At 64.3% G+C, this 457190-nt stretch carries 428 protein-coding genes, 5 tRNA genes and 9 pseudogenes (2 of these 442 only partly in view); 177 read left to right on the forward strand and 265 right to left on the reverse strand.

Annotation, left to right across the window (positions count from 1 at the left end; all coding sequences use genetic code 11):
- On the reverse strand, positions 1-2531 hold the 5' portion of the coding sequence (locus tag RE429_RS12695; RefSeq protein ID WP_414471129.1) for a hypothetical protein. 148 nt of this gene lie to the left of the window's left edge; 2531 of the gene's 2679 nt are visible here — the first part of the coding sequence; it begins with the start codon at positions 2529-2531; its stop codon lies off the left edge, out of view.
- Positions 2532-2647: 116 nt separating this feature from the next.
- On the reverse strand, positions 2648-9436 hold the full coding sequence (locus RE429_RS12700; RefSeq protein ID WP_414471130.1) for a cadherin domain-containing protein: 6789 nt from the start codon (positions 9434-9436) through the stop codon (positions 2648-2650).
- A 931-nt stretch (positions 9437-10367) separates the two neighbouring features.
- On the opposite strand from RE429_RS12700, the gene lexA reads away from it, so the two are divergent.
- Positions 10368-11072, forward strand: a complete 705-nt coding sequence (gene lexA, locus RE429_RS12705; RefSeq protein ID WP_414471131.1) for a transcriptional repressor LexA — start codon at positions 10368-10370, stop codon at positions 11070-11072.
- Here the strand turns inward: lexA and RE429_RS12710 are convergent.
- Entirely contained in the window at positions 11050-13320 is a 2271-nt protein-coding gene (locus RE429_RS12710) for a ComEC/Rec2 family competence protein (protein ID WP_414471132.1), read from the reverse strand. The two genes, lexA and RE429_RS12710, sit on opposite strands and share 23 nt — an antisense overlap.
- Positions 13321-13476: 156 nt before the next feature.
- Here RE429_RS12710 and gltX point away from each other — a divergent pair, with 156 nt between their 5' ends.
- Together gltX and gltA are read left to right on the forward strand one after the other, a co-directional pair.
- Complete coding sequence (gene gltX, locus RE429_RS12715; protein WP_414471133.1) at positions 13477-14904, forward strand: glutamate--tRNA ligase; 1428 nt, start codon at positions 13477-13479, stop codon at positions 14902-14904.
- A gap of 174 nt (positions 14905-15078) precedes the next feature.
- Entirely contained in the window at positions 15079-16368 is a 1290-nt protein-coding gene (gltA, locus tag RE429_RS12720; RefSeq protein WP_414471134.1) for a citrate synthase, read from the forward strand.
- Positions 16369-16466: 98 nt separating this feature from the next.
- On the opposite strand, the gene lpxB is transcribed toward gltA, so the two are convergent.
- The 14 genes from lpxB to RE429_RS12790 all read right to left on the reverse strand — a co-directional run bounded on the left by lpxB (position 16467) and on the right by RE429_RS12790 (position 31248).
- Positions 16467-17696: a lipid-A-disaccharide synthase gene (gene lpxB / locus RE429_RS12725; protein ID WP_414471135.1), complete on the reverse strand. Its 1230-nt coding sequence runs from the start codon at positions 17694-17696 to the stop codon at positions 16467-16469.
- Positions 17689-18612: an LpxI family protein gene (locus tag RE429_RS12730; protein ID WP_414471136.1), complete on the reverse strand. Its 924-nt coding sequence runs from the start codon at positions 18610-18612 to the stop codon at positions 17689-17691. The genes lpxB and RE429_RS12730 overlap by 8 nt, the downstream gene beginning before the upstream one ends.
- Before the next feature lie 17 nt (positions 18613-18629).
- Positions 18630-19439, reverse strand: a complete 810-nt coding sequence (gene lpxA, locus RE429_RS12735) for an acyl-ACP--UDP-N-acetylglucosamine O-acyltransferase (RefSeq protein ID WP_414471137.1) — start codon at positions 19437-19439, stop codon at positions 18630-18632.
- A complete protein-coding gene (gene fabZ, locus RE429_RS12740; RefSeq protein WP_414471138.1) occupies positions 19439-19903 on the reverse strand; it encodes a 3-hydroxyacyl-ACP dehydratase FabZ in 465 nt (154 codons plus the stop codon). Before fabZ ends, lpxA begins: the two co-directional genes overlap by 1 nt.
- Before the next feature lie 38 nt (positions 19904-19941).
- Positions 19942-21006, reverse strand: coding sequence for a UDP-3-O-(3-hydroxymyristoyl)glucosamine N-acyltransferase (gene lpxD, locus RE429_RS12745; protein WP_414471139.1), 1065 nt, complete (start codon positions 21004-21006; stop codon positions 19942-19944).
- A 35-nt stretch (positions 21007-21041) separates the two neighbouring features.
- Positions 21042-23405 carry an outer membrane protein assembly factor BamA gene (gene bamA, locus RE429_RS12750; protein ID WP_414471140.1) on the reverse strand — a complete coding sequence of 788 codons (2364 nt, stop codon included), beginning with the start codon at positions 23403-23405 and terminating at the stop codon, positions 21042-21044.
- Between the two features lie 211 nt (positions 23406-23616).
- A complete protein-coding gene (rseP, locus tag RE429_RS12755) occupies positions 23617-24759 on the reverse strand; it encodes an RIP metalloprotease RseP (RefSeq protein ID WP_414471141.1) in 1143 nt (380 codons plus the stop codon).
- Positions 24760-24790: 31 nt separating this feature from the next.
- On the reverse strand, positions 24791-25957 hold the full coding sequence (gene dxr, locus RE429_RS12760; RefSeq protein ID WP_414471142.1) for a 1-deoxy-D-xylulose-5-phosphate reductoisomerase: 1167 nt from the start codon (positions 25955-25957) through the stop codon (positions 24791-24793).
- Between the two features lie 7 nt (positions 25958-25964).
- Complete coding sequence (locus tag RE429_RS12765; RefSeq protein WP_414471143.1) at positions 25965-26789, reverse strand: phosphatidate cytidylyltransferase; 825 nt, start codon at positions 26787-26789, stop codon at positions 25965-25967.
- Between the two features lie 26 nt (positions 26790-26815).
- Positions 26816-27583, reverse strand: coding sequence for an isoprenyl transferase (locus tag RE429_RS12770; protein ID WP_414471144.1), 768 nt, complete (start codon positions 27581-27583; stop codon positions 26816-26818).
- A gap of 27 nt (positions 27584-27610) precedes the next feature.
- Positions 27611-28171 (reverse strand): ribosome recycling factor, encoded by a 561-nt coding sequence (gene frr / locus RE429_RS12775; protein WP_414471145.1) that lies wholly within the window; start codon positions 28169-28171, stop codon positions 27611-27613.
- 230 nt (positions 28172-28401) lie between these two features.
- Positions 28402-29067, reverse strand: a complete 666-nt coding sequence (gene pyrH / locus RE429_RS12780; protein WP_414474188.1) for a UMP kinase — start codon at positions 29065-29067, stop codon at positions 28402-28404.
- 127 nt (positions 29068-29194) lie between these two features.
- Complete coding sequence (tsf, locus tag RE429_RS12785; protein ID WP_414471146.1) at positions 29195-30124, reverse strand: translation elongation factor Ts; 930 nt, start codon at positions 30122-30124, stop codon at positions 29195-29197.
- Between the two features lie 107 nt (positions 30125-30231).
- Positions 30232-31248, reverse strand: a complete 1017-nt coding sequence (locus tag RE429_RS12790) for a 30S ribosomal protein S2 (protein WP_414471147.1) — start codon at positions 31246-31248, stop codon at positions 30232-30234.
- A 556-nt stretch (positions 31249-31804) separates the two neighbouring features.
- Here RE429_RS12790 and RE429_RS12795 point away from each other — a divergent pair.
- Positions 31805-33118 carry an MFS transporter gene (locus RE429_RS12795; protein ID WP_414471148.1) on the forward strand — a complete coding sequence of 438 codons (1314 nt, stop codon included), beginning with the start codon at positions 31805-31807 and terminating at the stop codon, positions 33116-33118.
- A 128-nt stretch (positions 33119-33246) separates the two neighbouring features.
- Here the strand turns inward: RE429_RS12795 and dnaE are convergent, their stop codons facing one another.
- Both dnaE and RE429_RS12805 read right to left on the reverse strand, forming a co-directional pair.
- The gene (gene dnaE / locus RE429_RS12800) at positions 33247-36720 is read right to left on the reverse strand and encodes a DNA polymerase III subunit alpha (protein ID WP_414471149.1); all 3474 of its coding nucleotides are present in this window, start codon (positions 36718-36720) and stop codon (positions 33247-33249) included.
- A 494-nt stretch (positions 36721-37214) separates the two neighbouring features.
- Complete coding sequence (locus tag RE429_RS12805; protein ID WP_414471150.1) at positions 37215-37766, reverse strand: Crp/Fnr family transcriptional regulator; 552 nt, start codon at positions 37764-37766, stop codon at positions 37215-37217.
- 65 nt (positions 37767-37831) lie between these two features.
- Here RE429_RS12805 and RE429_RS12810 point away from each other — a divergent pair, with 65 nt between their 5' ends.
- Positions 37832-38386, forward strand: a complete 555-nt coding sequence (locus RE429_RS12810) for a hypothetical protein (RefSeq protein WP_414471151.1) — start codon at positions 37832-37834, stop codon at positions 38384-38386.
- Positions 38387-38418: 32 nt separating this feature from the next.
- Here RE429_RS12810 and RE429_RS12815 read toward each other — a convergent pair whose 3' ends face one another.
- The 27 genes from RE429_RS12815 to plsX all read right to left on the reverse strand — a co-directional run bounded on the left by RE429_RS12815 (position 38419) and on the right by plsX (position 64839).
- Positions 38419-39114, reverse strand: coding sequence for an ABC transporter ATP-binding protein (locus tag RE429_RS12815; protein ID WP_414471152.1), 696 nt, complete (start codon positions 39112-39114; stop codon positions 38419-38421).
- A gap of 2 nt (positions 39115-39116) precedes the next feature.
- The gene (locus tag RE429_RS12820) at positions 39117-40391 is read right to left on the reverse strand and encodes a lipoprotein-releasing ABC transporter permease subunit (protein ID WP_414471153.1); all 1275 of its coding nucleotides are present in this window, start codon (positions 40389-40391) and stop codon (positions 39117-39119) included.
- Positions 40392-40397: 6 nt separating this feature from the next.
- Entirely contained in the window at positions 40398-41726 is a 1329-nt protein-coding gene (proS, locus tag RE429_RS12825) for a proline--tRNA ligase (RefSeq protein ID WP_414471154.1), read from the reverse strand.
- A 733-nt stretch (positions 41727-42459) separates the two neighbouring features.
- A complete protein-coding gene (locus RE429_RS12830; protein WP_414471155.1) occupies positions 42460-42795 on the reverse strand; it encodes a DUF1467 family protein in 336 nt (111 codons plus the stop codon).
- A gap of 10 nt (positions 42796-42805) precedes the next feature.
- Complete coding sequence (gene mce / locus RE429_RS12835) at positions 42806-43210, reverse strand: methylmalonyl-CoA epimerase (RefSeq protein ID WP_414471156.1); 405 nt, start codon at positions 43208-43210, stop codon at positions 42806-42808.
- A 32-nt stretch (positions 43211-43242) separates the two neighbouring features.
- Positions 43243-44916 (reverse strand): ribonuclease J, encoded by a 1674-nt coding sequence (locus tag RE429_RS12840; RefSeq protein ID WP_414471157.1) that lies wholly within the window; start codon positions 44914-44916, stop codon positions 43243-43245.
- Between the two features lie 28 nt (positions 44917-44944).
- Positions 44945-45751 carry a biotin--[acetyl-CoA-carboxylase] ligase gene (locus tag RE429_RS12845; protein WP_414471158.1) on the reverse strand — a complete coding sequence of 269 codons (807 nt, stop codon included), beginning with the start codon at positions 45749-45751 and terminating at the stop codon, positions 44945-44947.
- A complete protein-coding gene (nuoN, locus tag RE429_RS12850; RefSeq protein ID WP_414474189.1) occupies positions 45751-47190 on the reverse strand; it encodes an NADH-quinone oxidoreductase subunit NuoN in 1440 nt (479 codons plus the stop codon). Before nuoN ends, RE429_RS12845 begins: the two co-directional genes overlap by 1 nt.
- Positions 47191-47197: 7 nt before the next feature.
- On the reverse strand, positions 47198-48709 hold the full coding sequence (locus RE429_RS12855) for an NADH-quinone oxidoreductase subunit M (RefSeq protein WP_414471159.1): 1512 nt from the start codon (positions 48707-48709) through the stop codon (positions 47198-47200).
- The gene (gene nuoL, locus RE429_RS12860; protein ID WP_414471160.1) at positions 48709-50742 is read right to left on the reverse strand and encodes an NADH-quinone oxidoreductase subunit L; all 2034 of its coding nucleotides are present in this window, start codon (positions 50740-50742) and stop codon (positions 48709-48711) included. Before nuoL ends, RE429_RS12855 begins: the two co-directional genes overlap by 1 nt.
- Positions 50743-50766: 24 nt before the next feature.
- Entirely contained in the window at positions 50767-51075 is a 309-nt protein-coding gene (gene nuoK / locus RE429_RS12865) for an NADH-quinone oxidoreductase subunit NuoK (RefSeq protein WP_047187180.1), read from the reverse strand.
- A gap of 11 nt (positions 51076-51086) precedes the next feature.
- Positions 51087-51701: an NADH-quinone oxidoreductase subunit J gene (locus RE429_RS12870; RefSeq protein WP_414471161.1), complete on the reverse strand. Its 615-nt coding sequence runs from the start codon at positions 51699-51701 to the stop codon at positions 51087-51089.
- A 240-nt stretch (positions 51702-51941) separates the two neighbouring features.
- On the reverse strand, positions 51942-52430 hold the full coding sequence (gene nuoI, locus RE429_RS12875) for an NADH-quinone oxidoreductase subunit NuoI (RefSeq protein ID WP_370437234.1): 489 nt from the start codon (positions 52428-52430) through the stop codon (positions 51942-51944).
- Positions 52431-52439: 9 nt separating this feature from the next.
- Positions 52440-53465, reverse strand: coding sequence for an NADH-quinone oxidoreductase subunit NuoH (gene nuoH / locus RE429_RS12880; RefSeq protein WP_414471162.1), 1026 nt, complete (start codon positions 53463-53465; stop codon positions 52440-52442).
- A gap of 18 nt (positions 53466-53483) precedes the next feature.
- Positions 53484-55562 carry an NADH-quinone oxidoreductase subunit NuoG gene (nuoG, locus tag RE429_RS12885; protein ID WP_414471163.1) on the reverse strand — a complete coding sequence of 693 codons (2079 nt, stop codon included), beginning with the start codon at positions 55560-55562 and terminating at the stop codon, positions 53484-53486.
- 8 nt (positions 55563-55570) lie between these two features.
- Positions 55571-56872, reverse strand: a complete 1302-nt coding sequence (gene nuoF / locus RE429_RS12890) for an NADH-quinone oxidoreductase subunit NuoF (protein WP_414471164.1) — start codon at positions 56870-56872, stop codon at positions 55571-55573.
- Between the two features lie 16 nt (positions 56873-56888).
- On the reverse strand, positions 56889-57941 hold the full coding sequence (gene nuoE, locus RE429_RS12895; protein ID WP_414471165.1) for an NADH-quinone oxidoreductase subunit NuoE: 1053 nt from the start codon (positions 57939-57941) through the stop codon (positions 56889-56891).
- A gap of 118 nt (positions 57942-58059) precedes the next feature.
- Positions 58060-59250, reverse strand: a complete 1191-nt coding sequence (locus RE429_RS12900) for an NADH-quinone oxidoreductase subunit D (protein WP_414471166.1) — start codon at positions 59248-59250, stop codon at positions 58060-58062.
- Between the two features lie 18 nt (positions 59251-59268).
- On the reverse strand, positions 59269-59871 hold the full coding sequence (locus RE429_RS12905) for an NADH-quinone oxidoreductase subunit C (protein ID WP_414471167.1): 603 nt from the start codon (positions 59869-59871) through the stop codon (positions 59269-59271).
- Between the two features lie 15 nt (positions 59872-59886).
- On the reverse strand, positions 59887-60471 hold the full coding sequence (locus RE429_RS12910; RefSeq protein WP_414471168.1) for a NuoB/complex I 20 kDa subunit family protein: 585 nt from the start codon (positions 60469-60471) through the stop codon (positions 59887-59889).
- Entirely contained in the window at positions 60462-60827 is a 366-nt protein-coding gene (locus RE429_RS12915; protein WP_370437226.1) for an NADH-quinone oxidoreductase subunit A, read from the reverse strand. The genes RE429_RS12910 and RE429_RS12915 overlap by 10 nt, the downstream gene beginning before the upstream one ends.
- A 176-nt stretch (positions 60828-61003) precedes the next feature.
- Positions 61004-61429, reverse strand: coding sequence for a low affinity iron permease family protein (locus RE429_RS12920; protein ID WP_414471169.1), 426 nt, complete (start codon positions 61427-61429; stop codon positions 61004-61006).
- A 190-nt stretch (positions 61430-61619) separates the two neighbouring features.
- A tRNA-Asp gene (locus RE429_RS12925) sits at positions 61620-61696 on the reverse strand.
- A 160-nt stretch (positions 61697-61856) separates the two neighbouring features.
- Positions 61857-62351 carry a MerR family transcriptional regulator gene (locus RE429_RS12930; RefSeq protein WP_414474190.1) on the reverse strand — a complete coding sequence of 165 codons (495 nt, stop codon included), beginning with the start codon at positions 62349-62351 and terminating at the stop codon, positions 61857-61859.
- 22 nt (positions 62352-62373) lie between these two features.
- Complete coding sequence (locus RE429_RS12935) at positions 62374-62685, reverse strand: integration host factor subunit alpha (protein WP_414471170.1); 312 nt, start codon at positions 62683-62685, stop codon at positions 62374-62376.
- A gap of 128 nt (positions 62686-62813) precedes the next feature.
- Positions 62814-63791 carry a beta-ketoacyl-ACP synthase III gene (locus RE429_RS12940; RefSeq protein ID WP_414471171.1) on the reverse strand — a complete coding sequence of 326 codons (978 nt, stop codon included), beginning with the start codon at positions 63789-63791 and terminating at the stop codon, positions 62814-62816.
- Positions 63792-63804: 13 nt separating this feature from the next.
- Positions 63805-64839: a phosphate acyltransferase PlsX gene (gene plsX, locus RE429_RS12945; RefSeq protein ID WP_414471172.1), complete on the reverse strand. Its 1035-nt coding sequence runs from the start codon at positions 64837-64839 to the stop codon at positions 63805-63807.
- 236 nt (positions 64840-65075) lie between these two features.
- On the opposite strand from plsX, the gene RE429_RS12950 reads away from it, so the two are divergent.
- On the forward strand, positions 65076-66155 hold the full coding sequence (locus tag RE429_RS12950; RefSeq protein WP_414470626.1) for an IS4 family transposase: 1080 nt from the start codon (positions 65076-65078) through the stop codon (positions 66153-66155).
- 106 nt (positions 66156-66261) lie between these two features.
- Here the strand turns inward: RE429_RS12950 and RE429_RS12955 are convergent, their stop codons facing one another.
- Together RE429_RS12955 and RE429_RS12960 are read right to left on the reverse strand one after the other, a co-directional pair.
- Positions 66262-66777: a YceD family protein gene (locus tag RE429_RS12955; RefSeq protein WP_414471173.1), complete on the reverse strand. Its 516-nt coding sequence runs from the start codon at positions 66775-66777 to the stop codon at positions 66262-66264.
- Positions 66774-67319, reverse strand: coding sequence for a ubiquinol-cytochrome C chaperone family protein (locus RE429_RS12960; protein ID WP_414471174.1), 546 nt, complete (start codon positions 67317-67319; stop codon positions 66774-66776). Before RE429_RS12960 ends, RE429_RS12955 begins: the two co-directional genes overlap by 4 nt.
- Before the next feature lie 103 nt (positions 67320-67422).
- Between RE429_RS12960 and RE429_RS12965 the strand changes: the two genes are divergently transcribed.
- Positions 67423-67878, forward strand: coding sequence for an outer membrane protein assembly factor BamE (locus RE429_RS12965; protein ID WP_414471175.1), 456 nt, complete (start codon positions 67423-67425; stop codon positions 67876-67878).
- A 117-nt stretch (positions 67879-67995) separates the two neighbouring features.
- On the opposite strand, the gene RE429_RS12970 is transcribed toward RE429_RS12965, so the two are convergent.
- The 12 genes from RE429_RS12970 to RE429_RS13025 form a co-directional block, all read right to left on the reverse strand.
- Positions 67996-70119: a sodium-translocating pyrophosphatase gene (locus RE429_RS12970; protein WP_414471176.1), complete on the reverse strand. Its 2124-nt coding sequence runs from the start codon at positions 70117-70119 to the stop codon at positions 67996-67998.
- A 159-nt stretch (positions 70120-70278) separates the two neighbouring features.
- The gene (locus RE429_RS12975) at positions 70279-71478 is read right to left on the reverse strand and encodes an MFS transporter (protein ID WP_414471177.1); all 1200 of its coding nucleotides are present in this window, start codon (positions 71476-71478) and stop codon (positions 70279-70281) included.
- Positions 71453-72460 carry a thiamine-phosphate kinase gene (thiL, locus tag RE429_RS12980; protein WP_414471178.1) on the reverse strand — a complete coding sequence of 336 codons (1008 nt, stop codon included), beginning with the start codon at positions 72458-72460 and terminating at the stop codon, positions 71453-71455. Before thiL ends, RE429_RS12975 begins: the two co-directional genes overlap by 26 nt.
- Positions 72461-72468: 8 nt before the next feature.
- Positions 72469-72951 carry a transcription antitermination factor NusB gene (gene nusB / locus RE429_RS12985; protein WP_370437216.1) on the reverse strand — a complete coding sequence of 161 codons (483 nt, stop codon included), beginning with the start codon at positions 72949-72951 and terminating at the stop codon, positions 72469-72471.
- 2 nt (positions 72952-72953) lie between these two features.
- Positions 72954-73442 carry a 6,7-dimethyl-8-ribityllumazine synthase gene (ribH, locus tag RE429_RS12990; RefSeq protein WP_414474191.1) on the reverse strand — a complete coding sequence of 163 codons (489 nt, stop codon included), beginning with the start codon at positions 73440-73442 and terminating at the stop codon, positions 72954-72956.
- Positions 73443-73538: 96 nt separating this feature from the next.
- A complete protein-coding gene (locus tag RE429_RS12995; protein WP_414471179.1) occupies positions 73539-74174 on the reverse strand; it encodes a riboflavin synthase in 636 nt (211 codons plus the stop codon).
- Entirely contained in the window at positions 74174-75310 is a 1137-nt protein-coding gene (gene ribD / locus RE429_RS13000; protein WP_414471180.1) for a bifunctional diaminohydroxyphosphoribosylaminopyrimidine deaminase/5-amino-6-(5-phosphoribosylamino)uracil reductase RibD, read from the reverse strand. Before ribD ends, RE429_RS12995 begins: the two co-directional genes overlap by 1 nt.
- On the reverse strand, positions 75307-75807 hold the full coding sequence (gene nrdR, locus RE429_RS13005) for a transcriptional regulator NrdR (RefSeq protein ID WP_414471181.1): 501 nt from the start codon (positions 75805-75807) through the stop codon (positions 75307-75309). Before nrdR ends, ribD begins: the two co-directional genes overlap by 4 nt.
- Positions 75808-75820: 13 nt before the next feature.
- The gene (gene glyA, locus RE429_RS13010) at positions 75821-77125 is read right to left on the reverse strand and encodes a serine hydroxymethyltransferase (protein WP_414471182.1); all 1305 of its coding nucleotides are present in this window, start codon (positions 77123-77125) and stop codon (positions 75821-75823) included.
- 176 nt (positions 77126-77301) lie between these two features.
- Entirely contained in the window at positions 77302-78558 is a 1257-nt protein-coding gene (locus RE429_RS13015) for a L,D-transpeptidase family protein (RefSeq protein ID WP_414471183.1), read from the reverse strand.
- 279 nt (positions 78559-78837) lie between these two features.
- Positions 78838-79296, reverse strand: coding sequence for a DUF6163 family protein (locus tag RE429_RS13020; RefSeq protein WP_414471184.1), 459 nt, complete (start codon positions 79294-79296; stop codon positions 78838-78840).
- Positions 79296-80348, reverse strand: coding sequence for an enoyl-CoA hydratase/isomerase family protein (locus RE429_RS13025; RefSeq protein WP_414471185.1), 1053 nt, complete (start codon positions 80346-80348; stop codon positions 79296-79298). Before RE429_RS13025 ends, RE429_RS13020 begins: the two co-directional genes overlap by 1 nt.
- 202 nt (positions 80349-80550) lie before the next feature.
- Between RE429_RS13025 and hemB the strand changes: the two genes are divergently transcribed.
- Complete coding sequence (hemB, locus tag RE429_RS13030) at positions 80551-81594, forward strand: porphobilinogen synthase (protein ID WP_414471186.1); 1044 nt, start codon at positions 80551-80553, stop codon at positions 81592-81594.
- A gap of 31 nt (positions 81595-81625) precedes the next feature.
- On the opposite strand, the gene RE429_RS13035 is transcribed toward hemB, so the two are convergent.
- A complete protein-coding gene (locus RE429_RS13035; protein ID WP_414471187.1) occupies positions 81626-82057 on the reverse strand; it encodes a hypothetical protein in 432 nt (143 codons plus the stop codon).
- A 371-nt stretch (positions 82058-82428) separates the two neighbouring features.
- On the opposite strand from RE429_RS13035, the gene RE429_RS13040 reads away from it, so the two are divergent.
- The 4 genes from RE429_RS13040 (at position 82429) to RE429_RS13055 (ending at position 86416) form a co-directional block, all read left to right on the forward strand.
- Positions 82429-83799 carry a branched-chain amino acid ABC transporter permease gene (locus RE429_RS13040; protein ID WP_414471188.1) on the forward strand — a complete coding sequence of 457 codons (1371 nt, stop codon included), beginning with the start codon at positions 82429-82431 and terminating at the stop codon, positions 83797-83799.
- Positions 83800-83809: 10 nt separating this feature from the next.
- Entirely contained in the window at positions 83810-85072 is a 1263-nt protein-coding gene (locus RE429_RS13045) for a threonine ammonia-lyase (protein WP_414474192.1), read from the forward strand.
- Positions 85073-85081: 9 nt separating this feature from the next.
- The gene (locus tag RE429_RS13050; RefSeq protein WP_414471189.1) at positions 85082-85567 is read left to right on the forward strand and encodes an RDD family protein; all 486 of its coding nucleotides are present in this window, start codon (positions 85082-85084) and stop codon (positions 85565-85567) included.
- A gap of 102 nt (positions 85568-85669) precedes the next feature.
- The gene (locus tag RE429_RS13055) at positions 85670-86416 is read left to right on the forward strand and encodes an arginyltransferase (RefSeq protein ID WP_414471190.1); all 747 of its coding nucleotides are present in this window, start codon (positions 85670-85672) and stop codon (positions 86414-86416) included.
- A 270-nt stretch (positions 86417-86686) separates the two neighbouring features.
- On the opposite strand, the gene RE429_RS13060 is transcribed toward RE429_RS13055, so the two are convergent.
- On the reverse strand, positions 86687-88090 hold the full coding sequence (locus RE429_RS13060) for an MFS transporter (protein ID WP_414471191.1): 1404 nt from the start codon (positions 88088-88090) through the stop codon (positions 86687-86689).
- A 101-nt stretch (positions 88091-88191) separates the two neighbouring features.
- Between RE429_RS13060 and RE429_RS13065 the strand changes: the two genes are divergently transcribed.
- On the forward strand, positions 88192-88851 hold the full coding sequence (locus RE429_RS13065) for a helix-turn-helix transcriptional regulator (RefSeq protein ID WP_414471192.1): 660 nt from the start codon (positions 88192-88194) through the stop codon (positions 88849-88851).
- 36 nt (positions 88852-88887) lie between these two features.
- Here RE429_RS13065 and parC read toward each other — a convergent pair whose 3' ends face one another.
- On the reverse strand, positions 88888-91134 hold the full coding sequence (gene parC / locus RE429_RS13070) for a DNA topoisomerase IV subunit A (RefSeq protein WP_414471193.1): 2247 nt from the start codon (positions 91132-91134) through the stop codon (positions 88888-88890).
- A 67-nt stretch (positions 91135-91201) separates the two neighbouring features.
- Positions 91202-91933, reverse strand: a complete 732-nt coding sequence (gene recO, locus RE429_RS13075; RefSeq protein ID WP_414471194.1) for a DNA repair protein RecO — start codon at positions 91931-91933, stop codon at positions 91202-91204.
- A 194-nt stretch (positions 91934-92127) separates the two neighbouring features.
- Here recO and RE429_RS13080 point away from each other — a divergent pair, with 194 nt between their 5' ends.
- Positions 92128-94008, forward strand: coding sequence for an OmpA family protein (locus RE429_RS13080; RefSeq protein WP_414471195.1), 1881 nt, complete (start codon positions 92128-92130; stop codon positions 94006-94008).
- Between the two features lie 63 nt (positions 94009-94071).
- Here RE429_RS13080 and era read toward each other — a convergent pair whose 3' ends face one another.
- The 5 genes from era to RE429_RS13105 all read right to left on the reverse strand — a co-directional run bounded on the left by era (position 94072) and on the right by RE429_RS13105 (position 97829).
- Positions 94072-94986: a GTPase Era gene (gene era / locus RE429_RS13085; RefSeq protein WP_414471196.1), complete on the reverse strand. Its 915-nt coding sequence runs from the start codon at positions 94984-94986 to the stop codon at positions 94072-94074.
- Positions 94973-95683 (reverse strand): ribonuclease III, encoded by a 711-nt coding sequence (gene rnc, locus RE429_RS13090; RefSeq protein ID WP_414471197.1) that lies wholly within the window; start codon positions 95681-95683, stop codon positions 94973-94975. The genes era and rnc overlap by 14 nt, the downstream gene beginning before the upstream one ends.
- Before the next feature lie 3 nt (positions 95684-95686).
- Positions 95687-96466, reverse strand: a complete 780-nt coding sequence (lepB, locus tag RE429_RS13095; protein WP_414471198.1) for a signal peptidase I — start codon at positions 96464-96466, stop codon at positions 95687-95689.
- Positions 96467-96642: 176 nt separating this feature from the next.
- Positions 96643-97074 carry a holo-ACP synthase gene (gene acpS / locus RE429_RS13100; RefSeq protein WP_414471199.1) on the reverse strand — a complete coding sequence of 144 codons (432 nt, stop codon included), beginning with the start codon at positions 97072-97074 and terminating at the stop codon, positions 96643-96645.
- Positions 97071-97829: a pyridoxine 5'-phosphate synthase gene (locus RE429_RS13105; protein WP_414471200.1), complete on the reverse strand. Its 759-nt coding sequence runs from the start codon at positions 97827-97829 to the stop codon at positions 97071-97073. Before RE429_RS13105 ends, acpS begins: the two co-directional genes overlap by 4 nt.
- A 426-nt stretch (positions 97830-98255) precedes the next feature.
- On the opposite strand from RE429_RS13105, the gene rpsF reads away from it, so the two are divergent.
- The 7 genes from rpsF to radA all read left to right on the forward strand — a co-directional run bounded on the left by rpsF (position 98256) and on the right by radA (position 105121).
- Positions 98256-98657 (forward strand): 30S ribosomal protein S6, encoded by a 402-nt coding sequence (gene rpsF, locus RE429_RS13110; RefSeq protein WP_414471201.1) that lies wholly within the window; start codon positions 98256-98258, stop codon positions 98655-98657.
- Between the two features lie 2 nt (positions 98658-98659).
- Positions 98660-98911 (forward strand): 30S ribosomal protein S18, encoded by a 252-nt coding sequence (rpsR, locus tag RE429_RS13115; RefSeq protein ID WP_160883627.1) that lies wholly within the window; start codon positions 98660-98662, stop codon positions 98909-98911.
- A 130-nt stretch (positions 98912-99041) separates the two neighbouring features.
- A complete protein-coding gene (locus tag RE429_RS13120; protein ID WP_414471202.1) occupies positions 99042-100004 on the forward strand; it encodes a DUF2232 domain-containing protein in 963 nt (320 codons plus the stop codon).
- 25 nt (positions 100005-100029) lie between these two features.
- A complete protein-coding gene (gene rplI, locus RE429_RS13125; protein WP_414471203.1) occupies positions 100030-100593 on the forward strand; it encodes a 50S ribosomal protein L9 in 564 nt (187 codons plus the stop codon).
- Positions 100594-101067: 474 nt separating this feature from the next.
- Entirely contained in the window at positions 101068-102561 is a 1494-nt protein-coding gene (locus tag RE429_RS13130) for a replicative DNA helicase (RefSeq protein ID WP_414471204.1), read from the forward strand.
- 44 nt (positions 102562-102605) lie between these two features.
- Complete coding sequence (gene alr, locus RE429_RS13135; RefSeq protein ID WP_414474193.1) at positions 102606-103721, forward strand: alanine racemase; 1116 nt, start codon at positions 102606-102608, stop codon at positions 103719-103721.
- The gene (radA, locus tag RE429_RS13140) at positions 103721-105121 is read left to right on the forward strand and encodes a DNA repair protein RadA (protein ID WP_414471205.1); all 1401 of its coding nucleotides are present in this window, start codon (positions 103721-103723) and stop codon (positions 105119-105121) included. Before alr ends, radA begins: the two co-directional genes overlap by 1 nt.
- Before the next feature lie 30 nt (positions 105122-105151).
- Here radA and RE429_RS13145 read toward each other — a convergent pair whose 3' ends face one another.
- A complete protein-coding gene (locus RE429_RS13145; RefSeq protein WP_414471206.1) occupies positions 105152-105538 on the reverse strand; it encodes a YybH family protein in 387 nt (128 codons plus the stop codon).
- Positions 105539-105910: 372 nt separating this feature from the next.
- Between RE429_RS13145 and RE429_RS13150 the strand changes: the two genes are divergently transcribed.
- The 4 genes from RE429_RS13150 (at position 105911) to RE429_RS13165 (ending at position 111149) form a co-directional block, all read left to right on the forward strand.
- Positions 105911-106522, forward strand: coding sequence for a CvpA family protein (locus RE429_RS13150; protein ID WP_414471207.1), 612 nt, complete (start codon positions 105911-105913; stop codon positions 106520-106522).
- A 112-nt stretch (positions 106523-106634) separates the two neighbouring features.
- Positions 106635-108122, forward strand: coding sequence for an amidophosphoribosyltransferase (purF, locus tag RE429_RS13155; RefSeq protein WP_414474194.1), 1488 nt, complete (start codon positions 106635-106637; stop codon positions 108120-108122).
- A 101-nt stretch (positions 108123-108223) separates the two neighbouring features.
- A complete protein-coding gene (locus tag RE429_RS13160; RefSeq protein ID WP_414471208.1) occupies positions 108224-108967 on the forward strand; it encodes an SDR family NAD(P)-dependent oxidoreductase in 744 nt (247 codons plus the stop codon).
- A gap of 439 nt (positions 108968-109406) precedes the next feature.
- Entirely contained in the window at positions 109407-111149 is a 1743-nt protein-coding gene (locus RE429_RS13165; protein ID WP_414471209.1) for an ABC transporter ATP-binding protein/permease, read from the forward strand.
- Between the two features lie 72 nt (positions 111150-111221).
- On the opposite strand, the gene der is transcribed toward RE429_RS13165, so the two are convergent.
- The 3 genes from der to RE429_RS13180 form a co-directional block, all read right to left on the reverse strand.
- Positions 111222-112568, reverse strand: coding sequence for a ribosome biogenesis GTPase Der (der, locus tag RE429_RS13170; protein WP_414471210.1), 1347 nt, complete (start codon positions 112566-112568; stop codon positions 111222-111224).
- An 18-nt stretch (positions 112569-112586) separates the two neighbouring features.
- Positions 112587-113264: a tetratricopeptide repeat protein gene (locus tag RE429_RS13175; protein ID WP_414471211.1), complete on the reverse strand. Its 678-nt coding sequence runs from the start codon at positions 113262-113264 to the stop codon at positions 112587-112589.
- Positions 113265-113377: 113 nt separating this feature from the next.
- A complete protein-coding gene (locus tag RE429_RS13180; RefSeq protein WP_370437174.1) occupies positions 113378-113971 on the reverse strand; it encodes an NnrU family protein in 594 nt (197 codons plus the stop codon).
- 309 nt (positions 113972-114280) lie between these two features.
- On the opposite strand from RE429_RS13180, the gene RE429_RS13185 reads away from it, so the two are divergent.
- Positions 114281-114895: a TRAP transporter small permease subunit gene (locus RE429_RS13185; RefSeq protein WP_414471212.1), complete on the forward strand. Its 615-nt coding sequence runs from the start codon at positions 114281-114283 to the stop codon at positions 114893-114895.
- Between the two features lie 36 nt (positions 114896-114931).
- On the forward strand, positions 114932-116824 hold the full coding sequence (locus tag RE429_RS13190) for a TRAP transporter large permease (protein WP_414471213.1): 1893 nt from the start codon (positions 114932-114934) through the stop codon (positions 116822-116824).
- A gap of 193 nt (positions 116825-117017) precedes the next feature.
- Here the strand turns inward: RE429_RS13190 and RE429_RS13195 are convergent, their stop codons facing one another.
- Together RE429_RS13195 and guaA are read right to left on the reverse strand one after the other, a co-directional pair.
- A complete protein-coding gene (locus RE429_RS13195; protein ID WP_414471214.1) occupies positions 117018-117377 on the reverse strand; it encodes an ArsC family reductase in 360 nt (119 codons plus the stop codon).
- A gap of 4 nt (positions 117378-117381) precedes the next feature.
- Positions 117382-118938: a glutamine-hydrolyzing GMP synthase gene (gene guaA, locus RE429_RS13200; protein WP_414471215.1), complete on the reverse strand. Its 1557-nt coding sequence runs from the start codon at positions 118936-118938 to the stop codon at positions 117382-117384.
- A 180-nt stretch (positions 118939-119118) separates the two neighbouring features.
- Here guaA and RE429_RS13205 point away from each other — a divergent pair, with 180 nt between their 5' ends.
- On the forward strand, positions 119119-119424 hold the full coding sequence (locus tag RE429_RS13205) for a hypothetical protein (RefSeq protein ID WP_414471216.1): 306 nt from the start codon (positions 119119-119121) through the stop codon (positions 119422-119424).
- Between the two features lie 58 nt (positions 119425-119482).
- Here the strand turns inward: RE429_RS13205 and RE429_RS13210 are convergent, their stop codons facing one another.
- Positions 119483-120781 (reverse strand): RsmB/NOP family class I SAM-dependent RNA methyltransferase, encoded by a 1299-nt coding sequence (locus RE429_RS13210; protein WP_414471217.1) that lies wholly within the window; start codon positions 120779-120781, stop codon positions 119483-119485.
- Positions 120782-120903: 122 nt separating this feature from the next.
- Between RE429_RS13210 and RE429_RS13215 the strand changes: the two genes are divergently transcribed.
- Positions 120904-121047 (forward strand): hypothetical protein, encoded by a 144-nt coding sequence (locus tag RE429_RS13215; protein ID WP_414471218.1) that lies wholly within the window; start codon positions 120904-120906, stop codon positions 121045-121047.
- A gap of 59 nt (positions 121048-121106) precedes the next feature.
- Here the strand turns inward: RE429_RS13215 and RE429_RS13220 are convergent, their stop codons facing one another.
- Entirely contained in the window at positions 121107-121538 is a 432-nt protein-coding gene (locus RE429_RS13220) for an MAPEG family protein (protein WP_414471219.1), read from the reverse strand.
- A 22-nt stretch (positions 121539-121560) separates the two neighbouring features.
- The gene (gene guaB / locus RE429_RS13225) at positions 121561-123054 is read right to left on the reverse strand and encodes an IMP dehydrogenase (RefSeq protein WP_414471220.1); all 1494 of its coding nucleotides are present in this window, start codon (positions 123052-123054) and stop codon (positions 121561-121563) included.
- Between the two features lie 177 nt (positions 123055-123231).
- Between guaB and RE429_RS13230 the strand changes: the two genes are divergently transcribed.
- Together RE429_RS13230 and RE429_RS13235 are read left to right on the forward strand one after the other, a co-directional pair.
- Positions 123232-124689, forward strand: coding sequence for a DHA2 family efflux MFS transporter permease subunit (locus RE429_RS13230; RefSeq protein WP_414474195.1), 1458 nt, complete (start codon positions 123232-123234; stop codon positions 124687-124689).
- Positions 124690-124743: 54 nt separating this feature from the next.
- Complete coding sequence (locus tag RE429_RS13235) at positions 124744-125601, forward strand: dienelactone hydrolase family protein (RefSeq protein ID WP_414471221.1); 858 nt, start codon at positions 124744-124746, stop codon at positions 125599-125601.
- 66 nt (positions 125602-125667) lie between these two features.
- On the opposite strand, the gene RE429_RS13240 is transcribed toward RE429_RS13235, so the two are convergent.
- From RE429_RS13240 to efp, 6 genes are all read right to left on the reverse strand, one after another.
- Positions 125668-126129, reverse strand: coding sequence for a hypothetical protein (locus RE429_RS13240; RefSeq protein WP_414471222.1), 462 nt, complete (start codon positions 126127-126129; stop codon positions 125668-125670).
- A gap of 142 nt (positions 126130-126271) precedes the next feature.
- On the reverse strand, positions 126272-127207 hold the full coding sequence (locus RE429_RS13245; protein ID WP_414471223.1) for a Gfo/Idh/MocA family protein: 936 nt from the start codon (positions 127205-127207) through the stop codon (positions 126272-126274).
- A gap of 47 nt (positions 127208-127254) precedes the next feature.
- A complete protein-coding gene (locus RE429_RS13250; protein WP_414471224.1) occupies positions 127255-127968 on the reverse strand; it encodes an RlmE family RNA methyltransferase in 714 nt (237 codons plus the stop codon).
- The gene (locus RE429_RS13255) at positions 127944-129068 is read right to left on the reverse strand and encodes a Ppx/GppA phosphatase family protein (protein ID WP_414471225.1); all 1125 of its coding nucleotides are present in this window, start codon (positions 129066-129068) and stop codon (positions 127944-127946) included. Before RE429_RS13255 ends, RE429_RS13250 begins: the two co-directional genes overlap by 25 nt.
- 110 nt (positions 129069-129178) lie before the next feature.
- Entirely contained in the window at positions 129179-130363 is a 1185-nt protein-coding gene (locus tag RE429_RS13260; protein ID WP_414471226.1) for an aminotransferase, read from the reverse strand.
- Between the two features lie 137 nt (positions 130364-130500).
- The gene (gene efp / locus RE429_RS13265; RefSeq protein WP_414471227.1) at positions 130501-131067 is read right to left on the reverse strand and encodes an elongation factor P; all 567 of its coding nucleotides are present in this window, start codon (positions 131065-131067) and stop codon (positions 130501-130503) included.
- A gap of 142 nt (positions 131068-131209) precedes the next feature.
- On the opposite strand from efp, the gene epmA reads away from it, so the two are divergent.
- Positions 131210-132274: an EF-P lysine aminoacylase EpmA gene (gene epmA, locus RE429_RS13270; protein WP_414471228.1), complete on the forward strand. Its 1065-nt coding sequence runs from the start codon at positions 131210-131212 to the stop codon at positions 132272-132274.
- Positions 132271-133314 (forward strand): lysine-2,3-aminomutase-like protein, encoded by a 1044-nt coding sequence (locus RE429_RS13275; RefSeq protein ID WP_414471229.1) that lies wholly within the window; start codon positions 132271-132273, stop codon positions 133312-133314. The genes epmA and RE429_RS13275 overlap by 4 nt, the downstream gene beginning before the upstream one ends.
- Positions 133315-133316: 2 nt before the next feature.
- Here the strand turns inward: RE429_RS13275 and arfB are convergent, their stop codons facing one another.
- Positions 133317-133739 (reverse strand): alternative ribosome rescue aminoacyl-tRNA hydrolase ArfB, encoded by a 423-nt coding sequence (gene arfB / locus RE429_RS13280; RefSeq protein ID WP_414471230.1) that lies wholly within the window; start codon positions 133737-133739, stop codon positions 133317-133319.
- 157 nt (positions 133740-133896) lie between these two features.
- On the opposite strand from arfB, the gene RE429_RS13285 reads away from it, so the two are divergent.
- Positions 133897-134823, forward strand: coding sequence for an AEC family transporter (locus RE429_RS13285; protein WP_414471231.1), 927 nt, complete (start codon positions 133897-133899; stop codon positions 134821-134823).
- 129 nt (positions 134824-134952) lie between these two features.
- Here the strand turns inward: RE429_RS13285 and RE429_RS13290 are convergent, their stop codons facing one another.
- Positions 134953-135165 (reverse strand): hypothetical protein, encoded by a 213-nt coding sequence (locus RE429_RS13290; RefSeq protein ID WP_414471232.1) that lies wholly within the window; start codon positions 135163-135165, stop codon positions 134953-134955.
- Between the two features lie 470 nt (positions 135166-135635).
- Between RE429_RS13290 and RE429_RS13295 the strand changes: the two genes are divergently transcribed.
- On the forward strand, positions 135636-135845 hold the full coding sequence (locus RE429_RS13295; RefSeq protein ID WP_414471233.1) for a hypothetical protein: 210 nt from the start codon (positions 135636-135638) through the stop codon (positions 135843-135845).
- A 58-nt stretch (positions 135846-135903) separates the two neighbouring features.
- Here RE429_RS13295 and dprA read toward each other — a convergent pair whose 3' ends face one another.
- From dprA to RE429_RS13320, 5 genes are all read right to left on the reverse strand, one after another.
- The gene (dprA, locus tag RE429_RS13300; protein ID WP_414471234.1) at positions 135904-137091 is read right to left on the reverse strand and encodes a DNA-processing protein DprA; all 1188 of its coding nucleotides are present in this window, start codon (positions 137089-137091) and stop codon (positions 135904-135906) included.
- Positions 137092-137095: 4 nt separating this feature from the next.
- Positions 137096-137698: a glycerol-3-phosphate 1-O-acyltransferase PlsY gene (gene plsY, locus RE429_RS13305; RefSeq protein WP_414471235.1), complete on the reverse strand. Its 603-nt coding sequence runs from the start codon at positions 137696-137698 to the stop codon at positions 137096-137098.
- Between the two features lie 10 nt (positions 137699-137708).
- Complete coding sequence (locus tag RE429_RS13310) at positions 137709-139001, reverse strand: dihydroorotase (protein ID WP_414471236.1); 1293 nt, start codon at positions 138999-139001, stop codon at positions 137709-137711.
- An 8-nt stretch (positions 139002-139009) separates the two neighbouring features.
- Complete coding sequence (locus tag RE429_RS13315) at positions 139010-139957, reverse strand: aspartate carbamoyltransferase catalytic subunit (protein ID WP_414471237.1); 948 nt, start codon at positions 139955-139957, stop codon at positions 139010-139012.
- Between the two features lie 259 nt (positions 139958-140216).
- Positions 140217-141806, reverse strand: coding sequence for a M10 family metallopeptidase C-terminal domain-containing protein (locus RE429_RS13320; protein ID WP_414471238.1), 1590 nt, complete (start codon positions 141804-141806; stop codon positions 140217-140219).
- 255 nt (positions 141807-142061) lie between these two features.
- Between RE429_RS13320 and RE429_RS13325 the strand changes: the two genes are divergently transcribed.
- The 3 genes from RE429_RS13325 to RE429_RS13335 all read left to right on the forward strand — a co-directional run bounded on the left by RE429_RS13325 (position 142062) and on the right by RE429_RS13335 (position 147094).
- Positions 142062-143699, forward strand: a complete 1638-nt coding sequence (locus tag RE429_RS13325; protein ID WP_414471239.1) for an isovaleryl-CoA dehydrogenase — start codon at positions 142062-142064, stop codon at positions 143697-143699.
- Between the two features lie 138 nt (positions 143700-143837).
- Positions 143838-146588 (forward strand): type I DNA topoisomerase, encoded by a 2751-nt coding sequence (topA, locus tag RE429_RS13330; protein WP_414471240.1) that lies wholly within the window; start codon positions 143838-143840, stop codon positions 146586-146588.
- A gap of 5 nt (positions 146589-146593) precedes the next feature.
- Complete coding sequence (locus tag RE429_RS13335; RefSeq protein WP_414471241.1) at positions 146594-147094, forward strand: MgtC/SapB family protein; 501 nt, start codon at positions 146594-146596, stop codon at positions 147092-147094.
- Here the strand turns inward: RE429_RS13335 and RE429_RS13340 are convergent.
- Complete coding sequence (locus tag RE429_RS13340) at positions 147091-147279, reverse strand: hypothetical protein (RefSeq protein ID WP_414471242.1); 189 nt, start codon at positions 147277-147279, stop codon at positions 147091-147093. The two genes, RE429_RS13335 and RE429_RS13340, sit on opposite strands and share 4 nt — an antisense overlap.
- Positions 147280-147529: 250 nt before the next feature.
- Between RE429_RS13340 and parE the strand changes: the two genes are divergently transcribed.
- From parE to rpmG, 5 genes are all read left to right on the forward strand, one after another.
- A complete protein-coding gene (gene parE / locus RE429_RS13345) occupies positions 147530-149635 on the forward strand; it encodes a DNA topoisomerase IV subunit B (protein ID WP_414471243.1) in 2106 nt (701 codons plus the stop codon).
- Between the two features lie 517 nt (positions 149636-150152).
- Complete coding sequence (gene rnr, locus RE429_RS13350) at positions 150153-152480, forward strand: ribonuclease R (RefSeq protein ID WP_414471244.1); 2328 nt, start codon at positions 150153-150155, stop codon at positions 152478-152480.
- Between the two features lie 15 nt (positions 152481-152495).
- Positions 152496-152981: a DUF983 domain-containing protein gene (locus RE429_RS13355; protein ID WP_414471245.1), complete on the forward strand. Its 486-nt coding sequence runs from the start codon at positions 152496-152498 to the stop codon at positions 152979-152981.
- Positions 152953-153678, forward strand: coding sequence for an NUDIX hydrolase (locus tag RE429_RS13360; RefSeq protein WP_414474196.1), 726 nt, complete (start codon positions 152953-152955; stop codon positions 153676-153678). Before RE429_RS13355 ends, RE429_RS13360 begins: the two co-directional genes overlap by 29 nt.
- A 293-nt stretch (positions 153679-153971) precedes the next feature.
- Complete coding sequence (gene rpmG / locus RE429_RS13365; protein ID WP_091138407.1) at positions 153972-154139, forward strand: 50S ribosomal protein L33; 168 nt, start codon at positions 153972-153974, stop codon at positions 154137-154139.
- A 261-nt stretch (positions 154140-154400) separates the two neighbouring features.
- On the opposite strand, the gene RE429_RS13370 is transcribed toward rpmG, so the two are convergent.
- The 5 genes from RE429_RS13370 to RE429_RS13390 all read right to left on the reverse strand — a co-directional run bounded on the left by RE429_RS13370 (position 154401) and on the right by RE429_RS13390 (position 158362).
- Entirely contained in the window at positions 154401-154937 is a 537-nt protein-coding gene (locus RE429_RS13370) for an HU family DNA-binding protein (RefSeq protein ID WP_414471246.1), read from the reverse strand.
- 320 nt (positions 154938-155257) lie between these two features.
- The gene (denD, locus tag RE429_RS13375) at positions 155258-156238 is read right to left on the reverse strand and encodes a D-erythronate dehydrogenase (protein ID WP_414471247.1); all 981 of its coding nucleotides are present in this window, start codon (positions 156236-156238) and stop codon (positions 155258-155260) included.
- A gap of 114 nt (positions 156239-156352) precedes the next feature.
- Positions 156353-156646: a hypothetical protein gene (locus RE429_RS13380; RefSeq protein WP_414471248.1), complete on the reverse strand. Its 294-nt coding sequence runs from the start codon at positions 156644-156646 to the stop codon at positions 156353-156355.
- A 245-nt stretch (positions 156647-156891) separates the two neighbouring features.
- Entirely contained in the window at positions 156892-157494 is a 603-nt protein-coding gene (locus RE429_RS13385; protein WP_414471249.1) for a hypothetical protein, read from the reverse strand.
- Between the two features lie 232 nt (positions 157495-157726).
- Positions 157727-158362 (reverse strand): SGNH/GDSL hydrolase family protein, encoded by a 636-nt coding sequence (locus RE429_RS13390; protein ID WP_414471250.1) that lies wholly within the window; start codon positions 158360-158362, stop codon positions 157727-157729.
- 188 nt (positions 158363-158550) lie between these two features.
- On the opposite strand from RE429_RS13390, the gene RE429_RS13395 reads away from it, so the two are divergent.
- The 3 genes from RE429_RS13395 to RE429_RS13405 all read left to right on the forward strand — a co-directional run bounded on the left by RE429_RS13395 (position 158551) and on the right by RE429_RS13405 (position 160434).
- Complete coding sequence (locus RE429_RS13395) at positions 158551-158796, forward strand: hypothetical protein (protein ID WP_414471251.1); 246 nt, start codon at positions 158551-158553, stop codon at positions 158794-158796.
- A 158-nt stretch (positions 158797-158954) separates the two neighbouring features.
- Positions 158955-159140, forward strand: a complete 186-nt coding sequence (locus RE429_RS13400) for a hypothetical protein (RefSeq protein WP_414471252.1) — start codon at positions 158955-158957, stop codon at positions 159138-159140.
- A 238-nt stretch (positions 159141-159378) separates the two neighbouring features.
- Complete coding sequence (locus RE429_RS13405; RefSeq protein WP_414474197.1) at positions 159379-160434, forward strand: FUSC family protein; 1056 nt, start codon at positions 159379-159381, stop codon at positions 160432-160434.
- Here RE429_RS13405 and RE429_RS13410 read toward each other — a convergent pair.
- A complete protein-coding gene (locus tag RE429_RS13410; protein WP_414471253.1) occupies positions 160431-162251 on the reverse strand; it encodes an adenine deaminase in 1821 nt (606 codons plus the stop codon). The genes RE429_RS13405 and RE429_RS13410 overlap by 4 nt on opposite strands.
- A gap of 587 nt (positions 162252-162838) precedes the next feature.
- The gene (locus RE429_RS13415; RefSeq protein ID WP_370437129.1) at positions 162839-163222 is read right to left on the reverse strand and encodes a response regulator; all 384 of its coding nucleotides are present in this window, start codon (positions 163220-163222) and stop codon (positions 162839-162841) included.
- A 122-nt stretch (positions 163223-163344) separates the two neighbouring features.
- Between RE429_RS13415 and RE429_RS13420 the strand changes: the two genes are divergently transcribed.
- Both RE429_RS13420 and RE429_RS13425 read left to right on the forward strand, forming a co-directional pair.
- A complete protein-coding gene (locus tag RE429_RS13420) occupies positions 163345-163614 on the forward strand; it encodes a DUF3572 domain-containing protein (RefSeq protein ID WP_414471254.1) in 270 nt (89 codons plus the stop codon).
- 68 nt (positions 163615-163682) lie between these two features.
- Complete coding sequence (locus tag RE429_RS13425) at positions 163683-164960, forward strand: DNA polymerase IV (RefSeq protein ID WP_414471255.1); 1278 nt, start codon at positions 163683-163685, stop codon at positions 164958-164960.
- Here RE429_RS13425 and RE429_RS13430 read toward each other — a convergent pair.
- Positions 164951-165787, reverse strand: coding sequence for a cell envelope integrity EipB family protein (locus RE429_RS13430; RefSeq protein WP_414471256.1), 837 nt, complete (start codon positions 165785-165787; stop codon positions 164951-164953). The genes RE429_RS13425 and RE429_RS13430 overlap by 10 nt on opposite strands.
- A gap of 239 nt (positions 165788-166026) precedes the next feature.
- On the opposite strand from RE429_RS13430, the gene RE429_RS13435 reads away from it, so the two are divergent.
- The 3 genes from RE429_RS13435 to RE429_RS13445 all read left to right on the forward strand — a co-directional run bounded on the left by RE429_RS13435 (position 166027) and on the right by RE429_RS13445 (position 168650).
- Positions 166027-166497, forward strand: coding sequence for a RidA family protein (locus tag RE429_RS13435; RefSeq protein ID WP_414471257.1), 471 nt, complete (start codon positions 166027-166029; stop codon positions 166495-166497).
- Positions 166494-167246: a glycerophosphodiester phosphodiesterase family protein gene (locus RE429_RS13440; RefSeq protein ID WP_414471258.1), complete on the forward strand. Its 753-nt coding sequence runs from the start codon at positions 166494-166496 to the stop codon at positions 167244-167246. The genes RE429_RS13435 and RE429_RS13440 overlap by 4 nt, the downstream gene beginning before the upstream one ends.
- Before the next feature lie 228 nt (positions 167247-167474).
- A complete protein-coding gene (locus tag RE429_RS13445; protein WP_414471259.1) occupies positions 167475-168650 on the forward strand; it encodes a GNAT family N-acetyltransferase in 1176 nt (391 codons plus the stop codon).
- A gap of 4 nt (positions 168651-168654) precedes the next feature.
- Here the strand turns inward: RE429_RS13445 and RE429_RS13450 are convergent, their stop codons facing one another.
- From RE429_RS13450 to RE429_RS13470, 5 genes are all read right to left on the reverse strand, one after another.
- On the reverse strand, positions 168655-169230 hold the full coding sequence (locus RE429_RS13450; protein ID WP_414471260.1) for an NADPH-dependent FMN reductase: 576 nt from the start codon (positions 169228-169230) through the stop codon (positions 168655-168657).
- Between the two features lie 160 nt (positions 169231-169390).
- The gene (locus RE429_RS13455) at positions 169391-169642 is read right to left on the reverse strand and encodes a hypothetical protein (RefSeq protein ID WP_414471261.1); all 252 of its coding nucleotides are present in this window, start codon (positions 169640-169642) and stop codon (positions 169391-169393) included.
- The gene (gene clpA, locus RE429_RS13460) at positions 169639-172101 is read right to left on the reverse strand and encodes an ATP-dependent Clp protease ATP-binding subunit ClpA (protein WP_414471262.1); all 2463 of its coding nucleotides are present in this window, start codon (positions 172099-172101) and stop codon (positions 169639-169641) included. Before clpA ends, RE429_RS13455 begins: the two co-directional genes overlap by 4 nt.
- 29 nt (positions 172102-172130) lie before the next feature.
- Positions 172131-172523, reverse strand: coding sequence for an ATP-dependent Clp protease adapter ClpS (gene clpS / locus RE429_RS13465; RefSeq protein WP_414474198.1), 393 nt, complete (start codon positions 172521-172523; stop codon positions 172131-172133).
- 274 nt (positions 172524-172797) lie between these two features.
- Positions 172798-173133: a phasin family protein gene (locus RE429_RS13470; RefSeq protein WP_414471263.1), complete on the reverse strand. Its 336-nt coding sequence runs from the start codon at positions 173131-173133 to the stop codon at positions 172798-172800.
- A gap of 253 nt (positions 173134-173386) precedes the next feature.
- On the opposite strand from RE429_RS13470, the gene RE429_RS13475 reads away from it, so the two are divergent.
- Positions 173387-174928: an SPOR domain-containing protein gene (locus RE429_RS13475; RefSeq protein ID WP_414471264.1), complete on the forward strand. Its 1542-nt coding sequence runs from the start codon at positions 173387-173389 to the stop codon at positions 174926-174928.
- 94 nt (positions 174929-175022) lie between these two features.
- On the opposite strand, the gene RE429_RS13480 is transcribed toward RE429_RS13475, so the two are convergent.
- From RE429_RS13480 to RE429_RS13500, 5 genes are all read right to left on the reverse strand, one after another.
- Positions 175023-175733 carry a DnaJ domain-containing protein gene (locus tag RE429_RS13480; RefSeq protein WP_414471265.1) on the reverse strand — a complete coding sequence of 237 codons (711 nt, stop codon included), beginning with the start codon at positions 175731-175733 and terminating at the stop codon, positions 175023-175025.
- Positions 175734-175864: 131 nt separating this feature from the next.
- Positions 175865-176221: a hypothetical protein gene (locus RE429_RS13485; protein WP_414471266.1), complete on the reverse strand. Its 357-nt coding sequence runs from the start codon at positions 176219-176221 to the stop codon at positions 175865-175867.
- 80 nt (positions 176222-176301) lie between these two features.
- The gene (locus tag RE429_RS13490; protein WP_414471267.1) at positions 176302-176550 is read right to left on the reverse strand and encodes a hypothetical protein; all 249 of its coding nucleotides are present in this window, start codon (positions 176548-176550) and stop codon (positions 176302-176304) included.
- A gap of 24 nt (positions 176551-176574) precedes the next feature.
- Positions 176575-177012: a DUF1489 family protein gene (locus RE429_RS13495; RefSeq protein ID WP_414471268.1), complete on the reverse strand. Its 438-nt coding sequence runs from the start codon at positions 177010-177012 to the stop codon at positions 176575-176577.
- Positions 177013-177067: 55 nt separating this feature from the next.
- Positions 177068-179047 carry an acetyl/propionyl/methylcrotonyl-CoA carboxylase subunit alpha gene (locus RE429_RS13500; RefSeq protein WP_414471269.1) on the reverse strand — a complete coding sequence of 660 codons (1980 nt, stop codon included), beginning with the start codon at positions 179045-179047 and terminating at the stop codon, positions 177068-177070.
- 434 nt (positions 179048-179481) lie between these two features.
- Here RE429_RS13500 and RE429_RS13505 point away from each other — a divergent pair, with 434 nt between their 5' ends.
- Positions 179482-180825 (forward strand): Nramp family divalent metal transporter, encoded by a 1344-nt coding sequence (locus RE429_RS13505; protein ID WP_414471270.1) that lies wholly within the window; start codon positions 179482-179484, stop codon positions 180823-180825.
- Between the two features lie 254 nt (positions 180826-181079).
- Here RE429_RS13505 and RE429_RS13510 read toward each other — a convergent pair whose 3' ends face one another.
- The 5 genes from RE429_RS13510 to RE429_RS13530 all read right to left on the reverse strand — a co-directional run bounded on the left by RE429_RS13510 (position 181080) and on the right by RE429_RS13530 (position 187032).
- Complete coding sequence (locus tag RE429_RS13510) at positions 181080-183788, reverse strand: valine--tRNA ligase (RefSeq protein WP_414471271.1); 2709 nt, start codon at positions 183786-183788, stop codon at positions 181080-181082.
- 98 nt (positions 183789-183886) lie between these two features.
- The gene (locus RE429_RS13515) at positions 183887-184408 is read right to left on the reverse strand and encodes a PopZ family protein (protein ID WP_414471272.1); all 522 of its coding nucleotides are present in this window, start codon (positions 184406-184408) and stop codon (positions 183887-183889) included.
- Positions 184409-184565: 157 nt separating this feature from the next.
- Positions 184566-185930 (reverse strand): TolC family outer membrane protein, encoded by a 1365-nt coding sequence (locus RE429_RS13520; protein WP_414474199.1) that lies wholly within the window; start codon positions 185928-185930, stop codon positions 184566-184568.
- Positions 185931-186270: 340 nt separating this feature from the next.
- Positions 186271-186933, reverse strand: a complete 663-nt coding sequence (locus tag RE429_RS13525; protein WP_414471273.1) for a protein-L-isoaspartate O-methyltransferase family protein — start codon at positions 186931-186933, stop codon at positions 186271-186273.
- A gap of 25 nt (positions 186934-186958) precedes the next feature.
- Positions 186959-187032: transfer RNA gene (locus tag RE429_RS13530), tRNA-Cys, on the reverse strand.
- Positions 187033-187232: 200 nt separating this feature from the next.
- Here RE429_RS13530 and RE429_RS13535 point away from each other — a divergent pair.
- The 3 genes from RE429_RS13535 (at position 187233) to sseA (ending at position 189601) form a co-directional block, all read left to right on the forward strand.
- A tRNA-Asn gene (locus RE429_RS13535) sits at positions 187233-187307 on the forward strand.
- Between the two features lie 676 nt (positions 187308-187983).
- On the forward strand, positions 187984-188706 hold the full coding sequence (locus RE429_RS13540) for an alanyl-tRNA editing protein (protein ID WP_414471274.1): 723 nt from the start codon (positions 187984-187986) through the stop codon (positions 188704-188706).
- Between the two features lie 40 nt (positions 188707-188746).
- Positions 188747-189601, forward strand: coding sequence for a 3-mercaptopyruvate sulfurtransferase (gene sseA / locus RE429_RS13545; RefSeq protein ID WP_414471275.1), 855 nt, complete (start codon positions 188747-188749; stop codon positions 189599-189601).
- A 104-nt stretch (positions 189602-189705) separates the two neighbouring features.
- Here the strand turns inward: sseA and RE429_RS13550 are convergent, their stop codons facing one another.
- The 4 genes from RE429_RS13550 to RE429_RS13565 form a co-directional block, all read right to left on the reverse strand.
- Positions 189706-190494, reverse strand: a complete 789-nt coding sequence (locus tag RE429_RS13550) for an amino acid ABC transporter ATP-binding protein (RefSeq protein ID WP_414471276.1) — start codon at positions 190492-190494, stop codon at positions 189706-189708.
- 6 nt (positions 190495-190500) lie between these two features.
- Positions 190501-191820 carry an amino acid ABC transporter permease gene (locus RE429_RS13555; protein ID WP_414471277.1) on the reverse strand — a complete coding sequence of 440 codons (1320 nt, stop codon included), beginning with the start codon at positions 191818-191820 and terminating at the stop codon, positions 190501-190503.
- 8 nt (positions 191821-191828) lie between these two features.
- Complete coding sequence (locus tag RE429_RS13560) at positions 191829-193031, reverse strand: amino acid ABC transporter permease (protein ID WP_414471278.1); 1203 nt, start codon at positions 193029-193031, stop codon at positions 191829-191831.
- Between the two features lie 142 nt (positions 193032-193173).
- Positions 193174-194193, reverse strand: a complete 1020-nt coding sequence (locus RE429_RS13565; RefSeq protein WP_414471279.1) for an amino acid ABC transporter substrate-binding protein — start codon at positions 194191-194193, stop codon at positions 193174-193176.
- A gap of 226 nt (positions 194194-194419) precedes the next feature.
- On the opposite strand from RE429_RS13565, the gene metC reads away from it, so the two are divergent.
- A complete protein-coding gene (metC, locus tag RE429_RS13570; RefSeq protein WP_414471280.1) occupies positions 194420-195604 on the forward strand; it encodes a cystathionine beta-lyase in 1185 nt (394 codons plus the stop codon).
- 109 nt (positions 195605-195713) lie between these two features.
- Here metC and RE429_RS13575 read toward each other — a convergent pair whose 3' ends face one another.
- The 3 genes from RE429_RS13575 to RE429_RS13585 are packed head-to-tail and all read right to left on the reverse strand — an operon-like array spanning position 195714 to position 198567.
- Positions 195714-196058: a lipid-A-disaccharide synthase N-terminal domain-containing protein gene (locus RE429_RS13575; protein ID WP_414471281.1), complete on the reverse strand. Its 345-nt coding sequence runs from the start codon at positions 196056-196058 to the stop codon at positions 195714-195716.
- Positions 196058-196789, reverse strand: a complete 732-nt coding sequence (locus RE429_RS13580) for a glycosyltransferase family 2 protein (protein ID WP_414471282.1) — start codon at positions 196787-196789, stop codon at positions 196058-196060. The genes RE429_RS13575 and RE429_RS13580 overlap by 1 nt, the downstream gene beginning before the upstream one ends.
- 59 nt (positions 196790-196848) lie before the next feature.
- Positions 196849-198567, reverse strand: coding sequence for an ArnT family glycosyltransferase (locus RE429_RS13585; protein ID WP_414471283.1), 1719 nt, complete (start codon positions 198565-198567; stop codon positions 196849-196851).
- A 180-nt stretch (positions 198568-198747) separates the two neighbouring features.
- On the opposite strand from RE429_RS13585, the gene RE429_RS13590 reads away from it, so the two are divergent.
- The 4 genes from RE429_RS13590 to RE429_RS13605 all read left to right on the forward strand — a co-directional run bounded on the left by RE429_RS13590 (position 198748) and on the right by RE429_RS13605 (position 201415).
- Positions 198748-199422: a tetratricopeptide repeat protein gene (locus RE429_RS13590; RefSeq protein WP_414471284.1), complete on the forward strand. Its 675-nt coding sequence runs from the start codon at positions 198748-198750 to the stop codon at positions 199420-199422.
- A gap of 72 nt (positions 199423-199494) precedes the next feature.
- The gene (locus RE429_RS13595; protein WP_414471285.1) at positions 199495-199998 is read left to right on the forward strand and encodes a DoxX family protein; all 504 of its coding nucleotides are present in this window, start codon (positions 199495-199497) and stop codon (positions 199996-199998) included.
- A complete protein-coding gene (locus RE429_RS13600) occupies positions 199995-200606 on the forward strand; it encodes a sigma-70 family RNA polymerase sigma factor (protein WP_414471286.1) in 612 nt (203 codons plus the stop codon). The genes RE429_RS13595 and RE429_RS13600 overlap by 4 nt, the downstream gene beginning before the upstream one ends.
- The gene (locus RE429_RS13605) at positions 200603-201415 is read left to right on the forward strand and encodes an anti-sigma factor family protein (protein WP_414471287.1); all 813 of its coding nucleotides are present in this window, start codon (positions 200603-200605) and stop codon (positions 201413-201415) included. Before RE429_RS13600 ends, RE429_RS13605 begins: the two co-directional genes overlap by 4 nt.
- Before the next feature lie 91 nt (positions 201416-201506).
- Here the strand turns inward: RE429_RS13605 and RE429_RS13610 are convergent, their stop codons facing one another.
- The 4 genes from RE429_RS13610 to RE429_RS13625 form a co-directional block, all read right to left on the reverse strand.
- Positions 201507-202886 (reverse strand): M10 family metallopeptidase, encoded by a 1380-nt coding sequence (locus tag RE429_RS13610; RefSeq protein WP_414471288.1) that lies wholly within the window; start codon positions 202884-202886, stop codon positions 201507-201509.
- Positions 202887-203158: 272 nt separating this feature from the next.
- The gene (locus RE429_RS13615; RefSeq protein ID WP_414471289.1) at positions 203159-203398 is read right to left on the reverse strand and encodes a hypothetical protein; all 240 of its coding nucleotides are present in this window, start codon (positions 203396-203398) and stop codon (positions 203159-203161) included.
- A gap of 59 nt (positions 203399-203457) precedes the next feature.
- Complete coding sequence (locus tag RE429_RS13620; protein ID WP_414471290.1) at positions 203458-203880, reverse strand: hypothetical protein; 423 nt, start codon at positions 203878-203880, stop codon at positions 203458-203460.
- Positions 203881-204050: 170 nt separating this feature from the next.
- Positions 204051-204770, reverse strand: coding sequence for a sigma-70 family RNA polymerase sigma factor (locus RE429_RS13625; RefSeq protein ID WP_414471291.1), 720 nt, complete (start codon positions 204768-204770; stop codon positions 204051-204053).
- A 221-nt stretch (positions 204771-204991) separates the two neighbouring features.
- Between RE429_RS13625 and RE429_RS13630 the strand changes: the two genes are divergently transcribed.
- A complete protein-coding gene (locus RE429_RS13630; protein WP_414471292.1) occupies positions 204992-205477 on the forward strand; it encodes a YidB family protein in 486 nt (161 codons plus the stop codon).
- A gap of 66 nt (positions 205478-205543) precedes the next feature.
- On the opposite strand, the gene RE429_RS13635 is transcribed toward RE429_RS13630, so the two are convergent.
- Positions 205544-205792: a hypothetical protein gene (locus RE429_RS13635; RefSeq protein ID WP_414471293.1), complete on the reverse strand. Its 249-nt coding sequence runs from the start codon at positions 205790-205792 to the stop codon at positions 205544-205546.
- 61 nt (positions 205793-205853) lie between these two features.
- The gene (locus tag RE429_RS13640) at positions 205854-206231 is read right to left on the reverse strand and encodes a response regulator (protein WP_414471294.1); all 378 of its coding nucleotides are present in this window, start codon (positions 206229-206231) and stop codon (positions 205854-205856) included.
- Positions 206232-206368: 137 nt separating this feature from the next.
- On the opposite strand from RE429_RS13640, the gene RE429_RS13645 reads away from it, so the two are divergent.
- Entirely contained in the window at positions 206369-206941 is a 573-nt protein-coding gene (locus tag RE429_RS13645; protein ID WP_414471295.1) for an NADPH-dependent FMN reductase, read from the forward strand.
- A 75-nt stretch (positions 206942-207016) separates the two neighbouring features.
- Here the strand turns inward: RE429_RS13645 and RE429_RS13650 are convergent, their stop codons facing one another.
- The 4 genes from RE429_RS13650 to RE429_RS13665 form a co-directional block, all read right to left on the reverse strand.
- Positions 207017-211315 carry a translocation/assembly module TamB domain-containing protein gene (locus RE429_RS13650; RefSeq protein WP_414471296.1) on the reverse strand — a complete coding sequence of 1433 codons (4299 nt, stop codon included), beginning with the start codon at positions 211313-211315 and terminating at the stop codon, positions 207017-207019.
- Positions 211315-213294: an autotransporter assembly complex protein TamA gene (locus tag RE429_RS13655; protein ID WP_414471297.1), complete on the reverse strand. Its 1980-nt coding sequence runs from the start codon at positions 213292-213294 to the stop codon at positions 211315-211317. Before RE429_RS13655 ends, RE429_RS13650 begins: the two co-directional genes overlap by 1 nt.
- 258 nt (positions 213295-213552) lie before the next feature.
- Positions 213553-214545, reverse strand: coding sequence for a hypothetical protein (locus RE429_RS13660; RefSeq protein ID WP_414471298.1), 993 nt, complete (start codon positions 214543-214545; stop codon positions 213553-213555).
- Between the two features lie 30 nt (positions 214546-214575).
- On the reverse strand, positions 214576-215547 hold the full coding sequence (locus RE429_RS13665; RefSeq protein WP_414471299.1) for an extracellular solute-binding protein: 972 nt from the start codon (positions 215545-215547) through the stop codon (positions 214576-214578).
- A 111-nt stretch (positions 215548-215658) separates the two neighbouring features.
- Here RE429_RS13665 and RE429_RS13670 point away from each other — a divergent pair, with 111 nt between their 5' ends.
- The 4 genes from RE429_RS13670 (at position 215659) to RE429_RS13685 (ending at position 220369) form a co-directional block, all read left to right on the forward strand.
- Entirely contained in the window at positions 215659-216732 is a 1074-nt protein-coding gene (locus RE429_RS13670) for an ABC transporter ATP-binding protein (protein WP_414471300.1), read from the forward strand.
- Complete coding sequence (locus RE429_RS13675) at positions 216729-218384, forward strand: ABC transporter permease (RefSeq protein WP_414471301.1); 1656 nt, start codon at positions 216729-216731, stop codon at positions 218382-218384. Before RE429_RS13670 ends, RE429_RS13675 begins: the two co-directional genes overlap by 4 nt.
- Positions 218385-218825: 441 nt before the next feature.
- Positions 218826-219416, forward strand: a complete 591-nt coding sequence (locus tag RE429_RS13680) for a phasin family protein (protein ID WP_414471302.1) — start codon at positions 218826-218828, stop codon at positions 219414-219416.
- A 359-nt stretch (positions 219417-219775) separates the two neighbouring features.
- Positions 219776-220369, forward strand: a complete 594-nt coding sequence (locus RE429_RS13685) for a hypothetical protein (protein WP_414471303.1) — start codon at positions 219776-219778, stop codon at positions 220367-220369.
- Positions 220370-220496: 127 nt separating this feature from the next.
- On the opposite strand, the gene RE429_RS13690 is transcribed toward RE429_RS13685, so the two are convergent.
- On the reverse strand, positions 220497-221168 hold the full coding sequence (locus RE429_RS13690) for a hypothetical protein (RefSeq protein ID WP_414471304.1): 672 nt from the start codon (positions 221166-221168) through the stop codon (positions 220497-220499).
- A gap of 441 nt (positions 221169-221609) precedes the next feature.
- Here RE429_RS13690 and RE429_RS13695 point away from each other — a divergent pair, with 441 nt between their 5' ends.
- Positions 221610-221795, forward strand: coding sequence for a hypothetical protein (locus tag RE429_RS13695; protein WP_414471305.1), 186 nt, complete (start codon positions 221610-221612; stop codon positions 221793-221795).
- A 101-nt stretch (positions 221796-221896) separates the two neighbouring features.
- Here the strand turns inward: RE429_RS13695 and RE429_RS13700 are convergent, their stop codons facing one another.
- On the reverse strand, positions 221897-222214 hold the full coding sequence (locus RE429_RS13700) for a phasin family protein (RefSeq protein ID WP_414471306.1): 318 nt from the start codon (positions 222212-222214) through the stop codon (positions 221897-221899).
- Positions 222215-222905: 691 nt separating this feature from the next.
- Entirely contained in the window at positions 222906-223262 is a 357-nt protein-coding gene (locus RE429_RS13705; RefSeq protein WP_414471307.1) for a hypothetical protein, read from the reverse strand.
- Between the two features lie 260 nt (positions 223263-223522).
- Here RE429_RS13705 and RE429_RS13710 point away from each other — a divergent pair, with 260 nt between their 5' ends.
- Positions 223523-224500: a formylglycine-generating enzyme family protein gene (locus tag RE429_RS13710; protein WP_414471308.1), complete on the forward strand. Its 978-nt coding sequence runs from the start codon at positions 223523-223525 to the stop codon at positions 224498-224500.
- 226 nt (positions 224501-224726) lie between these two features.
- Here RE429_RS13710 and RE429_RS13715 read toward each other — a convergent pair whose 3' ends face one another.
- The 11 genes from RE429_RS13715 to RE429_RS13765 all read right to left on the reverse strand — a co-directional run bounded on the left by RE429_RS13715 (position 224727) and on the right by RE429_RS13765 (position 235896).
- Complete coding sequence (locus RE429_RS13715) at positions 224727-225068, reverse strand: phasin family protein (protein ID WP_414471309.1); 342 nt, start codon at positions 225066-225068, stop codon at positions 224727-224729.
- A gap of 132 nt (positions 225069-225200) precedes the next feature.
- Entirely contained in the window at positions 225201-226433 is a 1233-nt protein-coding gene (locus RE429_RS13720) for an HlyD family secretion protein (RefSeq protein ID WP_414471310.1), read from the reverse strand.
- Positions 226426-226896 carry a hypothetical protein gene (locus RE429_RS13725; RefSeq protein WP_414474200.1) on the reverse strand — a complete coding sequence of 157 codons (471 nt, stop codon included), beginning with the start codon at positions 226894-226896 and terminating at the stop codon, positions 226426-226428. The genes RE429_RS13720 and RE429_RS13725 overlap by 8 nt, the downstream gene beginning before the upstream one ends.
- Positions 226897-226904: 8 nt before the next feature.
- Positions 226905-227606, reverse strand: coding sequence for a 3-oxoacid CoA-transferase subunit B (locus RE429_RS13730; protein WP_414471311.1), 702 nt, complete (start codon positions 227604-227606; stop codon positions 226905-226907).
- Between the two features lie 4 nt (positions 227607-227610).
- On the reverse strand, positions 227611-228258 hold the full coding sequence (locus tag RE429_RS13735) for a CoA transferase subunit A (RefSeq protein ID WP_414471312.1): 648 nt from the start codon (positions 228256-228258) through the stop codon (positions 227611-227613).
- Positions 228255-229385, reverse strand: a complete 1131-nt coding sequence (locus RE429_RS13740) for an AI-2E family transporter (RefSeq protein WP_414474201.1) — start codon at positions 229383-229385, stop codon at positions 228255-228257. Before RE429_RS13740 ends, RE429_RS13735 begins: the two co-directional genes overlap by 4 nt.
- Before the next feature lie 517 nt (positions 229386-229902).
- Entirely contained in the window at positions 229903-230709 is an 807-nt protein-coding gene (gene fabI / locus RE429_RS13745) for an enoyl-ACP reductase FabI (RefSeq protein WP_414471313.1), read from the reverse strand.
- The gene (locus RE429_RS13750; RefSeq protein ID WP_414471314.1) at positions 230706-233123 is read right to left on the reverse strand and encodes a DUF3141 domain-containing protein; all 2418 of its coding nucleotides are present in this window, start codon (positions 233121-233123) and stop codon (positions 230706-230708) included. The genes fabI and RE429_RS13750 overlap by 4 nt, the downstream gene beginning before the upstream one ends.
- Positions 233124-233176: 53 nt before the next feature.
- Positions 233177-233686 (reverse strand): hypothetical protein, encoded by a 510-nt coding sequence (locus tag RE429_RS13755; protein WP_414471315.1) that lies wholly within the window; start codon positions 233684-233686, stop codon positions 233177-233179.
- 17 nt (positions 233687-233703) lie between these two features.
- Positions 233704-234912, reverse strand: coding sequence for an acetate/propionate family kinase (locus RE429_RS13760; protein WP_414471316.1), 1209 nt, complete (start codon positions 234910-234912; stop codon positions 233704-233706).
- Between the two features lie 3 nt (positions 234913-234915).
- Positions 234916-235896, reverse strand: a complete 981-nt coding sequence (locus RE429_RS13765; RefSeq protein ID WP_414471317.1) for a phosphate acetyltransferase — start codon at positions 235894-235896, stop codon at positions 234916-234918.
- A 648-nt stretch (positions 235897-236544) separates the two neighbouring features.
- Between RE429_RS13765 and RE429_RS13770 the strand changes: the two genes are divergently transcribed.
- From RE429_RS13770 to RE429_RS13780, 3 genes are all read left to right on the forward strand, one after another.
- Positions 236545-237486: a S1C family serine protease gene (locus RE429_RS13770; protein WP_414471318.1), complete on the forward strand. Its 942-nt coding sequence runs from the start codon at positions 236545-236547 to the stop codon at positions 237484-237486.
- A 157-nt stretch (positions 237487-237643) separates the two neighbouring features.
- Entirely contained in the window at positions 237644-238036 is a 393-nt protein-coding gene (locus RE429_RS13775; protein WP_414474202.1) for a response regulator transcription factor, read from the forward strand.
- Between the two features lie 81 nt (positions 238037-238117).
- Positions 238118-239158, forward strand: coding sequence for a S1C family serine protease (locus tag RE429_RS13780; RefSeq protein WP_414471319.1), 1041 nt, complete (start codon positions 238118-238120; stop codon positions 239156-239158).
- Positions 239159-239193: 35 nt separating this feature from the next.
- Here the strand turns inward: RE429_RS13780 and RE429_RS13785 are convergent.
- Positions 239194-239352: pseudogene (locus tag RE429_RS13785) on the reverse strand (efflux transporter periplasmic adaptor subunit); the annotation flags it as partial.
- A 139-nt stretch (positions 239353-239491) separates the two neighbouring features.
- Entirely contained in the window at positions 239492-239827 is a 336-nt protein-coding gene (locus RE429_RS13790; RefSeq protein WP_414471320.1) for a GIY-YIG nuclease family protein, read from the reverse strand.
- A gap of 154 nt (positions 239828-239981) precedes the next feature.
- Between RE429_RS13790 and RE429_RS13795 the strand changes: the two genes are divergently transcribed.
- A complete protein-coding gene (locus RE429_RS13795) occupies positions 239982-240554 on the forward strand; it encodes a DUF2239 family protein (RefSeq protein WP_414471321.1) in 573 nt (190 codons plus the stop codon).
- Between the two features lie 182 nt (positions 240555-240736).
- Here the strand turns inward: RE429_RS13795 and RE429_RS13800 are convergent, their stop codons facing one another.
- On the reverse strand, positions 240737-241087 hold the full coding sequence (locus RE429_RS13800; RefSeq protein WP_414471322.1) for a hypothetical protein: 351 nt from the start codon (positions 241085-241087) through the stop codon (positions 240737-240739).
- 232 nt (positions 241088-241319) lie between these two features.
- On the opposite strand from RE429_RS13800, the gene RE429_RS13805 reads away from it, so the two are divergent.
- Both RE429_RS13805 and RE429_RS13810 read left to right on the forward strand, forming a co-directional pair.
- Entirely contained in the window at positions 241320-242201 is an 882-nt protein-coding gene (locus RE429_RS13805) for a cytochrome c oxidase assembly protein (protein ID WP_414471323.1), read from the forward strand.
- The gene (locus tag RE429_RS13810; protein WP_414471324.1) at positions 242198-242692 is read left to right on the forward strand and encodes a CopD family protein; all 495 of its coding nucleotides are present in this window, start codon (positions 242198-242200) and stop codon (positions 242690-242692) included. Before RE429_RS13805 ends, RE429_RS13810 begins: the two co-directional genes overlap by 4 nt.
- Here RE429_RS13810 and RE429_RS13815 read toward each other — a convergent pair.
- Entirely contained in the window at positions 242659-243144 is a 486-nt protein-coding gene (locus RE429_RS13815; RefSeq protein WP_414471325.1) for a DUF2231 domain-containing protein, read from the reverse strand. The genes RE429_RS13810 and RE429_RS13815 overlap by 34 nt on opposite strands.
- Between RE429_RS13815 and coxB the strand changes: the two genes are divergently transcribed.
- The 4 genes and pseudogenes from coxB to RE429_RS13835 form a co-directional block, all read left to right on the forward strand.
- A complete protein-coding gene (gene coxB / locus RE429_RS13820; protein WP_414471326.1) occupies positions 243109-243915 on the forward strand; it encodes a cytochrome c oxidase subunit II in 807 nt (268 codons plus the stop codon). The genes RE429_RS13815 and coxB overlap by 36 nt on opposite strands.
- A 2-nt stretch (positions 243916-243917) precedes the next feature.
- A pseudogene (gene ctaD / locus RE429_RS13825) lies at positions 243918-246425 on the forward strand (cytochrome c oxidase subunit I).
- Positions 246422-246799, forward strand: a complete 378-nt coding sequence (locus RE429_RS13830; RefSeq protein ID WP_414471327.1) for a hypothetical protein — start codon at positions 246422-246424, stop codon at positions 246797-246799. The pseudogene ctaD and the gene RE429_RS13830 overlap by 4 nt, the downstream one beginning before the upstream one ends.
- 3 nt (positions 246800-246802) lie before the next feature.
- Positions 246803-247107, forward strand: a pseudogene (locus RE429_RS13835) (ATP-binding cassette domain-containing protein); the annotation flags it as partial.
- 882 nt (positions 247108-247989) lie between these two features.
- On the opposite strand, the gene RE429_RS13840 reads toward RE429_RS13835, so the two are convergent.
- Entirely contained in the window at positions 247990-248253 is a 264-nt protein-coding gene (locus RE429_RS13840) for a hypothetical protein (RefSeq protein WP_414471328.1), read from the reverse strand.
- A 343-nt stretch (positions 248254-248596) separates the two neighbouring features.
- On the opposite strand from RE429_RS13840, the gene RE429_RS13845 reads away from it, so the two are divergent.
- Positions 248597-249127 carry a YqhA family protein gene (locus RE429_RS13845; protein ID WP_414471329.1) on the forward strand — a complete coding sequence of 177 codons (531 nt, stop codon included), beginning with the start codon at positions 248597-248599 and terminating at the stop codon, positions 249125-249127.
- 404 nt (positions 249128-249531) lie between these two features.
- On the opposite strand, the gene RE429_RS13850 is transcribed toward RE429_RS13845, so the two are convergent.
- From RE429_RS13850 to RE429_RS13865, 4 genes and pseudogenes are all read right to left on the reverse strand, one after another.
- Positions 249532-250662 carry a TIGR03118 family protein gene (locus tag RE429_RS13850; RefSeq protein ID WP_414471330.1) on the reverse strand — a complete coding sequence of 377 codons (1131 nt, stop codon included), beginning with the start codon at positions 250660-250662 and terminating at the stop codon, positions 249532-249534.
- Between the two features lie 536 nt (positions 250663-251198).
- A pseudogene (locus RE429_RS13855) lies at positions 251199-251955 on the reverse strand (IS5 family transposase).
- A gap of 80 nt (positions 251956-252035) precedes the next feature.
- Positions 252036-252338, reverse strand: a complete 303-nt coding sequence (locus tag RE429_RS13860; RefSeq protein ID WP_414471331.1) for a GCG_CRPN prefix-to-repeats domain-containing protein — start codon at positions 252336-252338, stop codon at positions 252036-252038.
- A gap of 449 nt (positions 252339-252787) precedes the next feature.
- The gene (locus tag RE429_RS13865) at positions 252788-253804 is read right to left on the reverse strand and encodes a purine-nucleoside phosphorylase (protein ID WP_414471332.1); all 1017 of its coding nucleotides are present in this window, start codon (positions 253802-253804) and stop codon (positions 252788-252790) included.
- 300 nt (positions 253805-254104) lie between these two features.
- Here RE429_RS13865 and RE429_RS13870 point away from each other — a divergent pair, with 300 nt between their 5' ends.
- Complete coding sequence (locus tag RE429_RS13870; RefSeq protein ID WP_414471333.1) at positions 254105-254521, forward strand: hypothetical protein; 417 nt, start codon at positions 254105-254107, stop codon at positions 254519-254521.
- Positions 254522-254549: 28 nt separating this feature from the next.
- On the opposite strand, the gene RE429_RS13875 is transcribed toward RE429_RS13870, so the two are convergent.
- The gene (locus RE429_RS13875; RefSeq protein ID WP_414471334.1) at positions 254550-257390 is read right to left on the reverse strand and encodes an SH3 domain-containing protein; all 2841 of its coding nucleotides are present in this window, start codon (positions 257388-257390) and stop codon (positions 254550-254552) included.
- A gap of 363 nt (positions 257391-257753) precedes the next feature.
- Between RE429_RS13875 and RE429_RS13880 the strand changes: the two genes are divergently transcribed.
- Positions 257754-258509: an extensin family protein gene (locus tag RE429_RS13880; RefSeq protein WP_414471335.1), complete on the forward strand. Its 756-nt coding sequence runs from the start codon at positions 257754-257756 to the stop codon at positions 258507-258509.
- A 198-nt stretch (positions 258510-258707) separates the two neighbouring features.
- On the opposite strand, the gene RE429_RS13885 is transcribed toward RE429_RS13880, so the two are convergent.
- Positions 258708-259661 (reverse strand): DMT family transporter, encoded by a 954-nt coding sequence (locus RE429_RS13885; RefSeq protein WP_414471336.1) that lies wholly within the window; start codon positions 259659-259661, stop codon positions 258708-258710.
- 358 nt (positions 259662-260019) lie between these two features.
- Between RE429_RS13885 and RE429_RS13890 the strand changes: the two genes are divergently transcribed.
- On the forward strand, positions 260020-260421 hold the full coding sequence (locus RE429_RS13890) for a DUF6894 family protein (protein ID WP_414471337.1): 402 nt from the start codon (positions 260020-260022) through the stop codon (positions 260419-260421).
- A 91-nt stretch (positions 260422-260512) separates the two neighbouring features.
- Here the strand turns inward: RE429_RS13890 and RE429_RS13895 are convergent, their stop codons facing one another.
- Positions 260513-262459 (reverse strand): M23 family metallopeptidase, encoded by a 1947-nt coding sequence (locus RE429_RS13895; RefSeq protein ID WP_414471338.1) that lies wholly within the window; start codon positions 262457-262459, stop codon positions 260513-260515.
- Positions 262460-262793: 334 nt separating this feature from the next.
- Between RE429_RS13895 and RE429_RS13900 the strand changes: the two genes are divergently transcribed.
- Positions 262794-264845 (forward strand): response regulator, encoded by a 2052-nt coding sequence (locus tag RE429_RS13900; protein ID WP_414471339.1) that lies wholly within the window; start codon positions 262794-262796, stop codon positions 264843-264845.
- A gap of 241 nt (positions 264846-265086) precedes the next feature.
- Here RE429_RS13900 and RE429_RS13905 read toward each other — a convergent pair whose 3' ends face one another.
- The 10 genes from RE429_RS13905 to RE429_RS13950 form a co-directional block, all read right to left on the reverse strand.
- Positions 265087-265854: an outer membrane protein gene (locus tag RE429_RS13905; protein ID WP_414471340.1), complete on the reverse strand. Its 768-nt coding sequence runs from the start codon at positions 265852-265854 to the stop codon at positions 265087-265089.
- Between the two features lie 19 nt (positions 265855-265873).
- Positions 265874-269671, reverse strand: coding sequence for an Ig-like domain-containing protein (locus RE429_RS13910; RefSeq protein ID WP_414471341.1), 3798 nt, complete (start codon positions 269669-269671; stop codon positions 265874-265876).
- Positions 269672-270107: 436 nt separating this feature from the next.
- On the reverse strand, positions 270108-271112 hold the full coding sequence (locus tag RE429_RS13915) for a D-cysteine desulfhydrase family protein (protein WP_414471342.1): 1005 nt from the start codon (positions 271110-271112) through the stop codon (positions 270108-270110).
- A 376-nt stretch (positions 271113-271488) separates the two neighbouring features.
- Complete coding sequence (locus RE429_RS13920) at positions 271489-272475, reverse strand: sensor histidine kinase (protein ID WP_414471343.1); 987 nt, start codon at positions 272473-272475, stop codon at positions 271489-271491.
- 132 nt (positions 272476-272607) lie between these two features.
- Positions 272608-274104, reverse strand: coding sequence for an ATPase domain-containing protein (locus RE429_RS13925; RefSeq protein ID WP_414471344.1), 1497 nt, complete (start codon positions 274102-274104; stop codon positions 272608-272610).
- The gene (locus RE429_RS13930) at positions 274094-274444 is read right to left on the reverse strand and encodes a HigA family addiction module antitoxin (RefSeq protein ID WP_414471345.1); all 351 of its coding nucleotides are present in this window, start codon (positions 274442-274444) and stop codon (positions 274094-274096) included. The genes RE429_RS13925 and RE429_RS13930 overlap by 11 nt, the downstream gene beginning before the upstream one ends.
- 617 nt (positions 274445-275061) lie before the next feature.
- Complete coding sequence (locus RE429_RS13935; protein WP_414471346.1) at positions 275062-276117, reverse strand: ABC transporter ATP-binding protein; 1056 nt, start codon at positions 276115-276117, stop codon at positions 275062-275064.
- A gap of 121 nt (positions 276118-276238) precedes the next feature.
- Complete coding sequence (locus RE429_RS13940; RefSeq protein WP_414471347.1) at positions 276239-277051, reverse strand: carbohydrate ABC transporter permease; 813 nt, start codon at positions 277049-277051, stop codon at positions 276239-276241.
- Positions 277052-277083: 32 nt separating this feature from the next.
- Positions 277084-277962, reverse strand: a complete 879-nt coding sequence (locus tag RE429_RS13945) for a carbohydrate ABC transporter permease (protein ID WP_414471348.1) — start codon at positions 277960-277962, stop codon at positions 277084-277086.
- Between the two features lie 103 nt (positions 277963-278065).
- Positions 278066-279322 (reverse strand): ABC transporter substrate-binding protein, encoded by a 1257-nt coding sequence (locus tag RE429_RS13950; protein ID WP_414471349.1) that lies wholly within the window; start codon positions 279320-279322, stop codon positions 278066-278068.
- Positions 279323-279661: 339 nt separating this feature from the next.
- Between RE429_RS13950 and RE429_RS13955 the strand changes: the two genes are divergently transcribed.
- Both RE429_RS13955 and RE429_RS13960 read left to right on the forward strand, forming a co-directional pair.
- Positions 279662-280051 (forward strand): hypothetical protein, encoded by a 390-nt coding sequence (locus RE429_RS13955; RefSeq protein WP_414474203.1) that lies wholly within the window; start codon positions 279662-279664, stop codon positions 280049-280051.
- A gap of 635 nt (positions 280052-280686) precedes the next feature.
- Positions 280687-281094 (forward strand): integrase arm-type DNA-binding domain-containing protein, encoded by a 408-nt coding sequence (locus tag RE429_RS13960; RefSeq protein ID WP_414471350.1) that lies wholly within the window; start codon positions 280687-280689, stop codon positions 281092-281094.
- Between the two features lie 254 nt (positions 281095-281348).
- On the opposite strand, the gene RE429_RS13965 is transcribed toward RE429_RS13960, so the two are convergent.
- The 4 genes from RE429_RS13965 to RE429_RS13980 all read right to left on the reverse strand — a co-directional run bounded on the left by RE429_RS13965 (position 281349) and on the right by RE429_RS13980 (position 286185).
- Positions 281349-282527, reverse strand: coding sequence for an acyl-CoA desaturase (locus RE429_RS13965; protein WP_414471351.1), 1179 nt, complete (start codon positions 282525-282527; stop codon positions 281349-281351).
- A 730-nt stretch (positions 282528-283257) separates the two neighbouring features.
- Complete coding sequence (locus RE429_RS13970; RefSeq protein ID WP_414471352.1) at positions 283258-284346, reverse strand: sensor histidine kinase; 1089 nt, start codon at positions 284344-284346, stop codon at positions 283258-283260.
- 2 nt (positions 284347-284348) lie between these two features.
- Positions 284349-285845 (reverse strand): ATPase domain-containing protein, encoded by a 1497-nt coding sequence (locus RE429_RS13975; RefSeq protein WP_414471353.1) that lies wholly within the window; start codon positions 285843-285845, stop codon positions 284349-284351.
- Positions 285787-286185, reverse strand: coding sequence for a HigA family addiction module antitoxin (locus RE429_RS13980; protein WP_414471354.1), 399 nt, complete (start codon positions 286183-286185; stop codon positions 285787-285789). The genes RE429_RS13975 and RE429_RS13980 overlap by 59 nt, the downstream gene beginning before the upstream one ends.
- Before the next feature lie 250 nt (positions 286186-286435).
- Between RE429_RS13980 and RE429_RS13985 the strand changes: the two genes are divergently transcribed.
- The 12 genes from RE429_RS13985 to RE429_RS14040 all read left to right on the forward strand — a co-directional run bounded on the left by RE429_RS13985 (position 286436) and on the right by RE429_RS14040 (position 293764).
- On the forward strand, positions 286436-286684 hold the full coding sequence (locus RE429_RS13985; protein ID WP_414471355.1) for a DUF6894 family protein: 249 nt from the start codon (positions 286436-286438) through the stop codon (positions 286682-286684).
- A gap of 245 nt (positions 286685-286929) precedes the next feature.
- Entirely contained in the window at positions 286930-288339 is a 1410-nt protein-coding gene (otsA, locus tag RE429_RS13990; RefSeq protein WP_414471356.1) for an alpha,alpha-trehalose-phosphate synthase (UDP-forming), read from the forward strand.
- Between the two features lie 435 nt (positions 288340-288774).
- A complete protein-coding gene (locus tag RE429_RS13995) occupies positions 288775-289023 on the forward strand; it encodes a ParB N-terminal domain-containing protein (protein ID WP_414471357.1) in 249 nt (82 codons plus the stop codon).
- Positions 289024-289415: 392 nt separating this feature from the next.
- Positions 289416-289625 carry a cold-shock protein gene (locus RE429_RS14000; protein ID WP_414471358.1) on the forward strand — a complete coding sequence of 70 codons (210 nt, stop codon included), beginning with the start codon at positions 289416-289418 and terminating at the stop codon, positions 289623-289625.
- A 112-nt stretch (positions 289626-289737) separates the two neighbouring features.
- The gene (locus RE429_RS14005) at positions 289738-289965 is read left to right on the forward strand and encodes a hypothetical protein (protein WP_414471359.1); all 228 of its coding nucleotides are present in this window, start codon (positions 289738-289740) and stop codon (positions 289963-289965) included.
- 344 nt (positions 289966-290309) lie between these two features.
- Positions 290310-290519, forward strand: coding sequence for a cold-shock protein (locus RE429_RS14010; RefSeq protein ID WP_414471360.1), 210 nt, complete (start codon positions 290310-290312; stop codon positions 290517-290519).
- A 107-nt stretch (positions 290520-290626) separates the two neighbouring features.
- Positions 290627-290827, forward strand: a complete 201-nt coding sequence (locus RE429_RS14015) for a hypothetical protein (RefSeq protein ID WP_414471361.1) — start codon at positions 290627-290629, stop codon at positions 290825-290827.
- Between the two features lie 37 nt (positions 290828-290864).
- On the forward strand, positions 290865-291224 hold the full coding sequence (locus RE429_RS14020; protein WP_414474204.1) for a DUF6481 family protein: 360 nt from the start codon (positions 290865-290867) through the stop codon (positions 291222-291224).
- A 67-nt stretch (positions 291225-291291) separates the two neighbouring features.
- Entirely contained in the window at positions 291292-291486 is a 195-nt protein-coding gene (locus tag RE429_RS14025; RefSeq protein ID WP_414471362.1) for a hypothetical protein, read from the forward strand.
- Positions 291487-291569: 83 nt separating this feature from the next.
- Positions 291570-291872 (forward strand): 30S ribosomal protein S21, encoded by a 303-nt coding sequence (gene rpsU, locus RE429_RS14030; RefSeq protein ID WP_414471363.1) that lies wholly within the window; start codon positions 291570-291572, stop codon positions 291870-291872.
- A gap of 644 nt (positions 291873-292516) precedes the next feature.
- Positions 292517-292822, forward strand: a complete 306-nt coding sequence (locus RE429_RS14035; RefSeq protein ID WP_414471364.1) for a hypothetical protein — start codon at positions 292517-292519, stop codon at positions 292820-292822.
- Between the two features lie 261 nt (positions 292823-293083).
- Entirely contained in the window at positions 293084-293764 is a 681-nt protein-coding gene (locus tag RE429_RS14040; protein ID WP_414474205.1) for a hypothetical protein, read from the forward strand.
- Between the two features lie 332 nt (positions 293765-294096).
- Here RE429_RS14040 and RE429_RS14045 read toward each other — a convergent pair whose 3' ends face one another.
- The 5 genes from RE429_RS14045 to RE429_RS14065 form a co-directional block, all read right to left on the reverse strand.
- Positions 294097-294462: a response regulator gene (locus RE429_RS14045; protein WP_414471365.1), complete on the reverse strand. Its 366-nt coding sequence runs from the start codon at positions 294460-294462 to the stop codon at positions 294097-294099.
- A gap of 22 nt (positions 294463-294484) precedes the next feature.
- Positions 294485-295939, reverse strand: coding sequence for an ATPase domain-containing protein (locus RE429_RS14050; RefSeq protein WP_414471366.1), 1455 nt, complete (start codon positions 295937-295939; stop codon positions 294485-294487).
- Between the two features lie 820 nt (positions 295940-296759).
- Positions 296760-297176, reverse strand: a complete 417-nt coding sequence (locus RE429_RS14055; protein WP_414471367.1) for a GFA family protein — start codon at positions 297174-297176, stop codon at positions 296760-296762.
- 41 nt (positions 297177-297217) lie between these two features.
- Positions 297218-297682, reverse strand: a complete 465-nt coding sequence (locus tag RE429_RS14060) for an SRPBCC family protein (RefSeq protein WP_414471368.1) — start codon at positions 297680-297682, stop codon at positions 297218-297220.
- A gap of 2 nt (positions 297683-297684) precedes the next feature.
- Complete coding sequence (locus RE429_RS14065) at positions 297685-297999, reverse strand: ArsR/SmtB family transcription factor (RefSeq protein WP_414471369.1); 315 nt, start codon at positions 297997-297999, stop codon at positions 297685-297687.
- 57 nt (positions 298000-298056) lie between these two features.
- Here RE429_RS14065 and RE429_RS14070 point away from each other — a divergent pair.
- Positions 298057-298235, forward strand: a pseudogene (locus RE429_RS14070) (transcriptional repressor); the annotation flags it as partial.
- A 72-nt stretch (positions 298236-298307) separates the two neighbouring features.
- Here RE429_RS14070 and RE429_RS14075 read toward each other — a convergent pair.
- Complete coding sequence (locus tag RE429_RS14075) at positions 298308-298865, reverse strand: TetR/AcrR family transcriptional regulator (protein ID WP_414471370.1); 558 nt, start codon at positions 298863-298865, stop codon at positions 298308-298310.
- A 48-nt stretch (positions 298866-298913) separates the two neighbouring features.
- Between RE429_RS14075 and RE429_RS14080 the strand changes: the two genes are divergently transcribed.
- Complete coding sequence (locus tag RE429_RS14080) at positions 298914-299438, forward strand: dihydrofolate reductase family protein (protein ID WP_414471371.1); 525 nt, start codon at positions 298914-298916, stop codon at positions 299436-299438.
- Between the two features lie 828 nt (positions 299439-300266).
- The gene (locus RE429_RS14085) at positions 300267-301478 is read left to right on the forward strand and encodes a tyrosine-type recombinase/integrase (RefSeq protein WP_414471372.1); all 1212 of its coding nucleotides are present in this window, start codon (positions 300267-300269) and stop codon (positions 301476-301478) included.
- 169 nt (positions 301479-301647) lie between these two features.
- Here RE429_RS14085 and RE429_RS14090 read toward each other — a convergent pair whose 3' ends face one another.
- The 4 genes from RE429_RS14090 to tnpA (RE429_RS14105) are packed head-to-tail and all read right to left on the reverse strand — an operon-like array spanning position 301648 to position 304433.
- Entirely contained in the window at positions 301648-301896 is a 249-nt protein-coding gene (locus RE429_RS14090; RefSeq protein WP_414470658.1) for a hypothetical protein, read from the reverse strand.
- Positions 301897-301914: 18 nt separating this feature from the next.
- Complete coding sequence (tnpC, locus tag RE429_RS14095) at positions 301915-303603, reverse strand: IS66 family transposase (RefSeq protein WP_414471373.1); 1689 nt, start codon at positions 303601-303603, stop codon at positions 301915-301917.
- A gap of 45 nt (positions 303604-303648) precedes the next feature.
- Positions 303649-303996, reverse strand: coding sequence for an IS66 family insertion sequence element accessory protein TnpB (gene tnpB / locus RE429_RS14100; RefSeq protein WP_414470660.1), 348 nt, complete (start codon positions 303994-303996; stop codon positions 303649-303651).
- The gene (tnpA, locus tag RE429_RS14105) at positions 303993-304433 is read right to left on the reverse strand and encodes an IS66-like element accessory protein TnpA (protein WP_414470661.1); all 441 of its coding nucleotides are present in this window, start codon (positions 304431-304433) and stop codon (positions 303993-303995) included. Before tnpA (RE429_RS14105) ends, tnpB (RE429_RS14100) begins: the two co-directional genes overlap by 4 nt.
- A gap of 372 nt (positions 304434-304805) precedes the next feature.
- On the opposite strand from tnpA (RE429_RS14105), the gene RE429_RS14110 reads away from it, so the two are divergent.
- The 4 genes from RE429_RS14110 to RE429_RS14125 all read left to right on the forward strand — a co-directional run bounded on the left by RE429_RS14110 (position 304806) and on the right by RE429_RS14125 (position 308458).
- Positions 304806-305111 carry a helix-turn-helix transcriptional regulator gene (locus RE429_RS14110; RefSeq protein WP_414471374.1) on the forward strand — a complete coding sequence of 102 codons (306 nt, stop codon included), beginning with the start codon at positions 304806-304808 and terminating at the stop codon, positions 305109-305111.
- 789 nt (positions 305112-305900) lie between these two features.
- Positions 305901-307190 (forward strand): IS21 family transposase, encoded by a 1290-nt coding sequence (istA, locus tag RE429_RS14115; protein WP_414471375.1) that lies wholly within the window; start codon positions 305901-305903, stop codon positions 307188-307190.
- On the forward strand, positions 307190-307990 hold the full coding sequence (gene istB, locus RE429_RS14120) for an IS21-like element helper ATPase IstB (protein WP_414471376.1): 801 nt from the start codon (positions 307190-307192) through the stop codon (positions 307988-307990). Before istA (RE429_RS14115) ends, istB (RE429_RS14120) begins: the two co-directional genes overlap by 1 nt.
- Positions 307991-308053: 63 nt before the next feature.
- Positions 308054-308458, forward strand: coding sequence for a hypothetical protein (locus RE429_RS14125; protein WP_414471377.1), 405 nt, complete (start codon positions 308054-308056; stop codon positions 308456-308458).
- 1029 nt (positions 308459-309487) lie between these two features.
- Here RE429_RS14125 and RE429_RS14130 read toward each other — a convergent pair.
- The gene (locus tag RE429_RS14130; RefSeq protein WP_414474206.1) at positions 309488-310018 is read right to left on the reverse strand and encodes an ankyrin repeat domain-containing protein; all 531 of its coding nucleotides are present in this window, start codon (positions 310016-310018) and stop codon (positions 309488-309490) included.
- A 389-nt stretch (positions 310019-310407) separates the two neighbouring features.
- Positions 310408-310815, reverse strand: a complete 408-nt coding sequence (locus RE429_RS14135) for a DUF1003 domain-containing protein (protein WP_414471378.1) — start codon at positions 310813-310815, stop codon at positions 310408-310410.
- A gap of 952 nt (positions 310816-311767) precedes the next feature.
- Here RE429_RS14135 and RE429_RS14140 point away from each other — a divergent pair.
- The 3 genes from RE429_RS14140 to RE429_RS14150 all read left to right on the forward strand — a co-directional run bounded on the left by RE429_RS14140 (position 311768) and on the right by RE429_RS14150 (position 314481).
- Positions 311768-312769, forward strand: a complete 1002-nt coding sequence (locus RE429_RS14140; protein ID WP_414471379.1) for an adenylate/guanylate cyclase domain-containing protein — start codon at positions 311768-311770, stop codon at positions 312767-312769.
- Between the two features lie 102 nt (positions 312770-312871).
- Complete coding sequence (locus RE429_RS14145; protein WP_414471380.1) at positions 312872-313189, forward strand: DUF1330 domain-containing protein; 318 nt, start codon at positions 312872-312874, stop codon at positions 313187-313189.
- 83 nt (positions 313190-313272) lie between these two features.
- The gene (locus RE429_RS14150) at positions 313273-314481 is read left to right on the forward strand and encodes a sensor histidine kinase (protein ID WP_414471381.1); all 1209 of its coding nucleotides are present in this window, start codon (positions 313273-313275) and stop codon (positions 314479-314481) included.
- Here the strand turns inward: RE429_RS14150 and RE429_RS14155 are convergent.
- Entirely contained in the window at positions 314478-316256 is a 1779-nt protein-coding gene (locus tag RE429_RS14155) for an SLC13 family permease (protein WP_414471382.1), read from the reverse strand. The genes RE429_RS14150 and RE429_RS14155 overlap by 4 nt on opposite strands.
- 416 nt (positions 316257-316672) lie before the next feature.
- Between RE429_RS14155 and RE429_RS14160 the strand changes: the two genes are divergently transcribed.
- Positions 316673-317773 carry a YihY/virulence factor BrkB family protein gene (locus RE429_RS14160; protein ID WP_414471383.1) on the forward strand — a complete coding sequence of 367 codons (1101 nt, stop codon included), beginning with the start codon at positions 316673-316675 and terminating at the stop codon, positions 317771-317773.
- A gap of 325 nt (positions 317774-318098) precedes the next feature.
- On the opposite strand, the gene RE429_RS14165 is transcribed toward RE429_RS14160, so the two are convergent.
- The 3 genes from RE429_RS14165 to RE429_RS14175 all read right to left on the reverse strand — a co-directional run bounded on the left by RE429_RS14165 (position 318099) and on the right by RE429_RS14175 (position 320077).
- Complete coding sequence (locus RE429_RS14165) at positions 318099-318257, reverse strand: hypothetical protein (protein WP_414471384.1); 159 nt, start codon at positions 318255-318257, stop codon at positions 318099-318101.
- Between the two features lie 58 nt (positions 318258-318315).
- Positions 318316-318510, reverse strand: a complete 195-nt coding sequence (locus RE429_RS14170) for a hypothetical protein (RefSeq protein WP_414471385.1) — start codon at positions 318508-318510, stop codon at positions 318316-318318.
- A 1027-nt stretch (positions 318511-319537) separates the two neighbouring features.
- Positions 319538-320077: a hypothetical protein gene (locus tag RE429_RS14175; protein ID WP_414471386.1), complete on the reverse strand. Its 540-nt coding sequence runs from the start codon at positions 320075-320077 to the stop codon at positions 319538-319540.
- A 248-nt stretch (positions 320078-320325) separates the two neighbouring features.
- Between RE429_RS14175 and RE429_RS14180 the strand changes: the two genes are divergently transcribed.
- From RE429_RS14180 to RE429_RS14200, 5 genes are all read left to right on the forward strand, one after another.
- Positions 320326-320670, forward strand: a complete 345-nt coding sequence (locus RE429_RS14180; protein ID WP_414471387.1) for a hypothetical protein — start codon at positions 320326-320328, stop codon at positions 320668-320670.
- A 9-nt stretch (positions 320671-320679) separates the two neighbouring features.
- Entirely contained in the window at positions 320680-320922 is a 243-nt protein-coding gene (locus RE429_RS14185) for a hypothetical protein (protein ID WP_414471388.1), read from the forward strand.
- A gap of 191 nt (positions 320923-321113) precedes the next feature.
- Positions 321114-321221 carry a DUF2934 domain-containing protein gene (locus RE429_RS14190; RefSeq protein WP_414471389.1) on the forward strand — a complete coding sequence of 36 codons (108 nt, stop codon included), beginning with the start codon at positions 321114-321116 and terminating at the stop codon, positions 321219-321221.
- Positions 321222-321579: 358 nt separating this feature from the next.
- Entirely contained in the window at positions 321580-322752 is a 1173-nt protein-coding gene (locus tag RE429_RS14195) for an AI-2E family transporter (RefSeq protein WP_414471390.1), read from the forward strand.
- Positions 322753-323096: 344 nt separating this feature from the next.
- Complete coding sequence (locus RE429_RS14200; RefSeq protein WP_414474207.1) at positions 323097-323249, forward strand: hypothetical protein; 153 nt, start codon at positions 323097-323099, stop codon at positions 323247-323249.
- 263 nt (positions 323250-323512) lie between these two features.
- Here RE429_RS14200 and RE429_RS14205 read toward each other — a convergent pair whose 3' ends face one another.
- The gene (locus RE429_RS14205; protein WP_414471391.1) at positions 323513-323683 is read right to left on the reverse strand and encodes a CsbD family protein; all 171 of its coding nucleotides are present in this window, start codon (positions 323681-323683) and stop codon (positions 323513-323515) included.
- Positions 323684-323863: 180 nt separating this feature from the next.
- On the opposite strand from RE429_RS14205, the gene RE429_RS14210 reads away from it, so the two are divergent.
- Together RE429_RS14210 and RE429_RS14215 are read left to right on the forward strand one after the other, a co-directional pair.
- Positions 323864-324265 (forward strand): PRC-barrel domain-containing protein, encoded by a 402-nt coding sequence (locus RE429_RS14210; RefSeq protein ID WP_414471392.1) that lies wholly within the window; start codon positions 323864-323866, stop codon positions 324263-324265.
- Positions 324266-324554: 289 nt separating this feature from the next.
- Entirely contained in the window at positions 324555-324800 is a 246-nt protein-coding gene (locus tag RE429_RS14215) for a hypothetical protein (protein ID WP_414471393.1), read from the forward strand.
- A 36-nt stretch (positions 324801-324836) separates the two neighbouring features.
- On the opposite strand, the gene RE429_RS14220 is transcribed toward RE429_RS14215, so the two are convergent.
- The 3 genes from RE429_RS14220 to RE429_RS14230 form a co-directional block, all read right to left on the reverse strand.
- Positions 324837-325082, reverse strand: a complete 246-nt coding sequence (locus tag RE429_RS14220; protein ID WP_414471394.1) for a DUF1003 domain-containing protein — start codon at positions 325080-325082, stop codon at positions 324837-324839.
- 235 nt (positions 325083-325317) lie between these two features.
- Positions 325318-325491, reverse strand: coding sequence for a hypothetical protein (locus RE429_RS14225; RefSeq protein WP_414471395.1), 174 nt, complete (start codon positions 325489-325491; stop codon positions 325318-325320).
- Entirely contained in the window at positions 325482-325700 is a 219-nt protein-coding gene (locus tag RE429_RS14230) for a hypothetical protein (protein WP_414471396.1), read from the reverse strand. Before RE429_RS14230 ends, RE429_RS14225 begins: the two co-directional genes overlap by 10 nt.
- 951 nt (positions 325701-326651) lie before the next feature.
- Here RE429_RS14230 and RE429_RS14235 point away from each other — a divergent pair.
- The 5 genes from RE429_RS14235 to RE429_RS14255 all read left to right on the forward strand — a co-directional run bounded on the left by RE429_RS14235 (position 326652) and on the right by RE429_RS14255 (position 328353).
- Positions 326652-326876, forward strand: coding sequence for a hypothetical protein (locus RE429_RS14235; RefSeq protein WP_414471397.1), 225 nt, complete (start codon positions 326652-326654; stop codon positions 326874-326876).
- The gene (locus tag RE429_RS14240; protein WP_414471398.1) at positions 326869-327306 is read left to right on the forward strand and encodes a hypothetical protein; all 438 of its coding nucleotides are present in this window, start codon (positions 326869-326871) and stop codon (positions 327304-327306) included. The genes RE429_RS14235 and RE429_RS14240 overlap by 8 nt, the downstream gene beginning before the upstream one ends.
- 140 nt (positions 327307-327446) lie before the next feature.
- The gene (locus RE429_RS14245) at positions 327447-327665 is read left to right on the forward strand and encodes a hypothetical protein (protein ID WP_414471399.1); all 219 of its coding nucleotides are present in this window, start codon (positions 327447-327449) and stop codon (positions 327663-327665) included.
- Positions 327666-327724: 59 nt separating this feature from the next.
- Positions 327725-327967: a hypothetical protein gene (locus tag RE429_RS14250; protein ID WP_414471400.1), complete on the forward strand. Its 243-nt coding sequence runs from the start codon at positions 327725-327727 to the stop codon at positions 327965-327967.
- A 158-nt stretch (positions 327968-328125) separates the two neighbouring features.
- Positions 328126-328353, forward strand: a complete 228-nt coding sequence (locus RE429_RS14255) for a hypothetical protein (protein WP_414471401.1) — start codon at positions 328126-328128, stop codon at positions 328351-328353.
- Between the two features lie 309 nt (positions 328354-328662).
- Here RE429_RS14255 and RE429_RS14260 read toward each other — a convergent pair whose 3' ends face one another.
- The 3 genes from RE429_RS14260 to RE429_RS14270 all read right to left on the reverse strand — a co-directional run bounded on the left by RE429_RS14260 (position 328663) and on the right by RE429_RS14270 (position 329625).
- Positions 328663-328908 (reverse strand): hypothetical protein, encoded by a 246-nt coding sequence (locus RE429_RS14260; RefSeq protein ID WP_414471402.1) that lies wholly within the window; start codon positions 328906-328908, stop codon positions 328663-328665.
- Entirely contained in the window at positions 328905-329318 is a 414-nt protein-coding gene (locus RE429_RS14265) for a Crp/Fnr family transcriptional regulator (RefSeq protein WP_414471403.1), read from the reverse strand. Before RE429_RS14265 ends, RE429_RS14260 begins: the two co-directional genes overlap by 4 nt.
- A 136-nt stretch (positions 329319-329454) precedes the next feature.
- Positions 329455-329625 carry a hypothetical protein gene (locus RE429_RS14270; protein WP_414471404.1) on the reverse strand — a complete coding sequence of 57 codons (171 nt, stop codon included), beginning with the start codon at positions 329623-329625 and terminating at the stop codon, positions 329455-329457.
- Between the two features lie 1284 nt (positions 329626-330909).
- Between RE429_RS14270 and RE429_RS14275 the strand changes: the two genes are divergently transcribed.
- Both RE429_RS14275 and RE429_RS14280 read left to right on the forward strand, forming a co-directional pair.
- Positions 330910-331059: a hypothetical protein gene (locus tag RE429_RS14275; RefSeq protein ID WP_414471405.1), complete on the forward strand. Its 150-nt coding sequence runs from the start codon at positions 330910-330912 to the stop codon at positions 331057-331059.
- A 168-nt stretch (positions 331060-331227) separates the two neighbouring features.
- Positions 331228-331380, forward strand: a pseudogene (locus RE429_RS14280) (IS110 family transposase); the annotation flags it as partial.
- A 504-nt stretch (positions 331381-331884) separates the two neighbouring features.
- On the opposite strand, the gene RE429_RS14285 reads toward RE429_RS14280, so the two are convergent.
- From RE429_RS14285 to queA, 9 genes and pseudogenes are all read right to left on the reverse strand, one after another.
- A complete protein-coding gene (locus tag RE429_RS14285) occupies positions 331885-333384 on the reverse strand; it encodes a diguanylate cyclase (RefSeq protein WP_414471406.1) in 1500 nt (499 codons plus the stop codon).
- A 760-nt stretch (positions 333385-334144) separates the two neighbouring features.
- Positions 334145-334885 (reverse strand): annotated as a pseudogene (locus RE429_RS14290) (IS701 family transposase); the annotation flags it as partial.
- Between the two features lie 38 nt (positions 334886-334923).
- A complete protein-coding gene (locus RE429_RS14295) occupies positions 334924-335559 on the reverse strand; it encodes a plasmid pRiA4b ORF-3 family protein (RefSeq protein WP_414471407.1) in 636 nt (211 codons plus the stop codon).
- A 58-nt stretch (positions 335560-335617) separates the two neighbouring features.
- Positions 335618-336403, reverse strand: a complete 786-nt coding sequence (gene istB / locus RE429_RS14300) for an IS21-like element helper ATPase IstB (RefSeq protein WP_414471408.1) — start codon at positions 336401-336403, stop codon at positions 335618-335620.
- The gene (istA, locus tag RE429_RS14305) at positions 336400-337929 is read right to left on the reverse strand and encodes an IS21 family transposase (RefSeq protein WP_414471409.1); all 1530 of its coding nucleotides are present in this window, start codon (positions 337927-337929) and stop codon (positions 336400-336402) included. Before istA (RE429_RS14305) ends, istB (RE429_RS14300) begins: the two co-directional genes overlap by 4 nt.
- A 78-nt stretch (positions 337930-338007) precedes the next feature.
- Positions 338008-338430, reverse strand: coding sequence for a hypothetical protein (locus tag RE429_RS14310; protein WP_414471410.1), 423 nt, complete (start codon positions 338428-338430; stop codon positions 338008-338010).
- 608 nt (positions 338431-339038) lie between these two features.
- Positions 339039-339114, reverse strand: a tRNA-Lys gene (locus RE429_RS14315).
- Positions 339115-339242: 128 nt separating this feature from the next.
- Entirely contained in the window at positions 339243-340424 is a 1182-nt protein-coding gene (tgt, locus tag RE429_RS14320; RefSeq protein WP_414471411.1) for a tRNA guanosine(34) transglycosylase Tgt, read from the reverse strand.
- 57 nt (positions 340425-340481) lie between these two features.
- The gene (gene queA / locus RE429_RS14325; protein WP_414471412.1) at positions 340482-341558 is read right to left on the reverse strand and encodes a tRNA preQ1(34) S-adenosylmethionine ribosyltransferase-isomerase QueA; all 1077 of its coding nucleotides are present in this window, start codon (positions 341556-341558) and stop codon (positions 340482-340484) included.
- Positions 341559-341604: 46 nt separating this feature from the next.
- Between queA and RE429_RS14330 the strand changes: the two genes are divergently transcribed.
- Positions 341605-342198, forward strand: coding sequence for a hypothetical protein (locus tag RE429_RS14330; protein ID WP_414471413.1), 594 nt, complete (start codon positions 341605-341607; stop codon positions 342196-342198).
- Positions 342199-342249: 51 nt separating this feature from the next.
- Here RE429_RS14330 and RE429_RS14335 read toward each other — a convergent pair whose 3' ends face one another.
- From RE429_RS14335 to coaD, 4 genes are read right to left on the reverse strand one after another with little or no spacing between them, the layout of a single operon-like run.
- On the reverse strand, positions 342250-342717 hold the full coding sequence (locus tag RE429_RS14335) for a peptidylprolyl isomerase (protein WP_414471414.1): 468 nt from the start codon (positions 342715-342717) through the stop codon (positions 342250-342252).
- A gap of 48 nt (positions 342718-342765) precedes the next feature.
- Complete coding sequence (locus tag RE429_RS14340; protein ID WP_414471415.1) at positions 342766-343287, reverse strand: hypothetical protein; 522 nt, start codon at positions 343285-343287, stop codon at positions 342766-342768.
- Positions 343288-343836, reverse strand: coding sequence for a peptidylprolyl isomerase (locus RE429_RS14345; RefSeq protein ID WP_414471416.1), 549 nt, complete (start codon positions 343834-343836; stop codon positions 343288-343290). It abuts the gene before it with no gap.
- A 32-nt stretch (positions 343837-343868) separates the two neighbouring features.
- Positions 343869-344369 (reverse strand): pantetheine-phosphate adenylyltransferase, encoded by a 501-nt coding sequence (gene coaD, locus RE429_RS14350; RefSeq protein ID WP_414471417.1) that lies wholly within the window; start codon positions 344367-344369, stop codon positions 343869-343871.
- Positions 344370-345021: 652 nt separating this feature from the next.
- Between coaD and RE429_RS14355 the strand changes: the two genes are divergently transcribed.
- Entirely contained in the window at positions 345022-345750 is a 729-nt protein-coding gene (locus RE429_RS14355) for a hypothetical protein (RefSeq protein WP_414471418.1), read from the forward strand.
- Between the two features lie 94 nt (positions 345751-345844).
- Here the strand turns inward: RE429_RS14355 and gyrA are convergent, their stop codons facing one another.
- Both gyrA and RE429_RS14365 read right to left on the reverse strand, forming a co-directional pair.
- Positions 345845-348541: a DNA gyrase subunit A gene (gyrA, locus tag RE429_RS14360; RefSeq protein ID WP_414474208.1), complete on the reverse strand. Its 2697-nt coding sequence runs from the start codon at positions 348539-348541 to the stop codon at positions 345845-345847.
- A 460-nt stretch (positions 348542-349001) separates the two neighbouring features.
- On the reverse strand, positions 349002-349856 hold the full coding sequence (locus tag RE429_RS14365; protein ID WP_414471419.1) for a hypothetical protein: 855 nt from the start codon (positions 349854-349856) through the stop codon (positions 349002-349004).
- Positions 349857-349925: 69 nt separating this feature from the next.
- On the opposite strand from RE429_RS14365, the gene RE429_RS14370 reads away from it, so the two are divergent.
- Positions 349926-350564 carry a MarC family protein gene (locus tag RE429_RS14370; protein ID WP_414471420.1) on the forward strand — a complete coding sequence of 213 codons (639 nt, stop codon included), beginning with the start codon at positions 349926-349928 and terminating at the stop codon, positions 350562-350564.
- A gap of 32 nt (positions 350565-350596) precedes the next feature.
- Positions 350597-350788 carry a hypothetical protein gene (locus RE429_RS14375; RefSeq protein ID WP_414471421.1) on the forward strand — a complete coding sequence of 64 codons (192 nt, stop codon included), beginning with the start codon at positions 350597-350599 and terminating at the stop codon, positions 350786-350788.
- Between the two features lie 19 nt (positions 350789-350807).
- On the opposite strand, the gene RE429_RS14380 is transcribed toward RE429_RS14375, so the two are convergent.
- The 5 genes from RE429_RS14380 to RE429_RS14400 all read right to left on the reverse strand — a co-directional run bounded on the left by RE429_RS14380 (position 350808) and on the right by RE429_RS14400 (position 358281).
- Positions 350808-351335, reverse strand: a complete 528-nt coding sequence (locus tag RE429_RS14380) for an RNA pyrophosphohydrolase (protein ID WP_414471422.1) — start codon at positions 351333-351335, stop codon at positions 350808-350810.
- Complete coding sequence (locus RE429_RS14385; protein WP_414471423.1) at positions 351229-351663, reverse strand: GNAT family N-acetyltransferase; 435 nt, start codon at positions 351661-351663, stop codon at positions 351229-351231. The genes RE429_RS14380 and RE429_RS14385 overlap by 107 nt, the downstream gene beginning before the upstream one ends.
- Positions 351664-351842: 179 nt before the next feature.
- The gene (locus RE429_RS14390) at positions 351843-352955 is read right to left on the reverse strand and encodes a M20 family metallopeptidase (RefSeq protein ID WP_414471424.1); all 1113 of its coding nucleotides are present in this window, start codon (positions 352953-352955) and stop codon (positions 351843-351845) included.
- A gap of 378 nt (positions 352956-353333) precedes the next feature.
- The gene (locus RE429_RS14395) at positions 353334-353849 is read right to left on the reverse strand and encodes a single-stranded DNA-binding protein (protein WP_414471425.1); all 516 of its coding nucleotides are present in this window, start codon (positions 353847-353849) and stop codon (positions 353334-353336) included.
- A 181-nt stretch (positions 353850-354030) separates the two neighbouring features.
- Positions 354031-358281: a hypothetical protein gene (locus RE429_RS14400; protein ID WP_414471426.1), complete on the reverse strand. Its 4251-nt coding sequence runs from the start codon at positions 358279-358281 to the stop codon at positions 354031-354033.
- A gap of 589 nt (positions 358282-358870) precedes the next feature.
- Between RE429_RS14400 and uvrA the strand changes: the two genes are divergently transcribed.
- Together uvrA and RE429_RS14410 are read left to right on the forward strand one after the other, a co-directional pair.
- Entirely contained in the window at positions 358871-361840 is a 2970-nt protein-coding gene (uvrA, locus tag RE429_RS14405) for an excinuclease ABC subunit UvrA (RefSeq protein ID WP_414471427.1), read from the forward strand.
- Positions 361841-361933: 93 nt separating this feature from the next.
- Complete coding sequence (locus tag RE429_RS14410; protein ID WP_414471428.1) at positions 361934-362458, forward strand: DUF1697 domain-containing protein; 525 nt, start codon at positions 361934-361936, stop codon at positions 362456-362458.
- 63 nt (positions 362459-362521) lie between these two features.
- Here RE429_RS14410 and RE429_RS14415 read toward each other — a convergent pair whose 3' ends face one another.
- A complete protein-coding gene (locus tag RE429_RS14415; protein WP_414471429.1) occupies positions 362522-363316 on the reverse strand; it encodes a hypothetical protein in 795 nt (264 codons plus the stop codon).
- 216 nt (positions 363317-363532) lie between these two features.
- Here RE429_RS14415 and RE429_RS14420 point away from each other — a divergent pair, with 216 nt between their 5' ends.
- A complete protein-coding gene (locus RE429_RS14420; protein ID WP_414471430.1) occupies positions 363533-364342 on the forward strand; it encodes a class I SAM-dependent methyltransferase in 810 nt (269 codons plus the stop codon).
- A 75-nt stretch (positions 364343-364417) separates the two neighbouring features.
- Here RE429_RS14420 and RE429_RS14425 read toward each other — a convergent pair whose 3' ends face one another.
- On the reverse strand, positions 364418-365563 hold the full coding sequence (locus tag RE429_RS14425) for a GGDEF domain-containing protein (protein ID WP_414471431.1): 1146 nt from the start codon (positions 365561-365563) through the stop codon (positions 364418-364420).
- A gap of 212 nt (positions 365564-365775) precedes the next feature.
- On the opposite strand from RE429_RS14425, the gene RE429_RS14430 reads away from it, so the two are divergent.
- From RE429_RS14430 to RE429_RS14440, 3 genes are all read left to right on the forward strand, one after another.
- Positions 365776-366327, forward strand: a complete 552-nt coding sequence (locus tag RE429_RS14430) for a DUF2231 domain-containing protein (RefSeq protein ID WP_414471432.1) — start codon at positions 365776-365778, stop codon at positions 366325-366327.
- Between the two features lie 54 nt (positions 366328-366381).
- Positions 366382-366666, forward strand: coding sequence for a porin (locus RE429_RS14435; RefSeq protein ID WP_414471433.1), 285 nt, complete (start codon positions 366382-366384; stop codon positions 366664-366666).
- Positions 366667-366802: 136 nt separating this feature from the next.
- Positions 366803-367213: a four-helix bundle copper-binding protein gene (locus RE429_RS14440; protein WP_414471434.1), complete on the forward strand. Its 411-nt coding sequence runs from the start codon at positions 366803-366805 to the stop codon at positions 367211-367213.
- Between the two features lie 93 nt (positions 367214-367306).
- On the opposite strand, the gene RE429_RS14445 is transcribed toward RE429_RS14440, so the two are convergent.
- Positions 367307-368086: a hypothetical protein gene (locus tag RE429_RS14445; RefSeq protein WP_414471435.1), complete on the reverse strand. Its 780-nt coding sequence runs from the start codon at positions 368084-368086 to the stop codon at positions 367307-367309.
- Positions 368087-368340: 254 nt separating this feature from the next.
- On the opposite strand from RE429_RS14445, the gene RE429_RS14450 reads away from it, so the two are divergent.
- The 3 genes from RE429_RS14450 to RE429_RS14460 all read left to right on the forward strand — a co-directional run bounded on the left by RE429_RS14450 (position 368341) and on the right by RE429_RS14460 (position 370738).
- Positions 368341-369225, forward strand: a complete 885-nt coding sequence (locus RE429_RS14450; RefSeq protein ID WP_414471436.1) for a calcium-binding protein — start codon at positions 368341-368343, stop codon at positions 369223-369225.
- A gap of 101 nt (positions 369226-369326) precedes the next feature.
- Positions 369327-370433 (forward strand): mechanosensitive ion channel family protein, encoded by a 1107-nt coding sequence (locus RE429_RS14455; RefSeq protein ID WP_414471437.1) that lies wholly within the window; start codon positions 369327-369329, stop codon positions 370431-370433.
- Between the two features lie 149 nt (positions 370434-370582).
- Positions 370583-370738, forward strand: a complete 156-nt coding sequence (locus RE429_RS14460; RefSeq protein ID WP_414471438.1) for a DUF1127 domain-containing protein — start codon at positions 370583-370585, stop codon at positions 370736-370738.
- Positions 370739-371016: 278 nt separating this feature from the next.
- Here the strand turns inward: RE429_RS14460 and RE429_RS14465 are convergent, their stop codons facing one another.
- Positions 371017-371775, reverse strand: a complete 759-nt coding sequence (locus RE429_RS14465; RefSeq protein WP_414471439.1) for an SDR family oxidoreductase — start codon at positions 371773-371775, stop codon at positions 371017-371019.
- A 193-nt stretch (positions 371776-371968) separates the two neighbouring features.
- Here RE429_RS14465 and trmFO point away from each other — a divergent pair, with 193 nt between their 5' ends.
- Positions 371969-373387, forward strand: coding sequence for a methylenetetrahydrofolate--tRNA-(uracil(54)-C(5))-methyltransferase (FADH(2)-oxidizing) TrmFO (gene trmFO, locus RE429_RS14470; protein ID WP_414471440.1), 1419 nt, complete (start codon positions 371969-371971; stop codon positions 373385-373387).
- A 255-nt stretch (positions 373388-373642) separates the two neighbouring features.
- Here the strand turns inward: trmFO and RE429_RS14475 are convergent, their stop codons facing one another.
- From RE429_RS14475 to yajC, 5 genes are all read right to left on the reverse strand, one after another.
- Entirely contained in the window at positions 373643-374485 is an 843-nt protein-coding gene (locus RE429_RS14475) for a phytoene/squalene synthase family protein (protein ID WP_414471441.1), read from the reverse strand.
- Position 374486: 1 nt separating this feature from the next.
- A complete protein-coding gene (locus RE429_RS14480) occupies positions 374487-374873 on the reverse strand; it encodes an Mth938-like domain-containing protein (RefSeq protein ID WP_414471442.1) in 387 nt (128 codons plus the stop codon).
- Positions 374874-374877: 4 nt separating this feature from the next.
- The gene (secF, locus tag RE429_RS14485; protein ID WP_414471443.1) at positions 374878-375816 is read right to left on the reverse strand and encodes a protein translocase subunit SecF; all 939 of its coding nucleotides are present in this window, start codon (positions 375814-375816) and stop codon (positions 374878-374880) included.
- A gap of 12 nt (positions 375817-375828) precedes the next feature.
- Entirely contained in the window at positions 375829-377436 is a 1608-nt protein-coding gene (gene secD, locus RE429_RS14490; protein WP_414474209.1) for a protein translocase subunit SecD, read from the reverse strand.
- Between the two features lie 91 nt (positions 377437-377527).
- Complete coding sequence (gene yajC / locus RE429_RS14495) at positions 377528-377863, reverse strand: preprotein translocase subunit YajC (protein WP_370436982.1); 336 nt, start codon at positions 377861-377863, stop codon at positions 377528-377530.
- Positions 377864-378065: 202 nt separating this feature from the next.
- Between yajC and RE429_RS14500 the strand changes: the two genes are divergently transcribed.
- Both RE429_RS14500 and RE429_RS14505 read left to right on the forward strand, forming a co-directional pair.
- Positions 378066-378941, forward strand: coding sequence for an ATP-binding protein (locus RE429_RS14500; RefSeq protein ID WP_414471444.1), 876 nt, complete (start codon positions 378066-378068; stop codon positions 378939-378941).
- Positions 378942-378954: 13 nt separating this feature from the next.
- Positions 378955-379329: a glyoxalase superfamily protein gene (locus tag RE429_RS14505; RefSeq protein ID WP_414471445.1), complete on the forward strand. Its 375-nt coding sequence runs from the start codon at positions 378955-378957 to the stop codon at positions 379327-379329.
- Positions 379330-379392: 63 nt separating this feature from the next.
- Here the strand turns inward: RE429_RS14505 and RE429_RS14510 are convergent, their stop codons facing one another.
- The 14 genes from RE429_RS14510 to RE429_RS14575 form a co-directional block, all read right to left on the reverse strand.
- A complete protein-coding gene (locus RE429_RS14510) occupies positions 379393-380421 on the reverse strand; it encodes a peptidoglycan DD-metalloendopeptidase family protein (protein ID WP_414471446.1) in 1029 nt (342 codons plus the stop codon).
- 172 nt (positions 380422-380593) lie between these two features.
- Positions 380594-381274, reverse strand: coding sequence for a protein-L-isoaspartate O-methyltransferase family protein (locus RE429_RS14515; protein WP_414471447.1), 681 nt, complete (start codon positions 381272-381274; stop codon positions 380594-380596).
- A gap of 11 nt (positions 381275-381285) precedes the next feature.
- Positions 381286-382047: a 5'/3'-nucleotidase SurE gene (surE, locus tag RE429_RS14520; protein ID WP_414471448.1), complete on the reverse strand. Its 762-nt coding sequence runs from the start codon at positions 382045-382047 to the stop codon at positions 381286-381288.
- A gap of 1 nt (position 382048) precedes the next feature.
- A complete protein-coding gene (serS, locus tag RE429_RS14525; RefSeq protein WP_414471449.1) occupies positions 382049-383410 on the reverse strand; it encodes a serine--tRNA ligase in 1362 nt (453 codons plus the stop codon).
- Positions 383411-383512: 102 nt separating this feature from the next.
- Complete coding sequence (tatC, locus tag RE429_RS14530; RefSeq protein ID WP_414471450.1) at positions 383513-384319, reverse strand: twin-arginine translocase subunit TatC; 807 nt, start codon at positions 384317-384319, stop codon at positions 383513-383515.
- Positions 384319-384903 carry a Sec-independent protein translocase protein TatB gene (tatB, locus tag RE429_RS14535; RefSeq protein WP_414471451.1) on the reverse strand — a complete coding sequence of 195 codons (585 nt, stop codon included), beginning with the start codon at positions 384901-384903 and terminating at the stop codon, positions 384319-384321. Before tatB ends, tatC begins: the two co-directional genes overlap by 1 nt.
- Before the next feature lie 60 nt (positions 384904-384963).
- The gene (locus tag RE429_RS14540; protein WP_414471452.1) at positions 384964-385203 is read right to left on the reverse strand and encodes a twin-arginine translocase TatA/TatE family subunit; all 240 of its coding nucleotides are present in this window, start codon (positions 385201-385203) and stop codon (positions 384964-384966) included.
- 56 nt (positions 385204-385259) lie between these two features.
- Entirely contained in the window at positions 385260-386384 is a 1125-nt protein-coding gene (locus RE429_RS14545; RefSeq protein ID WP_414471453.1) for an ABC transporter ATP-binding protein, read from the reverse strand.
- Positions 386381-387094 carry an SMC-Scp complex subunit ScpB gene (gene scpB, locus RE429_RS14550; protein ID WP_414474210.1) on the reverse strand — a complete coding sequence of 238 codons (714 nt, stop codon included), beginning with the start codon at positions 387092-387094 and terminating at the stop codon, positions 386381-386383. Before scpB ends, RE429_RS14545 begins: the two co-directional genes overlap by 4 nt.
- A 17-nt stretch (positions 387095-387111) precedes the next feature.
- Positions 387112-387921: a segregation and condensation protein A gene (locus tag RE429_RS14555; protein WP_414471454.1), complete on the reverse strand. Its 810-nt coding sequence runs from the start codon at positions 387919-387921 to the stop codon at positions 387112-387114.
- A 39-nt stretch (positions 387922-387960) separates the two neighbouring features.
- On the reverse strand, positions 387961-388980 hold the full coding sequence (nagZ, locus tag RE429_RS14560; protein ID WP_414471455.1) for a beta-N-acetylhexosaminidase: 1020 nt from the start codon (positions 388978-388980) through the stop codon (positions 387961-387963).
- A 76-nt stretch (positions 388981-389056) separates the two neighbouring features.
- Positions 389057-390529 (reverse strand): SPOR domain-containing protein, encoded by a 1473-nt coding sequence (locus RE429_RS14565; protein ID WP_414471456.1) that lies wholly within the window; start codon positions 390527-390529, stop codon positions 389057-389059.
- Between the two features lie 107 nt (positions 390530-390636).
- Positions 390637-392400, reverse strand: a complete 1764-nt coding sequence (argS, locus tag RE429_RS14570) for an arginine--tRNA ligase (RefSeq protein WP_414471457.1) — start codon at positions 392398-392400, stop codon at positions 390637-390639.
- Between the two features lie 86 nt (positions 392401-392486).
- Positions 392487-393695 carry a deoxyguanosinetriphosphate triphosphohydrolase gene (locus RE429_RS14575; RefSeq protein WP_414471458.1) on the reverse strand — a complete coding sequence of 403 codons (1209 nt, stop codon included), beginning with the start codon at positions 393693-393695 and terminating at the stop codon, positions 392487-392489.
- A 192-nt stretch (positions 393696-393887) separates the two neighbouring features.
- Here RE429_RS14575 and erpA point away from each other — a divergent pair, with 192 nt between their 5' ends.
- Entirely contained in the window at positions 393888-394214 is a 327-nt protein-coding gene (erpA, locus tag RE429_RS14580) for an iron-sulfur cluster insertion protein ErpA (RefSeq protein WP_414471459.1), read from the forward strand.
- 107 nt (positions 394215-394321) lie between these two features.
- On the forward strand, positions 394322-396175 hold the full coding sequence (locus RE429_RS14585) for a hypothetical protein (RefSeq protein WP_414471460.1): 1854 nt from the start codon (positions 394322-394324) through the stop codon (positions 396173-396175).
- 231 nt (positions 396176-396406) lie between these two features.
- On the opposite strand, the gene RE429_RS14590 is transcribed toward RE429_RS14585, so the two are convergent.
- Positions 396407-398710, reverse strand: coding sequence for an NADP-dependent malic enzyme (locus RE429_RS14590; protein ID WP_414471461.1), 2304 nt, complete (start codon positions 398708-398710; stop codon positions 396407-396409).
- A gap of 365 nt (positions 398711-399075) precedes the next feature.
- Positions 399076-400884: an aspartate--tRNA ligase gene (gene aspS / locus RE429_RS14595; protein WP_414474211.1), complete on the reverse strand. Its 1809-nt coding sequence runs from the start codon at positions 400882-400884 to the stop codon at positions 399076-399078.
- Positions 400885-401031: 147 nt separating this feature from the next.
- On the opposite strand from aspS, the gene RE429_RS14600 reads away from it, so the two are divergent.
- The 7 genes from RE429_RS14600 to RE429_RS14630 all read left to right on the forward strand — a co-directional run bounded on the left by RE429_RS14600 (position 401032) and on the right by RE429_RS14630 (position 405303).
- Positions 401032-401739 carry an alpha/beta fold hydrolase gene (locus RE429_RS14600; protein WP_414471462.1) on the forward strand — a complete coding sequence of 236 codons (708 nt, stop codon included), beginning with the start codon at positions 401032-401034 and terminating at the stop codon, positions 401737-401739.
- 79 nt (positions 401740-401818) lie between these two features.
- The gene (locus RE429_RS14605; RefSeq protein ID WP_414471463.1) at positions 401819-402205 is read left to right on the forward strand and encodes a hypothetical protein; all 387 of its coding nucleotides are present in this window, start codon (positions 401819-401821) and stop codon (positions 402203-402205) included.
- Between the two features lie 44 nt (positions 402206-402249).
- The gene (gene rnd, locus RE429_RS14610; protein ID WP_414471464.1) at positions 402250-403410 is read left to right on the forward strand and encodes a ribonuclease D; all 1161 of its coding nucleotides are present in this window, start codon (positions 402250-402252) and stop codon (positions 403408-403410) included.
- 187 nt (positions 403411-403597) lie between these two features.
- On the forward strand, positions 403598-403876 hold the full coding sequence (locus RE429_RS14615; RefSeq protein ID WP_414471465.1) for a BrnT family toxin: 279 nt from the start codon (positions 403598-403600) through the stop codon (positions 403874-403876).
- On the forward strand, positions 403866-404225 hold the full coding sequence (locus tag RE429_RS14620) for a helix-turn-helix domain-containing protein (protein WP_414471466.1): 360 nt from the start codon (positions 403866-403868) through the stop codon (positions 404223-404225). Before RE429_RS14615 ends, RE429_RS14620 begins: the two co-directional genes overlap by 11 nt.
- A complete protein-coding gene (locus RE429_RS14625) occupies positions 404222-404395 on the forward strand; it encodes a type II toxin-antitoxin system HicB family antitoxin (RefSeq protein ID WP_414471467.1) in 174 nt (57 codons plus the stop codon). The genes RE429_RS14620 and RE429_RS14625 overlap by 4 nt, the downstream gene beginning before the upstream one ends.
- Before the next feature lie 107 nt (positions 404396-404502).
- Positions 404503-405303, forward strand: coding sequence for a hypothetical protein (locus RE429_RS14630; RefSeq protein ID WP_414471468.1), 801 nt, complete (start codon positions 404503-404505; stop codon positions 405301-405303).
- A gap of 358 nt (positions 405304-405661) precedes the next feature.
- Here the strand turns inward: RE429_RS14630 and RE429_RS14635 are convergent, their stop codons facing one another.
- Positions 405662-406285 carry a 2OG-Fe(II) oxygenase gene (locus RE429_RS14635; RefSeq protein ID WP_414471469.1) on the reverse strand — a complete coding sequence of 208 codons (624 nt, stop codon included), beginning with the start codon at positions 406283-406285 and terminating at the stop codon, positions 405662-405664.
- Between the two features lie 875 nt (positions 406286-407160).
- On the opposite strand from RE429_RS14635, the gene RE429_RS14640 reads away from it, so the two are divergent.
- From RE429_RS14640 to RE429_RS14675, 8 genes are all read left to right on the forward strand, one after another.
- Positions 407161-408900, forward strand: a complete 1740-nt coding sequence (locus tag RE429_RS14640) for a B12-binding domain-containing radical SAM protein (RefSeq protein WP_414471470.1) — start codon at positions 407161-407163, stop codon at positions 408898-408900.
- Positions 408901-408980: 80 nt separating this feature from the next.
- Entirely contained in the window at positions 408981-409376 is a 396-nt protein-coding gene (tnpA, locus tag RE429_RS14645; protein ID WP_414471471.1) for an IS66-like element accessory protein TnpA, read from the forward strand.
- Positions 409373-409729, forward strand: coding sequence for an IS66 family insertion sequence element accessory protein TnpB (gene tnpB / locus RE429_RS14650; protein WP_414471472.1), 357 nt, complete (start codon positions 409373-409375; stop codon positions 409727-409729). Before tnpA (RE429_RS14645) ends, tnpB (RE429_RS14650) begins: the two co-directional genes overlap by 4 nt.
- A gap of 71 nt (positions 409730-409800) precedes the next feature.
- Entirely contained in the window at positions 409801-411321 is a 1521-nt protein-coding gene (gene tnpC / locus RE429_RS14655) for an IS66 family transposase (RefSeq protein WP_414474126.1), read from the forward strand.
- Positions 411322-411446: 125 nt separating this feature from the next.
- Positions 411447-412358, forward strand: coding sequence for a TauD/TfdA dioxygenase family protein (locus RE429_RS14660; protein ID WP_414474212.1), 912 nt, complete (start codon positions 411447-411449; stop codon positions 412356-412358).
- A gap of 140 nt (positions 412359-412498) precedes the next feature.
- Entirely contained in the window at positions 412499-412963 is a 465-nt protein-coding gene (locus RE429_RS14665) for an NUDIX hydrolase (protein ID WP_414471473.1), read from the forward strand.
- A gap of 109 nt (positions 412964-413072) precedes the next feature.
- Positions 413073-413540, forward strand: coding sequence for a hypothetical protein (locus tag RE429_RS14670; protein ID WP_414471474.1), 468 nt, complete (start codon positions 413073-413075; stop codon positions 413538-413540).
- A 435-nt stretch (positions 413541-413975) separates the two neighbouring features.
- Positions 413976-414683 carry an aldo/keto reductase gene (locus RE429_RS14675; RefSeq protein ID WP_414471475.1) on the forward strand — a complete coding sequence of 236 codons (708 nt, stop codon included), beginning with the start codon at positions 413976-413978 and terminating at the stop codon, positions 414681-414683.
- Between the two features lie 150 nt (positions 414684-414833).
- Here the strand turns inward: RE429_RS14675 and RE429_RS14680 are convergent.
- From RE429_RS14680 to RE429_RS14705, 6 genes are all read right to left on the reverse strand, one after another.
- A protein-coding gene (locus RE429_RS14680; protein WP_414471476.1) for an IS5 family transposase occupies positions 414834-415591 on the reverse strand; the annotation gives its coding sequence in 2 pieces (ribosomal slippage) (positions 414834-415255 and positions 415255-415591; 759 coding nt in all).
- 80 nt (positions 415592-415671) lie between these two features.
- The gene (gene ppx, locus RE429_RS14685; RefSeq protein WP_414471477.1) at positions 415672-417195 is read right to left on the reverse strand and encodes an exopolyphosphatase; all 1524 of its coding nucleotides are present in this window, start codon (positions 417193-417195) and stop codon (positions 415672-415674) included.
- Position 417196: 1 nt separating this feature from the next.
- Positions 417197-419404: an RNA degradosome polyphosphate kinase gene (locus RE429_RS14690; protein ID WP_414474213.1), complete on the reverse strand. Its 2208-nt coding sequence runs from the start codon at positions 419402-419404 to the stop codon at positions 417197-417199.
- A gap of 107 nt (positions 419405-419511) precedes the next feature.
- Positions 419512-420204, reverse strand: coding sequence for a hypothetical protein (locus RE429_RS14695; protein WP_414471478.1), 693 nt, complete (start codon positions 420202-420204; stop codon positions 419512-419514).
- A complete protein-coding gene (locus RE429_RS14700) occupies positions 420197-421309 on the reverse strand; it encodes an AI-2E family transporter (protein ID WP_414471479.1) in 1113 nt (370 codons plus the stop codon). Before RE429_RS14700 ends, RE429_RS14695 begins: the two co-directional genes overlap by 8 nt.
- A 30-nt stretch (positions 421310-421339) precedes the next feature.
- Positions 421340-421870, reverse strand: a complete 531-nt coding sequence (locus tag RE429_RS14705; protein WP_414471480.1) for a CDP-alcohol phosphatidyltransferase family protein — start codon at positions 421868-421870, stop codon at positions 421340-421342.
- A gap of 196 nt (positions 421871-422066) precedes the next feature.
- On the opposite strand from RE429_RS14705, the gene purM reads away from it, so the two are divergent.
- Both purM and purN read left to right on the forward strand, forming a co-directional pair.
- Positions 422067-423194, forward strand: coding sequence for a phosphoribosylformylglycinamidine cyclo-ligase (gene purM / locus RE429_RS14710; RefSeq protein WP_414471481.1), 1128 nt, complete (start codon positions 422067-422069; stop codon positions 423192-423194).
- Complete coding sequence (purN, locus tag RE429_RS14715; protein ID WP_414471482.1) at positions 423194-423838, forward strand: phosphoribosylglycinamide formyltransferase; 645 nt, start codon at positions 423194-423196, stop codon at positions 423836-423838. The genes purM and purN overlap by 1 nt, the downstream gene beginning before the upstream one ends.
- 243 nt (positions 423839-424081) lie before the next feature.
- On the opposite strand, the gene RE429_RS14720 is transcribed toward purN, so the two are convergent.
- Complete coding sequence (locus RE429_RS14720) at positions 424082-426235, reverse strand: molybdopterin oxidoreductase family protein (protein WP_414471483.1); 2154 nt, start codon at positions 426233-426235, stop codon at positions 424082-424084.
- A gap of 86 nt (positions 426236-426321) precedes the next feature.
- Complete coding sequence (gene ndk / locus RE429_RS14725; RefSeq protein ID WP_213565231.1) at positions 426322-426744, reverse strand: nucleoside-diphosphate kinase; 423 nt, start codon at positions 426742-426744, stop codon at positions 426322-426324.
- Positions 426745-426946: 202 nt separating this feature from the next.
- On the opposite strand from ndk, the gene RE429_RS14730 reads away from it, so the two are divergent.
- Positions 426947-427351: a DUF2147 domain-containing protein gene (locus RE429_RS14730; RefSeq protein ID WP_414471484.1), complete on the forward strand. Its 405-nt coding sequence runs from the start codon at positions 426947-426949 to the stop codon at positions 427349-427351.
- 163 nt (positions 427352-427514) lie between these two features.
- Here the strand turns inward: RE429_RS14730 and RE429_RS14735 are convergent, their stop codons facing one another.
- A complete protein-coding gene (locus tag RE429_RS14735; protein WP_414474214.1) occupies positions 427515-428222 on the reverse strand; it encodes a glutathione S-transferase N-terminal domain-containing protein in 708 nt (235 codons plus the stop codon).
- A 186-nt stretch (positions 428223-428408) separates the two neighbouring features.
- Between RE429_RS14735 and RE429_RS14740 the strand changes: the two genes are divergently transcribed.
- Both RE429_RS14740 and RE429_RS14745 read left to right on the forward strand, forming a co-directional pair.
- Positions 428409-428663, forward strand: coding sequence for a hypothetical protein (locus RE429_RS14740; RefSeq protein ID WP_414471485.1), 255 nt, complete (start codon positions 428409-428411; stop codon positions 428661-428663).
- 249 nt (positions 428664-428912) lie between these two features.
- The gene (locus tag RE429_RS14745; RefSeq protein ID WP_414471486.1) at positions 428913-429638 is read left to right on the forward strand and encodes a hypothetical protein; all 726 of its coding nucleotides are present in this window, start codon (positions 428913-428915) and stop codon (positions 429636-429638) included.
- Positions 429639-429758: 120 nt separating this feature from the next.
- Here RE429_RS14745 and RE429_RS14750 read toward each other — a convergent pair whose 3' ends face one another.
- On the reverse strand, positions 429759-430217 hold the full coding sequence (locus tag RE429_RS14750; protein ID WP_414471487.1) for an N-acetyltransferase family protein: 459 nt from the start codon (positions 430215-430217) through the stop codon (positions 429759-429761).
- A complete protein-coding gene (locus RE429_RS14755; protein WP_414471488.1) occupies positions 430214-430855 on the reverse strand; it encodes a glutathione S-transferase family protein in 642 nt (213 codons plus the stop codon). The genes RE429_RS14750 and RE429_RS14755 overlap by 4 nt, the downstream gene beginning before the upstream one ends.
- Before the next feature lie 102 nt (positions 430856-430957).
- Between RE429_RS14755 and RE429_RS14760 the strand changes: the two genes are divergently transcribed.
- The gene (locus RE429_RS14760; RefSeq protein WP_414471489.1) at positions 430958-431368 is read left to right on the forward strand and encodes a DUF4345 domain-containing protein; all 411 of its coding nucleotides are present in this window, start codon (positions 430958-430960) and stop codon (positions 431366-431368) included.
- Between the two features lie 239 nt (positions 431369-431607).
- Positions 431608-433014 carry an adenylate/guanylate cyclase domain-containing protein gene (locus tag RE429_RS14765; RefSeq protein ID WP_414471490.1) on the forward strand — a complete coding sequence of 469 codons (1407 nt, stop codon included), beginning with the start codon at positions 431608-431610 and terminating at the stop codon, positions 433012-433014.
- 16 nt (positions 433015-433030) lie between these two features.
- Here RE429_RS14765 and RE429_RS14770 read toward each other — a convergent pair whose 3' ends face one another.
- Positions 433031-433522 (reverse strand): GNAT family N-acetyltransferase, encoded by a 492-nt coding sequence (locus RE429_RS14770; RefSeq protein ID WP_414471491.1) that lies wholly within the window; start codon positions 433520-433522, stop codon positions 433031-433033.
- Between the two features lie 2 nt (positions 433523-433524).
- Positions 433525-435000 (reverse strand): Asp-tRNA(Asn)/Glu-tRNA(Gln) amidotransferase subunit GatB, encoded by a 1476-nt coding sequence (gene gatB, locus RE429_RS14775; protein ID WP_414471492.1) that lies wholly within the window; start codon positions 434998-435000, stop codon positions 433525-433527.
- A 223-nt stretch (positions 435001-435223) separates the two neighbouring features.
- Here gatB and RE429_RS14780 point away from each other — a divergent pair, with 223 nt between their 5' ends.
- Entirely contained in the window at positions 435224-435541 is a 318-nt protein-coding gene (locus tag RE429_RS14780; RefSeq protein WP_414471493.1) for a hypothetical protein, read from the forward strand.
- Between the two features lie 78 nt (positions 435542-435619).
- On the opposite strand, the pseudogene RE429_RS14785 reads toward RE429_RS14780, so the two are convergent.
- Positions 435620-435877: pseudogene (locus RE429_RS14785) on the reverse strand (EamA family transporter); the annotation flags it as partial.
- Between the two features lie 74 nt (positions 435878-435951).
- Here RE429_RS14785 and RE429_RS14790 point away from each other — a divergent pair.
- Positions 435952-436643, forward strand: a pseudogene (locus RE429_RS14790) (IS5 family transposase); the annotation flags it as partial.
- On the opposite strand, the gene RE429_RS14795 reads toward RE429_RS14790, so the two are convergent.
- Complete coding sequence (locus tag RE429_RS14795; RefSeq protein ID WP_414471494.1) at positions 436571-437392, reverse strand: DMT family transporter; 822 nt, start codon at positions 437390-437392, stop codon at positions 436571-436573. The pseudogene RE429_RS14790 and the gene RE429_RS14795 sit on opposite strands and share 73 nt — an antisense overlap.
- A gap of 136 nt (positions 437393-437528) precedes the next feature.
- On the opposite strand from RE429_RS14795, the gene RE429_RS14800 reads away from it, so the two are divergent.
- On the forward strand, positions 437529-438230 hold the full coding sequence (locus RE429_RS14800; protein WP_414471495.1) for an ArsR/SmtB family transcription factor: 702 nt from the start codon (positions 437529-437531) through the stop codon (positions 438228-438230).
- A gap of 16 nt (positions 438231-438246) precedes the next feature.
- On the opposite strand, the gene RE429_RS14805 is transcribed toward RE429_RS14800, so the two are convergent.
- The 4 genes from RE429_RS14805 to RE429_RS14820 all read right to left on the reverse strand — a co-directional run bounded on the left by RE429_RS14805 (position 438247) and on the right by RE429_RS14820 (position 441329).
- Positions 438247-438546, reverse strand: coding sequence for a hypothetical protein (locus RE429_RS14805; protein WP_414471496.1), 300 nt, complete (start codon positions 438544-438546; stop codon positions 438247-438249).
- A gap of 4 nt (positions 438547-438550) precedes the next feature.
- Positions 438551-440065 carry an Asp-tRNA(Asn)/Glu-tRNA(Gln) amidotransferase subunit GatA gene (gene gatA, locus RE429_RS14810; RefSeq protein WP_414471497.1) on the reverse strand — a complete coding sequence of 505 codons (1515 nt, stop codon included), beginning with the start codon at positions 440063-440065 and terminating at the stop codon, positions 438551-438553.
- A gap of 121 nt (positions 440066-440186) precedes the next feature.
- Positions 440187-440474 (reverse strand): Asp-tRNA(Asn)/Glu-tRNA(Gln) amidotransferase subunit GatC, encoded by a 288-nt coding sequence (gatC, locus tag RE429_RS14815; protein WP_414471498.1) that lies wholly within the window; start codon positions 440472-440474, stop codon positions 440187-440189.
- A 153-nt stretch (positions 440475-440627) separates the two neighbouring features.
- Positions 440628-441329, reverse strand: coding sequence for a metal-dependent hydrolase (locus RE429_RS14820; protein ID WP_414471499.1), 702 nt, complete (start codon positions 441327-441329; stop codon positions 440628-440630).
- Positions 441330-441460: 131 nt separating this feature from the next.
- Between RE429_RS14820 and RE429_RS14825 the strand changes: the two genes are divergently transcribed.
- From RE429_RS14825 to RE429_RS14850, 6 genes are all read left to right on the forward strand, one after another.
- Positions 441461-442726 carry an ABC transporter substrate-binding protein gene (locus tag RE429_RS14825; protein WP_414471500.1) on the forward strand — a complete coding sequence of 422 codons (1266 nt, stop codon included), beginning with the start codon at positions 441461-441463 and terminating at the stop codon, positions 442724-442726.
- Between the two features lie 2 nt (positions 442727-442728).
- Positions 442729-443700, forward strand: a complete 972-nt coding sequence (locus RE429_RS14830) for a carbohydrate ABC transporter permease (RefSeq protein ID WP_414471501.1) — start codon at positions 442729-442731, stop codon at positions 443698-443700.
- Positions 443697-444521 carry a carbohydrate ABC transporter permease gene (locus RE429_RS14835; protein WP_414471502.1) on the forward strand — a complete coding sequence of 275 codons (825 nt, stop codon included), beginning with the start codon at positions 443697-443699 and terminating at the stop codon, positions 444519-444521. The genes RE429_RS14830 and RE429_RS14835 overlap by 4 nt, the downstream gene beginning before the upstream one ends.
- 32 nt (positions 444522-444553) lie before the next feature.
- The gene (locus RE429_RS14840) at positions 444554-445687 is read left to right on the forward strand and encodes an ABC transporter ATP-binding protein (RefSeq protein WP_414471503.1); all 1134 of its coding nucleotides are present in this window, start codon (positions 444554-444556) and stop codon (positions 445685-445687) included.
- 88 nt (positions 445688-445775) lie between these two features.
- Complete coding sequence (ruvX, locus tag RE429_RS14845; protein ID WP_414471504.1) at positions 445776-446336, forward strand: Holliday junction resolvase RuvX; 561 nt, start codon at positions 445776-445778, stop codon at positions 446334-446336.
- A 178-nt stretch (positions 446337-446514) separates the two neighbouring features.
- Positions 446515-446588 (forward strand) — tRNA-Gln (locus tag RE429_RS14850).
- Between the two features lie 1260 nt (positions 446589-447848).
- Here RE429_RS14850 and RE429_RS14855 read toward each other — a convergent pair.
- Together RE429_RS14855 and RE429_RS14860 are read right to left on the reverse strand one after the other, a co-directional pair.
- Entirely contained in the window at positions 447849-448424 is a 576-nt protein-coding gene (locus RE429_RS14855) for a YdeI/OmpD-associated family protein (protein WP_414471505.1), read from the reverse strand.
- Positions 448425-448541: 117 nt separating this feature from the next.
- A complete protein-coding gene (locus RE429_RS14860) occupies positions 448542-448841 on the reverse strand; it encodes a transcriptional regulator (protein ID WP_414471506.1) in 300 nt (99 codons plus the stop codon).
- A gap of 943 nt (positions 448842-449784) precedes the next feature.
- Between RE429_RS14860 and RE429_RS14865 the strand changes: the two genes are divergently transcribed.
- Positions 449785-449994 (forward strand): DUF6894 family protein, encoded by a 210-nt coding sequence (locus tag RE429_RS14865; protein WP_414471507.1) that lies wholly within the window; start codon positions 449785-449787, stop codon positions 449992-449994.
- On the opposite strand, the gene RE429_RS14870 is transcribed toward RE429_RS14865, so the two are convergent.
- From RE429_RS14870 to RE429_RS14880, 3 genes are all read right to left on the reverse strand, one after another.
- A complete protein-coding gene (locus RE429_RS14870; RefSeq protein WP_414471508.1) occupies positions 449991-452798 on the reverse strand; it encodes an EAL domain-containing protein in 2808 nt (935 codons plus the stop codon). The genes RE429_RS14865 and RE429_RS14870 overlap by 4 nt on opposite strands.
- Before the next feature lie 218 nt (positions 452799-453016).
- Positions 453017-453685 carry a winged helix-turn-helix domain-containing protein gene (locus RE429_RS14875; protein ID WP_414471509.1) on the reverse strand — a complete coding sequence of 223 codons (669 nt, stop codon included), beginning with the start codon at positions 453683-453685 and terminating at the stop codon, positions 453017-453019.
- A 569-nt stretch (positions 453686-454254) separates the two neighbouring features.
- Positions 454255-454515, reverse strand: coding sequence for a hypothetical protein (locus RE429_RS14880; protein ID WP_414471510.1), 261 nt, complete (start codon positions 454513-454515; stop codon positions 454255-454257).
- Positions 454516-455110: 595 nt separating this feature from the next.
- On the opposite strand from RE429_RS14880, the gene RE429_RS14885 reads away from it, so the two are divergent.
- The 4 genes from RE429_RS14885 to RE429_RS14900 all read left to right on the forward strand — a co-directional run.
- Positions 455111-455392 (forward strand): hypothetical protein, encoded by a 282-nt coding sequence (locus RE429_RS14885; protein WP_414471511.1) that lies wholly within the window; start codon positions 455111-455113, stop codon positions 455390-455392.
- A 164-nt stretch (positions 455393-455556) separates the two neighbouring features.
- Entirely contained in the window at positions 455557-455679 is a 123-nt protein-coding gene (locus RE429_RS14890) for a hypothetical protein (protein WP_414471512.1), read from the forward strand.
- Between the two features lie 1039 nt (positions 455680-456718).
- Complete coding sequence (locus tag RE429_RS14895; protein WP_414471513.1) at positions 456719-456922, forward strand: hypothetical protein; 204 nt, start codon at positions 456719-456721, stop codon at positions 456920-456922.
- Positions 456923-457161: 239 nt separating this feature from the next.
- A protein-coding gene (locus RE429_RS14900; protein ID WP_414471514.1) for an AMP-dependent synthetase/ligase crosses the window boundary here: on the forward strand, positions 457162-457190 show its start. 1954 nt of this gene lie beyond the right edge of the window; only the first 29 of its 1983 coding nucleotides appear in the window; the start codon lies at positions 457162-457164; its stop codon lies off the right edge, out of view.

Below are 457190 nucleotides of genomic sequence, written 5' to 3' on the forward strand. Positions count from 1 at the left end.
GCATGGTCGCCCTTGACGAAGAAGTCCTTCTTCAGCTTGCCGGGCTTCGCCATGGTCCCGCTGCCGAGTTTGGTGAAGATCTTGTTCTCGAGCCAGAACGAGTCGTTGGGAGCCGAGAAGTCCACGATCTTGTCGACATTGCTCGTGCCCAGCTTGGTGTTGAAGATGAAGATGTCCTTGCCGGCTCCGCCCTTCAAGATGTCCTTTCCGGCGCCGCCGTTGAGCTTGTCGTTGCCGGCGCCGCCGTAGAGCGTATCCTTGCCCGCACCGCCGACGAAATAGTCGTTGGCGGCAGACCCGTTCGTCCGCTCGGCAGCCCAGTTCGCCACGTTGATGGTGACGTCCTGCAGGAACGAGAGGTTGTTCGTCGGATCGTTATCCCCGTCGGCGATCGTGATCTTGAGCTTGAGCGTGTGGCGCTGCGCCCGCTCGTAATCCAGATCGAAGCCGTTGGCGACCTCGATGGACTTGCCGTCGGCGCCGATCTTGAACCGGCCGTCGGTGCTCGCGAGCGTGCCGTTGGCGAGCACGATCTGATACGAGAAGGCGTTGTGCTGTTCATCCTCCGCCGTGAGGTCGCCGACCTTGGTGCCCACGGCCGCCAGTTCCCGGGGTGCCACGAAGTTGGCGAGGGCCACCTTGCCGGCCACGGAGTGGACCTCAACATGCTGGATCGGCTGCACGCGGCCCAAGGCCCCGTCATCGACCGTGATCTCGAAATCCGTCACCCGGACCGTACCGGGGGCGGTCGCCGCCGTTACCGGGGCCGAGTCGAACTTGATGACGTCCATCATCACTTCGAGGGCGGCAGCCAGACCGGTGAAGGTGTAGACCCAGTAATGGACCCCGTTGTTGTCCGTGACGTCCGCCCTCGTCCATTGGATCCCCTCAGGAACCACGAGGTCGCCGTGATCCTTGAGGAACTTCACCTTCAGCGTCAGGGCATCATGCTCGTCGTCGAAGAGGTTGAGCCCCTTGAGCGGACGGACATCCGGCCCCGTATCGACGATCCTGGTCACGCCGGTGCCGTCCGAAACGCTCACCTCCGGCGCGTGGTTGCCGAGAACATCGGTCTCCACGATGATCTGGTTGTTGGTGACCGCATTGTTGGTGGCCGGATCGCCGTCGTCCAGGGTGATCAGGAAGTCGGTGGGCACCATGGCGTCGGCCATCGCCCGGTTGAACGGGTTGAACTTCACGTTGTCGAGGATCGCCTCGAGGACATCCTTGGTGCCGGTGAAGGTGTAGACGATGCGCCCGGCCTCAAACCCGACCTGAGCGTTGCCCGTTCCTTCGAGAACGCCTTCGAACTTGCTGAACTCGATCTTGAGGGTGAGCGTGCCGTCTCCGGTGATCGCGACACCGCCGAAGGCCGATACGCTCGGCCCCGAATCCGTGCCGTGGAAAGTGGTGTTCCCGTTCACGGTGATACCGAGGGTCTGGCCGCTTGGCGGCGCGGCGACGTCCTTGATGGTGATCACCACGTCGCCGGTCGTGGTCGCGTTGGCGCTGCCCGTGCCGTCATTGGCCACCACCGCATAGGTCAGCGGCGTGTCCTGCGCCACGTCCGCCACCGCGCCGTTGGTCTTGATCACATTGCCGACGATCTTGAACTTGCCGTCGGCGCTGATCAGCCCGTTCGAGCCAGCCAGCGCGGTCTGGAAGGTGTAGCCGATGGTCTGGTTGTCGTCGTCCTTGAGCGCCAGCGTCGCCACCGTCTGATCGTCGGCCGTGCCCTCGTTGACGTTCACGGCCGTCGCCGGGCTCGGCGGTGGCTGATTGGCCGGCGGCGCGGCGACGTCCTTGATGGTGATCACCACGTCGCCGGTCGTGGTCGCGTTGGCGCTGCCCGTGCCGTCGTTGGCCACCACCGCATAGGTCAGCGGCGTGTCCTGCGCCACGTCCGCCACCGCGCCGTTGGTCTTGATCACATTGCCGACGATCTTGAACTTGCCGTCGGCGCTGATCAGCCCGTTCGAGCCAGCCAGCGCGGTCTGGAAGGTGTAGCCGATGGTCTGGTTGTCGTCGTCCTTGAGCGCCAGCGTCGCCACCGTCTGATCGTCGGCCGTGCCCTCGTTGACGTTCACGGCCGTGGCCGGGCTCGGCGGCGGCTGGTTGGCCGGCGCTTCGTTAGCGATATCGTTCAGCCGGACACCGACAGCCAATTGCTGATAGACGACCCCTGTGTCGTTCGTATCGGTCGAATCGCGGAATTGGAAAGTGATGCCCGGAAATTCGCCCGCGTAGTCAGGATCTTCGAAGTCGAAGTTATTGACGCCTTGAGGGGATAAGCCGACCAGATACCAGCGGCCATTCTCCTGAGTGACCGAAAAGCGTCCGACATAATCCTCAACGATCACGACGCGATAGGTTCCCGAGGGTGGCGGCGTCGTCGCATCGAAACCCTGGATTTCAGCAATTTTGGTTTGGTTTGGGATGTTTTCATCGATGAGAGCGGTCGTACCACTGTCGATGATCGAATTGTGGTACGGGCTGTTAGCGATAGCGGCAAGAACGAGATTGACGGCCATGAGGAGCCCCTTTCAGACCTGATGTTGAAATGCCCAGCCCTCGGCTCCGGCATATGTGATGGTATTATATTTCATTCAAGGGCGAGCCGTAAAGCCCACCCTCGACATGTCCCGCGTTAGATGAGATGGAAGTACTCGTTTGTGAGAGCCGGCTTGGTCGGGCTGATGATCGTGGCGATCAAGTTGGCCGCCACTCCGACCCCGAAGCCATCCCGGTCATACCAGATCTCCCCTGTCGCCTGATTGTAGACGATGCGGTGGTTCGCCTGCGCGGTTGCGAGCGTCCCCGCATGGAAGACGCTGGCCTTCAAGATGCCATTGTCCACGTCGGCCGCCGTGATCCCCGTAAACCGGGTCTGAGCCAATTCGATGCGGTCGCCGTTGACTGCCGGATTACCGGGATCCTTCAGATCGAACTGCACGATCTTGTCCGTGTTCAGATTCGTGATTGCCGCATCGAACCGGAATGCATCGTCACCAGCGCCCCCGTTCAGGCGATCGGATCCGCCGCCTCCGCTCAGGGTGTCGTTGCCGATGCTGCCGTTCAACGTATCGTCGCCGGCCCCTCCCCTGAGATAGTCGTCGATGCCGATCCCCGGGATATTGGTCGACAGGCCGTTCACCGTCTCCTTCTGAAGATTCAGTATCGTAAGAGTCTTCGTGAACCGTACGGTGGTGGTACCGTCGAAAACATCGACCACGACATCGAAAGTGGGGGCGAGTTCGCTGTCGATCTTCGTCTGGTTCTTCACGAGCAACTGCCCGTTGCCGCCCAACTCGACACGCCCTCCCGCATCGTCGACCAGGGTCCAGGTCAGCGCATCCGTGTCCGTTGCGGTGAACCGGCCGATGATGTTGCCGCGCCCCAAATTCTCGCGGACGGTGTTGTCCGAGAAGGCGATGTTCGACGGCGGCGCGTTTTCGTCCGCACCAAGGACACGGACGACATGTTCGACGACCGGGCTCGCCAAGTTCCCGTCATAGGCCCGAACCTTCAGCGTATGATTGCCTGCATCGGCAACCGTCGCATCGCGGTTCAGTTCGATCAGACCGGAGTTGGCGTTGATCTTGAACAGACCATCCGCACTGATCAAACCGCTTGACCCGTCCTGAGAATCGGTGAACCGGAACTTGTTGACCTGGAACTCGGGATGGAAGGTGTCCGGATCCTGCGCCGTCGCGGTCGTGACATCGTCTCCAGCCCTGCTGTTGACGCGGACGACATTCGCCGGGCCGAACGAAACGCCGGTCGCCGCCTCGTTCTCGTCCGTGACGTAGACCAGGATTTCCTGCGGGGCGGAGTCGTTCGTGCCGTCATGGGCGATCACCTTCAGGCGGTAGAACCGGTTGCCGGCATCGTCGCGCTCGAGGCCTGCACCCGGCGTCGTCGCAATCGTGGCCTCATAGTCGAGAGCCCCCGCGACCTTGATCTGCCGGGTGGTGTTGTCGATCGTGAAATGACCGGCCCCGTCGAAGCCGGTGACGAAGGTATAGGTCAGATTCGACGGGCTCTCGTCCGTGGCGCTCAGATTGCCCACGACCTGCGTGACGCCCAGGGTCTCGGCAACCGTAGCGTGATCCAGCTGAATGTCCGTCGGCACGTCGTTGTTGTGCGGACCACCGGCGAGGGAATCCACCTTGACCTCGCGCATGGTCCAGGAGCCTCCGGTGTCGGACAGCACCACCGTGAAGTTGGTCTGCTCCGACGCACCGTCCTGAGCGTCGGGACGGGGCCTCGTATGGAACCGGAGGGCCTGGACGATGGCCGTCACTTGCTGCGCCGTGCCCGTCACCTGCACGAAGCCGTCGACGTACTGGAAGGTGGCTCCGGGGAAGTTGTCCAGAACCGGCAGATTCTCGAAAGTGCCCTGACTTGGCAGGAAGAAGATCTCGACATCGATAAAGGTGTTGGGATCGTCGTCGTTCCCGCCATCCTCGGCATCGAAGAAGCTGAGATGCTGGAAAGGATCGACCACGGCATCGTCGTCCACCGTCCAGTTCAAGGGCCCGTCGGCCGTGATGACCGGAGCCGTGTTCTCAGGGTTCACATCCGTGATGTAGACCCTGATGGTCTCCGCCGCGGAGGTCTGCCCTCCCGCCGTCGCGGTCACCTGGACGTCGTACCAGCGAAGGCCGTTGGGAACTCCATCACTCCCCGGGGCCGTCTCATAGTCCAGCGGACCGGTGACCACGAGGTACCATTGTCCGCCGAACTCCCGGGCTTCGAATGGCATGGTCGAGCCGACCACATTGAAATGGGTGATGGCATCGTTATCCGGATCGGTGGCGACGAGAGCGCCGCCGATCGGCTGGTTCGCGCCGGTATCCTCGCGGATGCCTTGAAACTCCTGATGCGTCACGACGGGCGGATGGTTGACCGGGGGCACGTCGTTGACGGTGACCGTGTAGTGCAATTCATCGGTCAGAGCGCCGGGAGCGCCGTCCTTGTCCGTCACCGTCAGGGTGAGGGTGAAGGTTCTGGTTGCGGCGACCGCGAGCTTCGCCGGATCGTCCACGACGATCTTCAGGTGCTGGGGATCGGTGGCGTCCACCCGGAAGGCGCCGTCCATGCCTGCCGGATAGCCCGTGAGGGTGTAGCGGAAGTGCTCGTTCGCATCGGGATCCGTCAACGTGAAGGTCGTCAGCTCCACATTCCGTGCAGCGGTCTCGTCGATCGACACGGTCGGCCGGGTCGTCGCCAGATGCGGGGCCTCGTTCACGTCGTTGAGATAAACTTTGATGGTCTTCTGACCGGACACCAGGCCATTCGTATTCCCGACCTCCCTGGCCTGGACCACCACCTCGAAATATTTGCGCTCCTGCGGCGTGTTGGGGAACTCGGTGAGAAGACCGATATTGGTCGCCTCGTAGTTAGCGCCACCCCGGAACGAGATGACACCGGTCAGTTGATTGATCGAGAACAGGCCACCTGGATTGGTGACGATCTCATACTCCACATGGGAGCCGCCGATATTGTCATCGCTGGAGAACACGGTCGCGACCGTTCCGACCGCTCCACTGTTCTCGTTCAGCGGAGCGACGAAATCGTCGACGACGGACGGGGTTCCGGGAGGCGAGTTCACATTCGACGGATTGACCGTGACGTCGATGGCCTTCACCACGGAGAGGCCGTTGCCCGCGTGATCCGTGATCTTCACATAGACCCGGACGTCCTGAGGCCTGTCAACATCAGGCAGACCGCCGGGGCCGACCTTGATCTGTCCCGTCAGCGGATCGATGCGGAAAGCGTTGCCGGTATAGGCGGTATTGCCGGTCGCATCGGTGACCAGGGTGAAACGGAAGTCCCTGTTCGCAGCCGTGATGTCGGGATCGAGAACCCTGTCGACGGAAGCCACGATCGAATTGGGCGCGGCGTTCTCGTTCATGATGTTGACGTTGTAGATCGCTCCGGTCGGAGCCTCGTTCACGTCGTTGATGTAGACGTCGATATTCACCGGCGCCGATGCCCGACCGCCCGGATCCTTGGCGACGATCCTGACGGTGTAATAGGCGTTCCCGTTGTTATCCCGATGGATGAATGGGTCCGCGGCCTCGAAATCGAGGCCTGTATTCGAAACCTTCAACACGCCCGTTCCATCGCCGAACGTGGTGATCACGAACATGTCACGCAGTGCCTGAGGAACGTCGTCGGCGAAATCGTAGGTGACGCTCTCGTCCTCCGGATCGAAAGCGTCGGACAAAAGTGCGACGTTCTGGCCGGGTGTGTTTTCCGTGACAGCCCCGAACATATCGACAGTAGGCGCATTGGGCGCCTCGGGCAGGTCGATGGCGACGATCTGCAGCGCCTGGACATCGCCCGGCAAGCCATGATTGTCCACGGCCTGGACCCAGATCGTGTATACGCCGTCCCGGCCGTTCTCGTGGTCGAGCACGGCGCCCGGCGCCAGATAGACCCTCCCGTTAGGATCGATCTTGAAGATTCCGTTGGCGCTGGCCACGCCGCCGTCGCCGCCGTGGTCCGGATCGAAGCGATAGGTGACGGTGTTGAACGCATCCGGATCGCGCGCCAATAGAAGCGCGGAGAAGTTCGTGTTCTCGTCGACCGTGATCGAAGCCGCATTGTTCTGCGCCCATTTCGGGGCGAACGGCCTCTCGTTGACGTCCGAGACGTTGATGATCAGTTCCTGAACGGAGCTGTAAAGGCTGCCGTCCTTGACCCGGGCATAGATCTTGTATTGGCCATTGGTGGAGGCTTCGTAGTCGAGAATTTTACCAGGTGCGAGGGTGACTTCGCCGGTGGTCTGGTTGATCGCGAAGAGGCCGTTGGCGCTGGCAGCGCCGGTCGCACCGCCCTGATTTGGATCGAACTCATACGTGAAGGTCGTCGGCCCATCGGGGTCGGTGGCCCTGATCTGGGCCGAGAATGTCGTGTTTTCCCGAACTGCCGGCAGACTGGGCGAGCCATTGCTCCATGTCGGCGCGTTCGGCTTTTCGTTGACGTTGCTAATCAGAACTTCAAGTCTCTTTGGCGGAGAGACCAACCCAGCCCGATCATAAGCCTCGACCTGCAGGATATAATACCGGTTGCCATTGTGAGCGGCATCGGCAGGTTGGAGCCACTGATCTTCCTCTACCGTGGCTTCGAAATTGATGTTGGCATTCGGCGCTATCCTGATCTCGCCAGTGCCTGAATCAATTTTAAACTTGCCACTCGGATCCGTCAGTCCTCCTCCCACGAAGCGATATCTGACGGTGTCTCCTTCATCAACGTCGCTGGCTGTCACTTGGCGCACGAAAGTGTCGCTGGGGGAGTTCTCCTGCAGAACGCCTCCGGAACTCGTTACACCCAAGGCGCCCGGCGCCTCGTTCAGATTGGTGACATAAACGTTCACGATCTGTGGCGCAGACGGCTTGCCATGTTGGTCGGTCGCCGTGACCGTAACCTCGTACCAGTGCAATGCGCCATTCTTATGCAGAAGCGGATCGTTCGATTCATAGTCGAGCGTGACGTTGTCCCTCAGCCGGAGCTTGTTGCCTTCGACCGTAAAATAGTTGTTCGGATTCCCGGTGATGGCAAATGTCAGAGAGCCGTTGTCCGGCCCGTTCGGATCCGTCGCGCTCAACGTCCCGAAATAGTTCGTACCGTCGTTCTGCGTGTTTTCGGGGATCGAGGGGTCCTGACCCGGAACTCTGCTCGTCAGCACGATATTCTGGGGCGCATAGTTCGATTGCTCTGCCGTCACCTGAATAACGGGCATCTCGGGCGCCGGCAGGCCTCCGCTATCCACCATCGTGATGGTGAACGTCGTCGTCTCCGTTGCATGAACCCCGTCGAGCGGACGCTCCCGAGGATCGAAGCTCAGTTGCTGAATGCTCGCCGTCACCTCGGCAAGCGTCCCGGTCACAATGAACCTGCCGTTTGCCGCGTCATAGGCGCCTTTCGTTCCAGCCGCCGCGATGAGGACACCCTTGCTCGCGGCGTCGAGTGCGACCGTGACGGTGAAACTGTCGAATCCCGGAGAATTGATATCTGGATCGGTGAAGGTCACCGCCGAGAAGGGTCTTACGGAAACTGCCGTCTCGGTAGGAACAGTCTGGTTTTGAGCGACGATGTGCGGAGCTTCGTTCACGTTCAGCACGTCGAGGTCGAACGTGAACGAGGTGCTCACGGTGCCGCTGTTATCGCTCGCCGGCGCATTCGCCCAGACCTTCACGGGATGGCGAATGTGGGCCTCATAGTCGAACTTGCTCGGATCAGTGACATACAGGTACCAGCCGAAGCTATCACGTCCTACGTCAACTCCCTGGATGACCGAGGAGGCATCCAAGGCCCATGATACAGTCGTTCCCTCCGGATTGACGGCGGACAGGCGACCGATGATCTGACCCTGCGTCGGGTTTTCAGAAACCTGCGTATTGCTGATCAACAGAGTGTGCGGATTCTCTTTGACATTGCTCAACCGGAACGTGAACGTCGTCTGGACGGGCCCGTCTCCATCTTCGGCCCTGACGGTGACATTGAGCGGCTGGCCCGCCCGAGCTTCGTAGTCGAAGAAAGCGGGATTCTTTGTCCAGAGAGACCACTCCTGTGCTAACTCATCGTAACGAACCTCGAAGTTCTGCGTGCCCGTGACCAAGAAATTAATATCGCCCGAGAGTCTGCCCGAGGCGGTCAGGACGCCCAGCTTCACATTTTGCAGATTGTTGTAGGGGATCTCGTTGATGAACCCTCGGTCCTGCGTGTTGGTGCCGTTCAACCTGATGCTGGTGATCGACTGGGGTTCGAATACACCGTCGGAGCCGGATGCATCATTTGTGCTCGACACCGAGGAAACACTGGCCTGCTGCTTATCTGGGGCCGCCATGTGCGCTTGGAGGCGAACTCCATGGTCAAGCCCAAGTTCGGGATGGCTGACCCGCGCATTGTCCTCGTGATGTATTCCGGACGAAACCTTTCCCGAAGTGGGAGAGCCTCCAACCCCATCGATGGAATTTGCAGTAGCATGCACATCTGCAAAAGCCTCAAAGGCGCGTTCGACAGCCGGCGCCGATGAAGCCTCCACCTCCCCCACCATGACGACCGGGCTCAAGTCCGTTCCATGAGCATCTAAAGCGCGCGCCTTCAAAATCGGCGCATGGCCCTTCTCGCTCGTGGTCCACGTAGCCACGATGCGTCCGTCGGAATGTTGCGCAGCGCCCGCGAAGGGTGCGGAACGGGCCTTCTCCTCGGCAATGACGAATGGCTTGTGGCCCGGCCGCGCAGTGCCGTCGGCGTCGACGATCTGTCCGACGATCTGGCTGACGGCCTGCCCGGACGTGCTCGTACCGGATTGCACCTGGATCGCGAAGTAGGAACCGTCGCTCAACGCCAACAGGTCTGAAACGGATGCGGATGCCGCCTTGATGAGCGGCTCGAGTTCGCGACCGGCAATCGGCTTCGTCATGGCTTTCCCCTTCATACGCGCCAGAGACAAGTATTAACATAACGTAACATATCAGACGAAAACTGACTTGCAACGGTGTTTCAAATGCGGCGGTGCAAGCTAACGTTGCCGGTTTGCGCAACCGGTGAACAACCGCCACTATAGGTTGCAATCAACCCGTCGACATACGCGAATGACGCTGCTCTCGCTCCCTGCGCGCAGGTCACGTTTTCTGCTGTTCCGATCGATTGTGCGGGCTCGGGAACAGGCGAAAACGCAAGGGATGCTTCACATCCGCGGTGTCCGTCACGGCTCCCCCGGCATCACACGCGCCGTGGCTCGATGATCAACCCGCGCTGGCAGCGCTGCAGAATCTGCAAGCTGCTTTTGCATTCATGCAATCTTCTGTTCGATCACGCATTTTCGGCGACCGGCCATCGTGAGAAGCGGGCGTCCCGTCCGTTTCGGCGAATATCCGTTCCAGGATGAAGAACCGCTTGCAGAAATGGGCGATCCGGAGCGTCGGAAGTGGAAAGTGGCCCTGCACTTTTGGGGTTTCCTCCAACGCTCCCTTCTTGGAAAGAGCACATCGTTTGAGCACACCCGACAGGACCGTCCGCAACCCGCGCCACGGCCCCCACCGTCATGGCCGTCCCCGGACTTGATCCGGGGATCGGTCGCGACCCTCGTCGTCATGCCCGGCTCAAGGCCGGGCATGACGACGAGGACAAGCGGGATAAGACGCCCTGACGTGCGCCCGCCACGTGCGTAATCGACGACTCGTGGCTCGGCCGGAAGGACACGCGCCGACGGGCTCGCCGCGTCGAACCCTGTCTTCCGCCCCGGAGAAATGGCCTTTCGGACATGGACTTGCGGAACACAGCGGGAACAGCTACCTTGTTCTCGCTTTGTTTTCCAGAATCGCTCCACTCGGGAGCAGTAAGGGTCTGTCATGCTCACGCGCAAGCAGCACGAATTGCTCCGCTTCATCCATGAGCGGCTGCGTGAAACCGGGGTTCCGCCGTCCTTCGACGAGATGAAGGACGCCCTCGACCTCAAGTCGAAATCCGGCATCCACCGGCTCATCACGGCGCTGGAGGAGCGCGGGTTCATCCGCCGCCTGCCGAACCGCGCCCGCGCCCTCGAAGTGATCCGCCTGCCCGAATCCGTCGGCGCCGCCGCCGGCCAGCGCCGCTTCACCCCGAGCGTGGTCGAGGGCGGCCTCGCGGAGAAGAAGCCCGCGCCCCCGCCCGTGGCCGAGGAGCGGTTCCGCGACAGCGCGTCGATCCCCGTCATGGGCCGGATCGCGGCCGGTACGCCGATCTCCGCGATCCAGAACCGCAGCCACTCCATCACCCTCTCGGGCGACTTCCTCTCCCAGGGCGACCATTTCGCCCTGGAGGTGCGCGGCGACTCGATGGTGGAAGCCGGCATTCTCGACGGGGACCTCGTGGTGATCCGCCGGCAGGACACGGCCAATACGGGCGACATCATCGTGGCCCTCATCGACGACGAGGAGGCGACCCTCAAGCGCTTCCGCCGCCGCGGCTCCTCCATCGCGCTGGAAGCCGCCAATCAGGCCTACGAGACCCGCGTGCTCGGTCCCGACCGGGTGAAGATCCAGGGCAAGCTCGTCAGTCTGGTGCGGCGCTACTGAGATCCTCATCCAATTCATCCTGCTCGGGAGCCGGTCGCGCCGGTCGCGGCGTCTCCCGATCAGCGGAGGAGCGGGCATCCGCCGCGGCCGCCCACGGCCGGACCTCCCTGCCCTTCTTCACCGAATGAATGCCCGCAGCGTCGCTTTCGAGCCTGATCGCCGTCGCCCCGCGCTCGGCGAGAACCCGGCGATCGATCACGACGGCTGCCCTGCATTGGTCCGGCGCATCGAGGCGCGTGACGACGATGGCGGCGCGGCGGCAATCCTCCTCGAACGCGGCCGCCTCCTGCACGAAGGCGACGCTGCGATGCGCCGAGGTCTCCACGACACAGCCCAGCCTGTCGCAACGCGCTGCCGCCTTGAGCGAGGCGTCCTCGGCGCTCCGTCGGTCGCCATCGGCGCGCAGCCATTGCCCGGCGACGAAACCGGACGGCTTGCCGACCAGCGTGAGCCGTCCGCCCGGATCGCGGATCGCAGCCCCTGACCCGTCGCGGTCTACATAGATGTCGTAGCGCGGCGGCGTCGCGGCGAAAGCCAGTCCCGCACCGACGGGAACGAGCGCAAGCCATCTCAGGTTCGAGGCAGGGATCGTCAGCACGAGGAGGCCCGCGCTCAACAGCGTCAATCCGCCGATGCCGAGCGCGGGCACGACGAGCGTCGATCCGCTGAAGGCGCCGACCCAGGCCGAGACGTCGATCACCTGCGCGACGGCGAACCCCATCACGGTCCAGACCGGTCCATCGAGACCGAAGGGATAGGCCAGGACGCCGAGAACGGCGGCCGGCATGACCACGAGGGACACGAGCGGCAGGGCGAGCGCATTGCCGATCAGGCCGTAGGGATTGAGGCTCTGGAAGTGATAGGCCGAGAACGGCGCCGTCGCGAAGGTCGCCACGAGGGTCGTGGTGACGAGAGAGAGGGCCGAGCGCCCGGCCCAGGACAATCCCCGGTCGATGAGCGTCGCGGGCCTGCTCTCCGCTCTTTCCCGTTGCAGCAGCGGCACGAGCGTCATCATCGCGGCCACTGCGCCAAACGACATCTGAAAGCTCGGTCCCAGCAGCGCCTCGGGCTCGCGTGCGAGCACGACGATCGCCGCGATGGAGAGATTGCGCATGCTCAACGCGGGGCGATCCGCCAGCACGGCCCCGAACATCACGAGCGTCATGATGAGCGAGCGCTCCGTCGCCACGTCCGAACCCGAAAAGACGCAATAGGCCGTGGCCCCGATCATCGCCGCGACAGCGGCGATCTTCTTCACCGGCCAGCGCAGGGCCAGCCCCGGACCGAGCGCGAGAAGCGCGCGCACGATCCAGAAGAACGTTCCCGCCGCGAGCACCATGTGAAGACCGGAGATCGAGACGATGTGGTAGATGCCCGCCGCGCGCAGCACGTCGTTCGTGGGCTCGCCGATGAGGCCGCGCTTGCCGGTGACGAGCGCCGCGCCGACGCCGCCCGCAGCGCCGCCGATGGTCGACGCGATGCGGTGCGTGAGCGCGTTGCGGCCTGCGTCCACGCGGGCGGCGAGCCACAGGGACCAGTCGGGCGCATATGGCGGCTCGGCCTGCCGCACGCGGCCCGTGAATGAGCCGACCGCGCCGATCCCCTTGTAATAGGCGTCGCGCGCGAAGTCGTATCCGCCGGGCCGGACGGGCTGCGGCGGCGGGAGCAGACGCGCATGGCCCGAGACGAACTGGCCGGGCGAGAGCGTATCGCTCCTGCGGACGGACACGCGCACGCGCTGCGGCCGCCCGGCATCGGACATGCCTTGCAGCGAGACCACCCGCAGGAGGACGCGCTGACCATGGTCACGATCCTCGACGGCCTCGACGAAACCAGAGACCGGCGCGATCGTCATGCGCGTCAGCACGGGCGCCGCAACGCCGGCTGTGCGGACGATCCCGGCCGAAAACCCCGCGAACACGGCCGCGAGACCGACGCTGAGCGCCAGGGCAAGGAGCCTCTCGCGCAGCCATATGGCCGAAGCGACGCTCAGGGCGAAGGCGCCGAGCGGGGCCCACAGCGACGGCGCCTCCGCCTGGAAGAACAGGACCACCCCCAGGCCGAAGCAGACCGCGAGCCAGGGAAAGAGCCGACGCTGCGCGATCTCGTGTGCAAGGCATTGCCGGAGCCATTCCCTTCCGTCGAGAGCGCTCCAATCCAGCGCCAGGGCGGACGGGCGCGGCAGCACCATGGCCCGCGCGGGGCTGCGCGGGATCCGGCCGGGCTCTCCTTTGTTGTCTACCGTCATGGCTATGGCTTAACGCGGGCTCGGTTGCATGGTAGACGAGCCGAAGCTACGGCCCAAGCCGCCCTGTGCAAGCCGCCCTGTGGATGAGCCGAACGAAGGCGAGCTTGCCGCCAAAGCCGCGCAATCATTTGAGAATTTCAACGAAGGTTCCCCGCGATGACCGTTGTCACCCGCTTCGCTCCCTCGCCCACCGGCTTCCTGCATATCGGCGGGGGACGCACGGCCCTGTTCAATTGGCTCTACGCCAAGCGTAACGGAGGCAAGATGCTGCTGCGGATCGAGGACACGGACCGGGAACGCTCGACCGAGGCGGCCATCGAGGCGATCCTGGACGGCCTGAAATGGCTCGGCCTCGATTGGGACGGCGACGTGGTCTATCAGTTTTCCCGCGCGGCCCGGCATCGCGAGGTCGCCGAGACGCTCCTCGCCCAGGGCCGCGCCTATTACTGCTACGCCACCCAGCAGGAACTGGAGGAGATGCGCGAGACCGCCCGCCGGGAGGGCCGCCCCACCCGCTACGACGGACGCTGGCGCGACCGCGACCCGTCCGAGGCTCCCGAAGGCGTGAAGCCCGTCATCCGCCTCAAGGCTCCCACCGAGGGCGAGACCGTCGTCGAGGACGAGGTGCAGGGCCGCGTGGTTTGGCAGAACAAAGACCTCGACGACCTGGTGCTGCTGCGCTCGGACGGAACGCCCACCTACATGCTCGCCGTGGTGGTCGACGATCACGACATGGGCGTGACCCACGTGATCCGCGGCGACGACCATCTCACGAATGCGGCCCGACAAACCCAGATCTATCAGGCGATGGGCTGGGACGTGCCGAAAATGGCCCATGTCCCGCTCATTCACGGGCCCGACGGCGCCAAGCTGTCGAAGCGCCACGGCGCGCTCGGCGTCGAGGCCTACCGGAGCCTCGGCTATCTGCCGGCGGCGCTGCGCAACTACCTCGTGCGCCTCGGCTGGAGCCACGGCGACCAGGAGATCTTCTCCACCGAGGAGATGGTGCAGGCCTTCGATCTCAAGAATATCGGCCGCTCGCCCGCGCGCTTCGACTTCGTGAAGCTCGAGAATCTCAACGGCCATTACATGCGCCTGTCGCCGGACGAGGATCTCGTCCGGGCCATCGAAGCCATCCTGCCCGAGATCGGTCCGGAGCGCGGCCTCGGGCCCACCTTCGAACCGGATCTGCGCCAGAAGCTTCTGGCCGCCATGCCGGGCCTGAAGGAGCGCGCCAAGACTCTCGTCGAGCTTCTGGACAGCGCCTATTACCTCTATGCCCAGCGTCCGCTGAAACCGGACGAGAAGGCCGCGGGCCTGCTCGCGGACGGCCGTGCGCGCCTTGCCGGGATCGCCGAGAAGCTGCAGGCCGTGTCGGACTGGAACGCCCAGAGCGTGGAGGCCGTCGTGCGCGAGCATGCGGAATCAATCGGCGCGAAGCTCGGCCAGGTGGCGCAGCCCCTGCGCGCAGCCCTCACCGGCCGCGCCACCTCGCCCGGCCTCTTCGACGTGATGGCGGTTCTCGGCCGGGAAGAAACCCTGTTGCGCCTGCAGGACCAGTCGAGCGGTGCGCCTGCTGCATAGCAGGCGCATACCACCAATAGACGTGCTTGCCCCTCACCAACGGATAAGCTACCGAGGGGACCATTCTCCCACCGACCGGCTGACCTCGGTCCGGCAGCCCACATCCGGGACCCTCCCCGGAACACTCGGTTGCTCTAGGTTATGCCCGGCCTCCTGCTGAAAGGTCGAAGACCCATGAGTTCCAACACAACACTCACAGTCGACAACAAGGCCGTGGAACTAGCGGTGAAAGAGGGCACGATCGGCCCGAGCGTCATCGATATCGCGAAGCTTTACGCGCAGACGGGGATGTTCACCTACGATCCGGGCTTCACGTCGACCGCGGCCACCGAGTCGAAGATCACCTATATCGACGGTGACAAGGGCGTTCTCCTGTACCGCGGCTACCCCATCGATCAGCTGGCCGAGCACGGCGACTTCCTCGAGACCTGCTACCTGCTCCTTTACGGAGAGCTGCCGACTGCCGCTCAGAAGGCCGATTTCGATTACCGCGTCACGCGTCACACCATGGTGCATGACCAGATGAACCGGTTCTTCACCGGTTTCCGCCGCGACGCCCACCCGATGGCCATCATGGTGGCCAGCGTCGGCGCCCTGTCGGCCTTCTATCACGACTCGACCGACATCTCCGATCCGCAGCAGCGCATGATCGCGTCCATGCGCATGATCGCCAAGATGCCGACGCTGGCCGCGATGGCCTACAAGTACTCCATCGGCCAGCCCTTCGTGTATCCGCAGAACGACCTGGACTACACCTCGAACTTCCTGCGCATGTGCTTCGCCGTGCCGGCCGAGGAGTACAAGGTGAACCCGGTTCTCGCGCGCGCGCTCGACCGCATCTTCATCCTGCACGCCGATCACGAGCAGAACGCCTCGACCTCGACGGTGCGCCTGGCAGGCTCCTCGGGCGCGAATCCCTTCGCGTGCATCGCGGCCGGCATCGCCTGCCTGTGGGGCCCCGCGCACGGCGGCGCCAACGAAGCCGCCCTCAAGATGCTGGAGGAGATCGGCACGCCGGACCGCATTCCGGAATTCATCGCCCGCGCGAAGGACAAGAACGATCCCTTCCGCCTCATGGGCTTCGGCCACCGGGTCTACAAGAACTACGATCCGCGCGCCAAGATCATGCAGAAGACCACCCACGAGGTGCTCAGCGAACTCGGCATCAAGGACGACCCGCTCCTCGACGTCGCCATGGAGCTGGAGCAGATCGCGCTCAAGGACGAGTACTTCATCGAGAAGAAGCTCTACCCGAACATCGACTTCTATTCGGGCATCACCCTCAAGGCGATGGGCTTCCCCACCTCCATGTTCACGGTGCTCTTCGCGGTCGCCCGCACGGTCGGCTGGATCGCCCAGTGGAGCGAGATGATCGAGGATCCGTCCCAGCGCATCGGCCGCCCGCGCCAGCTCTATACCGGCCCGACCGAGCGCAGCTACGTCACGGTCGCCCAGCGCGGCTAAGAACATCCGGAAACGGATACGGAGAAGGGGCCGAAAGGCCCCTTTTTCATGCCTCGGGCTGTTTCCTCCGGCCATGCCGGAGGCAGCGCGTTTTGGGATCAGTTCCTTGAACTCGCGGCCAGCACCTGGCTGACGATTCGCGCCGCGCGCTCGCTCGGCTTCTCGCCGCCGATCTGCATCAGTTCGTCGAGCTTTTCGAAGGCCGCGACCTGCCGCCGGCGTTCGGCGCTGTCGCTCATGAGAGGCAGCACGGCGTCCTTAAGCTTCTCGGGCGTGCAATCCCACTGGATGAGTTCGGGAATGACGTTCTCGCCGAGCACCAGATTGGTCAGCACGATGGACGGCGCCTTGATGAGGTATTTCAGCACTTCCTCGATCTTCGAGACGCGATAGGCCACGACCATCGGCACGCCCGAGAGCCCGAGCTCCAGGGTCACGGTGCCGGAGGCGGCCAGCGCCAGATCGGCCTGACGGAAAGCCTCCCACTTCGCGGCTTCGCCGCGCACGATCCTGGGCTTCACGCTCCATGATTCCGCACGGGCCTCGATCTCGTCCGCGAGGTGGGAGACCGCGGGAATCGTGACCTCGAAGGTCCGTGGCGCCTGTTCCTTCAGGAGCGCCAGCGCTGCGCCGAAGGGCTCCATCAGGCGGCTGACCTCCGAGCGCCTGCTGCCGGGAAGCACCAGGAGCTTCAGAGGAGCATTCGGATCCGGGCCGCGCTCGCCGGACGCCGGCCTGACCTCTGTCAGGCGCTCGATGAGCGGATGGCCGACATAAGTGGTCGGCGGCCCGCCGAGACGCTTGTGCGCATCGGGCTCGAACGGCAGCAGCGCCAGGACGTGATCGACATAGGCGCGCATCTTCGCGGCCCGTCCCGGACGCCAGGCCCAGACGGAGGGGCTCACGTAATCGACGACCGGGATATGCGGCGCGCGCCTGCGCACGGCCCTGGCCACGCGATGGGTGAAATCGGGGCTGTCGATGATGACGAGGAGATCGGGATCGGCGGCCAGTACCGCGTCCGCCGTCATACGGATGCGGCTGAGCACCGTCGGCAGGCGCCCGATGACGGCGACGATGCCCATGACGGCGATGTCCTGGAGCGGAAACAGGCTCTTCAGCCCCTCCGCCGCCATGGCATGCCCGCCGACGCCGCCGAAGCGCAGGCGTCCCTCTCCGTGCCTCGCCTTCAGGGCGCGCATCAGTTTCGCGCCGAGCTGGTCGCCGGATTCCTCACCGGCGACGATCCAGATCGTTCGAGCATCGGACCCAAAAGTGGAATCCGTTTTCGGGTCCGCACGATGCGCCAGGTCCGGCGTCTCACCCATGGGCGGTCTCCATCCAGGGCAGGTCGACCGTGACGAGGAAGAGGCCGAGACGGTCCGCGAGGCGCAGCGTTTCATCCTGTTCCAGCACGAAAGTGGAGCCGGCGCCGATCGCGATGCCGGAGAGGCCCGCCTTCGCGGCCTCGGCAACGGTCCTAGGACCGATGGTGGGCATGTCGACCCGCAGGTCCTGACCGCGCTTGGCGGCCTTGATGAGCACTCCGCCTTCCTTGCGGCGGCGCAGCCCGAACCACGATTGCCGCAGATGCGCGACCCGGGTGAGCATCCGGTCCGTGCCCTCCGGGCCTTCGATGGCCAGCACGTGATTGCGGGCGATCACCGCGCCCTGCCCGATGTCGAAGGCCGATAGCGAGGCCAGGAGATCGAGGCCGACCGCGATGGCCTGCCGGTCGTCCTCGTTGGGCTCCCGCCCCCCCCTGAGGGAGTGGGACGCGACGAGATCGGGAGCGAGCTCATGGGCGCCGACCACCCGGTGGCCGCGCTCCTCGATGAGCATCACGGCTCCGCGCAGCACCTGGTCGTCGCCCCGGGTGATGACCTCCTTGACCTCCTGCATGTTGCGCATCGCCGAATAGGCGCCGAGCAAGGCGGAGAAGCCGGGGCGGCGGACCGCTCCGGCGAGGGATACGGCGCGGGGCCCCCATTCATCGAGGGTTTTCAGGATGGTCTTGAGATCGAGAAGATCCACATTCGCATGCGCCTTGCCGCGCAGCTCGGCCGCGGCGAAGCCCCGGAAGGCCAGAACGCGATAATCCTGGCCGGTCTTCTCCAGATGCTCGACGAGCCGAAGCGGAAGGCGTCCGCCTCCCGCCAGCACCGCGACCGGACCGCTCGATGCGCGAACCGGCTCGCGGGAGCCGGCTTCGTCCGGCCTCGCCGTTGCGATTGTCCTGCTCATGGGCTGCATGCGCAGCCTCAACCGGCGGAGCCGACCGGATCCCGCGGCGTGCAGATCGCCCGATCCCCACGGTCACGGATGAAGTCGAGGATCTCGTGCACGAAGGGATGGTTGTCGAACTCGCCGGCCACATCCTCGACCCGCTCGGACAATGTGCCTTCATCGGCGAACAGCAGACGATAGGCCCGGCGAATGTCGTGGATCTGCTCGCGGGTGAAGCCGCGGCGGCGCAGGCCGATGATGTTGAGGCCGGCCAGATGCGCCCGGTTGCCCATGGCCATTCCGTAGGGAATGAGGTCGTTCTCCAGGCCCGACATGCCGCCCACGAAGGCGTGGGATCCCACGCGGGTGAACTGGATCACGGCGGAACCGCCGCCGAAGATCACGAAGTCGCCCACCGTGACATGGCCCGCCAGCATCACGTTGTTGGAGAGAATGCAGTCGTTGCCGACCTTCGTGTCATGCCCCACATGCGAGTTGGCCAGAAAAGCGCAACGGTCGCCGATGATCGTGCGCAGTCCGCCGCCTTCGGTGCCCGGATTCATGGTCACGCCTTCGCGGATCATGCAATCGGCGCCGATCTCGAGCGTCGAGGACTCGCCGCGATACTTCAGATCCTGGGGAATGTGGCCGATGGACGCGAACGGAAAGATGCGCGTGCGGGGGCCGATCCTGGTTTGGCCCGCGAGCGCCACATGGCTCATGAGCTGGCAGCCGTCGCCTAGCTCCACGTCCGGCCCCACGGTGCAGAGCGGGCCGATCTTCACACCGGCCCCGATCTTCGCGCCATCCTCGACGACGGCGGTGGGATGGATCACAGTCTCCATTACTCGGACACCAGCATGGCGCTGACCTCGGCCTCGCAGACGAGCACCCCGTCGACCTTCGCCTCGCCCTTGTACCACCACATGTTGCGGCGGTTGTTGAGCTTTTTCATGTGAAACTCAACCCGGTCGCCGGGCTCCACGGGCCTGCGGAATTTCACCTTGTCGATCGTCATGAAGAACACCTGCTTGGGCTTCGCCTGCTCGGCCATCTTGGCCTTCACGCAGATCGCGCCCGCTGTCTGAGCCATGGCCTCGATGAGGAACACGCCCGGAAAAATCGGACGTGACGGGAAATGGCCCGTGAATTGTGGCTCATTGAAGGTGACGTTCTTGATGCCGATGCAGGAATTGTCGCCATCGATATCGATGATCTTGTCGACCAGCAGGAACGGATAGCGGTGCGGCAACAGCTCGAGGATCTCGAGAATATCGGCGGTTTGAAGCGTGGTGGGCGCTTCGGACATGACTGAATACTCCGGATAGGCCTGGCCGTATCGATATGTTAGGACGATGCGCCGTCGTCTTTGTCGGAATCGCCCTTGGATGCAAGCTTTTTCAGGGCCGTCATCTCGCGGAACCACTCGCGAACCGGCCGGGCGGGAACACCGCCCCAACGCGCGGCGGCAGGAACGTCGCCATTGATCGCGGAGGTGGCGGCGATCTGCGCACCCATGCCGACCCTCACATGCCCCTTCACGGCGACCTGGCCGCCGAGAACGACATAGTCCTCCAGCGTCGTGGAGCCGGCAATACCGACCTGGGCGACGATGACGCAATGGCGGCCGATCACCACGTTATGGCCGATCTGGACGAGATTGTCGATCTTGGTGCCCTCGCCGATCACGGTATCGCGGCTCGCGCCGCGGTCGACGGTGGTGTTGGCGCCGATCTCCACGTCGTCCTGGATGATGACGCGGCCGATCTGCGGCACCTTGAGGTGCCCCTGCGGACCCATGGCGAAGCCGAAGCCGTCCTGGCCGACCCGGACGCCGGGATGGAGGATGACCCGGTTTCCAAGGAAGGCATTGGAGACGCTGACATGGGCACCCAAGGAGCAGTCGCGGCCGATCTTCACATGCGGGCCGATCACCGCGTGCGCACCGACGATGGTTCCAGCGCCGATTTCCGCGTGGGGACCGACGACGGCTCCCGGATCGACGGTGACGCCGTACTCGAGCCGCGCCGAGGGATGCACGAAGGAGCCCGGCGAGATTCCCGTCGCCGCAAAGGACGTTTCCGGCCGCATGGCCGAAGGGAACATCTTGCCCATGACCGCGGCAAAGACCCGGTACGCCATCGGCGTTACGAGCGCGACGGTTTGCGGCGGGACCTTTCCGGCGAAACGGGGCGTCACGAGGCAGGCTGCGGCCTGGGTCGCACTCAAAGCTGCCCCATAGGCGGGGTTGTCCATATAGGCCAGATCGTTCGGGCCGGCACTCTCGAGCGGCGCGACGCCCTTAAGCAAAAACTCCCCGTCGGCACCGTCGGGGAGCGTCGTCTGCGCCATCTCCGCAACCTGACGCAAGGTGAGCGTCTGGCTTCTCGGAAAAAAAGTGGATTCTGTCATGAAAACGTGAGGGCGCCATCAGGCGCCCTCCCCGGTTAGAAGCGCGTGCCGCCGGAGAAGCGGAAGGCCTGGGTACGGTCGGCGCCGAGCCGGACGCCGTTGGCACCCTCGATGCCCTCTTCCTTGCTGAGCGCGAACGCGTAGTCGAAGCGGATCGGGCCGAGCGGCGAGGACCACAGGATCGAGGCGCCGACCGACGAGCGGATCTTGTGGCTGTCGAGAACCACGATGCAGTTCTGCGGCTGGCCCGGAGCGTTGCAGGTGAAGCCGCCATCGGGAGCGAAGACGCCGCCGACATTGAACTGCGTCGGGCCCTCGTAGCCGAAGAGCGTACCGGCATCCGCGAACACGGCGCCCTTCAGGCCCAGCTCCCGCGGCAGACCGAAGATCGGGAACTGAACTTCGAGCGAGCCGCCGAAATAGGTCGTGCCGCCGACGGCGTTCGCACCGGAATCGATGGTCGAGATGTCGCGCGGTCCGATGCCGTTCGTGGCGAAGCCGCGGACCAGGGACGGACCCATGAAGAACTGGTCGACGATGCGAAGACTGCCGTTCGCGCCGATGCTGCTGTTGTTGTCGCCGAAGCCCGTGATGTTACCACCCTGGATGCGGGCGATACCGACGACGTCCTCCAACAGCTCGCGATAATAGCGGGCATCGCCGGTGACACGGAAGTAGCGCGAGTCGCCACCGAGTCCGGCGAAGTCCGTCTTCACCTCGCCATAGAAGCCGTTGCGCGGATCGCGGGGGTTGTCGAGGGTGTTGTAGTTGAAGGTCAGGCCGGCCAGCGACGTGATCGTCGTACCCTGCGATTCCTTGATCGCGAGCGAGGCCTCGCCGTTGAACTGGCAATCGGGGAAGGCGCCCGTGAAGCCGGGGATCGGGAACGAGCAGTCGTTATACGGCTTGTCCTCGTCGTTCGGGATCGTCACTTCCTGCTGATACAGCGAGTAGCGGGCCGTCACCGAGAACGCCTCCGTGAACGGGAGGGTCAGGCGGAGCTGACCGCCGGTCATGCGGTTCTCGTAGCGGGAGTACCGGGTCTGATCGCTGAACTTCGAGAACAGGTCGATACCGGCAGCCATCCGGTAGCCGAGGAAATACGGCTCCGTGAAGGAGAAATCGACGCCGTTCGTGCGCTGTCCGAGCTGGCCCGCGACGCGGACGAACTGGCCGCGGCCGAGGAAGTTCGACTCGCTGACGGAGACTTCACCGATGAAGCCGTCCGACGTCGAGTAACCGCCCGAGATGGAGAACGCGCCGGTGGACTGATCTTCCACGTCCACGTTCACGACGACGCGGTCGGCCGAGGTGCCCGGCTCGTTGGAAATGCGCACCTGCTTGAAGTAGCCCAGGCTGTTCAGGCGGCGCTCGGCGCGGTCGATCATGACCTGGTTGTAGGCATCGCCTTCGCCCAGGTCGAATTCGCGACGGATCACGTAGTCGCGGGTACGGGTGTTGCCGCGGACATTGATGCGCTCGATGTAGATATGCGGGCCTTCTTCGACCACATAGCCGACATTGACCGTGCGGGTTCCGGGATCGCGGGTGCCGACCGGGCGGACCAGCACGAAGGGGTTGCCCTCGCGCCCGACGGCGCGGGTCATGGCCTGAACCGACTTCTCCACCGCATCGGCACTGTAGACGTCGCCCGCGGACATGGAGAGATCGCTGCGCAGAGCCTCGGAATTCACGCCGGGAATGCGGGAATCGATGCTGACGTTGCCGACCCGGTACTGCTCACCCTCTTCGACCGCGATGGTGATGACGTATCCCCCTGCATTGGGGTCGAACGTCACGTCGCTGGAGAGGATGCGGAAATCCGCATAGCCGTTCTTCAGATAATAGCGGCGGATCAGCTCGAGATCGTTGGCGAGGCGATCCGGATCATAGACGTCGGTGCTCTTGAGGAAGCTCAGGATGTTCGTCTCGCTGGTCTGCATGATGCCGCGCAGACGGCTCGACGAGACCTGGCTGTTGCCGACGAAACGAATGTCCTTCACGCCCGTCTTGTCGCCCTCGACGATGGTGTACACCACGTCGACCCGGCCGTTCGGCAGATCAACGATGCGCGGCGTCACCTGGGCGAGACCGCGGCCCTGGCGCCGGTAGACTTCGAGAATGCTCTGGACGTCGGCGTCGATGGCGGCCTGGTTCACGGCCGTGCGCGCGCGGGTCTGCAGCACGCCTTCGAGCAGGGCCTTGTCGACCTTGCTGTTACCCTCGACGGCAACGCGGTTGATCAGCGGCCCCTGGGCGGCGGAAGCCCGGCGGCTCATCGGCTGCGCCTGCTGAGCGAGCGCGCTGTCCGCAACGGTGAGGCCAGCCATCAGCGCGCTCATGGCGATCACTGCGGTGGCGGCCGGCTTCTTCCGGCGTGGCGTGGTCGTCGACATCATCAACTGGCCCGTTTCTTTTATCGTTTGTCCATCGCGAGACTGGCCCGCTGGCTTGAGACAGGTGTCCCAACCCTATTGGTGCTGCCCCGCTTGTACAAACTTTCGCCGTCATTGCAAACGGCCCATACAAACAGAGTAGCGATTTTTAACCGGCGTGGCGTCCTTGTCACGTTCTCGCCCCCACAAAACTTGTGGCAAGGTGAACGAGCCCTCACCCGAACGAGCGCGTCAGGTCGCTCCAGGTGGCCAGGAGCATCATCATCGCCACGAAGGCGAATCCGATCCTGAAGCCGATCTCCTGGGCCCTTTCGCTCAAGGGACGGCCACGGACGGCTTCGATGGCGTAGAACAGCAGGTGCCCGCCATCCAGCAACGGAATGGGGAAAAGGTTAATGAGCCCGATCGAAACCGACATGAAGCCGATCAGGTTCACCAGGCTGTAGAGCCCGCCGATTTCATAGGCGGTGCCGGCGATTCGAGCGATTCCGACCGGTCCGGAGAGCTGATCGAGCGATTCCCGCCCGATCACGAGGCGGCGCAGGAAATTGACGGTCCGGTCGACCTGATTCCAGGTATCGACGGCGCCCGCCTTCAGGGCTCCCCAAGGGGAATAGGAGATCCGTTTGATCGCCGAGCGGTCCTGCGGAGCCTGGACCCCGAGAAGGCCGATCCGCTGCTTCCCGAAGGGCGTGTCCTTCTCCTCGACCTTGGGAACGGCCGTGAGATTGACCGTCCTGCCGTCGCGATCGACCTCGAATGTCAGGGCCTCTCCCGAGCTCGAGCTGACGATCATCTGCATGTCGGCGAAAGTCTCGATCCGCGTCCCGTCGATGGAGCGGATCACGTCATGGGGCTCGAAGCCCGCCGCCTCGGCGGCGCTCCCGGGGATCACCCGTTCGATCACCGGCTCCAGGACCATGCGCCCGCTGAAATAGTTGAAGCCTGCGAAAATGGCGATCGCCAGGATGAAATTGGCGATCGGCCCGGCCGCGACGGTCGCGGCGCGCTTGGCGACATTTTGATGGGGAAAACTGATCGCCCGCTGCTCGGGCGACATCAGCCGGGCCGCATCCGTGTCCGGCACGCTCGCGGCGTTCATGTCGCCGACGAACTTCACGTAGCCGCCTAAGGGAATCGCCGAGATCTTCCAACGGGTGCCGTTCCGGTCGGTCCACCCGATGAGCTCGCGCCCGAAGCCGATGGAGAAGGCCGTCACGCCGATTCCGCACCGGCGCCCGACCCAGTAGTGGCCGTATTCGTGGATGAAGACGACGACCGTCAGCACCACGAGGAAGGCGAACAGCGTCAGGGCCAGAGACCCGGTCGCTCCGCCGATTGTCGAAAGCCATTCCATTTTCGTTCCTTCCGCGCCCGGGCAGGGCGCCTCAAAGCCGCTTGCCGGGAACGAGCCGCCTCGCCCTGTCGCGGGCCTCGCCGTCGACGGCGAGAGCCTCCGCGACCGTCGCAGGAGCGTTCCCGGTTCCGGAGAAGCTTGAGCAAACCTCCTCAACGATCTCCGATATTGCGTAAAATCCTATATGGTCGGCCATATATGCCTCGACCGCGATCTCGTTGGCCGCGTTCAGGATCGTGGGGACCGACCCGCCGGCCTCGAGCGCGGCCCTGGCCAGAGCGAGGCACGGGAACCGCAGCTCGTCCGCCCGCTCGAAGGTTAAGCGGCCAATCGCGGCGAGATCGAGACGGGGCAGGTTCATGGGAATCCGCTCCGCCCCGCGCATGGCGTTCGCGATGGGCACCTTCATGTCGGGAAGCGCCAGCCCGGCCGTCAACGCCCCGTCGGTCCATTGCACGAGGCCGTGAACGATGGCCTCCGGGTGAACGAGCACGTCGAGCCGCTCGGCTTCGAGGTCGAACAGATGGTGAGCCTCGATCAGCTCCAGCCCTTTGTTCATGAGGGTGGCCGAGTCGATATTGATCTTGGCGCCCATGGACCAGACCGGATGGGCCGAAGCCTCCCGGGCGCCGGCCCCTGCGATCCGCTCCCGCGGCCAGGTCCGGAACGGGCCGCCGCTCGCGGTGATCACAGCCTTTTCCACATTCCGGTTCTGGCCAGCCGCCAGGGCATGATCGAGGGCGTTGTGCTCGGAATCCACAGGCACGACCTCGACGCCGCGACGCCGCGCGTCGGCCATGAAGGCGGCGCCTGCGCAGACAAGGCTTTCCTTGTTGGCGAGCGCGATCCGCCGTCCCGGCTTGAGGGCCGCATGGGTGGGCTCCAGGCCCGCCGTGCCGCTGATCGCCGCGAGCACGATGTCGGTCGGCCGGTCGACCGCTTCGAGCACGGCGGAGCGGCCCGCCCCGCACCCGATCCCCGTTCCGGCGAGCGCAGCCTTGAGGTCCGCATGGGCGCGCTCGTCGGCCAGAGCCGCGAATCTGGCCCCGAGGCTCTTCGCCTTGTCGGCAAGCGCCTGCACGTTGGAACCGCCGACGACCGCCTCGACATGGAACTCGTCCCGATGCGCCAGAACCACTTCCGCCGTGGAACGGCCGATGGAGCCGGTGGCTCCGAGGATCGTAAGAGAACGTGCCATAAAAGGACTAAGCAGCTCCGTGCGCGGCGAAAAGGACGAGCCCGACGATGAGGCACACGGCCCAGAAGCCGTCGAGACGGTCCATCACACCGCCATGCCCAGGAATAAGATGGCTCGAATCTTTGATGTCGCAATGGCGCTTGAGTGCGGATTCTCCCAGATCCCCGATCTGGCTGGCGACGGACGCCACCGCCGACAACGCGATCGTGCTCCAGGCGCCGAGGGTGTGCTCCAGGCCGAAGCGCTCGCCCACGGACACGACCAGGAGGCCGACCAGAATTGCGGCAAAAAGTCCGCCGAGGAACCCGGACCAGGTTTTCTTCGGGCTGACGGCCGGGCAGAGCTTGGGCCCTCCCAGGGTACGACCCGTAAAATAGGCCGCGATATCGGTCGCCCACACGACCCCGAACATCCAGACCAGCCCGAGCAGGCCGATCTCCGGATAGGCCCGCACCAGCGGGGGCACGAGCACGATGACTGCCGCATAGACGAAGCCGGACGCAGCCCAGAGCCTGCCCTCCCGGCCCTTCGCGAGAAGAACGCCGATAACGAGCGTGACCAGCGCCACCGCTCCCCCGGCCGCGACGCTCCCGCCGGAGAGGAGGAGCAGCGTCAGGGTCGCCAGCCCCAAGCCGAGAACCGCCTGGACGCTCCGGCGCGGCTCGACCCTGGTCATGTCGGTCCACTCGATCATGATCGCGATGCCGGCGGCGAGCCAGAACAGGGCGAAGGGCCATCCGCCCCAATAGGCGGTGCCGAGAGCCAGCGCGACCATGACGATCGCGGAGATCACCCGGGTTCTGAGTTCACTGGATGGAGTTTTCGGAGCCAAGGCCGGACCTTCGGTGCTGGCCATCGTCAGCTGGCCCTGGCGCTCAGTCCGCCGAACCGCCGGTCGCGCCGGCGATACTCGTCGAGCGCGGCCTTGAAAGCGGCCTCGTCGAAATCGGGCCAGAAGACCGGAAGAAAAACGAACTCGGAATAGGCCGTCTGCCACGTCAGGAAGTTCGACACCCGTTGCTCGCCCGAGGTGCGGATGACGAGATCCGGATCCGGGATGTCGCGGGTATCGAGGAATGCGCCGAGCATGCGCATATCGATGGCGTCGGGGTCCAGCACACCCTCCTTCACCTTCCGGGCCAGAGCCCGGACGGCGCTGACGATCTCCTGGCGGCCACCGTAATTGAACGCGATCACGAGGTTCAGGCCCGTATTGCCCCGGGTCAACTGCTCGGCCTCGTCCAGCAGAAGGCGGATGTCGGAGGTGAGCCCCTCCCGCTCGCCGATGATGCGGACCCGCACATTGTTGGAGTGGAGTTCTGCGAGGTCATGGCGCACGAAGCGTTTGAGCAGCCCCATGAGGAAGGAAACCTCCTCCTCGGGACGGCGCCAGTTCTCGGCGGAAAAGCTGTAGACGGTGAGGTGGCGGATGCCGAGATCGGTCGCCGTGCGGACAGCCCGGCGGATCGCCTCGATGCCCTTCCGGTGCCCCTCGAAGCGAGGCAGGCCTCTCTGAGCGGCCCAGCGGCCGTTTCCATCCATGATGATGGCAACATGGGCCGGCAGCCCCTCGCCTTCCCTGTCGGGAGCAAGAATGGGAGCCGACCGCTTGGCTTCGCCGCTCATGATAAGGTTCCGATGCAAGTCAATGGCTTAGACTTGCATGATTTCCTTTTCCTTGGCCACCAGGAGCTGCTCGATTTCGGCCACGAACTGATCGGTGGCCTTCTGCACCTGCTCGCCGTCGCGCTTGGCGTCGTCCTCGCTGATGGCCGAGTCCTTCTCGAGCTTCTTGAGCAGATCGAGACCGTCGCGGCGAACGTGGCGAACCGCGATGCGCGCCTCTTCGGCGTATTTATGCGCGACCTTCACCATTTCCTTGCGGCGCTGCTCGTTCATCTCGGGGATCCGCAGGCGGATGACCTGGCCCTCGGTCTGGGGGTTGAGTCCGAGGTCCGATTCACGGATCGCCTTCTCCACGGCGGAGACCATGCCGCGGTCCCATACCTGCACGCTCAGCAGGCGCGGCTCCGGCACGTTCACCGTGGCGACCTGCGAGATCGGCATCATGGCGCCGTAGGCATCGATCTGAATCGGATCGAGGAGGTTGGGCGAGGCGCGGCCCGTGCGGAGGCTGCCCAGGTCGTTCTTGAAAGCGTTGATGGCGCCCTGCATGCGGCGCTTCACATCGGCGAGGTCAAAGGTCGTAGCCATGAGATCTTTTCCTTACGCGAACTGTCTATGAACGGGCTTACGCTGCCCGGGGTCCGGCATCAAGGCCCCCTGGAGCATCGGACGGGGAAAGTGGATGCCACTTTGGGATCGATCCGATGCTCACGTTTCAGGCCCCGCATCGTTTCGGCGGGAAACCGGCGGCCCGCGTCTGCGGACCTGGAACGACGCCGGTGAAAGCCGGCGCCTTTTATGCACAGAATGCGCCCTGCTCAGGGGACGACGGCCGTCGACGGCACCCTTCCGAGGAGAAGATCGGTCACGGAGCTCGGAGCATGGACCGAGCCGACGATGATCGAGAGCCTGCTTTCCCGCGCGAGCGCGAAGGCCGCAGTGTCCATCACCTTCAGGTCCTTGGCGATAGCCTCGTCATGGGTAAGCCGATCGAACCGGATCGCCTCGGGGTCCTTCTTGGGGTCGGCGGAATAGACGCCATCGACCTGGGTCGCCTTGAGCACCGCATCGCATTTCAGCTCCGCCGCGCGGAGCACGGCCGCCGTGTCGGTCGTGAAGAACGGGTTGCCGGTGCCGCCCGCGAGAACGATCACCTGGCCCTTGTCCAGGTGGTGCAGCGCGGGCTGGCGGGCGTAGGTTTCGCAGATCGTGGGCATGGACACCGCCGACATCGTGCGCGCGGGCACCCCGGCGGCGTTCAGGGCCGTTTCGACGGCCAGCGAGTTCATGACCGTTCCGAGCATGCCCATGGAATCGGCCGTGGGGCGATCGATCCAGCCGGCGGCGCTCATGCGGGCGCCCCGGATGATGTTGCCGCCGCCGATCACGACGGCGATCTCGAAGCCCGCCCTGGTGGCGTTGGCGAGGTCCTGGGCAAGGCTCGAAAGGACTTGCGTATCGAGCCAGTATCCGTCGGGAGCCATCAAAGCCTCTCCCGAAAGCTTCACCAGAATGCGCCGGAATTGTGCCACTGTCGGACTCTCCTATCGGTTGACAGATCCTCTCATGAAAACGGCGGCTGTGAAGCCGCCGTTCTTGAGTTTCGTAACCTTAGGCCTTGAGACCGGCCTGGGCCGCGACTTCCGCCGCGAAATCCGGGGCCTCTTCCTTCTCGATGCCCTCGCCGAGAGCGTAGCGGACGAAGGCCTTCAGGGCGACCGGCTTGCCGGCCTTGGACTCGGCTTCCTTGAGAACCTGCGTCACGGTCTTCGACGGATCGTGCACGAAAGGCTGCTCGAGGAGCGTCACTTCCTTGAAGTAGCTCTTCAGGCCGCTCTCGACGATCTTCTGCATGACGTTGTCGGGCTTGCCGGCGTTCTTGTCGCGCAGGATCGCGGTCTCGCGGTCGATGGTGGCCTGGTCGACACCCGAAGAGTCGAGCGCGACCGGGTTGGTCGCCGCCACGTGCATGGCGATCTGACGGCCGAGCGTGCTCAGAGCATCGACATCGCCCTCGGATTCGAGCGCAACCAGCACGCCGATCTTGCCGAGGCCTTCGGACACGGCGTTGTGCACGTAGGACGCGATCACGCCCTTCGAGACTTCGAGCTTGGCGGTACGGCGCAGGGTCATGTTCTCGCCGATGGTGGCGATGAGCTCCTGCAGGCGATCCTTCACCGTGACGCTGGAGCCCGGGAAGGTCGCGGCCTCGAGCGTCTCGATGGTGCCGTTCCCGTTCAGGCCGATCTTGGCGGCTTCGCGGACGAAGGCCTGGAACTGGTCGTTGCGGGCGACGAAGTCCGTCTCCGAGTTGACCTCGAGAATGGTGGCGGTGTGACCGGACGACTCGACGGCGACGAGGCCTTCGGCAGCGACGCGGCCGGCCTTCTTGGCGGCCTTGGAGAGACCCTTCTTGCGGAGCCAGTCGATGGCGGCTTCCATGTCGCCGTTGGTTTCGGCGAGAGCAGCCTTGCAGTCCATCATGCCGGCGCTGGTCGTCTCGCGCAGCTCCTTCACCATCGCAGCGGTGATATTCGCCATGGCTTATCCTTTCACGGGTTCTTGCATAGAGGGAGCCCGGCGCTCATGGAACGCCGGGCTCGAGCATTCGTTCAAGCGCCGCCGGTGTCGAGGCGGCGCCGAGAGACTTACGCCGCGGCGGCTTCGATCATCGAGCGGGCCTGGTCGATCCAGCCGTCGCGCTCGAGACGGCCGTTCAGCTTCAGGTCCTTGTCGAGCTGAGCGATGTCGCCGGCCTGCATGGCGGCGATCTGCCAGTAGTGGAAGATGCCGGCTTCGTTCAGCTTCTTCTCGAGCTGCGGGCCAACGCCGTTGAGCTTGGTCAGATCGTCCGGAGCGCCGCGGGGAGCGGCCAGACGCTCGAACTGCTCGCCTTCGTAGGCGGGGGTGTCGTTCGCCGGGAGTTCTTCGGCCATCGGGTTCTCGGACTCGCCGATATCGATGCCCATGGCGCCGGCGCCGCGGGAGATGCCGTCGAGAGCGGCGCGGGCGACGAGATCGCAATACAGCGAGATCGCGCGACCGGCGTCGTCGTTAGCCGGGACCGGGAAAGCGATGCCGTCCGGATCGCAGTTCGTGTCGACGATGGCGGCCACCGGGATGCCGAGGCGGTTCGCCTCCTTGATCGCCAGCTGCTCCTTGTTGGTGTCGATGACGAAGATCAGGTCGGGCGTGCCGCCCATGTCCTTGATGCCGCCGAGAGCGCGCTCGAGCTTTTCCTTCTCACGGGCGAGCATGAGGCGCTCTTTCTTCGTGAGGCCCTGGCCGCCGCCGGCGAGGATCTCGTCGACCTTGCGCAGGCGCTGGATCGAGCCGGAAATCGTCTTCCAGTTGGTGAGCATGCCGCCGAGCCAGCGGGAGTTCACGTAGTACTGAGCCGAACGCTTGGCAGCATCGGCGACGGCATCGGCAGCCTGACGCTTCGTGCCGACGAAGAGCACGCGGCCGCCCTTGGCCACCGTGTCGCTGACGGCCTGGAGAGCGCGGTGCATCATCGGGACCGACTGAGCGAGGTCGATGATGTGGATATTGTTGCGGGTGCCGAAGATGTATTGACCCATCTTCGGGTTCCAACGGTGGGCCTGGTGGCCAAAGTGAGCGCCAGCTTCCAGCAGCTGACGCATCGAGAAATCGGGAAGCGCCATAGTTATTCTCCGGTTAAGCCTCCGCGGAACAGTAGGCCGGACCTTCCGGCCACCGGGATACCTCATGGGCTCACGAGGCGGTTTCCGCGTGTGGGATGCGGGCGCATATAGGGGCAACCGGCTCGAAATGCAAGTTGAAAGAGCCGTCCGCCCCACGGGCGGCGCGAGGGGCGGAAACGTCCCTCCGCGCAGCGCCGCCCGGCGGCCGGGAGAAGCGCCCTGGAGGGCCCCTCCCCGAGAGGCCGACCGCTTAGCGGCCGCTTGCCGGCATTTCTCCCCTCCAGATCCCTCGGCTGACATGGCCCGTCATGATGTCCTTGAGCGATTCGCCGGCGAGACCGGCCGCCCGCGATGCGGACCTGTCGGACGGACAGGAGAGCACCAGCTGCCGAGTTCGGCCACGTGGATGAGAGTCCGAAGCCGTGCGGTATCCATGCCATCTATATAGTTTCGCTGTAGCTGATCGAAGTACATTGCTGATGTGGCATGGCTTGGGAAGGGCTAGGAGTCGGAACAGGCGCGCCGAAGCCTGAAGTCAGCCTCTTTGAGCACCCCGATGATCAACGCCAAGCTTTTGTCCCGCAAACCTTTGCCCTGCCAGCCTTTGCCCCGGCCGAACCACAATCCGCGCGAATGGCAGGATGATCACGCCGGTGTCGGCGCCCCGCGCGCCCCGCAATGGACCGAGCGCGGAACCCCGGCCTACCGGCGGATCAGCCTGGCTCTCTTCCTGGCGGGCTTCGCGACCTTCTCGCTGATCTACGCGGTGCAGCCGCTCCTGCCACACCTGGTGGAGGAGTTCGGCGTCAGCCCCTCGGCGGGCTCCCTCGCGCTCTCGCTCACGACCGGCTGCCTCGCCTTCGCGATCCTGTGCGCCGGAGCCATTTCGGAAACCGTCAGCCGCCGTGCGCTGATGTTCGGCTCGATGTGCGGCGCGGCGATTCTCCATGTGGGAAGCGCCATCGCCCCGGACTGGCACATGCTGCTGGTGCTCCGCGCGCTCGAAGGCCTCGTGCTCGGAGGGGTGCCGGCGGTCGCGATGGCGTATCTCGCCGAGGAGATCCACCCGAAGGCCCTCGGCACGGCGATGGGTCTCTATGTGGGAGGAACCGCCTTCGGGGCCATGCTCGGCCGGATCGGCGCCGGAGTGGTGACCGAGTATTTCTCCTGGCGCGTCGCATCCGGCGGGATCGGAGTGCTGGGGCTCTTGGCTTCCCTGGGCTTCTTCGCCCTCCTGCCGCCATCGCGGAATTTCTTCCCGCGCACCGCCGGGGGAATGCTGGCTCACCACCGGGAGACGTGGTTGAAGCACCTGCGGACGCCCGGCCTGCCGCTGCTCTTCCTGACGGGCTTTCTCGCGCTCGGGATCAACGTCACCATGTTCAACTACCTGACGTTCCGCCTGAGTTCCGCCCCCTTCGACCTCACGCCCGCCCAGATCGGCGCGATTTTTCTGGTCTATCTCCTCGGAGCGATCGCCTCGACGCTCGCCGGCAATCTGGCGGACCGGCTCGGACGCTCACCCATCCTGCTCGCCGGAATCGCCACCATGGCGGCTGGAACCGCCCTGACGCTCTCGTCGTCGCTCGCGGGCGTGATCGCCGGGGTGATCGCCAGCACGATCGGCTTCTTCATCACCCACTCGGTCGCGAGCGGCTGGGTCGGTCGCCTCGCCGTCGGGTCCAAGGGCCACGCCTCGTCCCTCTACCTGCTCGCGTATTATGTCGGCTCCAGCGTGATGGGCACGGTGGGAGGCTGGTTCTGGGCAGGCGGCGGCTGGAACGCCGTCGCGGGCCTCGTGGCGATCATGCTCGCGGTCGCGCTCGCCGCCGCGCTGGGTCTGGGAAGGATCGAGCGGCGGAGCGCCTGACGCTCCGCTGCGCCAGCGCCCCGCTCTAGAGCCTTTTCCATGACCTTCGGTTCATGGAAAAGGCTCCTGTTGTTTGAGAAAGACGCCTTTTCTTCGCAAAACCGGCATCCACTTTTGCGGAAAAGGCTCTAGCTCATCTGCACCTCGACCACCCCGGGCACGGCGCGGAGAGCGCCGGCGATCTGGGGCGTGGCCATGTACTTGCCGGGGAGCTTCACTTCGACCTCCCGGTCGCCGTCGTCGAGGATCAGCACGAGAGACACCTCGCCCTCGCCTCTCACCTTCAGGCGTTCGTAGACGCTGGAAATGGGGCGCTCGTCGCGCAGGAAGATCCGCATTCCCTTCTGGTGCTTGGCGATAGCCTCCTCCAGGGGTTCGGCCATGCCGATCCGCGCCCTCACCTCCTCGCCCTCGACGCCCGCCTGAAGCATCAGGACGACGGCGGTCCCGGGCTCCAGCACGTCGCGCAGACGCATGAGCCCTTCCGAGAAGATGATGGCCTCGAACTGCCCGGTCTGATCCGAGAGGGTCAGGATGCCCATCTTGTTGCCGGTCTTCGTGCGCCGCTCCTGCCGGTCGAGAATGGTGGCCGCGACCTTGCCGACGGAGTTGCCCGCCTTCACGGAGCGGCAAAAATCGGCCCAGCTCTGCACGCGCAGCTTCTGGAGCAGATCGCCGTATTCGTCGAGCGGATGGCCCGAGAGGAAGAAGCCGACGGCATCGTACTCCCGCTGCAGCCGCTCGGCGGAGGGCCAGGGCTCATAGGGAGGGATGCGAAGCTGCACGTCCGCCGAGGCCATGCCGCCGAACATGTCGATCATGCCGCCATTGGCCGCCTCGTAGGATTGCTGCGCGAGGCTCATCATGGCGTCGATGGAGGCGCAGGCCTTCGCCCGGTCCGGCTCCAGTTCGTCGAAAGCGCCGGCCGCGATGAGGTTTTCGAGCGTGCGCTTGTTGAGCGCCTTGGGATTGATGCGGCGCGCGAAATCCGCGAGATCCTTGAAGGGCTCGTCGCCCCTCGCCTCCACCACCGCCTCGATGGCCTGGCGGCCCACGCCCTTCACGGCGGCCAGCGCGTAGAGGATGGAGCCCTGCCCCTCCTGGTCATAGACCACGTCGAACACCACGCCCGAGCGGTTGATGGTGGGCGGGATCACCTTGAAGCCGAGACGCTGCGCCTCGCGGCGGAATTCCGAGAGCTTGTCCGTGTTGTCGAGATCGAGCGTCATCGACGCGGCCAGGAACTCGACCGGGAAATTCGCCTTGAGATAGGCGGTCTGGAATGCCACGAGGGCGTAGGCCGCCGCGTGGCTCTTGTTGAAGCCGTAATCGGCGAATTTCGCGAGCAGATCGAAGATCTCGTCGGCTTTCGCCTTGTCGAGGCCGTCCTTGGCGGAGCCGGCGACGAAGCGCTCGCGCTGCGCGTCCATTTCGGCCTTGATCTTCTTGCCCATGGCGCGGCGCAGAAGGTCGGCGTCGCCGAGCGAGTAGCCGGCGAGGACCTTCGCGACCTCCATCACCTGCTCCTGGTAGACGATGATGCCGAAGGTCTCGCGCAGGATCGGCTCCAGTTTGTCGTGGGGATACCAATCCTTCTTGTTGTGCTCGTCCTTTCCGAGCTTGCGCGCGCAATAGACCGGAATGTTCGCCATCGGGCCCGGGCGGTAGAGCGCCACGAGCGCGATGATGTCCTCGAAACGGTCGGCCTCCATTTCGACGAGCGCCTTGCGCATGCCGACCGATTCCACCTGGAACACGCCGACCGTTTCGCCGCGCCGGAGCATCTCGTAGGTCTTGCGGTCGTCGAGCGGCAGCGCCGACAGATCGATGTGAATGTCCTTGCGCTTGATGAGGTCGACCGCCGTGCGCAGCACGGTGAGCGTCTTCAGGCCGAGGAAGTCGAACTTCACGAGGCCCGCCTGCTCGACCCATTTCATGTTGAACTGGGTCACGCGCATGCCGGTCTTCGGGTCTCGGTAGAGCGGCACCAGCTCCTGCAGCGGACGGTCGCCGATCACGACGCCCGCGGCGTGCGTCGATGCGTGACGGTGCAGCCCCTCGAGTTTCTGCGCGATGTCGAGCATGCGCTTGACGACCGGCTCCTCCTCGATGGCGGCCTGCAGTTTCGGCTCGCCTTCGATGGCCTGCGCCAGGGTCACCGGATTGGCCGGGTTCTGCGGAACCAGCTTGGTGAGCTTGTCGACCTGGCCGTAAGGCATTTCGAGCACGCGGCCCACGTCGCGCATCACGCCGCGCGCCAGAAGCGTACCGAACGTGATGATCTGAGCGACCTGCTCCTCGCCATAGCGCTTCTGCACGTATTCGATCACGCGCTCGCGGCCTTCCACGCAGAAGTCGATGTCGAAGTCGGGCATCGACACGCGTTCCGGATTGAGGAAGCGCTCGAAGAGCAACGTGAAGCGCAATGGATCGAGATCGGTGATCGTGAGCGCGTATGCCACGAGAGAGCCCGCACCCGAGCCGCGGCCCGGACCGACGGGAATGTCGTGCTGCTTCGCCCATTTGATGAAGTCCGCCACGATGAGGAAGTAGCCGGGGAACTTCATCTTGCGGATGATGCCGATCTCGAACGCGAGCCGGTCCTGGTAATCCTGCTCGGTCAGGCCCGGCGCGGGACCATGCGCGGCAAGCCTCCTGGCGAGCCCCTCCTCCGCCTGGCGCTGCAGCTCCTCGCCCTCGTCGAGCGTGGCTGCGTCGGCGCCGGTGCCGAAACTCGGCAGGATGGGCTTGCGGGTCCGCACGCGCGTCGAACAGCGCATGGCGATTTCGACGGTGGCGCCGAGCGCATCGGGCAGATCGGAGAACAGCTCCATCATCTGCTGGCGCGTCCTGAAGCAATGCTCGGGCGACAGGCGGCGGCGATTGTCGTTGGAAACGATCTGGCCTTCCGCGATGGCCAGCAGCGCGTCGTGCGCCTCGTAGTCCTTCGACGAGGAGAAGAATGGCTCGTTGGCGGCCACGATGGGAAGGCCGTTGCGGTCGGCGAGCGCGATCAGTTCGCCCTCCACCATCCGCTCCTCGTCGAGGCCGTGGCGCTGGATCTCCACGTAAAGCTGATGGCCGAAGGCGCTCTTGAGCATGTCGAGGCGCGCCTGCGCCAGCTCCTGGCGGCCGCCGTTGCGCAAGGCGCAATCGAGCGGGCCGGAAAAGCCGCCGGTCAGGGCGATGAGGCCTTCGCTGTGGGTCGCGAGAATGGGAGCAGCGACCCGCGGCGACTCGCCGAGGGGCACGCCGAAATAGGCATGGCTCACGAGCCGCATGAGGTTGCGGTAGCCCTCCTCCGTCTGCGCGAGCAGCACGATATTGGCGGGCTGGGGCACGACCCGGGCGACCGGATCCGGCTCCTCGAAGCAGACCGAGAGCTGGACGCCGGCAATGGGCTGAATACCCGACCCGGCCATCTTCTCCGAGAATTCGAGCGCGCCGAACAGATTGTTGGTGTCGGTCAGCGCCAGGGCCGGCTGCCTGTCGGCCGCCGCGAGCTTCTGCAGCTGCGCGACTTTCAGGGCCCCCTCGAGCAGCGAATACGAGGAGTGCACGTGCAGATGGACGAAGCCGACGTCTTGGAGAATGCGCGCCATGAAACTCTACTCAGACAATGGCGCGCATATTGCCACGATTCTCGCCCCTGAATCTCTACCGGGGCGTGGGAAGGACGATCCTCCTGTGAATCCCGTGGATTTGTGTAGATTGCGGGTATCAGGCGATCGGCGCCAGGACCAGGGCCCAGATTGCCACGGCGGATCCGAACACGATTAGAGAGGTGATTTCAGCGGCGGTTTCGATGATGATGCGAAGCATGTCTGATCTCCTGTTCTCTGTGTGTTCATTTATGTTCGTTGAATGTTCCTTGTAAAGTCATTGCGGTGCAGGCTGTGGAGACACGGTGAATCGAGCCTTAAGGAAGTCCCTGGGGGGCCTGGTCTCCCACCTGCCACGGCCGCACGTGTTGCGGCGCTCCGCGCCTTCCCGAGCCAGTGGATAAGTGGTGGATGCCCGGCACAAGGTCGGGCATGACGCTCGGAATCGCTTCCGAAAGGAAGAAAGCCCCCAGGGCAATTGCACGATCAGCCCGTCACGAGTGGTCCTGCCGTGGTCCGTAACGCCGCTTTGCCATCTCCCGGTAGAGAGCTTCCGGGCTCACGCCGATCTCCGCTGCCAGCGCGGCCCACCGGCCCCGTGGCGGAACAGGTCCATGATATTCTACCCACGCGTCGAGACGTGCGGCGACCGTTCGCATGGAGACGATCTCTACCTGAAGACGTGCCCTCTGGACCTCATGGGCCAGCCGTCGCCCCCAGGCCCACGCCAGTTCGTGGTTCTCTGCCAGCCGCTTCAGGAAGTCGCGTTTGGGGATCGCGCATGTACGGGTTTCGACGACCGCATGTGCGTCGCAATGGTACCTCTCCGAATAGACGGAGGCTTCCGCCAGAACGTCATTCACCGCGGCGCGCTGGAGAATGAGGGTCAGGCCGTCCGCCTGGTGACGCGCCAGATGGATCCTCCCAGCCTGAACCCAATGAATGAAGCTTACTGGAGCCCCAAGCCGGAAAACCGTATCGCCCGCTCGGTACTCGAACCTGTGGCGGGAGGCATCCAGAAAGAGGCTCTCAATGACATCGGACATGATTACTATCATGTAGGCCTGCGGCAACCCCGTGCAAGACAGTGTTCTCATGAAGGAGATGTCACATGTTGCGAAAAGCGATTGCCTTTGCTGTCCTGATCCCGCTGAGCGCCTTTGCGCAGGGGGACGGTAAAAGTCATTACGATGACCACGCGATGCATGGTGGAGGGGGCAGGGTTCCGGAGCAGGCTGGACAGAGTGCCTTTGCGGCCATTCAGGAGATCGTCGAGATATTGGAAGCCGACCCAAAGACGGATTGGTCGACGGTCGATCTCGAAGTCCTCCGCCAGCACCTCGTGGACATGAACAACGTGACTCTGGCTTCGAATGTCACGAGCGAACCTGTGAAGAGCGGAATGCACTTTACCGTGAGGGGCTCAGGCCCTGTTCTCGATTCCATCCGCAGGATGGTTACCGCTCATGCGGCTACGATGTCCGGCGTTTCAGGCTGGACCTTCCACGCGGACGATGTCGAAGACGGCGCATCGTTGACAGTGCTCGTCCCAGACCAGGACCTCACGAAGCTACGGGCGCTCGGCTTCATAGGTGTGATGACCCGAGGTATGCACCATCAGCAGCATCACATGATGCTTGCGAGGGGCGAGCACCCTCACCAGTGACCGCGCATTGACCCGTTCCAGTAATCGTGGTGTCACGGCAATTGCACGATCAGCCCGTCACGGATCGTCACGCGGCGGTCCATGCGGGCCGCGAGCTCCAGGTTGTGCGTGGCGATCAGCGCCGCGAGGCGCGAGGCGCGCACGATGGCGACCAGCGTCTGGAAGACGCGGTCGGCGGTATGCGGGTCGAGATTGCCGGTCGGCTCGTCCGCCAGCAGCAGGCGCGGTGCGTTGGCGACCGCGCGGGCGATGGCGACCCGCTGCTGCTCGCCGCCGGAGAGCTCGCCGGGACGGTGCTTGAGGCGCTTGCCCAGCCCCAGGAAGGTCAGGAGCTGGCTCGCGCGGTCTTCGGCTTCGGCCTTCGGCAGGCCACGGATGAGCTGCGGAATCACCACGTTCTCGATCGCCGACAATTCCGGCAGCAGGTGATGGAACTGGTAGACGAAGCCCAGTTCCTCCCGGCGCACGCGGGTGCGCTCCTTGTCGCTCATATGCGATGTCGGCTTGCCGCCGACGAAGACCTCGCCTCCGTCGGGCTTTTCGAGAAGGCCCGCGACGTGGAGCAGGGTCGATTTTCCCGTTCCCGAAGGCGCGATGAGGGCCACGATTTCGCCCGGCCAGATCGCGAGTTCGGTGCCGCGCAGAACCTCGAGGAACGTGTCCCCTTGCGGATAGCGGCGCTCGACATGTGAAAGGTGGAGAGCTGGCTGGGTTTGTCCGGACGCCATATCTAACCGTAACGCAACGCTTCGACGGGATCGAGCTTCGCGGCCCGCCAGGAGGGATAGAGGGTCGCCAGCAGCGACAGGACCATCGCCATGATGAGAATGGTCGCGACCTCGGTGGGATTCACGTCGGCCGGCAACCGGCTGAGGAAATAGAGCTCCGCCGGGAACAGGTTGGTGTTCGTCAGCCGGGAGATGACATCGCGGATGTGCTCGACATTGAGCGCGAGGAGCAGCCCGAGCCCGAACCCCGCGAGGGTGCCGACGATGCCGATGGACGCGCCCGTGATCAGGAAGATGCGCATCACGGCTCCGCGCGTCGCCCCCATGGTGCGCAGGATCGCGATGTCGCTGGACTTGTCCTTCACGAGCATGATGAGGCCGGAGATGATGTTGAGCGCGGCCACCAGAACGATGAGCGTGAGGATGAGGAACATCACGTTCCGCTCCACCTCCAGAGCCCCGAAGAAGGTGCGGTTGCGCTGCCGCCAGTCGGTCATCAGAATCGGCCTGCCCGCCGCCTCCTCGATGGCGACGCGGGCCTGATCCACCTTGTCGGCGTCGTTGAGATAGACCTCGATCAGCTGCACGTCGCCCTGGCGGTTGAAGTAGTTCTGCGCCTCGGTGAGCGGCATGAACACGAAGGTGGAATCGAACTCCGACATGCCGATCTCGAACACGGCCTTGACCGGATATCCCTTCACCCGCGGCGCGGTGCCGAACGGCGTCGCGGCGCCCCGCGGCGTGATCAGGGTGAGCGTGTCTCCGGCCTGTATCGACAGGGCCTCGGCCAGGCGTCGTCCGATGACGACGCCCTCGCCTTCGTCGAACTTGTCCAGGGACCCCTGCCGGATATTGCCCGCGATGTGCTCGATCTGGCGCAGATCGTTGCCGCGAATGCCGCGCACGAGGACGCCGCTGCCGTTGTACTGCGAGGATCCGAAGGCCTGGCCCTCGACCAGCGGGATCGCACGCTTCACGCCCGGCACGGCGGCGATGCGGGCGGCGACCTCCGGGTAGTCGGTGAGCGGTCTCTCGATGGGCGCCACGAAGATATGGCCGTTGATGCCCACGATCTTGTCGAGCAGCTCCTTGCGAAAGCCGTTCATGACCGAGAGCACCACGATGAGCGTCGCGACGCCCAGCATGATCCCCAGGAACGAGAAGCCGGCGATGACCGAAACGAACCCCTCCCGCCGTCGCGTGCGCAGGTAGCGCCCGGCGAGCATCCACTCGAAGAGCGAGAAAGGCTTGGTTCCGGTCGGTGCTTCTTTGGCCATGTGGGCTTATTTATGTGCCGTCAGCCGGGTGACCACCTCGTCGACCGACAAAAGCGCGCGCTCGCCGGTCGCACGGTTCTTCATCTCCACCTTGCCCTCAGTGAGGCTCTTCGGCCCGATCAGCACCTGCCACGGAACGCCGATGAGATCGGCGGTGGCGAACTTGCCGCCGGGACGCTCGTCGCGATCGTCATAGAGCACGTCGCGGCCCGCCGCTGAGAGCTCGCGGTACAGGCGCTCGCTTGCCGCGTCGGTGCCGGAATCCCCCACCTTCAGGTTGAGGATCGCCACGTCGAACGGAGCCACGGCCTCGGGCCAGACGATGCCGTTCTCGTCGTGGCTCGCCTCGATGATGGCGGCGATCAGGCGGCTCGGGCCGATGCCGTAGGAGCCCATATGGACCGGCTTCTCCTGCCCGTCGGGTCCCATGACCTTCGCGCCCATCGGCTCGGAATACTTGGTTCCGAAATAGAAGATATGGCCGACCTCGATACCGCGGGCCGACATCTTCCTGTCGGCGGGAACCGCGTCGAAGGCCGCGGCGTCGTGCATTTCCGACGTGGCTGCATAGAGCGACGTCCACTTGTCGACGGTGCTCTGCAGACCGGCGACGTCGTCGAAGTTCGTGTCCGCCGGCGGGGTCGCGTAATCCAGGTAATCGGCGTGGCAGAACACCTCGCTCTCGCCGGTGGCGGCGAGAATGATGAATTCGTGGCTCAAGTTGCCGCCGATGGGGCCGGTGTCGGCGCGCATCGGGATCGCCTTCAGGCCCATGCGGGCGAAGGTGCGAAGATAGGCCACGAACATCTTGTTGTAGGAATGGACCGCGCCCTGCTGATCCAGGTCGAAGGAATAGGCGTCCTTCATCAGGAACTCGCGGGAGCGCATCACGCCGAAGCGCGGGCGCACCTCGTCCCGGAACTTCCACTGGATATGGTAGAGGTTCAGGGGCAGGTCCTTGTAGGAGCGCACATAGCCCCGGAAGATCTCCGTGATCATCTCCTCGTTGGTGGGTCCGAAGAGCATGTCGCGCTCGTGCCGGTCCTGGATGCGCAGCATCTCCTTGCCATAGGCGTCGTAGCGGCCCGATTCCCGCCAGAGATCGGCCGACTGGATGGTCGGCATCAGCAGCTCGATGGCGCCGGAGCGGTTCTGCTCCTCGCGGACGATGGCATTGATCTTGTTGAGCACCTTCAGGCCTAGCGGCAGCCAGGCATAGATGCCCGCCGCCTCCTGGCGGATCATGCCGGCGCGCAGCATCAGGCGGTGGGAAACGATCTCCGCCTCTTTCGGCGTCTCGCGGAGAATGGGGAGGAAATAGCGGCTCAAACGCATAGGACGCCTTCAGTCTCGATCAGGAATGGAACGGTGAGTCACGACTCGGTTTCAGCACACAACACAGGCCACGGCGAAAAGACAAGCCGCCATCCAGCCCGGAGGCCTGCGGCGCAATGGATTAGACCAAAGATCAATACAATAAGTGCCGTAAAATGCATCAGGGCATGCCCAAAAATAGTGACACCGTGGGGGAAGCCAACTATAAAACAGTCGCAACGTCTCAGACCTTCAAATAGGCAGAGGCTGCGGTCCGAGTTTCGGGAGGAACGCGATCCCCAAGCGCCGGTTCAGGCGCTGGTGCTAGAAAACCAGGGGTCAGAACAACGCCAAAAGGCAGTTGAGCAAGGCGAAAGCCTTGCTTTTTTCTTTTATCGCCCCTGTTTTCTCGACTTCTCCCAGCCGTGCCCCGTCTCATGCCGGGCTCGTAGGGGCCAGCCGGCAGGGCATCGCCCCGGGCCGATGCCCCCAGGCGAGCGGCGGTCGCGCTGCGCACCAGGGTCGGCGGCCACGACGGGAAACGGCCATGGGCGCAGAAGACCATGGCAGCGAGGCCATAAGCCGGCCTTTCGAAAGAGCCCCTTAGCGCATCGTGCGAGACGGTGGATTCCGCCTTTCACGTCCGATGCGCTAGAGCCATTTCGGCAAAAGTGGATGCCGGTTCTGCGAAGAAAAGGCGTCTTTCTCAAACAACAGGAGCCTTTTCCATGAACCGAAGGTCATGGAAAAGGCTCTAGAGCCCCGCGAGCGGGAAGACCGCCGCTGCGAAGACCAGGACGACGGCCGACACCAGGCTCGTCCAGATCGCCTTCTCCTGGAGCCCGTGGGCGGTCGGGGCGCCCGGCTCGGTGCCGGCGACGACATCCCCGCTCTCGGCCTGGCTGCGCACGCCGAAGGGAAGGATCGCGAAGAGCAGGATCCACCAGATCACGAAGTAGAGCGCGATGCCCCCGCTCAGCCGCAGATCGAAACCGGCCACCACGATGGCAACGGCGATGCCCGTGACGACGAGCACGGCGGCCAGGGTGGACCATAGGGTGGAGGAAAGGGCCTTTATCAATCTTGTCAACAGCTTGTCCTCAGGCTTGTTCGAGTTCGATGAGGGTTCCGTTGAAATCCTTGGGATGCAGGAAAAGCACCGGTTTTCCGTGAGCTCCGATCTTCGGCTCGCCCGAACCCAGCACCCTGGCCCCGGAATTCACAAGCCGGTCCCTCGCGGCCAGGATATCCTCCACCTCGTAGCAGATATGGTGGATTCCGCCATCCGGGTTTCTCTCCAGGAAGCGGCCGATGGGGGAGTCGCCGCCGAGGGGCTCCAGAAGCTCGATCTTGGTGTTCGGCAGAGACACGAAGACTACCGTGACGCCGTGCTCCTCCAGGGCGTCGGGCTCGGACACCTGCGCCCCGAGCGTGTCGCGGTAGAGCCGCGATGCCGCCGCGATATCGCGGACGGCGATGGCGACGTGGTTCAACCGACCCAGCATGATGTCTCCCTCAAGGATAGGAACGTGCCCTCTTATACCTCGATGACGAGCACATGGCAGGCGGGCTTCTTGCCCCATTCCTGATTGACGGCGGCGCGCACGGCCCGGTGGACGGCGTTCTCGACGGCTTCGGGATCGCGGCGCTTGGCCTTGGACAGGCTGTCGAGGAGATCCGCCACCGCATCGGCGACGATGTCGGTCAGATCGCGGCCCTGCCGGTTCTTCTCGGGCAGCCCCATCACGTCCACCACCGGATCGCCCGCGATCTCGCCGCGGTCGTCGATGGCGATGGCGACCGTCACGATGCCCGCAAACGCCAGCTTCCGGCGCTCCGGGATCGCCCGCTCGCCTGCCGGGATGACGATATTGCCATCCTTGTAGACGCGTCCGGCCGGGACGGTATCGACGATCTCGGCCTTGCCGGGCGCGAGGCGCACAAGAGTGCCGTTCTTCGCCCGCACCACTTCCGGCACGCCCTGCTGGCGCGCGAATTTGGCATGTTCGGCGAGGTGCAGCGGCTCGCCGTGGGCCGGAACCGCGATGCGCGGCTTCGTCCACTCGTACATCTTCGCCAGTTCGCCCCTGCGGGGATGGCCGGAGACGTGCACCAACTCCGTGCGGTCCGTCACGACCTCGATCCCCTGCTCGATGAGGCTGTTGATGATGGACCCGATACCCTTCTCGTTTCCGGGAATGGCGCGGGACGAGAAGATCACGCGGTCTCCGGCCGTCAGCGTGATGTCGGGATGCTCGCGGGATGCGATGCGGGCAAGGGCGGCGCGGGGCTCGCCCTGCGAGCCCGTGAGGACGGCGACGACCTTGTCCCTCGGCATGTAGCCGAAATTCTCGGCGGAGCGGAATTCAGGCAGGTTGTCGAGATAGCCGCACTCTTTCGCGACCTCCACCACGCGGTCCATGGCCCGGCCGACCACGACCACCTCGCGGTCGCACTCCCGCGCCGCTTCCGCCACCGAGCGGATGCGGGCGACGTTCGACGCGAACGTGGTGACGGCGACGCGATGCGGCGCATCCTTGATGAGCGTGGCGAGATTCCTCGCGACATCCGCCTCGCTCGGGCTTTCGCCCTCCCGCACCACATTGGTGGAATCGCACACGAGCGCGAGAACGCCCTCTTCGCCCAGCTTGCGGAAGGTTTCCTCGGAGGTGAGACTCCCGAGATAGGGTGTCGGATCGAGCTTCCAGTCGCCCGTATGGACCACCAGCCCTTGGGGGGTACGGATGGCGAGCGCATTGGATTCGGGAATCGAATGCGCCACCGGCACGTACTCGATGTCGAAGGGACCGAGATTCAGGCGCTGCCCGGGAGCGATCTCATTGAGGTCCACCTTCGGCGCATCGGCCTCGGACAGTCGGCGGGTCTCGAGAAGCCCGATGGCGAATTTGGTCGCATAGACCGGCGCGCGCAGGCGCGGCCACATCTCCACAAGGGCGCCGATATGGTCTTCATGCGCATGGGTGATGAAGATCCCGAGCAGGTTGTGGCGCTCCTCTTCGATGAAGCGCAGGTCCGGATAGACGAGGTCGATCCCCGGCAGCTGTTCCTCGCCGCCGAATCCCATGCCGCAATCGACGAGGATCCATTGCCGGTCTGTCTCGGAGCCGAAGCCGTAAAGGGCGGCATTCATGCCGATTTCGCCGAGTCCGCCGAGGGGCAGAAAAACCAATTCGTCCTGGGAGGATGCCATACTTGATCAAGACCTTGTCATGCCAGCGCTAAGGTCTGGCTATATCGTGCAGTAAATGAGGAAAATAAAGATCGCCGGCATCGATGAGCTCTGCACCCGAGACGGTTTTCAGCTGCAGGCGTCCGAACCGGTCGAGCCCTTCGAAGACGCCGCGCTTCTCTCCGGCGGGAAGGCGAAGCGTCACCTCCTGCCCGATCCCGGCCGCCCGCTCCAGCCACAGCCGGCGGATCGGCCCGAAGGGATCGGCGGCGTTCAGGCGCGCGGCATTGCGCCATGCGGCGAAGGTTTGTGCGAAGGAAGCGGAGAGCGCCCGGAACATGTCGGCGCGCGTCAGGCCGGGCCTCACGGTCTGCAGGGCCAGGGCCGGGTACGGCGTGCCGGTCGGGGCGAACGCCACGTTCACGCCGAAGCCGATGACGATCGCAAGCGGGCCATGGCCCGCGAGCCGGTGCCCCTCGAGGAGGAGGCCTGAGATCTTGGCCCCGTCGAGGAGAAGATCGTTCGGCCATTTGAGGGACAGGCGCGGAGCGCCCACCCCCGTGACCGCTTCGACGGCCTCGTGCAGGGCGAGGCCCGCGACGAAGCCGAGCTGTGGGGCGTGCTGCGGCTCGCAAGGATCGGTCAGCAGAAGGCTGGCGTAGAGATTGCCCTGAGGAGACGACCATTGCCGGCCGTGCCGCCCCCTGCCCGCGCGCTGTTCCGCCGAAACGATCCAGAGTGGCCCCGGATCGCCGGAGCGCGCCGCCTGGAGCGCATCGTCATTGGTCGAGTCCGTCGCCTCGATCGAGATGAGCCGATAACCGGCGGCCTCGGCTGAGGGCGACAGATCCACCATCAGAACAGAGAGCGCGCGGCCGTGCCGGCTGCGGCGACGAGCGGAGCCGGAACGATGCCGAAGAGCACGACGAAGACGCTGGACAGACCGAGCACCAGCCTCACGCCCGCTGGCATGGAATCGTACGCAGCCCCCGGCTCGTCGAAGTACATCACCTTCACGATGCGCAGGTAGTAGTACGCGCCCACCACGCTGGTCACGACGCCGATGATGGCGAGCGCGACGAGGTTGGCGTTGATCGCGGCGGTGAACACCGCGAACTTGGCGAAGAACCCGGCCAGCGGCGGAATGCCCGCGAGCGAGAACATGATCATCGCGAGACAGAAGGCGAGGACCGGATGGGTGCGGGCGAGGCCCGACAGGTCCTCGACGTTCTCGTACATCACGTTGCCGCGGCGCATCCCGAGGATGACCGCGAAGGCGCCGAGCGTCATGGCGAGATAGATCGCCATATAGACGGCCACGCCCTGGACGCCCTCGACCGTGCCGGCCGCCAGGCCGATCAGCGCGTAGCCGACGTTACCGATGGAGGAATAGGCCATCAGGCGCTTGAGATTCCGCTGGCCGATGGCCGCGAAGGAGCCCAGCGCCATGGACGCGATGGCAATGAAGACGATGATCTGCTGCCACTGGCCGACGATGTTCGGGAACGCATCGATGAAGACGCGAATGGCCATGGCCATGCCGGCCATCTTGGGGGCGGCGGAGAAGAAGGCCGTCACCGGCGTCGGCGAGCCCTCGTAGACGTCGGGGGTCCACATGTGGAACGGCACGGCCGAGATCTTGAACGCGATACCGGCCGCGATGAACACGATGCCGACGATGGCGCCGATGCCTACCTGACCCTGCAGGATCCCCGCGATAGCCGGGAAGGACACGTTTCCGGTGAAGCCGTAAACCAGCGATGCGCCGTAGAGCAGCATGCCGGAGGACAGGGAGCCCAGCACGAAATACTTCAGGCCGGCTTCCGTCGAGCGGACGTTGTCGCGATCGAAGGCCGCGATCACGTAGGACGAAAGGCTCAGCAGCTCGAGGCCGAGATAGAGCGCGATCAGGTCGTTGGCCGAGATCACCATCAGCATGCCGAGCGTCGAGAGCACGATCAGGATCGGGTACTCGAACCGGCTGATGCCCTCGCGGCGCATGTAATCCATCGAGAGGATCACGCCACCGGCGGAGGCGATGAGCGTCAGGGCCTTCATGAACTTGGCGAAGCTGTCGATCACGAAGGAACCGTACATGGTTTCGACGCGCTCGCCGGGCAGCATCAGGACGGCCACGAAGGTGACCGCCAGAAGCCCAAGGGCGATGAGGTTCATGCCCTCGCCGGAGCGCTCGCCGCGAATGGCGCCGAACAGGACCAGGACGAGAGCGCCCGCTGCCAGGATGATCTCCGGCAGCACGGGGCCGAAAGCGGGAAGGGTGAGGACGGGGTTCATCATGACCTCAGTGTGCGGAGAGAGCCGCCGTTTTGACGGTGGAGAGCGCTGCCTGGACGCTCTGCATGAGCGCATCCGTCGGCACGGCGAAGGTGTCGAGGATCGGGCCGGGCTGCACACCGTAATAGATGATCAGCAGCACCAGCGGCGCGAAGGTGATGATCTCGCGGCGGTTCAGATCCGTGATGGTCTCGAGCGCGGGCTTGTCGAGCTCTCCGTAGACCACACGGCGATAGAGCCAGAGCGCGTAGGCTGCCGAGAGGATCACGCCCGTCGTGGCGAAGAAGGCCACCCAGGTGTTCGACCGGAACGTGCCCATGAGGGTCAGGAACTCGCCGATGAAGCCCGAGGTGCCGGGAAGCGCCACGTTGGCCATGGTGAGGATCATGAACACCACCGCATACATGGGCATCCGGTTCACGAGGCCGCCATAGGCCTTGATCTCGCGGGTGTGCATCCGGTCGTAGATCACGCCGACGCAGAGGAAGAGCGCGCCGGAGACCAGACCGTGGGAGATCATGGTGAACATGGCGCCCTGGATGCCCTGCTCGTTCATGCTGAACAGGCCCATGGTCACGAAGCCCATATGCGCCACCGAGGAATAGGCGATGAGCTTCTTGATGTCCTCCTGCATCAGGGCGACGAGCGAGGTGTAGATGATCGCGATCACCGAAAGCGCGAAGACCAGCGGCGCGAAATACACGGAGGCATCCGGGAACATGGGCAGCGAGACACGGATGAAGCCGTATCCGCCCATCTTCAGGAGCACGCCCGCCAGGATCACCGAGCCCGCCGTCGGCGCTTCCACGTGCGCGTCGGGCAACCAGGTATGGACCGGCCACATGGGCATCTTCACGGCGAAGGACGCGAAGAAGGCGAGCCACAGCCAGATCTGGAGATTGTAGGGGAACTTGAACGCGAGCAGCGTCGGGATGTCCGTGGTCCCCGCCTGCCAGTACATGGCCATGATGGCGAGCAGCATCAGCACCGAGCCGAGCAGCGTATAGAGGAAGAACTTGAAGCTCGCGTAGATGCGCCGCTTGCCGCCCCAGATGCCGATGATGAGGAACATCGGAATGAGGCCCGCCTCGAAGAACAGGTAGAAGAGGACGAGGTCGAGTGCGCAGAACACGCCAATCATCGTCGTCTCGAGGACGAGGAACGCGACGTAATATTCCTTCACCCTATGCCCGATGGAATCCCACGAAGCCAGGATGCAGAACGGCATCAGGAACGTGGTGAGCAGGATCAGCGGAATGGAGAAGCCGTCGACGCCGAGCTTGAAGCGGATCGTGTCCGTCAGCCAGACATGGCTCTCGACCAGCTGGAAGCTGGCCGTCGCCGTGTCGAACCGGCCCCACGCGACGAGCGAGAGGATGAAGGTCGCCAACGTCGTCGCGAGGGCGGCCCAACGGGCGTTGGAGCGCGCCGCTTCGCTGTCGCCGCGAAGCGTGAGGATGAACGCCGCACCGATCAGCGGCAGGATGAGAAGGCCGGAGAGGATGCCGAAGCCGAGCATTAGTGGGCTCCCCTGAAGAGATAGAAGGTCACGAGAGCCGCAACGCCGATCAGCATTGCGAAGGCGTAGTGATAGACGTAGCCGGACTGGAGGCGCACGGCGCCGCGCGTCACGTCGAGCACGCGGGCGGAGATGCCGTCAGGGCCGAGCCCGTCGATGATCCGCTGATCGCCGGTCCGCCAGAAGAAGCGGCCGATGGCCATGGCGGGACGCACGAAGATGGCGTCGTACAGCTCGTCGAAATACCACTTGTTGAGCAGGAAGCGGTACAGGATCGGATGATCCGTCGCGAGCTGAACGGGCTTCTTGGTGTCGACGATGTACATGTACACGGCGAGCAGGAACCCGGCGATCATCATCACGGTGGGCAGGAACGGAACCCAGCCCGGGACGTGATGCATCTCTTCCAGAATGTTGTTGTCGGGACGGGTGAACAGAGCGCCCTTCCAGAACTCCTGGTAGCCGTGGCCGAGGAAGGCGTCGCGGAACACGAAGCCGGCAACGACCGCGCCGATGGCGAGCACGATGAGCGGCAGCAGCATCACGAGCGGGCTCTCATGAGGCATGTGAACCCCGTGGTGGCCATGGTCGTGATCGGCCCGGGTGGCGGCCTCCACGTCGTGGCCGCGCTGGTCGTGCTCGGCCCCCTCGTGGTCGGAAGGCACCTGATGGTGCGGGTCGGCCCAGCGCGCATTGCCCTCGAAGGTCATGAAGAACAGGCGCCAGGAGTAGAACGAGGTCATCAGGGCCGCGACCACGGTCGCCAGGAAGGCGAAGGAGCCGGCCGAGCTGTGGGACGCGAAGGCCGCCTCGATGATCGCGTCCTTGGAGTAATAGCCGGCCGTGAACGGGAAGCCGGTCAGCGCCAGCGTGCCGATCGCCATCATGGCCGTGGTGAGCGGGATGTAGCGGCGCAGCGCGCCCATGTTCCGCATGTCCTGCTCATGGTGCATGGCATGGATGACCGAGCCCGCGCCCAAGAACAGGAGCGCCTTGAAGAAGGCGTGCGTGAACAGGTGGAAGACACCCGCGCTGTAGGCGCCGACGCCGAGCGCCACGAACATGTAGCCAAGCTGCGAGCAGGTCGAATACGCGATCACGCGCTTGATGTCGTTCTGCACCAGGCCGACCGTCGCGGCGAAGAAGGCCGTGATGCCGCCGACGACCGTGACCACGGTTAGGGCGTTCGGAGCGTACTCGAAGAGCGGCGACAGACGCGCGACCATGAACACGCCTGCGGTCACCATGGTGGCGGCGTGGATCAGCGCGGAGACAGGGGTCGGGCCTTCCATCGCGTCCGGCAGCCAGGTGTGCAGCAGGAACTGCGCCGACTTGCCCATGGCGCCCATGAAGAGCAGCAGGCAGGCGATCGTCAGGGCATGCCACTCGATGCCGAGGAAGTGGAACCGGGCCTCGGCAAACTCGGCCACGCGCGGGAAGATGGAGTCGAACGTGACGCCGTTGAACAGCACGAACACCGTGAAGATGCCGAGCAGGAAGCCGAAATCGCCGACGCGGTTGACGATGAAGGCCTTCATGGCGGCGGCGTTCGCGGAGTCCTTCTTGTACCAGAAGCCGATGAGCAGGTAGCTCGCCAGGCCGACGCCCTCCCAGCCGAAGAACATCTGCACGAGGTTGTCCGCCGTCACCAGCATGAGCATGGCGAAGGTGAAGAGCGACAGATACGCGAAGAAGCGCGGACGATGCGGATCCTCGTGCATGTAACCGATGGAATACAGGTGCACGAGCGCCGACACGGTGTTGACCACCACCAGCATCATGGCGGTGAGCGTGTCGATGCGGAACGCCCAGTCGACCTGGAGGTCGCCGACCGACATCCACTGGCCGATCTGGACACGGATCATCGGCTCGTCGCCGAAGCCCACATGGATGAAGGACACCCAGGAGAGAACCGCCGCCACGGCGAGCAGCGCCGTGGTGATGATCTCGGACGGCCGGGCGCCGATGACGCGGCCGAAGAGGCCTGCGATGAGGAAGCCGACGAGCGGCAGGAAAACGATTGCGTGATACATGTTCGTCTACTTTGCCGTGTGGGCTCAGCCCTTCATCATATTGACGTCTTCGACCGCGATGGAGCCGCGGTTGCGGAAGAAGACCACGAGAATGGCAAGGCCGATGGCCGCCTCGGCCGCCGCGACCGTCAGGATAAGCAGGGCGAAGACCTGGCCGACGATGTCGTTCAGGTGGGTCGAGAAGGCCACCATGTTGATGTTCACCGAGAGCAGGATCAGCTCGATGGACATCAGGATGACGATGACGTTCTTCCTATTGATGAAGATGCCGAACACGCCGAGCGTGAAGAGCACGGCGGCGACGGTGAGATAATGGCCCAGTCCGATAACCATCGCGTGTCTCCTTAGATACCCTGGCGGAAGGGAACCTTCCGAACCTGGACGGCCGTTTCCTGAGTCCGGGCGTTCTGCATCGAGATGTTCTGGCGGCGCACGCCGACACGCTCGCGGAGCGTGAGCACGATGGCGCCGATCATGGCCACGAGCAGGATCAGACCGGCGGTCTGGAAGAAATAGAAGTAGCGGGTGTAGAGCACATACCCCAGCGCCTCGGTGTTGGTCATCACGTCGGCGGCCGGGATCGGAACCGCGGGGGCGCGGATCAGGCCCGGATCGATCACATAGGCGCTCACGACGAAGATGAGCTCGATCAGGAGCACGATGCCGATCAGCGCTCCGAACGGCAGGTATTGCAGGAAGCCCTGGCGGAGCGCCGCGAAATCCACGTCGAGCATCATGACGACGAAGAGGAAGAGCACCGCGACCGCCCCCACGTAGACGATCACCAGGATCATCGCGAGGAACTCGGCCCCCATCATCACGAACAGGCCCGCCGCGTTGACGAAGGCCAGGATGAGGAAGAGCACCGACTGCACGGGATTGCGGGAGGCGATCACCATGAAACCGGAAGCGATCGTAATGGTCGCGAACAGATAGAAGAAGGCGGCGGTAACCGTCATGCTCAAACACAAGCCGCCTCGAGTGCGGCCCCTTCCGACGTGGCCAGGAACTCCCGACGGGAATCCGATGGCCTGTCTATAAATTCCGAATCCGGAGGGAACAACCCGCCGGACATGCATGCCCCCTGCCCTTTGTCGGGCAGGAATTCCGGAGCCGGCCCGCTTCGCGGGATCGGCTCGTGATTGTTGCGAGGCGTCGTCCGCCGTGGACCGGGATCCACGCCGCGGACGATGCTGCGCTTACCGATAAGGCGCGGTCTTCGCGATGTTCTTCGCGATTTCACGCTCCCAGCGCTCCCCGTTCGCGAGAAGCTTGGCCTTGTCGTAGAGAAGCTCCTCGCGGGTTTCCACGGAGAACTCGAAATTGGGCCCCTCCACGATGGCGTCCACCGGGCAGGCCTCCTGGCACATGCCGCAATAGATGCACTTCACCATGTCGATGTCGTAGCGCGTCGTCCGGCGGGTGCCGTCGTTGCGGCGCGGACCGGCCTCGATGGTGATGGCCTGGGCGGGGCAGATCGCCTCGCAGAGCTTGCAGGCGATGCAGCGCTCTTCCCCGTTGGGGTAGCGGCGCAGCGCGTGCTCGCCGCGGAAGCGAGGCCCGCGATGGCCCATCTCGAAGGGGTAGTTGAGCGTGGCCTTCGGCTTGACGAAGTACTTCGCCGTCAGGATGAAGCCCGCCACGAATTCCTTCAGAAGAAGGGCGTTGAAGAACTGACCGATCTTCATGTCGTCTCCTTAGCGCATGCCCGGCGCAGTGCCGGTGATCATCAGCACGGCCGCCACGATAACCACCATGGCGAGCGAGAGCGGAAGGAAGACCTTCCAGCCCAGGCGCATGAGCTGATCGTAGCGGTAGCGGGGCACCAGGGCCTTTACCATGGCGATGAGGAAGAACAGGAAGCTCGCCTTGAGCACGAACCAGATCACGCCCGGAACCCAGGTAAAGGGCGCGAAGGGGATCGGCGACAGCCAGCCGCCGAGGAACAGGATGGTGCCGAGCGCGCACATGGTCATGATGGCCACGTATTCGCCGAGCATGAACAGCAGGTACGGGGTGGAGGAATATTCCACCATGTAGCCTGCCACCAGCTCGGATTCGGCCTCGGGAAGGTCGAAGGGCGGGCGGTTGGTCTCGGCCATGGCCGAGATGAAGAACACCACGAACATCGGGAAGAGCGGCAGCCAGTACCAGCCGAGGATGCCCAGGCGCGTGTTCTGCGACTCGACGATCTGCGACAGGTTCAGGGTGCCGGCGCACATCAGCACGGTCACGATGACGAAGCCGATGGAGACCTCGTAGGACACCATCTGGGCCGCCGAGCGGAGCGCGCCGAGGAACGGGTACTTCGAGTTCGACGCCCACCCGCCCATGATGACGCCGTAGACGCCGAGCGACGAGATCGCGAAGATGTAGAGAATGCCCACGTTGATGTCGGCGATCGCCCATCCCGCGTTGAGCGGAATGACCGCCCAGGCCGCGAGCGAGAGGGTGCACATCACCAGCGGAGCCAGGAGGAACATGCCCTTGTTGGCGGGCGCCGGGATCACCGGCTCCTTCAGCACGAACTTGAGAAGGTCCGCGAAGGATTGGAGCAGACCCCAGGGGCCGACCACGTTCGGACCGCGCCGTAGCTGAACCGCGGCCCAGACCTTGCGGTCGGCATAGAGCGCATAGGCGATGAAGACGAGAAGCGCCACCAGCATGAGCACGCTCTTGCCCAGCATGATCGCGACGGCGAGGAGGATATCTCCAAATTCCATGGTTCTTTCTCTCCTCTCTTACTCGGCCGCTTCGAGCTTCAGTTCACGGGCGAGCGCCGAGCACTCGGCCATGACGCCGGACGCGCGGGCGATCGGGTTCGTCAGGTAGAAGTCCGTCACCGCGCTCGCGAAAGCCTCGCGGGCGGGGGTGCCGCCCAGTCCGGCAAGCGCCTCGATGGCGGCAGCGCCGTCGGCCGGACGGACGGTATCGATGGCCGCCATATGCGGATGAGCCACATAGAGCTTGGCCCGCAGCACGTTCAGCGAGTCGAACGGCAGGCGATGGCCCAGCACGTCGGACAGGGCGCGCAGGATCGCCCAGTCCTCACGAGCCTCGCCCGGCGCGAAGGCCGCGCGATTGGCCATCTGGACCCGGCCTTCCGTGTTGACGTAGGTGCCGGATTTTTCCGTGTAGGTCGCGGCCGGCAGTATCACGTCGGCCCGGTGAGCGCCACGATCGCCGTGGGTGCCCTGATAGATCACGAAAGCGCCGGGGGCGATGTCGATCTCGTCCGCGCCGAGGTTGAACAGCACGTCCACGCCGCCTTCGGCCATCTGCCGGGCGGTCAGCCCCCCCTCGCCCGGCACGAGGCCGAGATCGAGCGCGCCGACGCGCGAGGCAGCCGTGTGCAGAACCGAGAAGCCGTTCCAGCCATCCTTCACGGCGCCCACGTCCTGAGCGAGCTTCGCGACGGCGGAGAGGACGGAAAGGCCGTCCGGACGCGCCAGCGCCCCCTGCCCCACGATGATCAGCGGACGCTCGGCCCCGCGCAGCTTCTCGATGAAGCTGTGGCGGCCGGAGGCCAGCTCGGCCAGGGTCTCGGGACCCGCGCCGAGATACTCGTAAGGATAGGTCAGGTCGGCATGCTCGCCGATCAGGGCGATCGGCGGAGGCCCGGCGCGCCAGCGCTTGCGGATGCGCACGTTGACGAGCGACGCCTCGAAACGCGGATTAGAGCCCACGATCAGGATCGCGTCGGCATTCTCGATGCCGGGAATCGTCGTGTTGAACAGGTAGGAGCCCCGGCCATGGGCCGGCGACAGCACCGTGCCGTCCTGGCGGGCATCGACGTTCGTCACGCCGAGGCTCTCCATGAGGAGCTTCAGGGCGAACATCTCCTCGACGGCGGCCAGGTCACCGACGATGGCGCCGATCTTCTTCGCATGCGTGCCCTTCACCCGGGCCGCGATGGTCGCGAAGGCCTCCTGCCAGGAAGCCGGGCGAAGGCGGCCGTTCTCACGCACGAAGGGACGGTCGAGGCGCTGCAGCCGCAGGCCGTCGACGACCTGACGGGTCTTGTCGGAGATCCACTCCTCGTTCACCGCCTCGTTCACGCGGGGCAGGATGCGCATGACTTCGCGGCCGCGGGAATCCACGCGGATCGACGAGCCGACCGCATCCATCACGTCGACGGAATCGGTCTTGGTGAGTTCCCATGGACGGAAATGGAAGGATTCCGGCTTGTGGGTGAGAGCCCCCACCGGGCAGAGATCCGCGATGTTGGCCTGAAGTTCGGAGCCGAGCGCCTTTTCGAGATAGCTCGTGATCTCCATGTCCTCGCCGCGCCACAGGGCGCCCATGTCGGGCACGCCCGCCACCTCGGCGGTGAAGCGCACGCACCGGGTGCAGTGAATGCAGCGGTTCATGGAGGTCTGCACGAGCGGGCCGAGATACTTATCGGTCACCGCGCGCTTGTTCTCATGGAAGCGGCTGGTGTCGACGCCGTAGGCCATGGCCTGGTCCTGCAGGTCGCATTGTCCGCCCTGGTCGCAGATCGGGCAATCGAGCGGGTGGTTGATCAGGAGGAACTCCATCACCCCCTCGCGCGCCTTCTTGACGGTCGGCGACTTGGTCGAGATTTCCGGCGGCTCGCCGTTCGGGCCCGGGCGGCAGTCGCGCACGCCCCAGGCGCAGGACGCGACCGGCTTCGGCGCGCCCTTCACCTCGACGAGGCACATGCGGCAATTGCCGGCGATCGAGAGCCGTTCGTGATAGCAGAAGCGCGGAACCTCGGCTCCCGCCGCCTCGGCAGCCTGAAGCAGCGTGTACTCGGCTGGGACGTCGACCTCGACGCCATCAACGATGATTTTAGCCATCTTCACTCTCACTCCGCCGCGATCATGACGGATTCTGAATGCGGGTTCGCCGCGTAGTCGTCGATCCGCTTCTCGATCTCGTGACGGAAGTGCCGGATCAGACCCTGGACCGGCCAGGCCGCCGCGTCGCCGAGCGCGCAGATGGTATGGCCCTCGATCTGGGTCGAGACTTCGAGCAGCATGTCGATTTCGCGCTTCTGGGCGCGGCCTTCGGCCATGCGGTTGAGCACGCGCCACATCCAGCCGGTGCCCTCGCGGCACGGGGTGCACTGGCCGCAGCTCTCGTGCTTGTAGAAATACGAGATCCGGGCAATGGCGCGCACGATGTCGGTGGACTTGTCCATGACGATCACCGCCGCGGTGCCGAGACCGGACTTCAGATTGCGCAGCGTATCGAAATCCATCGGCACGTCGATGATCTGCTCGGCCGGAACGACCGGAACGGACGATCCGCCCGGAATGACGCCGAGCAGGTTGTCCCAGCCGCCGCGGATCCCGCCGCAATGGCGGTCGATCAGCTCCCGGAACGTCAGGCCCATGGCCTCTTCCACGTTGCAGGGCTTGTTCACGTGGCCCGACACGCAGAAGAGCTTGGTGCCGACGTTGTTCGGCCGGCCGATGCTCGAGAACCAGGATGCGCCGCGCCGCAGGATCGTGCCCGCGACCGCGATCGACTCCACGTTGTTCACCGTCGTCGGGCAGCCGTAGAGGCCCATATTGGCCGGGAAGGGCGGCTTCAGGCGGGGCATGCCCTTCTTGCCTTCCAGGCTTTCGATGAGAGCCGTCTCCTCGCCGCAGATATAGGCGCCTGCGCCGTGGTGGACGTAGAGGTCGAAGGGATAGCCGTGGACGTTGTCCTTGCCGATGAGACCGGCCTCATAGGCCTCGTTCACCGCGCGCTGGAGCGCGTGACGCTCGGCCACGTACTCGCCGCGGATATAGATGTAGGCCGCGTGCGCATCCATGGCGAAGGAGGCGATGAGGCAGCCCTCGATGAGAAGATGCGGGTCGTTCCGCATGATCTCGCGGTCCTTGCAGGTCCCGGGCTCCGACTCGTCGGCATTGACGACGAGGTAATGCGGCCGCCCGTCCGACTGCTTGGGCATGAACGACCATTTCAGGCCCGTGGGGAAGCCCGCGCCGCCGCGGCCCCGCAGGCCGGATGCCTTCATCTCGTCGATGATCCAGTCGCGGCCCTTCTCAAGAAGGAACTTCGTTCCGTCCCACGCGCCGCGCATCTTCGCAGCCTGGAGGCCCGGCGAATGGAAGCCGTAGAGGTTGGTGAAAATGCGATCTTTATCCTGAAGCATCTTAAGCTCACTCCCCTCAGGACGTCTTGTTGTCTTTGTCGACGACCACGCCCGGCTTGCTCTCGCTGCCGTCGCGGCGCGCCTCGGACCGGGCCGGAGGCGTACCGGCATTCGGCGTCGTGGGGCTTGTCGGAACGGCGTCCTTGCCGGGCGACGCCACATAGGACTTGCTGCTCTGAGGAGCCGGCTCAGCCCCCTTTTCCGTGTGCGCGTCGCTCTTTGTGGCCTTCGACGGATCGGCGGCCTCCTTCTGGTCGACCGGCTTCACGGGAGCCTCGCCTTCCTTCGCACGCTTGGCCGGCGTGTCGGCCGCATCGCTCTCGATCGGGCGGCCCGCCGGGGGCTTCGCGGCCTTGGCGTCCTGCGGCAGCGATGCCGTAGCGGCAGCGGCTTCCCCGGTCGCCGCGGGCTGGGCCTGCTCCTCGAAGCGCTTGCGCCAGGCGCCGACCTGGGATCCGTCGTACAGCGAAGGATCCTGCAGCGTGTTGACAGCCTCGAACGGCTCGGAGGACTTGCGCCCGATCTGGGAGCCCGTCTTGACGGGCCGGCCGGCGGCGAGGTCGTCGAGCAGCTTCTCGAAGTTCTCCGTCGTCAGGTCCTCGTAGTAATCGTCGTTGATCTGCACCATTGGGGCGTTGCAGCAGGCGCCCAGGCACTCGACCTCGAGCCAGGAGAAATTGCCGTCGGCGGTGACATGGTTCTGGTCGCCGATGCGCTTCTCGAGGACCTTCTTGATGTCGCCCGCGCCGCGCAGCACGCAGGGCGTGGTGCCGCAGAACTGGATGAAGTATTTTCCGACCGGCTCAAGGTTGAACATCGTGTAGAAGGTCACCACCTCCATCACACGGATGATCGGCATGTCGAGGCGCGCCGCGACGGCCTCGATGGCTTTCCGGGGCAGCCAGCCACCGGCCTGCTCCTGCGCCTTCCCGAGAAGCGCGATCACCGCCGAGGCCTGACGACCGGGCGGATACTTGGCGATCTGCTGCTGGGCGAAAGCTTCCGTCTCGGACGAGAGCACGAAGCTCTCGGGCTGCATTTCTTCAGGCGCGAGCTTACGAACGGCCATTTTGACTCATCTCCTCATCGTCATGGCCGAGCGCGAGCCCGGCCATTCACGACTTGAACTCTTCGATCACGCCTTCAAAAAGCGTGTTCCGGGCCCGGAACCGAGCCCGGATCGTTTCTTACCGGTCCACTTCACCGAACACGATGTCGATCGAACCGAGAATGCCTGCGACGTCGGCCAGCATGTGGCCGCGGCACATGAAATCCATGCCCTGGAGGTGGGCGAAGCCCGGCGCGCGCACATGGCAGCGATACGGCTTGTTGGTGCCGTCCGAAACCAGGTACACGCCGAACTCTCCCTTCGGAGCCTCCACGGCCGCGTAGACCTCGCCGGCGGGGACGTGGAAGCCTTCCGTGTAGAGCTTGAAGTGATGGATCAGCGCTTCCATGGAGCGCTTCATGTCCTTGCGGGCGGGCGGGGCGACCTTGCCGTCGAGCGTGTTGACCGGCCCCTGCCCGTCCGGAGCGCGCAGCTTGTCCAGGCACTGACGCATGATGCGCACGCTCTGGCGCATCTCCTCCATGCGGATCACCTGGCGGTCGTAATTGTCGCCGTTGAGACCCACCGGGATGTCGAACTCCATCTCCTCGTAGCACTCGTAGGGCTGCGACTTGCGCAGGTCCCAGGCCACGCCGCAGCTGCGCACCAGCACGCCGGAGAAGCCCCATTTCCAGCAATCGTCGAGGGTGATCGTGCCGATATCCACGTTGCGCTGCTTGAAGATGCGGCTGCCCATGACGAGGATGTCGAGGTCGTCGAGCACCTTCAGGAACGGGTCGCAGAAGGCCTCGATGTCGTCGATCAGCTCGGGCTGGATGTCCATGTTCACGCCGCCCGGCCGGAAGTAGTTGGCGTGCATGCGCGAACCGGAGATGCGCTCGTAGAAGATCATGAGCTTCTCGCGCTCCTCGAAGCCCCAGAGGGGCGGCGTGAGCGCGCCGACGTCCATCGCCTGCGTGGTCACGTTGAGGAGGTGCGACAGCAGACGGCCGATCTCGGAAAACAGGACGCGGATCAGCTGCGCGCGACGCGGAACCTCGATCCCGAGGAGCTTTTCCGTCGCGAGGCAGAAGGCGTGCTCCTGGTTCATCGGCGCGACGTAGTCGAGCCGGTCGAAATAGGGATTGGCCTGAACGTAGGTCTTGTACTCGATCAGCTTCTCGGTGCCGCGGTGGAGCAGGCCGATATGCGGGTCCACGCGCTCGACCAGCTCGCCGTCGAGCTCCAGCACGAGGCGGAGCACGCCGTGCGCGGCCGGGTGCTGGGGACCGAAGTTGATCGTGAAGTTGCGGATATTATGCTCGCCCATGGGTCGCCCTTTCCGCTTCTAAGCCTTGGCCTTCTCGTCGCCGGGCAGCACGTAGTCCGTGCCCTCCCAGGGAGAGAGGAAATCGAAGTTGCGGAATTCCTGGCTCAGCTTCACCGGCTCATAGACCACGCGCCCCAGGCCGTCGTCGTAGCGAACCTCGACATAGCCGGTGAGCGGGAAGTCCTTGCGGAGCGGATGCCCCTCGAAGCCGTAATCGGTGAGCAGCCGGCGCAGGTCCGGATGGCCCGAGAACAGAACGCCGTAGAGATCGTAGGTCTCGCGCTCGAACCAGTTGGCGGCGGGGAAGAGCCCGATGATCGAGGGGACCGGGGTCACCTCGTCGGTCTCCACCTTCACCCGGATGCGGCGGTTATGGTGGGGCGCCAGGAAGTGATAGACCACGTCGAAGCGCTTCTCGCGGGCCGGATAATCGGCGCCGCAGATATCGATGAAGCAGACGAAACGGCACTGCGGGTCGTCCCGCAGGAACGTAACGACCCGCTCGATCTCCTCGAGACGGGCGACGAGCGTCAACTCGTTGAAAGCGATCGCGCGATCCTCGATCGCCTCGCCGAGGGACGAGGCGATGTGGTCGCTCAGGGCTTGGAGCTCAGCACTCATGAAGATGACCTTTGCTCAGCGCTCGATGGTGCCGGTACGGCGGATCTTCTTCTGGAGAAGAAGCACGCCGTAGAGGAGCGCCTCCGCGGTCGGGGGACAGCCAGGCACGTAGATGTCGACCGGAACGATGCGGTCGCAGCCGCGAACCACCGAATAGGAATAGTGATAGTAGCCGCCGCCATTGGCGCAGGAGCCCATGGAGATGACGTAACGCGGCTCGGGCATCTGGTCGTAGACCTTGCGCAGCGCAGGCGCCATCTTGTTGGTAAGCGTGCCGGCGACGATCATCACGTCCGACTGGCGCGGCGAGGCGCGCGGCGCGAAGCCGAAGCGCTCGACGTCGTAACGCGGCATCGACATCTGCATCATCTCGACCGCGCAGCAGGCCAACCCGAAGGTCATCCACATGAGCGAACCGGTGCGCGCCCACTTGATGAGTTCCTCGGACGAGGCGACGAGAAATCCCTTGTCGGCCAGTTCGTCGTTGATGGAGACGAAGTAAGGGTCGGTCGCGCCCACCGGCTTCCCGGTGTTCGGGTCGAGGATTCCCCGGGGGGCGGGAGCCACCAGGGTGGACTGGTTGTCGGAGATCAATCCCATTCCAGGGCCCCTTTCTTCCACTCATAGACGAAGCCGATGGTCAGGACGCCGAGGAAGAGCATCATCGAGAGAAAGCCGAACCAGCCAAGGTTCCCGAACACGATGGCCCAGGGGAACAGGAAGGCTACCTCCAGGTCGAAAATGATGAAGAGAATAGCGACCAGATAGAAGCGCACGTCGAATTTCATGCGCGCGTCATCGAAGGCATTGAACCCGCACTCGTAAGCGGAAAGCTTCTCCGAATCGGGCTTGCTGTAGGCGACGATGAACGGCGCCACGAGCAGCGCCACTCCGATCAGGAGCGACACGCCGATGAAGATCACGAGAGGCAGGTAGTCGGCGAGAAGATTCGTCATACGACACCCAGAAGAAACGAAGCACGGCCGGGTCGGCCGGCGGCATGCCACGCATTTAAGCCACAGAAAGGCCCGAAGGAAGGTCCTGCGACAAACGGCGGTTTGTGGCCGGAGGCTTAACCGAGTTCCCCTGCCGTGACAAGTGTTTGGGGCGCCCGAAAAAGAACCATTCCAAACTAAGATGTTGCCTGCTCGGCCGCATGGGCGGCCCTGCGATTGGCCTTCTCCTCCGCTCGATTGGCGGCACTTTCCGCCTTGGCCTTGGCCTCGCATTTGGCCCGAATCTCGTCCAGCTCCTCTTGCGTCAGGTGCTCGATGCCGATGAAGACGTTCTGGGCAGCGCTGGCCCGGATCAGCTCGTCGAGCTTGGCCTGAATCGCGGCTCCGTCCCGGTTCTGGGTGTTCTGAATCAGGAACACCATCAGGAAGGTCACGATCGTGGTGCCGGTATTCACCACCAGCTGCCACGTATCCGAAAACCCGAAGAGCGGGCCGGACAGGGCCCAGACGAGAATGATCAGGAGGCTGAGTGCGAAGGTGACGGGTCGCCCGGAGACCTGCGCCACCCAGTTGGAGAAGCTGGTGAAAACCTTCGAGACCATCGACACGACCCTACATCACGCCCGTCAGGCTCTCGTGCAGGTGGCATAAGAGCCGGGAACTCACTGGGAAATGCACAAGGTCCGAAAAAGTGCCACGCTTCGTGCGCATGGGGCAATCGAACCGCCCACACTCGCCCCGGGACGGGGGGCTGCCTGGAGCAGCCTGAAGATAGGGCATGGAGGGGGAAAGTGGCGCGGGCGACGGGGCTCGAACCCGCGACCTCCGGCGTGACAGGCCGGCACTCTAACCGACTGAGCTACGCCCGCGCATTGGACCGCCGAAGCGGTGTGTGGGTGCTTTAAGGGCCACCCTGTTCCCTGTCAAGCGGTTCCCTGCAGGTGTTTTCAGATCGACCTCAAAAACCTTCGCGGGGCCGTTGCGCGGTCTTTCCAAAGGAGCGGCTTCAGCCTGGAAAGATGCGAAATCCTATTCGGATGCAATCGTCTCGGCAGGGGCTTTGAGGGAGCGGAGCACCCGGTCGCACTCGATCAGCTCTTCGAGGGCGGCCTGCAGCCTGCGCAGCGATTCTTCAGGCAGGCCCGCTTCGGCCAAAACGGCTTCGGATTCGCCGTAGGACGGTTCGGCGAGGACGTCGGCGTCGCTCCCGACGGACTCGCTTGGCCCGGGACCGGACGAGGACACGCTCTCCTCGCCCCGCCCCACGGCCTGGACGAACCGGACGCCCTCCGCCTTGAGGATGCGCTGCACGCCCCTGATCGTATAGCCTTCGCCGTAAAGAAGATGACGGATCCCCTTCAGGAGATCCACGTCGTCGGGGCGGTAGTAACGGCGGCCGCCGCCGCGCTTCAGGGGCTTGATGTGGCTGAAGCGGGTTTCCCAGAAGCGCAGCACATGCTGCGGCACGTCGAGATCCTCAGCGACCTCGCTGATGGTGCGGAACGCGTCCGGGCTCTTGTCCATGGCGCCGCCGGCCATCGGGGCCTCAGTCCTCGCCCTCGACGGTTTCGCCGTTGATGTAGCCCTTAAGGACGTTGGACGGCTTGAACACCATGACCCGGCGCGGATCGATGGGAACTTCGACGCCGGTCTTGGGATTGCGGCCGACGCGCTCGCCCTTGCTGCGCACGACGAAGGAGCCGAAGGAGGACAGCTTGACGGTTTCGCCCGCGGCCAGGCTGTCGCAGATCTCCGCCAGGACCCGCTCGACCAGTTCCGCCGATTCGGTCCTCGAAAGGCCCACCTTCTGGTAGACGGCCTCGCTCAGATCCGCTCTCGTCACAGTTTTGCCAGCCATTGAGCTCCCCAAGCCAGAATGAGTTCTTTGGTCTTTCAATCAGTTAAGACGCTATGCAGATGGCTCCGTATGGTCAACCTTAGACTTGCCGTCAAGGGATTCCCATATAGACTGAATGGTCTATATTCCTACCACCGTATGAGCGCGCTGCCCCACGTAAAGCCGCCGCCGATCGCCTCGATCATGACGAGGTCTCCATCCTTGATCCGTCCGTCCTTGCGGGCCACGTCGAGGGCCAGCGGGATCGAGGCGGCCGAGGTATTGCCGTGCCGGTCGACGGTGATCACCACTTTGTCCGGCGCGATCCCGAGCTTCTCGGCGCTTGCGCTGATGATGCGCCTGTTCGCCTGATGCGGGACGAACCATTTCAGTTCCTCGGGTGTCGTGCCGCTGGCCTTGAACGCGTCCTGCACCACGTCGGCGACCATGCCCACGGCGAACTTGAACACCTCCCGGCCCTCCATCTTCAGGACGCCGGTGGTCTTCGTGGAACCCGGCCCTCCGTCGACATACAGCTTGTCGCGGTAGCGGCCGTCCGAGCGCAGATGCGAGGTCAGGACGCCGCGGTCGGTGGGCGTCCCCTCCCCCTCCTGCGCTTCCAGCACAAGCGCGCCGGCGCCGTCTCCGAAGAGCACGCAGGTGGTCCGGTCGGTCCAGTCGAGGATGCGCGAGAAGGTCTCGGCGCCGATCACGAGGGCGCGCTTGTGCGAGCCCGATTGCAGGAACTTGTCGGCGGTGGCGACGGCGTACACGAACCCGGTGCAGACCGCCTGCAGGTCGAAAGCCGCGCCGTGCGTGATTCCAAGGCCGCTCTGGATCATCGTCGCCGTGGACGGGAAGGTATGATCCGGCGTCGAGGTCGCACAGACGATCAGGTCGATATCCTGCGCGTCGAGCCCTGCATCGGCGAGCGCCGCCTCGGCGGCCTTGATGCCGAGAACCGACGTGGTTTCGCTGTCATCGGCGATATAGCGCTGCTCGATGCCCGTGCGCTGCACGATCCAGTCGTGCGTGGTGTCCACGATCTTCTCGAGATCCCGATTGGTCAGCTTACGTTTGGGCAGGTAGGAGCCGACCCCGCGCACAACGGAACGGATGCGTTTCAAGATACTACTTTCCTCAGGCCTCGTGCCCGACCGGACCATGCTCCAGCATGCCCCGGATCGTCTTCATCAATTCAAAATGCGCCATGTCGTAGGCCACGTCGATGGCACTGGCGAAGCCCAGATCGTCCGTGCCGCCGTGGCTCTTCACGACCACGCCCTCGAGGCCCAGGAAGAGACCGCCATTGACCTTGCGCGGGTCCATCTTGTCCCTGAGGGCGTTAAAGGCCTGTTTCGCGAACAGATAGCCGATCTTGGCCATCAGCGTGCGGCTCATGGCCGAGCGGAGATACTGGCCGATCTGCTTGGCCGTTCCCTCGGCGGTCTTCAAGGCGATATTGCCCGTAAAACCCTCGGTGACGACCACGTCCACCGTCCCCTTCCCGATATCGTCGCCTTCCACGAAGCCGCGGTACTCGAGATAGGGAGCGTCCATCTCCCTGAGAATACGGCCGGCTTCCTTGACCGCCTCGATTCCCTTGATTTCCTCGGTGCCGACATTGAGCAGCCCCACCGTCGGCCGCTCCAGATCGAACACGATCCGCGCCATGGCGGCGCCCATGATGGCCATGTCCACCAGATGCCCCGCATCCGCCCCGATGGTGGCGCCCACGTCGAGCACGATGCTCTCGCCGCGCATGGTCGGCCACATGGCGGCAATCGCCGGACGCTCGATATGGGCCATGGTCTTCAGGCAGATCTTGGCCGTGGCCATCAGGGCGCCGGTGTTGCCGGCGGAGACGGCGGCGTCCGCCTCTCCGTCCCGAACCGCCTGGACGGCCTTCCACATGGAGGACTTGCCGCGGCCCATGCGGATCGCCTGGCTCGGCTTCTCGTCCATTCCGATGGAGATCTCGGTATGGTGAAGCTCGGTCGCAGCCTTGAGCTTGGGATGGGCATTCAGAAGGGGCGCGATCAGCGCCTCGTTGCCGAACATGAGGAAGCGGATGTCGGGATGGCGCTCGAGGGCCAGGGCCGCACCAGGGATGACGATCGACGGGCCGTGGTCCCCCCCCATCGCATCGAGCGAAATACGCACTGGCTTCGACATAACCGCTTATTCTTTCTTTCGGCTTGGACAGGGGGCGGAAAATACCTTTTTGCGACAGCATCGCAACCGAATTCTAGAGCATCGAACGCAAAAGTGGGTAGCGGTCTTGCGTGAAAAGATGCTCGACAACAGAGACTTACAGCATCGGATGTGGGTTCGATCACAGTACACGACAGTCTGGTGGTGGACGGTGCGATCTGGTGGAGTAGCGGATTCTTCGCCAAAAGGATCCTGCTATGCCGATCTGTCTTCGCACCGCCCTGATGCGGACTTTAGCGCCGCACCTGGGTCTGAGCCAATCCCGTCTGGAAACCGCCTGCCTGTTTCTGGTCGCGCTGATCCAGGGCCGCACGGTCAACCTGACCCATGTCGCCAGCCAGTTTCCCGGACCGGCCCGCTATGCCTCGAAATACCGTCGCCTGCAACGCTTCTTCCAGGTTGTGCGCTTCGACCAAACGGTGGTGGCCGCCCTGGTGGTCCGCATGCTCAACCTGTCGCGGCCGAAATGCCTGGCGCTCGACCGCACGCACTGGAAGATCGGCCGCCGCGACATCAACATCCTGGTGCTGGCCATCGTCACGCGCCGCTTCCGGGTGCCGCTGCTGTGGAGCGTTCTCACCCATCCGGGCAACAGCACCAGCGCCCAGCGCATGGCCCTGATGCGGCGCTATCTGGCCCGGTTTGGGCCCGACACCATCGAGCTGCTGCTGGCCGACCGTGAGTTCATCGGGGCCGACTGGATCAAGTTCCTGATCGACCACGACATTCCGTTCGCCATCCGGGTCAAGGAGGACTTGCGCCTGGCGCTCGCCGACCGGCAGCTGTGGTCGATCCGGACCCTGTTGCGCACCAAGCGCGCACGCCACCTCATCCACACCGTCGACGTGTTCCTGCCCGACCACCCGACCCCGCTGCGGCTCGCCGCCCGCCGGATCAAAAGCGGCCAATGGCTCGTCGTGCTGACCAACCGCACCGATCCGCGCCGGGCGTTGCAGACCTATCGCCGGCGCTGGGCGATCGAATGCCTGTTTGCCGAGGCCAAGACGCGCGGCTTCAACCTGGAGGATACGCACCTGGCCGATCCGGGCAAGATCGAAACCTTGACCGCCCTTCTGGCGCTCACCATCACCTGGGTTTACGCCACCGCGTCGCGCACCATGGGGCTCAAGGCCATCCCACGAAAAGTCCATGGCCGGCGCGCGAAGTCATGGTTCCGCACCGGCCTCGATACCCTCAGGCAGGCGCTCTTCAACACCCCTCACATCGCCGCAAACGCATGGACGGCAAAATGTCCGATCAGGCTCAAAGCAACATGAGTCGTGTACTGTGGGGTTCGATGTCACGTCCGATGCGGGAGAGCCCCCACGGAGGCGGGCCGCGGGAGCCACGCCCCCGCAAGCCATTGTTCCGGAACGCTTCCGCTTACTCGTCGGCCTTGAGTTTGCCAAGCGCCGCGAAGGGCGAATCCTTGCCGTCGCCCGGGTCGCGATAGTCGAAATCCACCCCCGGCTTGCGCGGGTAAGGATCGAGGCCGAGCGCCAGGAACTCGGCGGTCAGCGCCCCCAGATCGATCTGGCCGTTGACGATCTCGTCCGGCGGCTCGTATTCGTTGATATCGGTCGGCGGCTCGGCCGGCATCCCGGAGGGTTCCGCGAAATCCACCTCGACCTCCTCCTCGATATCCGAATCGAACGGGTCAAGGGTGACGACGCAGACCTGCGTGATGGACGCTTTGACGACCCCGGTGACGTGGATGCCCTTGGCGGTGTTGTCGAGCTTGAAGTCGCCCGCGAGCGCCCGGATGCCCGGCAGCCCGAAATCCTTGGCGAGGGCGTCCCTCTCCTCGGCGCTCGCCTCCACGTGGATCTCCTGCCCGCGCGGCGGGATGTTCATGACGTCCACGAGGCGCGACAAGGGACCAACGGTTTCAGGAGTCATCGGCTTCCCTCCTCTGAGAAGGCCTCGGGCGCCGGGAAGGCGGGCGAGGATTCGAGTAACATCTCCAGCGTGACGGCTTTAAGGCTCTCGTCCGCCGCCAGGGCATAACGCGCGAGCCCCCGGGCAGGTGCATCGCCGCCGAGGGCGTTGCGTCCGAGGGCCTGGGCCAGCTCGGTCCCGTTGCCGGCGTTGAAGGCCGGGTCATAGGCCTGGGCCCTGCCGTAGAAGGCGGCGGCCACCTTCTTCATGCGTTTGGGCACGACGGTGTCGCCGACACCCATCTCCCGCAGGGAGGCGTCCATGTCCCGGAAAAAGGCATCCGTGAGATCCTTCGCCACGTCGTCGGCGGGAGGCGGAAGATCCCTCAAAGCCCGCAGGGCGAGGATCATGTGCAGCGAGAGGGATTCGAAGCGCCCCTCGAGACTGTCCGGGATGCCGAGTGCCGCATAGAGCCCCGGAACGCGGGAGGCATCGGCGATTCTCGCATAGAGAGCCGCGATGGTCGTGCGCCGGGGATCCTTGCGGAAGAGACTGAATATCACAGCCTTTTCCCTTCCAAGCTTGTCAAAATCGAAACCTCGGGTTACGCCATCAGGATCCATAGGCGCAAGCTCATCCGCGCCGCATTCCTGGAAGAACCGTACAATGCGTCGATATCATACTCTTTTGGTACGCTTGGCTACTGCGACTTTCCTGGCCACCTCGGTTGCGGCCTGCACGATGGGTGAGGAATTTGCCCGCGGATATCAGCTCGACGAGAACGCCGTGAACCAGGTGAAGAAGGGCATGAGCGCCGACCAGGTACTCCAGACCCTCGGCACTCCCTCGACGGTGTCCACCGTCGGCAACAAGAGCTGGTACTATATCAGCCAGAAATCCCGCCGCACGTTCCAGTTCATGGGCGAAACCGTCGTGGACCAGCGGGTCACCGCCGTCTATTTCGACAGGAATCTGCGCGTGGAGCGTGTTGGCCTCTACGGCATTCAGGACGGCCAGGTCTTCGACTTCATCAGCCGCACCACTCCCTCCGGCGGCGCGGAAACGAGCTTCCTCGGCCAGATCCTCAAGGGCACGAACAACTTCAACCCGTTCGGAACCTGAGACGGAAAGTCCTATCCAGCGAGAAGGCCGGGTCGAGCGCCCGGCCTTTTTCTTTGTCGGGCTCACGAAAAACCCGCGGCATGGGCCGCGGGTCTGACGGACGCCCCGTCTTCGGGCTTACGAATGCGCCAGGATCGCCAACAGCAGAAGGGCGATGATGTTGGTGATCTTGATCGCCGGGTTCACGGCCGGTCCGGCCGTATCCTTGTAGGGGTCGCCGACCGTATCGCCGGTCACGGAGGCCTTGTGAGCCTCAGAGCCCTTGTGATGGGTCGCGCCGGAGGCGTCGGTGAAGCCGTCCTCGAAGGATTTCTTGGCGTTGTCCCAGGCGCCGCCGCCGGACGTCATCGAGATCGCGACGAAGAGACCCGTCACGATCACGCCGAGCAGCATCGCCCCGACCGCCGAGAAGGCCTGGGACTTCCCGGCCACCCAGTAGATCACGAAATAGGTCACGATCGGCGCCAGCACCGGCAGGAGCGAGGGCACGATCATTTCCTTGATCGCGGCGCGGGTGAGCATGTCCACCGCGCGGCCGTAATCCGGGCGGTCGGTTCCCGCCATGATGCCCGGCCTCTCCCGGAACTGACGGCGGACTTCCTCCACAACCGCGCCCGCCGCCCGGCCCACCGCCGTCATGGCGATGCCACCGAACAGGAACGGAATGAGGCCGCCGAACAGCAGGCCCACCACCACGTAGGGATTGGTGAGCGAGAAGTCCGGAGCCACGCCCTGGAAATAGGGATACTGCTCCGCGTTCTTCGTGAAATAGGTCAGGTCCGAGGTATAGGCCGCGAAGAGCACGAGTGCGCCCAGTCCCGCCGAGCCGATCGCGTAGCCCTTCGTGACGGCCTTGGTGGTGTTGCCCACGGCGTCCAGAGCGTCCGTTGACCTGCGCACCTCCTTGGGCAGGCCCGCCATTTCTGCGATGCCGCCCGCATTGTCCGTCACCGGGCCGAAGGCGTCGAGGGCGACGATCATGCCCGCGAGGGCCAGCATGGCCGTGACCGCGATCGCGATGCCGAAGAGGCCCGCGAGCTTGAACGCCACGATGATGCCCGCGATGATCACGATGGTCGGCAATGCGGTGGATTCCAGAGAAACCGCGAGGCCCTGGATCACGTTGGTGCCGTGCCCCGTCACGGACGACTGGGCGATCGAGCGCACCGGACGGAAGCCGACGCCGGTGTAGTATTCGGTGATGACGACGATGAAGGCGGTCACCAACAGACCGATGATCGCACACCAGAACAGGGCCTGACCGGTAAACTCGGTGCCCTCGATCGGGCCGAAGCCGATCATCTGCCAGGTCACGAGCGCGATCGCGATCGCGGACAGGATGCCGGTCGCGATGAGGCCCTTGTAGAGGGCCCACATGATCGACTCGTTCTGGCCGAGCTTCACGAAGAACGTGCCGATGATCGAGGTGACGATGCAGGCAGCCCCGATGGCGAGCGGATACAGGAGCATCGAGTCGAGAATGCTCTGCCCGCCGAAGAAGATCGCCGCCAGCACCATGGTGGCGACCACGGTCACCGCATAGGTCTCGAACAGGTCCGCGGCCATGCCGGCGCAGTCGCCGACATTGTCGCCCACGTTGTCGGCGATGGTGGCCGGGTTGCGCGGATCGTCCTCGGGAATGCCCGCTTCCACCTTGCCCACGAGGTCGCCGCCGACATCCGCGCCCTTGGTGAAGATGCCGCCGCCGAGACGGGCGAAGATGGAGATCAGCGAAGCGCCGAAGCCCAGCGCCACGAGGCTGTCGATGACGGTGCGGCTGTCGGGGGCGAGGCCATCGATCCGGGTGAGATAGCCGAAGTAGAGAGCCACGCCGAGCAGTGCGAGACCGGCCACGAGCATGCCGGTGACCGCGCCCGCCTTGAAGGCCACGTCCAGTCCGCCGCCGAGGGATTGCGTTGCGGCCTGTGCGGTGCGGACATTGGCGCGAACGGCGACGTTCATGCCGATGAAGCCCGCCGCCCCGGACAGGATGGCGCCGATGGCGAAGCCGATGGCGACGCGGATGCCGAGGAAGTAGGCGATGATGGCGAACAGCACCACCCCCACGATTGCGATCGTCGAATATTGCCTGCGGAGATAAGCTTTTGCGCCTTCGGCAACCGCGCCTGCGATTTCCTGCATGCGCTGAGAACCGGCGTCGCGCTTCATCACGTCGCTGATGGCCCAGAGGCCATACGCAATCGAGAGAAGCCCGCCCAGAATAATAAGGGTGAGTGCCATCGTGCCATCCTTGTTATGGGAAAGCAGAAAGCCGCTCTTCAAGGCCTGACGTCAGGCCTTGAACGGCCACCACCCCCAGCGAACTTCATATTTGGTTGCAAAAAACTAGGCCGTTCGCAACGATACTTCCCGCCCAACTCACAGGAAGACCTTTAGACTTTATGCGGGTACGGTCCGCCACGCCTTCTGCTGCCAAGCTAGCAGAAGTAGAGCGACGGCAACGGGCGGGAAGACCATCCAGTTCACGGTCTCCCAGCCGCCCGCGTTGAGGAGCTTCCCCGACGAGAAGGAGGCGACGGCAACCGAGCCGAAGACCAGGAAATCGTTGGCCGCCTGGACCTTCGTGCGCTCCTCCGGCCGGTAGCAATCGGTCACCATGGCGGTCGCGCCGATGAAGCCGAAATTCCAGCCGAGCCCTAAGAGGATGAGCGTGGCCCAGAAATGGGCCAGGTCGATGCCGGACAGGCCGATGACGGCCGACACGGCGATGAGGCACAGCCCCGCCGCGGTCACCGGCTCCTTGCCGAAGCGTGCGATGAGACGCCCGGTGAAGAAACTCGGGCCGAACATGGCCAGGATGTGCCAGCGGATGCCGGAGGCCGCATCGCCGACGCTATGCCCGCATCCCACCATGGCCATGGGCGCGGCGGTCATGACGAAACTCATGAGCGCATAGGACACGAGGCCCGCCACGACCGCGACGACGAACCGGGGCTGCGCCACGATCTCGCTCAACGGCCTGCCGCCCGCTTTCGGGGCCGCGCTCACCGGCACGGGCTTGAGGAACGACACGACCGCCATGGACATGAGGGCCAGCGCCGCCTGCCCCAGGAACGCCCCCGAGAACGGCGCGGACGGCGCGGCGTCCTGGAGCCAGATGACCGTCTGAGGCCCGATGAACCCGGCCGCGATGCCGCCCATCATGACCCAGGAAATCGCCCGCGCCTTGAAGGATTCGGAGGCGGCGTCGGTCGCCGCGAAGCGATAGCTCTGGTTGAAGGAGCCGTACATGCCGATGACGGTCGTGCCCAGGCAGAACAGCAGGAAGCTGGTGGAGACGATGCCGAAGGCCGCGAGGCATCCGCCGAAGAGGCCGATGCCCGCTCCGACGATATAGCCGATGCGCCGCCCCACCCGCCGCATGAGCATGGCGGCGGGAATCGTGCCGAGCGCCAGGCCCAGATTGAGCAGGCTCACGGGAAGCGTGGCGAGTTCCTTGTTGTCGGCGAGCGTCTGCCCGACGAGGCCGCCGAGGGAGACGACGATGGCGGGGCTCGAACCGCCGAGCGCCGTCGCCATGGCGAGAACGACGGCATTGCGCTTCGCAAGCGCGTCAGAAGTGGGAGAATGAGCCTGCATCGTAGCGTCTTTCAGCACCCTGCATCCGAAAGACCGCGGCTTCATGCCCGTCGACGACTCGGCCTATGGCGGACACCATGACGCCCACGCTATCGGCCTCTTTCACGAAACTGTCGAGATTCTTTTCCGGCAGCGTGCAGAGAATCTCGTAATCGTCCCCGCCCGTGACGGCCAGGTCGAAAAGCCCGGGATCGGCGGCGACGGCCTTTCGGGCAGCGGGCGAGAGCGGCACCGTTTTTGCCTCGACGATGGCCGAAACGCCGCTTGCCCGCATCATCTTGGCAAGATCGCCCGCAAGCCCGTCCGACACGTCCATGGCGGCATGGGCATGCTCCCGCACCGCCCGGGCGAGCCGGTGGCGCGGCTGCGGATGGAGATAGCGGTCGGCCAGATGCGCCCTCTCCTCGGGCGACAGGTTCCCGGCCCATGCCGGAGCCCGTCGGAGCTTCAGTCCCAGCGCCGCGTCGCCGATCGTGCCGGTCACGCAGATCACGTCACCCACCCGCGCATTCGTGCGGCGGACCATCGTTCCGGCCGGCACCTCTCCGAGAGCCGTGACCGAGAGGGTGAGCCCGCCGCTTGCCTTGACCGTATCTCCGCCGAGGAGCGGGCAGGAGAAATCGCGCGATGCCTGCCCGAGGCCCGACGCGAAGGCGGCAAGCCATTCCTCGGTCCAGGCTTCGGGGAGGGCGAGGCTCAGGAGAAACCCCACCGGCTCCGCCCCCTTGGCGGCGAGATCCGACACGTTCACGCCGAGCGCCTTGCGGGCGATGGAGGCAGGGGCATCCTCCGGGAGGAAATGGACCGACTCGACCAGGGCATCCGCCGTCAGCACGAGATCGTGCCCCGGCCTCGGGGACAGGCAGGCGGCGTCGTCCTTCAGTCCGAGACCGCCCTCGCCCGCCAGCGGCGCGAAGAAACGGGCGATCAGGCTGTCCTCGCCGGGACGCCCGTTTGAGCCATGGCCTGACGGTTCCGCCATTCGGAGCCTCAGCGTTTGCCCTGCCCGGCCGCCTTCTTCTCCAGCTCGCCGGGGCGAACTTCGCGGGTCAGCGTGTCGAGCACCGCGTTCACGAGTCCGGGCTCATCCTCGCCATAGAAGCCGTGGGTCACGTCCACATATTCGGTGATCACGACCCGGGCCGGGACATCCTTGCGGAACATGAGCTCGTAGCCGCCCGCGCGCAGAATGGCGCGCAGCACGGCCTCGACGCGGCGCAGGGGCCAGCCCTCGGAAAGAGCCTTGTCGATCTTCACGTCGATGGGGCGCTGGTTCTGGACCACGCCGGAGATGACATTGCGGAAGAATTCGATGTCGGACGGCTTGAACTCGATGCCTTCCACCTCGCGTCCGATCCAGAAGGCCTCGAACTCGGCGAGCGCGTCCGTGACGGTCTTGCCGGAGAGATCCATCTGGTAGAGAGCCTGGACGGCAGCGAGGCGAGCGGCCGAGCGCTCTGCAGGCTTCGTCATGATCAGGCCTCCAGTCGTTGCTTGATGCGCAGGACGGCGAGCGCCGCTTCCACGGCACCCGCACCCTTATTCAATTCGCTCACGCTCGCCCGGGTCCAGGCCTGCTCGTCATTCTCCACCGTCAGGATGCCGTTGGCGAGCGGGATCTTGCGGGCGACCGACAGATCCATCAACGCCCGGGCGCTCTCGCCCGCCACGATGTCGTAATGCCCCGTCTCGCCGCGGATCACGCAGCCGAGCGCCACGACGGCATCGTAGGGTTTGCCGGCCTTTTCGGCGGCATCGAGCGCGATGGCGACGGTCGCCGGAATTTCGAGCGCGCCGTCGAGGGTCAGCACCTCCGTCTTCGCCTGGGCCGCCTCGGCCGCGCCTTGCGCGCCGCGCAGCAGCTCGTCTGCGATATCGTCATAGAACCGCGCTTCGACGATCAGGATGCGGGCGCCGGGGACCGGCGGACGGGAGCCTTGCGGCTTTTCGGAATGCGAGACCATGGGACAGTCCTTCATCCTCTCCTGGCCGGAGAGGTTCGGCGCCGAACGGGCGGCGTCGATCGATTTGGGTGAAACACGAATGAGATGGACGTTCCCCTACTCCGCCCGGCGTGCCTCCGCAAGCCGTGCCGCGTAGCGGGCCATGAGGTCGACCTCCAGGTTGAGGCTGTCGCCCTCCCGGCGCTCGCCCCAGGTCGTCACCGCGAGCGTATGCGGGATGATGAGCACGGAGAAGAGATCGCCGTCGACCGAATTGACGGTGAGCGACGTGCCGTCGAGGCATACGGAGCCCTTCTCCGCGATGAACCGCGCAAGAGCCGACGGCGCCCGGATGACGAAGCGCGCGGTCGGCCCCCAGGGATCGTCCCCGGCGGTGATCGCCTCCCGGGCCACGATGGTGGCGAGGCCGTCCACGTGGCCGGTCACGATATGGCCGCCGAGTTCGTCGCCGATCTTGAGAGAGCGCTCCAGGTTGATCCGCGTTCCCGCCTTCCATTCGCCCACCGTGGTGCGGTCCAGCGTCTCCGCCGCCGCGTCCACGTCGAACCAGCAGCCGCCCTCGCGCGCGCCGACGGCCACGACCGTCAGGCAGGGTCCTCCGCAGGCGATGGAGGCGCCGAGCGCAATGGTCTCAGGATCGTAGGAGGCATGGATGCGCAGGCGCTTCAGGGTGCCCTGCGCCCCTTCCTCGGACACGACCTCGCCGATATCGGTCACGATTCCCGTAAACATCAGGGCTTCTCCCAGAACATGAAAAGATCGGAGCCGACCTGTTCGTCGGCGTAAAGGTCGAGGGCGTCCATGCGGTCCTGCAGCGACAGCCCGAGGGCCGGCACATCGCCCTCGCCGCGCGCGGAACGGCCGGTGACCAGGGTCAGCTCGTCGATGAGATCGACCCGGGCCAGCGCATCGGCAAGCCCCGGCCCGCCTTCGCAGAACAGCCGGGTCAGCCCGCGGGTCCCGAGCAGGGTCAGGGCCTCGGACAGCGACACATGCCCGCCCTCGTCCGCGACCCGCAGCACCTCGACGCCCCTCGCGATGAGGGCGCGCTCCGCCTCCACGGGCGCGGCGAGGGTGGCGACGATCCAGGTCGGGATCTCGCGGGCGCCTGCGACGATGCGGGCCGTCAGGGGTGTGCGCAGGTGCGAGTCGAGCACGATGCGGATGGGCGAGCGGCCCTCGAGGCCGGGCAGGCGCACGTTGAGCAGCGGATCGTCGGCCAGGATCGTGCCGACCCCGACCATGACGGCATCCGCATGGGCACGCATCAGATGCACCTTCGCGTTGGCGATATCCCCCGTGATCATCAGGCGCGGTCCGTTGCGCGACCCCGCCAGGCCCTCGGTCGTGCGGGCGAGCTTCACGGCGACGGCGGGCCGTCCCTTCGTGACGCGGGTGATGTGCCCGCGATGGGCGCGGCGCGCCAGAGGCTGAAGGCAGCCGGCCACCACCGCGATTCCGGCGGCGCGCAGCCGGGCGTGGCCCAGCCCGGCGACACGGGCATCCGGGTCCTCGACGGCGGAGACCACGCGGGCGATGCCCGCCTCCACGACCGCATCGGCGCAGGGAGGCGTCCGGCCATGATGGGAGCATGGCTCCAGGGAGACGTAGAGCGTCGCCCCCCTCGCCCGCTCGCCGGCCGCCGCGAGCGCGACCCGCTCCGCATGCGGACGCCCGCCCGGCTGGGTCGCCCCTTGGGCGACGATGACAGGAGCATCCCCGCTCTCGTCCACCACGACGGCGCCCACGGAAGGGTTGGGCCAGGTGAGGCCGAGATTGCGCTCGCCGAGCGCGATGGCGAGGCGCATGAAGCGCTCGTCCCACCGGTGCCGTTCCGAATCCCGATCCTGTGCGCCGGACGAACTCATCGCTCGGACTGCACGGGCTTCTTCTGGAGAGGCGGAGCGTCCTCCGGCTCTTCCGCCAGCTTCCCGAGAATCTCCTCGAAATCCTTGGCCTCGCGGAAGTTCTTGTAGACGGAGGCGAAGCGCACATAGGCCACGTCGTCCAGGGCCTTGAGGCCCTCCATGACGAGTTCGCCCACGGTTTCGCTCGGCACCTCGCCGTCGCCCATGCTTTCGAGCTGGCGCACGATGCCGTTGATCATGCGCTCGACGCGCTCGGGATCGACCGAGCGCTTGCGCAGGGCCACATCCACCGATTGCTGGAGCTTGTCCCGGTCGAAGGGCACGCGCCTCCCTGAGCGCTTCACCACAGTGAGCTCGCGCAGCTGCACGCGCTCGAAGGTCGTGAAGCGGCCACCGCAATCCGGACAGACGCGGCGGCGGCGGATGGAGGAGGAATCGTCCGTCGGCCGGGAATCCTTCACCTGGGTGTCGAGACTCCCGCAATAGGGACAGCGCATGGTCGTTCCGGGCTTATGCGTAGATCGGGAAGCGGCGGGTCAGCTCGTGCACGCGGACCTTCACCGATTCCTCGACCGGGGCGTTGGCTTCCTCACCGTGCCGGGCAAGACCGTCGAGCGCCTCGACGATCAGCTCGCCGACCTTCCGGAATTCGGCCACGCCGAAGCCGCGCGAGGTGGCGGCGGGGGTGCCGAGGCGGATGCCGGAGGTCACCATCGGCTTCTCGGGATCGAAGGGCACGCCGTTCTTGTTGCAGGTGATGTGGGCGCGGCCCAGAGCCGCCTCGGCCGCCTTGCCGGTGAGCTTCTTCGGGCGCAGGTCCACCAGCATCAGATGGTTGTCCGTGCCGCCCGCCACAATGGCGTAGCCGCCGGCCAGCATGGTGTCGGCGAGCACCTTGGCGTTCTCGACCACCGCGTGGGCATAGAGCTTGAACTCGGGGCGCAGGGCCTCGCCGAAGGCCACGGCCTTGGCGGCGATCACATGCATGAGCGGGCCGCCCTGGAGGCCGGGGAAGATCGCAGAATTGACCTTCTTGGCGATGTCCTCGTCATTGGTGAGGATCATGCCGCCGCGCGGGCCGCGCAGGGTCTTGTGCGTGGTGGTGGTGACCACGTGGGCATGGGGGAACGGCGACGGATGCGCGCCGCCCGCCACGAGACCGGCGAAGTGGGCGATATCGACCATGAAGAAGGCACCGACCTCGTCGGCGATCTCGCGGAAGCGGGCGAAGTCCCAGAACCGGGAATAGGCCGAGCCGCCGGCCACGATCACCTTCGGCTTGTGCTCGCGGGCGAGGCGGGCGACCTCGTCCATGTCGATGATCTGATCGCTCTCGCGGACCTTGTAGCTCACCACGTTGAACCACTTGCCGGACATGTTCACGGGCGAGCCGTGGGTCAGGTGGCCGCCGCAGGCGAGGTCCAGGCCCATGAAGGTGTCGCCCGGCTTCATGAGCGCCATGAACACGGCCTGGTTGGCCTGGGAACCGGAATTGGGCTGGACGTTGGCGAACCTGCAGTCGAAGAGGCGCTTGGCGCGCTCGATGGCGAGCTCCTCGGCCATGTCGACGAACTGGCAGCCGCCGTAATAGCGGCGGCCCGGATAGCCTTCCGCGTATTTGTTGGTCATCACCGAGCCCTGGGCCTCCAGGACCGCGCGGGAGACGATGTTCTCGGAGGCGATCAGCTCGATCTCGTCGCGCTGGCGGCCGAGCTCGAGCCCGATGGCGCGGGCGATCTCGGGATCGCTGTCGGCGAGGCTGGCCGAGAAAAAGCTGTTGGACAGGTGATTTCTTGCTGCTTCGCTCGCGCTCATGGTCGTTCTCGCCTTGCTGTGAGCCCCGCCTGAAGGTGCTCCATTCCCGATGGCCCAGGCCTTTATCATGGGGAACCCGAGCGCGCCAAGCCGCTCCAGGGACTTGTGGACGCGAGCCCTGAAAAGCAACAGCCCGCCTGTGAGGCGGGCTGTCGACTTTCCGGGATCCGAAAGCCTTAGTTCTGGAGGAACATTTCCTCGTCCGGCTCGGTCGGGGTGCGGCTCGCCACCGGGATGGAGGCGCCGAGACCGTCCTTGTTGTAGATGTCGTCGCGGAACTGCACGAGCCCGTCCGGGGTCGCCCAGGCTGTCATGTAGATCCAGTGGATCGGCACCGGCTGGGCCAGACGCGCGTCGACCCGGTCGCCCGACTTGAACGTGGCGTCGATTTGCTCGCGGCTCCAGCCGGGGGTGTCCTTCAGGAGCCACTCGATATAGTCGCGCACGTTCTGCACGCGGATGCAGCCCGAGGACACGAAGCGGAAATCGTCGCCGAAGATGCCCTTCGAGGGCGTGTCGTGCATGTACACGCCGTGCTGGTTCGGAATGTTGATGCGCACGAAGCCCATGGAGTTGAGCTCGCCGCCCGGTTCCTGGCGGAAACGGTAGCGGGTCGCCTCGTCAGAGAACCAGTTGACCTGGGACGGGAGGATTTCCCGGTCGCCGCTGAAGATGCGGATCTTGTTGTCCGTGAGGTAGTTCGGCTCCTTCTGCATCTTCGGGATCAGATCCTTCTTGATGATCGAAGCGGGCACGGTCCAGTAGGGGTTGAAGTTGACCTCGACCACCTTGGTGTTCAGAAGCGGAGACTGGCGGTCGCTCTTGCCGACGCCGGCGGCGTGGCGGGTGTGGACCATGCCGCCCTCGACCGTCTCCACGAGCGCGGCCGGGATGTTGGCGACCACGTAGCGGTTCGGCAGGCCGCCGGCCACGAGGCTGCGCAGGCGCGCCACGTTGATCTCAAGCTGGCGGATGCGGATGTCGACAGGCACGTTCATGGCGGCCACGGTCGCGGCCGTCACGGTGCCCGTGGAGCTGATGCCGTGCCGGGCCTGGAAGCGGCGCACGCCGGCCTCGACATAGGAATCGTAGATCGGCGATTCGCCCGCCGACTGATCGAGATCGCCCGTGATGATAAGGCGCTGGCGCAGAGCCGCCACGGCCGGGCTCTTGGAGCCGACGCGCAGGCCCTGCACGCCCTGGACGGGCTGCCATCCGCCGCGGGCGGCGATGTTCCGGTAGTACTCGATCATCTGCTCGGTTGCGGCCAGGGATTCCTGGGAGAGCATCGGAGTCGAGGTCCGCTGCACGCGGGTGCGCGAGACGGCTTCGTAATTCTGCGACCACTCGGCCTGGGTCTGCGCCATGGCGACGCTGGCCGGTGTGAGGACAAGGGCAAGCGATCCTGTCAGGAGGGTACGGCGGGACAACATGAGCGCAGGCTCTTCTCGGTTAGGTGTGGCTCGGCGACGGGAAGCGTCAGGACCCTCGTCCGGAGCACCCCCGCTCCCAGCGAAAACTGCCGGGATAGAATTAAGGAACGGTATCGAAAACGTAGAACTTCGGGGCCGTTTTATGGCAAAATTGTCCTCGGCTCCGACTTCAGCCCTCGCGACCGGCCTCTCCCGCGATGTATCTCCGAACTGTGTTCTTGAGGATACACTTCTCTGTGAGGCGCTCGCCTCCGCGGAACCCGGCCGCATGGGCCTCGCCTACTCCTCCTGCGCCGCGAGCCAGGACACCGCCACATAGACCGCCACGAGAGTGAGGAAGAACACGATCGTGAGGATGCCGCTGGAGACGATGCCTGGGAAGAAGGCCGCGAGGATCAGATGGCTCATGACGGCCAGGAGCCACATGATCCCGCCCCAGGTGCTCGCCATCCACAGGCCGACCGCCGCGATCAGATCGATCAGGGCGAAGTAGATGATCATCGCCTGGTAACCCGTCGAACGGGCCTCGAACTGCCCGGCGGGCGTCCAGATCCCCAGGATCACCGACCAGGAGCTGAGCCCCTTCATGATCCAGATGATCGCGAGCACCCGCATGAACCAGGTCAGGACGAAGCTCCAGCGCATGGAGGCGGGTGCCGCCGGGCGCTCCTCGATCCGGTCCGAGAGATAGTCCCGCGCGGCTTCCTGCGCTGCACCGTGGTTGCCGTTCCGGGGCATCAGCGGGTCTCCAGCTCAAGGGGGCCCAGGCCCGCGAAGTAGCGCTCGACCGCTTCCCGCGTCACGCCGTCGAGAGAGGCCGGGTCCCAGCGGGGCCGATTGTCCTTGTCGACCAGAACCGCCCGGACGCCCTCGAAGAAGTCCTTGCCGTCGCCGATCCGGGAGACGATTCGGAACTCGGTCCTCATGGCCTCCTCGAAGGACAGGGAGGCACCCCGGCGGACCTGCTCGAAGGCGATGCTCATGCTGGTCGGGGACTTGGCGCGCATGCCCGCCGCCGTCTTCGACGCGAATTCGCTGCCCTTGCCCGCCGCCTCGTCGAGGCGCTCCAGCACGCCGGCGACGCTCCCGGCCGCGAAACAGAATTCGATGACCGCGCGCTCCGGGCTCAACGGCGCGGGCCCGGGATCGAAGGAGGCCTTCGCCAGCGCCTCGTCCACCGGATCGCCCGCGATCAGGGCCTGGCGCAGGGGCTCCATCGCGGCGCCCGGGACCGCATGGGTGGCAAGGCCGAGCATCAGCGCATCGGCCTGTTTCACCCGCTCGCCGGTCAGCGCCAGATACATGCCGGTCCGGCCGGGAAGGCGCGGCAGGGCATAGGTCGCGCCCACATCGGGAAAGAAGCCGATGCCGACTTCCGGCATCGCGAAGAGATAGCCCTCGCCCGCAACGCGGTGGGATCCGTGCAACGACACGCCGACGCCGCCGCCCATGACGATGCCGTCGATGAGGGAGACATAAGGCTTCGGGTAGCGCTTGATCCGGATGTTGAGCTGATATTCCTCGCGCCAGAACGCGAGCGCTTCGTCGCGCTCGCCGGCCTGCAGGAGATCGGTGAGGCGGCGGATGTCGCCACCGGCGCAGAACGCCTTCCCGCCGGCGCCCTGGACGACGATGCGGGAGACCTCCGGGTCCGTGGCCCAGGCATCGAGGGCCCGGCGCATCTCACGCACCATGGTCAGGGTCAGGGCGTTGAGGGCGCGGGGACGATTGAGCGTGATGATGCCGGCGGCACCGTGCTTTTCGCATGTCACTTCCGCGTTCTCGTCCATGGAGCGCCTTTCCCTGCTTCGGCCCGAATGCCCGTCCTGGCGATTAAACAGCGCCCAAGGTTACCGTCAATGCATGGCAGCCCTGTCTGTTTTCCCTCAGGAATGTCCCGGATGCGACGCCGAACCCTTTTTTAGAGCGATTTAAATGTGCTACCCCTCTCGGCATGCGCCGGCGCAGCGAAGCCGGCTCTGGATGAGGATTATGTCGAAACTGTCGCCGTTCCCCCGCCCTGCCGCACCGGAAGCTGCTTCCTCCCTGAATTTGTCCCACCGCCTGCGACGCAACCGCAAGGCCGAGTGGTCCCGGCGGCTGGTGCGCGAGAACGTGCTGACGACGAACGACCTGATCTGGCCCCTTTTCGTCGTCGAAGGCGAGAGCGGTCGGCATCCGGTCGCGTCCATGCCGGGCGTCGAGCGCCTGACCATCGGCGAAGTGGTGAAGGAGGCCGAGCGCGCCGCCGCCCTCGACATCCCCGCCCTCGCGCTCTTTCCCTATACCGACCCGGCGCTTCGCGATCCGACCGGCTCGGAATCCCTGAACAGCCGCAATCTCGTGAATCGCGCCGTGCGCGAGATCAAGCGGGCCGTGCCCGAAATCGGCGTGATCACGGACGTCGCGCTCGATCCCTATACCAGCCACGGCCATGACGGCGTGATGGACGGCGACCGCATCCTCAACGACGAGACGGTGGCGCTGCTCGCCCGGCAGGCCGTGCTCCAGGCTGAGGCGGGCTCCGACGTCATCGCGCCCTCCGACATGATGGACGGACGCGTGGGCGCGATCCGCGCGGCCCTCGACGCAGCCGGGTTCCAGGACGTGCAGATCATGGCCTATGCGGCGAAATACGCCTCGGCCTTCTACGGCCCGTTCCGCGACGCCATCGGGACCAGCGCCACGCTGATCGGCGACAAGCGCACCTACCAGATGGATCCGGCCAACACGCACGAAGCCATGCGCGAGGTCGCCCTCGATCTCGAGGAAGGCGCGGATATGATCATGGTCAAGCCCGGCATGCCCTATCTCGACATCGTCCAGCGGGTGAAGGAAACCTTCGCGGTCCCGACCTTCGCGTACCAGGTGTCGGGCGAATATGCGATGATCCAGGGCGCGGCCAATAACGGCTGGATCGACGGCGAGCGCGCCATGATGGAGAGCCTGCTGGCCTTCAAGCGCGCGGGCGCCGACGGCGTCCTCACCTATTTCGCGCCCCGCGTCGCGGAGCAGCTAAAGAAGGCTCGAGCCTGACCCCATTCTCGCAATCGGCATGACGGACCTGTCAGTCCAGGTCTGTCGCGCTGATGAGTTTTCCCCTGCGTTCCTCGATCATGAGCGGCTCATTGCCGAACGAGCATGTGGTCCCCTGATTGCCACAGATGGCGGCGAACCAACCACGGCTTCTCGTTCCACCCTTCTTCCTGACCGTGATGTCCAGGAAACCTCCGCTGCAGCCGTGCACCTGCTCGACCCTGACGTTGGCGCCGGTCCATTCCTCTTCGGGACCTTTGAGCGTGAGAAGGACGGCTGCCCCGATCCGTGGCTTGGAAAAGAGCGTGTAGCCCTCCATGTCGAATGCGATCAGACCCGGGGCAACCCAGCCGGACCCCTTATAGAGCACCTGCTGATTGTCCGCGCCATAATCCGCCCAGTGGGGATCGTGGATCAATAGCCACCCGTTTCTCGCGCCGATCACCTGAAACTCCGGCTGCATATCATCTTCCGGGTTGGTTCCGGATATCCGCGCCACGATGGGAAAATTCCGCCCCGGCCCCGCTCTGAGATTCGCTCCTCCGGGATTCAGGTTCCGCAAGTATGCGTGAATCGAGCAGAGACTCGTCCCGTGGCTGAATCCGGGGGCCTCGGCGGCGACCGCTGGAACCTGGGAGTTGTCAAGCCAAGGGTCCACCCAAGCCTCCTCGGAACGGACTTCAGCGTGAAAAACCCAGAACGTAAAAGAGATTGCAATCACTCCTACGACAGCTACACATTTCGGATTCATCGGCCCTCTCCGTGCGGCTCGCGGAATCGATACAATATTACTAAACTGGTGCATCTGAGCAAAGCAAGAAGCTGAAACCTTTGGTGTCCACGCAATATTCAGAGCTGCACAGGGCCAAGGGCATGTTCCGCATCCTGGCCCTTGTCGTCTCCCTTGTCCTGCTGAACGGGTGCGGCCTGTCCATCGATGCGGATCAGGCGCGCATATGCCGATCCACCCTGCCGGCGCTCAATCCGGGCGCAGCGATTACGGTCCAGCGCATCCAGGAAGGCCCGGCTCCGCGGAGCCTGACGGTGCTCTACTCGGCCGAATCGCCGGATCGTCCCCCGCTCGACCGCTATGTCGTCTGCACCTTCGCGGCCGAGGGCCTTTCCCTCAACAAGGCCGAACTGACCGGGCTCGCCACCGAGGAAGGCCCGATCTCGGGCGCAAGCCTCTACATGCTCAAGCACTACTATCTCGAAACGCCCGAGGGCATCGCGGCGGATCCGGGCAGCCCGCCGGACGCGGCGCTGATCGAGCTTCCGGCCGGATTCGCCTATTGGCTGCAGCAGCTTCTGGTGAGCCTCCCGCGCACGGCGATCTATGCCCTTTTGTCCGTGGCCTTCGCCCTGGTCTTCGGCCTGAGCGGGCGCGTCAACCTGGCCTTCGGGGAACTCGCGGCCGCGGGATCGGCCGCCACCGTCACGGGTGCGGCCGTCGTCATCGTGTCGGGCCTGAACTCACCGCTTCTCGGACTCGCGGCGGGGCTCGCGGGCGCCGTCTTCGCGGGCGCGATGCACAGCGCCGTCGGCGGATATTTCACCATCAGCCGCATCACCGCGGCCAGCTCCCAACCGAGCCTCATCGCGACGGTCGGCCTCTCGCTCTTCCTGATGGAATACTTGCGTCTCGTCCAGAGCCCGGTGACGATCTGGCTGCCGCCCATCTGGGCCGATGCATGGCCCCTGGCCCGGGCGGGAAACTTCCTTGTCAGCCTCACGCCCATCAGCGTCATGACGGCGGGGACCGGGCTGATCGCCGCGCTCGGGCTCCTGTGGCTGATGAAGGCGACGGCCTTTGGACGGGCGTGGCGGGCGGTGGCGGACGATGCCCGTGCGGCGGCGATCATGGGCGTCAACGGCCCTCGCCTTCTGACGCAGACGCTTGCTCTTGCGGGAGGCATGGCGGGCCTCTCGGGCATGCTGATCGTCGTGCAGTACGGAGGCCTGGGCTTTGCGGGCGGATTTCAGTATGGCCTGAAGGCCCTGATCGGCGCGGTGATCGGCGGCATCGGCTCGGTGCCGGGGGCGCTGCTCGGCGGGTTCGTCATCGGGTTGTTCGAAACCGTCTGGTCGGCTTATCTGCCGATCGAGGGGCGGGACATCGCCCTCTATGCGTCGCTCGCCGTCTTCCTGATCTTCCGGCCGGGCGGATTGCTGGGCTTTCAGGACACGACGCCAAGAAACGTCTAAGGATGATATGATGGGAAAACCGGAGGAAGCCGTGGCCGATTATGCCATCACCCTGCAGGACGTGGAGCGCGCAGCCGACACCGTTCGGGGCCAGGTCCTGCGAACGCCTCTGGTGCCTGCGCCGCGCCTTTCCCAGATCACGGGCGCGAACGTCTGCGTCAAGCACGAGAACATGCAGCCCACCGGCTCCTTCAAGGAGCGCGGCGCGGTCAACAAGCTGGAGAGCCTGGCGCCCGAGGAGCGCCGGCGCGGCGTGATCGCCATGTCGGCGGGCAACCATGCCCAGGCCGTGGCCTACCACGCCCGGCGCCTCGGCATCCCGGCCGTCATCGTCATGCCGGAGAGCGCCCCCCTGGTGAAGGCGGAGAATACCCGCTCCTACGGCGCGCGCGTGGTGCTGTTCGGCGAGACGCTCTACGAGTCCGCCGCCAAGGCGCGCGAGATCGCCGAGGCCGAGGGGCTCGTCTTCGTCCATCCCTACGACGACCCGAAGGTCATGGCCGGTCAGGGCACCATCGCGATGGAAATGCTGGCCGACGCGCCCGATCTCGACCAGATCGTCGTGCCCATCGGGGGCGGCGGCCTGATCTCGGGAATCGCCGTCGCCGCGAAGGCCCTGAAGCCCTCCATCGAGATCGTCGGCGTGGAGGCCGCCCTCTACCCGTCCTTCACGAACGCGATCCGCGGCGAGGAGCGCCCCATCGGCGGCGCGACGCTGGCGGAAGGCATCGCGGTCAAGACCGTGGGCCAATTGCCGCTGCCGATCGTTCGGGATCTCGTTCCGGACATCATCCTTGTCGAGGAGCCGCTGATCGAACGCGCGGTCAACGCCTATGCCACCCTCCAGCGGACCATGGCCGAGGGCGCGGGCGCGGCGGGACTCGCCGCCATGCTGGCCGAGCCTAAGCGCTTCGAGGGCAAGCGCGTCGGCCTCGTGCTCTGCGGCGGCAATATCGACGCCCGCATCCTCGCCTCGGTCATGGTGCGCGAACTGGAGCGGGACGACAGGATCGCCTCCTTCCGGATCACCTCCCATGACAGGCCCGGACTCCTGGGCCGCGTGGCGAGCCTTCTCGGGAATCTGGGCGCCAACATCCTCGAAGTCTCCCACGGCCGCCTCTTCCTCGACGTGCCCGCCAAGGGCGTTTCCATCGACATCACTATCGAAACTCGCGACAGACAACATACATTGGAGGTATTCGAGGCCCTCAAGGCGGAGGGCCTCGCACCGCGACGGATCGACTCGCGCGGCCTGTCCGAGACCGCCTATTGAGGAAGCAACATGGTCAATCGGCCCTACCCGCCGACCATCGACTACAACACGTTCCCGGCGGATAGCCGCCTGACGGACGGCGTGATCGCGCGCCGGTTCTGGGCCTATCTCATCGACCTGCTCGTCATCGCGCTCTGGGTCGTGCTGATTTCCATCGGCATCTTCTTTCTCGGCCTCATCACCCTGGGGCTCGGCTGGGGCCTGTTCTTCGCCCTGCCCCTCACGGCGCTGATCTTCATCGTCTACAACGCGGTGACCATCGGGGGCCCCAATCAGGCGACCGTCGGCATGCGTACCATGGGCCTGCGCGTGATCGACCCGTCCACGGGCCGCCGGGTCTCGATGCTCGCGGCCGCCGTGCACGCGCTCTTCTTTTACGTCGCCATCTCGACCTTCCTGCTCTGGGCCTGCGACGTGCTGGTCGGCTTCATCCGCAACGACGGGCGCTTCATCCGCGACCTGCTCACGGGCATGATGATCGTCCGCAGCGAATAGCGGGCTGCGACACCTGCTCTCTTTTCCTGGACGGGGCGGGCACCAATGTTATCCTTGGAGCGTTGAATCAGCGCTCAAGGTTTCTCCACAAGGCTTTCCGGCTTGACGAGTCACTCCCGCGACGCCCCGCAATTCTATCTGACCTCCCCGTCCGTCTGTCCTTACCTGCCGGGCAAGGAGGAACGGAAGGTCTTCACGCATATCGTGGGGCGGCGCGGTCGCGAGCTGAACGAGATCCTCACTCAGGGAGGCTTCCGCCGCTCGCAGACGATCGCCTATCGTCCGGCCTGCGACACCTGCAGAGCCTGCGTGTCCGTCCGCGTCCTCACGGGCGAATTCGAGACCTCGGGCAATCTGAGACGCGTGCTCAGGAACAACGCCGACCTGATCGGCAACGAGATGGCGAACCGGCCCAGTTCTGAGCAATACGCGCTCTTTCGCCGCTACGTCGATGCCCGTCATGCCGATGGCGGCATGGCCGACATGTCGGTGCTCGACTATTCCATGATGGTCGAGGACAGCCACGTGGACACGCTGCTGATCGAATACCGCCGCCGCGGAATCGACAGCGGCATCACCGGGAGGGGCGAGGGCGACCTCATCGCGGTCGCCCTCACCGACGTGATGAGCGACGGCCTGTCGATGGTCTATTCCTTCTACGATCCGGACCGTCAGGACCGCAGCCTCGGCACCTTCATGATCCTCGACCACATCCGGCGCGCCAGGGCGAAGGGATTGCCGTATCTCTATCTCGGCTACTGGGTCGAGGGCTCGAAGAAGATGGGCTACAAGGCCCGCTTCACCCCCCAGGAACGCCTCGGCGCCCATGGCTGGGTGCGGGTGGGCTAACGCATCGTGCGCAGAAGTGGACCCGGTTTTTCGCAGCAAGCGATGCGCTCTTTCGAAGAAGGGAGCATCGGATGCAATCCCAAAAGTGGCTTCCACTTTTCACGTCCGATACCCTAGGCGGCGCACGCCTCCAGGGATGCCATGTGGCCGCGATCGCCGCCAGATTGGAGAACGGCGCCGGCGAGCATGGCCCGGTGCCGCCCGAGAGGCAGAACCCGACCGAGACGACGGCGGTACGGCGGGCTGATCTCGCCGCCACCGCATGCCCGATCAGGCTGCGCCGTCCGTCGAAGTGGCCGCCACCCGGAGGCTCACCAGCCATGCGCCGACGGCCATGACGGCGCTCGCGGTGAAGACCGCGACCATCGCAGGCGCGAGGATCTCCGGCGCGAGGTTGCCGTCGAACCCGGCGGCCTGGGCCACGATCCCGGCCGTCGCGGCTCCGATGGCGTAGCCGGCGGATTGCGTCGTCGGCACCAGGCCGGAGGCGAGATCCTGCTCTCCCGGCCGGGCGGACGTCATGATCGCCTGGCTGAGAAACGCCCAGCTGACGCCGAACCCGCAACCGATGGCGATCTGCGCTCCGATCAGAACCCACGGCAGCCCGGACAGAAGGGCGAGGGCCGCGCCCGCAAGGCCGAGAACCAGCAGCAGCGGCCCCGATCGGACGAGCCGGCGCGGCCAAGGCGCGCGGTTCACGAATGACACGGCGAATGCCGCCGCCGACCAGGACAGCGCCATGAGAGCGGACACGAAGCCCGCCTCGGTCGGGCCGTAGCCCCAGAGCCGCTGTAGGGACAAGGGCAGGTACACGGAGGTGGATGCCTGCGCCACCGGCATGAGAAGCGCGATCCACAATCCGGCCCCGACCGTCGTGGCCAGCGAGAAGGCGTCGCTCGGAAACAGACGGTGGCGGCTGCGCCGGTCGAAAAGGACGGTGCCCGCCAGCGTGGCGATGGCCAAGCCCACGAGTCCCGCCGTCAGCCACCATTGCGACTGCAGCCCCGCGACGGCGATCAGCATGATTCCGGCCGCGATCGCGGACAGGCGCCCGAGCGGCGGCATTCCCTTCGCGGTGCCGCCCCGTCCTCGCGGAATGATCGCAAGGACGAGCCCCATGAAGATCAGAATGAGAGGGACGTTCATGAGAAAGGCGGCACGCCACGACCAGGTCTCCGTGACGAAACCGGCCAGGAGCGGGCCGCCGAAGGCGCATCCCGCCCAGGTCACCGCGATCAGACCGAAGAAGCGCGGCACCAGGCGCGGCGGCAGGAACTCCGCCACGAGAACGTAACAGGCGGCCGCGATGATCCCCTCTCCGAGCCCTTGCAGCGTTCTGCCGACGAGGACCGTGATCATCGAGGATGCTTCGCTCGCCAGGAGCGTGCCCGCCAGAAAGACGATGGCCGGCCCGATGAGCAGCCGACGCGCACCCAGTCGGGACTTGAGGAAACCGGCCGAGGCGCCCCCGACGATGGCGGCCACCAGATAGACCGTGAAGGCCCAGCCGATGAGGGCTGCGCCGCCGAGTTCGATCACGGCCGAAGGCAGGGACGTGGAGACGAGGAAGCTGTTGAGCGCGTAAATCCCCTCCCCCAGGCAGAGGGTCAGGATGAGCACCAGGGCGTTCGGGAAAAGAGCGGCGGGCAGCCGATCGTCTCTGACTTCATCCATGGCGCGGGATCCAGCGTTTCGAAAAGGGGCCACTTTCTTTAGCCAAGTCTATTTAGAAAGTCATTGCTTGTTTTATTCGGCAGGCGCGCTAGGCTTGGTCCATGAACAATCGCCCTTCCGATCGCCTGCTCCATGCATTGAAGGCTCACGGGCCGCAATCCGCCTCCGCGCTGGCTCAGACACTGGGGACGACGGCGGTCGCCATGCGCCAGCAGCTCGACCGCCTCCATGCCGCCGGGCTCGTGGCCTATGACGACGAAAGGCTCGGGGTCGGCAGGCCCAAGCGCCGCTGGTCGCTCACGGACAAGGGACACGGGCGCTTTCCCGACAATCACGCGGGCCTGACGGTCGAGATCCTGCGCGGCGTCGCCGATGTCTTCGGGCCGGAGGGCCTCGACCGGCTGATCGCCCGACGGGAGCGGGACGTCCTCGCGCTTTACGGCGCCCGCATGGCCGACAGGGCAAGCCTGGCGGAACGCGTCGCGACGTTGGCGGATCTTCGCAGCCAGGAAGGCTACATGGCGTCCTGGTCGCGGGAGGCGGACGGCAGTTTCCTCCTGATCGAAAACCATTGCCCGATCTGCATCGCGGCGACGGCCTGCCAGGGCTTCTGCCGGTCCGAGCTCGCCGTCTTCTCGGCCGTTCTCGGGCCCGGCGCGGACGTTCGCCGGGAGGAGCACCTTCTCCACGGAGGCCGCCGCTGTACCTATCGCATCGCCCCCCGCAAGGGGGATTCCGCACCGGAAGCGACGGGCCCATAACGAAAGGCCCGCCTTCCGGCGGGCCTCATCGTCATGTCATTCCCCGAACCTGTTGGATTTCGGGAAGCCTTTCGGCGGAAGGCGTCCGGCCTCGGTGCGGTCGCCCAGCCAGTCGCGCAGGTCCTCTTTCGCCACCGTCCAGGTGCGGCCGGACGTATCCTTCCAGGTGAGGCCTTCCTTCAGGGTGAACACCTTGGCGTCGGACACGCCGCCGTCCTTGTAGCGCTGAAGGCGCACGCCCTTGCCGCGGCTCATTTCCGGCAGCTGCTTCGCAGGGAAGATCAGGAGCTTCCGGTTCTCGCCGATGATCGCAATGTGATCGCCCTCGGCCTCGGTGCAGACCACCATGACGGCCGGAGCATCGAGGTTGAGAATCTGCTTGCCCTTGCGCGTATTCGCCGTGACGTCGTCGGCCGGTACGATGAAGCCGCGCCCGTCGGACCCCGCCACGAGCAGTTTCGAGCCCGCCTTGTAGGGGAAGGCCGCGATGAAATCCGCCCCCTCCTCCAGGTCCACCATGAGGCGGATCGGATCGCCGAAGCCGCGGCCGCCGGGCAGCTTCGACGCGTCGAGCGTGAAGAAGCGTCCGTTGTTCGCCACCACGATGATCTTGGACGTAGTCTCGGCGAAGAAAGCCGTCTTGAGTTTATCGTCGCCCTTGAACTGCACCGAGGAGACGTCCTCCTGGTGGCCCTTCATGGCGCGGACCCAGCCCTTCTCGGAGACGATCACGGTGATCGGCTCGCGCTCGATCATGGCCTCGGCGAAATCGATGTCGGAGGTGTCGGGCGCGTCGGCGAACGTCGTGCGGCGCTTGCCGAGAGCCGTGTCGGGTCCGAAGGTCTTGCGAACCTCCTTGATCTCGCCGGCGACGGTCTTCCACTGCACCTTCTCGGAGGTGAGGAGCTCCTCGATCTTGGCCTTCTCGTCCTGCAGGTTCTTCTGCTCGCGCTTGAGCTCCATCTCCTCGAGCTTGCGGAGCGAGCGCAGGCGGGTATCGAGGATGGCGTTCGCCTGAACCTCGGTCAGCTTGAAGACGCGCATCAGCTCCGCCTTCGGCTCGTCCTCCTCGCGGATGATTTTGATCACCCGGTCGAGATCGAGATAGACGATGAGCAAGCCGCCCAGGATCTCCAAGCGCCTGTCGATGGCGGAGAGGCGGAAGGTCGAGCGGCGGATCAGCACTTCGCGGCGATGGTCGAGCCATTCGCGCAGGCACTCGGCGAGGCTCAGCACCTTCGGCACCTTGCCGCCGGCGAGCACATTCACGTTCATCGGAACGCGGCTCTCGAGCTCGGTCAGCTTGAAGAGCGATTCCATGAGGATGATCGGATCGACGGTCTTGGCCCGCGGCTCCAGCACCACACGGATGTCCTCCGCCGATTCGTCGCGGATATCGGCGAGCAGCGGCAGCTTCTTCTCCTGAAGCAGCTCCGCGATCTTCTCGATCAGGCGGGATTTCGGCACCGCATAGGGAATTTCGGTGACGACGATTTGCCAGTTGCCCCGGCCGAGATCCTCCTTCTGCCAGCGGGCGCGAACCCGGAACGAGCCGCGGCCGGTGCTGTAGGTCTCGGCCATCGAGGCCGGGCTGTCGACGATGATGCCGCCGGTCGGAAGGTCCGGTCCGGGCACGAACTGCATCAGCTGCTCGGATGTGGCGTTGGGCTTCGTGATGAGATGCAGGGCCGCATCGCACAATTCGGCCGCGTTGTGCGGCGGGATGGAGGTCGCCATGCCGACCGCGATGCCCTGCGAACCGTTGGCGAGCAGGTTCGGGAAGGCGGCGGGCAGCACGACAGGCTCTTCATTGGCCTGATCGTAGGTCTCGCGGAAATCGACGGAATCCTCGTCGATGCCCTCGAGGAGAAGGCGGGCCACCTCCGTGAGCTTCGCCTCGGTGTAGCGCATCGCGGCGGCGCCATCGCCGTCGATATTGCCGAAATTGCCCTGCCCGTCCGCCAGCGGATAGCGTTGGGCGAAATCCTGCGCCATGCGCACCAGGGCGTCGTAGATCGACTGGTCGCCGTGCGGGTGGTACTGACCCATCACGTCGCCGACGATGCGGGCGCATTTCTTCGGCGCGGATTTGGGGTCGAGCTTCAGGAGCCGCATGGCGTGCAGGATGCGGCGATGAACGGGCTTCAGCCCGTCCCGCGCGTCCGGCAGCGCCCGGTGCATGATGGTGGACAGCGCATAGGCGAGATAGCGCTCTTCCAGGGCGTCCTTGAGATTGATGTTCTCGATCTCGCCGCCAGAGGGTGGATTGACCGGCTTACCCATTAATCGAATTCCTCAACTGCGAATCGCTTCTTTATCACCTGGAATGAGAACATAACAGAAACAAACCTTATTCGTCCCCAGCTGTCGCGAGTGCGACGAAACGCGCCCGCTCCTCGGGGGCCCGCTGCCCCTGGGGGTCGAAGACATTCTGATGCAGGAAGAAGTCCGTCAGCGCAAATCCGGCCCGGATCTCGCTCTCGCTCGGCCGGTTGGCCCTGCTTTGGCCGATCAGGAAGCCCGGCAGCGCCAGGAGACGATCCTTGTAGGGCTCCCCTGCCGCCGCGCTGACGGCACGGCCGCTCCGGGGCGAAACATAGACGAGATCCCGTTCGGTGCCCGTGGCGGCGCAGCACGTGAGATCGAGTCCGAAGCCGAGTTCCGCCAGCATGGCGAGTTCGAACCGCACGAAGAGCGCGGGCGCAAGGTCCGGATCGTCCAGGTGGTCCACGAGAACGGTCAGGGTTTCATAGAGGGCGAAATGCGGATCGCGCTCCGGGACGGAGCGCAGCAGATGGGCCAGGGCGGCGAGGCCGTAGAGCGCCATGGACGAGCCCATGAGGCGGGACGCGCGAAGCCTGATGCCTTCGACCTGGAAATTGCCGAGATGCTCGTCGAGGCGCGCCCGCCACGTCGCCTGAACGGTATTGCCGGGCTGGAGCACCGGCTGCAGCGCCTTGGAACGCCCGCCATGGACGAGGCCCGAATGACGGCCATGCTCGCGCGTCATCATTTCGAGAATGACGCTCGTCTCGCCATGTTTGCGGACGCCGAGAACGATGCCTTCGTCGGTCCATTGCATTGGATTCGGCTGCTTTCTGAACGATCTCGGAATGAAGCCCGGATATAAGCATCGAAGGAGCTTTTTTCCATATTTTCCAAGAGCATCGAACGAAAATGTTAAGATATCCTGCAAGACGGCGCGACGCCTAAATTGGAACAAAATGGCCAGCTTAGCATTCACGCCTCTCATACCCCGAAAGTGAATTGAGGATCATGAAGCTTACCAACCTGTTCCTTGCGAGCACTGCCATCCCGCTGATGATGCTGTCGGCGAACGCTTCTGCGCTCCAGCAGCAAAACCCCGCTCCCATCACGGTAGCCCAGGCCGATACGGGTGACCAACCGCAACAGCCGCCCAAGGCAAGACAGAGAGCGCAGGGACAGGACGAGCAGGCTCCTCCGGGCCAGCAGCGCCGCGAGAGGCGCCAGGGCGCGGACGAGGAAGGCGGCCGTCCGCAGCGTCCCCAGCGCGGCGCCCAGGGAAGCGAGTCTCCCGACACCCCGCGCGCGCCCCGCGCCGCCAGTCCGGACCAGGAAGCGCCCGCGACGCCCCGCCGGAGCCAGGAACAGCGTTCTCAGGAGCAGCGTTCGCAAGAGCAGCGTTCGCAAGAGCAGCGCCCGCAACAGCAGCGGCAGCAGGAACAGCGCCAGCCTGCCGAGAAGCCGGCGCCGGCTCAGCCGAGCCAGGCTCCGGCCGAGCGCAGCCAGACCCAGAGCCAGGATCGGAAAGAGGCGCCCGCACGGCCGCAGCGGCCCGATGCGCAGGAGCGTGATCAGCGCCCCGGCGACCGCCAGCGTCCGCAGGCTCCCGATTCCTCCGAGCGCCCGGCCTCGCCCTCGACGACCGCGCCGGCCCCGCAGCGCCGGGACGCGACTCCGGCTCCCCGCCCGGGAGACGAGCAGCGTCAGGAGCAGGATCAGCGCAGAAACCCGGACCAGCGGAGGGATCAGGATCGGTCCAGGACCGAGCCCGCTCCGTCGACACCGCCGCGTACGGCGCCGACCCCGGCTCCGACCGCTCCGGCTCCGACCGCTCCTGCGCCTCGCCCGCAGCCTGCCCCGCCAGCGCCGGCCCAGCCGGCCCCCGCTCCCAGAGCCCAGCCGACCCCGCCGCCCGCGCCGAACGCGCAGCAGCAGACGTCCCCCCAGCAGGCCCAGCCCCTCGATCCGTCGCGGGTGCGCATCGACGATCTGCGCCGCCAGCGCCGCGAGCGCCGGGAAGGTGATCGCGTCATCATCGAGGAGCCCGGCGACCGCACGATCATCCGCGAGGGCAACAGCGTCATCATCCGCCACGACGAGACGGAGCGCTTCCGCCGCATCTACGGAGCGGACGAAGTGCGTGTCGAGCGCCGCGGTCCCGGAGAGGAAACCACCATCGTCCGCCGCCCGGACGGTTCGGAAATCGTCACGGTGCGCGACGAATACGGCAACCTCGTCCGCCGCATCAGGCGCGAGCCCGCGGGCCGCGAGGTGATCCTGATCGACAACCGCCGCAGCGGCATCGGCGCGCGCCCGGGCTACGGCTATGTCGAGGAGGACGTCCTTCGCATGCCGCCGCCTCGGGTCAGCATTCCGCGCGACGAATACATCGTCGAGACGGAACGCGCCTCACCGGCGCAGATCGTGGAAGCCTTCACGGCTCCGCCGGTCCAGCGCATCGACCGCGCCTATACCCTCGACGAAGTCCGCCGCAGCCAGCCGCTGCGCGAGCGCATGCGCCGCGTGGACCTCGATACGATCAACTTCGAGTTCGGCTCATGGGAGCTGCCGCCGGATCAGATCGACGCTCTCGGCGTGATCGCCGACGGCCTGCGCCAGGCCATCTCCCGCAACCCGAACGAGATCTTCATGATCGAAGGCCACACGGATGCGGTCGGCTCGGACGAGGACAACCTCACCCTCTCCGACCGCCGCGCGGAAACGGTCGCGACCATCCTGTCCCAGCGCTTCCAGATCCCCGCCGAGAACCTGACCACGCAGGGCTATGGCGAGCAGTATCTGAAGGTGAACACCCAGGGCCCCGAACGGGAAAACCGCCGCGTCACCCTGCGCCGCATCACCCCGCTGCTGCAGGGCCAGAACCAGCAGTAAAAGACGAAAGCCGCGAGGGTCATTCCCTCGCGGCTCATCGCTAAAACGCAATGCCTTTGCGGCTTAACCCTTGGGGAACTCCAGCCCCATTTCGCGATAGCGTTCGGGGTCGTCGCTCCAGTTCTCGCGCACCTTCACGAAGATGAAGAGATGCACGGGGGCTTCCGCGATTTCGGCGATTTCCTTGCGCGCCGCCTGTCCGATGGCCTTGATGGTCTGGCCGCCCTTGCCGAGAACGATCTTGCGCTGGCTGTCGCGTTCCACGAACACCGTCTGCTCGATCCGCACGGACCCGTCCGGCCGCTGCTGCCACTGGTCCGTCTCCACGGTGGACTGATAGGGCAGCTCCTCGTGCAGACGCTCGTAGATCTTCTCGCGGGTGATCTCGGCGGCGAGCATGCGCAGGGGCGCATCGGAGATCTGATCTTCCGGATAGAGCCAGGGTCCTTCCGGTATCATGGCCGCGAGCTGGCTCCTGAGCCTGTCGATGCCGTCGCCGTTCAGCGCCGAGATCATGAAGGTATGGGCGAACGGCACCATCTCGTTGAGCCGGGAGGCCAGCTCCAGCAGCTTCGAGCGCTCGATCAGGTCGATCTTGTTGAGGATCAGCACCTTCGGACGCTTCAGCTCGGGCAGCCTGGCGAGAATGGCTTCCGCCTCCTCGTCGATCCCCCGGCGCACGTCGAGCAGGAGCGCGACCACGTCCGCATCCCCTGCCCCGCCCCAGGCCGAAGTGACCATCGCCCGGTCGAGGCGGCGCTTGGGCTTGAAGATGCCGGGCGTGTCCACGAAGACGATCTGCGTATCGCCTTCCATGGCGATGCCCCGCACCAAGGCGCGTGTCGTTTGCACCTTGCGCGACACGATGGAGACCTTGGAGCCCACGAGCGCGTTGAGCAGCGTCGACTTGCCCGCATTGGGCGCGCCGATGAGGGCGACGAAACCGGCTTTCGTCGTGACCGGCTCAGGATGTTCCATGCTCTTCCTCCGTCCAGACGCCCTCTCGGAGGAGAAGGCTCCGCGCCGCCGCCTGTTCCGCGATGCGCTTCGATGTACCGTGCCCGAACTCGGTGTCGGCGCCCTTGACCCTGACCATCACCCGAAACTTCGGCGCGTGATCGGGTCCCGTCTGCTCCGCGACCGTATAGGTCGGCGGCGGCAGGCCCCGTCCCTGGGCCCATTCCTGCAAGGCGCTCTTGGGATCCCGGAGGGAGCGCCGGGGCGCTTCCAGCAGGCCCTTGAAGCTGCGCTCCACGAGCCCCTTCGCGGCATCGTAGCCGCTGTCGAGGAAGACCGCGCCGATGATCGCTTCGCACACATCCGCCAGGATGGTCGGGTTGCGGCGCTCGCCCGAATGCGCTTCGCCCGCGCCGAGCTTGAGGTAGGGCCCCACATCCCAGGCGATGGCGATCTCGGCACAGCTTTCGCGGCGCACCAGTTCCGCCAGGCGGCGCGAGAGCTCGCCCTCTGGGGCCGTGGGGAAGATGTCGTAGAGCATCTCCGCGACGGCGAGGCCGAGCACGCGATCCCCGAGGAATTCGAGGCGCTGATAGCTCTTTCCGCCGCCCTTCGGGGCGCTCACATGCGTGAGCGCCTCGTCGAGAAGTTCAGGCTTCAGAAACCGGTAGTCCAGCTTCTTCAGCAACGGGTCGTGATTCGGTTTGCGACGGGTCACGGCTTAATGAATCCGCTCGAAAAGGCGATTCCAGCGGATGTGCTGCGGCCAATCCCAGAACCGCCACAGGGACGCGCCCTCGTCGATGGAGAAGAAGATGATCTCCGCGCGGCCGACGAGATTTTCGGCCGGGACCTGGCCGACATTCGCCTCGTCGCGCGAGTCGGTCGAGTTGTCCCGGTTGTCGCCCATCATGAAGTAATGGCCGGGCTGCACCGTGTAGATGTCGGTGTTGTCCCAGTAGGCCCGGTCGCCCTTCAACTCGATGATGTAATGGCTGGTGCCTTCCGGGAAGGTTTCCTTGTAGCGCGGGACGGCGGTGGGGCGGCCGTATTCGTCCACCGTCTTATAGTCCTCCACGCGCTCGCGATGGACCGGCTGCCCGTTGATATTCAGAACGCCGCCGATCATCTGGATCCGGTCGCCGGGAAGGCCGACCACGCGCTTGATGTAGTCGGTCGAGTTGTCCTTGGGCAGCTTGAACACCACGATATCGCCGCGCTTCGGATCCGAGCCGAAGATCCGGCCGGAGAACAGGGGCGGGCTGAAGGGCATCGAGTGCTTCGAATAGCCGTAGGCGTATTTGGACACGAAGAGATAATCGCCGATCAGCAAAGTCGGGATCAGGGAGCCAGAGGGAATGTTGAAGGGCTGGAACAGGACCGTGCGGACCACCACGGCGATGAGGAGAGCCTGGATGATGACCTTGATGGTCTCCCAGAGGCCCTCTTCTTCCTTCTTCTTCACGCTTCTACCCGTGCTGTGCTTGGCGTTGTCGCTCACTTGAATCGACCTATGCTCGAGGAATGTCGCGGCCAAAAAGCCGCCCTTCGTTGTCTGCTGCGGCAGTCGAGAGCGGTTTGCACTTCGTCCGGAAGTGCAAACCGCTCTCGAGGCTTATCGAGCCGCATGGCTTCGGAGCCGGCATGGCTGCCCGTCTCGTGGCCCCATGCTCTAGCCTATGGCGGGTGCTGCCGCAACGCGCCCGTCCCGGCAACCGGCCGTGCTTCGATCACCACGAAGGCCTGCGCCAGAGGGGGATCGTCCGTCAAGGAGACGTGGATCACCGGCTCGTAGCCCTGCGGGGTCATGGCCCTGAGCCGATCGAGGGCTCCCCCGGACAGGCGCAGGGTCGGGCGGCCGCTCGGCAGGTTCACGACCTCCATGTCGCGCCAGAACACGCCATGGCTGAGGCCGGTTCCAAGGGCCTTGGCACAGGCCTCCTTGGCGGCGAAGCGCCGGGCATAGGACGGTGCGCGCGCGGCGCGGCGGTCGCTGCGCGCCCGTTCGCCTTCCGTGTAGATGCGATGCGTGAACCGGTCCCCAAAACGTTCGATGGACCGTTCGATCCGGCGAATGTCGCAGAGGTCCGATCCGATTCCGAGAATCATGCGGGCACCTGTGCCCGGCCCTCGTCCATGGCGGCGCGCATGGCGCGGACCGCCTCGTCGAGGCCCATGAAGATCGCCTCGCCGATGAGGGAATGGCCGATATTCAGCTCCACGATCTGCGGGATGGCCGCGACCGGGCGCACCGAATCGAGGGCCAGACCGTGGCCCGCATGGATTTCGAGACCGAGGCCGGCCCCGTGGGCGGCGGCCCGGCGCAGGCGCTCCAGCTCATGGGCGACCTTGGCCTCGTTCCCTTCCGCAACGGCCTCGCAATAGGTGCCGGTATGGAGCTCGACCACGGGAGCGCCCAGATCGCAGGCGGCCTCCATCACGTCCGTGTCCGGCTCGACGAAGAGCGAGACACGGATGCCCTGGGCTTTCAATTCCTGGATCATCGGACGCAGATGGGAAGCGCCGCCGATGATGTCGAGCCCCCCTTCCGTGGTTCTCTCCTCACGCTTCTCGGGCACGAGGCAGCAGGCATGGGGATGAATGCGCGTGGCGATCCCGAGCATCTCGGGAGTCGCCGCCATCTCGAAGTTGAGCGGCACGAAAAGCTGACGCTTCAGGCGCTCCATGTCCTGGTCGCGGATGTGCCGCCGGTCCTCGCGCAGGTGCGCCGTAATGCCGTCGGCGCCTGCCAGCACGGCCATATGGGCGGCCCTGACCGGGTCGGGATGGATACCCCCGCGGGCATTCCGGACGGTTGCGACATGGTCGATATTGACGCCGAGGCGAAGAGGAGGAGCTTTCATGGAGATCGTTTTAGCCTAGACTCGCTTGTTGACCATATCCTTGCTCCGTCCCGGAGAAGCGATCAATGGCAAATGCTCCATATACCGTCGTGCCCTGCTCAGGGCCGGGCATGGCGGCGGAACCGGACACAGCGGAACACGACATATGCCCGCGACGGCCGGAAAGGCTACCGTCGCCCCATTGCCTTTCCCGCACAAATCGCCTATAGCCCGCGCTTCGCGTTCGCTCCGGCCGGGGGCTGAACGGACGGTGCGGCCTGTCGCACAGGGTCCTTCGGACCCGTCGTCCCGTGTCTCCGCCTTCGACAACCGCTCGGGCCTTGCAGGCTCGAAGGGCTTGGCGCCGATCGGACGCGCGAAACCGGCCTGAACACTTCGCCAAACGTGGTGCGAAGGCCTGATCCTCAAACCTGAGAAAGGCCCATTATGCCTCTCTACGAGCATATTTTCATGGCTCGCCAGGACGTGACACCCCAGCAGGTCGAAGCAATGGTCGACCAGTACAAGGGCGTCATCGAGCAGAATGGCGGCAGCATCGAGAAGACCGAGATGTGGGGCGTGAAGTCCCTCGCCTACCGCATCAAGAAGAACCGCAAGGCGCACTTCACGATGTTCAACCTCAACGCTCCCGCTGCGGCGGTCGCCGAGATGGAACGTCAGATGCGCATCAACGAAGACATCCTTCGCTTCATGACCATCAAGGTCGAAGAGCTCGAGACCGAGCCGTCCGTGATGATGCAGAAGCGCGACCGCGACGAGCGCAAGGACCGCGAGCGCCGTGAGCGCGACGGCGGCGGCTTCGACGGCAACGAAGGCGAGGAGGCTTAATCATGGCATTTGGTGCTGGTGGCGGCGGTGGCCGTCGTCCGTTCTTCCGTCGTCGCAAGACCTGCCCGTTCTCGGGCCCGAACGCGCCGAAGATCGACTACAAGGACACGAAGCTCCTGTCCCGCTACATCTCGGAGCGCGGCAAGATCGTTCCTTCGCGCATCACGGCCGTCTCGGCCAAGAAGCAGCGTGAGCTCGCCCAGGCGATCAAGCGCGCCCGCTTCCTGGGCCTGCTGCCCTACGTGATCCGCTAATTGAGCCTTCGGTGGGCCGTTCACCCGAACGGCCCACCTTTTCGACCTTTCGCCCAGCGGTGGAATTCCGCCGGGTCAGTTGGGGCAAAGAGCCCCTAACCCTGCCGTGAGCAGCGGGACAGCGAGAACCATGAACTTTATCGCAACAGGCATCGGCGCGGGCCTCGTCTCGGCCCTTCTGACAGTGGTGGTGGTCAAGGAGACCATGCTGGCTGTCCTGCTCGCCATGCTTGCGCCGCTCCCCATCCTGATCGTCGCGCTCGGCTGGAACCATCGCTCCGGTCTCGTCGCCACCCTCGTGGGCGGCCTGGCGATTGCGATCTTCACCGCATCCCCCATCAGCGCCTTCGGGTTCATCGCCATCACGGGCCTGCCGGCCTGGTGGCTCGCCTATCTGGCCCTGCTCGGACGCCCCGCCGCCGACGGGACGATGGAATGGTATCCGATCGGACGGCTCCTCGGCTGGGTCGCGGCCACGGCGGCCCTCACCATCGTGGCGACCGGAATCATTTCCTCGGGGGCCGATTACACGGCCTTCCAGTCCCGGTCGCGGCAGATCTCCTCAGCCTTCGTCAGCATGTTCTTCGAGGCCCCCGACGCGGGGACCGAGGACGGACGCGAGGCTCTCACGGACACGCTGGCGACGATGACGCCGGCCCTGTCGGCCTTCGGCTTCACCTTCTTCATGGGCCTCTATCTCTGGCTCGCCGCGAAGGTGGTCTCCGCCTCCGGACGCCTGCCGCGTCCCTGGTCGCCCGTCCCCGGGCTGTCGATGCCGCGCGCCATTCTCTGGGCCCCCATCCTGGCTTTCGTCCTGATCCAGTTCGAAGGCTTCGTCGGCGCCCTCGGCTATGCGCTGTTCGGCGCCCTCCTGATGGCCTTCACCCTCCAGGGCCTCGCCGTCATCCACGAGCGGACGCAGGGCAAGCCGGGACGCGGCTTCATTCTGGCGGGCCTCTATGCGCTGCTGTTCCTCACGCAGGGCGTCATGGTCACGGCCCTGTCTCTCTTCGGCCTCGCCGACACGATCTTCGGCTTTCGGCGCCGCTTCGGCGGAAACAGGCCGAAACATCCGCCGACCCTTTCAACCTGATCACGAACATTAAAGGAGAAAACCGATGGAAGTGATCCTTCTCGAGCGCGTCGCAAAGCTCGGCCAGATGGGCGAGACCGTCAAGGTTCGCTCGGGCTATGCCCGCAACTTCCTCCTGCCGCGCGGCAAGGCTCTGCGCGCCACGGAGACCAACAAGAAGCATTTCGAGCAGCAGCGCGCCCAGCTCGAGGCCCGCAACCTCGAGCGCCGCAAGGAAGCCGAGGTCGTGGCCGAGAAGCTGAACGGCCAGAGCTTCATCATCCTGCGCCAGTCCGGCGAGACGGGCGTGCTCTACGGTTCGGTCTCCACCCGCGACCTCGCCGAGGTGATGGCGGAGAACGGCTTCACGGTCGACCGCAACCAGATCGTCCTCAACACGCCGATCAAGACCCTCGGCCTGCACAGCGTGCCGGTCTCCCTCCATCCGGAGGTCGAGGTTTCGGTCACGATCAACGTGGCCCGCAGCCCTGAGGAAGCCGAGCGCCAGGCTCGCGGCGAGGCGGTCACCACCCGCGAAGAGACCAACCTCGACGACCTCGGCCTCGAGGTCGGCGCGGCACTCGCCGAAGCCGGCGACGTCGAGCTCTAAGCATCGGACCCAAAAGTGGAATCCACTTTTGGGATCAATCCGATGCTCCCGCTATAGAACAGCGCATCGTTCTCGCGAAAAACCGGATCCACTTTTTCGCACGATGCGCTAGGGAGCTTCGACCGGCAGCCCCTCTCGCCTCCTTCCGTCGAGGGAGGAGGGTCAGGGTGCGACGACCCGCCGGAACGGTCCATGACGACAGGCGAGGCGGGAGCTTGGCGGAAGCCTTGCTCTGGTTCTCGTTTTGTTCCAAAATGGCGCTTTCCATCGATTCGATGGGGAGCGCCTTTTTCGTTGGGTTCTTCCTGCACCGGAGAGTCAAGCCGAATGAGTCGCGAGGCGATGGCCATGTGAGTATTGAGGACAGTGAGGACAGGTGCCCCGAGTCCCGTCTTTGTGTTCGAAGAGCAACCTTTCGGACACGAATTCGGGTCTAAGACCAACAATCCCCTTCCCCCGTTTTCGGAGCGCCAGATGGCCACCGCCAATGCCCTCATCGCCCGCTTAGAAAATGCCGAGCCGCAGTTTCGCACTCCTCCCAGCAACCTCGAGGCCGAGCAGGCCCTGCTGGGCGCCATTCTGGTCAACAACGACGCCTATTACCGCGTCTCGGACTTTCTCGAGGCCGAGCACTTCATCGAGGATCTGCACCGGCGCATCTACGAAGTCGCCACGAGCCTGATCAAGGCCGGCAAGGTCGCGACCCCGATCACGATGAAGACCTTCCTGGGCGATCAGGATCTGGGCGGCGTCACCGTCTCGCAATATCTCGCCCGCCTCGCGGCGGAGGCCACCACGGTCATCAACGCCGAGGATTACGGCCGCACGATCTATGACCTCGCGATCCGCCGCTCTCTCATCAACATCGGCGAGGACCTGGTGAACACGGCTTTCGACGCCCCCGTCGACAGTTCGCCCCGGGACCAGATCGAGGAGGCCGAGCGGCGCCTTTACTCCATCGCCGAAACGGGCCGCACCGACGGCGGCTTCCAGCGCTTCTCGGACGCGCTGACCGCCGCCATCGACATGGCGGCGGCCGCCTACAAGCGCGAGGGCGCCCTGTCGGGCATCTCGACCGGGCTCATCGATCTCGACAAGTCCCTCGGCGGCCTCCAGTCCTCCGACCTGATCATCCTGGCGGGCCGCCCGGCCATGGGTAAGACCTCGCTGGTGACGAACATCGCGTTCAACATCGCCAAAGCCTACAAGGCGGAGAAGCAGCAGGACGGGACCCTGAAAACCGTGAACGGCGGAATCGTGGGCTTCTTCTCCCTCGAAATGTCCGCGGAGCAGCTCGCCACCCGCGTCATCGCCGAGCAGGCGGGCGTGCCCTCCTACAAGATCCGCCGCGGCGACATGCGCGAGGACGATTTCTACAAGATCACCGAAGCCGCCCGGGAAATGCAGTCGATTCCCTTCTATATCGACCAGACCGGCGGCATCTCCATCGCGCAGCTCACCGCCCGCGCCCGGCGTCTCAAGCGCCAGCGCGGTCTCGACCTTCTCATCGTCGACTACCTGCAGCTCCTCTCGGGCTCGTCCAAGAAGGGCGAGAACCGCGTCCAGGAACTGACCGAGATCACCACCGGCCTGAAGGCGCTCGCCAAGGAACTCGCCGTTCCGCTCATCGCGCTGTCCCAGCTCTCGCGCCAGGTGGAATCCCGCGACGACAAGAGGCCGCAGCTCTCAGACCTGCGTGAATCGGGCTCCATCGAGCAGGACGCCGACGTGGTCATGTTCGTTTACCGCGAGGAGTACTATCTAAAGAACAAGGAGCCGAAACCCGGCACCGAAGAATACTTCAAGTGGCAGGCGGAGATGGATCAGATCCACGGCAAGGCCGAAGTCATCATCGGCAAGCAGCGTCACGGCCCCACGGGCACCGTGCAGCTGGCCTTCCAGGCCGACATCACCCGCTTCACCAACCTCGCAGACGAAGACAAACTTCCCGATCGGATCGGCGATTGACCAGGACAGAACAGACCACCCCCGCCGGGCGCATCCCCGACGACATGGCCGGCGGGCTCCTTCACATCGACCTCGCGGCGCTTAGGCGAAACTGGCGCAGCCTGCGCGACCGGGCAGGCGGCGCGGAGGCTGCGGCCGTGGTCAAGGCCGACGCGTACGGGACCGGCATCGATGAGGCCGTGCCCACCCTGGCGCAGGCGGGCTGCCGCACGTTCTTCGTGGCGCATGTGAGCGAGGCGATCCGCGCCCGCGCCGCGGCGCCCGATTCGATCGTCTACGTGCTGAACGGCCTGTTTCCCGGCACGTCGCAGGCCTATGCGCAGCATGATCTGCGCCCGGTCCTCGGCTCGTTCGAGGAGATCGAGGAATGGGCGGCCTTCTGCCGCTCGCAGGGGCGCCGATACGCCGCCGCGATCCATGTCGACACGGGCATGAACCGCCTCGGCCTCACCGTCCCTCAGGGTTTGAGCCTCAAGGACCGCGCCGAACTGAAGGATTTCGAGACCGCGCTTCTCATGAGCCATTTCGTCAGCGCGGAGGAGAGTGACAACCCGATCAACGATCGCCAGATCGACGCCTTCAGGGCCGTGCGCGAGACGCTGCCAGGGGTGCGCGCTTCGCTCGCCAATTCGTCCGGCATCTTCCTGAAGCAGAAGCCGCATTTCGACCTCGTGCGTCCGGGCTACGCCCTCTACGGCGGCAACCCAACGCCCGATCTCGTCAATCCCATGAGCGCGGTCGTTGAGCTTCAGGCCCGCATCGTGCAGCTGCGCTGGGTCGAGGCCGACGACACGGTCGGCTATAACGCGCGCTGGCTCGCGCTCGGACGGCGGCGGATCGCCACGCTCTCGGTCGGTTATGCGGACGGCTATCCGCGCTCGGCAAGCGCGCGCGGAACGAGCGGCGAGGAGCTGCTGGCGGGCCGGGTTCTCGTGGCCGGGCGCCCATGCCCCTTTGCGGGCAACGTCTCCATGGACCTGATCACGGTGGACGTGACCGAGATTCCGGAAAACGACCTCAGGCGCGGCGACACCGTGACCATGATCGGCGGCGCCCTCGCGATCGACGAGGTCGGCCGCCGCGCAGGCACCATCGGCTACGAAATCCTCACCAATCTGGGCCGCCGCTACGCGCGCACCTATCGCGGGACGCAGGGTTGATGGCCAAGCGTCACCCGTCTTTCGTCTGCCAGGAATGCGGTGCGGTCTACAACCGCTGGAAGGGCAAGTGCGAGGCCTGCGGCGGATGGAACACCATCGTCGAGGAAGCGGGCTCCGCGAGCCCCATGTCGGGACCCGTCGCAACACGCCCCTCGCGCGCCAAGGGCCGCATCTTCCCGCTCGAAGGGCTCTCCGGGGAAACCAAGGAAGCGCCCCGTACGCCGTCCGGAATCGCGGAGCTCGACCGGGTGACCGGCGGCGGTTTCGTGCACGGCTCGATCATCCTGCTCGGCGGCGATCCGGGAATCGGCAAGTCTACGCTGCTCATGCAGGCTTCCGCCGCCCTCGCCAACCGCGGCGAACGCGTGGCCTATATCTCGGGCGAGGAAGCGGTCGGGCAGGTGCGCCTGCGCGCGGAACGGCTCGGCCTCGGCCTGTCGCCGGTGGAACTCGCCTCGGAGACCAATGTCGAGGATATCGTGGCCACCTTGAGCCAGGGCCGCCCGCCCGCGCTCGCGATCATCGACTCGATCCAGACCATGTGGACCGAGACGGTGGAATCGGCGCCCGGCACGGTCACCCAGGTGCGGGGCTCGGCCCAGGCGCTCATCCGATTCGCAAAGACGACCGGCACCGCCGTCATTCTCGTGGGCCACGTCACCAAGGACGGACAGATCGCCGGTCCCCGCGTCGTCGAGCACATGGTCGACGCGGTGGTGTCGTTCGAGGGCGATACAGGCCATCATTTCCGCATCCTGCGCGCAGTGAAGAACCGCTTCGGCCCCACCGACGAGATCGGCGTCTTCGAGATGTCCGATCAGGGCCTGCGCGAGGTTCCCAACCCCTCCGAGCTCTTTCTCGCCGGGCGCGACATGGCGACCGCCGGTACGGCCGTCTTCGCCGGCATGGAAGGCACGCGCCCGCTTCTCGTCGAGATTCAGGCGCTCGTCGCCCCCTCCTCCCTCGGGACGCCGCGCCGGGCCGTGGTCGGCTGGGACCAGAGCCGCCTGTCCATGGTGCTCGCGGTCCTCGAGGCCCATGGCGGCCTGAAGCTCGGCATGCACGACGTCTATCTGAACGTCGCGGGCGGCCTGCGGATCACCGAGCCGGCGGCGGATCTCGCAGCAGCCGCCGCCCTCGTGTCGTCCCTGTCCGGCAATCCGCTGCCGCCCGACACGGTGTATTTCGGCGAACTGGGCCTCTCCGGCGCGATCCGGCCCGTGGCCCAGGAGCAGGCCCGGCTGAAGGAAGCGGCCAAGCTCGGCTTTTCCGGCGCAGTCTCCCCGGCGCCGCGCATCGACAAGAACAAGCCGGAGAAGCTCCCGCTCGCCACCTCGTCGATCGGCCACATCACCGATCTGGTCGCGGGAATCGCAGCCCGCCGGCGCAGGGCGTCCTGAAACCTCTTCCGGCGGGAGAAGCAGCCGCCGTCAGCAGCGCACCGTCAGGAGATTCGCGTCGCGGGCGAGCCGCCACCGGCCGTCGGGCTCCTTGCGCAGAAGCGTGAGGGTGTGCCCCGACCGGCGCAAAGGCTCCTTGGCGTCCGGAGGCGTGATCGTCATGTCGATGCGGCATCGCATGAACGCCCAATCGCCGGTCACCTGCAGTTCCAGGATGTCGCTCGTTCCCTCGAGGCGCATTCCGTCCATGCTCCGCGAGGCGGCCGCGAAGGCCTCCCGGCCGAACGGGTCCCGGCCCGGAACCATGAAGACCACGTCCTCGGTCATCAGGGACAGGACCTTTTCGACATCGCCCTCCATGCTCGCCGCCATCCACGTCGCGACAAGCTCCCTGATGGCCTTCTCGTCCTCCGTCATGCTCAGCCTCCGGCTTGGAACACCATGTGCGCCGCCCCGACCGCCGAGATCGAGACCCCACGGCGAAGCGTCCATTCCCGATGACGATACCGCTCAAGCCGGGCCTTAGGCCATCCGGTCTAATTGACCTCTCACGGCAATCTTATACGTCTGGATCGAGAACTTTTTGGGCACATATGCGTGCTGCAAGAGTTGACAGTCACTCCTCTCCCCCTGGCCCCGGCGACGTTCGCCGGGGTCTTTTTGCGCCCGCGCTCTTTCAGGGCGCATGCGGGCATGCATAGGGGTGACGAAAGCATCTCTTAAGGCTATACAGCCTGGCCTCGTTCCGCGAATGCGGCCCTTGTCCCTGTTTCTGCGTAGGCTCGGCTCATGCCCTTTTCTGTTCTGGACCTCGTCGTCATCGGAATTGTCCTGATCTCGGCCCTCCTGGCGGCCGTCCGCGGCTTCACCCGCGAGGTTCTGGCCATCGTGGCCTGGGTCGTGGCCGCCGGCGCGGCCTGGTACCTGCATCCCACCGCCCTTCCCATCGCGCAGCAATATATCAGCAGCCACACGGTCGCCCTCGTGGCGGCCATCGGCGGCATCTTCGTGGTCACCCTGATCATCGTGTCGATCATCACGGTCCAGATTTCGGACATGATCCTCGATTCCCGCATCGGAGCCATCGACCGCACGCTCGGCCTCGTCTTCGGAGCCGCCCGCGGCTTCCTGATCTGCGTGATCGGCTGGGCTTTCCTGAGCTGGCTGCTCCAGGGCAAGGAGCCCGAATGGGCGACCGCCTCGAAGACCCGCCCCGCCATGGAGAACACCCGCGACAGCATCATCGCCATGCTGCCGGAGAACGCGGAAGCCCTCATCCAGAGGCTCAAGAAGCCCGCTCCGGAGAACGAGCCCGTGGAGCCGGCCGAGCCCGATCCGCAGCGCGGCGCCGCGCCCGCACCGGCCGCTCCCGCCCCGCAGACGCCGCAGCGCCGGGGGTGAGCCGCTCCCGTTCACTCTTTGAAGAGCGACAGGAAAACCCATTGGCCTTTGGCCTCAGGACGATTACATAGAGGCCGCGTCGGCTAAGGGCGCGGATCCCAAGGAAATCATGATGTCTTCCAGGTCTGAGACGTGGCAGGTCACCCCTAAGAAGGCGGACCTCGACCTCGACGGCGATACCCTGCGTGAAGAATGCGGCGTGTTCGGCATCTGCGGCCATCCGGACGCGGCAGCGATCACCGCCCTTGGGCTTCACGCCCTCCAGCACCGCGGACAGGAGGCGGCCGGCATCGTCTCCTTCGACGGCGACGTGTTCCACTCCGAGCGCAAGCTCGGCCTCGTCGGCGACAGCTTCTCCGACCGGGGAACCATCGAGCGGCTCGCGGGCGTTTCCGCGATCGGTCACGTGCGCTACTCGACCACCGGCGAGACGGTCCTGCGCAACGTTCAGCCCCTCTTCGCCGAACTCGACGGCGGCGGCTTCGCCGTGGCCCATAACGGCAATCTCACCAACGGCCTCACCCTTCGCCGCAACCTGATCCGCGACGGGGCGATCTGCCAATCCACCACGGATACGGAGGTGATCGTCCACCTCGTGGCCCGCAGCCGCAAGGACCGGGTCGTGGACCGCTTCGTCGAGGCGATCCAGAAGATCGAAGGCGCCTATGCTCTCGTGGCGCTCACCAACAAGAAGCTGATCGGCGCCCGCGACCCGATGGGCATCCGCCCGCTTGTGCTCGGAGAACTCGACGGCCGCTACATCCTCACCTCCGAGACCTGCGCGCTCGACATCATCGGAGCGCGCTTCATCCGCGACGTCGAGAACGGCGAATGCGTCGTGATCTCGGACGAGGGCATCGAATCCTTCCGCTTCGCCGAGAAGGTGCCGCCGCGCCCCTGCATCTTCGAATACATCTATTTCGCCCGCCCCGATTCCATCGTGAACGGCCGCAGCGTCTATGAGGTGCGCAAGGGCCTGGGCCGGGAGCTCGCCAAGGAAGCCCCGGCCAACGCGGACGTGGTCATCCCGGTGCCCGATTCGGGCGTTCCGGCGGCTTTGGGCTTCGCTCAGAGCTGCGGCCTGCCCTATGAGCTCGGCATCATCCGCAACCATTACGTGGGCCGCACCTTCATTCAGCCGACCCAGTCGGTGCGCGAGCTCGGCGTGCGCATGAAGCACTCCGCCAACCGCGCCGCCATCGAAGGCAAGCGCATCGTTCTGGTCGACGACAGCCTCGTGCGCGGCACGACATCGGTGAAGATCGTGCGCATGATGCGCGAGGCGGGCGCGAAGGAAGTGCATTTCCGCATCGCGAGCCCGCCGATCACCCATCCCGACTTCTACGGCATCGACACGCCGGAGAAGGAGAAGCTGCTCGCCGCGACTCACGACCTGGAGCAGATGCGGGAGTATATCGGGGCGGATTCGCTCGCCTTCCTGTCCATCGAGGGCATATACCGGGCCATGGGCGAGAAGGGCCGCAACCCGGCGCAGCCGCAATTCACCGATCATTGCTTCACGGGCGATTATCCGACGGCCCTGACGGATCTCTCCGTCGCCACGCCGCGCCGACTCGCCCTGCTGGCCGAAGCGGACTAGACCTGTCCCACTTGCGTGGAGCCGGGTCTTGTCCTGGTTCGACGCATAGTACCGACGACAAACCGGATCTCCTTCGCCGAAACATGCTCTGAGGACGTCTCATGGACAAACCCCTTCTCAACCGCGTGGCGGTCGTCACGGGCGCATCGCGCGGCATCGGCCGCGCGGCCGCCCTGGCCCTGGCCGAGGCCGGTGCGCACATCATCGCGCTGGCCCGCACGCAGGGCGCCCTCGAGAGCCTCGACGACGAAATCCGCGCGAGAGGGTCGTCCGCGACCCTGGTTCCGGTGAACCTGAAGGATCTCGACGCCCTCGACCGCCTCGGGGCCGCGATCTACGAGCGCTGGGGCAAGCTCGACATCCTCCTCGGCAATGCGGGCCAGCTCGGCGAACTGGCGCCGATCACCCATGTCGACCAGCCGGTCTGGGACGAGGTGATGACCGTCAACGTCACGGCCAATTACCGCCTGATCCGCTCCTTCGATCCGCTGCTGCGCGCCTCCGACGCCGGACGCGCGATCTTCCTGACCTCGGGCGCCGCCCATTCCTGCAAGGCCTATTGGGGCGTCTATTCGGTCTCCAAGGCCGCCCTCGAGGCGCTCGTGCGCACCTATGCGGCTGAGACGGCGACCACGCCGGTCAAGGTCATGCTCCTGAGCCCCGGTGCGCTTCGCACCTCGATGCGCCGCGCCGCCATGCCGGGCGAGGATCCCCTGACCCTCAAGACCCCCGAGGACCTTGCGCCCCACATCGTGAAGCTCGCCCTGCCCTCCTGGACCGAGACGGGGAAGATCTACGATTTCAAGCAGGACGGGAAGGTCGTCACGCCGCAAATGCCGGCCTAGAGCATCGGACGCGGGAAGTGGAATCCACTTTTGGGATCGATCCGATGCTCCCTTCTGAGGTGAGCGCATCGTTCCGGCGAAAAACCGGGCCACTTTTTCGCACGATGCGCTGATCGCGCCCTGCGACATATTGGCCGTTTACTGAAGGCAGCCCTATCCGGGCTGCCTTTTTGCTTTCCCGCCGAACCCGTGCGGCGCGCCGGCGCCGGATTCTTCAGCAGAAGTTCATTTTGGCAGCGTTAATCATCGCCGCATCAGGAATTCGCCGACCGGCGAATGCTTGAGAAGCGCCTTCTTCTCTCACCGAATACTCACAGCACATCACATTGTTCTGCCGGGGGCGACACGCGGAATGCGGCGCTCCGACAGGATCTCAAGAGCAACGCGTCGCGCACAGGGCCGTCAGAGTTCCGGCGCGGCGGGTTGCCGGGGCCTATCCATGTTCATTCAAACGGCCGCGCCGGCACATTCGGCGCAACGGGGACGGCTGTCCGCTCTCCTCTCCTTCTTCCCGCTTCGCAACGCATTCCTTCGCGACGTCTGGATTCTTGCCCGGCCCTACTGGCATTCGGAGGAGAAGTCCTATGCGCGGCGCATGCTCGCGCTCCTCCTCGCCATCAAGTTCACGGCCGTCTGGATCTGCGTGCAGCAGAACAACTGGTATGCGAGCTTCTACGCGGCCATCGAGCACCGCGACATCGCGGAATTCGCAAAACAGATCGGCGTCTTCGCGCTGATCGCCGGCAGCTTCATCGCGACCCTCGTCTATTCCCATTGGGTGTCCGAGAGCCTGAAACTCCGGTGGCGCGACTGGCTCGTGCGCCGTTACACGCAGGACTGGCTCGCCAACCGCGCCTATTACCGCCTGCAGATCGGCGATGCGCATGGCGTCAACCCCGATCAGCGGATCGTGGAGGATCTCGGCCTCTTCGCCGGGCAGACGATCAATCTCGTGGTCGGCTTCCTGGACGTCGCGGTCAGCCTGGTGGCCTTCACGGCCATTCTGTGGACGCTCAGCGGCACGGTCACGATCGCCGGCTATTCCATCGCCGGGTACATGGTCTTCGCGGTGTTCGGCTACACGTTCCTGGCGAGTTGGTTCACGCATCTCATCGGGCACCCGCTCGCCAGGCTCCACACGGCCAACCAGAACCTCGAAAGCGACTTCCGCTACAGCCTCGCGCGCCTGCGCGAGAATGCGGAGACCATCGCGTTCTATCGCGGCGAGGAGCGCGAGGCCGCCGTCATCGGGGCGCGCTGGAGCAAGGTGGTGCAGAATTTCCGGGGCATCATGCGGCGCGAACGCTCCATCGGCCTCTTCGCCCATGCCCATGGACAGTTCAGCACCATCCTGCCCATCCTGCTCGCGGCGCCACGCTATTTCTACGGTCAGATCGGCTTCGCCCAAGTGATGCAGATCGCGGCCGCCTGCGGTGCCGTGCAGGCCTGCCTCAACTTCTTCATCACGAGCTACGGCCAGATCGCCCAATGGCGCGCGACGACCGAGCGCCTCAAGGGCTTCCGCGCCGAACTCGACGCCCTGAAGGCGGCCGTTCCCTCCGCCGTCGCGGCGGAGCGCAAGGGCGAGACATTCCTGGTGCGCGACCTCGAGCTCGCGCTGCCGGACCGGCGCGTCATCACCACGGGCGTGACCATGGAGGCGGCCTCCGGCGAGGCCGTGCTGATCAAGGGACCGTCGGGCGCGGGCAAGAGCACGCTGCTGCGCGCGGTGGCGGGCATCTGGCCCCATGCCAGCGGGGAGGTCTCCTTCCCCGAGGGCGACGTGTTCTTCGTGCCGCAGAAGCCCTACATCCCGCTCGGAACCCTGAGGCAGGCCGCCTTCTACCCGGCCGCGCCCTCGACCGACGACGCGGAGATCGCGCGGGTTCTCGAGGCGGTGCGCCTCGGCCATCTCGTGGCGCATCTCGACACGGTCGACCAGTGGAGCCAGCGCCTCTCCGGCGGCGAGCAGCAGCGCCTCGGCTTCGCCCGCGTGCTGCTGGCGAAACCCCGCACGGTCTTTCTCGACGAAGCGACCTCGGCCCTCGACGAGGACACGGAGCGGCAGGTCTATACCCTGCTGCGGGAGGCCCCCTGGAAACCCACCATCCTCAGCATCGGCCACCGCTCGACCCTCACGCAGTTCCACGACACCACGTTCGAGATGAAAGCCGCGGCATGAGAGGGGCCGCGACCTGGCCGGGATGATTTGAGAGGCCGGGACGGCCCGAGAGGCGGGGATCGGCCGGAAGCCTTATCCCCGCTTGTCCTTGTCGTAAGGGTTCTGGCCCATGCGCAGCGACACGCGGATCGGCACTCCCGGCAGGTCGAAGGCCTGGCGGATATTGTTGACGAGGTAGCGCGTGTAGCTCTTCGGCAGAGCGTCGAGCTGGTTGCCGAAGATGGCGAAATGCGGCGGGCGCGCCTTCACCTGCGTCATGTAGCGGATCTTGATGCGCCGCCCCGATACGGCGGGCGGCGGGTTGGCGTCGATGGCCTCCTGAAGCCATTGGTTGAGCTTCGCGGTCGAGATGCGCCGGTTCCAGGTTTCGTAGACCTGGAACACCGCCTTCATGAGCGGATCGATGCCGCTGCCGGCAAGCCCCGAAAGCGGCACCACGGGCGCGCCCTTCACCTGCGGCAGCAGACGGGAGGCCTTTTCCTTCAGCTCGGCGAGGAGACCCGGCTTGTCGGCCACGAGGTCCCATTTGTTGAGGCCGATCACGAGGGCGCGGCCCTCCTGCTCCACCAGATCGACGATGGAGAGATCCTGCTTCTCGAAGGGGATCGTGGCATCGAGCAGCACCACGACGACCTCGGCGAAGCGCACGGCCCGCAGGGCGTCGGCGACCGAGAGCTTTTCGAGCTTGTCCTCGACGCGGGCGCGCTTGCGCAGGCCCGCCGTGTCGAAGAGCTTCACGGACTTTCCGCGCCATTCCCAATCGAGGGAAATGGAATCGCGGGTGATGCCCGCCTCGGGCCCCGTGAGCAGGCGATCCTCGCCCACCATGCGGTTGATCAGCGTCGACTTGCCCGCATTGGGACGGCCGACGATGGCGACCTGCAGCGGCTTGTTTGGATCTTCCTCGTCCTCGTCCTCGCCGGGCTCGGGGAAGTGAGGCATCAGGGCCTCGAAGAGATCGGCCATGCCCTCGCCATGCTCGGCGGAGAGCGGCACCGGCTCGCCGAGTCCGAGCGAGAAGGCGTCGTAGGCCCCCGCCATGCCGGACCCGCCCTCCGCCTTGTTGGCGATCAGGATCACGGGTTTGCCCGACCGGCGCACCATCTCGGCGAAGGGACCGTCCGCGGGCAGGATGCCGGCGCGGGCGTCGACCACGAAGAGGATGACGTCCGCATCCGCGATGGCGGCTTCGGTCTGGGCGCGCATGCGGCCGAGGAGCGACTCCTCCGTCGCCTCCTCCAGGCCCGCCGTATCGATGACCCGGAATTCCAGGTCGCCGAGCCGCGCCTCGCCCTCGCGCCTGTCGCGGGTCACTCCCGGACGGTCGTCGACGAGGGCCAGCTTCTTGCCCACGAGGCGGTTGAAGAGAGTCGACTTGCCGACATTCGGCCGCCCGACAATGGCGACGGTAGGCGTCATGTCCCTGGTGCTCCGCCTTTACTGAGTGACTTGAACGGGGCCGCCCGCCACGAGAGCGGTGTAGACGGCAAGCCGCTGCCGGAGGGCCGGGGGCGTCTCACGGTCGGCCGCGATCTGGTCGAACCAGCGCCCGGCGTAATCCATGTCGCCTGCCTTAAGGCCGGACAGACCCAAGAGTTCCCTGGCCGAATGGCGCCACGCGCTCGCGGGCGAGGCCATGGGTTCCACGGTCTTGCGGAGCTGGGCCGGATCGGCCGTGTCGAGGCGCAGCCACGCGGCGCGCAGACGGGCCAGATCCCGCCAGAGCCCCGGGACGCCGGAATCGTTCGCCAGGGCGTCGTAGGCCGACGCGCCCTGCTCGGCGTTCTGCTGGCCGCGCTCGGCCGCCAGACGGAAACGGGCGAGGAGGCCGTAGCCGGTGTCGCCTTCCTTCGCGAGCGCCTCCAGCGCAGCCTCGGCCTCCTGGGGCTTGTTCTCGCCGGAGAGCTTCAGGGCGTCCTCGTAGCGCGCGGACGCGGCCTGAGCACGGGTCTCCTGCACATGCTCCCAGTAGCGCCAGCCTCCGACGCCGCCCACGATGAGGATGACGGCGGCGATGATGAGACCGCTGTAGCGCTGCCAGATCTTCGCCATCTGGTCGCGGCGGTATTCCTCGTCGACTTCGCGAATGAACTCGTCGTTCCGGTTCGTGGCCATCTTCCCCATGCAGCCTGAGCGGCCGCCTCCTTCGATCGAAGTGGGTCGCCTAGCATACACCCCCGCGCAAGGCGAGAGGTTTCCTGAGCGAGAAGCCTCCTGAGCGAGAGGTTTCACGCTCCCGTGGGCGGCAGGACGGGCACGCCGATCAGGAGCTGATGGAGCCAGAGAACGAAGGCCGCGTACACGGCCGCGCCGATCACGACCGCCAGGATGTCGTTGCGCCAGCCGGCGGGTGCGGCCGTCCCCCCGTGCTCGGCCGCCACGTCCCTGCGCTTGGCGCTGATGCGGGCCATCACCGCCCAGGCCAGAACGGAGCCGAAGAGCAGGATCGAGCCCAGATCGCCGTTGGCGAGAAGATGCGCGAAGGCCCAGATCTTCACGCCCGCCAGCATGGGATGCTTGAGACGGTGCTTGATGTGCCCGGGAAGGTAGGCAGCGGCCACGCAGATGAAGGCGATCAGGACGAGCGGAAGGGCCAGATGCCGCGTCCAGACCGGCGGGTCCCAGACCGGAATGTAGCCGTTGGCCCGATAATGTCCGTAGCCGATGGCGATGAGCACGATTCCGGCGAGCGACAGAAGCGAATAGAGCCCCTTGAAGGGCCCCTCGCCGATCCGCCCGATGAGTGCGGCACGACGGTGGCGCGCCATGCTGAACGAATGGGTGCCGAGGAACAGGATCAGACCCAGAACAAGCAGCGTCACGATGGCCCTCCAAAAGACTAAGAAACGCTCGCCGCTCTCGCCGCCCCTGCCGTGCGGCCGGCGGGACCGCAGACGAGGATAGTCATACCGGCACGTCTTGATTCCTATACGGCAAGTTTCGACCTGTCGATAAGCGCCTGCGCTGCCTAAACTTTTAATATCGCGCATCTTGCGGCACGAAAATTTCCCGGTTACTGACCCGTTTAATCTTCAGCATAGACTAAGGCGGAATAGTGTAGCGGCCCAAAAACCGCTAGCTACGCCTTAAGATTCCAACCATAACCGTTTTATCGAAGGGGGAGGCAGAAGGTGACCGCGCTCATCAAGCTTTCTCGCGTCATCGATGCGATCAACGTACGCGTCGGCAAGATCGCCGCCTGGGCCATCGTCGTGGCGATCCTGGTTTCGGCCATCAATGCCATCATCCGCCGGGTCTTCGGCGTCTCCTCCAATGCCTGGCTTGAGCTGCAATGGTACCTGTTCGGCGCCGTGTTCATGCTCTGCGCCGCCTGGACGCTGATCTCGAACGAGCACATCCGGATCGACATCCTCTCCAGCCGCCTGTCCAAGCGCGGCCGCGACTGGATCGACATCATCGGCCATGTGTTCTTCCTGCTTCCCTTCGTGGCCCTGATGCTGTGGCTCTCGATCCCCTATTTCGCGAAGTCCTACGCGTCCGGCGAGGTCTCCTCCAACGCGGGCGGCCTGCTGATCTGGCCGGCCAAGGGCCTCATCCTGCTGGGCTTCATTTCCATGTTCTTCCAGTGGATGAGCGAGCTGATCAAGCGGGTCGCCATCATGCAGGGCAAGCTCGAGGACGTGCACGATACGGGCGGACACGGTGCGTCCGCCGAGGCGGAGGCCGCACGCCTGCTCTCCGGCATCGCGGCCGAGAACGAACCTCCGGGAAACAGCAGCCGCTGACCCCCGCCCTGACCTGATTTTCGGAGTTTTTCGTCCATGGCTGCTTTGATTGCCCAGAACCTCGCGCCGATCATGTTCGCGGCGCTGGTGGTCTTCCTCCTGCTCGGCTACCCGGTCGCCTTCGCGCTCGCGGCGAACGGCCTTCTCTTCTTCTTCATCGCGGTGGAGCTCGCGCCCCTCGCGCCGGAGACCATCAACCTCTCCTGGCCCCTCCTCCAGGCCCTGCCCGACCGCGTCTTCGGCACCATGTCGAACGAGGTGCTGCTCGCGGTGCCGTTCTTCACGTTCATGGGCTACATCCTCGAACGGTCGGGCATGGCCGAAGACCTGCTCGACACGATCGGCCAGCTCTTCGGGCCGGTGCGCGGCGGCCTCGCCTACGCGGTCATCTTCGTGGGCGCGCTGCTCGCCGCCACCACGGGCGTCGTGGCCGCTTCCGTGATCTCGATGGGCCTGATCTCGCTGCCGATCATGCTGCGCTACGGCTACGACCGCCGGTTGGCATCGGGCGTGATCGCGGCCTCGGGCACGCTCGCCCAGATCATCCCGCCCTCCCTCGTTCTCATCGTCATGGCCGACCAGCTCGGCCGCTCGGTGGGCGACATGTACGAGGGCGCGTTCCTTCCGGGCCTGATCCTGACCGCGCTCTATGCCGCCTACGTCATGGGGATATCGATCCTGTTCCCGAAAGCGGCTCCCGGCCTTCCGCCGGAGGCGATCGGCTACCGGGAGCCGAACGGCACGCGCGGCGTGTGGCAGCTCGGCATCCTGGTCGTCTTCTCGGGCTTCGTGGGCTATTACGTGCTGTCGCAGACCGGCACCAAGGCGGGCGCGGATTTCGTGATCCTCACGATCTGCGTGGCGACCGTGGTGGCGCTGATCTGCGCGCTCATGAACAAGATGCTCGGCGCGAAGCGCATCGCCACCTCGGCGGTTCTCGTCGCCCTGCTCGTGGGCGTCTATTACGTGCTGCACACCCAGAACCACGAAGGTCTCGCGCTCGCCATGGAGATGGTGCTCGCCGGCGCGATCTACGCCCTCGTCGTGGGCCTGATCGAGCGCTTCACGGGCCTTCGCCTGATGTCCAACATGGCGCAGCAGGTCACCTTCGTCATGGTGCCCCCGCTGCTGCTCATATTCCTCGTGCTCGGCACGATCTTCATCGGCCTCGCGACGCCGACGGAAGGCGGCGCCATGGGCGCGCTCGGATCGGTGATCCTGGCCGCGATCAAGCGCAAGCTCGACAACAACCCGAACCGCTTCAACTGGAACCTGGTCCGCCAGGCGACGGAAGCGACGGCGAAGCTCTCGGCCTTCGTGCTGTTCATCCTGATCGGCGCGCGCGTGTTCTCGCTCACCTTCTACGGCGTGAACGGGCACCTGTGGGTGGAGCACCTGCTGACCTCGCTCCCGGGCGGGCAGGTCGGCTTCCTGCTCGTGGTCAACGTCCTGGTCTTCTTCCTGGCGTTCTTCCTCGACTACTTCGAGCTGGCCTTCATCATCATTCCGCTCCTCGGCCCCGCCGCGGACAAGATGGGAATCGACCTGATCTGGTTCGGCGTGATCCTCGCGGTGAACATGCAGACCTCGTTCATGCACCCGCCCTTCGGTTTCGCCCTGTTCTTCCTGCGCTCGGTGGCCCCGAAGGTGCCCTATATCGACCGCGTGACCGGCAAGAAGATGGAGCCGGTGACCACGGGCCAGATCTACTGGGGCGCCGTGCCCTTCGTGATCATCCAGCTCATCATGGTGGCGCTGGTGGTGACCTTCCCGCAGATGGTCACCCACTACAAAGCCGCCGGCCCCGCCGTCGATCCGGCCGCGGTGCAGAAGAAGCTCGACGAGCTCCTGGTGCCGGGCCTCGGCGCTCCGGGCGGCGACGGCGGCCTGCCCAGCCTGAACTTCGACGAACCGCCGAAGATCCAGTAAGGCGCTTCGCGCAACGAAAAAGGCGGGCCCAGCGGCCCGCCTTTTGCTTTGGTGACGGAACTCTCGATCATCATTCGCGCGCATCCGCCATCACCTCAAGGCGTAATGGCGGCGGCATTGGGATGACGCGGTGAGCGTGAACACGCGGACGGGCCGAAGCCCGACCGTGGCAACGAGGGACGGACCTTCCGCCCTACCTGACCGCCGCCTCGTATTGCTCGGGCTTGAACCCGACGAGAAGGCGGCCGCCCCGTTCGAGAACGGGGCGCTTGATCATCGAGGGCTGGTCGAGCATGAGCGCGAGCGCCTTGGGCTCGTCCATGCCGGTCTTGGCGTCATCGGGGAGCTTGCGGAAGGTCGTGCCCGCCCGGTTGAGAAGGGTCTCCCAGCCGACCTGGCAGACCCAGCCTTCGAGACGCGCCCGGTCGATGCCCTCCGCCTTGTAGTCGTGGAAAGCATAGGCAACGCCGTTGGCATCGAGCCAGGCCCGCGCCTTCTTCATCGTGTCGCAGTTCTTGATGCCGTAGATCGTGACGGCCTCGCCTGTCGCCATGCGGTCACTCCCACTCGATGGTGCCGGGCGGCTTCGAGGTGATGTCGTAGGTCACGCGGTTGATGCCCTTCACCTCGTTGATGATGCGGGTGGCGACGCGGCCCAGGAACGCCATGTCGAAGGGGTAGAAATCGGCCGTCATGCCGTCGATCGAGGTGACGGCGCGCAACGCGCAGACATGGTCGTAGGTGCGCGCATCGCCCATCACGCCCACGGTCTTGACCGGGAGCAGCACGGCGAAGGCCTGCCAGATCTCGTCGTAGAGGCCCGCATTGCGGATCTCCTCCAGATAGATCGCATCGGCCTTGCGCAGGATGTCGAGCTTCTCGCGGGTGATCTCGCCGGGAACCCGGATCGCGAGGCCCGGCCCCGGGAACGGATGACGGCCCACGAAGGCGTCGGGAAGGCCGAGCTCGCGGCCGAGCACGCGCACCTCGTCCTTGAACAGTTCGCGCAGGGGCTCCACGAGCTTCATCTTCATGCGCTCGGGCAGGCCGCCCACATTGTGATGGCTCTTGATGGTGACCGAGGGGCCGCCCGTGAAGGACACGCTCTCGATCACGTCGGGATAGAGGGTTCCCTGCGCCAGGAAATCCGCGCCGCCGATCTTCTTCGCCTCCTCGTCGAACACGTCGATGAAGAGCTTGCCGATGGTCTTGCGCTTGACCTCGGGGTCCGACACGCCCTCGAGCGCGTCGATGAACAGGTTCTGCGCCTGAACGTGAACGAGGGGGATGTTGTAATGGTCGCGGAAGAGGCTCACCACCTGCTCGGCTTCCGACGCGCGCAGCAGCCCGTGATCGACGAAGACGCAGGTGAGCTGGTCGCCGATGGCCTCATGGATGAGCACCGCCGCCACGGCCGAATCGACGCCGCCGGACAGGCCGCAGATCACGCGGCCGGAGCCGACCTGGGCGCGAATGCGCTCGATCGCCTCCTCCCGGAAGGCCTTCATGGTCCAGTCGCCCTTGCAGCCCGCGATGTCGCGGACGAAGTTCCGGATCAGCTGCGCGCCCTGCGGGGTGTGGACGACCTCCGGGTGGAACTGGACGCCGTAGAACTTGTGCTCCTCATCGGCCACGACCGCGAAGGGCGCATTCTCGGAAGCCGCCAGAACCTCGAAGCCTTCCGGCAGCTTGGTGACCCGGTCGCCATGGCTCATCCACACGGGATATTTCTTGCCGACCTGCCACACTCCCTGGAAGAGCGGGCTCTCGGACAGGACCTCGATCTCGGCCCGGCCGAATTCCGAATGATGTCCGCCCTCGACCTCGCCGCCGAGCTGCGCCGCCATCGTCTGCTGACCGTAGCAGATGCCGAACACGGGAAGCCCCGTTTCGAACAGTTCGCCCGGAGCCCGCGGGGAAGCATCGGTCGTGACGGATTCGGGACCGCCGGACAGGATCACGCCTTTCGGCTTCATGGTCCGGATCGCTTCGGCGGCTTTCTGAAAAGGAACTACCTCTGAATAGACACCGTCCTCGCGAACCCGGCGGGCTATGAGCTGGGTTACCTGAGAGCCAAAATCGATGATCAGAATCTTGTCGTGGGTCTGAGCCATTTGCTTCACTTCGGGTAGGAGGGCACATCTCGGCAGAGCGTTGTGCTGGTGCTTTACCCTCATCCCTGCCGCGGTGTCATGCCCTTTAACGGGGCCGCCATGGGGCGCTTCACGTTTATAACGCTTTTCTCATCGCTTGGACTTTTCCTTCCGGGCTCGGGAATGCCCGACGGATTGTCCATGCAGAAGATCGAGACGCTCAGTCAGGGCGCGCTCCCGGAGGTGCGCGAGTTCATCACCCGCAAGCTCGGATGCTCCCATTGGGTAGAGGCCGACAAGCGGCGCCTGCTCAAGACCGCCGAGGTCAAACGGGCCCTGCGGCATCTGAGATGCAGCGATCTGAGCCAGGACGAGGCCTTCCTGCGGAAGACCTATGCGGGCCATGCCGCCTCGATCAACGCCCTCGATGCCGCCCGGAGCAATCCGAATCCCGACCCTGGAACGACGGGCTCGGCGCGACGCCCCGCTCCCGCGATGGGATTTTAGAGCCCCACCCGGGCGCAGGGCCGACGATCCTGTCCGTCGTCGACCGGGCCCATTCCCTTTATGAGCGGCGTTTCAGCGCGGCGACGAAGAAGCCGTCGGTGCCGGTCGTCCCGGGCGTCAGCTGGATCCCGTGCTTCGTGAGGCGGACGACGGTGGAGAGGTTCGACAGGCCGGCCGAGGCGAGAAGAGCCTCGGCCTTCACGGTCTCGAAACCGGGAGCGCGCTGCAGCAGGCCTTCGAGCGCCTCGTCGTTCTCCTCGGGCAGGATCGAGCAGGTGATGTAGACGATCCGTCCTCCGGGCTTCACCAGAGCCGCCGCGCGGTCGAGAACGGTCGCCTGCTCTTTCCGCCTCACCTCCAGGCTGCCGGGGCGCAGGCGCCATTTGGCGTCCGGATTGCGCCGCCACGTGCCCACGCCCGTGCAGGGCGCATCCACCAGCACGCAATCGATCCGTCCGTCGAGATCGGATACGGGGTCCGCGCCGCCCCGCGGCGTGCGCACCTGGACATTGCGCACCCCGGCCCGGCTCAGCCGGTCGTGGATGGGAGCCAGACGGCGCGTATCGCCGTCCGTGGCGTAGATCTGCCCGTGGTTCTCCATCATGGCGGCGAGGGCCAGCGTCTTGCCGCCGCCCCCGGCGCACAGATCGACCACCTGCTCGCCGGGCTTCACGGCCGACAACAGGGCCGCCAGCTGCGACCCCTCGTCCTGGATCTCGAACCATCCCTTGATGAATTCCGGTTCCGCCTGCACGGCGGGGCCGCGCCCGTCCTCGCTCGGCGCGATCCGCAGGCCCAAGGGCGAGTGCGGGGTCTCGACCGCGCCGAGATGCGGCAGGGCGTCGTGCGCCTCCTCGCGGGAGGAAACCTTGAGGGTGTTGACGCGCAGGTCCAGGGGCGCGCGGGTGGCCAGCGCCTGCATCTCGGGAACCAGATCTTCCCCGAGGAGACCTTCGAGCGAGGGAGCGATCCATTCGGGAAAGTCCCCCGCCACATGGGCAGGAGCGCCTTTGAGGCTTGCAGCCGCCAGGTTCGCGCGCTCGCCGTCCGACAGCGGCTCGGGGGCGAACCGCTCGCCCGAGCAGAGGGCCGCGATGGCCCCGGCGTCCATGCCTCGCTGGAGGCGGAGCATGCTGAGCATCACCGCGCGCGGCGTGTTCTCGCCCATGATCCAGGCCGCCGAGGCTTTGCGGCGCAGGGCGTCATAGACGAGGCTCGCGATCGCGGCCCGGTCCTTCGAGCCGGCGAAGCGATGGGAGAGGCCCCAATCCTTGAGGGCCTCCGCCGCGGGACGCCGGCGGGACTCGATATCGTCGAGGACCTCGACGGCGGCGGAGATGCGGGCTGCAGGTGTCATCGAAAAAGCACACTCGAGCTTGGCCGCGAAAGCGACACGTTATTTCCTATATCTCAACATGCGCGGAAATGGATTCAAGAGCGGCGTGCATTCCGCACGATCCGGCTTGGAGCATTCCGAAAATGTCGTTTCTTCCTCGCCTCGTGGCCCTCGGCCTGACCCTGGCGATCGCCGCCTGCGCCACGGCTCCGGCCGTCGGCCCGACCCCGCCGCCGCGCAAGATGACGGATGCGAAGACCCAGCTCGAAAGCGGCAAACGCTACTGAACGACGAACGCTACCGAGAGACGAGAGCGGGACGGACGCAAGCGCCTGTCCCGCCTCTTTCAAAGGCCCGCCTCCGCGAAGAAGACCCTGAGGCCGAAGACGATCCACATGGCGGCCAGGATCATCACCCCGACCACGAAGGCCTGAAATCGCCACAGCACCGTGTTGGACGTCGTGTGGATGAAGGCGTGGACGAGGCGGCTTACCACGAACATCCAGGACATGACCACGAAGAGCATGTCCGCCTTGCGGGTGAGCAGCCCGAGGATCACCAGGGCGTAGAACAGCACCGGCAGCTCGAACTGGTTGTGATACGCGTTCTGGATCTGCAGAACGCGCTTGGGCCAGTTCCGCTCGCCCAGGGCGATATCCGCCGTCTTGACCGAACCTGTCCGGAGAGCCGCGACGCGCGAACTCCCGAGCCGGAGAAGCAGCGCGAAAGTGAGCCCGACCTGAACGAAGACGGGCAGGAGGACGGCGGTGATGCTCATGGGCGAGGACTCAAGGTAACCCTTAACTGCGAGTCGGGTAGTTAGGGCTCTCCCGGGTGATCGTCACGTCATGGACGTGGCTTTCGCGAAGGCCGGCGCTCGAGATGCGGATGAACTGCGCCTTCTCGCGGAATTCCGGCAGGGTCGCCGCGCCCACATAGCCCATGGAGGCGCGAAGGCCGCCGGTGAGCTGATGGAGCACGCCCGAGACGGGCCCCTTATAGGCCACCTGCCCCTCGACGCCCTCGGGGACGAGCTTGAGGGTGTCGCGCACCTCCGCCTGGAAGTAGCGGTCCGCCGAGCCGCGCGCCATGGCGCCGACCGAGCCCATGCCGCGATAGGACTTGTAGGAGCGTCCCTGGTAGAGGAACACTTCGCCGGGGGTCTCGTCCGTGCCCGCGAGCAGCGAGCCGACCATGGCGCAGGAGGCACCGGCCGCCAGGGCCTTGGCGAGGTCGCCCGAGAACTTGATGCCGCCGTCGGCGATGACCGGGATATCCGCCGCGTGAGCGGCCTCGACCGCCTCCATGATCGCCGTGAGCTGCGGGACGCCAACGCCCGCCACGATGCGGGTGGTGCAGATGGATCCCGGACCGATGCCGACCTTGATCGCATCGGCGCCCGCGTCGATCAGCGCCTGGGCGCCTTCCCGGGTCGCCACGTTGCCGGCCACGACCTGAACGGCGTTGGAGAGCTTCTTCACGCGGGTGACGCTTTCGAGGACCTTCACGGAATGGCCGTGAGCGGTGTCGACCACGACCACGTCGCAGCCCGCGTCGATCAGGCGCTCGGCCCGCTCGAAGCCCTGCTCGCCCGTGGTGGTGGCGGCGGCGACCAGAAGACGGCCCTGCTCGTCCTTGGCCGCGTTCGGATAGGCCACCTGCTTCTCGATGTCCTTCACGGTGATGAGGCCGATGCAGCGGTAATGGTCGTCCACAACCAGCAGCTTCTCGATGCGGAATTGGTGCAGGAGGCGGCGCGCCTCGTCCTGGCTGACGCCTTCGCGGACGGTGATGAGCCGGTCCTTGGTCATCAGCTCGGAAACGGGCTGGCCGGGATTGTTGGCGAAGCGCACGTCGCGGTTCGTCAGGATGCCGACGAGCTTGCCCTTCGTGCCGTTGGGGCCACGCTCGACCACGGGAATGCCGGAAATGCCGTGATGCTTCATCATGGCCAGCGCATCGGCCAGGGTCTCGTCGGGGTGGATGGTGATGGGGTTCATCACCATGCCGGACTCGTAACGCTTCACCAGCCGCACCTGCTCGGCCTGAATCTCGGGCTCGAGGTTCCGGTGGATCACGCCGAGACCGCCGTTCTGGGCCATGGCGATGGCCATGCGGGCTTCCGTCACCGTGTCCATGGCGGAGGCGACGATCGGCATGTTGAGATGGATCGTGCGGGTGAGCCTCGTGGCGACGTTCACGTCGCCGGGGAGCACCTCGGAGCGACCGGGCCGCAGCAACACGTCGTCGAAGGTCAGTCCTTCGATAATCTTATCCGTGACGATTGAGGCCATGGCCAACTCCTTAAAAATACAGGGCGGATGAAGCGAAAACGCTTTGACGAGTTGGCACGGGTCCGTAGCACGGTGTTTCGCTTTCGCAAAGGGGCGAGGGACGCTTTCTCAGAAGATCTGCCGTGCAGGAAACGGCTTTCCAAGATTTCCTAAGGGCGCTAAGTCCCTCGGGTCATGCTGCGCAAGGTCCGTCTTCTCCCCCTCATCATCGCCACTGCCCTGTTCATGGAAAACATGGACTCCACGGTGATTTCCACCTCGCTCCCGATGATCGCCCTGGACCTGGGCACCGACCCGATCGCCCTGAAGCTCGCCCTCACCTCCTATCTGGTGAGCCTTGCCATCTTCATCCCGATTTCCGGCTGGATGGCCGACAAGTACGGCGCGCGGACCATTTTCACAGTCGCCATCGGCGTATTCATGGCGGGTTCGCTCGCCAGCGCCGGCGCAGGTTCCCTGGAAGGCTTCGTCATCGCGCGCTTCGTGCAGGGCATGGGCGGCGCCATGATGGTGCCGGTGGGGCGTCTCGTGATCCTGCGCAGCGTGCCGCGCAACGAGGTGGTGCAGGCCATGGCGCTTCTGACCATCCCGGCCCTCATCGGCCCGGTGGTCGGCCCGCCTCTCGGGGGCTTCATCACCACCTATTTCCACTGGCGCTGGATCTTCTTCATCAACATCCCGATCGGCATCATCGGCATCATCCTCGGCACGATGTTCGTGCCGAACATCCGGGAGGAGGACACGCCGCCCCTCGATATCGTGGGCTTCCTGCTCTCGGGCAGCGGCCTCGCCCTCCTGATGCTGGGGCTGGCCTCCGGCGGACGCCATCTCATCCCCGAGGAGGTGTCGCTCGGCTGCGTGGTCGCCGGCATCCTGTGCGTGGCGCTCTATGTCCGGCACGCGAAGCGGACGCCGCATCCGGTTCTGCGGCTCGATCTTCTCAAAGTGCCGACCTTCCGCATCAGCATCGTGGGCGGATCGCTGTTCAGGGTCGGCATCGGGGCGATTCCCTTCCTTCTGCCGCTGATGCTTCAGGTCGGGTTCGGCCTGAGCCCCGTCGCATCGGGATCGCTCACCTTCGTGGCGGCCGTGGGCGCGCTGTTCATGAAGACGATGGCCAAGCGGATCCTGGAGCGTTTCGGCTTCCACCGGGTCCTGACGATCAACGCATTCATCGGGGCGGCCTTCGTGGCCTTCAACGGATTCTTCACCCCCTCGACGCCCCATTGGCTGATCATGATCATCCTGCTGATCGGCGGCTGCTTCCGCTCGCTCCAGTTCACGAGCCTGAACGCCATCGCCTTCGCGGAGGTGTCGAAGCGCGACATGAGCTACGCGACGAGCCTGTCGAGCGCGGCCCAGCAGGTGGCGCTGAGCATGGGCGTCGCCTTCGGGGCCTTCGTGGTCGAGGCGGTCGCCCACATGCACGGCAGGCAGGCCATCGCGGCAGAGGATTTCGGCCCGGCCTTCTGGGCCGTGGCGGCGGTCTCCGCCCTCGCGGGCTTCGCCTTCGCCCGCCTCGAGCCCACGGCGGGCGCGGAAATGTCGGGCCACCGGGCCGTCGAACGGAAGCCCGCGGCCACGGGCCTCGGCGACGGCACTACAAATCTCAGTGAGGAGGTGGAACGCCGCTAGGGTTCGACGCTACCATCCTCCGGGGAGGCCAGAAGGTCTCCGCGGGAGGCCTTCATGGATCAGCGCATCATCGACCTTTACGACGACTTCACCCATGGCGGCATGAACCGCCGCTCCTTCCTCGACAGGCTGGCGGCCCTCGCCGGCAGCTCCGCTGCGGCAACGGCCCTGCTGCCGTTCCTGCAGAACAACTACGCCATGGCGCAGACGGTCCAGGAAAACGATCCGCGAATCGCGACCGCCATGGTCGACATCCCCGGCCCTCAGGGGCTCAAGGGCTATCTCGTGAAGCCGAAGGACAGCAGCGGGAAGCTGCCGACGGTCCTCGTCATCCATGAGAACCGTGGCCTCAACCCGCATATCAAGGACGTGACCCGCCGGATCGCCGCCGAGGGGTTCATCGCGCTCGGCCTCGACTACCTCTCCCCGATCGGCGGCACGCCCGACGACGAGGACAAGGGCCGGGACATGATCGGCCAGCTCAAGGCGCCGGACGTGATCGCCTGCGGCAAGGCGGCGGTCGCCTATCTGAAGGGCCTCCCGGACGGGAACGGCAAGGTCGGGGCCGTCGGCTTCTGCTGGGGCGGCGGAGCGGTCAACACGCTGGCCGTCAACGAGCCCGACCTGAACGCGGGCGTCGCCTATTACGGCGGGCAGCCGAAGGCGGAGGACGTGCCGAAGATCCGGGCCGCCCTCATGCTTCATTACGGCGGCCTCGACGAGCGCATCAACGCAGGCATCCCGGCCTACGAAGCGGCGCTCAAGCAGGCGGGCAAGACCTACGAGATCTACGTCTACGAGGGCGCCAACCATGCCTTCAACAACGACACCAATGCGGCCCGCTACGACAAGGAAGTCGCCGGTCTCGCCTGGAGCCGGACGGTCGGGTTCCTGAAGAAGCATCTGGCTTGAGACCTCGCCCGTCATTCCGGAGCTGCGCGGCGGCGTCCGGAATGACGGGCGATCGAACAACGCCCCTCAGCCTTTCAGATGGGTGTTGCATTGCGAATAATAGCCGCCGCCCTTCTCGATCCACTTCAAGCCGCCATTGTTCGCCCCACCGGAGGCCTGGTTGGCCTTGTACTGATCGAGGCAGGTATGCATCCGGGCTTTTCCGGCCGATTCAGTCGAGTATTTCGACGAAACGGACGTCGGGAAGACCACATTGCCTCGCACCATCGGAGCAGCGGGTTGCGCCGTGGACGGCTTGGCCTGGGGCGGAGGCGTCACGGCCCCGGTTGTCGCCGGTGCCGCCGTCTCTCCGCACTGTGCCTTGCGGAAATCGTTCCACTTCATCGTTCCGAGGGTTCCGGCCGTCTGGGCGGCCTTATACTTGGCGCTGCATTCCTTCATCGTCAGGGCGGAAGCCGGAACCGGATGGGTCAGGAAAAGTCCCGCGGTACCGGCCACAATCGCAGAGAAAATCAGGTGCCGTTGCATGATCAAACCTCCCGCACTCTCGTGCGCGCCCGATCCGGCAAGAGCCCTTCGCGTCGCGACCAACCGGACGCTTCCTGCCCTGTCGGGGAGCGCTCGTTACAATCATGCCTGAGCAGCTGAATCGGTTCCCCGGCAGGCCTTATTAATCCTCGAACGCCTCCACCTGGATGCGCTTGCCGATCATGAAGGCGTCCGCCACCAGGCGGAACGGGGCGTCGTCGACCTCGGAGCGGCCGAGGGTGAGAAGCGCGTCGAAGCGCCGATAGATGCCCTGGTACTCGGCAGGCTCCTCCTGCACCACGAGGCGGCCGTCGATTTCCAGGCAGCTGCCGCCATGCGAGAGCTTGAGGGCAAAGCCCGCTTCCGTTTCGACCTCGATGTCCCAGGTCTGCGGGCCGGTCTGGCGCCAATCGAAGACCGCCTGAAGCTCCCCGTCCGTATGGCCCGTCTGAAGCTGCAGCGTGGCGGCAATCGGCGCATCCCTGTTCGCCGGGAACTCCAGGTCGGCCGTCTTGATGAAGACGGGCTCGGGCATGATGCGGGTCACGATGGAGAGGGCGTTGATGCCGGGGTCGAACACGCCGAATCCGCCCGCCTCCCAGATCCATTGCTGGCCCGGATGCCAATGGCGCACGTCTTCCTTCCAGGTCACCTTGAGGCGCTTGATGGACCAGCCGGCGAGCGCCTTCTTGGCCTCCTCGACCGCCTTGTTGTATTGGGCGTGCCACGTGGTGAAGACGGTCCTGCCCTGCTTCTCGCCCAGGTGCCGCAGATCCTCCAGCTCGCTCAGAGTGGCGGCGGGCGGCTTTTCCAGAAGCACGCTCTTGCCGGCCAGAAGCGCCTCGCGGGCGATCTGGTGGCGCACCTGCGGCGGGGTGCAGATCGAAACCGCCTCCACGTCCTTGAGGCCCAGAAGGTCGCGATAATCCCGGAAGGTGTACCGGGCGTCCTTATCGGTCAGCCCACGCGTGCTCGAAACCGCCAGAAGCTCGAAATTCGGATTGGCCCGGATGGCCGGCAGGTGCTGGTCCTGCGCGATCTTGCCGAGGCCTATGATGCCGATCTTGTGCGTGGTCATGGGCGTGGTCTTTCCATGGAGCAACGGCCACGCCCTGCGCGTGGCTCTTATGAGGTCCGTTCTGTCGCACCCCGAAAACCGGTCGCCAGCACATAGAGTTCCGCCGAATCCGCCCGGCTTGCCGCGGGCTTCACGTGGCGAACGACGGCGAAGTCGCGCTTGAGATCCGTCAGGAGCTGGTTTTCCGTGCCGCCCTGGAACACCTTGGCGAGGAATGCGCCACCGGGAGCCAGGATCTCGCGGGCGAAATAGATCGCGGCCTCCGCGAGCCCGATGATGCGCAGATGGTCGGTCTTCTTGTGGCCGGTGGTGTTGGCGGCCATGTCGGACATCACGACGTCGGCGGGGCCGCCCAGCAGCTCGATGATCTTGCCCGGGGCGCTCTCGTCCAGGAAGTCGAGCTGGATGAACTCCACCCCCGCCATGGGATCGATGGGCAGAAGATCGATGCCGACGACCTTGCCTTTCGGCCCCGCCGTCTTGGCCGCGATCTGGGACCAGCCGCCGGGGGCCGCGCCAAGATCCACGACGCGCTGGCCGGGCTTGAGAATGTGATATTTCTCGTCGATCTCCAGAAGCTTGAAGGCCGCGCGCGAGCGATAGCCCTCGCGCTTCGCGCGGGCGACGTAGGGGTCGTTGAGCTGGCGCTCGAGCCATTTCTGCGAGGAGAGGGAGCGCTTGTTCGCCGTCTTCACGCGCTGCTTCAGGTTGCGGACACCCGAGCCGGACTTGGTGCTCACCGTCGGCCTCCCTCCCGCCATACGCTGTCTTCTCTCATCATCTTCATCAGAATTCCTTCGCGTAAGCCCCGGTCCGCGATGCGCAGGCGATCCGAAGGGAAGGCCCGGCGGATCGCCTCCAGAATGGCGCAGCCGGCCAGAACCAGATCGGCCCTCTCCCGGCCGATGCACGGATTGTCGGCCCGCTGCTGAAAGTTGGAATGCAGCAGGCGGTTCATCACCGTCGAGATCTCGCGGTTGCGCATCCACATCCCATCGACCCTGCGCCGGTCGTATCGGGCAAGGCCCAGGTGAATACCCCCCACGGTCGTGACGGTTCCCGACGTGCCGAGGAGATGGAAGTTCCTGGCCCGTCCCGCCTCGGCCGCCACGAGGGCGAAATCCATGAGTAGGTCGGAGACCTCCTCGACCATTCCCTCGAAGCTCTCGGGCGTCACGTCAACCCCCCCATGCCGCTCGGCGAGGGTCACGACGCCGACCGGCAGGGAATCCCAGGCGCGGATTCGCTTGCAGGGATCGGCGAAGGCATGCGGCGCCTGGCCGTCGAGCCAGGCGATCTCCGTCGATCCGCCGCCGATGTCGAAGATGATCGCCGATTGCGCCTTCGGATCGACCAGGGCCGCGCAGCCCGTCACGGCCAGATAGGCCTCGGTCTTGCGGTCGACGATTTCGAGATCGAGTTCCAGGTCGTTGCGGACGCGCTCGATGAACGAGAGACCGTTCTCGGCGAAGCGGCAGGCCTCCGTCGCCACCAGCCGCGCGCGGATCACCTCCTTGGCGACCATCTTGTCGCGGCACACGCGAAGCGCCTCGATGGTCCGCTCGATGGCATCCTCGCTCAAGGCGTTGCCGAGGCCGAGCCCCTCGCCGAGCCGGACGATTCGCGAGAAGGCGTCCGTGACGCGGAACCCGAAATGCGCGGGCTCCGCAATGAGGAGACGGCAATTGTTGGTGCCGAGATCGAGCGCGGCATAGCTTCGGGGCGGACGCCTTCTCGCGTCCCGCCTGATCCATGTCGCCGGCTGTCCGGAAGTCCACGCCGAGGCGCTTCCGGCCCCAGCAGATGGGGCCGCGCGTCGATCTCTCTCCTCGGTCGTCGCATCGGCTTTCACGGTCAACATCAAATCCCTGGGCATTCCAGCGGAACGCCGGTGTTCCGTTTAGAGTAACAACCGGCGACTGGATCTGCCAAGGGTTGCGACGCAGATTGTGGCCGCCCCTTGGCGGAGCGTCAGAGGGCCAAGCCCTTCAGGCGGTCCGTGAGCGTGGCCAGAACAGGGGCGCCCACATTGGCGACCGCGATGCGCAGGTGCCCGTCCTGACCGGGACCGAAATAGCTTCCGGGCAGGCATAAAACGCCGCGCTCGGTCGCCAATTTCTCCGCGACGGCCTGGGCCTTCGCTCCTTCGAAAGGATGCCGCAGATACGCGAAATAGGCGCCCACCGATTCGATGCGCCACTCCGGAAGCGGCGCCAGCGCCTCCCGAAAAACCTGTGCACGCCGGTTGATCTCGGCCCGGTTCTCCTCGCGCCAGGCGCGCAAGCCGTCGATCGCCCAGGGCAGGACGGCCTGAGCCGTCCGGGGCGCGCAGATCTGGATGCAGTCGAGAATCTTGGCGATCTGCTCGACGAGCGCGGCATCCGCCGTGATCGCCCCCATGCGGTGCCCCGGAATCGCATAGGACTTGGAGAAGGAATAGAGCTGGATCACGTTGCGGCGCCAGGCCTCGCCGGTGAAGAGCCCATGCGCGCGGTTCATTCCCTGGGGCAGGAAGTCCCGGTATGTCTCGTCGATCACGAGATAAATGCCGCGCCGCGCGCACAGCTCCGCGAAGCTCTCGACGACGTGGGCGGGATAGACGGCCCCGGTCGGATTGTTCGGCGTCACAAGAACGACGGCGCGGACCTTCTCGTCGATGAGCGCCTCGGCATCCTCCAGGAGCGGGACGAAACCGTTCTCCGGCCGGCACGGCAGCGGACGCGGCTCGACCCCCAGCATGTCCAGGCTCATCTGGTGATTGAAGTACCAGGGTGTCGGCAGAAGCACCGCGTCGCCTCGCCGGGCGAGCAGCATCATGGCGACGAAGAAGGCCATGTTGCAGCCTGCCGTGATGGCCGTGTCGGCCGCCTCGATGCGGCCCTCGTAGAGGCGCGACATCTCCTCCGCGTAAGCCTGCCTCAGGCCCAGGTCCCCGTTGATCGGCCCGTATTGCGAGGTCGCGGGCTCGCCCGCGACCGAGGCGAGACGCTCCAGGAAGCTCGCATGCGGCGCATTGCCGGGAACCGCCTGGGAGAGATTGATCAGAGGCCCGAAGGATCCGTCGTAGCGCCGCGTCCAGCTCTGCGCCTCCGGAATCGGAGGGCTGCCGACATCGGCCACGAGGGAGTTGATGGGTGCGAAGAGACCGCCGGCCATGGGATTTAAGGCTCCGAACAAGGAAAAGGCAGGGACTCCGGTGAAACTCGACCGAAATTCCCTGCCCTGCAAGGTGTATTCGCGGCGCCCCCCGTCGCGCTCAGATCAAGGCGGGCATGACGGGGAGGGAAGGAACCTTAATCCTTCGCGCGCTCCACGTAGGAGCCGTCTTCCGTCATGATCACGACGCGGGTGCCGGCCGTGATGTGCGGAGGCACCAGGGTGCGCACGCCGTTGGACAGGATGGCGGGCTTGTAGGACGAGGAGGCCGTCTGGCCCTTCACCACCGGCTCGGTCTCGACGATCTCGAGGGTGACGCGGGCGGGCAGCTCGATGGCGATCGGCACGCCGTTATGGGTCGAGAGCATCACGGCCATGCCTTCCTGAAGGTAAGGCTTCAGATCGCCGATGATGTCCTCGGGAACCGCGACCTGCTCGAAGGTCTCCGGGTTCATGAAGTGGAAGCCTTCGCCGTCCTCGTAGAGATAGGTGTGCTCGCGATCCTCCACGAACGCGCGCTCGACCTGCTCGGTGGTGCGGTAGCGCTCGGAGACCTTCACGCCGTCGGAGATGCGGCGCATGTCGAGCTGGGTGACGGGCGTGCCCTTGCCGGGGTGGATGTTCTGGGCGGTGAGCACGACATAGAGCCTGCCGTCGATGTCGACGACATTGCCTTTGCGGAGCGTAGAGGCGATGACCTTCACGGGAAGCGTTCCTTGTGACAGATAGGAGGCGCGTCGCGAGGCCAGCAGCCCAGTCCCGGCGACGCCGAAATTCGGTTTCGCTGCCGCAACTAGCCTATCTCGGCGAAAATCGCCAGCCTGACGTGTGAGGAAGTCTTTCCCGATGGACAACGCCACGCCTGCCCCCTCCCCCTGGTGGACGCCCCATGTCCATGCGGATCGCCGCCCTTTCCTCCTCGGGCGGAACCGGATCCAGGCGGCGTTCCGCGGCTTCTTCGGAGCCCGCGATTTCGTGGAGGTGGACACGGCTGCGCTTCAGGTTTCCCCAGGCAACGAGGCGCATCTCCACGCCTTCGCCACCGAGGCCGTCGGGCATGGCGGGACGAGCACGCCCCTCTACCTTCACACCTCTCCGGAATTCGCCTGCAAAAAGCTGCTGGCCGCGGGCGAGACGCGGATTTCGTGCTTCGCCCATGTCTACCGCAACCGGGAGCGCGGCCCCCTTCATCATCCAGAATTCACCATGCTCGAATGGTACCGGGCGGGTGAAGGCTACGAGACCCTCATGGCGGATTGCGCGGCCCTGCTGGCGCTCGCCGCCGAGACGGCGGGCACCCGCGCCCTCGCCTACAGGGGCAAACAGGCCGATCCCTTCCAGGAGCCGGAACGCCTGAGCGTGGCCGAGGCCTTCCGGCGCTTCGCCGGAATCGACCTCCTCGCCTCCATCGACCGGAGCGGCGCGACGGACCGGGACCGCCTGGCCGCGGGGCTCCGGGACGCCGACATACGCGTGGCGGAGGACGACACCTGGTCGGACCTCTTCAGCCGCATCATCGTGGAGCGGGTCGAGCCGCATCTCGGCCTCGGCCGCGCCACGATCCTCGACGAATACCCGGTCGCCGAGGCGGCGCTCGCCCGGCCGACGGCCCGCGACCCGCGGGTGGCCGAGCGGTTCGAGCTCTATGCCTGCGGCGTCGAGCTGGCGAACGCCTTCGGCGAATTGACCGACCCGGACGAGCAGCGCCGCCGGTTCGAGGCGGAGATGCGGGAGAAGATGCGGGTCTACGGAGAAAGCTATCCCCTGGACGAGGATTTCCTGGCGGCCCTGAGCGGGATGCCGGAAGCCAGCGGCATCGCGCTCGGCTTCGACCGCCTCGTCATGCTCGCCACCGGGGCTTCGCGCATCGACCAGGTGATGTGGGCTCCCGTGCCGGAGACAGACCATTGAGCACCCTTCGCACCCCGGCCGAACTGGAAGAGGCCGGACTGATCGCCTCCGGGGAGGTGCCCGGGATCGCCCGCGTGGCCGAGCGCTACGCCATCGCGATCAGCCCCGCCATGGCCGATCTGATCGACAAGGCCGATCCGGACGACCCGATCGCACGTCAGTTCGTTCCCGATGCCGCCGAGCTCGCGACGACGCCGGAGGAGCGCGAGGACCCCATCGGCGATCTCGCTCATTCGCCGGTCGAGGGCATCGTGCACCGTTACCCCGACCGCGTGCTCCTGAAGGCCGTGCATATATGCCCGGTCTATTGCCGCTTTTGCTTCCGGCGGGAGATGGTGGGGCCGCAGGGTCTCGGCACCCTCGCTCCGGAGGCCTTGGACAGGGCCTTCGCCTATATCGCCGGGCATCCGGAGGTCTGGGAGGTGATTCTCACGGGAGGCGACCCGATGGTGCTCTCGGCCCGGCGCCTGTCGGCGCTGATGCAGCGCCTTTCCGCGATCGGGCACGTGAAGATCGTGCGCCTGCACACCCGCGTCCCGGTGGTCGAGCCGGAGCGGATCGACGAGGCGCTGATCGCGGCCCTGAAGACGAGCGGCAAGACCGTGTACGTGGCGGTCCATGCCAATCATCCGCGCGAGCTCACGCCCGCCGCGCGCGCCGCCTGCGGCCGGCTCGTGGATGCGGGCATCGTCATGCTCAGCCAGTCGGTGCTGCTCAAGGGCGTCAACGACGATCCGGACACGCTCGCCGCCCTCATGCGCGCCTTCGTGGAGACGCGCATCAAGCCCTATTACCTGCACCATCCCGACCTCGCTCCCGGAACGGCCCATTTCCGCCTGTCTCTCGACGAGGGCCGCGCGCTCGTGGCCGGTCTGCGCGGGCGCATCTCGGGGCTGTGCCAGCCGACCTACGTCCTCGACATTCCGGGCGGCTACGGGAAGGCCGCGATCGCCCCCGACACGGTCGGCGAGGAGGACGGGTCCCAGACGATAGCGGATTTCCGGGGCCGCCGGCACCTCTATCCGCCGGCCGAATCCTGATCTCAGTCGTAGCCGGGCTTGGAGGTTCGCCCCTTCTTGATGTCGGAGCGCCGCCCCTTGGCCTCGAGCCTGCGCTTCTTGGATGCGAGGGTCGGACGCGTGGGCCGTCTCGGCTTCGGACGCTCCGTCGCCTGGCGGATCATCTCGACCAGACGGTTCACCGCATCCTCGCGGTTACGCTCCTGCATGCGGAAGCGCTGCGCCGTGATGATCAGCACGCCCTCATTCGTCAGCCTCTTCCCGGCGAGCCGCTCCAGGCGAACCTTCACATCCTCCGGCAGGGACGGCGAGCCGCGCACGTCGAAGCGCAGCTGCACGGCGGTTTCCACCTTGTTGACGTTCTGCCCGCCCGGGCCCGACGCGCGGATGAAGCTCTCCTGAAGCTCGGCTTCATCGAGCGCGATGCTGTTCGTCACCTGGATCATGCGGTCCTCGCGGGGGCAGGAAGAAAAGGAAATGGGGCGTGGGTCGGTCCTGTCCAATGAGCGCAGATCCCGCCCTTGTCGAGCTTGGGAATAAGCTTTAAGCGCCTCATATCGTCCAGCTGTCGAGCCAGTCCGGCCCGGCCTTCCAAGCGCTCCCATGTCCGCCGTTTTCGCCAGCCTTATCCCGACCTTCCTGATCATCGCAACCGGCTGGCTCTGCCGCATCACGGGTTTCGTGAACGACCAGCAATGGTCCGGCCTGGAGCGCGCGACCTACGTGATCTTTTTCCCCGCCCTCATCGTCGATACGCTGGCCCGGGCGGATCTCGCATCCGTCCCGGTCCTGGGCGTCGGGGGAGCGCTCGTCGGCGCCATCCTGTTCATGGCGGGCCTCATGCTGGCCCTGAGGCCCGTGCTCGAGCGCCATGCGTCCCTCGACGGTCCGAGCTTCACCTCGGTGTTCCAAGGAGCGACGCGCTGGAACACGTTCGTGGCGATCGCCGTTGCGGGCAGCCTGTTCGGCGAGCGCGGGATCGCCCTGATCGCGGTCGCCATCGCGGCCATGGTGCCGCTCCTGAATCTCCTCGCCTTCTACGTGTTCATCCGCTTCGCCGGCCGACCGCGGCAGAGCCCCAAGGCCATCCTTCGCTCGTTCGCCACGAACCCTTTCATCTGGTCCTGCGCCCTCGGCCTTTCACTCAACCTTCTCGCTCCGCCGCTGCCGAAGCCCATCGTCTCCTATATCGACCTGATGGGGCGGGCCTCGCTGGCGGCAGGCCTGCTGATCGTCGGAGCGGGGCTCGACCTTCGCCGCCTTGCCAAGCCCGGCCTTCCGCATGCCCTGGCATCGGCCTGCAAGCTGCTTCTCATGCCGCTCGTCGCGGTAATTCTCGCCCATTACGCGGGGATCGGCGGCAACGACCTGCTCGTCACGATCATCGCAGCCTCCGTTCCGACCGCCGCGGCCGGTTACGTGCTGGCGCGCCAGATGGGCGGGAACGCGCCGCTCATGGCCGAGATCCTGACCCTGCAAACCCTTATCGCCATGATTTCCATGCCGATTTTGATCGGGATCCTGGGCTGAGGACGGGGGCTTTTGTCGGGACCCGCCGTCCCGACAAAAGCCCCCGCGTCGTTTCCTGATCGTTCCCCAAAAACGAAAACACCCCGCCGGCCCGAGCCGGCAGGGCTTAAACTTGCGCACAGGTCGATGTCAGGCAGAGACCATCTCCCGGGCCCCTGCGCCTTCCGTCGATGAAGGATGGATGCTGCCCTCACGGCCGGCGGAGACCATGACGATCGCGTCGGTTGCAAGGCTGCGGAACTCGTCCTTGACGTCTTCCGGCGCCCGATCCCAGGTTTGCTCATCGTTCTCGACGCCGAAAAATGCGCGAGCCACATGTTCGATTTGCTGGTCCAGACCCATCACGGCTCCTCCGAAGTGCCTCTTCGGGTATTAAACTCCTATCGCAACGTTTATTTCCTTATGCCCTACGGCCTAGGCCGTACGGCCTAGTAACGGTCCCCGCTTTGCGTTCGACGCTCTGGTCCCGGGCCTTTTTGGATGGGGCTGGCGCCCGGGGCGGAGATCCTGGCTCTCCGGATTTGGGCAAGCCCTGTCGGCATTGCGGTCCCTGCCCTGCCGGATTCTCTTCTGGGTTGATCCCTGCGGCGAGAAACACAACCTATGATTACATAAAGATCACTTGTTTCATTTACGGTTGCATTGATAATGAGCGTCCTGTGAAACAGAAGCACAGCCGCATCCAGATGACCAAAGCTCCAATCTCCGGCCTTCCCGCTCCCTTGCCCCAGGACTCCTTGCCCCAGGACTCCTTGCCCCAGGACTCCTTGCCCCGGGACTCTTTGCGCCAGGATTCTTTGCGCCAGGATTCTTTGCGCCAGAACGAAGAGTTCGCGGGCGGCATCTCCGTCGCTGGCCGGGACGCCAAAGGCGCGGCCGAGACGGCGCGCTACATCGCGGAATTCACCGCTGAGTTGTCCTACCTCGCGCGGCGGGAACGTCTCGATCTGCTGGCCTACCTCCTGGACATGGCAAGGCTCGAAGCGGCGCGGGCCGTGCAGGCCGATGCCCGGAAACGGTAGCTCAGGGGGTCAAGGATCAGGGGTCCTGGGTCAGGGGTCCTGGGTCAGGGGTCCTGGGTCAGGGGTCCTGGGTCAGCGAGACTGCGTTGCCGCCATGGCGCTCCAGCCGTCCCGCGATTTCGAGTTCGAGCAGGATCATCTGGACGGTCCGGATCGGAAGCCCGGACTGACGCACCAGATCGTCGACGGCGACCGGCGAAGGGCCGAGGAGCGCGATGAGACCGAGGGCGGCATCCGTCCCGCCCTCCTCGATCCCGGGGGCAGGCGAGACGGAGCCTTTCGGCGCCCGGGGAACGTCCGGCAGATCGAGCTCGTCCCACAATTCCTCGGTATCCAGGGGGTGATGCGGCTCTTCCGCGCCGGGCTCCGCGCGGGGCCCTGAGGCGATCAGCGGTTCGAGCACGCTCGTGACGTGCTCGACGGAGGCGCAGAGGGTGGCCCCGTCCCGGATGAGGTCATTCGTTCCCTCGGCGCGAGGGTCGAGGGGAGATCCCGGCACGGCGAAGACCTCCCGTCCCTGCTCCAGGGCGAACCGGGCGGTGATCAGAGAGCCGGAGCGGCGCGCCGCCTCGACGATCACGACCCCGTAGGAGAGGCCGGAGATGATTCGGTTGCGGCGCGGAAAATCGCGCCCGCGCGGCTCCCATCCCATCGGCATTTCGGAGACCACGGCCCCGCCCTGCTCGACGATGGCGCGCAGGAGCGGCTCGTTCTCGGACGGATAGACCTTGTCCTGCCCGCCCGCGAGCACCGCCACCGTGCCGGTCTGAAGCGTCGCCCGATGCGCCCGCGTATCGACGCCGCGCGCAAGGCCCGAGACGACCACGTAGCCGGCTTCGCCCAGCTGTCGGGACAGGCGCTCGGTGAAGGTGAGCCCCGAGGCGGAAGCATTGCGCGAGCCGACCATGCCGACGGCTGGCCGCGCGAGCACGTCCGTGGAGCCGCGCACGCCGATCAGCGGCGGCGCGGTATCGATGGCCTGCAGGGTCTTCGGGAAGTCCCGCTCGCCCATGGCGACGAAGCGCACGCCGAGGCGCGTGGCGGCGGCCATTTCCTTCTCGGCCACCGCACGGCTCGTCACCTTCAGGGAAGGCCGCCCGCCGCGCCGCGCGAGATCGGGCAGGGCCTCGAGAGCTGCGGATGCGCCGCCGAATTTGTTGATCAGGGCGCGGAACGTTCGCGGTCCCACACTCTCCGACCGGATGAGCCGGAGCCAGTCGAGGCGCTGCTCGTCCGTCAGCTCCACGGCTTCAGCCCTTCTGACCGATCTTGCCTTCCGTTCCGGCAAGGAGCCGGGTGATGTTCGCGCTGTGCTTCCACCACAGAAGCGCCGCGAGGATCACCACCATGCCGGCGAGCGCGGGCTGGCCCAGAAGCCACAGGGCGATCGGGGTCGCGGCGCTGGCGACGAGGGCCGAGAGGGACGAATAGCGCGACGCGAAGGCCACCCCCAGCCAGATCGCCGCGAAGATCAGCGCGGCGATCCAGTTGAGGCCGATCAGAACGCCGATGAAGGTGGCCACACCCTTGCCGCCCTTGAAGCCGAGCCAGACCGGGAAGAGATGGCCCAGAAAGGCCCCGAGCGCGGCCACGCTTGCCGCATGCTCGCCCCATCGGGCCGCGATCAGCACGGCGGCCGTGCCTTTGAGGGCGTCGCCCAGAAGGGTCGCGGCGGCAAGCCCCTTCCGGCCGGTGCGCAGGACGTTGGTCGCGCCGATATTGCCCGAGCCGACCTTGCGGATGTCGCCCAGCCCCGCCATGCGGGTGAAGATCACCCCGAACGGGATCGAGCCCAGGAGATAGCCGAAGACCAGGGCTCCGAGCAGGTACAGCATGTTCACTTCGTCGGACATTCGGGTCTCGTCACGTTGGGCGGCGGTCGAACACGATCCTGCCCGCAACCATCGTGATCGTCACCTGTCCTTCCAGACGGGCCTCGTCGAATGGCGAGTTCTTGGACAGGGACTTCAGATCGCGCTTGTCGAGTACGTAGGGCGCCTCCGGGTCGAACAGGATGAGGTCGGCGGGAGCCCCGATCTTCAGCCGCCCGGCCGGCAACCCCAGGATTTCCGCGGGTTTCGAGGTCATCGCGCGCAGAAGCTTCGGCAGCGAAATGCGGTCCGAATGGACGAGGCGGAGCGCCGCCGAGAGCAGCGTTTCGAGCCCGACGGCCCCGTTCGCGGCCTCTGCGAAGGGCAGGCGCTTGTTCTCCACATCCTGTGGATTATGGTCCGAGACGATCACGTCGACGGTCCCCTCGGCCAGGGCCTCGATCATCGCCTGCCGGTCGTCCTCGCTCCTCAAGGGCGGCGAGAGCTTCAGGAAGGTGCGGTAATCCCCGATGTCGTTCTCGTTGAGCGAGAGATGATTGATCGAGACGCCGCAGGTCACCGGCAAGCCCCTCGCCTTCGCGGCGCGGACGATCTCGGCCGAATCGGCGGTCGAGATCATGGCCGCGTGGTAGCGCGCCCCGGTGAGGCGCACGAGGCGCATGTCGCGCTCCAGCATGATGGTCTCGGCCTCGCGGGGAATGCCCGGAAGCCCGAGGCGGGCGGAGAACTCGCCCTCGTTCATCACCCCCTGGCCGACGAGATCCGGGTCTTCCACGTGATGGACGACCAGCGCGTCGAAATCGCGGGCATAGGTCAGCGCGCGGCGCATGACCTGTGCGTTGGTGACGGAGCGCGCACCGTCCGTGAAGGCGATCGCCCCCGCCTCCTTGAGGCGCCCGATCTCCGCCATCTCCTCGCCCATGAGGCCCTTGGTGAGGGCCGCGGCCGGCAGGATGTTCACGACGGACGTATCGCGCGCCCGGCGCACGATGAAGTCGATCACCGCCGGATCGTCGAGAACCGGGCTCGTATCCGGCATGGACACCACGGTCGTCACGCCGCCGGCGGCCGCCGCCTCGCCCGCGCTTTTCAGCGTTTCGCGATAGGGCCCGCCCGGCTCGCCGATGAAGGCGCGCATGTCGATGAGCCCAGGGCTCAGCACCTGGCCGGCGCAATCGATCACATCGGCATCGGCGGCCTGGGTCAGCTGCGGCCCGAGATCCCGGATCACGCCGTCGCGGACCAGGAGACCGCCCGCCTCCTCGCGCCCGGTATCGGGATCGACGAGGCGTGCGTTCTTGAAGAGAAGTGGTTTCAGGCTCATCGCGCGTCTCACCCGTTCGGCAAATGGCTCGCGAGAGCCTCGAGCACCGCCATGCGGACGGCCACGCCCATCTCGACCTGCTCGCGGATCAGCGACTGCGCGCCGTCCGCCACGTCGGAGGAAATCTCCACGCCCCTGTTCATGGGGCCCGGATGCATCACGAGCGCGTCCGGCCTGGCGTAGGAGAGCTTCTCCTGGTCGAGACCGTAAAAGCGGAAGTATTCCTTTACGGAGGGCACGAAGGAGCCGTTCATGCGCTCCCGCTGGAGGCGCAGCATCATCACGATATCGGCGCCTTCCAGCCCTTTGCGCATGTCGGTGTAGGTCGGGAAGCCGAGCCGCTCGATGCCGGGCGGAAGGAGATTCGTGGGCGCGACGAGGCGCACCTGCGCCCCCATGGCGGCGAGCAGGATCATGTTCGAGCGCGCCACGCGGGAATGCAGGATGTCGCCGCAGATCGCGACCGTCAGGCCCTCGATCCGTCCCTTGTTGCGGCGGATGGTCAGGGCGTCGAGAAGCGCCTGGGTCGGATGCTCGTGCGCGCCGTCGCCCGCGTTCACGACCGCGCAATCGACCTTCCGGGCCAGGAGATGGACCGCGCCGGCCGCGTGATGGCGCACGACGATGATGTCGGGGCGCATGGCGTTGAGGGTCGCGGCGGTGTCGATCAGGGTCTCGCCCTTCTTCACCGAGGAGGAAGCCACCGCCATGTTGAGCACGTCGGCGCCCAGGCGCTTGCCCGCGATCTCGAAGGACGATTGCGTGCGGGTCGAGGGCTCGAAGAAGAGATTGATCTGCGTCCGTCCACGAAGGGACGTTTTCCGCTTCTCGATCTGCCGGCTCACCTCGACCTGATCGTCGGCCAGATCGAGCAGCGCCTGTATGTCCAAAGGAGACAGCCCCTCGATTCCGAGGAGATGCCGGTGAGGAAAAACGGTTCGGGAGGTGTCGCTCATGTTAAGCGATGGGCTATAGGGGAAGTCGGCGGAGGCGACAAGCCGACATTGGACCTCAGGGTGACTTCGGACCTCAGGGTATCTTCGCACAGGGTCCTGCGCGCGATTGTCCCGGGCCGCACACCGCGTGGGTCCAACGGCCGCCCCGGAGGGGTACGCCGGAACCTCGACCGTCTTCCCGCACATGCTCCCGGAATGGTCGGACGGCAAAGCCCCGGCGGCTCCCCGCCAGGGTCCGGGTCGCAGGCGCGGTCTGGCATCAGGTGACGATGAAGTCGTTGTGGGTGATGGGCTTGTCCTTGCCGATATTGGCGAACACCACCTGCCCTCCGGCCTTGCTGCCGTTCGAATCGTACCACAGGTCGCCGGTCGCCTTGTTGTAGCCGATGTGGTCGTCCCCGTCCTTGGCGGCGGCGCCGAGCCTGAAGAAGCCCGAGGCGAGCGCACCGGTCTTCTTCAGCGCCGTGAACACGCCGTTCTCCAGCTGGATCGTGTCGTCGGTCCTGTTCCAGTCGGCGATCCGGTCCTTGTTGGATTGGGTGCTCGGAGCCTTGTCGAACACGAAGACGTCCTGCCCCGAGCCGCCATAGAGCGTGTCGTTGCCGGAACCGCCATAGATCGTGTCGTTACCGGACCCGCCCTTGAGGGTATCGTTGCCGGCAAGCCCTTTCATGGTGTCATCGTACCGGCTGCCCGCGACGGAATTGGCCCCCGCGCTTCCCGTCCAGCCGATCGTGACATGATCGCCCGCCGCGAACCGGATGGATCCGAGCGCCGCGTATTGGGCGGAGGTGAGAGCGATGGAATTCGTCGTCGAGTCCAGCATGTCGACGCCGCCTGCCGCGAGCTTTGCGAATTGAGCTGCCGTGAGCCTGGCGAGATTCGCGCCGCTGTCGGCGATGGTCACGGTATCGTCCGCGGCGAAGACCATGCGGGTTCCCGCAACGGCCGCGGCTTTCGCCGAGGTGAGCACGGTGGCGTCGAGGTCATTGTCCTGGTCCGCGTCCAGCACGTCCGCGCCCTTCGCGCCGAGCGCCGCCAGCTCGGCCGCCGTGAAGTCGCCGATCGCACCAAGAACGGTCACTTTGTCGTCCGCGACGTAGGGCAGGCCGAACTGCGTCAGGCTCCAGGCCTGATGATGGCTGAGGGTGACCGGATTGGAGGCATCCAGGAAGTCGACGCCCTGCGCCCTGAGGGCCGCGAACTGAACGTCCGAAAGATCGGCCAGTTCGGTGCTGGAGCCGGTCGCCGACACCTTGTCGTCCGTCGCGAACTTGATCGACGGATCGAGCTGCCGGAGCCTCGAGAAGGAGATCCCGATCTCGCCGTCCTTGACGTCGATGAGCTTGACGCATTGCGATTTCAGAGCGGCGAACTCGGCCGGGGTCAGCAGGCCGAGATTGTCTCTCGTGTCCAGGAGAGCCACCGTATTGCCGCTGGTGATCCCCTGATGGATGACGTTGAGATTGGCCGAGGCCCTGAGCTGCTCGACGGAGAAGACGATCGTGCCGGTGGATCCCGCATCGAGGCTTTTGAAGCCTCTGGATCCCAGCATGATGATCTGTCCGACGCTCATGCCGGAGATGAAGGCGGCCGTTTCGCTCAGCGTGCCGCCGCCGCCGTTCGGATTGAAGGAGATGTTCGTCTGCAGCAGGGCGGCAGCCTTCTCCCAGTTCCAATTGAAAGGGGACCAGGCCGAAAAGCTGATGGCCCCGTTCGCGGCCAATGTACCGATGTCTTTCGTCGTCAGATTCTGGAAATTGATGCCCTGATCCGACACGATGATCGGGGCCTGATGGTCGATACGCACGAGGGCTTCGGCGATCGTCAGAACGATGGGGTCCGCCATTGTCAACTCCTTCCCGGATTCGCTCACGAGACAAGGGAAACTCGTCGTCCGCGTAAGGCATGGAGATTCCCCGGTCTACTCTTTAAAGGTATAGTATTTCGTTTCGCGATCTTCTGTGCGGGAGAGCACGAGGCGGAAGAAAGTCCCGCGGACCGCCCCGCCCGCCGGGACGGAGAGTGCCGCCGCGTTCAGGCGGCGGGTGCCGGCCCTTCACGGCCGCCCTAGAATAGAAAGGCGCTTTCGGAGACCGCTGCCGTGCCGCAATCTCTCGACCCTCATGAGATCTTCAACCAGACGCCCCCCTTCGGCGATGCGAGCCTGATCGCGGGAGACCGCCCCCTGCTGGACGCCCTCGCAGGCAACGGGGTCGATTGCGAGGCCGAAGGACTCAGCGCCTTCGGCGAGGCCTGGGGCAGCGCCGAGCGGCTCGACCTCGGACGGCTCGCCAACGAGAACCCGCCGAAACTGCGGACGCACGATGCGCGAGGCTACCGGATCGACGCGGTGGAATTCCACCCGGCCTATCACGCCCTCATGCGGGCGAGCATGGCGGACGGGCTTCATTCCTCGACCTGGGACGAGCCGCGATCGGATCACGCGCATGCGGCCCGGGCGGCCAGGATCTACACCGTGGCCGGGGTCGAAAGCGGCCATGTCTGCCCGATCACCATGACCCATGCCGCGGTAGCGGCGCTCGCCGCCGCGCCCGCCCGGCTGAACGAGTGGCGGCCGCGGATCCGCTCCCGGGACTACGATTCCCGCTTCATCCCCTTCTGGGAGAAGAGTTCCGTCACCCTCGGCATGGGCATGACCGAGAAGCAGGGCGGAACGGATGTGCGCGCCAACACCACCCGAGCCGTCCCGACCGCCGGCGACGAATATGCGCTGACCGGGCATAAATGGTTCATGTCCGCGCCCATGTGCGACGCCTTTCTGGTGCTGGCCCAGGCGCCGGGCGGCCTCACGTGCTTTCTCCTGCCGCGCTTTCGGCCCGACGGCTCCCTGAACGGGCTTCGCCTTCAGCGGCTGAAGGACAAGCTCGGCAACCGCTCCAACGCCTCCTCCGAGGTCGAGTTCGTGAACGCGTTCGGCTGGCGCATCGGCGAGGAGGGAGCGGGCGTGCGCACCATCATCTCCATGGTGCAGCTCACGCGACTCGATTGCGCGGTCGCGTCCGCCGGGCTCGTGCGCATGGGCCTGACCCTGGCCATGCATCACGCCCGCCATCGCACCGTCTTCCAGAAGAAGCTCATCGACCAGCCCGCCATGCGAATGGTGCTCGCCGATCTCGCCCTGGACAACGAGGCCATGACGGCGCTCGCCCTGCGCACGGCCCACAGCTTCGATCTCGCCGCCCGGGACGAGCACGAGGCGGCCTATGCCCGCCTCGTGACGCCCGCCGCCAAGTTCGGCATCTGCAAGGCCGCGCCCAGGCTCCTCTACGAGGCCATGGAGAGCCTGGGCGGCAACGGCTACGTGGAGGAGAGCCCCCTGCCCCGCCTCTACCGGGAGGCCCCGGTCAACGCGATCTGGGAAGGCTCGGGCAACGTGATCGCCCTCGATCTCCTGCGCGCCGAGGGGCGCGACCCGGAGCTCGCGGCCGCCGTGCTGGAGCGGCTCATGGCCGATGCGGGAGACCTGCCGGGTGCCTCCGAGGCGGCCCGGGACATCGTCCTGGCCCTGCAATCGCCGGACGCGGAGGCCAAGGCCAGATTCGTCGCCGAGCGTCTCTTCTCCCTCGCGGCCGCCGGGGCCCTGGCCCGCTCCGCTCCGCCCTCCGTGGTGGAATCCTATGCCCTCACCCGGCTGGCGCGGCCGGCCCGGATCATCGGGGCGAACGAGCTGGGGGGAGCCGTCGAACCCTTGCTGGAGCGGGCTTTCGTCACCAAATAACGGTGGACGGAAAACGGCCGATTTGACTTGTCTTCAATCATCAACCACTTATCGCGCCTCTGACGGTCAGAACCGACCGCAGCCTCCGGTCACCAGAAGTTTGAGCATCCGCTCGCGGCCATCTACGGGAAGTCGCCCATGAAAGTCGTCGTCGTCGAGTCGCCTGCAAAGGCCAAGACGATCAACAAATATCTCGGCAAGGATTACGAGGTCCTGGCCTCCTTCGGGCATATCCGCGATCTGCCCGCCAAGGACGGTTCGGTCGACCCGGATGCCGATTTCCGCATGATCTGGACGCTCGAGGACAAGGGCTCGAAGCGGGTCTCCGAAATCGCGAAGGCGATCAAGGGCGCCGAGAAGCTCATTCTCGCCACCGACCCGGACCGCGAGGGCGAGGCGATTTCCTGGCACGTGGTCGAAGCTCTGCGCGAGAAGCGCGCCCTCAAGGACCTGCCGGTCGAGCGCGTGACCTTCAACGCCATCACCAAGGACGCCGTGGAGACGGCGCTCCGTCAGCCGCGCGAGATCGATCAGGCGCTGGTGGACGCCTACATGGCCCGCCGCGCCCTCGACTATCTCGTGGGCTTCACCCTGTCGCCCGTCCTCTGGCGCAAGCTTCCCGGAGCGCGCTCGGCCGGACGTGTGCAGTCGGTGGCGCTCCGCCTCGTCTGCGACCGCGAGCTGGAGATCGAGACCTTCAGGCCGCGCGAATACTGGTCGCTGATCGCCACGCTCGCGACGAAGGACGGCGCGGTGTTCGACGCGCGCCTCGTCGGGGCCGACGGCAAGAAGATCCAGCGTCTCGACATCGGCAACGGCAAGGACGCCGAGGCCTTCAAGAAGGATCTCGAGCTGGCGACCTTCTCGGTGGCGAATGTCGAGGCCAAGCCCGCCAAGCGCCATCCCTATCCGCCGTTCACCACCTCGACCCTGCAACAGGAGGCCTCGCGCAAGCTCGGCCTTGCGCCGGCGCAGACCATGCGCATCGCGCAGCGCCTCTACGAGGGCGTCGATATCGGCGGCGAGACGGTGGGCCTCATCACCTATATGCGTACGGACGGCGTCGACATGGCCCCAGAAGCCGTGCACTCCGCCCGGCAGGTGATCGGCAGGGAATACGGCGACCGCTACGTGCCGGCCGTTCCGCGCAAATATTCCACCAAGGCCAAGAACGCGCAGGAAGCGCACGAGGCCATCCGCCCGACGGATATGAGCCGCCTGCCGAAAGCCGTGGCGAAGTACCTGGAGCCCGAACAGGCCCGCCTCTACGACCTCATCTGGACCCGCACCGTGGCGAGCCAGATGGAATCGGCCGAGCTGGAACGCACCACCGCCGAGATCGCCGCTCAGGTCGGCCCGCGCAAGATCGATCTGCGCGCGACGGGTCAGGTCGTGAAGTTCGACGGCTTCCTCACGCTCTACAACGAGAGCAAGGACGACGAGGCGGACGAGGATGAGGGCCGCCTGCCGCCCATGAAGGCGAGCGACCCGCTGGAGCGCCGCCGGATCAACGCGAGCCAGCACTTCACCGAGCCGCCGCCGCGCTATTCGGAGGCCTCGCTCGTGAAGCGCATGGAGGAGCTCGGCATCGGCCGTCCCTCCACCTATGCCGCCGTGCTCCAGACCCTGCGCGACCGCGAATATGTGAAGATCGAGAAGAAGCGCCTCGTTCCCGAGGACAAGGGCCGCATCGTCACCGCCTTCCTGGAGAGCTTCTTCCGCCGCTACGTGGAATACGACTTCACGGCGGACCTGGAGGAGCAGCTCGACCGGGTCTCGAACAACGAGATCGACTGGAAGCAGGTGATGCGCGACTTCTGGGGCGACTTCTCGGCCGCCATCGGCGAGACGAAGGAGCTTCGCACCGCGGAGGTGCTGGACGCGCTCAACGAGCTGCTCGGGCCCCACATCTTCCCGGACAAGGGCGACGGATCGAACCCGCGCACCTGCCCGACCTGCGGCACGGGCCAGCTCTCCCTCAAGCTCGGCAAGTTCGGCGCCTTCATCGGCTGCTCGAACTACCCCGAATGCAAGTACACCCGCCAGCTCGCCGCCTCCGGCATCGACGGCGACGGGGAAGGCTCGTCCGAGAACGGCGGCCAGCCCGGCGTGAAGGTTCTGGGCGAGGATCCGGAGACCGGACAACAGGTGACCCTGCGCGACGGCCGTTTCGGCCCCTTCGTGCAGCTCGGCGAAAGCGAGGGCGAGGGCGAGAAACCCAAGCGCTCCTCCCTGCCGAAGGGCCTGGCTCCCTCGCAGGTGGATCTGGAAAAGGCCCTCAAGCTGCTCTCGCTGCCCCGTCACGTGGCGACGCACCCGGAATCGGGCGAGCCGATCCTGGCGAGCATCGGCCGCTACGGGCCCTACGTGCAGCATGGGAAGACCTACGCCAATCTGGGCCCTGGCGACGACGTGCTGGAGATCGGGGCCAATCGCGCCATCGACCTGATCGTCACGAAGGAAAGCGGTGGCGGCAACGCCCGCCGCGCCGCCGACCCGGGCCGCCCGCTGGGCGACGATCCCGAATCGGGCAAGCCCATCGTGGTGAAGGCCGGGCGCTACGGTCCCTACGTCACCGACGGCGAGACCAACGCCACCCTGCCGCGCACGATGGCGGCGGAAGCGGTGACGCTGGACGAGGCCGTCGAGCTGCTGAAGGCCCGCCGGGCGGCAGGCCCTTCCAAGAAGTCCGCCCGCGGCCGCAAGGCGCCCGCCAAGAAGGCCGCCGTCGCGAAGAAGGCTCCCGCCAAGAAAGCGGCGGCCAAGAAAGCGGCGGCCAAGAAAGCCCCGGCCAAGGCAGCGGTAAAGAAGACGGCGGTAAAGAAGACGGCTGCGAAGAAACCCGCAGCCAAGAAGGCAGCGGCGAAGAAGGTTGCAGAAGGCGGTTGAATGCCATGAGCGAGTGGGTGTCCTGGCTCCTCGTAGGTCATTCCGACAAGGTCGAGATTTTGCTGCGCCTGTGCGTGGCGGCGATCGCGGGAATGGCCGTGGGGATCAACCGGGACATCCGCAACAAGCCCATCGGCATGCGGACGCTCGGCCTCGTGGCGCTGGGCTCCGCCACCGTGATTCTCTCAGGATCCGTCTATGAGGGACTGAACTATGGGGAGAATGCCGTGAGCCGCGTCGTTCAGGGGATCCTGACGGGCCTCGGCTTCCTCGGCGCCGGCGCGATCATCAAGGCCCGGGAAGGCACGGAGGTTCGGGGCCTCACCACCGCGTCCACGGTCTGGATCGCGGCGGCCCTCGGCGTGACCGCCGGCCTCGGCGCCTGGTTCCTTACCTTTGCCGGAACGGTGATGACCCTGATCGTCCTGATTCTCGGCAAACCTCTCGAGAACTGGCTCACGCGCCTGTTCAGGGGCGACGAGGAAACCGTACGGGACGATGGTTAGTTGAAGGCGTAGCCCAGGCCCAGAACGGCGAAGGCCGCGATCGAGAGCCACAGCAGGCTCGGGCCGAGAGAACCGCTCTTCGCGGCAGGCGTGGTGTCGGGCTCGTCGAAGGCGAAGGCTTCTCCGGCAGTGCGCGCCGCGCGGTCCAGGTGAAGTTGCCGTGCCGATCCGATCGTCGTGCGCATCGCCGCCCTCGTTCTCCGTTAAGCCCATGCTTATCCAGCCAACGTGAATGGTAACTAAACAGTTCCTGATGACAGGTGAAAGACATCCTTTAGGGGCAGCCGCGATACTGCCCGAACACGGGTTCCCAAGACGCAGTTTTTGTGGCTTGTGACCCTATACCGCCTTCCCGTTTCTGTTTTGTTCTCGTATAAAAACGGAATGGGAAATAGTGTAAACAAGCGCGAATCATCGAAACGGACCAAGGTCCCAATGGACAATGACGATCTCTTCGGGGGCGCCGCCGCCAAGCGCGCGACGCCAGCCGCAGCCAGAACGGCTACCGTGAAAACCTCCCGCGCCGCGCCGCCGTCGCCAGGCATTCCTGCGCCAGGCATTCCTGCGCCAGGCACCTCTGCGCAAGGCACTCCCGGCGAGGCCGGCTACGACGCGTCCGCGATCGAGGTTCTGGAAGGTCTGGAGCCCGTCCGCCGCCGCCCGGGCATGTATATCGGCGGCACGGACGAGAAGGCGCTTCACCATCTCTTCGCCGAGGTGATCGACAACTCGATGGACGAGGCGGTCGCTGGCCACGCGACCTTCATCGAGGTCGAGGTGGAGGAAGGCGGCTGGCTGTCCGTGACCGATAACGGGCGCGGCATCCCGGTCGATCCGCACCCTAAATTCCCCAAGAAATCGGCCCTCGAAGTCATCATGACCACGCTCCACGCGGGCGGCAAGTTCGACTCGAAGGTCTACGAGACGTCCGGAGGCCTGCACGGCGTCGGCGTGTCGGTGGTGAACGCGCTCTCCGAGACGCTCGAGGTCGAGGTCGCGCGCGGCCAGCAGCTCTACCGGCAGGTCTTTTCCCGGGGCCTGCCGCAGGGCAAGCTCGAGACCGTGGGCCGCGTGCTCAACCGGCGCGGCACGAAGGTGCGCTTCAAGCCCGACTGGCAGATCTTCGGCAAGGACGCCCATTTCCTGCCCCGCCGCCTGTTCAAGATGGCCCGCTCGAAGGCCTATCTCTTCGGCGGCGTCGAGATCCGCTGGAAATGCGCCCCGTCCCTGCTCGAGGGCAGCGAGAACGTTCCCGCCGAGGCGACCTTCAAGTTCCCGAACGGCCTGAAGGACTACCTCCTCCACGACATCGACGGGAAGGAACTCGTCACCGACCAGATCTTCTCCGGCAAGATCACCAAGCCGGGCAGCCACGGCTCCCTGGAATGGGCGGTCGCCTGGATGGCGAACGAGGACGGGTTCTCGATCTCCTACTGCAACACGGTGCCCACGCCCGAAGGCGGCACGCACGAGAACGGCCTGCGCATCGCCCTGCTGCGCGCCCTGCGCGACCACGCGGAGCGCGTGGGGCAGCAGAAGCGCATGGCGGCCGTGACCACCGACGACGTGATGGCGACCTGCGCGTCCATGCTCTCGGTGTTCATCCGCGAGCCCGAGTTCCAGGGCCAGACCAAGGACAAGCTGGCGACCGTGGAGGCGGGCCGGATCGTCGAGAACGCGATCCGTGACACCTTCGACCACTGGCTCGCCGCCTCCCCGCAGCAGGCCAACAAGCTGCTCGACTGGGTGATCGACCGGGCCGAGGAGCGCCTGCGCCGCCGCCAGGAGAAGGAGGTCGCCCGCAAGACCGCCACCCGCAAGCTGCGGCTGCCCGGCAAGCTGGCGGACTGCTCCAATGCCGGCGCCAAGGGGTCCGAACTCTTCCTCGTCGAGGGCGATTCGGCCGGCGGCTCCGCCAAGCAGGCCCGCGACCGAGCCTCCCAGGCGATTCTCCCGTTGCGCGGAAAAATCCTCAACGTAGCCTCGGCCGGCCGGGACAAGCTGCACCAGAACCAGCAGATTTCCGACCTCGTCCAGGCGCTCGGCTGCGGAACCGGCTCGCAGTACCGCGAGTCCGATCTTCGCTACGAGAAGGTCATCATCATGACCGACGCGGATGTGGACGGCGCGCATATCGCGACGCTTCTCATCACGTTCTTCTATCGTCAGATGCCCAAGCTCATCGACGGCGGCCACCTCTATCTGGCGGTGCCGCCGCTCTATCGTCTCAGCCATGGCGCAAAATCGGCCTATGCCCGCGACGAGGCGGATCGCGACCGGCTGATGAAGACGGTGTTCAAGGGCTCTGGCAAGGTCGAGATCAGCCGCTTCAAGGGCCTCGGCGAAATGCTGCCGGGCCAGCTGAAGGAAACCACTATGGACCCGAAGAAGCGCCTGCTTCTGAAGGTCGTCGTGGAAGCCGACGACCGGCCGGAGGCCAGCGACACGGTGGAGCGCCTGATGGGCAACAAGCCCGAAGCCCGCTTCACCTTCATCCAGGAACGCGCGGCCTTCGCCGACGAGGCGGATCTGGATATCTGAACTTTATAACGATATACTTCCGGCGCAGAACCACCCACCGAGGGTACGGGGATGCGCCGGGTTGGACGGGCCAGGAGGACCTGCCAAGAGAGACGACAACTTCTCACATCAGTTCAATTACTTAGCCTCTTTGCACGTCCTTTTTGAAATTTTTTTGAAAATTTTTCGGAAAAGCCGGGAACCAATGAAGAAGCCGGCCGTTGATAGGCATCACCGGCCCATTCTGCCCCCACGGGCCGGTCCCTCACAGGCTCCTCTCCGGAGCCTTTTTTTTGGCCTGAAGGGCCTCCGGGCCCCTGCTGGATCCATCGGGCCCCTCGCGCGTCATTCACAGGCGGGCTTCCCGGACCGGCGCATCGTGCGAAAAGGTGGACCCAGTTTTTCGCAAGGACGCTGCGCCGTTCTATAGGGGGAGCATCGAATTGATCCCAAAAGCAGAATCGACTTTTGGGTCCGATGCTCTAGCGGCGGCCAAGCTCGCATGCGACAAGACCTGACGAACTCAACGAGTTTTCCCTTGGCCAAACGTTCAAAAACTTCTTCCTCCTCCGCTCTCCCGTCCCGGGAGGATCTCGTCGCCTTCATCGCCAAAACGCCCGGCAAGACCGGCAAGCGCGAGATCGCACAGGCCTTCAACATCAAGGGCAGCGACCGCATCTGGCTCAAGCAGATGCTCAAGGACCTCGAGATCGAGGGTGTCGTCGACCGCCGGGGCAAGCGCGTCCACAAGGCGGGCCAGCTGCCGCCGATGGTGATGGCCGACATCGTCAAGCGCGACCGCGACGGCGAGCTGATCGCCGTGCCGACCGAATGGGACGAGGAGGAGCACGGCGCCGTTCCGACCATCCTCATCATGCCCCCGCGCAAACAGAAACCCGGCATGCCGGTGGCAGGGGTCGGCGACCGGGCGCTCCTGCGGGTCGATCCGCTGAAGGCCGGCGACATCCACCGCTATGCGGGGCGCGTCACCAAGATCCTGGCCAAGAAGCAGGCGCAGGTGCTCGGCATCTTCCGCTCCCTCCCCGAGGGCGGCGGCCGCCTGATTCCCGTCGACAAGAAGTCGCGCGAGCAGGAATTGCAGGTCAATCCCGGGGACGAGGCCGGCGCGCAGGACGGCGACCTCATCGCGGCCTCCATCGTGAAGCACGGCCGCTTCGGCCTGGCCCACGCGAAGGTCAAGGAGCGGCTGGGCTCCGTCAAGTCCGAGAAGGCCGTGAGCCTGATCGCGATCTTCGCCCACGGCATCCCCAGCGAGTTCCCGAAGGCGGTCCTCGACGAGGCGGAAGCGGCCAAGCCCGCCACGCTCGCGGGCCGCGAGGACTGGCGCGACCTGCCCCTCGTCACGATCGATCCGCCGGATGCCAAGGACCACGACGACGCGGTCCATGCGGCTCCCGATTCCGACCCGAACAACGCGGGCGGCTACATCCTCACCGTCGCCATCGCGGACGTGGCGGCCTATGTGAAGCCGGGCTCCGCCATGGACCGGGAAGCCCAGGAGCGCGGAAACTCGGTCTATTTCCCCGACCGGGTCGTGCCCATGCTGCCGGAGAGGATCTCCAACGACCTCTGCTCGCTCCGACCGCGCGAGGACCGCCCCGCCCTCGCGGTGCGCATGGTCGTCGGCCCCGACGGCCGCAAGATCCGCCATTCCTTCCACCGCGTCATGATGCGCTCGGCGGAAAAGCTCTCCTACCAGCAGGCTCAGGCCGCCATCGACGGCAGGCCCGACGAGGTGACGCAGCCGATCCTCGACACGATCCTCAGGCCCCTCTGGGCGGGCTATGCCCTGGTCAAGAAGGCACGCGACATCCGCGAGCCGCTCTATCTCGACCTGCCCGAGCGCAAGATCGTGCTCAAGCCCGACGGCACCGTCGACCGCGTGTTCGTGCCCGAGAGGCTGGAGGCCCACAAGCTCATCGAGGAGTTCATGATCCTCGCCAACGTGGCGGCGGCGGAGGCGCTGGAGAAGGTTCAATCCGACCTGATCTACCGGGTCCACGACGAGCCCTCGCTGGAGAAGATGCGCGCTCTGAGCGAAGTGCTCGCGTCGATCGGCCTGAAGCTGCCGACGCAAGGGGCGCTCAAGCCCGAACTCTTCAACCGCATCCTTCGCAGCGTCGAGGGCTCCGAGCACCAGCTCTTCATCAACGAGGTGGTGCTGCGCTCGCAGTCCCAGGCCGAGTATTCGGCGGAGAACTACGGGCACTTCGGCCTGAACCTGAGGCGCTACGCCCACTTCACCTCCCCCATCCGCCGCTATGCGGATCTCATCGTCCACCGGGCGCTGATCACCGGCCACAGGTTCGGCAAGGACGGACTGCCGCCCGATGCCACCCGCGCGGAGCTGATCGAGATCAGCGCCAAGATCTCGGCGGCGGAGCGGCGCGCCATGGCGGCGGAGCGTGAGACAATCGACCGCCTGATCGCGCACTTCCTTGCCGACAGGATCGGGGCCACATTCGACGGACAGATAGCGGGAGTGACGAAGGCGGGTCTCTTCATCAAGCTGAGCGAGACCGGCGCGGACGGTTTCGTTCCGGCGGCGACCATCGGCGACGATTACTATCGCTTCGACGAGAAGACCCATTCCATGCGGGGCGAGCACACGGGCGAGACCTATCGCCTCGGCGACAAGGTCGAGGTAAAGCTCGTGGAGGCGGCTCCCGTCGCCGGCGCCCTGCGCTTCGAGCTGCTCACGAAAGGGCGCTTCACGGGCAAGGCCGGGGGCGGCAGGGAGGGTGGCAAGCGCCCGCCGCGCGGGGCCAAGAAGACCGCGAAGGCGGCCGCGTCGAGCCACCGCTCTCCGACACGGGTGAAAGTGAAACGCCGCGGTCGCGGCTGACAGGAAACGGAAGACATGTCCCTGACGATCCACACTGCCGCGGCGCCTGCCGAGGATGTGACCCTCATGCCCGCCATGAGGCGCGGGTTCCGCGGCCGCTGCCCGGCCTGCGACGGAGGCCGCCTCTTCGGCCGCTTCCTGAAGGTCGTGGATCGCTGCGACGCGTGCGGCACGGAGTTCCACCATCACCGGGCCGACGATCTGCCGCCCTATGTGGTGATCACCATCGTGGGCCACCTGATCGGCTACGGAATCTTCATGACGGAGACCAAGATGGAGATGCCCCTTTGGGCCCATCTGGCGATCTGGCCCGCCCTGACTCTCGTCCTCTCCCTGCTGCTGCTCCAGCCCGTGAAAGGGGCTGTCGTGGGGCTGCAATACGCGTTAGGGATGCACGGCTTCGGCGCGGCGCGCCAGGCAAGACGATCAGACAGGGAGGACTCGGGTGACGGACGCGCAGGCACTGACCCGGATGGATACGCTGGTCGCCGGGGAGCGTAGGGAGCACGCCCCCGTCCTTCGGCCCGTCGACGCCGCGACCCTCATCATCATCGACCGGAGAGGCAAGCACCCCAAGGTGCTCATGGGCAGGCGCCACGAGGGCCACACCTTCATGCCGGGCAAGTTCGTGTTTCCCGGCGGGCGAATCGAGGCCGGCGACCGCTCCATGACGGTGACGGGGGCCCTGCATCCGCGCGCCGAGCAGGCCCTCATGACCCGGGTGTCCCGCCCCTCCCTCCAGCGCAGCCGCGCCCTGGCGCTCGCCGCGATCCGCGAGACCTTCGAGGAGACCGGCCTGCTGCTCGGCACCCGCGATTATGGAAGCCCCGATTCGGTCCCCGCCGGCACGCCCTGGGAGGCGTTCCGCGAGCACGGAGTGTTTCCGGACCTGGAGGCCCTGCATTTCATCGGCCGCGCCGTCACGCCGCCCAAGCGTGTGAAGCGCTTCGATACCCGCTTCTTCGCCATCGACCGCGATGCCATCGCCCATGAGGTCGAGGGCGTGGTCGGACCCGATTCCGAACTCGTCGAGCTGGCCTGGGTGACGATGACCGAGGCCAGGAAGCTCGACCTGCACGCCGTGACGGGCATGCTCCTGAGCGAGCTGGAAGGCCGCATCGCCGCAGGCTTCAGCCCCATGCTGCCCGTGCCCTTCTTCCATCAGAAGCGCGGCCATTTCGTGCGGGAAGAGCTGTAGGTTCCCCGCTCCGCCCTTCCGGTCCTCCGGCGTGACAGGCGCGCGCCATACGGGATGGCGGGGCAAGCCCGGCGCCAAGCCCGGCCGGAAGCGCGGTCATGACGAAGTCATGATGGGAAGGCGTCCGTTCTCCCGAGGGAAATCTCGGCACCCTCCCCCGTAACCCTTGACGGAAGCGGCATAATCGGGCATGGGAACATCACGATTTTCCGGCCGGGTTCGCCCGGCCTTTGCGTTTCGGCCACGCCGTGGGGCCAGCCGAGCGCGTCGATACCGAACGAGAGGTCCAACCCATGGCCAAAGCCGCTACGATTAAAGTGAAGCTCGTCTCCACCGCCGACACGGGCTATTTCTACGTCACGAAGAAGAACTCCCGCACGATGACCGACAAGATGTCGTTCAAGAAGTACGACCCGGTCGCGAAGAAGCACGTGGAGTTCAAGGAAGCCAAGATCAAGTAAGTTTCCTGCGAACAAGCGCAAAATCGAAAAGGCCGCTCCGGATCGGAGCGGCCTTTTTCATTTCGGGCCGAGGATAAGGCAAGGGGATAAGGCAAGGGGATAAGGCATGGGGATAAGGCATGGGAGGCGGCGGGACGCAATCCGCGGCCGAGCCAAAAAAAGAGCTGTTTCCACGTCCGTGGAAACAGCTCTCGTGTCTGAGCCCGAACATCGCTTCACGCAAAAACGGCGCCCGTTTTCGCGTCCGATGCACGGACGACCTCAGATCGATTCCTTCAGGTCCTTGGCGGCGCGGAAGGCGATCTTCTTCGAAGCCTTGATCTTCACGGGCTCGCCGGTCTGCGGGTTGCGGCCCATGCGGGCGGCGCGCTTGCGGACCTGGAGAATGCCGAGGCCGGTCAGGCGGATCTTGTCGCCCTTCTTCAGGCTCTTGGCGATCAGCTCGACCACCTGGGTGAGCATCTCGTTCGCCTGACGCTTCGGCAGCTCGTGCATCTCGGAGAGCGTCTCGGCGATGTTGCGCAGCGTGAGGATCCCGTTCGACGATGCCGCCTTCACGGACTTCTTGGCCGTCTTGGCCGCAGTCTTCGCAGATACCTTCGGGGCTGCGGTCTTGGCGGACTTCTTCACCGCTGCCTTGGTCGCACCCGCCTTGGCGGTCGCTTTGGCAGGGGCCTTCGCTGCGCTCTTGGCTGCGGCCTTGGCGGTGGTCTTGGCGGTGGTCTTGGCTGCGGCCTTGACGGTCTTGGTTGCTGCGGCCTTGCGGACCGGGGCTTTCTTCGTTGCTGCTTTTGCCACTGGAAACTCCTTTCGAGGCCATGTGCATATGGAATAGCATTATCTGCATAGTGCTTGGAGACAAAGTTCCAAGTTGGCGGAAACGCGTTTCCACAAGGCAAATGCCGCAAAAAGCCGTCGATAACCTTGCTCAATACGGTGAAAGGTCGGCCTAACCTACCGGCACGTCTTGCGTTGGCACTCCAGGAATCGGCCGCCTCGCGCTACCCGCGTCGTTTCCCGGACGGTCAGAATCACCTTTCGCATCGGATCGGCCAGGTTGAAGTGCTTCGTGTGCCGCATTGTTTGACGGCGAGCCGGGCCGGGCCGCGCTGCGCTTGTCATCTCACGAAGTTTCCGCCGAGCTCATCCTCGATATGCAGGCGGATGATGTCGTCGAAGCTGGTCTCAGCCTTGAAGCCGAGGCTCTCGGCCCTGCCGGCGTCGAAGCGGCGCGGCCATCCGGCCACCATGCGCATGATGTCCGGATCGGGCTCGCGGCGGATTCGCGCCGCGACCCTGTCTCCCGCGATGCGCCGCAGGGCCTCGATCTGCTCCGCGACGCTCACCGAAACGCTCGGCATCGTCAGATTGCGGCGGGGACCGATCCTCGCCGTGTCGATGGTGGCCGCGTGCATGAGGAACCCCACGGCGGACCGTGGCGAGGCATGGGCGTGGCGCACGTCGTCCGGCACGGGCAGAACGGCGTCCTGCCCGCTCAACGGCTCGCGGATGATGCTCGAAAAGAAACCCGAGGCGGCCTTGTTGGGCTTGCCCGGCCGCACGCAGATCGTGGGAAGGCGGATGCCGACGCCGTCGAAAAAGCCGCGCCGCGTATAATCGGACAGCAGCAATTCGCCGATGGCCTTCTGGGTGCCGTAGCTCGTCAGGGGCGTGAGAAAGAACTCGTCGCCGATGGCCTGCGGGAACGGGGCGCCGAACACCGCGATGGAGGATGTGAAGACGAGGCGCGGACGATACCCGTCGCCGATCTTGCGGATCGCATCGAAGAGAAAACGCGTCCCGTCGAGATTGATCCGGTAGCCCTTCTCGAGGTCGGCCTCCGCCTCGCCGGACACGATGGCCGCGAGATGAAAGACGACGTCCGGACGACTCTCCACGAGCCTTTCGGCCTCGCCGGGCGCCGAGACATCGGAGGTCCGCACCGTGATCTCGAACGGAGCCTGCGGACGATCGGCCGGCACCACATCGTGCAGGACGAGGCGTGAAATCGCCTGGCCGTTGAGTTGCCCTGCTTCGACAAGCCGCTCGGTGAGTTTCCGGCCGACCATTCCGGCCGCTCCGAGAATGAGAATCTGCATGAATCAGGACCTTCGTTCGTGAGGAATGCCGCAAGCGGAAGAGATTTTTGTGGCTCATGTCGTCCGGCGCGATCACGACCCGGACGACATGGTTCGGACGCGGAACCGGATGGGCTATTGCTCGCGCATCGTCTCCAACGCGCACGGCATCATCGTCACCGTGCCGGGCCCGATGCTGGAGGCGTGCTTCTCCCACACGGATTTCACCTCGTCGCGCATGCGGTTGGCCTCCTGCCCGTTCAGCTCGTTGACGATGATACCCGAGCCCTCGATCTTGTCGAGAGAGGCTTGCGAGAGCTCGCAGGAGACCTTGCGCTGCTTGTCCCGGGACAACTCGGCGCACGCGCAGGCCACCGGCTGATCCTCCGACGGAGCGTTCCACAGCTCTTTGGAATAGAGAACCAGCAACCGACGTCCTCGTCCGTGTCACGGACGGGTCGGAGCGACCACTCCGTGAAACCGTTCTGCAATTTGCGCCAAACCGAAAAAAACCGCCTCCATGCGGAGGCGGTTTTCAGCCCGGATCTTCGCCATCGCGCTTGAGCATCGGACCCCAAAGCGGGCTTGCGCTTCGGGGATCGATGCGATGTTCCCGCTATCGAAGAGCGTGTCGTTCGCTGCGAGAACCCGCGTCCGCTTCTTCGCACGATGCGCTAGCGGTGATTGACGCGGCGCACGTGCTGCCGGGAAGCGACGGAGCCGGTGGAGACCACGTCGCGGCGCACGGACCGGACGACGCGGGTCGGCTGGGCGCTCGCCCGATACACCGTGCGGGTGCCATAACGGGGCGCGTAATAGGCGGACCGCGTCTGATAGCGCGGAGCCCCGTAGACGACACGCGTGCGGTAGGCGGGCTCACGATAGACGACCCGCGTCCGGTACGTCGGCGCCGCATACACGACCCGCGAGGCGACCGGAGCACCGTAATAGCCATAGGTGGTGGGGTAGCCATAACCATAGCCGTAGGCCGGAGCGTTGTAGCCGTAGCCATAGGTGGCGGGATAGCTGTATCCATAGGCTGGATAGTTGTAGCCGTAGGGATAACCATAAGCGGGGGTCGCCGCCGCACCGATCAGGCCGCCGAGCACGGCGCCTCCGACCAGACCGGCCGCGACGGCGCCGCCATTGCCCCAGCCGCCACGGTGGTAATAGCCGCCGTGCCAGCCATCGCCCCGATAAACCCTCTGGGCTTGCGCGGCGCCGATGCTCGCAAAGGTCAGCAAAGCAGCACTCGATAACAGGATCACCTTCTTCATGACAAACCTCATAACAAAATGGTGGGCACCATTCGTGCGATACTAATCGCGAATTCCATAAAAGGTTTCATGATCATCTATACTCATTCGAATTAAGTTTACGCCCGTTCATGCGGCGTTCATTTACCAGCAACGCAACCGCAATACTGCCAAGCATGACAGGCGAATACGGATTGCAGCTTTATGCCTGATATCAAAAGCGAATAGTCGATTCCGGGCGATCTTCGGTCCGTTACTCGGAATAGACCTGCGAGCGGTGGGAGGCGGCGCTTCCCGCGACGACCTGCGCGATGGCTCGCGCGATCTTGTCGCCCCCCTTGGCGGACAGTTCGATCGGATCGGCATAATCGTCATGCTGATTGCAGATCAGGCGCAGATCGATCAGGGAGAGCCTCCGGCTGAAGGCTTCGCGCGTGATGATATCGTTGAAGACCGACAGGGAGGCCACCACATGGCGTCGGCTCTCCTGCTCGGGAAAGCGTCCGTCGTGGATCGTGCAGAGCGCCGTCGGCAGACGATAGCTCATCACCAGGTCGAGCATTCTGCGGTAGCCACGGGCGAACGCATCCCTCGTATCCGCGATCCGGGTCAGGACCTCCGCCACGGACCGGGCGCCCTCCCGAAGGATCGCGCTGCAGCCGAGCGCATCGCTGCTGCCGATGCTCAGGATCAGATGGCTGGCATCCTCGGGCAAACGGGCGAGCTGGCGCTTCACGTTCGTCGTGATGGCGCCGTCGACCGCATTCATCGTGGTGCGCCAGCCGTCCGGAAGTTTCGCCTGGACCTGGGCGAGAACATCCGGTTCTCCAGGCTTCAGGTAGCCACCGTTGTCGAACACGCTGTCACCGAGAAGAACCACGTGGTTCATCGCGCCGCCCCCGTCTTTCATTGATATGATAACGTATCACAGGGGCGGTCTCTCAAGAGAGGCAATAAAGTATAATGACGAAAAGCGCAGCGCTGCGACTCCGGAACGGCGCTCGCACGGCCCTTCGGAACGGGCCGCGCCAGGCCACGTTAATCTCCCGGTCCGCTTGTTGATCCGGAGGACAACGGATGATCGGAACCATCAGAACATCGCTGCTGACGATGATGCTGGCCGCATGGAGTGCCGTTGCCATGGCGCAGAATGCGCCCGGTGGAACTGAGAACGCTCCAGGGACGGCAACGCCATCGCCGACCACCACCGGCGCCGTCGGCAATGGCGACATGGGCACCTGGCTGTGGGTCGTCCTGGCCGTCGTCATCATCGCCGGGCTGCTTTATTATTTCCTGGGACGGGGCCGCGGGACCCGGATCTAGAGCCTCGAACGTGAAAAGTGGAAACCGGTTTTGCGTGCAAAGATGCTCGACAACAGAGCCTTGATGCATTGGATGGGTTCGGCGTCACGTCCGGCGCCGTAGCCTCTTGCTGGCAGCCCCGCATGAGCGTAATATCGTGTCGCTTCAAGGAGGCGACCATGTTCGAAGAAGCGGTTCAGGTCAGCGAGGCCCTTCGCCGGAGCGCGAGCCAGATGCAGGGAAGTCTCCGGATGGCCATGAAGGGCTGCCCGCGATGTGGCGCCACGCACATGATCGCGTCCCCGGAACTGGGCACATGCGCGGATTGCGGCATCCCTCTCCAGGTTCTGGAGACCGAGGCCTAGCGCATCGTGCGAAAAAGTGGCCCCGGTTTTTCGCAACAACCATGCGCTGATCAATAGCGGGAGCATCGGATGGAATCCCAAAAGTGCAGATCCACTTTTGGGTCCGGTGCCCGAGCACGCCCGGTGAACCACTCTCGATGCTCTGCGTTCGGACAATGGCATGGCATCGTCAGGGTGGATCAAAAAGGCTGCCGGAAGCATTGGGGCGCGTCAGGCGGAGATGAAACTCGCCTTGCGTGTGACCATTGCCGGCACGCTCGCTTTCGCGATCACGAAAGCCTTCAATCTCCCGCAGGGCTATTGGGCGGCCATCACCGCCGTCGTCATCACGCAGGCCAGCGTCGGCGGCTCGCTCAAGGCCGCCATCGAGCGCTTCATGGGAACCCTCGCGGGCGCCGTCTACGGCGGCCTCGTCGCAGCCGTGGTTCCGCACGGCTCGTCGACGGGCATGGGACTCGCGATGATCGTAGGCCTGTTTCCGCTGGCGCTTCTCGCGGCCGTCAAGCCGAGCTTCCGCGTGGCGCCCGTGACGGGACTGATCATGCTCCTGCCGCCCTCCGGCCAGGCCATCGGTCCGCTCGCCGCGGCCATCGACCGGGTGGCGGAGATCACCCTCGGCAACATCGTGGGCGTGGTCGTGTCCCTGTTCGTTCTGCCCGCGCGGGCACACACGCTGATGACGGACGCGGCCGCGAAGGTCGTTTCCCTCAATGCCGACCTGATCGATCTCCATATCGGCGAACTCACGGCCGAGCCGACGGGACGACCCGCCCTTCAGACGATCCATCCGCAGATCCGGGCCGCGCTGAAAAAGGCTGAGGCGGCGGCCGACGAGGCGGCGCGCGAGCGCAGGAGCCATCTCACCGACGCGGCCGATCCGGAACCGCTGATCCGAACGCTCTATCGCGTGCGCCACGACTTCGTGATGATCGGACGCGCCTCGACCAACCCCCTGCCAGAGCAGCTTCTCCAGACGCTCGGCCCGTCGCTGAAGGCTCTCCGGGATGAAACCCGCGCGCTCCTCCTCGGCATCGCCAAGTCCCTGCGGACTCGCACGACGCCTCCCGATGCATCCCGCTTCGAGACGGCTTTGCACGCATTCGTCAGCGAGACGGAGGCGCTGCGCAGTCAGGCGCTCTCGCAAGACCTGCCCTATGGAAGCTTCGGGCAGGTCTTCGCTCTCGGCTTCGCGTTCGAGCAGTTCCGGAAGAACGTCGAGGATCTGCTCGCCCGGACGCAGGAGCTGGCCTCCGCCCGAACGGGCCCGGGGGCACAGGAGCGATCGTCCGCTTAGTCGTCGAAGAGCGGCACCAGCTCCATCTCCGGCACGAGCACCAGACCCTTGTCGGTGATGCGGATCTCCGGGATGACCGAGAGCGGGATCAGGTTGAAGCCCATATAGGGGATCTTGCAGCCCGCCTTGTCCCAGGCCGCCTTCAGGGCGCGCGTCTCCTCGGCCACCTCGGTGACGCGCTTGTCGGACAGAAGCCCGGCGATCGGAAGCGGCACCATCGCGGCGACCTCGCCCCGGTCGACCACGCAGACGCCGCCCTGCGACCGGATCAGCGTATCGAGCGCCACCCGCATGTCGGCCTCGTTGGTGCCGGCCACGATGATGTTGTGGGAATCGTGCCCGACGCTGCTCGCGACCGCACCGCTCTTCAGGCCGAAATCCTTCAGGAGCCCGTGCGCGACGCCCTTGCCGCCGGACCGTCCGTGCCGCTCGATGACCGTCACGAAGGTGAGATCGTTCTTGGAGAGAAGGTCATCCCAGCTCTCCGCCCTGGCCAGCTTCACCTTGTCGTGGAAGAGCACGATGCCGGGCAGCGCCACGCGGATGACACTCGCGGTGCAGTCCCCTGCGGGCAACTCCGGGACGAGCTTGGGAACGCTCGGGATATGCACCGTCCGGTAGGCCGCGTCGGGATAGCGGTAGCGATGGGACAAGGCCTGATCGAGCACGGGAGTGATCGTCTTGTCCTCGACGACGAGTTCGCCGCCATACCAGGTGTTCCGCACGTTCAGGTCGTCGTCGAGCAGCACCAGATCGGCCCGCCGTCCGCCGCCGAGACCGCCGATCTCGCCCTCCATGCCGAAGCGGGTGGCCGGATGAAGCGAACCCATGCTCCAGGCCTGTTCGCGGCTCATGCCCGCCCGGCGCGCCTCCCGCGTCACCCAATCCATGCCGAACAGCATGAGATCGTCCGCGTCCCGGTCGTCGGTGCAGACGCAGATGCGCTTGTGCGAGGCGCCGAGTTCCGTGATCGTCTTGATGGCTTCCGGCAGGGAGTGCCACGGCGTGGTCGGGGGACCGCCACGCAAAAAGATCCAGATGCCCGAATCGAGCAGGTCGTCGGCGATGTCGCGGTCGATGGCTTCGTGCGTGTCGGTCACGCCGCTCGCCGCATAGGCCGCCACGAATTCGCGCCCGTAGATATGGCCGGAAACGGGCTTCCCGCGCTCGAGCGCCGCCGCCAGGATCGCGTGGCTCCGCTCGTCCCCCATGGTGACGGGGACGAAATCCATCTTCTCGCCCAGGGCCGCGGCTTCGGGCCAGCGATCGAAGAGCGCGGCGATCTTTTCAGGCGTCAGGTCACCGCCCGCCGTTTCGAGCTCCGGCGAGGTGGCGGGCACCGTGCTCGGCACGGTGAGGAAGATGGAGAGCGGCGCGTGACGGGCGTCCTCCAGCATCATCTCGACGCCGGCGACATCCATCACGTTGCCGATCTCGTGGCTGTCGCAGAAGATCGTCGTGGTGCCGTTGAGCAGCGCCGCCTCCGCATAGGCGCAGGCCGTGACCATGCTGCTCTCGATATGGATATGCGGATCGACGAGGCCCGGCGCGATGATGCCGCCACGAGCGTCGTAGATCCGTCCGGGCGCGCCGTTCACCCGGGCATGGGACCCGGCAGGCTTCACCGCGGCGATGCGCCCGCCTGAAATCCAAACCTCCCGCTCCGTCGCGATGCGCTCGCTGTAGGTCGACAGCACCCGCGCGCCGGTGATGACCAGATCCGCCGGAGCGCGTCCTGAAGCCACATCCGCGAGCCGCCGGGTCATGGTCGACAGGGGCGCCACGGAAAACCGCGTGAGGGCAGATTTCGGAGGCATTGAAGGTGGGCGCTGGTCCATGATCGATCCCCTTTGTCTCAAACGATGCGCACCAGGATAGTCCCGTGGGGCATCCGCTCTTCGTCTGAATAGTCACGGCCAAGCTTAACTTGCAAGCTGAAGCCTGCGGTCAGCTGATTCGCTTCCGGTCCGGACGGAATGCGGATGGCTGTGGGAGACAGTTAGCGCGTCGAACGGAAAAGTGGATCCGGCTTTTCACGTCCGATGCTCTCGAGCACGAGGGAAGCCGCGACAGATCGGGGCCGGGCGAGACCGGCAATAAAAAAGCGCCCTGAGGCGCAGCATGGATCCGATGTCGGGACCCGGCATGGAGGGGTGGCCGGCTGGAAGTGGTGTTGAGGAGGCAACGATCCTCTTCCAGCCTGGCCGAGCCCACGAAGTCCCAGGAGATGCGGCGGACCTGAGCATCCGTAGGGCATTTCTTCCGCCTGAGCGGGAAACTGGCTCGAACATATTGGAAACAAGAGCCGATGCAAGCGTCTATGTGCCTGAAAAGCTACATTTTCCAAGAAAAGTTAACGGGAGCGGCAACTTTCTTCCAAAATGCTTGGCAGCCAGCTTGACAGTTAGGAAGAAGCTCCCTCCGCCTCTAGGTATGTTTTCACAGTCGCAATGAACTTGGCGACGGAAATCGGTTTGGACATATAGGCTTCGCAGCCTCCCTCCCGGATTCGCTCCTCGTCGCCCTTCATGGCAAAGGCCGTGATCGCGATCACAGGGATGGACTTCAATTCCTCGTCGGCCTTGAGCCAGCGCGTGACTTCGAGGCCCGATACCTCGGGAAGCTGGATATCCATGAGGATCAGGTCCGGCTTGTGGGCACGCGCCAGTTCCATGGCTTCGATGCCATGGCTGGTCTTCAGCGTGGCATAGCCATGGGCCTCAAGGAGATCGTTGAAGAGCTTCATGTTGAGTTCGTTGTCCTCAACGATGAGCACGGTCTTCTTCATTGGCACAGTCCCAGAGGCCGGATGCAGCATTTCACCGGCTCATTTCTTCGAGAGATGGTATAGTTAGAGCATCACCTATTGATGAAGTGCAAACCGACAGCATGAACACTCCCTTAAAAAGGATGAAGAGAGACGAAGCCGAGAACCTCGCCTTGAGCGCTTTCGCGTTCATCACGGGCGACGAGGAACGTATGAGCCGCTTTCTGGCAGTTTCGGGGCTGAGGCCCGACACGATTCGCTCCGCGGCCTCGGATCCCGGCTTTTTCACCGGAATTCTGGACTACGTGGCCGCCGACGAGCCCCTGCTGGTCGCCTTGGCCAAGGAATTGAATACCAAGCCCGAGCACATCATGGCGGCTCATTGGACCCTCTCCCCTTCCGAGTTCGAGTGACCGCCCTCACCGGGGTACCTCATCCAGGTACCTCATCCAGGCGCCTTTGCCCCCACTGTCCCTGACCCATGACCAGCGCTCCGTTCTGCCGCGATTGCCTCAGCCTCGCAGCCTCGCCCCTGGCGGAGCGATGCTCCGCCTGCGGTTCGCCGCGCCTGCTGCGCCATCAGGAACGCGACCGGCTCTCCATCGCCCATGTGGATTGCGACGCGTTCTTCGCGGCGGTGGAAAAGCGCGACGACCCGAGCCTTGCCGACAAGCCGGTGATCATCGGCGGCGGCAAGCGCGGGGTCGTATCCACCGCCTGCTATGTGGCGCGCACCTACGGCGTGCGCTCGGCCATGCCCATGTTCCAGGCCCTCAAGCTCTGCCCGCACGCGGCGGTGATCTCGCCCAACGGGGAGAAATACCGGAAGGCGGGACACGAGGTCCGTGCGCTGATGCTCGAACTGACGCCCCTGGTCGAGCCGGTTTCCATCGACGAAGCCTTCCTCGACCTGACGGGGACGGAGCGTCTCCACCACGGGAGCCCTGCCCTGACTCTGGCCCGCTTCGCTCACAAGGTGGAGAAGGAGATCGGGATCACGATCTCCGTGGGTTTGTCCTACAATAAGTTCCTCGCCAAGATCGCCTCCGACTTCCAGAAACCCCGCGGCTTCTCGATCATCGGACGCGAGGAGGCTCCGGCCTTTCTCGCGGACAAGGCCGTCGGCATGATTCCCGGGATCGGAGCCTCGGCCCAGGCACGGCTCGCGAAGGTCGGCGTCACACAGATCGGCCATCTGCGCGAGGTGCCCCTGAAGGCCTTGTTCGAGGCTTTGGGCCGGGATGCGCAGCGCCTGTCGCGGCTGGCCTGGGGCGAGGATACGCGACGCGTGACCCCGGACCGGGAGACCAAGAGCATCTCGGCGGAGACCACGTTCGAAACCGATCTCCGGTCCTTCGACGACCTGGAGCCCGTTCTCTGGCGCCTGTCGGAAAAGGTATCGCGGCGCCTGAAGGCGGCGGGTCTTGCCGGACGGAGCGTCACCCTGAAGCTTAAGGACAAGGATTTCCGCCTTCTCACCCGCACGCGCTCGGGCATGGCTCCGACGCAGCTCGCCGCGCGTCTCTTCGAGCCCGCACGGCAGCTCCTCAAGGCGGCCTGCGACGGCACGGCCTATCGCCTCATCGGCATCGGCGCGGCCGATCTGTGCGACGCGGCCGAGGCGGATCGCGGCGATCTCGCGGATCAGAGCGTGATCAGGCAGGCTCAGATGGAATCCGCCATCGACCGGATCCGCGACAAGTTCGGGGCGGCGGCCCTTCAGAAGGGGATCGCCCTGCGCAACAAGCTTCAGCGCTGACAGGTGCTCGTGACGGGGTGGATCTCAAGGCTCTTGAGATCGCCCTTCAGGGCGAATTCGCCGTAATTGATCTTCAGGGCGCGGGCGACCCCGTTGTCGTAGAGCTCGAACGAGATCGTATAGGCCGGCTCCCGGTCTCCCTTGCCCTCCTCGAAGTAACTGATCGTCATCGGCCAGCGCGGCACCGTGGCCAGGGCCTCCTGACGGGCGGGCTCCTCCACATTCTGCTCGGCTCCCGGCTCGATCCTGCTGCCGATGACGCTCAGGGTCTCATAAACTTTCTTCCCGTCGTCCGAACCGTCATAGACCCGCGCGGAATAGGTATGCTCTCCCTTCCGGGCCGTCTCGATCAGGCGCCTCATGTGATCGGTCGGAAAGATCGGCTGCCCCGTGGCCGCGAAGGTGTCGCGGCGCGGCTGCTTGAACCGGACGTTGAGCGAGCCGTCGGGCCGCAGCTGGGCGTCACCGTCGACGCCGTCGCGAACGAGGCCCTGCGCCGTCGAGGTACTCTTGAAGCGCATGGACAGGCCGTCGCCCGTCTCGTACGTCGCGGTTTGGGTGTCGAGCGTGCGCGACCCCGCCTCGCCGCTGTCGAGTACCGTGACCTGGCGGTATTTCAGGGTGTAGCCCTCGCAGGCATCGCCGCCGAACTCCATGGCGATCCGGCCCCTCGCCGTCTCCACTCCCTTGGAGCCTTCGGAGCGCAGGAGAGACAGGTCGTATACGGCTCTGTGCGGTATGAGATGAACAGGTGATTTTGCACCATCCGCCATGGCGACAGTCACCATGGCGAGGGAAAGGCCGGCAGCCATCATGAGGGAACGCATGTCATCTCCAAAATTCGCCAAAAAAATCGGCCCCGAAAGTCGATTCCGCCTTTTGGAATCCGTCCGACGCTCGCCTTGTCCAGCAGCGCATCGTCGGGTGCCGAAAAAACCGGCCTCACCTTTTTCGCAGGGTACGCTAAGCGAAAATAGGAGCACCTTGAGGACAGGGCAATGTTCCGGCTTGCGTCCTTTAGCGCCATCCGCCACTAATCCCCACACTGTTACAGCAGAGGGCTCTCATGAGCGCAGTCGACAAGAAACTTCAGGACCTCGGCATCACCCTGCCGGCTCCTGCCGCTCCGGTGGCGAACTACGTGCCGTTCGTCCGCACCGGCAACCTGGTCATCATCTCCGGACAGCTCTGCCTCGGGCAGGACGGTAAGCTCGCCGACGCCCACAAGGGCAAACTCGGCGCCGAGATTTCTCCGGAGGCCGGTCAGCAGGCGGCGCGCCTGTGCGCCATCAACCTGCTCGCGCAGCTGAAGGCCGCGGTCGGCGACCTCGACAATGTGGTGCGCTGCGTTCGCCTCGGCGGCTTCATCAACGCCGTTCCCACCTTTGCCGCCCTCGCGCCGGTCATGAACGGCGCCTCCGACCTCATGGTCGAGGTGCTCGGCGATGCGGGCCGCCATGCCCGCTCCACCATCGGCGTCGCAGAACTGCCGCTCGATGCCTGCGTCGAAGTCGAAGGAATGTTTGAAGTCAAATGAATACGCCCGAGTGGCTTGTCGCGAAGCCCATCGCCCATCGCGGCCTCCATGACAAAGCGAACGGCATCGTCGAGAACACGATCTCGGCTGCGGAAGCGGCCATCGCGCACGGTTTTCCGATCGAGCTCGACGTTCAGCTGACCGCCGACAACGACGTCATCGTCTTTCACGACTTCGACCTCGACCGCGTCACGGGCGAGACGGGACTTGTCGCCGAACGCAATCTCTCCGCCCTCGCCGGGATCGAGATTTCCGGCACTCTCGGCGGAGACAGGATTCCCTCCCTCAAGGACTACCTTGCCAGGATCGCCGGGCGCACCCCGCTCGTGATCGAGGTGAAGAGCAAGTTCGACGGCGACATGCGCCTGACGAAGCGCGTGATCGAGATCCTGGCCGATTACAGCGGCCCGTTCGTCGTCAAATCCTTCGATCCGGACATCGTGGCCTATCTGCGCCAGAACGCCCCGCACATCACGCGCGGCTTCATCGGCGAGCTGGAATACGCGTCGAAGGCGGACAGTTTCCTCTCCCCGGAGAAGAAGCACCGGATGGCGAACCTGCTGCATTTCGAGGAGACGCAGCCGCATTTCCTGTCCTGGCGGGTGAAGGACCTGCCCTGCGCCTCGGCCTATCTCAGCAGGCTCCTGGGCCAAATCCCCGTCATGACCTGGACCGTGCGCAATCCCGAGGATCGCGCGAAGGCCGAGAAGCATGCGGACCAGATGGTGTTCGAGGGCTTCATTCCCTGATCGGCCCTCCCCGACTCGCGTGTCATCCCCGCGACCTTTCGAAGGACGAAGGGCGATGGACCGATGTTGCAAGGATCCTGCCGAGTGATTAGCTCTTGAGCATCGAACGCAAAAGTGGGGACCGGTTTTGCGTGAAAAGATGCTCAACACCATGGACTGACGGCATCGGATGTGGAGCCGATTTCACACCCGATGCTGTAGGTCCGAGCGGCGGGATCCTTCCAGTCAGTGACGTTCCAGGTCAAAATCGCCCAGGGACTGAAGGCGGTCTCCCCCGCCGCGTGGGATGCCTGCGCGCTTCGGGCAGGCTCGGGCGACGATGATCCGTTCAATCCCTTCGTTTCCCACGCCTTCCTGTCGGCGCTCGAGGAGTCCGGCTGCGTCGGGCCCAAGACCGGCTGGGCGCCCGCGCATGTGCTGGTCGAGGAACGGGATGGCGGGCTCCTGGGAGCGGCCCCCTGCTACGTGAAGTCCCACTCCATGGGCGAATACGTGTTCGACCATTCCTGGGCGGACGCCTATGAGCGTGCCGGCGGGCATTACTACCCGAAGCTCCAGGTGGCCGTGCCCTTCACCCCGGTGGCCGGCCCCCGCCTGCTCGTCCGGGACGACGCGCAGGCCGGTTCCGTGCGGGCCCATCTCGTTGCGGGGCTGCGAGCCCTGCGGGAGCCGATCGGAGCCTCGTCGATCCACGCCACCTTTCTTCAGCAGGCGGATCTCGGCGCCCTGACGGAGCAGGGCTTCCTGCGCCGGGACGACCAGCAGTTCCATTGGTTCAATGAGGGCTACGGCAGCTTCGAGGATTTCCTGGCGGCGCTCGCTTCCCGCAAGCGCAAGGCGATCAGGCGCGAGAGGCGCGATGCCCTGGCGGACGGCATCTCCATCGAGTGGCTGACCGGGCGCGAGATCACGCAGGCGCATTGGGACGCGTTCTTCGCTTTCTACATGGATACCGGCTCGCGCAAATGGGGCCGCCCCTATCTCAACCGCCGCTTTTTCTCCCTCATCGGCGAGCGCATGGCCGACCGCGTGCTGCTCGTCATGGCCAGGCGCAACGGCCGCCATATCGCGGGCGCCATCAACTTCATCGGCGACAGGCGTCTCTACGGGCGCAACTGGGGCTGCATCGAGGACCACCCCTTCCTGCATTTCGAGGTCTGTTATTACCAGGCCATCGAGTTCGCCATCGCGCGGAAGCTCGACCGTGTGGAGGCGGGGGCACAGGGGGAACACAAGCTCGCGCGCGGCTACCGGCCGGTGATCACATCCTCGGCCCACGACATTGCCGAGCCGTCCCTGCGCAGGGCCGTTCAGGCTTACCTCGACCAGGAGCGTCGTTACGTGTCCGAGGCGGCCGGCGAACTGGCGCAAGCCATGCCCTTCAGGCATCGCGACGAAGACTGAACACTTAGGACGCAGACGACCTCTTGCGCATGGCATCGGCATAGGCAACGAACCCCTGGAGGTATGTCCGAAGCTGCTCCTCGATCCTCTGATCCGCGAGGGACCCGTCCTGGCTGAAGACGCTCTGGGCCCTGGACACCATCAGGCGCCCGCCCGACCAGAGGTCCGCACCCAGGGTCCGCAGGACAGGAAGCCAGGCATTCTGGGACAGGATCGTCCCGAAGCCACCGGGAGACGCACCGATGACGGCAACCGGCTTACCGCCGAACACACGCGGGATGTCGGCCGCCGGCCGCGAAAGCCAATCGATGGCGTTCTTGAAAACGCCGGGAATGGAATTGTTGTATTCCGGCGTGACCAGGAGCAACCCGTCCGCGGCCGCGATGGCGTCCTTCAAGGCGGCCACACGCTCAGGGATTCCTTCGGCAGCCTCCACGTCCCCATCGTAAAGCGGGATCCCCCGGATGGTTTCAACGACCAGGTCGGCTCCTTCGGGCATCAATCCCGATGCGCTTCGCAGCAATGCCGCGTTGTATGAGGCCTGGCGCAGGCTTCCCGAAAGACCGATCAGCTTCGTCACGTTGTCATTACCTTAGGTAAGTGCCCTGCCAGGTTAGCGCATCGTGCGGAAAAGTGGACTCGGCTTCCAAAACCGGACGCCACGCCCGAAGGACAAAAGCCGCACCGGCGCCCGAGGGCGTCGATGCGGCTTCATCAAAAGCGTCGTCCCAACCCTCTTGTCAGAGAGCGTCCGTGAGTGTCTTGAAACCCTCCATGAGGGCTTCGGGAGAGGATCCCATCGCGGCCAGCCCCGCCTTCAGGAACCAGTAGCAGCCGACGATGATGGCCGGGACCAGGACCCAGCCGAGGATTTCCTCGAACCAGACCCGCCGGCGCCGGCGCCGCTCGCGCTTTTCGCGCCAGGACAGCTTCGGCGGCGGCTCGATGATCCGGGTGGCCTCGATCGGGGCCTCGTTCAGCTCACTCGTCATGCTCTAACCAACGGAACTTTGGGAACGGTGCGGACACCTCCGCCCCCATTACCACCGGATCCTTTTGGCTTCACGGACTTTTTCGTCTTGGAGGACGACTTGGCGCGGGGCTTCTTTTTTCCGGCGTTCGTCACGTCCTTTTCCGGCTTCGGCTTGACCGGGCCTTCGACATACTCGAAGCCGAGGCTCTGCAGGCCGATCTCGTCCGTCCTGACCACGACCTTGACCGCGCCGCCGCTCTTCAGGCGCCCGAACAGCACCTCGTCGGCGAGCGGGGTCTTGATGGTGGACTGGATCAGACGCCCCATCGGCCGGGCGCCCATGGCCTCGTCGTAGCCGTGCTCGACCAGCCAGTCGCGGGCCTCGTCCGTGAGTTCGATGGACACGTTGCGTTCGGCAAGCTGGGCATCGAGCTGCATGACGAACTTGTCGACCACCTTCTGCACCACCTCCTTCGGCAGATGTCCGAAGGAAATGACCGCGTCGAGACGGTTGCGGAATTCCGGCGTGAAGAGCTTGTTGATCGCCTCCGTATCCTCACCCTCACGCTTGGTGCGGGTGAAGCCGTAGGCCGGGCGGGCCATGTCGGCGGCGCCCGCATTCGTGGTCATGATGATGATCACGTTGCGGAAATCGACCTGCTTGCCGTTGTGATCCGTCAGCTTTCCGTGGTCCATGACCTGGAGCAGGATGTTGAACAGATCGGGATGCGCCTTCTCGATCTCGTCGAGGAGGAGCACGCAGTGCGGATGCTGGTCGACGCCGTCGGTCAGGAGACCGCCCTGGTCGAAGCCCACATAGCCGGGAGGCGCGCCGATCAGGCGGCTGACCGTGTGCCGCTCCATGTATTCCGACATGTCGAAACGCAGGAGCTCGACGCCGAGCGAGGCCGCGAGCTGCTTGGCCACCTCCGTCTTGCCGACGCCCGTGGGGCCGGCGAAGAGATAGGAGCCGATGGGCTTTTCCGCGTCGCGCAGGCCCGCGCGGGCCAGCTTGATGGCGGAGGACAGCGCCTCGATGGCCTTGTCCTGGCCGTAGACCACGCGCTTCAGGGTCTCCTGGAGGTGCTCCAGCACCTCCGCGTCGTCCTTCGACACGGTCTTGGGCGGGATGCGGGCCATGGTGGCGATGGTGGCCTCGATCTCCTTGATGCCGATGGTCTTCTTGCGGCGGCCTTCGGGCAGGAGCATCTGGGACGCGCCGGTCTCGTCGATCACGTCGATCGCCTTGTCCGGGAGCTTGCGGTCGTTGATGTAGCGGGCCGACAGCTCCACCGCCGCCTTGATGGCGTCGTTGGTGTATTTGAGCTTGTGGAAGTCCTCGAAATACGGCTTCAGGCCCTTCACGATCTCGATGGCATCCGGCAGCGACGGCTCGTTCACGTCGATCTTCTGGAAGCGGCGGACGAGCGCGCGGTCCTTCTCGAAATACTGGCGGTATTCCTTGTAGGTCGTCGAGCCGATGCAGCGCAGGGTTCCCTGGGCAAGCGCGGGCTTGAGCAGGTTCGAGGCGTCCATCGCGCCGCCGGAGGTGGCCCCCGCGCCGATCACCGTGTGGATCTCGTCGATGAACATGATCGCGTTCGGATGCTGCTCGATCTCCTTCATCACCTGCTTCAGGCGCTCTTCGAAATCGCCGCGATAGCGGGTGCCGGCCAGCAGCGTGCCCATGTCGAGGGCAAAGACCGTCGCGCCTTTGAGAACCTCGGGCACCTCGCCCTGCACGATCTTGCGGGCAAGGCCCTCCGCGATGGCGGTCTTGCCGACGCCGGGATCGCCGACGAGGAGCGGGTTGTTCTTCTGGCGGCGGCAGAGGACCTGGATCGTGCGCTGCACCTCGGCCTCGCGGCCGATGAGCGGGTCGATCTTTCCTTCCTTCGCCTTCTTGTTCAGGTTGACGCAGTAGGAATCGAGGGCGTCGCCCTTCTTCTTCCCGCGCGCTTCGGATTCGTCCTGGGTGGGGCGCTCGCTGGAGGATTCCTCCTCCGCGCCGCGCGGCGAGCGGCTTTCCGCGAGGCCGGGACGCTTGGCGATACCGTGGCTGATGTAGTTCACGGCATCGTAGCGGGTCATGTCCTGCTCCTGCAGGAAATAGGCGGCATGGCTCTCGCGCTCGGCGAAGATCGCAACGAGCACGTTCGCGCCGGTCACCTCGTCACGGCCCGAAGACTGGACATGGATCACCGCCCGCTGGATCACCCGCTGGAAGCCGGCCGTGGGCTTGGAATCCTGGCGCCCGTCCGCCACCAGATTGGCAAGTTCGCTGTCGACGTAATCGACCAGGTTCCGGCGGAGGACTTCGAGGTCGACATTGCAGGCCCGCATGACGGCGGCCGCATCCTGGTCGTCGATCAGGGCGAGGAGAAGGTGTTCGAGGGTTGCATATTCATGTCGGCGCTCACCCGCGAGAGCGAGAGCTCGGTGAAGGGCTTGTTCCAGACTGCGAGAAAAGCTCGGCAACGGCTTGTCCTTTATAAGACGGGTCTCGGCTAATTCTTTTCCATGACGCATTGCAGAGGGTGCTGGTGCTTACGGGCGAAATCCATCACCTGGGTCACCTTCGTCTCCGCAACCTCGTAGGTAAAAACTCCACACTCCCCGACGCCGTTCTGATGCACGTGAAGCATGATCCGGGTCGCATCCTCGCGGTTCTTATTGAAGAAACGCTCCAGCACGTGCACCACGAACTCCATCGGGGTGTAATCGTCGTTCAAAAGAAGAACGCGGTAAAGGTTCGGCCGTTTCGTCCGCGGTTTAGCTTTTGTGATGATGGCCGTGTTCGAGCGACCATCGTCGTCGCCGCCAGGGGGCTGTGACCCGCCGGCAGCGGAGAGTGGAAACCGCTTCGTCCGGATCAGACTGTCCTGAGCTAACCGCAGCATGATATTTCGACCGACCCCTTGTTTTCGCCCTCGGCCCCCGCGCACCCCGCGTCTCCGCCGGGCCGCAGCGCCTCAGGCCAAATGTATAGTCGCTCCATTCGGTTCGCTAGATCAACCAGATGGGGACGTGAACCGGCCTTTGAAAGCGCGACATCTTCCCGCTCTTGCGTGAAGCCACCCCGGAGCCCCGCGTTCGGCGGCCCTCAAACGCAAAGCGCCCGGCATGGTGGCCGGGCGCTCCATTCGGGACCGATGAGACGGCTCGAACTTGGTCTCAAGCCTTGACGGACTTGGACAGAAGGCCCTCGAAGGGCTTGAACGTCTCGGTCGCCAGCGCCGTATAGAGCGCGCCCATCCGGGTCGACTGGCCGATGAGGCTGTCGCAGGCATCCTTCACATAGGCGGCCTGCACCTCGATGGCCTTCTCGACGCTCTGGACGCCGGTCAGCTTCTCGAAGGTTTCGGAATTGTATTCGAAGGATTTGCGGGCGTACTCGGCGGTTTCGTTGACGATCGCCTGGGCATTGCTGGAGAAGGCACCTGCGGCCTTGTAGGCGGCTTCCAGGTTCTCCTGGCCAAACTTCTGCAAGTTTGCGAAAGGCTGAATCATAGTTAACCTCGACTGTAAGGCGTTTGGTGCCGGCATATGCCGGCCAACGGGAACGGGCCCCATTATGTGCACCGCACAAAATTTGTCAAGTTTTTTTGTGCACCGCACAAAGGCTATTCAACCGGAGCAATCCCTGTTAACGGCCTCGTAACCTCACTCTCGTACGGTCGGACGATGTGTTGCGCCGGCAACATTCTCCGTTCGGAGAACCGGTCGCGGAGGCCAAAAACCCAATTCAACAGGGATTTTCAGTATGACTTCGGTTTGGGTACGACGCCGAACTGCATGGACGTTTGTTGGTATTGTCACTTCTGTCGCCATAGCCCTCTCCTCTCCTGCCGAAGCCGCACGCCGCAAGGTTTCCACGGGGGGCGGCTACGCTCCTCCTTCCGCCTCCATCGTCGTGGATGCAAAGACCGGCAAGATCCTCCAGGGCGAGAACATCGACGCTCCCCGCATCCCCGCCTCCATCACCAAGGTGATGAGCCTGTACCTGCTGTTCGAGCAGCTCGAACGCGGCCGCATGGCCCTGAACCCCCCCCTCACCGTCTCGGAATACGCGGCAAGCCAGCCCCCGACCAAGCTCGGCCTGCGCCCGGGCTCGACGATCGAGGTGGACGACGCGATCAAGGCCATGGTGACGCTCTCCGCCAACGACGTCTCCGTCGTGGTGGCCGAGAACATCGCCGGCTCCGAAGAGGCCTTCGCACGCATGATGACGCGCAAGGCCAAGGAACTCGGCATGAACTCGTCGGAATTCTACAATCCGCACGGCCTGCCGAACTCGCCGCCGAACATCACGACGGCACGCGACCTCTCGATCCTGGGCCGCGCGATTCAGGACCGCTTTCCGAAATATTTCGCCTATTTCGACACCCGATCCTTCCAGTTCGGCAAGCGCACGATCCGGGGCCACAACCGGCTTCTGGGCCAGTTCAACGGCGTCGACGGCATCAAGACCGGCTATACCCGCCTCTCCGGCTTCAACCTGCTGACGTCGGTCAACACGGACAGCCGCAGCCTCGTGGCCGTGGTTCTCGGCGGCCGCTCGGCCGGTTCGCGCGACCAGAAGATGGCGGGTCTCATCGAGAGTTACCTGCCCCGGGCCTATGCCGGCAGCCGCGTTGCGCCGCCCGTGGTCGAGCGCGGCGCTCAGACCCAGGTGGCCGAGGCGGCGCCCGTCCCTGCTCCCGTCCAGGTCGCCTCGGCAGTGCCGCAGGCCATGGCCGCCCCCGAGGCTCCCGCGCCGGTCCCCGTCCCGGAGCGCAAGCCGCTCGACCTGAACACCCTGCGTCCGGTGGTCGCTTCCGCGACCGGCGCGAGCTCCACCACCACCCCGTCTTCCATCCGCTGGCAGAAGGGCTCCGAGCCGCTGCCGCTGAACGCCCAGGCCTATGCGGCGCTTCCGGCCCAGCCCCCGAAGATCTCGGATGCCCAGAAGGCCGCCCTTCAGGCCAAGATCGAGACCAAGCCCGCGGCTTCGGCCCAGCCCGAGCCGACGAAGGTCGCATCCCTGAAGGTCGAGCTTCCCGAACCCAAGAAGACCGTCAGCGGCTGGGTGATCCAGCTCGGCGCGACCGATGACGAAGGCAAGGCGAAGGACATCCTGGACTCCGCCCGCGGCCGCTTCGGCAATGTCCTCGGCAAAGTCTCTCCCTACACCGAAAAGGTGGTCTCGAACGGCAGCACGCTCTACCGCGCCCGCTTCTCCGGCTTCAAGGAATCCGGCGATGCCGAGAAGGCCTGCAAGGCGCTCAAGAAAGGCGGCCTGAACTGCTTCGCCTCCCGCGGCTGACAAAGTTTTAATCTCTCGCCGTTTTAATCAATAGGCGACGGTGCGTTGTGTCTGCTCCGTCGCACTCATCCAAAACCGGATCGCGCGTGGAGTATCAGCGATGTCGGCTCAACAGGACTTCTCTCGCCTGATTCACGCGAGCGGCGAGATACGCCGTCCCTCCCTGGTCAGGATGGAGCTTCTTGATCAGCGTGCGATGCGCATGTCTGATCTCGTCGAGGCTCGCTCCCGGCTTAAGCCCCAGGATCTGATAGGCTTCATCTTTCGTCATTACGCCCGAATGCGCATGGGTGCGCGTCCGCGTGTCTCGATCTCCCTGAGCGTCTTCACGCCAGCCGGCAAACCGGCGATCAAGATAAGCCTCTAGGAGAGAAATCCCGTCCGGATCCAGAGCGCCGCACTCGTCGTAGAGGCGGCGCAGGTTCTCGGGCGCCAGGCTCGACAGCCGCCGTCCGGCGAAGGCGCCGGCCAGGACGCTGCCCTCCACTCCGCCCGTCGCATGGTCGATCTCCATCTCGATCATGGCGGACCGGATCCGCGAATACCGGCCGGCGGCCTTCTGAAAGCGGCCCAACGGACCGGGGAGCGGCAATCTGCTCCAGCCGAGCATCCAGGCGCCGAGGCCACCCACCAGGAGGGCTGTGGCGATCTGTCCCTTGGCCCCGATCGCCACCGCCGCGCCGAGGGCCGCGATCCCTCCGACGATCTTCACGGCCTTGGCCACGGCAACCGTATCCGAGCGGGCGAAAACCTTGAGCAGCCACCACACGAGGGCGGCGGCCGCAATTCCAAAAAGCAGCATCATGTGTCCATTCCCGCCTCATGATGTGGGCCGGGACGAGGCGCTTGTAAATCGTCGAGGGCTTCTTTCACGACAAAGCCGGCCCCACTTTCGTGGAACCGGCCTCGACAGAAGCGGAATTTCCGTATGACGATTCAGTGGAGGAGGCGGGCCGATCCGCGCTGGCTCTCCCGCTCCCAGGCCTGAATAACGATGCCGTTGATGCCGGAATCGTGCAGGCGGTCGCTCAGGTCGATGAAATGGCGCTCGGTGATTTCCACGTCGATTTCGATCTCCTTGTCCTCGACCTGCTCGAGCTCGCAGGCAGCGTAGCGTTCGTACGCGGCCGACATCTCGGCATAGGCGAATGCAACCGGGAGGGTACGGAAGATCGTGGAGAAATCGTCGTCCAGCTCCCCCGTTGTCAGATCGCGCATCTGGACGAGATATCCGTCCTCGTGCTCACAGACTTCATAACGCCAGTGCCGGCCTTCGGATGCGGACAGGAGCATCGGAACCTCCACTCTACTGAACTGTAAGGCCAATGCGAATCCAGCCAGCGGGGTTCCAAGACGCTCCCCAGCAAAAAAGTCTAACGGCGCCAGCCCGTTTCCGCGCGTACGCTGCCTCCGATTCGCAGCGTCGTTCCGTTCCCGAAATCGATGGCGCCCGGCTCGCTCCGCAGCGCTTCGGCCTTCGGCCCGGGTCGCGCCACGTCCTTGCATTCGGGCGGAAGCCGAAGGGCCTGTCCCGGCTTCGGATCGGGAATGCGGCACTCCTTGGCGAGCGCTGGTCCCGCCGTCATGAGCAGTGACGATACGAGAAGAGTCGGGAGCTTCATGACACTCTCCGGGATTCACATAGGTTAAAGCAAGCCGAGTTCGGCCAATTCCCGTCGCATGTCCTCGGGCATCTTGGCAAGATCGCCTGTCTTTCCGTCGATATCGCGCGGCGCATCCTTCGCGACCAGATAGCGCCATCCCTGGAACGGCCTGTAGGGACGCGGCTCCACGGCGACGACCTTGGGCTCCAGCACGAGCCGGCAGCGGCCGATGCCATCGGCATCGGTGAAAGGGCGCACGTCCAGGAGCGTCTGGCGCGCAGCGACCTGGCCCTTGATGACCCAGTAGAGGGAACCACCGTCCAGAAGCTCCTCCACGCGTTTGGGCATCATGCGGGTGGTATGCGTCTGCTCGAAATCGCGTCCGAGCCTCCGATGATGGGCGCGGTTCTCCTCGATCCATTCCTCGAGATCGGTGATGGACTCGCAGCCTACGCAGAGTTTGATCAGATGAAGAGCCATGTCAGCGTTGAACCATGCGGATGGGGATACGCCCATCAGGCGTTCCGCCGCACTCCTAGTCCTCTTCTGCCTTCAGGACAATGAGACGGGCGCCCTCGGCAACCTGCGCGCCGGGCTCGGCCGCGATCTCCGCCACCTCGCCGTCGGAGGGCGCCACGAGCACGTGCTCCATCTTCATCGCCTCGACGACCGCGAGGCGCTGCCCCTTCTCGACCTTCTCGCCCGGCTGCACGAACACGGCCACGAGCTTCCCGTGCATCGGCGCCTTCACGGAGCCACCCTCGTCCATGTGTTCGAGATCGACGTCGAAGGGATCGTAAGGCTGCACGAGCGTCTGGCGTCCGTTTCGGAAAATGTAGACACCGTGAGGCGTATCGACCTCACGGTCGATCTGCTCGTCGGCCCAGGGATCGCTCCGACCCACGGCGACCGTGCTGACACCCGAATGGTCGGCGCTGAACACTTCGCGTGCCTCCACGCGCTCGCCGTCCACGCGCAGCGGAATACCGACATTGCGTATCCCGAGAAGCTGAAATCCATCCGCATGCGACCAGGGAGACGAAGGCTCATCGTTCGTCAGATGCTCCGACATCTGCAAGCGGTCGATCTCGCGAGAGATCAAGGCCGCGGCCCCGATAGAGGCGGCAACCTCGTCGACGGGGCGCGGTTGCGCGCCGAGTTCTTCCAGATTCCGATCGATGAACCCGGTGTCGAACTGCCCTGCCCTGAATTGGTGAGCCTCGCAGAGTTTCTTCAGAAACGCCGTGTTGGTCTTCGGTCCGGCGACGATCGTCTGCCCGAGCGCGTCCGCGAGCTTCGACAGTGCCTCATCGCGCGTGGCGCCGTGGGCGATCACCTTCGCGATCATCGGATCGTAATAGGGCGTTACCTCGGCCCCCGCCTCGACACCCGTGTCGATCCGGATGCCCTCGCCTTCAGGAAACTCCAAAGCCCAGAGTTTGCCCGTCGAGGGCAGGAACTCCTTTTCCGGATCCTCCGCGTAAAGGCGGGCCTCCACGGCATGACCGTCGACGGAAAGATCTCCTTGCGCGAAGGGCAGCGGCTCGCCGGACGCCACGCAGAACTGCAGCTCGACGAGATCGAGCCCGGTGATCGCCTCCGTCACCGGATGCTCCACCTGCAGGCGCGTGTTCATTTCCATGAAATAGAAGCGGTCGGCGCGAAGGCCCTCGCGTCCGTCGGCGATGAATTCCACCGTGCCTGCGCCCACATAGCCCACGGCGCGCGCCGCCTCGACCGCCGCCTGGCCCATGGCCTGGCGCATCTGCGGCGTCATGCCGGGAGCGGGAGCTTCCTCGATCACCTTCTGGTGCCGACGCTGGAGCGAGCAATCGCGCTCGAAGAGATGCACCACGTTGCCGTGGGCGTCGGCGAACACCTGCATCTCGATATGGCGCGGCGACAGGACATATTTTTCGACCAGCACGCGCGGGTCGCCGAAGGCGCTCGCGGCTTCGCGCTGCGCGCTCTCCAAAGCGGCATCGAAATCGGCAGCCTTGTCGACGCGCCGCATGCCCTTGCCGCCACCGCCCGCGACGGCCTTGATGAGAACCGGATAACCGATCTCGTAGGCTTTCTGGCGCAGGAAATCGGGATCCTGCTTCGAACCGTGATAGCCCGGCACGACCGGTACGCCCGCCTGCTGCACGAGCGCCTTGGCGGCGTCCTTCAGGCCCATCGCCCTGATGGCTGACGCAGGCGGCCCGACGAACACGATGCCGTTGGAGGCGCAGGCCTCGGCGAATTCGGCGCGCTCGGACAGAAAACCGTAGCCGGGATGAATGGAAGCCGCCCCGGCCTGCTTGGCGACTTCGATGATCCTGTCGATCCGCAGATAGCTCTCGCGGGCGGGGGCGGGACCGATCGGATAGGCCTCGTCCGCCATCTGCACGAAGAGTGCGTTCGCATCCGCTTCCGAATAGACCGCGATGGTGCGCATTCCCAAGCGCTGCGCCGTGCGGATGATCCGGCAGGCGATCTCGCCGCGATTGGCAATGAGGACACTCTCGAGCATGGTCATTCCTTCCGGTCCGAATTCAGGTTCGGTTGATCAACAGCTAGAGCATCGGGCCCGAAAGTGGAATCCGCTTTTGGGATTGGATCCGATGCCCCCCGCGAGCATCGAACGCAAAAGTGGGTACCGGTTTTGCGTGAAAAGATGCTCAGAACCATAGAATCGGGGAGCGCATCGCTTGAGCGGCCCGCCGGGTCCGCACGATGCGCTGGCGCAAAACCTGGGCGGCTCGTCTCCCTCGAACAGCTGCCGCTGGGTCATACCGCGGCCCGGAACCGGCGCTTGCGTGAGGCGTCCGTCTGGCGCAGATTCCATCGGGTCTCATTCGGATGAGCGCTTCATCCCCTCCAATTCCCTTGTGAATGCCCTCTTGCGCAATGGGGAAGCCCGGGCTACCCTTTACTTGCAAATGACTTGCAACTGCAGAATTGGCCATGGATCAATCTCCCCCCGTCTCCCTCGTCCGCAAGGCAGCCTGGCGTCAGGAAGGCGACCTGCCGTCGATGCCTGAAGTGAACCGTTCGATTAAGGTGCGCTCCGGTTCCCCCTGGCGGCGAGCCATGGCGTTCTTCGGGCCGGGCTACCTCGTGGCCGTGGGCTACATGGACCCCGGCAACTGGGCCACCTCCATCGCGGGCGGCTCGAAATACGGCTATGCTTTGCTGTCGGTGGCCCTGATCTCGAACGTCATGGCGATCATCCTGCAGTCGCTCTGCGCCCGGCTGGCGGTCGCCACGGGACGCGACCTCGCCCAGGCCTGCCGCGACGCTTATTCGAAGCCCGTCGCCTGGGGACTGTGGGTTCTGGCGGAGCTTGCCATCTGCGCCACCGATCTCGCCGAGGTGATCGGTACCGCCATCGGGCTGAACCTCCTGTTCGGCATTCCTTTGGAGATCGGCGTCGTCATCACGGCGCTCGACGTGTTTCTCATTCTCTATCTGCAGAATCTCGGCTTCCGCTGGGTCGAAGCCTTCATCATCACCCTGCTCGGGGTGATCGCCGTATGCTTCGGCATCCAGATCGTCATGGCCGATCCGAATTGGGGCGCGGTCGTCGCAGGCTTCGCGCCTACGACCCAGATCGTCACCGATCCGGACATGCTCTATCTCGCGCTCGGAATCCTCGGCGCGACCGTGATGCCGCACAACCTCTATCTGCACTCGGGCATCGTGCAGACGCGCGCCTATGGCGAGACCCTTCCCGAGAAGCGCGAGGCGCTGCGCTTCGCGACGCTCGATTCGACCGTGGCGCTCATGTTCGCGCTCACGATCAACGCATCCCTGCTGATCCTCGCGGCGGCGGCCTTCCACCATACGGGCCGCACCGAAATCGCCGAAATCGGCGAAGCCCACACCCTGCTCTACGGCATTCTGGGAACCGCCATCGCCCCCATGCTGTTCGGCCTGTCGCTGCTTTGCTGCGGCCTGAACTCCACCGTCACGGCCACGATGGCCGGTCAGATCGTCATGGAGGGGTTCATCAACTTCAGGATCGCGCCATGGATGCGCCGCCTCATCACGCGCGGCATCGCCATCATTCCGGCCGCCGCCGTCACCATCGCCTACGGCGAGGGCGGAACGGCGAGGCTCCTGATCCTGAGCCAGGTGATCCTCAGCCTTCAGCTCCCCTTCGCGGTCATCCCGCTGGTCACGCTGACGGCCTCGCGCTCCAAGATGGGCGATCTCGTGACGCCCCGCTGGCTCACGGCCGTCGCCGGCCTGGTCGCGACCGTGATCGTGGTGCTCAACATAAAGCTGCTGGTGGATTTCGTGGTGTGACGAGGCATCCGGAGGCCTCGCCCGTCACGCCTTATCCGTTAGCGCCTCGTGCGAAAAAGTGGCCCCGGTTTTTCGCGAGAACGATGCGCTGTTCTATAGGGGGAGCATCGGGCGCGGGAAGCGGGAACCGGGTTTGCGCGAAAAGATGCTCAAGACCACGATGTTAAAGCGCCGGACGTGAGTTCGATATCACGTGCGATGGCGTCATCCTGCATCGTCATGGCCGCGCCGAGTGCGGCCATGACGATGAAACCTTAGGCGTCCTTCAGACGCCCGAGCGCCTCTTCCATCTTGGTCTTGCGGGCGAGAGCGTCCTCGCGGCGTTCGCGCTGCTCGTCGACCACCTCTTCGGGGGCGCGCTTGATGAAATCGGCATTCCCGAGCTTCGCGTCGATCTTGCCGATATCGACGTCGAGCTTCTGGATCTCCTTGGCGAGACGCGCGCGCTCGGCATCGAGGTCGATCACGCCCTCCAGCGGAAGCGCAGCCGCTTCGCCGCGGATGAGGAGCTGGATCGAGCTCTTCGGCGCGGCGTCGACAAAGGAGATTCCGGAGAGGCGCGCGAGGCGCTTCACGATATCGCCCCAGCGATCCGCGCGGGCCTTCACGTCGGCCGAGGACGCGACGAGCGCAAGCGGGATCTGCGCGCCGGCGGGCACGTTCGTCTCGGAACGGGCGGAGCGGATCTCGTTGACGAGGTCCACCACCCAGCCGATCTCGGCCTCGGCCTGGCCGTCGATGAGATGATCGAGGTTCGACCACGGCGCCAGCGCCAGGACCGTCTCACGCTTCGGCCCCTCCTGGCCCTTCACGTCCCACAGCTCTTCCGTGAGGAAGGGCATGAAGGGATGAAGCAGCTTGCAGATCTCATCGAGGATGAACGCGATGGTGGCGCGGGTCTCGGTCTTGGCCGGTGAATCGGCGCCCTGCAGGACGGGCTTGGCGAGTTCCAGAGTCCAGTCGCAGAACACGTTCCACACGAAGCGATAGGCCGCGAGCGCCGCCTCGTTGAAGCGGTAGGCCTGGATGCCGGCCGCGACCTCGTTGATGGCCTTCGCGCATTCGCTGAGCGCCCATTTGTTGAGCGTCTCCCCGACCGCCTTGGGGTCGAAGCCTTCGACCCGCTTGCACTCGTTCATCTCGGCAAAGCGCGCCGCGTTCCAGATCTTGGTCGCGAAATTGCGGTAGCCTTCGACGCGCTGCACCGACAGCTTGATGTCGCGTCCCTGCGCCGCCATGGCCGACAGGGTCATGCGCAGCGCATCCGCGCCGTATTGTTCGATCACGTCGAGCGGATCGATGACGTTGCCCTTCGACTTCGACATCTTCGCGCCCTTCTCGTCGCGGACGAGGGCGTGGATATAGACCGTGTCGAACGGCACTTCCTCCATGAAATGCAGGCCCATCATCATCATTCGGGCGACCCAGAAGAAGATGATGTCGAAGCCCGTGACCAGGGTGTTGGTCGGATAATAGCGCTTCAGCTCCGGCGTCTCGTCCGGCCAGCCGAGCGTCGAGAACGGCCAGAGCGCGGAGGAGAACCAGGTGTCGAGCACGTCCTCGTCGCGCGTGAGCGCCACGTCCTTGCCGTGCTTGGCGCGGGCTTGAGCCTTCGCGTCCTCTTCCGAATGGGCCACGAAGACGTTGCCCTCGTCGTCGTACCAGGCCGGGATCTGATGGCCCCACCAGAGCTGGCGCGAGATGCACCAGGGCTCGATGTTCTCCAGCCACTGGAAGTAGGTCTTCTCCCAGTTCTCGGGCACGAACTTGGTCTTGCCCTTGCGCACGGCGTCGAGCGCGCGGTCGGCCAGCGGCTTCACGTTCACGTACCACTGGTCGGTCAGATAGGGCTCGATGACCACGTTCGAGCGGTCGCCGTGCGGCACCGTATGGGTGTGCGGCTCGATCTGCGCGAGGATCTCGCGCTCCTCGAGCATGGCGACGATGCGCTTGCGGGCCTCGAAGCGGTCGAGGCCGTCGAGGGCGAGAACCGCCTTCAGGTCGTCCGTCTCCGCGAGGCCCTCGAGGAAGCCCTCGTTGCCGGAGAGCGCCAGCTGCGCCTCCGTGCCGAAGATGTTGATCAGCGGCAGCTTGTGGCGCTTGCCGACCTCGAAGTCGTTGAAGTCGTGCGCGGGGGTGATCTTCACCGCGCCCGTGCCCTTCTCGGGATCCGAATATTCATCCGCGACGATCGGAATGCGGCGGCCGACCAGGGGCAGGATGGCGAACTTGCCGATCAGGTCCTTGTAGCGCTCGTCCTCCGGATGCACGGCGACCGCGACGTCGCCGAGCATCGTCTCGGGCCGGGTGGTCGCGACGGTGATCGAGCGGTCGGGCATTCCCTCGATGGCGTAGCGGATATGCCAGAGATTGCCCTTCACCTCGACCTGCATCACCTCCAGGTCGGAGATCGCGGTCTGGAACTTGGGATCCCAGTTCACGAGGCGCTTGTCCTTGTAGATCAGCCCCTGGCCGTAGAGATCCACGAACACCTTGAGGACGGCCTTGGACAGGCCCTCGTCCATGGTGAAGCGCTCGCGCGACCAGTCGCAGGAGGCGCCCAGCCGCTTGAGCTGGCGCACGATGGTGCCGCCGGATTCCTCTTTCCATTCCCACACGCGCTTGATGAACTCGTCACGGCCGAGCTCGCGGCGGTGGATCTGCTTTTCCATCAGCCGGCGCTCGACCACCATCTGGGTGGCGATACCCGCATGGTCTGTGCCCGGCTGCCAGAGCACGTCGCGCCCGCGCATGCGCTCGAAGCGGCAGAGGATGTCCTGAATGGTGTTGTTGAGGGCGTGCCCCATATGGAGCGAACCGGTTACGTTCGGCGGCGGAATGACGATGGAATATGGGTCGGCGCCCTTACGATCGGGCCGTCCGGCCTTGAAGGCCTCGGCCTCCTCCCAGCGGGTGGCGATGCGGGCTTCGACGGAAGCGGGGTCGAACGTCTTGTCCATCATGATGTGGTACCGGCCTGTTGGCGCGCCAAACGCGCAAGCAAGACGGCTACAAACCGGACGGATCGAGGGAAGTCAACCGATGGACGAAAACTTCAAGCTCAGCCTCGCGTCAGGCGCTTGATTTCGGCCTGGACGAGGCGTTCCACGAGGTCAGGAAGGTTTTCATCGAGCCACGCCTTGAGCATGGGGCGGAGCATTTCCTTCATCAGCTCCTCGACCGTGAGAGACCGGCTTGCCGCACGCGCGGCCGCCAGTTGGGCGAAAGCCTCGGAGACGGACGTTTCGGCCGCGCGGGACATCAGGGCCTCGCCCGGATTGCGCTCGCAAGGCTGGGAGAGGGACTGAGCGGCCGCCGCGGAGAGCGAGGGTCGGACGGGCTCCGCGGCCTCTACGCTCTCCCTGTGGCGGGCGGAGGACGGCTCGCTCCGGAACGGGCCATCCTGGGCAAGGGGCCATTCTTCCCCGGCAGGCTCAGGGAGTGCGTCGGCATAGAAGCCGGACGACACGTGGCGTTCAGCGATGCCGAGGACGGTCTGCAGCGGCGTTGGCTCGGGCTCGTGAGGGCTGGGCTCGGGATCTTCTGAAATAATCCGGCGGATGGACGCTAAAATATCATCCATCGACGGCTCGTTAGCCTTCAGGTTCATCGAACCCATCGCCCCACCCAGTAAAATAGAGTTTTTTAGAATCTCTTTATCGAGAATAGTATGAGTATTTTACGCAAACCCGCAGAAAACAAGCGGGGCCGGAACCAAACCGTTCCAGCCCCGATACTTATCAACGACCGTCAGGCGTCGTCGTACCGATCCAGAGATCTTTGACCTGGTCGTAGTGAATCTTGGGGCTGTAGTGATTCACGGCGAGACCCAGGGCGCGCGAATTGAGGCGACCCATCGCGCTGACGAGCTGATAGGACGCCACGACGCGATCGCGCTGCGCCTGAATCAGGTTCACGCGCGCCGTGAGAAGTTCCTGCTGGGCGTTCAGCACGTCGAGGGTGGTGCGCTGGCCGACGCGAGCCTCTTCGCGGACACCGCTGAGAGCGGTCTCGGCGGCATCGATCTGGGCTTGGGCCGCCTGGATCTGAGCGCGGGCCGCTTCGAGAGCGCCCCAGTTCGAGACGACGGCGGCGCGAATCTGATCGCGGACCCAGTCGGCCTGGAGCTGCGCCTGGCCGGCCTGCTCCTTGGCCTGCCGCGTGGCGGAATAGGCCTGACCGCCTTCGTAGATCGGAACCGTCAGGCGGGCCCCGGCAGAGGCGATGAGGGCCTCGTCGTTGCCGATCCGGGTATCGTAGCGCTGGGAGACGGAGGCCGTGACGCCGAGCTGCGGAGCGAGGGCGCCCTGCGCGATCTTGACCTGCAGTTCGGCCGCGTCGACCTGGTGCTGGGCCGCCTTGATGGCCGGATGCTCGCCGAAAGCGATCTTGAGCGCCCTGTCCAGCGAACTGGGGGTGAGCTTGTCGAGGGGCCGCCCGGGCGCCAGCTGCCGGGGCTCGACGCCCACGAACTGGCGATAGCGCGCGATGCTCGCCCGCAGATTGGCCTCGGCCTGGGCTTCCTGCGAGCGGGCCGCCGCCAGACGCGATTCCGCCTGGGCCACGTCCGTCCGGGTCACCTCGCCGACATTGAACCGGTCCCGGGTCTGGCGGAGCTGCTCGTCGATGACCTCGACGTTGTTGCGCTGAAGGTCGAGAATCGCCGTGTCCCGCAGCACGTCCATGTAGGCTGTCGCGGCATTGACCAGAGTGGATTGCTCCGTCGTGGTCAGGTCCTCGCGGGCCGCGAGGACGCCGGATTCGGCCCGGCGCACGGAATTGTCCGTCCGGAAGCCGTCGAAGACCGTCTGGTTGATCTCGAGCCCGAAGCCGCGAGGGGTGAGGATCGTGGTTTGTTCGCCGCCGCCGAAGATCGTCGGCGGGGTGCGGCTGTCATACTTGGAATAACTGCGCGCGATGTCGGCCGTGCCGGTGATCGACGGACGATAGCCGGATTTCGCCTGGGCGACGTTTTCATCCGTCGCACGCACGCTGGCGCGCTGAGCGTTCAGGTTGGGGTTGTTGCCATAGGACTTGGCCAGAGCGCTTTCCAGCGTCTCGGCCGAGACGTTGCCCGCGACCGCAAAGACGAACACGGAGGTCATGGCCCCGAGGAGGATGCGATTCTGCCTGCTGGATTGCTTCCCGTTCACGCTGACCTGCCTAACGACCCAAGATACCAAAAACTCACGAGCGAAACCGATTCACAAGACTCGCACGATTTAAAGCGCAACAATACCCATCACGGCCGAGTCGGCAATAACGCACAGCTCGCAACGGCATTTTAGCAGCGAGGTGGCGCAAAAAAGCGACACCTTTCTCGAAGGATTTAAAGGATATTAAGGGTTTAGAGAACGGGACCAGAGCACCGGACGAGAAAAGATGCTCAAGAGCATGGATTCGAGGAGCGCGTCGTTTGAGCGGACCGAAGGGCCGCACCAGGCGCTAGAACGTGAAACCCGGCTCTTGCATGAAGGGCGCAAGCACGGGAGCCGCCGCGTCGAACAGGGTCCGCTCGCCGAAGGCCTTGCCCGTGCGCACATAAAGCGTCACGCGCGCCGCGCGGCCACGGCCCTTCACGCAGACCAGGCGGCCGCCATCGGCCAGCTGCTCGAGAAGCCCGTCCGGGCGCAGATCGACGGCACCGTTGATCAGGATAACGTTATAGGGAGCATTCTTCGGATGCCCCCGCTCGAGAGCGCCCGTAACCACCTCGACGCCAGTGAAGCCGGCGGCCGCAAGGCTCCTCCTCGCCTCGGCGGCAAGGGTCTCGTCCGATTCCAGCGCCGTCACCTGAGCGCCGAGCTCGGCAAGGACGGCGGAGGCATAACCGCGACCACAGGCCACATCCAGGGCCTTGTCGCCGGCCACGACGCTCAGGGCCTGGATCATGCGGCCCAAGTTCATCGGGGAGAGCATGTACCGGCGGGCGGCACCTTCATCGACCAGGATGTCCTGGTCGATATAGGCAAGCCCCTCACGGCCGGGGAGAACGAACGTCTCACGCGGAACGCGGCCCATGGCATCGAGCAGCGGAATGTCGTTCACATCGAAAGTGCGCAGCTGGCTATCAACCATCATTCGGCGCGCTTGCGAGAAATCGACCATGGGGATTGCCTTCAGAAATTCGACTTGGAGGCCTCGCCCGGAATCGAACCGGGGTGCAAGGATTTGCAGTCCTCTGCGTAACCACTCCGCCACGAGGCCATCCGGGGCGCACCGCGACTGCGGCGGGAGCCTCATAGCAAGTGCCCTCCCAAAGAGCAACAGCCCGTTTTGCGACATCGGTGACGAAAGGGGCTTGCAACGCGCAAAACCCGTGTTATATGCCAGCCACCGTCGCCGACGAGAGCTGCTCCGGCAGCCCTGGCGACAGAGAGGAACCGCCTCTCGAAGGTATGGCTTATTCCGGCGTGGCGCAGCGGTAGCGCAGCGGACTGTTAATCCGTTGGTCGTAGGTTCGAATCCTACCGCCGGAGCCAATTTCTCTCCCCAATCGCGACGAAATCGGTTTTCTCCCTGTAAGCCGGCCTTTGGCCTCTGCAGGCCCGCATGCCGGCAGGCGTGGCGATTGCCCTTGTCTGCACATTCCTTTGCCCCCCTTCCCTTTGCCCCCCTTCCCATTGCCGCCCCTTCCCATTGCCGCCCCTTCGATCCCGTCGCATCCTGGTTCCGGTCCCTGCCCTCGCCGGGACCGTGACGATTCCATGTCCCGGATGCGATCGTGGCTCTCGGAACAGCCATGGCAAGTCGCAGGTTCGAAGGGCCCCGCAGGTTCGAAAGGTCCCGCAGATTCGAATCCCCGGGCGCCGCGCGATGGAATGAGGGCTCCGATTCACGAAATGTCGGAGCGAAATTCCGATGGTCGTCACGAAAGCCGGTCCTTTTTTTCGTCCGTGATCCGGCGGGAGCGGTCGTTCGTCCGGATTCTTCGCCCTCGAAGATGAAAAAACTTCGCAGACTTATCCACACCCGCCCCGGAATCATGCACCCGCGCCATTGTTCGCGGGCTCCGGGATGGAAACGCCCGGACGCTCGAAATGTCCGCGCAACATCGAAAGCCCGATCCGTCGACGGCTTGACCCGGCCCTCTGGTTTCCAGCAGCATCGGGATCCCTGTGCGGGAACGCTCCCGCACCCTCGTCTTCCGGATTGACCATGACCGCCACCACTCTCCTGTTTCGCGACAATGCCTATGCCCGTTCCTGCACGGCGACCGTTCTCGATGTGACGCCCGAAGGCGGCGTCATCCTCGACCGGACCGTGTTCTATGCCCAGGGCGGCGGCCAGCCGGGCGATGTCGGCGTCATCCGTCGCCGGAACGGCGATTCGGTCGCCGTGACCAACACGGTTTACGGCTCCGACCGCTCGCAGGTCGTTCATCTGGTGGGGACGGAGGCCGCCCCGCGCTTTTCCCAGGGAGAGAACGTCGACATGGAACTCGACTGGGAGCGTCGTTTCAAGCGCATGCGCGTCCATACGGCGCTGCACGTCCTGAGCGTCGTCCTGCCCTACCCGGTCACCGGCGGCGCGGTCGGCGACGGCGACGGCCGCCTCGATTTCGACATTCCCGATGCGGGTCTCGACAAGGCCGAACTGACCGAACGGCTGAACGCATTGATCGCGCGCGATGCGCCCGTCACGGAGCGCTGGATCACGGACGAGGAGCTCGATGCGAATCCCGGCCTCGTGAAGACCATGTCGGTGAAGCCGCCGCGCGGATCGGGCCGGGTGCGCCTCGTGGAGATCGAGGGAATCGATCTTCAGCCCTGCGGCGGCACGCATGTGCGCCGCACCGGCGAGATCGGACAGGCGCTCGTCACCGACATCGAGAAGAAGGGCAAGCAGAACCGCCGCGTTCGCCTGTCCCTTGTGGACTGAAGCGCTATTTCATCGACAGGACACCGCCAGGAGCATTCCCATGTCCCCTCCCTTCGTTTCACCCGAGCGCCTGCAGGAGCATCTCGACGATCCGAACGTCGTGATCGTCGACGGTTCCTGGTATCTGCCGGCGCAGAATCGCGATCCGCAGGCGGAGTTCCTGGCGGGTCATATTCCCGGCGCGGTGCGCTTCGACATCGACACGGTCAAGGATGCGGCCTCGTCCCTGCCGCACATGCTTCCCTCGCCCCAGGATTTCGCGAAAGCCGTGGGAAAGCTGGGAATCGGTCAGGACATGACCATCGTGGTCTATGACGGCATCGGACTCTACTCCGCTCCGCGCGTGCGATGGATGTTCCAGATCTTCGGCGCGCCCCGGGTGTTTATTCTCGAAGGAGGATTTCCCGCCTGGAAGGCCGAGGGCCGGCCCGTCGAGACCGGGCCGGAGCAGCCCCGCGCCCATCGGACCTTCACGCCTTCCTTCAATGCCGCCGCCGTCGCGAACGCCGCCGTCGTTCACGACGCGGTTCGCTCGAACTCCGCGCAGGTCGTCGATGCGCGCGCCGCCGACCGGTTCAGGGGTGAGGCACCGGAGCCGAGGGCAGGCCTCCGGTCGGGGCACATTCCCGGCAGCCTCAATCTTCCGTGGGGCGATATCGTGGAGAACGGACGCCTCAAGGACAAGGCCAGTCTCATGCGGGCGATCCAGGCGGCAGGCCTCGATCTCGACCGCCCCATCATCGCAAGCTGCGGCTCGGGCGTTTCGGCGGCCGTTCTTTCGGTCGCCTTCGAGACCCTGGGGCACCCCGCAAAGGCGATCTATGACGGATCCTGGTCCGAGTGGGGGTCGCGTGAGGACCTGCCGGTCGAAACCGGACCCGCGAAGAGGGGGTGAGCGTCCGGCATTCGCCGCTCTTCCCAAGGCGGCCGAAGCCGCATCCCAACAAAAAGGCCCCGGGCGTTTCCGGGGCCTTTCTCTTTTGCACTTCGCAGAGCGGATCAGTGCAGGATCTGGGACAGGAAGAGCTTGGTGCGCTCGTGCTGCGGATTCTTGAAGAACTCGTCGGGCGTGTTCATTTCCACGATCTGTCCGTAATCCATGAAGATCACCCGGTCGGCCACCTGCCGGGCGAAGCCCATCTCGTGGGTGACGCAGAGCATGGTCATGCCTTCCTCGGCGAGACCCACCATGGTGTCGAGCACCTCCTTCACCATTTCGGGATCCAGAGCGGAGGTCGGCTCGTCGAACAGCATGATCTTCGGGCTCATGCAGAGCGAGCGCGCGATCGCCACGCGCTGCTGCTGACCGCCGGACAGCTGACCGGGATACTTGTTCGCCTGCTCCGGGATCTTTACCCGCTTCAGGTAGTGCATCGCGACCTCTTCCGCCTCCTTCTTGGGCATCTTCTTCACCCAGATCGGCGCGAGCGTGCAGTTCTCGAGAATCGTCAGATGCGGGAAGAGGTTGAAGTGCTGGAACACCATGCCTACGTCGCGCCGCACCTCGTCGATGCGCTTGAGGTCGTTCGTCAACTCGGTCCCGTCGACGATGATGCGGCCCTTCTGGTGCTCCTCCAGGCGGTTGATGCAGCGGATCATCGTGGACTTGCCGGACCCCGACGGACCGCAGATCACGATGCGCTCGCGCCGGCGCACGTTGAGGTTGATGTCGCGCAGCACGTGGAACTCGCCGTACCACTTGTGCACATCGATCAGCTGGATGGCGGATTCGGCCTGCGGATCGAGGGCGGCGGTCTGAACTGTTTGGGATGTCACTGTCGTTGCCATGAATGATTACCGTTTCTGACCTGCCGCGAGGCGCCGCTCGACTCCAAGCGAGTAGCGCGACATGCCGAAGCAGAAGATGAAATAGAACAAGGCCGCGAAGGCATAGCCCGTCAGGCCGATATTGGGCGCTGCCCAGTTGGGATCGATGCGCGAGGCCTCGATCGTCTTGACCACGTCGAAGATGCCCACGATCGACACGAGGGAGGTGTCCTTGAACAATCCGATGAAGGTGTTCACGATCCCCGGGATCACGATGCGCAGGGCCTGCGGCAGGATGATGAGGACCATCATCTGCGGGTAGTTCAGGCCGAGCGACATCGCACCTTCATATTGCCCCTTCGGCATGGCCTGGAGGCCGCCGCGCACCACCTCGGCCATGTAGGCGGAGGCGAAGAGCGCCGTACCGATGAGAGGACGCAGCAGACGGTCGACCGTGATGTCGCCCGGAAGGAAGAGCGGCAGCATCGTGTTGGCCATGATGAGCACCGTGATCAACGGCACGCCGCGGACGAACTCGATGAAAATGACGGAAGCCATCCGGACGATCGGCAGCTTCGAGCGGCGCCCGAGGGCCAGGAGGATGCCGAAGGGCAGCGAGCAGACGATGCCCACCGTGGCCACCAGCAGCGTCACGAGAATTCCGCCCCAAAGGGCGGTCGGCACGGCAGTCAGGCCGAAATCGACCGACATCAGGCCAAGGGTGATGCCGACCACCGCGACGATGCCGCCTCCGATGATCAGGGCCGGACGCATGGGCGTCTTGAGGATCGCGGCGACGAACGCGAAGAGCGCGATCAGCAGGGCGCCGAAAATCAGGAACCCGATCCAGAAGCGGCTGCTGAAATTGGCGTTGCCGCCCGTCAGCAGGATGTAGGAGAAGATCGGGAACAGCCAGAAGAAATAGACCGCTCCCAGGTCCCGGCGCGGCGCCCTCAGCCACAAAAGCCAGCCCACGCCCAATCCCAGGAGGGCGAAGAAGATATCGACCCTCCAGCGCTGCGTAACCGGATAGGAGCCGTAGGTGAAGTAGCCGAGCTTCTCGCGGATGAAGGCCCAGCAGGCACCGGCTTCGCTTCCGCCCATGTCGGCCCTGCAGGCGGCGCGGTCGGCACCGCTCCACACGGCATCCACGAACAGGAAGCGCACGAGGGGCGGGATGCTGACATAGAGCAGATAAAGGACCACCAGCGTCAGCACGGTGTTGAAGGGGCCCGAGAAGAGGTTCTCCCGGACCCAGGCGATGGGGCCGCGCGTCAGGTTCGGCGGAGGCAGAGCCTCCTCCTGCTTGGCGCGGACGAAACGAGGCATATCGACGGTGGTGCTCATCGGAATTCCTATCGTTCGACGATTGCCACACGGCGGTTGTAGATGTTCATCACGGCCGAGGTCACGAGACTGATCGTGAGATACACGCCCATGGTGATGACGACGACTTCGATGGCCTGGCCCGTCTGATTGAGGACGGTGCCCATGAACACCTGCACGAGATCGGGATATCCGATCGCGACGGCCAGCGACGAGTTCTTCGTCAGGTTGAGGTACTGGCTCGTCAGCGGCGGGATGATGACGCGCATCGCCTGTGGAATGACCACGAGACGGAGCGTCTGGCCCGACTTGAGGCCGAGCGAACTTGCCGCCTCGGTCTGCCCCTTCGACACGGCGAGAATTCCCGCGCGCACGACCTCGGCGATGAAGGCCGCCGTATAGGTGGTGAGGCCGAGCAGCAGGGCGACGAATTCCGGCAGGATCTGCATGCCGCCGGTCAGGTTGAAGGTGCCCTTCTTCGGCAGATCGAAGCCGATCGGGTTGGCGCCGGCGAGGGTCAGAACGATCCAGGTCACGACGGGCAGGCCGACGACGAGGCCGAGCGTCACGAGGCCGACCGGAGACTGCCGCCCCGTCTTCTCCTGCCGGGTCTTCGCCCGGCGCCGGTAGACGAAGGCGCCCACGAGGCCGATCGCCAGCATGGCCGGAATGGCCCACGCGTCTGCCGCATAGACCGGCCGGGGCATGAAGAAACCGCGCGAGTTGAGGAAGAAGCCGGCGCCCATTTCCAGGGAGTTGCGCGGCTGAGGCAGCGGGCCGAGAACGGCGATGTACCAGAACAGCAGCTGCACCAGGAGCGGGACGTTGCGCAGCGCTTCGACATAAACCATGGCGACCTTCGCCACCATCCAGTTCTTGGACAGGCGGGCGATTCCGATGAGGAAGCCGAGAATGGTCGTGAAGAAGATGCCGATGGCGGAGACGATCAGCGTGTTGAGCAGGCCCACGAGGAACGCGTCGCCATAGGTGGACCCGGCCGCGCTGAACGGGATCAGCGACTGGCTGATGTCGAATCCGGCCGTATTTTCGAGGAAGCCGAAGCCGGACGCGATCTTGGCCCGCTGCAGGTTCTCGATAGCGTTGGTGGCGGCCATATAGAACAGGTAGCCGACGACGGCGACCAGAAGGACCTGGTAGAAAATCCCACGGATCTTCGGATCGTAAAGAAACGATTTTTTGGGTGGCGATGTCTGGCTGACAACGGTCTGCACTGAACTCAATCCTCTGACGGCTGACTTTGTTAGGCCGTCCTCCCCCCGTGTTCATGCAATTGTCGCTGCCATGAACGACCGGCAGTTTATTGTTATTGAGGAGCGCCCGGGGATCCGGGCGCTCCGGCCTTCAGAGATCCGGTTAGCGGATCGGCATGCCGTATTGCAGGCCGCCCTTCGTCCACAGGGCGTTCTGGCCGCGCTTGATCTTCAGCTTGGAGCCTTCGCCCACGTTCTTCTCGAAGATCTCGCCGTAGTTGCCCACGTGCTTGATGATCCGGTAGGCCCAGTCGTTGGTCAGGCCGATGCCCTCGCCGTACTTGCCTTCGGTGCCGAGCAGACGCTTGATCTCCGGGTTGTCGGAGCTCTTCATCTGGTCGACATTGGCCTTGGTCACGCCGAGTTCCTCGGCGTCGAGCATGGCGTTGTGGGTCCAGCGGACGAGGTCGCCCCACTGGTTGTCGCCGTGACGGACCGCCGGGCCGAGGGGCTCCTTGGAGATGATCTCGGGCAGAACGATGTGATCGTCCGGAGCGGATGCGCGCAGACGCTCGGCATAGAGGCCCGAGGCGTCCGTGGTGAACGCGTCGCAGCGGCCGGCGTCATAGGCCTTGAAGGTCTCGTCCGAGGTCGCGAAGGCCACGACTTCGTACTTCATGTTGTTGGCCCGGAAGTAGTCGGCGAGGTTGAGCTCGGTCGTGGTGCCCTGCTGGGTGCAGATCGAGGCGCCGTTGAGCTCCTTCGCGGAGGACACGCCGAGCTTCTTGCGGACCATGAAGCCCTGGCCGTCGAAGTAGTTGATGGCCGGGAAGTCGAGGCCGAGCTGCGTGTCGCGCGACATGGTCATCGTCGAGTTGCGGGACAGCACGTCCACTTCGCCCGACTGGAGCGCGGTGAAGCGGTCCTTGGCGGCGAGCGGGATGTAGCGAACCTTGGTCGGATCGTCGAAGATCGCGGCAGCCATGGCGCGGCAGAGGTCGACGTCGAGACCGGTCCAGTTGCCCTGGGCGTCCGGCAGGCCGAAGCCGGCGAGACCCGTATTCGAGCCGCAGGTCAGGAAACCCTTCTGCTTTACGCTGTTCAGGGTCGCCTGCGCGGAAGCGCCGGTCGCGAACAGGCTTGCCGTAAGGCCGAAGGCAATCGATACGAGAGCCTTTTTCATGTTGGTTTATTCTCCCAATAGTTCCATTCGGCTCGCCTGTTCTTGTTCCCCCAGCCGAGCCACGGTCAGACCGTTCCACGCCGCATCGGACGATTGCGGCATCGGATCCATCACATTCCATGATTGATCACCGGTCAAGTCTTGATGGAATGGTTTTTAGTCGGAGGGTTGACGTCGGAGCGCCCTCGGCTTCTGATCAGGCCCCCTTCAGCAAGTCCTTGAGCCGATGTCAAAACTTTCCCCCAAACCCGCCCATCTCGCGGAACGCACCCTCCTCGTTCATGCAGGCCGAGAGCCGTTCGAGCAGCACGGCTTCGTGAACACGCCGATCTATCGCGGCTCGACCGTGCTCTACCCGACGACGGACGATCTCCTGCATCGCCGAGGGCGCTATTCCTACGGAACGAAAGGGACACCGACCACGGAAGCGCTCGAGACCGCGTGGACGGAGCTCACGGGAGCGGCCGGTACCGTCCTGACCCCCTCGGGCCTCGCGGCGGTCACGGTCGCCCTCATGTCCTGCCTCAAGGCCGGCGACCACCTGCTGGTCACGGATTCGGTCTACCTTCCCACGCGGCAATTCTGCCATGGGATGCTCAAGAAATTTGGTGTGGAAACCACCTATTACGATCCCTCGATCGGAGCCGGGATCGCGTCCCTCATGCGTCCGAACACGGCTGCTGTCTTTACGGAAGCGCCTGGGTCCCAGTCCCTCGAGATGCAGGACATTCCCGCCATCGCCGAAGTCGCGCACCGTCATGGAGCCGTGGTGATCATGGACAACACCTGGGCGACTCCCCTGCTCTTCCCGCCCCATGAACGGGGCGTCGACATCGCCGTCGAGGCAGGCACCAAATATCTCAGCGGAGGATCCGACCTCCTGCTCGGGCTGGTTTCCGCCAACGAGCGCTGCTTCAAGGATCTGCGCGCGGCCTATGACGCCTTTGCCATGTGCCCGGGCCCGGAGGACGTCTTCCTGGGGCTTCGCGGTCTTCGCACCATGGCGCTGCGCCTGCGCGAGCACGAAAAGCAGGCGCTGGAGATGGCCCGCTGGCTCGCTCGGCGACCCGAGGTGGACAGGGTGCTTCATCCGGCGCTCGAAACCTACAAGGGGCACGACATCTGGAAGCGGGACTTCAAGGGCTCGTCCGGCCTGTTCTCCGTCATCCTCAAGCCCTGCTCCGACAAGGCGCTCGCCGCCATGCTCGACGGGCTGGCGCTCTTCGGGATGGGGTATTCCTGGGGCGGCTTCGAGAGCCTGGTGATCCCGTTCAACTGCGCGACCTATCGCACGGCGACGAAATGGGAGCCGGGCGGCCATGCCCTGCGCTTCCATATCGGCCTCGAGGATCTCGACGATCTCAAGCGCGATCTGGATGCGGGCTTCGCCCGACTGCGGGAAGCGGATTAGAACCTTTGTCGCCGCGGCGGATCCGGTTCGCCGTCAGCAATGCGGCCGGGCCGAAGATAAGCCGAAGGTAAGACGATAAAGAGCCGGTTCCGCGTCCGTGGAACCGGCCCTAGGTCGTGAGCTGCGCCGTCTTGGCCTTCCGGCGCGCCTCCTTGGCGATCAGCATGAGGTTGCGGACGTAGATGAAGATCGACAGGGCTTGCCCGGAGATGATGACGATGTCGCGCCGGGCGAACCCGTAGATGAGCGTCATCAGCCCGCCCCCGATGGACAGGAACCAGAAGGCCATGGGAATGACGCTCTTCTCCGCCTTCTCACTAGCGATCCACTGCACGATGAAGCGGGCGCCGAACACGAACTGCGCCAGCACGCCGAAGGCGGCCCAGAGATCGAAGCGGGCGATGACGATATCGTAGAAGTACAATCCGATATCGTGGGACAGGCGCATCAGCATCAGTGGATTTCCTGGGAAACGGGCACGCGGCGGCGGCGGCGGATCAGCCACCACACGCCCGCGAGATCGAGGATTCCGACCCACAGGCGGTCGAAGAGGCCATAATTGGACTGCCCCGCATGCCGGGGCCGGTCGACCACGTCCACATGGGCGATCCGGTAGCCCTCCCGCTTGACCAGGGCCGGCATGAAGCGGTGCAGGGCGTCGAAATAGGGAAGACGCAGATAGACCTCGCGGCGGAAGGCCTTGAGACCGCAGCCGGTATCGCGCGTTCCGTCCTTCAGGACGCGCCCGCGCACGCCGTTCGCGACGCGCGACTGCCAGCGCTTGGCCGCCCCTTTCCGCCCGAGCCGCTGCCCCGCGACGAGGCCGACGGCCGGGTCGTCGAGAGCCGCGACGAGCTCAGGAATGAAGGCCGGATCGTTCTGTCCGTCGCCGTCGAGGGTGGCGATGATGGGCGCGCGCGCCGCATGGGCGCCCGTGCGGACGGCAGCGCTCTGCCCACAGCTCGCCTCATGGCGGACCAGGCGCAGCCAGGGCCTGGTGGCGCGGGCCGAGCGCACCTGCTCGACGGTATCGTCCGTCGAGCCGTCATCCACATAGATCACCTCGAAGGGCGCAAGGGCCGAGCAGGCGCGCTCGATCTCCTCCACGAGGGGAAGGATGTTCAGGGCCTCGTTCTTGACGGGCACCACGACGCTGAGGCGCGGAGCCGGGTTTAAGTCGCTCATCGATCAAGGGCTTGTGAGCCCCCTCTTTAAGGGCTTGTGAGCCCCCTTGGGATAGGAAGTCAGGGACAGCCGGCGTCGACGGAATAGACGCCGATATCGACACGCTTCCCACTGTTGATATTGAAACCTGAGACGCGGGTCGAGAGCGCAGGCGCCAGCCCGTTCCGCTCGTTCGCGATCCGGAAGTCGGCCTCGAAGCGCTGATCGACGAACACCGTCGCGCAGCCGCTCTTCTTCAGGAAGGCGGAGGCCTCGGGGGCGCTGTCGAGCATATCGAGATCGGTGCCGACCAGGAAAACGAGACTCGGCTCGCGATAGCCGAGGGTGCCGACGCTCGCCTTGGCGGACGGAAAGCCCCGCAGGGTCTGCGCGAGCTTGTCCGAGACCTTCAGGGACCTCAGGTCGAGCTGGGCGAACCCGAACACGCCGATGGCGAGGCACACGGCCGACAGGAAGCCGGCCCAGAGGCAGCCCACCATACGGTTCCCGATGAAGAGCCACCAGGCATAGAGCGCGATGGCGGAGGCGGCCGCCATGGCCGGGAGCGCCCGGTAGGGCAGCGTGCCGTCGAAGGACCAGTTCGCCGCCGACAGGCCGATGGTCAGGCCCACGGGGATGAAGGGAATGAGAACCGTCGCGAGCTTGGCGAAAGGCCGGTGCGGCCCCACGAACTGGCGGGCGATCGCCATCACGACGAGGATGGCCACGGCCGGAAGAAGCGGCATCGTATAATGCGGCAGCTTGGTGGGAACCGCCTCGAAGACCAGCCATGAGGGGACGATCCAGGCCAGGGCGAAGGCGACCGGCTCCTCACGGCGATGAATCCAGGCGAACGGCGCGGCGATGGCCGCCAGGATCGCTCCCGGCCAGAAGGTGGCGAAGAATGCCACCAGATAGAAGCCCGGAGGAGCCCAGTGGTATTTCTGGGCCGTGCCGACCTTGCCCAGCATGTCGTGGCCGACGGCTTCCGAATAGAAGGCGCCGCCGCTCTTGACCGCGATGGCGACGAACCAGGGCAGAACCACCGCCAGGGTGAAGGCGAGACCCAGCCAGGGCCGCAAGGTGAGCAGCCAGCGCGTCGAGCGCTCCCGGTAGGAGAGGACGGCGCCCGTGAGACCGGCGAACATCAGGACCAAGGGCCCCTTGACGAGGATCCCGAGGGCAAATCCGGTCCAGAAGATGATGAGGGCGCGGCGCGGCAGGACCCCGGCCCCCCGGCTCAGATAGGCCCGCGCGAGGCCGCCCATGACCGCCACCGAACAGGCGGTCAGCATGGCATCGGTCTTGGCGAGCCGCGCCTCCACCATGAGGATGACGCAGGTCGCCATCAGGGCCGCCGTCAGGAAGGCCCCTCGCCTTCCGAAGAAGGCCAGAGCCGCCCAATAGGTCAGGAGAACGGTCGCGATGGCCCCGAACAGGGACGGCACGCGATAGAGCGCGATCGTGGTGTGCGCCTCGGGAATGCCGAGCGCATCGCCGATGGCGACGCTGGCGCTCTGCATCCAGTAGATGCCCACCGGCTTCTTGTACCGCGCCTCGTCCTGGAACCGGACATCGACGAAGTCATGGGATTCCAGCATCTGCTTCGATGCCTGGGCATAGCGGGGCTCGTCCCGGTCCATCGGCTGGAGGGTCGTGAAGCCCGACAGGAAACAGGCCAGCGACAGCAGGACGAGGACAGCGCAGAGCCGGGCATGGCTGCGCTCCACGAAGCTGGCGAGCTGCGCGGGCGAGAAGCGACGCATGGAGATACTCTGCTGGGCGACGGAACCGTCCATCGATGGCATGCCTTTGCGGACAAACACGGGTGGGAATAGCCCCGCAAAGGCGCTGGTGTCCTCCAAACTCGGCGTGAAGTCAAATCGAGCGGCACCGGGCGGGCTGCCGCCCATCGAAAGGTCCCCCCGAATAAAACCCTCGAACCCGGTGTTCTCCGGGCAGCAACCAAGGAGGACGCCATGTTCGGCCCAAGCAAGCCCCTGTTCCTCGCAAGACTTGCCTTCACAAGACTTGCCTTCACAAGACTTGCCGCCACGGCAGGTGCCATGTGTCTTGCAGCGGCCCTCGCGACCGGCCCGGCCTTCGCCCTCGGTGGCGGAGGCGGCGGAGGCGTCGGGAGCGGAAGCGGCGGCTCCGCCAGCGGAGCAACCGGCGAGAACGGCAACCGCGCAGGAAGCGAGCGCAACACGAACAATCCTTCCATGCCCGTCTGCCCGCGGGGACAGGTCTGGGTTCAGAAGACGAACAGGTGCGTGCGGGCGCAAAGCGGAGTCGTGCCCGACGGCAACCTGACCGAATACGCCTACGCCCTGGCCAAGGCGAAGCGCTACGGCGAGGCGATCGACATGCTCGATCTCCTGGAGAACCCCAATACGCCACGAGCCCTCAACTACCGGGGCTATGCGACGCGCAAGCTCGGGCGGACGGACGAAGGCATCCGCTACTATCTGCAATCGGTGGCCCTCGATCCCCACTACGCGCAGGTTCGGGAATATCTCGGCGAGGCCTATGTGACCCAGGGTAAGATCGATCTCGCCAAGGAGCAGCTGCAGACCATCAAGACCCTCTGCGGCACCGGATGCGAGGAATACCGGGATCTCGCCAAAGCCATCGGGGCCACCCCGAAGCTGTAAAGCGCCCGTGTGCGGCGGGCCCGCCCCGCCTCGCACGGCCTCTGCCCTGTCCTCTTCGAGGAGGCGATGCTCATGAAGCTCCAAGCTCCCTTCAGGCTCCAAGCTCCCTTCAGGCTCCAAGCTCCCTTCAGGCTCCAAGCTCCCTTCGCGCTCCAAGCTCTCTTCGCTCTCGCGGCGCGGCTTCTCCTGGCCCTCATCTTCGTCGTCGAGGGCTGGGGCAAGCTGCTCAACTATTCCGGTACGCTCCAGTACATGGACCACCACGGAGTGCCCGGGATCCTGCTCCCGCTCGTGATCCTGACGGAGCTGGGAGGCGGCCTGCTCGTCGCCTTCGGGTTTCTCACCAGGATCGCAGCCTTCGCCCTCGCGGGCTTCTGCCTTCTGACCGCCCTCCTCTTCCATGGGCGTTTCTCGGATCCGGGCGAGCTCATCCAGTTCTACAAGGACGTCGCCATGGCCGGAGGCTTTCTCGCGCTCGTTGCGTTCGGCGCCGGAGGCTGGTCCGTCGACGGCCTCGCCCGCCTCTCCGAGCTCCCGGACATGCCCTCGGGCGAAGCGCGGGAACAGAGGGGATGAGCGAGCTGTTTCAGGCGCGGCACCTTGCCTTCGACTGCGGGGGAACCCTATCTCTGATATCGCCATCGAAGCCGCGATACAGAGCATGTGCGCAGGTGATGTTCAGGACCGGGCAGGATGAAATCAGAGCGGACTTGCCCCGACATTTGACGCGGCTGTGGCGCTATGGACTGGTTCTGAGCGGCCGCCGCGACACCGCTGAAGATTTGGTTCAGTCCACTTGCCTGCGGGCCCTCGAGCGAGCGGAGCAGTTTTCGGCCGGGACGAATCTTCAACGCTGGCTGTTTTCCATCATGCATTCCATCTGGCTGAACGAGGTCCGCTCGCGGCGAATCCGCGAGGGCTCGGGCACCGTCGATGCGGAAGCAGCCCTCGCCTTCGACGGTTCGGAACAGGTCGAAGCCAGCGTGCTCGCTCATCAGGTTCTGCGCGAGGTGCTCTCCCTTCCGGACGGCCAGCGCGAGGCGGTCTTTCTCGTTTACGGCGAAGGCATGGCCTATCGGGAGGCGGCGGAAGTTCTCGCGGTTCCCATCGGGACGATCATGAGCCGCCTCGCGGCGGCGCGCCTGACCCTCGGCAGACTCGGCGCGGAGGCCCGGACATCATGACGGCGCCGCAGGATCATGAGACGGATGAGCGGCTCGTCGCCTATCTCGATGGCGAACTCGCTCCCGACGAGCAATCGGCCCTGGCCAGGAGAATCGCGGCCGACCCCGAGCTCCAGCGCCGCCTCCTCGTGCTTTCGGGCGGAAACCGTCCATTCAGGCAAGCGTTCGAAACCCTCCTCGCCCAGGCTCCCGAAGAGCGCCTGAGTTCCATGCTGCCCGCCGTACCCGCGGCCGCTCCGCAGGGCAGGTCCAGGAGCTGGAGGGCCGTCGCCGCCGTTGCCGCGGCGATCCTGCTTTTTCTCGCAGGCTTCGCGACGAACAGCCTCCTCGGCCCGCGTGCCTCCTTGCGGGATCTCGTCGCGGGCTCATCCCGCACCCAGGACGATGACGACTGGCGCCAGGCAGTCGCCGAGTACCTTACGCTCTACTCGGCCGACACCCTGGCCAACATCCCCGATGACGACGCGATGAGACAGCGCGAGATCGACAGCTTGAGGGCCAGGCTCGCGATCAACCTGTCCGCGCGCCAAGCCGATATCCCCGGCCTGTCCTTCAAACGCGCCCAGCTGTTCGAGTATGACGGAAAACCCCTGGGCCAGCTCGCCTATCTCGATCCGGCGACCGGGCCGGTTGCCCTGTGCATGGTCAGAAGCGATGACGAAGACGCCCCGCCGCGCACGGAGCAGAGAGAAGGGTTCAACATCGTCTTCTGGACCCAGGCGGGCCACGATTACATGGTGATCGGCCGGATGCCGTTTCCCCGCCTCGAAAACCTGGCGAAGGATTTCTCGGATCGATTGGCGGGATAGGATGCGGATCATCGCCTCGCCGGGAACGGACGATGATCCGCCGCTCGCGCATCGAACGCAAAAGCGGATTCCACTTTTCACGTCCGATGATTTAGACCACGAGGAAGTCGTTTGCCGTCATCTTCAGGCCCTTGGTGACTTGGGCGAACTCGACGGATGCAGCCTTTCCCGTGCCGTCCGGATCGTAATAGAGGTCGCCCTTCGTGGAATCGTAGACGATGCGGTCGGAGGAATCGTGAGCCTTGCTCCCGATCCAGAACGCGGTCGACGGGAGCTTGCCAGCCTTCAGCTTCGTGAACACGGCGTTCTCGAGGTAGACCGTATCGTCGACGACGGAGAAGTCGGCGATGCGATCGAGGTTGGAGGTGCCGCTCGGCTTCGTATCGAAGACGAAGACATCCTTGCCCGGTCCGCCGTAGAGGACATCGTTGCCCTCGCGCCCGGCAAGGCGGTCGGCTCCCGCGCCGCCCTTCAGGATGTTCGCGACGCTGTTGCCCGTGATCGTATCGTTGCCTGACCCACCGATGGCGTTCTCGATCAGGGACCGCAGATCGCCGCGATACATCAAGGCATTGGCGATGTTGCCGCGCGCGTCATGCCCGACGCCGAGCTGGGCGACCTGCTCCGTGGAGAGGCGCGTCCACTGCCCCGGGCGCAGGTCGACGTCGAGATTCGTGGCATAGTTCGAGAGGTCGTAAGTGTCCTGACCGCCTCCGTCCCAGAGCGTCATGAAGATACGATTGCCGCCTGGAACATCCTGGCCGACGCCGTCGACGAATTCCTGTCCCGTCGACGGATCCCAGCGATAGACCGTGTTGCCGGCCCGCGTGGCGAAGTTGGCGCCGTACATGTATTGCAGGGCGGCGATGTCGTACATCATCGGCGTCTGAGCGTAGCCCCACTCCTCGTTCTCCACATATTGCCCGGCCGCGCCCACATAGGACCTGTAGGTCATGGCCGAGAATTCCATGGAGTCCCGCGCAGGCGTCATGGCTCCGAAGCCGCTCGCCTCGTTCCCGTGCTTCAGGCCGACGGAGTGCATGATCTCGTGGATGAAGCCGTAATAGCCGTAGCCTCCCGGGACGGGATCGTCGAACCAGCCGTCGGTTCGGCCGAACCATACATCCCCTCCCTCGTCAGTCTGATCCGGGAAGTAGGACCAGGCCGTGGACGGCAGGTCCGAGTTGGCGAGCCGCACCGTCGCGTGACTCTTGGAGGTCTCTGGGACCTCTGCAAAGGTCAGATTGGCGAACGAGGCGATCATCGCGAAGGCGTCGCGCGCCGCCCGAGTCTGGCTTGCATTCAGAGCCTCGAAATTTCCCCGGGGCTCGCCCGATCCGTATTGGCTGCCGTAATAAGATGCCTTTTGCGGAAAACTGTATGTGAGGTTCGGGCTGCTCCACCCCGAACCCGAAAGAATACCATCGATATCCTGATTGCCTGTCCGTGCGACCGTAATCGTATCTGCCATGCCCGTCCTCACGTAAATGGGGGAATTTTTAGAGCATAGAGAGAGCGCGAATTTTATAATCCATAGGGGTTAATTTTGAATTTTATCTAGCTTTATATTCTTATATTTATGCAAATTTACGCACAGATCTAGCTTAATAGCTTTCGATGTGAAATTTACACGAGATTTGCATTCTTATAACAAAGTTAATACTTAAGCTCCATATCAGCCTCGAACCTCCGAGTGCCGGCGCCTTTCCCCTCGAGGAACAGGCTCTCCTTCATGGGGTTCGATCACGCGACCGCGCGAGGCGCTTCATGGAAACCCGCATCTACGGCGAGCACGACGAGAGAACGATCAAGCAGCTGCCCCGGTGCATGATGGCAGGAAGCGCGGCCAAGGGCGTACTTCTCGGAGGCGGCGATGTGGATGAAAGTCCGATAGTCAATCGCAGGCTCGAAGACGTGCTCGCCTATCACGGCGGAACCATCGCCATCGAGCACAGCCTGCGCCCGTCCGCCATAGCCATCCATGGCAGGCCCCGGCGAGTTCGATCCCTACAAGGATTGAAGCCGCGCCGGAGCCTGACCGGTTATCGAAGCCAGCCGAAATAAAGCGACCAGAGGCTCGGCGACCGGATGCCGCGCACCCGCCGGGCCGCTTCTTCGGCTCGCATGGACTCCCCTCCGTGGCATGAACAGAGCACGATATGCGCATCATGCTCGGAGATCTGGAAGAAGTTCACGGCATCGCCGAACCGGTCGCTCACGAGACCCGCCGTGCGCAGCACCGGATCGTCGAAGGCCACCGTCAGGGCGGAATTGTCGGCGCGCATGGCCTGGCGGACCGCTCTCGGCTTCCACTCGATCTCATCGAGCGTTCTGAGAACGCGGTCGGGGTCCCGCTCGAGCAGTTCGGCCCAGCGGTCCAGCCGCTCCCTTTTCGACAGCACAGGAGTTTGCGAGGGCTTCAGATCGGCCACGTGGCCGATTTCAGACAGAGGCCTGTGTTCCATGCTCCCCTCCTTGGCAGAGAAGCGTTCGCGAGCACCCACCAGCTGTCAGCTCAACCATGAAGCCCGAGGAAAAGTTCGGAAACCGGCTCGCTGATATTTTAGGCACACACAACAAGAGGCCCCGCGCTGCCCTTCAGGGCAGCGCGGGGCCTCTTATGGTGGTTCGATGATCAGGCCTCGGCGGCGTGATTGTGATGCTGCAGCCGGTCTCCGGCTACGCCCATCAGCTCGGCCAGGCGATTACGGGCCCGGTTCACGCGGCTTTTGATGGTGCCGACCTTCACGCCGAGGGCTTCCGCCGCATCCTCATAGGACATGCCTTCCGCGCCGATCAGAATGATCGCTTCGCGCTGCTCCTGCGGAAGCTTGCCCAAGGCCGTCGTGAGGTCCTGGAGCGCGAGTTTGTCTTCCTGGTCGGGAATGGCGACCATGCTCGCGGCATGGGCGCCGTCACCGTCCTCGACCTCGCGGCTGGTCTTCCGGTGGGTCGAGTAGAAGCCGTTGCGGAGAATGGTGAAGAGCCAGGCCTGAAGGTTCGTGCCGCTCTCGAAGGTTTCCTGCTTCGTGAGCGCCTTCAGGACCGTATCCTGCACCAGATCTTCGGCCTGATCGAGCTTGCCCGTGAGTGACAGGGCGAAGGCGCGCAGGTTCGGCAACGCCTCCATGACGCCGTCGATGAACGCCTGATCGACGGGCTCGGTATGCGCGCGGATGACCTGCGCGACGCGCTCGGCGAGCTTGGCCAGGTCGCGCGGCAGCTTGTCCTCCGCGGGATCCCCGTAGAGCGCGCGAAGCTGCTTACCGAGATGAAGACGGACAGCCGCGCTCAGGGCCGCGCCCGAGATCGGCGAAGATGGATTCTGAGAAAGGGTTTTGGTCGTGTCTGGCATGCGGCAATATTTGGGGCGGCCCCCGCGCATTTAAATATGCTTGGCGCATTTCGACCGCGTGAATGTCTGCGACAAAAGGCGAACTTGATGTCCCGCTTCGCACGCCTAGCGGCAAAAGGATCCTTGAAGGCTCGCCTCCCGGCGATGCCCTTTCGGATCAGAATCGGAACCCTTTGCCCGCTCGCATGTTCCTGTCGACTCGACCATTGAGGAGGAATGACATGAACAGCCGCGGTTTCCCTTCCATGACGGCCCTTCTGGGGCTTCTCGCGATCGCCGGCTACCAGAACCGGGACAAAATCGCAGAGATGCTGCGCGGAGGGCAGCAGCCTGGCGCGCCGGGCCAAGCACCGGATCAGCAGACCGGCGGCCTTAGCGGTCTCGGCGGCTTGCTCGGCGGCCTCGGTGGTGCGGGCGGCGCAGGTGCGGGCAGCGCAGATGCGGGCGGCCTCCTGAAGGGCGGGCTCGGCGAACTGGTCGACCGGTTCCGCGAGAGCGGTCATGGCGAGGCGGCCGATTCCTGGGTCGGGCCGGGCCCGAACAAGGAAATCGCCCCACAGAACCTCGAACAGGTCATCGGGCCCGACGTCCTGAACACGCTGACCCAGCAGACCGGCCTCTCCCGTGAGGAACTTCTCGCACGCCTGTCGCGGGATCTGCCGAACGCCGTCGATCAGTACACGCCGGAAGGACGCCTTCCCGAATAGCGCAGGGGGCTTTGTCACCATGGCCCGAGGCTCGATACGGCGCCGCCTCCGTTGCGCGCAACGTGTTTAAGTCCGCTCGCGCCGCGCACCGCGCCGCCGCCCCCACCATACGACGGAGCGGCGGCGCAGCCTGCGCGCCACGGCGATGTCGATCGACAAAACGATGAGCCCCAATGGGATCATCCAGAATCCGAGCACGGGCAGAAATCCGACGAGGCCTCCAAGGAGCAGCGCGGAGCCGAGGGCGATCCTGAGGCCCTTCGAGCGCGGGAGCGGGACTTGACGGTTGCCGAAAACAACCCGGTGCCTGGTCATGGACGGACCTTCCTTCTCGCGCGAGCAGGAAGGGCGGGCCCGGACCGGCCAGGCTCCCCCGTCACGCCTCCTGCGTCCGCCACAGCATCGTTTGCTTCACGGCCTCGACGAACGCATCGGAACGCATCGGTTTTTGCAGGAAATGCGTACCTGCCGGCAGATCGCCGGGCTTGGGCGCGACTTTGCCGGAGATCACGAGAATGCCCACATCCGGCCATCCCTGGCGGACGAGACGGGCGAATTCGAACCCGTCGATGGAGCCGGGCATGTTCACGTCGGTGAGCACCACGTTGATATCCGGGCGCTTTTTCAGGAGATCGAAAGCCTCGTCCGCATCCTGGGCCTCGACGACCCAGAACTCGGCCTCCCGCAAAATCTCCACCTGCGTCAGACGCACGAGCAGCTCGTCCTCCACGAGGAGGACGACAGGCCGGTTCAAAATCTCGCGCCGGGGCTTCATACAGCGGAAAACGGACGATCCGACGCCCTTGTTCCCACCTTCATTTTCCGTCCGGGCGCACTAGCCTTTTCGTTTGCAGAAATTCCGGCCGCCGCCGGTCAATCGAGGAGGATTCCATGACGACGTTCAAGGTCGGCTACCTGATCGGCAGCCTGGCGAAGGAATCGATCAACCGGAAGCTCGCAATCGCCCTGACACGCATCGCACCCCAGCAGCTCACCTTTACCGAAATAGCGATCGGAGACCTGCCGCTCTACAGTTACGACTACGATTCCGACTACCCTCCGGTCGCGCGTGCCTTCAAGGAATCCATCGCGGCCGTCGATGCCGTTCTCTTCGTGACGCCGGAATATAACCGCTCGATCCCGGGCGGTCTGAAGAACGCCATCGATTGGGCGAGCCGCCCCTACGGCCAGAACGCGTTCACCCGAAAACCCTCGGCCGTGATCGGCACATCCCCCGGATCGATCGGAACGGCCATTGCGCAGCAGCACCTGCGCAGCGTGCTCGGCTTCTGCAACTCGCCTCAGATGAATGCGCCGGAAGCCTATATCCAGTTCAAGCCCGGGCTGATCGACGACGACGGAAACATCACGAACGAGTCGACCGCCGCGTTCCTGAGAACCTACATGACCGAGTTCTACCACTTCATCGAGCGGGTCTACATCGCTCTGCCGCGCGACACCTGAACCGCGCCGGTTCATGAGCCTGCCGGCCGAGGGGCCTGTCGGCAGGCCCCTCCGCTTCGCTGGCGCCCGCGTCCCTCAATACTCGAGCTCGAAGCCGAGGCCGACGGAGGTTCCCCCTTCGGCGTCGACCGCGCCCTGCGCCTTGAGGCGCCGCGTCAGATCCACATCGACGGTGACCCCGCTCTCCTCTGGCCGAGCCCCTGCCTTGACGCCGACGCGGACATTGTCGCTGATGTAGCGCGAGACGCCGACCGCGGGACCGCCGCTCGCGTCGACGGAGATGTCGAGGCTGTCGACGCCCAGAGAACGCCGCAGGCTCTCGAACGCATCCGTTCCCGTGCCGCCCGAGAGCTGCGCCACGGTCTGTGCGAGCTGCAGCGCCTGCCCGGCCGAAAGGCCGCCGGAGGGGCGCTGGAACAGGATCCGCGACAGAACCTCGTCCTGCGGCAGATCCGGGCTCGAGCTGAATCCGAATGCGGGCTGCGAGGCCGGTCCCGTCACGGCGATGCGAGCCGTCACGTCGCCTGCCTGCGTTTCCGCCACGAAATCGAGCGAGGGCGTCAGATCACCGGTGAAGTCCAGTCTTCCGTGCACGAAGTCGAGACGCCGGCCGATGAGATCGAGACGCCCGCGCCGGAGATCGAACGCCCCGATGGCGACCGGATCGCGGGATGTTCCCTGGAGCCGCAGATCGCCGCCGAGTTCGGCGTTGATCCCCCGGCCCCGCACGAAGATGCGGTTCTGCGCCGTGACGACGAGATCGAGTCCCGCATTGAACGGGCTTCCCCGGGCGGCGGTCTGCTGCCTGCGCTCGAGGGCAAGCCGCGCGGCGGCGGTGGGCGTCGGCTGAACGTGCCGGGTGCCCGGAAGCGGCCTCAGGGTGGTGGGAAGGCGGTCGGGAACGGAGACGTTCATCGAGATGATGTCGACCCGCCCCCCGAGACGCGGGGCGCTCATGAGTGGGCCCGAAACCGTGAGAGCGAGATCGGCTGTCGCATCCACAAGCGGGTTCGATACGAGTTGGGCGCGGCTGCCGGTGATGCGGATATCGGCAGGCAAACCTGCCGCCGGATCGAGAGTCACCCGTCCGCTGGCGCTCAGCGACCCGTCGTTTCGCGTGCGGGCGTTCAGGCTCTCGATGGCAAGCGTATCGCCACGCGCGGCCAGCCGCCCGTTGATGTTGTTCAGCTGGATGCCCTGAAGCGAGTCGACGAAGGTTCCGCCCGCCAGGGTCACCGCCCCTTGAATGCGCGGCTCGGCCACGGCGCCCGCGACCGAAAGATCGAGTGCGGCGCTTCCGGTCAGGCGCTGGCCGCGGGCCGACAGGAAGCTGTTTGCCACGGCAAGATCCGTCCGGCCCGCAATCTTCAGCGCGAGGTCGTCCGTGGCGTCGAGCGGGACGCTCCCCGAGACCTGCAGCGTTCCGAAACGTCCTGCGGCCACGGCCGCATCGATCGTCGCTCTTTGATCCGCGATCCGGCCCCGCGCCGTCACGGCCATCGGGGGAAGGCCCGCCTGACGCGTCTGGGGCGTTGCGAGCCCGGCGACCCGCACGTCGTAGGAGCCGGACGGATTGCCGGCATCGCCCGTGACCGCCGCACTCCCGTTCACGGTGCCTGCGAGGCCGAGACCGGGTACGGCGATCTCCGCGACCTGGAGAGGAAGGTTGCGGATGTCGACCGAGAGATCGAGCCGGCTCCCGACCTTGCCCGAGACGCCGACGCGTCCCTGGTCGGCGGCAATCACGAGCCCGGCGATGGTGGCATCGCCACCCCGGAGTTCGATCACGGCGGGCTGCGCGAGAGCAAGACGTCTGCCGCCGCGCCGTGCCGCGAAGCTCGCCAGTTCGATCCGCGTCGCATCGCCCGGCACCACGCGAGCCTGTGCGTTCAGGTCGAAGCCCTGTCCCACGGCCGATGCCGTGATGGTCGATGCGGCGGGCGATCCCACGGCCGAAAGGCGGATCGTCCTGAACGTTTGTCCTGCCGCCGTCAGCGCGTCCGCCTGAACGATGCCGTCGATCACGGGGCGTGCGTAGAGATCGGCAACGGACAGCCGGGCATCGAAGCCCTGCACCGCCACGGTCGAAACCGCGACGCGGGATCCCTTCGCCGTGACCGAAACATCCTGGCGTCCGTTGACGGCGCTGAGCGCGATATCGGCGTTCACCGATCCGTCGAGCTTCGTCAGGACGAGCGGACTGAGATCGTCGAGATCGCTGCCCGAAACCGACACCCGGCCCTCCGCCAGCTCGTCGGGGCCGATACGGAGATGTCCGTTCAGGGAGACGGAGCCGATCCGTGCGTCGAGCCGGTCGAGAAGCCATCCGCCCTCGCCCGGTCGCGCGACATGCGCGCTGCCCGTCGCGGCCTTGGCGCCGACCTGCCCGTCGAACGTGAGAGCGGCATCGAGCGCGCCCGTCACGTCCTTGGCGTCGAGCCGAAGCGCGAGGCGCGGGACGGGCCGGTCGAGCGCCCGCACGTCGGAGAGCGTCGCATCCGCCGTGACATCGGGCTTTTCCAGGGAGCCCGAAAGGCGAGCCGTCAGATGGGCGCGCCCGGCGCTCACGCGCGAATCGAGATGCCGGAGCTGGTCGATGGCAATGTCGAGGCCGAGATCGGCCGTGCTCTGCGTGGCGCGCCCGTCCACGCGCGCATCGAGATGCGCTCCGTCGATCCGGAAGTTCTCGAACGCGAAGCCGCCGGGCACCCGGCGCATGACGCCTTTCGCCGCCACCGAGCGGCCGAGGAGGCCGTCCAGGGGCGGCGTTCCCGTCGAGAGTTCGCGCAGGCTCGCGTCGATCGTTGCGGCGATATCGGACCGCCTCGGGTTTCCCGAGAGCTTCGCGCCGAGGGCGGCCGAGCCGCGCAACGTCCGGCCGGCGACGCCCGAGAAGGATGCGAGCGCGGGAATCGTGGCGTTCAGGTTTCCATCCAGCACCGTCGGGCCGACCCGGCCGCTGAACCCCGCTTGCGCGGTGGCGGTTTCGAGGCGCGCCGTGTCGACGCTGGCGATCCCGTCCCGGTCGAGCGTGCCGCTGGCGTTCAGCGACAGGGTCCGCCCGAGGGCGCGGGCGACCGCCCGGTCGGCCGGTTGGATGCCGTCGGCTCTCGCATCGACGGAGAACGTGAACCGATCGGGAATGGCCGCATCGTTGACCGGGTTCATGGCGATGCGCGCCGCGAGGGTGTCGAGCGCGCCCTGCGGCAGGCGGATTCCCGCGGCATCGAGAGAACCGTTGATGCGCGGGGCCGTCATCGTTCCCTGCACGCGTCCGTCGAAGACGAGACGGCGGATCTCCGCATCGCCCGCACGGGTGGCCGATCCGTCATTGGGAAGGGCCCGGGCCTGCAGGGTCAGGTCGAGAGCCCGCGCCCCGTTGACGGTTCCCGCCATGTCGAAGCTCGCCACGTTCGAGGTGACGCGCAACGGCTGGAGCTTCAGGCTGCCGTCGTCCCCGATCGTCACGTTGCCGACGAGCTGCGTCGTTCCCGAGAAGACGGGAGCGACCGGCGCGGGGAGCAGCCCCTCGACCTGCGCGGCGAGATCCGCATCGACGTCATAGGCGGCCCCGGCGCGCCGGACCGTCGTCGTGCCCGCGGCGCCGATGGTCGGGCCGGCCGAGAAATCGAGCCGTGCCGCGAAACTGCTCAAGGGGCCGTCGCCCGCGAGCTTGAGATCGACCGGCGGAAGGCCCGGCAGATCGAGCAGGCGAGCCGCGATGCCGCCCTCGGGCTCCTGGTGCTTCAGGTCCAAGGCAAGCCGGTTGGTTTGCGGGACATAATTGAGTGCGATCGAAAGGCTGCCCGGGGCATCAAGACGCTGCGCCGCGAAATCGAGCTTCAGTCCTTCGCCCGGATCGCCGAGATTGGCCGAGCCTTTGGCGGAGAGCCACGCGGCGGTGCCGAGCACCGGCTCGCCGAGCGTGAGCTCCTGCAGGGTGAATCCTTCGACGATCACCTTTACGGGCAATTCGGGGAGGATCGGTTCGTCGGAGACGGCGACCTTCTCCTCCTCCGTCGTCTCGGGTTTGCGCAGAACCTGCAGGTGATCGATCTCGAGCTCGTTCACCTCCAGGCGCCCGCGCAGCAGCGCGGTCCGGGTCCAGACCAGGCGCGCGCGATCGAGCGAAAGCCAGACGCCGTCGCGATCCGCAATCCTCACATCCCGGATCACCGCGTTCGATGACAACGCCCCTTCGATCTGGCCGATCGTGACCCGCGTCGTCGGCGTCGACAGAACGCGTGATATCAGGTTCGCCAGAACGCTCTGATCGGTCTGGGCCCGGCTCGGGGAGCCGGCGGCGAACCACAATGCGGCGAGCGCGAGAACCAATGCGGCGAAGAGGGTGAGATGGCGTCGCGGCTTGATCATCAGAACGCCTGTCCAATCCCGACATAGATGGCGAGGGAGCTGTCGTCCCATTTTTCGCGGCGAATGGGCATCGCGACATCGAGGCGGATCGGTCCGATGCCGGTATAATAGCGCAGCCCCAGGCCGGCGGAGACCCGGATCGTGTCGTTGAAATCCGGGTAGCTCGATGCGAAGGCGGTCCCGGCATCGACGAAGGGAACGATCCCGATCGTGTCGGTGACCTTGATGCGCGCTTCCAGGGACCCTTCGAGCAGGCTGCGCCCGCCGATGGGGTCGCCCAGGAGGATCGGGCTGAGACTGCGATAGGCGAAGCCGCGCACGGAGCCGCCGCCGCCTGCGTAGAAGCGCCTGTTCGCCGGAATGTCCTCGAGATTCGCGCCGATGATCGTGCCGAGGCCGAGGCGGCCTGCGATCACGTAGCGGGCTTCCTCATCGAGCGACCAATAGGCCGAGGCGGCTCCCTTCGCGACCGTCATGGGAACCGACGAACCGAGGAAGCCCGGGTAAGGCGTCACCGACGCGATGAGCCTCATGCCGCGCGTCGGATCGAGCGTATTGTCCGTGGAATCGTAGGAGACGGACAGGGGCAGGCCCACGAGGGTGTAGTCCACCTCGCCGAGAATGTCGGAGGCCTGCCCCTTCTCGTATTCGATGCCGCCCTGGATCGAGAACGTTTCGCTGAAGCGATGGCGGATCCCGGCCGTTCCGTTCACGAGGCGGCTCGTGTAGCCCTCCGTTCGATCACGCTCCGCAAGCGCTTCGGCCAGAAAATCGTTGCGCGTTCCCCACAGGGCGGGCTTCAGGAAGCTCGCCCTGAAACGCCCCCCGAGGTCGCTCCAACCGAAACCGCCGTCGTCCTCGGGACGACCGCCGTTCTCGGTGAGATAGAAGAGGCTGCCCTCGAGCCTCAATCGTTCGGCTCCCCCGAAGAGATTGCGATGCGCCCAATAGGCGCGAACCGCGGGGCCGTCCGTCGTCGAATACTGGACCGACGCGCCCACGACGCGGGGCGGGCGTTCCGTGATGTCGACGAAGAGGGGCAGATTGCCGTAGGCGTCGAGCGCCTGCCCCTCGCGCACCCTCACCGACGACAGCGCCTCGATGTTGAGGATCGACTTGCGCATCGAGGCGATGGCGGCCGGCGAATAGGGATCGCCCGGGTCGGTATAGATGAACGAGCGCACCACCGCGGGGTCCACGTTCTCCGCGCCCCTCACGGCGATTTCGCCGATGCCCGCGCGCGGCCCGGGGTCGACCGTCAGGCCGACATCCATGACCTGCGCCGGGTGATAGACGACGGGATTCTGTCCCGTCACCTTGGCGAAGGGCCGCGACTGCGCACGGAAGAAATCGACGATCCGCGCCTGGGTCGCCACGATGTCCGCCGCTCGCGCCGGATCGCCGGAACGGATCCTGACGATGCGGGGCGGCAGCTCGCCCGGCGGGAACGGCTGGCCCGTCCGTGCATCGAGAACGGCGACATTCCGGAGAACGAATTGCGGCCCCGGGTCCACCGTGACCTGAACCGGCACGAGCGCTCGCGCGCGATAGGCCATGGCGGCCCGGATGGCGGCCTCGGGGCGCGTGGCCTGAAGCGAAAGAGACGCGCCTGCGACGCTCACCGTGATGCGGGCATTGTAATAGCCCGCGCCCCAGAGCGCATCGTTCAGGCGGGGAAGATCGGCCTCCGCCCGGCGCACCAGCGCCTCCGCGTCCGGAGGCGGATCGCTCCGCAGGCTCTGAAGAGTGGATGCGTCCTTGAGGATCTGGACCAGGTCCTTGTCCCCGCCGACGACCGAAAAATCGAGATTGTAGGGCAGGGTTTCCGCATTCGGCGGCGGCGGCTCATCGCTCCCGCCGAAGAGGCCGAAGAAATCGAACGCGATGGCGGGCGGGACCGATACCGCGGCGGACAGAAGTCCCGCGAGGATCGCCAGAGATGAGAGTTTTCTGGTTCCCGACCATACCGATTGAGCCACGATCACCCTAATGACAAATGATGGAAATGAACTTTTCGACGCATGCCGAGACTTCGCGTCGAAATAGGGCGAAATCTAGGACGAGCCAACCCAAAGTTCGCCACACTTCGGCAAGGCTCCAGGATCGATAAGCTATTTCAATAAGATGTCGAGGGCTACCCGGCTCATCGATGGATGTGAACAAGCCTGCCGCGATCCGGCAAGACCGCTTCGGGCTCGCATATCATCCTTCATCATGGACGAAAGGTCCGCCGAATTTCAGAACTCGACTGCGAGATAGGTTCTGTCGTCCGCCCAATGGGATGACGTGGATCCCTTCGGCGAAGAGTAGAGAAGCACCTTCGCGGGATCCTCCCGTTCGGCCTCGGCGAAGGCCTTCTCCCACGCGGCCACGCCGAACCCGTCCCCGGGCTTGAAATACCCGTCCGAGTAGATCTCGACCGTCCTGACCTCCGAGCGCAAAAACCGCTCGATCCTGATCATGTGCTGCGGCACTTCGAAACCGTCGATGCAAGGGTAGCCGAGCTGCAGGGAGCCATTGTTCTGATAGCCGCCCTGCGCATTGACGATGCCGCCCCGCACGAGGTTTTCGATATCGGTTAGGGCCACATGCGGCAGCGCCTCGCGATTGGCCGCGATGGCGCGGCTCTCGATGAGGGCCATATCGTCGGCATCGAGGGTATCGGCGACGGCGTCGAGAGGCTGACGCGTCCCGTGCCAGGTGACGCGGCGGGACACCTGCTCCTGCTTTTCGGGATCGGAGGTCTTCTCGCCGATCACGGGCCATGCCTGCCGGCGCAGGATGGACGTGATCAGGTCGAGATCCTTCTCCACCCGCAGAATGTGCTCGCCGTTGATCCGCACGCCGCTGTCGCCGACAAGGATCACGTCCACGGTCTCGGCCTGAACGAGCACGAGGGCCAGCGCCGCCGAGAGACGCAGGTTCCAGTCGGTGAGGACCTTTTCGGCGGTCCCGAACGCCTTGTAGGCCGCGGCGATTTCCGCCGTCAGCGCATGGACGACGGCAAGGCCGTCCATACGCATTTCGGGCGCGCTCAGCATGTGTTCGAGCGCGCGCTTGACGGTCACGGCCGCATACTGACCGGAGAGCATTCCCTCGTAGCGGGTGCCGAGTCGATCCGTGACCCCGTCGATGACCGCATAGGCGCGGCCCGGCAGGATGACGATCTGGTCCTCATTGGCATGAGGCGCGGCAGGATTCTTCGCCTCGGAGAATGCTTCGATCAGCATGTCGGCTTCATGACCTCAAGCGGTGGCGGCTCAACGATTCTGAAGAGCCGACTTCCACTTGGCGACCCAATCGTTGCGGCTCTGTGCCACCTTCTTGATGTCGTAGTCAACGAGCTTGATTTCGCCGATGGGCTTGAGACCGGAGCCGGTCACGTCCTTGCGGACCGAGCGACGCCCGATCTCGGAGACGAGCTGCTCCTGCACGGGTTTCGAGAGAAGCCAATCGATGAACACCTTGCCGTTATCCGCGTGCGGCGCGCCCTTCACGAGAGCGACGCCGTCGGCCACCGTCGAGGATCCGTCTTCCGGATAGACGATCGCGACATTGCCGCCGCCCTTCACGTAATCGAGGGCGTTGTCCTCGAGGGTCAGGCCCACGAGCGCCTCGCCGTCATTGACGTAGCGCGGAACGGCGCCCGAGGAATCCGACAGGTTCGTGTTGGCGAGGATCTTGTTGTAGACGTCCCAGCCCTTGTCGCCATGACCGATCAGCACGGTCGCGAGCTGCTGGAAGCTGGAGCCCGACGTATCGGCGCGGGCGGACGAAATCTTGCCCTTCCACTTGGGATCGCCGAGTTCGGCCCAGGTCTTGGGATAGTCGGCAGGCTTCAACTCCTTGTTGTTGACCGCCATGACGAGCAGAATACCCGTATAGGGAATCCATTCCGGGCTGACCTTGTAGGTCGTCAGGATGGCGTCGTCCTCCTTCGGCTTGTAGACCGCCAGCAGGTCCTTGTTGTCCTCCAGCTGCTCGCCGCCGATGCTCCAGATCACGTCCGCCTTCGCGGATGACGATTCGGCCTTGACGCGCTTGATGATGTCGCCCGATCCGGCCTTCACCACGTCGACCTTGATGCCGGTTTCCTTCTCGAACTTCGGCACTAGTGCATCGACGATGGATGCCTTATGAGCGGTATAGACCACGACAGTCTTGTCCTGGGCCATGGCCGCAGTTGTGAGAGACGCGAGCAGTACGCCCGCGGTCAGTCCGACTTTCAACATAAAATCCTCCCGGGGAATTCGTTAGCCAGGTAAGAGCATGTTGCTGAAGGCGGTAACTTTTGTAAAGTCAGAGCCTTCCAAGGCGTGGATAAACCAACAAGGGAGCCGGGTGTGGCCGATTTGAAGATCCAGGGGCTGGCCAAGAGCTACAAGGACGTTCGGGTCCTGGAAAGCATCGATCTCGACATCGCATCGGGGGAATTCTTCACGCTTCTGGGGCCCAGCGGCTGCGGCAAGACCACGCTTCTGCGCACCATCGCGGGCTTTCAGCATCAGGATCGTGGCGACATCGTCGTCAACGGCGAGCGGATCGACCACAAGCCCGCGCACAAGCGCGACATCGGCATGGTGTTCCAGGATTACGCCGTCTTTCCACATCTTTCGGTTGCAGACAACGTCGCCTTCGGCCTCAAGGCCCGCTCGCTTCCCAAAAGCGAGATCGAGGCGCGGGTGGCCGAGAGTCTCAAGATGGTGCGCCTCGACGGCTACCAGAGCCGCCTTCCGGCGGAGATGTCGGGCGGCCAGCAGCAGCGCATCGGCCTCGCCCGCGCGATGGCGATCCGCCCGACCCTCCTGCTCATGGACGAGCCGCTCTCGAACCTCGATGCGAAACTGCGTATCGAATTGCGTGAAGATATCCGCGACATCCAGCGGCGCCTGGGCATCACGACGATCTACGTGACGCACGACCAGGAGGAGGCCCTTGCAGTCTCCGACCGCATCTGCGTGATGAACAAGGGCCATGTCGAGCAGATCGGGACGCCCTTCGAGATCTACCGCAAGCCCCTGCGCCGGTTCGCGGCCTCGTTCGTCGGCACCATGAATTTCCTTCCGGGGCGCCTCGCAGACGGACGCCTGACGGTCGGCGGCCAGTCCGTCGCTTATCCTTCCGGCCAATCCGGCGCTGTCGAAGTCGCCATCCGGCCGGAGAACGTGCAGCTTTCCCTCGAGGCGGCGCACGGCGAGACGATCACGCTGAAGGGCGAGGTGATGAAGGTCACCTTCCTCGGCCGCGAGGCTCATTATACCCTCAGGACCGAGGCTGGCGAGATCGTGGCCCAGGTGGCCGATCCGACACACGACTTCATCGCGATGGAAGGGCGTTCCGTCGAGGTCCGGCTTCCGCTTTCGAAGATCGCCCTCTTTAGCCCCAACGGCGACGTGATCGAGGCGGGACGGCCATGATGAAACGGCGCGTTCGCTTCGACATCTGGACCTTCGTGCTGATCGCGGCCTGGGTGATCCTCATCGCGCTGCTGATCTGGCCCTTGTCGTCGGTCCTCCGCGCCAGCCTGATCGACAACGATACGGGGGCCTTCTCGTTCGTCCATTATGTCGAGATCGCGACCGTCAAAGCCTATCAGCGCGCCATCGGAAATACCCTGCTGGCCGGCTTCGGCGGCATGGCGGGCGCCCTCGTTCTCGGCGTCACCCTCGCCTTCGTGACGACGCGCTTTCATATCTACGGCCGAGCCCTCATTCAAACGCTCGCTGTCGTGGCGCTCGTCTCGCCGCCCTTCATCGGCGCCTATGCCTGGATCGTGCTGTTCGGCGCGAGCGGCGTGGTGCGCAAGGGACTGGCCGAGATCGGCATCTCCATTCCGCCTCTCTACGGCGCGGCGGGCGTGATCCTTGTCTTCGCCTTCAAATTCTTCCCGCATGTCTTCCTGATCACGTCGGGCGCGCTCGCATCGATCAACCGCTCCGTCGAGGAAGCGGCGGAGAGCCTCGGCGTCTCCCCGTTCAAGCGCCTCTTCACGATCACGCTCCCGCTGATCCTGCCGGCGATCTCCGCAAGCGCGCTTCTCACCTTCGTTCTCTCCATCGCGGATTTCGGCACTCCGCGCATCATCGGGCGCGATTTCAACGTGCTGGCCACGGAGGCCTTCAATCTCTACGGCAGCGAAGTGGGCGGCAATCCGGGAATGGCCTCGGCGCTGAGCATCGCGCTGATCGTTCTCTCGATGATCGTCGTTTTCGGGCAGCGCTGGGTTCTTCGCAAGAACGTCTATCACAGCAACCTGATCAAGAAGCCGGAACGCATGCGCGTCCGGGGCATCGAGGCCCTGGGCCTCCATGCCCTCGCCTACGCCATCGTGATCATCGGCGCGCTCCCGGCCATCATCGTGGTGCTGTTCTCGTTCCGCCGCACGAGCGGGCCGGTGTTCCAGCCCGGCGTGAGCCTGCAGAGCTACGAGCGCGTCATCTCGACGGTCTCGGATCCGATCTGGAATACCCTGATCTTCTCCTCCGTCGCGGTGGTGGCCATCGTCATCACGGGAACCCTGATCGGCTACCTCATTTCCCGACGTCCCGGAATCGCGACGGGCGCTCTCGACGCCCTTCTGATGGTCCCTTACGTGGTGCCCGGCATCGTCATGGGCATCGCCTTCATCACCCGTTTCAACGAGCCACCGCTCGCTTTGACCGGGACGGGCCTCATCATCATCATGGCGGTCTTCGTCAGGCGCCTTCCCTATTCCGCGCGCTCGGTCGCTGCCGCCTTGAAGCAGGTCGGCCCCAATCTCGAGGATGCGGCCGTGAGCCTCGGCTATTCCCCCGGCAAGGCCTTCCTGAAGGTGACGGTGCCGCTGATCCTGCCCGGCATCATGGCCGGCGCCCTCATGAGCTTCGTCACGGCCATGAACGAGTTGTCGTCCTCGCTGGTCCTCTATGTGGGCAGCACCGTCACCATGCCGGTGCGAATCTATCTCTCGGTCATGGACGGTGAATACGGCACCGCATCGGCCCTTTCGACGATCCTTCTGACGATGACGGTCGTTGCCGTCTACGCAGCCTTCCATCTGTCGGGCCGGAAGGAAAGCGCCCTCCTCTGACCGGCTTGGAGCATCGGACGCGACAAGGGGAATCCACTTTTGGGATTTCCTCTTCTGCTCCCTTCCTGGAAAGAGCGCATCGTGCGGACCCGAAGGGCCGCACGATGCGCCATGCGCAAACTCGCGCCCCATCCATGACATTGCGGCCTATTGCCCATCTCGGTGGCCCGAACTGTCAAGAGATTGTCCGCATCGATCAAGCGACGCAGCCTCTGCAGATATAGGGTCGCGGAATAGTTCGTTCATGTTTCACATGCCGGGATCCCGTCGCGCACGTGCGGCGGGCTCGTCCGCCCTGTCAGGACAATTCCGATCCAGGCTGGACCGGTGAGCCTAAGGCACGAGTGCTTTCAGCCTCATCCCGCTTACCCAAGCGACCTTGGATGACGGCCGACGAGGGATCTCCAGGACAGCAATCACGAATTTGTTGTGAGAGGATGGATGCCGATGAGGGAAGAGGCGAAGCTGAGTCTTGAGCCGAACGAGACCGCGCAACGGATGACGAACGACATCGCCGGTGCGCTCCGCGCCAGCATCGAAAGCCTGCAAACCATTGCACGCACTGTGCAGGAGACGGTGGAAACCAGTGCCTGCGCGATGCCGGAACTGGCCCGGCACTCGTCCCGTCAACCCACGAATGGCGGCTCCGATAGCGACGAAGACGCCCAGCGGACGATCGAAGAATCGGTTCGCAGGCTTCGGGCGGTCGCCGAAACCGGCACGGTTCTCGCCAGTGCCTTCGAAGAGCTCTCCCGCGAATGGCTCCGCTTCCACCAGAGACGGCTGACGCGAAACCTCGACAGTTTCAATGCTCTCGTCTGCTGCCGCTCGACGGACGAGTTTCTCGCGATCCAGAGTTCGCTTGCCTTCGACAATCTCGATCAGAGCCTGAAGAGCTTTCAGCGGCTTGCCGAGGTCGCGATCAGGATGGCCGACGAAGCATCGATGACCTTGTCCGTCCAGCCCGATCGCACCACGGTTCAGATGGAGACGGTCGCCCCGTGGGCTCGCCGCACCGGCGTGAACGCCTAGAGCATCGGACGCAAAAGTGGGTACCGGTTTTGCGTGAAAAGATGCTCAACAACAGCGACTGCCGGCATCGGATATGGGTCCGATGTCACGTCCGATGCTGTAGCGCATCGGGCGCAAAAGTGGCCCCGGTTTCTCGCAGGAACGATGCGCTTTTTCCAGGAGGGGAGCATCGAACCTGGATCCCACAGGGCCCTGAATGCGACGATATGGGCTGCCGGAGAGAGTGGCTCAAATTGTCAAGGACCTGTCCCATTTCATCAAGCGTGAACGCCTGAGTGAGGTATCCTGATCCGATGCGCCGGATCCATGTTCCGCTGACGCGGACCTTCGGTCCGGCATGATGCGTCAGGGAGGCTGATATGCGCAAACTTGCAACGGTCGCCGTCGCCATCCTCATGGTGACCGGCAGCATCGAAACGGCGAATGCGCAACGCTGGAGAGGTGGCGGCTGGGGCTGGCACGGAGGAGGCTGGGGCGGCGGCTGGCGCGGCGGCTGGGGCGGTTGGCGTGGCGGCTGGGGCGGCTGGCGTGGCGGCTGGGGCGGCGGCTGGGGCTGGGGCGGAGGCGGTGTGGCCGCCGGTCTGGTCGGCGGAGCGATCCTCGGAGGGCTGCTCACAGCCGCTGCGACGACTCCCGCTTACGGATGGGGCTATCCGGGTTACGGCTACGGCTATTACGGGCCCTGGCCAGGGTACAATTATTACGCCCCCGCGTACTATTACCGGTCGCCGGCCTATTATCCGCCCGGCTACTTTTTTCCGCGCAGGGCCTATTTCGGCCCGCGCTTCTATACACGGCGCGCCTTCTGGGGACCTCGCTACTATGGTGCCTATCGGGGCTTCTATGGGCCGCGCTTTGGTGGCGCACGCTTCGTCGGCCCGCGCTTTGGTGGCGCACGCTTCGTCGGACCGCGCTTTGGCGGCACACGCGTAGCGTACCGTCGCTTCCGATAAGCGGCTCGCCGAATAATGAAGCCGCTCACGCGGCGATGATCGGCAGAAAAGTCCTAAGCAGGCGAGAACCGGATCCTCGCCTGCCCTGTCGCACGTCTCTCGATCGTCGTGCCGACATCGTGGCTTCTCAATAGGCGTCGCAGGCCCAAACGCGCCCGGTCACGATACCGCCATTGGGACCGACGACGCGGCGAAGGACCCAGCGGCAATCATTGCCATAGGTCACATCGTAATACGGATTGTCGTAATAGTCGTAATAGCCGTAATCGGAGTCATACGGATAGCCCAGGGCCCCGAGCGCGAGGCCATAATAGGGATAGCCCCAGCCATAGCCGTTCCGGTAGCGCCACCCGAATCGCGGATTGTTCCAGCCATAACGCGGAAAATAGCCGGGACGGCCCGGAAAGGTACCGATGCCGGGCCGGAAGTTTCCCCTCGGCCCCTCGATGGCTCCCGGCGCGAATCCGGCTTGAGAGCGGAATGTCCCAGGAACGACGCCCTGCCGCATCAAGCCGCCGCCTACCATGCCGACGGGCGGCCCGTAGCCGATGCTGCCCGTACGAAGCGAGTACCCGCCGAAGGAGCGCCCCCCGCCCTGAGGAAAGAAGAAGCTGGAGCCGCCGAAACCGCCCAGGCGGTTGCCACCGAATCCGCCTTGGAAACCGCCGCCTCCGATGCGCCCGCCGCCGCCGAAGCCGCCGCCCCCGTGGGAGCCGCCGCCTCGCTGGGCAGCAGCCTCGCCCGGCACGATCAAGGCCCCTGCTACAACGGCACCCAGAGCTACGAGAAATCGATTCATCTTACCCTCCTGTTCACCGGCAGGCGCGCGACACCAGCCGAACAAGCCGCAGTGAACGGGACATGATGATCGGCTTGAGCCTCCCTTGCTTGATCACTTGGGACAAGCTGGCCGATAATTTTTCGGCGCACCCGCCGGACTCCACAACCCTGCCGAACGTCTCACGTTACCGTCAGACGAGCCGCAGCAGCCGTGGGTCGATGAAGGCTTCTTAAGGCTTCTTAAGCCTTTTGCGCTTTTGACAGCCCGAGCCTCAGTCCGCAAATTGTCCATGTTCTGGCACATCGCGCGAAAAGGCGGACCCGTTTTTCAGGGACGCGCCCTTCGAGACCGCACGCTGCGCCGATCCAAGAAGGGAGCATCGGATGGAATCCCAAAAGTGGATTCGACATTTCAAGTCCGATGCTACAGGGAGTTGCGACAATGCCCGTTGATCGTGCAATGCTGAAACAAGCTCTGAATGAACTCGTAAGGCTGAGGGGCGGTGCAGAAAACCCGACGCGGTTTCTCGCCCAGCTTTACAGCTCCGCCTTGAGCGAATGGGCCGGAGAGCTCGGGGTGGATCGCCACAAGCTCCACAAGCTGGTCCATTTCAAGGAGGCGATTTCCGACCGTCGCCTCAATTGACGCGCCCGCGCAGGACAGCAGCGCAACCCGTTTGACCGTGCAGGCGGCACGGCATCGATCATGGGAGCATGCGAAGGAGCGCTCCGATCCATTGCCGGTAGCTATCGCCCGCTGCCCGACTCTCCACCGTTCATGGAATGGCTGTAGATGGTCATCAATTTGGACATCTCGGCGTTGTAGTCACGGAGTGTTTCCTCCATCCAGTGTGAATGAAGCGTCACTGCATCCGCGAGGTTCCGGCAATCGAGAATATCCCGCATGGCTACGCCGTCCTTCTCGAGACGCCTGGACATGAAATCCATCATCTCGCGCTGGCACTGGCTCGTGGCGGAAAGCCACGTTTGCGCAGCCCTCGCTACAGCCTGACCGTCACCCATCGGCATCGCCCGCTCGGTGGCGCTGCGAGTCGTGTCCGACATCGACGACCTCTTTGACGCGGTTGTCATTCGTAATCCTCCTCGAACAGGCTCAAGTCGAATGGTTTGTCACCGCTGTCTTCCAGGAGACGAACGGCGAAACGGCACTCCTGCGCGATGCACCCTGTCAGCACGTCGAGTGCGCGGCCCTCCGATGGTTTCCGCCACTCACGCACCGTGAGGAACCGAGGGCTCGGCGAAAAGCGGATCCGATTGCCGGCAAGGCCTCAAGCTCTCCAGCATCGGGCGTGATATCGAACCCATATCCGATGCCGGCAGTCTCTGTTGTTGAGCATCTTTTCACGCAAAACCGGTGCCCACTTTTGCGTCCGATGCTCTAAGAGCCACGGCATCCATCGCCGGTGGCCAATGTTCTGCCGGGCACACTCCACCGACGTCGGAGAGGCCCAACCGACGCAGCGACAGCAGTATGAGCGCTCCCTCCCGATGTGCTTGACCGATTGGGCCATCGGACTGACAGTTGGAGACGGTCCCTGAGAAAAACTGGCGGCGTGTTTTGGCGGCGTTCCTAAGCTCTGAAGGAAGTCGAGCGGGCTCGTGCCGGGCAACGGTTCAATCCGCAGCCTGAGCAGGACGCCGTCATCCGGCAGACCGCGAGCCCCACCGAGGGCGCCGTGATCGGCGAGAGGATCGCCCGAGGGAACCTGACGGGGCGGCGGACGGATACACTGACCTACGTGTTCGAGCGTCCCGGCTCGTACGCGTTGCCCGCCGTGACGCAGCCGTGGTGGGATCTTCGCAACGCAGCGCCGCGGGAGGAGCGCGCAGCCGGCCGCGCCGTCACGGTTTCCGCGATCCCGACGCAAGCGTCGCCGGTCCGCCCGTTCGGCCTGCGGCGGTTCACCGGGAGGGATCTGGGAGCAGCGCTCGCCGTGCTCGTTCCCGCCTGCCTCCTGGGGTGGCTCGCGTGGCGCCTCGGTCCCGGCGCGCTCAGCCGGTGGCGCGAGGAGCGGGACCAGCGCTCCAGGTCCGAGGGCGCCGCCTTCAGGGGCTTGCTCAAGGCCGCGAGATCGGGTGAGGCTGACCGCACCTACCAGGCCTATGTCACCTACCAAGCCTATGTCACCTGGCGATCACGCCTTCCCGCGAAGGAATGGTCGGATACGAAAGCCGCCATGGAAAATCTCGAAGCTTTCGTGTTCCGCTGCCGCCCTCCTGCCGCACATTGGTCTAAGATCGAAGGCCGTGCCCTTGCCGCCGATCTCAGGAGGCTCAGAGCCGATCTGCGGCATCGCACGCCCGAGCACCGCAAGCCTTCCGCCCTGCCCCCCTCAACCCCATATCGATCCCATGAAGCATGCAGCCAACACCCCGAAGCCATCGACCGCCGACGACATGGTCCGCATTCCGGGCGGCACGTTCGCCATGGGATCGAACGACCATTACCCCGAGGAGGCGCCTGTCCACCGCGTGAGCGTGGACGCATTCTGGATGGACGCGACACCTGTCACCAACCGCCAGTTCAAGGCTTTCGTCCAGGCCACGGGCCACGTCACGACGGCCGAGATGGTGCCCGATGCCAGGGACTATCCAGGCGCCAGGAAGGAGATGCTGCGGGCCGGATCCCTGCTGTTCACCCCGCCCGGCCACCCCGTTGACCTCCGGGACTGGAGCCAATGGTGGACCTTCGCCTTCGGGGTCAACTGGAAGCGGCCGTACGGCCCGACCAGCAACCTCAAGGGACTGGAGGACCATCCCGTGGTCCATGTCAGCTACACCGACGCCCTCGCCTACGCCCGCTGGGCCGGCAAGGATTTGGCCACGGAGGCCGAATGGGAGTTCGCCGCCCGGGGCGGCCTCGAGGGCAAGGAGTTCGCCTGGGGCGACGAGCTCACGCCCGGCGGGCGGCAGATGGCCAATACCTGGCAGGGGCAGTTCCCGTTCCAGAACACGATGCTCGACGGCTACGAGCGCACCTCGCCGGTCGGATCGTTCCCGCCCAACGGCTACGGCCTGTACGACATGATCGGCAACGTCTGGGAGTGGACGGGCGACTGGTACAGCCCGAGGCATCCCGAGGATGCGCAGAAGGCCTGCTGCATCCCGGAGAACCCTCGTGGCGGACGGGAGGACAGCAGCTACGATCCGCGCGAGCCCGCGATCAGGATTCCCCGCAAGGTCGTGAAGGGAGGCTCACACCTGTGCGCGCCGAATTACTGCCGCCGCTATCGTCCGGCCGCCCGGCATCCGCACCCCATCGACACCTCGACGAGCCATATCGGATTCCGCTGCGTCCGCCGCGAAGGAGACGTTCCGGCGCGATCGTGAAGGGATCGATATGAGCTGGACCACGCTGCGCTCCCGCGCCGTCAGGGTGCCGCCGGGAACATGCCCCTTCGCCAGGTAAGCGTTCAACAGCGGCTCGTTCTCGTGCATGGTGAAGATCAGCACCTCGGGATCAGCACCTCGGCCTGCGGGGCAACGGCCCGGATCCCGCGCGTGGCGTCGAGACGCGGGCAGGATCTTTCGGTCGGCGGTTTCAGCAAGCAGGCCGTCATCTCTTCAGGCTCGCTCCGCCGCTGACGGAGTTGCTGTAGATCGTCATCAGCTTGGTGATCTCGGCGTTGTAGTCGCGAAGGGTTTCCTCCACCCAATGCGAGTGAACGGATGCGGCATCCGCCATGGTCTTGCAGCCCATCATTTCCCGGACCGCCTCGCCGTCTTTTTCAAGCCTCATGGACATGAAGCCGAGCATCTCGCGCTGGCATTCGGCGGTGGCGGCGAACCAGGCTTCCGAAGCGTTCGTCAGAGCCCGGCCGTCGCCATCGGGCAACGCCATCCCGATACCGCCGCGCAGCCTCTCCGATGCTCCCGATGTCTTTGACATGATGGTCATGGGTCGTCCTCCTTTTTCCGCTTCAGAACGAAAGGGTCGTCTTCACCTGCACAAGGCGGCCGATGGCAGAATCCGCCTCCCAGCGGGAGCGATCATCACCATGGTCGCCATCGCTCTCCTCCCAGGTTGATCTCAGTGCCCACCGAGCACGAGAATCTGGATCGGATACATCAGCGCCTGAATGCGCAGGATCATGGCATGCACGAGCCCGACGGCATCAATCCCGTGAAGCACGAGTCCCCGCATCGTGCCGGTCTCCGGGGCGATGATTTCCTCGTGGTGGCTGCTATAGGCGTTGACGATGCAGCTGCTCCCGGGCGTGACGCTGTCGAACCCGCCCTCGTAGAGCGGCTCCAGGAAGGCGAGAACGGTTCCCGGCTGCGTCACCTGCTGGGCTTCCATCAGCTGCTCGCCGCTGCGGAGCTGGCCGGCAGCGATGTAGTTTTGCACTCCGGTGACCACCATCGGGATGATCGTCCATGGCTTCGACGCGCAGGTGGCCTCGGCGACCATCCCGAGCGTCAGCGCCTGGGACTCGACCTGCCCGAAGCCGGCCTGCAGGCGCCCCCGCCCGGCGCCCTCCGGGATCAGGACCCCGGCCGGGCGCATGAGCGGGTTCACGACATCGCCGACCCGCAGCGTGAACTGTTCCACCCGGCCATTGACACCGGCCCGGATCACGGTCTTTTGCAGGTCCACGTCGGCCTGAGCCAGCTCGGCTTCGGCGCTGGCCTTCTGCGCGGGAAGCAGGGTGGAGATGCGCGTCTCGGCCTGCTCCTTGGCGGCAACGGCGGCGTCGATGCCACCCTGGCGCCCCTCGACGGCGACCTGGAGCTTCTCGATGTCCCGCATGGCGACGGCGCCCGGGTTGCGGCGATAGATCTCCTGCTTGGTCGCCAGTTCGTCCAGCGCCTGCTGATGGGCGCTCCGGGCCTCGATGATCCGGCCTTCGGCCGCCGCGACATCGGCCCGCGCCGCCACCAGTTCGGCATCGACCTCCGCGATCTTGCGGCGGGCGGTCTCCACCGCCGCCTCCTGCTTGGCGCTGTCGAGCCGGAAGATCGGCTGCCCCTGCTTGACCTCGCCGCTCAAGCCGAGATTGACCTCAGCGACGCGCCCATTGGTTTCCGGCAGGATCGGGATGGTCCGGAAGAACACCGTGGCATTGCTCGTGGAGGGGTGGTTGTAGAAAACGGTCGTGATCAGGGCGACGGTGAGCATCGCGCAGGTGACGATGCCCCAGCGCAGCTCGAACCACACCGAATAGAGCGTGATCTCCTTGCCGATCCGCTTGCCCTGGGCGTAGCGGCGATAGAGATAGTCCGGCAGGATCGTCAGCAGCGAACAGAGAAGGAGTTCAAGCATGGGACTGCTCCTTCGGCACGCGATAGGGAGTGACGGTCGTCGCCGCCTCCGCCGTGCCCTCGCCCGGCGGTACGGGGGGAACACCGTCCTCCGGTACGTCGTTCGCGCCCTCGCCCGGCGGGATGCCGGCGATCTTCTCGAGCGAACCCGCCATCCTGCGGAGCGGCCAGCCGAAGTCGGGTATGTCGATCAGAGCGAGCAGCAGACCCACGACCCAGAAGATGTGCATGTGCGTGAACAGGGACAGCAGGCCCAGCACGGCCACGAGCTCGAACTGGATCTTCTTGGATTTGTGGGCCATGCGCTCGGGCAAGGTATGCAGCCGCAGGAAGAGGAGGCCGACGGCCAGTACGGCGAGCACCAGGAATACCGCCATGACCGTCATGAGGACGTCGGTCCCGTCGGGCCCGGCGATGAAGATGGGAAGATGATGAGGTGCCGCAGGATTTATCGATGGACTTATCGATGGGGTCATAGGGCGTCTCCCACGAAGGGCTTGGCGTCGGCGCCGGACGCGACCCTCGCGATTGTTGGTTTTGACAGTTCAGGGGAGATTGCGAGTTCGGCCTCGGTTGCGGCGACGACCTCCTCGACGGTGACCCCTTCATGCATTTCCAGAAGAGTGGCTCGCCCCTCAGGAAAGCCGATCACCGCGAGTTCCGTGACAACGAGGTCGACCGGCCGGTCCGAGGTGAGCGGGAGCGAGCACTCCCGGACGATCTTCGGGCGTCCCTTGGCCGTATGCTGCATGGCGACGATGACGCGCCTGGCTCCGGCCACGAGGTCCATGGCGCCGCCCATTCCGGGCACCATCCTGCCCGGAACCATCCAGTTCGCGAGGCGGCCGTGCCGGTCGACCTGAAGGCCGCCGAGCACCGTGATGTCGAGATGCCCGCCCCTGATCAGTCCGAAGGACGTGGCGCTGTCGAACGTGGACGCGCCCGGAAGGGCCGTCACGGGTTTCCCGCCCGCATCGGTCAACCACGGGAGCGCCATGCCGGGTTCCGGCACCGGGCCGGTGCCGATGAGACCGTTCTCGGACTGGAAGAAGACATGGATCCCCTTGGGGACGAAGTTGGCCACGAGGGTCGGGATGCCGATTCCGAGATTGACCAGCACGCCATCCCGCAATTCCTGTGCGATGCGTTTGGCGATGAGGGATTGCGCATCCATGGCCTTACCCTTTCGCGATGAGATAATCGACGACCGGAGCGGGAGTCATGACGTGGTCGGGCGCAACGACTCCGATCGGAACGATGTTCTCGGCCTGGGCCACGACGGTGTCGGCGGCCATCGCCATCAGCGGATTGAAGTTGCGCGCCGTGAGGGCATAGGCAAGGTTGCCCAGGTAGTCGGCGATGAACGCGTGCACGAGCGCGTAATCGGCCCGCAGGGCGGGCTCCAGCAGGTAGGACCGGCCATCGACATCGATCTTCCGCTTGCCCTCTTCGACGACGGTGCCGATGCCGGTCGCGGTCAGGATCCCCCCGAGGCCGTAGCCCCCGGCGCGGATGCGCTCCGCGAGCGTGCCCTGCGGAACGAGGTCCACCTGCAGTTCGCCGGCCAGCATCTGCTGCTGCGTCTCGGGGTTGAGACCGATATGGCTCACGATCACCCGTCGGAGCAGTTTCGCCGTGATCAGCTTACCGATGCCGATCCCCGGCGCCGCCGTGTCGTTGGCGATGACGGTCAGATCGCCTCTCTGCTGCCGCACGAGTTCGTCGACCAGCGGCTCAGGCGTTCCGACGCCCATGAAACCGCCGACCATCAGGGTCGCTCCGGCCGGGATCATCGCAACGGCATCCTGGAGCTTGATCGTTTTCATCGAGGCTCCCTCCCCTTTGCACGTGCGCCGGCCCGATCGTGCACGGTCTCGCCGGCGCGCCCCCAGTCCTGAAACAGGGTATGGGCGACCGCCAGCAGCACGGGGCCGACAAAGATACCGATGATTCCCAAGGTCAGCAGACCGCCGAGCACACCGAGGAAGATCAGCACCGTCGGCATCCGGATGCCGCGGCTGATCAGGTATGGGCGCAGGACATTGTCGAGACTGCCGACGAAAAGGCCGTTCCAAGCCATCACGAACACGGCCCATCCGGTCTGGCCGTCGGACATCAGCCACAGGGCGGCTGGCAGCCAGAGCAGCACGAGCCCCATCGGCAGCAGCGTCAGCACCACGCCTACGGCGCCCAGCACGATCGCGCCGGGAACGCCCGCGACCCAGAAGCTGAACCCGAGCAGGATGCCCTGCACCAGCGCGGTGCCGAGAACCCCGTTGACCACGCTCTTGATGGTGGCGCCTGCGGTCTCAAGCACCCGGTGCGCCCGCCAGCCGCCCAGGCGCGCCATCGCCCATTCGAGACGGCGCTCCACATAGCCGCCGTCCCGGTACAGGAAGAAGGCCAGCACGATGCCGAAGCCCACCTGGAGCGTGCCCGAGAGAAGCGAGGCTCCCTGACGCAGCCCCCATTCCCGCAACGGCCCCAGATAGGGCGAGATGACGGGTGCAAGCCCCTTGCCCTGCTGGACTGCCTGGAGCCATACCTGCTCCGCCTCATGCCCGATCAAAGGTATGCGTCCGAGCCAGCCGGGCGGCGGCAGCCCCTGATCGATGGCGGAGCGGACGGCCACGGCAAGCCGGGCGACATCGTCGGCGAGGTTTGCACCCAAGGTCAGCAGCGGGAGCACGAGCAGACCGGCGGTCATCAAGGTCATGAGCAGGGCAGCGGCGGTCGGACGCCGACCCAGCCATGTCTCGATCCTCCGGAACGGAGACCAGGTGGACACGCACAGCGTGACGGCGAGGAAGATGGCGTTGAGGAACGGCGTCAGGATGTAGATGCAGCCGACGGCCAGCACCAGGAGCAGCACGAGCCCGAGCGCCTTCTCCACATAGCCCACATCGAGAGAGGAGGCCCTTTCCCGGCTGTTCATCGTGTCGCGCGGATCCACTGAACGCAAGACTCTCTCCCGATGTGACGACTCTCTCCCAATGTGACGGCCGCTACAGCATCGGACGCGGAATCGAACCCGCATCCGATGCCGGCAGTCTCTGTTGTTGAGCATCTTTTCACGCAAAACCGGTTCCCACTTTTGCGTTCGATGCTCTAGCAGCCGATACAGACGCTACGAAGGGTGTGGCTCATCCGGCGATCCATCTCGCGCACCTTCCTGTCGGCTTCCGACACGCCTTTGTCGGCTTTCGCCTCCTGTCCGCCGCTCTGCCCCTGAACGGAGGATTGTGTCGGCTGCCGCTGCTTGGCGGGAGCAGGCGCTGAAGTGTCCTGACCTTGTGCCTGACCTGGTACTTGACCTGGTACTTGACCTGGTGCCTGGCTTGGCTCTTGGGCCCATGCGGTGCCTGCCAGTACGGCGGCGAATGCAGCGACGCCGAGGCACCTGGATAGATGGAAGCGACCGAAAGTCATCGTGACCTCCCTTCGACCGGCGCTCACGAGCGAGGCTCGCCTCACGCCATGATGCTCAGCCCTCCGTCGACATAGGTGGTGGTCCCCGTCAGCCGCCTGGCGAAGGGCGTCGTCAGATAGGCGGCCGTGAGGCCGACATCGTCGATATCGACGAGTTCGCCGATGGGCGCCCGCTCGATGGCCTCGGACAGGAGAACATCGAAATCCTTCAGCCCCGAGGCCGCCCGCGTCTTCAGGGGTCCCGGCGACACGGCGTGAACCCGGATGTGCTTGTCGCCCAACTCATAGGCGAGATAGCGCACGGCGCTCTCCAGCGCCGCCTTCACGGGCCCCATCAGATTGTAGTTCGGAACCACCTTGTTGGCGCCGTGATAGCTCATCGCCAGGAGCGTACCGCCGTCGGGCATCAGCGGTTCGGCGAGCCGGGCCATGCGGATGAAGGAGTGGCACGAGACGTCCATCGCCACCTTGAACCCCTCGTCCGAGCTGTCGACGAGCCGCCCCTGCAGGTCCTGTTTCGGCGCAAACGCGATGGAATGCAGCGCGATGTCGAGGCTGCCCCAGCTTTCGCGGATTTGCTCGAAGACCGCTTCGAGCTGTCCGGCCTGAGCCACATCGCAGGGCGCGAAGATCGACGCTCCGAGGTCCTTGGCGAGAGGCTCGACATAGGGCCTGGCCTTTTCGTTGAGGTAGGTGACGGCGAGGTCGGCGCCGAGTTCCCTGAACACCCGCGCGCAGCCATAGGCGATCGAACGCTCGTTGGCGATTCCGACGACGAGAGCCCGCTTGCCGTGCAGGATCTTCGATTGAATGGCGATTTCGGTCAGCTCGGTGGGACGGTCGTTCATGAGTTTGCCCTCGTGCGTCGGGTGACGCTGGCGCGTCGGGCGGAGCCCCGCCTTGCCGCCGTTCCGGGGCGGGCCTCCGTGTCGCGCTCCACCAGCGTCACTGTGATCGGCTCGGCCTTCGTCTCGCGTGCGGTCTCGTCTTCGGCGAGGAGGCGCCGGATCTCGCCCAGCAGCCTCACCTGCTTCTCGTTGGCCTCGATCCTGCCCTCCACGCGGTCGAGCAGATCGAGCAGGCTGCGCCTGTCCTCGGGGGTTCGCAGAAGTTTGGGAAGCGCCATGAGCGCCTTCACGGGTTCGAAATCGACGATGTACGACTGCTCGCGGATGATGTCGCGGGCAGCTTCCGTCGGCAGATCGAACAGGCCGATATCCTGTCCGACGAGCTCTCGCGTCCGCTTCATGGACGAGAGCCGCCGCCGCCCGGTCCCGGCCTTCATCAGCAGAAGCGCCGCGCGGACGATGGCCTTCGTCCGGTCGCCTTCCTCGATGTGCGCCAGCGCCTCCTTCACCAGAGGGGTATTGCGCACGTTGACGGGCTCTTCCGCGACGGCTTCCCCCCCTTCCGCGCCCATGCCGATGCGGGCCAGCCCGTAGATGCGGAAGAACGTGTTCTCGACCGCCGCATCGCGCAGGTCGCGGTAGAGATCCCAAGAGGCTGACGTGACGGCGGCGGCGCAGCGTTCCGCTTTTGCCGCCGGGCCGTCGTTGTCGCGAGGCGCCCGGTTCGCCTTCGCCATGTCGGCGATGCCCTTGAGCGGCCACAGGAAGGGATTGATGTCGGACACCGCCCAGCGCTGGACCCTCTGCGGATTGAACGTTCTCGCGAGCCCGGCCGCGGCCGGAGTCACCAACGGCGCCACGAACGGGTGCACGAAGGTCTCGTAGGCGGAGGCGAGCGTCTCCGAGGTCTTCTCGACCGCCTCGAACGGCATCTCGTCCTTGCGGCCGTATTTCTGCAGGACGTGAAGGTCCTCGACGCGGCGCTCGGTCAGCAGCACGTCGTAGCGCAGGCTGCCATTCGTGTTGTGCTCCTCGACCTGCATGCCGTAGAAGCCGGGAGGCAGATGCTCGATATACTCGATCAGATCGACGATCTGGGTATATTCCCGCTTGGCGACCGATCCGGAGACGAAGATGCCGAGATGGCCGACGCTCTTGTGCATCAGGCCGACGATGACCTGGCCGTTCGCCTTGAGAGCCTCCGTGGTCGGGTAGAGGTCGGCGACCCAGTTGAACGCCTGCTGCGGCGGCGTGATGTTGTCCCCGAGCGACGCGAACAGGATGATCGGCGATTGTATCGACCGCAGGTCGAAGGCGCGTCCCTCGGACCATTCGGCATCGCCGTCCGCCAGATTGTTGCCGACGAACAGGTTCTCGACGATCCACTTGATCTCCTGCCGGTTCATCAGGAAGAAGCCGCCCCACCAGCGTTCGAACTCGAGGAAGCGCTCGGGTTCGGTGTCGATCTTCGAGAAGAGCGTATAGTACTTGTCGAAATACGTATTGGCCGGGTTGAGATACTCGAAATTCTCGACGAGATAGGCGCCGTCGAACTTGCCGCCCCCGAGATCGCTGGCGAAAAGCGCAGGCCAGAGGCCACCGAGGATGCCGCCCGCGTAGCGCATCGGGTTCTCGCCGTCGTTGCCCGCCCAGTAAGACATCGGCGCCCCGTTGATGACGATCGGGCCGACGAGGCCCGGTTCCACGGCTCCGACCAGCATGGAGGCCCAGCCGCCCTGACAATTGCCGAACAGGACGGGCTTGCCGGTCTTGGGATGACGCTCGCCGACGATGCGGAGGAATTCGGCCTCGGCCCGGGAGACATCGGCCAGGGCCTGCCCGGCAACCGGATCGGGGAAAAAGATCACGAAATAGACCGGATACCCCGCCTTGAGCGCCACGCCCACCTGCGAGTCCTGCTTGAAGCCGCCGATGCCCGGGCCATGACCGGCTCGCGGGTCGATGATGACGAAGGGCCTGAGTTCAGGGTCGGTCCTGATTCCGGCCGGCGGAACGATGCGCACGAGAGCGTAGTTCACGGGCCGTTCGAACGTCCGGGCGTCGGCGATCATCTCCCAGTCGAAGGCCAGCAGCGGCGGCTTGCCGCCCTTCTCGTGCTCGATCCAGTTGTCGCCGCGCTGGCGCAACGTGTCCCAGAACAGGACCGAGCGCTGCGTGAAATCGAGCCAATAGGCGCTGGCGTCGCGCCAGACATCGAGAGGAGACGCCGCGCGGATCGCCCCGTCCCTGAGCGGCTCCCCCGCGGCCTTCACGGCATCGAGGTAGCGCTGCACGGCCTTGGCGCATCGCTCGTGATAGACCTCGGTCACCTTCGCTTGGGAACGAGCAAGCGCCGTCAGCCTGGCTTGCCTGCCCTCATCCCTTTCGTCGATCCTGGATTCGCCGTCTCGCATTGCTTCCGTCCCGTCAGAAACCGGCCTGCGAAGATGCTCACTGCCGAAGATACTCACTGCTTGGTGTCGCCCCATTTGAGAAAGAATCCGACGTCACCCGGCAGCCCGCCCGGCCACTCGATGATCATCGCGCTCAGCCTGAACCCGGCGGGCCTGAGCTGATCGCGCCAGAGCTCGTAGGCCTGGCGCGGGCGTCCGGCGAGGGTGTCGGGCCAGGTCGGATCCGCGTTGTTGATGGCGCGGCCATGGTCGGCGCACAGCGCGCTGGGAAAGCGCATGACCATCAGCTCGGTCTCGCCGCGTTCCGCGGCCGAGCGCAGTTTCGACTTCAGCGGCAGGAGAATTTCCTGCAGCTTCTCGGGAGTGAGGTCGAGAGGCTCGGACAGGCGCTTGATCAGATCCTGGCGCGCCTTCTCGGCGCGGTCCATGCCCTCGATCGACTTGCTGGCCTTCGCCACCTGCATCTCGGTCATGTAGGTCCGCAGATCCGCCGCCGACATGAACGTCTCGTCCGCAAGCTCCTGGTTGGCCTTCTCGTCCGGCTTGGTCTTCAGGGTCTCCATGGCATCAATCTCCATCTTCAGGATGCAAGTCTCGCCTGCGCCGCGCCGAGTACGCTCTGCGTCTGTCGGGCGATCACGAGTTCCTCGTTGGTCGGGATGACCCACACCGTCGCCGCGGATCCGGCGGAGATCCTCGGTCCGCCGCCACGGTTCGCCTCCTCGTCGAGCGCGAGGCCCGTCCATGCGAGCCCGGCGATCACCTCGGCGCGGGTCGCCACGTCGTTCTCGCCGATGCCGCCGGTGAACACGAGCCCGTCGAGCCCGCCGAGGGCCGCGACCAGCGAGCCGATCTCCCGCGTGATGCGATAGACGAAAAGGTCGATGGCGCGTTTGGCATCCGCATTGGTCGCTGCATTGGCCCGCAGCACACGCATGTCGTTCGACAGGCCGGAAACGCCGAGCAGGCCGGACTTGGTGTAGAGCATGCGCTCGGCCGCCTCCGGGCTGAGCTGCATCTCCCTGAGCATGAAGAAGACGACCCCTGCATCGATGGTGCCGCAGCGCGTTCCCATCGGAAGACCGTCGAGGGCCGAAAAGCCCATCGTCGTCGCGATGCTTGTCCCCTTGTCGAGGGCACAGAGGCTCGCGCCGTTTCCGAGGTGAGCGGCGATCACCCTCCCCCCGGCGAGCCGTGGATCGTAATCCTTCAGCACGGACGAAATGTAGTCGTAGGACAGCCCGTGGAAGCCATAGCGCCGCACGCCGCGCTCGCGCATCTCGCGCGGGAGCGCGAACAGGCTCGCGATCTCGGACTGGGTCCGGTGGAACGCGGTGTCGAAGCAGGCAACCTGCGGCAGGCCCGGCAGGCGCCGGCGAACGATCCGGATCGGCTCCAGGTTGTGGGGCTGGTGCAAGGGCGCGAGCGGCACCAGCGTTTCGAGCTTCTGGACCACGTCTTCATCGACGATCACGGGGCCGGTAAAGGCCTCTCCGCCATGCACGACCCGGTGCCCGATCGCCGCGAGCCTGCGCCCCTCCTGATGCTGCCGCAGCCATGAGACGAGGTGCATCAGCGCCTCCTCGTGCCCGAGCCGGTCGCCGGAGCTCCAGGTCATTTCGTCCAGAAGTTTTCCGGAGGCGTCCTTGACGACGAAATGTGCCGATCCGCCCAACCCCTCGAACAATCCCTTGAAGGCCACGCGCGGCTCCACGCCGTCCGGCGTGTCGTAGACCTGGAACTTGAGGCTCGACGAGCCCGCGTTGAGGACGATGAGAACGGGCATCATGGCTCAGATCTCCTGGACGGCGAGTTGATTGCGCTGCGCGTCGGCTACGAGCGAGGCCACGGCGCAGGAGGCCAGCCGCGTGAGGGTCGAGTCGGCCCGGCTGGTGAGGATGATCGGAACGCGGGCGCCGAGCACGATGCCGGCCGCATCGGCGCCGGCCAGGAAGGTCAGGCTCTTGGCGAGCATGTTGCCCGCCTCGAGATCCGGAACGACCAGAACGGTGGCCTGCCCGGCGACAGGCGACTGGATCTTCTTGATTGTCGCCGCGCCGAGATCGATGGCATTGTCGAGGGCCAGCGGACCGTCGACGATCCCTCCCGTGATCTGCCCACGGTCGGCCATCTTGCACAGGGCGGCGGCCTCGATGGTCGAGGGCACCTTCGGATTGACCGTTTCCATCGCCGACAGGATCGCGACCCGCACCGGATCGACCCGCATCGCCCGCGCGAGATCGATGGCGTTCTGGACGATGTGGACCTTGTCCTCCAGCGTCGGCGCGATGTTGACCGCCGCGTCCGTGATGATGAGCGGCGTCTCGTGGCCGGGCACGTCCATGACGAAGCAGTGGCTGATCCGGCGCGCCGTGCGCAGGCCGCCCTCGCGCCGGACCACCGCGCCCATGAGTTCGTCCGTGTGCAGGCTGCCCTTCATCAGCGCCTCGGCTTCGCCGGCCCTGACGAGATCGACCGCCTTCTCGGCTGCCGCATGACTGTGCGGGACATCGACGACGCGCATCGCGGAGATCGACTTGCCGAGCGCCTGCGCGGCAGCCGCGATCTTGGCTTGCGGTCCGACGAGGATCGGATCGGCGAGGCCGAGGTCGACCGCCTCGAACACTGCGCCCAGCGAGGCCGCATCGCAAGGATGCGCCACGGCGACCTTCAGCCTCGGCAGAGCCCGGGCGGCCGCCACGAGGCGGTCGTACTTGTCGTGCCTTCGCTGACCCTGCTGTGCCGTGTCCTCGGCTGAAACCGCAACCGTCATGATGGCCTCCCACTGTGCTCCCCGGCTGTGCGATGGATCGCCGGGCGTGCCGAACGGCTTGCGGAGCGGAGTTTGGATCCGGAGCTTGGATCCATGTCCGCGACGATCCGGCTTGGACGATCCGGCTTGGACGATCCGGCTTGCTTGCGCGGGCAAGTGTGCTCTTTCGCCCGTCCGTTGCTTGACCCTTTCGGCCATCGCTTTGACAGTTTGGGACGGCTGTGGGGATTGCGGCCGCGCCGGTTCCACGCATGCCGTTGACGGGCCGTCGTTCCGCACTGGCCCAAGAGAACCTGGCTCAAGAGAACCTGGCCCAAGAGAACCTGGCCCAAGAGAACAGGGTGACTTGCGATCAGCCGGGATCCGGGATGGCGGCCGCATCGGGCAGCCGAAGGGGCACATTGAGCGACGGCCTGTCGCCTCGTCGCGGAAGTAGGGCTTTGTGCCGCGCCGAATGGGGCCTTCGAGGTCTATGGCTTGAAGCGATGCGGCCGGCCATTGCCGTCATACGCAATGGAAAAGGGCGGACGTACAAGCGCGGCCGTCAAGGCGAGCCCTCTGGACGGCAACCGGACCTGGCCAACCGGTCAGTACCCGGCAGAGGCGTTTACCGGCAGGATGGACCGCGTTTCCTCAGCGAGGCGCACCATGTCCATTCCCGCATCCGCCCCCTCCTCCCTTGAAGCCGTCTCGGATCGTATCGCCGATCTCTGCGACACGATTGCCCCGAGACTCGTGGCGATCCATGGCCCGCGACGCAGGTCGTCGACAGGCATCATCTGGCGTCCCGGACTTGTCCTCACGGCGGAAGAAGCGTTGGAAGCGGACGAAGACATTCTGGTCGCTCGCCCGGACGGCAGCCAGGTCTCCGCAAGTCTCGCCGGTCGCGATCCGAGCACGGACATTGCCCTCCTGCGGATCGAGGAGCAGCCCACTCACGAGAGCCCCCTCCCCGATCTCACCTTCGCCGATACGTCGAGGCTCCGCGTCGGTCATTTCGTGCTTGCTGCCGGCCGTCGGGCCGAGGGCGTGTGCGCCGCCTTCGGCATCGTGGCTTTGGCAGGCGGTCCCTGGAGAAGCCTGCGCGGCGGCCATATCGACCGTAGGCTCCATCTGGATCTCCGGCTCGATGCCCGGTCGGAGGGCGGAGCCGCTCTCGACCTCGATGGAACGATCGTCGGGATGACGGTTCTGGGTCCCCGGGGACGCGTTCTCGTCATTCCGTCCGAGACGATCGAGCGGGTGGCCCAGCAATTGCTCGCCCATGGCCGGATCGCCCGCGGCTATCTGGGGCTCGGCCTCCAGCCCGTGCGGATCGATGAAACCGTCGCCGATGCGGCGGGGCTCGCGGAACCCAAAGGGCTCATCGTCATCAATGTGGATTCCGGGGGCCCCGGGCAGAAAGCCGGGCTCAAGCAAGGGGATATTCTCATCCGCTGGCAGACCGATCCTCTGCACTCGATCCGCCGCGTCTACACGCTTCTCGGACCCGAGAGCGTCGGTCAGTCCGTCCCCCTTGGAATCTTGCGGGCGGGGAAGCAAATGTCTCTGACGGTCGAGATTGCGGAGCGTCCCAAACCTCAAGAGTGAAGCCGTGCAACGCGTCGCGCTCCAGATCGACGATCCAGACCTGCTCGACCGCGTCGGCACGATGCTGGCCGGCGAGCCTGAGAGGGTCACACTTGACCCGAGGGAGCCCGACGTGGTGATCGCCGATCACCTTCCGGCCGGCGGCGGAACCCCGATCATCGTTCTTGAGGATTCCGCGAACCCGCTCGAAATCCTAAAGGTCGGAGCGAGCGGAGTGCTGCCCCGGAGCGCCACCCTCCCGGAGTTCCTGCTGGCCCTCGATGCCGCCGCCAGGGGCTTCGCGATCCTGCCGCGCGATGTCCGACGGCCGGACATCGCCTCTCCTTTCCTGAGGGATCATGCCCTGCGGGATTACGCCCTCACGGCGCGGGAGCTCGAGGTTTTGCGGCTGCTGGCGGAGGGAGCGTCCAACAAGGTGATTGCCCGACGGCTCGGGATTTCGTTCCACACCGCCAAGTTTCACGTGGCCTCCATTGCGGCAAAGCTCGATGCGACGGGCAGAACCGATGCGGTCGCGCAGGCCGTGCGCCTCGGGCTCATCATGTTGTGAACCTCGGCGAAGGCCGCCCTCTTGGTGTGAGATCGCGGCGTCACCATATCGATCGAAACGATATAATCGTCGGAGCCTCCCATGCTCGAACGCACCCCATCCTATCTCCTTCACTCCGCCAATTCCTCTTCCAATTCCCCTTCCGATTCCCCTTCGGAGCGGCAACGGCCCTCGCCTGCGCCCGACGAAGTCCTGCTCGACGCCTATTCGCACGCGGTCACGAGCGTCGTGGACGGCATCGGCCCGGCCGTTGTCCGCGTCGAGCCTCAGGTCTCGCGCCGTATGGCCGGAATGGGCTCCGGCGTGATCATCTCGCCGGACGGCCTCCTCCTCACCAACAGCCATGTCATGCAAGGCGCGCGGGACGCGATGGTGACCGGCCCCGATGGGCGCGCGATCCACGCGCAGACGATCGGCGACGATCCCGACACGGACCTTGCCCTGTTGCGGGCGAGCGGCGGCGGGCTGCCCTTCGCAACCCTGGGCAATTCGAAGCTTTTGAAGCGCGGACAGATCGCCATCGCCATCGGCAACCCGCTCGGCTTCGAGTCGACGGTGACGGCGGGAGTGGTTTCGGCCCTCGGACGAAGCCTTCGCGCGAAATCGGGGCGGCTGATCGACGACGTGATCCAGACGGACGCGGCCCTGAACCCCGGCAATTCCGGCGGCCCGCTCGTTGCGACCTCCGGAGAGGTCGTCGGCATCAACACGGCCGTCATCATGGGGGCGCAGGGCATCTGCTTTGCGGTGGCCAGCAATACGGCGAGCTTCGTCGTGACGGAGCTGATCCGTCACGGGCGTGTCCGGCGCGCGTCGATCGGCGTTGCGGGTCAGACCGTGCCGCTCCCGCGGCGTGTCGCATACGCGGCAGGGCTGCCTCTCAGTGCAGGAGTCGCGATTGCGGCCGTCGAGCCCGACAGTCCCGCTACCCGGGCGGCGATCGAGCAAGGCGACGTTGTCCTCGCGCTCGACGGCGAACCCGTCGGCGGCATCGACGATCTCGTGCGGCTCCTGAACGGCGACCGCATCGGCCAGGTCGTGACGTTGACGATCCTCCGGCGCGGCGAGATGCAGACCCTGCCGGTCACGCCCGTGGAGCGCAGAACGCTGAACGGGCGCTGATGCCGCAGGCCGGCGAGGACGGTCCGTTCCCGCGGTCAGAAGGGATTGACGTAGTTCAGGATCGCGCTCTGCCGCAGCACGACCTTGCGGATGACGTGGGCCGCCTGCACGTGGTCCGTATAGATCGCCGCAAGGCCCGTGCTCCCGGCCGGCAGGCGCCGCGCCACTTCCTGATCATCGAGCCTGGGTCTCAGGTCCTTGCGCCTCCGGCCGGATCGATGCGTTGAGGCTTCCGTCTCCCGGCAATGCGTTCGTCCGATGCGGCGAGCGAGCGCCCGGCAGGTCGCGAGGCATTGAACCTCCCGGCCCGCTCTCCCGCGACGTCATCGAGCCTCAGATCAGGGCGGCGTCGAGTTCAGCCTTCCAGTGGACCAGGCGCTCCTTCAGCGTGGCTTGGAGCACATAGGCCAGCGTCTCTTCCGGCAGACGCTCCAACTCCTCGAACGTGAAAGCAGCCTCGCCGCAGGCGTTCCAGGCCGCCTGCAGGCTTCGGTTCATGCCCGATCCGAGCCTGAGCGTGAACCACAAACCGTTCTGCTGGGTATCGAGATGCCGGCTGCGACCGACCCATACCTGGCCCGTGGCCGAGCAGCGCACCGCAAAGATGCCGGCCGGCGTCTTGCGCTCCTTATAGGCCGCAATGGCCGCTTTCCTGTCGATGGTGTCCATGCCTCGGTTCCCTGGTTCATCGCGCACCGTCGCGTCTCTCATGCGCCGGCGGGTCTTTGGGCAGGGTGTAGTTGCAAAGATCGGCCCCGTCAATTATACCCGGGTAATAATTCCAAACTCCGGACCCACCTGAAGAATCCTACGCGAGACATCCATGGCAGCAGCACCTCACCCCACCTACACCGCCTTCCTGGGCTTCGGCCTGCTTGCCCGCGGCGCGTTGCCTGCCGTCGCACTTGCCGTCAAACGCGCCAACGAGACCGACCCGACGCAGACCGTGCTCATCTTCGAGGATGCCACGGGGCGGCAGATCGATCTCGATCTGAGGGGCCGCTATGAGGAGGTGCTCGCCCGGCTCGCGGTCAAGACCGGCGAGGATGAAGCTCCTGCGGAACCTCGCGGACGAGGACGCCCGAAGCTCGGGGTGACGGCCCGGGAGGTGACGCTCTTGCCGCGCCAGTGGGAATGGCTGAGCGCACAGCCTGGAGGAGCCTCGGTCACCTTGCGGCGGCTCGTGGACGAGGCGAAGCGCAAGGATGCGCAAAGCGGCCGATCGGGTCGCAATGCGGCCTATGGCTTCATGTCGGCCCTGGCCGGAAATCTTCCGGACTTCGAGGAGGCGTCGAGAGCCCTGTTCGCCGGCGACCGGGAACGGTTTGAGACCCTCGTCGCAAGTTGGCCGGACGACGTCAGGGATCACGCGATCCGGATGGCTTTCGGCGCCTGATCGACGACTTTGCGGCTTCGGACGACAGCATCGGCCGTGGAATCGAACCCACATCCGATGCCGTCAGTCTCTGCAGTTGAGCATCTTTTCACGCGAAACCGGTTCCCGCTTTTGCGTTCGAGGCTCTCCTTGCTTGAGCATCTTTTCACGCAAAACCGGTTCCCACTTTTGCGTTCGAGGCTCTATTCCAATGCAATCTTCGGGGTGGATGGATCCAGGTGATACAGGGTCAGCAATGCGGCAGTCGCGATCAACAGGCCGACGAAGTAGATCCAGATGCCTTTGAAGATTTTCAGTTCGGGCGGCATCCGCACATGCGTCTCCTCGCTTGCTCCATGCGGCCAACGACTGCAGAGCCAAAAGGTTCTGCTGCAGCTCACCTGTGGAAAGACATCAGAATACGTCGGCGACCTTATGCCGTTGGCGCGTAGATCATCCTCTCCGTCGCCGGGCCGGTAACAAGTCTGTGAAGCGACGCCATAAATCGTCCGAAACTCAGAACCTTTGCCGTGGCGCAGGCGTTCGAGCCTCATGTTCCCCGCCAACGGAGGCCTCGATGTCGCAGAGAGCAAGAGCCCCTTGCCCGGTCGCCTCGCCCTGATCGCCCAAGGAGCGCTGGAGCATCACACGTGAAAAGTGGACTCCACTTTTTCTCAAGATGCGCTGGGCCGGAACGACTGATCCATCGAACAGCCCCAGGCGCCGCAGCAGCGGTCCCCGCGGCCGGTGTTCCACCGCCCATCACTACCGACCCGGAAGACGAGCATGCCCTTGTACGATCCCTATTGCGGTCCTGCGCCCGTCCCATCCGAGCTGTGGACGAGCTGGAATCTCGATCCGTGGCTCATCTCGGGGATGCTGCTGTCCGCGGCGGCCTACGCTCTTGCCGCACGGGCGTCTTCGACGATCGGTCCACGTGAGATCATCTGCTTCACATGCGGCTGGCTCATCCTCGCGGTGCTCTACGTCTCGCCGTTCTGCGCCCTGACGTCGGCGCTGTTCTCGGCCCGCGTGGCGCATCACGTCATCGCGATCGCCATCGCGGCGCCCCTGATCGTGCTGGGATGCCCGCTTCTCGCGCGACCTAGCGCATCGTGCGAAAAAGTGGATTCGGCTTTTCGCTCAAACGATGCGCTCATCCAAGAAGGGAGCATCGGATCGAATCCCAAAAGTGGATTCCACTTTTGGGTCCGATGCTCTAGGCGGACATCGAACGGACATGGCGTCGTCTTCGCCGTCCAGATGCTCACGATCTGGTTCTGGCACGCGCCTGCTCCGTATGCGGCGGCGCTGGGCAGCCACGGGGTCTTCTGGCTGATGCAGGCATCGCTTCTCGGCACCGCGATCCTGTTCTGGGGCACGCTTCCTCTGCGCCCGGCCGCGTTGCCGTCCCTTCTCCCGCTGCTCGGGAACGTAGCGCAGATGGGACTGCTCGGCGCCCTGATCACCTTCGCTCCCGCACCGCTCTATGAGCCGCATCTCGGCACGACGGCGGCGTGGCACCTGTCCCCGCTCGAAGACCAGCAAATCGCCGGCCTCATCATGTGGATCCCCGCCGCGGTACCCTACATGCTGGCCGCTCTCCTCATCGTCGGCGCTTCGCTCCACGGGCCGTCGCTCCCACGCGGGCGCGAGGGCGCCGCATGATCGCATGGCTGAAGGCGATCCACATCGCATCCCTGGTGGCCTGGTGCGCCGGGCTTCTCGTGCTGCCGGGACTCTATGCACAGAAGGCACGGGTGGGAGACGAGGATGCGCTCCATCATCTCCAGCGGTTCACCCGCTTCGTCTACACGGCGATCACATCCCCGGCCGCCTTCGTGGCGGTGGGCACAGGCACGGCGCTGATCTTCGCGCGGGAGGTCTTCACGGCATGGATGGCCTTGAAGCTCGCGGCCGTCGGCACCCTGGTCCTGCTGCATGTCCATGCCGGCTACATCATCGTCCGCGTCTTCCGCCCGGGGCGGCGCTTCGCGGCATGGCGCGGGCATGCGACCGCCCTCGCGACCTTCGCGGTCATCTCGGCGATCCTCTGGCTTGTCCTGTCGAAGCCCTTCATCGACATGGCGCCGCTGCCGGACTGGATGCGGCAGCCGGGCGGGCTTCAGTCGTTCTCCGACAGCATGAGGCCGATCTGATGCTCGAACACCAGCTTGCCCCCGTGCCATCCCGCGATGCCGACGAACGCCATCCCGAGTCCGGACAGGAAAAGTCCCGTGGGGAGCACGGCCGCCTCATGGTCGGATATGCGCAGGCCCCAATTCGCACCGATGATCGCAATCAGCATCATCGCCGCGATGGCATGCGTCCAGCTCGCGGCACGCTTGCGGATGCCCTTCACGAGCACGAGTTCAGCCGTGCCGACAAGGCCCGCGATGACGCCAAGGATGAAGGCGATTCCGCTCGACCAGAGCGCGGCCCGCGCCCAGAAGGCATCGCCCCACCACCAGTAGAGGACGTCCGCTCCCAGCGTCCCGACCGTGAACGCGATCGGAAAGGTGACGAGCATCGCATGGACCGGGTGCCCGGCCACCGCGACCGCGGAGCTGACGTCATGTCTCTCGACCTCCTCGACGACGGGATTCGACACAAGACACCTCCTCGTTCCTGGTTTCGTTCGAATGGCACAACACGTCTGGCGGCGGCATGGTTCAAGCTGGCCGCCGCATCGGCGTCCTGCATCGCGCTCGCAGGATGCGCCGGGCCGTTGTCGGCGCTCGATCCCGCGGGCCCTCATGCGGCCTCGGTGGCGCGCCTGTGGTGGGTGATGCTCCTCGGCGCGGCCGCCATCCTGCTCCTGGTGATGGCCCTCCTGCTCAGGGCCTTCGTGACATCCGGCCGGACCCGTGCATCGGCCCGCCTCTGGCTCCTCGGCGGAGGCGTCCTGTTTCCCATAGCCACCCTCGGGGCGCTCCTGGCCTATGCGCTCGTGAGCGGGGAGAGGCTGCTCGCGCACCCGGGAAGGCCCGAGGTGGCGCGGGTCGACGTGCTCGCCCGTCAATGGCGCTGGGAGGCTTCCTATCGGCTCGCGGATGGGACTTCGGCGAGGTCGGTCGGCACTCTCCACATTCCGGCGGGAGTCCCCGTCGACCTTCATGTCGCCAGCGCGGACGTGATCCACGGCTTCTGGATCCCCCGCCTCGGCGGGAAGATCGATGCCGTGCCGGGACATGTGAACGTGATCCGCCTGACGGCCGATGCACCCGGCACATATCAGGGCGTGTGCGCCGAGTTCTGCGGCAGCGGACACGCCGGGATGGACATGGCCGTCGTGGCGCATCCTCCCGGCGAATACGCCGCCGCGCTTGCGCGCCTTGCCGCCGGTCTGCCGGTTGCTCCGCGCACGGAGGCCGCTCCGTGACGATGATGCCCCCACCGCAATCTCCGGTCCGCCTGCACAAGGAGCTGGATTCCGTCTGGGGCACGCCCGGAGGATGGCGCGCTCTCTCGGCCGTGAATCATACCGTCATGGGACGGCGCTTCATCGTGGCGGCCTTCGTCTTCTTCGCCATCGGCGGCATTCTCGCCATGCTGATCCGGGCGCAGCTCGCGTCCCCGCACAGCGCGTTCCTCGGACCGGACCATTACAACCAGATCTTCACCATGCACGGCACGGTGATGATGTTCCTGTTCGCGATTCCGATGTTCGAGGGACTGGCGATCTATCTTCTGCCGAAGATCCTCGGCTCGCGCGACCTCGCCTTTCCCCGCCTCGGCGCCTACGGATTCTGGTGCTACGTCTTCGGCGGCTCGATCCTGCTGGCGGCGCTCGCGGTGGGCGCCGCGCCCGATTCCGGATGGTTCATGTACACGCCGCTCTCGTCGCGCACCTACACGCCGGGGATCAACGCGGATGTCTGGCTCATCGGCATCACCTTCGTGGAGATTTCCGCGATCTCGGCGGCCGTGGAGATCGTCGTCACCATTCTCAGGATGCGCGCGCCCGGCATGTCGCTCGACAGGATGCCGCTCATCGCCTGGTACCTTCTCGTGACGGGCATGATGATGCTGGTAGGCTTTCCGCCGCTGATCCTCGGCAGCATCCTGCTCGAGGTCGAGCGTGCCTTCGACTGGCCGTTCTTCGATCCGGCGCGCGGCGGCGATCCTCTCCTGTGGCAGCACCTGTTCTGGCTCTTCGGCCATCCCGAGGTCTACATCATCTTCCTGCCCGCCGCCGGCGCCATCTCGACGATCCTTCCCGTCCTCGCCCGCCATCCCATCGTCGGGTATTCGTAGATCGTGGTGAGCGTCGTCGCGCTGGGCTTTCTCAGCTTCGGCCTGTGGGTGCACCACATGTTCACGGTGGGCATCCCGCATCTCGCGCAGGCCTTCTTCTCCGCGGCGAGCATGCTGGTGGCGATTCCGACGGGCGTGCAGATCTTCTCGTGGCTGGCGACGCTGTCGTCGGGGCGACCAAAGCTCGACGTGCCGATGCTCTATCTCCTCGGCTTCTTCTTCGTCTTCGTCGTCGGGGGCCTCACGGGCGTGATGCTGGCGGTCGTTCCCTTCGACTGGCAGGCGCACGACACGCACTTCGTGGTGGCGCACCTGCATTACGTGCTGGTGGGCGGCTTCATCTTTCCGATGATGGCGGCGGCCCATTACTGGCTGCCGCACTTCACCGGACGCATGCCCGTCCACCGCTTGAGCGTGACGGCCTTCTGGCTGATCTTCACCGGCTTCAACGCCACCTTCTTCCTGATGCACCTGACGGGCCTGCGGGGCATGCCGCGCCGCGTCCACACCTACGCACCCGACCTCGGATGGGACTGGCTGAACCTGCTCTCCTCGATCGGCGGCTTCGTCATGACCATCGGCTTCGCTCTGTTCGTCGTGGACATCGTCATGCAGGTGCGTTTCGGGCGCCGCGCGCCGCGCAATCCATGGAAGGCGGACACGCTCGAATGGGCCATGCCCATCCCGAGCCCGACCTACAACATCGCGGCGATCCCGGAGGTGGGAAGCCGCTCGCCGCTCGCGGATGCCCCCGGCCTGGCGGCCCGCCTCGCCCGCGGCGAGGGCTATCTCGGCTTCGTGCGCAACGGCTGGCGGGAGACGCTCGGCGTGCACATGGTCACGGGCAGGCCCGACCAGGTCATCCTGCTTCCCGGACCGACCTTCCTGCCCCTCTGGACGGCGCTCGCGACGGGTCTCTTCTTCGTGTCGCTTCTGGGAAAAGCCTATGGGCTCGCCCTGGTGGGCGCCGGATTGACCACTGTGCTGCTCGTCGCATGGACCCGCAACACGGGCCTGCGCAGGGATTGCGGCCGGCTGCCCATCGGCCGGAGCAAGGCCGTGCCTGCGCACCAGGAGGCGAAAGGTGCTCCGTCCTGGTGGGCCATGGTCTTCACGCTCCTGGCCGACGGAACCCTGTTCGCGTCGCTCATGTTCGGCAGCCTCTATCTCTGGATCGTCGCTCCCGGCTGGCCTCCCTCCCGGCTCCTGGTGGCGGGTATCGCCCTGCCCCTGACGGGAGCCGGAGGCTTCGCCCTCGCGGTGCTGGCCGCCCGGAAGGCGCGGTTCGAGAATGCGGCCGGCCGGACGGTGCGCGCCTCCCTCGGCCTGATCGCCACGACGGCCGGACACGGGGTCGCGCTGGCCTGCCTGATCGGGCTGGCCAGGGGGGCTCCCGACCCGACCGGGCACGCCTATGCGGCGACGACCCTTGTCATCCTGGCCTATGCCGGCCTTCACGCGGCGCTGGGCATCCTGTTCGCCGGCTTCGGCTGGTACCGGTGCCTCTCGGGACATGTGTCGGCCAAGCGCGACCTGGATCTGCGCATCGGCGAGCTCTGGCACGGCTACACGGCGGCGAGCGGAGCCACGGCCCTCCTCCTCGTCTACGGACTGCCCCGGGTGATCGGCTCATGAACAGACCTGCCTCACCCAGCCTGCTTCTCCTCGTCGCCGGGTTCGGCATCTGGAGCTCGGCCTTCGCATCCCTGTACGCGGCGAACGCGATCGGCTGCAGCTTCGGCTGGCAGAACGTGGATGTCGGGCCGATCAGTCTGAACAGACTTGTGCTGGTCCTGCTGTGGATCGGTCACCTGACCGCATCGGGGCTGCTGCTCGCCGGATGCCTGAAGACGGGACTGAAGGCCCGCCTGAAGATCCGGAGAACCCACGCCGATCAGGGACATCCCTCCCGCTTCCTGTCGGCGAGCGCGCTTGGGGCCAATGGCTGTGCCCTGTTCGCGACCCTTTGGACGGGCCTGCCGGTTGTGGGCGCCTCCGCCTGCCTATGAGGCCGCTGTGACATCGCCGAGAGCGTCGCCTTTATGGAGCAGCATGCCGCGACCAACGCCAATCTGCGGGTGATCGGCGTCGTGAAGCTCGGCCGGTTTCCGCACCGCTCGATGTTTTCCGGCTGGACGGCGGCTGACGAGAACACGGTCGCGGAAGCGATCGAACGCGTCGGCATGACGGAGAAGCGCAACGAGCGCTGGCAGAGCCTTTCAGGAGGCGAAACGCAGCGCGCCCATCCTGCGAGGGCATTGCTCAGTCGCCGAGCGAGTTGATTCTCGACGAGCCGACCAACCATCTCGACATGCAGGTGGCCGCAATCCCTCCCGGATCTCCGGGCCGAAATGCGTTGCGCGCTAGCGCATCGTGCGAAAAAGTGGCTCCGGTATTTCGCAAGAACGATGCGCGCTTTCCAGGAAGGAAGCATCGGCCTTGTCCCAAAAGTGCAAATCCACTTCCCGGGTCCGATGCTCTAGCAGCGATGCAGCCGCGGCCGCCCGGATGCATGCCTCATCAAGCGGCCGTGCCGGTCATACGTGTAGCAGTAACCGGGCGATGCCTGCGCGACCCGGACTCCTGTCGCCGCCCCCGCGGCTGCACCGGTCACGGCACCCGTCGCCGCACCGGCGACGCCACCGACCACCGCCCCCACCGGACCACCGACGATGGCTCCTGTCGTGGCACCCGCTGCGGTTCCAGTCGTCGTCGGTGAACAGGCTGAAATGGCTACACATGCACACAGAGCTAAAGCAAGCTTGTACATCGTCCGCTCCTCGTCCGGATGCTGGGATCCGACCTCCCCGCGCGTCGTGATCGGGCGCGAGGGGTCTCTTGCTAACGTGGCTGTGCCCGATAGGGTTGCCGCAGATGCGGATCTCCAATGGAAGTACTCTTCCGGATTCGAAGGGCTCCGCAGCGTATTGCGTGGACGAGCGGCCCCGAAATCCGCGTCACGGATCGAGAGAAGCCGGATCGCCAGGTTGCACGGGGAGAGCGGAAAGACCGGAACGGCAGACTGTCGGCCCGCGCCGTCCGACTGCACATGAATAGGCAGAGGAGCACGGCCCAAGCATCCGTGACCGCATCCATCGGTGGGATACCGGACGCAGGGCACGGCTTGCCCCCGAGACACCGGCACCACTCAAAAACCTATCGCCAAAAACCTATCGCCAAAAAACCTGCCGCCAAGAGCCTATCGGGCAGCCCCCTCGCGACCTCGCTTCGGAAACACGAGCCTGACCCGAAGAATTCGCCTGGCGGCCAAACGGTCAAGGGTCTCCTTGATGATCTGCACAGTCGCCGGGTCAGTCCTCAGCGTGAGATCGATGACCGGCGCCATGGCCCTCATCTGCTGGAGGCTCGTGATATTGGCATCCTCCAGAGCCTTCCGCGCGCTCTCGGGCAACCGCAACCCCTCGAATGGATCAGCGGATTTCTTGAAGACAGGTCGAGGCATCGTGCAAACCTTCCGGCTGTGTTGATCGGGGATGCGACGCGTAACCACCCGTTATAGACACTTGAGGCAGTCGGATTATTCTCGACGCCGGCAAATTTCCGGAGTTGAGGGAAACCTCCTGCTCATGCCTTCATTCCGGCCCCTGCCTGTTCCAGCGACATCACCCATCATTGGCGAGGTCGTTCCAATCACCGCGGCAGGACCTTTCGTGGCTCCTTGAGCTTTTCTTGGCGGACTGCCGCTCAGAGGACACCAATTTCCGTCAGGGTCATCTTCTGGTAGGATTGGTTGCCTTTGCAGGCCAAGACCGTGGATCCGGGGCTCAGGTAGATCGTGTGATCGGATGCTTCATTTCATCCTGTCGTTACGCTGGATCACGCTCCTTGCCGCCGCTGGCGCGGCCATCGGAGCAGTTCTGATCTTCGGGGTTGGCGGCATCAAGCTGGCCTACGCCCTGGGGTTCGCCCTTTTGCCGAATGAAACCGGCGGCCTCACGGTCATTGCCTCGGTGATGCAGGCCACCGACGCATTCCTGTTCGGGCTTGTCCTCATCGTCTTCGCCTACGCGATCACGTTCGGCTTTGCCTTCGATCTCCCCGAGCATGCTCGGGCCAGACTGCCCCAGTGGATGAGGGTGAGCGGGATCAGCGAACTCAAGATCACGCTGATCGAGGTCATCCTGGTCTACCTGGTCGTGGATTTCGCCACCGACATGGTGGAGGTCGAGACCCATACCTCCTGGGAAATGCTGATGAAGCCGGCCGCCATTCTGTTCATCGCAGCAGCCCTTCGGCTTGTCTGGATCTCTCACTTGGGAAGCCACGGGACCATCGAAGAGGGTCCCGAAAGCTCCACTCGCCCGGGACCACAATAGAGCGCAAGCGGCAGCATCGACGGCCGGGGGTTGAGAGCCCGTCGTGCGGAAAGGCGGCCCCGGTTTTTCGCAAGAACGGTGCGCTCATCCAAGAAGGGAGCATCGGAGGAAATCCCAAAGGTGGATTCCACTTCCCGCGCACGATGCTCCGCAGCATCGGATATGGGTTCGATGTCACGTCCGACGGTGTCACCATTCATCGTCATGGCCGCACTTGGTTTGCGGCCATCCACGTCTTCATGCACCGCACCAGGTCAAAGACGTCGATGCCCGGCTCAGGGCCGGGCATGACGAGAATGATGCTCCAGCGGCAGGCCTCCTGGAGGTCTACCTGGAAGTCTTCCTGGAGGTCTTCCTGGACGTCTCCTGGCGCTTCCGTTTCCGGCCGCGTCGAGGACCGCATCTCAGGCCGGCGGGATGACCCAGTCGGAAGACGCCATCGTGTGATGCTTCTGCGCCGTGTCGGCCGTCAGGGTTCCGAACAGGCCGTGCTCCTCGTTCTCCACGCCCGCCGTGAAATAGATGCTGTGCGGATCGCTGTTCGGCCCGGCATTGCCCGGCACGAGGGCCCACAGGTCGCCAATGACCACTTGATTGCCGCTGGGATCATCCAGCGTGCCGAGGAAGTGGAAGTCGTGCGGGTCGTAGGCATTGATCCTCCCATCCCCGAAGTTTCCGACCAGGAGGTCGTGGGAGAACTTCCCGAAGCCGGACGGTGCAATGGCCAGCCCCCATGGCGAGTCCAGCGGCCCCTGCGAGGCAACCCGGTGCAGCAGGTGCCCGGAGAAGTCGAATTCATCGACGTAGCCGTGCCCCGGGCCGGCGACATCGTCATGCTTGGCATCATCCTGGAGCGCGAAGGTCACGAAAAGACGGCCGTTGAGCGCCTGCACATTGAAGGGAGCGTAGCCGTCCGGCAGGTTCGGATCGGTAAAGCTGCGGACTTCGTGGAACCGGCTGTCGAACATGTCGACCTTCCCGTTATGGAAGTCCGTCGCGTAGAGATAGGTGTGGCCATGCGTCTTCCCGATAGCCAAGCCCTTGTAAACCGCATCCGAGTCGGAGTTGTCGACCGCAATCACCGAACTGGCGCTGTCGACCGCAGGATTCCAGCCGGAGATCGTTCCATCTTCCGTCGCGAAGATGAACTTGGATGGGGCGGTATGCCCGTTGCTGGAGATGTCGAACCCGGTCCCCTTGGTGTTGAAGACCTGGCCGGTCGGGGCGGAGGGCCCTGTCTCTCCGGGAGGCGCAGCGATCGTGATGGACGAATGGCCGTCAATCGTGACCGGGTTGCCGTTGCCGTCGTAGATCGTGGCCACCCCGATCCCATTGTCGGAAACCCAGAAGGGCCCCGTCGGGCTGCTTGAAACTCCCCAGGGATTGATCAGGTTCTCGTCGATATGCTCCGCGGGCAAGAACCCGTCGGAAACAAGGTTCGTCTGAACAAAGCTGTTCTCCCGTTGCGCATGATCGTGTGTGTGGTGTCGTTTCTGGAAATCGAACTCGAAATCACTGAAGGATAAGATGCTCATCGTTGCCTCCATGGCCCGAGAGAAGCCCCTACCTCCCCAACGTTCACGCCAGGGCTCATCGCATCACGGCGTCCCGGCAGGCAGTTCGCAAAGACCAAAGGTCGAACGGCATTCACTGAATTCTGAGACGCCTGAGTGGGAGCAGCCCGCGATCGGCTTTTGCTCGATCACCTCGTCAGCTTCGTCGAGAAGCGTCGGAGAAATGAAGGCCGGCTGCTGTCGGTGTACTGGAATGCAAGACCTCTGCCTGCTCCAGAATCCACGCTCGAAATCTCCTGATCGGATTTGCGTAGGATTCCCGAACGATTCTACCACCATCTCGTCCCGCAGGCGAGGCTCCTCTGACTCAAGATTTTCGGCCGCAGCATCGGGTGTGGAACCTGCCCCACATCCGATGCAGTCAGTTCATAGTCTCGAGCATCTTTTCACGCAAAACCGGGACCCACTTTTGCGTTCGATGCTCTATGGTCTTGAGCATCTTTTCACGCAAAACCGGGACCCACTTTTGGGTCCGATGCTCTAGGACGAATCCACATTCAGCACAGCCAGAGCATGATGGCGGCGAGGTGGATGAAGGCGAGGAAGTGGCAGGCGCGCCGGTCGTACCGGGTTGCAAAGCGTCGGCAGTGCTTGAGCTTGTTGAAGCAGCGTTCGATCCGATTGCGCAGTTTGTAGGCGGTGGCGTCATGGGCAATCGGCTGCTTGCGCGATCGGCTTGAGGGAATGACCGCCTCGGCGCCCATCGCCGCGATGGTCTGGCGCAGCTCGTTGGTGTCATAGGCCCGATCGGCCAGGACGGACCGGGCCTGGAAGCCGTCGAGCAGCGCCTTGGCGCCGAGGCAGTCGTGGCGCTGGCCGGCGCTCAGCAGGAAGCGCAGCGGTCGGCCGAGGCCGTCACAGATCATGTGGATCTTGGTGGTCAGACCCCCGCGGGAACGCCCCAGCGCCTGAGTGGCGGCCCCCCTTTCCGGCGGCGGCCTGCTGATGGACGCGCACCAGGGTGGTGTCGAGCATGAGATAGTGATTGTCGCGATCCTTGATCAGCTCGGCAAACACCTGCTCCCAGACCCCGGCCTTGGTCCAGCGGGTAAAGCGGGCGTGGACGCTCTTCCATTTGCCGTAGCGCTCGGGCAGATGCTGCCAGAATGCTCCAGAGCGCAGCACCCACAAGACGCCGTTGACGAACAGGCGGTTATCCGCCCCGCTGCGGCCGGGGTCGCCCACCTTGCCCGGCAGCAGGGGGGCGATGCGCCGCCACTGGGCTTCGCTCAGTTCGTATCGCTTCACACCCATCGTCCGGCTCCGAATCAAACCACCTGCAACCCAGTGAGTCAGCTTTCTTCGCTCGTGTGAATCCTGAATGTGGATTGGCCCTAGTACCGCCGACGGTAATAACCGCCACGGTAGCCGTAGTAGGGACGTCCATAATATGGTCTGCGGTAGCCGTAGTACGGGCGACCGTAATAACCACCACGGTAGTAATAACGGGGCACCCCATAATAGCGGCCGTAGGCGTTCGGTCGGCAGTAGCCATAAGGCCCTCGATGAAAGCCGGGACCACAGCCCTGAGCCGCCGCAGCGGGCGCGACGCCGACTCTTCCCTGTTCCAGTGAGGCCATCCCGAGCCATGCGCCGAACACAAGGGCAGCAATTGTTATCAGTCTCCGGAATTTCATGACACGCGCTCCTCATATCGAAGCGGAGGATGCTCTACGTGGGCGGCGTTCGACACGCAGGCTCCTCGCGAGATACGGGACGATTATAGAAGCACGGGAAAGAATTGTCTTCCGAATGTTGCGGCGTTCGAGACCAAGAGCCGCCGGACCGGATCCACTCCTTGAGTCGTCTCCGGACCCATTTCCGGAGCGGAGCAACGCGCGCCCGCGAGAGGGTCCGGACGGCGGGAAACGTCCGGCGCAAAGCCGCAGGTGTCCCTTTGTGTCAAAGGGTCGCGAACGGCCGACGAAATGAAGGTCTGCTTCCCGCCGCGCCAACGACGAAGGCACGTCTTCGGCAAAGTGCCATTATCGGGCCTTCCCTGTTCATTCCGCCTCAGGTCATTGGTCCGGAACGCCTGACGTGAGGGCCTCCGGAAGGCCCTCACCAGGCAGTACAGCCGCTTCCCTTACTGCCGTGGCAGCGGGGGAACGCCATTCTTCCATTCCGGCCAGTGCGCGACGATGTAATCGACCATCGTGCCTCCGACAGCGGCGACATTGTCGACGGTCTCGGCGAACCCGCCCGCCGTTTGGCCTGGAGCCGGATCGAGATGCTGAAGGGTCGTCTCGTTCGGATTGCCCTGGTCGAAGTTCACGGCTCCCCGCAGGCTGAGGAGCCTTCCGTCACCGAGCGTGCGCTGGACCACTTGGGCGATGGCGGCCGCCTCCATCTCGGTGATGAGGTAATCATCCGCACCATAGAGCTTGGCAATGTACTGCGCCTGTTGCGACATGCCGGGACCGTGGAAGAAGGTGTCACCGGTCATATGCGTGCCGGCCTTCACGGACGGGGCCTGGCGTGCCGCCTCCTGCGGGTATCGCATCCGGTAGGCCCGCGCGGACTCCGAATCCTTCAGGGTCATCTTGCCCGTCAGCCGCATCGCCCAGCCGACCAGATCGGGATTGAGCTGGAACAGGCGAACCTTCTCATATCCCTTGCGCGGCATGAAGGTCGGTGCGCCCGGCTCTCCCTCTTCCGGAGCCCAGCGATGGCCGAGATCGTAGTCGACGAGCCAGGTTGCCCAGCTGACATCGGCAATGGTGCCCCGCTCCGGCGGCGTTCCGGCCACGCCGTTGATGACGAAGTACGCTTCCGACATGTCGAATTGCGGGTTGAGAATGATCGCCTGCAGGGATGAGGACGAAGCCACTTTGCCCATCCCCAGAACGGACCCGCAGACGCCGTCCTCGTTGCAGTAGACCGGGTTCAGGGCCCCTTTCACCGGGATAGCCTGGCTGTGGTTGAAATAGCGCTCGTACCAGTGCTGGAACTCACCGGCCCGATCACCGGTATTCTGGCCGATCTCGAACATCGAACCGATGAAGACCTTCACCTTCAACGGCTCGGCGGCAGCGGCCGACGACGCGATCGAAAAGGTGAATGAAAGGGCAGCGGCAATTGGGATCAATCTCTGAAACGGCACCGGGACAACTCCTTGCAGGGCGAGGCTCCGGATAAGCACGTTCCCCATCCGAGACCAAGGCTGAAGAATGCGCATCTGACTAATCTTTGATCAGACGGAGAAGGAATGGCCCCGCGGGCGGCCATAGCGCCCGATGAGCGGCGCAGGACGGTCGACCGTCTCTCGGCCACCCATCCGATGCCTCCGTCCCAAACTGCCAAGAGATCGTCCACTTCCGTCAAGCGCGAGGCTTGGCCTTGCCTAGATTGGTCCTGCGGTGGGCCGTCGAGGACGGTAGTCTTACCATGATGGGAGGTTAGGATGAGAGTCGTGAGCTTTGCGGCTGCCGGACTTGGCGTGGCCATGTCGTTCGCCGCCTCAGGCACGATGGCGCAAGGAGGATTGTCCGGGCTCCAGGGCGCCTGGCTTTCGGGAAGCGCGGAGTGCGCCGATGTCTACTCGTCGTCCGGGAAGGGAACGACGTTCAGGAAGCCGGTCGACATCTTCGCGCCGGCCTTCATCATTTCGGGCAATAGCCTGAAGACGCCTCAGGCCTCGTGCCGCATCAAATCAAGCCGACCGGGCGCGGACCACAAGCTTCTCGTCCTCAACTGCACCAATGCGGTGGGGGGCAACGAAGTCCGGGCCTTCATGACGCTCGAGCCGGATGGCTCGCTCAAGCGCTACCTCAACGAACAGGACACGACCGGTACCGTATACAAGCGCTGCTCACGATGAAGATCCCACACCGCATGCGTTCGATGCTCTAACGGCGACCGCCTCCGCGACCTCCGAAGCCGCCGCGGAAGCCTCCTCCCCCTCCAAGGCCCCCCGGTGGCCTGAAGCTGCGCTGCGCTGAAAAGGACGCCGGGCGGCGCGAGAGCTGCGGCGACGCCGGTCCGGCAAACTGCCGGCTTGCGATCTGCCGCTGGTTCCCGAGGTTCCGCGCCTTAACGTCCAGCGTCAGGTTCGAGGGCAGCGGCTGTGCGGACGGACGCTGCGCGGTCGGGCGCTGCTGCGCCGCGGGACGGGGCTTTGCCGCTGGACGCTGCTGCGCCACCTGACGTTGCTGAACCGGGCGTTGCTGCGGCGCCGGCCGTTGCTGGGCGCCGGGACGCTCCTGCTTGACCGGGCGCGATGGCGCCGACGGACGCTGCTGGGCTGACGGGCGTTGCTGGGCCTGGCGCTCTCCCGCCGGGCGTTGCGCCGCCCGTTCCCGACCGGCGGCGCTACCTTCTGGACGGTCTCTGCGCCCCTCTATGCCTTCGGCGGTCAGCCGCTGGCCGAGAGCCGCACCGGCTGCCCCCGCAGCGCCCGCTTGAGCAAGGCCCCTCAAGGCCTCTCCCCCGCCGCGCTCCTGCAGCCGCTCACGCCCTTCCGGCGAGAGGCCCTCGCGCCCTTCGCCACGGCCGATAAGCTCGCTGGCTTTCGGCTGCGCCGCGTCCTGCCAGCCGCCGTCCCAGCGCTGCCATCCGTTGCCGGAGTTCCGGTAGACATTGCCGTCGCGGCCCGCATAGATGTCGCCGCGCCGGCCCTCGCGGATGAAGCCTTGCCCGTTCGAGGTGTTCCAGCGGATCGCCGAGCCGCCGGCAGCCGTGTCCCGCGCCGTCACGCGGGCCCATTCGGACCCACGCCTGACCCCGGCCGACTTCCACGCGCCATAGACATTGCGCCCGCCGGCGAGATAGCCGCCGGCATCCGTGCGCGGATTGTAGGCGCCGACGAAGGCCGCAGACCCACGCGGGCCCCAGGCCGCGCCCGCGCGGCCATAGGTGCCGCTCGCCGGGTTCCAGGTCCGCGCTCCGGCGATGCCGCGATACGGGCCGTACGCGTAGCCGTAACGGCCATAGAGGCCGCGCACCGGGTTGTAATAGGCCCCGATCCCCCAGGTGACCGGCCGCGGGTAGTAGATCGGGTAGGCATAGCCCGGCCCATTGTACCAGTACGGCGGGTACGCCCAGCCCGTGCCGTAGACATAGCTGCCCCAGGCCAGGAAGCCGTACAGATAGCCCATGGTGTAGCCGTACCAGACCGCATCCGGCTCGGTGTCGTACACGCGCACATAGGTGACGTTGTAAACCGGCGAGGACGGGGGAATGCCATAGATGGCGTCGGGCACCTCGCGGGCGAGCTGCCACGGGCCATTCTGGCTCTCGGACACGAACCAGACGCCGTCCTGAAGCAGGAAATACTGCTCGCCGACCTTGATCACGGTGTCGGTCGTATTGGTCGCATAGGAAAGATCGGTCGTCTCGATGGGGGCGAACTGAGGCTCCCCCGCATAGGCGACCGTCGGTGCGATCGAGCCCGTCTCGACCCGCGCGGTTGTGGGGATGCCGGCTTTCAGCCGTGCCTCCGCGGCCTCCGATGTTCCGGGCACGGATGCGCGCACGGCGTAGTACGGCGCGTCCTCCGGAAGGTTGCGGAAGTCGGCGGGCAGGTCGGGTGTGGCGAACGTCCATGGCCCGTCGAGCGAGGCCGCACGGAACCAGCGGCCGGACAGGAGCACGTACCACTGCTTCCCGGCCGTGTCGAAGAACACGTCCGTCTCGGTGTTGGAGGCCCATTGCAGCGAGGTCTTCGGGACGTCCACGAGCTTGGGATCGCCAATGAACAGGATCATCTCGGCCGGTGCATCGGTGGTGACGATTCGAGGGACCTTGCCGTCCTGATAGGGCTCCGGCGGAACGGCTCCGCGGGCATCGGCCCAGTTGCCGTCGTCGGGCAGATCCTTCAGCAGTGCAGGCAGATCGGTCACGGGCGCCCATGGGCCATTGATGGCGGCTGCCGTCAGCCAATGGGTGTCGTCACGCAGATAAAGGGCGCTGCTCTCGTCGATCCGGAACAGGTCCCAATTCGTATTGACGACGAAAGACAGGCCGGACTTGCCCTTCACGGGCGCAAAGGCCGCCTCGCCATCGGTCTGGACCAGAAGAGCCGGGGTGGTCGAGACGACGATCCGCGGCGGATCGGCCTTGAGCCCCGTCACATCGACCATGCGCTTCTGCTCGGCAAGGCTCGCGGTCACGCGCGCCTCGGCCACCGTGATCGGGCCGGTCGGCAGGAGCTTGCCGGTCTCGACGGAGAGCGTCGTCAGAGCATCGCGGTCCAAGCCCGAGAAGTTGAGCTGCGTGACCGTCACGTCGCTGATGACGATCGCGCCGGTGTCCTCGTCATAGGAGGTCGAACCTTTAAGTCCGATCACACCGAAGACCGGATTGGCGTTCGGCGTCGTCATGTATTCCGCCGCAACCAGCGCCTCGATGGTTTTGAAGTCGGTCCATTCCGTGAATTGCGGCTGAAACAGTACGATCCGGCCCTGACCGACCTCAAAAGTGCGGGGCCACCCCTCGGAATCCTGCTTCGCGTCCAGATAACGCCCGCTCACGAAGCCCTGTTGTCCTTTGACGGTGACGGCGCACCAGCTGCCGGAGCCTTCACATTGTCCGATATCGACAGCGGTGTCGGCCGGCAGGGTTCGCATCGACGGATAGTTCGTTCCCGGCCCCGCGCGCAGATTGACGCTGGTGGTGGTCACGCCCGGAGCCGCGAGCGCCGATGTGGTGGCGATGATCGGAACAAGCGTGCATGCGATGACCATTCGCATCGGGGCGCCATCCTCCCTGTCGATGCCCTGCTCGAAGACCCGGGCAGATTGTCGACGAAGGACATTGTGGCCGTGTTGGGAAAATCTGCTTGATTGTTTGGGACAGGCGCTTGGCATTTTGCGACGAAGGCCAATTCGGGCCGCTCGCCTTCGCGCGCCCCTCCCACCCTCCTATCCAGGGCGCCAAGCCTGCTGGACCAGTTCACGCAATGTCCGCCCTTGGTCCGCCCTTGGTCCGCCCTTGGTCTGCCCTTCGTCGGCCCTCGGCAATTCAGAGCCGGACGTCCCGGACGAACGAGCGAACCGGCAGCGTGGCAGTTGCGTTCGTTCAGAAGAGCAGGATGAGACGGCGAGGTGAGGCAGATGGTGCGCTCCGGAGTGGCGCTTGCGGCAATTGCGATCCTGGGAGCCGGACCAAGCCTGGCGCAGGCGGGGCCGCCCCTGCCTCCGCCCCGGCCGAGGGACGCGCCCGCACCCGCGCAGCCGTCCAGCCCCCCGGCCGAGACACCCCGGCCCCTTCCGGAAGAAAAGGGACCGGCACAGGCCGTGACGGAACCGGATTCGTGCCTCGTCCAGCTCAGGGCCGATGGGTTCGAGGTCGAAGCGGCCGAGCAGCCCTCCACGCCAAACGAGCTCTGCCGGATCGAGGCGCCTGTAAGGCTGAGGGCCGTGCCGGTGCCGTCCCGACCGGGGGCGACCGTGCGCCTGGGCGATCAGCCCATGCTGGCCTGCCGGTTCGCCGGCAACTTCGGGCGTTGGCTGGGGGGCCTGGTGGCGCCCGTAGTGGCTGGCAGCCTGAACACGGAATTGAGGAATGTCCGCACCGGGCCGGGGTTCGAGTGCCGGAACCGGAACGGAGCCGCGACCGGCAGGCTGTCGGCCCATGCCGAGGGCTTGGCGATCGATATCGTCGGTTTCGAACTCGCCAACGGATCAACCCTGCGCATCCGGCCGGAAGGCGATTCCCCCCAGAATCCATCCCTGATGGCCCTGCGCACCGCCGCCTGCGGCTGGTTCACCACGGTGCTGGGTCCCGGATCCGACGCGGCCCATGCCGACCATCTGCACGTGGATCTGCAGCAGCATGGGTCAAGCGACCGTTACCGCATCTGCCAGTGATGGACCGGCTTTGTCATGCGGTTCGACGTCTCAGGTGCTACAGCGTCGGGTGTGAACTCGAACCTCCATCCGATGCAGTCGGTCTCTGTTCTTGAGCATCTTTTCACGCAAAACCGGTTCCCACTTTTCACGTCCGATGCTCTCCTTGCCTGAGCATCTTTTCACGCAAAACCGGTTCCCACTTTTGCGTCCGATGCTCTAACGCCAGAACAGAACGGCAGTGCCAAGAACCGTCACGCATGCGCCGACCCAGGATGGCCATGCGAGCCTGTTCCCCGTCCGCAGCCACAGCATCGGCAGGATGGCGACCGGAGCCATCGAGGAGAGTGTCGAGGCAACCGCCACGCTGGTTCCGGTCAAGGCGATCATCAGCATCGACATGCCGGCCACGTACCCGATGAAGACCCCGAGCGAAACACGAGCCAGCGTCTGCCCGTCCGGAATGCCGATGCCCGATTTCCAAGTACCCGATTTCCAAGTGCCCGATTTCCAAGTACCCGATTTCCAAGTCTTCGGTGACCCGAGATGGTACGCCCACAGGACGACAACGGCCACGAGTCCCCGCAGCGCCATCACGGCGAATGGATCGGGGTGGTCGAGCATTACCGGCCGCATGGAGAGGATGCCGACCGCCTGGCCGAAGGCGGCAAGCACGGCCAGCAGGACGCCCGCAGCCGAGAGGCGAACCTCCGCGTGAACGAAACTTTTATGCGCCGCTTCAGGGCGAGTGGCGGGCCCGTGCTTGAAGCCGACCGCGATCACGATCCCGCACGTGACCAGCACGCACCCGACCAGTTGGCTCGGGCCCAGCGTCTCCCCGAGGACCAGGAAGCCGAGCACGGCCGCAAAGGGGGCGCTCAATGAGAAGATCAGCCCGGTCCGGCGTGCACCGATCAGGGCGATGCCGGCGTTCAATGCCGGATCCGCCACGACAATCGCCACAAGACTTGAGAGCAGGATAAGGGGGAAATGCCTTGCCGACACACTGCCCCAGCCCCCAACCACTGTCGCAATGGCGACCAGCATCAGGAAACCGATGAGCATGCGCCAGCGCGACAGCGCCATGGGGCCGCCCACGGCCTTCACGACCTCGGCAGAGATGAGGGTCGCCAAGGCGATGCAGAGTGACGTGCCGAGGGCGAAGAGAGCCAAGTGTGTGTCCTTAACCGGGACCGGACGCCAGCGGAGTGGCTCAATCGCCCTGGGGATTTGGAGAATCGATGTGACCGGAAACTTTAGAAGCCCACGGGAGGCACTTGTCCAGTCACTGGAAAGACGCACACCGGACTGGCACCGCCGGCTTTCCTGCGCTCAGCCCGGCGGCACTTCCCGGGGTCTTCGGGACGGACACCGGCGTCGTGATCGGTCCGCTGAAGAGCAAGGCCCCACTCCTCCGAAGAAGGAATCGGCACCCCGCATGGAGAGCTTCTGCCCCCGACCGAAATCATTATCATCCCTATCATCTTTCGCCTGAGGGCGAACCGACCGGACAAAGCCGAGAGGACCTGGCATGCCGCACTTCTATTTTCATATCCGGGACGCCGATCAGCGGCGGAGCCGTGACAGGTTAGGGCTTGAATTTCCTGACGTGGAGACCGCCTATCTTGAAGCGTTCCGCGCGGCTGAAGGTATCCGAGGGGTGTTCGTGGCCCGGGGCCGGAATCCGCGGGACTATGCGATCGAGGTTGCGAATGCCGCAGACGAGTTGATCTTGGACCTGCCCTTCGCCGAGATTTTCGACCGTCATGCCGGGCGGCATGTCCCCCGTTCGATGATCAAGGCCGCCAGGGAACAGGGAAACCGAATGATGCGGCTCAGTGCCGAGGTGGCCGAGCAGGTCCGCCTTGTCCGAGAGAACCTGCGGCGCTCGCAGGATCTTCTGAACAGTCTCGGCCGAGGCCACGCGGACTGAGGCGTCGTTGCGACCGGCCTCCCTCCGCACGTTCGGGCAGCGGCTGCGAAAGTCCGAGAGCGCCGGGATCCAGTCGAACGGCCGTCACGCGTCAGCCCCTATGACGCAGATCGTCCATGTGCCGCCCCTCCTGCTGGAAGGACACCAGGGCCTCGCCGGTGAGCCCTTGTCCGTCGGGCAGACGGACTTTCATCGGGTCGACGAACCGATCGTTGATCTTGACCTCGTAGTGAACGTGAGGCCCCGTCGAGAGGCCGGTTGAACCGACATAACCGATCACCTGACCCTGTCGCACCGTTGCGCCGGGGGTGATCCCACGGGCAATCCGTGCCAGGTGACCGTAGCCCGTCATGTAGCCGTTCAGGTGCCTGATCTCGATGTGATTGCCGTAGCCGGAAGCCGTTCCGGCCGCCTCGACGACCCCATTGCCCGTTGCCATGATGGGTGTTCCCCGGGGGGCCGCCCAATCGACGCCGTTATGAGGACGGGTGTAGCCGAGAATGGGATGAAACCGCCCGCCGAAGGGTGAACTGAGACGCCCTTCGGCAACAGGCTTTCTCACGAGGAGCTTCTTGGCCGAGTGGCCTTCCTCATCGAGATATTCGACGTCCCCGGTTACGGGAGACTGATAGCGGTACACCTTTCGGATCTCATCTCCGATTTTGAGAGCCGCATAGAGCAGTTCGGGATCGCGCCCCTCGTCATTGGCGAAGAACAGCGAGAGACCGTCCCCGCGGGCGGCCTGCTGGTTGAAGTCGACATTGTACGCGAGAGCCCGGATCATGGTGTCGATGATCGGACGTGGGATCCCATTCTCGAGGCAGGTCTCGTAGACGCTCTCGTACAAACTGACCCTTTCTCCCTCCTCGTCCACTGTGTCGCCGGATGAGGCGACCTCCGGGGATGGCTGATCAGTTCTCAGTACGGAAACGAATTGTCCCTGATCGTTCTCGGCGACATTCTCCAGGACATTGCCATCCCGCTCGATGGTGACTCTCTCGATGGGCCGGCCACCGGTTTGCGGCCCCAGAAGAAGCCGGACATGGGGAGCCTCGGGGAGGCTGGACCGGACCCAGGAACTCAATGCCGCCAGGATCTTATCGGTTCGTGCTTGGGTCGCGCCGTTCTTGCGAAGCGCAAATTCAAGCGTTTCCCCACGCTCCAGGATGATCTCGCGCTCCTCGTAGAGGGGAGATGCGGAATTGATCCGGTTCTTCGGAATCGAGACGACGTTCTCGGGCGCAACGCGAACGTCGATCGCATCGAAGGGATCCGATGGAGCTCGCTCGATCGTCCCTTGACCGATCTGATCCTTGAAGCGGAAGGTTCGGGCAAGGATGCGCTGCTGCGTAAAGCCCTCCGCCAGATGAGAGAGGTCCGAGGTCAGGCTGGTGAACTCCCTGATCTGATCCGCAGCGTTGTCCTCCGTCAGCGCCGGCGCATCGTTCCCGATCGTGAGAGCGGCCAGATCGCTTCTGGTGATGGTTGCCTCGGTCTCGGATGGATCATAGGAAGCCGACACCTCGTCTTCCTCGGGAGCCTCGGGCTCGCGCTCAAGGACCATGTGCGCAAAGTCGAATGGGGGGATGTCCTCGATCTCGGCCCGGGCCAGCGAAAGATCCGTCTTGAGCCGGACATAAGCCCGGGCCCGGATGACTTCGTGATCGCCCACCTGCTCGACGCTGGATGCGCTGAATTCCTTTTTTGCCGCAGCCGGCACAGGGCCGAGAGCCAATCGGTCGCCTTTCTGCCCGACAACGCCGGAGTTCTGGAAGTCGCGGACGGAGCGGATCACGACGCGCTCGGGACGCTCGATATCCACGCCCTCTGTTTCGACAGCTCCATAGAGCGCCGTGCCGATGAGCACGCCACCGCTGACGCTGACCAGGAGACAAGCGGTGAGCCAATGGAGGTTGATGACGGGTCTTTTGCCGTCCGAACGGCTCTCGAGCGGTGCGAAGCCCGCATCGAACTCTGTTCGTGCGGAGGGCGCCTCTCTCGTTCGAGCCGAGGTAGATTGAGCGGCGAGGTGTTTCACGGCGAGTCGTCGACCAGGTGGGATTTCACGGACGTGGACCGGCGCCCTTCAAACTTGACCGTTTTGTGGCGGGATGGAGCGGCCCTGCCCTGCGCGGCGCGTATAGGTGACCTTGCGGCCGGATGGGCGACCAAAGAGCAGTGCAAGTTGAAGGACCGCTTGGGGTCGAAGAGGATCGGACGGCTGGCGTCGCCGATCCCAAAAGCCGCCCCTTCGGCGGTCCGTCAGGCGCGTGGCCGTGACCATGCTGGAACGCGTGACGATGCCGGACCGGCGCTTCTTTGCCTAAGCGCAGGGACTGGCCGGGAGGCCTGTCCTCGTCTAGATACATCGCATGCCGCATGACATTGCTCCTCCGGACCTGACCTTTCTCGTAGGCGGAGGCGAAATGGGCGCCAGGATCCGCGCCTTCGACTGGTCCCAGACCTCCCTTGGCCCCATCCAGACCTGGCCGCAGAGCCTGCGGACCATGGTCAGCATGGTCATCAACTCGAAGTTTCCCTCCTATCTTCTCTGGGGACCCGATCTCGTCGGCATCTATAACGACGCCTATCGCCCTTTGGCGGGAGGCAAGCCCGAACTGCTGGGCGTGCCTTTTCGCGAGGCCTGGGCCGAGGTTTGGGACGACATCACACCCATCGTCGACAAGGCTTTGGCTGGCGAGGCCAGCTACTTCGAGGACCTGCTCCTGCCGGTCAATCGATACGGAGAGCCTGAGGAAGCCTATTTCACCTTCTGTTACAGCCCGGTCCGAGATGAGAGCGGGCGAGTGGCCGGCCTTCTCGACACCGTCACGGAGACGTCTCAAAAGGTCAGGACCGAGCGCGCCCTGCGGGAAAGCCAGGACAGGCTGCGCCAACTGAACGAGACCCTCGAAGCGCGCGTGGCCGAGCGCACGCGCGAGCGGGACCGGATCTGGCGTCTGAGCGGCGACCTCATGGATGTCTGCAACGCGAAAGGCGACCTGCTGGCCGTCAATGCCGCCTGGACCCGCGTTCTCGGCTGGACGAAGGACGAACTGCTCCAGCTCAACTTTCTCGACCTGGTCCATCCCGATGACGTCGGATCGACGCTCCGGGAATTGGCGAAGCTCGACCGGGGCGTTACGACGCTCAATTTCGAGAACCGCTTCCGCTGCAAGGACGGTGAGCACCGGCTCATTTCCTGGACGGCTTCGCCCGAAGGCGGATTGTTCTACGCCATCGGACGCGACATCACGGGGCAACGCCAAACCGAGGAGGCCTTGCATCAAGCTCAGAAGATGGAAGCGGTCGGCCAGCTCACAGGCGGGATAGCCCACGACTTCAACAACCTCCTGACGGGGATCCTGGGCGCGATCGAGATGCTCCAAACCCGGGTCCGCCAAGGGCGGCTCAACGACATCGAACGCTATACCACGGCAGCCTCGAATGCGGCCCATCGAGCGGCCGCGCTGACCCATCGCCTCCTGGCGTTCTCACGACGCCAGCCCCTTGATCCCAAGCCCGTCGATGCCAACCAACTTGTGACGTCCATGGAGGATCTGCTGCGCCGCACGTCAGGCGAGACCATCCGGATCGAGACCATGACGGCGGCGGGCCTTTGGACGACCTTGTGCGATCCCAACCAGCTCGAGAGCGCGATCCTGAATCTCGCCATCAATGCACGCGACGCCATGCCGGACGGAGGCACGCTCACGATTGAGACCTGCAATGTCGACATCGACGCCCGATATGCCCAACGATTGGGTGAGGTAGCGCCGGGACAATACATCTGTGTTTGCGTGTCCGACACCGGTGTCGGGATGGCAAAGGAGACGATCGACAAGGCATTCGAGCCCTTCTTCACCACGAAGCCCATCGGGCAAGGCACGGGCCTCGGCCTGTCGATGGTTTACGGTTTTGCCCGGCAGTCCGACGGCTTTGTTCGCATCGACAGCGAGGTCGATCGGGGATCGACAGTCAAAATCTACCTGCCGCGTGACCATGGCCTGCCGGACAATCAGGACATGCCGCAATTGGAGCCGCCTCAGCGCGGGCAGGGCGAAGTCGTGCTGGTGGTCGAGGACGAACCCACGGTTCGGGACTTGGTGAGCGAGATCCTCCGGGACTTGGGCTATCATGTCATGGAGGCACATGACGGCCCGGCAGGGCTCAAAATCCTCAATTCGAATGTCAGAATCGATGTGATGGTGAGCGACGTCGGCCTGCCGGGCTTGAACGGCCGCCAACTCGCCGATGCAGCCCGCCACCACCGCCCGGCCCTCAAGGTTCTGTTCATGACCGGATATGCGGAGAATGCAGCCATCGCGGGCGGCTTCCTGGAACCGGGCATGGAGATGATCACCAAGCCCTTCGCAGTCGAAGCCTTCGCGGCGCGGATCCGAGGACTGGTGGGACAGGCCTAGGGTCTCGGACGTGAAAAGTGGAATCCACTTTTGGGATTGAATCCGATGCTCCTGCTATAGAACAGCGCATCGTTCGAGCGGACCCGAAGAGCCACGTTCGTGAAAACCGTGTCCACTTTTTCGCACGATGCGCCCGTGAGCGAACGACAGCTCGTGCCGGCCGGTCTGCAACTCAGGCGGTGGCAAGGATCGGGAGCGCGAAGACGCATCCGATCCTGCTCTCTCGTCGCATCGGCCTGCTTTAGAACCGGACGTTGAGCCCCAGGCGGCTGATCCAGCCGTCGTTCTTGAAGCGATAGCTGGCCTGATCCCCGGCCCGCGCCAGCGTCAGCGTCTCGTCGGCGAGTTTGTAATACAGCGTCTCGCTCGTCAGCGACAGGTTCGGCGTCAGCCGGTGCTCGGCGCCGGCGCCGAGCACGAAGCCGCTCGTCCAGGCGGTGCGGCTCAGCGCAGGGCCGACGCCCGGCGGCGTCACCGTGATCGCGCCCTGGTGCTCGATCTGGGCCGAGGCGAGACCGCCGGTGACATAGACCAGCGACTGCTCGACGAGCGGCACCAGGCTCGGCAGCACGAGCCCGACCCGGCCCTTGAGCGTGCCGAACCAGCGCAGCTGCGAACTCAGGTCGGTGCGCAGCGCGAACGGCCCCGCCACGCCCACGCTGCTGCGGCCCTGGCCCACATCGAGCGCGCTCAGATCCGCCTCGAGGCCGGCGACCACGTCGCCGAACTGCCACAGATAGCCGACCTGCGCACCGCCGCCGAGCCCGCTGGCGCGCAAGCCTGCCCGGGCCGGCAGCGCCGCCGGCGCCACCCCCAGCACGCCCGTGCGCTCGGCCGCGCCCTGGTCGCTGATCCAGGCGCCATGCGCGCCCAGATACCAGCCGCTCCAGCTCACCGCGGGTGCGGCCGGCAGCGGAAGCACAGGCGCGGCCCGCGACGGCAGGTCGGCGGCGGCCGCCGCGACCGTTGCGCCAAGCAGGACTGAGGCGGACAGGAAGAAGCTCTTCATCACGATCTCCGATCTGGGCTTACAGGATCACGTCGCCGGCCGCGAGAGGGCCGACGATCCGGATCTCGAAATCGGCCCGGCCGTCGCCGTCGACGTCGCCCATCAGGAGGCCGTTGGCAAAGCGCAGCTCGCCCGCCCGGCCGGTAAAGCCCGTGGCCAGGAAGGCCGCGCTCTCCTGCGGGTGCAGGAACGGGCCGTCTGCGCCGGTCCAGCTGAACGCCTGGTTGCCGGCGAGCCGGGTGTTGGCGTCGATGCCGCGCAGGTCGATCCGGTCGTGGCCGCTCTGGAAGTCATGGATGACGTCGCGCTGCGCCCCGACCCGGCTCTCCGCGACCGTCGTGAAGACGAAGACGTCGCGGCCGGCGCCGCCCCACAGCTGGTCCCGGCCGAGCCCGCCCACCAGGGTGTCGTTGCCGGTCCCGCCGAGCAGCGTGTCGTTGCCGGCGCCGCCGTCGAGCCGGTCATGGCCGCTGCCGCCGTCGAGGCGGTCGTGGCCGGACCCGCCATAGAGCCGGTCGTTGCCGGCATCGCCGTAGAGCCGGTCGTGGCCGGTGCCGCCCGCCAGGGTGTCGTGGCCGGAGCCGCCGAGCAGGGTGTCGTTGCCGGACCCGCCCTCGAGGCGGTCATGGCCGGCCTCGCCGAGGAGCCGGTCATGGCCGGTGCCGCCATAGAGATGGTCGTCGCCGATGCCGCCGGCGACGGTGTCGTTGCCGGCATCGCCGTAGAGCCAGTCGTTGCCGCCCTTGGAGCCGATGTAATCGTTGCCGCCGCCGCCGTGCAGGGTGTCGTCGTCGGCCCCGAGCACGATGTGCTGGGCCGCGCCGTCGCCATACACCACCTGCGAGCCGGCCCCGCCGGTGACCCGCACGGCGCCGAGGATCGTCGCGAACGCGACGTTGTCGAGCGCGATCACGGTGCCGGCCGACAGCCCGCGCGCGTCGATCACGAGCGCGGTCGCCGGCGCCTGCGCGCTGCTGTCGCCGCTGATGACGAGCGGCACGCCCGCCACCGCGCCGGCCTGGGTGAGCGTGAGCGCCTGGACGAGGAGCGGCGTGTGCGCCGGCAGGCCGGCCAGGAAGCCCGCGCCGCCGCCGCTCAGCGTGGTGCGGTCGGCCGCGCCGGCATGGGCCTGGATCTCGCGGATCAGGTCGGCGAGCGAGGCGCCGGCGGCTTTCGGCGCCGCAAAGCCCGACGCGGTCAGGCCGAGCCCGACCCCGACCTGCACCGTGAGCACGGGGCGCCCGCCCGCCGTCACCAGCGGAATGTCGGCATACAGGGCGCTGCCGTCGGTCTCGCTCCGGCCCGCCGTCACCACCGGGATCGTGACCACCTGCGACACCGAGCCGTCGAGGTTGGTCGTCTCGGTGCGGTCGACCGCGACGCCGTCGACCAGCGGCGCTCGGGTGTCGAGGGCCAGCGCCAGCGGGGCGCCCGCGCCGCCCGCATTGCCGGCGGCATCGGTGTAGGTCCCGGCCGTGACCGCGATGGTGGCCGTGCCGCCGCTGACGCCGGGCTCGGGCGTGAACACGGCCGTGCGGGTCAGGCCGGTGCCGCTCAGCGCGCCGAGCGTGCCGCCGACCACGCTGATGGCGTCGAGGGTGAAGCTCGCGCCGGGGTCTTCGCTGAAGGTGAACGTGATGGTGGCGGTCTCGTGGGCCTTGAGCGCGGCGAGATTGCTGGTGATCGTGAGGCCCGGCGCCACGGTGTCGAGCGTGTAGGCCTGGCTGCGCACGGGGCCGGTGTTGCCGATGGCATCGACCACGCGCACCGCGATCGTGTGCGTGCCCTCCGTCAGCACGGCCGCCAGCGACCAGGAGGTCGGCGTCTCGCTGAGCGCGGGCGTCCAGGTACCGCCGTCGTCGAACGACACCTCGACGCGTTCGCCTGCGGCCAGGGCGGCGCTCAGGGTGCCGGCAAGGGTCTGAACGGCCGTCCTCGTGACGAAGTCGGTGGCGGAAACGCCGCTGTCGTCCGAGAGGGCCATGCCGGTCACCTGCGTGGCGGGCCCCTCCGTGACGACCTGGATCTCCAGCGGCGGCGAGGCCAGCCCGACATTGCCGGCGGCATCGGTCGCCACGGCCGTGATGGTGTGGGCGCCTGCGCCGAGCGTGGAACTGGTGATGCTCCAGGTGCCGTCGGTGGCGACGGCGGAGCCGATCTCGGTGACGCCGTCATAGAGCCGGACGGTGGCGCCGATCTCCGCGGTGCCGGTGAAGGTCGGGGTGGTGGCGCCGGTGATGTTGTCGGTATTGGAGATCCCCGTGTCCGAGGCCGCCGCCAGATCGGGCGCGGACGGCGCGGACGGGGCCACGGTGTCAATGACATAGGAATGCGCGTACACAGGACCGGTGTTGCCGGCGGTATCCATCACGCGCACCTGCAAGGTTCCGGAGCCGCTCAGGACGGCGGCGAACGACCAGGTGACGCCGTCAACGGTGGCCACGTCCCAGCTCGCGCCGTTGTCGAGCGAGACCTCGACCCGCTCTCCGGTTCCCAGACTGCTGCCGAGCGTACCGGAGATGGTCTGGTTTGCGCTCGACGTGATCATGTCGGCGCCCGAGGCGCCCGTGTCGTCCGAAAAGGTGGCGCTTTCCACCGCAACTGTCGGCGCCTTGGTGTCGAAAGTGATCGATGGGCTGGCACCGGCTCCGCCTGCATTGCCGGCCGCATCGGTATACTTGCCGGCTGCGACGGTGACGCTGGCCGTCCCGTTGTCTGTATTCGCACTCGGCGTGAAGGTCGCGGTACGCGTCAGGCCGCTACCGCTCATCGGTCCCAAGGTGCCGCCGCCGACCATGACGTCGTCGCTCGTAAAGCTGGAACCTGGATCCTCGGAGAAGGTGAACGTGATCGTCGCCGACTCGCCCGCCTTCAGGACCGACCTGTCGCTCGTGATCGAAAGCGTCGGAGCGGTCGTGTCGACCGTGTAGGTCTGACCGGCGGTATACCCGCCCGTGATCGCATTGCCATGCGTGTCGGCAATGCCTGTGCCGGAACCATTCAGGTCCAGGCGCAGGGTTCCGTTCCCCGTGACGTTGGACACGGTGACGGCATAGGCCGAGGGTCCGACCATGGTGACCTGGGTGACCTGGCCGCTCGCGTTGCCCGTGGCGGTGAGGGTGAAGTCGTCCGCCGAGACGCCCGTGACATCTTCGCTGAACGTGACGGTGTATGTGATCGTGTCGGCATTGGTGGGACCGGCAGTCCCCGTCGTCACGATGGAGATGACCGTAGGGCTGATCGTGTCCGCGGGCGGCGCCGCCGGCGCAACCGCGCCCGTGAAACCATTGACGTACTTGTAGGGATTGTTGCCAAGGGATGGATCGTTCGTCGCAAGGACGTTCCAGTCGCTTGCGAGATAGCCTGTCCCGGGGTCCTCGAAGTTGGTGTTCCGTACCACGATCCCCGGACCGTCCAGAAGTGGCGTGCCGGTCCCAGGATTACCGAGGGTATCGACGACCACACCGCCCTTCTTGAGGACAAGCGCGATCACGTCGGGCTTGGAGTCGCCCGCGCTGATCATGACCTCGTCGTTGAAGTAAGAGCTTGCCGGAACCACATCGAAGTAGTCGTACCAGGTACTCTCGATAATGATGTACTCGGTCCCCGCAGAAAGCTCGCTATAGATGGGCGTGGGCAGTGTCACCGGGGCTCCGCCCGCCCCGCGATAGATGATGTCGAGCGTATATCCTGCCCCGATCTGCGCACCGGGTGAGCCATAGTAGTAGAGGCCGATTCCGACCTGTGGAGCCCCGCTGGGGCTCACACCGAGATCCGAGTAACTGGCGATGATGAAGCGATTGGCGGGAACGGTCATGGCTTGGACTTTGGCTTGGACTTTGTCTCGGAGGTCGTCCGGATCGGGCAGGAATGACGGGATGGTCAGTTACCCGCGAGGGCCATGGCACTGGATCGGATGGAGGGCATCCGGCGCCACGGTTGCTCGTCGCGGTGGCTGGCCGGAGCAGGTTGGTAGAGGCTAGGACTCTATGGCCTGGTGGTTGTTAAAATTTCAAGTAGAAACAACAGCAACATCGTTTCCATTTCGTGTCAGCAGACTCCTCAATCGAAGAAGCAAGCCTGCCGCCTTCACGCGCAACCGGCGACCCGTCACACAACGCCGAGATCGCAGAAATGCTGCGTCGGTGGATCCTCGAGCGCGAACCCGAACGCGCGACGGCTTGACGAAACGAGGGCGCCGGAATGTCTCCCGCGGATCGACGAGTGACGGTTCTACCCTTTCGCTGAACCGTTCACGACGCGGTTCGGCTGAACATCTCCTGATAGGCGAACAATGCCGGTGCGCCACCCGTGTGGATAAAAAGCAGATCGTCCTTCGGGCCGAAGCGGCCCGTTCTGATATCGTCGATGACGACCGCCATCGCTTTGGAGGTATAAACGGGGTCGAGCAAGATCCCTTCGTATCGCGCGCATAAAGCGATCGCCTCGCGGGAGGCGTCGTTGGGCAGTCCGTAGCCGGGAAGGTACATGCTGTCGTCGAGGCGGATCGCCGATTTGGCGGCGGCATCGATGCCGAGCAACGCTGAGACGCCATCCACCAGAGCCTCTATGATCGGGCGCTGCTTCTCGACCGGACGGGAGATCGTCGCGCCGATCAACTCCGATGTCGATTTCGAGAGGTGAAGGCCTGCGAGCAGACCCGCATGCGTCCCCCCGGATCCCGATACGACGAAGATATGCGTGAAGCTCCGTCCGAGCACACGCTCCTGCTCGACGATTTCCCGTGCGCAGGCGACGTAGCCCAGACAGCCGATCGGGTTGGAGCCGCCCACGGGGATGACGTAGGGCGATTTTCCCTGGCCCTGCAACTGTTCGGTGCAGCGAGTGACCGCCTCCGCAAGGCTGTCCTCTCGCCGGACCAGGTGAACCTCGGCCCCGACAACATCGTCGATCAGCCGGTTCGCCGAATTGTAATACGCCGGTCGTCGGTCAGGGACTTCGTCGATCAGGACGATGTGACATTCCAGGCCGAGCTTGGCCGCCGCGGCGGCCGTCAGTCGCGCATGATTGGATTGCAAAGCCCCGGATGTCACGATGGCGTCGCATCCCTTCGCCTGCGCATCGGCCAACAGATATTCGAGCTTTCGCAGCTTGTTGCCGCCCATGGCGATGCTGCCGAAATCGTCCCGCTTGATGGAAATTCGGGGACCGCCGAGGGCAGCGGACAGTCGGTCGAGCGGCTCGATCGGGGTCGGCCACTGGGAGAGTTCTACGCGGGGAAATCTCTCGTGCAGCATCAATTCGATGCTCCCTTCTTGGAAAGAGCGCATCGCTCTTGCGAAAAACCGGGTCCACTTTTTCGCACGATGCGCTGGCGCTGAAGGTCGTCCTGCAAGGTGCTCCTGCAAGGTGCTTCTGCAAGGTGCTACCATGGACGGTGATCGGGAGAAAGAGGCGGCCCGAACCAGCGAAGCCGAGTTCATCCGTTCGGCGGACACCGATCGGTTCCCACACAGACGTCGGCGAGTTTTTCAACGCGATCTGCCAAGGCGGCATTCGAAACCTGTGCCGGATCTCCGCTCGTTCCTCCTTTCATGTTCCGGAGGGAATATTCGTACATCGCGGGCGACCGGAACCAGACCGCTGCACAGGCTTCTGCCCCCGGTCGTGGACCTACGCCACAGGAGCGTCGACGGTGCACACCACGCCGGTCGGCGGAAACGCGATCTCCACATGGCCATCCAGGTCCTGCGCCAAGCTGCGCTCGATCAGCCGCGACCCGAAGCCCCGCCGGCGCGGAGCCACCACGGGCGGGCCTCCGGTCTCGGTCCAGCGCAGGCTCAGCCGGGGCGGCGCGGCCCCGTTCTGCACGGTCCATAACACCTGGACCGTGCCGGCCTTGTTGGACAAGGCGCCATACTTCACCGCGTTGGTTGCCAACTCGTGCAGAGCCATTGCCAGCGCCAGCGACATGCGCGGCGTCACTCTCACGTGCGGCCCCTCGATGTGGAATCGCGTCTCCCCGGGAATCTCGTAAGGCTTGAGGGCGTTTGCGACCACTTCGACCAGGTCTGCTCCCTCCCAGCTTTCGCGCGTGAGCACATCATGGGCTCGGGACAGAGCCAACAGACGCATCTCCAAAGCCTCGCGCGCCTCCTCTTTGCCGTCCGCCGTCCGTAAGGTTTGGGCCGAGATGGACTGCACCGTTGCGAGAGTGTTCTTCACCCGATGGTTCAACTCATTGATGAGCACCCTCTGATGCTCGGTCGCGCGCCTTTCCTTATCAAGCGCGGTCCTGAGGCGCTCCTCCCCTTGGTGCAGGTCCTCCAGCCGGGCCCGCGCCTCATATTGCCGCCGCCGCCCCCGCAAAGCCGAGCGGGCGACGCTCACCAGCGTTCCGGGATGAAAGGGGCGCTCCAGAAAGGTCACATTGCCCAGAACCTCGGAGAGCCGCGCCAGCGCTGGATTGCGCTCGACCCCGCCGCCGCGCAGGGTCAGCAGCACGAAGGCCAGGTCCGACCATGGCGGCTGATCCGCCAGCCAGCGCGCCAGATCCTTGAGATCGGCCGTGCGGAACGCATCGTCCGTGACCAGGGCGAAGCCGGCCCCACGGGCAATCTCGCGCGCCAATGCCGGCAGATCGGGGCAAATCTCCGCCATGATCCCCACACTCCGTAGAATGTCCGCCGCAACAGCCGCATCCCGCCCGTGCGGCGCCAGGATGAGCGCTCGCTCCGAATACATTTGAGGATTGCCGCTCATACTCAACAGTCTTCGCTCAACAGTCTTCGCTCAACGGTCTTCGAGCAGCCGGTCACGGTCGTGGCTGGCGAAGACTGGCGTGCCGCGCAGAACGCCTTGGAAGCCCGTGAGAGGCTCTCCCACGGCAATGCCCCTGCTGTCGATCCGGATCTCGCGAATGGTGTTCTCGTGCGAGCCGAACCGCTTCTTGATGATCGAGATCGCCCGCCGAACCTGGCCGTAAGCCTCGAAGTAACGCAGCAGGATCACGGTATCGGCCAGGTAAGTGACGTCGACGGGAGACTTCATGTCACCGACAAGTCCGTGCTGGGCGACCGTGAGGAAGGTCGACGCCCCCTGCCGGTTGAGGTATTGCAACAGCTCGTGGATATGCAGGGTGAGAAACTGCTCCTCCGGCATGGCGGCCTGATAGCCGTTGAGGCCGTCGACGACGACGGTCTTAACGCCCGAGCGATCAACCCTGGCGCGCACCCGGTCGGTGAACTCACCCGGCGAAAGCTCAGCGGCATCGACCTGTTCGATGAACAGATTGCCGCTGGCGCACAACGCCTGCAGATCGATGCCCATCAGCTTGGTTCGGTCGATCAGGAGACCAAGCTCCTCGTCGAAAATGAACAGGGCCGCCTTCTCCCCACGGAGAGCGGCAGCAACAGCGAACTGCACCGTCAGAAGGGATTTGCCCGACCCAGACGGCCCCACGACCAGCGTGCTGGAGCCCTGCTCGATGCCGCCGCCAAGGAGCGCGTCGAGTTCACCGATGCCGCTGGTCAGCACGTTGCGGGCAAAGCCTGTCCTATGCTCGCTGGAGATCAGACGTGGAAAGACCTGGACACCGCCCTCGGCAATGATGAAGTCGTGGAAGCCGCCCCGGAAGGACTGGCCGCGGTACTTGATCACGCGCAGGCGGCGGCGCTCGGCTCCGTAGGTCGGCGTAAGCTCCTCCAGGCGGATGACACCATGGGCGAGGCTGTGAACGGTTTTGTCGTTCGCATCCGTGGTCAGGTCATCCAGCATCAGCACCGTTGCGCCTTGCTTGGCGAAGTAGTGCTTCATTGCCAGGATCTGGCGGCGGTAGCGCAAGGAGCTTTGCGCCAGGAGCCGGATCTCGGACAGGCTGTCGATGACGATCCGCACCGGTTTGGCCCGGTCGATCGCCTCGAACACCGCCTTGGTGGTTTCGCCGAGTTCGAGATCAGACGAGTAGAGCAGGCTCTGCTGGTGCTCGTCGTCGAGAAGGTTCTCCGGCGGCACGAGCTCGAACACCTGAACGCCATCGCCAAGGGCCCAGCCATGCGAAGCCGCGCCCTCGCGCAGCTCCTGCTCGGTCTCGGACATGGTGATGTAGAGCCCGGCTTCTCCGGCCTTCGCTCCTTCGAGCAGGAACTGGAGCGCGATGGTGGTCTTGCCGGTGCCGGGGCTGCCTTCCAGGAGATAGACGTGTCCGGGTGACAGCCCTCCGATGAGGATGTCGTCCAGCCCTGCAACCCCGGTCCGCGCTTTCGGGGAGGGTTGAGGCTTACCGGTCATGACGAAGTCCAATCTCTTTCTGAAGGGCGGCTGGAAGGGTGTGGGTCGGGATCTGCCCGAGCACGCCGGCGAGTGCCTGCTCCGCGTGCCAGAGGTCGTGCCGTTGCTGCCGGTCAAGCCAGAAGTGAGGCGTCGTGCCCGAGAGACGAGCCAAACGAGTGGCCATCTCGGGACTGACCGAAGCCGTCCCGGCGAGAACGCGATGGAGCGTCTGACGCGCGATGCGAAGCTCCCGGGCAGCCCGGCTGACGGAGAGCCCAAGGCCAGGCAGGATCCGGTCACGCAGGATCCAGCCTGGATGGGGCGGCGACACCGCAAGGGCATCTCGGGGGCGGATCATGCGCTTACCTTGGACTCAACCAACTGTAGCGTTATGGGTGACAGGTCGCCGAAAACAAGGGCTGCCGCCGTTTCGAGCATTCGAGATCCATCTGCTCGCCCTACCCGGCCTCCAGGAACGTTTGGTTTTTGAACGTTTGGTTTTTGAACGTTTGGTTTTTCCTCGTCATTCCAGGGCGCGAAGATCAGCCCCGAGTCATGGAATAACGAAACAGCCGGTGAAATGAAGGTCCGCCCACCACCTCATGGGCGCGCCAAGATGCCTCTTCCGGGATCTGCCAAGGGAAGACATCCGGAACCGTCATGGAGACGGCCGGCCATGGACCTGGCTCGATTGCCGTCGCAGAGGACGGGGCTGACGTCAGCGCCTCACGCAGTCCAAGGCGCGTCCGCTCCAGCATCGGGTGTGACATCGCCCCCCATCCGATGGCGTCGGTCTCCGATCATGGCTCTTGAGCATCATTTCACGCAAAACCGGTGCCCACTTTTCACGTTCGATGCTCTATGTTTTCGAGCATCTTTTCACGCAAAACCGGCGCCCACTTTTCACGTCCGATGCTCTATGTTTTCGAGCATCTTTTCACGCAAAACCGGTGCCCACTTTTCACGTTCGATGCTCTAGATGCGCTTGCCGGTCTGCTCATCGAAGAGGTGAACGAACTTTGGATCGGGCGTGACACGGATCTGCTGGCCGGGCTGAGCGTTGACGCGCTCGCGGAAGACGCCGACGACATCGGAGCCGCCGAATTTCGCGAAGACCTGCGTTTCCGATCCCGTAGGCTCTACGACAGCCACCTCGGCCGGCAAACCGTTCGAGTCGTCGAGAATGAAATGCTCCGGCCGGATGCCATAGATGATCCGCTGCCCATCCGAGGCTGCAGGCGCATTCGCCACCGGCAGGGCCGTGCCGCTGTCCGAGACGAAGCGCCCTCCCTGAAGGTGACCTTTCAGGAAGTTCATGGCCGGCGAGCCGATGAAGCCGGCGACAAAGAGGTTTGCCGGACGATCGTAGAGGTCGAGGGGCGCACCGATCTGCTCCACGATGCCGTCGTGCATCACGACGATCTTGTCCGCCATGGTCATGGCTTCGATCTGGTCGTGCGTCACATAGACGGTCGTCGTCTTCAGGCGCTGATGCAGCTGCTTGATCTCGGTACGCATCTGCACGCGCAGCTTGGCGTCGAGGTTGGAGAGCGGCTCGTCGAAGAGGAAGACCTGTGGGTCGCGCACGATGGCGCGGCCCATGGCGACGCGCTGGCGCTGGCCGCCCGAGAGCTGGCGCGGGTAGCGGTCGAGGAGCTTGGTCAGGCCGAGAATCTGCGCCGCCTTGCCGACGCGCTCTTCGATCTCCGGCTTCGGCGCCCTCCTCAGCTTCATCGAAAAAGCCATGTTGTCCGCGACCGTCATATGCGGGTAGAGCGCATAGTTCTGGAACACCATCGCGATGTCGCGGTCCTTCGGCGGGAGATCGTTGACGACGCGCGACCCGATGCGGATTTCACCGCCGGAGATGTTCTCGAGCCCCGCGATCATCCGCAGCAGCGTCGACTTTCCGCAGCCGGAAGGCCCGACGAGAATGACAAATTCGCCATCGTCGATGGCGATGTCGACGCCGTGGATGACCTGGGTCTGGCCGTAGGCCTTGCGAACATCGACGATCTGGAGTGAAGCCATGTCAGTTGTCCTTAGCTGTCGCATCGGCGGAGAGAGCCACCGTAGGGCCCATTCGCCAGAGCGGTACAAACGCCGTTGGTTGGAGAAGAAGAACAATCCGCCGGGAACGCCCTGCCCTGGGCTATCCCTTGACGGCTCCCATGGTCAGGCCACTCACCACGTAGCGCTGGAAGATCATCGTCAGGACGAGGGCGGGCGCCATGATCGTAACGGAGGCCGCCATGACGCCGCCCCAGTCGATATCGGCATAGGAGAGGAAATTGAACACGGCGATCGGCAGCGTCCTGGTCTTCTCCATGCTGAGCACCTGAGAAAAGAGGAAGTTGTTCCAGGAAAAGATGAATGCCAACGTCGTGGCCGTGATGATGCCGGGTCCGGACAGGGGAAGAATGATCCGCAGGAAGATGTAGTGGCGCGTCGCGCCGTCGACCATCGCCGACTCCTCGAGTTCCAGGGGAATGGTCTCGAAGTAGCTCGACATGATCCAGACCACGATCGGCAGGGCGATCAGAACGTGGCTCAGCACCAGCGCCACGTAGGTATCCATCAGGCCGAGGCGGGAGAAAATGATGTACCACGGCATCAGAAACGAGATGCCCGGCATCAGCCGCGCCAGGAGGATCACCAGCGCGAGCCGCCGTTGAGAAAATCGTGCGATGGAATAGGCCGCCGGAAGGCCGAGCAGGAGTGAGACCCCCACTGAGAAAACCGCAACGATCGTCGAATTGATAAAGTACCGGATGAAATCCTGCTCTCCGAAGACCCTGTAATAGTTCTGGAAGGTTGGGCTGAAGACGAATTTGGGCGGCCAGGCGACGATGTCGACCTGGGTCTTGACCGAGGAGACCAGCATCCAAAGGAATGGCAGCAGTACAATCGTCGCCAGCATGACGACTGCGCAGTAGAATAGAACCTTGAGTCCAATTTTTTTCATGATCGATTCTCGTCCCGCGCCGAAATGACAGGTCAGACCGCCGTTCGCTTGCCCAGTCGTGTGATAGCCACGCTGCACGCAAGGACGACCAGAAAGAGCACCACCAGGATGACCGCAGCCTGTCCCATGCGGAAATACTCGAAGCTGTACTTGTAACCGATGAGGTTGAGCGTCTCCGAGGCGTAGCCCGGGCCTCCGCCTGTCATCGCGAAAATGATGTCGAAGGTCTTGAGGGCATCGATCAGGCGCAGGATGACGGCCGTGACGATGACCGGCATCACCATCGGGATCGTGATGAGCCGGATGATCTGCCATTCGTTTGCGCCATCGATCCGCGCGGCTTCCGCCGGCTCATCGGAAAGAGCCGCGAGGCCGGCGAGCACGATCAGCGTGATCATGGGAGTCCATTGCCACACATCGACGATGACGAGGGAGAAGAGGACGGTGCTGGCGTCGGAAATCCAGGCGCTGGTCGGCAGCCCGAGCGTTTCCAGAACGTAATTCGCCAACCCGATCGTCGGATCGTAGAAAAGGTTGAACACGATCCCCACCGCGACCGGTGTCGCGACCAGAGGCAGGAGGAGCAGAAGCTTCACCACGTTCCGACCGACGAAGGCGCGATTCAGCAACAGTGCGGCCGCCACCCCGAGCACGGCCTCCACGGCCACGGCCGAGATGGTGAAGACCATCGTGCGCCACAGCGCCTGCAGAAAGCGGGGCTCGATCAACACCTGGCCGTAGTTGTCGAGGCCGACGAAAGACGGTGGAGCACCCGACGTCAGCGTCCAGTTCGTCAAGCTGATATAGGTGGTGTAGACGACCGGAAAGACCATGAGCAGCGCGACGAATAGGATCGCCGGCAGGGGGTAGATCCAACGGATATTGCTGTCCGCGTAGCTGTTATGGGTCATGAATTCTCGTCGGGTGCAAGCGCGAGGCGCGCCAGGTAGTTCAGATCCAGGTACTTTAGATCGGTGCCGTGCCGCCCGAAGGCGGCACGGCACTTCGGTGCTTTTACTGCCCGTATTCGCCCGTGTCGCGCAGCAGCTTGTTGACCTTGGCGGCGCGGTCCTTGGCCATCTCGTCGATTTGCGGCGACGCGCCCTTCGTGTTGATCGATTCAAGAACGATCTCACCGATCAGGTCGCGGGCCTCGCCGACGGCGCTCATGAAGGGCCGATCGGTCGGATAGCCGTTCTTCGCCACGAACGCGCGCGTCTCGACGAGGCCGGGATCGACCTTGGCCACGACGGCCTGATCTTCCCAAACCGACGTCCTTGCCATGGTGATGTTGGCGACCATCGCCTTGGCGGCGAGTTCCTTGCTGGTCGCCCAATCGAGGAAGGTCTTCGCCAGATCCTTCTTCTTCGATTGGCTGGCCATGGCGAGCCCCCAAGAGGTCGCGTAGAAGGGGGAGTTGGTCTTTGGCCCGGCAGGGAAGTTGGCGATACCGATCTTGTCCGCCCCGAGCGACGTCTTTGCGGGATCGGTAATCTGGCCATAGAAGACGGACGCATCCGTCCACATGGCGATACGGCCTGCCTGGAACAGCGGCAGGATGTTTTCCCACGACATGGACGTCACGCCGCGGGGGCCGTAGCTTCCAATCACCTTGCCATAATAGCGGATGCCATCGACGGCCTCTTTCGAATCGAAGACCGCCACGCCCTTGTCGAGATACTGGCCGCCGAAATTATAGATGTAGCTGGAGAGTTGGGTCACGGCCGCTGCGCCCTTCCCACGGGAAGCGAGGCCCGCGACACCTCCGGTGTTGAGTTTCTCCGCAGCGGCTGCCAGCTCGTCGAAATTCGTCGGAACCTTGAGGCCCGCGGCGGCAAGAAGGTCCTTGCGATAGAACAGAACCTGCCATTCGGTCACCAGAGGAACGATGTTCGGATTGCCGTCGTATGTCACGATGCTCACCGTATTGGCCGGGTAATCCGAGAAATCGTAGCCGACCAGGGGTTCATACCACTTGTTCTTGGCGAAGAGTTTCCCGTCCTGCAGCGGTCGCGTCATGAACACGTCGACCGAGGACGAGTTCGTGGCGAACTCAGTGGTCAATTTGGTCGAGAGCTGGCTTTCCTGGAGGCTCTCGGCGTTGACCTTGATGCCACTCTGCTGCTCGAATTCCGGAATCGCCGCCTTGATAATGTCGCCATACGGATGGTTGGCCAGAAGGACACGGATTTCCTTCGTCTGTGCCAGCGCTCCCCCGCTCAGACTCAGTCCGAGGGCTATGGCTAGGCTGAATTTCAAAGTCGCTCTCATTTTTCCTCCCATTGGGCCGGTGCAGCAGTACGCTTGCGCGGCACCGGATTCTGTGCCATTCGGCGATAAGCGCGCGTGGAACGCAGGCCCACAACCACTGCAGGGCTACCGCCGTTCATACAGCCGCCCATCTCGTACGGCAAGCGACCGATGCATGGGCCAGGCCGGTCTCTCAAGCCCTCAGCCTTGCTGTCGGCAGAACGCCGTTCGTTCGCTTTGGGCTCGTTCCGGAATCGAAGATCGGTGCTGTACTGCTTCCTTCATGGGAGGCATGCTTCGTTTCGGCATGCCCGACCAGGATGCCCAACCAGCATGCCCAACCAGAAGGAGTCAGCCGTCATGAAGTGCCTGCGCATCTATGCCACCGCGGACGGCGAGTCGCGTTTCGATGAGGTCGAATTGCCCACGACGAAGCGGTCGGTGCACCCCGAGGCCGTGCCGTTCGACGTGACAGCCAGCTATCCGGCGTCCCGCGTCCGCATCACCCACATCCCGGCGGGCATGCGCGAGGTTGCTTGGCATACGGTCCCGGAGCCGGTGCTGACGGTCAGGCTGGATGGTTCTGTCGAATACGAGACGAGCGACGGAGAGGTGCGCCACGTTCCGGCGGGGAGCTTCGTATTGGTTGAGGACACACACGGTAAGGGCCACCTGTCGCGCCATTCCCCAGAGGCGCAGACAGTCATCTGGATTTCGCTACCGAACGGCCTCGAACTGCCGCCCGCATAGCCCGTCCGGGCACGCTGTCGGCGCCGATGCCGAAGGTCTGCCTTCCACCTTTCAGGAACATGCGGCCGTCCGACCGTCGCAATCTGTCAATCCGATGTCTCCTTCGGACAAGCAGACCTCTCGGCTGTCCCTAGAGTGCCCTCGGCGCAGAATGCCTCGGTGGGGTGACTTATGCGCCCAGGAGACCACGGACGGCACGTGCGGTTCGATCTCGAGCACCCGCGCGTTCGGAAACGGCTCACGCAACTCCGGAAGCGCGACCTCATTCGCCGTCCTGGCTCGGCCACGCTGGCCTTCAGGGTCTTCGCTGGCGATGCTCCCGGCCCTGGTCGGGGAGCTGCGGCATGGGAGGGAACCGTGACGAGGATCCTGCTAGCCGCCCTTGCCCTCGGCTTGGGGACGACGGCCGCCAAGGCCCAGATCGGGCCGCCGGTCTCGCAACGAACCTGCTCCGCCAACCGCGAGCTTGTTCTGCGGCGAGGCGCCGTCGTCCTTGACACCGGTCCTTTCACCTATGAACGCTTCGTCGGGACCGGTTCGGAATGTGCAATCGAACAATACCCCGAGCCGGTCTGGGTGCCCAGCGCCGACAATCCGCAATGCCCTATCGGCTTCCGATGCAGGGACGGCCACCGATGAAGTCCGTTCGAGGAAAGAGGCGTGTGGTCCAGTACCGCTGTCCGCCAGGACGAGCTGGGCGCATTCGGCGCTCCACGCTTGGAGCCTATGGCGAGAGCCCCACTCCCGATCAGGCTCGGAGCATCGCCGTTCAGGTCAAGGGCGAGCTGGCCCAAGGCATCGACCCGGTCACGCAACGCGCGCTGCGTCACGCCGGAGCCCTGCGCGCCACCCAGAAGCAAAAGCGGACGACCGCCCCCTCTGTCGCGGCCATTGCGACCACGTTCATCGAGCGCCACGCCAAGCCGTGCCCGAGGAGATGGCGCGAGTACGAGCGTAGGCTCCGGGACGATGTTCTGCCCGCATGGGGATCGCGCCCGACCACCGAGATCCAACGCTCAGAGGTGACGCCCTCCTCGATGTGATCGCGGAAAGACGCAGCGCTGCTTTGGCCGACCATGTGCTGGCGGTCGTCCCCAAGCTGTTCAACCGGCACGCCGCCCGGGGCCGCGACCGGGTGCTGAGCGATGGCGAGATCAAAGCCCTCTGGCAGGCCCTGCAGCAGATCCCCTACCCCTTTGGCCCCTTCGTTCGGCTTTTGCTGCCGACGGCCCAGTGCCGGGACGAGGTCGCGCACATGCGATGGCGCGAGATCGATGGCGACCTCTGGACTCCTGTATTACCCTGCCGCGGCAACCAGCCGGGTGCCCACCGCTTCCAGGATCATGCGGTGCGCCCGTTCGGCGATGTCCTCCAAGGAGCGCGTCTTCACGAACATGGTCGATGCGCGGGCCAAGATTTCGTCCCTCGTGGGAACATGCGGCAGATGCACATGGGCCAGCACCTCGTGCGCCTTGTGCTGGGCGGCGGAGAGCTTCACCCGGAGATCGGTGAGACTGGGGGTGGTTTCCAGAGCATGGCTCACCTTGGCCGAAATGCTCTCCACATTGAAGGTCGCCACGAGATCGGCGGCCGCCCGGTCGATCACTCGCGAACCGAGCTTCTGCTCGTTCCTGAGCACCGCTTCGGGCGGACTCTTGAGATCCCATACCAGGCCGATCCACGAGAGCGCCTTGAGGATGTAGAAGGTCGGGTCGATCTCCCACCAGCGGAAGCCCTGGCGCGCGCTGGCCTGATAGGCATGATGATTATTGTGCCAGCCCTCGCCCATGGTGAAGAAGGCCAGCAGCCAGTTGTTCCGGGAGTCGTCGCCCGTGACATAACGCTTCGAGCCGTGCACGTGGGCCAGCGAGTTGATGCAGAAGGTGGCATGGTAGACCGCCACCGTGCTCCAGAAGAAGCCGACGACGAGGCCCGGCCAGCCGGCGATCAGGAAAGTCATCACGGCAAGCACGGCGGCAGGAACGAGCTCGTATTTGTGGAGCCACATCAACTCCGGATACTTGGTGAAGTCGCCCACCTTCACGAGATCAACGGTGTCGTGCTTGCGCGCGAAGATCCACCCCACATGGGCAAAGAGAAAGCCGGTGTGACGCGGTGAATGCACGTCGTGCTCGGTATCCGAGAACAGGTGATGGTGCCGGTGCTTGGCGGCCCACCACAGCACGCTCTTCTGAGCGGTGCTCTGGGCAAGGCACGCCAGAATGAATTGGAGGACGCGGCCGGTCGCATAGGAGCGGTGAGAGAAATACCGGTGATAACCTGCGCCGATGCCGAAGATGCGCAGCCAATAGAGGGTGACACCGATGGCGGCTGCCTGCCAGGTCACACCCGTCCAGATGGCCGCAAAGCAGGCCAGGTGAACCAGGATGAAGGGGATCGTCTGAGGATAGACAATGTCGTCGTGGACGGGGTGATCGTCATGGCGCGGCTGCTTCGGAGGAGACGTGGAACTCATTCTGAACCCATAAGATGATAGGTGGCGCTTGGCATGGTGATAGCGGAGCAAGCCCGCGCATGGCATTGTTTAGCTGTAACCCATATCCAGGGAAAGCCGGGCTTCATGCGACTTAGTGGGCGCTGGCCGAGAGGCCGGAGGGGCCCACCCGAAAGGGCGGACTATCTGGCTCCTCCTTGTTACAACATCCGGAAGAGGTCGACGAGCGGCACAGCAGATGAACCGAATCTCCACTCACCGCACCAGAAACAGACCAAAGCGCTTCTTCCGCCTCGCGCCGCATTGAGACCTTCTACTGGCAGACACCACAATGGCCTCGGCCTCCTCTCATGGCACGATAACGGACTGTCGAGGTGTGTCGGTGAGCCCTAGGGCCCCGGTCGACCGTCTGGAATGGGCCAACGCTATGCCAAAAGTGTGGATGGCGACCTTCAAAGCCAGCGACAGCAGGGTGTGCCGCCAGTGGAATGCCCGATTCGGCAGTGCCTCCTTGACGAGCACGAGCTTCTCAAGCTTGCGCGGCTCGACCCCAAGCCGGTCGGCTCATTCCTCCAGCGCCGAGGCATAGAGATGGGACAGGACCAGGGTCCGGCCCGACGCAGCGATCTTCAGGCGCACCAGTTCCTGCAGAGCCTGCCTCAGCAGGTCACGGTTCATGGAAAAGGCTCTTGTTGTTTGAGAAAGACGCCTTTTCTTCACAAAACCGGCATCCACTTTTGCGGAAAAGGCTCTAGACCACAGGGGCATCAACCGTGCACACGACACCTGTTGGAGGAAAGGCGATCTCCACCCGCCCATCGAGATCCTGCGCCAGGCTGCGCTCGATCAAACGCGAGCCGAATCCGCGCCGCTGCGGTGCCTTCACCGGCGGGCCGCCGCTCTCGGCCCAGCGTAGGCTCAACCGGGGTGGCGCAGCCCCGCTCTGCACCGTCCACGACACCTCCACGATGCCGACCTTGTTGGACAGAGCTCCATACTTGACCGCGTTGGTGGCCAGTTCATGCAGCGCCATGGCCAGCGCCAACGACATGCGGGGCGTGAGCCGCACATGCGGCCCAGCGATGCGAAGCCGGTTCTCGTTCGAGGTCTGGTACGGCTCCAGCGCTCGCGTGACGACTTCGATCAGGTCGGCGCCCTCCCAACTCTCGCGGGTGAGCACGTCGTGCGCCCGTGACAGGGCGAGCAGCCGCATCTGGACCGCCTCCTTTGCGTCCTCCGAGGCGGCATTCGTGCGCAAGGTTTGCGTCACGATGGACTGCACCGTGGTAAGGGTGTTCTTCACGCGGTGGTTCAGTTCGCCGATGAGCAACTGCTGGTGCTCGGCGGCACGCCTGGCTTGGTCGAGCGCGGCCGTCAGGCGCTTTTCCGCCGTGTGCATTTCCGCCAGACGAGCGCGCGCCTCGTATTGCCGCTCCCGCCCCCGCAGGGCCGTCCGGGCCACGCTCACCAGGGTTCCGGCATGGAACGGACGCTCCAGGAAGGTGACATTGCCGAGGATCTCGGTCAGGCGAGCCAGAGCAGGATTACGCTCGACCCCGCCCCCACGCTGGGTTAGCAGCACGAAGGCAAAGTCGGACCAGGCGGGCTGGGCCGCCAGCCAGCGGGACAGATCCGTCAGGTCGGCGGTGCGGAAAGCCTCATCGGTGATGAGCGCAAAGCCTGCCTCTCGTTCAAGCTCCCGGACCAAGGTCGGCAGATTCGGGCAGATTTGGGTCGCGATCCCAACGGTGCGCAGAATATCGGCCGCGACGGCGGCATCCCGCCCGTGCGGCGCCAGGATGACGGCCCGCATCGCGTGGGGATGAGCCAAGGCATCCATGCTCAACGGTCTTCCAGCAGAGAGGCACGATCCTCGTCTACCAACTCCGGCACGCCGCGCAGCACGCCTTGGAAGCCTCTGAGCGGCTCGCCGACCGCAATCCCGCTGCCGTCGACCCGGATCTCGCGTATGGTGTTCTCATGCGAGCCGAACCGCTTCTTGATGACGGACAAAGCCCGCCGCACCTGGCCGAAGGCCTCAAAGTAGCGCAGCAGGATCACCGTGTCGGCGAGATAGGTAACGTCGACGGGAGCCTGCATGTCGCCCACAAGCCCGTGCTGGGCCACGAGCAGGAACGTCGAGGCGCCCTGCCGGTTCAGGTATTGCAGCAATTCGTGCATGTGCAGCACCAAGAACTGCTCTTCCGGCATGGCAGACTGATAACCGTTGAGGCTGTCGATCACGATGGTCTTGACGCCATGCCGATCCACCCGGGCGCGCACCCGGTGCGTGAACTCGCCCGGCGAGAGTTCGGCAGCATCGAGCTGCTCGATGAACAGGGTCCCGGCCGCGCACATCGCCTCCAGATCAATCCCCATCAGTTTCGTTCGGTCGAGCAGGAGACCGAGCTCCTCGTCGAAGAGGAACAAGGCGGCCTTTTCGCCCCGCTGAACGGCAGAGACCGCGAATTGGACGGCGAGAAGCGATTTCCCCGATCCGGCGGGTCCCATCACCAGGGTACTGGAGCCCTTCTCAATCCCGCCGCCCAGCAAGGCGTCGAGTTCCTCGATCCCACTGGTGAGCACGTAACGGGCAAAGCCCGTCTTGTGCTCGCTGGAGATCAGACGCGGAAAGACCTGGACACCACCCTCGGCAATGATGAAGTCGTGGAAGCCGCCCCGGAAGGACTGGCCACGGTACTTGATCACCCGCAAGCGGCGGCGTTCGGCCCCATAGATTGGGACCATCTCCTCCAGGCGAATGACGCCATGGGCGAGGCTGTGGACGGTCTTGTCGTTGGTGTCGGTGGTCAGGTCATCCAGCATCAGCACCGTTGCGCCTTGTGTGGCGAAGTAGTGCTTCATCGCCAGGATCTGGCGGCGATAGCGCAGGGAACTCTGGGCCAGCAGGCGGATCTCGGACAAGCTGTCGAGCACGATCCGCACCGGCTTGGCCCGGTCGATGGCCTCGAACACCGCCTTGGTGGTCTCGCCGAGTTCGAGGTCGGACGAGTAGAGCAGGCTCTGCTGATGCTCGTCGTCGAGCAGGTTTTCGGGCGGTACGAGCTCGAACACCCGAATGGCAGCGTCCAAGGACCAGCCGTGCGAAGCCGCGCCCTCGCGCAACTCCTGCTCGGTCTCGGACATCGTGATGTAGAGGCCGGTCTCGCCCGCCTTGGCACCCGCCAAAAGGAACTGGAGCGCGATGGTGGTCTTGCCGGTGCCGGGGCTGCCTTCCAGGAGATAGACGTGGCCCGGGGCAAGTCCCCCGGCGAGAATGTCATCGAGGCCCGCGACGCCGATCTGCGCTTTGGGGAGGGACTTGGATTGAGCGATCATGCAAAAGTCCGATCTCGGCCTGGACGGCCGGCGGTAGGGAATGGGTCGGGATCAGTGCCAGCACCCTGGCCAGCGCCTGTTCGGCATGCCAGAGGTCGTAGCGCTGCTGGAGATCGAGCCAGAACTGCGGGGTGGTTCCCGACAAGCGGGCCAGACGGGCGGCCATCTCGGGGCTGACCGCGGCCGTTCCGGCCAGAACCCGGTGGAGGGTCTGGCGGGCAACGCGAAGCTCGCGGGCGGCCTGGCTGACGGAAAGGCCAAGGCCGGGCAGCACGTGATCCCGAAGCATCCCACCGGGATGGAGCGGGGGCTGTAGGCAGGCATCGCGGTTTGGAGCCATGATCCTGCTTTCGGTAGAGCTGATTGTAGCGTTATGGGCGACAGCACGCCGGAAGCAAGAGGACGGCCTGCACGGCCGCGCGGTATATCGTGGAATGCAGGTATCTCAAGTAAGGTATCTCAAGTATCTGAGGGGCGCGTCCGAACGGAACCGTCATCCCGGTGTTGTCCCACATCGCCGGGATGAGTGTTTCAGGCACCGGCGACCGAGAGATGCGTGCGCTCCCGCCTGCAGCAGAGGGGAGCGTCCGATGGACCGCTTCTATTTCGACATTCACGACGGTGAGCGTTTCACCCGCGACAAGGTGGGAAACCTGTGCCCGAGCCGCAAGGCGATGCGCGATGCCGCCATCAAAGTGCTGCCGGACATCGCTCGCGATGAGCTACCCGATGGCGACCAGCGGGATTTCACCGTGAAGGTCAGAGACGCGAGCGGACAGTATCTTTTCCAGGCAACTCTTTCACTCACGTCCAACTGGCTCGAACATCAGGATGGGTGAGCCGAGGGCGGGTCGAGAATCCCAGCCACGGAACCATAGCGCTCACAAACGCTCCGTGCAGCTCTCTCTCAGGCCGGCCGGGCAGACGATCGAAGAGACGAAGCGGGTGATTGAAAAATCTCGCAAGCTGCCGGATCGCCCGACCGGCTCGCACCCTCCGAAACGCCCTGATCGGAAATGAATGACAAGACCAGCCGGGATCGAATACCTCACAGTGCCTGTCTCTGAACAGCCCGGAGAGCTTTGTGCCCCGCCTCGTCGTCGTGTCCAATCGGGTGTCGATCCCCGATCCCACCGGCAAGGGTTCCGCCGGCGGTCTGGCGGTTGCTCTGCGCGAAGCCTTTCAGGGCCAGGACGGTTTATGGTTCGGCTGGAGCGGTAGAGTTTCGGCCCATCCATCGACCGAGCCGAAGATGATCGACAAGGGCCATGTGCGCTATGCCCTGATGGATCTGACCGCCACGGACCGCAAGGAATATTACAGCGGGTTTGCCAACCGGGCGCTCTGGCCCGTCATGCATTACCGGATTGGTCTGTCGGAATTCTCCCGCGCGGACTACGCCGGCTACCTGCGGGTCAACCGGACCTTCGCAGGCGCGCTGGCGCGGCTCATCCGGCCGGACGATCTCGTCTGGGTGCACGATTACCATCTGATCCCGTTGGCCTCCGAGCTGCGGGCGCTGGGCGTAGCCAACCGGATCGGCTATTTCCATCACATTCCCTGGCCCGCTCCGGAGGTCATCGGAACCTTACCCGGAAGCCAGGACTTGCTGCGTGCGATCACGGATTACGATCTCGTCGGCGTGCAGACCGAGCGGGATGCGGACAACCTCCGGCGTGGCATCCTCCAGGAGTTCGATGCCGCCCAGCGCGCATCTGACGTGATCGTCCTCGATGGCCGCCAGACACGGGTGAAGGGCTTCCCCATTGCCATCGACATGAGCGGCTTCGAGCAGGCTGCCCGCCGCCCTGCCACCCATCGCCTGATCAAGCAGACCGTCGCCAACCTCGGCTCACGCAGCCTCATCATTGGAGTCGACCGCCTGGACTACTCGAAGGGCATCCCCGAGCGAATGGAAGCCTTCGAGCGCTTTCTCATCAGCAACCCCGATCAGCGTGGCCGCGTGACTTATCTCCAGATCGCTCCGACGAGCCGCAGCGAGGTCCCTGAATACGCCTCACTGAGCCGAACCGTGAGCGAGACCCTCGGGCGGATCAACGGGGCGCACGGTGAGCCTGGCTGGGTGCCGATCCACTACGTGACGAGCGCCTACCCCCGCAGCGTGCTGGCGGGTCTGTATCGCATCGCCCGGGTGGGCCTCGTCACCCCCATGCGCGACGGCATGAATCTTGTGGCCAAGGAATATGTGGCCGCGCAGGATCCGGAAGATCCCGGTGTGCTGGTGCTGTCCAAGTTCGCCGGGGCTGCGGAGCAGCTCGGCAGTGCTCTGATCGTCAACCCCAACGACAAGTTCGAGGTAGCCGAGGCCATCAACACGGCCCTCCACATGGACCAGGTCGAGCGGATCGCCCGCTGGCGGCGGATGATGGAGGTGCTCCGGCGCTATGACATCTCCTGGTGGACCAATGCCTTTCTGAAGGAACTCGCGGGCCAGCGGAGAGCCGGCAAGGCGCGGAGCCCGGCACCAGTCTAGGGCGAATGTCAAAGATTCTCGACGTGCCGGCCAATACTACCCTTGCAGGACTACCCTTGCAGGCGCCAAAACGGGTGAAACAGGAGAAGAAGCATGATCGGTGCTGTGAGTTTGCTCAGGGGTGTATCTCCGGTTGGGGACGTCCAGCGCCGCCATCCCTGCTTATTGCCAAGCTGACACCGTTCGCGCACGTATCGTGATCGTCAGTGTTCCCAGAGCATCGAACGCAAAAGTGGGTCCCGGTTTTGCGTGGAAAGATGCTCAAGCAAGTGGAGCCTCGAACGCAAAAGCGGGTCCCGGTTTTGCGTGCAAAGATGCTCGAAAGAAGAGGCTTACGGCATCGGACGTGAGTTTGATTTCACGTCCGATGCTGTAGGCAACCCCTCCTGTGCCGGATAAGCTACGAGGGATCATGACAGGGCTGGAGCGGCCGAGATGATGAAGAGGCAGACACTTGCAATCCAAGACATCTATGTGCCGGTGCAGCGGCGCCAGACGATTGATTCCAAGAAAGTCGAAGCCCTCGCAGAGAGCATGATGGAAAAGGGGCAGGAAGTGCCAATTCTCGTGCGGCCTGACGGCCAGCGGTTCGTCCTGGTCGAGGGCCTGCATCGGCTGGAAGCCTGCAAGGCCCTCGGAGAGACCACGATCCCGGCATATCTGGTGCAGGCGCGGAAGCATTGATCGGCGTTCGGCGCCGGAGCGGAACAGCTCAGTCACAGGCCTTGGACGGAGCCGGACAGGGGGCAGATCGCGTTCGAACCGAGGCCGCGGCCCTTTGCGGGTGGCGCGGTGCTCGCCCCTGCAGAGCCTGAGGGCGATACGAGCCGGGCGCGCGCAGGAGGATGCCGCATCCTCATTCGATCCCATCCTCGTGCCTGTCACCCCTTGAAGCAGACCCTTGTAACGGCCAGCATGCCGCCCTATCGTTCCGGCATCGAGAATTGGCCGACGACTGAGCTGCTGCGCTGACCGAGCATCCGCACGGACGACCTCCCCAAGCATCGATACCCACCAAGCCAAGGCGTTCATGCATCTTGGCCCCACCTGATCATGAACAGGGAAAGGAACTCGTCATGGCAACCGGTACAGTCAAGTGGTACAATGAAACAAAGGGCTATGGCTTCATCCAGCCTGACGCTGGCGGCAAGGACGTCTTCGTTCATGTGTCCGCACTTGAACGCGCGGGCCTGCGTGGTCTGGCTGAAGGTCAGAAGGTCTCCTACGAGATCGAGTCCGACCGCCGCACCGGCAAGGAGTCAGCCTCGAACCTGAAGACGGCCTGATCAAGCCCTCTGGTCCCACGTTTCGGAATGGAGGCCGCCTTAGCTAAGGCGGCCTCTGCTTTTTGCAGGCGGTACCGCCTGGTGCGCCGAGCCAAGGAAAGGAACACGAAAATTGGCCCGCAAGAACTCTAAACCGGTCGAGAGCGGCTATGCCCTCTTCGACGTACTCTATGAGGATGGCTCCCGTAGCTCGAACCGACGTGTTCCACGCTCCCTTCTGGGCGGGCTTGACGGTGATGAACCGGCCAGGAGAGCTATCGAGGAGCAGGACAACGCCATCGCCGAGAAAGCCGGTCGGCCCCGCATTACGATCAAGAAGATCACACGTTCACCCATTTAGCGTGAACTGGCCGCCGCGCAGGAATTTCCCATCGTGATCTTGATGGTTTACGGTGGAATCGTCCGCTTCCGAGATCTCATCAGACTATTTTCTAGCGAGTTGCGCGCGAAAATCTTGTCAGACAGTCCGGTTCTGCCGCAATTTCAAAGCCGCCTCTTGAAAAAACTCGGGTTAAGGCCTATATTTTTATTATCGACTTTGGCCGGACAATCGGGCCGTTTCGCTGTTGGCACTGCCAGGCGCACGTTCAGACTCTCTCCAAATCATCGACGAACCGAGTTGAGGTCGCACTTTCGTGTGCTTTCGCTCACGTGCATCCGCATCAACCGCGAAAGGTTATTCCCATGATCACGGGCACCGTGAAATTCTATAACGACATGAAGGGCTTCGGCTTCATCCAGCCGGATGATGGCAGCAAGGACGTGTTCGTCCACGCCACCGCCCTCGAACGCGCCGGCATGCGCAATCTCGTCGAAGGCCAGAAGGTTTCCTTCGATACGGCCGAGGACCGCCGCTCCGGCAAGATCGCCGTCAACAATATCGAGAACGCCTGAGAATGATCGGGCGCAAACCATAAGCGCCTCTCCGAAGCCGCTCCCGGGTGGAGCGGCTTTTTCTTTGCAAAGCTCCGTCATTCGATGGTCAACCAAGTGAGGTAGCGATGTACACGTTTCGAAAAGCCCCTCCTGCGAAATCGGTCATGTTCATGGTGAACTTTGAGGATGGCCGCACGGCCTATCTGTGGATCGATGATCCAGCAAAGGCGAACGATACCTGGGCTATCGGCGTGATCGCCCAAGCCCAGCAGGAGCAAGGCTCCCTGCCGGAAGGCACGATCACCAGCATCAGGCGTGTCCGATAGTCGGCACAGGTCAGACAAGGCATCCGCATTGAGATCGATAAGTGGAATGAAGCAGAAAGATTTTAGCGAACGCCTGAGCGCCGCCAGAGACGCAAAGCAGGCCATGGCGGCCAGGTTTCGTCAGCGGCCAGGGCCAGATGATCCGGCGGTTGCAGAACGGCGGGCCGGTCGAGCGGCCGTGAGCGCGGCGCGGGATGCTCGCATCGCTGAGCGGGAAGCCCAGCGCCTGGCCGAGGATGCCCGCCTTGCTACGGAGCGTGAGGCCCTCGCGGCAGAACAAGCCGAGCAGGAAGCACGCACGGCTGTCGAAATGGCCGCGAACGAGGTCAAGCTGGAGGCCGAGCGCAAGGCCGCCCGTGATGCCCGTTACGCAGCCCGCAAAGCACGGAAGTCGTGACCTCTACCGAGCCACATCCTGATGACTGCGTTCCATCCAGTTCATTCAGCAACGAGGAGATTGACCGATGTCTCACAAGTTCAAGGTCCGGCAACTGGTCCGGCTGAAGCAGCCCGGCTTTTCTGACGCCCAGACGACCACAGCTGGTGTTTACGAGGTCGTACGGCTGATGCCGGCCGATCAGACCGGCGAGGTTTCTTACCGCATCAAAGCAGGTTCGATCGAAAGAGCCGTCCGCGAGGGCGAAATTCGCAGCACGTAGAGCCAGTCTCTCGGGCTTATTGGCTACCCTCCGGCCGTCGCATGCTGCGACGGCCCGGACACAACGAATAGAGAGGACATCCTTTGCAGGTCTCGGTACGCGACAACAATGTCGATCAGGCGCTCAGAGTGCTCAAGAAGAAGATGCAGCGCGAAGGGATCTTTCGCGAGATGAAAGCACGGAAGTCCTACGAGAAACCCTCGGAGCGCAAGACGCGCGAGAAGGCGGAAGCCGTGCGGCGCAGCCGCAAACTGGCCCGTAAACAGGCCATCCGGGAGGGGCTGATCGCCGCTCCCAAGCCCAAACCCCGTTTTTCCGGACCGCGTCGGCCCGCAGCAGTTCCCAGCACCGCATCCCCCACTCCGGCGGCAGAGCCGAAGATTTAGCCTGCTCCGAGGCAGAAGCTCGTCTTGAGCCTGGGCTTTCCAAGTGGCGCACGGAGAATTGCGCGTCACTTGGCACCTCAATCGTCAGAGCCGAACCTGGAAAGTCAGCCGATCATCTCGATGATGTGGCGGAGTTCCTCGCGCGAGAGGCTGGATGGTTGTGGTTTGGCCGCGACCTTGACCGGCGGGATGTCTTTCGGTGGCTGCGGTTTGTGCTTCGGAAGCTGAGATTGTGTTGAAGTAGACATGAGATTCCTGTTGGCGCATCGGATCATGCTCCGAGCAACCTTTCGTGTTTGAGAATGTCGAAGGCAAAGCAACGACGCCTAAGCCCGCCTCGGCAGACTGAAGAGTAGCAATCGATTGGAACGGAAAGCGGGCTCGGCGCTCGATCACGAGCAAGGGAGAGCAGGCCGAACACGTCGGTTGATTGACCCAAGATAGAGAACGACTTAGGCTTTTGCAAGACGCATCTCGTCGCAAGGCCAACACGACATCGCTTGGAGCTTGCGAGCGGCACGACGTGACGCCTACAACCGTTGGACAGAATGAGCGATTGGCCAAGACGCCGTGCCTGCCGATCGAACGTGCTTAGGCGCCGACTTTCCAGGGATACGCCGCTAACAGACGCAAAGGAACGGATCATGGTTGATCAACCGACCAATCTCGATGCTCATCGCGGCATGGCGGCTCAGAAGGCAACCGACCTCCGACGGCTCCGGGCAGAAGTCGAAGCCGATCAGGAAGCACTGCGTACCAGACAAGCTGCCCTCGAAGATCTGCTGGCAGCCGCACCCGCTTCGGATTGGCACGAGGCGGTTGAGAAGGCACGCTATCTGCTTGGCCTCTTTGCACGGAGCTTGGATGCAAGCGATCAGCGCCGCCGCAAGCTGATCGACCGCGTGCTGGCCGATTTCGACCATCTGCTCGACAACTCGACACGGGAGTGAGACAATTTCACCCGAGAACTGACTGACAGACGGAGGCTTGCCATGGACAGGGGCGAACAACGCGGTAAGGGATAGCGCCCTCTTGCATCGCTCTGTGAAAGGCCCTGCTTCGTGCATCGATTGGCCAGGATCACGAGAAAAAGGTGTCTTGCATTGGCCAATTGCATGGACGAGCGTGCGTCCATTGATCGGCGTTCCCGATATATCCAATCGACTGTGCATGGTCCCGTGAAACAGGGAGTGCTGTCCGAAGAGCTTTTCATGATTCCTTGGGTCTTACTCGACACGGCAAAAATTCCGGGCGACCGGGGCGACTTGCGCCTCAAGAGGCGTGGGGCCGAGTTCTCCATCATGCTGGGCAGCAACGAGTTGATGAACAGCCGCCTCAGTGGCTCCGAGGAGGCGCTCGCCAGATTAGCTTGCCTGAAACTTCGGGGCCGCGAGCGTCCACAAATCCTGATCGGTGGGTTGGGGATGGGCTTTACGCTTCGTGCTGCGCTCGCTGAACTGGGACCCGATGCTCAGGTCACTGTGGCTGAACTGGTACCCGCGGTCGTGGCATGGGCCCGTGGTCCCATGGCCGAAGTATTCGGCGATTGCCTTACCGATCCGCGCGTCCGCATCGTCGAAGGAGATGTCGGCAACCTGATAAGATCGAGCCGGTCCATTTACGATGGGATCCTGCTGGATGTCGACAACGGGCCCGAAGGGCTGACACGCCGGGCCAATGACAGCCTCTACGACCTGCCGGGGCTAAGCTCCGCTCGGACAGCGCTGGCCCCCGGTGGCGTCTTTGCCGTTTGGTCATCGGCACCGAATAAAGCCTTCACCCAGCGCCTGCGCAAGGCGGGATTTGGCGTGGATGAGGTCAACGCTCGCGCCCACGGAACCCGTAGGGGCGCAAGACACACGATCTGGATTGCGGCCAAACAGGGTGGCTAGAGCCTTTTCCATGAACTTCGGTTCATGGAAAAGGCTCCTGTTGTTTGAGAAAGACGCCTTTTCTTCGCAAAACCGGCATCCACTTTTGCGGAAAAGGCTCTAGAGCATCGGACGCAAAAGTGGGAACCGGTTTTGCGTGAAAAGATGCTCAAAAGCATCAACTGACAGCATCGGATGGGGGTCCGATGTCACGTCCGATGCTGTAGGCGGGCTATCCAGTGATGAATCACGTTCACAAGCCTGCCATCTCAGCACGTCTGCCTGCCCATCAATGATGGCTGCTCTCGAGCGCTCCATAGTTGCTCCACAAAACCTCATGCTCTATGGCGCGTCTACAAAGCTGTGCCGATGAGCTCCCGCACTGTCTCGAGAAGGCGACCGTTCTGAAACGGCTTATCGAAGACAGCCGCGAACAGATCGTGGCGGTCCCGTGCGATCGCCCCTTGCGCCCCACTCATCAGAACAATCGGAAGATCGCGATACTCCGGCAAGGACTTTAGAGTTTCGGCCAACTCAAGACCTGTCATGAGCGGCATCATGAAATCGGTAATGATGAGCCCCGGGCGTTCTGCTTTGATCATGGCCAGGGCTTGGCGTCCGTGAGCCGCCTGCGCCACCTCGTACCCTTCGTCTTCCAGCAGGCACGTCACCATGTCGGCTACAAGAAACTCGTCATCGACGACCAGGATCTTTGTCACAATGCAGCGTCCTCGTTCCTGATCAAGTCTTACGACCGGTGGAGGCGGGATGGGCTGTGCCTGTGATGGCACCTTCCACCCCTTGGAGCCGCTGACCGATTGCGAGCCCGCGCTCGGTGATCGTCACTTCATAAAGGCGTGGATCGAACGCGCTGTCGCGAACTTTGATCACAGCCAGCACACGACGGAGCTCAGACTGAAGCTCCGTCTGACGCAGCAGGAAAAGGTTGTCGATGATGCCCGAAAACTCTGGAGAGGGGTTCGTAATCTGAGAGCCGAAGAGGTCCCGCATTTCCCATGTGGCAAGCGTCGTGACGCCCAGAGCCCGAAGCTCATTCGTCAGAGCCGCAAGATATTCGACCAGCCGTTCTGGCGGGACTGCCGCGCGCTGGAAGCCGCCTAGGCCATCAATGAACAGGCGCTTGACCCCACGCCGACGAACCGCGTCCAGCAGCCGATGACCGAGTTCGTCCAACAGGTTTTCGGTCAAGGGCTGCCAGATGACCTCAAGCATGCCGCCCTCGACCAGAGCTGCGATGTCCACACCGACGGAACGGCCCTTGCGCGCCAGTCGCGCGGGTGTCTCGTAGAATCCGAAATGAAGCGCTGGCTCTTCATCGGTTGCCTGACCCAGAAAGTTCAGACCGAACGTTGTCTTTCCGCTGCCTGTCGGGCCCATCAGGAGGGTAACGGACGATTGCGGCAAGCCCGGCCCTATGATGGGATCAAGGCCGCCGATGCCGATGGGGACGCGCGTGAGTTCGGGATAATGATCATTCGTCGGACGGGCAAGGACTGCCTCAATCCGCGGGTATATCGTTAGTCCGCTATCCGAAATCACATACTGATGGTAGCCGCCGATGGCTGCACTGCCTCGCGACTTGCGGACCCGGAGCTGCCGGACGGAACGCACCCCGGTCGTTTCCTCGGAGAGCTCAATCACTCCGTCGACCATGGTATGTTCCGGGCTGGAATCGTCGATCTGGGCGCTGGTAAGGAACAGAACCGTGCAATGGGCAAAGGCCGCATGCGATTGCAGTTCAGCGACAAAGGTTTTGACATCAAGATCACCGCCTGCTGCGTCGCGGGCATTCAAGAGGCCATCGAAGATCAGCAGGTTGGCCTTCTGTCGCTTGATTTCCTGCCTTAGGGTCTCGACGACTGCGCCTAGTCCTTCGCTCTTAAGCGTTTGGAAAACACTGACGAAGCTGATGCCGTTGCCGACCTTGGCGGCGTCATAGAAGCCAAGGGGCGAAAGTGTTTGGAACAAGCGCTCGTGGGTCTCTGCCAGGAGCGTCACATAGAGGACCCTGCGACCTAACGCTGCCTGCGTGAACGCGATCTGGTTCGCCAGGATGGTCTTTCCAGCGCCTGGGCGTCCTTGGACGATGTAAGCTGAGCCATCGATCAGACCGCCACAGAGCACCGTGTCCAGGCCTGCAACCCCGCTCTTTAGGCGTGCGAGAGTGTCACCCACGTAATATTCCTCCAAAACACCGGGACCGGCTCGACCTCAGCTTAAGTGGGCCAGAACTGTCCCGGTTCCAAGGTGTGTCACTAGCAGCCAAGTGGCACGGAACCGACATATGTGAACACGTCCCTTTGACAAGAGATGTGTATCGGCGCGGCACGTGCCCCCTTGTTCGGATCGGACGGATGACTCTTGCTCCGATTGACCAAGTCTCTGTGCTTGCGTGTTTTTCAGACTTCGCTCGGGATCATGCTTGCACGCCGACGACAGGGTCAGGCACTGCCGGTTCACACCCCTGGGGCCCGTGATTCCGATAAGCGGCCATGGAAAAGCGAACAAACGGCTCACGATAAATCTGAGAGAACGGTTCGGAGCTCAGTTGCGCCAGAGCTAAAGTCTGCTTCGGGTCAGGTGCAGCCTGTAAGAGTGCCCGTATCGAGGTCCGCCTACCGCGCAAAAGAGAACACCTGAATCGGGGCGGGTGCAGCAGCGATCCTCGCCGGCGCCGATCACCACCCGCCACCCCTTGGATCGTAGGATCCTCCTTTATCGCTGCGATCTGAACATCACGCTTGTAGCCCAAGCCGTCAATCTTCTGACGTGGCGAACCACCGCCGGCCCTCGGCGCGCACCACCCCGTGCAGGTTGACGGGCAGGTATTTTCGCGAGCGTACGGACCCCAATGCGCCGATGTCGAGGTTCACGTACCTGCCAGCATCGACTGAGGGCTCCGGCACTTGGCGCAGCGTGGATCTGATCCCGTCGAAGGAGACCCAAGACCTGTGACATTGGTCCGAGCCGGGCGCCCGTCCCGGATGTCCAGGCCTCAGCCGGCCGGCATTCTCTGAAATTTCTGCAGCGCGGGATCGAGCGAGTCCCAAGCGTGACCGCGAACGGTATAGGTCACGGCTTTCGGCTCGAACTGGCCGGGGTCGTCCAAGCTGGCGGCATGAACCGCGATCAGGTCCGGCATCGCAGTGAAGGTGAGGTAAACCGGCGTCCCGCAGGCCGGGCAGAAGGCGTGAACCTTTTCGTTACCGCTGTCGCCGGCTACGCTCCAGGTCGCCACCTCCCCGTCGATTGTCATCTCGGCCCGGCCCGAAAACACCAGATAGGAGGAATGCCCGGTGCCACTTCGTCGTTGGCAGTCGCGGCACTGGCAATGGCTCTCGACGATGGGCGCCCCGCCCGTTGCGTAACGGATCGCTCCGCACGCGCATCCACCGGCATAGGTCTTGGTCATGGTCGCTCTTTCTCAGATGGGACACCTGGCAGCAGGAGGGCTCACGCCGCCTTCGGCTTGGCAAAGACGTCGAGCGCCCGGCCCGTTTCGAGGAAGGACTTGAGGCTGGACAGGACGATCGGCCAGCCCTTGCTGATGCCCTTGGCCATGCCACTGTCAGCCTCGAGCTCGTCGTGGGTGACGGTGAGGCGCACCATATTCTCGTATTCCTCGATCTCGAACGTCACACGGCTGTAGGCTTCTGGATCCGAGGCCTGCGACGCGTTCGCCCAGGTGACCACGAGACGGTTCGGCGACGAGACCTCGACGATATCACCGACGAGCTGCACGGTCCGCTCGTCATTGTCGCGGACATGCTGCCACCTCGAACCAGGCCTCCAGTCCGAGATGTTCTCGTGGCCCCAGTAGCGCCGTGAGATATCGGCCCTGGTGATGGCCTCGAACACCTTTTCCGGCGTCGAGACGATGTAGGTCACGTAAACAAAGCTGGTCTTCCCTTTGGTCATTGTCATTTCCCTTCGAGTTCCTTCTTCAACTCATGCAGCAGACTGAGCTGCTGGCGCTCGAACTTGCGCACCCACCGCTCGTAGACCTCGTGGAGCGGCACGGGGTTGATGAAATGCAGCTTCTCCCTGCCCCGCCTTACCGTGGTCACGAGGTTGGCGTCCTCGAGAATCCCGAGGTGCTGGGTGGCGGACTGCCGGGCCATGTCGAGATTCTCGCAGAGCCGGCTGAGCGTCTGCCCGTTTTCCTCGCACAAAAGGTCGAGCAGCTTCCTGCGGGTCGGGTCGCTCAGTGCCTTGAAAACCTTGTCGGCATCCATCGGTCTCTCTCGTATGCGGCCATAATATGCAGTCATTTACCTGCATGTCAAGGCGGGCTCATCCTTCTGGAGTCACAGGGCGTGGTGCACCGTCATGCCTTCGAGGGCGCCCCGCCCGCTTCGAGCCAGCCGCCATGGAGCATCACGATCACCTGATCGACCTCGACACAGGCGCGGTGACCGCGTTCCGGTCCGACAAGATCGAGAGCACCGTTCGGTATCTTGGGATCGACCTTGATGACGCCCTTCTGATTGCAGAACAGGCTGAAACAGCTACGAGACAAACGACAGAGACCTGCCAACAGGGGTCATTTCAATCCCGCAATCCACTCCTCCAATGCCCGTCGGATCGCGCGTTCCGGCGGCTCCTCGCGGGTGAAGGCCCACCATGTATGGGCTCCCTGCCAAAGGCTTGCCATCTGCCAACCGAGGCGTTTGCTCTGTGCCTGATCCTTGGAAAGGCGGCGACCGAGCGCGTCGGCCAGGCGATGCCCCCAGGCCGCACCGCGGCTACGCAGGATGGGATTGCGCATGTCTTCCCTCAAGAGCAGCAGGCCATTGGTAGCATCGCGTTCCGCGGTCTCGATCGGCATCAGGCGCAGCAGCAGGTCGATCGCGCCTTCAGGCGTCGGTGCTTCCTCCTCATCGGCCGCTTCGGTCTCTGCGTCGAGCCGGTCCCAGGCGCGCAGGAGAATGGCTTGAACCAGGGCCTCCCGGGCACCGTAGCGCTGGACCAGTGTCGCCGGTGAGAGACCGCAGGCCGCTGCGGCGCGCGTGAAGGTGAGCCCGTCGGGCCCGTTGTCCATGAGCGCTTCAAGAAGGGCGTCGAGCACCTGCTCGTCCGGAATCGTCCTGGGTCTTGCCATAGGCGCATATATAAACGTATATTTATTTATTAATCAAGGGGACCTCTCATGGCCAAGATCGTAGGCTATATCGCCGCCAGTCTCGATGGATTGATCGCCACCCACGACGACAATCTCGACTGGCTGTTCAAGTACGACGACATGAATCTGGGCGAGCACGACTACCGCACCTTCCTCAAACGCATCCGTACAGTCGTGATGGGACGGGGTACGTACGATTTCATAGCGGGCGAGTCCTCACCTTGGGCCTACGGGGACAAGCGCGTCATCGTTGTCACGTCACGGCCGATCGACGGGCCGAAGGGGCCACTGGAAGTCCGCAGCGACGTCGATGCATTAGTCCACGAACTTCGCAGGCTCGACGATGGCGACGTCTGGATGCTGGGTGGCGGGCAGTTGCAGATGGCCTTCCTTGAGCGCGGGGCACTGGACGAGATTGAGGTCTACGTCATGCCGGAAATGCTGGGGGGCGGTCGACCGCTCTTTCCGCTCAAGGGCTTTCGCGCGAGCCCCACGCTCGTGAGCGCTCAGGCGATCGACAAGGGCTGCGTGCGGCTGCACTACCGGTTCTAGAGCATCGGACGCAAAAGCGGGAACCCGTTTTGCGTGAAAAGATGCTCAAAAACGAAACCGTTAAAGGATCGGATGTGGGTTCGGTTTCATGTCCGATGCTGTAGGAAGCAACCTGCTCTACGGCCCTTCACCGTTGCGAAAACGGAGGCGCGGGCTTGGCAGAAATACCGTGACTGCTAAGTGCAGGCATTCAGATCAGCGCCGGTTCGATGGACTAATCGAGGAGCGTTCCGGGACGCGTGACACTTGACTCCTGACGTTCTTACGCTGACGTCCTGCTTCCGCTGGATCCCACCGATCCAGCACGGGGGTTCACCCGCGATCCCGAAGGTCGCCCGCATCCCTGATGAGCAATCGGGCTACCGGCTCATAAATTGTGGGGATTGCCAAAGCGCACGATCGCCATAAGCGAAGTCAACGTCTGCATCGTGTCACAACCGGTCTATCAGCGTGACTGTTTGAAGATCGGTTCGTAACCAGATTGCAGAGCCTCGGCCACCCAACTCGAAATGAGTCGGGCCGTGATGAGCTGCTCACTATTCGTCTGCTGTTACCCGCGCGTTACCCGAAGGAAACGATGGCGAGGGGCTGCCGCCACAGGAAAACTATAAAACCCTTGCCGGTTAAGGGTTTGAAGTGGTGAGCGCGCTGGGACTCGAACCCAGGACCCTCTGATTAAAAGTTAGGTGCTATTTCACCCACATCTTTGCCCTGTGATGTCTCATGCGTCACGATCCCTTGATACACAAGCGCTTTCGTTGCACACTGTGTCCGATCCCAAATTGTCGTTGCCGATCGCGTGCTTACCATGTGATTACCGGGTCGATCATGGCTGCCTCCGCCCTCACTCGCATCAAGCTCACCAAGCGTGCCGTCGATGCGCTCATGGCCACCGATAAGGACTGGGTCATCTTCGATGCGGAGCTCCCGGGCTTCGGCCTCAAGATTACGCCTTCTGGCCGCAAGGTCTTTCTGGTCCAATACCGCTATCCGCCAGGACGAGCGGGGCGCATTCGGCGCTACACGATCGGAGCCTATGGCGAGAGCCTCACCCCTGACCAGGCTCGGAGCATCGCTGTTCAGGTGAAGGGCAAGCTGGCCCAAGGCATCGACCCGGTCACCCAGCGGGAATTGCTTCACGCCGAAGCCCTGCGCGCCGCCCAGGAGAAAAAGCGGACGATCGCCACCTCTGTCGAGGCCATTGCAACTATGTTCATAGAACGCCACGCCAAGCCCCGCCTCCGGAGCTGGCGCGAGTACGAGCGTATGCTGCGGGACTATGTTCTGCCCGAGTGGGGAACGCGCCCGATCACCGAGATCCAGCGCTCAGAAGTGACCGCCCTCCTCGATGCGATTGAGGAAAGGCGCAGCGCTGCCTTGGCCGACCACGTGCTGGCCGTTATTCGCAAGCTGTTCAACTGGCATGCCGCCCGGGACGAGCGGTTTCACAGCCCTCTCGTGACAGGCATGGCACGCACCAGCATCACCGCCCGGGCCCGCGACCGGGTGCTGAGCGATGGCGAGATCAAAGCCCTCTGGCGGGCCCTGCAGCAGATCCCCTACCCCTTTGGGCCCTTCGTTCAGATTCTGCTGCTGACCGCCCAGCGCCGGGACGAGGTCGCGCACATGCAATGGCGTGAGATCGATGGCGACCTCTGGACCATTCCCCGACAGCGCTACAAGAATGGCCGAGCCAACACCGTTCCGTTGACCGAGGAGGTGCAATCCATCCTGGCGGCCCTCCCCCGCTCGGGCGAGTTCGTGTTCAGCACCACAGGCCGGACCGCCATTTCCGGCTTCTCGAAGGCCAAGGCTGCCACCGATCGGGCCAGCGCCGTCACGGGATGGCGGTTGCACGATCTGCGCCGCACCGCCCGCTCCCTCATGAGCCGCGCCGGCGTCAGCGGCGAGATCGCCGAGCGGGTTCTTGGTCACACGATCCCGGGTGTCGCTGGGGTCTACGATCGCCACGACTATGTGCCAGCCAAGCGCGATGCCCTTCGGAAGCTCGCCGCCGAGATCACACGCATCACTGCTTGAGTGTCGCTTCTCGCAAGCGCCCGCGCATCCCATGCACGAGCGCAGCCTACCCGGACTCTTTTGCCTCAACTCTGCTCCACGCGGCAGCCGGTCCTGCGTACGCATCCGAGGAAGACCGCGGGATCAGGCCTCGCGCGTCGATGGGATCGTGGCTAACGTTGGTGCAGGTTTAAGGGGCGGCTTTTTGTGATGCGACGGTCCTGCGAGCCTCGATGATGTACTTGAGGTTCTCGATGCCATCCTCGGTGAAGAGGACAATGTGCTCGGTCAATTCGGAGGCTGGGTAGTTGTCGTAGGCACTGAGGCGGCCGTCTTCCGGGAACATCTCGATGGAGCACTCGTGCAGGAAGTCCTCGTCTTCACCGAGCATGTCAGCCACGTATTTCAGCGTGTACAGCGTTGAGTTGCGATATCCCATTCGTCGGTCCCTTTTCGGTCACGCGGCCAGCTGGGAGGCCGGGTTCTCGGCCAGCCGTCGGCCTTTCCACGCCCAGGGAAGCAATTCGGGCAGGCGGGCGACAGGAAGATCGGCGATCCGGGCCAGCACGTCGGCGAGCCAGGCTTTTGGATCGACATCGTTGAGACGACAGGTCGTGATGAGGGTAAGCATGACGGCGGCCCGATCGGCCCCGCGCGGCTGGGAACCGGCGAAGGTCCAGTTGCGGCGCCCCAGGGCGATCCCTCTCAAGACCCGTTCGGCGGCATTGTTCGTCAGACACACCCGGCCATCCTCCAGGAAGCGGGCAAAGCCATCCCAGCGCTTCAGCATGTAGTCGATGGCGCCGATCACCTCGGACGATCGGGTGAGCGTGGCACGCTCCCGCTTCAGCCACTCGTGCATCTCATCGAACAGCGGCTTGCTCTTCTCCTGCCGCACAGCCAGTCGTTCCGCGGCGCTCAAGCCGTTGATCTGACGCTCGATGTCAAACAGCGCGTCGAACCGCTTGACGGCCTCCAACGCGATCGGGGAGATCGGCTTGCCGTTTCTTTTGCGATCCCGAGCCCTTTTCTCGATATCGGCCAGTTCAAAGAATTTCCGTCGCGCATGCGCGTGGCAGAAGGCAAAGGTAATCGGCACCGTTTTCTGTTCGGCAACACTGATCGGCTCGAAGCCATTGTAACAGTCACTCTGCAGAATGCCGCCATACCCGGCCAGGTGTTTCTGCGGATGCTCGCCGCGGCGGTCACCTGAGGCGTAGTAGACCGCGGCTGGCGGCGCAGGCCCACCAAACGGCTGGTCGTCCCGCACGTAAGTCCAGATCCGTCCGGTCGTGCACTTGCTTTTGGCTCGGATGGGGATGGTCGTATCGTCGCCGTGAAGGCGCTCGGCCGCAAAGACATGCTTCTCGATCAGATCGAAGACCGGCCTGAGAGCGGAGGTTCCAAACCCAACCTGATCGGCCAGCGTCGAGGTCGACAACGCGATGCCTTCGCATGTAAACCGGGCGCTCTGGCGATTGAGCGGACTGTGCATGCCAAACTTGTCGAAGAGGATCGTCGCCAGCAGATGAGGGCCGATGAAGCCGCGCGGCGTGGCATGGAACGGCGCCGGCGGCTGGCTGATCGCCTCACAGTCCCGGCAGCTGAACTTTTCCCGCACCGTCTCGATCACCTTGAACCGACGCGGGATCTCCTCCAGCGTCTCGGTGATGTCCTCGCCCAGTTTCGCCAGGCGCGAGCCACCGCAGCAGGCACAGGTCGCCGGGGGATCAAGCACCACGCGTTCGCGCTCGATAGTCTCCGGCCAGGGCTTTCGGACTGGCCGCCTGCGCACAAAAGAGCGCCCGTTTGAGTTCCTGGTGGCGGCCTGTGCCGCAACCTCATCCTCGGTCGCGGCCATCACCAGTTCTTCGAGTTGCAATTCCATCTGGTCGATCAGTCGCGCCGCGCGCTCGGAGCGCTGGCCGCGCAGTTCGCGCTTCAGCTTTTCGATCGCCAGTTCCAGACTGGCGATCAGGGCCTCGCTGTCGGACAACAGGGCTTGGGCCTTGGCGGCTTGCGCCACAGCCCTGTCCCTCTCGGCGACAACGACATCTCGTTCAGCCTGCAACACCTCACGCTCGGACAGCAGCGCCAGATAGGCGCTTGCAAGGTCTTCTGGAAGATCATCAGGCTTTGAAGGCATGACACCATTCGATCAGAATTCCCCTGTCTTTTCAATTGAATAATGCTACCCGACCCGTGTCGGACGCCAGGTTTCCTGAGGGGCACGCCAATCGATTCCGGACAGAAGATAAGACAGCTGCGCCGGCGAGATTGTCACCACGCCATCAGCCGCTGACGGCCAGATGAACCTGCCGCGCTCGAGGCGCTTCGTGAACAGGCATGCCCCCTGGGAATCGTGCCAAATCACTTTGATCAGATCGCCGCGACGACCCCGGAAGCAAAATAAATGACCGCTGAGCGGGTCATGTTTTAAGACTTCCTGCACCTGCAGGGCCAACGATGGAAAGCCCCGTCTCATATCGGTATAGCCCGTCGCCAGCCATACCCGAACGCCTGTTGGGATGGGGATCATCGCAGCGCCTCGAGGCCCCGGATGATCCGCAACAGCGCATCGACGTCAACATCCCGGTCGACGATCACATGCCGCCCATTCGCCGTGACAACGTCCATTCGGCCGGGGCCGCGTGGGGAATGCGGTACCGGCGCAGTCGGCGAAGGCTCCAAGGGCGCGTGCGAGTCCGGCACGACCAGGGCAGGCACAAACCCATCCCATGAACCAGCGCCAAGCCGTCCTTCTCTGTGAGCCTTGCGCCAGCTGTTCAATTGAAAGCGGGTGATCCCGTGCCGGCGCGCCGTGGCCGAGACCTGCTTTGGGCCGCGATGGCTCTCGGCCACAATCGCGAGCTTTGCTTCATCGCTGAACCGGCGACGGCGACCAGTGTCGACCACGTCCAGGCGGCTGACCGGCCCACGGTCCCTGATAATGTCCATGGCTACAACACCGTCCATATCGACGTCGATAGAGCCAGTGGTCTTCCAAATGCCTCAATCCCACAAGGCGGCCCTGCCCGGATGCGTACGGTCCTGCTGCGTACTAAGTCCTTGAAAAGGATTGGAGCCGTCGTGGCGGATTGCCACAACTAAGAAAGTAATCTGTAGCGAAATGCCACGACACTTCTTGTGGCAGTTTTGTACTAAATCTATTCAAACCCACAGTGGGCAACACTGGAAAGGATAATGTAAGTAGGCATAACCGCTTCAGCTCGCACCAATACAATCGTGCAGTTTTCCACAAAGAACTTCATCTTCCAATAACCAGCATCTTGCAACTTTTTATTCACAACACAGTTCTTGGGACAGAATCCAAGAGAGCTTGCAACGATGACCACGGCCCATCCAACAATGCACAAGGCGAAACCCGCACCGCAATCGCGTCAGCAGCCTCGTCCATCCTTTGGACAGGAGCAATCCGACCCGCACCTGTTGCGGCACCTGCGGACCCCCGAGGCCGCTCATTACCTCGGCGTCTCGGTCTCGTTTTTGAACCACGCTCGCCTGCGCGGCACCGGCCCGATCTACAAGAAGCTCTCGCCCAAGCTGATCGTCTACAGCATTGAAGACCTGCGGACGTGGGCCAACAGCAAGAGCCGCTGCTCGACGAGCACCTCTAGCCCGTCGCACCCCTAGCCTCCCCTGGTCCCCAGGCAGTCCAATGTCGAAACAGTCACAACCGCATCACCCCCTCCGCACTCCGATTGAGCTGGCTTGTCTGCCAGATGACACGATCGCTTCCGCCGCAGAGGTCGCGCTGTTCCTCGGCTGCTCGGTCGCGAGGCTCCAGTGCTGGGCGCGAGAAGGCCGTGGCCCGGCCGGCCTGCGAGCCACCTCCCGCGCCGATGATGAGGAATACCGGATGGGTGATGTCCGGCGCTGGACGGCCTTGCCTGTCGTGAAGCTGGGCACATGAGCGGCACCCGACGGGATGGTCACGAATTTTGCCGCCCGCGAGGCATGGGGCAGGCAAGTTGGCAACGAGTTGATGAGAGCACTACGATGAACGGCTGCAAACTTGGAAAGGCCATGGCTTCTGACACTGAAGTCGAAAGCCGGCCAAAAGACGCATCAAACCCTTCTGCGGCCACGCGTTCGTCACGCGAGCGCTCGCGCGTGCCCCTCGCGCACACGCGAAGTTCTCGTAATAGGATCATTAGATCCCACGATCCTGTCGTGTCAGTCCGCTCCCAGCCCGGTTGGTCTGATCGGCTGACCAAGGCTCAAGTCGAGGCCATTCTCGCCGCGGCCAAATTCGCCCATGCGCGTGGATATCCGCTTAACCTCAGCATCGACATTAACTGGTCCCGCACGTGGGTTGGCGGTGATCCGGATGGTCGGATCCTCGGCCGGTGTCGTCCGAATTGAGAAACTGACCCCCTGACGAAAGGAAGACCTGACCCCTCCTTGGCAAAGGAGGAATAGATGTCGATTGGGGTTTCAGTGGATCCTGCATTGTCGCGCACGATGCGGGGAGACGAGATGCTTCAGGCTGAGGAGGTGGCTGCGATGCTGCGGCTGCATGGGCTTGGCTGGGGTGCCAAGCGGCTGGCGAAAGAATTTGGGTGCGCGCGCAATACGGTGCGGCGCTATCTGCGCCAGGGCGGGGCTGTTGTTTTCCGCAAGCCCGTGCGCCGGACTGTTTTCGACGGGCTGGATGAGTGGCTGCGGGAGCGCTTCTTCCGGCATAGCGGCAACGCCGACGTGGTGCGCCAGGAACTGGCGAGCGAGCACGGCATCGTCATCGGGCTTCGCTCGGTGGAACTGCGGGTGCAGCGCTGGCGCCGGGAGTTGAAGGCGCAGATGCGGGCTACCGTGCGGTTTGAGACGGCCCCGGGCCAGCAGATGCAGATCGACTTCGGCGACACGCGGGTGTGGATCGGCGGTGAGCGGGTGCGGGTGCACCTGTTCGTGGCAACGCTTGGCTACTCGCGCCGGCTGCATATTCGACCCTCCCTGCGCGAGCGCCAGGCGGACTGGTTCGAGGGCATGGAAGGCGCCTTTTTGCGCTTCGGCGGGGTTCCAGCGGAAGTGCTGTTCGACAATCCCAAGGCGCTCGTCGAGCATCACGATGCGGCCACCCGGGAGGTGCGGTTCAACGGGCGGCTGCATGCCTTTGCCCGCTACTGGGGATTTGCACCCCGCGCGTGTGCGCCCTACCGGGCGCGCACGAAGGGAAAGGACGAGCGCGGGGTCGGCTACGTCAAGAAGAATGCCATTGCCGGCCGCCGGTTCGAGAGCTGGGCCGCCCTCGAGGCGCATCTGGATCGATGGACGCGTGAGGTCGCTGATCAGCGGGTGCATGGCACCACCGGCGTGGCTCCGGCAGAGCGCTTTGCGGACGAGGCCGGGGCACTTCGTCCCCTCGGCGGGCGGGCGCCGTTCGGGCAGCTGCGGGATCTGGTGCGCAAGGTTCAGGCTGACTGCGCGATCGACCTGGACACGAACAGCTACTCGGTGCCCTGGCGGCTGATCGGGGAGAGCGTCCAGGTCGTGGTGCTGGGCGGACGCGTGATCGTGCGTCATGCGGGCGAGGTCGTCGCCGATCATGCCCTGTGCCGGGGCCGCCGCCAACGGATTGTCGAGCGTGCGCATCTGGCCGGCGTGGTCGGCGCCGCGGGGCCGGTGCGGTCGGCGCCGACGGACATCGTTGTGCCGCCCGCCCTGCTGCGGCCGCTGGCCGAGTATGAGGCGCTGGTGGGAGGAGGCTGGTGATGACGGCCATCGATCACGAGGCGCTGGTGGCGATGCTCGATCGGCTCAAGCTGACGGCGATCCGCGACCAGCTCGACACGCTGCTGGACGAAGCAGCCCGGTCGGACATGACCTTGCGCGAGGCCCTGGCGTTCCTGGTCCGGTGCGAGATCGCACGGCGCGACGAGCGGCGGATCGCCATGGCGAGCAAGATCGCCCAGTTCCCGTTCGTGCGCGAGCTCGACGGCTTTGACTTCGACGCGCAGCCGTCGCTGGATCCGCGACAGGTCCGGGAGTTGGCCACCTGCCGCTGGATTGCGCATGGGGATGCGGTCTTGCTTTTAGGGCCGCCGGGCACCGGCAAAACTCATCTGGCGGTCGCTCTCGGACGCGAGGCGATCCGGCAGACCTATAGCGTGCAGTTCGTCACGGCCGCGACGCTGGTGGCAATGCTGGCCAAGGCCCATGACGATGGCTTGCTCGACAAGCAGCTGACGATCTTGGCGCGGCCGAAACTGCTGATCATCGACGAACTTGGCTATCTGCCGTTTGAGGCCAATGCGGCGCATCTGTTCTTCCAGCTGGTGTCGCGCCGCTACGAGCGGGGCTCGATCCTGATCACCTCCAATCGCTCCGTGGGCGAATGGGGATCAGTTTTTGGGGACGCCGTCGTGGCGACAGCGATATTGGATCGCCTGCTTCATCATTCGACGGTGATCACCATCCGCGGCGATAGCTACCGGCTTCGTGAAAAGCGCCGATCCGGCCTTCTGCAGAAGGCCGGAGTAGCCCTCGAAACTGAGGGAGACACAAAGCGATGAGAGGGGGTCAAACCTTCAATTCGCCCAAGGGGTCAATTCTTCGGTTCGGTTGACAGCCGGCTGATGGAACTGAGCAGGAAATGGCTCAAGCCGCGACACTGCAAGGTTTTTGCGCAGATTGCAGTTCGTGAGAATCCTGATGGTCGCCCCAACACGCATATTCTGGTGCACTGCCCACCCGAAGCCCTTCGCCGCTTCAAGGAGCAGGTGCGGAATGTGCTCGACGGGGCCTGCCATGGCTTGAACGATAAGGCCGTTAAGTTCAAGCACATTGGCAACGGCAATCCAACGTTATCAGCGATCTTGGGAAAGCTGGCCTACATGGGCAAAGGAATGGATCCCGAGGACGCCAAAGAGTTCGGGATCGCCTGCAAGCCGCAAGGGTGGATCTACGCCAAGAGGGTATCGATCTCGCAGGACATCCATCACGCAGCCCGCCAACGCTATGCAGAAGGCGCGGAAGGCTAAGGGTCCCATGACATTCTACAGAAGGCAGTTGCAGTTGCAGTTGCAGTTTGTAACCAAGGCTGCAGATACTACAACCTATCACTCTCCGCACAACCATCTGAAAATACACTATTTCGGCTCCTGCCGACCGATAAATGCAGTGCAACCTTCTTTGACAAATGGTTGCGCGACAATATAGGCGGCATCCATCGGCGGCGTTGGATCAGGCAACTTCTCGGTATGGCGTTCACGCCGTGGTCTTGTCGAACATGCCTTCGCACTTGACATCGCCGCTCTCGCCCGTGCCGGACAGCTGTGCCTTGGAACCGTGATGGAAGGACAATGGTGTGCTGCCGCTCTGCTTCGATCCCGCCGCCTTACGGTCTGGTACAGCGGCGATCTAACTAATGCTGAGGCCGCGAGCGTCACCTTATTGTTCCAGGTGCAGGGGCATTAAGCGCCATTGCAGAGGTTAAACTCTAGGCCTATCCTCCGGGCTCAGCGCGTGACTTCCGTTGATGGAACGGTCAAGGCAAGTACCACAGCCCTCCAATAATGAAGCCTGCCACGGCCGCAGTGGTGTCCTGCTTCTCAAGGCCCATCGTCTTGGTAGAGCAACTCGTGGGCAAACGGGTGCAAAGGAAGTCGGGTAACCATGAAGCCCAGTTATATTAATAACTTAGATCTGGATCTGGGCAGTTTTGGGATGGTTACACTACACTCTGTAACGGCCGTAACCTTCCGAGCCACCCGTCCGCAGAGATGTTTCGAGCGGCATCAGTCGGGCATCGGCGGACCTGAGCAGAGGGTCTGCCCAGGGTCGAACTAAGCCGTTAGGCGTGGCCCTATTGAAGGCCAGCTTATCCCACGATTCCGAAGGCTCAGCTTTCATCTGCCCTGGGCCATCTTCAAACATCCCGGGTACATGAACGCTATTTCGCAGAAGGCCGCTTTTTGCACGTCCTTTTTGCACGTGGACGCCGTGGAGTTTGCGGCTGTTCGGGCGCCGATTATCCGAATAGTACCCTGCCCTTGTACACACCTCGTGGTCTACCCCTGTGCCAGTCGGGCAAGCTGCTCAGGCGTATCAGGAGCTTCCATCTTGCGGGCCGCCTCTTCTGCCGTAAGGCCCTGAGCATCACGGGCGTCGATATCAGCCCCGTGCGCCAGCCGAAGTTCAACGATCCCGGTTCGGTTGAACATCGCCGCAACCATCAGCGCCGTTCTACCATCAGGTCCGCTGCTGTTGACATTGGCCCCGTGCTCCAGAAGCAGGCGAACGATTGCAGCATCTCTTTTGAACGCTGCTCCCGCAAGAGGCGTCTGGCCCCTGTCGTTTGCCAATTCCGGATCGCCACCGTGCATGAGCAGTTGCTCCGCCACATCGGCATGGCCGTGATAGCAGGTCAACATGAGGAGGCTGTCACCCTTCTCGTTGCGCAGGTTGGGAGGGAGTCCTTGCTTCAGCAATGAGGCCAACTCATCGGCGTAGCCGGCTCGCGTATATTGGAAAATCCGTTGCACGAACGCGATTGTCTCCTCGTCTAGGGCTAGCGGCTGGGATGGATCCTCATTCTGCATGCTGGCCTCCGGGCGGCGATCGAGAAAGCGGCTCACCAGAAGATATGGCTCGTTGGGGGACTTGCCAGCTGGCGGGAGGAGCATCCTGCCTCGAATACACGCTACGCCCTCACCTTGGGCATTTGGTCCGGGACAGACTTCTAAGTCCCTATCTTTGGAGCTTCCGCTTAGGGCCCATAAGCTGGCTTTGATGCAACGTCTCAGAAGTGCCAGTTCCGGACCTTCGCCAAGGCTGGTAACGAGATCAGTGCAGCAACTCAGCCGAAAATGGCTTGCGCGAGCTGGTACATGCCGATGGGCTTGTCTCGGTAGAGCACGGCGGCGCAGGCCTGTGGCAGCCTCATTGCTCATAGGCAATCCAGGACGTCAAAGACCAAATTCGGTGCAGGTCAGCTTGAGAGCGGTTTCGCGAGGGCTGCCCGCACCAGTTTGTCTAGCTCCTCAACCCGCTGCGTCTGATCCTGAAGCAAGCCTTCGAGATGCTCGACGCGAATGCGGTCAAGTTTGTCGTGCAGGGCCATGATCTCAACCTCTGCCTTCAGGTTAACTTCGTAATCCAGGCTCGCAGCCAACCTGTCTCTGGCGGCCTGGCGGTTCTGAGACATCAGGATCACAGGGGCTTGGAGCGCGGCGACCATCGACAGGATCAAGTTCAGGAAAATGTAAGGGTACGGATCAAAGCCCCCGCTGAAGCCGGTTAAGGCAAGGCTGTTCACGACAACCCAGGCGATGAGCATCCCCGTGAAGATCGTGATGAAGGTCCAAGAGCCGCCAAATTGAGCGACCCGATCCGCCAAGCCTCACCCAGTGTCTGCTGTTCTTCGAGAACACTGTTCACATTTCGAGCGACATGCGAACGCTTGGCAATGTGGAGAATTACCCGCTGCTCGCGCTCAGAGAGCCGTGTTACGCCGCTGTCCAGCAACTGCCGAGCGAGTTGAGTCACCTCGTCCATACGTGCCCTCCGCTATCACTCTGATCAGAGATTGCAGTTTACTCGAGCCATGGACACCAGAGGAGGCTTGCCGTTCGGGGATGCCATCACCACGTCCGAGAGCCATACTGGGGGCAGCCTTCACGAGAGGCTTCCGTTCGCACCCGTGGCGTATCCTAAGGTGCCCAAGACAGCCTTCTATTGCACGCCGAGACCAGTGCCACTCTTCAAAAAAACCGGGCGGCTGCTCGATTGCCAAGTCCATCAATCAGGCCGCACTGTACACACGACCCACGCGACACCCAAGGGGAACATGGGAAGGATGTCGACCTACTTCCCATGTTCCCAGCTGTTTAGATTAAATGCAAAACTCGTGCACTCTCTTCGTTCATGCCGAATAAGCCCTGTTTTGAGATAATCCTATATTTTCATCTACTAAACCCCTATACTTCGATAAAGTTAGGAGGACAGCTTGTCTCAAAGAATCAGGCCCTACATTTCTTACGGAAACGAAGCGATCCTTGTTGCGGCTCTGGCCTTCCTGTTCTGCGGAGCCGTGATCTTGGGGTTCATATAATGCTTTCCCAAGCACTGATTTCACTCCTCCTGATCGCTGGCATTCTCGCCGTTTTCACGCTGGCGATCCGCTCCCACGGGTGAGAGAACCCTGATCGCGAACGCGGGTCCGTGCAATTTCGCTGGTGTCGCCGGTCGGTTAGGAACGAGACTCAGCACTGGCCGATTGTCCTGTAGACCGAGAGGCTCTACCGACACGACATGGGTCTGGACAAGCCTATGAAGCGCGGTGTCCGAGGATGAACAAGCGCGCATCAGTCATGCATCGCCGCCTCGCAGCGATCTTCTACGCTGACGTGGCAGGCTACGTGCGCCTGATGAACGCGGATGAAGCCGGCACTCTGGCCCTGCTCGATTCTCGCCGCGAGATCATGGATCGGCAAATCACCCAGCACGGCGGTCGCACGGCCAACACCGCAGGCGACAGTATTCTTGCCGACTTCCCAAGCGTCGTTGATGCGGTCCAATGTGCGGTTGGCATTCAGGAGAGGATCGCTGCGGCGAATGAGGAAACTCCTGAGGGACGCCGGGTGACCTTCCGGATTGGCATCCACGTTGGGGAGGTCATGGTCCGCAACGGCGACATGTTTGGCGACGGAGTGAACATTGCGGCCCGCATGGAGAAATTGGCACAGCCGGGATTGGTCTGCCTCTCGGGAGCTGCCCATGATTACGTGTCCAGGGTGCTACCGCTGAACTTTGACGACCTCGGGACGCAATTGGTGAAAAATCTCGACGCGCCCATGCGGGCCTATCTGGCCCATCCCACGGATCATCCGCTGTCTCGGGCGCTGCCACCGGTTCACCGCCGCAGTGAGTTCAACCTGGGGCGACGCTTCCACACCATTCTGAACCACGCGCTGGTGGATGTGACCAAGCCCGAGGGCCTGACACTGGTCGAGCCTGCGGTGCTGGCCTCCCTCCACGATGCGCCCAACATCGACGAGCGGCGACTGGCCGAGCGGATCGGCATTGACCTCGCCAGTGGCCAGCGGATGGTCAAACACCTTGAATTTCTCGGATTCGTCAGCCGGACACCGGGGAAACACGGACGCGATCTGCGCCTCCTCAGCCTGACCCCAGCAGGGCTCGATCTCTATGCCCGGTTGTACCCGGCGATCCTTGCTGTGCGGGATCGGGTGATGGCTGCCCTGTCGGAGCGCGAGCGGGAGACCCTGCAAGATCTCTTGGCGCGGGTGATCAGCGTCAATGAACTCACGAGCAATCGCCGCTCGGGCTGATCCTGGCGAGACCACGCCGCTGCAACGGGGTGCATCGTTCTGAGTGCTATGACCGATTGCTCTGATGTGCTGTGATAGCACGAGCCTTCAGGGAGGTGTCCCATGGCCTTTGTCATGTTTCAGTATGATCGCCCGACCGACTCGCATCGCTGGAACGATTATAACCAACGGGTCCGGGACTGGATTGCCGAGCCTCTTCAAATCCCTGGAGCGGTGTCCTTTATGGCCTATCGCACTGCTGACGGGGCCAGCCCCGACACAATCACCCTGCTGGAGTTCCATACTGTGGAGGATGCTCGCAAGGCGCAAGCATCCGAGCAGATGCAGAGAGTTCTCGAAGGTCTGCAGTCAGTCGGCGTGGCGGCCAAGATTCGGCTGGTGGAGCGCTCCCCATTTACGCCCGAGCCATTTCATACGTGAGACCAGAGCCGCGTGGAAGGCAAGTGAGCCGACGAAGAGTCAACCAAGGTTGCAATTTGCGCCGTCGACCGGAGCACCGAGAATTGGAATCCGACCCGAAATCCGCCGACCCTGATCAGGAAAGAGCCGAAGCGGGAATAAATGCCGCTCAGCATCGTGGCGGCCCGTTCGTGGCAGCGGTTGAGGCCACCCGCATGCCGATGGTGGTGACGGATCCCGGCATTGACGGCAATCCCATTGTCTATGTGAACCAATCCTTTATCGACCTTTTCGGGTATACCCGTGAGGAGGTTCTGGGCCAGAACTACTTCTTTCTGACCGGTCCTGACACTGGCCCTGAGGCCGAGAGGCTCATCCGGGCTGCCGTGCAAGCCGGCGAACCTCTCACCCTTGAGGTGTCGCTTTGCGCCAAAGATGGCCGTGAGGTCTGGGCCGCACAATTCGTCAGCCCCGTCCATGATGAGCAAGGCCGCGTTGTCCAGCACTTCGCGTCGTTTTGGGATATCACCCGCCGCGTCAGAGCCGAGCGTCGCATCCAGCGCATGAACGAGGTTTTGGAGACAAGGGTCAAGGAGCGGACCCAAACGCTCCAGAATGAAGTCGATCGCAGGCGGACTCTGGAAGCGGTTTTGACGGAAAGCATCCGCGAAAAGGACCAGCTTCTGAGCCAAAGGAGCGTGTTGCTGCATGAGGTCAACCACCGCGCCAAGAACAGCATCGCCATGGCGATCTCAATGCTGCGCCTTCAGATCGGGCGACAGGACAATCCTGTGGTCTCAGAGGCGTTGGAGAATGCCATCCAGCGACTGGATCATCTCGCCCGCATTCACGAGCTTCTCTACCGGCAGGGCGGCCATGACGTGGAGCCGGTCGATATGGCAGGGTATCTGCCGGAGCTATGCCGGAACTTCAGCCATCTCCGGAGCCCGCAGGATCAGCGCATAGACCTCACGAGCGACGCCGATGAGATCACGTTGGACGTTGATCGCGCCATCAACGTGGCGTTGATCGCCGGGGAGGCAATCACCAACGCACTCAAGCACGCCTTCCCCGACAAGCGGCGCGGCGCCATTCGGGTCGGGCTGCACCATGAAGGGGAGGACGTGCTTCTCTCCATCGAGGATAATGGCATGGGTCTTCCCGCCACACAGCGCACGGGGGCAATGGGCATGCGCCTGATCGAAGGCATGGCTCGTAGTCTTAACGGCATCCTGGCGATCGAGGGGGGTCGGAAGACGCGGATTCAAGTGCGGTTTCCGCTCACGTCTGAGCGCAATAATCCTGCTGGCTAGGTCAACGGCCACACGAGCAGGATGAGCGGCACGCCGAGCAGAATGACAACGAAGGAGAGCGGCAACCCCAGCTTCCAATAGTCGCCGAACCGGTATCCGCCCGGCCCCATCACGAGCGTGTTGCACTGGTGTCCTATAGGCGTCAGGAAGTCGCAGGCTGCGCCCACCGCGACCGCCATGAGAAAAGCGTCAGGTTTATAGCCGAGTTGTCCGGCAAAGGTTGCCGCGATGGGAGCCATCACCAGCACCGTGGCTGCATTGTTCAGGAACGGCGTCACGGCCATGGCTGCCATCATGATCACCGCCAATGCGCCGTAGGATGGGAGCGTGCTGGCAAGCTGCGACAGCCATCCGGCGAGGAGATCGGCCCCTCCGGTCTTGCGGATGGCGTCGCTGATCGGGATCAGCGCCCCGAGCATCACCAGAATGGGCCAATTGACCGCTTCGTAAGCCTCCCGGAGCGAGAGTGCCCCGAGCAGGACCATCAGGGCGGCGCCGGTGAAGAAGGCGGTGGCAACGGGCAGCACGCCCAAGGCCGTGAGTCCCATGGCGCTCGCCAGGACCAGCACGGGGACAAGACCCTGCCGGACATTGCCCAGACGGATTTCGCGCGCAGCCAGCGGCAGACAGCCGAGTTCCTTCAGCTTGTCCGGAAGCCGGGTGAGATCGCCCTTCAGCACGACAACGTCGCCGGTCTGCAAGGTGATGTCGCGCAACCGTTCGGTGAACCGCTCGCCGCTGCGACTGACGGCCAGGAGATTGATGTTGAAGCGCTCGTGCAACGCCATGCGTTTGGCCGTTTGGCCGATCAACATCGAGGTCGGTCCGACGACGGCCTCGATTCCTCCGACCTCCTCATCGGCACCCCTGCCTTGCGTGGGGCGATTGTCGCCTTCGAGTTCCAAGTGAGCGCGGGCGACGGCCCGCTCCAACGCTTCCGGATCACCCTCCAGAAGAACAATATCGCCCTTGCGAAGGACAGCATCCGGCAGCGGCGTCGTATGCTCGGTCTGGTTCCGAACAATGCCTGTCACCAGCACCTCGCTGTCACAGAGCTTGGCCAGATCACTGACCGTCTTCCCGACCATCGGTGAGTTCGCGGCAACGCGAGCTTCCGTCATGTAGTCGGTGAGGTTGATCGCCTCGTCCATAGTCCCCACGGCTTTGCGACCGCCAGGCAGAAGCCGGTAGCCGAAGGCCAGGAACGCCACGCCAGCCGCCGCAAGGCCGAGGCCGACCGGGGTGAAATCGAACATGCTGAAAGGCTGACCCGTCAAATCCTCGCGCACACGGGAGACGATGATGTTGGGTGAGGTGCCGACAAGGGTCATCAGACCGCCGAGCAGAGACCCGAAGGCCATCGGCATGAGAAAGCACGAGGGGGAGGCATTGGAGCGCCGTGCCATCTGGAACGCCACTGGGATCATCATCGCGAGCGCGCCGATGTTTTTGACAAAGGCGGACAGGATCGTGACCACTGTCACAAGGACCACAATCTGGCCCTGCACCGAGGTGATGTAAGGCGAGACCCGATGGAGGGCCGCCTCCATCACGCCAGAGCGTGCGACGGCGGCGCTGACGACGAGCGCACTCGCGACAATGATGACGATGTCGTCTCCAAAGCCGGAGAAGGCCGCCTTATGTGGCACGATGCCGGTGAACACCGCGGCCAGGAGCGCCAGAACAGCGACGAGATCGTAGCGCAGCCGTCCCCAGACGAACAGAGCCATCATTCCGGCCAGTATGGCGAAGGCGAAGGTCTGGTTCTGCGTCATCGTTCTGCCTTAGATCGCGCTGTGGACAAGGAGCCCGCGCGATTTCCTAATCCGATTGGTCCTGCTGTCCTGTTTACACCGTTCAGGGATTCGACTCTCGTCCCACCGATGCCGACGCTGCAATCCTATCGTTGTCGTGTATCATCACTCATGGAGATCCGCCCTACAGCATCTGTCGGCTTTGGGTCCGCCCGGGGACCTCAGATTGCTCAAAGGAAGAATGCCGAGGCATGTTCAAGCTCAGCAGAAGAGTGCCCCACTTAATCTGGGAATTCCCTGCCGCACTGTTCTCCTCACTTATGGATTCAGCGGTGAGGCCATCGGTGCGCCTGATGGCGCTCTCATGGCCACAGTCCTGATCCCTCGACTGATCGGCAGAATATTCGCGGCGGTCCACCATACCGAGAGGCGTCGGGTTGGAGCGGCCAGGAGCTTACGAACCTGATATTCTGCCGAACCCTGATCAACAAAGCATGGCTCCGATGAATGAACAGGCAGAGGATTGGCGCTCTAGCGTCGGCGGGAAAGCAGCCCGCGGCGAGCCGTCGGGCGATTTGGCCCGCGCTCGTGAGCTTGGCCGGGGACGGGACGCCAACACCCCTGGGGAGATCCCGGCGCAGGGCTGGAAAGACATTCTCTGGCGCATGCTGTGGTCGATTCCGGAGAACCGGATCCTGTCCACCGCGGGCGGGGTCGCATTCTTTGCCCTGCTGGCAGTGTTCCCGGCAGTCGCCACAATCGTGTCGCTCTACGGGCTCTTTGCCGATACCAGCGCGATGAGGGGGCATCTGTCCCTTCTGGCCGGCATTCTGCCCGGCGGCGTGCTGGAACTCATTGGCGAGCAGATCGGCCTGATCGTCGCCCAGGACAGCGACACGCTCAGCCTTGCCTTCGTGGCGGGTTTTCTGGTGGCGCTCTGGAGCGCGAACTCGGGCGTTGCGGCCCTTTTCGATGCGCTCAATGTGGTCTACGGCGAGAAAGAGAAGCGCAGCCTGCTGCGCTTCTACGCCACAACGTTCCTGCTCACCCTCGGCATGGTTGGCGTTGTAATCCTGGCCATCGGCGCGGTGGTGGTGGCGCCTGTCGTTTTCACCTTCATGGGCTTCGTGACCCCGGCCGGACGGCTCTTGGGCATTCTGCGTTGGCCCGCCCTGTTCGTTGTCGTCTTTGCCTGGCTGGCCGTCATCTACCGCTACGGCCCAAGCCGCCAAGATGCCAAATGGCGTTGGGTGACCTGGGGCAGCGCTATGGCGGCCGCGCTCTGGCTTGCGGCGTCGATGCTGTTCTCCTGGTATGTCGCCAACTTCGACAGCTACAACAAAACCTATGGCTCGCTTGGCGCTGGCGTCGGCTTCATGATGTGGATCTGGCTGTCGGTAGTGATTGTCCTGCTCGGCGCCGCGCTCAATGCCGAGATGGAGCACCAGACCGCCAAGGACAGCACGGAAGATCCACCTAAGCCGCTCGGATCTCGCGGCGCCAACATGGCGGATCATGTCGGTGCGTCACACGCCTGACCCACTCGCCCTGAAACCGCATCCAGAGACAACGCTCATCCGCAGGACCCGCAAACGCCGCCGGAGGGTAGTGCCTGAATTGCGGCTGCGGGAGGATCTCACCCGCGCTATCAGAATCATAAGGAGCTGGTCCCTCACTCGGTGCAGATGCGCCGCTAACCTGACTATGCCAACGGCGGCAGAGCGATCGGCGACTCGAACCACGTCAGAACTCATCGGAAGAGCCGAGGTGAGGTGCTGTCTCTCCCGTGAGAAGACCACCAGCGACGTTGAGTTCCCGATGCGGCCCAGCAGGTCTGAATTCCTTGCCGGATCTCCTGCGAGGTCAGGACGCCTTCTTGGCAGGCTTGTCGGGTTTCTGGGTCCTGCCACCCTGCTTTCGTGACCGATCGCCGGACGAGGGAGCGCCTCCCTCGTTGTCCCATTGTGAGATGCCGTTCTTGGGCTTGCCCTTGGGCAGGCTTACGCGAGTTTTCGTGGTCATCGGGATGGACCCTTCTAATGGAGCGCTCTTTACTGAACCCTCTTCGTCTGGCGGTGGATTAGCGGGGCTGCGACGGCGCTCGTGTGATCTCGAAGCCTTGTTCAGAAAGCGCGGTTAAGATTGCTCTTGCGATATCCACCCGCTCCTCGGTCGATATGACGGCTCCGGGACGATTGGGAGCCTTCTGCGCGTGCTGGAGGGTGAATTGGATGGCGTTGACGATGATAGAGAGCACCATCTCTTGGTCCTTCATATCAACCTCCGAGGCGGCCCTGAGGATAACACCAGCGGTCCCGCCATGTTCCGGGAACAACCATCTCCAGACCAGGAGTGCTGAAGCCCCAGTCAAGGTCAGAGACAGACCGTGATCCGGCCCGCCGTGCAGGCAACGGGAGCCTCATGTCCACAGCGGACACTTTGCCCTTTCATTATGGCAGTGCCTTCTGGACCATCATGGACTTCCGAGCACACGACCCCACGTCCTCAGACAGAGGATCGATGATCACAATCGCAATCATGGCTGGTCTGCTGGTCCTCGCCACCTCGGCAACGGTACAAGAGACTCCGCCATCGACGTGGCGCGACCCGGACGCCCGGTGTGTATCTCAAGGTGGGAGATACCCTGAGCCTGCGCTACCGCCGTGACGGCACGCCGGATTGCGCGAGCGTTCAGCAGGACAGCACGGACGCATCGATCACTCGCGGTGACTTAAGGGAGTTTACTCAGCAGATTGCGCGCTCAATTGAGGAACTGCGCCGCGATTGGGGCAGTCCGGCGGGAGATGGAACATACCCGTAATGAACTGGAAAGTATCCACCGGGAAACGAGGCAGCCCCGAGCGCCATAGTATTATCTCTGCCTCTTCGAGCTGGCCTGTGACGGGACAGGTTGACCTGAAACGGGGTCGCGGGCTGCGCGGGAGCCCAGTTACTGTGCCTGACAGGCCGGCCTCTTGGGCTTTCAATCAGCGGTGAGAGACGTTCATGAGCGACGCTCCCTCCGGGTGGCCGTGCTCTCAGACCTCAGTCGGGCAGTTTGATGCTGCCGTCTCCGTAGCCTCGCCTTCCGTTGAGCTGCGGTCGTGGTTGTGCGGCGGGAGTTGGGGCAGGCACCAAAGTACCCCAAATCTTACGGATGATGGATTTCGCTAAACTGAGGATGTTCTGTGCCATGTCTCGCTCGCTTTCCTTGGTGCAGCCAACGGCCCGGGTGCGCAGTTCCCCCTGCGGCGCCTTGGAGCAGGTTCCTGCCCGAACCGGACGGAACCCAGTGAGAAGCTTCAACGGCCACGAGCGCGGGCGCCCAGGTCCTCGCGGAGCTCGTGCTCGTGCACGATCCGATCATACGACTGATCCGCGCTTCTGATCGCGTATTGCGGCTCACCACGTGGGTCATCGAGCCTGACGATCTCATAGCCGCCTTTCCAGACCTCGGGCCGACCGTCCTCCGCGTAGGAGACCGCCTGCCCAGCAGCAAAACGGTGCTGGCCCGCGGCGTGTGTTGATGGGCGCTCTTTTGACCGCTCTGCCGGCACCAGAGTCGCTGGGCGCGGTCGTTTGCCGGTGGCCTTGGTTGGAACGCGGCTGGGTAAATAGGTCGCCGGCTGCGCGATCTCGATCGGCACTGTCCAATCGAGCAGCGTGCGGCCACAATCGTCCATCACACGCAGAGCATCGGTCCGCACTGGCCAGCGTCTCATTCCAGCGGGGCTCTGGGCGAATGCCAAAGCTGTGGCACCATCCGCAGCGGCAACAGGCAGCGTTCCAATCACCTCAAGCACACCGCGTCGGTATCTCTTGAACTGGACCAGAAATGTCATGGCGGCCTCCTCAATATAGAACTCGTTCAATGAACGCCTCAGGCCAAGCCAAGTTGAGCTTCCCGTATGGTGACGAGTGTCTGCCGTAAACAGAAATTCGAATCGTCCGTCTACAAGATATGGTAGCTTGCCACTTGAATAAGTAGGAACAGATCCGAAATAAAAATCAAATAATACGCCTATCGTTCGTGCCATACTGATCTTTGATGATACGAGGCTTGCGCTTCCATCGTCCTTAGGAAAACATCATGCAAACGCCAGAATGGCTGAAACTTGGCCTGTATGACGCCGCCTGCTACGCTGCAGAACTTGCCGTCATCGGGTTTTCCTGGGGCGGTTGGGTCACTGGCGGAACCGCCCGCACGATGGCCGCCGATCGGTCGAATGCCAATGTGGTCGCGGCTTTATCCCTGATCTGCGTTGATCAATCAAAGCACGATTCCCAGCCTGCCGACCGTGTTGCAGCCATCAAGACCGCCTCGTCCTGGAACAGGGGCAATTTCGTCATGAAGAACGGGTGGGCGATGATGCCAGGCACTGCGGAATGCGACAGCCAGGTTGCCAAAGTTTGCGCCGATAAGATCGCGGCTTAGGAGCAGGTCATGCGTACGACACGAGAGACCGTTACCTTCGATCACCCGTTCTCGCTGATGGCTGTTGATGGCTTACAGCCCGCCGGCACATACACGATCGACATTGACGAGGAGCTGATTGAGGGGCTGTCGTTTCTCGCCTACCGGCGAGTTGCGACCATCATTTACCTGCCATCGCATCAGGAGCATCAGGCGTCGGTGCAAGCGGTCAGGGTCGATCCGCGGGAATTGACGGCAGCTCGGAAAGAGTAGCCGTCTGCCTGAGGCGGGGATCAACCGCCTTTGCTGCGACCGGCATCGTCGATTGAACTCTCACCAGTGGCCATCAGCACCAACACGTCTACGGGTCTGAGGCTAGGCCCATACAAATGTCTATGGCTGAGAACCTGCAGCACGGCTTGGCTTGTATACTTCTCGGAAGAAATCGAACGAAGGAGACGCAAATGGCGACGAACACCCATATTACCCAGGACCAGGTAAGACAGCGTGCCTTTGAGCGTTGGGAGAAACGCGGCTGCCCAGAAGGCTATGAGGCGGAATTTTGGCACTAGGCCGAGCGTGAGCTGATAGGGGAAGCAAACAGCGGGGGCATCAGCGCAAATGCTGCTTCCGCGAAGAGTGGCTCTGGATCTGACGGCCCGGGCTAGGAATGGATTTCGGAGCAATGCGGGTTAGCAATGGCAGTCGGTTGTGGCGTGACGGGCGGCCGCCGCAAAGTCGGCCGACGATACCTCGATTAAGGTGAAGCCTTCCTCCTCCAAGCATCTGCCCACGGCCGATCGAGCCGGAGAATTGTTCGGTGGGCGAGGTCGCACCTTGGGAATGGCTTTGCTAGCGAGGGAGTGACGAAAGCGGGTATTGTCCACTGCGGACGCAGGGACATGCTCAGGCCCGGGAGGGAGAACGACCATGGTTTCGGTCTCAACGCCACCACGTTCCCCGTTGGCACCGGTCCAAGATGATCGGCCGCCGGAACCGAATGCCGTGTCGACGGAGGCGCTCGGCGAGGCAGAGATGCCGCTGCCATCCAATCCACAGACGCTCTTTCTCGGTGGGCTTTTCGCCTTGGCCGCTTTTGCGGCGCTCTATGTGGCAAGCGCGATCATCCTTCCCGTCGTACTCGCTTTCGTGTTGAAGCTGCTTCTGCAACCCGCTGTGCGTCTCCTGGAGCGTGTGCATTTCCCCCGGGCGGTCGGAGCGCTCGTAGCCATCCTTCTAGTGACTGGAACGCTTGTGGGTGCCGTGGCGGCCCTGTCAATCCCCGCCGCGACTTGGACGGAAAGGTTGCCGCAGGGCATACCGCGCCTCGAAGCCCACCTGGCGGTTCTCGCGGGGCCGATCCAAGCGTTGCAAAAGGTCATTGATCAGGCCGAGCAGGCCGCTGACGCCTCCGGGCCAAAGGGTTCCACGATTGCGGTTCGCCGCGATCTTGGCCTGACAAGCGCGTTGTTCACGGGAACGCGGTCCGTCCTCGACGGCCTGTTTACAACCGTTCTGGTGCTCTATTTTCTGTTGGTGTCGGGCGATCTCTTCCTTCGACGCATTGTCGAAATCCTGCCGAAGTTCAGCGACAAGCGGCAAGCCGTCGACATCTCCCAGCAGATCGAGGAGGACATATCCGCCTATCTCGTGACGATCACGGCCATGAATGCGGCGGTTGGAGTCGCGACCGCGGCCGCGATGTATTTTTGCGGGCTCGGAGATCCTCTCTTGTGGGGGGCCACAGCCTTCCTGCTCAACTACACTCCGATCCTGGGACCGATGTTTGGGATCGGCATCTTTCTTCTCGCCGGGATGCTGAGTTTCGATAGCTTATGGTGGGCCCTGCTGCCGCCGGCCCTCTATCTCGGCATTCACCTCGTCGAGGGCGAAACTCTGACACCCATGCTGCTGGCGCGGCGCTTCACGTTGAACCCCGTGCTGGTGATCTTGTCGCTGGTGTTCTGGTTCTGGATGTGGGGCGTGCCCGGCGCGATCTTGTCCGTTCCGATGCTGGCGATTCTGAAGATCGTTTGTGATCGGGTGCGCCCGCTGAAGGTCCTGGGACACTTCCTCGAGGGATCAGAGACTTCGGCAAGTTAGAATGACCATCATGGTGCTGGCGTAATCCGGTACGGCGATTGGACAAGGCCCTTACCGTGGCGGGCACTCTAGCGCATCGTGCGGATAAGTGGACCCGGTTTTCGCTCAAACGATGCGCTCATCTCAGAAGGGAGCATCGGGCTCGCGTGGCTCGGCGTTACGAATCGGCAGCGCTCTACCGGAACTGACCACGTCAGCTCCATGAAGAATCCACTGCCCCAGCATTGGCCACTAGCTTCCGTCGGCCTATTCGTGCCAACAAGCCATCGCTAAACATCCGGATTGAGCCAGGGTTGGAGGGTCTTGAGGCGGCCCAAGCCGTAGCCCAAGTAACCCTGCCGGAGATGGCTAAGGATGAGCGCCCTAACGGTGACCGGCGCGTTTTCATGGTTAGCGTAAGGGAGGAGGCCGGACAGGTAATCGTGCGGGTTGCGCTGACATTGACCGTTGAATACCCGCTTCTGGCCGAGGAACTAAGAGCCATGAACTTCCGATAGGGCACTTTACAGAACCGTATAAGGTGTCGTTTGAGCGCATTTGGAAACTTCCATCGACGCTCAGGGCGGTGAGCCAGTCTATACAGCTGCTTTGCCCGGGTGGATGTGACCACGAATATCGTCCAAGACTACCGGGAAGCGCGTTTGATATGACTTCGAAGGAGAGAACTGTGAGATCGGTTCCCGGTGAGCAGCCAAGTATGGGAAATCGGCCCCATCAAGGAACGATGATGGGGCTTCTGTGAGACCAAGCTCAACTTGGTTTACTTCTTGAGCGCGTCTTTGACGCTGCCGACGGCATTTTGGATCTTACCCTTGGCCTGATCCATCTTGCCTTCGCTTTGGAGCTTGGAGTCGCCCGTCAGATCGCCGGCGGCCTGTTTGATCTTGCCGCCCGTGCGTGTCGCTGAGCCTTTGATGCGATTTTTGTCCATGACCCTCTCCTGAGAACTGACGCGTATCGACGTCACCAGAAGCAAGCATCGGCGCACAAGATCGTTCCTGTGGCATGAGCGCACCCCGGCCCGTGAGGGAAGCCACTGCGGATGATCCTCCTAAATCGACCACTATCCTGAACGAGACTGAGGCTGGCGGCCCCTTCAAGGATGAATACGATGCACAGTTCAGCCCCTATGGCTCTCATCGCCGCCCTGGGTTTTGCCAGTATGGCTCACGCTCAGAGCACGCCCGCCGCGTCCAGTGCGCCGCAGTTCATCACGATCAATTACAATGCCATTCTCGGCTCAAGGCTGATCGGTTTGGATGTCCAAAATGCCAGCGGCAAGGAGATGGGTAAGATCGAGGACATCGTCTTTGAAGGCGGTCAGATCTCCGGCATCGTACTATCGGTCGGCGAAGTTCTGGATGTCGGGCAAAGATATGTGGCCGTGGATCCCTCATCGATATCGATCCGGTATATGGAGGGTGAGAATCAGTGGCATGCGGCGATGAACGCCGACCTCGATCAGCTCAAGTCGCCCCCCGAGTTTCGTTACGAGGGCAAGTGGAAGCGTTGATTTTTCATCGGTCACCATCTCGCCGTAAGTTGCGAGCCATATGGCCGAATGAACATGAATTTTGAAGCACCGGCCCGGCTCATCTTCTGGCCCGATTACGATGGAGCGATAAGAGGTCGGGACTTTCCGACACTCGCCCGAGCTCTTGCGGCGGTGCGGCGAGATCGGATGCCTCGGGTTCATTGGATTGTGACCGACAGCGGCGGCGTCATCCGGCCCTGGCATATTGCTTCGCTGTTGATGCGCCACCGAATTCGGATTTGGCTGTCCAGCCGGGAGGGTCGGAGCCATGAGCCATCTTGACCTCAGCCAGCAGGCTCAGGTCGTCTGGTCCGCTCCTGACGATCCGACCCGGCAGCAGACGGGAGATCCGGGAACTGTCAAGCAGTTCGGCCGTCTGAAGGACGCCGTGGTTTTTACAATGGAAGGTCTGCCGGAACGATACCGTGAAAGTGCTCGCATCACCGTCGCGGATGGGAGCTCATTGGATCTTGATCAGATCAAACGAATCTACGCCGACATCATCAGGTCCTGACATGCCATACACTGTAGGCGGTCTTCTCCACCGGGTTTATCTTAAAGGTTTCGCAGCTCGCGCTTCACAAAGCTCCGTCAGACGCTGTAGTTGATCCTGCTGCGCCCGGGCGATCTGCTCAAGATTCTCGATAAGGATGTTGTCCATCTTCTCATGCAAGGCCATGATCTCGATTTTGGCCTTGAGGTTGACGTCATAATCGAGGCCAGCAGCAATGCGATCCCGGGGCGCCTGCCGATTCCGTGACATCAGAATGAGCGGAGCCTGCACGGCAGCGACCATTGAGGGAACCAGATTGAGAGGAAGATTTGGGTGGCGATCGAACGCCCCATGAGTCCGCTACAGCGGAATCGTATTGGGATGGGTCCGGACACGCAGGCTGCTCAGGAAGATCGTGATAAAGGCCCATGCCCCTCCGAACCCGGCAACGCGGTCAGCCAACAGTCTCCCAGCGCTTCTTCCTGGTAGAGCGCGTGGTTGACGTTTCGGGGCACATGGCGGCGGGTTGCAATTTGCGTCAGAAGGCGGCGTTTCCGTTCGGAGAACCAGTCTCGGAGAACCAGTCAAAGCCGCTCTCCCGGAGTTGTTGGGCCAATTGTCGGATCTGGTCGGGGTCAGCCGTGTCGCTGCGGTTCGGGGTGAGATCCCGCTCTTCGCCCGCTCCCTCGATCCGCTTTCTGCTCAACCGCATCGTCCCCTCGCGCCGAGATCCTCCTGGAGCTGGGATTCCCCAACAACCCGATCATAGGTCTGATCATCGCTCCGGATCTGATACTGAGGCTCCCGGTCTCCGGCAGGGAGAAGGAAGACGATCTCGTAATGGCCACTCCACACATCATGGGGTGGAGAGGCCTCGGCGTAGCTGACGTGCTGGCCGACAGCATAACGATGCGTTCTCATGTCACAATCCTTTCTGGTCCTTAGGCAAAGCCGTCGATCCTGCTCGTCTGTCACCAGGACCAGCCCCGCACGACGATGAAGTACAGGGCAATCGACGCCGCGATCACGACGATGACGAGCGTCAGGTTCAGTGGGTCGTTGATCCATGGCAGGCGATTTTTGTCGAACATCTTGTCCTCCTTTACCGAAGGTTTTTGGAATGCTTGACCGTTCTTTCTCGAGTGCCCGCTTCGTAGAGGAGGAGGCATCCGGCGATGAGCGGAACTGAGACGACCGCTTGGCTTAACAGTTCCCTACTCCTTGGCTGAATCATGCCGAGAATTTTAAGTAAATACTCCTAATTCCCGCTTCATTTATTGTCTATCAGCATACGCCGTTGTGTAGAATCTAGATATCTAAATCGTATTTACTTGATATTTATTTTGCGAGCCACCTGTAATTGCAGCTCTCTTTCACCATATTAATTTAAGATGAACTTTAGGCCCACTTTGCGATGGGCCAAGGTTCACATGTGAGAGGTCGAGTTTTCCCATGTGCCCGCACAGCCGCTTCATGTTCGATCTTCAGCACTATCGAACGCACGACGGCCCCGGGCTGACACTTCACGCGTTGCCGATGCTGCGATCCAGGTGGGATCGATTGACGATGGTCGAGATGATCGGGGTCCGAACCACGTCGGAGCTCATCGAAAAGGTCGAGGAGAGCTACAACCTCTCCCACGAGCAAGCGACCAGGGACGTCGAGTTCTGGGCCCTGGACAAGCAGCTTTGAGCCGGTCGCTGCGCGAGTGAGACCAGCCCAACCATGGAGGCTTCGATGTTTGGCGATCAAGGCGGCGAGAGCCAGGGGACCGTCATCCGCAAGATCGGGTGCCGGGATGACACGAAGCGCCAGCAGAGTCGCTTAGCCCCCCGGGACCGGTCCGGACGGACAATCAGTGGAGATCAATCGATGGCAACGGAGTTCTACGTCGTTCGGCATCATGGCGCTTGGCGCATCCGGGTGAACGGCAAACACCATGGGGAGTATGGATCCCGTGTTTCGGCCATCAACGCCGCCGCGACGGAGGCTCAGTCTGCCGGGCCGGGGGCCAAGGTCTTCAGCACCGGCATTGCCAGCCAATTCAGCGACGAGTGGCCATCACAGCACAATCTTACAGGAGACGGGAATGAGTGAGCGGATCGGTCGCCTTTGTGACGAGCTGCGAATCAAGCTTCATGGGATGGACCGTCGGCTTGAGGCGCTGAAATCGAATGGCGCGGCGACCTTCGATCAGTCTCAGGACCTCCTTGAAAGCCAACTCGACCGCGTCGAGCAGCGTATCTACGACAACCGCGTGACCGTTGAAGCAGCCAATGTCAGGGTCAAGACGTGGCTTGCGGAGAAAAAGGCCGGCTCTGTTGCAGGCAGGGGCCTTTGGACAGAACGCCACAAGGCTCATCTGCTGGAAGCCCGCGCTGATGATGCGGAGGCGTATGCCATTGCGGTCTTTGAGCTTGCGGCCGCGGCAGCCGATGAGGCAGCACTGGCGGTCTTGCAGGCAATCCTCGCGCGAACCGATGCTGACGCGGCGATTCTGCCCGAGGTGGAATCACATGGCCCATGAGTACCCGATCCCAGGAATGCTCCAACTATCCGGTCGGCATTCCAAGTCTCTGCGCTGATAGAACGGTCGAGGCGGAAGATCAAGTTAGTCCCAAGGGGCCTAGGGCCTCTCGATTCCTTTACCAAAACGGTGCGCCAGCAATGTTTATTATCGAGTTTTTTCGGGTCCGGGATACCGATCAGGCCCACGCCACGCTCGGCCGGGTTGAGCATGACGCCACCAGTTTGGAGGACGCAAAAGTAAGAGCCCGGTCGCTCTTTGAGACCTTGGACATGCCGCAAAAACCGGATGCCGTGCGGGTCGTCGACGAGCGCGGTGAGGAGGTGTTTGTCTGGAGCCCCAAGGGTCGCAGGACCTGAGGGTGCGACGGTCGCGCTCCAGTATGTTGTTCACTTCATCCGAGCCCGACGGGAGGATAATGACGGCAAATGTCCACTACAGGATCGTGGAGCACGAGAGCGGATGGGCCTACAAAGTCGGCGACGTGTTCTCGGAACGCTACACGACCCATGACGAAGCCCGTGAGGCTGCGGAGCGGGCCGCCGCCGAGCAGATGCTGCCGGGCGCGACTGAGGACATTGAATACCAGGACGAAGCCGGGGACTGGCACGAAGAAGTCTCTCTGGGAAAGGACCGACCCGAGACAGACGTCACAGGCTGAGGGACAGCCCCTCGCAACGTGGCAGCTTGCACGCCAGGGATGTTCTTCCTCGCACAGACGACAGGGAAGCCCCCGAAACACCTGATGAGGCAGCTACATGGTGCCAGAGGCAAAGAACAAACGCCTGGGAGTCCTCTCCGCCAAGCAGGGAGCCGAAGATGACGAAGGCGCGAAAGCTGTACAGCAGCCCAACTGGCGACCGCTGGTTCTTGATCCGTAATGCGTCGGGAGAGGTTTTCGTACGGCACGAAGCCAACTCAGCCTCTGGCGGCAATGTCGATCATATCGAGATCGGAGCTTTCCTGAGTTCCGGGCGCGGTCCTGAGCATCAGGAGCTGCCCCGCCTGATTGGATCCTTGTTGGATGATGAGACAACGCATGTCTGACATGGCTGCGTATGCCTAGAGGACGAGAAAGCGTCGAACCTCACGGCGTGGGACGAATTCCTTCGCCTTTACTTGTCTTGATACCGGTTGCCCACCGATACTCCCGGCCATGCCTCAAACGTTCCATTCCCTCAGCGTCAGATTTGGCCGGGTTCCACCTTTCCGTGCTCGCCAGAATGCCGGCTGCGCTTGCAAGAGCCACGAACATCTCGCGGGCCTGCTCAACGGCACCCGGATGCTCGTGCGCCCGTGCCAGGGCCGCAGTCGCGATCGATCAAACTGGAGGTCGCGTATTCGAGCAGAAGCTGCTTACCGGCTCTCTGTGAAGCGCTGCGCAATCCAATCCTTGGCCATGTCCAAGTTGGAGAAAGTCGGATGGTTGACCCCATCGATCGAGCCAAAGCCGGCTTCCAGATACCACTGCCCAGGAGACACCTCGTTCTCGTCCGAGAGGCGGACCAGCACCGCCACCAGCCGCTGCCTCTCGTCGAGGACCAACATGCCCTCTTCGTCAAAGCCTGTCACGACGCGGATGGGCTGGAAGGTGAAGCTCATGCGGCGGCCTGATCGTGCTCCCAGTGCAGGTAGGTCGGGTCGAACTCACTTACTTCCTTCAACTTCTCCCAGTTGGGAATGTTCAGCCGCTCGCCTTTCAGCTCGATCAGCCCGTCGGCGCGCAGCTCCTTGAGAACCCGATTGACGTCGACCGGGGTGATGCCGAGCGCATCGGCGAACTCGCCCTGGGTGATCGGCAGGTCGCAGGCATAGCCCTCGGCCAAGCCGACAGCCCTCAGGCGCACCAGCAGTTCGCACAGCACATAGGCCATCCGATTGTAGGCCTCGCGGCGTCCGACATTCGTCACCCATTCCCGGAAGATGGCGGCGTCGATGAGGGTCTCGCGCCAGAAGGCAGCCGTGATGCGAGGATAGCGGGTGCACAGGTCCCATAGGGCTTCACCCGGCACGGGCTGATGGTGCCAACGCTGTTGTCCAGCACCTTCAGGTGCAGGCTCTGGAGGTCGGGAATGTCACCAGGGATGTTGAAGGAAACGATCTGGCGCTTGCCTTGCGCGGTCATCTTGTAGGTACAGGCAAAGCCGCTCAGGATCGGGAGGGGCGATCCCCCTCGCGCACGATGTCCTGATAGTCCTTGATGACAGCGACCTGCATGGGCAAGTTTTCGGGTGCCTTCCGCTCGTCATCGGCCAAAGTGAAGATGCTCTCCAGCCTGCTGATGAGCGGATTGTAACCATGGCAGAAAGGTGAGTGCATGATGCGGCTCCCTATTTCATTAGGCAGGAGCGCCCGTATCTCTCAGCCATCAGCGCCTGAAATCGGTTGCTGATGATGAAAAAACTATCTCACGCATGCGAATGTCTGCCACTGATTTATGTTTGTACAAGAACCTATTGTGATCGAAGACAGAAGGCGCCTGCGCTGGCCGTAGTTCTTAGAATTTGCGGTTATCTAATGCAGTTAGAAAGACGCATCACAAAGAAAAAGCGCCTGTCCGAAGACGGCGCTTTGAGTTTACGGATCCGTAGGGGCAAACAAAACAAATCCGATAAGAGCTACCTGCTCACAGAAACTCCATCATGTCTTTGTCTTTATGTCGATTGCTGGTGCGGCAATTTGGCAATAGCTGCCATGGATAGGGTTTTTTACTCATTGAATTGCATGGTCTAGCTAGGTATAAGGTGCGCTCCGTAGGGGCAAATACGGGCTCAAGGGTCGCGAACACGGTCAAAAGATCGGGCGCGGCCCTTTTTCATGAGCGCTCTGGCTCAATCTCATCGGCAAGCCAAAGCCGCGCAGCTCATCCCCGTCATGGAACAGCGCTGGCGGTGAGTTCGGGTAGGGTGTAGAGAATGGGATCGCCGGTATAAGCGCCCCAGGCGCCGACGACTGAGAGATACGTGCGCTCCCGCCTGCAAGGCTCAGGAACAGCACATGCCTCGTCATTTTCAAACCTGCGCAGGTCCCATTAAGGGTCTTTATTTACCTCAGCTTGCCTGGGACGTGTTCCATCGAGAGAGCATCCAGACGATCGATCAGCTCAGGGCTGTCGCTGGCCAGCTTGAGCGGTTCGAAGGCCTTGGACCCATAACAGTGCGAGTCATCGGACAAGAACTCGACCGTGTAGCGGCACCCGGAGAGCAAATAACCAGTGACGGGCAGCTTTCCGCGTGGGGTGCGTAATGCTGACGAGGCTCTTTTGGAACTGCACTGGTTATCGTGCATCGTGATAGCCATATGGGGTCTATCGCTGACTTGTGCTTTCAGGCGTCAGCGGCTGAGGGCTATGAGCCCCCGCCTGTCGTGCGGAGTGCATCAATGCCTGATAGCCCTCTCCCAGATCCTCTAATCGCTGTCGGCAGCTTGATCAAGGAAGCGCAAGCCGCACGGGTTGCCGCGCATATCCAGGTCGTCCTCTCCCGCTTCAAATCTCACGTGATCCGGTCATCCAACCCGAAAGTCGAGCCGATGCATAAGGGACTTTTTGACGACTGCGAGGGACCCATTCGAGGTCTCCGGCTGCCGCTTAATGCTTGGAACGTGCTCCACAGCGAGGGCGTCACCACTCTCGAGCAGCTCAGGGCGGTGGCCGACAAGATCCACACGCTCCCGGGCATTGGGGCCAAGACGGCTCTTGCGATCAGGGTTGAGCTCGGTCGTGTGGCACTCCTCGACGCTCAGTCCCCCTGAACCCTACCAGCATCGTAGGGCCGCGAAATTCCGACTAAGGGATGTCTGTCGGTGCGACAAAGGACGTTGTGGAATGCAGGGCCACATGAATAGTCCGCTAATGGGATGGACCGGCCGTGCTTACCGGCGCACCCTTTATCAGGGGCGCCCAGCACGAGGACTTGAGCCATGCCTAAAGCTCCGCTTCAGCACGTTTCGACGCTTGGCATCGACATCGGCAAGAACAGCTTCCACCTGATCGGTCTGGATGCTCGCGGCGCCATTGTCCTGCGCCAGAAGCTCTCCCGCGGGCAGGTGGAGCAGCGCCTTGCCAATATGCCAGCTTGGAGCTCGCCGAGGTCTGCGAGAGGAAGACGAGATGGAGAACGGTCGCGCCGTCGCATTCATGCTCTGGTGACCCGGTGGGCCATAACGGGCCGATCCGCTTATGAGACTGAATGCGCGCGGATATCCATGATGGCCAGGAGCACTGCTCCGCAAGGGCCGGATACATTAGCGCAAGACCAACCTCGCCATCTCCAAAGCCTCTTGCGACGCACGGCCGGTCCATACATCCGGGTCAGGCAGTGAAGTCTATTCACTTTTCGGAATGTCTGGTTACGTGAGGATTGCTGCCCTTAGGGTGGCGTCGCAGGTGTGCCAGAAGCGGCAGTTGTCAATGCGAATGACGGACTGCCAGTGCAGGCTGATGCCCTTAATGCTCATCAGCGTACAGCCACGTGAGTGCGAATGGCGCGGCGATCACGCACATCGAAAGAAGCGGGCCACGACAACCCGGCAGGCTCAGTTGTCGAATCGGGTCGTCGGAGTTCCCGGCCAGGAGCCTTACGGTTTGACGAGCGCCATCCGTGCGGGCGCGGCCTCGACCCGATTCCGTCCCTCCTGCTTGGCCTTGTAGAGAGCCGCATCCGCCATCGTTAAGAGATCCGCAGGACTAGCCGAGGTCTGCGGGATCGACGCCACACCAAGGGACGCGCTCACCACCACGCCTTCAACCGGCGAGACCTCCGCGATGCGTTTTCTGATTTCCTCCGCCTTTGTGCGCGCGGTGACAAGATCGCTGTCCGGCAACAGGACGATCAACTCCTCGCCGCCGTAGCGGCATGCAATGTCGCTTTTGCGCAGCGCGGACAGAATGGCAGCGGCGACATCACGCAGCACAGCATCGCCAACGGCATGACCGTGCTGATCATTCAGCTTCTTAAAATGGTCGAGGTCGATCATGATCGCCGACATCGGCGCGTTCCGCCTCTCGGCCTGGAGCGCGAAGCTCTCGAGCACCTCCTCCATGAAGCGGCGGTTATAGAGCCCGGTGAGAGGATCGCGCAGGGCCTGGTTGCGGAGACGCTCCCGCAGCGCAATGCTCGACAAAGCCAAGGACATGCTGTCGGCCAGGGCGATCGCCAGCGGCCTGATGGTTTCCAAATCCGCCCCAGTCGGGTCATCACTGAAGATCTGCAGGAGCCCATAAACCTCGCCGCGCGCCAGCATCGGGATTTCAAGCGCGCTCTGCCCATCGAGTGCATGGCTGCAGCGGAGCGCCCCATAGGTTCCGCGATTGATGTGGGGCTTGCCCCGCTTGAGCGCCCAACACTGCGATGGCGGGATGACCTGTGGATGGGACATCCCTACATCATCGACATTCCACGCTGTGGAGAGGTCGAGCCGGTCACGCGAGTTGTTGAAGATGTAGAGTGCGCCGCCAAAACCGGAGAGCAAGCGTCCGGCAGTAGCCCGCAACACCGCATTGGCGTCCTCGTACCCCATGGCGCTCTGCAACATGTCGGCCATTGAGAGCAGATGTCCAATCTGATCCCGGTTCTGGACCGCTTCGGCCATGGCAGCCGCCCGCGCGCGCGATTGGCTGACCAAGCCGCGGAAGGCCAGGAACAACGCAGTCAGGATCGCGACCCCACTGATGATCTGGAGCGCCAGAAGGAGCCTCTGCAGCGCAGCGACATTGTCCTCCGCCCGGGTTGCCTCGCCGGCCTTGGCGGTCAGGAACTGGCCCATGATCTGACGCAGCGTGTCCATGGTCGCTTTGGTTCGGTCCAGGTGGACGAACTGCTCGGCTCCCCCGGCGCTTCCAGGTTGCGCTGCACTGATCATCTTGGAAAGCTCGGATCGGAGATGGGCGATGAGAGAAGACACCGTCTGGGTGCCTGGGGCACTGCCGGACCGCTCGGCCACGAACCGGTCGAGCTTGCCCAGCGTCGCGCGGTTGTCATCGAGAGCCTGCGATCCAACGCTATAGGGCTGGAGATAGTCGGGCCGCGAGGACAGGGCATAGCCTCGTGCACCACTCTCGATGTCGAGCAGGGCCAATTGGACGATTCGGACGTCACGGCTCTCCGTCCGAAGAGCCAAGAGATCCTGCTGAGCTCGATAGGTGTAGACGAATGCGCCGAGAGTGGCGCTGACCGTGAGAACAACGACGCAGGCTACGAGCAGCGACAGGATCATGGCTGCGGGGACGCGTTCGTTCTCCGGCAGGCCAACGCTTCGCAAGAGCGCGGTCCTGATGCCGGTGCCAAGGAAATTCGGACGCTTGCGTATCATTGATCGGAGTATCCAAGGAAAAGCGGCCCGGCCCGTATGCTTAACAGTTGCCGGGACGAGCGAAAGCGTGTGGCTGGTTGATAGGTCTGAGCCAGATTAATCCGTGACTGCTTATACCAACTTCATCATAAATTGAAACTTAGTTGTATCACGATCAGCCAGCGTGAATTTACACTGGCACTGTATCAAGGCTAAGCTTCTTCGGTGAAGCCTTGGAGGCTCCAGTCAGTGAAACGGCTGTGTTTAGCATTATGGGCAGCCAAGGTCGGCAACGGGTCAAACTCGGCCTCTAAGCACGGTCGCGTTACGGTCCGTTCAGGAGCTCAAAACGGATATTGGGCCTAATCTTGTGTTCTAACACTACAGTTGCACCTTTCGTTTGCGGTGTGAGGCTTGCGCCATGGCCTGATGCGCTCGTCGCCACGCGGACCAAGCGATCACGAAGGCAGGCTCGATCCGGCGCTGCTGGAGACGTGTGGCAACCCGGCGGATTTCCTGGACAGACCAGCATACCAGCGCTGCAATCGGGCTTCGTCGTTTCTTTTTTGGGTGAGGTGAGGCGGTTGGCGCGCTCCCGCACCACCGTCATCATGGCAAAGGCGAGCATCACCAGCGACACATGCCGGTGCCAACCATGCCACGAGCGGGTTTCATTGTGCGTGAGCCCCAACTCTGTCTTCGCGGTCTCGAACGCATCCTCAATCGCCCAGCGCTGGCCTTCGACCCGGACCAGGGTCTCCATCGGTGTGCCGGCCGGGCACCAGGTTGGGAAGAACGCCAGATCCTGATCGCTGAGGGTGCGCCTGATCAACAGGCCGCGCGTCCACAGGCCGGTCAGCGCCGCGTTGAATTCCTCGGCCTCGAGATCGGCCAACTCGACATAGGCCCAATCATACAGGCGCGGCCCCTTGGTGCCGCTCCCGGCGGACAGACGCTGCCAGGTCTCGGGAGCAAGCTCCTGGGCAATCGTCGCGGCCGTGCCGGCCACCGGCAGGCTCTTGTCCCAGGACGTGAAGCGGTCTGTGGCTTGAGCACCCAGCACGTAACCTTTGCCAGCGCGGCGCAGCTGCATGGCCAGGGCCCCCTAGATGGTGTCGGTGGCCACCCACGCGAACGGCACGCCGGCCGCCAGTGCCCTCTCGATCATCGCGGCGGCGATCTGCGGTTTGGTGACGAAGCGGATCGCATCGGGCGCGTGAGCCGCGGCCAGGCGCTCGGGCTTCGTCGTCCAGTCCTGGGGCAGATAGAGCTGGCGGTCGATCAAGGCGCTGTGCAACGACAATTTTCATGTCCGGGTAGCGTCAACTACGATGACCGACTTTTTCGTGTGGGCTTAGGCTGGTGCAGGCGGCGCCGGACATTGGGCTTGAGGGCGTTCCTGACGTCCTTGTCGGTGAGCGCCAGATCGAACCACTCCGGATCGAAGTGGCCGCCGCACCAGATCCGGGTCTCAGTGTGCTCAAGATCGTTCGGGTCGGCCATGATGGCGAGAAAGCGCTCATAGCTACTCACGCCACCCACGTCCTCCGGCGGTCTGGCACGGGCTCCTGCGATGCAGGCCCCCAAACGAGGAGGCGCATCGAGAGCCAGCAGCTTCTCGATCTCCACGGTGTGCAGCCAGCTGTCCCCGAAGTCATAGAGATAGCTAAAGCAGGTGCCCGGCTCCCGGTCGAAGTCGCGCAACCGCACCTCACGCTCGTCGAACACCCGCGCGTCATCCTCGAAAGCCCCGTCCTCGAGCAGCTCCGGATCGCCATAGCGCAGGCCACCAATGCGGAACTCGTGCAGGTGATAATCCCACCAGTTGAACGCCGCCTGGATCGCAAGGTGCAACTGCCCCAGGTGCCAGGTCCACGGCACCACCAGCCGCCGCCACACGGGCGGGTCGATCTCGGCCAGCGTGATCTTGATCTGGAGGGCGTTGGGATCTTTCCAGGACATGCCCCAGTGGACCTGTCACCGGGGGCGGCGTCAACTAGCCGGACGCGTCCGACGACAATTAGACAGCGGCGCTCTTGGCCTCCGTCGCGGTTCGGCGCCGGTAGCTCTCGGTGTTGAGTTCCAGAATGGTGGCGTGGTGGACCAAACGGTCGATCGCCGCGACCGTCATGGCGGGATCCGGGAAGATCTGATTCCAGGTGCTGAAGGGCTGATTGCAGGTTGTGATCAGAGAGCGTCGTTCATAACGCTCGGCGATCAGCTCGAACAGGACGCTCGTTTCCGCCTGATCTTTACGCACGTAGCCGAGGTCATCGAGGATCAGGCAATCGAAGCGGTCGAGTTTGGCCAGGGTCGCCGGCAGGCTCAGATCGCGCCGGGCGGCCTGCAGCTTCTGGACCAGGTCGGTGGTGCGCGTGAACAACACCCGTTGGCCGGCCTCGATCAGGGCCGTGCCGATCGCCGCGGCGAGGTGCGTCTTGCCGGTCCCAGAGGGGCCGAACAGCAAAATGTTGGCGCCCTGATCGAGCCAGGCATCCCCGTCCGCCAGAGCCAGGACCTGCGCCTTGCGCAGGCTCGGCACCGCGGCGAAGTCGAAGGTCGCAAAGGTCTTGCCGGGGGGCAGGTCGGCCTCGGCGAGATGGCGGGCAATGCGTCGACTGTGTCGCTCATGGATCTCGTGCTCGCACAGGGCCGCCAGGAAGCGAGCCGATCCCCAGCCCTCCGCATCGGCCCGGGCACCGATCTCCTGCCAGAGCCGCGAGATGGTCGGCAGACGCAAGGTGGTGAGCAGGACCGGCAACTTCGCCGTGTCGACCGGCGGCGCGGCGGATGAGGATCGGGTCATGGTGCGGCCCCTTCTGAAGCGGCGATGGGATCGACAGGGATCAGGCAGTCATAGACGCTCGGATCCGGCGCCCTCACATGAACCACCGGCGCCTGGACGTTCAACGGCCCGGCCACGAGGGCCCGGGCCTGATCGAGATCCGGGAGCCCGCCGCCGGCGAGGACGCTCGCGAGATGATCGGCCAGCTGGGCCTCGCAGGCGTGCGTGGCGGCCAGATGCAGCAGGCCGACATAGACCCGGCACGCCTGTCTTGGATCGAGCCTGGCATCAAGCACCTCCCAGGCCCGTCGGAAGGCAGTCTGCGGGAACAGATCCTCCCGGAATACCGAGTGCCGGAAGGCCTGCGGCTTCTTCACGAGAGCATGGACCAGATGGCGGTAATCGACGACGCGGACACCGGGACCGCCGCGTTTGAAGTAGCGGCGGGGGACGGTCAGCACCGGGCTCAGGCCGAGATGGCAGACAAGACGATCATCGTAGATATGCACCTTGAGCCGACAGCCGACGAGGCGCGAGGGCACGGTGTAAAGGACATTGCGCACCGAGATCGTGCCGGAGCGTGTGACGGTGACCGTCGCCACCGAGTAGTCGCTGGTGCGAAAGCGCGGCAGAGGAGCCAGCGCCTTGCGCTCGATGGCAAGCGCCGCCTGCACGGCTGCGTTCTTGCGCATGGCGAAGTCCTGCAGAAAGGCCTGGTAGGCCTCCAGGTCCGAGAAGTCTTTCGAGCCGCGCAAGTCGAGAGCTTCGCGCAGCCCGAGCTTGAGATGGCCATGGGCGGCTTCGACCGATCCGTTCTCGTGGGCGATGCCGGCATTGTTGCGGGTGGGCTGCAGACCATAATGGTTGCAGAACGCGGCATAGGCCTTGGCCTCGTCCTCGCGATCAATGAGATTGCGGTAGGCGGCCGAGAGCCGGTCGGTGCGATGCTCGCGCGGGACGCCGCCGAGCTGCCAGAGCGCCTCCTGCAGGCCTTCGGTGAGAGCCGTGAAGCTCTCGCCGCCGCAGATGGCTTTGATGAAGCGCCAGCCGGAATAGGCGAGCCAGAAATGATAGAGCAGATGGGGAAAGGGTCGGCCGGCGATGGTCACGCCGAGCTTGGCGCCATTGGTAAAATCCGAGAGGGCCTGCCGACCGGGCGGATGCTCCTGTCGGAAGATCAGCTCACGCTCCGGTCCCTCGGTGGCGCGCCAATGGGCCACCCGGCGCTGCAGCGAGCGCAGATGGCCGTCGCCATAGCGCCCTGGATGCAGCCGTTGCAACTCTTCCAGCAAAGTGGTGGCCCGGATCTGGGGCGCGGCCTCCAGCATCGGCACGAGTTCGTCGCGCCAGACTTCGGCGAACGGATCCGGACGCGTCCGGTAGCGCCGGCCCTCGCGCTGGCTGGGAAGAACCGGGTCGGCTTCGATGCGCCGACCGGTGCGCTCGCTGAAGCCGGCCCGTGCCGCCGCGGCGGCCTGAGAATATCCGTCCTTGCGTGAACTCATATAGCGCCTGACCTGGCGGTCGGTGACGTGCATGCCCGGCATCAACCTTCTCCCGCAATCGCGGGAAAGATTGATGCATCTCACACCTAACCGGCCATCTCTGTCGTCATCAGGCGGCCATCATAGTTGGCGTCGTACAAGGCGCAGCGCGTCATCGACCCGACGGACCGCACCGTCATCGTCTCCGGCGCCTCGGGCAATCCGAAGAACATCGACGCCCCAGGCACCCAGCCGAGCCAGCAGCACCTCTGCCATCTTGTCGGACACAGCAGCAAGGTAGACATCCTGATAGCCATCCCCTTCCCCATTTAATGGAGCATACTTCTCTGGAAGGTGGGGTCTGATCTCGCTGATGAATTCCTTGGGTCTCAGTGGCTGTGGCAGGGCGTACCAACCGATCGGGACCATCCAGCCGTCCTGGCCCCAGTTTGTACCGGCCGATCCAAACTCAGATGGTTTAGGACTGGAAACAGCTGGACGCGTGACGATGCCAAGCTGTCGGATCTGCGCTCCGGCATATGAGAACACGAGATCGCCCAGCATGACGAGCCGCAGGTTATCGTAGGACTGGTTGCGGCTTCCAATTGCTCTTGGTCTTGGGTGACCAGATGTGCTGCCCGTCGCCCTCCTGCCGGTATGTCTTCTTGTGGTTGACCCACCAGAACGTCATCGTACGCCCCTTCCTCAGGGGCAGATTATATTCAGCACTTTTGGTTGGCCGGCAATCCTGCGTTCGATCAAGGCGCACTCCTCCATGGGTGATGCGCAAAGACCATCGGGCTATGGCTTGGGACGGTCTGTCCGACAGCCTACCGAGACGGCTCTATCGAGTGGGCGCATGTCCAGTCGCCTGCTGAGATCAGGATGCTGCGGCTATCGGCTCTGGATAGCTCGATCTGGGACAGTCTTGTGTCAAAACCCGGGACAGGATTGCAAGGGCCAACGCTTTAAAGGCTTTGGGCTTTCAGCCTCCGGTTCTGTCGAAGCGGGACAACGGTGGGACAGTATGCGGGACAATCCGAAGCGCGGCACAAGCCAACGCCGTTCACCCCTGCAGCACCAAAGTGCTTCAGGTGCTTACTATGTGATTACCAGGATTGGGATCTGTGGCCTGCCGGCTGGCCACATCAGAGATAACCTCTTGGAATTTATGGTGAGCGCGCTGGGACTCGAACCCAGGACCCTCTGATTAAAAGTCAGATGCTCTACCGGCTGAGCTACGCGCTCCCAGAGGTGAGCCCGAGATAGGGGCTCTTGAGCGGTGGGTCAATCGAAAAGCCCCGGTCCGATGCCGAATTCTCAATTCGGGCTGCCGGGCATTCGGGTTTTCCACCGCCTGAAAAGATCCCTCCCCCTCAGCCCTCCGCCGGCATGGCGATGTTGTCGGCGTGCTGGCCGATCTCGGCCTTGCTGTCGCGCTCTCCCCTCACCCAGCCTTCCTTGATTTCGCCCATATGGTCCTCGAGACGGCCCTCCGCGATGGCTTTGCGCAGGCCCGCCATCAACTCCTGGTAATAGGCCAGATTGTTCCAGGTCAGCAGCATCATGCCCAGAATCTCGTTCGAGCGGACGAGATGGTGAAGATAGGCGCGGCTATAGGTGTTCGAGGCCGTGCATTTCGAGCTCTCGTCGAGCGGGCGCGTGTCTTCGGCAAAACGTGCGTTGCGCAGGTTCATGCGCCCGTGCTTGGTGAAGACCTGACCGTGACGCCCGGCGCGGGTGGGCATGACGCAGTCGAACATGTCCACCCCGCGGCGCACGGCCTCGACGATGTCGTCCGGCGTGCCCACGCCCATGAGATAGCGCGGCTTCTCCTTGGGCATATGCGGCTCGACCGTCTCGATCATGCGCAGCATCACCTCCTGCGGCTCGCCCACGGCGAGGCCGCCGATGGCGTAGCCTTTCAGGTCCATGGCGGCGAGTTCCCGCGCGCTTTCGATGCGCAGCCGCTCCACCGCACCGCCCTGAACGATTCCGAACATGGCCTTGCCGGGCTGGTCGCCGAAGGCGACCCGGCAGCGCTCCGCCCACCGCAGGGACAGGCGCATGGCCCGCTCCGCCTCTTCGTCCGAGCATGGCAGTCGCACGCATTCGTCGAGCTGCATCTGGATGTCGGAGCCGAGAAGCCCCTGGATCTCGATGGAGCGCTCCGGGGACATGAAGTGCCGCGATCCGTCGATATGGGACTGGAAGGTCACGCCGGTCTCGTCCACCTTGCGCAGGGCCGCAAGCGACATGACCTGGAACCCGCCGGAATCGGTGAGAATCGGATAGGGCCAGTTCATGAACTGATGCAGCCCGCCGAGGCGGGCGACGCGCTCCGCGCCGGGGCGCAGCATGAGGTGATAGGTGTTGCCGAGCACCACATCCGCGCCGAGCGCCTTCACCTGATCGGGATACATGGCCTTCACGGTGGCGGCCGTGCCCACCGGCATGAAGGCAGGCGTCCGGATGACGCCGCGCGGCATCCGGATTTCGCCGGTTCGTGCGGCTCCGTCCGTCTTCGATACGGTGAAGGTGAAATTCTCGGTGGTCATTCGGTCCTCATGGGATCGGCTCAGGCCCGTGCGGGCGCGAAGAGCAGAAATGGCGCATCAACGCCGGAAGAGCAAACTCGCATCGCCGTAGGAGTAGAAGCGATAGCCCGCATCGATGGCGTGGGCATAGGCCGCGCGCATGGAATCCAGCCCCGCGAAGGCCGAAACCAGCATGAACAGGGTCGAGCGCGGCAGGTGGAAATTGGTCATCAGCACGTCCACGGCCTTGAAGCGGTATCCGGGCGTGATGAAGATCGACGTATCGCCCGAAAAGGGAGCGATGGTGCCGTCCTCGCGGGCGGCGCTCTCCAGGAGACGCAGCGAGGTGGTGCCGACCGCCACGATCCGCCCTCCCCGCGCCCGCGCCTCGTTGAGGGCTTGCGCGGTCGTCTCGCCGACGGTGCCCCATTCCGCATGCATGCGGTGTTCGCTCGTATCGTCGGCCTTCACCGGCAGGAAGGTTCCCGCGCCCACGTGCAGCGTGACGAAGTGGCGGGAGATCCCGCGCGCGTCGAGGCGCCGGAACAGATCGTCGGTGAAATGAAGGCCGGCCGTCGGGGCCGCGACCGCGCCCTCGTCCCTGGCATAGACCGTCTGGTAATCGGTTCTGTCCTTCTCATCCGTCGCGCGCTTTCCCGCGATATAGGGGGGCAGCGGCAGCTCACCGAGACGAACGATCGCCTCGTCGAGGAAGGGGCCCGAGAAGGAGAAGCGGAGCGCCACCTCGCCGCCCTCGCCTTTCTCCACGACCTCCGCGTCGAGGCGCACCAGCTCGCAGGCCGTGCTCTCCGATTCCTCGCCGAAGCGGATGCGGTCGCCGATGTGAAGCTTCTTCGCCGGACGCGCGAAGGCGCGCCACCGGTCGGCCCCCTCCCGCTTGTGCAGCATGATCTCGACGCGCGCGGCGGTCTCCTCGCGCATGCGCAGGCCGTAAAGCCGCGAGGGAATGACCTTGGTGTCGTTGAGAACCAGCACGTCGCCCGGCTGCAGGAGCTCCGGCAGGTCGCGCACGATCCGGTCCTCGAAGCCTTCCGCGGGCCTGACCACAAGCATGCGCGCGGCGTCCCGCGGCTCGACGGGGCGGAGCGCGATGTTCTGCTCGGGCAGGTCGAAATCGAAGAGGTCGACGCGCATTGAGGCGGTATTCCGAGAGGCTGGTTTCGGGGCACCGGTTATCGGCTTGAAGAAGGCTGGCCGTCAATGGCCGCAATCCACCGAAAATCAGACGGCTTCAGGCTTCTTCTTCTCAAAGGACTTGCCAGCTGCCATCGATTGTTATGAAATTCCATTTCATCAATCGACTCCGAAGAGCCTCATGGAAAACTCAGACGACAAGTCCCAACCCAAACCCAACCCGCTCCGTAAACTTTGGCCCGATGTAAGGACCGAGAAGGGTCGGAGAGAGGCCATCAAGGCCGGCGCCATCGCTCTCGCCTATATCGCAGTCTCATATGCCATCGTTGCTGTGCTCGTACTCACGACGGGCCGGGACTTGATGGGCGCTCTGGACGGGATCGAGTTTGCGACCTCTCTGGGCCTCGACCTTGTAGCCATTGTGGCTGCGAGCCTGATGGCTTGGTTCTTCTATAAGCGCGAGAGCCTCGTCATTGCGTGCATCGGCGTCATCTGGATTGCTCTCGAAGTTGCCATGAAGCTTGTGGCTGCTCCCGGACGCGGAACTGTTGTGGCCCTCCTGGCCCTGCTTTTCAGCATCAATGGCGTACGTGGTGCCCTGGTGGCCAGGAAGGCTCTGCAGCCCACACTCAAGGCCTAAAAGAAAAACCTCCCGCGAGAGGCGGGAGGTTCTGGACGGCAACTCAGTCGCTTACGCAGCGTCGGCCGCGACCTTCATCGAAATGATGCGGTCCGGATCGCTCACGGGCTCGCCGCGCTTGATCTTGTCCACATTATCCATGCCTTCCGTCACCTTGCCCCAGACGGTGTATTGCTTGTCGAGGAAGCGGGCGTCGTCGAAGCAGATGAAGAACTGCGAATTGGCCGAGTGGGGGAAATTGGTGCGCGCCATGGAGCATGTGCCGCGCACGTGCGGCTCGGCGTTGAACTCGGCCTTCAGGTCCGGCAGGTCGGAGCCGCCGGTGCCGGTGCCCTGGGGACAGCCGGTCTGGGCCATGAAGCCGTCGATCACCCGGTGGAAGGCGATGCCGTCATAAAATCCCTTGCGGGCCAAGGTCTTGATGCGCTCCACATGGCCGGGGGCGAGATCGGGGCGCAGTTCGATGACCACGCGGCCCTTCGTGGTTTCCATGATGAGGGTGTTTTCCGGATCTGCCATCGGTCTCTCCTGAAGCGGTTTGTTCGGCAAAATTCTATTCCTGCCCGTTCACATAGGTCGGGCGTCGACGAAACGGAAGGCAAAGATGCGTCCCGCGATGGCTGCTCCAAAGCTTTCCGTGAACGGAAAGGGCGTGCAGCGCTCGAAAGCGTCGCGAATGGAGCGGGTGAAAGGCTCGCGCTGCTCCCCCTCCGTTCCCGGCTTGTAGTAGGTGATCTGCGGCCGGCCCAGAACCTCGCCGTTACGCTTGAAGCTGAGGCGCAACGTGACTTCCTGGCCCGAATAGCCTCCCCCATGCGGCGGATGCCAGCAGGCCTGCAAAGCCTTGAAGACGTCCTGCATGGTGTTGACGCGCCCGACCGGCCCCGCATCCGGCTGTGGCCTGACGGTTCCTATGATGCCTTCGGGCAGGGGCGGAAGCTCCTCGAAGGGCCTGTACCAGGAACCTTCCGGATGGCGATAAAGACCGTGGCCGCGCCAACCGTCCCCGGCGACCGCCGAAGCGGAGGTCGCGGCGAGGAGGAGCGGGACGGCGATCCATCGCGCTCCGGATGGCTGGCCGGAGCCCATTCACTTCGCGTCGGTGGCGAGCTGCATCTTCACGATCTTGTCGGGATTGGACACCATGCCGTTCGCGGCGGCGTTCCCCTTCTTGATCTTGTCGGCCACGTCCATGCCGGACACCACCTCTCCGAAGAGCGTGTATTGTCCGGTCAGCGGGCCGCAGCCGTCGTAGCAGATGAAGAACTGGCTGTTGGCGGAATTGGGGCTCTGCGAGCGGGCCATGCCGACGGAGCCGCGCTTGTACTGGGTCTGGGTGAATTCCGCCGGGATGTCCGGCAGGTTGGACTTGCCGGTGCCGGTGCCCGTCGGATCGCCCGTCTGAGCCATGAAGCCCTCGATCACCCGGTGGAACGGAACCCCGTTATAGAAGCCCTGCTTCGTGAGCGCCTTGATCTGCTCCACATGCTTGGGGGCGAGGTCCGGGCGCAGGCGGATGGTGATGCGGCCGTCCTTGGTGTCCAGGTAAACGGTGTTCTGCGGGTCTTTGGCCGGCTGGGCCGCGGCCGGAACGAGGCCGGCCAGCACGAGCGCACCGGCTGCGAGCAAACGCTTCATGGAAGGGGTTCTCCTCTGAGGATCGAAAAACGTTATGGCCGCGTGAATTTGGCCTTGAGTCGCTCCGCGACAAGTCCCGGCACGAAGGCCGAAACGTCGCCGCCCATGGCGGCGATCTGCCGGACAAGCGTGGCGGTAATCGGGCGAACCGGCGGGGAGGCCGGAAAGAACACCGTCTGGACCTCGGGCGCCATGGCGGCGTTCATGGACGCCATCTGGATCTCATAGTCGAAATCCGTGCCATCCCGCAGACCCCGGATGATGAGACCGGCCCCCTGGCGCCGGGCGGCATCCACGGCGAGATCGCTGAAGGTGACGACCTCCAGCTCCACGCCTCTGGCCTGCAGCACGGGGCCGCAGACCTCCCGCAGCATCTCGGCCCGCTCCTCGGCCGTGAAGATCGGGGCCTTGGAGGAATGGACGCCGATGGCCACGACGATCGTGTCCGCCACGCTGCAAGCCTGGCGCAGGACGTCCAGATGGCCGTTGGTGACGGGATCGAAGCTGCCGGTATAGAGGGCTGTGCGCGTCATGGCTCAAGGCGTAGCGGGAGAATTCGATATCGGCAAGCCGTGCGCCAGCGCACGGCGCCCTCGACGGGCTCGTGGCAGATGGAAACCCGCATCGCAGGGAGGTTCACATGATCGTTCGGCTCGTCATCACCCTTGCAACGGCTTTCCTCGTCCTCACGCCCGCCGCCATTGCGTCCGGCTATATGCTGTTGACGATGTGAGGATCAATCCGGCCGCGAAAAACCTTTTGAGGTCATGGCCTTAGCCTGATTTCTCTCAACCGTAGGTTTTTCACACCACCCGGAATCACGATCCAATGCAACCTAGACTGGACGAGATCTTGGCTCGCCCTAGGTAACTCTTTGTTAACCTTTTCGGGAGCCACTCCATGGCATTTCGTCTTGGCATTGTCGTTCTTCTCGCAGTCGCCGTCCTGAGCCCGGCCGCCGTCCAAGGGCTGCACCTGTTCTGATCCGACCTGACGGCTTCTCGTCCTTGGCTCAGAGCTATCCGCTCTCCTGCCCTTTGGCGAAGCCTGGAACGAGAGGTCGATTGGGGCTTTGAACCTCGGCAGACGCCCCGCTTTCGAACTTTATATCATCCTGCTATACTGGGCTTCTGATCAACCGTATCTGGGCAGTTGCCGGAGATGACCCCGCGCCTGAACGAGACCTTGCAGGCCGCCTATGAGGCGTTCGGCCACCATGGTCTCGGTCAGCAGCTGGACGTCTGCCATTGCGAATCCTGCATGTCCGCAGAGATCGCCGAGAGCATTCTCAAGACGCCCCTGCGCGAGCTTTCGAACGAGCAGCTCTCCGAATACACCAATTCGGCGCATGGCTGGTCGGATCAGTTTCTCTATCTGTTGCCGCGCTACATGGAGCTGATCACCCAGGGTGATCGACCGACCTATTTGGATGCAGACAGCATCTTCTCCCGGTTTCGTTACGCCCCTGAAGATTGCCTTACACGCCAGGAGGCTTCGGCTCTGGGTGACTGGTTGACGGTCCTGTTCGGGGAAACCTTGTGCCGTCCCATTTCCTCTGAAGAACTGGCCTGCGCGCTCGCACGACAAAACCAGCCCTCATGGAACGGGTTTGGAAACGATGCATGCGAGATCGTTCAGATTGCCCTCCCAACGCCTGTCGACACCTCACAATTGCGAGCGCTCTGGGAGGGCTGCGAAACGCGCGAAGCCACCCTGCGCATGGCCAGTGCAATCTACTTCGGGCTCGGGGCGCGGCGTTTCAACAGGAGCAGCCTCTTGCCCGGGCGTCCGAGCGAAGCAGCCGCTCAGTGGTACGATTGGTTCACGCGCAAGGACCACACGGAGCGGCTGAGCCGGGCTTATGAGCGGGAGACGGACCTGCTGACGAAAGAGTTTCTTCTCTTGGCGATCTGATCTTGGCGATCTGACGCGCCGCCTCTGTCAGCACCAACAGAAAACCCGCCGACCGAGGTCGGCGGGTCTCAAAGTGGCAGATGCGCGGCAGCTCTTACTCTTCGCCGCCGACGTCGCCCTCGGCTCCGGCGTCCTCGCCATTCTCGCCGTCTTCGCCTTCCTCACCCTCGATGTGCTCCACCGAGACCACGCGTTCCTTGTCGCGCGTGGAGAAGATCGTGACGCCCTGCGAGTTGCGGCCGACGACGCGGATGCCGTCCACCGGGACACGGATCAGCTGGCCGCCGTCGGTGACGAGCATGATCTGGTCGGCGTTTTCCACCGGGAACGAGGCCACCAGCACGCCGTTGCGGCTGTTCACCGCCATGGCCGTGATGCCTTTGCCGCCGCGTCCCGTGATGCGGTATTCGTAGGACAGGGTGCGCTTGCCGTAGCCCTTTTCGGAGATCGTCAGGATGCATTGCTCCTGCGCGCTCATCTCCGCATAGCGCTCCTGCGAGAGGGAGACGTTGCCGTTCTCGATCTCCTCCGCGTCCTCCGCACCCGCCGCTTCGGCATCGCCGTTAGACTGCTCGCCCATGACGGCGCGGCGCATCTTGAGATAGGCGGCGCGCTCCTCGCCCGTCGCCTCCACGTGGCGCAGAATCGCCATGGAGATGATCTTGTCGCCCTCGGCTAGGTTGATGCCGCGCACGCCCATGGAATCGCGGCCCTTGAACACGCGCACATCCGTCACGGGGAAGCGGATGCACTGGCCCTTGGCCGTGGTGAGCAGCACGTCGTCATGCTCCGAGCAGATCTGCACGTCGACAATGGACTCGCCCTCGTCCAGCTTCATGGCGATCTTGCCGCCGCGATTGACCTGCACGAAGTCCGACAGCTTGTTGCGGCGGACCGTGCCGCGCGAGGTCGTGAACATCACGTCGAGCTTGTCCCAGGACGCCTCGTCCTCGGGCAGCGGCATGATGGCGTTGATGCGCTCGCCCTGGCTGAGCGGCAGCATGTTCACCAGCGCCTTGCCCTTGGCGTTCGGAGCCGCGAGCGGCAGGCGCCACACCTTTTCCTTATAGGCCTGGCCCTTGGACGAGAAGAAGATCACCGGCGTATGGGTGTTCGCCACGAACAGGCGGGTGACGAAATCCTCGTCCCGCGTCGTCATGGCGGAACGGCCCTTGCCGCCGCGGCGCTGCGCCCGGTAGGTCGAGAGCGGCACGCGCTTGATGTAGCCGGCGTGGGAGACGGTCACCACCATGTCCTCGCGGGCGATGAGGTCCTCGTCGTCCACGTCGGAATCCCAGTCCACGATCCGGGTCTTGCGCGGCGTGGCATAGGCCTCCTTGATCTCTGCGAGCTCGTCCTTGATGATGCCCATGATGCGGGCGCGCGAGCGCAGGATCTCGAGGTATTCCGAGATCTCGGCCGCGAGCTTGGCGAGTTCGTCGCCGACCTCGTCCCGGCCGAGAGCGGTCAGGCGCTGCAGGCGCAGATCGAGGATCGCGCGGGCCTGGGTCTCGGAGAGGCGGTAGGTGCCGTCGTCGTTGATCTTGTGGCGCGGATCGTCGACCAGCGCGATCAGCGGCGCGATGTCGTGAGCGGGCCAGTCGCGGCCCATGAGGGCCTCGCGGGCGCTGTTCGGATCGGGCGCCGTGCGGATGAGGCGGATCACTTCGTCGATATTGGCGACCGCGATCGCAAGGCCGCACAATACGTGGGCGCGCTCGCGCGCCTTGTTGAGCAGGAACTTGGTGCGGCGGGAGACGACCTCCTCGCGGAAATCGACGAAGGCGCCGATCAGGTCCTTGAGCGTCATCTGCTCGGGACGGCCGCCGTTGAGCGCCACCATGTTGGCGCCGAAGCTCGTCTGGAGCGGCGTATAGCGATAGAGCTGGTTGAGCACCACGTCCGCCATGGCGTCGCGCTTGATCTCGACCACGATGCGCATGCCGTCGCGGTCGGATTCGTCGCGCAGATCGGCGATGCCCTCGATCTTCTTCTCGCGCACGAGTTCGGCGATCTTCTCGATCAGCGAAGCCTTGTTCACCTGATACGGGATCTCGGTGAAGATCAGCGCCTCGCGATCCTTGCGGATCTCCTCGACCTCGGACTTGGCCCGCATGATGATGGAGCCGCGGCCCGTGGTGTAGGCCGACCGCGCGCCCGCGCGGCCGAGGATCAACGCACCGGTGGGGAAATCCGGCCCGGGAATGATCTCGATCAGCTCCTCGGCGGAAACACCGGGATTGTCGATATAGGCCAGGCAGCCGTCGATGACCTCGCCCAGATTGTGGGGAGGCATGTTGGTGGCCATACCGACCGCGATGCCGCCTGCGCCGTTGACGAGCAGGTTCGGGAAGCGCGCGGGCAGGACCGAGGGCTCGTCCTTCGACTCGTCGTAGTTGGGCGTGAAATCGACCGTGTCCTTGTCGATGTCGTCGAGCAGCGGCATCGCCGCCTTGGCAAGGCGGGACTCGGTGTAGCGCATCGCCGCCGGGGGGTCGCCGTCCACGGAGCCGAAATTGCCCTGCCCGTCCACGAGCATGAGGCGGAGCGAAAAGTCCTGCGCCATGCGCACCAAGGCGTCGTAGATCGCGCTGTCGCCGTGCGGATGGTATTGACCCATCACGTCGCCGACGATGCGGGCGGACTTCACGTATTTCTTGTCGGGCGTGTAGCCGTTCTCGTGCATCGAGTAGAGGATGCGCCGATGGACCGGCTTGAGACCGTCGCGCGCATCGGGCAAAGCGCGGCTCACGATCACGCTCATGGCGTAATCGAGGTAGGAGCGCTTCATCTCGTCGACGATGGAAATCAGCTTGATGTCGCTGGCCGGCTGGTCCCCGCCGGGGCCGCCGGAGCGGATATCGTTCGGATCGGTCAAGGTAGGTCTTTCTTAAAACGGTCTGCCCCATCGCGAGAGGCGGCTCCAGATGCCGCTTCGTCAAGCCACTCGGCAGCCTCGCGAATCCAATTGAAATTCAAATCCTTAGATGGCCGTTTTCCGCGCCATTTTCAAGGTTTTCGAGGCGTTTTCCAGAGGCAAGAGGACGCGGATCCGGGAAGGGCCCTCCAGCCTTGTCGCGACCGCCCCCCCAGCGTCACCCTTGAGGCCGCACGGCGTAGCCCCGGATCCATAGCCGCCAGCGGTTCAGAATGGAGCGAGCGGGTGCCGCAATGCCCTTCTCCGGAAGCGTCAGCGGCTATGGGCCCCCGCCTTCGCGGGGGATGACACGCCGGGGAAGCTCTCGTTTCCCTTAAACCCGCAGCAGAAGCGCCGTCGTGTCGTCGCTCTGCTTGAACCGGGGATAGCGCCTGCCGTCCGGGTCCACCGCCGTCTCGATCTCCCGCGCCTTCCGGGCGAGCGGCTCCAGGCCCGAGGCGATGGCGACGTCCATCAGGCTCGGGGCGTCGAAGGCCCCGTACAGGTCGACCAGGGCCGAGAAGCCATCGCTCGCGAGCAGAATGACGGTGCCGTCCTCGCAGGGCACGCTCTCGTGCCGCAGGCGGTCGGCGGCATCCGGGTTGAAGCTCAGCAGGGCCGCCGGGACACCGCTCCTGCGCTGCCGCTCGCGGCGCTCGCCGAGCCAGTCGAGGAACACGGGCTCGGCGAGGATGTCGTTCGGCCGGGACTTCGCGGCCTGCATCAGCTCGGCCGCCTTGGCGGCTTCGAAATTCCTGAGGTCGGGAGCCTCCCCCACGGTCAGGACGGTGCCGTCGGGTCGGCGCACGAAGGCCGTCGTATCCCCGAACGTCCAGGCATCGAGACCGTTTCCGCGCCGCCGGACGAGGGTCATGGCCCCGAGCGGCCAGGTGACGAAATCCTCGTGCCGCTCCAGGGGAGCGACGGCCCTGTAGGCGGTGCGGGCTTCCTCCATCACGTGCCGGATCAGGGCGGCCCCGTCCTCGGCCTGGGGCGCGAGATTCGACAGGCGCTCGTCCGCGAAGGCCGCGAGCCAGGCCGCGTCGCTCTCCGGGTGCACCACCGGCGCCGTGCCGGGAAAGATCGACGTGTCGATCACCCAGGCCCAGTCCTGGGACGCCCCGCAGACATCCTCGTTGGCCTTGTCGGGACGGCCGGGCCAGCTGATCTTGTCCAAAATCGTGAACATCGTTGCGCACCCTCTCGCCAAAACCCTGCCGGCACCCCATAAAGCAAAGCTGTCCTGAAGGTCCAGCCGATGCTCTTCGACTATATCTCCGCCGCTCTCGTCACGCTGCTCGTGACCCTCGATCCGGTCGCCCTCGCCCCCATCTTCGTGTCGCTGACCCGGGGCATGAATTCGGAGGAGCGCCGCCGGGTCTCCACCCGGGCGAGCCTGATCGCCTTCTGCATCCTGGCCTTTTTCGGCCTCGGCGGCGAGGTTCTCCTGCGCCTCCTCGGGGTCGGGATCCCGGCCTTCCGCATCTCGGGCGGGCTGCTGCTGTTCTGGATCGCGTTCGAGATGGTGTTCGAGCGCCGCAACGAGCGCAAGCAGCACACGGCCGAGATCGCCATCACGGAGGACCATATCCGCAACATCGCGGCCTTTCCCCTGGCGATCCCGCTCATGGCCGGCCCCGGAGCCATCACGGCGGTCATCCTCCTGGCCGGGCGGGCCGATGGAAATCTCGTCTATCTCTCGTCCCTGATCATCCTGATCGCCCTCGGAATTGTAAGCTGCTTCATCGTGTTCTCCGCGGCCGAGCGCGTCTCCCGCTGGCTCGGCGTGACCGGGAACGTGGTCCTGACCCGGCTGCTCGGCGTCATCCTGGCGGGACTGGCCGTGCAATTCATCATCGACGGCGTCGGTGCCTTGCTGCGTCCTGAGACGTTGTAAGCGATGGTTCTCCGTCAAACAAAGAAGAAGCCATGAAGAAAGCGTCCGAATACCGCAAACATGCCGAAGAATGCCGCGTGCTCGCCAAGCAGGTTCCGGAGGGACCGCAGCGCGATCAGCTGGTCGAGATGGCGCGCACCTGGGAGGCGCTGGCCAAGGACAGGGACGTACTCGTGCGCAAGCATCCCGAGATCGCGCAGCCGGACAAGGAGGACGACGACTGAGATCTCGGAGGCGGTCGCCTCAATCGCTTCGCGCGGCAGGCGCGAGCGCGAAGCCTGCGAACGCCCCCGCCACATGCTCGTAGACCGCCCGCTTGAAGGGCACGACGAGCCCGGGCGCGGCGGCGAGTTCCTGCCAGCGCCATTCGGCGAATTCGGGAACGGCATTGCCGTGCGTGAGCGTGACGTCGATCTCGCTCTCGTCGCCGGTGAAGCGCAGGGCGAACCATTTCTGCCGCTGCCCCCGGTAGCCCGAAAGATGGTGGACGGGGCCGTCATAGGGCGGAAAATCGTAGCTCAGCCACGACGCCGTCTCGCCCAGATAGGCCGCGTTCGTGACGCTCGTCTCTTCCTGAAGCTCGCGCAGGGCCGCCGCCAGCGGATCCTCGTCCGCATCGATGCCGCCCTGCGGCATCTGCCACTCATGGCCCGGCGCGATAATTTCAGGGCCCGAATTCCCGAGCCGCCGGGCCATCAGCACCTGCCCGCGATCGTTGAACAGGGCTATGCCCACATTGGGCCGGTAGTCCGGCTTCGCCTGCACATTCATTGCAATGCCCCTCGGCAATGCCCCTCGGCAATGCCCCTCGGCAACGCCCCTCGCCCGCATTCCTGATCAGGACATGAAGCCCCGGCTCCAGCACGCCGCTCTCGAGCACCGACCAGCCGAGGCTCTCGTAATAGGCCCGGCGGCGTTCGCGCGAGAGAAGATAGACCCGGGCAGCCCCCGTGCCGAAGGCAAATTTTGCCGCCCTCTCGACGAGGGCCGCCCCGACACCCCGCCGGCGATCCCCCGGTTCGACCCACAGGGCCGCGACCCAGGGGGTGTAATGGGGACGCCTCTCCTCGTCGCAGGCGATCACGGAGACGGTTCCCACGAACCGCCCGCCGTCATGCGCCACGAAGGTCGTGGGAACGGGGCCTGCCGCCAGGCTCTCCCGGACGAGTCCCGTCAGCAGGCCGATCGGATGACCGTCGTCCTTCCAGAAGGCGCGCCAGACCCGATCCGCGACCGTATCGGCGAATTCCGGCCTGTCGCGCAGATCGCCGATCGCGATCAGCGGAGCGTCTCCAGCAGGCGCTTCACGAGTTCCTGGCGCGGAGCGATGGAGGAAATCAAGCCGTATTCGTGCAGCGTATGCGCTCCGTCCCCGTCGATGCCGATGCCGTCGAGGGTCGGCACGCCGAGCGCCGCCGTGAAGTTGCCGTCCGAGCCGCCGCCGACCCGGGGGGCGGAGACGAGGTCGAAGCCGATCTCGGCCGCGAGCGATTTCGCATGCTCGAACAGCTTCGCGGTTCCTTCCGTGCACTCGTAGGGCGGCCGGTTCATGCCGCCGGTCACGGTGATCTTGAAATCGGGATCCTGGGGCTTGAGCCCGAGGATCGCCCGCGCCAGCGCCTCGCCGTCCGCCACGGTCTCGACGCGCAAATCCACGGGGAAACTGCAATGCTGCGGGATCGTGTTCACCGCCGTCCCGCCCGACACCATGCCGACCGTGGTCGTGATACCCCGGGCGTAATCGGTCATGGCCTCGATGGCGAGGATCTGGCGTGCCGCCTCGTAGACGGCGTTGCGCCCGTGTGCGTGGCGCGAGCCCGCATGGGCCGGGCGGCCCTCCACACGCACGTCGAAGCGCCCGACGCCCTTGCGGGCCGTGACGACCTTGCCGCCGTCCCGCCCCGGCTCCGTCACGAGGGTATAGGCCGTGCGGCGGGCGAAATTCTCGATGATCGGCCGCGTCATGGGCGAGCCGATTTCCTCATCGGGCGTGACGAGATAGATCAGCGGACGGGCGGCCGTGCCTTTCCGGGCGACCTCCTTGAAGGCCTCCAGGCAGTACCAGGCGCTGGCCTTCATGTCGTAGACGCCGGGGCCGTAGAGCCGGTCCCCCTCGATCCGCAGCGGCAGGTCCTTCTCGATGGTGCCGACGGGGTGCACGGTGTCGAGATGCGACAGGATCAGGATGGCGGGCTCGTCCGTCTGCGGGCCCGCGCGCAGGATCAGGGCATCGCCGAGCCCCTGCTCTCCCTGGACGCGCTCGACGGCGACCGGCGCGTCCGCCATCTGCCCGACGACGAGATCCATCATCAGGTTTACGCCGGCCACGTCGTGGGTCGGGCTCTCGGTGCGGATCCAGGTGAAGAGGGTATCGAGGGCTGGGGAGGTCATGGCGGCTTCGCAAGGGTCTCTAGGAGGGAGCATCGGATTCAATCCCAAAAGTGGATTCCACTTTTCACGTCCGATGCTCAAAGGAAAAGGCGGCTGAAGCCGCCTTTGGGTCTCTTACCCCCCTCGCGGGGCGATGTCACGGTCAATCGCCGGACCGCCGGCCAGTGACAAGCGGCCTCGATGTCCATGATCCGTCCGATGCTCCCGCCTCACGCCGTACATCGTTCGAGCGACCCCGGAGGGCCGCACCGGCCAAGATCCGTAACGTCTATCCGCGGAGGACATGCGCTTCGCCCCGCCGGAGCCGATCGGTCACGGTCCGGCTCGAGGAGCCCGCAGCGCAACCGACCGGCAGCATCCCCTTTACGGGACATAACCCTAGAACGGAATATCGTCGTCGAGGTCGTTGTAGCGCGGGGTTCCGCCTCCGCTCGGAACCGGAGACGGCCGGCGTTCCATGGGGGAGGAACGGCCGAAATCGCCGCCGCGGCTGATCTGGCCCGGCTCCTCGTCGCCGTATTCCGACGACGCCCCGCCGCCCGAGCGCCCGTCCAGGATCGTCATCTCGCCGCGGAAGCGCTGCAGCACCACCTCGGTGGTGTACTTCTCCTGGCCCGACTGGTCGGTCCATTTGCGGGTCTGGAGCTGCCCTTCGATGTAAACCTTCGAGCCCTTCTTGAGATATTGCTCGGCCACCCGGCCCAGGTTCTCGTTGAAGATCACCACCGAGTGCCACTCGGTCTTTTCCTTGCGCTCGCCCGTGGCCTTGTCCTTCCAGGTCTCCGAGGTCGCAATGCGCAGGTTGACCACCGGCTCGCCGTTGTTCAGCCGGCGCACCTCGGGATCCCGCCCCAGATTGCCCACCAATATCACCTTGTTCACGCTGCCTGCCATCGGGCACTCTCCTGTTCACGTGGGGCTGTTCTGGAGCCAAATGGATGCCAGGACAAGCCCGGGAGCGACCTGTCCCCAGAATGCCCAGCCCCCCTGCCCGAGCGGAGCCCGCCCAGCTGCGCCTTCGGCCCCCTTCATGTGAAGGAGGCCGAAGCCATCGAATTCGCTGCGCCGATCCCGATCAGATGATCGTGAACTCGGAGGCGGTGAGCGCGACCTTGTTGGTGAACTGGGCGATGAGCACCTGCGCCTGGCTGCCCGAGCCGTCAGGGTCGTAATAGAGCTTGCCCGTGCCCTTGTCGTAGATCAGGTGGTCGTTGCCATCCTTGGCCACCTTGCCGACCACGAACTTGGAGCTGCTCAGACGGCCCGGGCCGCCGAGCTTGGCCATGTACTTGTTGTCGAGCTGGATGCTGTCGAGGGCCTTGTTGTAGTCGGTGATCGTGTCGTAGTTGGCGCTGGCCGGCCGGTCCCGGAACACGAAGGTGTCCTGGCCCGTCCCGCCCGTGAGAACATCCCGCCCAATGCCGCCGTCGAGCGTGTCGTTGCCCGACCCACCGGTCAGCCGGTCGTTGCCGCCCAACCCGAAGAATGCCCCGCTGTTGCCTTGGCTGACGAAGACGTTCGCAGAGGACGTTCCCTGAACCCTGACGACGTCTTCCGCAGCCAGGGTCAGAAGCCTCAGCGCATTGAACTGCTCCAGGGAGAGATCGATCCTGTTGTCAGACGCATCGACCGCATCGACGCCCCTGGCCACAAGAGCCCCCATCTGCGCCGCCGTGAGGGCGGAAAGCGCTGCGCCCGTATCGGCCAACGTCACCGTGTCGCCAGGGGTCAGACCGAGCTCGCCAAGCGCTCCGAGCTGGGCGATGGACAGCTTTAGCCTGTCGTCCGAAGCATCCAGGGCATCGATGCCCTTGGCGGCTAACGCACCGATCTGCGCTGCAGAGAGGGCGGAAAGCGTGCCGCCCGTATCCGCCAAGGTGACGACGTCGCCTGCCGTCAACCCCACGTCGCCGAGCATCCCGAACTGGGCGACGGACAGCTTGAGCCGGTTGTCCGAAGCATCCAGGGCATCGATACCCTTGGCGGCCAAAGCACCGATCTGCGCCGGGGTGAGCGCGGCAAGCGCATCGCCCGTATCGGACACGGTGACCGCATCGCCCGCAGAGAACTTCAGGGAGGCGGTCGAGGCGAGCGCCGCAGCCTGCGCTGCGCTCAAGGTCGCGGCATTGTCGCTCACGTCGATCATGTCGAGGTTCTTGCGACCCAGAGCGATGATGTCGGCAGCCGTGAGGGTCGCCACTTCCGCGGCAGTCCCCTTGAGGATCACCTCGTCCGTCGCGAAAAGGCCGATGTCGGTCGCCGCCAGAGCCTTGGCCTGGGCGATCGTCATTCGCCATTCGTCGTCGAGGACATTGAGTCGGTCGACGCCCTGGACGTCCAGGGCCCTGATCTGGTCCGCCGTCAGTTCGACGAGCCACGCGCTCGTATCGAGCAGAGTGATCGAGTCGTTCTCCGTCAGCCCGATCTGCCTGAAGGCATTCAGTTGCGCCAGGTTCAGAACCAGGATGTCGTTTCCGGCATCCACGGAATCGATTCCCCACTCGGCGATCTGCGCGATCTTGGAAACCGAGAGGCTTCCTAGCTTTGCGCCGGTATCGCGAAGAACGATATTCTCGAAGGCGGACAAATCGAGACCGGCCACCGCCTCGAGCTGCGCCACGGTCAGGAAGAGCGTCTCGTTGTTCGGGTTCGTCACGGTAATATGATCGACGCCCTTGCCGAGAAGCGCATTGATCTGAGCCCCTGTCAGGGTCTGCAGTTCGGCTGCCGTCAGGGCGAGCGTGACGTCGTCGTCGTTCGCCAGCACGATCGGGGTATCCGCCAAGGCTCTCGCCTGATCGATCGTGAGATTCAGGGCGACGTTGACGCCTGACGCATCGATCACGTCGACGCCCTTCGCACCGAGCCTGGTGATCTGGGTCGTCGACAGGTGCACCAGATCGACCGCATCCGCCAGCAGGGTCACATGGTCGCCCGCGGACATCTTCATGCTCTCGGTGGCCGCCAAGGCGACCGCCTGCGCGAAGGACAGGATCATGGCGGCGTTGTTGCCCGTGGCGTCGAGCACGTCGACGCCCTTCTCACCGAGCCTCGTGATCTGGGTGTCCGAAAGGGTCCGCAGATCCGCCACGTCGCCCAGCACGGTGACCTTGTCGCCCGCGGACAGGGTCATCGTTGCCGTGGCGGCCAGGGCAACCGCCTGCGCGACGGACAGGGTCATGTCGGCATTGTCGCCCGTCGCGTCGATCACGTCGACGCCCTTGGCGGCGAGCTGGCCGATCTGAGCGGGCGTCAGCTGCAGGTCGCCGGGCGCACCGGTCACCGTGACCGTATTGCCTTCGCCGAGCGCGATGGCGGTACCGGCCAGAACGGCCGCCGCACCGACCGACAGGCTGAAAGCCGCGTCGGTCGATTCGATCCGGTCGACACCCTTGTCGGCCAGTCTCTGCATCATGGCTGCGTCGAGCAGGAGAAGCGCAGCGGCGTCACCCCGCAGGATCACGGCATCGTCGACCTCCAGACCGACTGGGCCCAAGGCGTTGAACTGTGCCACGCTCAAAATGAGGTCGCCGTCATCCACGACGATCGAATCGATTCCCTTGGCGGCAAAGGCTGCGAACTGATCGGATGTCAGCGCGGCAAAGGCCTCGCCGGAAGCCCGAACCTTCGTGACGTCCGCCGCCGTCAGGGCGATCCCGCCCAGGGCGTTGAACTGCGCCAGGGTAAAGACGATGAGATCATCCCTGGAATCGAAGCTGTCGACGCCCTTCGCGGCGAGCGCAGCGATCTCATCGGCATCGAGGAGCGCGGCGAAATCCGCCGAGAAGCCCTTCACGACGACGTCGTCGTCGCCGGCAGCCCCATCCGTCGTGAAGCTGATGCCCGTGCCGGCCACGGCCTCGGCCTGCTGAACCGACAAGGCGAGATTGTCGTTGAAGGAATCGACCACATCGAGACCCTTGGCGCCGAGCAGGCGCAACTGATCCGGCGTGAGGCCCGCCAGAGCGAGTGCGGTGTCGAACAGCGTCACCACGTCACCTTCCGTGAACATGATCGACGTTCCCGCCAGGGCGGCGGCCGCGTTCGCCGACAGGGCCAGGCTTCCGCCAGTGGCATGGATCTTGTCGAAGCCCTTGACGTTCAAGTCAGCAATCCGCTCCGGCGTGAGAAAATCCTGCAGCACGCCTTCCGAGGCGGTTAGGGTCACCGTATCGTCGCCGCTCAATGCAATCGAAGTCGCGAGCAGGGCCTCGGCCTGCTCTTTCGAGAAGCTGAAGGCGGCCTCCGGCGAGCAGTCGATGATATCGAGACCCTGGGCGCCGAGCGCGGTGATCTGATCCGCTGTGAGGCTTTCCAGATTGAGTTTCGTATCGATCAATTTCACCACATCGTCTGCTGCGAAAACGATGGATGTCTCAACCAGGGCCGCGGCCTGCCCGACGCTCAGGCTCAGCTGGTTGTCGGTGGCATCGATCTTGTCGAAGCCGTTCCTGTTCAACGCAGCGATCTGAGCCGGCGTGAGGGTTTTAAGGTTCGCACCAAGGCCGGTCAGGCTTACCGTATCCTCATTTGCGAACACGATATTGGTGAGGGCCAAGGCCGCAGCCTGATCCAGCGACAGACCGAGACTCCCCTCGTTCACGTCGATTCGGTCGATGCCCTTCGCGCCGAGTTGCCCGATCTGATCCGTCGTCAGGGCTTTTAATGTATCTGCCGTATCCCGCAAAACCATGACATCGGTGGTGCTCCCGACGTTGAGGGAGCCCAGGGCATTCAACTGCGCCAGTGACAAAGCCAGGTCGCCATTATTCGCGAAGAGGATGTCGATACCCTTGGTCCTCAGTCGCCCAATATCATCAATCGTCAAGGCGGCGATCACTTGCCCGGAAGCCTCCAGCCGGTTCATGTCGGTATCCGTCAGACGGATGCCGCCGAGAGCATTGAATCGAGCCAGATCGAAGATGTTGGTACCGGTGGTGGAAGCGAGGAAATCGACGCCTTTGGTCGACAGCTGAGTGAGTACGTTTACCCCGAGGGTCTTGAGCTCGCCCGTGTCGCCGAGGACGCCGACAACATTGTTGTCACTCAATGCCATCACGGTCGAGGCGAGCGCGATGGCCTGCGCAACCGATATGGTCAGACCGACATCGGTGCAGACGATCGCATCGACCCCCTTTTCCGCCAGGCTGACAATCTGCGCAGGCGTGAGAGCTTGCAGTTCCGCGTTGGTACCGCGCACGGATATCGTGTCTGCACCGGTAAATACGATATCGGTTCGAGCCCAAGCAGCAGCCTGTGCGACCGAGAGGCTGAGGGAGCCGACGCCCGCATCCACATCGATCCGATCGACAAGATGCACGTGCATTTGTGTGATTTGAGCAGGGGTAAGGGCGCTCAAGTTGTCCGCAGAATCCTGAATAACGACCTCTTCCGCATCATCATATGGATGAGGGTCAGCACGATACTGAGCGAGGGACCGAACAAGCGTCATAACATTGCTCCTGATGGGATCAGATAACGTAACCCAAAGTCCTTCCCGATGTCAACGTTATTACATATATCATACGCATGGCCCATTGCGGATTCTCACACCTTTGAAGCGAGCCGTTCCGATATCGGCCTCGGCAAAGCTCGCTTCGCCGGACAGCGAGTTCGCTGCATATTCAGAGCTCATGGCTGGGATGCCGCACGGGCTGCGAAGCTGAAGTCGGCCGGCGGCGAGTTCACATTTGCCCTGAATCCGACTTCTCTCGCGCGGCCGATATATTTGCCTAGGAAGCAGAGCCTGCGGCCACCGACAATTCGCTTTGGTTGACGGTTGCCCCGCGTACCCTCTTTGTTCTAGGTTTGGGATATGGAATCATCCGCCGCATTGCATCGGCGGCACAGACATCACATATCCCGGAGCCGGCCGTTCATGGCCGCTTCCCCCATTTTTGAAGGCTAGCTGGGCCATGGCCAAACTCGACGAGCTGTTCAACCGCGCCAAGGCGGGAGATCCCAATGCGCGCGTGATCTCCGTGCGCGGGGCGCGGGAGCACAACCTCAAGAACGTCGACCTGATGGTCCCCCGCGACCAGCTCGTCGTCTTCACGGGCCTGTCCGGTTCGGGCAAGTCGTCGCTCGCCTTCGACACGATCTACGCCGAGGGCCAGAGACGCTACGTCGAGTCCCTCTCGGCCTACGCCCGCCAGTTCCTGGAGATGATGCAGAAGCCGGACGTGGACCAGATCGACGGCCTCTCGCCCGCCATCTCCATCGAGCAGAAGACCACGTCGAAGAACCCGCGCTCGACCGTGGGCACGGTGACCGAGATCTACGACTACATGCGCCTGCTCTGGGCGCGTGTCGGCATTCCCTATTCTCCGGCGACCGGCCTTCCCATCGAGAGCCAGACCGTCAGCCAGATGGTGGACCGGGTCCTGGAGCTTCCGGAGAAGGCGAGGCTCTACCTGCTGGCCCCGGTGGTGCGCGGCCGCAAGGGCGAGTACCGCAAGGAGATCGCCGAGTTCCAGAAGAAGGGCTTCCAGCGCCTGAAGATCGACGGCGAATACTATGCCATCGACGAGGCCCCTGCCCTCGACAAGAAATTCAAGCACGATATCGACGTGGTGGTGGACCGCATCGTGGTCCGCGCCGACATCGCGGCGCGCCTCGCTGATTCCTTCGAGACGGCCCTCGAGCTCACCGACGGGATCGCCGTCGTCGAATATGCGGACGAGAAGGACGACAAGGGCCAGCCCAAGCGCATCGTCTTCTCGTCCAAGTTCGCCTGCCCGGTCTCCGGATTCACGATCCCCGAGATCGAGCCGCGCCTGTTCTCGTTCAACAACCCCTTCGGCGCCTGCCCCACCTGCGGCGGCATCGGCCACGAGATGCGCATCGACCCGGCCCTGGTGGTGGACGAGGCGCTGTCCCTGAAGCGCGGCGCGATCCTGCCCTGGGCGAAGTCGACTTCGCCCTATTACGGCCAGACCCTGGAGGCGATCACCAAGCACTACAAGGCTTCCATGACGAAGCCCTGGGCCGAGCTGTCCGAGAAGGTGCGCGACGCGATCCTCTACGGCTCGGACGGCGATCCCATCTGCATGGCCTATGACGACGGCCTGCGCGCCTATGAGGTGAAAAAGCCCTTCGAGGGCGTGATCCCGAACCTGGAGCGCCGCTACAAGGAAACCGAGAGCGACTGGGCCCGCGAGGAGATCGGCCGCTTCATGAGCGAGACGCCGTGCGAATCCTGCGGCGGCAAGCGCCTGAAGCCCGAGGCCCTGGCGGTGAAGATCGCGGGCTCCGACATCGGCGACGCGACGGCGCTGTCCGTGAAGGACGCCCATGTCTGGTTCGGCGCCCTTCCGAAGAAGCTCAACAAGAAGCAGAACGAGATCGCCGGCCGGATCCTGAAGGAAATCCGCGACCGCCTGACCTTCCTGGTCGATGTGGGCCTGGAATACCTCACGCTCGCGCGCTCGTCCGGCACGCTGTCGGGCGGCGAGAGCCAGCGCATCCGCCTCGCGTCGCAGATCGGCTCGGGCCTGACGGGCGTTCTCTACGTGCTCGACGAGCCCTCGATCGGTCTCCACCAGCGCGACAACGACCGCCTGCTGATGACGCTCAAGCGCCTGCGCGACCTCGGCAACACCGTGATCGTCGTGGAGCACGACGAGGATGCGATCCTCCAGGCCGATTACGTGTTCGACGTCGGCCCGGGCGCGGGCATCCACGGCGGCCGGATCGTCGCCGAGGGCACGCCCGACGAGGTCATGAAGAACCCGAAATCGATCACCGGAAAGTACCTGACGGGCGAGATGTCCGTGAAGGTGCCGGGAGAGCGGCGCAAACGCGATCCGAAGCGCATGCTCAAAGTGGTCGGCGCGAAGGGCAACAACCTCAAGAACGTGACGGCCGAGATCCCGCTCGGCACCTTCACGTGCATCACAGGCGTGTCCGGGGGCGGCAAGTCCACCCTCGTCATCGACACGCTCTACAAGGCGGTGGCGCGCAAGCTCAACGGAGCGCTGGAGCATCCCGCCCCGCACGAGCGCATCGAGGGCCTGGAGCATCTCGACAAGGTCATCGACATCGACCAGTCGCCCATCGGCCGCACGCCGCGGTCGAACCCGGCCACCTACGTCGGCGCCTTCACGCCGATCCGCGAATGGTTCGCGGGCCTCCCCGAAGCGAAGGCGCGCGGCTACCAGGCGGGCCGCTTCTCCTTCAACGTGAAGGGCGGCCGGTGCGAGGCCTGCACCGGCGACGGCGTCATCAAGATCGAGATGCACTTCCTGCCCGACGTCTACGTCACCTGCGACGTGTGCAAGGGCAAGCGCTACGATCGCGAGACGCTGGAGGTGAAGTATCGCGAGAAGTCCATCGCCGACGTGCTCGACATGACGGTGGAGGAAGCCCGCGACCTGTTCAAGGCCGTGCCCTCGATCCGCGAGAAGATGCAGACGCTCGCCCGCGTCGGCCTCGACTACGTGCATGTGGGACAGCAGGCGACGACGCTCTCGGGCGGCGAGGCCCAGCGTGTCAAACTCTCGAAGGAGCTGTCCAAGCGGGCCACCGGCCGCACGCTCTACATCCTCGACGAGCCCACCACGGGCCTTCATTTCCACGATGTCGCCAAGCTCCTGGAGGTGCTGCACGAGCTGGTGGACCAGGGCAATACCGTGGTGGTGATCGAGCATAACCTCGAAGTCATCAAGACCGCCGACTGGGTGATCGACATGGGTCCCGAAGGCGGCAGCGGCGGCGGCCAGATCGTGGCCGAGGGCACACCCGAGGACATCGCCAAGTCCAATGACAGCCATACCGGCCGCTTCCTCAAGGAAGTGCTGGAGCGCAGGCCCTTGAAGAAGGAAGCCCCGGCCAAGGACGCCGGCAAGAAGACCAAGAAGGTGCCCCGGCAGGAAGCGGCGGAATAACCGCTTCCTTGGGCCCTCCGGCCATCGGCCCGATGCCATTGCGCTCGCTGCCGTATGGCCTTTTGGTGGCGATCACAGGAGAGAGAGCCCGCCATGCCCGCCTATATCGCCCTCCTGCGCGCCGTCAATGTCGGCGGGACGGGCAAGCTGCCCATGAGCGACTTGAAGCATCTGTGCGAGAGCGCAGGCTTTCAGGCGGTCCGGACCTTCATCGCGAGCGGCAACGTCGTCTTCGAGAGCGGGACGACGGAGGCCGAGGTCAAGGCGATCCTGGAGGCGAAACTGCGGGCCTATGCGGGCAAGCCCCTGGGCGTGCTCGTTCGAACGGCGGCTCAGATGGCCGATGTGCTGGCCGGGAACCCGTTCCCGGACGCCGCCCCGAACCGGACCGTGGCGATCTTCCTCGACGCGGCGCCGCCTCCCGATGCCTTGGCAAGCGTCACGGGGCAGGACGGAGAGGACATGCGGCTCGGATCGCGGGAGATCTACGTCCATTACGGCGACGGGATGGGGCGATCCAAGCTGCAGATCCCCGCTGCACGAACCGGAACGGCGCGAAATATGAACACGATCGCCAAGCTCGCCGCCATGGCGGCGGAGCGCGCGGAAGTCGCCTAAGCCCGGCCCCGGAGGACTTTCGGAGAAGCGGAGCCGGCTCGCCGTCAAATAGGCGGCGCGGTCCTATGGGGTCGAAGTCACCTTCGGAGCCTCGAGTTCCTCATCGAGCACGGCCTCGTAGGGCGTGGTGTCGATCGTGGCCGGGCCCGCATAGGGATGGCTCAGGGCGAGGATGAAATAGAGCGCAAGCCCCGTATAGGCTCCGTAGACGGAGAGAATGGCGATATGGGTGGGCGACGCGGGAAAGACCAGGAAGAACGCCGCGATGATGCCGAAGCCTACCATGGCCATCCACCAGAACAGGCCGGGCAGGCCGCGATGAAGAAGCGCCAGCCGGGCTTTCCGGTGATCCTGAAGGTTATCCATGTTCATGATCATGCGGTTGCGCAGCGACTGCTCCTGGAGGGTATCGGCCTTCAGGTTGAGAATGCTGACATCGAGATCGCTGTAGGCGCGTCCCGCCTCCTTGCTGCCCTGGGGACGGGCATCGGCCCGCCACTCGTGCTGCAGAACGGCTTCGACATAGGCCGCAAGCCGGCTTCGGAGCTCGATTTTCTCCGGACCGTCCCATTGGTCGAGCTGAAGCGCCACATGCTCGATGGTGGCGATCTCCTTCGAGACCTCCTGCTGCAGGTTCGTGTGGGTCGATTGCGCGTCCGCGAAGACGAGCGCCAGGATGAGGCCGTGGATCGTGCCGATCCGGACGGCGACCGTTTCCGTCACTTCGCGCGCCGATGGCGACAGCTCGTCCCGGATGCGCCTGCCGACGATGGCGAGCGGGAGCGCCGACGCGGCGACGGCGATCAGCATCGCGACGACCGCGCCCAACCAGGACGGCAATAGCAGAATGGCCGTCATGCTTTTGCCTCCCCGACCTCCGCTCTGGCCCCCGCCCGTCCATGCCGCACAGGTCAACATACCGGCATTCGCAACGCCATGGCTTTTCCGGGGAGCCGCCCCGGCCCGGCTCCTTCCGGAGAAGGCGTCCCGCTGCGATCCTGGCCCTACCCCTTTGAGGCTATTGCAGGCTCTCGTCACGGGCAGGATGATGAGTCCTTCCCGGTGGAGGAGACGATGGGCGCTACCGACACGGCCTTTGCCGGCTCGATCCCGGCCCTCTACGAGCAATATCTCGGATCGCTCATCTTCCAGCCCTTTGCGGAGGATCTCGCAGAGCGCCTGCGCGACCTCGCCTCGGGCAGGATTCTGGAAACGGCGGCGGGCACGGGCATCGTGACCCGCGCCTTGGTCGCTGCGCTTCCGCCCCGCGTCGAGATCGTCGCGACCGACCTCAATCAGGCCATGCTCGATCTCGCCCAGACGAAGCTTCAGGCGCCCAACGTGACATGGCGCCAGATGGACGCCCAAGCCCTCCCCTTCGAGGACGGGTCCTTCGATGCCGTGGTGTGTCAGTTCGGCGTGATGTTCTTTCCCGACAAGACGGCCGCCTTCCGGGAGGCCCTGCGTGTCCTCAGGCCCGGCGGGCGCTTTCTGTTCAACGTCTGGGACAGGCTGGATGCGAACATGGTGAGCAAGGTCGTTTCGGATCGGGCCATCGAGATGTTCCCCGACGACCCGCCGCGCTTTTTCGAAAGGATGCCCTTCGGCTATTTCGATGAGGATCGCATCCGGGGAGAACTCCAGAGGGCGGGCTTCGAGACCATCACCATCGAGCCCGTCGAGAAAACGACCCATGCCCCGACGGCCCGGGACGCCGCCGTCGGTCTGACCCAGGGAACCCCGCTTCGCGGGGAACTCGAAGCCCGCGCCCCGGGCCGCCTCGACGAGGTCGCGGAGAGGGCCGCGCAGGCTCTCGCCGATCGATGGGGCGACGGAACCATCGAAAATCGCATGAGGGCGCTCGTCGTGACGGCGCTACGCTGAGGCTCCGGCGAGGATCGAGCGCATCGTGCAGGAGCCGGAGCCTCGAACCAGGAAGCGTCTGTCTGAAGCGTCTGTCTATTGAGCCGCCTTGAGCGGAAATCCCGGCATCACGACGTCCCGGCCGTGATCTTTCGCCCGATAGAGCGCCAGGTCTGCCTCCTGGAGCAGCGCCTCGAGGGTTGCATGGGTGGCTGCCGAGCACCCCACGCTGACGGTCGCCGGAACGTGCGGGCCGGGCGTCGTCTTTCCCGCGCCGGAGAAGTCGGCCCTGATGGCCTCGGCAAGAGCGACGGCCTTCTCCATCTCCATCGGCAGGATCGCGGCGAATTCCTCACCCCCGAGCCGCCCGAAGGTTTGCGGGGGAAGATGTTTGGCCATGACCTGCCCGAAGAGCCGCAAGGCCTTGTCGCCCGCATCGTGGCCGAAGACGTCGTTGATGCGCTTGAAATTATCGAGATCGAAAACGAGGCAGCTGACGGGCTTGCCCTCCCTGGCTCCGATCAGTCGGGCCGCGCTCTGCATGAACCCGCGTCGGTTGGGCATTTCGGTCAGGGGATCGAGCAAGGCAGCCTGCTTGTAGCCCATCTCCACGCTTTCCTTCGCCATGGACAGGAAAATGAAGGCAAGCGTCGGCGTGAAGACCACGAGGAAGAGGGCCATCTCGGACGACCAGCGACGGGCCAGGGCATCGAACCAGGGGATCGACGTCAGCGCGATTCCGGGCCAGGTCCGCATGATGTTGAAGATCGCCAGGAGGATCAGGAGGACCACGGCGATCCGCTGGGAGGCGAGAGGCTGCCTGGCATGCCGCCAGAGTTCCCAGGCGCTGAGCAATGAATAGGTGCCGGTCGTCAGGGCAACCAGGATCAGCCGGTAGTCCTGCCTCTCATAGATGAAAGGGAACGCCAGGATCCACAGCACGACCCCCGCCAGAATCGGCACGGGGAAGCCCCTGCGATCGTTGAAGGACCGGCATCCGGCGTAAAGCGCCACATAGGACATGAGCCCGAGGGCATTGCCCGCCATGAGCGCCGGGTAGGAATTGAGCGGCCGGCCAAGGTTCGCGACGGCAAAGCCGCTTGCGATCAGGCAAAAGGCCGCTCCCCATGGCAGGAGAGCACGGACCTTCTGGTTGAGCGCCCATGAGAAGACGAGCAGCGCGCCGAGAACAAGCGCGAGCAGGACGAAGGCAGCATTGAGGGTGACGGGATCTAAGGTCATCAAAGCAGCGGCAAGGATTCGATTAGACTACGGCAGCAGTAAAGGAGCTCCTGCATGCCCCTCACCCTCGATAATGATTACCGTGCTATGTTCGATTAACCTTCGGATGTCCAGCCCCCGTGCACTGTATCATCGCCGCATGCAGCCAGGGGAGCAGGAACGAAGCATTGGCCGCGGCATTCTTCTTCATATCGCATTCATGGGAGTGCCACATGGGCCGATTTCATCGTTACGGAGTGGAAAGCACGGCAGCGATTGCCGGGCACCCCCTCCATCATATGCTGGTCGTTTTCCCCATCGCCTTCCTTATCGGCGCCCTCGCCACCGACATCGCTTTCGTGAGCACCGCCAACCCGTTCTGGGCCGAAGCCTCCTACTGGCTGCTGATCGCGGGCATCGTCATGGCGCTCGTCGCCGCCCTTCCGGGACTGATCGATTTCGTGACCATCGACCGGGTCAGGACTCTCTGGATTTCCTGGACCCACATGATCGCGAACCTGGTGGTCGTCGCCCTTGCCCTGGTGAATATGGGCGTTCGCCTGGGCGACCCGGCCGCTGGCGTCCAGGGATGGGGCATCTGGCTCTCGGCCGTGCAGACGGTGCTGCTTCTCTTCAGCGGCTGGCTCGGGGGCGAGATGGCTTACCGCTACCGCATCGGCGCGATCGAGGACGACAGCCCGAAAGCCGAACAGTTCCATGTGGAAGTCGACCGGGCCGGCGTCGCGGGAGCTTCCGGCCGCCGTACCGGGACGGGCCGGCTCTGACACCTTGGCCGTTCAGGTTTCCTTTCGGGCCTCCAGCAGCTAGACTGCGGGCCCATGAAACAGGTCGCCCTCATCCTATCGGCAGCTCTGACAGCTTGCGGCAGCTCCGCCATGGCGGCCTCGCCCTGCCCTCCCGGTTTCGCCCAGCTTCAGGATTCCACCACCTGCGTGCGCATCAGCGGCCGTGTGCGGGCCGAGACGATTCTCCGTTCGTCCCGAGGGCGAGTGTCGGACACCATGACGAATCAGACCAGCGGCCGCGTCCAGATGGATGTCAGGAAGCAGACCGAGTACGGCCCGGTGAGGGCCTTCATCAGCGTCGACGGCGTCCGTCGCTGACGCACCGGCTTCCTTGAACGCGACGAACCTCGAGCCGGAACCATCCCGGCGCTCTCCGATTGGCTCCATGCTTGCCGGCCAATGGCTTTTGCCGAGCTTCCCGCAAGCCCCCCCCACACCATTCGAGGAGATCGCCATGCACGCCCGCGAGATGATCAGCACCCATCCGCATGTCAAAGGGAACGCCAACGACGCCCTGATCCGCTGTATCGAAGAATGCTTCGACTGCGCGCAGACCTGTACGTCCTGCGCCGATGCCTGCCTCGGCGAGCCGATGGTCGCCCAGCTCACGCAATGCATCCGCCTGAACATGGATTGCGCCGACATCTGCATGGCGACCGGCGCGGTCGCGACCCGGCGGACCGGCACCAACGAGGACGTCATCCGGCACATGCTCAACGCCTGCATGGCCGCCTGTGGCCTGTGCGGAGAGGAATGCGAGCGCCACGCCAAGCAGCACGAGCATTGCCGGGTCTGCGCCGAGGCCTGCCGCCGCTGCGAACAGGCTTGCCGGCAAGCCCTCGACAGCATGGGCGCCCGCCACTGATCCCGCGCGGCGAGATTGGGGCCTTATGGACATCCATCGATGCGAAGGGGCCGGAAACCGGCCCTTTCGTCATCCGTAGCGAAAGCAGAGGCCTTACTGTGCCGTCGAGCTGCCGCCCTGCTGCTGAGCCGGCATCCGCCGGGACGACGTCGCGTCGTTGTTCCTCTCGGAGGACGCGCTGCCGGTCGACGTGCTGCGGGTCGAGACCGAGCCGGTCGTCGAGGGAGAGCGCGACGTGTTCACGTCCGTGGACGTGCGGGTCGAGCTGCGGCGCTGCTCCACGGAGACGCCGACCGACGGCGCTTCATGGCGGGTCCGGACCGTCGTGCGGCGGGTCACGGAGACGCGTGGCTCGCTCACCTCCTCATAACGACGGACCGTGCGGCGACGCACCTCCACCGGCTCCTCAACCACCCGGTAATGACGCTTCTTGACGGCAACCTTCTTCGTGTTTCTCTTCTTCAGCACCACCTTCTTGGTGGAAGGCTTCTTCTTGATCACCGTATGGCGGACCTCGGTGTCCGGCTCTTCGATGGTGGTGACGCTGCGGTGGCGGCGGACGGAGACGCTCGGCTCCTCGACCGCGCGCACGGTGCGGGAGCGAACCGAAACACCCGTGCGCTCGCGGCGCTCGACACCCACGCCGACGCGTGTGCTGCCATGCTCGCGGGTCGACACGTTGGACCGAACGCTCGTGCTCGCGCCGTCCCGGACGGAGCCGGTGGCCTGCTCCGTTGCGCCCGAATGCTGCCTGTCAGGCACCGTCATCCGGGTGTCGGAGGTCGAGGTCGACGAACTGTTCGAGTTCGTCGTCTGCGCATAGGCCGTGCCGCTCAACAGCAGAAGAGCCGCACCAAGGGCGATTTTCTTCATCTATTCATCTCCGTTTAACTATAAATCGGAGTGAGAACGCGCACCGGAAATGACTGTTCCGCCACCTTGAGTAACGAATGATGTCATTACTCAACGAGTTCTGATGAATATCTGTTCATCTTGCGACCTGCAACGCACCGGCGCCGCTCAGGAAGCATTAACGCTACCAAGTCTTTCCGCGCATTGTGCAGCTTAAATTCAGATTTGCCCCGATAGAGTGGCGCTTGTCAGTGACCCAGCAGGAATGTGCCGCCATGGCCATCTTTCAAGCGTTCAACACCGCCGGTGTCGGTTTCAACATGTCCGGCACCACTCCGTCCGGCTGGTCCTTCGTCAGCGCCAGTCCGTACATCGAAACCGTTACCATCTACGACGACGGCGACCTCGCCATCTTCGACGTGAACGGCAGCTCTCTCGTCGACCGCTACTCGGCCTGGTACTGGAGCAACGGCTACGACGTGATCATCGACGACCTGCTCTATGAGAACAACGGCTTCGCCGTGCTCTCGATCAAGGGCCTCAATCTCCACACGACGGTGGACGACCTGAACAGCTACGACTGGTACGTGGCGCTCAACAGGGGCAACGACACGTTCTATGGCAACGATTATGCGGACGTGATCCGCGGCGGCTACGGCAACGACGTCGTCTATTCCTATGGCGGCGCGGACATCGTCTTCGGCGATGCCGGCAACGACAGGCTCTACGGCCTCGACGGGGACGACGATCTTTACGGCGGCACCGGCCGCGACTCTCTCAATGGCGGCTATGGCAGCGACTATCTCAGCGGCGGCCTCGACAGCGATACCCTGACGGGCGGCCCGGGACGGGACTACTTCGTGTTCGATGCGACGCCCTCGCGCACCAATGTCGACACGATCACGGATTTCAACCCGCGCGACGACACGATCATGCTCGACAACAAGATCTTCACGAGGGTCGGACCCGACGGCTGGCTCTCCGCGGCGGCGTTCCGGGTCGGCCCGGCCGCGGCCGATTCCACCGACCGCATCATCTACAACAAGGGCACGGGCGCCCTTCTCTACGACCCCGACGGCATCGGCAGCATGGCGGCGATCAAGATCGCCCAGTTGAAAGCGGGCCTCGCCATCACGAAGGCCGATTTTTACGTGCTCTAACTTGCGGCGATGTCTGCAAGGATCTCAGCCTCGGCCCGGCCGGGGCTGTTCTTTTGGGAACACCTTCCCGGCCATGGCGTTCCGCTCCCATGCAGGACATCATGCTGACTCTCACCAACGCTCTCGAGCGATGGCAGGGCTTGTGGCCGAGCTGGTTGGTCAACATCGCCTTTCTCGTGGTCGCGGCCTTTCTGCTCTTCTTCCTCCACTCGCTTCTCTTCCACGCGTTGCGACTGGCGCTGAGAGGGCGACTGGCGGAATTCGGGCGCAAGCTGCTGCACAGAATCGGCCCGCCCACCAGGCTCGGACTGCTGGTGATGGGTCTCGGCCTCGTGGTGCAGGTCCTGCCGAGGCGGGGACCGGGCTACGACCTGTTCGAGCGGGTTCTGCTCTTCGGCTTCATCGTCTTCCTGGGCTGGAGCGCGATCACCATCGTCAACACGGCCTCGGAGATCTATCTCCGCCGCGCTTTGAGAGGCTCCGAGGACAGCGTCCTGAGCCGCAAGCTCCTCACCCAGGTGCGTCTGCTGCGCCGGACGATCGTGTTCGGACTGGGCTTTCTCACCTTTTCCGCGATGCTCATGACGATTCCGTCCGTGCGGCAATACGGCGTCAGCCTCTTCGCCTCGGCGGGCGTCGCTGGCCTGGCCGTCGGTCTGGCGGCGCGGCCGGTGCTCTCGAACCTCATCGCGGGCGTCCAGCTCGCCATCGCCCAGCCGATCCGGCTCGGGGACGAGGTGCTGCTCGAAGGCGAGTTCGGCACCGTGGAAGAGATCCAGACCACCTATGTGGTCATTCGCCTCTGGGACTGGCGCCGGATGGTCGTGCCCCTGTCCTATTTCATGGAAAAGCCCTTCCAGAACTGGACCCGCCAATCGAGCTCGATCCTCGGATCGGTCTTCTGGTATGTGGACTACGCGACGCCGATCGATGAGGTCCGCGCCAAGTTCCTGGAACTCCTTGGAGAATCCAATCTTTGGGACCGCCAGGTGGGCGTTCTGCACGTCACCGACGCGAAGGAGACCACCCTCCAGATCCGGGGCCTCATGAGCGCGGGCTCCTCGGGAGCCTCGTCCGACCTGCGCAACGAGGTGCGCGAGAAGCTCGTCGCCTGGCTGCTCGAAACCTACCCTCAGGCGCTTCCCCGCACCAGGACGGAGTTCGTCAGCCCCGGGCAGGAGGCCCTACAGGAGCGCAGGCCCCATTAACGGGGCCTTAAAGCGGTATGCTACTAAAGCATAACTGATCTACATTATTACCACTCCTCTTTTGCGGCGCACAGGCCTATATGCTGCATTGCACACGCAAGAACAAAGGCCGCCGGTCACAGGGGCCGGCTCACTGAAGGAGGTTCCCAATGTTCGTGTCCTACATCCTCGCTAAAGTCCGCGCTTACATGCGTTATCGCGAAACCGTCCGTGAGCTGTCGCTCCTGTCGGACCGCGAGCTCGACGATCTCGGCATTTCCCGCTTCCAGATCGACAGCATCGCCCGCGAGCACGCCACCGCGTAATATATAGCTGCACTGCAGCAATGGATTTACGCCCGCCGCAAGCGGGCGTTTTCTTTTGGGGCAACAGTCTTCCCGTCATGGCCGCGCTTGGCGCGGCCATCCTCGTCTTGAAGGCCTCTCGAAGAGCGGCCCGGCAAGGCGGGAAATTCCTGTCCCGGACATCGGGGCATGCCGCCTACAGCATCGGACTTGACATCGGACCCACATCCGATGCTGTCAGTTGATGCTTTTGAGCATCTTTTCACGCAAAACCGGCATCCACTTTCGCGGAAAAGGCTCTAGCGCCCGCCCGTGACCGGCAGATTGGCGCCCGTGATATAGGACGCCGCACCCGACATCAGGAACAGCACGGCCTCCGCGACCTCCTCGGGCTCCCCGATCCGCTGCATGGGAATGAAGGGCTTCAGGCGCTCCAGACGCCCGAGATCCTGGGTGCTGCGCTCGTGAATATCCGTTTGGGTCATGCCCGGCGAGACCGCGTTCACGCGCACGCCGTCCAGCGCCAGCTCCCGGGCGAGGCCCACCGTGAGGGAATCGATCGCGCCCTTCGAGGCCGCATACCAGACGTATTCGCCGGAGCTCCCGAGCCTGGCGGCGGCCGACGATATGTTGACGATGGAGCCTCCGTGGCCGCCTCTCCCGGTCGAGAGCCGCCGGGCCGCCTCGCGGGCCACGAACAGGGCCCCGGTGACGTTGATGTCGATGCAGCTGCGCAGAACCTCGGCCGAGGCATCCTCCAGGCGGCCGGACTTGCCGGTCACGCCCGCATTGTTCACCACATGCGAGAGGCGCCCCAGGCCCGCCTCGGCCTCGTCGAACATGCGGATGACATCCGCCTCCACGGCCACGTCGCCCTGACAGGCCAAGGCCCTGGCGCCGGAGGCCCGGCAGGCGGCGAGCACCGCCTCGGCGGCCTCGCGCTCGGTCCGATAGGTGATCGCCACATCGTAGCCCCGCGCGGCCGCCATCTGCGCTATCGACGCCCCTATGCCCCGGCTGCCGCCCGTAATAAACACCACCGGTCGCATGGATTGCATGGCGCGAACCTCCTCGAAAACGCCGGCTCACCTTGACCAGCCCCCCCTGCGGGAGTCAACAAGGCCGCAGGCACCGGCCCCGGAAGTGCGATCCACTTTTGGGACACATTCGATGCTCAAGTCTTTGAGCCGCGCATCGTTCTTGCGAAAAACCGGGGCCACTTTTTTCGCACGATGCGCTAAGAGGATGACCATGAGCAAGATCGAACCTATTCACGTCATCGGCGGCGGGCTCGCCGGTTCGGAAGCCACCTGGCAGATCGCGCAGGCCGGCGTTCCCGTCATCCTCCACGAGATGCGCCCGGTGCGCGGCACCGACGCGCACAAGACGCAAGGCCTGGCCGAGCTCGTCTGCTCCAATTCCTTCCGCTCGGACGACGCGGAAACGAATGCCGTCGGCCTGCTGCACCAGGAAATGCGCACCCTCGGCTCCATCATCATGGCGAAGGGCGATGCCAACCAGGTGCCCGCGGGCGGCGCGCTGGCGGTGGACCGCGACGGCTTCTCCGATGCGGTCACGGCCGCTCTCGAAGCGCATCCGCTCGTCACGATCGAGCGCGGTGAGATTCCGGGAATTCCGCCGGAGGATTGGACATCCGTCATCATCGCCACCGGCCCGCTCACCTCGCCCTCCCTGGCGGAGGCGATCTTGAAGCTCACGGGCGAGACCTCGCTCGCCTTCTTCGACGCCATCGCGCCGATCATCTATCGCGAATCCGTCGACATGGACGTCGCCTGGTTCCAGTCCCGCTACGACAAGGTCGGCCCGGGCGGAACCGGCAAGGACTATATCAACTGCCCCATGACCAAGGAGCAGTACGAGGCCTTCGTGGACGCCCTGATCGAAGGCGACAAGACAGAGTTCAAGGAATGGGAGGCCAACACCCCCTATTTCGACGGCTGCCTGCCGATCGAGGTCATGGCCGAGCGCGGCCGCGAAACCCTGCGTCACGGCCCCATGAAGCCCGTCGGCCTCACCGATCCGCATCATCCCGACCGGAAACCCTATGCGGTGGTGCAGCTGCGCCAGGACAATGCGCTCGGCACCCTGTTCAACATGGTGGGCTTCCAGACCAAGCTGAAATACGGCGCCCAGTCCGGCATCTTCCGCATGATCCCCGGCCTGGAAAACGCCGAGTTCGCCCGGCTCGGCGGCATCCACCGCAACACCTATCTCAACTCGCCCAAGCTTCTCGATCCGACGCTTTGCCTGAAGGCGATGCCGCGCCTGCGCTTCGCGGGTCAGATCACCGGCTGCGAGGGCTATGTGGAAAGCGCGGCCGTGGGCCTCATGACGGGCCGCTTCGCCGCCGCCGAGCGGCTGGGCCGCCCGATTCAGCCCCTGCCGCACACCACGGCGCTCGGGGCCCTAATCAACCACATCACGGGCGGCCATATCGAGACCATCGACGAGGGCCCACGCTCGTTCCAGCCCATGAACGTGAATTTCGGCCTGTTCCCGCCCCTCGACCGGGCGCCGAAGGCCGAGGACGGCAAGCGACTGCGCGGCTCGGCCAAGACCATCGCGAAGAAGAAGATGCTGACCGACCGCGCCCGCGCCGATCTGTCGGCGTGGCTCTCCGCCGCCAACATGCCCGCCGCGGCGGAGTAAGCTGTTTTAAAGTCATCCCGGGGCCGCGAAGCGGAGCCCGGGATCCATAACCGCTGACGATACCGAAGGCAGCCGCGGGGGGCGGTTTCGCGTCTCCTCGACGCGTCGCTAGAGCATCGGACGCAAAAGTGGGAACCGGTTTTGGGTGAAAAGATGCTCAAAAGCATCAACTGACAGCATCGGATGTGGGTCCGATTTCACGTCCGATGCTGTAGACACCGCCTGCGCGGCGATGAGGAAAAGGGCGTTCGAGCTCTAAAACGGCCCGCGCCAGAGCGCCCAGATCTTTCGCCATCGCGGAACGTCGATGGGCGTGTGGAGCGGATCGTAATCCGGTGTCTCCATCGCCTTCAGATAGGGCTCGACCAGCGCGAGCGGGCGAAAGGCCGGTTCGGCCTCTGGCGGAATCGTCGTGCGCAGCGTCCTTGCCTGATCGAGATGGCGGCGGGCCATGGCGCGCATGTCGGCCAGCGCTCCCTTGAGGCCCGGGCCGCCTCGCCCGGTGACGATATCGTCCCGGACCACGCCGTGCTGCGCCAGAATGTCGGTGGGGATATAAAGCTGCCCCTGCCGCGCGTGAATCGGAAACGCGCGCAGGAGACCCGCGATGGCATAGGCCACGCCCGCGTGTCCCGCGGCGTCGGCCGTGCCGGGGTCCTTGCCGTCCGAGAGAATGATGCTCGCGAGCTGGATCAGGCTCGACGACGTCTCGCCGCTATAACCCTCCAGGTCGTTCACGCTCGGCATGGGATCGTCGTAGAGGTCGAAGATCCGGGCATCGATCAGATCCACGAGCGATTGCCGGGGCAGGCGGAACCTGACGATCGTATCGTCGAGCGCCGCCGCGACCGGATTGGCGCGCACGTCGCCCCTCGCCTCTCCCTGCAATGCGTCGCGCCACCATTGCAAGCGGATCTCGCCGAGCATCGGCTCGCGCACGGATTCCCGCACGCGCGCGATCTCGAAATTGAAGGCATGGAGGGCGTGGAGAGAGGGACGCTTTTCCTCGGGCGCGAGGAGGCTTGCCCAGTAGCGGTCGGGATCGGCCTCGCGGACGAGCGCCTCGCAATGGGCGAAATTCGATTGCGGATCGGCCATGTCAGCCCACGGCGATGAGGGCGGCGGCAACCTTGCGGTTTTCCGCCAGGAGGATGTTGTAGGTGCGCGCGGCCGCCCCGGTCTGCATCACGTCGAGGCCGATGCCCGCCTCGCGGAAACGCTCGCGAAACCGTCCCGGAAACGCCGCGATCTCCGCGCCCGTGCCGAAGAGGAGGAGATCGATCTCCTCGGCCTCGGCGAAGATCGGCGCGAGCGCCTCGTCGGCGAGCTCCCTCATGGCGCCGACCGGCCACGCCTTGATGCCCGACGGCAGCGCGAGGATCGAGCCGCGATGGGACATGTCCGCGAAGCGAAAGCCGCCATTGCCATAGGAATCGATCGGAAAGCGTCCGGGGACGAAACCGTCATACAGGCGGCCATCGCTCATCGTCTTACTCCGCGGCTGCGGCCTTGCCCTCCGGCACCTTGACGGTCTCGGATCCGCGCAGGCCGATATAGATCAGCATGGGCGAGGAGATGCAGATCGCCGAATAGGTGCAGATCACCACGCCGTAGAGCATGACCTGGGCGAAACCCTGGATCGCCTGTCCGCCGAAGAGCACGAGAGCCAGCAGCGCAAGCGCTGTGGTCGTCGCCGTCATGATCGTGCGGGACATGGTGTGGTTGATCGAGAGGTTCAACAGCTCTTCGGGCGGCATGGTCTTGTAGCGGCGCATGAGCTCGCGGGTGCGGTCGAACACCACCACGGTCTCGTTGAGCGAGTAGCCGACGATGGTGAGGATCGCCGCGATCGAGGTCATGTTGAACTCGTGCCGCGTGATCACGAAGAAGCCGATGGTGAGCACGATATCGTGCAGCGTGCCGATGATGGCCGCCACCGCCAGCTCGCGCTCGAAGCGGAACCAGAGATAGAACAGGACCGCGATCACCGAGAACACGATGCCGATGGTGCCGGACTGGACGAGCTCGCCCGACACGCGCGGGCCGACCGTCTCGACGCGGCGGAACTCATACTCGTTGCTGAAGGTATCGCGAGCCTTCTGCACCACGCCCGCCTGTGCGGACTCGCCGCCCGACTGGATCGGGAACCGCAGCGAAACGTCGCCGGCGGCGCCGAATTCCTGCACCTCCACGTCGCCGAAGCCGAAGCCCTCGGCCGTCTGGCGGATCTGAGCGACGTTGGCCTGGCCCGATTTCGCCTGGATCTCCATGAGCGTACCGCCCTTGAAGTCGATGCCGAAATTGAGGCCGACCGTGTAGAGCACGATCGCGGTCGCCACCGAGATGACGGCGGACAACGGGAAGGAGAAGCGCCTGAAGCGCATGAAGTCGAAGTGGGAGTTTTCGGGCCAGAGCCGAACGAGGCGCACGATACTCACTCCTTAGAACGGAAGAACTTTGGGACGCATCCACTGGTACCAGAGCGCAATCATCATGCGCGTCAGGGTAACGGCGGTGATCACCGTCGTGAGGATGCCGAGAATGAACACGACCGCGAAGCCGCGCACGGGACCGGAGCCGAGGAAGAACAGGATCACGGCGGCAATGGCCATGGTGCTGTTGGAGTCCACGATGGTCGCGAAGGCCCGGTCGAAGCCGGCCTGGATGCCGGACACGATGGAGCGTCCGGAATGGACCTCTTCGCGGATGCGCTCGTAGATCAGCACGTTCGAGTCGACCGCCGTGCCGATGGTGAGCACGATGCCCGCGATGCCCGGCAGGGTCAGCGTGGCTTCGAGCACCGACATGAGGCCGAAGATCAGGCCCACATGCACGAGGAGCGCGATGTTGGCGATGAGGCCGAACACTCCGTAGGTGGCGAACATGAAGATCACGACGAGGATGGCGGCGACATAGGTCGCCAGCTTGCCGGCCTCGATGGAATCGCGGCCCAGGCCGGGACCCACGGTGCGTTCTTCGACGATGGTCAGCTTGGCGGGCAGCGCGCCGGAGCGCAGCAGGACCGCGAGATTGTTCACCTGCTCGACCGTGAAGCTGCCCGAGATCTGGCCCGAGCCGCCGGTGATCGGCGACTGGATCGTGGGCGCGGAGATCACCTCGTTGTCGAGCACGATGGCGAGCTGGCGGCCGAGGTTTTCCGTCGTCGCCTGGCCGAAGCGCTGCGCGCCCCGGATGTTGAAGCGGAAGTTCACGATCGGCTGGTTGGTCTGCGAATCGAAGGCGGCCTGGGCATCCGTCAGGTCGCCGCCCTCGGCGATGACGCGACGCTCCACGGGCACCCGCTGGCCACTCGCATCACGCATGGGAAGCATGTCCACGTCGGTCGCGCCGGGCTGGGCCAGGAGGCGGAACTCCAGGTTGCCGGTCTCACCGAGAAGCGCCTTGAGCTGCTGCGGATCCTGAAGGCCGGGAACCTGGACGAGAACGCGATCCGCGCCCTGGCGCTGAATGCTGGGCTCGGTCGTGCCGGTGGCGTCGATACGGCGGCGGATGACCTCGATCGACTGGTCGACCGCGCGGCGCACCCGCTCGGTGATGCCCGCATCCGTCAGGGTCAGCGTGATCGCGCCGTCCGGCGTGTCGCTCAGCGCCACGCTCGCGTTGCCGGTCTGGCCGAGAACGGCGTTGCTGATCGGTTGAGCGAGCTCGCGCAGGCGCGGCATCAGGCGCTCGCGGTCGGCCGCGTTCGGCACGCGGATCTGGACGCCGCGCGGGATCGTCTGAATGCCGTTCTGCGACGCGACGCGGGTGTCGCGGAGGACCCGGCGCACGTCGTCGCGCAGAAGGGTGATCTGGCCGCGAACGAGATCCGACTCGTCCACCTGGAGCAGAACGTGGGAGCCGCCCTGCAGGTCGAGGCCGAGCACGATGGCGCGCGAGGGCACGAGCCAGGAGGGAACCCAGCTCGGAACGGCGCTCAGATACGCCTTGCGATGCTCAGGCGACATCATGCTCGGAATCCCCAGCAGGAGACCGATGATGATGATCGCCAGGGTGGCGATGATCTTCGACTTCGAGAAGCGCAGCATCGTCAGCTCAACCTTTCTCAAACACTCTGCTGCACATGTCGTGCAGCGGACCGGCCCTCAAGGGCTCCCGCCCGAGGGCCGGTCATTAATTTCAGGCCTTCACCGGCTCGGTCTTCGAGCGGACCTCGGAGATCATGGCGCGAGCCACCTTCACCTTCACGTTATCGGCGATCTCCACCTCGATATCGGCCGAATCCTCGAGCACCTTCGTGACCTTGCCGATGATGCCCCCGGAGGTGACGACGGTATCGCCGCGGCGCACGTTCTTGATCATTTCCTGATGAGCCTTCACCCGGCGCTGCTGCGGACGGATGATCAGGAACCACATGATCACGAAGATCAGGATGAACGGGACGAACTGGATGATGGTATCCATTCCGCCCCCGGTCGCGGGGGCCCCTTGTGCGAAGGCAGGTGAAATGAACAAGCGGCTCTCCATGGATAAAGGCGCGAGGCAGGCGCTGCTTCGAGGCCCACCCGCGCCAAACGGGATGAAAGTGGGCGGACTATACCCATCGACTCCACGAAATCAATGAAGTTGGAAGGCTTTCCCAAAGCTCCTGCATGGACCGGGGAGCGGTTTTTGGGCTAAGCACGACCTCCTCACCTTTTCTTGAAGTCAGATGCCGATGTCCCCCGACCTCACCTCCCCCGAATCCATGGCCCTCCTCAAGCGCATCGCGGACGCCCTGGAGCGCCTGGCCCCGGCCGGCGCTCCCCAGGCGGATCTCGCGGCGGCGGACGCCTTCGTCTGGCACGCGGCGGGGCGCAGGCTCGCCCCGGTGGCGAAGGTCAACCGGGTCGAGATGAACCTGCTCCGGGGCATCGACCGGGTGCGGGATCAACTCGCCGAGAACACCGGCCGCTTCGCCAGGGGCCTTCCGGCCAACAATGCCCTGCTCTGGGGCGCCCGGGGAATGGGCAAGTCGTCGCTGGTGAAGGCGGTCCATGCCGAGATCAACGCGACCAAGGCGGCCGAGGCCCTTCCCCTCAAGCTCATCGAGATCCACCGGGAGGACATCGAGACGCTCCCGGACCTCATGGGCCTGCTCCGTGCGGACCCCCATCGCTTCATCGTCTTCTGTGACGATCTGTCCTTCGATGCGGACGACACCTCCTACAAGTCCCTCAAGGCGGTGCTGGAAGGCGGCATCGAGGGCCGTCCGGACAACGTGATCTTCTACGCCACGTCCAACCGCCGCCACCTCCTGCCCCGCGACATGATGGACAACGAGCGCTCCACCGCCATCAATCCGGGCGAGGCCATCGAAGAGAAGGTGTCCCTGTCCGACCGCTTCGGCCTCTGGCTCGGCTTCCACAAGTGCAGCCAGGACGAATATCTCGACATGATCTTCGGCTATGTCGACCATCTCGGCCTCGACGGCGACCGCGCGGCCATCCGGGCGGAAGCCCTGGAATGGGCCACGACCCGCGGCGCCCGCTCCGGCCGCACGGCCTGGCAGTTCATCCAGGATCTCGCCGGACGCCAGGGAAAGGCGATTTAGGGGAGTTCGTTCCGTGAAGGTCAAACGGATCGTCGCCAATATACCGGCATCCGACATCGGGGCGGCAAGGCGCTTCTACGAGGATGTTCTCGGCCTCGAGCGGCTGATGGACCATGGCTGGATCGTCACCTACGGCAACAGCGAGCCGGGCAGCGTCCAAGTCAGCGTCGCAACCCAGGGCGGCTCGGAGACGCCGACGCCGGACCTGTCCGTCGAAGTGGACGATGTCGACGAAGCGCTCCGGCGCATGACGGGCGCCGGATTTCCCGCGATCTACGGACCCGCCGACGAGCCCTGGGGCGTTCGCCGCTTCTATGTCCGGGATCCGTTCGGCAAGATCGTGAACATCCTCTCCCATTCCGGGAACGAAAAAAGGGACGGTGGCTGAGCTCCACCGTCCCCTCGCGTGATCGGCCTCGGGTCTCGAAAGCCAATCCAAACTTGTGCCGGATCAGTCGGCGAGATGCTTCATCGGGTCGACCGGGGTCGCGCCCTTGCGGATCTCGAAATGCAGCTGCGGCGAGGTCACGTTACCCGTCTGGCCGGCAGTAGCGATCACCTGACCGCGCTTCACCTGCTCGCCGCGCTTCACGTTCACCGCGCTGTTATGGGCATAGGCCGAGACGAAGCCGTTCTCGTGCCGGATCAGGATCAGGTTACCGTAGCCTTTCACCTCGCTGCCCGCATAGGTCACCGTGCCGGCCTCGGCGGCTTTCACGGGCGTGCCCTCGGGGACCGCGATATTGATGCCCTCGTTGCCGCCGTTGGCGCCGAAGCCCGCGATGACGCGGCCGCGGGCGGGCCACCGGAAGTTGCCGGCGGACAGGCTCGCCGTCTGTTCGGGCTCCTGCACCGAGGCCTTCGCGGCCTCAGGCTGCGGAACGGGCGCAGGGGCGGGAGCCGGAGCAACCGTCTGCGAGACCACCGGAGCGGGCTTCAGGGGCTGCGGCTCGATGGCCGCGACCCTCTGAGGCTGGAGGGGACGCGCGGGCGACACCAGCGGCTCGTTCGTGGCCGAGGCGACCTGCTGCACGGGCGCGGGCCTCGGCTGCATGGGAGCCGGCGCCGGCATCGCGGCCTGCTGCATGCCGGGGCGGGTGCGCCGACCCGGCTCGGCCGGAACGGGCTGCTCGGAGACGGCAACCTTCGTCTGATCGACGAAGCGCATCTTCGGCTGAGCGGCGGGCGGAGTCATGGGCGCGGGGCGCGGCTGGATGGGGGCGGGCGCGGCGGCCATGCGCGAAGGCTGGGGCAGCGGCTGAGCCTGCACCGGGGGAAGCGCCTGCGCCTGGACGGACGAGGTGGGCATCGGAGCGGCCGCGTAGGAGGGAGCCCCGCCATAGGACGGCGTGTCCTGAGACGCCGTCGGCGTGCCGGGCGCGACGCGCTCGCTGTTGGAGAACGGGTTGGAGAACGGATTCTCCGAGAACCGCATGGTGTCGCCACTACAGGCCGCCGCGGCACTGCCGATCAAGCTCACCAGAGCGACCCGCGATACTGCACTCCATTGCCCAGAACACACACGCAAACGCATGACTCAATTACCCCAACCGCACGCAACTTGATGGGGGTATTAAAAGGCTGTTCAGGTTAAGCAACGGTTGACGCCATGAAAAATGTCGTAACCGTGTCGCGAAATTTTTTCGATTCGATCAGAGTGTTGCCGCAATGCCTGCGACCAGCCTGGAAATCCGCAAGGGCCCGCCCAGGTTCCGGCTGAACTCCCCATCCTGAAGGCGGTCGATCTGAACGAGGCGCGGCGCGCCTTCCTCCGCCAGCGCGCCGACGAGACGCCCGCCGGCACCGAGCAGCGACGTCAGCGTCGCCGGGATGTCGGGCCATGCGCCGTTGAGCAGGATGCGGTCGAACCGGTCGCGCACACGCGCGGCAAGGCCGTCGCCCACCTCCACGCGCACCCTGCCCGCCTCGACGATGTTCAGATGCTGTCGCGCGCTCTCGGCGAGGGTGTTGAAGCGCTCGACCGTGGTCACGTCCGCCCCGCGATGCGCCATGAGCGCGCTCACATAGCCGGTGCCGGTGCCGATTTCGAGAATGCGCTGTCCCGGCGCGAGGCCCAGCGCCAGGAGCATGGTCGCGACCGTGCCCGGCGCGGTCATCGTCTGACCGCAGGGTAGCGGCAGGGCGACGTCGGTGCGGGACAAATCGCGGAAGCGCCGCGGGGCGAACACGTCGCGCGGCACGAGCTCCATGGCTCTGAGCAGCGCCGTGTCGCGGATGCCTTTCGCCCGCAGGGACAGGATGAAGGATGCGACGCCGATGGCCTCCTGCTCGCTGCGGCTTTCCGCTTCGGAGAAGAAGGGCTCCTGGCTCATCCCGGTCCCTCTCAGCCGAAGGCCTGCGCGTAGCGGGTCAGCGTCGGCTCGTCGGTCATGTCGATGCGCAGGGGCGTGACCGCGATGCGCCGGTTGGCCAGCGCCCAGAGATCCGTTCCGTTGCCGGGCGTGAACGGGCCGCGCTCGAAGGCGATCCAGTAATAGGGGTTGCCCCGTCCGTCGAGCCGCGCATCGAGCCGCAGAAGCTCCTGCGTGCGCTGCCCCTGGTGGACCACCGCCGTGCCCTGGACATCGTCGGGCTCGCAATCCGGGAAGTTCACGTTGACGAGAATGCCGCTCTCGATGCCCGTCTCGAGGATCCTGCGGATGACCTTGGGCCCGTGATGCTCGGCGCAGTGCCATTTCAGGGCGTTGCGGTTTCCTGCGCTGTAGGCCTGGGACAACGCGATGGAGGGAATGCCCAGGAGCGTGCCTTCGATCGCCCCGGCCACCGTTCCCGAATAGGTCACGTCCTCGGCCGCGTTCTGCCCGCGGTTGACGCCGGACAGGATGAGGTCCGGCTTGTGCTCGCGCATCAGTTCGCGCACGCCCATGATCACGCAATCCGTGGGCGTTCCCTTCACGGCGAAATGCCGGTCGGAAATTTCGCGCAGGCGCAGCGGATCGTTGAGGGAAAGCGAGTGCGCGACGCCGCTCTGGTCCGTTTCGGGCGCCACGACCCACACATCGTCGGACAAGGCGCGTGCGATGGCCTCCAGGGCCTTCAGGCCCGGAGCATGGATGCCGTCGTCGTTGGTGCAGAGAATGCGCATGTCAGGCCTGACGCTCGATGCGGGTCACACCGCCCATATAGGGCCGCAGGGCGGCCGGAACCGTCACGCTGCCGTCCTGGTTCTGGTAGTTCTCCAGAACGGCCACGAGCGTGCGGCCGACCGCGAGGCCCGAACCATTGAGCGTGTGCACGAAGCGCGGCGATTTCTCGGAGGACGAGCGGTAGCGGGCGTTCATGCGGCGCGCCTGGAAATCCGAGCAGACCGAGCAGCTCGAAATCTCGCGATACATCCCCTGCCCCGGCAGCCAGACCTCGATGTCGTAGGTCTTCGTCGAGGAGAAGCCCATGTCGCCCGTGCAGAGCGTCATGGTGCGGAACGGCAGCTCCAGCTTCTTCAGGACGTTCTCGGCGCAGGTGAGCATGCGTTCGTGCTCGTCCGCGGAGGTCTCCGGCGTCGTGATCGAGACGAGCTCGCATTTCACGAACTGGTGCTGGCGGATCATGCCGCGCGTGTCGCGGCCGGCGGACCCTGCCTCCGCGCGGAAGCTCGGCGTGAGCGCGGTGAAGCGCAGCGGCAGCTCCTCCTCGGAAAGGATCTGCTCGCGCACGAGATTGGTGAGGGTGACTTCCGCCGTGGGGATCATGCCGTAGCGGGTGTCCCTGATGATCTTGCGGACCGCCTCGCGCGGCTGGCCTTCAAGGGCCGCGCCGAGAGCCTGCTCGAGCGAATTTCCCGGAAACGCCCAGAACTGATCGTCCTCGAATTTCGGCAGCTGCGCGGTGCCGAACATGGTCTCGTCCCGCACCAGCAGCGGCGGGTTCACTTCCATGTAGCCGTGCTCGTTGGTGTGCAGGTCGATCATGAACTGGCCGAGCGCGCGCTCCAGACGCGCGAGCTGGCCCTTTAGAACGACGAAACGGGAGCCCGAGAGCTTCGCGGCGGTCTCGAAATCCATGAGGCCGAGGGCCTCGCCGATCTCGAAGTGCTGCTTGGCGTCGTTGATCACCGGCGGCGTGCCGAAGCGATGGCGCTCGACATTGCCGTGCTCGTCGGCTCCGATGGGCACATCCTCCTTCGGGATGTTCGGGATCGCGGCCAGAGCCTCGAACAGGGCCTTGTCGGCGGCCCGCTCGGCCTCCTCCAGCCCCGGCACCGATTCCTTGATGCGGGCGACCTCGGCCATCAGCACCTGCGCACGGGCCTCGTCCTTCTTGGCCTTGGCCTGGCCGATCTCCTTCGACAGGGCATTGCGCCGTTCGGTGGCGGCCTGCAGGGCCGACACGGCGCTTTTGCGGGCATCGTCGAGAGCGATCAGGCGCTCGGACAGGGGCTCCATGCCCCGGTTCCGGAGGCCTTTGTCGAAAGCCGCGGGATTCTCGCGGATGGAACGGATGTCGTGCATGGGACTGACTCGAGCCTGCTGGATGGACCGGCCCTGCCCGTGGCACGACCGCCCCTGTTGTTCACGCCAAGGATGAGCGGCCGACCGGAAGCTCTTCGAGCCCTATCCTTCCGCCGCGCGCGCGGCCTCGGCCTCCGCACGCTTCCTCTCGACCATGCGGACGGAGAAGATGGACGCCTCGTAAAGAAGCAAAGTCGGGACGGCAAGGGAGAACTGGCTGATCACGTCCGGAGGGGTCAGCACGGCCGCGATTATAAAGACGATCACGATGGCGTAGCGCCGTCTGCTCTTCAGGAACTGCGAATCGATGATTCCTGCCCGGGCCAGAAGGGTCAGGACCACGGGCAGCTGGAAGCAGATGCCGAAGGCGAAGATCAGGGTCATGATCAGCGACAGGTACTCGCTGACCTTGGGCAGGAACTCGATGGCCGGCTCGTTGGCCGTCGCCAGCTGCTGCATGCCCACCGAGAAGCGCATGAGCGTGGGCATGGCGATGAAATAGACGCAGGCCGCGCCGATGGCGAAGAGAACCGGCGTCGCGACGAGATAGGGCAGGAAGGCCCGCCGCTCGTTCTTGTAGAGTCCCGGCGCCACGAACTTGTAGATCTGCACCGCGATGACCGGGAAGGCCAGGAAGCCCGCCCCGAAGGCTGCCACCTGGATCTGGGTGAACAGGTATTCCAGGCCGTGCGTATAGACGAGATGCGCCCGTTCCGGCGAACCGACCGCGAAAACGTACGGCCATACCAGGACGTTGTAGATGTACTTCGCGCCGGCAAAGCAGATGAAGAACATGATCACGAAGGCCACGAGCGCCTTGATCAGGCGCGAGCGCAGCTCGGTCAGATGTTCGATCAGAGGCGCGCGCGATGCCTCGACCTCATCCTCTTCAACGGGGGTGGTGGTCATCAGACTTTTGCGTCCGGTTTCTCTGGGGCCGCTTCCGCAGCGGCCGCCTTCTGCGCCTCGATCTGTGCCTCACGGCGCAGGGATTCGGCAATGGCTTCGGCTGGGTCGTCCACCGGCGGGGGCGGGAGATCGATCAGCGGATCGGACGGCGCGGGCGCCCGCCCCTCCACGATGGCCTGAGCGGCGGCGTCCCCCACCGGCGGAGCGACATCCGCTGCCGATGCAGCCTCGGCCGCGGGCGCAGGCTCGATTGCGGGAACGGGCTCGGTTGCGGACACGGGCGCCGTCTCCGGCTTCTCGATAGCCGTCTTCAGCTCGTCGCGGATCGTCTGGATCGGGTTGAAGCTCGTGCTGTTGAGGCTTGAGACGGAGTCGTTCATGCCCTGGAGCTGCTTCTTGACGTCGTCGAGCTCGGCCTCGCGCATGGCCTCGTTGAACTGTCCCTGAAACTCCGCCGCCATGCGGCGCAGCTTCCCCGTGACCTGTCCGACCGTCCGAAGCGCGCGCGGCAGATCTTTCGGGCCGATCACGATCAACGCGACGGCGCCGATCACCATGACCTCACCCCAGCTCATGTCCAACATGGCGCGGCCTCGACCCTGCTTTTACTCACCGCAGCCACGGTTGTGGCTGCCACTCGAAACTCAACCGATCTTGTGATCCGTCGTCGCCGCATTCGTCGGCGTACCAGCCTGATGATCGAGCGTGCGAACCGGCTCGGAGGGCTGCACGGGCTTCGGAGACTCGTCCTCGGCCATGCCCTTCTTGAAGGCTTTGATACCCTTGGCGACGTCGCCCATCATGTCGGAGATCTTGCCGCGTCCGAAGAGCAGGACAACGATCAAACCCACAACGATCCAATGCCAAATACTAGCGCCACCCATGGCAATCCTCCTGCGCCTTGAAAGGCGCGGCTTCGGAATATTAACTTGCGGCCAACCTATGCGTCGGACGCGGCGAAAACAAGGACATCCTTTGGTCCAACATCGATGCCCACATCCTGACCTTCCTTCACGCCCGCGAGATCGTGAACGCGGGCCTGGAGAGGACGATCGACTCCTTGCACATCGATATGCACCAAATCGACCTCGCCGAGAAAGCGGCGTGATACCACACGCCCCGGAAGGCAGAAGCCTGGCGGCTTCAGCCGCACGCCCTGCGGGCGCACGCAGACGATGGCCGGGCCGTCCGGCAGATGCGCAGCCGGGAACACGCCGATCGGACAGATCACCTGCCGGTTGCGCACCTGGCCTTCGATCTCGTTGAAGTCGCAGAAGAACCGCGCGGCGAAGAGATTGACGGGATTGCGATAGATCTCCTCGGCCGTACCCTGCTGCACGATGCCTCCGGACCGCATCAGCACGATTCTGTCGGCGATCCGCATGGCCTCCTCCGGATCGTGCGTGACGACGATGGTCGTCGCACCTGTTTCCCTCAGAATTGCTACGGTTTCATCACGGATCGCGTCGCGCATGCGCCGGTCGAGATTGGAGAACGGCTCGTCCATGAGCAGCACGCCGGGCCGGGGCGCGATGGAGCGCGCCAGCGCCACGCGCTGCTGTTCGCCGCCGGACAAGGTATGCGGAAACTCGCTCGCGTAATGCTCGAGCCCGACGCGCGACAGGGCCCGGCGGGCCGCGATGTCGGCCTCCGAGGCCGAGAGATCTTTCAGCCCGAACATCACGTTCTGGAGAATCGTCATGTGCGGGAACAGCGCATAATCCTGGAACATGAGGCCGATGCCGCGCCGCTCCGGCTCCACGAAGCCCCTGGGCCCGCTGACCTCGCGGCCGTCCATCAGCACCCGCCCGGAGGTCGGAGCCTCCACGCCCGCCGCGATGCGAAGGAGCGTTGTCTTGCCGCAGCCCGAATGGCCGAGGAGACAGACCAGCTCGCCCGGCTCGACCGTCAGCGACACTCCGTTGAGCGCCCGGGTCGAGCTGTAGGTCTGGACGATGTCCTCGAAGGCCAGCTGAGCCGGGATCGACGCGCCGGCCGTGCCGCGCTGTCCCCATCGGGGCAGCCTGAACCGGTCTCGCGCGGAGATGGGGGGCCTGTCGCTCATTCCCTGCCCGTCTCGTCCGTCACCGTCTGATGCATCTCGAGGGGCTCCTGGAACGGCTCGTCCTGATCCAGGGGATCCTCGTCCTCGCGCAGCGCCTCCGCATCCGAGGGCGCCGGCACGGACATGTCGGACGGAACGCGCCCCTCGATGAAGCCCGCGCCCTTCAGCTCCTCGAGGCCCGGAAGGTCCTCGATCGCGTCCAGGCCGAAATGATCGAGGAAGGCGGGCGTCGTCCCATAGGTGACGGGCCGCCCCGGCACCTTGCGGCGACCGCGAAGGCGGATCCAACCGGTTTCCAGCAGCAGGTCCAAAGTCCCCTTGGACGTGGCGACGCCGCGGATTTCCTCGATCTCGGCGCGGGTGACCGGCTGGTGGTAGGCGATGATCGACAGGGTCTCCATGGCGGCGCGGGAGAGCTTGCGCTGCTCGACCACGTCGCGGGCCAGCACGAAGGCGAGATCGCCCGCCGTGCGGAAGGCCCATTTGCCCGCCACCCGAACGAGATTGACGCCCCGGAGCGCGTACAGCCCCTGGAGGTCCTTGAGGATCTGCTCGATATCCGCGCCTTCGGGCAGGCGGCCGGCCAGCTCGTCCGCGCTGAGCGGCGCGGCCGAGGCGAACAGAAGAGCCTCGGCGATCCGGATCGCCTCGCCGTGATCGGGCACGCGGCTCTCGGCCGAAGTCTCTGCGGGTGATCCGGCATCCTGCATGCCGGCCGTTTCGTCCATCATGGTTGGGCTCCTGTCTCGGCCGGGTCGGTGACGGATTTGACCCAGACCGGAGCGAAGGCTTCGTCCTGCCTGACCGTGAGCTTGCCCTCGCGGACCATCTCGAGGGTCGCGGACAACGCCGAGGCCAGAACGGTCGGCCGCATGGACGGCTCGACCATGTACTCCACCAGATAGGTATCGAGCGTCACCCAGTCATCGAGGTGGCCGACGAGGCGCTCCAGGGCGTCACGGGCGTCGATCAGCGACCAGACGTTGCGCTTGTGGAGGGAAACCCGGCTGTTGAACTGCACCTGCCTTTGCTGCGCATAGGCCTTGAGCAACTCGTAGAGGCCGGCTTCGTAGCGGGCATCCCGGTGAACGATCACGGGTTCGGGCGCGCCACGGCCGAAGACGTCGCGGCCCAGGAGGGACCGTTCGCCGAGCTTCCTGGCGACCTCGCGGATCGCCTCCAGGCGGCGCAGCCGCAGGGCCAGGGCGGTCGCCAGATCCTCCGCGCTCGGTTCCTCGCCCTTGGGAGGCTCCGGCAGCAGAAGGCGGGACTTCAGATACGCAAGCCAGGCCGCCATGACGAGGTAATCGGCCGCCAGCTCCAGGCGCATGCGGCGCGCCTCTTCGATGAAGGCGATATACTGCTCGGCCAGGGCCAGGATCGAGATGCGGTGCAGGTCGACCTTCTGGCGGCGGGCAAGCTCCAGCAGAAGATCGAGCGGGCCCTCGAACCCATCCACGTCGACGAGGAGCGCGGGCTCGCTGTCCGCGCGCTCGGCGGTGGGCTCGACGTCCTCGAACGGTAGGGGCTTGGCCATGGAGCGTACTCTACTGAAGCGGGTTCGAGCTTGCGGCGCTTACGACGTCGCCGCAAGGGCGGCATCGAGTCTTGCCCGCGCATCCACAGGATCGAGCGGCTCCGGCTCGTGCCGGATCCGGGCCAGCGCGGCCTCGGCCCGGCGCAGGGGCTCGCCCTCGAGAAGGGGGGATGCCTCGGCCACGGCCGCCATCTCGTCCATCTGACCGTTGCAATGCAGGGCCATGTCGCATCCTGCCGCGAAGGCGGCCTCCGTCTTCTCCCGGAAGGAGCCGGACAGGGCCTTCATGGACAGGTCGTCGGTCATCAGGAGGCCGTCATAGCCGATATGGCCGCGGATGATGTCCCGGATGACGGCGGCGGAAGTCGTGGCGGGATGCTCCGGATCCAGCGCCGTGTAGACCACATGGGCGGTCATCGCGAGCGGCATGTCCGTCAGCATGCGGAACGGCGCGAAATCGTGACGCTCGAGCTCCTCGCGGGTCGCCTCGACGACAGGCAGCGCCAGATGGCTGTCGGCCCCGGCCCGGCCGTGGCCGGGAATGTGCTTGATCACCGGCAGGACGCCGCCGGCCAGAAGCCCTTCCGCCGCCGCGCGGCCGAGAACGGCCACCTTTTCCGGCGTCTTGCCGTAGGCCCGGTCGCCGATGACGTCGTGCGCGCCGGGCGAGGGCACGTCGAGAACGGGCAGGCAGTCCACGGTCACGCCGACGGAGCGAAGATCGTGGGCGATCAGGCGGGCGCCGAGTCGGGCCAGCTCCCGCTGGACGAGGGGGTCGTTGGCATGGAGGGCGCCATAGGCGGCGCCGGACGGATATTTCGGCCAATGGGGCGGCCCCAGGCGCTGGACCCGACCGCCCTCCTGATCGATGAGGATGGGGGCCTCCTCGCGCCCGACCGCCTCCCGCAGCGAGGCGCAGAGCGCCCTCACCTGCTCGGGGCCGTCGACGTTGCGGCGAAACAGGATGAACCCCCAGGGCGCCGCCTCCTTGAAGAAGGCGATCTCGTCGGGGGTCAGCTCATGGCCGGCGCAGCCAGCGATAAAGGCGCGGGTTTTCATGCCCGCGCCTTAAGTCCCTTGATGGAAGGGGTCAAGAAGTCTTCTCGTCGAGACGAGCCGTCAGTGAGACGAGCCGTCAGTTCTTGGCCACGAAGCACTGACCGCCCTGTCCCTGCAGCTTGGAGCAGAGGGAGGAGGCCTCTTCCCGCGACATGGGGCCGACGCGGACGCGGTAGATCGTGTTGCCGTTCACCTCGGCCTTGCGGATCATGGACGGCAGTCCCTCGAGATCCGAATACTTCCTCTGATAGGAGGTGAAGGCCGTCTCGGCCGCGCTTTCCGAATTGGCCAGCCCGAGCTGGACCGCATAGCCGCCGGCCGCCGTGGTCGTCGTGTCGGGCGACGCGGGCGCCGCCACGGGAATGGGCTGGGCGGAGGCCACCCTCTGGGGTGCGGGAGCAGCGGCGGGCGCCGGATTGACAGGGGTCGCTGCCGCCGGCGTGGGCTTCGGCGCCGACGCGGGCGTAGCGGGCGCGGCGACCGGCGTGGCCGAGGTCGAAACCGGTTTGGGCTGGGCCGCCGCCGGCATCGTCATCGCAGGCGCGGCAGCGGAAGCCGGATGGGCGCTCGGCGCCTCGGGAGCGCCCACCACGGAGCCGTCGGGGCGGATCGTGACGGTACGGACCTTGCGCGGCTCTCCGAGATTGAGGCTGTTCGGCGCGCTCCGGCCCTGGGAGGCGGCGCTCGCGGCCGTCGCACCCGTGGCATCCGCCATGACGGAGCCGTTCGAATGCATGGCCTGCTTGACGTCGACGGGCTGCTCCTCGCGGTTCACCACCTTGGTGTCGGTATTCTGGGTGCGCTCGTAGATCTGCTTGTTCTGGTTCGGAATCTCGACCCCGCCCGGGTTCTGAGGCTGGACCTTGACCGGGGCCTTGGTCGCCTGGACCAGGATCGGCTCCCCGCCCGCAGGGCCCGAGGAACCCGTGGAGAAATAGGCAACGCCGCCGCCGACGACGATTGCGCCGAGGGCCGCGCCCATGGCCACCAATCCCTTGCGGGAGCGGGGCTTGCGAACCGCCGGATAGTCGAGACGGTCAGGCTGCGCGTAATCGTCCCGGCCGTAGCCGTCCGCCTGCCCGTACCCATCCGCCTGACCGTAGCCGTCGGCCTGGTCGTAATACCCGTCCGCATAGGCTCCCTGATCATAGGAATCCTGCGGTTGGACCGGAGCCGCCTGCTGATAGCCGTAAGCCGGGGCCCGTCCGCGGGGCGCCTCCGGACGGGCATAGCCGGCCCGGTCGAACGCCGAGACCTCGAACGCTTCAGGCTGCGCCTGCGGCCGAGCCTGGCGGACGGCAGGCGTCACATTGTCGCGGGCGGCGAACAGCTCGTCGATCGGCGACGGCTGCTGACGCGGCCGCGCCGCGCCGTCATTGGCCAAAATGGCCTGAAACGGGTCTTCCTGGCCTACGATTTTGGCCAGTTCCGCCAACGGGTCGTTGCGCGTTGCGGCGGCGGGCTGGGACGGATGGGAGCCCGCCTGGGCCAGGTGCCGCTCGATCTCGTTCAGATCGACGGCAAAACGGGGCTTCACTGATTCGCTCATGCGCCGGTTCTCCAGTTACGCGACAGGAGCCCTCATCGCTCCGCCGGCACGACGTGACAGCATCCGGCACACGCGTTCCCCAAGCGGTTGATCCGCATGGGAAAATATCAGCGCATCTCGTCGGGTGCCGTGACGCCCAAGATTGCGAGGCCAGATGCGAGCACCCCCTTCAGGGCATGCACGAGCGCAAGCCTCGCTTTCGTTGAATCTTTATCAGTTAGATTAACAAAGCGTAATTGCGGCAAGTCTTTGCCCTTGTTCCATAAGCTATGGTAGGCGCTGGCGAGGTCGTAGAGGTAGAACGCCACCCGGTGCGGCTCATGAGCTTCGGCCGCCGCTTCCACCACACGCGGGAACTGGGCGATCCGGTGGATGAGATCCGTCTCCGCCTCGTCGCCGAGAACCGCGAGATCGGCCTTCTCCAGCTGGGTCGCCGAGAAGTCCTCCCCGGGGAAAGCCTCCGCCGCCTGACGGAAGACCGAGGCGCAGCGGGCATGGGCGTACTGCACGTAGAAGACCGGGTTGTCCTTGGACTGTTCGACCACCTTGGCGAGGTCGAAATCCAGGGTCGCGTCGTTCTTGCGGAAGATCATCATGAAGCGGGTCGCATCGCGGCCCACCTCGTCCACCACCTCACGCAGGGTCACGAAGTCGCCGGAGCGCTTCGACATCTTCACGGGCTCGCCGCCGCGCAGGAGCTTGACGAGCTGGCAGAGCTTGACGTCGAGCTCGCCCTGGTTGTCCGTGACGGCCCTCACGGCGGCCTGCATGCGCTTCACGTAGCCGCCGTGATCCGCGCCCCAGACGTCGATCATGGAAGCGAAGCCGCGCGCGAATTTGGAGCGGTGATAGGCGATGTCGGAAGCGAAGTAGGTGTAGGAACCGTCGGACTTCAGCAGCGGACGATCGACCTCGTCGCCGTAGGCCGTCGCCCGGAACAGGAGCTGCTCGCGGTCCTCCCAATCCTCGTCCTTCTGGCCCTTGGGAGGCGGCAGACGTCCCATATAGACGAGATCGCGCCCGCGCAGCTCCGTGATGAGCTCCTTCACCTGGTCTCCGTCGGGGCCGAGCTGCAGGGAGCGTTCGGAGAAGAATACGTCGTGATGGATGTTGAGCACCGCGAGATCGTCGCGGATCATGTCCATCATGGCGTTGATGGCCGCCTCGCGCACGAGCGGGAGCCACTCGGCCTCGGGCCTGTCGAGCAGTGCCGCCCCGTGTTCCTTCGCGAGACGCTCGCCGACGGGCTTGAGATAGTCGCCCGGATAGAGCCCCTCCGGGATCCCGCCGATATCCTGGCCGAGGGCCTCCTTGTAGCGGAGATAGGCCGAGCGGGCGAGCACGTCGACCTGCGCGCCCGCATCGTTGATGTAGTACTCGCGGGTCACCTTGTAGCCCGCGAAGTCGAGAAGCCCGGCGAGCGCATCGCCGAACACCGCGCCGCGGCAGTGCCCCACATGCATGGGACCGGTCGGGTTGGCGGAGACGTATTCCACGTTGACGGCGGTGCCGCCCCCCTGCCCGCTCCGGCCGAACCCGGCCGTATCCGCCACGGCGGCGCGCAGCACCTCGTGCATGACCTGCGGCGCGAGGCGGATATTGATGAAGCCGGGCCCCGCGATCTCCACCCGGGTGACGCGCGGATCGTCCTTGAGATCGGCCGCGATCAGCTCGGCGAGCGCGCGCGGGTTCATGCGCGCCTCCTTGGCGAGGACCATGGCGGCGTTGGTGGCGAGATCGCCGTGGGACGGATCGCGCGGCGGTTCGACCACGACGCGGCTCACATCGAGGCCCGATGGAATTTGGCCCTGGCCGGCCAGACGGCCGAGGGCGTCGGCGACCCGCTTCTCAAACAACCCGAAAATGTTCATGGCACTTCATCTCAATGGACGACTGGGCAGACCCAGCCGCGATACCGCTTCGGAAGCGGGTCGGCTTTCAAAAGGCTTCGCCGCGCCTAACGCAAGTCCGGCGTCACGTCAAACAAACGCCGGTGTTCCAGGATCGCATAACGGTCCGTCATGCCGGCGATGTAGTCGGCGACGCGGCGGGCGAGGCGGGGCTCGTCCTCCCGCGGCAGATCCGCCTGCCATTCCTCCGGCATCAGCTCAGGCTCGGCCTTGAAGCGGCGGAACAGGTCCCGCAGGACCTCGTCCGCCTGAGTGCGGACCCGCATCACCTCCGGGTGCCGGTACATATGGGCATAGAGAAAGCGCTTGATGGCGGCGTCCGACCGGCTCATCTCCCCGGAGAAGCAGACCATCGTCTCGTCCGCCCTGCGGATCTCCTCGGCGCTCTGGGGCGACAGCGCCGAAAGCCGCCGGTCCCCCTCCGCGACCACGTCCTCCACGAAGCGGGTGATGACCCGCCGGGTGAGCTCGTGGATGCGCCGGGACAGGTCGAGATTTGGCCAGCGCGCATCGATCTCGGCCAGGATCTCCTCGAGGAACGGCACCTCGCGCAGATCGTCGATCCTGAACAGGCCCGCCCTCAGGCCGTCGTCGATGTCGTGGGCGTCGTAGGCGATGTCGTCGGCGATCGCGGCGGCCTGGGCCTCGCCGCCGGCGAAGGTGGCAAGCTCCAGGTCCTGCACCGCGTTGTATTCCATGATCGCGAGCGGCACGCCCCGCGCCGCATAGCGCAGGGTCGGCTGGCCCTCGGCATCGAGCAGCGGGCCGTTGTGCTTCACGAGCCCTTCCAGGGTTTCCCAGGTCAGGTTGAGCCCGTCGTAATCCGGATAGCGGCGCTCCAGGCGGGTGACGACCCGAAGCGCCTGGGCATTGTGGTCGAAGCCCCCGAAACCGGCCATGCATTCTTCGAGCGTGTCCTCGCCCGTATGGCCGAAGGGCGTGTGGCCGAGATCATGTGACAAGGCCAGGGCCTCGGCCAGGTCCTCGTCGAGGCCGAGCGACCGGGCCAGGGCCCGGGCGATCTGGCTCACCTCGATGGTATGGGTCAGGCGCGTGCGGAAGTGGTCGCCCTCGTGGTAGACGAACACCTGCGTCTTGTGCTTGAGCCGCCGGAAGGCCGAGGAATGGATGATCCGGTCCCGGTCGCGCTGGAACTCGCTGCGGGTCGGAGAAACGGCCGTCGGGTAAAGCCGCCCACGGCTCGCCCACGGATCGCAGGCATAGGGGGCTCGCCATCTCTCGCCAAAGGGCCGCACGGATCATCCTCGGGTTGAAGCCTTGTCAGGGCGCACTTACCTTGTCTTGAGAGCATATCCAAGACCATGGTGATTTGCCGTTTTGGCAGCAAATCACCATGGGATATAGTGTACTCACGCATTTTCGGGCGGCGAACCGGTATCCGCTTTTCCTGAAAATGCTCTTATGTCCCTGTGAGGACCGGAAGTACGATGACTGGAATTTCCCTGACCGAGCGCGCCGCCCGCCGCATCAACGAGATCATGACCACCGAGCCGGAAGGCTCGATGCTGAGAATCAGCGTCAATGGAGGCGGCTGTTCGGGGTTCCAATACGCCTTCGACGTGGACCGGACCCGTCAGGACGACGACCTCCTCATCGAGAAGGACGGAGCCACGGTCGTGGTGGATGAAGTGTCCGTCCAGTACATGGACGGCTCAGTGATCGATTTCGTGGACGACCTGATCGGCCAGTCCTTCAAGATCGAGAACCCCCACGCCACGGCCTCCTGCGGCTGCGGAACCTCATTCTCCTTGTGAAACTTTGCTCCTTGTGAAACTCTGTCGCCCGAATTAGCCTTTCGCAAAGACAGTCCGGCCTGAAGGAACGAACCTTCAGGCTTTCGGCTTTTTGCGGGATCACGACAATGACGATTCTTCACCGCTCAGGCGTGTGCGCACTCGCCCTCATGGCGGGAACGGCGGCCATGCGATTCGAGCCGGCGGTCCTTCGCGACCTCGTCGCAGGCGGCGGCTCGCACGAGGTCTCCATCGGGGCCGTGAGGACCTCCCTGTGGAGCGCGGCCTTCGCCCAGACCCTCGACAGCTTCACCCTGGAGAACGTCCGCTTCAGCTGGGGCGGCGCGGATTATGAAGCGAAGCAGATGACGTTCACGGGCGTCTCGGTGCCGCGCAGCGACATCGAAAGCCTCTTCTCCGCCGGATCCGGCCCTCTCGCCGACAAACTCGCGCGGATAAACGCCAAGAAGGTGAGCATTCCCGAGCTGAGGATCACGCAGAAGCTCGGCCAGGACACGCAGATCTCGCTCCACCGGAACGTCTCCCTGAACGATATCGTGCAGGGCCGGATCGCCTCCGCGATGGTCGAGGCCAGCGCGATCGAAGGGACGGACAAGCAGGGCAAGAGCCTGATCAGCTACGGACGGATCTCCGTGAGCGATGTCGATATGCCCGCCTTCGTCAAACTCTACGACACGAAGGGCGCTTCCGGTCCGCTGACGAAAATCTACGGCGCCTTCTCCATCGAGAAGATCGACATGGCGGATGCGGGCGGCGACTACCACATCCAGGTTGCCCGCATCGGTGGTCGGGACATCATGGCCCGCCCGACGCAGGATTCCTGGAACGGCACGCTCGCCGCCATCGACGAGCTCGCTCAGAAGGACGAGACCACGCCCGAAGAGCGGACCCGTCTCATGCATATCGCCGCCGACCTTCTCAGCGCCTTCGACGCGGGCCTCGTGGAGGCCACCGGCATCACGTTCAAGGGCGACGGGAAGGACAACAAGGGAACGGGCTCCATCGCGCGCCTCGCCTATACCGGCGCAGCCGGTCAGCAACCCTCGGAAATGCGCATGGAGGGCATCGACGTCGGGGATGCGGACGGCCGCGTCAAGGTCGGCGCGATCAGCCTCTCGGGCTTCTCCCTTGCGCCGACCATCGAAGCGCTCAAGTCGCTCGACAGCCAATCGCTGACCGACCTCGACAGCGCCGCCCTGCGCAGCCTCGTTCCCACACTCGGAACATTGCGCATGACGGACCTCGACATCGATGCGTCAAGCGAGGACGGGGACAAGCCCGGCGAGCGGATCCGCGTCGTTCTGGGCCTCATGGAGCTCACGGCGGACAAGCCCGTCAACGGCATCCCGACGAATATCCGCTTCGAGCAGCGCAACGTCTCCACGACCCTTCCGGAGGACAGCGACGATGAACTCGTCCAGCAGCTTCAGGCGCTCGGCTACAAGTCCGTCGACGGCTCCCTGGTGATCGCCGCAAGCTGGAACGAGGCCGCGAAGGAGATCGCCATCACGGAGCTCTCCATGGACGGCAAGGACATGGGAAGCCTGCGCATGACCGGCCTCATGGGCAATGTCAGCCCGGATCTCTTCAGCACCGACGGAGCGACCGCCTCGGCCGCGCTGATCGGCGTCAAGGCGAAGGCCGCGCGCGTCACGATCGAGAACAAGGGGTTGTTCGAGCGCTATCTGGCCAATGCCGCGAAGGAGGAAGGCGCCTCGCCGGAGGCTCTGCGGAAGCTCTACGCAGGCGCCACGCCGCTCGTGCTCTCGAGCATGATCGGCAATTCGGAGCAGGCCCAGTCCCTGGGCAAGGCCATCGCGCGCTTCATCGAAAAGCCCGGCAGGCTGACCATCGATGCCGAGCCGAAGAACCCCTCGGGCTTCGGCGTGATGGACGTGGTGCTCACATCCGATCCGAAGGCACTGATGAACAAGCTCAAGATCACCGCGAAGGCGGAGTAGGACGAGGTCCAGGCAGAAAAACGGCCGCACCTGCTGCGGCCGTTTTCGATTCACATCGCCCGCTCGTCATCCCGGCGCAGGCGGAGATCCGTGACAACGGCAGTCAAAGAAAGCGCGCAACGGGCCCCGATGCGCTCTCTTCCGCCCCTCGGGGGATAGGGATCCCCGGCTCGCCTTCGGCACCCCGTGACGACGGGACTGCGCCGGACGGCCAGGCGGTGAAGGCGTGAACTAAATCAGCACCGGCTGATCCTGATCGGCGGCCTGCGCCTCGACGACCGCGATGGCCGTGAGGTTGACGATGCCGCGCGCGGTGACGGACGGCGTGAGGATGTGCGCGGGCTTCGCCGGGCCGATGAGAATGGGCCCCACCGGCAGCGAATCCGCCAGGATCTTCGTGAACTGGAAGGCGATATTGGCCGCGTCCAGGTTCGGCATGATCAGCACGTTCGCCTCGCCCGTCAGGCGCGATCCCGGGTTCACCCGGTCGCGGATCATCTGGGACAGAGCCGCGTCCGCCTGCATCTCGCCGTCGACCTCCAGGTCGGGAGCGCGCTCGTTGATGCGGGCCAGGGCTTCGCGCATCTTCACGGCCGAGCGCGTATCCGCCGCGCCGAAATCCGCATGCGAGAGCAGCGCGATCTTCGGCTCCAGGCCGAAGCGGCGCACATGGCTCGCGCAGGCGATCGTCATGTCGGCGATCTCCTCCGCGCTCGGATCGAACTGCACGTGCGTGTCCGCCAGGAAATACGCTCCCTTGGGCGTGATCACCAGCGACAGAGCCGCCATCTCGTGGACGCCCGGAGCAAGGCCGATGATGTCCTTGATGTGCTTCACGCGGGACTGGAAACGTCCCTCGAGGCCGCAGATCAGCGCATCCGCATCGCCGCGCCGCACGGCCAGCGCGCCGATGACGGTGGAATTGGTGCGCACCAGCGTCTTCGCGGCGTCCGGCGTGATGCCCTTGCGGCCCGCCGCCTCCACATAGGACGCCACGTAGTCGCGATAGCGCGGATCGTCTTCCGGGTTCACCAGCTCGAACTCGCGCCCGATGCTCATGGAGAGGCCGAAGCGCTTGATGCGCGTCTCCACCACGCTGGGGCGGCCGATCAGGATCGGCTTTGCCAGCCCCTCCTCGGCGATCACCTGCACGGCGCGCAGCACGCGCTCGTCCTCGCCCTCGGCATAGATCACGCGCTTCGGGTTCGACTTCGCCTTCGAGAACAGCGGCTTCATGATGAAGCCGGAGCGGAACACGAAGCGGCCGAGCGATTCCGTGTAGGCTTCCAGATCCTCAAGCGGGCGCGTGGCGACGCCCGTATCCATGGCGGCCTTCGCGACCGCCGGGGCGATGCGCAGGATCAGGCGCGGATCGAAGGGGCTCGGGATCAGGGACTTGCGCCCGAAGGGATGCGCCTCGCCGCCATAGGCCCGCGCGACCACTTCCGACGGTGCCTCCCGGGCGAGGCCTGCGATCGCCTGCACGGCGGCGGCCTTCATCTCCTCGTTGATGGTGGTGGCGCCCACGTCGAGCGCGCCGCGGAAGATGTAAGGGAAGCAAAGGACGTTGTTGACCTGATTCGGATAGTCGGAGCGTCCGGTGCAGATCATGGCGTCGGGGCGAACGGCCTCGGCCTCCTCCGGCATGATCTCGGGGTAGGGATTGGCGAGCGCCAGGATCAGCGGGTGCGGGGCCATCTCGGCCACCATCTCGGGCTTGAGAACCCCGCCGGCGGAAAGGCCCAGGAACACGTCCGCATTCGGGATCACGTCGGCGAGCGTGCGCAGGTCGGTCTTCTGCGCGTAGACCGACTTCCAGCGGTCCATGAGCTCGTTGCGGCCGTCATGGACCACGCCCTCGATGTCGGTGACCCAGATATTCTCGCGCTTGGCCCCCAGCGACACGAGCAGGTTGAGGCAGGCGAGCGCGGCGGCGCCGGCGCCGGAGGTGACGATCTTCACCTCCCCGATGTCCTTGCCCGCGAGCTCCAGGGCATTGGTGACGGCGGCGCCGACGATGATGGCGGTGCCGTGCTGGTCGTCATGGAAGACCGGAATGCCCATGCGGCTCTTGAGCTGCTCCTCCACCTCGAAGCACTCGGGAGCCTTGATGTCTTCGAGATTGATGCCGCCGAAGGTGGGCTCCAGCGCCGCGATCACTTCGACGAGCTTGTCCACGCGCTTCTCGTCAACCTCGATGTCGAACACGTCGATGCCGGAGAATTTCTTGAACAGGACCGCCTTGCCCTCCATGACGGGCTTGGAGGCGAGCGGACCGATATCCCCCAGGCCCAGCACGGCGGTGCCATTGGAGATCACGGCCACGAGGTTCTGGCGGGAGGTCAGGTTGGCGGCCTCGGCCGGATCGGCCGCGATGGCCTGACAGGGTGCGGCCACGCCCGGAGAATAGGCCAAAGCCAGGTCGCGCTGGTTGCCGAGGGGCTTGGTCGGCTGGATCTCGAGCTTACCGGGGCGCGGATGCTGGTGGTAGAACATCGCCCCCGATTTCAAATCCTGCGAGATGTTCTCCGGCATCGCCAACGCTCCTTACACAAGCCGTTTAACCTGAAAGGTCCTTGTGCGCGCCCTTGCTCTTTGCGTCAACGCTCTTCTCTCGGGGCGAGGCGGAAACCCGGATGCGGGCATGACGGGTCTGCCCGGAACGCAAGGCGCCCGGCCTCGATCCGGGGATCGGCCCCGGGATCCACGCCTTCGACGCCCTGCGGTTTGGAAAGGCGTGGATGGCCGGGACAAGCCCGGCCATGACGCGGGAAGGAAGCGCTCCCGCCTCCCTCATCGGCATCCCGGCCTTGGCGCATCGTCGCCCAAAGACGCGAATGGCCGCAGCGAGTGCGGCCATGACGCGGTGATCGGGTCTCGCGCTTTCCCGACGAGGCGCCTTATTTCTCCGGCAGGTTCGTCCGGATGTGCAGTTCGCGCAGCTGCTTGGGTGTCGCCTCGGAAGGCGCGCCGAGCAGGAGGTCCTCCGCCTTCTGGTTCATCGGGAAGAGCGTGATCTCGCGCAGGTTGTGCGCCCCGCAGAGCAGCATCACGATGCGGTCCACGCCCGCCGCCATGCCGCCGTGGGGCGGTGCGCCGTACTGGAAGGCGCGGTACATGCCGCCGAAGCGCTCCATCACTTCCTTCTCGCCGTAGCCGGCGATCTCGAAGGCCTTCACCATCCGGTCGGGGCGGTGGTTGCGGATGCTTCCCGAGGCCATCTCGTAGCCGTTGCAGACCATGTCGTACTGGAAGGCCGTGATCTTGAGGATCTTGTCCTTGTCCGACGGGTCGAGCGCCATGAACTCGTCGTGGCCCATATCGGCCATGGAGAACGGGTTGTGGGAGAAGTCGATCTTCTTCTCGTCCTCGTTCCACTCGTATTGCGGGAAATCGACGATCCAGCAGAAGGCGAACTGGTCCTTGTTGCCCAAGCCCAGCTCGTCGCCGATGCGCACGCGCGCCTTGCCGGCGAGAGAAGCGGCCTTGTCCTCGGTGCCGGCCGAGAAGAACACGGCATCGCCCGGCTGGATGCCGGCCTTCTCGCGGATCGCCGCCTGGGCGGCTTCCGGGATGAATTTGGCGATCGGACCTTTGCCGATGATCTGGCCGCCCTCCTCCTCGAACACGATATAGCCGAGGCCGGGCGCGCCCTCCGAGCGGGCCCAGTCGTTGAGCTTGTCGAAGAAGGAGCGCGGCTGCGAAGCGGCGCCCGTGGCCGGGATGGCGCGCACGACGCCGCCGGACTTGATGACGTTCTTGAACGCGTTGAAGGTCACGTCCTCGCGCTCGAACACCTCCGACACGTCGGCGATCACGAGCGGATTGCGCAGATCCGGCTTGTCGGAGCCGTATTTCAGCATCGCCTCGAAATACGGGATCCGCGGGAACACGTCCGTGACGGGCTTGCCGTCGGCGAATTCCTTGAAGGTGTCGCGGATCACCGGCTCCATGGTCTGGAAGACGTCTTCCTGGGTGATGAAGCTCATCTCCACGTCGAGCTGGTAGAATTCGCCCGGCAGACGGTCGGCGCGCGGGTCCTCGTCGCGGAAGCAGGGCGCGATCTGGAAGTACCGGTCGAAGCCGGAGATCATGATCAGCTGCTTGAACTGCTGCGGGGCCTGCGGCAGCGCGTAGAACTTGCCGGGATGGATGCGCGAGGGCACCAGGAAGTCGCGCGCGCCCTCGGGCGAGGAGGCCGTCAGGATCGGCGTCGTGAACTCGAAGAAGCCGCCGGACTTCATGCGGGTGCGCAGGCTGTCGATGATCGCGCCGCGCTTCATGATGTTGTTGTGCAGCTTCTCGCGGCGAAGATCGAGATACCGGTACTTGAGCCGGGTCTCCTCCGGGTAGTCCTGGTCGCCGAAGACCGGCATCGGCAGCTCGTCCGACGGGCCCAGCACCTCCATGTCGGTGATGTAGACCTCGATCATGCCGGTGGGCAGCTCCGGGTTCTCGGTGCCGGCCGGGCGCTTGCGGACCTTGCCGTCGACGCGGATCACCCATTCCGAACGGGCGGTTTCGGCCATCTTGAAGGCCGGGGAATCCGGATCGATCACGCACTGCGTCATGCCGTAATGGTCGCGCAGATCGATGAACAGCACGCCGCCGTGGTCGCGGATACGGTGGCACCAGCCGGAAAGGCGGGCCGCCTGGCCGACATCGGATTCGCGGAGCGCGCCGCAAGTGTGGGAACGGTAACGGTGCATGGAGGCGGACATGGGAAAAAGCCTGCTGGTTCGGAATTACGCGCAACATCCATGGGAGGCCCGGGAAGTCAAGGACGAACGACAGGATTGTGCTCCGAGGCAATCTGTAACAAAGTTCCTCAGCCGGAAGCATGGCCGAAGTCCCTGATGTCCCACTCAAAGCCCAAGCTGCTCGTTTTCCCTGGAATCGATGGCGATCCCGAGTTGCGCCGAGGCCTGCCGGAAGCCCTGGAAGGCCGAGTGGAGGCTCAAATCTTCGCTCTGCCGGATGATACAAGCCTGGGCTACGAGGCTCTGGCCGAACATTTTTCCGCGCTCCTGCCCGACGGGCCGGTCGTCTTGGCGGGCGAGTCTTTCAGCGGTCCTCTGGTGGCCATGATCGCCGAGAAGCGTCCTGACAAGGTCAAAGGGATCGTCTTCATCGCGTCGTTTCCCAAGCTCACCTACCTGCGGGCAGCCAAGCCTCTCCTGCCCTTAATTCCTCTCCGCGCCATTCCCTATGATCTGCTGGGCTGGCTCATGATGGGCAACAAGGGCTCCAGCGATGTCCCTCGCCGGATGCGAGCGGCTTTGAAGCAGCTCCCTTCAAGGCTTGCCAAACATAGGGTCACGTTGGCCCTTGACGGGGACGTGAGCAAGATCATCAGCCGTCTCCCCCAGCCGATCCTGATCATTCATGGCACCAAGGACAGACTTCTTCCACGGGGGCACATCAGTCGTTTTCTGAGCCTTCGCCCAGATGCCCAGGTGGTCCTGCTCGACGGCTATCATATGATCCTCGAAACCCATCCAGGGCCCGTTGCGAGGGCGATTGAAGCCTTCGTGGAGTGCCTTTCCGCCCCTCGGCCCATCTGATTTCTCCAAGCCTGAAGCACCGCCCGATTTTCACCCTCAAACCCTTATTTTTCAAGGCTTTTGCCTTGAAGAACAAAGCGTGAATTACCATATCCATCCCATGGCGATGACTCATGCGACAACCCTGCTCAAACATGGGCCGAACGCTCCGATCGAGGAGCGGATCGAGGGGAACTGGCACGTCTATCCCTTCGACGGCGCCCTCGAGATCGATTATGTCGACCAGGCCGGCAACGCGACCCGGCGCTGGGTGATCGCACGCGAGCTGAAAGTGGGCCCCGGCAAGATGCTGCTCGGCGGCATCGACATGTCCGACGACGGCTATCGCGGCTTCCGGGTGGATCGGATCGAACGTCTCGAGGACGCCGAGACGGGGTTCGTGGTCGACCGGAATATCCTTGACTGGCTCATGAAGCGGGCCGAAAAGCAGTCAAAAGAGCGGAGGAAAGCCCTTCGGCGCGCCTAACGAGGGGTCGCCTGCACAATCAGGTTCCGCTAAAAGACTTTGCCATGAATTTGATCACGACCACCGCGGCGCTCTCCGACGCCTGCTCCCGCCTGAGCCAGCATCCGTTCGTCACCGTCGACACGGAGTTCCTGCGCGAGACCACTTATTATCCGAGGCTGTGCCTGATCCAGATGGCCGGCCCCGACCCGTCCGATGCCTATCTCATCGACCCGCTGGCCGAGGGGATCAGCCTCGAACCGTTCATGGCGCTGATGTCCGACAAGGCCGTCATGAAGGTGTTCCACTCCGCCCGGCAGGATCTGGAGATCGTCTGGAACCTGGGCGGCATCGTGCCCGAGCCGCTGTTCGACACCCAGGTCGCCGCGATGGTCTGCGGCTACGGCGACTCGGTTTCCTACGAGCAGCTGGTGAACGATCTCGCCAAGGCCAAGATCGACAAGTCCTCCCGCTTCACGGACTGGTCGCGCCGCCCCCTCACCGATGCGCAGCTCACCTACGCCCTCTCGGACGTCACCCATCTGGTGAAGGTCTATGAGGCGCTGATGGCCCAGCTTCAGAAGAACGGCCGCCTCGACTGGCTCACCGAGGAAATGTCCATCCTCACCTCGCCCGAGACCTACCAGGCCGACCCCGACAACGCCTGGCGCCGCCTCGCCGGCCGCCTGCGCAAACCGAAGGAGGTGGCCGTCCTCATGGAGGTGGCCGCCTGGCGCGAGCGCGAGGCGCAGGGGCGCGACGTGCCGCGCGGGCGCATTCTCAAGGACGATGCGATGATCGACATCGCGACCTCCGCCCCCCGCAGCGTCGAGGCGCTGGGAAGGCTGCGTTCCATCCCCAACGGCTTCGAGCGGTCCCGGACCGGCGCCGATATCCTGGAAGCGGTCGAGCGCGGCGTCGCCCGCGACCCCGCGACGGTGCCGATGCCCGAGCGCAGCCGCGGGCGAGGCAACACGGGCGCCGTCGTGGATCTGCTGAAGGTCCTGCTCAAGGCCGTGGCCGAGCAGGAGGGTGTCGCCCCCAAGATCATCGCCACCGTCGAGGAACTCGAGGCCATCGCCGAGAACGATACGGCGGACGTGCCCTCCCTGCACGGCTGGCGCCGCGCCCTGTTCGGCGAACAGGCGCTCGCCCTCAAGAACGGCAGACTCGGCCTCGTGCTCGAGCGTGGGCGGGTGAAGATGCGGGCCCTTCAAAGCGCGTAAGGCAGCCTCCCTCCAGCGTCGGCGGCGCTGGCCCGGGCATGGGCGCGTTCCCCCTCACAGGGGCCGCTCCACCGCTTGATGGCCCGGGTGTTTCCTCATGGAAATGGCCCCACGGGGCGGCCGGAGTTACTACGGGATTTCCGTATTTTCCCGTTGAATTAGTGCGGGAATTCCGTACTATATTTTCGTGAACGCACCGAGCGAATTCGAATGGGACGACGCCAAAGCCGAGAGCAATCTCGCCAAGCACGGCGTTCCATTCGAATATGCAATTCAGGTGTTCCTTGATGAAACCTGCATCTGCTTCGATGCCTCCCGCCTTGAGCAGGGCGAATTCCGCAACAAGGCAGTCGGCATGGTCGACGGCAGGCTCTTTGTTTTCGTCTTCACCATGCGCGGCACGACTTGCCGGATCATCTCGGCCCGCCGCGCCAACGCCTTAGAGGAGAAGCGTTATGGCTCGTAAAACCCTGACCGATCTAAGGGCGAACCCTCGCAAGCTGACCCCTGAAGAGAGCGCCCGTCTCGGGGCCCTGACGGACGAGGAGATGACCCGTGCCGCGGAGAACGACCCGGACAATCCGCCTCTGACGAGCAAAGAACTTGACCGCCTGACAGGGGCCCAAGCCGTCCGTCGCGTTCGAGAGCGGACCAGGCTGACGCAGCGCGAATTCGCCGAGCGTTACTGTTTCAATCTCGGACGGCTCCGGGATCTGGAGCAGGGCCGCACTGAACCGGACTCCGCTCTCAGGGCCTATTTGAAGGTCATCGAACAGGAGCCGACACTTGTGGAGCGCATCGTCAGCACCACTTGACGTTGCGCGATGCTCCGTTCCGAGCCCGGCCCCCCAAGGTCGCGCGGGTCACCATCACGATCCCTGAGAACGCCCTTCAGAAAATTGACAACTATGCGGAGAGCCATGGCTATTCCCGCGCGGGTTTCCTGACCCTCGCGGCCAAGAAAGTCATGGCGGAAGCTGTATAGACCAAGGCGGGGAGGGTCGGCACTGACACCTTAGGGAGCTTAGCCCTTCATCTCGACACCTGGTCGAATCGTGATAAAGTTTCACCGCTCGATAGGAGGGGCTCTTGGTGCTTGATCGGGTGCGGATTTTGCTGAAGGCTCGACTTAAAAGGCATCTGAGCTTTCAAGACCTGCTTGTATTTAGCGCGGGCCTCATTTCCAAACCGATAGGGTATGAAAAGTTAACAGAGACCATCACATCTAAGTGGTCAGATGGCACTACCTTGCTTGATCACTGGCGATCTGGCTTTCAACAGCGTCTTGAAAGAATTGCACAAGAAGAGACATGGATCCTTCAGCGTCAGCGATGTGTTCTCTATATGCTCCAAGAATCTGAATGGCTGGCCATCTATGCAGCCGCCAATCCTAAAAACGATATCCCGCTTCTTGCTGACGCATGGTCACATTACGTCCGAGATACTTGGCCTGACAGGTCCCAAGAACACCTACCCTTACTGCTTGTCCAGAGGTGGATTCACGCCCTTCTGACTTTGGGAAATCTTGGTGAAGTCGCCGCCCAATTATTTAAGATCGACACCCATAAGAGGCTTGAAATCGATCTATATTACGCCTTTTACGAAGATGTTATTGGCATTGATGTGAACATACGGTCCTTAATACTCAAAATTCCTCAGGAAAATTATGAACAAGCCTTCAAAACGGCTAAATCAAAAGCATTGGATATAGATCCCCTGCTAGCTGAGACACGAAAATATCTTGCTGATACTTCAGACAGAATCGTGAACGACACCTTTGACATCTATGAATTTAAAGACAAGGCAGATCATTTTGATGCGCGGCGCAAGGCAATCGCCGAAGAATTTACTTCTGCTCCTCTAGAAATGACAACCGCTGGACGAGCCGGATAAGTGATCCGCCTGCCCCTCTCTTTCGTTAATTTCTGCACCGCAGGGATGATCCTGTATCCATGGGAGATGAATTGGCTCATCGGGCAGGCGAAGGCCAATCTATCGCCCATCCAACACGATTGGTTTACAGTCGCATGGATTGGCGGCTGTCTTCTTATCGCGGGGTTATGGGATCTGTCTGACGCACGTAAGCGGCGGCGAGTGTCGTTTCCAAGAAGGCTGTTCAGCCTTTGCCTGGGAGGCATGTGCTTCAGGGCGAAGTTAGAACGGAAAACGCGAATGGCCGGGACTGATCCCCGGATCAAGTCCGGGGACGGCCATGACGAAGGATAAGTCCCATTCCTCCGGATACGGCAGCCTACCGTCCGAAGATTCCCTTGAAGAACTGGGCCATCTTGTTGTGCTTCTTCTTGCGGTCCACGTCCGCCTGGCTCTTCACCCAGGCGATCTGGACCACCCGGCGCTCGCCCACGAACGGGAGATGGCCGTGCCAGGAATTGTCCGAGCGCAGAAATGCGAACATGGTGCCCATCATCGGCGGCACTTCGAGCTTGTAGGGCTCGAAGTTCTGGCCGTCGTAGAGCACCCGCAGGCGTCCACCCTCGTCCTGCTGCCATGCGTCGTTCATGTAGACGAGCATGGTCATGACCTTCGACGGCCCGTCCGTGTGGATCGAGCCGTATTTGGGCTGCGACTTCTTCATGATCGTCGTCAGGCGCGGGTACGGGTGCAGGTCGACGCCGAATTTCTTCGACAGGGCCTCGGTCAGCTCAGGGCCTTCGAGCTCCTCGATCAGCGCCTTGAAGCGGCCATGGAGATTGACCTCGTCGACAGTGAGGTAGCCGGGCTTGCTGATCTCGGGAAAATCGCGCCGGAGATCGTCGATCGCGTCCTGTTTCAAGAACTCGGACGCCAGAAGATGATCGTAAGGGTCGCGCGAATGTTGTGCATTCTGCACGGCCGACAGATTGATGAGGCTCATTGCCGTTCCCGCCAAATTCTGCTCCGCTCTTGTGATGAGCGGCGGAATTTCTTTAACCCAAGTTAAAGGGTTGTGCAAAGCAGCCGGAAAACGCAAGCCCCGTCAGCCGCACAAGAGCCTTTTTCGGCGAAATGGATCCGGTTCGCCGTCAATCATGCGGCACGCGAAAGAAGAGAGCCGTTTCCAAGAAAAGGGGTAGCAGTTCTAATTGCGTTCCCATCCGATCCTGGAGGCGCCGAACTTGCCAACTTACCGTTGAGGCACTCGTAGTCGGTATCTCTGCCGCACCGCTGAACGATTCCGCTTTCAATTGCTAGAAACCGCGTAATTCCCCAGAAATGCCCCCTCAAGATACTCAGGTCATCAAGAGGGGATCGCATGAGTTCCCGCTGCTCGGGATCAAAGGGCTCCATCGGGCTTGGCTGATCGCTCGCTTCATAGGACCGACACCAAAGTTACGCAACTTACACCAGACAGCAATCACCGATAGAGTGGGCTTGTTCTCGAAACACCGGGATTTCAGGTATTTCCGCGACAACTTGGCAAGCGAGTGGCCATTCTTGTGCACCCACCTCTCGCGAGGGCACCATTGGTCATCTTCATATCGATCAGCGGTTGTCTCCCCATGGTGTGACCTATCATTCCAGCAAGACTCACCTCCACGTGATGCCGATATCCACATTCCGGCGACCTAATTCATATCTAGGCCCGCCGATCACGCGCACGAAAGTATCAACACATAGGTGCGCTAATCCAAGGCCAAGTTACTTAGCCCTTGCGATCAGTTTGTTTACGAAATAACGTAACGAATAAACCTGGGATTTGCCTATCACGGGAACGCAAACTGGCGGCGATCGATTAAGGTGAGTATTGCCATGGCAACAATTCCAAACTCTAAGTCACACTCACACAAAAATGACAATTTACCAAAGAAAGATCACGTAGTTAGAAGCCAGTTGCTAAGCGGAGCCCTAACTTCGTACGATACCCGGCAATTTGAGAAGACACCTATATCTATTGATGAATATACGACCATAGTACTTGTTAAGCCTGACCGAAGTGCTGAGCATTCTATATCACGATTTATACCTAACCTATATCACGGCACTTGGCGAATTAAGCATTACCTAGAAAAGCGCCACAATATTAAGACAGCCGTTGTAGATTTTAACATTCATAGCAGAGAGGAAGTATATTCCCTGCTGAAAACATATCAGCCGCCCCTGATTGGTTATCCCTTTTTTTATGACACTCTTGAGCAGGACCTGTCCAATGTTTGGGCGCTGAAAAATGCATGCCCTAATAGCTTTATTGTGACGGGCGGGATTGAAGCAACGGCTCGCTACCGAGAGTATATAGAGAAGCTTCCCATCCATGGCCTCCTCCGTGGCGAAGGCGAGTTCCCGCTGATCGAACTGATCAAGGTCATCCGTGCCGCCTCTCAGCCGAGTTCCGACGACATTATAGATAACTCGAAACACATCGGAGGCTGGTTATTCAAGAAAAGCGACGGGACTGTCGTCGTCAATCCCCCCGCCATTCCCTTGAACTCAGAACAGTACTCAGAGGTGTTCTCAACCTATGAAATGGATGTGAAGGACTATCAGCCTTACTGGAGATATATCAACGACAACTATGACGATGAATTGCTCCAGATCCTCGATCTTAGCCCGAAGATGATCAGGCTGATTACGTCAAACTATTGCCCTTATGGCTGCTCGTTCTGCATCAGCACAAACTTTCTCAAACTCGCGTCAGACGAGAAAAAAGTGCGAGTCGTCGGCGCATCGGCACAAGAGTTGGTCGAGAAATGTGTGAAGATTTTAGCAACCGACCCAGAGATCTTCATTTACTTTGACGACGAGAACTTCCTCGCCATGCCTCAGCGCGCCAAGCAGTTTTGCGAGGCGATCATCGAACACGGAATCGACGGCCACTTTGGATGTCGCGCAACGGCACAAATGATCACCGATGACATTTGTGCATTGATGTACAAAGCCGGATTCAAGGTCGTGGCCTTCGGTGCTGAGTCATGGTACGGAGATAGCTTAAAGGATTTCAACAAGCGCTTGGAGAACGACCGATCCGACATCGCGATTAGAAATATTTTGAACAACAACATGAAATGTTCGTTCAACATCATTCTTTTCGCCCCCAAGATTACTCGGGACGGCCTAATCTACACGTGCGACAAGATCCTGAAGTACGTCGGCCTCGAATGCAATGTTGGTATTACCACATTTATCGCCCCTTATCCTGGTACGCACTATTTCGATAACGATCAATACGTGATCGTCCCCGGAGAGATTACCGTACCGGGGACCGGGCAGGTCCTATCTTATCCACAAGCTGTCCTTCCCAGCGATGAATATCTACGCGACGTCGCCCACCGCGCTCAAACGCGAGGCGCAGAGATTCTTTCGTTCTGGAAAAGTGAATTCCAATGGAAGCACCTCATCATGCCGCGAGAAGTATCGTGTCTCGCTCTCATCTATGCGGTCTACCTTGAACTCGGCGTAGCGTCTCAGAATGATCGCGAAAATCAGATCATGCAGATCGTAGCCAGCATATTGGGCAACCAGCGAAACAACTTTGTCCGCGTCGGACGACCGTAAGCGGTGTTCTCGCCGCACCTTACATTCGCATGTGTGAGCAGCGAGACTGACGATCTTGGATTGAGGATCGTTTTGTGCCGATGGTTGACCATATGCTTGAGCCGCCGCGGCCGGTGCGGCGCCTGGAAGTGATCACCGGAGCCAGTGGACGCCGGCGCTGGTCAGCCGATGAGAAGGCGCGGATCCTGGAGGAAGCCATGGCGCCGGGCGCGGTGGTGTCCGAGGTGGCCCGCCGAAACGGGATAGCGCCGCAGCACCTGTTCACCTGGCGCCGTCAGGCCAAGTGCGCGGCGGACGATCATCCTCTCGCCTTTACCCCGGTTATTGTCGCCCCTGACGGGCCGCAGCCCACCCCGGCAGCCTGCCGGGAGGCGGTGATCGAGATTGTTGTGGCGGGCACTGTCATTCGCATCCCTCCGGGGGCCGATGGCGCAACGCTGGCTATGGTCCTGCAAGCGCTCAAGAGCCTGCGATGATCGGGCCGAGCGGGACTGTCCGCGTCCTGGTGGCCACCAAGCCCGTCGACTTCCGCAAAGGGGCGGATGGCCTCGCTGCGCTCGTGCGCGACACCATGGGGGCCGATCCGTTCTCCGGGACGGTTTATGTCTTCCGCGCCAAACGCACGGATCGCGTCAAACTGGTGTTCTGGGATGGCACCGGCGTGGTTCTCGTCGCGAAGCGATTGGAGGATGGTGAGTTCCGCTGGCCCAAGCTGCAGGATGGTGCCCTTCACCTGTCAGCCGCCGAGCTCTCCGCTCTGCTCGAGGGTCTGGACTGGCGCCGCGTGCATGCGCCACGACCGACCTCTGTGCCTGTGGAGCCCAGCTGACCCGATCCCATCCATAAGAGCCATCGCGGCTCCCGTCGAAGCATGATTCACTTCGTCCTGTGACCAGCGCGATGCAAACTCTCCCGGATGATCCTGAACTGCTCAAAGCCATGCTCCTGGCCGAGCGGGCCCGCGCTGAACGTCTGGAGCAGATTATCAAGGCGATGCAGCGTCATCGCTTCGGCCGCAGGGCCGAGAGCCTGCCTGAGGATCAACTGCTGCTCGGGCTGGAAGAGGCCGAACAGACTGAGGCCGCCGAAGGCGCCCAACACGAGCAAGCGGATCTGGCCGAGCGTCAAAGCCGAGCGGCCCAGCGGCGTCGGAACCGCGGATCCTTGCCGGCCCATCTGCCGCGCATTGAGACGATCATCGACATCGAGGATCCAACCTGTCCCTGCTGCCGCAATGCCCTGCACCGCATCGGCGAGGATGTCTCCGAGCGCCTCGACATCGTGCCGGCGCAACTGCGCGTGCTGGTGATGCGACGGCCCAAATACGCCTGCCGCCACTGCGAGGATGGGGTGGTGCAAGCCCCGGCTCCGGCCCGCGTGATCGAAGGCGGCCTGCCCACCGACGCGCTGGTCGCGCAGGTGCTGGTGTCGAAATACGCCGACCATCTCCCGCTCTACCGGCAGTCTCAGATCTACGCGCGTCAGGGCATCACTTTGGATCGTTCGACCCTGGCTGATTGGGTCGGGCGCGCCGCCTGGCACCTGCGGCCGGTACATGAGCGCCTGCTGGCGCAGCTGAAGACCTCACCCCGGCTGTTTGCCGATGAGACCACCGCACCGGTGCTCGATCCCGGCCGCGGCCAGACCAAGACCGGGCAGCTGTTTGCCTATGCGCGGGACGATCGGCCGTGGGGCGGCACGGATCCGCCTGGGGTGGCCTACGTCTATGCGCCGGATCGCAAGGCGGCCCGGCCGATCGAGCATCTGTGCGGTTTTGCCGGCGTGCTGCAGGTGGACGGCTACAGCGGCTATCGGGCTCTAGCTGGAGGCAATCAGGTCACCCTCGCGTTCTGCTGGGCGCACGTGCGACGGCGCTTTTACGAACTGGCCGTGGCCGGAGCGGCGCCGATTGCCAGCGAAGCGCTCACCCGGATTGCGGAGCTCTACCGGATCGAGAGCGAGATCCGTAGCATGAGTGCGGCGGAGCGCTGCCGGATTCGTCAGGCCAAGAGCGGTCCGGTACTGGACGCTCTCGAGCCGTGGTTGCGCGGCAAACTCGGTCTGATCAGCCAGAAGAGCAAGCTGGCCGAGGCGATCCGCTACGCGCTTGTGCGCTGGGACGGGCTGACCCGCTTTGTCGACGACGGGCGGATTGAGATCGACTCCAACGTGGTCGAGCGGGCAATCCGGCCTTTGGCCTTGACGCGCAAGAATGCACTGTTTGCCGGCTCGGATCGCGGGGGCGAACACTGGGCGATCATCGCCTCATTGGTCGAGACCTGCAAACTGTGCGGGGTGGATCCGCAGGCTTATCTCGCCGACGTGTTGAGCCGCATCGCCACCGGCCATCTCAACACCCGCATTGATGATCTACTGCCGTGGGCCTATGCCACCGCGCCGGACCTCAAGGCCGTGGCCTGAGAACACCGCTAACGGACGACCGCCGCAGGATCTTGCCAAACATCTGCGTATCGACGGCGAACATTATGCAGTCGAGAACCCCTATTGAGGCGTCTCAGGCTGTATCGAGAAAGGGCATCAGTTCCATGAATCTAAAATACGAACCCCTCTCAACCTATGTGGGCGTCGAGCTGAAGGACGTCATCCTCAGCGACCTTTACGCCTCGGACGAGTTCTATTGGCGACTGCGCCAAATTTTAGCAGATCACCTCGTCGTGCTGGTTCGAAATCAGGATCTATCAGCAGAACAGCTTGAAGGGTTAGCGGGTCGTTTTGGACCATTAATGAATACTAGAACACCATCGGTTGAAGCCCATCACATCGGGGGGGCAATCAAGGTGATCTCTAATGGAACCGATGCCACTGGACGACGTCTCGGCAATGGCAATGCCTCAGCCCAAGTGTGGCATACGGATTCGTCCGCCCCATGGGAGGTTCCGTCCGGACACGTAATCCTTTACTGCAAGAAAGCTCCGCGCAAGCCTCCACGGACCTTTTTCATGGATATGCGTAGGGTCTACGCATCACTCCCCTCTGAGCTCCAAAACAAGATCTCGAAGTTACGCGTAATTCATCACCACTATCCGCGAGAACACGAAGTCGCCATATCAGAAGCAGGGCCATCATATCCAATAGAAATCCGGAAGATTGGCCCGGTACACCCGCTTGTGCGCCGCCACCTCTCGACACAAGCCCCCATGCTGTACCTGCCTACCCGCAGAGACAGCCTTGTCGTGGGCCTCACTGAAGAGGAAAGCCGAGCTCTACTGACCGAGCTATGGCGTCATGTAGACGAAGCTCCTTATCGCTGCGCGGTAGCCTTGGAACCCGATGATCTCGTTCTATGGGACAATGGGGCATGTGTTCACGGTAGAGAAGGCTGGAGCGAGGATGAAGTCCGAGTTCTATGGCATCAATCTGCTGCAGGTGAGATTCCCGTTCCATACTCACCGGAAGCAGGAACAAGAAACGAGAGTCTATTACCTTCTCTAGCATAGGCTGCAATGGCAACTTAATACCGTGAAATTGACCCATCACCCTTCACTGGATGTCTCGCAAATCTCTTGCGGCAAGTGATGCCCCGGAAATTGTAGGGATCTCCTCCTCTCGCTTCCGGCCCAATCTTCGGAGTGATCGGATGGCAGGCTGGATTAAAGATATTCGAAGCAAGATCGGAAGCGACCTCATTTTCGTCAATTCGGCAGGCGGCTGGATAGAGGACGACGAAGGCAAAGTCCTTCTTCAGAAGAGGTCGGCAATACTTGATCACTGGGGATTCCCAGGAGGCATCATTGAACTAGGAGAGTCGGCGTCTGAAGCCGCCGTTAGAGAAATCCGTGAGGAAACTGGCTTGATCGTCTCACCAATAGAGCTGCTCGGAGTGTACTCGAAATACTTCGCAACCTGTGAGAATGGCGATCAATGCCAAACCTTCACTGTCTTCTTTAGGATGAAGATTATCAGTGGAGAATTGTCAATTGATAATAAGGAAACCTTCGAGCTCTCGTTCTTCTCTCCTACATCCCTCCCACACCTAATTTACGAGCAACATCAACAACTGGTGAGTGACGTCTTGGCAGGATGTATTCCTGCTTTCCGATAGGAGTACACGCACCTGGTGAACGGCCTTTCTAAGTGAGCAGCATGTCATGAGCCTATTGCCTCTATCATTGGTCCTATTCTCCGCTGCTCTGCATGCTACATGGAATGCCATGATCAAGGTTGGAAACAGCACATCCATTGTTCTGGCAATGGCTGTGTGCTCTGCTGTGGTTGGCCTAATCGGAATATTTGTATTTGACGAGATTTCGTCCACTTCGATCAAGTATCTAGTTTACGGCGCTTCATTCCATATTGCTGCGCGCATCATCGGCCAACAAGCCTACCGTTTTGGAGATATGGGTCAGGTCTACCCGATCGTTCGCGGAGCTACCCCGATTCTTGTCGCACTGCTCGCTCTCTACGTAAGCGGTGAGGCAGTCTCAACCGGAGGCACCTTCGCCTTGATGGGCATCGCGTTAGGCGTTGCAATCGTAGCATTGAAAGGCGGAGCAATCCGAGGCGATTTTTGCACTGGAGCCGTGATATACAGCCTCATGGCCGCCTTGCTCTCCACATCCTACATCGTCATTGACGGTGTCGGTGTAAGAGCGTCTCTCTCTCTCCACTTGCGTATGTAGCGTGGATTTCACTAATTGACGGTTTGGGGAGCGCAGCTGTTCTCCACTTTTTGGCAAAGACGAGCTACCGCAGCATTCCACTTTCGATCTGGAAACTCGGATTTGCTGCTGGTCTCCTTCAAGTGATGTCCTGGGGACTTGTGGTAGTTGCGATGAATTATGCCCCAATGGCTCTTGTGGCAGCTACCCGTGAGACCAGTTTGGTTTTTGGGTTCGGCATTTCCCTACTTATACTCAAAGAAAGATACTCGCATTGGCGGGCGCTTGGCTCGAGCACAATCGCACTGTCACTCATACTTTTCCAAAGTTTCAGAGGGTAGTGCAGCAACGTTTATCGGCGAAAGTATCTGCATCATGCGAGGACCTGGACGCAGTTCGGTCAGCCTAGGCTTGGGACTTCTTTCGATCGGGCGCCCATGGGGGTACAAGCAGGGTATGCCTCCTAGTGAGGAGCGGGCTTATGCATTGCTCGATCATGCAATCTCCAAGGGGATCACGTTCTTCGATACTGCTCCGGGCTACGGCTCGAGTGAAAAGATTCTTGGGGCATTTCTAAGGAATCGACCGGCCAACAATCCTCCGATCTACGTCAGCACCAAAATTGGCGAGCACTGGGATTCGACCTCACAGACGCCATTTGTCGATCACTCGTACGACGCACTATGCCGAAGTATCGACCAGAGTATGAAGATCTTTGGAAAAATCGATCTTCTTCAGGTTCATCGGCCAAAGGCTGGTACACTGACATCAAAGGATTTAATGAGGTCCCTTAGCTACGCACAAACACAAGGCATAACGACATTTGGGGCGAGCACAAGCGACATCGGATCGGCAAGGATTGTTTGTCGCGCAGGTGCATTTAGCTACCTACAATTTACGTACAACAAACTTAACACGTCGTTGAGGCACGCCTTTGAACTCGCAACCGAGCATTCGTTAAACGTAATTGTCAATCGACCACTCGCGATGGGAGAGATTGTCGAAACGGCTACCGAAGGAAAAGCGGAAGCGCTCAAGAATGCCTTCAGCTTCATCCTCGACAACTGTTTCGGCGGGGTGATCTTGACTGGAACTAGATCCAAACATCATCTTACCGAAAATGTGAGCGCTTTTCGCGCCGGCAGCCGAGCTGCGCGTTGGTAACCTGCGCCCTTCCTTTGTCTAATCCTACTGGTGACTACGAACGAAGACAGTCCTTAGCCAAGGAGCGTCCAGTACGCTCGCCCGTCTAGAACATAGGACCCAAAAGTGGAATCCACTTTTCACGTCCGATGCGCTAGGACGAATCCACATTCAGCACAGCCAGAGCATGATGGCGGCGAGGTGGATGAAGGCGAGGAAGTGGCAGGCGCGCCGGTCGTACCGGGTTGCAAAGCGTCGGCAGTGCTTGAGCTTGTTGAAGCAGCGTTCGATCCGATTGCGCAGTTTGTAGGCGGTGGCGTCATGGGCAATCGGCTGCTTGCGCGATCGGCTTGAGGGAATGACCGCCTCGGCGCCCATCGCCGCGATGGTCTGGCGCAGCTCGTTGGTGTCATAGGCCCGATCGGCCAGGACGGACCGGGCCTGGAAGCCGTCGAGCAGCGCCTTGGCGCCGAGGCAGTCGTGGCGCTGGCCGGCGCTCAGCAGGAAGCGCAGCGGTCGGCCGAGGCCGTCACAGATCATGTGGATCTTGGTGGTCAGACCCCCGCGGGAACGCCCCAGCGCCTGAGTGGCGGCCCCCCTTTTCCGGCGGCGGCCTGCTGATGGACGCGCACCAGGGTGGTGTCGAGCATGAGATAGTGATTGTCGCGATCCTTGATCAGCTCGGCAAACACCTGCTCCCAGACCCCGGCCTTGGTCCAGCGGGTAAAGCGGGCGTGGACGCTCTTCCATTTGCCGTAGCGCTCGGGCAGATGCTGCCAGAATGCTCCAGAGCGCAGCACCCACAAGACGCCGTTGACGAACAGGCGGTTATCCGCCCCGCTGCGGCCGGGGTCGCCCACCTTGCCCGGCAGCAGGGGGGCGATGCGCCGCCACTGGGCTTCGCTCAGTTCGTATCGCTTCACACCCATCGTCCGGCTCCGAATCAAACCACCTGCAACCCAGTGAGTCAGCTTTCTTCGCTCGTGTGAATCCTGAATGTGGATTGGCCCTAGCCTAGAATTTCGATCACGGGCTCCATCCCGAGGAGCTTGCCGAGCGCCTTCATGCGGCCCGCGAGCCTCTCGTTGGCCAGATCCTGCATTTGAGCGGGCAATTGCAGAACCACCTGGCTGCCCCTCGCCCGCAAGGGCGCCTGCGGCAGGATGCCCTCCATCGAGACCGAGACCGGATAGGCGATGCGCATGAGCGCGGCGAGCAGGCGGGCGCGCTCCAGATAGCGGGAACCCGCCAGGCTCCGGATGCGCGAGCTCACCTTGTCGGGAGACAGGCCCTCGTGCCGGAAGAAGATCGACAGCGCGAGATAGGCCCGTCCCGGGTGATCGAGCCCCGCAAAGGCCCCGTAGGCAATGAGGTTGAGGCTCTGCTCGCCCCGGTAATCGGGATGCGCGCGCCAGCCGATATCGGCCAGGAGACAGGCCGCCCGGCGCAGGCGGTTGTCCGCCTCGGTTTCGGGAAGGCCGAAGCTCCTGATGAAGGCCTCCGTCCATTCGCACAACTCCTCGCCGTGGCGCGGGGAGCGGGAGCGCAGCAGGTTCAGGTCGCTGGCGGCGGCGAGCAGCGGATCGCGCTTCTGCGCCTCCGGGTCGAGCCTGTCGAAGAGGACGCCCTCGCGGACGCCGAAGGCCGAGATCGCCACCTCCTTCGGCCCGCCGAGGCGGATGATCTCCTCCAGCACGATGGCGCCATAGGCCAAGAGCGGCCGGCGGGCCTCGGAAATGCTCTCGATGTCCTTGAGGCCCTTCGCGTCCGCCTCCTCCACGAGGCGCAGGAAGTCGAGGCCGTCTCTGGGGTCGATCATGTAGCCGTGCATCACATGGAGCGGATAGTCCGTGGCGGCCTGATGAAGGCGCGCCAGCGCGCGCCAGGTGCCGCCGACCGCATAGAAGGTGCGGCCATGCAGATGCTCCAGGTATTCCGGCGCGCGCTCCAGGGCCGCGCGCACGATCTTCTGCGCCTTCTTGAGGGAGCCTCCGCTCACGTCCTGGAGGGCAAGGCCGCCCAACGGCATCGTGACGCCCTGGCCGACGGTCGGGCCCTTCACGTCCACGAGTTCGAGGCTGCCGCCGCCCATGTCGCCGGCAAGTCCGTCCGGTTCGTAAAAGCCCGCCACGACGCCCAGCGCCGAGACCCGCGCCTCCTCGGCCCCGGAGAGCAGGCTGATGGGATGTCCGCAGGCCTTCTCGGCGGCCGCCACGAAGGCGGGACCGTTGGTGGCGTCGCGCGCGGCGGCGGTGGCCAGCACGAACACCTCGGAGACCTGCATCGTGTCGCACAGCACCCGGAAGCGGGCGAGCGCGCGAAGCGCCCGGTCCACCGCGTCCTCGTCGAGGCGGCCCGTCGTCGCCACATGGCGGCCGAGGCCGCAGAGAACCTTCTCGTTGTAGATCGGCGTGACCGCGCGGGCCAGGCCCTCATAGGCAACGAGGCGTACGGAGTTCGAGCCGATATCGATGATGGCGACGGGCTGGCCGATCTTGAGCCGGCCCTGGGCTTCTCGGGCGATGGTCTGCATGTCAGCGCTGCCCCCGTTTCGCAAGCGCCCTGGGGCTTGAGGTCTTGAGGGACTTGCCTCGGCCTGAAAGGCTCGGATTCGTCATGAAGTACTTGTGGGCGTTGAACGGCTCCTCGCCCTTGCCCGGCACGATCCGCTGGCTGGTGCCGTCGGGAAGCACGGCCCAGCTCTGCTCGTTGTCGAGGAGATTGGCCAGCATGATTTGATCCAGCACCTGCTGATGGACCGTGGGATTGCCGATCGGCAGAAGCGCCTCGACGCGGCGGTCGAGATTGCGGGTCATCAGATCGGCGGAGGAAATGTACACATGCGCCTTCGGGTTCGGCAGGCCGAACCCGTTGCCGAAGGCGTAGATGCGGGTGTGCTCCAGGAAGCGGCCGACGATGGATTTCACGCGGATGTTCTCCGACAATCCCTTGATGCCCGGCCTCAGGCAGCAGATGCCGCGCACGATGAGATCCACCTGAACGCCCGCCGCGCTCGCATCGTAGAGCGCGTCGATGATGTCGGGGTCGACGAGCGCGTTGCACTTGGCCCAGATCGCCCCCGGCCGCCCGGCTTTGACATGGGCGATCTCCTCGTCGATGTGCTGCAGCAGGCGCTTTCTCAGGGTCAGGGGCGATACGGCCATGCGCTCCAGCTCGGCCGGCTCCGCATAGCCGGTGACGAAGTTGAAGATGCGCGACACGTCCCGGCCGATCGCCGGATCGGCGGTGAAGAAGGACAGATCCGTGTAGATGCGGGCGGTGATCGGGTGGTAGTTGCCGGTGCCCACATGGCAATAGGTGATGAGCTGGCTGCCTTCGCGCCGGACCACCATGGAAAGCTTGGCGTGGGTCTTCAGCTCGATGAAGCCGTAGACCACCTGAGCGCCCGCGCGCTCCAGGTTGCGCGCCCAGCGGATGTTCGCCTCCTCGTCGAAGCGGGCCTTCAGCTCGACGAGGGCGGTGACGGACTTGCCCGCTTCCGCGGCTTCCGCGAGAGCCGCGACGATCGGCGAATCCGAGGACGTGCGGTAGAGCGTCTGCTTGATCGCCACGACGTTGGGGTCGCGCGCGGCCTGGCGCAGGAACTGCACCACCGCGTCGAAGGACTCGTACGGGTGATGGACGATGATGTCCTTCTCCCGGATCGCCGCGAAGCAGTCGCCGCTGTGTTCGCGGATGCGTTCGGGAAAGCGCGGATTGTAGGGCTTGAACTTGAGGTCCGGACGGTCCAGCGCGACGAGCTGCGATAGATCGCGCAGACCCATCATGCCCTCGACCACGAACACCTCGTCGTTGGAAACCTCCATCTCCTCGGCGACGAAGAGGCGCAGATCCTCCGGCATCGCGGCCTCGACCTCGAGGCGGATCACGCTGCCTCGGCGGCGCTGCTTGAGGGCCGTCTCGAAGAGGCGCACCAGATCCTCCGCCTCTTCCTCCACTTCGATATCGGAATCGCGGATGACCCGGAACGCACCCTGCCCCTGCACCACGTAGCCGGGGAACAACCGGCTGGTATAGAGCACGATCATCTGTTCCAGCGCGATGAAGCGGGCCGAGCCGGTCTCGGAAAAGTCCGGCAGGCGGACGAACCGCTCCGCCCGCGACGGCAGGCGGATCAGAGCGTTCAGGACCTTCCCGTCGCTCTGGCGCACCAGCTTGAGCGCGATGGACGAGCCGAGATTCGGGATGAACGGGAACGGATGCGCCGGATCGATGGCCAGCGGCGTGAGCACGGGGAAAATGTGGTTGAGGAAGTAGTCCTCGAGCCAGGAGGCCTCGGGCTTCGTCAGGCCCGCGCCCTCGACGAGGACGATCCCCTCCTCCTGCAGGGCGTCGCGCAGCTCGCCCCAGCGCCGCTGCTGGTCGGACGCGAGACGCGACACCTCGACCGCGATCCTGGAGAGCTGCTCCTGGGGCGTGAGGCCGTCCTGCGAGATCGTCGATACGCCCGAACGCACCTGCCCGCGCAGGCCCGCGACGCGGACCATGAAGAACTCGTCGAGGTTCTCGGCCGAGATGGAGAGGAAGCGCAGCTGCTCCAGCAGCGGATGGTTGCGGTTGGAGGCCTCTTCCAGCACCCGGCGGTTGAATTGCAACCAGGACAACTCCCGATTGATGAACCGCTGCGGAAACCGGCGCAGCACCGCTCCGTCCAGCTCGATATCCGGGGGAGCCTTCGGCAAAGGCGCCTCGCTGACCGTCTCCACGTCCCTCAGGGCCATCGCGTCCCGCACCTCGATCTCCGCCGATTCCTTCTTCGGCGTCCGTTTTGCTCTGGGCTTCGTGACGATCTCACGACGTTTCGGGGACAATGAGGCGGGATCAGACGTCACTCGTTCTCTTCCGTTTCTTGTGCGGATCCGATGATTTCGGCGGCAATCGCGCGCGAGACGCGCCGTCCCCGGCTGAGCGCCTCCTTGTCCAGAAGCGCCACCAGTTCCGAAGCCTTGGCGAGAGATCGCTCGATCCGAAGCGAAATATAATCGACAACGGAGGTATCGACCACGAGTTGCCTGTCCACGAACAGCTTCACCAGAACGGCCTTGAGCAGGGCGTCGTCCGGCGCGTCGAGAGACACGGCCGGGGCGAGGCGCAGCCTCGACAGGAGGTCGGGCGTCCTCAGGCCCCAGCGGTCCGGAGGCGTCTCGCTGGTGATCAGGAGGGAGGCCTTGCGCTCTCTGGCCAGATTGAGAAGGTGGAACAGGGCCGCCTCGTCCCGCTCGCCCCGGTCCATGTCCTCGATCGCGAGGGCCCCGTTGGAGATGACGTGAGGAACCTTGTCGTGGGTGATCTCCAGGGCATCGACCGTCCAGGCATGGGCGTTCTCGGCCCAGATCGAGGCGAGATGGCTCTTCCCGCTGCCGGGCGGACCGATCAGCAGGAGAATCGTGTCGGGCCAGTCGGGCCATCCCTCGACAAGGCCGTAGGCCTGCTCGTTCGACGGGCTGACGAGAAAATCCTCAGCTCCGAAGCGCGGATCCAGAGGCAGGTCGAAGGCCAGCTGCTTGGGAGCGTCACGCATCGAGATCGGCCCTGTCGTCGAGCTTGGGATGGATCACCACGGGCCCTGTTCCGCGATAAAGGGGGCTTGCCAGATACTGCCGGAGGGCGAAGCGCGCGATGACCCCGATGGCGGCCGCGAGAGGCACGGCGAGCAGCAGCCCCACGAAGCCGAAGAGCGCGCCGAACGAGACCAGCGCGAACATGAGCCAGACCGGGTGCAGCCCGACGGAATCCCCGACCAGCTTGGGCGACAGGATGTTGCCCTCCACGAACTGCCCGAACACGAAGATGCCGAGCGTCGCCAGGATCATGGTCCAGTCGGGCCAGAACTGCACGATGGCCACGCCGACCGACAGGATCAGGCCGGTGAGCGAGCCCACATAGGGAATGAAGCTCAGAAGGCCCGCCGTCATGCCGATCAGCGCCCCGAAATTGAGGCCGATGAGGGCGAGGCCGACCGCATAGAAGGTTCCGAGGATCAGGCAGACCAGCGCCTGCCCGCGCACGAACCCGGCGATGGCCCGGTCGATGTCGCGGGCGATGGCGCGGATCGTGTCCCGGTGGCGCAGAGGCATCCAGGAATCCACGGTCCTCACCATGCGGTCCCAGTCGACCAGCATGTAGAAGGCCACGACCGGGGTCACGACCAGAAGGGAGAAGATGCCGATCAGCGCCTGCCCGCCCGACCAGAGCCCCTGCAGGAAGGCCGTGAGCCATGCGATGCCCTGACTGATGAGGTTGCCGACGGATGTCGGCGCGGCGGGCAGCGCCTCCTCGATTCCGAGCTTGCGGATGATCGGCCCGAGCTGCTCGGCCCCCAGCTCCTGAAGGCGCGCCACATAGCCCGGCAGCCTCTCCACGAAGGCCCCCACCTGCTGCGCCGCGAAGGGCACGAGGATCATCAGCGAGATGATGAAGAGCAGGACGAACAGGATGAGAATCAGCAGGCTGGCGCCCAGGCGTCCGACACCCATCCTCTGCAGCCGGTCGGCCAGCGGATCGAGCAGATAGGCCAGCGCGAATCCGGCGACGAAAGGCAGGAGGATGCCGCGCAGCACGAATAGCAGCAGCACCCCGGCGACAAGCGCCGCAATCCAGAATCCGATCTGCCTTTGGACCGTCATCGGCACTCCATACCCGAAAGCTCAGGGACCTTAAGCAGCCATGTGCCGCAGCCAGCCCCCGAGATAGGCACCAGCGGAAGCCACGGTCAAGGTGGCGACGATCAGCATCACGATCTCTTCAAGCCCGCCCAGCTCCACGCCATAGGCATTGGCCGCGAGCGCGAAGGCCGCGAATCCGATCTGGGCCGCGGTGTTCAGCTTGCTCACCATGATCGGCTTGATCTCCACCGGACGGCTCATGACCCAGGAGAGGAGAACGGCCGACACGATCATGGCGTCCCGCGAGACCACGATGATCGCCAGCCAGCTCGGGATCGCGCCCACGATCGCGAGAGACACGTAGATCGAGACCAGCAGAGACTTGTCGGCCAGCGGATCGATATAGGCCCCGAACTCGCTCCTCATGTCGAAATGTCGGGCAATGAAGCCGTCGACGGCATCCGACACGCCCGCCACGACGAACAGAATGAAGGCCGCGGCCCACCGCTCCTGCATGATCATGACGATCACGATGGGAACCATGACGAGCCGGGCGATGGTGATGATGTTCGGTATGGTCATCGTGCCGGGATGATGCCGGGTCGGGAGCCCAAGTTCAATTTCCGGTTGGACCCGCCGAGGTTTCCAAGAGCCGGACGATTGGGGTGCCCCGGCACAAGGCCGGGGACGACGACGCTGGCACTTCCCATCTTCCGAGGGAAAACCCTTGCCTCTCAGTCCCTATCGCCTTACTCCCCACCCCAACACGGGGTGTCCCATGAGCGAGAAGCAGACGAACGGCCTGACCTATGCCCAAGCGGGCGTCGATATCGACGCGGGCAATGCCATGGTCGACCAGATCAAACCTTTGGTGCGGTCCACGCGCCGCCCCGGAGCGGATGCCGAAATCGGCGGCTTCGGAGGTCTTTTCGACCTCAAGGCCGCAGGATTCAGGGATCCGATCCTGGTGGCCGCCAATGACGGCGTGGGCACCAAGGTCAAGATCGCCATCGACACGGGCATTCACGACACGATCGGCATCGACCTCGTGGCCATGTGCGTGAACGACATCATCGTGCAGGGCGCCGAGCCGCTCTTCTTCCTCGATTATTTCGCCACCGGAAAGCTCTCGCCCGACGTGGGCGTCCATATCGTGAAGGGCATCGCCGAGGGCTGTCTCCAGGCCGGCTGCGCGCTGATCGGCGGCGAGACGGCCGAAATGCCCGGCCTCTACGCCAAGGGCGATTACGACCTCGCGGGCTTCGCGGTGGGTGCGGCCGAGCGCGGCACCCTCCTCCCCAGGGACGTGAAGGTCGGCGACGTGCTCATCGGCCTGCCCTCCTCCGGCGTCCATTCCAACGGCTTCTCGCTGGTTCGCCGCATCGTCGAGCGTTCGGGCCTCGCCTGGGACGCTCCCGCCCCGTTCGCCGAGGGCAAGACCTTGGAGGGCAAGACCTTGGAGGGCAAGACCTTGGAGGGCAAGACCTTGGAGGGCAAGACCCTGGCCCAGGCCCTTCTGGAGCCGACCCGGATCTACGTGAAGGCCCTGCTCCAGGTGCTGAAGGGCGGCGATGGGATCCATGCGCTCTGCCACATCACCGGCGGGGGCTTCCCGGACAACGTCCCGCGCGTGCTTCCCGAGGGCGTCGGCGTGCGGCTCGATCTCGACGCCATCGCGGCTCCGCCCGTCTTCGGCTGGCTCTCCAGAACCGGCGGCGTCGCCGAAGCGGAGATGCTGCGCACCTTCAACTGCGGCATCGGCATGATCGTGGTGGCGGACGCATCGCAGGCCGATGCGGTGACCGAACGTCTCCGTCAGGCCGGCGAAAACCCCGTTCGCATCGGCGAGACCGTCCCGCATTCCAGCGGCGAGCGTGTCGCGACCTCCGGGTCGCTGAAGCTCTGATGTCCCGCCGCGTCGCCGTTCTGATATCCGGGCGCGGGTCGAACATGGTCTCGCTGATCGAGGCCGCGCGTGGCCCGGACTTTCCGGCCGAGATCGCCCTGGTGCTCTCCAACCGCCCCGATGCGGGTGGCCTGGAACGGGCGCGGGAAGCCGGCATCGCGACGGCCGTCATCGATCACAGGACGCACCCCACCCGCGAGAGCTTCGAGCAGGCGATGGATGCGGTGCTCGCCGAGCACGGGATCGAGTTCATCTGCCTGGCGGGCTTCATGCGCGTGCTCACCGAGGGGTTCGTGGAGCGCTGGGCCGGGCGGATGATCAACGTTCACCCCTCCCTCCTGCCCCTGTTCCGCGGCGTGCACACCCATCGGCGTGCCTTGGAGGAAGGCGTGCTCATCCACGGCTGCACGGTGCATTTCGTGGTGCCGGAACTCGACGCGGGCCCCATCATCGCCCAGGCGGCAGTACCCGTGGTCCCGGGCGACACCGAGGACTCCCTCGCGGCGCGCATTCTCGTGCAGGAACATCGTCTCTATCCGCAGGCCCTGCGCATGATCTGCGACGGCAGCGCGCGGCTCGAACACGGACGCGTGATCTTCTCGGGTCCCTGGAGCGGCGAAGGCGCCCTGCGCTCGCCAGCTTAGACGGCACTCTCCCATCCACGTCCCGTGTCCGATGCTCCAGTCCTAAAAGAGCGCATCGTTCGGAGCGGACCCGAAGGGCCACGTTCGTGAAAACCGGGTCCACTTTTCGCTACAGCATCGGATGTGACATCGGACCCACATCCGATGCTGTCATTTGATGCTTTTGAGCATCTTTTCACCCAAAACCGGTTCCCACTTTTGCGTCCGATGCTCTAGCGCGGCCCGCCGGGTCCGCACGATGCGCTAGCCGCCGACCGGCTCGGCCCTTCCCCGAACGGTCAGGACGGGCGCCTCCACCACAAGCTCCTCGTGGACTTTCTCCAGCGCCACCCGGTTGTCGTGGAACGCGGCTCCGCCATAGGGCGCCACCTGGTCGCCGCCCGTCAGCGTGTTGATGCCCCGCCCCAGAGGATGCGCCTTGTTGGGCCAGATCCCCTCCGCGATCAGCACCCCGCGGCGCACGCCGTCGAACAGCCTGGCGCGCAGAAAGACCTCGCCGCGCTGGTTCCTGAGCTTCACCCAGTCGCCGTCCGCGATGTCCTGCCGCTCGGCATCGAGCGGATGGATCATCACCTCGGGCCTGCCCTCCTTGGCCACCGAGCCGGGGGTTTCGGTGAAACTGGAGTTCAGGAAGCTGCGCGCCGGGCTCGTGGCGAGGCGGAAGGGATGCTCGTCCGTCGCCGCCTCGATGACGGCCCAATGGTCCGGGAAGGCGGGCATCCGGGCGTGGGGGCCCATCGGCCCGTTGTTGTAGGACGGCACCGCCGTCCAGTCCGGCTTGAAACGGAACTTCCCGTCGGGATAGCCGAAGCCCTTCAGGTAGTGGGCCTCCTCGAAGGGCGGCTGAACGTCCTTGTGGACGACAGCCTCCAGCTCCTCGATGCTGCCCCAGCCGGAATGGCGCAGGGTCCAGTCGATGATCTCGCGCGGCTCCATGCCGAAGGCGCGGTGCTCGGCGCCGAGGCGCTTCGCCAGGGCCTGGATGACCTGATGGTTCGACCGGCACTCGCCGGGCGGGTCGACGAGCTTCGGTCCGACCTGGAAATGCTGATGCCCTCCGCCGGAATAGAGATCGTCGTGCTCCATGAACATGGTCGCGGGCAGAACGATATCGGCCATCATGGCCGTCTCGGTCATGAACTGCTCGTGCACGCAGACGAACAGGTCCTCGCGGGAAAAGCCCTGCTTGACCAGCTCCTGCTCCGGCGCGACGGAGACCGGATTGGTGTTCTGAATCAGCATCGCCTTGACGGCGGGGCCATCGTAGAGCGCCTCCGCGTCGCCCGTGAGCACGCGGCCGATCTGGGACTGGTCGAGCACGCGGATCGAGCGGTCGATGGCCTCATGCCCTTCGATCAGCGCCTTGTTCCAGCGGAAGATGCCGCTGTTGGAATGGAACGCGCCGCCGCCCTCGTATTGCCAGGCGCCGGTCACCGCCGGGATGCAGGACGCCGCATGCATGTTGACCGCGCCGTTGCGCTGGCGGCCGAACCCATAGCCGAGGCGGAAGAAGGTGCGCCTGGTCGTGCCGACGAGCTTCGCGAAGGCCTCGATCTCCTCCGCTGGCAGGCCCGTGATGGAAGAGGCCCAGGCCGGATCGCGGGTCTTGAGATGCGCTTCGAGCTCGCGCGGGTGATCGGTGTAGCGCTCCAGATAATCCCAATCCGCATAGCCGTCCCGGAACAACACGTGCATGACCGCGCAGGCGAGCGCGCCGTCGGTGCCGGGCTTCACCAGAAGGGCCATGTCGGCCTGCTTCATGGTGGCGTTCATATAGATGTCGACGGCGACGATCTTGGCCCCGCGCTCCTTCCGGGCCCGCATGGCATGGGTCATCACGTTGACCTGGGTGTGAACCGGATTCGTGCCCCAGATCACCACGCAATCAGACACCGCCATCTCGCGCGGGTCGGAGCCCGCGAGCCTGCCCGTGCCGGCCACGTAGCCGGTCCAGCCCATGGGCGTGCAGATGGTGGAGTACTGGCCCGAATATTTCTTCACATGGCGCAGCCGGTTGATGCCGTCGCGCATCACGAGGCCCATGGTGCCGGCGTAGTAATAGGGCCAGACGGATTGCGGGCCGAACGCCGCCTCGGCCTGCAGGAACGCCTCGGCGACCGTATCGAGCGCCTCGTCCCAGGAAATGCGCTCGAACTGTCCCGAACCTTTCGGGCCCGTGCGCTTCAGCGGATGGAGCAGCCGGTCCGGATGGTGGATGCGCTCGGCATAGCGCGCGACCTTCGCGCAAATCACGCCCGCCGTGTAGCTGTTGGTCTTCGCCCCGTGCACGCGCCCGATGCCGCGCCCGTCGATCACCTCCACGTCGAGGGAGCAGACGGAGGGGCAATCGTGCGGACAGACGGACGCGCGGCGTTCGATGCGGGGAGCTTGGTTCATGGCCGGCGCATCATGACGGAGCCCGAGCCCAAAGAAAAGGCCGCCCGAAGGCGGCCTGGTCGTTTTGCGCAAAGAGCCGCTGCGGCTCAGCCGACGATCTCGTTGCCCGAGAAGAACTGGGCGATCTCGATCTTGGCGTTGTCGAGGCTGTCGGAGCCGTGGACCGAGTTCTCGCCGATCGACTTGGCGTAGAGCTTGCGGATGGTGCCCTCGGCGGCGCTCTCCGGGTTGGTGGCGCCCATGATCTCGCGGTAGCGGAGCACGGCGTTCTCGCCTTCCAGGACCTGCACGACGACCGGCGCGGAGATCATGAAGTCCACGAGCTCGCCGAAGAAGGGACGCTCCTTGTGGACCGCATAGAAGGTCTCGGCCTCGCGGCGGGACATGAGGATGCGCTTCTGGGCGACGATGCGCAGGCCTGCGCTCTCGATGACGGCGTTGACGGCGCCGGTCAGATTACGCTCGGTCGCGTCGGGCTTGATGATGGAGAAAGTACGCTCGATGGCCATGACAGGTCACCCTCTTGAGAAAAGAAATCGGGAAAGTCCGGCGCTTATAGCGGCGAGACCCCTCCCTCTCAAGTCCCTCCCGAGCGCCTTTTCGCGATTGCGAAGGCGATCGCCTCGTTGGAAAGCTCGGCCGCTTCCCCTAATCTCCTTCCCGACCGGTCCCTTCGCAGACCGGCCGGGGGGACAATCATGGAGGACGATCATGAAGTCTCTGATCCTTGCCGTGCTCGGTCTCGGCCTGCTGACGGGGGCGGCCCGCGCCCAGGCTCAGGACCCGAGCGGGACATATCTGAGCGAAAGCGGCGAAACCCGGGTGCGGATCGCCCGATGCGGGCAGGCCTATTGCGGAACCATCGTGTCCGTTCAGGGAGACGCGAAGGACGTGAACAACCCCGACGCCGCCCAGAAAGGGCGCAGCCTCGTCGGCGTTCAGATGATCTCCGACATCCGGCCCTCGGGCGATGGTTTCACCGGCCAGCTCTACAACTACAAGGACGGCAGGACCTATTCGGGCAAGATGACCTTCGCGGGCAAGTCCATGCAGCTCTCCGGCTGCGTCCTGGGCGGCCTCATCTGCCGCTCCCAGATCTGGGCGAAGCTGAATTGAGGAGCCTCCTCGGGCACCACGGCCGTGGCAGGCACGGCCATGACGCTAGAGCCTTTTCCGCAAAAGTGGATGCCGGTTTTGCGAAGAAAAGGCGTCTTTCTCAAACAACAGGAGCCTTTGCCATGAACCGAAGTTCATGGCAAAGGCTCTAGCGTAGGATGGCTCACCGCGCCTTCTGGCCGAAGAGGATGGCCTGAACGGCGGGATCCTTCATGTCGTAGGACCCGCGGTCCTCGGCATTGACCTCGAGCGCCCGCTGGACCGCCGGACGGTCCAGCACGGCGGCCAGCCAGCGCTTCACGTTCGGGAAATCCTCGATGTTCTGCCCCTGGCGTTCCCACATCTTGGCCCAGGGAGCGATGGCCATGTCGGCGATCGAGTAATCGCCCGCCACATAGTCCCGGTCCGCGAGGCGCTTGTCGAGCACGCCGTAGAGACGGTTCGTCTCGTTGGTGTAGCGATCGATGGCGTAGGGCACCTTTTCCGGCGCATAGATGCGGAAGTGGTGTGTCTGTCCGAGCATGGGACCGAAGCCGCCCATCTGCCAGAACAGCCATTGGTCGACCTCGACGCGCCTGCGTTCGTCCTGCGGATAGAATTGACCGGTCTTGCGGCCGAGATATTGCAGGATCGCGCCGGATTCGAACATCGCGATCGGCTGCCCGTCGGGCCCGTCGGGATCGACGATGGCGGGCATCTTGTTGTTGGGCGAGATCGCCAGGAACTCCGGCTTGAACTGGTCGCCCTTGCCGATATTGACCGGATGGATCGTGTAGAGCAGCCCGCATTCCTCGAGCATGATGGTGATCTTCCATCCGTTCGGGGTCGGCCAGTAATAGAGATCGATCGGTTGTTGGGCGGATGCCGCCATGGCGAGCCCCTCCTTGTGTGACGACATGTATCTGACGTTAAGTTAGGATATCGCGTCCTCTATCGCATCCTCAAGACATGCGCTTTGCGGTGGAAAGAACGCATGACTGCCCCCGGGGCCTTGCATGTTTCATTGTTTCAATATGAGATGTCCCTAGCGCCCACCGAAGCGCTCTTGGGGGAGATCATGACGAACCGATTGACGCACGCCGCCCTGGCCGCCGCCCTGGCCCTGGCTTTCACCGGCCCGCTTCCGGCGGCCGCTCAGATGAAGCCCGGGAAGGAGCCGAGTGCCGCCCAGCTCGCCGCCCGCGAGCGCCTGACCAAATGCAGCGCCGAGTGGAAGGCCGCCAAGGCCGGCGGCAAGATCGAGGCCGACATGAAGTGGCCGAAGTTCTGGAGTGCCTGCAACACACGCCTGAAGGGCGGCACGAAGGCTTGAATCGTCTCGGATTCGACGAGAGCCGTTTCCACGCGGTGGAAACGGCTCTTTTCTTTGGCTCGGCTGCATTTTTGACGGCGAACCGGGTCCACGTCGCCGAAACATGCTCTAAGTGCATGATGGGAAGACCATCATGCACCCTGCCTCCCGGACGGGCGCTGATCAGGACTTCCGCCCACATGGCGGACCGCGTTCCCGTTTCCGCACAACCGGAATCGCGCCGCCGGAACCGGATCGTGAGCGAACGCGGTGTCCTTGATCGGAACCCATACGGCCATCGTCAGCTTAGGCATGTCCTGCCAGTCGGCCCATCAGATCCGGCTGCACGCCAAACTCATATCGACCTGCCTGAAGAACGGGGAAGCCCTCGATGCATCGCGGCTCCCCTTCGACTGGCTGATCTGCCCGCCGTCGTCGGTGCTCAAGATCCTGGAATCCGGCCGCTTCTTTCCCGATCATCGAGATGCGCTGGAACTCGATCACGCTCCGTACTGGCGGGACTATCATACGTATTTCTGGCACGACTTCCTCGACGAGGATCGTCGTTACGACCTGTCGCTCGACTTCCAGGGCACCAGGGACAAATACGAGCGTCTCGCCGAAAAATTCCGCGCCTTGAGCAAGATGCAGCGCCTCGTCTTCGTGATCTCGAACTCGCAGAACAATCTGGATGTCGTGGCCGATCGCACGCAAGCGCTCACGCCGGGCATGACCGCCTGGCAAATCGAAGAACTCTGCGATGCGACCGACCAATTTTTCGGCCGCCGATGCGAGTATCTCGTCGTGAGCTATGCCGACCGTCTCGACAGGAGCCCGGCCCGGCGCAACGTGAATGTCTTTTCCATCGGCAAGGATCCGAGCGAATGGCGAGGGGAGCCCGATACATGGGCTCGGGTCTTCACCGAATATTTCGAGACCTGGCCCGAGACGAGACCCTTCCTGTCGTCTCACGGGACCGACCAGAGCATCGTTTGAGCGGCCCCGGCGGGCCGCCTCAGCGACCCGCAGGGCCACGGTCGTGAAAACCGGGGCCCGTTTTCGCACGCGCGACCTGTGGGGCCGCGTCAGCGACCCGCAGCCCGGCACCACGCCTCGTCAGAGCTTCTTCTTGAAACCCTCATGCGAGCGTGAGTAGCCCAGCCGTTCGTAGAATCGGTGCGCGTCCTTGCGGGTCTTGTTGGAGGTCAGCTCCATGGCCCTGGCGCCGCCGAGGCGGGCCTGCTGCTCGGCATAGGCGATCATCCTGCCGCCGATGCCTCCGGAGCGGCGCGACGCCTTCACCTTCACGCTCTCCACCTTCACGCGAAGCGCGCCGCGCCCGGTGAGGTTGGGAATGAAGGTGAGCTGGAACGTGCCGACGACCTCGTGGCCATCCACGGCCACGAACAGCCTGTTCTCGGGGCTGCGGGCAATGGCGGCGAATGCCGCCTCATAGGCCGGCCTGGTCTCCTCCGACCACACATCGCCATGCGTTCCGAGATCGTCCTCTTCGTGAAGGCGGATGATCGCTTCGAGATCGCCCGCCCTCGCTTCCCGGAATTCCAGATCGCTCATGCCGCCACCCGCGATTCCATCGGCAGCAGGGCCTTCGTCGAGGCGAAGCCGGGCAGTGCCTCGAAGCGGTTCATCCAGGCCTGGAGATTGGCGTATCCGGCGAGGTCGAAGCCCGCCTCATCGGCGTAGGCGACGACGCCGTAGATGTCGATATCGGCGATGGTGACACCCTCCCCGACGATCCAGTCGCGGCCCGAAAGGTGCTCGTCGAGCACCGTCAGGGCGGCATTTCCGCCGGCGACATTGGCGTCGTACACCTCCTGAGGAGCCGGGCGGATGCCGAGCTTGATGGTGCGGGCGCGATACACCGGCGAGGCGAGCCGGTCGAAGTCCCAGTACAGCCACTCCCGTGCCCGCAGGCGCTCGTCCAGGGTCGCTCCGCCGAATTTGCCGAGCGTGTCCGAAAGGTATTCGAGGATCGCGGCCGACTGGCAGAGATGCCGCCCATTGTTGCGGTCGATGAGCAGCGGCACCTGACCGAAGCGCTGCTTCGACATGTAGGCGGGTTGCTTATGCTCGCCCTGCATCATGTTCACGTGCACGTAGTCGAACGGCTCACCCGCCAGGGCCAGCATCAGCCCCACCTTGTAGGTCGGGCCGGAGAAGGCGATCCCGTTGAGTTCAAAGCGCGCAGGCATGAGCGGATTCCTCGAATGTTCATCTTGTCTTTGCAGACTCTATTGGATTGCGGAAGGATACGGAAGCGGAGGCAGGAAACCGCAGGAGGAGTTATGCCCAGCATGGATCGTGAGCGGAAGCTGCTGCAGCAGAGCGTGGCCGTCGCGGCCACCATACCGGTGGCGGTCGGCCTCTATGGCGTTCTCTTCGGGCAGGCGCTCACGGGCGACGCGGTGAGCATCTCGGCGGAGAGCCACTTTCGCTTCCTGTCGGGCCTGCTGCTCGGCATCGGCCTGTGCTTCTGGAGCACGCTGCCGTCCATCGAGGACAAGACGGGCCGCTTCCGGCTGCTCACGCTGCTCGTCGTGATCGGCGGGCTGGGACGGCTCATCGGGCTCGCCCTGACCGGACTGCCCTCCTTCTTCATGGTCGGCGGCCTGGTCGTGGAACTCGTCGTCGCGCCGGTTCTGTGCCTGTGGCAGACGCGGATCGCAAACCGCTACGCCGAGGAATTCGGCGTCGCGGACGCATAACCCGACGCCGTCGAACCAGACCGCCGCGATGGGGCGAAGAATGACGCCTTCTCACCGTCTCTTGACCGAATTCCCGGCCCAATTCCTTGTTTTACAAGCCCTTCAGAGGATTAGGTGCTATTCTGGAAGCACCGAAGCCGGCCTCGAGCGAGGGACGAGCGCCCTCGACACGGGATACCCGGGGTCCCGAGATTCCCGGGGCCGCAAGCGAATCTCTCCACCTCGAAGGAGGTCGGACCATGAGTGAAGCGCAGAAACTCCTTGCCGTTCTCAGGCAGTCCGCGGACCCTCTGATCGTGGATCGGATCGAGCGCCTGATCGACGATGCAGCGGACCACGAACTGAACCGCATCAACGTCCTTGCCTTCGCGGGCAAGCATCGCCTCGACGAGGAGCGCGCCATCGCGGCCTTCCTGCATGCGGCCCGGCTCGGGCTTTTCGAGATGTCCTGGAACGTCCTGTGTCCCGGATGCGGCGGGGTCATGGATGCGGGCACCAGCCTCAGGTCCCTGAAAAGGGAGGCGTACAGCTGCGCCCTCTGCGCCGCCGGCTACGAGCCGACGCTCGACGAAATGGTCGAGGTCACGTTCACGGTCAGCCCGCGGGTGCGCGAGATCGCCGCCCACAATCCCGACAAGCTTCCGATGACCGAATACCTGCGGCAGGTCTTCTGGAGTTCCGGCATCGACCTGCCGGACAATCTCGACGAGCAGCTCGAGGACATCGTGATCGATGCCGTCGAGCTGCCTCCCGGCGACCGGGTCATCCTGTCGCTCCAGCTCCCGCCCCAATTCGTCATCGTCTTCGATCCCGTCACCCATGCGGCCCAGTTCATCGACGTGAAGGGAGAACCGACCCGCGAGCGCCAGAACCTGTCCCTGGTCCTGAGCGAACTGCACACGGAAAACCGCACCCTCGAGCTGCGCCCCGGCCCGCTGCGGCTCTCGCTCGAGAACCACACGAAGCGGCGTACCCTGCCCGCCGTGTGGCTGGCCAACGACGCCCTGCACCGCCTGATGGAGCGCCGCCGTCCGTTCCTGACCGCCAAGCGCCTTCTGACGAACCAGACCTTCCGCGACATGTTCCGGACGGACACGCTCGATGTGGACCAGCGCCTGAAGATCACGAGCCTGACCTTCCTGTTCACCGACCTCAAAGGCTCGACGGAGCTCTATGAGCGCGTCGGCGACCTCGTGGCCTACGACCTGGTCCGGGAGCATTTCCGTGTGCTGAACGAGATCGTCGCCTCGGAAGCCGGAGCCGTCGTGAAAACCATCGGCGATGCCGTCATGGCCACGTTCCCGACGCCGGATCATGCGGTCTCGGCCGCACTCCGGATGCGCCAGGCCATGCGCGGCCTCAACGAACAGCGCGGGCGGGAAGACCTTCTCCTCAAGATCGGCATCCACGAAGGGCCATGCCTCGCCGTGGTCCTGAACGAGCGCCAGGACTATTTCGGGCAGACCGTGAACATCGCATCACGGGTCCAGAATCTCGCGGCGTCGCACTCGATCTTTGCGACGGGATCGGTCGTCGAGAATCCCGAGGCCCAGGAGGTGATCGAGCTGCAGGGCCTCCACCCGACGCTTCAGAAGACCATCCTGCGCGGGATCAACAACGAGTTTTCCATCTACGAAATTCCGTGAAAGGTGCCGTCCCGCCCTACAGCGCCTTCTCGAAGTGATATTCCGACGAATGCGAGATATCGCCGAGATCGCGCATGCCGCCCGTCTTCGTATAGCCCAGCTTCCCGTAGAGCCGGTGGGCATCGGTGAAGCGGGTGTCGGACCACAGAACCAGGCGCCGGGCCCCCTTCTCGCGGGCGTGGCGCTCCACGGCCCGCACCAGGAACGAGCCGAGGCCCTTCCCGCGCCGGTCGGGGCGCACGTAGAGGCGGCGCAGTTCGGCGATGCCGGCTTCGGGGAAGTCCATGGCGGCGCATGCGCAGACGCGCCCGCTCTCGTCCTCCGTCACCCACAGAAGGCCGTCGTCGGGCCGGGGCGACGATCCCGGCATGCGAAGGTCCTTCAGGTCGTCGTGAGGGTCGACGAAACAGCCGGGATAATCCGCAAAGCAGAGCGCCAGAAGCCCGAAGAGGTCCTGCGCGTCGCGGTCTTCGGCGGCGCGCAGGGTTTGATCGAACGCCCCGCTCACGATCACTCGATCCCGAGCTTCGCCTTCAGGATCTCGTTGACGGCCTGCGGATTGGCCTTGCCGCCCGTCTGCTTCATCACCTGGCCGACGAACCAGCCGAGCAGCGTGGGCTTGGCCTTGGCCTGCTCCACCTTGTCGGGATTGGCCGCGATGACGGCGTCGATGGCCGTCTCGATGGCGCCGGTATCGGTCACCTGCTTCATGCCGCGCTTCTCGACGATGTCGCGCGGGTCGCCGCCTTCGGTGAAGACGATCTCGAACAGGTCCTTGGCGATCTTGCCGGAGATCACGTTCTCGCCGATGAGCTCGATGATGGCGCCGAGCTGGCTCGCGGAGACCGGCGTCTGCGTGATGTCCTTGCCTTCCTTGTTCAGGCGGCCGAACAGCTCGTTGATGATCCAGTTGGCGGCGGCCTTGCCGTCGCGGCCCTTGGCGACCTCCTCGAAGAAGTCGGCGGAGGCGCGCTCGGCCACGAGCACGCTCGCATCATAGGCGGACAGGCCGTAATCGCCCATGAAGCGCGCCTTCTTGGCATCCGGCAGCTCGGGCAGGTGCTGGGCGAGATTGTCCACATAGGCCTGGTCGAACTCGAGCGGCAGGAGGTCCGGATCGGGGAAATAGCGGTAGTCGTGCGCCTCTTCCTTGGAGCGCATGGAGCGGGTCTCGCCCTTGCCCGGATCGTAGAGACGGGTTTCCTGGTCGATGACGCCGCCGTCCTCGATGATCGCGATCTGGCGGCGCGCCTCGTACTCGATGGCCTGGCCGATGAAGCGGATCGAGTTGACGTTCTTGATCTCGCAGCGGGTGCCCAGCTCCTCGCCCGGACGGCGCACGGAGACGTTCACGTCCGCGCGCAGGTTGCCCTTGTCCATGTCCCCGTCGCAGGTGCCGAGATAGCGCAGGATCGTGCGCAGCTTGGTCACGTAGGCGCGCGCCTCGTCGGCCGTGCGCAGATCGGGCTTCGACACGATCTCCATGAGCGCCACGCCCGAGCGGTTGAGGTCGACGAAGCTCATGGTCGGGTGCAGGTCGTGGATCGACTTGCCGGCATCCTGCTCAAGGTGCAGGCGCTCGATGCGCACCGTGATCGTCTCGCCCGTCTCCGGCACGTCCACGATCACCTCGCCCTCGCCCACGATGGGGCTCTTGTACTGGCTGATCTGGTAGCCCTGCGGCAGGTCCGGGTAGAAATAGTTCTTCCGGTCGAAGGTGCTCTTCAGGTTGATCTCGGCCTTGAGGCCAAGGCCGGTGCGGATCGCCTGGCGCACGCATTCCTCGTTGATCACGGGCAGCATGCCGGGCATGGCCGCGTCGACCAGGGACACATGGCTGTTCGGATCGCCGCCGAAAGCGGTCGAGGCGCCGGAGAACAGCTTGGCCTGGCTCGTCACCTGGGCATGGATCTCCATGCCGATCACGATCTCCCAATCGCCTGTCGCACCTTTGATGAGCTTCTTCGGGTTCACCGGAGCGTTCATGAGCCTTGCGCCTCTAATCTCTCGCGTTTGCCTGCCCGGAGTAAGAGCGACGCGGAACCGGGTCAACCCCCCTTCAAGATGAACAGCCGTTCAGATTTGTCGCATTACACCCAAGATCAATTTCACTTATGTCACAATTATTTAAGATTAATGCTACGCTCGGATGAAACCGCTGCCAACATCAGGCGTTGAACGGGAGGTAAAACGGTCAAGGAGGTTACAAATGGCTATGGATCCCATGGATCGCGAACCGAACGTCTACAATCGCGAGACAAACGTCTACGATAATAGCGCGCGCGGCTCCAATACTCTTGCTTATGTGATTGGCGGTCTTGTTATTGCCCTCGGCCTGCTCGCATTCCTCTTCTATGATGGCAGCAACGAGCCGAGCACGACCGGCAGCACGGCGCCGCAGACGCAAAGCTCGCCGTCGACGAGCCCGTCCCCGGCTCCTGCGGCCCCGGCCGCTCCGAGCGCCCCGGCTCCGGCAGCCCCGTCGGCTCCCGCTTCGCCGTCCGCTCCGGCTTCCCCGCAGCAGTAATCCCGCGTTTCGCGAGATGCTGCCGCAAGGGCCTGACTTCGGTCAGGCCCTTTTTCATGGACAGGACTCTACGGGCGATCAGGCCGCCCGCGCCGCCGCCGGACGCCCCCGCTCCGGCAAGGTCATGAACAATACGCCCGCCAGGATGCACAGCAGGCCGATCCAGGCGGAGGAGTCGAGCCTTTCGCCCAGAACATAAGCCCCGATGGCGACGCCGATGGGGGCGCGCAGATAGCCTTGGGCCGTGACGCCCAGGGATCCCAGGGTGCGGACGAGCCGGAAGAAGATGAGGAAGGCTAGGGCCGTCGAGAAGACCGCCAATCCGACTAGGGCCAATCCACATTCAGGATTCACACGAGCGAAGAAAGCTGACTCACTGGGTTGCAGGTGGTTTGATTCGGAGCCGGACGATGGGTGTGAAGCGATACGAACTGAGCGAAGCCCAGTGGCGGCGCATCGCCCCCCTGCTGCCGGGCAAGGTGGGCGACCCCGGCCGCAGCGGGGCGGATAACCGCCTGTTCGTCAACGGCGTCTTGTGGGTGCTGCGCTCTGGAGCATTCTGGCAGCATCTGCCCGAGCGCTACGGCAAATGGAAGAGCGTCCACGCCCGCTTTACCCGCTGGACCAAGGCCGGGGTCTGGGAGCAGGTGTTTGCCGAGCTGATCAAGGATCGCGACAATCACTATCTCATGCTCGACACCACCCTGGTGCGCGTCCATCAGCAGGCCGCCGCCGGAAAAGGGGGGCCGCCACTCAGGCGCTGGGGCGTTCCCGCGGGGGTCTGACCACCAAGATCCACATGATCTGTGACGGCCTCGGCCGACCGCTGCGCTTCCTGCTGAGCGCCGGCCAGCGCCACGACTGCCTCGGCGCCAAGGCGCTGCTCGACGGCTTCCAGGCCCGGTCCGTCCTGGCCGATCGGGCCTATGACACCAACGAGCTGCGCCAGACCATCGCGGCGATGGGCGCCGAGGCGGTCATTCCCTCAAGCCGATCGCGCAAGCAGCCGATTGCCCATGACGCCACCGCCTACAAACTGCGCAATCGGATCGAACGCTGCTTCAACAAGCTCAAGCACTGCCGACGCTTTGCAACCCGGTACGACCGGCGCGCCTGCCACTTCCTCGCCTTCATCCACCTCGCCGCCATCATGCTCTGGCTGTGCTGAATGTGGATTCGTCCTAGGGCCAGGATGGAGGCCTCCGACGGGCGAAGCGTCCAGGGGCGGTCCAGGACGAGGCTGACGGGCACCAGCATGACGGCTCCCGAAACCAGCGACCCCGTCGCCGGCATGATCGGATCGAGGGACTTGAAGCTGCGCCCGAAGATCGCCGCCCCGGCATAGCAGATTGTCGCCGCGACGACGGCGAGCTGCCCCGCCAGCTCCTGCCCCACATGGGCCAGCGCCTGCGTGCCGACGATGATGCAGGTTCCGAGCAGGCCGATCGTGACGCCCGCGAATTTGCGAAAGGTCGTGGCCTCGTGCCGGGACCAGAGCCATGTGACCAGGAAGGTGAAGACCGGCGTCATGGCGTTGAGGATCACGGCGAGGCCCGCATCGACGGATTGCTCGGCCCAGGCGATGAGGGTGAAGGGAAAGACGCTGTTGAGGCAGGCCTGGACCGCGAAGCTCCGCCAGGTCGCGCCGTCGCGCGGGAGCCGGAGGCCGCGCATGCGCAGGACGACCAGCAGCACGCCCCCGGCGATGAGCGTGCGGGCCGCAATCAGCGTGACGGGCGGGATCGTCTCGACGCCGATCTTGATGAAGGTGTAGGACGCCCCCCACAGCATCGCGAGGAGCGCCAGCAGGGCGAGTTCGGCAACGGGAGGGCGGGCGGAATTGGGCGCCATGGACTGCATCCGTTCTTGTTCAGTGTGGGATGCGGCAAACTGGCACGCGGATCCTCCGCCGTCGCGCTGGAACGCTTCGGTCACGGCCGAAGCGTTCCCGGCTGACCGGCGCCCCGCGCTCGCCTATGATCGGCCGATGACACCCATCGTTTCAGGCATCGTCCTTGCGGAAATCGCCGCCCTCATGGGCGACGTGGCGCGCGCCAACATCCTCTCGTCGCTCATGGACGGCCGCGCCCTGACGGCGAGCGAGCTCGCCTGGCATGGCGGCGTGAGCCCGCAGACCGCGAGCGGCCACCTCGCCAAGCTCAGCGAAGCCCGCCTGATCTCCATGACGAAGCAGGGCCGGCACCGCTATTACCGGCTCGCCTCGCCCGAGGTGGCCCAGGCCATCGAGGCCCTGATGGCCGTCGCGTCCTTCGGGCCGGGGCGGCACCGGCCGACGGGACCGAAGGACGAGGCCCTGCGCCGGGCCCGCACCTGCTACGACCATCTGGCCGGCCGACTCGGCGTCGCGCTGACGGACGCCCTCACGGCGCAGGATCATCTGGTGCTGTCGGACAGCGCCGGCGCCCTGACCGAGAAGGGCCGGCGGTTTCTCTGCACCTTCGGGATCGAGGTGGAGAGCGGGCCGAAGGACAAGCGCGCCCTCTGCCGGACCTGCCTCGACTGGAGCGAGCGCCGCCCGCATCTCGCGGGCCGCCTGGGCGCGGCGCTCTGCACGAGGATATTCGACCTGGGCTGGGTCGAGCGCATCAAGGACAGCCGCGCCTTGGCGATCACGGCTGCGGGCCGCGATGGTCTGAAGGCGACGTTCGGAATCGACGGGATCGCGTGATCCCGCAGAAGGCCTTTCAGCGCCTCGCCACGCGCCGCGCCCCGTAGGCTCCGGCCGCCCAGATGACGGCCGCCAGGAAGCGCACGGGAAAGAGCGTCAGCGCATCGCCCCGGACCGGCGCGATCCAGGGAATGCCGAGGCTGCTGATGGCCCAGGACACGAGGACCGACAGGCCGAGCGCCGCGAAGGCCGCGATCGCGACCTTGCCGAACTGGTCGGCCTTCCAGCCGAGCCACACGGCGACCAGGATCAGCACCGGATCGAAAGCCGCGGGCAGCCAGTCCCAGAGATGGATGACGGGGACGGTGGGACCCACGTCTTCAGGCCCACCAGGGCCGGGGCAGCGCGATGCGGCCGGCGGCATCCTCGATCGCCTGGCCGACGGCGAAGAGGGTTTCCTCGTCGAAGGCGCGGCCGATGAGCTGGAGGCCGAGCGGCAGGCCCTGCGAATCGAGGCCGGCCGGAACCGCGAGACCCGGCAGGCCCGCCATGTTCACGGTCACGGTGAAGATGTCGTTGAGGTACATCTCGACCGGATCGCCCGAGCCCTTCTCGCCGATGCCGAAGGCGGCGGACGGGGTCGCGGGGGTCAGGATCGCGTGGACCCCCTGGGCATAGACCTCTTCGAAGTCGCGCTTGATGAGGGTGCGGATCTTCTGGGCGCGCACGTAATAGGCGTCGTAATAGCCCGCCGAGAGCACATAGGTGCCGATCATGATGCGGCGCTTGACCTCGCGGCCGAAACCGGCGGCTCGGGACTTCTCATAGAGGTCGACGATGTCCTTGCCGTTCTCGCGCAGGCCGTAGCGCACGCCGTCGTAGCGGGCGAGGTTCGAGGACGCCTCGGCCGGGGCCACGATGTAGTAGGCCGGCAGCGCGTATTTGGTGTGCGGCAGGGAGACCTCGACGATCTCGGCGCCGGCGGCGCGCAGCCACTCCGCGCCCTGGTGCCAGAGCGCCTCGATCTCCGGCGACATGCCCTCGACGCGATATTCCTTCGGAATGCCGATCTTAAGGCCCTTCACGCCGCGCGAGACGGCGGCCTCGAAATCCGGAACCGGCAGATCGACGCAGGTCGTGTCCTTGGCGTCGGGACCGGCCATGGAGCGCAGCATGATGGCGGCGTCGCGCACCGTGCGGGCGATGGGGCCCGCCTGGTCGAGCGACGACGCGAAGGCCACGGTGCCCCAGCGGGAGACGCGGCCATAGGTCGGCTTGATGCCGACCGTGCCCGTGAAGGCGGCGGGCTGGCGGATCGAGCCGCCGGTATCGGTCGCGGTCGCGCCGAGGCACAGATGCGCCGCGACGGCGGCGGCCGAGCCGCCCGACGAGCCGCCGGGAACGAGATGCGTGCCTTCAATCGCACCGGAGGCGCCCGCGCTCACGTTCGAACCCTCGCGCCGCCAGGGCGACACCACGGGCCCGAAGGCGCTGGTCTCGTTGGAGGAGCCCATGGCGAACTCGTCCATGTTGAGCTTGCCGAGCATCACCGCGCCGTCGTTCCAGAGATTCCGGGTGACGGTGGATTCGTAGGGCGGGTTGAAATTGCCGAGGATCCTGGAGGCGGCGGTGGACACCACGCCTTCCGTGCAGAACAGGTCCTTGATGCCCAGCGGAATGCCTTCCAGCGGGCGCGTCTCGCCCTTGGCGATCTTCTCGTCGGACGCCTTGGCCATGGCGAGCGCCTTTTCGGGCGTCTCGAGCACATAGGCGTTGAGCGCCCTCGCCTTCTCGATGGCGGCGATGTGGGCCTGCGCGAGCTCGGAGGCCGAGAACGTCTTGGCCTTCAGACCGTCGCGGGCCTCGGAAATCGTGAGATGGGTCAGTTCGGTCACGGGACTGGATCTCTTGTCTCGACGTCACGGCCGGCTTGTCCCGGCCATTCACGCCTTATTCTGCGGGAGATCCCCGGGTCGCGCTTCGCGGGCCCGGGGCGGGTCGAAAAAGGCCGGCGCCTTATTCGACCACCTTCGGCACCAGGAAGAAGTTGTCCTCGGTCGCGGGGGCGTTCTGGACGATCTTGTCCGCATAGCCGCCGTCGGTCACGCCGTCCTGGCGCTTCTTCATGGTCATGGGCGTCACGGAAGTCATGGGCTCGACGCCGTCCACGTTCACCTCGTTGAGCTGCTCGACGAAGGCGAGAATCGCGTTGAGTTCACCCTGGAGGTGAGGCACATCCTCATCCGTCACGGCAATGCGCGCCAGATGGGCGATGCGGCGGACCGTTTTCTCATCGACCGACATGAATGGTCATACCCCTTGGAAAAAGCGTCCGCGGGCTATAGCACCCGCCCGCCTTAGGGGGCAACGGCGGATATCGAACCCCGTTGCCCACCCTGACACCGTCACGCCCGCACGTGTTGCGGGCATGGCGCGGAAAGGCGGCATTCGATCCGTTCAAATCCTCACGGCCACGGTCTTGTGCGGGACCACGACCTGGACGCCCTTCCCCTCCAGGGCCGCCACGAAGCGGTCCGCATTGGGCACGAGCGGCGGGAAGGAGGCGTAATGGCAGGGAATGGCCGCCTTCAGGTCGCCGAAATAGCGCTCGACCGCGAGCGCCGCGACCTCCGGGCCCATGGTGTAGCGGTCGCCGATCGGGACGATCGCGACGTCCGGCCGGTGGATCTCGGCGATCAGGGCCATGTCGCCGAAAATGTCCGTATCGCCCATGTGGTAGACGGTCGGCTCCCCCGGAGCCTTCACGACGATCCCGTTGGCGGAGCCCAGGGGAAAGTTCACGTCCATCTCCACGAGGCCGGACGAATGATCCGCCCGCACCAGGGTGACGGTGAAGCCGTCCTGGTCCGTGGTCCCGCCCGTGTTCATGGAATCGACGTTCTGGACGCCCTGCTTCGTCAGGTACATGCACAGCTCGAAATTGGTCACGACCTTCGCGCCCGTCGCCTTCGCGATCTCCACCGTGTCGCCGATGTGATCGCCGTGGCCGTGGGTGAGGAGAATGTGGCTCACCCCCTCGACGATCTTCGCCCGGTCCCCCTCGAAAGCGGGATTGCCGGTAAAGAACGGGTCGATGAGCACGGCCTTGTCGGCGAAATCGAGCCGGAAGGCGGAATGTCCATACCAAGTGATTTTCATGTGGGCACCTTCGCTGAAACGAGCATGAAGATGGGGCAAGGCCGCCGGTCGGCCACGTCGCAGAGGAACAAAACCAAGCCCCTGGGCTTATCAAGCTAAGCAATAACCACCGAGCATGCTGGAGGATAGCCATGTCACGCCCGATCGCCAGCCTCACCTTCGCGGCCGGCCTGTTCGCCACGGTGAGCGCCTCCGCCGCCGAGATCTCCATTTCGTGCAGCGCGCTAGGCCAAGAATACGAGATCTGCAAGCAGGGCGTCGATGCCTGGGCCAAGAAGACCGGCAACACGGTCAAGATCGTCTCGACGCCGAACTCGGCGACCGAGCGCCTGGCGCTGTACCAGCAATTGCTCGCCGCCGGTGCGGGCGACGTCGACGTCTTTCAGATCGACGTGGTGTGGACGGGCATCCTGGCCGATCACCTGCAGGACCTGACCGCGAAGGCCCGGGGCGAGATCGGCCAGCACCTGCCCGCCATGGCGCAGACGAGCGAGGTGAACGGCAAGGTCATGGCCATGCCCTGGTTCGCCGATGCGGGCCTGCTCTATTACCGCAAGGATCTGCTCGAGAAATACAAGCGTCCGGTGCCGCAGACCTGGGCGGATCTGACCGAGACCGCGCGCATCGTCCAGGAGGGCGAGCGCAAGGAGGGTAAGACCGACTTTTGGGGTTATGTCTGGCAGGGCCGCGCCTATGAGGGCCTGACCACCAACGCCCTCGAATGGATCGCCTCCCACAACGGCGGCACCATCGTCGACGAGAAGGGCGAGATCACGGTCGACAATCCGAAGGCCGCCGAGGCTCTCAAGACGGCGGCGGGCTGGGTCGGCGGCATCACGCCGGAGGGCGTCCTCAACTACACGGAAGAGGAATCCCGCGGCGTCTTCCAGGCGGGCAATGCCGCCTTCATGCGCAACTGGCCCTATGCCTGGGCGCTCGCGCAGGGCGCGGACAGCACCATCAGAGACAAGGTCGGCATCGCGCCCCTGCCGAAGGGCGGCGCGGACGGGCGCCATGCGGGCACGCTGGGCGGACAGCTCCTCGCCGTGTCCAAGTATTCCAAGAACGCCGACGCCGCCATCGACCTCGTCCTTTACCTGACGGGTCCGGAGGAGCAGAAGCGCCGCGCGGTTCAAGGCTCGTTCAACCCCACCATCGTGTCGCTCTACGGCGATGCCGACATCGCCAGGGCGAACCCCTTCATCGGCGAGCTGGCGGACGTCTTCTCGAACGCCGTCGCCCGCCCTGCGACGGTCACCGGCCAGAACTACAACAAGGTCTCGACCGAGTTCTTCAACGCGGTCCATCAGGTGCTCTCGAAGCGCGCCCAGCCCGAGCAGGCCCTGAACCGCCTCGACCGGGACCTGAAGCGGATCAAGCGCAACGGCTGGCAATAACCATGTCGGGCGCTGCGCTCCACGCGACCGGGCCCGCGCGCGACGCGGCGCGGGCAGGCCGATCCGCCCTGACCCGATCGCGCGTCAGGGCGGCATGGCTCCTCATCGCGCCGAGCCTGATCGTGCTCGCCCTCATCGCGGGATGGCCGCTCGCGCGGACCATCTGGTTCAGCTTCACGGACGCCCATCTCAGCAACCTTGGCGACTACCGGTTCATCGGCCTCGAGAACTACCTTGCCAACTACGACGGCGAATGGCTCGGCCTGCTGACCGATCCCGACTGGTGGCGCTCGGTGTGGAACACCGTATGGTTCACGGCCGTCTCCGTGTCGATCGAGACCGTGCTCGGCACCGTCGTGGCGCTGATCCTGAACGCCTCCTTCCCGGGACGCGGCATCATGCGCGCGGTCGTGCTCATCCCCTGGGCGATTCCCACCGTGGTCTCCGCGCGCATGTGGAACTGGATGCTGCACGACCAGTTCGGCGTGATCAACGACCTGCTGTTGCGCCTCGGCCTGATCGCCGCGCCGATCGCCTGGACCGCCAACCCGGACACCGCGTTGTGGGCCGTGGTGATGGTGGACGTGTGGAAGACCACGCCCTTCATGGCGCTCCTCATCCTAGCCGCGCTCCAGATGCTGCCGGGCGACATCTTCGAGGCCGCGAAGGTGGACGGGGTCCATCCGGTCAAGGTGTTCTTCCGGGTCACGCTGCCGCTCATCAGGCCGGCCCTCCTCGTCGCCGTGATCTTCCGCGCGCTCGATGCGCTGCGGGTCTTCGACCTGATCTACGTGCTCTCGGCCAATTCGCGGGACACCATGTCGATGTCGGTCTATGCGCGCCAGCAGCTCGTGGACTTCCAGGAGGTGGGCCTCGGCTCCGCGGCCTCCACCCTCATCTTTCTCATCATCGCCCTCCTTATCGCCGTCACCATGGTGGCGGGACGGGTCCGGTTGGGAGGGGAGACGCGATGAGGCTCCTCGCACGCATCGGGTTCTGGCTGCTCGTGCTCGCCATCGGCCTGTTCTCGATCTTCCCGTTCTACTACGCGGTGATCTCGTCCTTCCGATCGGGAGCCGAACTGTTCTCCGTGGCGTATCTTCCGGAGCGGCTGGACGTCTCCAACTACGTCGCCGTGTTCGAGCGCCAGCCCTTCGGCACGAACATCGCCAACTCCGTCGTGGTGGCGGCCTTCGTGGTGGCCCTGTCGCTCGCGCTCGGCCTCACGGCGGCCTATGCCTTCGGACGCATCCGCTTCCGGGGCCGCTCGCTCCTGCTCATGACCATCCTGGCGGTTTCCATGTTCCCGCAGGTAGCGGTCTTGTCGGGCATGTTCGAGCTGATCCGGACCCTGGGCCTCTACAACACCCTGCCCGGCCTGATCCTCGCCAATCTCATGCTCACCCTGCCCTTCACGATCTGGGTGCTCACCACCTTCATGCGCGAACTGCCGAAGGAGATCGAGGAGGCGGCCTTCGTCGACGGCGCGACGCCCTGGATCGTGGTGCGCCGGGTCTTTCTGCCGCTCATGATGCCGGCCGCCGTCACCACGGGCCTTCTCGCCTTCATCGTGTCGTGGAACGAGTTCCTCTTCGCCCTCACCTTCACCCTGACGAACGAGCGGCGCACGGTGCCGCCCGCCATCGCGCTCATGAGCGGCTCGACCGCCTACGAACTGCCCTGGGGCACCATCATGGCGGCCTCGGTGATCGTGACCCTGCCCATCATCGCCCTGGTGCTCGCCTTTCAGCGCAAGATCGTGGCCGGGCTCACGGCGGGCGCGGTCAAGGGATAGCTTAGGGCAAGGGATAGCTTCAGGACTGTCAGATGGCTGATGTCGCTCTCAGGAATATCCGGAAATCCTTCGGCAGGGCCCGTGTGATCCACGGCGTCGATCTTGAGATCGGGGACGGCGAGTTCATCGTCTTCGTCGGCCCCTCGGGCTGCGGAAAATCGACCCTCCTGCGCCTGATCGCGGGCCTCGAGGACATCACGTCCGGCGATCTCTACATCGGCTCGGAGCGCGTGAACGACCTGGTTCCCGCCAAGCGCGGCATCGCCATGGTGTTCCAGTCCTATGCGCTCTATCCGCATATGAACGTCTACGACAACATGGCCTTCGGGCTGGAGCTGGCGAAATCCTCGAAGCCCGAGATCGACGCGAAAGTGCGCGAGGCCGCGCGCATGCTGCAGATCGAGGCCCTGCTCGACCGCAAGCCGCGCCAGCTCTCCGGCGGCCAGCGCCAGCGCGTCGCCATCGGCCGCGCCATCGTGCGCAATCCGAAAGTGTTTCTCTTCGACGAGCCGCTGTCGAACCTCGATGCGGCGCTTCGCGTGCAGACCCGCATCGAGATCGCGAAGCTGCACGCGGACACCCGCGCCACGATGATCTACGTCACCCACGATCAGGTCGAGGCGATGACGCTCGCGGACAGGATCGTGGTGCTCAACGCAGGACGCATCGAGCAGGTGGGCACGCCGCTCGAACTCTATCACCGCCCGGCCAATCTCTTCGTCGCGGGTTTCCTCGGCTCGCCCCAGATGAACTTCATTCCGGGCAGGATCTCGCATCTCGGCCCGGATGGCGTGGAGGTGCAGCTCCCGTCGGGGAGCACGATCGCCGTCCCGGTCCCGGGCGGCACGTTGCGCGCGGGCGAGCCCGTCATCCTCGGTATCCGCCCGGACCATGTGAGGATCGCGAGCCGGGGCGCTCTCGCCGGCCGCGTCGCGCTGGTGGAGGAACTGGGCGAGAATCACCTGATCTATGTGGATGCGGGCCTCGAGCGCCCCCTCACGGTTCGCGAGCCCGGCGACGCGCGCCACGCCGCGGGCCAGGAGGTCTCGCTCGCGCTCGCCCCGGAATCCTGCCACCTCTTCAAGGAGACGGGCGAGGCTCTGCCGCCCCTGGCCGCCGGCATGAGCCCTCCCCCGTCTCCGAAGCCCGGCACCAGGGCCGCCTGAGCGGGAGCCCGTCCCGCGCGCCCCATCTCGACGCCGGACGACTTCCTCTATACTGGCTGGCTCGAAGCAGCGACGCGAGGAGGCGCCCATGATCTCGAAGGACGACGAGCTGACCGCCTTCATGGAGGCGTTGAGCCCCCGGGCGCGCCTCATGGGCGTCGATCTCGGCACCAAGACCATCGGCCTTGCCCTCTCGGATGTGGAGAGGCGGATCGCGACGCCGCTCGAGACGCTCAAGCGGGTCAAGTTCACTCCCGACGTGCAGCAGATCAAGGCCCTGACGGAACGCTACGAGGTCGGCGGATTCGTGTTCGGTCTGCCCCTCAACATGGACGGCTCCGAAGGCCCACGCTCCCAGGCGACCCGCGCCTTCGTGCGCAACCTGAAACCCCTTCTGCCTCTGCCGGTGCTGTTCTGGGACGAGCGCATGTCCACCATGGTGGTCACCCGCACGCTGCTGGATGCGGACACCTCCCGGGCGAAGCGCGCCGATGCAGTGGACAAGATGGCGGCAGCCTACATCCTGCAGGGAGCCCTCGACCGCTACGAGCGAATCCTGGCAGCCGCGGAAGCGGCGGAGGACGAGGCCCAATACCGCTCCGATTCAGGCCTCGATGCACCGCCGGAGAGCGGCGCGCTGGACGACTGAGCCCCCTCGCAAGCGCCAAGCTTCGAGCCTCCGTCATTCAGATGTCAGAAAGCCGTCGAATGGGGTTGACGCCCCGGAAAAAGCAGCCTATCTGACCCTCGTCCACGACGCTGATTGAAAAACTTTCGCCCGGCTTGAGAAACTCTCCGGAAAAAGCGAGCAATAACAGTCAGTTCGGTGGGGGATAGTTTAATGGTAGAACAGCGGACTCTGACTCCGTTAGTCTTGGTTCGAATCCAGGTCCCCCAGCCACCTCTCTTTTCAATGGCTTAGCGCCCTTCCCTGACAATTCGCTCGACGCGGTTAGGCACCAGATTTCCGACGGGTTGGGCAGAGCCGTTCTCGCTTTTGCCACTCTCGCAGGTTGGAAGGCCGCATGAGCGGGCGCCTGCCCCAAAGCCAGTTCGTCATTCAGATGGTCGTGCATCTTGCCCGGACCGGGAAGCTGAGATTTCGGATGCGGTTCGAACGGACCATGCAATTGGTTCGACGGAGATATCCGCACCGATCAAGCGGCATCCGCTCTTTCCTACGACCTGACATCTCTACAGTGTCAGCAGCCCAGCATGTGAGATTGTGTCATAGGCTTAGGACTTTCGACGGATTTGCAGTGAGATTTGGCATATGAAACAAAGCCAGTACTTACACTGGGGTGCTTCGATGCGTCTGCCTGCAACTGCTGCGCTTCTCGTTAGTTCTGCCACTCTCGCAGGATGCGTAACAGCGAGCAATCCGCTCCCACCTGTCCCAGCCAATCACATTGGGCCAAATGCACGAGTGCTCGTTGCTCGTGCTGTCTGGTCCGGCTCACCTGGCTGGATTGGATACCGGAAGAAGCTCTTTGATACGCGGATCAGCCGTCCGGCGACTTTGAGAGACCCGTTCACAGGGGAAACATATACGGCTTACTGTGTGGACGGTAAGCTCGAGGCTTTGATCCTCTATCAAACCTTCCAAACCATCGCCCAAGTAAGCGACGAGAAGGGCAGCCTCAAAGTCGAGACAAAGTCACGGAGGAACTCGAGCTGCAGCGGTGATCTGGAGCCCTTCCCTGAGCTCGAGGCCCTCAATCCTGCGACTTGATCTGTCCGGCCCGAGACTGGACCAGGGCAGCCATCCCTCTTCTCCTCCAGCCTGGACGCGTCCTCGCTCCTCTCGCTGCCTGTCTCGGTTGTGGCGTGTCTCACATAGGGGCTGGGTCTTCTCATACGTGAGAAGAACAGATCAGCGTTTCCGCCGTGCGTCCTGATGCGCGAACATCGCGCCGAGGTGGAAGAATGAGACGGGCTTTCTCGCCCTGAACTCTGCCAAGGCTTTCTCGGTCGCTTTGCCGCATTTGCCCGGTGCGTGCCGTTCAGTCCTGGCATCGGGTGGATTGGATCGCGCCTGAAACGTTTGGACGCGGCTGTCCGGATCTTGCAGATGCATTCGTAAGATGTGAGGCCCTTCAGGGTCTTCAGATGCCGATCGAGGTGGCCCTTGCCTCCGTCGTCGGGTTCTGGATGTGGACGCTCAGTGAAACCGCTCGCCGCGATCGAGTTGCGCGAGGATCTGAGCCATTCGCTTCGCTCGCGTCTCAGGTCGCTTTGCTGTGTGGAGGCGATAGTAGATCGGATAGAGGTTCTTGCGGTCGAGCGTCTCGAAGAACGCCTTGGCGGCGGGCATCGTCGCAAGCAGGTCAAGAAAGTCTTGGGGAATAGTCATCCCGGCCGAGCCTGCATAGGCGTTCTCCCACCGGCCGTCCTTCTTCGCCGCCTCCACATGGATGAGCCCAGCCGGCGTCATCCGCCCTTCGGCGATCAAGCGCGTCGCATGCTCGCGGTTCTTGCTCGACCAGTTGGACTTTGGCCTCCTGGGCGTGAGGCGCTGGAGAAAGGACTCGGCGTCGAGAGACTGCTTCCGGCCATCGATCCAGCCGAACCGGATCGCCTCGACAACGCACTCGGTCCAGGTCACGGACGGTTGGCCGGAGCCGGCCCTGAAGATCCTGATCCAAAGCTCACTGGCGCTGTCGTGATGCTTTGAAAGCCAGTCGCCAAGGGCCGTCGCGCTTTGAAAGGATATGGCGATTCGAGGTATCTCGGTCATGCTCCACTGTAGGGCGATGAGGCGGGTGCGGGAAAGGGTGCGTCTTTGTCATCAGCGCACGTGCCGCGTCAGACATGACCGTCTGCAGGCGGTTGGATTCGTTGAGGCGAGCCCCCGTTACGAAGCCGAATGAGCAGGCATTCCAGCCGGTCCCAACGCCTCAGTCAGCCTCGCAAGGATGAGCGCCTCTTCCCGGACCGCAGGCGGCGCTTTCATCGGGGCTCTGTCCCAAACGGCATAAGCCAATGCAATCCGCTCGGCAGCCAGGATATAGAGGTTGGGGATCTCGCACTCGCCCCACTCGAACGCCTGATATTTCCGAGTATTCAGTTCAAGAAGATTGGCCATCGCATTCTGTGAGAATCCGAGGCCCATTCGGATCTCAATCAGTTTGTTGGCTCGGTCCAAGTCGCTCATCGTCGCCCCGAAGTCAGTCGACGCGATAGGATGCGCCGGAGGCTGCCGTGTCCATTAGGCCATATGGTCTAGTGAGGGGTCTCAGTACGCTCATGGTTAATGAAACAGGACTGTTCCGCTATATCGGGTCTGTCCCCTCGTCGAGCGTATTGCGGATCATCGGGATCACGTCGGTCATCCGGTAAGGCTTCGGTAGGGAGCGAGTCTCGGGGCCGCTCCGCTCACGCCAACCGGCTCCCGCTTTTGCGGTCGATGCTCCAACTTTCGCGCAGACCTCGATGCCGGAGGGGTTTTCCCGGAACAATGTGTTTTGTGGCGAGGCTTTGGCACCGGATGGGATCATGGGCGGTTTCAGCGGCGGGATCGGCGCAAGCGTGCCCAAAGACGACGTTACCCAGGCCTCTTGGGATCCGAGGATTGCTTCAGCTGTAACGCCAGCTTTCGGAGCATCCGCCTGACATGCTCTTTCACGCGCTCGCGTTCGCTGTCGGGGCCGGGCTGTTGAGGACGATGACCGTCCTGCACCATGAACGATAACTCCGGTCTCAGACTCTCCGTGAGCGCCAGCGTATTTAACTCCAGGCGACGATTGCAATATGGAACAGCGCAAAGAACACTAGAGCCTTTGCCATGAACTTCGGTTCATGGCAAAGGCTCCTGTTGTTTGAGAAAGGCGCCTTTTCTTCGCAAAACCGGCATCCACTTTTGCGGAAAAGGCTCTATGCGCAGTGCGTCGGAGGGCCCTATCGACCGCGGATGCAACTTGCCGATCGGATGTTTCATCGTTCAGTCAAGGCCCCAGACAACGTTACAGAACATTGTCCGCCTTGAAGAAAACAAACTTACGTTTATCCCTTTGGGTCGGCCTGATTTCCACTTTCGATGGGGTGATCGTTCAAAAATGCCCTCCCGCTTCTTTTTCCACCTGACCGATGGGAGGGACATGATCCGCGACGAGGAGGGTGTTCTGGTCACGGACCTTCAGGTTGCCGTGATCTACGCAATGGAAGTCGTTCAGGAGTTGCGAGCCGAAGACCCGACTTCGGTGGCCGAATGGCAGGGCTGGCGGCTGGACATCACGGATGACACCGGGCGGGTGATCGAGAGCCTCGCACTCGACGACCCCAGATCGCGGAAGACCTCACGGCATTAACGACGAGCCTCAGGCATAGCCCATTCTGAGAGCAGCCATGGCACCTGTGACGCGGATAACGGCCTGGAATAGAGATAACCCTGCGCATGGTCGCAGCCCAACTTCCGAAGGCGCTGGGCTTGCCCCCAGGTCTCGACACCCTCCGCAGTCACCTGGATGTTCAACTTCCGGCACAGTCCGATGATGGCCTCGACGATGGCCTCATCCCCCATATCGTGTTCCAGGCCTCTGACAAAACTCTGGTCGATTTTGATGTGATCGACCGGGAATTGCTTGAGGTGCGTCAGCGAAGCATAGCCGGTTCCGAAGTCGTCGAGAGCAATTCGGACACCCTGCCGATGAAGCTGGGTCAGGATGGCAGAGGCATGCTCCGAGCCTTTGCCGAGGAAGACCGTCTCGGTGACCTCGACCTCGAAGTGCCGGGTTGGGACGGACGTGCGTTCCAAGAGCCTGAGGAGTTCGTCGGCGAGTCCCGGCTCATCGAAGGCTGACGGCGACAGGTTGACCGCCATGCGCCCGAAGTCGAGGCCCGCCTCGAGCCAGCCGTGCATGTCGGACGCGGCCCTGGCGCCGATCTGCCTGCCGATGGCTCGCGCCAATTCGGGATCATGGAAGGCCGCCCCGAAGACGTCCGGCGAAACGAGCCCCTTGCTTGGATGGTGCCAGCGGGCGAGCGCCTCGAATCCGACGATCCGGCCGGTCGCAAGGCATACCTTCGGCTGGTAATAGGGGACGAACTGGTTGTTGGAGACCGCTTCATGGACCTCCCGTCCGATCGCAACCCGCCGCTCGCTGGCGAGACGCAGCTTGGACGAGTACGTCACGATTCGGTTGCGCCCCTGCGCCTTGGCCTGGCGGAGCGCGAAGTCCGCATCCTTCATCAACTCCGTTGGCGTGGACGCATGATCGGGGAAAGCAGCCACACCGATACTCGCATTGCCGGTGATCTGCCGTCCCGCATGAGTGAAGGGGCGGCGCAGGATTTCGATCACGCGATCAGCGAAACGGATTGCATGATCCAGGCTCAGCGGCTCCTCAATCATGATCATGAACTGATCGCCGCCCACGCGGGCCACAGTGCCGCGATCCCGGACCATGCCTGAGAGCCGTAGGGCCGTTTCCTTCAGCAGGGCATCACCTGCCTCATGGCCGAGGGTGTCGTTGACCTCCTGGAACTGGTTCAGGTCGACCAGCAGCAGGATGACGCCGGTGCCATTCCGTCGGGCGTCCCCGAGAGACTGTTCCAGCCGGCGTTGGAACAGGACCCGGTCCGGTAGGCTCGTGAGAGAATCGTGGTTGGAGGAGCGCCAGGCTTTCTCTTCGGCCAGCTTGCGGTCAGTGATGTCAACCGTCATGCCGACCAGACTCCTGGGACCAGCGCGTTCCGCCCGAATCCCCAACCACATCATGCGGCCGCTTGGCGGCATGTACCGCAACTCCACCGTCGCAAGTGCCTGACGGTCGGTTCGGCGGATGAACGAATCGGCCTCAGGGCGGTCGTCAGGGTGAACTCTCTGGAGAAAGTCCGACAAGGGGCCGGACCCAAGACCGAGCAGCTCGCGAGCATTGGCCGAGCGGGTCACATACTCCGTCGCCAGATCGCGCTCCCAAGCGATCATGCGGCCCGCCCCGAGGGCCAGCTTCAGCCGCTCTTCGCCCGCCCGCATGGCATTTTCCATGCGCTTGCGGTCGGTCACGTCCTGAATGGTTCCGATTTTCCGAACCGGCCGTCCAGCCTCGTCGAGAAGCGTCCTGCCGCTCGTGGCAACCCAACGTTCCTTCCCGTTGTCAGCCCGGATGATGCGGTAGGTGCCGCCATAGCTTGGGCCACCGGCGGGCCAGTCGGCGAAGAATTTGCTCTCCACTTCGCCCCGATCGTCCGGGTGGACGCAATCCAGAAAACTCTCCCGCGTGACCGGAGCATCGGCGGCGATGCCGAGGATTCGTCGGGCTTCGGCTGTCCATAGCCGGCGCCCGGTTACAAGATCGGCATCCCATATTCCCGTGGCTGTCGTGTCCAGCGCGAGCCGCAGGCGCTCCTCACTGGTCAGAAACGTTTCCTCCGCCTGCCTGCGCTCATGAATGTCGGAGATCGCTCCAACCCATTCCTCGATGGCTCCCTCGTCGTTCTTGAGGGCGACACCGCGATCCGCGACCCATCGATACTCGCCGCTCATATGTCTGATGCGGAACTCGCAGCTGTAAGACTCGCCGGACCGCAAGGCATTGCGCCAGGCGGCGGATACGGACTCGCGGTCATCAGGGTGAACTGTGCGCAACCACCAACCCGGCTGCTCCTTTTCGACTGTCACGCCACAAAACGCATCCCACCCTTCACCTTCGACGGAAGAGCCATCCGGAGTGGCCCGCCAGAGGATGGCAGCGTCGGCTTCTGCTATCGCTCGGTGTCGCAGTCGCGTTCTGTCGTCGTCTCGTTCCGGCTCTCCCTCTGCCGTCACATCGCGTGAGACGGAAAGCAGGTGCTCTGTCTGCCCTGCCGTGGTCCGCATGAGAGTGACGATGACATCCCACCGCTTGAGCGCACCTTCGGCCGTCGCGCGCGTTCCCAGAAATCGTCCGATCCTCCCGGCTTTTGCATTCCGGACGGCCGCCTGTGCCGCTTGCTGGTCCCGGTCTGCCCAGCACCGGATCCAGGAGCCCCCCAAAAGGGAGCGATGGTCGCTCATTCCCGTGACGCGAAGACCGCTTCCGTTCATCAGGACCAGGCGCATATCCAGGTCGAGCACCTCGATGCAATCGATGCTGCTCTCGAAAATTCCGATGAGAAAATCGTCGATCGTCACAGGCGTGTCTTTGTTGCCGCCTAACTCTGTCGGTCGGCGTGTCCGCGCCCAGGCAGCGAGCCTCGCGCCTGCCGCGAGGATCTGGATGTCGTCACCATACGCACCAGAGGCACGACAGTGAGTCCTGTCAACGAGCCTGCCACCGTTGCAATAAGAAGAATCGTCACAGGCGTCCTTTCAGGTCTGTGCTCTTGATGGGACCGATGGTGGAACAGGCGTCAGCTCAGAAAGCTGTATCCGGCGTGTCGTTGTGCCTGGATCGGATCGTAGCCGAGGCCCTTGCGCAGCTTCTTGCGCAACTTGCTGATATGCCCCTCGACCACGGTTTCCTCCAGTTCGTCCGAGGCGTCGTAGATGGTGCGGTAGATCTGGCCTTTTGGGACCCAGCGGCCGCGATGCCGCACAAGATGCTCCAGAATGTCCCGCTCGCGGCGCGGCAGTGGCAGGCGAATGCCGTCGATCTCGGGATCTCGCCCGTCGAAGAAGACCTTCAGACGCTCCTGACGGGTCTCCGTCGCTCGGCTGTCATGGATGCGACGCCAGATGGATTCCGAGCGGGCGAGGATCTCGCGGACATGGATGGGCTGGCGCACCACGTCATCGAACTCGGCTGAGAACAGGTCAAGGGTCTGCCCCAGAGAGCGCGCCTCGCACAGGGCGATGACCGGCGCCTGGGAGCGTCGACGGATCGTTGCCGCCATGGCGGTGCGGCCCTCGCACTCGCCGAGCAGAAAACCCTGCACCTTGTCCAAGGCACTGCTGGCACTCGCCTCAAACCAGAGGTGAAACTCTCGGTAGGGCAATCCCAATGCCGGGAGGCCTTCCTGGTCGAAACCCGCGACGTATCCGGCAGTAATCGTCTGCCGTTCATCGACAATAATATGCATGATTCTGTGCCCCCACAGACGCCTTCCGAAAGTCATAAGATCACTTTGCCGATGAACGCTCGGAGTTGATATTCGGCAAAGTACTTGGGCGCCGGAGTACTCAATGCAGTCGAGGGCTTTTACAAAGCCTCTCTCAACGGCGGCCCGAACATTCGCGAATCAAACGATACTATGACTTTTGTCCTTGTTAGGGTGCGACGCGGCCCCAGGTCCATTAGACCAGATGGTCTAGTTGGGCCGATATCCGCATGACTTGAGCGGGCGCCTAAAGCGCTTTTGGGATCGGCGTAGGGCATAGCCGGCATGCCTGATCCAGCTTTTGGAATCTGCCTCCCAACACTCTGACATCGTTCGCCGAAACACGGCCCGCTCGGACCGGGGAGATCCACAAAGGCCGAGAATGTTGGCGGCTGGACACTCAGCAGACGTGCCCGCATCCTTCTTCAGGATCTGCCTTCATGGTCTTCGGCGCTCGTCACTCCATGGAAGGGACCATGGCCGAGAGGCCCGGCCTTCCAAGATCGCCCAAAGAAAAAGGGCTCCGAAGAGCCCTTTGAATTACCGTTGAATTAGCGGCGTACGATCCTGCAGCGCTCGACGCGCTCGCGGACGATCCTGCCACGGATGCGCTTGGTCACCGTTTCCCACTTGCAGATGCGGCGGGGCGGCCCGAAGCGACGATCGCCGTGACGATACTGAACCTGAACGAGGCCGGGGCCTGTCGTCAGAGCGGGGTTGGGCGAGAACGGCGCAGCCTGCGAGGCAGTCCCGCTCAGGCCGATGAACGCAGCCGCCACAACGGCAGCAAAGCCAATTTTACCGAAGGTCATAAGCAATCCTAGTTCTTAGTTTTAGCCCCCGGCCGGCAAAGACACCGCGGCGAACTAACAACAGGTTAATGAGCCGTGGCTCCCGGCCAGCCCGTGGCGGAACTTTAGGGGAAAGAGGCGAACGATCCCGAATGCGACCTCTTCGCTTCGTCTTTCTTCGCGGTTTCCGGTCCGGAGGTCGGATCGGCGCCATCCCGCCCTCGCGACACCGCATGCCACCTGAGACGGCGGCTATCGCAGACGATGAACCAACTTAGACTTTCGTCTATGTTCTCCAGACATAGGTCACCTGTCCTTACCTATCTACCGCACCGCAACAAAAGTCCTATCTTGCGATCGTAGCTGGAGGGCATCCCTATGATCATCATCACTTTCCTTCGTCTCATGCGCGCGAGCTGGCTCGAAGCTCTCAGGCAGCGCAAGATCGCCCAGCGCCGCTATCCCTATCTGTCCTGGGAGGATTAAAGCATCGGACGTGAAGAGTGGATTCCACTTTTCCCGTCCGATGCTCTAGAAGGTGTCCTGAACGGCCAAGCTCGCCTCGAAGGCGAAATGGCGGGTTCCCGGACACCCTTCGCATCCGCACAGGTTCGACATGCTGAGACTCGCAGCTTCCTCGATTCTGATCCTCGCTACTGGCGGCACCGCTCTCGCCGATGCCCAGCGCTGCTATCCCCGGCTCGGCAACATCTCGTTCCAATACGAGGGGCAGTGCCCGAATTCGCAGCTCAAATGGGTCATTTTCGAAAACGACCTCGGGGCTTTCGGGCGCAACTGCAACGATGAGCCCTGGAGCTACAGCCGGGCGGAGCAGGCCTATTACAACCATCGGAGCCAGACGACGGTCCCGATGACCGACTGCAGGTGGCGCCGGTAGGCCCTAGAGAGTATCGGACGTGAAAACCGGATCTACTTTTCGCTAGCGCGGCCCGCCGGGTCCGCGCGATGCGCTAGAGCCTTTTCCGCAAAAGTGGATGCCGGTTTTGCGAAGAAAAGGCGTCTTTCTCAAACAACAGGAGCCTTTTCCATGAACCGAAGTTCATGGAAAAGGCTCTAGCCGGTCATTCCTGGATGCAGAATTCTCCGCCGAAGCTCACTTGGAACCCCGCCGGGCAGCCCGCCCTGACCCTCACCCAGTCCCGCCGCGAGGCCAGGACGCAGTAGGCTCCGTCCGCCGTGCCGACGTAGCCTGCCGGGCAGACACCCCTGTTACGAAGCGAATCCGGGATATTCTTCACGCACAAGGCTCCGCTCGCATGCGTGGAGGGCGGGCAGTCGCCGCGTGGCCCCCAGGGCTGCGCCATCGCCGGCCCGAGTGAGCAGCCGATCATTCCTGTAAGGATCAAGAAAAAGCGCATCTGTCGCCCCGACGCCGTGTCCCGATGGGAAAGTTCTTCTTAACACAGCTTGGCCGTATGCACATTCCCCAACGTAATATCAAGAAGACGAAAGCCTCTCTCAGCCGAAGACCAGCATGACGGTGATCAGTGCCCCCAGGGCCAGAACACCGACCGCGAAACCTGCGACCGTCAGGACATTGGCGCGCTGTTCCCGGTCCATGGATGCTCCTCGCGCTCATCCGCCTGCCGTCACAATGCGCTCAAATCCGGAAAATGTCCCGGCCTGAGACGATGGAGCGAAACGACAAGAATAAAGCCAAGCTTCGAGCGCTGATCTCATTGAACTTAATCCTGATAAAGCTGTTTCCAACGAGCATCAAGGATGCTATAAGTATATTTCCCTAGTTCAGTCGCGTCCTTCGCTGAGTTACAGACATCCGCGCTGACCGAGGCGATTCTCACGCCAGCAAGCCAGTGACTTCATCCTAAGAATACTGCCGCGCATGGGGGCTTGCACGGCAGAGGCCGCGTTCCTGGACCCGCTCCGGACGCGGCCTTTCCTTTGGTGCCGGTAGCTGCCCTTCCGCCGCGCCGCAGCACAGGGCTCAGCGTCCCATCCGGCCTCCCTGCCGACGGTCCGTTCACTCTCATTCGCCCCCCGAGGATGGCCTGTGCCGTGCGAAAATCGCCATGGGGCAAGGCATCGTCATCGTTTTGCCGTAGGCATCATCCTTCATCCAGGACCGCACGGACGCTGATCGGGCCGCCGAACGGCCTCGTCTCCCGCAACCGTGAAATTTGCGTCTTGAAGGCAATTCGCGTCTTGAAGGCAATTTGCGTCTTGAAGGATGGTGAAGGCGCTGATGACGAATGCATTTCATATCGGCCAGCTTGTCCGGGTCACCCGCCCCTCGTCGGGCTACGCGGACCATCGGATCTACTGCATTCTCTGTATGGTCGCCGAAGAGCGGGGCATACCGCTCTACCGGATCAAGAATACGGTCGGGGCGGAACGGCTGGTCTCGGCGGAAGAGATCGAGCCCGCAGCCCTGACGGCCTTGCCGTAGCGCCGCGGGCGGCCTGGCGCCTGCCTCGAAAGCGCGTGCGGGCATATTAGCCCATGGTATGGGTGGGCCTCCCTTGCCGATACCGGAGCGGGGCGACACAATGTCTCCCATAGCGCTCGTCAAGAGCGGCCGGCGGCAGACCGGACAATAAAAGCGCGGCGCTCGACAAGCCGCGCGACAGAGGAAACGAGGCCAACCCGCACACCGCCCGGTGTGCGGTGTCCAGGGAGGAGACGTCGGTGACGGCGGCTGCGGACTCGCGCGAAGA

It is taken from the genome of Microvirga sp. M2, assembly GCF_047497095.1.
Lineage (GTDB): Bacteria > Pseudomonadota > Alphaproteobacteria > Rhizobiales > Beijerinckiaceae > Microvirga.

Coding starts and splice junctions, on each gene's coding strand:
- RE429_RS14145 (WP_414471380.1), top strand. CDS start 312,872: ATGGCCTTTGTCATGTTTCAGTATGATCGCCCGACCGACTCGCATCGC.
- RE429_RS13035 (WP_414471187.1), bottom strand. CDS start 82,057: ATGCAGCCGGAGTTTCAGGTGATCGGCGCGAGAAACGGGTGGCTATTG.
- RE429_RS14885 (WP_414471511.1), top strand. CDS start 455,111: ATGCTGAGACTCGCAGCTTCCTCGATTCTGATCCTCGCTACTGGCGGC.
- RE429_RS13985 (WP_414471355.1), top strand. CDS start 286,436: ATGGACCGCTTCTATTTCGACATTCACGACGGTGAGCGTTTCACCCGC.
- RE429_RS13425 (WP_414471255.1), top strand. CDS start 163,683: ATGACCAGCGCTCCGTTCTGCCGCGATTGCCTCAGCCTCGCAGCCTCG.
- RE429_RS13565 (WP_414471279.1), bottom strand. CDS start 194,193: ATGAAAAAGGCTCTCGTATCGATTGCCTTCGGCCTTACGGCAAGCCTG.
- RE429_RS14345 (WP_414471416.1), bottom strand. CDS start 343,836: ATGAAGCGTTTGCTCGCAGCCGGTGCGCTCGTGCTGGCCGGCCTCGTT.
- pyrH (WP_414474188.1), bottom strand. CDS start 29,067: ATGGCTCCCGACGGATACTGGCTCGATACGCAAGTCCTTTCGAGCCTT.
- RE429_RS13920 (WP_414471343.1), bottom strand. CDS start 272,475: ATGGCGGAGATTTGCCCCGATCTGCCGGCATTGGCGCGCGAGATTGCC.
- RE429_RS13780 (WP_414471319.1), top strand. CDS start 238,118: ATGCTCGAACGCACCCCATCCTATCTCCTTCACTCCGCCAATTCCTCT.
- RE429_RS13930 (WP_414471345.1), bottom strand. CDS start 274,444: ATGATCCGCCCCCGAGATGCCCTTGCGGTGTCGCCGCCCCATCCAGGC.
- gltA (WP_414471134.1), top strand. CDS start 15,079: ATGAGTTCCAACACAACACTCACAGTCGACAACAAGGCCGTGGAACTA.
- RE429_RS14545 (WP_414471453.1), bottom strand. CDS start 386,384: ATGAGCGACAGGCCCCCCATCTCCGCGCGAGACCGGTTCAGGCTGCCC.
- RE429_RS14895 (WP_414471513.1), top strand. CDS start 456,719: ATGACGAATGCATTTCATATCGGCCAGCTTGTCCGGGTCACCCGCCCC.
- purN (WP_414471482.1), top strand. CDS start 423,194: ATGTCCCGCCGCGTCGCCGTTCTGATATCCGGGCGCGGGTCGAACATG.
- RE429_RS12870 (WP_414471161.1), bottom strand. CDS start 51,701: ATGACGGTTACCGCCGCCTTCTTCTATCTGTTCGCGACCATTACGATC.
- RE429_RS14185 (WP_414471388.1), top strand. CDS start 320,680: ATGCGTACGACACGAGAGACCGTTACCTTCGATCACCCGTTCTCGCTG.
- RE429_RS13415 (WP_370437129.1), bottom strand. CDS start 163,222: ATGAAGAAGACCGTGCTCATCGTTGAGGACAACGAACTCAACATGAAG.
- RE429_RS13215 (WP_414471218.1), top strand. CDS start 120,904: ATGTCGTTTCTTCCTCGCCTCGTGGCCCTCGGCCTGACCCTGGCGATC.
- RE429_RS13410 (WP_414471253.1), bottom strand. CDS start 162,251: ATGCCTCCGAAATCTGCCCTCACGCGGTTTTCCGTGGCGCCCCTGTCG.
- RE429_RS14665 (WP_414471473.1), top strand. CDS start 412,499: ATGGCAGGCTGGATTAAAGATATTCGAAGCAAGATCGGAAGCGACCTC.
- RE429_RS14825 (WP_414471500.1), top strand. CDS start 441,461: ATGTCACGCCCGATCGCCAGCCTCACCTTCGCGGCCGGCCTGTTCGCC.
- RE429_RS14675 (WP_414471475.1), top strand. CDS start 413,976: ATGCCTCCTAGTGAGGAGCGGGCTTATGCATTGCTCGATCATGCAATC.
- ppx (WP_414471477.1), bottom strand. CDS start 417,195: ATGCAGACCATCGCCCGAGAAGCCCAGGGCCGGCTCAAGATCGGCCAG.
- RE429_RS14600 (WP_414471462.1), top strand. CDS start 401,032: ATGTCCCACTCAAAGCCCAAGCTGCTCGTTTTCCCTGGAATCGATGGC.
- RE429_RS13795 (WP_414471321.1), top strand. CDS start 239,982: ATGGCAGCAGCACCTCACCCCACCTACACCGCCTTCCTGGGCTTCGGC.
- dxr (WP_414471142.1), bottom strand. CDS start 25,957: ATGGCACGTTCTCTTACGATCCTCGGAGCCACCGGCTCCATCGGCCGT.
- RE429_RS14140 (WP_414471379.1), top strand. CDS start 311,768: ATGAACAAGCGCGCATCAGTCATGCATCGCCGCCTCGCAGCGATCTTC.
- RE429_RS13615 (WP_414471289.1), bottom strand. CDS start 203,398: ATGGATGGCTATGGCGGACGGGCGCAGGCTGTGCTCGATGGCGATGGT.
- RE429_RS14420 (WP_414471430.1), top strand. CDS start 363,533: ATGGGCGCTACCGACACGGCCTTTGCCGGCTCGATCCCGGCCCTCTAC.
- RE429_RS12810 (WP_414471151.1), top strand. CDS start 37,832: ATGTTGCGAAAAGCGATTGCCTTTGCTGTCCTGATCCCGCTGAGCGCC.
- guaA (WP_414471215.1), bottom strand. CDS start 118,938: ATGGCTCAGACCCACGACAAGATTCTGATCATCGATTTTGGCTCTCAG.
- RE429_RS14730 (WP_414471484.1), top strand. CDS start 426,947: ATGAAGTCTCTGATCCTTGCCGTGCTCGGTCTCGGCCTGCTGACGGGG.
- RE429_RS14250 (WP_414471400.1), top strand. CDS start 327,725: ATGACGGCAAATGTCCACTACAGGATCGTGGAGCACGAGAGCGGATGG.
- RE429_RS13500 (WP_414471269.1), bottom strand. CDS start 179,047: ATGCTCGAGAGTGTCCTCATTGCCAATCGCGGCGAGATCGCCTGCCGG.
- RE429_RS14795 (WP_414471494.1), bottom strand. CDS start 437,392: ATGGCGCCCAATTCCGCCCGCCCTCCCGTTGCCGAACTCGCCCTGCTG.
- RE429_RS14125 (WP_414471377.1), top strand. CDS start 308,054: ATGGAACTGAGCAGGAAATGGCTCAAGCCGCGACACTGCAAGGTTTTT.
- RE429_RS13020 (WP_414471184.1), bottom strand. CDS start 79,296: ATGCCCCGGAACGGCAACCACGGTGCAGCGCAGGAAGCCGCGCGGGAC.
- RE429_RS13165 (WP_414471209.1), top strand. CDS start 109,407: ATGTTCATTCAAACGGCCGCGCCGGCACATTCGGCGCAACGGGGACGG.
- RE429_RS14365 (WP_414471419.1), bottom strand. CDS start 349,856: ATGTTCACGATTTTGGACAAGATCAGCTGGCCCGGCCGTCCCGACAAG.
- RE429_RS14025 (WP_414471362.1), top strand. CDS start 291,292: ATGTCTCACAAGTTCAAGGTCCGGCAACTGGTCCGGCTGAAGCAGCCC.
- RE429_RS13590 (WP_414471284.1), top strand. CDS start 198,748: ATGTTCGGCCCAAGCAAGCCCCTGTTCCTCGCAAGACTTGCCTTCACA.
- RE429_RS14200 (WP_414474207.1), top strand. CDS start 323,097: ATGGCTAAGGATGAGCGCCCTAACGGTGACCGGCGCGTTTTCATGGTT.
- RE429_RS14370 (WP_414471420.1), top strand. CDS start 349,926: ATGCTCTTCGACTATATCTCCGCCGCTCTCGTCACGCTGCTCGTGACC.
- mce (WP_414471156.1), bottom strand. CDS start 43,210: ATGCTGGGTCGGTTGAACCACGTCGCCATCGCCGTCCGCGATATCGCG.
- ndk (WP_213565231.1), bottom strand. CDS start 426,744: ATGGCCATCGAGCGTACTTTCTCCATCATCAAGCCCGACGCGACCGAG.
- recO (WP_414471194.1), bottom strand. CDS start 91,933: ATGCAATGGACCGACGAAGGCATCGTTCTCGGCGTCCGCAAACATGGC.
- rplI (WP_414471203.1), top strand. CDS start 100,030: ATGGAAGTGATCCTTCTCGAGCGCGTCGCAAAGCTCGGCCAGATGGGC.
- RE429_RS13680 (WP_414471302.1), top strand. CDS start 218,826: ATGCCGATGAGGGAAGAGGCGAAGCTGAGTCTTGAGCCGAACGAGACC.
- coxB (WP_414471326.1), top strand. CDS start 243,109: ATGTCTCTCGACCTCCTCGACGACGGGATTCGACACAAGACACCTCCT.
- RE429_RS13715 (WP_414471309.1), bottom strand. CDS start 225,068: ATGACCATCATGTCAAAGACATCGGGAGCATCGGAGAGGCTGCGCGGC.
- RE429_RS14375 (WP_414471421.1), top strand. CDS start 350,597: ATGAAGAAAGCGTCCGAATACCGCAAACATGCCGAAGAATGCCGCGTG.
- RE429_RS13420 (WP_414471254.1), top strand. CDS start 163,345: ATGAAGAGAGACGAAGCCGAGAACCTCGCCTTGAGCGCTTTCGCGTTC.
- RE429_RS14235 (WP_414471397.1), top strand. CDS start 326,652: ATGGCAACGGAGTTCTACGTCGTTCGGCATCATGGCGCTTGGCGCATC.
- RE429_RS14760 (WP_414471489.1), top strand. CDS start 430,958: ATGGATCGTGAGCGGAAGCTGCTGCAGCAGAGCGTGGCCGTCGCGGCC.
- fabI (WP_414471313.1), bottom strand. CDS start 230,709: ATGAACGACCGTCCCACCGAGCTGACCGAAATCGCCATTCAATCGAAG.
- gltX (WP_414471133.1), top strand. CDS start 13,477: ATGACCGTTGTCACCCGCTTCGCTCCCTCGCCCACCGGCTTCCTGCAT.
- RE429_RS12965 (WP_414471175.1), top strand. CDS start 67,423: ATGCGTCGATATCATACTCTTTTGGTACGCTTGGCTACTGCGACTTTC.
- RE429_RS12975 (WP_414471177.1), bottom strand. CDS start 71,478: ATGCAGGCTCATTCTCCCACTTCTGACGCGCTTGCGAAGCGCAATGCC.
- RE429_RS12855 (WP_414471159.1), bottom strand. CDS start 48,709: ATGCTCGGCTTCGGCATCCTCTCCGGCCTTCTCATCCTGCCGCTGATC.
- RE429_RS14620 (WP_414471466.1), top strand. CDS start 403,866: ATGGCTCGTAAAACCCTGACCGATCTAAGGGCGAACCCTCGCAAGCTG.
- RE429_RS13860 (WP_414471331.1), bottom strand. CDS start 252,338: ATGAAATTCCGGAGACTGATAACAATTGCTGCCCTTGTGTTCGGCGCA.
- RE429_RS13610 (WP_414471288.1), bottom strand. CDS start 202,886: ATGGCAGATACGATTACGGTCGCACGGACAGGCAATCAGGATATCGAT.
- RE429_RS13520 (WP_414474199.1), bottom strand. CDS start 185,930: ATGACCTCCGTGTTCGTCTTTGCGGTCGCGGGCAACGTCTCGGCCGAG.
- RE429_RS14800 (WP_414471495.1), top strand. CDS start 437,529: ATGACACCCATCGTTTCAGGCATCGTCCTTGCGGAAATCGCCGCCCTC.
- RE429_RS13845 (WP_414471329.1), top strand. CDS start 248,597: ATGCTTCATTTCATCCTGTCGTTACGCTGGATCACGCTCCTTGCCGCC.
- RE429_RS14860 (WP_414471506.1), bottom strand. CDS start 448,841: ATGAGCGACTTGGACCGAGCCAACAAACTGATTGAGATCCGAATGGGC.
- RE429_RS13150 (WP_414471207.1), top strand. CDS start 105,911: ATGCCCTTTTCTGTTCTGGACCTCGTCGTCATCGGAATTGTCCTGATC.
- istA (WP_414471409.1), bottom strand. CDS start 337,929: ATGCCGGGCATGCACGTCACCGACCGCCAGGTCAGGCGCTATATGAGT.
- RE429_RS13700 (WP_414471306.1), bottom strand. CDS start 222,214: ATGTCGGACACGACTCGCAGCGCCACCGAGCGGGCGATGCCGATGGGT.
- RE429_RS14110 (WP_414471374.1), top strand. CDS start 304,806: ATGACCACGGCCCATCCAACAATGCACAAGGCGAAACCCGCACCGCAA.
- RE429_RS13965 (WP_414471351.1), bottom strand. CDS start 282,527: ATGAGTTCCACGTCTCCTCCGAAGCAGCCGCGCCATGACGATCACCCC.
- RE429_RS13045 (WP_414474192.1), top strand. CDS start 83,810: ATGGGAAAACCGGAGGAAGCCGTGGCCGATTATGCCATCACCCTGCAG.
- RE429_RS14080 (WP_414471371.1), top strand. CDS start 298,914: ATGGCCAAGATCGTAGGCTATATCGCCGCCAGTCTCGATGGATTGATC.
- RE429_RS14840 (WP_414471503.1), top strand. CDS start 444,554: ATGGCTGATGTCGCTCTCAGGAATATCCGGAAATCCTTCGGCAGGGCC.
- RE429_RS13890 (WP_414471337.1), top strand. CDS start 260,020: ATGCCGCACTTCTATTTTCATATCCGGGACGCCGATCAGCGGCGGAGC.
- RE429_RS13060 (WP_414471191.1), bottom strand. CDS start 88,090: ATGGATGAAGTCAGAGACGATCGGCTGCCCGCCGCTCTTTTCCCGAAC.
- RE429_RS13975 (WP_414471353.1), bottom strand. CDS start 285,845: ATGATCGCTCAATCCAAGTCCCTCCCCAAAGCGCAGATCGGCGTCGCG.
- RE429_RS14245 (WP_414471399.1), top strand. CDS start 327,447: ATGTTTATTATCGAGTTTTTTCGGGTCCGGGATACCGATCAGGCCCAC.
- RE429_RS12805 (WP_414471150.1), bottom strand. CDS start 37,766: ATGTCCGATGTCATTGAGAGCCTCTTTCTGGATGCCTCCCGCCACAGG.
- nuoG (WP_414471163.1), bottom strand. CDS start 55,562: ATGGCTAAAATCATCGTTGATGGCGTCGAGGTCGACGTCCCAGCCGAG.
- RE429_RS14455 (WP_414471437.1), top strand. CDS start 369,327: ATGCTGACTCTCACCAACGCTCTCGAGCGATGGCAGGGCTTGTGGCCG.
- nrdR (WP_414471181.1), bottom strand. CDS start 75,807: ATGCGCTGTCCCTATTGCGGGAGTCTCGACACCCAGGTGAAGGATTCC.
- parE (WP_414471243.1), top strand. CDS start 147,530: ATGGACAATGACGATCTCTTCGGGGGCGCCGCCGCCAAGCGCGCGACG.
- RE429_RS14195 (WP_414471390.1), top strand. CDS start 321,580: ATGGTTTCGGTCTCAACGCCACCACGTTCCCCGTTGGCACCGGTCCAA.
- erpA (WP_414471459.1), top strand. CDS start 393,888: ATGACTGGAATTTCCCTGACCGAGCGCGCCGCCCGCCGCATCAACGAG.
- RE429_RS13945 (WP_414471348.1), bottom strand. CDS start 277,962: ATGACCCATAACAGCTACGCGGACAGCAATATCCGTTGGATCTACCCC.
- der (WP_414471210.1), bottom strand. CDS start 112,568: ATGACGCCTACCGTCGCCATTGTCGGGCGGCCGAATGTCGGCAAGTCG.
- RE429_RS13710 (WP_414471308.1), top strand. CDS start 223,523: ATGAAGCATGCAGCCAACACCCCGAAGCCATCGACCGCCGACGACATG.
- RE429_RS13830 (WP_414471327.1), top strand. CDS start 246,422: ATGAACAGACCTGCCTCACCCAGCCTGCTTCTCCTCGTCGCCGGGTTC.
- plsX (WP_414471172.1), bottom strand. CDS start 64,839: ATGTCGAAGCCAGTGCGTATTTCGCTCGATGCGATGGGGGGGGACCAC.
- RE429_RS14390 (WP_414471424.1), bottom strand. CDS start 352,955: ATGACCTCCCCAGCCCTCGATACCCTCTTCACCTGGATCCGCACCGAG.
- RE429_RS13750 (WP_414471314.1), bottom strand. CDS start 233,123: ATGCGAGACGGCGAATCCAGGATCGACGAAAGGGATGAGGGCAGGCAA.
- surE (WP_414471448.1), bottom strand. CDS start 382,047: ATGCGCATTCTCTGCACCAACGACGACGGCATCCATGCTCCGGGCCTG.
- arfB (WP_414471230.1), bottom strand. CDS start 133,739: ATGATCCAGGTGACGAACAGCATCGCGCTCGATGAAGCCGAGCTTCAG.
- RE429_RS13735 (WP_414471312.1), bottom strand. CDS start 228,258: ATGAAAACGATCAAGCTCCAGGATGCCGTTGCGATGATCCCGGCCGGA.
- RE429_RS13435 (WP_414471257.1), top strand. CDS start 166,027: ATGAGCGCAGTCGACAAGAAACTTCAGGACCTCGGCATCACCCTGCCG.
- tnpB (WP_414471472.1), top strand. CDS start 409,373: ATGATCGGGCCGAGCGGGACTGTCCGCGTCCTGGTGGCCACCAAGCCC.
- RE429_RS13575 (WP_414471281.1), bottom strand. CDS start 196,058: ATGCTGATGCGCCTGTCCCACGATATCGGATTGTACTTCTACGATATC.
- ribH (WP_414474191.1), bottom strand. CDS start 73,442: ATGGTCTCGCATTCCGAAAAGCCGCAAGGCTCCCGTCCGCCGGTCCCC.
- RE429_RS14220 (WP_414471394.1), bottom strand. CDS start 325,082: ATGGTCGCTGCCGTGCAGGCTCCGCTCATTCTGATGTCACGGAATCGG.
- RE429_RS14205 (WP_414471391.1), bottom strand. CDS start 323,683: ATGGACAAAAATCGCATCAAAGGCTCAGCGACACGCACGGGCGGCAAG.
- RE429_RS13315 (WP_414471237.1), bottom strand. CDS start 139,957: ATGAGCGACACCTCCCGAACCGTTTTTCCTCACCGGCATCTCCTCGGA.
- RE429_RS12770 (WP_414471144.1), bottom strand. CDS start 27,583: ATGAGCGGCGAAGCCAAGCGGTCGGCTCCCATTCTTGCTCCCGACAGG.
- RE429_RS14310 (WP_414471410.1), bottom strand. CDS start 338,430: ATGCTGGGCGATCTCGTGTTCTCATATGCCGGAGCGCAGATCCGACAG.
- RE429_RS13050 (WP_414471189.1), top strand. CDS start 85,082: ATGGTCAATCGGCCCTACCCGCCGACCATCGACTACAACACGTTCCCG.
- RE429_RS13195 (WP_414471214.1), bottom strand. CDS start 117,377: ATGGCGACAGGCGAGGCCGTCACGATCTACGGCATCAAGAACTGCGAC.
- purM (WP_414471481.1), top strand. CDS start 422,067: ATGAGCGAGAAGCAGACGAACGGCCTGACCTATGCCCAAGCGGGCGTC.
- RE429_RS14855 (WP_414471505.1), bottom strand. CDS start 448,424: ATGACCGAGATACCTCGAATCGCCATATCCTTTCAAAGCGCGACGGCC.
- tatB (WP_414471451.1), bottom strand. CDS start 384,903: ATGTTGGACATGAGCTGGGGTGAGGTCATGGTGATCGGCGCCGTCGCG.
- RE429_RS13665 (WP_414471299.1), bottom strand. CDS start 215,547: ATGTTGAAAGTCGGACTGACCGCGGGCGTACTGCTCGCGTCTCTCACA.
- RE429_RS12910 (WP_414471168.1), bottom strand. CDS start 60,471: ATGGGATTGATCTCCGACAACCAGTCCACCCTGGTGGCTCCCGCCCCC.
- RE429_RS14425 (WP_414471431.1), bottom strand. CDS start 365,563: ATGACCTTAGATCCCGTCACCCTCAATGCTGCCTTCGTCCTGCTCGCG.
- topA (WP_414471240.1), top strand. CDS start 143,838: ATGAAAGTCGTCGTCGTCGAGTCGCCTGCAAAGGCCAAGACGATCAAC.
- serS (WP_414471449.1), bottom strand. CDS start 383,410: ATGCACGACATCCGTTCCATCCGCGAGAATCCCGCGGCTTTCGACAAA.
- RE429_RS14735 (WP_414474214.1), bottom strand. CDS start 428,222: ATGGCGGCATCCGCCCAACAACCGATCGATCTCTATTACTGGCCGACC.
- tnpA (WP_414470661.1), bottom strand. CDS start 304,433: ATGGACGGTGTTGTAGCCATGGACATTATCAGGGACCGTGGGCCGGTC.
- parC (WP_414471193.1), bottom strand. CDS start 91,134: ATGGGTAAGCCGGTCAATCCACCCTCTGGCGGCGAGATCGAGAACATC.
- RE429_RS14700 (WP_414471479.1), bottom strand. CDS start 421,309: ATGACGGTCCAAAGGCAGATCGGATTCTGGATTGCGGCGCTTGTCGCC.
- RE429_RS12795 (WP_414471148.1), top strand. CDS start 31,805: ATGATCAACGCCAAGCTTTTGTCCCGCAAACCTTTGCCCTGCCAGCCT.
- RE429_RS14255 (WP_414471401.1), top strand. CDS start 328,126: ATGACGAAGGCGCGAAAGCTGTACAGCAGCCCAACTGGCGACCGCTGG.
- RE429_RS13910 (WP_414471341.1), bottom strand. CDS start 269,671: ATGACCGTTCCCGCCAATCGCTTCATCATCGCCAGTTACTCGGATCTC.
- RE429_RS13245 (WP_414471223.1), bottom strand. CDS start 127,207: ATGACCACGCACAAGATCGGCATCATAGGCCTCGGCAAGATCGCGCAG.
- RE429_RS13015 (WP_414471183.1), bottom strand. CDS start 78,558: ATGTTGTCCCGCCGTACCCTCCTGACAGGATCGCTTGCCCTTGTCCTC.
- RE429_RS13790 (WP_414471320.1), bottom strand. CDS start 239,827: ATGGACACCATCGACAGGAAAGCGGCCATTGCGGCCTATAAGGAGCGC.
- RE429_RS13510 (WP_414471271.1), bottom strand. CDS start 183,788: ATGATGGACAAGACGTTCGACCCCGCTTCCGTCGAAGCCCGCATCGCC.
- RE429_RS13255 (WP_414471225.1), bottom strand. CDS start 129,068: ATGTTGACCGTGAAAGCCGATGCGACGACCGAGGAGAGAGATCGACGC.
- RE429_RS13250 (WP_414471224.1), bottom strand. CDS start 127,968: ATGGCGGGAGGGAGGCCGACGGTGAGCACCAAGTCCGGCTCGGGTGTC.
- RE429_RS12995 (WP_414471179.1), bottom strand. CDS start 74,174: ATGTTTACGGGAATCGTGACCGATATCGGCGAGGTCGTGTCCGAGGAA.
- istB (WP_414471376.1), top strand. CDS start 307,190: ATGACGGCCATCGATCACGAGGCGCTGGTGGCGATGCTCGATCGGCTC.
- RE429_RS14500 (WP_414471444.1), top strand. CDS start 378,066: ATGTCCCCCGACCTCACCTCCCCCGAATCCATGGCCCTCCTCAAGCGC.
- RE429_RS13630 (WP_414471292.1), top strand. CDS start 204,992: ATGAACAGCCGCGGTTTCCCTTCCATGACGGCCCTTCTGGGGCTTCTC.
- RE429_RS12710 (WP_414471132.1), bottom strand. CDS start 13,320: ATGACGGTAGACAACAAAGGAGAGCCCGGCCGGATCCCGCGCAGCCCC.
- RE429_RS13840 (WP_414471328.1), bottom strand. CDS start 248,253: ATGCCTCGACCTGTCTTCAAGAAATCCGCTGATCCATTCGAGGGGTTG.
- RE429_RS13025 (WP_414471185.1), bottom strand. CDS start 80,348: ATGGACGAGAACGCGGAAGTGACATGCGAAAAGCACGGTGCCGCCGGC.
- tnpA (WP_414471471.1), top strand. CDS start 408,981: ATGGTTGACCATATGCTTGAGCCGCCGCGGCCGGTGCGGCGCCTGGAA.
- ribD (WP_414471180.1), bottom strand. CDS start 75,310: ATGAGTTCGTCCGGCGCACAGGATCGGGATTCGGAACGGCACCGGTGG.
- RE429_RS14690 (WP_414474213.1), bottom strand. CDS start 419,404: ATGGCCCTGAGGGACGTGGAGACGGTCAGCGAGGCGCCTTTGCCGAAG.
- RE429_RS13120 (WP_414471202.1), top strand. CDS start 99,042: ATGAACTTTATCGCAACAGGCATCGGCGCGGGCCTCGTCTCGGCCCTT.
- radA (WP_414471205.1), top strand. CDS start 103,721: ATGGCCAAGCGTCACCCGTCTTTCGTCTGCCAGGAATGCGGTGCGGTC.
- RE429_RS14165 (WP_414471384.1), bottom strand. CDS start 318,257: ATGACCACGAAAACTCGCGTAAGCCTGCCCAAGGGCAAGCCCAAGAAC.
- RE429_RS14180 (WP_414471387.1), top strand. CDS start 320,326: ATGCAAACGCCAGAATGGCTGAAACTTGGCCTGTATGACGCCGCCTGC.
- RE429_RS13430 (WP_414471256.1), bottom strand. CDS start 165,787: ATGCGTTCCCTCATGATGGCTGCCGGCCTTTCCCTCGCCATGGTGACT.
- RE429_RS13880 (WP_414471335.1), top strand. CDS start 257,754: ATGGTGCGCTCCGGAGTGGCGCTTGCGGCAATTGCGATCCTGGGAGCC.
- RE429_RS14515 (WP_414471447.1), bottom strand. CDS start 381,274: ATGAGCCAGGAGCCCTTCTTCTCCGAAGCGGAAAGCCGCAGCGAGCAG.
- glyA (WP_414471182.1), bottom strand. CDS start 77,125: ATGAGCGCGAGCGAAGCAGCAAGAAATCACCTGTCCAACAGCTTTTTC.
- RE429_RS13730 (WP_414471311.1), bottom strand. CDS start 227,606: ATGGATGCGCAATCCCTCATCGCCAAACGCATCGCACAGGAATTGCGG.
- RE429_RS13905 (WP_414471340.1), bottom strand. CDS start 265,854: ATGAAGAGCTTCTTCCTGTCCGCCTCAGTCCTGCTTGGCGCAACGGTC.
- RE429_RS14380 (WP_414471422.1), bottom strand. CDS start 351,335: ATGAATGTGCAGGCGAAGCCGGACTACCGGCCCAATGTGGGCATAGCC.
- ruvX (WP_414471504.1), top strand. CDS start 445,776: ATGATCTCGAAGGACGACGAGCTGACCGCCTTCATGGAGGCGTTGAGC.
- RE429_RS14175 (WP_414471386.1), bottom strand. CDS start 320,077: ATGACATTTCTGGTCCAGTTCAAGAGATACCGACGCGGTGTGCTTGAG.
- hemB (WP_414471186.1), top strand. CDS start 80,551: ATGTCGAAACTGTCGCCGTTCCCCCGCCCTGCCGCACCGGAAGCTGCT.
- RE429_RS13925 (WP_414471344.1), bottom strand. CDS start 274,104: ATGACCGGTAAGCCTCAACCCTCCCCGAAAGCGCGGACCGGGGTTGCA.
- RE429_RS14410 (WP_414471428.1), top strand. CDS start 361,934: ATGCCCGCCTATATCGCCCTCCTGCGCGCCGTCAATGTCGGCGGGACG.
- RE429_RS14260 (WP_414471402.1), bottom strand. CDS start 328,908: ATGAGCTTCACCTTCCAGCCCATCCGCGTCGTGACAGGCTTTGACGAA.
- argS (WP_414471457.1), bottom strand. CDS start 392,400: ATGAACATTTTCGGGTTGTTTGAGAAGCGGGTCGCCGACGCCCTCGGC.
- tnpB (WP_414470660.1), bottom strand. CDS start 303,996: ATGATCCCCATCCCAACAGGCGTTCGGGTATGGCTGGCGACGGGCTAT.
- RE429_RS12950 (WP_414470626.1), top strand. CDS start 65,076: ATGCCGATCTGTCTTCGCACCGCCCTGATGCGGACTTTAGCGCCGCAC.
- tgt (WP_414471411.1), bottom strand. CDS start 340,424: ATGACCACCGAGAATTTCACCTTCACCGTATCGAAGACGGACGGAGCC.
- RE429_RS12730 (WP_414471136.1), bottom strand. CDS start 18,612: ATGAGCAGGACAATCGCAACGGCGAGGCCGGACGAAGCCGGCTCCCGC.
- RE429_RS14540 (WP_414471452.1), bottom strand. CDS start 385,203: ATGGGTGGCGCTAGTATTTGGCATTGGATCGTTGTGGGTTTGATCGTT.
- RE429_RS14880 (WP_414471510.1), bottom strand. CDS start 454,515: ATGACCTTCGGTAAAATTGGCTTTGCTGCCGTTGTGGCGGCTGCGTTC.
- tnpC (WP_414474126.1), top strand. CDS start 409,801: ATGCAAACTCTCCCGGATGATCCTGAACTGCTCAAAGCCATGCTCCTG.
- RE429_RS13525 (WP_414471273.1), bottom strand. CDS start 186,933: ATGGTCGATTTCTCGCAAGCGCGCCGAATGATGGTTGATAGCCAGCTG.
- RE429_RS13755 (WP_414471315.1), bottom strand. CDS start 233,686: ATGGAGACCCTGAAGACCAAGCCGGACGAGAAGGCCAACCAGGAGCTT.
- metC (WP_414471280.1), top strand. CDS start 194,420: ATGTCAAAACTTTCCCCCAAACCCGCCCATCTCGCGGAACGCACCCTC.
- RE429_RS13950 (WP_414471349.1), bottom strand. CDS start 279,322: ATGAGAGCGACTTTGAAATTCAGCCTAGCCATAGCCCTCGGACTGAGT.
- acpS (WP_414471199.1), bottom strand. CDS start 97,074: ATGATTCTCGGAATCGGATCGGACCTCTGCGACATTCGCCGGATCGAA.
- RE429_RS14865 (WP_414471507.1), top strand. CDS start 449,785: ATGATCCGCGACGAGGAGGGTGTTCTGGTCACGGACCTTCAGGTTGCC.
- uvrA (WP_414471427.1), top strand. CDS start 358,871: ATGGCCAAACTCGACGAGCTGTTCAACCGCGCCAAGGCGGGAGATCCC.
- RE429_RS14035 (WP_414471364.1), top strand. CDS start 292,517: ATGGTTGATCAACCGACCAATCTCGATGCTCATCGCGGCATGGCGGCT.
- RE429_RS13485 (WP_414471266.1), bottom strand. CDS start 176,221: ATGCTCCTGTCCGCATCCGAAGGCCGGCACTGGCGTTATGAAGTCTGT.
- RE429_RS13260 (WP_414471226.1), bottom strand. CDS start 130,363: ATGGCCGGCGGTCTCTTCGCACCCATCAACTCCCTCGTGGCCGATGTC.
- RE429_RS13770 (WP_414471318.1), top strand. CDS start 236,545: ATGTCCATTCCCGCATCCGCCCCCTCCTCCCTTGAAGCCGTCTCGGAT.
- RE429_RS12935 (WP_414471170.1), bottom strand. CDS start 62,685: ATGGCTGGCAAAACTGTGACGAGAGCGGATCTGAGCGAGGCCGTCTAC.
- RE429_RS13480 (WP_414471265.1), bottom strand. CDS start 175,733: ATGATGCTGCTTTTTGGAATTGCGGCCGCCGCCCTCGTGTGGTGGCTG.
- coaD (WP_414471417.1), bottom strand. CDS start 344,369: ATGACGCGCACAGCCCTCTATACCGGCAGCTTCGATCCCGTCACCAAC.
- RE429_RS14555 (WP_414471454.1), bottom strand. CDS start 387,921: ATGGCCAAGCCCCTACCGTTCGAGGACGTCGAGCCCACCGCCGAGCGC.
- fabZ (WP_414471138.1), bottom strand. CDS start 19,903: ATGTCCGAAGCGCCCACCACGCTTCAAACCGCCGATATTCTCGAGATC.
- RE429_RS14215 (WP_414471393.1), top strand. CDS start 324,555: ATGAGCCATCTTGACCTCAGCCAGCAGGCTCAGGTCGTCTGGTCCGCT.
- RE429_RS13685 (WP_414471303.1), top strand. CDS start 219,776: ATGCGCAAACTTGCAACGGTCGCCGTCGCCATCCTCATGGTGACCGGC.
- RE429_RS14660 (WP_414474212.1), top strand. CDS start 411,447: ATGAATCTAAAATACGAACCCCTCTCAACCTATGTGGGCGTCGAGCTG.
- RE429_RS13515 (WP_414471272.1), bottom strand. CDS start 184,408: ATGGATGATATTTTAGCGTCCATCCGCCGGATTATTTCAGAAGATCCC.
- dnaE (WP_414471149.1), bottom strand. CDS start 36,720: ATGGCGCGCATTCTCCAAGACGTCGGCTTCGTCCATCTGCACGTGCAC.
- RE429_RS12790 (WP_414471147.1), bottom strand. CDS start 31,248: ATGGCGCTTCCCGATTTCTCGATGCGTCAGCTGCTGGAAGCTGGCGCT.
- RE429_RS13980 (WP_414471354.1), bottom strand. CDS start 286,185: ATGGCTCCAAACCGCGATGCCTGCCTACAGCCCCCGCTCCATCCCGGT.
- RE429_RS13720 (WP_414471310.1), bottom strand. CDS start 226,433: ATGCTTGAACTCCTTCTCTGTTCGCTGCTGACGATCCTGCCGGACTAT.
- RE429_RS12840 (WP_414471157.1), bottom strand. CDS start 44,916: ATGGCATCCTCCCAGGACGAATTGGTTTTTCTGCCCCTCGGCGGACTC.
- alr (WP_414474193.1), top strand. CDS start 102,606: ATGGCCGGCGGGCTCCTTCACATCGACCTCGCGGCGCTTAGGCGAAAC.
- lpxB (WP_414471135.1), bottom strand. CDS start 17,696: ATGGGTGAGACGCCGGACCTGGCGCATCGTGCGGACCCGAAAACGGAT.
- RE429_RS14055 (WP_414471367.1), bottom strand. CDS start 297,176: ATGACCAAGACCTATGCCGGTGGATGCGCGTGCGGAGCGATCCGTTAC.
- RE429_RS14475 (WP_414471441.1), bottom strand. CDS start 374,485: ATGGCCGATCCGCAATCGAATTTCGCCCATTGCGAGGCGCTCGTCCGC.
- RE429_RS13645 (WP_414471295.1), top strand. CDS start 206,369: ATGACGACGTTCAAGGTCGGCTACCTGATCGGCAGCCTGGCGAAGGAA.
- RE429_RS13235 (WP_414471221.1), top strand. CDS start 124,744: ATGGATCAGCGCATCATCGACCTTTACGACGACTTCACCCATGGCGGC.
- rpsF (WP_414471201.1), top strand. CDS start 98,256: ATGCCTCTCTACGAGCATATTTTCATGGCTCGCCAGGACGTGACACCC.
- RE429_RS13810 (WP_414471324.1), top strand. CDS start 242,198: ATGATCGCATGGCTGAAGGCGATCCACATCGCATCCCTGGTGGCCTGG.
- RE429_RS13550 (WP_414471276.1), bottom strand. CDS start 190,494: ATGGCAACGACAGTGACATCCCAAACAGTTCAGACCGCCGCCCTCGAT.
- RE429_RS14230 (WP_414471396.1), bottom strand. CDS start 325,700: ATGAGAACGCATCGTTATGCTGTCGGCCAGCACGTCAGCTACGCCGAG.
- RE429_RS13600 (WP_414471286.1), top strand. CDS start 199,995: ATGAGCGAGCTGTTTCAGGCGCGGCACCTTGCCTTCGACTGCGGGGGA.
- RE429_RS13065 (WP_414471192.1), top strand. CDS start 88,192: ATGAACAATCGCCCTTCCGATCGCCTGCTCCATGCATTGAAGGCTCAC.
- RE429_RS12820 (WP_414471153.1), bottom strand. CDS start 40,391: ATGGCCAAAGAAGCACCGACCGGAACCAAGCCTTTCTCGCTCTTCGAG.
- RE429_RS12905 (WP_414471167.1), bottom strand. CDS start 59,871: ATGAGTGCTGAGCTCCAAGCCCTGAGCGACCACATCGCCTCGTCCCTC.
- RE429_RS12955 (WP_414471173.1), bottom strand. CDS start 66,777: ATGACTCCTGAAACCGTTGGTCCCTTGTCGCGCCTCGTGGACGTCATG.
- RE429_RS13455 (WP_414471261.1), bottom strand. CDS start 169,642: ATGACGAGTGAGCTGAACGAGGCCCCGATCGAGGCCACCCGGATCATC.
- RE429_RS13395 (WP_414471251.1), top strand. CDS start 158,551: ATGATCGGAACCATCAGAACATCGCTGCTGACGATGATGCTGGCCGCA.
- RE429_RS14065 (WP_414471369.1), bottom strand. CDS start 297,999: ATGGATGCCGACAAGGTTTTCAAGGCACTGAGCGACCCGACCCGCAGG.
- scpB (WP_414474210.1), bottom strand. CDS start 387,094: ATGCAGGATGCCGGATCACCCGCAGAGACTTCGGCCGAGAGCCGCGTG.
- nuoL (WP_414471160.1), bottom strand. CDS start 50,742: ATGTATCACGCAATCGTTTTCCTGCCGCTCGTCGGCTTCCTCATCGCA.
- RE429_RS13580 (WP_414471282.1), bottom strand. CDS start 196,789: ATGAGCGACTTAAACCCGGCTCCGCGCCTCAGCGTCGTGGTGCCCGTC.
- RE429_RS13385 (WP_414471249.1), bottom strand. CDS start 157,494: ATGAAGAAGGTGATCCTGTTATCGAGTGCTGCTTTGCTGACCTTTGCG.
- RE429_RS14740 (WP_414471485.1), top strand. CDS start 428,409: ATGACGAACCGATTGACGCACGCCGCCCTGGCCGCCGCCCTGGCCCTG.
- RE429_RS13340 (WP_414471242.1), bottom strand. CDS start 147,279: ATGCGCACGACGATCGGATCGGCACGGCAACTTCACCTGGACCGCGCG.
- RE429_RS14155 (WP_414471382.1), bottom strand. CDS start 316,256: ATGACGCAGAACCAGACCTTCGCCTTCGCCATACTGGCCGGAATGATG.
- RE429_RS14395 (WP_414471425.1), bottom strand. CDS start 353,849: ATGGCAGGCAGCGTGAACAAGGTGATATTGGTGGGCAATCTGGGGCGG.
- rpsR (WP_160883627.1), top strand. CDS start 98,660: ATGGCATTTGGTGCTGGTGGCGGCGGTGGCCGTCGTCCGTTCTTCCGT.
- RE429_RS13205 (WP_414471216.1), top strand. CDS start 119,119: ATGCAGAAGATCGAGACGCTCAGTCAGGGCGCGCTCCCGGAGGTGCGC.
- RE429_RS12815 (WP_414471152.1), bottom strand. CDS start 39,114: ATGGCGTCCGGACAAACCCAGCCAGCTCTCCACCTTTCACATGTCGAG.
- RE429_RS14170 (WP_414471385.1), bottom strand. CDS start 318,510: ATGAAGGACCAAGAGATGGTGCTCTCTATCATCGTCAACGCCATCCAA.
- RE429_RS13220 (WP_414471219.1), bottom strand. CDS start 121,538: ATGAGCATCACCGCCGTCCTCCTGCCCGTCTTCGTTCAGGTCGGGCTC.
- RE429_RS13290 (WP_414471232.1), bottom strand. CDS start 135,165: ATGGGTCTGGACCAGCAAATCGAACATGTGGCTCGCGCATTTTTCGGC.
- RE429_RS13470 (WP_414471263.1), bottom strand. CDS start 173,133: ATGATTCAGCCTTTCGCAAACTTGCAGAAGTTTGGCCAGGAGAACCTG.
- RE429_RS13635 (WP_414471293.1), bottom strand. CDS start 205,792: ATGACCAGGCACCGGGTTGTTTTCGGCAACCGTCAAGTCCCGCTCCCG.
- epmA (WP_414471228.1), top strand. CDS start 131,210: ATGGACAACGCCACGCCTGCCCCCTCCCCCTGGTGGACGCCCCATGTC.
- RE429_RS12915 (WP_370437226.1), bottom strand. CDS start 60,827: ATGACGAATCTTCTCGCCGACTACCTGCCTCTCGTGATCTTCATCGGC.
- RE429_RS14295 (WP_414471407.1), bottom strand. CDS start 335,559: ATGTCCTGGAAAGATCCCAACGCCCTCCAGATCAAGATCACGCTGGCC.
- trmFO (WP_414471440.1), top strand. CDS start 371,969: ATGAGCAAGATCGAACCTATTCACGTCATCGGCGGCGGGCTCGCCGGT.
- RE429_RS14590 (WP_414471461.1), bottom strand. CDS start 398,710: ATGCCGGAGAACATCTCGCAGGATTTGAAATCGGGGGCGATGTTCTAC.
- lexA (WP_414471131.1), top strand. CDS start 10,368: ATGCTCACGCGCAAGCAGCACGAATTGCTCCGCTTCATCCATGAGCGG.
- RE429_RS13915 (WP_414471342.1), bottom strand. CDS start 271,112: ATGCTGCACGAGAGATTTCCCCGCGTAGAACTCTCCCAGTGGCCGACC.
- RE429_RS13760 (WP_414471316.1), bottom strand. CDS start 234,912: ATGATGCCCGTTCTCATCGTCCTCAACGCGGGCTCGTCGAGCCTCAAG.
- RE429_RS14480 (WP_414471442.1), bottom strand. CDS start 374,873: ATGAGCGATGGCCGCCTGTATGACGGTTTCGTCCCCGGACGCTTTCCG.
- RE429_RS13850 (WP_414471330.1), bottom strand. CDS start 250,662: ATGAGCATCTTATCCTTCAGTGATTTCGAGTTCGATTTCCAGAAACGA.
- RE429_RS13650 (WP_414471296.1), bottom strand. CDS start 211,315: ATGATCAAGCCGCGACGCCATCTCACCCTCTTCGCCGCATTGGTTCTC.
- RE429_RS13505 (WP_414471270.1), top strand. CDS start 179,482: ATGGATCAATCTCCCCCCGTCTCCCTCGTCCGCAAGGCAGCCTGGCGT.
- RE429_RS14340 (WP_414471415.1), bottom strand. CDS start 343,287: ATGGGCTCCGGCCAGCCATCCGGAGCGCGATGGATCGCCGTCCCGCTC.
- RE429_RS14585 (WP_414471460.1), top strand. CDS start 394,322: ATGACGATTCTTCACCGCTCAGGCGTGTGCGCACTCGCCCTCATGGCG.
- RE429_RS13355 (WP_414471245.1), top strand. CDS start 152,496: ATGTCCCTGACGATCCACACTGCCGCGGCGCCTGCCGAGGATGTGACC.
- RE429_RS13320 (WP_414471238.1), bottom strand. CDS start 141,806: ATGGCGGACCCCATCGTTCTGACGATCGCCGAAGCCCTCGTGCGTATC.
- RE429_RS13970 (WP_414471352.1), bottom strand. CDS start 284,346: ATGGATGCCTTGGCTCATCCCCACGCGATGCGGGCCGTCATCCTGGCG.
- RE429_RS14335 (WP_414471414.1), bottom strand. CDS start 342,717: ATGGCAGATCCGGAAAACACCCTCATCATGGAAACCACGAAGGGCCGC.
- istA (WP_414471375.1), top strand. CDS start 305,901: ATGTCGATTGGGGTTTCAGTGGATCCTGCATTGTCGCGCACGATGCGG.
- RE429_RS14225 (WP_414471395.1), bottom strand. CDS start 325,491: ATGCGGTTGAGCAGAAAGCGGATCGAGGGAGCGGGCGAAGAGCGGGAT.
- rnd (WP_414471464.1), top strand. CDS start 402,250: ATGAATTTGATCACGACCACCGCGGCGCTCTCCGACGCCTGCTCCCGC.
- RE429_RS14635 (WP_414471469.1), bottom strand. CDS start 406,285: ATGAGCCTCATCAATCTGTCGGCCGTGCAGAATGCACAACATTCGCGC.
- RE429_RS14090 (WP_414470658.1), bottom strand. CDS start 301,896: ATGGGATATCGCAACTCAACGCTGTACACGCTGAAATACGTGGCTGAC.
- gatB (WP_414471492.1), bottom strand. CDS start 435,000: ATGAACGCTCCGGTGAACCCGAAGAAGCTCATCAAAGGTGCGACAGGC.
- RE429_RS14695 (WP_414471478.1), bottom strand. CDS start 420,204: ATGCGTGACGCTCCCAAGCAGCTGGCCTTCGACCTGCCTCTGGATCCG.
- RE429_RS12700 (WP_414471130.1), bottom strand. CDS start 9,436: ATGACGAAGCCGATTGCCGGTCGCGAACTCGAGCCGCTCATCAAGGCG.
- RE429_RS14430 (WP_414471432.1), top strand. CDS start 365,776: ATGGGCCGATTTCATCGTTACGGAGTGGAAAGCACGGCAGCGATTGCC.
- RE429_RS14060 (WP_414471368.1), bottom strand. CDS start 297,682: ATGACCAAAGGGAAGACCAGCTTTGTTTACGTGACCTACATCGTCTCG.
- RE429_RS14465 (WP_414471439.1), bottom strand. CDS start 371,775: ATGCAATCCATGCGACCGGTGGTGTTTATTACGGGCGGCAGCCGGGGC.
- RE429_RS13335 (WP_414471241.1), top strand. CDS start 146,594: ATGAGCGAGTGGGTGTCCTGGCTCCTCGTAGGTCATTCCGACAAGGTC.
- RE429_RS13145 (WP_414471206.1), bottom strand. CDS start 105,538: ATGACGGAGGACGAGAAGGCCATCAGGGAGCTTGTCGCGACGTGGATG.
- RE429_RS13995 (WP_414471357.1), top strand. CDS start 288,775: ATGATGAAGAGGCAGACACTTGCAATCCAAGACATCTATGTGCCGGTG.
- RE429_RS13695 (WP_414471305.1), top strand. CDS start 221,610: ATGCTGAAACAAGCTCTGAATGAACTCGTAAGGCTGAGGGGCGGTGCA.
- RE429_RS14450 (WP_414471436.1), top strand. CDS start 368,341: ATGGCCATCTTTCAAGCGTTCAACACCGCCGGTGTCGGTTTCAACATG.
- thiL (WP_414471178.1), bottom strand. CDS start 72,460: ATGGCGGAACCGTCAGGCCATGGCTCAAACGGGCGTCCCGGCGAGGAC.
- RE429_RS13130 (WP_414471204.1), top strand. CDS start 101,068: ATGGCCACCGCCAATGCCCTCATCGCCCGCTTAGAAAATGCCGAGCCG.
- nuoF (WP_414471164.1), bottom strand. CDS start 56,872: ATGCTTCAGGATAAAGATCGCATTTTCACCAACCTCTACGGCTTCCAT.
- RE429_RS14565 (WP_414471456.1), bottom strand. CDS start 390,529: ATGAGCGAATCAGTGAAGCCCCGTTTTGCCGTCGATCTGAACGAGATC.
- RE429_RS14210 (WP_414471392.1), top strand. CDS start 323,864: ATGCACAGTTCAGCCCCTATGGCTCTCATCGCCGCCCTGGGTTTTGCC.
- RE429_RS13690 (WP_414471304.1), bottom strand. CDS start 221,168: ATGAATCGATTTCTCGTAGCTCTGGGTGCCGTTGTAGCAGGGGCCTTG.
- nuoI (WP_370437234.1), bottom strand. CDS start 52,430: ATGAAGATCGGTCAGTTCTTCAACGCCCTTCTTCTGAAGGAATTCGTG.
- RE429_RS13660 (WP_414471298.1), bottom strand. CDS start 214,545: ATGCTGATCGAAGCATTCTCCGAGGCGAAGAATCCTGCCGCGCCTCAT.
- RE429_RS13625 (WP_414471291.1), bottom strand. CDS start 204,770: ATGCCAGACACGACCAAAACCCTTTCTCAGAATCCATCTTCGCCGATC.
- RE429_RS13620 (WP_414471290.1), bottom strand. CDS start 203,880: ATGGAACACAGGCCTCTGTCTGAAATCGGCCACGTGGCCGATCTGAAG.
- RE429_RS13210 (WP_414471217.1), bottom strand. CDS start 120,781: ATGACACCTGCAGCCCGCATCTCCGCCGCCGTCGAGGTCCTCGACGAT.
- RE429_RS14640 (WP_414471470.1), top strand. CDS start 407,161: ATGGCAACAATTCCAAACTCTAAGTCACACTCACACAAAAATGACAAT.
- RE429_RS13160 (WP_414471208.1), top strand. CDS start 108,224: ATGGACAAACCCCTTCTCAACCGCGTGGCGGTCGTCACGGGCGCATCG.
- RE429_RS13940 (WP_414471347.1), bottom strand. CDS start 277,051: ATGAAAAAAATTGGACTCAAGGTTCTATTCTACTGCGCAGTCGTCATG.
- RE429_RS13935 (WP_414471346.1), bottom strand. CDS start 276,117: ATGGCTTCACTCCAGATCGTCGATGTTCGCAAGGCCTACGGCCAGACC.
- RE429_RS13190 (WP_414471213.1), top strand. CDS start 114,932: ATGGCTGCTTTGATTGCCCAGAACCTCGCGCCGATCATGTTCGCGGCG.
- RE429_RS14445 (WP_414471435.1), bottom strand. CDS start 368,086: ATGAAGAAAATCGCCCTTGGTGCGGCTCTTCTGCTGTTGAGCGGCACG.
- RE429_RS14765 (WP_414471490.1), top strand. CDS start 431,608: ATGAGTGAAGCGCAGAAACTCCTTGCCGTTCTCAGGCAGTCCGCGGAC.
- RE429_RS14750 (WP_414471487.1), bottom strand. CDS start 430,217: ATGAGCGATCTGGAATTCCGGGAAGCGAGGGCGGGCGATCTCGAAGCG.
- gyrA (WP_414474208.1), bottom strand. CDS start 348,541: ATGAAGCGCTCCTACCTCGATTACGCCATGAGCGTGATCGTGAGCCGC.
- lpxA (WP_414471137.1), bottom strand. CDS start 19,439: ATGGAGACTGTGATCCATCCCACCGCCGTCGTCGAGGATGGCGCGAAG.
- RE429_RS13495 (WP_414471268.1), bottom strand. CDS start 177,012: ATGGCTCTTCATCTGATCAAACTCTGCGTAGGCTGCGAGTCCATCACC.
- RE429_RS13400 (WP_414471252.1), top strand. CDS start 158,955: ATGTTCGAAGAAGCGGTTCAGGTCAGCGAGGCCCTTCGCCGGAGCGCG.
- nusB (WP_370437216.1), bottom strand. CDS start 72,951: ATGACGAAGCCTGCAGAGCGCTCGGCCGCTCGCCTCGCTGCCGTCCAG.
- RE429_RS14085 (WP_414471372.1), top strand. CDS start 300,267: ATGGCTGCCTCCGCCCTCACTCGCATCAAGCTCACCAAGCGTGCCGTC.
- RE429_RS12930 (WP_414474190.1), bottom strand. CDS start 62,351: ATGGACAAGAGCCCGGACGCGTTCCGCACCATCAGCGAGGTCGCTGAG.
- RE429_RS14820 (WP_414471499.1), bottom strand. CDS start 441,329: ATGAAAATCACTTGGTATGGACATTCCGCCTTCCGGCTCGATTTCGCC.
- RE429_RS13960 (WP_414471350.1), top strand. CDS start 280,687: ATGAAGTCCGTTCGAGGAAAGAGGCGTGTGGTCCAGTACCGCTGTCCG.
- RE429_RS14835 (WP_414471502.1), top strand. CDS start 443,697: ATGAGGCTCCTCGCACGCATCGGGTTCTGGCTGCTCGTGCTCGCCATC.
- RE429_RS14720 (WP_414471483.1), bottom strand. CDS start 426,235: ATGAACCAAGCTCCCCGCATCGAACGCCGCGCGTCCGTCTGTCCGCAC.
- lpxD (WP_414471139.1), bottom strand. CDS start 21,006: ATGACAGAATCCACTTTTTTTCCGAGAAGCCAGACGCTCACCTTGCGT.
- RE429_RS14890 (WP_414471512.1), top strand. CDS start 455,557: ATGGAAAAGGCTCTAGCCGGTCATTCCTGGATGCAGAATTCTCCGCCG.
- RE429_RS12900 (WP_414471166.1), bottom strand. CDS start 59,250: ATGGGCGAGCATAATATCCGCAACTTCACGATCAACTTCGGTCCCCAG.
- aspS (WP_414474211.1), bottom strand. CDS start 400,884: ATGCACCGTTACCGTTCCCACACTTGCGGCGCGCTCCGCGAATCCGAT.
- RE429_RS13955 (WP_414474203.1), top strand. CDS start 279,662: ATGAAGTGCCTGCGCATCTATGCCACCGCGGACGGCGAGTCGCGTTTC.
- RE429_RS13240 (WP_414471222.1), bottom strand. CDS start 126,129: ATGCAACGGCACCTGATTTTCTCTGCGATTGTGGCCGGTACCGCGGGA.
- RE429_RS14460 (WP_414471438.1), top strand. CDS start 370,583: ATGTTCGTGTCCTACATCCTCGCTAAAGTCCGCGCTTACATGCGTTAT.
- nagZ (WP_414471455.1), bottom strand. CDS start 388,980: ATGAAAACCCGCGCCTTTATCGCTGGCTGCGCCGGCCATGAGCTGACC.
- RE429_RS13595 (WP_414471285.1), top strand. CDS start 199,495: ATGAAGCTCCAAGCTCCCTTCAGGCTCCAAGCTCCCTTCAGGCTCCAA.
- purF (WP_414474194.1), top strand. CDS start 106,635: ATGTCTTCCAGGTCTGAGACGTGGCAGGTCACCCCTAAGAAGGCGGAC.
- RE429_RS13390 (WP_414471250.1), bottom strand. CDS start 158,362: ATGAACCACGTGGTTCTTCTCGGTGACAGCGTGTTCGACAACGGTGGC.
- RE429_RS13765 (WP_414471317.1), bottom strand. CDS start 235,896: ATGACGGTTGCGGTTTCAGCCGAGGACACGGCACAGCAGGGTCAGCGA.
- proS (WP_414471154.1), bottom strand. CDS start 41,726: ATGCGTTTGAGCCGCTATTTCCTCCCCATTCTCCGCGAGACGCCGAAA.
- tatC (WP_414471450.1), bottom strand. CDS start 384,319: ATGACCACCACCCCCGTTGAAGAGGATGAGGTCGAGGCATCGCGCGCG.
- RE429_RS14040 (WP_414474205.1), top strand. CDS start 293,084: ATGATTCCTTGGGTCTTACTCGACACGGCAAAAATTCCGGGCGACCGG.
- nuoN (WP_414474189.1), bottom strand. CDS start 47,190: ATGAACCCCGTCCTCACCCTTCCCGCTTTCGGCCCCGTGCTGCCGGAG.
- RE429_RS13555 (WP_414471277.1), bottom strand. CDS start 191,820: ATGAGCACCACCGTCGATATGCCTCGTTTCGTCCGCGCCAAGCAGGAG.
- RE429_RS14780 (WP_414471493.1), top strand. CDS start 435,224: ATGGCTATGGATCCCATGGATCGCGAACCGAACGTCTACAATCGCGAG.
- tsf (WP_414471146.1), bottom strand. CDS start 30,124: ATGGCGAATATCACCGCTGCGATGGTGAAGGAGCTGCGCGAGACGACC.
- RE429_RS13080 (WP_414471195.1), top strand. CDS start 92,128: ATGAAGCTTACCAACCTGTTCCTTGCGAGCACTGCCATCCCGCTGATG.
- RE429_RS12970 (WP_414471176.1), bottom strand. CDS start 70,119: ATGGCACTCACCCTTATTATTCTGGGCGGGCTTCTCTCGATTGCGTAT.
- tnpC (WP_414471373.1), bottom strand. CDS start 303,603: ATGCCTTCAAAGCCTGATGATCTTCCAGAAGACCTTGCAAGCGCCTAT.
- RE429_RS14015 (WP_414471361.1), top strand. CDS start 290,627: ATGTACACGTTTCGAAAAGCCCCTCCTGCGAAATCGGTCATGTTCATG.
- RE429_RS13105 (WP_414471200.1), bottom strand. CDS start 97,829: ATGAAAGCTCCTCCTCTTCGCCTCGGCGTCAATATCGACCATGTCGCA.
- RE429_RS13310 (WP_414471236.1), bottom strand. CDS start 139,001: ATGAGCCTGAAACCACTTCTCTTCAAGAACGCACGCCTCGTCGATCCC.
- RE429_RS14240 (WP_414471398.1), top strand. CDS start 326,869: ATGAGTGAGCGGATCGGTCGCCTTTGTGACGAGCTGCGAATCAAGCTT.
- nuoH (WP_414471162.1), bottom strand. CDS start 53,465: ATGGAATTTGGAGATATCCTCCTCGCCGTCGCGATCATGCTGGGCAAG.
- sseA (WP_414471275.1), top strand. CDS start 188,747: ATGTCCCCTCCCTTCGTTTCACCCGAGCGCCTGCAGGAGCATCTCGAC.
- RE429_RS13900 (WP_414471339.1), top strand. CDS start 262,794: ATGCCGCATGACATTGCTCCTCCGGACCTGACCTTTCTCGTAGGCGGA.
- RE429_RS13175 (WP_414471211.1), bottom strand. CDS start 113,264: ATGGCCACGAACCGGAACGACGAGTTCATTCGCGAAGTCGACGAGGAA.
- queA (WP_414471412.1), bottom strand. CDS start 341,558: ATGCGCGTCGACCTCTTCGATTTCGACCTGCCCGAGCAGAACATCGCG.
- RE429_RS14705 (WP_414471480.1), bottom strand. CDS start 421,870: ATGACCATACCGAACATCATCACCATCGCCCGGCTCGTCATGGTTCCC.
- RE429_RS14400 (WP_414471426.1), bottom strand. CDS start 358,281: ATGCACGTGCATCTTGTCGATCGGATCGATGTGGATGCGGGCGTCGGC.
- RE429_RS13440 (WP_414471258.1), top strand. CDS start 166,494: ATGAATACGCCCGAGTGGCTTGTCGCGAAGCCCATCGCCCATCGCGGC.
- rseP (WP_414471141.1), bottom strand. CDS start 24,759: ATGGAATGGCTTTCGACAATCGGCGGAGCGACCGGGTCTCTGGCCCTG.
- nuoE (WP_414471165.1), bottom strand. CDS start 57,941: ATGGCCGTTCGTAAGCTCGCGCCTGAAGAAATGCAGCCCGAGAGCTTC.
- RE429_RS13805 (WP_414471323.1), top strand. CDS start 241,320: ATGCCCTTGTACGATCCCTATTGCGGTCCTGCGCCCGTCCCATCCGAG.
- RE429_RS14755 (WP_414471488.1), bottom strand. CDS start 430,855: ATGCCTGCGCGCTTTGAACTCAACGGGATCGCCTTCTCCGGCCCGACC.
- RE429_RS13285 (WP_414471231.1), top strand. CDS start 133,897: ATGTCCGCCGTTTTCGCCAGCCTTATCCCGACCTTCCTGATCATCGCA.
- RE429_RS14830 (WP_414471501.1), top strand. CDS start 442,729: ATGTCGGGCGCTGCGCTCCACGCGACCGGGCCCGCGCGCGACGCGGCG.
- RE429_RS14875 (WP_414471509.1), bottom strand. CDS start 453,685: ATGCATATTATTGTCGATGAACGGCAGACGATTACTGCCGGATACGTC.
- RE429_RS14000 (WP_414471358.1), top strand. CDS start 289,416: ATGGCAACCGGTACAGTCAAGTGGTACAATGAAACAAAGGGCTATGGC.
- RE429_RS13360 (WP_414474196.1), top strand. CDS start 152,953: ATGGATACGCTGGTCGCCGGGGAGCGTAGGGAGCACGCCCCCGTCCTT.
- RE429_RS14190 (WP_414471389.1), top strand. CDS start 321,114: ATGGCGACGAACACCCATATTACCCAGGACCAGGTAAGACAGCGTGCC.
- RE429_RS14415 (WP_414471429.1), bottom strand. CDS start 363,316: ATGACGGCCATTCTGCTATTGCCGTCCTGGTTGGGCGCGGTCGTCGCG.
- RE429_RS14670 (WP_414471474.1), top strand. CDS start 413,073: ATGATCAAGGTTGGAAACAGCACATCCATTGTTCTGGCAATGGCTGTG.
- frr (WP_414471145.1), bottom strand. CDS start 28,171: ATGGCTACGACCTTTGACCTCGCCGATGTGAAGCGCCGCATGCAGGGC.
- RE429_RS14440 (WP_414471434.1), top strand. CDS start 366,803: ATGCACGCCCGCGAGATGATCAGCACCCATCCGCATGTCAAAGGGAAC.
- RE429_RS12920 (WP_414471169.1), bottom strand. CDS start 61,429: ATGGTCTCGAAGGTTTTCACCAGCTTCTCCAACTGGGTGGCGCAGGTC.
- RE429_RS12845 (WP_414471158.1), bottom strand. CDS start 45,751: ATGGTGGATCTGTCGCCCTCAGCCGAGGCCGCCGGTTATCGGCTCATC.
- era (WP_414471196.1), bottom strand. CDS start 94,986: ATGGAACATCCTGAGCCGGTCACGACGAAAGCCGGTTTCGTCGCCCTC.
- RE429_RS14435 (WP_414471433.1), top strand. CDS start 366,382: ATGAAACAGGTCGCCCTCATCCTATCGGCAGCTCTGACAGCTTGCGGC.
- denD (WP_414471247.1), bottom strand. CDS start 156,238: ATGCAGATTCTCATTCTCGGAGCGGCCGGAATGGTCGGCCGGAAACTC.
- RE429_RS13475 (WP_414471264.1), top strand. CDS start 173,387: ATGACTTCGGTTTGGGTACGACGCCGAACTGCATGGACGTTTGTTGGT.
- clpS (WP_414474198.1), bottom strand. CDS start 172,523: ATGCTGCGGTTAGCTCAGGACAGTCTGATCCGGACGAAGCGGTTTCCA.
- nuoK (WP_047187180.1), bottom strand. CDS start 51,075: ATGGTTATCGGACTGGGCCATTATCTCACCGTCGCCGCCGTGCTCTTC.
- RE429_RS13875 (WP_414471334.1), bottom strand. CDS start 257,390: ATGCGAATGGTCATCGCATGCACGCTTGTTCCGATCATCGCCACCACA.
- gatC (WP_414471498.1), bottom strand. CDS start 440,474: ATGTCGGTCGATGAGAAAACGGTCCGCCGCATCGCCCATCTGGCGCGC.
- guaB (WP_414471220.1), bottom strand. CDS start 123,054: ATGGCCTCAATCGTCACGGATAAGATTATCGAAGGACTGACCTTCGAC.
- RE429_RS14010 (WP_414471360.1), top strand. CDS start 290,310: ATGATCACGGGCACCGTGAAATTCTATAACGACATGAAGGGCTTCGGC.
- bamA (WP_414471140.1), bottom strand. CDS start 23,405: ATGATGTCGACGACCACGCCACGCCGGAAGAAGCCGGCCGCCACCGCA.
- RE429_RS13490 (WP_414471267.1), bottom strand. CDS start 176,550: ATGAAGCTCCCGACTCTTCTCGTATCGTCACTGCTCATGACGGCGGGA.
- RE429_RS13675 (WP_414471301.1), top strand. CDS start 216,729: ATGATGAAACGGCGCGTTCGCTTCGACATCTGGACCTTCGTGCTGATC.
- plsY (WP_414471235.1), bottom strand. CDS start 137,698: ATGTCCGACGAAGTGAACATGCTGTACCTGCTCGGAGCCCTGGTCTTC.
- istB (WP_414471408.1), bottom strand. CDS start 336,403: ATGACCCGATCCTCATCCGCCGCGCCGCCGGTCGACACGGCGAAGTTG.
- RE429_RS13870 (WP_414471333.1), top strand. CDS start 254,105: ATGAGAGTCGTGAGCTTTGCGGCTGCCGGACTTGGCGTGGCCATGTCG.
- secD (WP_414474209.1), bottom strand. CDS start 377,436: ATGCTGCGCTTCTCGAAGTCGAAGATCATCGCCACCCTGGCGATCATC.
- RE429_RS13800 (WP_414471322.1), bottom strand. CDS start 241,087: ATGAGGCTCGAACGCCTGCGCCACGGCAAAGGTTCTGAGTTTCGGACG.
- RE429_RS14270 (WP_414471404.1), bottom strand. CDS start 329,625: ATGCACTCACCTTTCTGCCATGGTTACAATCCGCTCATCAGCAGGCTG.
- RE429_RS14130 (WP_414474206.1), bottom strand. CDS start 310,018: ATGCAGAATGAGGATCCATCCCAGCCGCTAGCCCTAGACGAGGAGACA.
- RE429_RS13540 (WP_414471274.1), top strand. CDS start 187,984: ATGACCGCCACCACTCTCCTGTTTCGCGACAATGCCTATGCCCGTTCC.
- RE429_RS13605 (WP_414471287.1), top strand. CDS start 200,603: ATGACGGCGCCGCAGGATCATGAGACGGATGAGCGGCTCGTCGCCTAT.
- RE429_RS13585 (WP_414471283.1), bottom strand. CDS start 198,567: ATGGACGGTTCCGTCGCCCAGCAGAGTATCTCCATGCGTCGCTTCTCG.
- RE429_RS14075 (WP_414471370.1), bottom strand. CDS start 298,865: ATGGCAAGACCCAGGACGATTCCGGACGAGCAGGTGCTCGACGCCCTT.
- rpmG (WP_091138407.1), top strand. CDS start 153,972: ATGGCCAAAGCCGCTACGATTAAAGTGAAGCTCGTCTCCACCGCCGAC.